Origin of the sequence: [Clostridium] celerecrescens 18A (genome assembly GCF_002797975.1) — a bacterium.
GTDB lineage: Bacteria > Bacillota > Clostridia > Lachnospirales > Lachnospiraceae > Lacrimispora > Lacrimispora celerecrescens.
The window spans coordinates 4,712,760-5,174,132 of the sequence record NZ_PGET01000001.1; the positions used below are offsets into that span (position 1 = coordinate 4,712,760).

General features: G+C 44.3%; 385 protein-coding genes, 12 tRNA genes, 3 rRNA genes, 3 riboswitches and 1 other annotated feature (2 of these 404 running past the window's edge). Of the genes, 326 read left to right on the forward strand and 74 right to left on the reverse strand.

Annotated features, from left to right (window positions below; genetic code table 11):
* From H171_RS21495 to H171_RS21570, 16 genes are all read left to right on the forward strand, one after another.
* Positions 1-404: the 3' portion of a phosphate propanoyltransferase gene (locus tag H171_RS21495; RefSeq protein ID WP_100306949.1), read on the forward strand. 232 nt of this gene lie to the left of the window's left edge; the window shows 404 of its 636 coding nt (coding positions 233-636); the start codon falls outside the window, past its left edge; it ends in the stop codon at positions 402-404.
* A gap of 42 nt (positions 405-446) precedes the next feature.
* Positions 447-731, forward strand: coding sequence for an ethanolamine utilization microcompartment protein EutM (gene eutM, locus H171_RS21500; protein ID WP_025230271.1), 285 nt, complete (start codon positions 447-449; stop codon positions 729-731).
* Positions 732-927: 196 nt separating this feature from the next.
* Positions 928-1,263, forward strand: a complete 336-nt coding sequence (locus H171_RS21505) for an AtpZ/AtpI family protein (RefSeq protein ID WP_100306950.1) — start codon at positions 928-930, stop codon at positions 1,261-1,263.
* A 15-nt stretch (positions 1,264-1,278) separates the two neighbouring features.
* A complete protein-coding gene (locus tag H171_RS21510; protein WP_100306951.1) occupies positions 1,279-1,680 on the forward strand; it encodes an ATP synthase subunit I in 402 nt (133 codons plus the stop codon).
* A 48-nt stretch (positions 1,681-1,728) separates the two neighbouring features.
* The gene (gene atpB / locus H171_RS21515; RefSeq protein WP_100306952.1) at positions 1,729-2,430 is read left to right on the forward strand and encodes a F0F1 ATP synthase subunit A; all 702 of its coding nucleotides are present in this window, start codon (positions 1,729-1,731) and stop codon (positions 2,428-2,430) included.
* Positions 2,431-2,465: 35 nt separating this feature from the next.
* Positions 2,466-2,723, forward strand: coding sequence for an ATP synthase F0 subunit C (gene atpE, locus H171_RS21520; RefSeq protein WP_013274565.1), 258 nt, complete (start codon positions 2,466-2,468; stop codon positions 2,721-2,723).
* A gap of 73 nt (positions 2,724-2,796) precedes the next feature.
* Positions 2,797-3,312, forward strand: a complete 516-nt coding sequence (atpF, locus tag H171_RS21525) for a F0F1 ATP synthase subunit B (protein WP_100306953.1) — start codon at positions 2,797-2,799, stop codon at positions 3,310-3,312.
* Positions 3,300-3,848: an ATP synthase F1 subunit delta gene (gene atpH, locus H171_RS21530; RefSeq protein WP_100043146.1), complete on the forward strand. Its 549-nt coding sequence runs from the start codon at positions 3,300-3,302 to the stop codon at positions 3,846-3,848. The genes atpF and atpH overlap by 13 nt, the downstream gene beginning before the upstream one ends.
* Positions 3,849-3,971: 123 nt before the next feature.
* Positions 3,972-5,474, forward strand: a complete 1,503-nt coding sequence (gene atpA, locus H171_RS21535; RefSeq protein WP_100306954.1) for a F0F1 ATP synthase subunit alpha — start codon at positions 3,972-3,974, stop codon at positions 5,472-5,474.
* A gap of 16 nt (positions 5,475-5,490) precedes the next feature.
* Positions 5,491-6,345 (forward strand): ATP synthase F1 subunit gamma, encoded by an 855-nt coding sequence (gene atpG, locus H171_RS21540; protein WP_100306955.1) that lies wholly within the window; start codon positions 5,491-5,493, stop codon positions 6,343-6,345.
* A gap of 58 nt (positions 6,346-6,403) precedes the next feature.
* A complete protein-coding gene (gene atpD / locus H171_RS21545) occupies positions 6,404-7,798 on the forward strand; it encodes a F0F1 ATP synthase subunit beta (RefSeq protein WP_038284034.1) in 1,395 nt (464 codons plus the stop codon).
* Positions 7,799-7,809: 11 nt separating this feature from the next.
* Positions 7,810-8,208 (forward strand): ATP synthase F1 subunit epsilon, encoded by a 399-nt coding sequence (gene atpC, locus H171_RS21550; protein WP_100306956.1) that lies wholly within the window; start codon positions 7,810-7,812, stop codon positions 8,206-8,208.
* A 183-nt stretch (positions 8,209-8,391) separates the two neighbouring features.
* A complete protein-coding gene (locus H171_RS21555; protein WP_100306957.1) occupies positions 8,392-9,321 on the forward strand; it encodes a nucleotidyltransferase family protein in 930 nt (309 codons plus the stop codon).
* 120 nt (positions 9,322-9,441) lie between these two features.
* Positions 9,442-10,158 (forward strand): hypothetical protein, encoded by a 717-nt coding sequence (locus tag H171_RS24650; protein ID WP_157803204.1) that lies wholly within the window; start codon positions 9,442-9,444, stop codon positions 10,156-10,158.
* A 180-nt stretch (positions 10,159-10,338) separates the two neighbouring features.
* Entirely contained in the window at positions 10,339-12,807 is a 2,469-nt protein-coding gene (locus H171_RS21565) for a hypothetical protein (protein ID WP_242977039.1), read from the forward strand.
* Positions 12,808-12,914: 107 nt separating this feature from the next.
* The gene (locus tag H171_RS21570; RefSeq protein ID WP_100306959.1) at positions 12,915-14,207 is read left to right on the forward strand and encodes a UDP-N-acetylglucosamine 1-carboxyvinyltransferase; all 1,293 of its coding nucleotides are present in this window, start codon (positions 12,915-12,917) and stop codon (positions 14,205-14,207) included.
* 43 nt (positions 14,208-14,250) lie between these two features.
* Here the strand turns inward: H171_RS21570 and H171_RS21575 are convergent, their stop codons facing one another.
* Complete coding sequence (locus tag H171_RS21575; RefSeq protein WP_100306960.1) at positions 14,251-15,159, reverse strand: AraC family transcriptional regulator; 909 nt, start codon at positions 15,157-15,159, stop codon at positions 14,251-14,253.
* 167 nt (positions 15,160-15,326) lie between these two features.
* On the opposite strand from H171_RS21575, the gene H171_RS21580 reads away from it, so the two are divergent.
* The 4 genes from H171_RS21580 to H171_RS21595 all read left to right on the forward strand — a co-directional run bounded on the left by H171_RS21580 (position 15,327) and on the right by H171_RS21595 (position 18,895).
* Positions 15,327-16,256, forward strand: a complete 930-nt coding sequence (locus H171_RS21580) for a nucleotidyltransferase family protein (protein ID WP_100306961.1) — start codon at positions 15,327-15,329, stop codon at positions 16,254-16,256.
* A complete protein-coding gene (locus tag H171_RS21585; protein WP_100306962.1) occupies positions 16,256-17,365 on the forward strand; it encodes a phosphotransferase enzyme family protein in 1,110 nt (369 codons plus the stop codon). The genes H171_RS21580 and H171_RS21585 overlap by 1 nt, the downstream gene beginning before the upstream one ends.
* A gap of 53 nt (positions 17,366-17,418) precedes the next feature.
* Positions 17,419-18,435, forward strand: coding sequence for a UDP-glucose 4-epimerase GalE (gene galE, locus H171_RS21590; protein WP_100306963.1), 1,017 nt, complete (start codon positions 17,419-17,421; stop codon positions 18,433-18,435).
* Between the two features lie 100 nt (positions 18,436-18,535).
* Positions 18,536-18,895 carry an acylphosphatase gene (locus H171_RS21595; protein WP_100306964.1) on the forward strand — a complete coding sequence of 120 codons (360 nt, stop codon included), beginning with the start codon at positions 18,536-18,538 and terminating at the stop codon, positions 18,893-18,895.
* A gap of 399 nt (positions 18,896-19,294) precedes the next feature.
* Here the strand turns inward: H171_RS21595 and metF are convergent, their stop codons facing one another.
* The gene (metF, locus tag H171_RS21600) at positions 19,295-20,158 is read right to left on the reverse strand and encodes a methylenetetrahydrofolate reductase [NAD(P)H] (protein ID WP_100306965.1); all 864 of its coding nucleotides are present in this window, start codon (positions 20,156-20,158) and stop codon (positions 19,295-19,297) included.
* A 229-nt stretch (positions 20,159-20,387) separates the two neighbouring features.
* Positions 20,388-21,296 (reverse strand): AraC family transcriptional regulator, encoded by a 909-nt coding sequence (locus H171_RS21605; RefSeq protein WP_100306966.1) that lies wholly within the window; start codon positions 21,294-21,296, stop codon positions 20,388-20,390.
* Positions 21,297-21,532: 236 nt separating this feature from the next.
* On the opposite strand from H171_RS21605, the gene H171_RS21610 reads away from it, so the two are divergent.
* The 3 genes from H171_RS21610 (at position 21,533) to H171_RS21620 (ending at position 24,718) form a co-directional block, all read left to right on the forward strand.
* Entirely contained in the window at positions 21,533-22,843 is a 1,311-nt protein-coding gene (locus H171_RS21610) for an ABC transporter substrate-binding protein (protein WP_100306967.1), read from the forward strand.
* Between the two features lie 81 nt (positions 22,844-22,924).
* Positions 22,925-23,830, forward strand: coding sequence for a carbohydrate ABC transporter permease (locus H171_RS21615; RefSeq protein WP_100306968.1), 906 nt, complete (start codon positions 22,925-22,927; stop codon positions 23,828-23,830).
* 12 nt (positions 23,831-23,842) lie between these two features.
* A complete protein-coding gene (locus H171_RS21620) occupies positions 23,843-24,718 on the forward strand; it encodes a carbohydrate ABC transporter permease (protein ID WP_100306969.1) in 876 nt (291 codons plus the stop codon).
* A gap of 115 nt (positions 24,719-24,833) precedes the next feature.
* Here H171_RS21620 and H171_RS21625 read toward each other — a convergent pair whose 3' ends face one another.
* The gene (locus H171_RS21625; protein WP_100306970.1) at positions 24,834-26,219 is read right to left on the reverse strand and encodes an alanine/glycine:cation symporter family protein; all 1,386 of its coding nucleotides are present in this window, start codon (positions 26,217-26,219) and stop codon (positions 24,834-24,836) included.
* A 105-nt stretch (positions 26,220-26,324) separates the two neighbouring features.
* A riboswitch (glycine riboswitch) is annotated at positions 26,325-26,417 on the reverse strand.
* Positions 26,418-26,630: 213 nt separating this feature from the next.
* Positions 26,631-26,759, forward strand: a riboswitch (SAM riboswitch).
* Positions 26,760-26,848: 89 nt separating this feature from the next.
* Between H171_RS21625 and metK the strand changes: the two genes are divergently transcribed.
* The 10 genes from metK to H171_RS21675 all read left to right on the forward strand — a co-directional run bounded on the left by metK (position 26,849) and on the right by H171_RS21675 (position 39,528).
* Positions 26,849-28,036: a methionine adenosyltransferase gene (gene metK / locus H171_RS21630; protein WP_100306971.1), complete on the forward strand. Its 1,188-nt coding sequence runs from the start codon at positions 26,849-26,851 to the stop codon at positions 28,034-28,036.
* A 321-nt stretch (positions 28,037-28,357) separates the two neighbouring features.
* On the forward strand, positions 28,358-29,752 hold the full coding sequence (locus H171_RS21635; protein ID WP_100306972.1) for a PTS mannitol transporter subunit IICB: 1,395 nt from the start codon (positions 28,358-28,360) through the stop codon (positions 29,750-29,752).
* Between the two features lie 247 nt (positions 29,753-29,999).
* Complete coding sequence (locus H171_RS21640) at positions 30,000-31,346, forward strand: PTS mannitol transporter subunit IICB (RefSeq protein WP_100306973.1); 1,347 nt, start codon at positions 30,000-30,002, stop codon at positions 31,344-31,346.
* Entirely contained in the window at positions 31,333-33,438 is a 2,106-nt protein-coding gene (locus tag H171_RS21645) for a BglG family transcription antiterminator (RefSeq protein WP_100306974.1), read from the forward strand. The genes H171_RS21640 and H171_RS21645 overlap by 14 nt, the downstream gene beginning before the upstream one ends.
* A 164-nt stretch (positions 33,439-33,602) precedes the next feature.
* The gene (locus tag H171_RS21650) at positions 33,603-34,073 is read left to right on the forward strand and encodes a PTS sugar transporter subunit IIA (protein ID WP_100306975.1); all 471 of its coding nucleotides are present in this window, start codon (positions 33,603-33,605) and stop codon (positions 34,071-34,073) included.
* Positions 34,070-35,005 (forward strand): 1-phosphofructokinase, encoded by a 936-nt coding sequence (gene pfkB, locus H171_RS21655; protein ID WP_100306976.1) that lies wholly within the window; start codon positions 34,070-34,072, stop codon positions 35,003-35,005. The genes H171_RS21650 and pfkB overlap by 4 nt, the downstream gene beginning before the upstream one ends.
* Positions 35,006-35,034: 29 nt before the next feature.
* Positions 35,035-36,309 (forward strand): zinc-binding dehydrogenase, encoded by a 1,275-nt coding sequence (locus H171_RS21660; RefSeq protein ID WP_100306977.1) that lies wholly within the window; start codon positions 35,035-35,037, stop codon positions 36,307-36,309.
* A 257-nt stretch (positions 36,310-36,566) separates the two neighbouring features.
* Positions 36,567-38,081: a sensor histidine kinase gene (locus H171_RS21665; protein WP_186802675.1), complete on the forward strand. Its 1,515-nt coding sequence runs from the start codon at positions 36,567-36,569 to the stop codon at positions 38,079-38,081.
* Positions 38,078-38,767: a response regulator transcription factor gene (locus H171_RS21670; RefSeq protein ID WP_025230235.1), complete on the forward strand. Its 690-nt coding sequence runs from the start codon at positions 38,078-38,080 to the stop codon at positions 38,765-38,767. The genes H171_RS21665 and H171_RS21670 overlap by 4 nt, the downstream gene beginning before the upstream one ends.
* Before the next feature lie 2 nt (positions 38,768-38,769).
* A complete protein-coding gene (locus tag H171_RS21675) occupies positions 38,770-39,528 on the forward strand; it encodes a DUF6062 family protein (protein ID WP_100306979.1) in 759 nt (252 codons plus the stop codon).
* 2 nt (positions 39,529-39,530) lie between these two features.
* On the opposite strand, the gene H171_RS21680 is transcribed toward H171_RS21675, so the two are convergent.
* Entirely contained in the window at positions 39,531-40,376 is an 846-nt protein-coding gene (locus H171_RS21680) for an AraC family transcriptional regulator (protein WP_100306980.1), read from the reverse strand.
* Positions 40,377-40,498: 122 nt separating this feature from the next.
* Between H171_RS21680 and H171_RS21685 the strand changes: the two genes are divergently transcribed.
* The 7 genes from H171_RS21685 to H171_RS21710 all read left to right on the forward strand — a co-directional run bounded on the left by H171_RS21685 (position 40,499) and on the right by H171_RS21710 (position 46,687).
* Complete coding sequence (locus H171_RS21685; protein WP_100306981.1) at positions 40,499-41,518, forward strand: Gfo/Idh/MocA family protein; 1,020 nt, start codon at positions 40,499-40,501, stop codon at positions 41,516-41,518.
* Between the two features lie 3 nt (positions 41,519-41,521).
* A complete protein-coding gene (locus tag H171_RS21690) occupies positions 41,522-42,676 on the forward strand; it encodes a Gfo/Idh/MocA family protein (RefSeq protein ID WP_100306982.1) in 1,155 nt (384 codons plus the stop codon).
* A 179-nt stretch (positions 42,677-42,855) separates the two neighbouring features.
* Positions 42,856-43,704, forward strand: coding sequence for a sugar phosphate isomerase/epimerase family protein (locus H171_RS21695; RefSeq protein WP_100306983.1), 849 nt, complete (start codon positions 42,856-42,858; stop codon positions 43,702-43,704).
* A gap of 112 nt (positions 43,705-43,816) precedes the next feature.
* Positions 43,817-44,506: a FadR/GntR family transcriptional regulator gene (locus tag H171_RS21700; RefSeq protein ID WP_166433642.1), complete on the forward strand. Its 690-nt coding sequence runs from the start codon at positions 43,817-43,819 to the stop codon at positions 44,504-44,506.
* 154 nt (positions 44,507-44,660) lie between these two features.
* The gene (locus tag H171_RS21705) at positions 44,661-45,434 is read left to right on the forward strand and encodes an SDR family oxidoreductase (protein ID WP_100306985.1); all 774 of its coding nucleotides are present in this window, start codon (positions 44,661-44,663) and stop codon (positions 45,432-45,434) included.
* Between the two features lie 12 nt (positions 45,435-45,446).
* Complete coding sequence (locus H171_RS24245; protein WP_157803205.1) at positions 45,447-45,608, forward strand: hypothetical protein; 162 nt, start codon at positions 45,447-45,449, stop codon at positions 45,606-45,608.
* Complete coding sequence (locus H171_RS21710) at positions 45,605-46,687, forward strand: iron-containing alcohol dehydrogenase family protein (RefSeq protein WP_100306986.1); 1,083 nt, start codon at positions 45,605-45,607, stop codon at positions 46,685-46,687. Before H171_RS24245 ends, H171_RS21710 begins: the two co-directional genes overlap by 4 nt.
* Positions 46,688-46,814: 127 nt before the next feature.
* Here H171_RS21710 and H171_RS21715 read toward each other — a convergent pair whose 3' ends face one another.
* Complete coding sequence (locus tag H171_RS21715) at positions 46,815-47,591, reverse strand: DeoR/GlpR family DNA-binding transcription regulator (RefSeq protein WP_100306987.1); 777 nt, start codon at positions 47,589-47,591, stop codon at positions 46,815-46,817.
* Positions 47,592-47,948: 357 nt separating this feature from the next.
* Between H171_RS21715 and H171_RS21720 the strand changes: the two genes are divergently transcribed.
* From H171_RS21720 to H171_RS21840, 24 genes are all read left to right on the forward strand, one after another.
* Positions 47,949-48,797 (forward strand): class II fructose-bisphosphate aldolase, encoded by an 849-nt coding sequence (locus tag H171_RS21720; RefSeq protein WP_100306988.1) that lies wholly within the window; start codon positions 47,949-47,951, stop codon positions 48,795-48,797.
* A gap of 58 nt (positions 48,798-48,855) precedes the next feature.
* The gene (locus tag H171_RS21725) at positions 48,856-50,379 is read left to right on the forward strand and encodes a CoA-acylating methylmalonate-semialdehyde dehydrogenase (protein WP_330404273.1); all 1,524 of its coding nucleotides are present in this window, start codon (positions 48,856-48,858) and stop codon (positions 50,377-50,379) included.
* 120 nt (positions 50,380-50,499) lie between these two features.
* Positions 50,500-51,534, forward strand: coding sequence for a 5-dehydro-2-deoxygluconokinase (iolC, locus tag H171_RS21730; protein WP_100307620.1), 1,035 nt, complete (start codon positions 50,500-50,502; stop codon positions 51,532-51,534).
* A gap of 21 nt (positions 51,535-51,555) precedes the next feature.
* On the forward strand, positions 51,556-53,487 hold the full coding sequence (gene iolD / locus H171_RS21735; RefSeq protein WP_100306989.1) for a 3D-(3,5/4)-trihydroxycyclohexane-1,2-dione acylhydrolase (decyclizing): 1,932 nt from the start codon (positions 51,556-51,558) through the stop codon (positions 53,485-53,487).
* Positions 53,488-53,541: 54 nt separating this feature from the next.
* Positions 53,542-54,441 (forward strand): myo-inosose-2 dehydratase, encoded by a 900-nt coding sequence (gene iolE / locus H171_RS21740; protein WP_100306990.1) that lies wholly within the window; start codon positions 53,542-53,544, stop codon positions 54,439-54,441.
* A 29-nt stretch (positions 54,442-54,470) separates the two neighbouring features.
* Complete coding sequence (iolG, locus tag H171_RS21745; RefSeq protein ID WP_100306991.1) at positions 54,471-55,484, forward strand: inositol 2-dehydrogenase; 1,014 nt, start codon at positions 54,471-54,473, stop codon at positions 55,482-55,484.
* Between the two features lie 140 nt (positions 55,485-55,624).
* Positions 55,625-56,401 (forward strand): 5-deoxy-glucuronate isomerase, encoded by a 777-nt coding sequence (locus H171_RS21750; protein WP_100306992.1) that lies wholly within the window; start codon positions 55,625-55,627, stop codon positions 56,399-56,401.
* Between the two features lie 175 nt (positions 56,402-56,576).
* Entirely contained in the window at positions 56,577-57,269 is a 693-nt protein-coding gene (locus H171_RS21755; protein WP_100306993.1) for an MgtC/SapB family protein, read from the forward strand.
* Between the two features lie 154 nt (positions 57,270-57,423).
* The gene (locus H171_RS21760; protein ID WP_100306994.1) at positions 57,424-59,052 is read left to right on the forward strand and encodes an ABC transporter substrate-binding protein; all 1,629 of its coding nucleotides are present in this window, start codon (positions 57,424-57,426) and stop codon (positions 59,050-59,052) included.
* Positions 59,053-59,175: 123 nt separating this feature from the next.
* Positions 59,176-60,129 (forward strand): ABC transporter permease, encoded by a 954-nt coding sequence (locus H171_RS21765; RefSeq protein WP_100306995.1) that lies wholly within the window; start codon positions 59,176-59,178, stop codon positions 60,127-60,129.
* Positions 60,130-60,135: 6 nt separating this feature from the next.
* On the forward strand, positions 60,136-61,020 hold the full coding sequence (locus tag H171_RS21770) for an ABC transporter permease (RefSeq protein ID WP_207655212.1): 885 nt from the start codon (positions 60,136-60,138) through the stop codon (positions 61,018-61,020).
* Positions 61,021-61,036: 16 nt separating this feature from the next.
* Positions 61,037-62,056, forward strand: a complete 1,020-nt coding sequence (locus tag H171_RS21775; RefSeq protein WP_100306996.1) for an ABC transporter ATP-binding protein — start codon at positions 61,037-61,039, stop codon at positions 62,054-62,056.
* Between the two features lies 1 nt (position 62,057).
* Complete coding sequence (locus tag H171_RS21780) at positions 62,058-63,050, forward strand: ABC transporter ATP-binding protein (protein ID WP_100306997.1); 993 nt, start codon at positions 62,058-62,060, stop codon at positions 63,048-63,050.
* A gap of 185 nt (positions 63,051-63,235) precedes the next feature.
* Entirely contained in the window at positions 63,236-63,967 is a 732-nt protein-coding gene (locus H171_RS21785) for an amino acid ABC transporter ATP-binding protein (protein ID WP_038284088.1), read from the forward strand.
* 39 nt (positions 63,968-64,006) lie between these two features.
* Positions 64,007-64,897 (forward strand): transporter substrate-binding domain-containing protein, encoded by an 891-nt coding sequence (locus H171_RS21790; protein WP_100306998.1) that lies wholly within the window; start codon positions 64,007-64,009, stop codon positions 64,895-64,897.
* A gap of 24 nt (positions 64,898-64,921) precedes the next feature.
* A complete protein-coding gene (locus H171_RS21795; RefSeq protein WP_100306999.1) occupies positions 64,922-65,656 on the forward strand; it encodes an amino acid ABC transporter permease in 735 nt (244 codons plus the stop codon).
* Complete coding sequence (locus H171_RS21800) at positions 65,650-66,312, forward strand: amino acid ABC transporter permease (protein ID WP_100307000.1); 663 nt, start codon at positions 65,650-65,652, stop codon at positions 66,310-66,312. The genes H171_RS21795 and H171_RS21800 overlap by 7 nt, the downstream gene beginning before the upstream one ends.
* Before the next feature lie 16 nt (positions 66,313-66,328).
* Positions 66,329-66,925, forward strand: coding sequence for a cytidylate kinase-like family protein (locus tag H171_RS21805; protein ID WP_100307001.1), 597 nt, complete (start codon positions 66,329-66,331; stop codon positions 66,923-66,925).
* Positions 66,926-67,115: 190 nt separating this feature from the next.
* On the forward strand, positions 67,116-68,045 hold the full coding sequence (locus tag H171_RS21810) for a magnesium transporter CorA family protein (RefSeq protein WP_100307002.1): 930 nt from the start codon (positions 67,116-67,118) through the stop codon (positions 68,043-68,045).
* Positions 68,046-68,270: 225 nt separating this feature from the next.
* Positions 68,271-69,941, forward strand: coding sequence for a DEAD/DEAH box helicase (locus H171_RS21815; protein WP_100307003.1), 1,671 nt, complete (start codon positions 68,271-68,273; stop codon positions 69,939-69,941).
* A gap of 234 nt (positions 69,942-70,175) precedes the next feature.
* Positions 70,176-71,546 (forward strand): 23S rRNA (uracil(1939)-C(5))-methyltransferase RlmD, encoded by a 1,371-nt coding sequence (gene rlmD / locus H171_RS21825; protein WP_100307005.1) that lies wholly within the window; start codon positions 70,176-70,178, stop codon positions 71,544-71,546.
* Between the two features lie 322 nt (positions 71,547-71,868).
* Complete coding sequence (locus H171_RS21830) at positions 71,869-72,318, forward strand: YaiI/YqxD family protein (RefSeq protein ID WP_100307622.1); 450 nt, start codon at positions 71,869-71,871, stop codon at positions 72,316-72,318.
* 59 nt (positions 72,319-72,377) lie between these two features.
* On the forward strand, positions 72,378-72,935 hold the full coding sequence (locus H171_RS21835; RefSeq protein WP_100307006.1) for a GNAT family N-acetyltransferase: 558 nt from the start codon (positions 72,378-72,380) through the stop codon (positions 72,933-72,935).
* 85 nt (positions 72,936-73,020) lie between these two features.
* The gene (locus H171_RS21840) at positions 73,021-74,334 is read left to right on the forward strand and encodes an MFS transporter (RefSeq protein ID WP_100307007.1); all 1,314 of its coding nucleotides are present in this window, start codon (positions 73,021-73,023) and stop codon (positions 74,332-74,334) included.
* A gap of 151 nt (positions 74,335-74,485) precedes the next feature.
* On the opposite strand, the gene H171_RS21845 is transcribed toward H171_RS21840, so the two are convergent.
* Positions 74,486-74,878, reverse strand: coding sequence for a RidA family protein (locus tag H171_RS21845; RefSeq protein ID WP_100307008.1), 393 nt, complete (start codon positions 74,876-74,878; stop codon positions 74,486-74,488).
* A gap of 109 nt (positions 74,879-74,987) precedes the next feature.
* On the opposite strand from H171_RS21845, the gene H171_RS21850 reads away from it, so the two are divergent.
* Both H171_RS21850 and H171_RS21855 read left to right on the forward strand, forming a co-directional pair.
* Positions 74,988-75,329 (forward strand): winged helix-turn-helix transcriptional regulator, encoded by a 342-nt coding sequence (locus H171_RS21850; protein WP_100307009.1) that lies wholly within the window; start codon positions 74,988-74,990, stop codon positions 75,327-75,329.
* A gap of 91 nt (positions 75,330-75,420) precedes the next feature.
* Complete coding sequence (locus tag H171_RS21855; RefSeq protein WP_100307010.1) at positions 75,421-76,767, forward strand: DEAD/DEAH box helicase; 1,347 nt, start codon at positions 75,421-75,423, stop codon at positions 76,765-76,767.
* Between the two features lie 128 nt (positions 76,768-76,895).
* Here H171_RS21855 and H171_RS21860 read toward each other — a convergent pair whose 3' ends face one another.
* Positions 76,896-77,237, reverse strand: a complete 342-nt coding sequence (locus H171_RS21860; RefSeq protein WP_054791353.1) for a winged helix-turn-helix transcriptional regulator — start codon at positions 77,235-77,237, stop codon at positions 76,896-76,898.
* Positions 77,238-77,421: 184 nt separating this feature from the next.
* On the opposite strand from H171_RS21860, the gene H171_RS21865 reads away from it, so the two are divergent.
* The 9 genes from H171_RS21865 (at position 77,422) to H171_RS21910 (ending at position 87,494) form a co-directional block, all read left to right on the forward strand.
* Positions 77,422-77,748: a cupin domain-containing protein gene (locus H171_RS21865; RefSeq protein ID WP_100307011.1), complete on the forward strand. Its 327-nt coding sequence runs from the start codon at positions 77,422-77,424 to the stop codon at positions 77,746-77,748.
* 46 nt (positions 77,749-77,794) lie between these two features.
* Complete coding sequence (locus H171_RS21870) at positions 77,795-78,175, forward strand: VOC family protein (RefSeq protein ID WP_100307012.1); 381 nt, start codon at positions 77,795-77,797, stop codon at positions 78,173-78,175.
* Positions 78,176-78,411: 236 nt separating this feature from the next.
* Complete coding sequence (locus H171_RS21875) at positions 78,412-79,020, forward strand: TetR/AcrR family transcriptional regulator (RefSeq protein WP_100307013.1); 609 nt, start codon at positions 78,412-78,414, stop codon at positions 79,018-79,020.
* On the forward strand, positions 79,017-79,496 hold the full coding sequence (locus tag H171_RS21880; RefSeq protein ID WP_100307014.1) for a flavodoxin domain-containing protein: 480 nt from the start codon (positions 79,017-79,019) through the stop codon (positions 79,494-79,496). The genes H171_RS21875 and H171_RS21880 overlap by 4 nt, the downstream gene beginning before the upstream one ends.
* A gap of 82 nt (positions 79,497-79,578) precedes the next feature.
* A complete protein-coding gene (locus H171_RS21885) occupies positions 79,579-80,907 on the forward strand; it encodes an FAD-binding oxidoreductase (RefSeq protein WP_100307015.1) in 1,329 nt (442 codons plus the stop codon).
* Between the two features lie 288 nt (positions 80,908-81,195).
* Positions 81,196-81,666 carry a MarR family winged helix-turn-helix transcriptional regulator gene (locus H171_RS21890; protein ID WP_100307016.1) on the forward strand — a complete coding sequence of 157 codons (471 nt, stop codon included), beginning with the start codon at positions 81,196-81,198 and terminating at the stop codon, positions 81,664-81,666.
* A gap of 608 nt (positions 81,667-82,274) precedes the next feature.
* Entirely contained in the window at positions 82,275-82,775 is a 501-nt protein-coding gene (locus H171_RS21900) for a C39 family peptidase (RefSeq protein WP_100307018.1), read from the forward strand.
* A gap of 155 nt (positions 82,776-82,930) precedes the next feature.
* Positions 82,931-83,923: a hypothetical protein gene (locus H171_RS21905; RefSeq protein WP_100307019.1), complete on the forward strand. Its 993-nt coding sequence runs from the start codon at positions 82,931-82,933 to the stop codon at positions 83,921-83,923.
* Between the two features lie 214 nt (positions 83,924-84,137).
* Positions 84,138-87,494, forward strand: coding sequence for a DUF11 domain-containing protein (locus H171_RS21910; RefSeq protein ID WP_100307020.1), 3,357 nt, complete (start codon positions 84,138-84,140; stop codon positions 87,492-87,494).
* Between the two features lie 83 nt (positions 87,495-87,577).
* On the opposite strand, the gene H171_RS21915 is transcribed toward H171_RS21910, so the two are convergent.
* Positions 87,578-88,993: a PQQ-dependent sugar dehydrogenase gene (locus H171_RS21915; RefSeq protein ID WP_100307021.1), complete on the reverse strand. Its 1,416-nt coding sequence runs from the start codon at positions 88,991-88,993 to the stop codon at positions 87,578-87,580.
* 505 nt (positions 88,994-89,498) lie between these two features.
* Here H171_RS21915 and H171_RS21920 point away from each other — a divergent pair.
* The 6 genes from H171_RS21920 (at position 89,499) to H171_RS21940 (ending at position 98,534) form a co-directional block, all read left to right on the forward strand.
* Positions 89,499-91,679 (forward strand): HelD family protein, encoded by a 2,181-nt coding sequence (locus H171_RS21920; protein WP_100307022.1) that lies wholly within the window; start codon positions 89,499-89,501, stop codon positions 91,677-91,679.
* Between the two features lie 15 nt (positions 91,680-91,694).
* The gene (locus H171_RS21925) at positions 91,695-92,237 is read left to right on the forward strand and encodes a DUF4256 domain-containing protein (RefSeq protein ID WP_100307023.1); all 543 of its coding nucleotides are present in this window, start codon (positions 91,695-91,697) and stop codon (positions 92,235-92,237) included.
* Positions 92,238-92,323: 86 nt separating this feature from the next.
* Complete coding sequence (locus H171_RS21930; protein ID WP_100307024.1) at positions 92,324-93,061, forward strand: MBL fold metallo-hydrolase; 738 nt, start codon at positions 92,324-92,326, stop codon at positions 93,059-93,061.
* Between the two features lie 848 nt (positions 93,062-93,909).
* Positions 93,910-96,456, forward strand: coding sequence for a bifunctional diguanylate cyclase/phosphodiesterase (locus tag H171_RS21935; RefSeq protein WP_166433643.1), 2,547 nt, complete (start codon positions 93,910-93,912; stop codon positions 96,454-96,456).
* Between the two features lie 19 nt (positions 96,457-96,475).
* Positions 96,476-96,610 (forward strand): hypothetical protein, encoded by a 135-nt coding sequence (locus H171_RS24755; protein ID WP_278283382.1) that lies wholly within the window; start codon positions 96,476-96,478, stop codon positions 96,608-96,610.
* Between the two features lie 259 nt (positions 96,611-96,869).
* Positions 96,870-98,534 (forward strand): GGDEF domain-containing protein, encoded by a 1,665-nt coding sequence (locus tag H171_RS21940; protein ID WP_242977041.1) that lies wholly within the window; start codon positions 96,870-96,872, stop codon positions 98,532-98,534.
* 52 nt (positions 98,535-98,586) lie between these two features.
* Here H171_RS21940 and H171_RS21945 read toward each other — a convergent pair whose 3' ends face one another.
* Positions 98,587-100,758: a glycoside hydrolase family 88/105 protein gene (locus H171_RS21945; RefSeq protein WP_157803206.1), complete on the reverse strand. Its 2,172-nt coding sequence runs from the start codon at positions 100,756-100,758 to the stop codon at positions 98,587-98,589.
* Positions 100,759-101,058: 300 nt separating this feature from the next.
* Here H171_RS21945 and H171_RS21950 point away from each other — a divergent pair, with 300 nt between their 5' ends.
* Together H171_RS21950 and hydE are read left to right on the forward strand one after the other, a co-directional pair.
* Positions 101,059-101,424 (forward strand): VOC family protein, encoded by a 366-nt coding sequence (locus tag H171_RS21950; protein ID WP_100307028.1) that lies wholly within the window; start codon positions 101,059-101,061, stop codon positions 101,422-101,424.
* Entirely contained in the window at positions 101,421-102,512 is a 1,092-nt protein-coding gene (gene hydE / locus H171_RS21955; RefSeq protein WP_330398905.1) for a [FeFe] hydrogenase H-cluster radical SAM maturase HydE, read from the forward strand. The genes H171_RS21950 and hydE overlap by 4 nt, the downstream gene beginning before the upstream one ends.
* A 130-nt stretch (positions 102,513-102,642) precedes the next feature.
* Here hydE and H171_RS21960 read toward each other — a convergent pair whose 3' ends face one another.
* Positions 102,643-103,239, reverse strand: a complete 597-nt coding sequence (locus H171_RS21960) for a hypothetical protein (RefSeq protein WP_100307029.1) — start codon at positions 103,237-103,239, stop codon at positions 102,643-102,645.
* Between the two features lie 360 nt (positions 103,240-103,599).
* On the opposite strand from H171_RS21960, the gene H171_RS21965 reads away from it, so the two are divergent.
* Together H171_RS21965 and H171_RS21970 are read left to right on the forward strand one after the other, a co-directional pair.
* Entirely contained in the window at positions 103,600-103,812 is a 213-nt protein-coding gene (locus H171_RS21965; RefSeq protein WP_330404275.1) for a nucleoside triphosphate pyrophosphohydrolase, read from the forward strand.
* Positions 103,813-103,926: 114 nt separating this feature from the next.
* Entirely contained in the window at positions 103,927-105,393 is a 1,467-nt protein-coding gene (locus H171_RS21970; protein WP_100307031.1) for a sensor domain-containing diguanylate cyclase, read from the forward strand.
* A gap of 244 nt (positions 105,394-105,637) precedes the next feature.
* On the opposite strand, the gene H171_RS21980 is transcribed toward H171_RS21970, so the two are convergent.
* The gene (locus H171_RS21980) at positions 105,638-106,804 is read right to left on the reverse strand and encodes a tyrosine-type recombinase/integrase (protein ID WP_100307033.1); all 1,167 of its coding nucleotides are present in this window, start codon (positions 106,802-106,804) and stop codon (positions 105,638-105,640) included.
* A gap of 298 nt (positions 106,805-107,102) precedes the next feature.
* Here H171_RS21980 and mgtA point away from each other — a divergent pair, with 298 nt between their 5' ends.
* Complete coding sequence (mgtA, locus tag H171_RS21985) at positions 107,103-109,748, forward strand: magnesium-translocating P-type ATPase (RefSeq protein ID WP_242977043.1); 2,646 nt, start codon at positions 107,103-107,105, stop codon at positions 109,746-109,748.
* A 64-nt stretch (positions 109,749-109,812) separates the two neighbouring features.
* Here the strand turns inward: mgtA and H171_RS21990 are convergent, their stop codons facing one another.
* Positions 109,813-110,187, reverse strand: a complete 375-nt coding sequence (locus tag H171_RS21990; protein ID WP_100307035.1) for a metal-dependent transcriptional regulator — start codon at positions 110,185-110,187, stop codon at positions 109,813-109,815.
* Positions 110,188-110,441: 254 nt separating this feature from the next.
* Between H171_RS21990 and H171_RS21995 the strand changes: the two genes are divergently transcribed.
* The 4 genes from H171_RS21995 to H171_RS22010 all read left to right on the forward strand — a co-directional run bounded on the left by H171_RS21995 (position 110,442) and on the right by H171_RS22010 (position 114,015).
* The gene (locus H171_RS21995; RefSeq protein WP_100307036.1) at positions 110,442-110,810 is read left to right on the forward strand and encodes a V4R domain-containing protein; all 369 of its coding nucleotides are present in this window, start codon (positions 110,442-110,444) and stop codon (positions 110,808-110,810) included.
* 3 nt (positions 110,811-110,813) lie between these two features.
* Positions 110,814-112,046, forward strand: a complete 1,233-nt coding sequence (locus H171_RS22000) for a sensor domain-containing diguanylate cyclase (RefSeq protein ID WP_100307037.1) — start codon at positions 110,814-110,816, stop codon at positions 112,044-112,046.
* An 80-nt stretch (positions 112,047-112,126) separates the two neighbouring features.
* Positions 112,127-113,176, forward strand: a complete 1,050-nt coding sequence (locus H171_RS22005) for a DNA adenine methylase (RefSeq protein WP_100307038.1) — start codon at positions 112,127-112,129, stop codon at positions 113,174-113,176.
* On the forward strand, positions 113,167-114,015 hold the full coding sequence (locus tag H171_RS22010) for a DNA adenine methylase (protein WP_100307039.1): 849 nt from the start codon (positions 113,167-113,169) through the stop codon (positions 114,013-114,015). The genes H171_RS22005 and H171_RS22010 overlap by 10 nt, the downstream gene beginning before the upstream one ends.
* A gap of 154 nt (positions 114,016-114,169) precedes the next feature.
* Here the strand turns inward: H171_RS22010 and H171_RS22015 are convergent, their stop codons facing one another.
* Complete coding sequence (locus tag H171_RS22015) at positions 114,170-116,593, reverse strand: HAD-IC family P-type ATPase (protein ID WP_157803207.1); 2,424 nt, start codon at positions 116,591-116,593, stop codon at positions 114,170-114,172.
* A gap of 196 nt (positions 116,594-116,789) precedes the next feature.
* A complete protein-coding gene (locus H171_RS22020; protein WP_100307041.1) occupies positions 116,790-117,320 on the reverse strand; it encodes a GNAT family N-acetyltransferase in 531 nt (176 codons plus the stop codon).
* A gap of 350 nt (positions 117,321-117,670) precedes the next feature.
* Between H171_RS22020 and H171_RS22025 the strand changes: the two genes are divergently transcribed.
* Positions 117,671-118,831, forward strand: coding sequence for a tyrosine-protein phosphatase (locus H171_RS22025; RefSeq protein ID WP_157803208.1), 1,161 nt, complete (start codon positions 117,671-117,673; stop codon positions 118,829-118,831).
* Positions 118,832-118,988: 157 nt separating this feature from the next.
* Here the strand turns inward: H171_RS22025 and H171_RS24655 are convergent, their stop codons facing one another.
* From H171_RS24655 to H171_RS22045, 5 genes are read right to left on the reverse strand one after another with little or no spacing between them, the layout of a single operon-like run.
* Entirely contained in the window at positions 118,989-120,086 is a 1,098-nt protein-coding gene (locus tag H171_RS24655) for an ABC transporter substrate-binding protein (RefSeq protein WP_242977045.1), read from the reverse strand.
* Between the two features lie 15 nt (positions 120,087-120,101).
* Complete coding sequence (locus H171_RS24660) at positions 120,102-120,887, reverse strand: ABC transporter permease (RefSeq protein ID WP_242977047.1); 786 nt, start codon at positions 120,885-120,887, stop codon at positions 120,102-120,104.
* Positions 120,887-121,699, reverse strand: a complete 813-nt coding sequence (locus H171_RS22035; protein WP_100307043.1) for an ABC transporter permease — start codon at positions 121,697-121,699, stop codon at positions 120,887-120,889. Before H171_RS22035 ends, H171_RS24660 begins: the two co-directional genes overlap by 1 nt.
* Complete coding sequence (locus H171_RS22040; protein WP_100307044.1) at positions 121,692-122,768, reverse strand: ABC transporter ATP-binding protein; 1,077 nt, start codon at positions 122,766-122,768, stop codon at positions 121,692-121,694. Before H171_RS22040 ends, H171_RS22035 begins: the two co-directional genes overlap by 8 nt.
* A gap of 17 nt (positions 122,769-122,785) precedes the next feature.
* Complete coding sequence (locus H171_RS22045; RefSeq protein ID WP_092242480.1) at positions 122,786-123,319, reverse strand: helix-turn-helix domain-containing protein; 534 nt, start codon at positions 123,317-123,319, stop codon at positions 122,786-122,788.
* A 315-nt stretch (positions 123,320-123,634) separates the two neighbouring features.
* Here H171_RS22045 and H171_RS22050 point away from each other — a divergent pair, with 315 nt between their 5' ends.
* The 4 genes from H171_RS22050 (at position 123,635) to H171_RS22065 (ending at position 127,406) form a co-directional block, all read left to right on the forward strand.
* Positions 123,635-124,690, forward strand: a complete 1,056-nt coding sequence (locus H171_RS22050; RefSeq protein WP_100307045.1) for a lactonase family protein — start codon at positions 123,635-123,637, stop codon at positions 124,688-124,690.
* Positions 124,691-124,808: 118 nt separating this feature from the next.
* Positions 124,809-125,948, forward strand: a complete 1,140-nt coding sequence (gene aroC, locus H171_RS22055; protein ID WP_100307046.1) for a chorismate synthase — start codon at positions 124,809-124,811, stop codon at positions 125,946-125,948.
* Positions 125,949-126,070: 122 nt separating this feature from the next.
* Entirely contained in the window at positions 126,071-126,517 is a 447-nt protein-coding gene (gene rpiB / locus H171_RS22060) for a ribose 5-phosphate isomerase B (RefSeq protein WP_025230152.1), read from the forward strand.
* 25 nt (positions 126,518-126,542) lie between these two features.
* Complete coding sequence (locus H171_RS22065) at positions 126,543-127,406, forward strand: NAD(P)-dependent oxidoreductase (protein WP_100307047.1); 864 nt, start codon at positions 126,543-126,545, stop codon at positions 127,404-127,406.
* A gap of 49 nt (positions 127,407-127,455) precedes the next feature.
* On the opposite strand, the gene lepB is transcribed toward H171_RS22065, so the two are convergent.
* Positions 127,456-128,022 carry a signal peptidase I gene (gene lepB / locus H171_RS22070; RefSeq protein WP_166433644.1) on the reverse strand — a complete coding sequence of 189 codons (567 nt, stop codon included), beginning with the start codon at positions 128,020-128,022 and terminating at the stop codon, positions 127,456-127,458.
* A gap of 179 nt (positions 128,023-128,201) precedes the next feature.
* Here lepB and H171_RS22075 point away from each other — a divergent pair, with 179 nt between their 5' ends.
* The 3 genes from H171_RS22075 to H171_RS22085 all read left to right on the forward strand — a co-directional run bounded on the left by H171_RS22075 (position 128,202) and on the right by H171_RS22085 (position 132,597).
* A complete protein-coding gene (locus tag H171_RS22075) occupies positions 128,202-129,251 on the forward strand; it encodes a DUF3810 domain-containing protein (RefSeq protein ID WP_100307048.1) in 1,050 nt (349 codons plus the stop codon).
* 82 nt (positions 129,252-129,333) lie between these two features.
* A complete protein-coding gene (gene glgB, locus H171_RS22080; RefSeq protein WP_100307049.1) occupies positions 129,334-131,643 on the forward strand; it encodes a 1,4-alpha-glucan branching protein GlgB in 2,310 nt (769 codons plus the stop codon).
* Positions 131,644-131,685: 42 nt separating this feature from the next.
* Complete coding sequence (locus H171_RS22085) at positions 131,686-132,597, forward strand: mechanosensitive ion channel family protein (protein ID WP_100307050.1); 912 nt, start codon at positions 131,686-131,688, stop codon at positions 132,595-132,597.
* A gap of 129 nt (positions 132,598-132,726) precedes the next feature.
* On the opposite strand, the gene H171_RS22090 is transcribed toward H171_RS22085, so the two are convergent.
* A complete protein-coding gene (locus H171_RS22090; RefSeq protein ID WP_100307051.1) occupies positions 132,727-133,479 on the reverse strand; it encodes an SIMPL domain-containing protein in 753 nt (250 codons plus the stop codon).
* Positions 133,480-133,948: 469 nt separating this feature from the next.
* Here H171_RS22090 and H171_RS22095 point away from each other — a divergent pair, with 469 nt between their 5' ends.
* The 9 genes from H171_RS22095 to H171_RS22135 all read left to right on the forward strand — a co-directional run bounded on the left by H171_RS22095 (position 133,949) and on the right by H171_RS22135 (position 146,071).
* Complete coding sequence (locus tag H171_RS22095) at positions 133,949-135,346, forward strand: ABC transporter substrate-binding protein (protein ID WP_100307625.1); 1,398 nt, start codon at positions 133,949-133,951, stop codon at positions 135,344-135,346.
* A 218-nt stretch (positions 135,347-135,564) separates the two neighbouring features.
* Complete coding sequence (locus tag H171_RS22100) at positions 135,565-136,407, forward strand: carbohydrate ABC transporter permease (RefSeq protein ID WP_025230144.1); 843 nt, start codon at positions 135,565-135,567, stop codon at positions 136,405-136,407.
* The gene (locus H171_RS22105) at positions 136,407-137,276 is read left to right on the forward strand and encodes a carbohydrate ABC transporter permease (protein ID WP_100307052.1); all 870 of its coding nucleotides are present in this window, start codon (positions 136,407-136,409) and stop codon (positions 137,274-137,276) included. Before H171_RS22100 ends, H171_RS22105 begins: the two co-directional genes overlap by 1 nt.
* A gap of 54 nt (positions 137,277-137,330) precedes the next feature.
* Entirely contained in the window at positions 137,331-138,809 is a 1,479-nt protein-coding gene (gene malQ, locus H171_RS22110) for a 4-alpha-glucanotransferase (protein WP_100307053.1), read from the forward strand.
* 22 nt (positions 138,810-138,831) lie between these two features.
* Positions 138,832-139,866 (forward strand): LacI family DNA-binding transcriptional regulator, encoded by a 1,035-nt coding sequence (locus H171_RS22115; RefSeq protein WP_100307054.1) that lies wholly within the window; start codon positions 138,832-138,834, stop codon positions 139,864-139,866.
* Between the two features lie 132 nt (positions 139,867-139,998).
* Positions 139,999-141,747, forward strand: coding sequence for a LytS/YhcK type 5TM receptor domain-containing protein (locus H171_RS22120; protein ID WP_100307055.1), 1,749 nt, complete (start codon positions 139,999-140,001; stop codon positions 141,745-141,747).
* A complete protein-coding gene (locus tag H171_RS22125) occupies positions 141,744-142,487 on the forward strand; it encodes a LytR/AlgR family response regulator transcription factor (protein ID WP_100307056.1) in 744 nt (247 codons plus the stop codon). The genes H171_RS22120 and H171_RS22125 overlap by 4 nt, the downstream gene beginning before the upstream one ends.
* Positions 142,488-142,632: 145 nt before the next feature.
* Positions 142,633-144,072: a carbon starvation CstA family protein gene (locus H171_RS22130; RefSeq protein WP_100307057.1), complete on the forward strand. Its 1,440-nt coding sequence runs from the start codon at positions 142,633-142,635 to the stop codon at positions 144,070-144,072.
* Between the two features lie 802 nt (positions 144,073-144,874).
* The gene (locus H171_RS22135; protein ID WP_100307058.1) at positions 144,875-146,071 is read left to right on the forward strand and encodes a dicarboxylate/amino acid:cation symporter; all 1,197 of its coding nucleotides are present in this window, start codon (positions 144,875-144,877) and stop codon (positions 146,069-146,071) included.
* 66 nt (positions 146,072-146,137) lie between these two features.
* Here H171_RS22135 and H171_RS22140 read toward each other — a convergent pair whose 3' ends face one another.
* A complete protein-coding gene (locus tag H171_RS22140; protein WP_100307059.1) occupies positions 146,138-146,779 on the reverse strand; it encodes a peroxiredoxin in 642 nt (213 codons plus the stop codon).
* Between the two features lie 70 nt (positions 146,780-146,849).
* A complete protein-coding gene (locus H171_RS22145) occupies positions 146,850-149,285 on the reverse strand; it encodes a GH36-type glycosyl hydrolase domain-containing protein (RefSeq protein WP_100307060.1) in 2,436 nt (811 codons plus the stop codon).
* Between the two features lie 291 nt (positions 149,286-149,576).
* Between H171_RS22145 and H171_RS22150 the strand changes: the two genes are divergently transcribed.
* From H171_RS22150 to H171_RS22170, 5 genes are read left to right on the forward strand one after another with little or no spacing between them, the layout of a single operon-like run.
* Positions 149,577-150,593 carry a LacI family DNA-binding transcriptional regulator gene (locus tag H171_RS22150; RefSeq protein WP_100307061.1) on the forward strand — a complete coding sequence of 339 codons (1,017 nt, stop codon included), beginning with the start codon at positions 149,577-149,579 and terminating at the stop codon, positions 150,591-150,593.
* Positions 150,594-150,625: 32 nt separating this feature from the next.
* Complete coding sequence (locus H171_RS22155; protein WP_100307062.1) at positions 150,626-152,038, forward strand: ABC transporter substrate-binding protein; 1,413 nt, start codon at positions 150,626-150,628, stop codon at positions 152,036-152,038.
* A gap of 53 nt (positions 152,039-152,091) precedes the next feature.
* Positions 152,092-153,024: a carbohydrate ABC transporter permease gene (locus H171_RS22160; protein ID WP_100307063.1), complete on the forward strand. Its 933-nt coding sequence runs from the start codon at positions 152,092-152,094 to the stop codon at positions 153,022-153,024.
* Positions 153,024-153,863 carry a carbohydrate ABC transporter permease gene (locus tag H171_RS22165; RefSeq protein WP_100307064.1) on the forward strand — a complete coding sequence of 280 codons (840 nt, stop codon included), beginning with the start codon at positions 153,024-153,026 and terminating at the stop codon, positions 153,861-153,863. The genes H171_RS22160 and H171_RS22165 overlap by 1 nt, the downstream gene beginning before the upstream one ends.
* 4 nt (positions 153,864-153,867) lie before the next feature.
* Complete coding sequence (locus H171_RS22170) at positions 153,868-155,217, forward strand: GH1 family beta-glucosidase (RefSeq protein WP_100307065.1); 1,350 nt, start codon at positions 153,868-153,870, stop codon at positions 155,215-155,217.
* Between the two features lie 81 nt (positions 155,218-155,298).
* On the opposite strand, the gene H171_RS22175 is transcribed toward H171_RS22170, so the two are convergent.
* On the reverse strand, positions 155,299-156,012 hold the full coding sequence (locus H171_RS22175) for a hypothetical protein (protein ID WP_100307066.1): 714 nt from the start codon (positions 156,010-156,012) through the stop codon (positions 155,299-155,301).
* A gap of 1,000 nt (positions 156,013-157,012) precedes the next feature.
* On the opposite strand from H171_RS22175, the gene H171_RS24250 reads away from it, so the two are divergent.
* Positions 157,013-157,402, forward strand: a complete 390-nt coding sequence (locus H171_RS24250) for a hypothetical protein (protein WP_157803209.1) — start codon at positions 157,013-157,015, stop codon at positions 157,400-157,402.
* A gap of 63 nt (positions 157,403-157,465) precedes the next feature.
* Here the strand turns inward: H171_RS24250 and H171_RS22195 are convergent, their stop codons facing one another.
* The 3 genes from H171_RS22195 to H171_RS22205 form a co-directional block, all read right to left on the reverse strand.
* Positions 157,466-158,749 (reverse strand): LysM peptidoglycan-binding domain-containing protein, encoded by a 1,284-nt coding sequence (locus H171_RS22195; RefSeq protein ID WP_100307069.1) that lies wholly within the window; start codon positions 158,747-158,749, stop codon positions 157,466-157,468.
* Between the two features lie 223 nt (positions 158,750-158,972).
* Positions 158,973-159,326 carry a hypothetical protein gene (locus H171_RS22200; RefSeq protein WP_100307070.1) on the reverse strand — a complete coding sequence of 118 codons (354 nt, stop codon included), beginning with the start codon at positions 159,324-159,326 and terminating at the stop codon, positions 158,973-158,975.
* Between the two features lie 201 nt (positions 159,327-159,527).
* Positions 159,528-159,989, reverse strand: coding sequence for a cupin domain-containing protein (locus H171_RS22205; RefSeq protein ID WP_100307071.1), 462 nt, complete (start codon positions 159,987-159,989; stop codon positions 159,528-159,530).
* Positions 159,990-160,343: 354 nt separating this feature from the next.
* On the opposite strand from H171_RS22205, the gene H171_RS22210 reads away from it, so the two are divergent.
* A complete protein-coding gene (locus H171_RS22210) occupies positions 160,344-161,003 on the forward strand; it encodes a hypothetical protein (protein ID WP_100307072.1) in 660 nt (219 codons plus the stop codon).
* Positions 161,004-161,350: 347 nt separating this feature from the next.
* On the opposite strand, the gene H171_RS22215 is transcribed toward H171_RS22210, so the two are convergent.
* Entirely contained in the window at positions 161,351-161,923 is a 573-nt protein-coding gene (locus H171_RS22215) for a DUF4489 domain-containing protein (protein WP_100307073.1), read from the reverse strand.
* Positions 161,924-162,199: 276 nt separating this feature from the next.
* On the opposite strand from H171_RS22215, the gene H171_RS22220 reads away from it, so the two are divergent.
* Positions 162,200-162,730: an HD domain-containing protein gene (locus H171_RS22220; RefSeq protein ID WP_100307074.1), complete on the forward strand. Its 531-nt coding sequence runs from the start codon at positions 162,200-162,202 to the stop codon at positions 162,728-162,730.
* A 77-nt stretch (positions 162,731-162,807) separates the two neighbouring features.
* On the opposite strand, the gene H171_RS22225 is transcribed toward H171_RS22220, so the two are convergent.
* Both H171_RS22225 and H171_RS22230 read right to left on the reverse strand, forming a co-directional pair.
* The gene (locus H171_RS22225; protein WP_100307075.1) at positions 162,808-163,281 is read right to left on the reverse strand and encodes a methylglyoxal synthase; all 474 of its coding nucleotides are present in this window, start codon (positions 163,279-163,281) and stop codon (positions 162,808-162,810) included.
* Positions 163,282-163,333: 52 nt separating this feature from the next.
* Positions 163,334-164,533, reverse strand: coding sequence for a BTAD domain-containing putative transcriptional regulator (locus H171_RS22230; protein WP_100307076.1), 1,200 nt, complete (start codon positions 164,531-164,533; stop codon positions 163,334-163,336).
* A gap of 146 nt (positions 164,534-164,679) precedes the next feature.
* Here H171_RS22230 and srtB point away from each other — a divergent pair, with 146 nt between their 5' ends.
* The 5 genes from srtB (at position 164,680) to leuA (ending at position 171,431) form a co-directional block, all read left to right on the forward strand.
* Positions 164,680-165,447 carry a class B sortase gene (gene srtB, locus H171_RS22235; protein WP_100307077.1) on the forward strand — a complete coding sequence of 256 codons (768 nt, stop codon included), beginning with the start codon at positions 164,680-164,682 and terminating at the stop codon, positions 165,445-165,447.
* Between the two features lie 64 nt (positions 165,448-165,511).
* On the forward strand, positions 165,512-166,867 hold the full coding sequence (gene glmM, locus H171_RS22240) for a phosphoglucosamine mutase (protein ID WP_100307078.1): 1,356 nt from the start codon (positions 165,512-165,514) through the stop codon (positions 166,865-166,867).
* Positions 166,868-167,025: 158 nt separating this feature from the next.
* Complete coding sequence (locus H171_RS22245) at positions 167,026-168,318, forward strand: 5-bromo-4-chloroindolyl phosphate hydrolysis family protein (RefSeq protein ID WP_100307079.1); 1,293 nt, start codon at positions 167,026-167,028, stop codon at positions 168,316-168,318.
* A complete protein-coding gene (locus H171_RS22250) occupies positions 168,311-169,468 on the forward strand; it encodes a toxic anion resistance protein (RefSeq protein WP_100307080.1) in 1,158 nt (385 codons plus the stop codon). The genes H171_RS22245 and H171_RS22250 overlap by 8 nt, the downstream gene beginning before the upstream one ends.
* A 295-nt stretch (positions 169,469-169,763) precedes the next feature.
* On the forward strand, positions 169,764-171,431 hold the full coding sequence (leuA, locus tag H171_RS22255) for a 2-isopropylmalate synthase (RefSeq protein ID WP_100307081.1): 1,668 nt from the start codon (positions 169,764-169,766) through the stop codon (positions 171,429-171,431).
* Between the two features lie 63 nt (positions 171,432-171,494).
* Here the strand turns inward: leuA and H171_RS22260 are convergent, their stop codons facing one another.
* Positions 171,495-172,502, reverse strand: coding sequence for a LacI family DNA-binding transcriptional regulator (locus tag H171_RS22260; RefSeq protein WP_100307082.1), 1,008 nt, complete (start codon positions 172,500-172,502; stop codon positions 171,495-171,497).
* Between the two features lie 281 nt (positions 172,503-172,783).
* Between H171_RS22260 and H171_RS22265 the strand changes: the two genes are divergently transcribed.
* The 5 genes from H171_RS22265 (at position 172,784) to H171_RS22285 (ending at position 178,554) form a co-directional block, all read left to right on the forward strand.
* Positions 172,784-173,827, forward strand: a complete 1,044-nt coding sequence (locus H171_RS22265) for a Gfo/Idh/MocA family protein (protein WP_100307083.1) — start codon at positions 172,784-172,786, stop codon at positions 173,825-173,827.
* A 1-nt stretch (position 173,828) separates the two neighbouring features.
* On the forward strand, positions 173,829-174,743 hold the full coding sequence (locus H171_RS22270) for a sugar phosphate isomerase/epimerase family protein (protein ID WP_100307084.1): 915 nt from the start codon (positions 173,829-173,831) through the stop codon (positions 174,741-174,743).
* A gap of 58 nt (positions 174,744-174,801) precedes the next feature.
* The gene (locus H171_RS22275) at positions 174,802-175,926 is read left to right on the forward strand and encodes a substrate-binding domain-containing protein (RefSeq protein ID WP_100307085.1); all 1,125 of its coding nucleotides are present in this window, start codon (positions 174,802-174,804) and stop codon (positions 175,924-175,926) included.
* Positions 175,927-176,003: 77 nt separating this feature from the next.
* On the forward strand, positions 176,004-177,503 hold the full coding sequence (locus tag H171_RS22280) for a sugar ABC transporter ATP-binding protein (RefSeq protein WP_100307086.1): 1,500 nt from the start codon (positions 176,004-176,006) through the stop codon (positions 177,501-177,503).
* Between the two features lie 4 nt (positions 177,504-177,507).
* The gene (locus H171_RS22285; RefSeq protein ID WP_100307087.1) at positions 177,508-178,554 is read left to right on the forward strand and encodes an ABC transporter permease; all 1,047 of its coding nucleotides are present in this window, start codon (positions 177,508-177,510) and stop codon (positions 178,552-178,554) included.
* A gap of 277 nt (positions 178,555-178,831) precedes the next feature.
* Here the strand turns inward: H171_RS22285 and H171_RS22290 are convergent, their stop codons facing one another.
* The 5 genes from H171_RS22290 to H171_RS22310 form a co-directional block, all read right to left on the reverse strand.
* The gene (locus tag H171_RS22290) at positions 178,832-179,422 is read right to left on the reverse strand and encodes an accessory gene regulator ArgB-like protein (protein WP_100307088.1); all 591 of its coding nucleotides are present in this window, start codon (positions 179,420-179,422) and stop codon (positions 178,832-178,834) included.
* A gap of 29 nt (positions 179,423-179,451) precedes the next feature.
* A complete protein-coding gene (locus H171_RS22295; protein WP_242977049.1) occupies positions 179,452-179,601 on the reverse strand; it encodes a cyclic lactone autoinducer peptide in 150 nt (49 codons plus the stop codon).
* A 190-nt stretch (positions 179,602-179,791) separates the two neighbouring features.
* Positions 179,792-180,052: a hypothetical protein gene (locus H171_RS24670; protein ID WP_242977051.1), complete on the reverse strand. Its 261-nt coding sequence runs from the start codon at positions 180,050-180,052 to the stop codon at positions 179,792-179,794.
* Between the two features lie 311 nt (positions 180,053-180,363).
* Complete coding sequence (locus H171_RS22305; RefSeq protein WP_100307089.1) at positions 180,364-181,674, reverse strand: ATP-binding protein; 1,311 nt, start codon at positions 181,672-181,674, stop codon at positions 180,364-180,366.
* Between the two features lie 2 nt (positions 181,675-181,676).
* Positions 181,677-182,429: a LytR/AlgR family response regulator transcription factor gene (locus tag H171_RS22310; RefSeq protein ID WP_100307090.1), complete on the reverse strand. Its 753-nt coding sequence runs from the start codon at positions 182,427-182,429 to the stop codon at positions 181,677-181,679.
* 205 nt (positions 182,430-182,634) lie between these two features.
* Here H171_RS22310 and glf point away from each other — a divergent pair, with 205 nt between their 5' ends.
* From glf to H171_RS22345, 7 genes are all read left to right on the forward strand, one after another.
* Positions 182,635-183,735, forward strand: coding sequence for a UDP-galactopyranose mutase (glf, locus tag H171_RS22315; RefSeq protein ID WP_100307091.1), 1,101 nt, complete (start codon positions 182,635-182,637; stop codon positions 183,733-183,735).
* A 109-nt stretch (positions 183,736-183,844) separates the two neighbouring features.
* Entirely contained in the window at positions 183,845-184,822 is a 978-nt protein-coding gene (locus H171_RS22320; RefSeq protein ID WP_100307092.1) for a glycosyltransferase family 8 protein, read from the forward strand.
* A gap of 12 nt (positions 184,823-184,834) precedes the next feature.
* Positions 184,835-185,716, forward strand: coding sequence for a glycosyltransferase family 2 protein (locus H171_RS22325; protein WP_100307093.1), 882 nt, complete (start codon positions 184,835-184,837; stop codon positions 185,714-185,716).
* Between the two features lie 26 nt (positions 185,717-185,742).
* A complete protein-coding gene (locus tag H171_RS22330) occupies positions 185,743-186,663 on the forward strand; it encodes a glycosyltransferase family 2 protein (RefSeq protein ID WP_100307094.1) in 921 nt (306 codons plus the stop codon).
* A gap of 21 nt (positions 186,664-186,684) precedes the next feature.
* Entirely contained in the window at positions 186,685-187,791 is a 1,107-nt protein-coding gene (locus tag H171_RS22335; RefSeq protein WP_100307095.1) for a DegT/DnrJ/EryC1/StrS family aminotransferase, read from the forward strand.
* Between the two features lie 71 nt (positions 187,792-187,862).
* Entirely contained in the window at positions 187,863-188,840 is a 978-nt protein-coding gene (locus H171_RS22340) for an ATP-grasp domain-containing protein (RefSeq protein ID WP_100307096.1), read from the forward strand.
* A gap of 193 nt (positions 188,841-189,033) precedes the next feature.
* Positions 189,034-190,020 (forward strand): glycosyltransferase, encoded by a 987-nt coding sequence (locus tag H171_RS22345; RefSeq protein ID WP_100307097.1) that lies wholly within the window; start codon positions 189,034-189,036, stop codon positions 190,018-190,020.
* Between the two features lie 77 nt (positions 190,021-190,097).
* Here the strand turns inward: H171_RS22345 and H171_RS22350 are convergent, their stop codons facing one another.
* Positions 190,098-191,549, reverse strand: a complete 1,452-nt coding sequence (locus H171_RS22350) for a L,D-transpeptidase (protein WP_100307098.1) — start codon at positions 191,547-191,549, stop codon at positions 190,098-190,100.
* Between the two features lie 154 nt (positions 191,550-191,703).
* Here H171_RS22350 and H171_RS22355 point away from each other — a divergent pair, with 154 nt between their 5' ends.
* From H171_RS22355 to H171_RS22380, 6 genes are all read left to right on the forward strand, one after another.
* A complete protein-coding gene (locus H171_RS22355) occupies positions 191,704-193,146 on the forward strand; it encodes a lipopolysaccharide biosynthesis protein (protein WP_100307099.1) in 1,443 nt (480 codons plus the stop codon).
* Positions 193,147-193,266: 120 nt separating this feature from the next.
* A complete protein-coding gene (locus H171_RS22360; RefSeq protein WP_242977052.1) occupies positions 193,267-194,574 on the forward strand; it encodes a lipopolysaccharide biosynthesis protein in 1,308 nt (435 codons plus the stop codon).
* Positions 194,574-195,269: a glycosyltransferase family 2 protein gene (locus tag H171_RS22365; protein ID WP_100307627.1), complete on the forward strand. Its 696-nt coding sequence runs from the start codon at positions 194,574-194,576 to the stop codon at positions 195,267-195,269. The genes H171_RS22360 and H171_RS22365 overlap by 1 nt, the downstream gene beginning before the upstream one ends.
* Before the next feature lie 17 nt (positions 195,270-195,286).
* On the forward strand, positions 195,287-195,658 hold the full coding sequence (locus H171_RS22370; RefSeq protein ID WP_038277537.1) for a DUF2304 domain-containing protein: 372 nt from the start codon (positions 195,287-195,289) through the stop codon (positions 195,656-195,658).
* A complete protein-coding gene (locus H171_RS22375) occupies positions 195,639-197,243 on the forward strand; it encodes a DUF2142 domain-containing protein (protein ID WP_100307100.1) in 1,605 nt (534 codons plus the stop codon). The genes H171_RS22370 and H171_RS22375 overlap by 20 nt, the downstream gene beginning before the upstream one ends.
* A gap of 87 nt (positions 197,244-197,330) precedes the next feature.
* Positions 197,331-198,287, forward strand: coding sequence for a glycosyltransferase family 2 protein (locus H171_RS22380; protein WP_100307101.1), 957 nt, complete (start codon positions 197,331-197,333; stop codon positions 198,285-198,287).
* A gap of 161 nt (positions 198,288-198,448) precedes the next feature.
* Here the strand turns inward: H171_RS22380 and H171_RS22385 are convergent, their stop codons facing one another.
* Positions 198,449-199,423, reverse strand: coding sequence for a serine hydrolase domain-containing protein (locus H171_RS22385; protein WP_100307102.1), 975 nt, complete (start codon positions 199,421-199,423; stop codon positions 198,449-198,451).
* Positions 199,424-199,633: 210 nt separating this feature from the next.
* On the opposite strand from H171_RS22385, the gene H171_RS22390 reads away from it, so the two are divergent.
* The 7 genes from H171_RS22390 (at position 199,634) to H171_RS24255 (ending at position 208,076) form a co-directional block, all read left to right on the forward strand.
* Entirely contained in the window at positions 199,634-200,653 is a 1,020-nt protein-coding gene (locus H171_RS22390) for a substrate-binding domain-containing protein (RefSeq protein ID WP_100307103.1), read from the forward strand.
* 10 nt (positions 200,654-200,663) lie between these two features.
* Entirely contained in the window at positions 200,664-202,175 is a 1,512-nt protein-coding gene (locus H171_RS22395) for a sensor histidine kinase (protein ID WP_100307104.1), read from the forward strand.
* Complete coding sequence (locus tag H171_RS22400; RefSeq protein WP_100307105.1) at positions 202,153-203,739, forward strand: helix-turn-helix domain-containing protein; 1,587 nt, start codon at positions 202,153-202,155, stop codon at positions 203,737-203,739. Before H171_RS22395 ends, H171_RS22400 begins: the two co-directional genes overlap by 23 nt.
* A 5-nt stretch (positions 203,740-203,744) precedes the next feature.
* Positions 203,745-204,797, forward strand: a complete 1,053-nt coding sequence (locus H171_RS22405; RefSeq protein WP_100307106.1) for a sugar ABC transporter substrate-binding protein — start codon at positions 203,745-203,747, stop codon at positions 204,795-204,797.
* Positions 204,798-205,028: 231 nt separating this feature from the next.
* Complete coding sequence (locus tag H171_RS22410; protein ID WP_100307107.1) at positions 205,029-206,420, forward strand: tryptophanase; 1,392 nt, start codon at positions 205,029-205,031, stop codon at positions 206,418-206,420.
* A gap of 29 nt (positions 206,421-206,449) precedes the next feature.
* Entirely contained in the window at positions 206,450-207,952 is a 1,503-nt protein-coding gene (locus H171_RS22415; protein WP_100307108.1) for a sodium-dependent transporter, read from the forward strand.
* A gap of 16 nt (positions 207,953-207,968) precedes the next feature.
* Complete coding sequence (locus tag H171_RS24255; RefSeq protein WP_152335600.1) at positions 207,969-208,076, forward strand: MetS family NSS transporter small subunit; 108 nt, start codon at positions 207,969-207,971, stop codon at positions 208,074-208,076.
* Between the two features lie 68 nt (positions 208,077-208,144).
* Here H171_RS24255 and H171_RS22420 read toward each other — a convergent pair whose 3' ends face one another.
* Complete coding sequence (locus H171_RS22420) at positions 208,145-209,032, reverse strand: LysR family transcriptional regulator (protein WP_166433646.1); 888 nt, start codon at positions 209,030-209,032, stop codon at positions 208,145-208,147.
* 307 nt (positions 209,033-209,339) lie between these two features.
* Between H171_RS22420 and chvE the strand changes: the two genes are divergently transcribed.
* The 17 genes from chvE (at position 209,340) to H171_RS22505 (ending at position 231,411) form a co-directional block, all read left to right on the forward strand.
* A complete protein-coding gene (gene chvE / locus H171_RS22425) occupies positions 209,340-210,503 on the forward strand; it encodes a multiple monosaccharide ABC transporter substrate-binding protein (protein WP_100307110.1) in 1,164 nt (387 codons plus the stop codon).
* A gap of 81 nt (positions 210,504-210,584) precedes the next feature.
* Positions 210,585-212,123 (forward strand): multiple monosaccharide ABC transporter ATP-binding protein, encoded by a 1,539-nt coding sequence (gene mmsA / locus H171_RS22430; protein ID WP_100307111.1) that lies wholly within the window; start codon positions 210,585-210,587, stop codon positions 212,121-212,123.
* 3 nt (positions 212,124-212,126) lie between these two features.
* On the forward strand, positions 212,127-213,302 hold the full coding sequence (gene mmsB / locus H171_RS22435; protein WP_100307112.1) for a multiple monosaccharide ABC transporter permease: 1,176 nt from the start codon (positions 212,127-212,129) through the stop codon (positions 213,300-213,302).
* 304 nt (positions 213,303-213,606) lie between these two features.
* Positions 213,607-214,161, forward strand: a complete 555-nt coding sequence (gene rfbC, locus H171_RS22440) for a dTDP-4-dehydrorhamnose 3,5-epimerase (RefSeq protein WP_092242699.1) — start codon at positions 213,607-213,609, stop codon at positions 214,159-214,161.
* A 15-nt stretch (positions 214,162-214,176) separates the two neighbouring features.
* Positions 214,177-214,989 (forward strand): ABC transporter permease, encoded by an 813-nt coding sequence (locus tag H171_RS22445; protein WP_100307113.1) that lies wholly within the window; start codon positions 214,177-214,179, stop codon positions 214,987-214,989.
* A 181-nt stretch (positions 214,990-215,170) separates the two neighbouring features.
* The gene (locus tag H171_RS22450) at positions 215,171-216,514 is read left to right on the forward strand and encodes an ABC transporter ATP-binding protein (protein ID WP_100307114.1); all 1,344 of its coding nucleotides are present in this window, start codon (positions 215,171-215,173) and stop codon (positions 216,512-216,514) included.
* A gap of 13 nt (positions 216,515-216,527) precedes the next feature.
* The gene (locus tag H171_RS22455) at positions 216,528-217,307 is read left to right on the forward strand and encodes a class I SAM-dependent methyltransferase (protein ID WP_100307115.1); all 780 of its coding nucleotides are present in this window, start codon (positions 216,528-216,530) and stop codon (positions 217,305-217,307) included.
* A complete protein-coding gene (locus H171_RS22460) occupies positions 217,294-220,398 on the forward strand; it encodes a glycosyltransferase (protein WP_100307116.1) in 3,105 nt (1,034 codons plus the stop codon). The genes H171_RS22455 and H171_RS22460 overlap by 14 nt, the downstream gene beginning before the upstream one ends.
* Before the next feature lie 150 nt (positions 220,399-220,548).
* A complete protein-coding gene (locus H171_RS22465) occupies positions 220,549-221,640 on the forward strand; it encodes an acyltransferase family protein (protein ID WP_100307117.1) in 1,092 nt (363 codons plus the stop codon).
* 149 nt (positions 221,641-221,789) lie between these two features.
* Complete coding sequence (locus H171_RS22470; protein WP_100307118.1) at positions 221,790-222,575, forward strand: nucleotidyltransferase family protein; 786 nt, start codon at positions 221,790-221,792, stop codon at positions 222,573-222,575.
* On the forward strand, positions 222,569-223,639 hold the full coding sequence (locus H171_RS22475; protein WP_100307119.1) for a GHMP family kinase ATP-binding protein: 1,071 nt from the start codon (positions 222,569-222,571) through the stop codon (positions 223,637-223,639). Before H171_RS22470 ends, H171_RS22475 begins: the two co-directional genes overlap by 7 nt.
* A gap of 49 nt (positions 223,640-223,688) precedes the next feature.
* Positions 223,689-224,267 carry a D-glycero-alpha-D-manno-heptose-1,7-bisphosphate 7-phosphatase gene (locus H171_RS22480; protein ID WP_100307120.1) on the forward strand — a complete coding sequence of 193 codons (579 nt, stop codon included), beginning with the start codon at positions 223,689-223,691 and terminating at the stop codon, positions 224,265-224,267.
* A gap of 5 nt (positions 224,268-224,272) precedes the next feature.
* A complete protein-coding gene (locus H171_RS22485; RefSeq protein WP_100307121.1) occupies positions 224,273-224,908 on the forward strand; it encodes a D-sedoheptulose-7-phosphate isomerase in 636 nt (211 codons plus the stop codon).
* Positions 224,909-224,938: 30 nt separating this feature from the next.
* The gene (locus H171_RS22490) at positions 224,939-226,738 is read left to right on the forward strand and encodes a hypothetical protein (RefSeq protein ID WP_100307122.1); all 1,800 of its coding nucleotides are present in this window, start codon (positions 224,939-224,941) and stop codon (positions 226,736-226,738) included.
* A gap of 17 nt (positions 226,739-226,755) precedes the next feature.
* A complete protein-coding gene (locus tag H171_RS22495; protein WP_100307123.1) occupies positions 226,756-228,135 on the forward strand; it encodes a hypothetical protein in 1,380 nt (459 codons plus the stop codon).
* 48 nt (positions 228,136-228,183) lie between these two features.
* Positions 228,184-230,445, forward strand: coding sequence for a glycosyltransferase family 39 protein (locus H171_RS22500; protein WP_100307124.1), 2,262 nt, complete (start codon positions 228,184-228,186; stop codon positions 230,443-230,445).
* 30 nt (positions 230,446-230,475) lie between these two features.
* Entirely contained in the window at positions 230,476-231,411 is a 936-nt protein-coding gene (locus H171_RS22505) for a glycosyltransferase family 2 protein (RefSeq protein ID WP_100307125.1), read from the forward strand.
* 234 nt (positions 231,412-231,645) lie between these two features.
* Here H171_RS22505 and H171_RS25075 read toward each other — a convergent pair whose 3' ends face one another.
* From H171_RS25075 to H171_RS22520, 3 genes are all read right to left on the reverse strand, one after another.
* Positions 231,646-233,451 (reverse strand): GH25 family lysozyme, encoded by a 1,806-nt coding sequence (locus tag H171_RS25075; RefSeq protein WP_100307126.1) that lies wholly within the window; start codon positions 233,449-233,451, stop codon positions 231,646-231,648.
* Positions 233,452-233,680: 229 nt separating this feature from the next.
* A complete protein-coding gene (locus H171_RS22515; RefSeq protein WP_100307127.1) occupies positions 233,681-234,781 on the reverse strand; it encodes an N-acetylmuramoyl-L-alanine amidase family protein in 1,101 nt (366 codons plus the stop codon).
* Between the two features lie 257 nt (positions 234,782-235,038).
* Positions 235,039-236,865: a sugar phosphate nucleotidyltransferase gene (locus tag H171_RS22520; protein ID WP_100307128.1), complete on the reverse strand. Its 1,827-nt coding sequence runs from the start codon at positions 236,863-236,865 to the stop codon at positions 235,039-235,041.
* A 731-nt stretch (positions 236,866-237,596) separates the two neighbouring features.
* Here H171_RS22520 and H171_RS22525 point away from each other — a divergent pair.
* The 14 genes from H171_RS22525 to H171_RS22590 all read left to right on the forward strand — a co-directional run bounded on the left by H171_RS22525 (position 237,597) and on the right by H171_RS22590 (position 259,028).
* On the forward strand, positions 237,597-239,291 hold the full coding sequence (locus H171_RS22525; protein WP_100307129.1) for a cell wall-binding protein: 1,695 nt from the start codon (positions 237,597-237,599) through the stop codon (positions 239,289-239,291).
* 934 nt (positions 239,292-240,225) lie between these two features.
* Entirely contained in the window at positions 240,226-241,782 is a 1,557-nt protein-coding gene (locus H171_RS22530) for an O-antigen ligase family protein (RefSeq protein WP_100307130.1), read from the forward strand.
* Positions 241,783-241,967: 185 nt separating this feature from the next.
* The gene (locus tag H171_RS22535) at positions 241,968-243,317 is read left to right on the forward strand and encodes an exopolysaccharide biosynthesis polyprenyl glycosylphosphotransferase (protein ID WP_100307131.1); all 1,350 of its coding nucleotides are present in this window, start codon (positions 241,968-241,970) and stop codon (positions 243,315-243,317) included.
* Between the two features lie 267 nt (positions 243,318-243,584).
* Positions 243,585-244,553, forward strand: coding sequence for an ABC transporter permease (locus H171_RS22540; protein WP_242977054.1), 969 nt, complete (start codon positions 243,585-243,587; stop codon positions 244,551-244,553).
* 20 nt (positions 244,554-244,573) lie between these two features.
* Entirely contained in the window at positions 244,574-245,311 is a 738-nt protein-coding gene (locus H171_RS22545) for an ABC transporter ATP-binding protein (protein WP_100307132.1), read from the forward strand.
* 27 nt (positions 245,312-245,338) lie between these two features.
* A complete protein-coding gene (locus H171_RS22550) occupies positions 245,339-246,499 on the forward strand; it encodes a glycosyltransferase family protein (protein ID WP_100307133.1) in 1,161 nt (386 codons plus the stop codon).
* A 26-nt stretch (positions 246,500-246,525) separates the two neighbouring features.
* Positions 246,526-249,786 (forward strand): glycosyltransferase, encoded by a 3,261-nt coding sequence (locus H171_RS22555; protein WP_100307134.1) that lies wholly within the window; start codon positions 246,526-246,528, stop codon positions 249,784-249,786.
* 18 nt (positions 249,787-249,804) lie between these two features.
* Positions 249,805-251,022, forward strand: coding sequence for a methyltransferase domain-containing protein (locus H171_RS22560; protein ID WP_100307135.1), 1,218 nt, complete (start codon positions 249,805-249,807; stop codon positions 251,020-251,022).
* A gap of 83 nt (positions 251,023-251,105) precedes the next feature.
* A complete protein-coding gene (locus tag H171_RS22565) occupies positions 251,106-252,218 on the forward strand; it encodes a glycosyltransferase (RefSeq protein ID WP_157803210.1) in 1,113 nt (370 codons plus the stop codon).
* On the forward strand, positions 252,215-253,261 hold the full coding sequence (locus H171_RS22570; RefSeq protein ID WP_330404276.1) for a polysaccharide biosynthesis protein: 1,047 nt from the start codon (positions 252,215-252,217) through the stop codon (positions 253,259-253,261). The genes H171_RS22565 and H171_RS22570 overlap by 4 nt, the downstream gene beginning before the upstream one ends.
* On the forward strand, positions 253,258-254,112 hold the full coding sequence (locus tag H171_RS22575) for an SDR family oxidoreductase (RefSeq protein ID WP_100307137.1): 855 nt from the start codon (positions 253,258-253,260) through the stop codon (positions 254,110-254,112). The genes H171_RS22570 and H171_RS22575 overlap by 4 nt, the downstream gene beginning before the upstream one ends.
* Before the next feature lie 8 nt (positions 254,113-254,120).
* Positions 254,121-255,257 (forward strand): non-hydrolyzing UDP-N-acetylglucosamine 2-epimerase, encoded by a 1,137-nt coding sequence (wecB, locus tag H171_RS22580; protein ID WP_100307138.1) that lies wholly within the window; start codon positions 254,121-254,123, stop codon positions 255,255-255,257.
* Positions 255,258-255,305: 48 nt separating this feature from the next.
* Positions 255,306-256,475 (forward strand): glycosyltransferase family 4 protein, encoded by a 1,170-nt coding sequence (locus H171_RS22585; RefSeq protein ID WP_166433647.1) that lies wholly within the window; start codon positions 255,306-255,308, stop codon positions 256,473-256,475.
* Between the two features lie 234 nt (positions 256,476-256,709).
* Positions 256,710-259,028 (forward strand): LTA synthase family protein, encoded by a 2,319-nt coding sequence (locus H171_RS22590; protein ID WP_100307140.1) that lies wholly within the window; start codon positions 256,710-256,712, stop codon positions 259,026-259,028.
* Positions 259,029-259,691: 663 nt separating this feature from the next.
* Here the strand turns inward: H171_RS22590 and H171_RS22600 are convergent.
* Positions 259,692-260,888: an IS256 family transposase gene (locus tag H171_RS22600; RefSeq protein ID WP_100307142.1), complete on the reverse strand. Its 1,197-nt coding sequence runs from the start codon at positions 260,886-260,888 to the stop codon at positions 259,692-259,694.
* A gap of 246 nt (positions 260,889-261,134) precedes the next feature.
* Between H171_RS22600 and H171_RS22605 the strand changes: the two genes are divergently transcribed.
* The 5 genes from H171_RS22605 to H171_RS24375 all read left to right on the forward strand — a co-directional run bounded on the left by H171_RS22605 (position 261,135) and on the right by H171_RS24375 (position 264,281).
* Entirely contained in the window at positions 261,135-261,380 is a 246-nt protein-coding gene (locus tag H171_RS22605; protein WP_408645671.1) for a transposase, read from the forward strand.
* Positions 261,381-261,820: 440 nt separating this feature from the next.
* A complete protein-coding gene (locus H171_RS22610; protein WP_100307143.1) occupies positions 261,821-262,255 on the forward strand; it encodes a MarR family winged helix-turn-helix transcriptional regulator in 435 nt (144 codons plus the stop codon).
* Entirely contained in the window at positions 262,239-263,084 is an 846-nt protein-coding gene (locus H171_RS22615) for a pirin family protein (protein WP_100307144.1), read from the forward strand. Before H171_RS22610 ends, H171_RS22615 begins: the two co-directional genes overlap by 17 nt.
* A gap of 33 nt (positions 263,085-263,117) precedes the next feature.
* Positions 263,118-263,690, forward strand: a complete 573-nt coding sequence (locus H171_RS22620; RefSeq protein WP_100307145.1) for a nitroreductase family protein — start codon at positions 263,118-263,120, stop codon at positions 263,688-263,690.
* A gap of 441 nt (positions 263,691-264,131) precedes the next feature.
* A complete protein-coding gene (locus H171_RS24375; protein WP_166433203.1) occupies positions 264,132-264,281 on the forward strand; it encodes a hypothetical protein in 150 nt (49 codons plus the stop codon).
* A gap of 46 nt (positions 264,282-264,327) precedes the next feature.
* Here H171_RS24375 and H171_RS22625 read toward each other — a convergent pair whose 3' ends face one another.
* The gene (locus H171_RS22625; RefSeq protein WP_054790255.1) at positions 264,328-264,735 is read right to left on the reverse strand and encodes a hypothetical protein; all 408 of its coding nucleotides are present in this window, start codon (positions 264,733-264,735) and stop codon (positions 264,328-264,330) included.
* A gap of 233 nt (positions 264,736-264,968) precedes the next feature.
* Positions 264,969-266,309 carry an N-acetylmuramoyl-L-alanine amidase family protein gene (locus tag H171_RS22630; protein ID WP_100307146.1) on the reverse strand — a complete coding sequence of 447 codons (1,341 nt, stop codon included), beginning with the start codon at positions 266,307-266,309 and terminating at the stop codon, positions 264,969-264,971.
* 767 nt (positions 266,310-267,076) lie between these two features.
* On the opposite strand from H171_RS22630, the gene H171_RS22640 reads away from it, so the two are divergent.
* From H171_RS22640 to H171_RS22715, 16 genes are all read left to right on the forward strand, one after another.
* On the forward strand, positions 267,077-269,011 hold the full coding sequence (locus H171_RS22640; RefSeq protein ID WP_100307148.1) for a thiamine pyrophosphate-binding protein: 1,935 nt from the start codon (positions 267,077-267,079) through the stop codon (positions 269,009-269,011).
* A 17-nt stretch (positions 269,012-269,028) separates the two neighbouring features.
* On the forward strand, positions 269,029-269,958 hold the full coding sequence (locus H171_RS22645; protein ID WP_100307149.1) for an NAD-dependent epimerase/dehydratase family protein: 930 nt from the start codon (positions 269,029-269,031) through the stop codon (positions 269,956-269,958).
* Positions 269,959-270,002: 44 nt separating this feature from the next.
* Positions 270,003-271,190, forward strand: a complete 1,188-nt coding sequence (locus H171_RS22650) for a class I SAM-dependent methyltransferase (RefSeq protein WP_100307150.1) — start codon at positions 270,003-270,005, stop codon at positions 271,188-271,190.
* A gap of 9 nt (positions 271,191-271,199) precedes the next feature.
* Complete coding sequence (locus H171_RS22655) at positions 271,200-272,267, forward strand: zinc-binding dehydrogenase (RefSeq protein ID WP_100307151.1); 1,068 nt, start codon at positions 271,200-271,202, stop codon at positions 272,265-272,267.
* A gap of 4 nt (positions 272,268-272,271) precedes the next feature.
* Positions 272,272-273,279, forward strand: coding sequence for a glycosyltransferase family 2 protein (locus H171_RS22660; RefSeq protein ID WP_100307152.1), 1,008 nt, complete (start codon positions 272,272-272,274; stop codon positions 273,277-273,279).
* Positions 273,276-275,468, forward strand: coding sequence for a glycosyltransferase family 2 protein (locus tag H171_RS22665; RefSeq protein ID WP_100307153.1), 2,193 nt, complete (start codon positions 273,276-273,278; stop codon positions 275,466-275,468). The genes H171_RS22660 and H171_RS22665 overlap by 4 nt, the downstream gene beginning before the upstream one ends.
* Before the next feature lies 1 nt (position 275,469).
* On the forward strand, positions 275,470-276,459 hold the full coding sequence (locus H171_RS22670; protein WP_100307154.1) for a glycosyltransferase family 2 protein: 990 nt from the start codon (positions 275,470-275,472) through the stop codon (positions 276,457-276,459).
* Positions 276,460-276,557: 98 nt separating this feature from the next.
* A complete protein-coding gene (locus H171_RS22675) occupies positions 276,558-277,976 on the forward strand; it encodes an undecaprenyl-phosphate glucose phosphotransferase (RefSeq protein WP_100307630.1) in 1,419 nt (472 codons plus the stop codon).
* A gap of 36 nt (positions 277,977-278,012) precedes the next feature.
* Entirely contained in the window at positions 278,013-280,292 is a 2,280-nt protein-coding gene (locus H171_RS22680) for an LCP family protein (protein WP_100307155.1), read from the forward strand.
* Between the two features lie 181 nt (positions 280,293-280,473).
* Positions 280,474-281,949, forward strand: coding sequence for a S1C family serine protease (locus H171_RS22685; RefSeq protein WP_100307156.1), 1,476 nt, complete (start codon positions 280,474-280,476; stop codon positions 281,947-281,949).
* A gap of 352 nt (positions 281,950-282,301) precedes the next feature.
* On the forward strand, positions 282,302-282,583 hold the full coding sequence (locus tag H171_RS22690; protein ID WP_025229989.1) for a DUF2325 domain-containing protein: 282 nt from the start codon (positions 282,302-282,304) through the stop codon (positions 282,581-282,583).
* An 11-nt stretch (positions 282,584-282,594) separates the two neighbouring features.
* On the forward strand, positions 282,595-283,146 hold the full coding sequence (locus H171_RS22695) for a DUF3793 family protein (RefSeq protein ID WP_100307157.1): 552 nt from the start codon (positions 282,595-282,597) through the stop codon (positions 283,144-283,146).
* A 37-nt stretch (positions 283,147-283,183) separates the two neighbouring features.
* A complete protein-coding gene (locus H171_RS22700; RefSeq protein ID WP_100307158.1) occupies positions 283,184-283,606 on the forward strand; it encodes a flavodoxin in 423 nt (140 codons plus the stop codon).
* Between the two features lie 227 nt (positions 283,607-283,833).
* Positions 283,834-285,267 carry an ATP-dependent Clp protease ATP-binding subunit ClpX gene (clpX, locus tag H171_RS22705; protein WP_100307159.1) on the forward strand — a complete coding sequence of 478 codons (1,434 nt, stop codon included), beginning with the start codon at positions 283,834-283,836 and terminating at the stop codon, positions 285,265-285,267.
* Positions 285,268-285,341: 74 nt separating this feature from the next.
* Positions 285,342-285,809: a signal peptidase II gene (locus tag H171_RS22710; RefSeq protein ID WP_100307160.1), complete on the forward strand. Its 468-nt coding sequence runs from the start codon at positions 285,342-285,344 to the stop codon at positions 285,807-285,809.
* 142 nt (positions 285,810-285,951) lie between these two features.
* Positions 285,952-287,202: an HlyC/CorC family transporter gene (locus tag H171_RS22715; RefSeq protein ID WP_100307161.1), complete on the forward strand. Its 1,251-nt coding sequence runs from the start codon at positions 285,952-285,954 to the stop codon at positions 287,200-287,202.
* 111 nt (positions 287,203-287,313) lie between these two features.
* Here H171_RS22715 and H171_RS22720 read toward each other — a convergent pair whose 3' ends face one another.
* Positions 287,314-287,673 (reverse strand): TIGR04086 family membrane protein, encoded by a 360-nt coding sequence (locus tag H171_RS22720; RefSeq protein WP_025229983.1) that lies wholly within the window; start codon positions 287,671-287,673, stop codon positions 287,314-287,316.
* Positions 287,674-287,858: 185 nt separating this feature from the next.
* Here H171_RS22720 and scfA point away from each other — a divergent pair, with 185 nt between their 5' ends.
* From scfA to H171_RS22775, 11 genes are all read left to right on the forward strand, one after another.
* Positions 287,859-288,005: a six-cysteine ranthipeptide SCIFF gene (gene scfA, locus H171_RS22725; protein WP_002601553.1), complete on the forward strand. Its 147-nt coding sequence runs from the start codon at positions 287,859-287,861 to the stop codon at positions 288,003-288,005.
* Positions 288,006-288,140: 135 nt separating this feature from the next.
* Positions 288,141-289,535, forward strand: coding sequence for a thioether cross-link-forming SCIFF peptide maturase (gene scfB / locus H171_RS22730; RefSeq protein WP_100307162.1), 1,395 nt, complete (start codon positions 288,141-288,143; stop codon positions 289,533-289,535).
* A 51-nt stretch (positions 289,536-289,586) separates the two neighbouring features.
* Positions 289,587-290,726, forward strand: coding sequence for a tRNA guanosine(34) transglycosylase Tgt (gene tgt, locus H171_RS22735; protein ID WP_100307163.1), 1,140 nt, complete (start codon positions 289,587-289,589; stop codon positions 290,724-290,726).
* Positions 290,727-290,774: 48 nt separating this feature from the next.
* Positions 290,775-291,071 carry a preprotein translocase subunit YajC gene (gene yajC / locus H171_RS22740; protein ID WP_085961456.1) on the forward strand — a complete coding sequence of 99 codons (297 nt, stop codon included), beginning with the start codon at positions 290,775-290,777 and terminating at the stop codon, positions 291,069-291,071.
* A gap of 362 nt (positions 291,072-291,433) precedes the next feature.
* A complete protein-coding gene (locus tag H171_RS22745; RefSeq protein ID WP_100307164.1) occupies positions 291,434-292,777 on the forward strand; it encodes an ABC transporter substrate-binding protein in 1,344 nt (447 codons plus the stop codon).
* Between the two features lie 54 nt (positions 292,778-292,831).
* Positions 292,832-293,764: a carbohydrate ABC transporter permease gene (locus H171_RS22750; RefSeq protein WP_242977056.1), complete on the forward strand. Its 933-nt coding sequence runs from the start codon at positions 292,832-292,834 to the stop codon at positions 293,762-293,764.
* Positions 293,765-293,766: 2 nt separating this feature from the next.
* A complete protein-coding gene (locus tag H171_RS22755; RefSeq protein ID WP_100307165.1) occupies positions 293,767-294,603 on the forward strand; it encodes a carbohydrate ABC transporter permease in 837 nt (278 codons plus the stop codon).
* A gap of 53 nt (positions 294,604-294,656) precedes the next feature.
* Positions 294,657-295,514 carry a ketose-bisphosphate aldolase gene (locus H171_RS22760; RefSeq protein WP_100307166.1) on the forward strand — a complete coding sequence of 286 codons (858 nt, stop codon included), beginning with the start codon at positions 294,657-294,659 and terminating at the stop codon, positions 295,512-295,514.
* Between the two features lie 105 nt (positions 295,515-295,619).
* Positions 295,620-296,936 carry an ADP-dependent glucokinase/phosphofructokinase gene (locus H171_RS22765; RefSeq protein WP_100307167.1) on the forward strand — a complete coding sequence of 439 codons (1,317 nt, stop codon included), beginning with the start codon at positions 295,620-295,622 and terminating at the stop codon, positions 296,934-296,936.
* Between the two features lie 55 nt (positions 296,937-296,991).
* Entirely contained in the window at positions 296,992-297,831 is an 840-nt protein-coding gene (locus tag H171_RS22770) for a MurR/RpiR family transcriptional regulator (protein ID WP_330387456.1), read from the forward strand.
* Between the two features lie 27 nt (positions 297,832-297,858).
* Positions 297,859-298,536 (forward strand): D-lyxose/D-mannose family sugar isomerase, encoded by a 678-nt coding sequence (locus H171_RS22775; protein WP_100307168.1) that lies wholly within the window; start codon positions 297,859-297,861, stop codon positions 298,534-298,536.
* 218 nt (positions 298,537-298,754) lie between these two features.
* Here H171_RS22775 and ymfI read toward each other — a convergent pair whose 3' ends face one another.
* Positions 298,755-299,486, reverse strand: a complete 732-nt coding sequence (gene ymfI, locus H171_RS22780; protein WP_100307169.1) for an elongation factor P 5-aminopentanone reductase — start codon at positions 299,484-299,486, stop codon at positions 298,755-298,757.
* A 190-nt stretch (positions 299,487-299,676) separates the two neighbouring features.
* Here ymfI and trxB point away from each other — a divergent pair, with 190 nt between their 5' ends.
* Positions 299,677-300,594 (forward strand): thioredoxin-disulfide reductase, encoded by a 918-nt coding sequence (trxB, locus tag H171_RS22785; protein WP_100307170.1) that lies wholly within the window; start codon positions 299,677-299,679, stop codon positions 300,592-300,594.
* A gap of 474 nt (positions 300,595-301,068) precedes the next feature.
* Here trxB and hpf read toward each other — a convergent pair whose 3' ends face one another.
* Entirely contained in the window at positions 301,069-301,596 is a 528-nt protein-coding gene (gene hpf / locus H171_RS22790; protein ID WP_100307171.1) for a ribosome hibernation-promoting factor, HPF/YfiA family, read from the reverse strand.
* Positions 301,597-302,211: 615 nt separating this feature from the next.
* Between hpf and secA the strand changes: the two genes are divergently transcribed.
* The 6 genes from secA (at position 302,212) to H171_RS22820 (ending at position 309,527) form a co-directional block, all read left to right on the forward strand.
* Positions 302,212-304,782 (forward strand): preprotein translocase subunit SecA, encoded by a 2,571-nt coding sequence (gene secA, locus H171_RS22795; protein ID WP_100042964.1) that lies wholly within the window; start codon positions 302,212-302,214, stop codon positions 304,780-304,782.
* Between the two features lie 92 nt (positions 304,783-304,874).
* A protein-coding gene (gene prfB / locus H171_RS22800; RefSeq protein WP_100307172.1) for a peptide chain release factor 2 occupies positions 304,875-306,009 on the forward strand; the annotation gives its coding sequence in 2 pieces (ribosomal slippage) (positions 304,875-304,949 and positions 304,951-306,009; 1,134 coding nt in all).
* A gap of 140 nt (positions 306,010-306,149) precedes the next feature.
* Positions 306,150-306,593, forward strand: a complete 444-nt coding sequence (locus H171_RS22805; RefSeq protein WP_025229974.1) for an ACT domain-containing protein — start codon at positions 306,150-306,152, stop codon at positions 306,591-306,593.
* 78 nt (positions 306,594-306,671) lie between these two features.
* Positions 306,672-307,895: a homoserine dehydrogenase gene (locus H171_RS22810; protein WP_100307173.1), complete on the forward strand. Its 1,224-nt coding sequence runs from the start codon at positions 306,672-306,674 to the stop codon at positions 307,893-307,895.
* A 64-nt stretch (positions 307,896-307,959) separates the two neighbouring features.
* Positions 307,960-309,168 carry an aspartate kinase gene (locus tag H171_RS22815; protein WP_100307174.1) on the forward strand — a complete coding sequence of 403 codons (1,209 nt, stop codon included), beginning with the start codon at positions 307,960-307,962 and terminating at the stop codon, positions 309,166-309,168.
* Positions 309,169-309,182: 14 nt separating this feature from the next.
* Positions 309,183-309,527 carry a DUF2752 domain-containing protein gene (locus H171_RS22820; protein WP_100307175.1) on the forward strand — a complete coding sequence of 115 codons (345 nt, stop codon included), beginning with the start codon at positions 309,183-309,185 and terminating at the stop codon, positions 309,525-309,527.
* A 3-nt stretch (positions 309,528-309,530) separates the two neighbouring features.
* On the opposite strand, the gene H171_RS22825 is transcribed toward H171_RS22820, so the two are convergent.
* Complete coding sequence (locus H171_RS22825) at positions 309,531-309,923, reverse strand: sodium:solute symporter (protein ID WP_100307176.1); 393 nt, start codon at positions 309,921-309,923, stop codon at positions 309,531-309,533.
* A 198-nt stretch (positions 309,924-310,121) separates the two neighbouring features.
* Between H171_RS22825 and H171_RS22830 the strand changes: the two genes are divergently transcribed.
* The 9 genes from H171_RS22830 to ispD all read left to right on the forward strand — a co-directional run bounded on the left by H171_RS22830 (position 310,122) and on the right by ispD (position 317,708).
* Positions 310,122-312,263, forward strand: coding sequence for a Tex family protein (locus H171_RS22830; RefSeq protein ID WP_100307177.1), 2,142 nt, complete (start codon positions 310,122-310,124; stop codon positions 312,261-312,263).
* Positions 312,264-312,289: 26 nt separating this feature from the next.
* Positions 312,290-312,796, forward strand: coding sequence for a YcxB family protein (locus tag H171_RS22835; protein WP_100307178.1), 507 nt, complete (start codon positions 312,290-312,292; stop codon positions 312,794-312,796).
* 3 nt (positions 312,797-312,799) lie between these two features.
* Positions 312,800-313,225, forward strand: a complete 426-nt coding sequence (tsaE, locus tag H171_RS22840; RefSeq protein WP_100307179.1) for a tRNA (adenosine(37)-N6)-threonylcarbamoyltransferase complex ATPase subunit type 1 TsaE — start codon at positions 312,800-312,802, stop codon at positions 313,223-313,225.
* Entirely contained in the window at positions 313,226-313,924 is a 699-nt protein-coding gene (tsaB, locus tag H171_RS22845; protein ID WP_100307180.1) for a tRNA (adenosine(37)-N6)-threonylcarbamoyltransferase complex dimerization subunit type 1 TsaB, read from the forward strand. It abuts the gene before it with no gap.
* Positions 313,925-314,017: 93 nt separating this feature from the next.
* Complete coding sequence (gene rimI, locus H171_RS22850; protein WP_100307181.1) at positions 314,018-314,452, forward strand: ribosomal protein S18-alanine N-acetyltransferase; 435 nt, start codon at positions 314,018-314,020, stop codon at positions 314,450-314,452.
* A gap of 246 nt (positions 314,453-314,698) precedes the next feature.
* On the forward strand, positions 314,699-314,941 hold the full coding sequence (locus H171_RS22855) for a hypothetical protein (protein WP_025229964.1): 243 nt from the start codon (positions 314,699-314,701) through the stop codon (positions 314,939-314,941).
* 87 nt (positions 314,942-315,028) lie between these two features.
* Complete coding sequence (locus H171_RS22860; RefSeq protein WP_100307182.1) at positions 315,029-315,940, forward strand: ribonuclease Z; 912 nt, start codon at positions 315,029-315,031, stop codon at positions 315,938-315,940.
* A 10-nt stretch (positions 315,941-315,950) separates the two neighbouring features.
* Positions 315,951-316,988, forward strand: coding sequence for a tRNA (adenosine(37)-N6)-threonylcarbamoyltransferase complex transferase subunit TsaD (gene tsaD, locus H171_RS22865; protein WP_100307183.1), 1,038 nt, complete (start codon positions 315,951-315,953; stop codon positions 316,986-316,988).
* 3 nt (positions 316,989-316,991) lie between these two features.
* Positions 316,992-317,708, forward strand: coding sequence for a 2-C-methyl-D-erythritol 4-phosphate cytidylyltransferase (gene ispD, locus H171_RS22870; protein ID WP_100307184.1), 717 nt, complete (start codon positions 316,992-316,994; stop codon positions 317,706-317,708).
* Positions 317,709-317,735: 27 nt separating this feature from the next.
* On the opposite strand, the gene H171_RS22875 is transcribed toward ispD, so the two are convergent.
* Positions 317,736-318,062, reverse strand: coding sequence for a helix-turn-helix domain-containing protein (locus H171_RS22875; RefSeq protein WP_025229960.1), 327 nt, complete (start codon positions 318,060-318,062; stop codon positions 317,736-317,738).
* Between the two features lie 279 nt (positions 318,063-318,341).
* Between H171_RS22875 and H171_RS22880 the strand changes: the two genes are divergently transcribed.
* From H171_RS22880 to H171_RS23030, 31 genes are all read left to right on the forward strand, one after another.
* Positions 318,342-318,608, forward strand: a complete 267-nt coding sequence (locus H171_RS22880) for a hypothetical protein (RefSeq protein ID WP_100307185.1) — start codon at positions 318,342-318,344, stop codon at positions 318,606-318,608.
* A gap of 188 nt (positions 318,609-318,796) precedes the next feature.
* A tRNA-Ser gene (locus H171_RS22885) sits at positions 318,797-318,882 on the forward strand.
* A 45-nt stretch (positions 318,883-318,927) separates the two neighbouring features.
* Positions 318,928-319,016, forward strand: a tRNA-Ser gene (locus H171_RS22890).
* A gap of 226 nt (positions 319,017-319,242) precedes the next feature.
* Positions 319,243-320,774 (forward strand): 16S ribosomal RNA (locus H171_RS22895).
* Between the two features lie 96 nt (positions 320,775-320,870).
* A 5S ribosomal RNA gene (rrf, locus tag H171_RS22900) occupies positions 320,871-320,988 on the forward strand.
* Between the two features lie 8 nt (positions 320,989-320,996).
* Positions 320,997-321,069, forward strand: a tRNA-Ala gene (locus H171_RS22905).
* A 274-nt stretch (positions 321,070-321,343) separates the two neighbouring features.
* Positions 321,344-324,235: ribosomal RNA gene (locus tag H171_RS22910) — 23S ribosomal RNA — on the forward strand.
* Together the 16S, 23S and 5S rRNA genes with 12 tRNA genes alongside form the textbook arrangement of a ribosomal RNA operon.
* Before the next feature lie 79 nt (positions 324,236-324,314).
* A tRNA-Asn gene (locus tag H171_RS22915) sits at positions 324,315-324,387 on the forward strand.
* Positions 324,388-324,391: 4 nt separating this feature from the next.
* Positions 324,392-324,463 (forward strand) — tRNA-Glu (locus tag H171_RS22920).
* A 6-nt stretch (positions 324,464-324,469) separates the two neighbouring features.
* Positions 324,470-324,542: transfer RNA gene (locus H171_RS22925), tRNA-Thr, on the forward strand.
* Between the two features lie 38 nt (positions 324,543-324,580).
* Positions 324,581-324,654, forward strand: a tRNA-Ile gene (locus tag H171_RS22930).
* Positions 324,655-324,683: 29 nt separating this feature from the next.
* A tRNA-Asp gene (locus tag H171_RS22935) sits at positions 324,684-324,757 on the forward strand.
* 69 nt (positions 324,758-324,826) lie between these two features.
* Positions 324,827-324,899: transfer RNA gene (locus H171_RS22940), tRNA-Val, on the forward strand.
* 23 nt (positions 324,900-324,922) lie between these two features.
* Positions 324,923-325,008 (forward strand) — tRNA-Leu (locus H171_RS22945).
* Between the two features lie 29 nt (positions 325,009-325,037).
* Positions 325,038-325,111: transfer RNA gene (locus H171_RS22950), tRNA-Arg, on the forward strand.
* A gap of 131 nt (positions 325,112-325,242) precedes the next feature.
* Positions 325,243-325,316, forward strand: a tRNA-Arg gene (locus H171_RS22955).
* A gap of 245 nt (positions 325,317-325,561) precedes the next feature.
* Positions 325,562-326,362: a serine hydrolase gene (locus tag H171_RS22960; RefSeq protein ID WP_100307186.1), complete on the forward strand. Its 801-nt coding sequence runs from the start codon at positions 325,562-325,564 to the stop codon at positions 326,360-326,362.
* The gene (locus H171_RS22965) at positions 326,359-327,444 is read left to right on the forward strand and encodes a dipeptide epimerase (protein WP_100307187.1); all 1,086 of its coding nucleotides are present in this window, start codon (positions 326,359-326,361) and stop codon (positions 327,442-327,444) included. Before H171_RS22960 ends, H171_RS22965 begins: the two co-directional genes overlap by 4 nt.
* Positions 327,445-327,505: 61 nt before the next feature.
* Positions 327,506-329,440 (forward strand): peptide ABC transporter substrate-binding protein, encoded by a 1,935-nt coding sequence (locus H171_RS22970; RefSeq protein ID WP_100307188.1) that lies wholly within the window; start codon positions 327,506-327,508, stop codon positions 329,438-329,440.
* Between the two features lie 139 nt (positions 329,441-329,579).
* Positions 329,580-330,521 carry an ABC transporter permease gene (locus tag H171_RS22975; RefSeq protein WP_100307189.1) on the forward strand — a complete coding sequence of 314 codons (942 nt, stop codon included), beginning with the start codon at positions 329,580-329,582 and terminating at the stop codon, positions 330,519-330,521.
* Entirely contained in the window at positions 330,518-331,504 is a 987-nt protein-coding gene (locus H171_RS22980) for an ABC transporter permease (protein WP_207655213.1), read from the forward strand. The genes H171_RS22975 and H171_RS22980 overlap by 4 nt, the downstream gene beginning before the upstream one ends.
* Before the next feature lie 11 nt (positions 331,505-331,515).
* A complete protein-coding gene (locus tag H171_RS22985) occupies positions 331,516-332,568 on the forward strand; it encodes an ABC transporter ATP-binding protein (protein ID WP_100307190.1) in 1,053 nt (350 codons plus the stop codon).
* Entirely contained in the window at positions 332,568-333,503 is a 936-nt protein-coding gene (locus H171_RS22990; protein ID WP_100307191.1) for an ATP-binding cassette domain-containing protein, read from the forward strand. Before H171_RS22985 ends, H171_RS22990 begins: the two co-directional genes overlap by 1 nt.
* A 280-nt stretch (positions 333,504-333,783) precedes the next feature.
* Complete coding sequence (locus H171_RS22995; protein WP_242977058.1) at positions 333,784-334,704, forward strand: C40 family peptidase; 921 nt, start codon at positions 333,784-333,786, stop codon at positions 334,702-334,704.
* 91 nt (positions 334,705-334,795) lie between these two features.
* A complete protein-coding gene (locus H171_RS23000; RefSeq protein WP_100307193.1) occupies positions 334,796-335,641 on the forward strand; it encodes a serine hydrolase in 846 nt (281 codons plus the stop codon).
* A gap of 136 nt (positions 335,642-335,777) precedes the next feature.
* Positions 335,778-336,968 (forward strand): ABC transporter substrate-binding protein, encoded by a 1,191-nt coding sequence (locus tag H171_RS23005; protein ID WP_100307194.1) that lies wholly within the window; start codon positions 335,778-335,780, stop codon positions 336,966-336,968.
* A gap of 133 nt (positions 336,969-337,101) precedes the next feature.
* Positions 337,102-338,820: an ABC transporter permease gene (locus tag H171_RS23010; RefSeq protein ID WP_100307195.1), complete on the forward strand. Its 1,719-nt coding sequence runs from the start codon at positions 337,102-337,104 to the stop codon at positions 338,818-338,820.
* A 13-nt stretch (positions 338,821-338,833) separates the two neighbouring features.
* The gene (locus H171_RS23015) at positions 338,834-339,910 is read left to right on the forward strand and encodes an ABC transporter ATP-binding protein (RefSeq protein WP_100307633.1); all 1,077 of its coding nucleotides are present in this window, start codon (positions 338,834-338,836) and stop codon (positions 339,908-339,910) included.
* A 50-nt stretch (positions 339,911-339,960) separates the two neighbouring features.
* Positions 339,961-340,989 carry an ABC transporter substrate-binding protein gene (locus H171_RS23020; RefSeq protein ID WP_100307196.1) on the forward strand — a complete coding sequence of 343 codons (1,029 nt, stop codon included), beginning with the start codon at positions 339,961-339,963 and terminating at the stop codon, positions 340,987-340,989.
* Between the two features lie 14 nt (positions 340,990-341,003).
* On the forward strand, positions 341,004-342,698 hold the full coding sequence (locus H171_RS23025; protein ID WP_100307197.1) for a sensor histidine kinase: 1,695 nt from the start codon (positions 341,004-341,006) through the stop codon (positions 342,696-342,698).
* On the forward strand, positions 342,698-343,474 hold the full coding sequence (locus H171_RS23030; protein ID WP_100307198.1) for a response regulator transcription factor: 777 nt from the start codon (positions 342,698-342,700) through the stop codon (positions 343,472-343,474). Before H171_RS23025 ends, H171_RS23030 begins: the two co-directional genes overlap by 1 nt.
* Positions 343,475-343,563: 89 nt before the next feature.
* On the opposite strand, the gene H171_RS23035 is transcribed toward H171_RS23030, so the two are convergent.
* Complete coding sequence (locus H171_RS23035) at positions 343,564-344,235, reverse strand: YjjG family noncanonical pyrimidine nucleotidase (protein ID WP_100307199.1); 672 nt, start codon at positions 344,233-344,235, stop codon at positions 343,564-343,566.
* Positions 344,213-344,878, reverse strand: coding sequence for a YczE/YyaS/YitT family protein (locus tag H171_RS23040; RefSeq protein ID WP_100307200.1), 666 nt, complete (start codon positions 344,876-344,878; stop codon positions 344,213-344,215). Before H171_RS23040 ends, H171_RS23035 begins: the two co-directional genes overlap by 23 nt.
* A gap of 85 nt (positions 344,879-344,963) precedes the next feature.
* Between H171_RS23040 and H171_RS23045 the strand changes: the two genes are divergently transcribed.
* From H171_RS23045 to H171_RS23075, 7 genes are all read left to right on the forward strand, one after another.
* On the forward strand, positions 344,964-345,590 hold the full coding sequence (locus H171_RS23045) for a cyclic nucleotide-binding domain-containing protein (protein ID WP_100307634.1): 627 nt from the start codon (positions 344,964-344,966) through the stop codon (positions 345,588-345,590).
* Positions 345,591-345,756: 166 nt separating this feature from the next.
* Positions 345,757-346,542 carry a M48 family metallopeptidase gene (locus tag H171_RS23050; RefSeq protein WP_242977060.1) on the forward strand — a complete coding sequence of 262 codons (786 nt, stop codon included), beginning with the start codon at positions 345,757-345,759 and terminating at the stop codon, positions 346,540-346,542.
* Positions 346,514-347,584 carry an MCP four helix bundle domain-containing protein gene (locus tag H171_RS23055; RefSeq protein WP_100307201.1) on the forward strand — a complete coding sequence of 357 codons (1,071 nt, stop codon included), beginning with the start codon at positions 346,514-346,516 and terminating at the stop codon, positions 347,582-347,584. Before H171_RS23050 ends, H171_RS23055 begins: the two co-directional genes overlap by 29 nt.
* Positions 347,544-349,262, forward strand: a complete 1,719-nt coding sequence (gene recJ, locus H171_RS23060) for a single-stranded-DNA-specific exonuclease RecJ (RefSeq protein ID WP_100307202.1) — start codon at positions 347,544-347,546, stop codon at positions 349,260-349,262. Before H171_RS23055 ends, recJ begins: the two co-directional genes overlap by 41 nt.
* Before the next feature lie 141 nt (positions 349,263-349,403).
* The gene (gene glyA / locus H171_RS23065) at positions 349,404-350,651 is read left to right on the forward strand and encodes a serine hydroxymethyltransferase (protein WP_100307203.1); all 1,248 of its coding nucleotides are present in this window, start codon (positions 349,404-349,406) and stop codon (positions 350,649-350,651) included.
* A 208-nt stretch (positions 350,652-350,859) separates the two neighbouring features.
* Positions 350,860-351,663: a flagellar motor stator protein MotA gene (motA, locus tag H171_RS23070; RefSeq protein ID WP_100307204.1), complete on the forward strand. Its 804-nt coding sequence runs from the start codon at positions 350,860-350,862 to the stop codon at positions 351,661-351,663.
* 11 nt (positions 351,664-351,674) lie between these two features.
* Positions 351,675-352,460, forward strand: coding sequence for an OmpA/MotB family protein (locus H171_RS23075; protein ID WP_100307205.1), 786 nt, complete (start codon positions 351,675-351,677; stop codon positions 352,458-352,460).
* Positions 352,461-352,536: 76 nt separating this feature from the next.
* Here the strand turns inward: H171_RS23075 and H171_RS23080 are convergent, their stop codons facing one another.
* Positions 352,537-352,707, reverse strand: coding sequence for a DUF1540 domain-containing protein (locus H171_RS23080; protein ID WP_100042944.1), 171 nt, complete (start codon positions 352,705-352,707; stop codon positions 352,537-352,539).
* Positions 352,708-352,904: 197 nt separating this feature from the next.
* Here H171_RS23080 and H171_RS23085 point away from each other — a divergent pair, with 197 nt between their 5' ends.
* The 9 genes from H171_RS23085 (at position 352,905) to H171_RS23125 (ending at position 362,857) form a co-directional block, all read left to right on the forward strand.
* Positions 352,905-353,270 carry a solute carrier family 23 protein gene (locus H171_RS23085; RefSeq protein ID WP_100307206.1) on the forward strand — a complete coding sequence of 122 codons (366 nt, stop codon included), beginning with the start codon at positions 352,905-352,907 and terminating at the stop codon, positions 353,268-353,270.
* A gap of 2 nt (positions 353,271-353,272) precedes the next feature.
* A complete protein-coding gene (locus H171_RS23090) occupies positions 353,273-353,494 on the forward strand; it encodes a hypothetical protein (protein WP_100307207.1) in 222 nt (73 codons plus the stop codon).
* Positions 353,495-353,636: 142 nt separating this feature from the next.
* Positions 353,637-354,539, forward strand: a complete 903-nt coding sequence (locus H171_RS23095) for an SDR family oxidoreductase (protein WP_100307208.1) — start codon at positions 353,637-353,639, stop codon at positions 354,537-354,539.
* A 191-nt stretch (positions 354,540-354,730) separates the two neighbouring features.
* Positions 354,731-355,507, forward strand: a complete 777-nt coding sequence (locus tag H171_RS23100; protein WP_100307209.1) for an FAD binding domain-containing protein — start codon at positions 354,731-354,733, stop codon at positions 355,505-355,507.
* Positions 355,508-355,972 carry a (2Fe-2S)-binding protein gene (locus H171_RS23105; protein WP_100307210.1) on the forward strand — a complete coding sequence of 155 codons (465 nt, stop codon included), beginning with the start codon at positions 355,508-355,510 and terminating at the stop codon, positions 355,970-355,972.
* A gap of 1 nt (position 355,973) precedes the next feature.
* Complete coding sequence (locus H171_RS23110; RefSeq protein ID WP_100307636.1) at positions 355,974-358,247, forward strand: xanthine dehydrogenase family protein molybdopterin-binding subunit; 2,274 nt, start codon at positions 355,974-355,976, stop codon at positions 358,245-358,247.
* A gap of 224 nt (positions 358,248-358,471) precedes the next feature.
* Positions 358,472-359,176, forward strand: coding sequence for an ABC transporter ATP-binding protein (locus H171_RS23115; RefSeq protein WP_100307211.1), 705 nt, complete (start codon positions 358,472-358,474; stop codon positions 359,174-359,176).
* Positions 359,176-361,521, forward strand: coding sequence for an ABC transporter permease (locus H171_RS23120; protein WP_100307212.1), 2,346 nt, complete (start codon positions 359,176-359,178; stop codon positions 361,519-361,521). Before H171_RS23115 ends, H171_RS23120 begins: the two co-directional genes overlap by 1 nt.
* 4 nt (positions 361,522-361,525) lie before the next feature.
* Positions 361,526-362,857: an efflux RND transporter periplasmic adaptor subunit gene (locus H171_RS23125; protein ID WP_100307213.1), complete on the forward strand. Its 1,332-nt coding sequence runs from the start codon at positions 361,526-361,528 to the stop codon at positions 362,855-362,857.
* A 62-nt stretch (positions 362,858-362,919) separates the two neighbouring features.
* On the opposite strand, the gene H171_RS23130 is transcribed toward H171_RS23125, so the two are convergent.
* Positions 362,920-364,338 carry a cell wall-binding protein gene (locus H171_RS23130; RefSeq protein ID WP_100307214.1) on the reverse strand — a complete coding sequence of 473 codons (1,419 nt, stop codon included), beginning with the start codon at positions 364,336-364,338 and terminating at the stop codon, positions 362,920-362,922.
* Between the two features lie 371 nt (positions 364,339-364,709).
* Between H171_RS23130 and H171_RS23135 the strand changes: the two genes are divergently transcribed.
* Positions 364,710-365,168: a DUF6323 family protein gene (locus H171_RS23135; protein ID WP_100307215.1), complete on the forward strand. Its 459-nt coding sequence runs from the start codon at positions 364,710-364,712 to the stop codon at positions 365,166-365,168.
* The gene (locus H171_RS23140) at positions 365,158-366,006 is read left to right on the forward strand and encodes a DUF6179 domain-containing protein (protein WP_100307216.1); all 849 of its coding nucleotides are present in this window, start codon (positions 365,158-365,160) and stop codon (positions 366,004-366,006) included. Before H171_RS23135 ends, H171_RS23140 begins: the two co-directional genes overlap by 11 nt.
* Positions 366,007-366,214: 208 nt before the next feature.
* On the opposite strand, the gene H171_RS23145 is transcribed toward H171_RS23140, so the two are convergent.
* Entirely contained in the window at positions 366,215-370,477 is a 4,263-nt protein-coding gene (locus tag H171_RS23145; protein ID WP_100307217.1) for a 2-hydroxyacyl-CoA dehydratase, read from the reverse strand.
* A gap of 251 nt (positions 370,478-370,728) precedes the next feature.
* Here H171_RS23145 and H171_RS23150 point away from each other — a divergent pair, with 251 nt between their 5' ends.
* The 5 genes from H171_RS23150 to H171_RS23170 all read left to right on the forward strand — a co-directional run bounded on the left by H171_RS23150 (position 370,729) and on the right by H171_RS23170 (position 376,443).
* On the forward strand, positions 370,729-371,670 hold the full coding sequence (locus H171_RS23150) for a magnesium transporter CorA family protein (protein WP_025229923.1): 942 nt from the start codon (positions 370,729-370,731) through the stop codon (positions 371,668-371,670).
* A 178-nt stretch (positions 371,671-371,848) separates the two neighbouring features.
* Positions 371,849-372,694 carry a rhomboid family protein gene (locus H171_RS23155; RefSeq protein WP_100307637.1) on the forward strand — a complete coding sequence of 282 codons (846 nt, stop codon included), beginning with the start codon at positions 371,849-371,851 and terminating at the stop codon, positions 372,692-372,694.
* A gap of 15 nt (positions 372,695-372,709) precedes the next feature.
* The gene (gene pyk, locus H171_RS23160; RefSeq protein ID WP_100307218.1) at positions 372,710-374,146 is read left to right on the forward strand and encodes a pyruvate kinase; all 1,437 of its coding nucleotides are present in this window, start codon (positions 372,710-372,712) and stop codon (positions 374,144-374,146) included.
* A gap of 186 nt (positions 374,147-374,332) precedes the next feature.
* The gene (locus H171_RS23165) at positions 374,333-375,604 is read left to right on the forward strand and encodes a diaminopimelate decarboxylase (protein ID WP_100307219.1); all 1,272 of its coding nucleotides are present in this window, start codon (positions 374,333-374,335) and stop codon (positions 375,602-375,604) included.
* Positions 375,605-376,164: 560 nt separating this feature from the next.
* A complete protein-coding gene (locus tag H171_RS23170) occupies positions 376,165-376,443 on the forward strand; it encodes a hypothetical protein (protein WP_100307220.1) in 279 nt (92 codons plus the stop codon).
* A 118-nt stretch (positions 376,444-376,561) separates the two neighbouring features.
* Here H171_RS23170 and H171_RS23175 read toward each other — a convergent pair whose 3' ends face one another.
* A complete protein-coding gene (locus H171_RS23175; RefSeq protein WP_100307221.1) occupies positions 376,562-377,722 on the reverse strand; it encodes a M20 family metallopeptidase in 1,161 nt (386 codons plus the stop codon).
* 203 nt (positions 377,723-377,925) lie between these two features.
* On the opposite strand from H171_RS23175, the gene H171_RS23180 reads away from it, so the two are divergent.
* From H171_RS23180 to H171_RS23225, 10 genes are all read left to right on the forward strand, one after another.
* Positions 377,926-378,771 (forward strand): S8 family peptidase, encoded by an 846-nt coding sequence (locus H171_RS23180; RefSeq protein WP_408645672.1) that lies wholly within the window; start codon positions 377,926-377,928, stop codon positions 378,769-378,771.
* A 791-nt stretch (positions 378,772-379,562) separates the two neighbouring features.
* Positions 379,563-380,657, forward strand: coding sequence for a recombinase RecA (recA, locus tag H171_RS23185; RefSeq protein WP_100307223.1), 1,095 nt, complete (start codon positions 379,563-379,565; stop codon positions 380,655-380,657).
* A gap of 63 nt (positions 380,658-380,720) precedes the next feature.
* Complete coding sequence (locus H171_RS23190; protein ID WP_100307224.1) at positions 380,721-381,329, forward strand: regulatory protein RecX; 609 nt, start codon at positions 380,721-380,723, stop codon at positions 381,327-381,329.
* 143 nt (positions 381,330-381,472) lie between these two features.
* Positions 381,473-383,014, forward strand: a complete 1,542-nt coding sequence (gene rny, locus H171_RS23195; protein ID WP_186802663.1) for a ribonuclease Y — start codon at positions 381,473-381,475, stop codon at positions 383,012-383,014.
* A gap of 434 nt (positions 383,015-383,448) precedes the next feature.
* Positions 383,449-384,879, forward strand: a complete 1,431-nt coding sequence (locus tag H171_RS23200) for a D-alanyl-D-alanine carboxypeptidase family protein (RefSeq protein WP_100307226.1) — start codon at positions 383,449-383,451, stop codon at positions 384,877-384,879.
* Between the two features lie 454 nt (positions 384,880-385,333).
* Positions 385,334-386,851 carry an arabinosylfuranosidase ArfA gene (gene arfA / locus H171_RS23205; protein WP_242977061.1) on the forward strand — a complete coding sequence of 506 codons (1,518 nt, stop codon included), beginning with the start codon at positions 385,334-385,336 and terminating at the stop codon, positions 386,849-386,851.
* 21 nt (positions 386,852-386,872) lie between these two features.
* Entirely contained in the window at positions 386,873-388,366 is a 1,494-nt protein-coding gene (gene araA, locus H171_RS23210; RefSeq protein ID WP_100307227.1) for an L-arabinose isomerase, read from the forward strand.
* 61 nt (positions 388,367-388,427) lie between these two features.
* Positions 388,428-390,026 carry a xylulokinase gene (locus H171_RS23215; protein WP_100307228.1) on the forward strand — a complete coding sequence of 533 codons (1,599 nt, stop codon included), beginning with the start codon at positions 388,428-388,430 and terminating at the stop codon, positions 390,024-390,026.
* A gap of 28 nt (positions 390,027-390,054) precedes the next feature.
* Positions 390,055-390,753, forward strand: coding sequence for an L-ribulose-5-phosphate 4-epimerase (locus H171_RS23220; RefSeq protein ID WP_100307229.1), 699 nt, complete (start codon positions 390,055-390,057; stop codon positions 390,751-390,753).
* Positions 390,754-390,763: 10 nt separating this feature from the next.
* Complete coding sequence (locus H171_RS23225) at positions 390,764-391,864, forward strand: GntR family transcriptional regulator (protein ID WP_100307639.1); 1,101 nt, start codon at positions 390,764-390,766, stop codon at positions 391,862-391,864.
* On the opposite strand, the gene H171_RS23230 is transcribed toward H171_RS23225, so the two are convergent.
* Complete coding sequence (locus H171_RS23230) at positions 391,861-393,174, reverse strand: MFS transporter (protein WP_100307230.1); 1,314 nt, start codon at positions 393,172-393,174, stop codon at positions 391,861-391,863. The two genes, H171_RS23225 and H171_RS23230, sit on opposite strands and share 4 nt — an antisense overlap.
* A gap of 168 nt (positions 393,175-393,342) precedes the next feature.
* Here H171_RS23230 and H171_RS23235 point away from each other — a divergent pair, with 168 nt between their 5' ends.
* A complete protein-coding gene (locus H171_RS23235; RefSeq protein WP_100307231.1) occupies positions 393,343-394,158 on the forward strand; it encodes a helix-turn-helix transcriptional regulator in 816 nt (271 codons plus the stop codon).
* A gap of 23 nt (positions 394,159-394,181) precedes the next feature.
* Here the strand turns inward: H171_RS23235 and H171_RS23240 are convergent, their stop codons facing one another.
* Both H171_RS23240 and H171_RS23245 read right to left on the reverse strand, forming a co-directional pair.
* A complete protein-coding gene (locus H171_RS23240) occupies positions 394,182-395,027 on the reverse strand; it encodes an AraC family transcriptional regulator (protein WP_100307232.1) in 846 nt (281 codons plus the stop codon).
* 555 nt (positions 395,028-395,582) lie between these two features.
* Complete coding sequence (locus H171_RS23245) at positions 395,583-395,783, reverse strand: cold-shock protein (RefSeq protein WP_025229895.1); 201 nt, start codon at positions 395,781-395,783, stop codon at positions 395,583-395,585.
* Between the two features lie 460 nt (positions 395,784-396,243).
* On the opposite strand from H171_RS23245, the gene H171_RS23250 reads away from it, so the two are divergent.
* Positions 396,244-399,315 (forward strand): glycoside hydrolase family 2 TIM barrel-domain containing protein, encoded by a 3,072-nt coding sequence (locus H171_RS23250; RefSeq protein WP_100307233.1) that lies wholly within the window; start codon positions 396,244-396,246, stop codon positions 399,313-399,315.
* Between the two features lie 133 nt (positions 399,316-399,448).
* On the opposite strand, the gene H171_RS23255 is transcribed toward H171_RS23250, so the two are convergent.
* The gene (locus H171_RS23255; RefSeq protein ID WP_100307234.1) at positions 399,449-400,060 is read right to left on the reverse strand and encodes a recombinase family protein; all 612 of its coding nucleotides are present in this window, start codon (positions 400,058-400,060) and stop codon (positions 399,449-399,451) included.
* Positions 400,061-400,673: 613 nt separating this feature from the next.
* On the opposite strand from H171_RS23255, the gene H171_RS23260 reads away from it, so the two are divergent.
* From H171_RS23260 to H171_RS23285, 6 genes are all read left to right on the forward strand, one after another.
* Entirely contained in the window at positions 400,674-402,893 is a 2,220-nt protein-coding gene (locus H171_RS23260) for a methyl-accepting chemotaxis protein (RefSeq protein ID WP_166433648.1), read from the forward strand.
* A gap of 205 nt (positions 402,894-403,098) precedes the next feature.
* On the forward strand, positions 403,099-404,994 hold the full coding sequence (locus H171_RS23265) for a BglG family transcription antiterminator (RefSeq protein WP_166433649.1): 1,896 nt from the start codon (positions 403,099-403,101) through the stop codon (positions 404,992-404,994).
* A 117-nt stretch (positions 404,995-405,111) separates the two neighbouring features.
* A complete protein-coding gene (locus H171_RS23270) occupies positions 405,112-406,536 on the forward strand; it encodes a 6-phospho-beta-glucosidase (RefSeq protein ID WP_157803212.1) in 1,425 nt (474 codons plus the stop codon).
* Between the two features lie 11 nt (positions 406,537-406,547).
* The gene (locus H171_RS23275) at positions 406,548-406,856 is read left to right on the forward strand and encodes a PTS sugar transporter subunit IIB (protein WP_100307237.1); all 309 of its coding nucleotides are present in this window, start codon (positions 406,548-406,550) and stop codon (positions 406,854-406,856) included.
* 25 nt (positions 406,857-406,881) lie between these two features.
* Positions 406,882-408,171 (forward strand): PTS sugar transporter subunit IIC, encoded by a 1,290-nt coding sequence (locus H171_RS23280; protein WP_100307238.1) that lies wholly within the window; start codon positions 406,882-406,884, stop codon positions 408,169-408,171.
* 31 nt (positions 408,172-408,202) lie between these two features.
* The gene (locus H171_RS23285) at positions 408,203-408,517 is read left to right on the forward strand and encodes a PTS lactose/cellobiose transporter subunit IIA (RefSeq protein WP_100307239.1); all 315 of its coding nucleotides are present in this window, start codon (positions 408,203-408,205) and stop codon (positions 408,515-408,517) included.
* 96 nt (positions 408,518-408,613) lie between these two features.
* On the opposite strand, the gene thiD is transcribed toward H171_RS23285, so the two are convergent.
* The 13 genes from thiD to H171_RS23345 all read right to left on the reverse strand — a co-directional run bounded on the left by thiD (position 408,614) and on the right by H171_RS23345 (position 420,597).
* Complete coding sequence (gene thiD / locus H171_RS23290; protein WP_100307240.1) at positions 408,614-409,414, reverse strand: bifunctional hydroxymethylpyrimidine kinase/phosphomethylpyrimidine kinase; 801 nt, start codon at positions 409,412-409,414, stop codon at positions 408,614-408,616.
* Positions 409,411-410,052, reverse strand: coding sequence for a thiamine phosphate synthase (thiE, locus tag H171_RS23295; protein WP_100307241.1), 642 nt, complete (start codon positions 410,050-410,052; stop codon positions 409,411-409,413). Before thiE ends, thiD begins: the two co-directional genes overlap by 4 nt.
* Entirely contained in the window at positions 410,039-410,926 is an 888-nt protein-coding gene (gene thiM, locus H171_RS23300; RefSeq protein ID WP_242977062.1) for a hydroxyethylthiazole kinase, read from the reverse strand. Before thiM ends, thiE begins: the two co-directional genes overlap by 14 nt.
* A 12-nt stretch (positions 410,927-410,938) precedes the next feature.
* Positions 410,939-411,493, reverse strand: a complete 555-nt coding sequence (gene thiW / locus H171_RS23305) for an energy coupling factor transporter S component ThiW (protein ID WP_100307242.1) — start codon at positions 411,491-411,493, stop codon at positions 410,939-410,941.
* An 82-nt stretch (positions 411,494-411,575) separates the two neighbouring features.
* Complete coding sequence (gene thiC / locus H171_RS23310) at positions 411,576-412,883, reverse strand: phosphomethylpyrimidine synthase ThiC (RefSeq protein ID WP_100307243.1); 1,308 nt, start codon at positions 412,881-412,883, stop codon at positions 411,576-411,578.
* 98 nt (positions 412,884-412,981) lie between these two features.
* Positions 412,982-413,088: riboswitch (TPP riboswitch) on the reverse strand.
* A 51-nt stretch (positions 413,089-413,139) separates the two neighbouring features.
* Positions 413,140-413,913: a tryptophan synthase subunit alpha gene (gene trpA, locus H171_RS23315; RefSeq protein ID WP_100307244.1), complete on the reverse strand. Its 774-nt coding sequence runs from the start codon at positions 413,911-413,913 to the stop codon at positions 413,140-413,142.
* Entirely contained in the window at positions 413,906-415,090 is a 1,185-nt protein-coding gene (gene trpB / locus H171_RS23320; protein WP_100307245.1) for a tryptophan synthase subunit beta, read from the reverse strand. Before trpB ends, trpA begins: the two co-directional genes overlap by 8 nt.
* Positions 415,036-415,719, reverse strand: a complete 684-nt coding sequence (locus tag H171_RS23325; RefSeq protein WP_100307246.1) for a phosphoribosylanthranilate isomerase — start codon at positions 415,717-415,719, stop codon at positions 415,036-415,038. The genes trpB and H171_RS23325 overlap by 55 nt, the downstream gene beginning before the upstream one ends.
* A complete protein-coding gene (gene trpC, locus H171_RS23330; RefSeq protein WP_100307247.1) occupies positions 415,716-416,510 on the reverse strand; it encodes an indole-3-glycerol phosphate synthase TrpC in 795 nt (264 codons plus the stop codon). The genes H171_RS23325 and trpC overlap by 4 nt, the downstream gene beginning before the upstream one ends.
* On the reverse strand, positions 416,507-417,526 hold the full coding sequence (gene trpD / locus H171_RS24690; RefSeq protein WP_166433650.1) for an anthranilate phosphoribosyltransferase: 1,020 nt from the start codon (positions 417,524-417,526) through the stop codon (positions 416,507-416,509). Before trpD ends, trpC begins: the two co-directional genes overlap by 4 nt.
* Positions 417,527-418,111, reverse strand: a complete 585-nt coding sequence (locus H171_RS24695; protein WP_166433651.1) for an anthranilate synthase component II — start codon at positions 418,109-418,111, stop codon at positions 417,527-417,529.
* Positions 418,111-419,583, reverse strand: coding sequence for an anthranilate synthase component I family protein (locus tag H171_RS23340; protein WP_100307248.1), 1,473 nt, complete (start codon positions 419,581-419,583; stop codon positions 418,111-418,113). The genes H171_RS24695 and H171_RS23340 overlap by 1 nt, the downstream gene beginning before the upstream one ends.
* Positions 419,584-419,699: 116 nt before the next feature.
* Positions 419,700-419,963: a binding site (T-box leader), on the reverse strand.
* A 151-nt stretch (positions 419,964-420,114) separates the two neighbouring features.
* The gene (locus H171_RS23345; protein WP_242977064.1) at positions 420,115-420,597 is read right to left on the reverse strand and encodes a GNAT family N-acetyltransferase; all 483 of its coding nucleotides are present in this window, start codon (positions 420,595-420,597) and stop codon (positions 420,115-420,117) included.
* A gap of 365 nt (positions 420,598-420,962) precedes the next feature.
* Between H171_RS23345 and H171_RS23350 the strand changes: the two genes are divergently transcribed.
* The 30 genes from H171_RS23350 to H171_RS23495 all read left to right on the forward strand — a co-directional run.
* The gene (locus tag H171_RS23350; protein WP_100307250.1) at positions 420,963-422,270 is read left to right on the forward strand and encodes a four-carbon acid sugar kinase family protein; all 1,308 of its coding nucleotides are present in this window, start codon (positions 420,963-420,965) and stop codon (positions 422,268-422,270) included.
* A gap of 41 nt (positions 422,271-422,311) precedes the next feature.
* Entirely contained in the window at positions 422,312-423,313 is a 1,002-nt protein-coding gene (pdxA, locus tag H171_RS23355) for a 4-hydroxythreonine-4-phosphate dehydrogenase PdxA (RefSeq protein ID WP_100307251.1), read from the forward strand.
* Positions 423,314-423,348: 35 nt separating this feature from the next.
* Positions 423,349-424,749, forward strand: a complete 1,401-nt coding sequence (locus H171_RS23360) for a GntP family permease (RefSeq protein WP_100307252.1) — start codon at positions 423,349-423,351, stop codon at positions 424,747-424,749.
* Between the two features lie 120 nt (positions 424,750-424,869).
* Positions 424,870-425,637 carry a DeoR/GlpR family DNA-binding transcription regulator gene (locus H171_RS23365; protein ID WP_100307253.1) on the forward strand — a complete coding sequence of 256 codons (768 nt, stop codon included), beginning with the start codon at positions 424,870-424,872 and terminating at the stop codon, positions 425,635-425,637.
* 72 nt (positions 425,638-425,709) lie between these two features.
* Complete coding sequence (proC, locus tag H171_RS23370) at positions 425,710-426,504, forward strand: pyrroline-5-carboxylate reductase (protein WP_100307254.1); 795 nt, start codon at positions 425,710-425,712, stop codon at positions 426,502-426,504.
* A 104-nt stretch (positions 426,505-426,608) separates the two neighbouring features.
* Entirely contained in the window at positions 426,609-427,157 is a 549-nt protein-coding gene (locus tag H171_RS23375; protein WP_100307255.1) for an NUDIX hydrolase, read from the forward strand.
* A gap of 137 nt (positions 427,158-427,294) precedes the next feature.
* The gene (locus H171_RS23380) at positions 427,295-427,897 is read left to right on the forward strand and encodes a stage II sporulation protein M (RefSeq protein WP_100307256.1); all 603 of its coding nucleotides are present in this window, start codon (positions 427,295-427,297) and stop codon (positions 427,895-427,897) included.
* 218 nt (positions 427,898-428,115) lie between these two features.
* Positions 428,116-429,003, forward strand: a complete 888-nt coding sequence (gene xerA / locus H171_RS23385; protein WP_100307257.1) for a site-specific tyrosine recombinase/integron integrase — start codon at positions 428,116-428,118, stop codon at positions 429,001-429,003.
* Between the two features lie 49 nt (positions 429,004-429,052).
* Complete coding sequence (locus tag H171_RS23390; RefSeq protein WP_100307258.1) at positions 429,053-429,577, forward strand: adenine phosphoribosyltransferase; 525 nt, start codon at positions 429,053-429,055, stop codon at positions 429,575-429,577.
* Positions 429,578-429,931: 354 nt separating this feature from the next.
* The gene (locus H171_RS23395; protein WP_100307259.1) at positions 429,932-431,158 is read left to right on the forward strand and encodes an NAD(P)-dependent oxidoreductase; all 1,227 of its coding nucleotides are present in this window, start codon (positions 429,932-429,934) and stop codon (positions 431,156-431,158) included.
* 2 nt (positions 431,159-431,160) lie between these two features.
* Positions 431,161-432,069 (forward strand): AEC family transporter, encoded by a 909-nt coding sequence (locus H171_RS23400; protein WP_100307260.1) that lies wholly within the window; start codon positions 431,161-431,163, stop codon positions 432,067-432,069.
* Positions 432,070-432,540: 471 nt separating this feature from the next.
* Positions 432,541-433,746 carry a YibE/F family protein gene (locus tag H171_RS23405; protein WP_100307261.1) on the forward strand — a complete coding sequence of 402 codons (1,206 nt, stop codon included), beginning with the start codon at positions 432,541-432,543 and terminating at the stop codon, positions 433,744-433,746.
* A gap of 113 nt (positions 433,747-433,859) precedes the next feature.
* Complete coding sequence (locus tag H171_RS23410) at positions 433,860-439,634, forward strand: CehA/McbA family metallohydrolase (RefSeq protein WP_100307262.1); 5,775 nt, start codon at positions 433,860-433,862, stop codon at positions 439,632-439,634.
* Positions 439,635-440,055: 421 nt separating this feature from the next.
* On the forward strand, positions 440,056-441,471 hold the full coding sequence (locus H171_RS23415) for an ABC transporter substrate-binding protein (protein ID WP_100307263.1): 1,416 nt from the start codon (positions 440,056-440,058) through the stop codon (positions 441,469-441,471).
* A gap of 123 nt (positions 441,472-441,594) precedes the next feature.
* Complete coding sequence (locus tag H171_RS23420) at positions 441,595-442,488, forward strand: carbohydrate ABC transporter permease (protein ID WP_100307264.1); 894 nt, start codon at positions 441,595-441,597, stop codon at positions 442,486-442,488.
* 14 nt (positions 442,489-442,502) lie between these two features.
* Positions 442,503-443,366: a carbohydrate ABC transporter permease gene (locus H171_RS23425; protein WP_100307265.1), complete on the forward strand. Its 864-nt coding sequence runs from the start codon at positions 442,503-442,505 to the stop codon at positions 443,364-443,366.
* A 22-nt stretch (positions 443,367-443,388) separates the two neighbouring features.
* Positions 443,389-444,336: a BadF/BadG/BcrA/BcrD ATPase family protein gene (locus H171_RS23430; RefSeq protein ID WP_100307266.1), complete on the forward strand. Its 948-nt coding sequence runs from the start codon at positions 443,389-443,391 to the stop codon at positions 444,334-444,336.
* Positions 444,314-445,195, forward strand: a complete 882-nt coding sequence (locus H171_RS23435; RefSeq protein ID WP_100307267.1) for an ROK family protein — start codon at positions 444,314-444,316, stop codon at positions 445,193-445,195. The genes H171_RS23430 and H171_RS23435 overlap by 23 nt, the downstream gene beginning before the upstream one ends.
* A complete protein-coding gene (locus H171_RS23440; RefSeq protein WP_100307268.1) occupies positions 445,192-446,508 on the forward strand; it encodes a 6-phospho-beta-glucosidase in 1,317 nt (438 codons plus the stop codon). The genes H171_RS23435 and H171_RS23440 overlap by 4 nt, the downstream gene beginning before the upstream one ends.
* Before the next feature lie 5 nt (positions 446,509-446,513).
* Positions 446,514-447,494: a GNAT family N-acetyltransferase gene (locus H171_RS23445; RefSeq protein WP_100307269.1), complete on the forward strand. Its 981-nt coding sequence runs from the start codon at positions 446,514-446,516 to the stop codon at positions 447,492-447,494.
* Entirely contained in the window at positions 447,479-448,195 is a 717-nt protein-coding gene (locus tag H171_RS23450; RefSeq protein ID WP_100307270.1) for a PIG-L deacetylase family protein, read from the forward strand. The genes H171_RS23445 and H171_RS23450 overlap by 16 nt, the downstream gene beginning before the upstream one ends.
* Before the next feature lie 106 nt (positions 448,196-448,301).
* Positions 448,302-449,444 carry an exo-beta-N-acetylmuramidase NamZ family protein gene (locus H171_RS23455; RefSeq protein ID WP_100307271.1) on the forward strand — a complete coding sequence of 381 codons (1,143 nt, stop codon included), beginning with the start codon at positions 448,302-448,304 and terminating at the stop codon, positions 449,442-449,444.
* A gap of 25 nt (positions 449,445-449,469) precedes the next feature.
* On the forward strand, positions 449,470-450,981 hold the full coding sequence (gene nagZ / locus H171_RS23460) for a beta-N-acetylhexosaminidase (protein ID WP_157803213.1): 1,512 nt from the start codon (positions 449,470-449,472) through the stop codon (positions 450,979-450,981).
* 638 nt (positions 450,982-451,619) lie between these two features.
* Positions 451,620-452,612 (forward strand): adenosine deaminase, encoded by a 993-nt coding sequence (gene add, locus H171_RS23465; protein ID WP_100307273.1) that lies wholly within the window; start codon positions 451,620-451,622, stop codon positions 452,610-452,612.
* A gap of 73 nt (positions 452,613-452,685) precedes the next feature.
* Positions 452,686-454,992 (forward strand): RelA/SpoT family protein, encoded by a 2,307-nt coding sequence (locus H171_RS23470; protein WP_100307642.1) that lies wholly within the window; start codon positions 452,686-452,688, stop codon positions 454,990-454,992.
* A gap of 127 nt (positions 454,993-455,119) precedes the next feature.
* Positions 455,120-455,764: an MBL fold metallo-hydrolase gene (locus H171_RS23475; protein ID WP_100307274.1), complete on the forward strand. Its 645-nt coding sequence runs from the start codon at positions 455,120-455,122 to the stop codon at positions 455,762-455,764.
* Positions 455,765-455,837: 73 nt separating this feature from the next.
* Complete coding sequence (gene hemZ, locus H171_RS23480) at positions 455,838-457,292, forward strand: coproporphyrinogen dehydrogenase HemZ (RefSeq protein ID WP_100307275.1); 1,455 nt, start codon at positions 455,838-455,840, stop codon at positions 457,290-457,292.
* A 127-nt stretch (positions 457,293-457,419) separates the two neighbouring features.
* Positions 457,420-458,679 (forward strand): histidine--tRNA ligase, encoded by a 1,260-nt coding sequence (hisS, locus tag H171_RS23485; RefSeq protein ID WP_100307276.1) that lies wholly within the window; start codon positions 457,420-457,422, stop codon positions 458,677-458,679.
* A gap of 68 nt (positions 458,680-458,747) precedes the next feature.
* On the forward strand, positions 458,748-460,538 hold the full coding sequence (aspS, locus tag H171_RS23490) for an aspartate--tRNA ligase (protein ID WP_100307643.1): 1,791 nt from the start codon (positions 458,748-458,750) through the stop codon (positions 460,536-460,538).
* Between the two features lie 204 nt (positions 460,539-460,742).
* On the forward strand, positions 460,743-461,373 hold the beginning of the coding sequence (locus H171_RS23495) for a bifunctional metallophosphatase/5'-nucleotidase (protein ID WP_100307277.1). The gene runs 1,199 nt beyond the window's last position; only the first 631 of its 1,830 coding nucleotides appear in the window; the start codon lies at positions 460,743-460,745; its stop codon lies off the right edge, out of view.

A 461,373-nucleotide genomic window follows, 5' to 3' on the forward strand; every position in this document is an offset into this window, starting at 1 on the left:
CCATTGAGAAGGTCCGTATATTAGGTCCGGTCAGAAAACAGACTCAGGTCGAGGTTCTGGCAGCAGACTGTTTTAAGCTTGGAAAGAAATCCGAGCCTAAGATGTCCGGTGAATTAGCAGGAACACCGGGGATCACCCTGGTGGGACCAAAGGGTTCCGTTCAAACAAAAGAGGGCTTAATCATCGCCCAGAGACACATTCATATGACTCCTCAGGATGCCCTGAAGTTCGGCGTTCATGATGGTCAGACGGTAAGCATTCAGACAGAGGGGATCCGCGGCGGTATTTTTCATCATACGGCAATCCGCGTAACCGAAACATCAAGCCTGGAATGCCATCTTGATACGGAAGAAGCAAATGCCATGGGACTTGGCGGTTCTTCAAGCGTAACCATTGTAAAATAGGTGAACCATTAAAAATTAATTATAAATCAGGAGGATTTAAAAATGAAATACGATGCATTAGGAATGATTGAAACAAAAGGTTTAATTGGATCCGTTGAAGCAGCAGATGCTATGGTGAAAGCAGCAAACGTTACCCTGATCGGTAAAGAATTCGTAGGCGGCGGTCTTGTTACTGTTATGGTAAGAGGCGATGTAGGAGCTGTTAAGGCAGCTACTGATGCAGGTGCAGCAGCAGCTCAGCGTGTTGGTGAGCTTGTATCTGTCCATGTAATTCCTCGTCCACATGCAGAAGTTGAAACAATTCTTCCAGGTACAAAAGAAGCATAATTTAAAATTTGTTAAGGTCTGTTTTTTACGGGTTCTTCCTGCAAAAAACAGACCTTTTTTTACAATTTTTTTAAAATCTTGTAAAAACATAAAATTTTTGGAGTGTCAAGTTAAATTTCCGCATATAATAGACAAAATATGTTTTTTTAGGTATAATACCAATTATATGTGCAGGATGCAGAAAGCAGGTGTAATTATGCGTCATAAAAAGAGCGTAATGAGAAGTTTCATGATGGTGACCCAACTGGGGATCAGTGTCATGGTACCTGTATTTGTCTGTATTCTTGCAGGTTACTATATTGACCGGTACGCTGGGACAAAACTGACGTTATTATTTATGGTTCTGGGGTTTCTGGCTGGGGGATCCAATGCTTATAAGCTGGCAAAGGCAACACTGGCCATGAATGAAAGGGAGGAGAGGGTTGAGGATCAGAAGGAGCGCGTGGAACGGCAAGCGGAGGCTAGACCCAAGGTGCATAAACCGAAACAGCCAAGCCGCGTGAAAGGACATGATGATGAGAAACTTTCGTAGACAGGAGGACTTGTAATGGGGAAGGAAACAAAGAATCTGATTCTTGAGGTTTCTGCCGGAATCGTTATTTTCACGGCAGCAGCTATGCTAGGGGCATTATTTATGTATCCAAGACGAGCTGTATTTGCAGGACTTATTTTGGGAATGGTGTTAGCTCTGGCCATGTTTTTATCCATGGCTATGGTACTTGAACGTTCTATGAAGACGGAAGATCCAAAGACTGTTCAGAAGCAGAGTATTATTAGTTCAGTCCTTCGCTATCTGCTGCTTATTGTCATACTGGTGGCAGTTATTGTCCGGTTTTCGAACTGGTTCAATCCGGTCGCAGTAGTAATCGGAGTCCTCGGACTCAAGGTTGGAGCATTTTCCCAGCCTATTATCCATAAGATCGTGGCCAACAGGACAAAGGGAGAGTAATCTTCTTTGCGGTCAAGTGGGATCTCTTAAGAAAGGAGGCTTAAGCGTATGGTCGTTGCGAGTGCCAATAATGTAGACTTTATGATCAAAGGCGTTACAAAGTTTCAGGCGTTTGGTCAGGAACTTTGGGTTACAACTACGGAAATAGGCCTTAGCATTGTGACAATCGTAATCTTGATTATTGCAGTGATCGCCAACCGAAAAATGAAGCGGGCGACAGAAGTACCCGGCATCTTCCAGAATATTGTGGAGTTTGTCGTAGAGGCGCTTGATAACATGGTAAACGGTACTATGGGTCATAACGCAAAAAAATTTGTTAATTATATTGGAACAATATTTATTTTCATATTGTTCTGCAATATTGGCGGCTTATTTGGTCTTAGAACGCCAACAGGAGATTTTGGTGTAACATTTATGCTTGGTATTTTCACCTTCTGCATCGTGCAATACCAAGGTATCAAGAATCATGGAATCGGTCATTTTACAAGCTTGTTTCAGCCGTTTCCGGTTTTGTTCCCGATTAATTTAATCGGAGAGATTACAAACCCATTATCCCAGGCGCTTCGTTTGTTCGGTAATATGATGTCAGGCGTTGTTATTATGGGATTGTGGTATGGGATGATGCCTATCTTTGTAAAGATTGGTATCCCGTCGTTTTTACATGTATATTGTGATGTATTCTCAGGATGTATCCAGACGTATGTGTTCTGTATGCTGACTATGGTATATGTCAATGATAAGATGGATTAAACTTCAATAATATTAAATTCAGGAGGAATTTTTCTATGAACGGATTTTCAGGACAGGATTTTATCTTAGGCTGCTCAGCAATCGGTGCAGGTCTTGCGATGATCGCAGGTATTGGACCTGGTATTGGACAGGGTATCGCGGCAGGCCATGCAGCTGCTGCAGTTGGACGTAATCCGGGCGCAAAGTCTGATATAACATCTACCATGCTTTTAGGACAGGCCGTTGCAGAGACAACAGGTCTTTATGGTTTCGCTGTTGCAGCTATCCTCATGTTCTTAAAGCCATTCAGCTAAAGAGTGAATTGGCGGGAGGCGATAGCCTGCCCTCAGAATGGGGAAAGAATAAAGAGCGAAAGGAGGCGAAACCTTGGATCGATTATTGGGATTTGACCCACAGCTGCTTTTCGATTCATTTGTAACAGGCATCAACATATTCATCCTGTTTTTTGCGTTATCCTATATGCTGTTTAATCCGGTACGGGAAGTACTGGAAAAGAGAAGACAGAGGATTGCGGGAGAATTAAAGAACGCTGCCGACGATAAGGAAGCTGCGAGGGCAATGAAGGAAGAATATGAAGCCAGACTTCTTGAAGTGAAGAAAGAGGCAGAAGAAATCTTAGAGGATGCCAGAAAAAGAGCGAAACAGCGTGAGGCAGAGATTATTACAGAAGCCAGGGAAGAAGCGGACCGCATTGTTACGCGGGGTAGCCGTGAGGTGGAACTGGAGAGAAAGAAAGCGCTTGATGATATGAAGGATCAGATCATATCCATCGCTTCTGTTATGGCCGGCAAGGTCGTAGCTGCTTCCATTGACACTACGGTGCAGGATGCCCTGATTGACGAGACTTTGAAAGAGATGGGTGAAAGCACATGGCAAAGCTAGTATCAAAGGTATACGGCGATGCATTGTTTGAGGAAGCTCTTAATAAGCAGGAAGTGGACGCTTTGTTTGAGGAAGTGAAGAGCCTGCAGGTGATCTGGCACGAGAATCAGTCATTGGCGGAGCTTCTTAATAATCCGAAGATTGTAAAGGAAGATAAAATCGGCATTATTAAGAATATTTTCGGCGGACGCGTATCGGATGACCTGATGGGTTTTCTGGCAGTCATTGTCGACAAAGGCAGGCAGAAGGAGATTCCGGCAATCTGTGAATACTTCATAAACGCTGTCAAGGAATATAAGAAGATCGGCGTGGCCCATGTGGCCAGTGCTGTTGAATTAAATGAGGGGCAAAAGGCCCGGCTGGTAGAAAAGCTGTTAAATACGACTCAGTACGTAGATTTTGAGATGGATTATCAGGTTGACCCGTCAATCATTGGCGGCATGGTAATCAGGATCGGGGACCGGGTGGTGGATTCCAGCATTAAGACGCAGATTTACGAACTGCGCCGCAGCCTGTTAAAGCTGCAATTGACCTGATTTCCACTTTACTGCTCATGCTTTTTTGCATGATGGTAAGCCTGAGTTTAGGAAATCAGTTGTCCGGAGAAACATTATGTGAAACGGACACATTATAAACTTAGAAAGAAGGTGCAAACCTTAATGAATTTAAGACCAGAAGAGATCAGTTCTGTCATCAAGGAACAGATTCAAAGATATTCTACCAAACTGGATGTCTCTGATGTCGGTACAGTCATTCAGGTAGCGGACGGTATTGCCCGTATCCATGGCCTTGAGAATGCCATGCAGGGAGAGCTCCTTGAGTTCCCGGGAGAAATCTACGGCATGGTGCTTAACCTGGAAGAGGATAACGTTGGTGCTGTTTTACTTGGTACCGGTGCTATCAGCGAAGGTGATACCGTTAAGACTACCGGACGAGTGGTGGAAGTACCTGTTGGTGATGCATTGACTGGACGTGTTGTGAATGCGTTAGGACAGCCAATTGATGGAAAAGGGCCGGTCCAGACAGACAAATTCCGCAAGATTGAGCGTGTAGCTCATGGAGTTATTGACAGAAAATCAGTAGACACTCCCCTTCAGACCGGTATTAAGGCGATTGATGCCATGATTCCTATTGGAAGAGGACAGCGTGAGCTGATCATTGGTGACCGCCAGACCGGAAAGACGGCGATTGCCCTTGATACGATTATTAACCAGAAGGGCCAGGGAGTTCACTGTATTTATGTTGCCATTGGCCAGAAGGCATCTACGGTTGCCAACATTGTTAAGACACTGGAAGAGTACGGTGCCATGGATTATACCACCATCGTGGTATCAACGGCATCTGATTTGGCTCCACTTCAGTATATTGCCCCATATTCCGGATGTGCCATTGGAGAGGAATGGATGGAAAACGGAGAGGATGTATTAGTTGTTTACGATGATTTAAGTAAACATGCAGCCGCTTACCGTACCTTATCCCTGCTGCTTAAGAGACCGCCGGGCCGTGAAGCTTACCCTGGCGATGTTTTCTATCTGCATTCCAGACTACTGGAGAGAGCCTCCAGACTTTCTGAAGAGCTGGGAGGAGGTTCTTTAACAGCCCTTCCGATCATTGAAACACAGGCAGGTGACGTATCCGCGTATATTCCGACGAATGTTATCTCTATTACAGACGGACAGATTTACCTGGAGACAGAGATGTTTAACTCCGGTTTCCGTCCTGCCATCAACGCAGGTCTTTCCGTATCCCGTGTAGGCGGCTCTGCCCAGATCAAGGCTATGAAGAAGATCGCAGCTCCTATCCGTGTGGAACTGGCACAGTACCGCGAGCTTGCAAGCTTTGCACAGTTTGGTTCCGAGCTTGATAAGGAGACGGCAGAACAGCTTGCCCAGGGCGAAAGGATCAGAGAGGTATTAAAGCAGGGCCAGTATCGGCCGATTCCGGTTGAATACCAGATCATTATTATCTTTGCGGCGACCAAGAAGCTGCTTTTGGATATTCCTACCGGGAAAATCCTTGATTTCGAAAAGGCTTTGACAAGCTTTATTGACAGCAAATATTCTGAAATTCCCGCAAGCATCCGCGAGACAAAGCAGATCACGCCTGAGACAGAGGAATTGCTGGTAAAGGCAATTAACGAATGCAAAGCAGGTGTTTTTTAAAGGCAGGTGAACAATCATGGCATCCATTAGGGATATCAAACGAAGAAGAGACAGTATTTCCAGTACCGAACAGATTACGAAAGCCATGAAGCTCATATCTACCGTTAAGCTGCAGAAGTCTAAAGCTAAGGCAGAGGAATCCAAACCCTATTACGAAATGATGTATGATACCATAGGCTCCATGCTGCGCAAATCCGGGAGCATAGACCATAAGTATTTAAAGGCAGGCGATTCTAAGAGGAAGGCAGTCATTGTCATCACTTCAAACCGTGGACTGGCAGGAGGCTATAACAGCAACATTGTCAAGATGGTTCATGGAGATGAGAGGCTTACGCCGGAACTTACGGATGTGTATGCCGTTGGTAGGAAAGGGAAGGAAGCACTGGCAAGAAAGGGATATACGATTGCCGAGGATTATTCCGAGGTGATTAATGAACCGATCTACCGTGATGCGGCCGATATTACCATGGAGCTTCTGGATGCATTTGGACAGAACCGGATAGGTGAAATTTATCTGGCTTATACATCCTTTAAGAATACTGTGACCCAAATACCGACTCTTAAAAAGCTTCTCCCGGTTGAAATGGAAAAGGGAAGCGAAAAAACGGATCTGACTTTAATGAACTATGAGCCGGATGAGGACCAGGTATTGGATTCCATTATTCCTAAGTATATGAGCAGCATGATCTATGGCGCTTTGCTGGAAGCCGTTGCAAGTGAAAACGGAGCCAGAATGGCGGCCATGGACTCTGCAACCAATAATGCGGAAGAGATGATAGAAGAACTTGGACTGGCATATAACCGGGCAAGACAGGGGTCTATTACCCAGGAGCTTACCGAGATCATAGCCGGAGCCAATGCGATTTCATAAGGCGAACCGAACTTCATGTTAGCAGGAACGAGAGAAATATAAAAGAAGGAGAAACAAGATGGCAGGACAAAATATTGGTAAGATCACCCAGATCATCGGTGCCGTACTGGATATCAAGTTCAGCCAGGGCAAGCTGCCGGATATCAATGAAGCGATTGATATCACTGCAAAAGATGGCGGCAGACTGGTTGTAGAAGTATCTCAGCATCTTGGCGATGATACGGTAAGATGTATCGCCATGGGATCCACCGATGGACTGGTACGTGGTATGGATGCGGTGGCTACCGGCGCTCCGATTACCGTACCGGTTGGAGAGGAGACATTGGGACGTATATTTAACGTTCTGGGTGATCCGATCGATAATAAACCGGCACCGGAAGTAAAAGAGCATTTTCCGATTCACAGACCGGCTCCCACCTTTGAGGAGCAGTCTACGGAAACGGAGGTTCTGGAAACCGGTATCAAGGTCGTTGACCTTCTCTGCCCTTATCAAAGGGGTGGTAAGATCGGCCTATTCGGTGGTGCAGGAGTAGGTAAAACAGTATTAATTCAGGAGCTGATCCGTAACATAGCCACAGAGCACGGCGGATATTCCGTATTCACCGGCGTTGGCGAGCGCACCCGTGAAGGGAATGACCTTTATCACGAGATGCAGGAATCAGGCGTTATTAATAAAACAACCATGGTGTTTGGACAGATGAATGAGCCGCCGGGTGCCCGTATGAGGGTAGGCCTTACCGGCCTTACCATGGCTGAGTATTTCCGTGATCAGGGCGGAAAAGATGTACTTTTATTTATTGACAATATTTTCCGTTTCACCCAGGCAGGATCTGAGGTTTCCGCTCTGCTTGGACGTATGCCTTCCGCAGTAGGCTATCAGCCGACGCTGCAGACCGAGATGGGTGCTCTTCAGGAGAGAATCACTTCCACGAAGAATGGTTCCATTACATCGGTTCAGGCAGTTTACGTTCCGGCCGATGACTTAACGGACCCGGCTCCGGCCAACACATTCGCCCATCTGGATGCAACCACGGTACTTGACCGTTCCATCGTGGAGCTGGGTATTTATCCGGCGGTTGATCCCCTTGGTTCCACATCCAGAATTCTTGATCCCCGTATCGTAGGAGAGGAACACTACCGTGTTGCCCGCGGGGTTCAGGAAGTGCTTCAGAAGTATAAAGAGCTTCAGGATATCATTGCCATGCTGGGTATGGATGAGCTTTCTGAGGAAGATAAGATCACGGTGGCCCGTGCAAGAAAGATCCAGAGATTTTTATCTCAGCCTTTCTTCGTTGCAGGACAGTTCACCGGACTGGAAGGCCGCTATGTGCCGCTTTCTGATACCATTCAAGGCTTTAAGGAGATTTTGGAAGGTAAACATGATGATATTCCGGAGAGCTATTTCTTAAATGCAGGCAGCATTGAGGACGTTCTTGCCCGTGTGAAAAAATAGGGGGTGGGAATATGGCTGATTTATTTAAACTGCAGATCATTACTCCGGAACGGAAGTTTTACGAGGGAGAGGCTTCTATGGTGGAGCTTACTACCACGGAAGGGGATATCGGCGTATACCGGAATCATATTCCCATGACTGCCATTGCTGCTCCGGGAGTCTTAAAGATTCACGAGGAGGGCGGAGTGAAGAATGCGGCCCTGATGTCTGGTTTTGTTGAGATTTTACCAGAGAAGATCGTCATTATGGCGGAAGTTGTGGAATGGCCGGAAGAAATCGATGCAAACCGTGCAGAGGAGGCTAAGATTCGTGCAGAACGCCGCTTAAAGGAACAGAGCGGAAAAATTGATAATGCTAGAGCGGAAGCTGCTCTGAGAAGAGCTCTTATAAGGCTTTCACTTACAAAGTAAAGAAAAGGGATTTGAACCTTTTAAAACAGGTTCAGATCCTTTTTTATTGACCTGCAGGGAAGCGTTATGGTATCATTATTGCAGTTAAAACGTAAAGAATCTGGGATAATCCGGCACTTATGGATTAAACCCTTCTTTTGTGGTATACTATTATGCAGATTATATAAACAGGGGGATAGTATTATGAAGAAAACATCATTAGTGATTATGGCGGCGGGCATTGGCAGCCGGTTTGGCGGAGGAATCAAACAGCTGGAACCGGTAGGACCAAGCGGTGAGATTATCATGGACTATTCCATATACGATGCACTGAATGCCGGATTTGACAAAGTTGTGTTCATCATAAGAAAGGATCTGGAACAGGATTTTAAGGAGATCATAGGTAAGAGGATCGAAAAGATTGCTCATGTGGAGTACGCTTATCAGGAGCTTGATGACCTTCCAAAAGGTTATACGAAACCGGCCGACAGAACAAAGCCATGGGGAACCGGCCAGGCGCTTTTATGTGCAAAAACGGTGATTCATGAACCTTTTGTGGTGATCAATGCGGATGATTATTACGGGAAAGAAGGTTTTATAAAGATTCATGAATACCTGGTGAATAAGATGGATCCAATGTCAAAGCCTTTTGATATCTGCATGGGAGGATTTATTCTGGGCAATACCTTAAGCGAAAATGGCGGTGTGACCCGTGGGGTATGCCAGGTGGATGAAAGAGGAATCTTAAAAGGGGTTACAGAGACATACGAAATCAGACAATGCGAAGACTGGGCAGAAGGGCGCAGTGAGGAAGGAACCCCTGTGAAGATCCCTTTGAACCAGAATGTTTCCATGAATATGTGGGGGCTTTCCCCTGCGTTTCTTGAGGAGCTGGAGAGAGGATTCCCGGGCTTTTTGACCGGTTTAAAAGAAGGGGATGTGAAAACGGAATATCTGCTTCCTAAGATCATCGATAAGCTTGTTCAGTCCCAGAAAGCGCAGGTAACGGTGCTTGAAACAAGAGACCGGTGGTTTGGAGTGACCTATAAAGAGGACAAGCCCGCTGTGGCTGCGGCTATCCGGAACCTGGTTTCCGAAGGTGTATATCCGGAGCGCCTGTTCGATGTAAGGTAATAATAATAAACGGTTTTCTGATCGGCTGTACATCAGAAAACCGTATTTTCATTTAAGGGGATTTTGCACTTTCCCTTTTTGCTTTGCATACTATAGTGTTGTATAAGCAGAAAGCAGGGAGTGATAACAGCCGTGCCGTTTAACCCGGATTATACTTATGGAAACAGATTTCAGGAACTGGAGCCATATATGCTTTATGGCGACAGGAGTGCCGCAGAGCGTTCCTTTGAAAGAAAAGATTCCATTGTGCAGGATTTGGAATATTTACAAGGAATGTACCCAGGACATATGAAACGTTTGCAGGAATACGTAGTCTCAGCGTGTGATCATCTGGATTATAAAAACAGTCCCATGTATGACGAATATCCGGATCGTTTGATGATCAACCAGGTCTGCGATTCCATCTGTGACCAAATACGCAGGGATGGTATCCTGATTGATGAACTGGCAGCAGAGCCAGGAGATACAGAACAGTCAGCTGCAGAGCAGGAAAGAGCAGAACAAATGGAGTGGGGAGCAGACGATATGGATGAATCGGATCTGTTGTCCCAGGACCGTGATTCGTCATGGGATCGCCCGCCGTGGGGACCAAGGGGGCCGAGGGGCCCAAGAGGACCAAGAGGACCAAGAGGACCGTGGGGGCCAAGAGGGCCATGGGGACCCTGCGGACCATGGGGGCCATGTGGACCGAGAGGACCGTGGGGACCATGGGGGCCATGGGGACCGAGAGGACCTTGGGCCCAGAGTCTCGATGATGGTTGGCTGGATGGCGTCGTTAACGTACTTTTGCTTAATGAGATGCACCGCAGGAGATGCCGCAGCGGACTTTGCACATAGGAGAAGAAAAGCAGTTGTCCTTTAAAGGACAGCTGCTTTTTATATGGTTATCCGCATGGATGGTTCTGCGTAACGTTTAACGAATGTTTAAGAAAGTTTTCATTGTAGTTTTGGATATTATTGTATACAATAAAGAAGACAAGGTTAAAAGACAAGTAGAGGAAATTCAGGATGAATCGAATGGTAAAAAAAATAGGAATCTTATCTGCGGTTTTTGTAGCGGCAATCGCAGTTTATTTTATGTGGAATCAGAAAGATACGGAAAAAAGTGATGTTATGGTATATACCTCCATGGAGGAGGCGGCTTTGCCTGTGGTATATTCCGATATGTACGGAAGAAAGATGAACCTTCTCCACGGGTACACCCAGGATATGAAGCAGGCAGTTTCCAGGGAAGCCCTTACCGTACTTCCTGCAGACAGGTCTATGAACATACAGATATCGGATTATAAAGGCAGCATCCAGGGGATCGAGTATGAAGTCCGAAGCATGGATCTGGGACGTCTGGTGGAACGGACAGAGGTAGATACATGGAACGAAGGAGAGGGAGGCGTCACGGCCACGCTTCCGATCCAGAATCTTTTGACAAAGGATAAGGAATACCTTCTCATTCTGACACTGAATACCTCGGGGAATGGGAAGCTGCTTTATTATACCCGCATCATGTGGACGGACAGCACCAATGCAAAGGATATGATCGATTTTGCAGTTGATTTTACGACCCGGACCTTTGATTATGATCAGGCCCGGCAGCTTACCACTTATCTGGAAACCAGCGAGGGAGAGGATAACAGCTCCCTTGGCCATGTAACCATTCGCTCCAGCTTTTCCCAGCTTACATGGGGAGGACTATCCGTGAAACCGGCAGGAGACATACGGGTTACTCTTAAAGACTTAGATGGAATCATGTGCAGCGTGAAACTGGACTATGAGGTGTCCAGGACCGGAGAAGATGATATTCAGGAGCTTTATGAGGTGGAAGACAGTTATACAATGAAATGGGACAGTAGGCGTATCTACCTTATGGATTTTGAACGGAATACCAATCAGGTGTTCTCCGGCCAGAAAGGATTGTTCTCCGGTAAACGGATTATGCTGGGGGTTTCAAACCCGGATGAAATACGGACGGCTAAAAGCCCTTCAGGGGATTGCCTGGCCTATGTGGTAAACCGGGATTTATGGGCCTTTGACCAGAACCGTGAGCATGCGGTAAAGGTGTTCTCCTTCCGAAGCGGCGTAGACGACGGGCTTCGCAGCGGCTACAACCAGCATGATATTAAGATATTGTCGGTGAAAGATAACGGGGATGTGGATTTTCTGGTTTATGGGTATATGAACCGGGGAATTCACGAAGGAAGTTTAGGTGTCGCCATGTATCAGTACAGCAGTCAGGACAATGCCACCACGGAGCGTTTCTTCACTCCTGTGACCCTGTCCTTTGAGATGCTTAAGGAAGACATTGAACAGCTGGCTCATGTGGGAACCAATGGGATGCTTTATCTGATGGCGGACCGGGCGGTTTACGGTATTGATTTAAACAGCAATGAATATATGGTCCTGGCGGACTCCCTGGTTGAGGGCGGATATGCGGTCAGCAGCAGATCCAGCCGGTTTGCCTGGCAGGAGAGCAGTGACCTTTATGGAGCCGGAGTGGTTCATCTTATGGATCTGGATACCGGAGTGAAACGGGAGATAACCGGTGGCGAGAATAATATTTACAGGCCCCTTGGATTTGTAGGGGATGACTTCATTTACGGAATTGCCCGAAAAGGCGACGTATGGGTGCAAAACGGAAGAACAAAGGATGCTCCCATGTACCGGATCGAGATCATGGACCAAAGCGGAAAGATCGTTAAGGAATATGAACATGAGAATGTATATATCGCAGATGTGTCCGTGGATGACAGCCGGATCCATCTGACTCAGATATCAAAATCCGGTGATCAGTCCTATGTTGCTTTTAAACAGGATACCATTGTCTGTAACCAGGAGCTTACAGACGGAGAGATGGAAGGCATTGGCTGGTATGCCTCAGAGGACAGGAGAAAGCTGTATTTTGTCCAGTTGGATAAAGACGCGGTAAGCCGGGACGTAAAAATTTCGGTTCCCAAAAAGGTAGCCTATGAGACCACGGAAGTGGTGGAGCTGAAGGGGAATGCCAGAAACCAGGAAAACCGGTTTTATGCCTATGGGGGAAGCCATTATCTCGGAGGCAGCCGCAGCTTTACGGATGCCCTTGCCCTTGCCTATGATAAAATGGGTGTTGTGACCGATAAGAATCAGGAAATCATATGGAGCCGGGTGAACCGTCCGCCGGTCCGCAATATGAAGGAGCCTCTAAAAACAGGAGCAGTCTTTCTTCGGAACCTGGAAGGGTTTACTGATAACAGCTTCTATGGGGATGGTGTCCTTATGTTAGATGCCAGGGGCTGCACCTTAAGCCAGGTATTGTATTTCATCGGTCATGGATGTCCGGTGGCAGCCTATACAATTCAGGGCGGCTATGTGCTCCTTTCCGGCTATGATTCCTATAATGTAACAGTCTATAATCCGGAATCCGGAGAGAGCCAGAAGATGGGCTTAAATGATGCCTCTGCATACTTTGCCGGCCAGGGGAATGACTTTGTCTGCGGAGTATTTACGGAATAGAAAATGCGTTCTCTTTACAAATTCATAAGATATGTTATAATCATTAAAGGCTAATGGATGAAATTTAAGAAATTTGTAATAGATAACATGATAATCAGAGGTGTGAAATGGAGCAGTATATTATGAAGGGCGGAAATCCCCTGGTCGGTGAAGTGACCATTGGCGGAGCAAAGAATGCCGCTTTAGGAATTCTGGCAGCAGCGATCATGACAGACGAGGATGTTCTGATCGATAATTTACCTGATGTCAGAGATATAAATGTGTTGCTGGAGGCTATAGAGGAGATCGGTGCCAAGGTAGAACGGATTGACAGGCATACGGTCCGCATCAATGGAAAGACCATCCGGGAAGTTTCCGTAGATGATGATTATATCCGTAAGATCAGGGCTTCCTATTATTTTATAGGAGCCATGCTTGGCAAATACAAAAGCGCCCAGGTTCCCCTTCCGGGAGGCTGCAACATCGGAAGCAGGCCCATTGACCAGCACTTAAAAGGATTTCGCGCTCTTGGAGCTGATGTGAGGATTGAACGGGGCGCCGTAATCGCCCATGCCATTGATCTGGTGGCAAGCCATATCTATCTGGATGTGGTAAGCGTTGGGGCTACCATCAACGTAATGATGGCTGCTACCCTTGCAGAGGGACAAACGATACTGGAAAACGTGGCAAAAGAGCCCCATGTAGTTGATGTGGCAAACTTTTTAAACAGTATGGGTGCCAATATCAAGGGCGCCGGCACGGATACCATCCGTATCCGTGGGGTGAGAAAGCTCCATGGAACCGAATATTCCATCATTCCGGACCAGATAGAAGCAGGTACCTTTATGTGTGCTGCTGCCATCACCCGTGGGGATGTTATGGTAAAAAATGTCATCCCTAAGCACTTAGAGGCCATTTCTGCAAAGCTTCTGGAGATGGGATGTGAGGTTGCAGAGTTCGATGATGCGGTCCGTGTAGTAGGGAAGTCCTATCAGAAACATACCGATATCAAGACACTTCCATATCCGGGATTTCCAACCGATATGCAGCCTCAGATGACAGTGACCCTGGCCCTTGCAAAAGGCACCAGCGTAGTTACAGAGAGTATTTTTGAAAACCGTTTCCGATATGTAGATGAGCTTTCCCGTATGGGAGCAAATGTCAAAGTAGAAGGAAATGTAGCCGTTATTGACGGAGTCGATGGCTTTACCGGGGCGTTTGTCAACGCTCCTGATCTCCGTGCAGGTGCGGCGCTTGTGATTGCTGGATTAGCTGCGGATGGATATACGGTTGTGGATGAGATCGGATATATCCAGAGGGGCTATGAATGCTTTGAAGAAAAGCTTCAGGGTCTTGGCGCCATGATTGAAAAGGTAGATTCTGAACATGAAGTAAAGAAATTTAAATTAAAAGTAGGCTAGGCGGGGATATTTCCCGCCTTTTCCTATCGTTTGAAGTCCAGAGCTACTGCTTTTCCATACCTTTTTCCGAAAGAGACCGTATGGAGGTGGCATACTCTGACGGCGTCATCCCGGTCAGCTTTTTGAACTGCCTGGAAAAATAGTGGACAGACGTATAACCCAAACGGTCTGCAATTTCGGTAAAGTTCAACTGGTTGCTGCGGATCAGATGCTTGGCTGCGTCGATTTTCATGCCGGTAAAGAAATCGATGACTCCGCAGCCATATGCTTTATGGAAAATTTTCTGCAGCTGTGACCTTCCGGTTAAATTATCCCGGCAGATGGTTTCAATGGTAAGGTGCTCCCCGATGTGCTCCTCCATATATCGGATGATGCGGTTATGTGCATCTCCGTGCATGGGATTTGCAGTGACCCGTCCTGTGGAAATCTGCTCCGGATTTGAAAAGTATCTGCGGTAAAGATGGATGATCAGCTCTTCTAAATAATTTCCGATCAACTGTTCCGCTCCGAAGGACAGGGAAGGCTGCCTTCGCACCAGTTCCTCCTGGTATGGGTCGTCAAGCCTTCCTGAAAAGGCATTCCTGGCCTCAATGATGATTTGCGCCAGCAGAGCCATCTCCGTCTCCTGTACGGACAGGACTTCTCCCTCAAAGGATTTCATGAATGGAGAGTTGCATTCAAAGCTTACTACCACCAGATTTGGGGCAACGGTTCCGTTAGTCAGGATATTGTGAAACTCCCCGGGCTTGTGGAATATGATGTTTCCCCGCTTTAAAGGGATCCGCTTTTCTCCGGCCATTACATCGATGACTCCCTTGTCAACGCACACGAACTCCCAGAAGTCATGGCTTTCCCCTGGAAAGGAGAAATCGCTCATGTATTCAAAATAGTGAATGGTTATAACCTTTTTTACAATCGCTGAGGAACGCAGCTGGGTGCTTTTATATGCCATGGAAACCTCCTTCCGTGCAGATGTGAATGTGTTATGGACAGTATACCACATTCCATGGTAAAATAGTGAGAAGGGAACGATAATGCAAATTAAATAATAAATAGTGCAAATATCTTTTGGCGTGCATTCATTATACTGAGGTTAATAGAATTTAGGAGGTAACATCGATGAACAAGAAACCGGTTCTGGTAATTATGGCAGCAGGTATGGGAAGCCGCTACGGGGGCTTAAAGCAGATCGATCCTGTGGATTCCCATGGAAACAAGATCATTGACTTTTCGATCTATGATGCGGTTTGGGCTGGATTTGAAAAGGTTGTCTTTATCATTAAAGAAGGCATTGAAAAGGAATTTAAAGAAAATATCGGGAACCGCATGGCGGCTCATGTGCAGGTAGAATACGTATATCAGGAGCTTGATAAGCTTCCGGAAGGTTATGAGATACCGGAGGGAAGAGTAAAGCCCTGGGGAACAGGACATGCAATTTTATGCTGCAAGGATGTGGTAGACGGACCTTTTGCGGTTATTAATGCAGACGATTACTACGGCAGAAGTGCTTTTGTTTCCATTTATAACCAGCTTAATAAGGTTTCTGACGGGGAGAGATACCAGTACACCATGGTCGGCTACCAGCTTTACAACACCCTGACAGAAAACGGCCATGTGGCAAGAGGCGTGTGCAGCACCGATGAAGCAGGAATGCTCGTTGACATTCATGAGCGGACCAGGATCGAAAAGCATGGAGACATGGCAGAATTTACGGAAGATGACGGGAAAACCTGGACAGAACTTGGAGAGGACACCATCGTATCCATGAACATGTGGGGATTTACAAGCAGCATATTAAAGGAGCTTGAGGAACGGTTTGCCGCATTTTTAGACAGAGAGCTTCCTGTAAATCCGCTGAAGTGTGAATACTTCCTTCCCTTTGTGGTTGATGAGCTGTTAAAGGAAGGCAAGGCAGAGGTTTCAGTACTTAAGAGCGTGGACCGCTGGTACGGAGTCACTTACAAAGAAGACAAAGAGACGGTGGTCAATGCCATCAAAGAACTGAAAGAAGCCGGCCTGTATCCGGATAAGCTATGGGAGGAAAAGTAATGGGAGACGTACAGTGCGGAAAAATCAGTGAGGCCATCGGGCTTCTGACCTTTGAGGGAGAGCCGGTTTCATGGAACCGCTATGGAAGCGGTCATATTAATGATACATTTCGTCTGGTCTGCAAGACAGGAGAAGGGGAAAAACACTACATCATCCAAAGAATCAACCATGAGGTATTTAAGGATCCGGTTTCTCTTATGAGAAACATTGCAGGCGTCACTTCCTTTTTGCGGGAACGGATCCAGGCCCAGGGCGGAGATCCGGCCAGGGAGACGCTTAATATTGTAAAAGCAAAAGATGGTAAGGATTATTGTCAGGACAGTGACGGGAATTACTGGAGAGGATATCTTTTTATTGGTGGGGCAACCACCTATGATAAGGTTAGACAGCCGGAGGATTTCTACCGGAGCGGAAAGGCATTCGGACGGTTTAAACGCCTGCTGGCAGAATATCCGGCAGATGAACTGGCGGAAACCATCCCCAATTTCCACAACACTCCGGTTCGTATGGAAGCCTTTAAGGCGGCTGTGAAAGCCGATGCCTGCGGCCGTGCCCATCTGGTAGAGGCTGAAATAAAATTTGCCCTTGACCGGGAGAAAGATGCAGCCATCGCCATGGATATGTTAAAGGAAGGCAGGCTCCCTCTCTGTGTTACCCATAATGATACCAAGCTAAATAACATCATGATCGATGATGAAACCGGAGAAGCCCTGTGCGTGATTGACCTGGATACCATAATGCCAGGCCTGTCCATCTTTGATTTTGGTGATTCCATCCGTTTTGGGGCCAATACGGCAGAAGAGGATGAGCCTGATGTGAGCAAGGTATCCTTGTCCCTTCCTCTGTTCGAGACCTATACCAGGGGATATTTAGAGGGGTGCAAGGGAAGTCTGACTGCGGAGGAAAAGGAGATGCTTCCTATGGGAGCAAAGCTGATGACCTTTGAGTGCGGCGTCCGCTTCTTAACAGATTTCCTTCAGGGAGATACTTATTTCCATACAAGCAGAGAAAATCACAATCTGGACCGTACCAGAACCCAGTTTGCCCTTGTAGCCGACATGGAGAAAAAGTGGGAAGAAATGAAGGAAATTGTTAGCAAGAGTGAATAATGATCCGCTTGAGTCATTCGTAAACAAAATATGAAAAAGAAAGAGGAGAGAATATGAGAATATTGGTAACCGGAGGCGCCGGATATATCGGCAGCCATACATGCATTGAGCTTTTGGAACAAGGTCATGAGGTTGTTGTAGTGGATAACCTTTGCAACTCCTCCAGGGTGTCCCTGGAGCGGGTAGAAGCCATTACCGGGAAAACGGTGACCTTCTATGAAGCAGACCTTTTGGACCGGGATGCATTAGATGAGATATTTGATATTGAGATAATCGATGCTGTCATCCATTTTGCCGGATTAAAGGCTGTGGGAGAGTCCGTTGCCAAACCTTTGGAATATTACCACAATAACATTACCGGAACTCTGATTCTGTGTGATGTTATGAGGGAGCATAAGGTAAAGAACATCATATTCAGTTCCTCAGCAACTGTATACGGAGATCCGGCTTTTGTGCCGATCACGGAAGAATGCCCCAAAGGTGCTATTACCAATCCTTACGGGCAGACAAAAGGCATGCTGGAGCAGATCCTCACAGACCTTCATACCGCTGATCCGGAATGGAGTGTGATCATTCTTCGCTATTTCAATCCTGTTGGCGCTCATAAGAGCGGTTTAATCGGAGAAGATCCTGCGGGAATCCCCAATAACTTAACACCATACATTACTCAGGTTGCGGTAGGCAAGCTGAAGGAAGTAGGTGTATTTGGAAATGATTATGATACGCCTGATGGAACCGGAGTCAGGGATTATATCCATGTGGTAGATCTGGCTCTTGGGCATGTAAAAGCCCTTGAAAAGATGGCATCCTCAGAGCCGTTGGTACGTATTTATAATCTGGGAACCGGTCAGGGCTTTAGCGTGCTTCAGATGATCGAGGCGTTTTCAAAGGCATGTGGGAAGTCCATTCCATATTCCATCAAGCCCCGCCGCCCAGGCGATATTGCAGAATGCTATGCAGATGCAGCTCTGGCTAAAAAGGAGCTTGGCTGGGAAGCAAAACGCGGAATTGACGAGATGTGTGAAGACTCCTGGAGATGGCAGTCCGGGAATCCTAACGGATACAGGTAAAGGCGTAGGGGCCTCTGCCATGCATGATGCACCGGCTGGTCTGACCGATGATTAGCCGGGAGCAGATGCTCTTTGATTTCTTTTCAACCTTGAGGTAAAGATGAAGATAAAAAAGATGTTGAAACAGATCAGGAATAATTATGTCATTGAACAGGTGAGAAAAATTAATATTCCAGAATTTGAACCGGATAAGACCATGCGGTATCATATTATTTTTTCGGGAAGAGTACAACGTGTTGGTTTTCGTCTGGAAATAGAGCAGCTGGCATTAAGATTAAAATTAACTGGATGGATAAAGAACCTTGAGAGCGGAAATGTAGAAATGGAAATTCAGGGAATGAAAAATAAAATAGACTACTTATTGGAGTTTATGAATTCGCTGAAACGTATTAAAATAAGCCAAATGCAAAAAGATATAAGAACTGTTTTAAACCAGGAAGAGGAGTTTAAAATAATTTAATAGTAGTTATTTATTATCTTGATAATTAAAACGGATAGTTTCCGTTGTCAAAGTATCTATCCTTAGGATTTTCATTCCATGGACGGATGCTTTTTTCTTTTGTTGCACTGTCAATTACAAAAGGATTACTTCATATGAATGAGAAGAGGATTATCAATAGGTGAAAAAGAACAGGAGCACCGCCACTAACATGAAGTCATTATGACTTTATGCAAGCGTGCGGCACTCCTGTTCTTTCTCTGATTGAGAAACGGTATAGAGCATACCAAGGATAGAGATAATGCCAAAAATAATACAAAGAATCCAGGCATAATTGTAGATTCCCGTGAAATCTTAGATGGAGGCTAATAATGGAGTGCCAATGGCAAGACCAAGTTGTCCAAACAGATTTATACTTTATTATTCCCGAATTAGCTGATGAACCGCTTCATGTATTTTTTTTGCTATGTAAGGATTGTTCATTGTATAAAGATGAATGCCATTGACGCCGTGCACAACAAGATCAACAATTTGATCAATTGCATAAGCAATGCCTGCATCACGCATTGCATCAGGATTATTTTCGTACCGGTTCATCATCGCGATGAATTTCGAGGGCAGTTCCACATGGCAGAGTGATACCATGCGTTCGATCTGCTTCTTATTGATTACCGGCATAATGCCTGCTTCAATCGGAACATGGATCCCCGCAAGGGAACAACGTTCCTGAAATCGATAAAGATAGTCATTATGAAAGAAAAGCTGTGTAATTAACTGATCCGCTCCAGAATCCACTTTTCTCTTTAAATTATCAATGTCTTCAATGAGATCCTTTGATTCCGTATGTCCTTCAGGATAGCAAGCCGCTGTTATGTCAAAATCTCCGTACTCCTTAATAAACGTAATCATATCGCTGGCATAGGAAAAGTCACCTCTGGGCTGATTGGGATCTAGAATATCTCCACGGAGTGCAAGGATATTTTCGATTCCGTTTTGCTTAAAATTCTCCAACTGAGAAAGTAAATCTTCTTTCGTAAGGCCGGCACAAGTTAAATGGGCTAAACTTTCAATATTGTATTGATTCTTAATTGTGGATGCAATTTCACAGGTCGTGTGACCGTTGCCATTGCCACCTGCTCCATAGGTTACGCTGATAAAGTCGGGATTCAGTTCATGCAAAGCATTAAGCGTATTGTAAATTGTCTGGATAGAATCGGTTCTTTTGGGTGGAAAGACCTCAAAAGATAACGTTGTCTTATTTTTTAAGATATTAGATAGTTTCATTTCTTAACCGCCTTGCTGCCTGAACCATGTTTTCAAGACTGGGTTTAGGCCCGGTCTCTGTCTTTGCAGCAAAGTACCTTCCATTTATTTTACAACAAATAATAACACAGGAATGAGGTCATTACGTAATACAAAATACTTATAGATACCTATAGAAAAAAGCTATGACAGATACTGCCATAATAAGACAAACTGGCCAGTAATGTTCCCAAAGAATACATTTATGGGCCTAATGGGTTGTCTCACGCTGTATATTTTTCTCAGACAGCTTTTTTATAGAGGTAGCATATTCCGAAGGAGTCATTCCGGTCAAATGCTTGAATTGTCTGGAAAAGTAGTGAACCGAGGTATAACCAAGCTGATTGGCGATCTGGGTAAAATTAAGCTGCCGGTTTCGGATGAGCTGCTTGGCCGCATCGATTTTCATGCTGTTAAAATATTCAATGACGCCAGTGTTCCCCTTTTCTGAGAAAAGCTTTTTTAACTGGGAAGTGCTGATTAAATTATCCCGGCTGATCTGATCAATGGTCAGCTGGCTGCAGATGTTCTTTTCGAAATAACAAAGGATGGTTTCATAGATGTCTTCTGCAGAAGGGGTGTCCTTAAGGAGGGCTGGAGCCTGTCTGGCTGAAAAGGAATGGCGGTACATTTGGATCAGGAACTGCTCCAGATAAATCTTTATCATCTGCTCTGCCGCAAAGGGCCCGTGGTCCTTTCGTACCAGCACTTCCTGATAGGGATCGTCAAGTCTTCCTTCAAAGCACAATCGTGCTTCCGCAATGATCCGCGCCAGAAGCTCCTGCTCTTCCTGCCCCACCTTTAAGATCTGCTCCTTAAAAAACGCCATATGAGGGGATTGGCAGTCAAACCCAATGACCACAAGGTTGGGAGCAATGATCCCATTGGCTAAAACCCTGTGGAATTCATTTGGCTGATGGAAAATAACCTCTCCTTTTTGAAGCGTAAGCCGTTCATGATCAGCTACCACATCCACTTCTCCCTTATCGACACAAAGCAGTTCCCAAAAGTTATGAGATTCCCCCGCAAACGTGAAGTCGCTCATATATTCAAAATAATGGATGCTGATGATCCGGTGTATGGTCACTTCTTCTGTTAATTCCGTATACTTATATTTCATACTTTTCCCCCTGGTTTCATAGACTAAATGCTTCTGCCTTTACAAATGCTATATTGTGCAAATAGTATATAATTTACCTGTATTTTAACTTCTTATTATGAAAAAAGCAAATGATAAAAATCTAAATTGTTAAAAATGATGACCTTTTGTACAAAGCATTTTGCCCAAAAGTATAATAATATAGATTCACCAAGAACATCTGACGGAAAAGTCAGATAACATAGGGAGGTAAAATTATGAAAAGACGTTTTATGGGTATTATGCTAAGTGCGGTCATGGCTGCCGGCCTTCTGGCAGGATGTGCAGGAGGGGCCACCACTGCTACCACAGCTGCTGCGGCTGGCGGAGCGGCCACGGATGCACCGAAGGAAACGGCTGCAGGCGGCGGAGAAGGGCTTATTTACTGGTCCATGTGGGAAGCAACAGAGCCTCAGGGCCAGGCAATCCAGATGGCAATTGACAAATTCACTGCAGATACAGGAGTGAAGGTAGATGTTCAGTTTAAGGGACGTACGGGAATCCGTGAAGGTCTGCAGCCGGCTTTGGATGCGGGAACTAACATTGACTTATTTGACGAGGATATTGACCGTGTAAATACCACATGGGGACAGTACTTAATGGATCTGGAGGATTTAGTAAAGACTTCCGGCTACGAAGCCAACGCTAATGCAGGTTTAATGAGTGCTTGCCGGGAAGTGGGAGATGGAACATTAAAATCCATTCCTTACCAGCCCAATGTATTTGCATTTTTCTATAATCAGACTATTTTCGATGAGGCGGGAATCAAGGAAGTGCCAAAGACCTGGGAAGAGCTTGATGCAGCTTGCCAGAAGATCAAGGATGCGGGCTATACTCCCATAACCTGTGATGACGCTTACATAACAGCCATGTTTGGCTATCATATGTCCAGACTTTTAGGCGAACCGGGAACAGAAGCTGTTGTAAAGGAAGGCAAGTGGGATGACCCGGCAGTCCTTAAAACAGCTCAGGCTTATGAAGTCTTTGCACAGAAAGGGTATTTTTCAGAAACCATTGCTTCCAACGTATGGCCTGCTGGACAGAACCAGGAACTTGCGCTTGGAACAGCAGCCATGTATTTAAACGGCTCCTGGCTTCCAAATGAAGTAAAGGATATGGCAGGAGAAGACTTTAAATGGGGCTGCTTCAGCTATCCGGCGGTGGAAGGCGGAAAAGATGGTACCAATGCGTCCAACTATGGCGCTCAGGTTCTGGCGATCAATAAGAATTCCCAAAATGGTGAAAATGCATTTAAGCTGATAGAATACATCACTCAGGGAGAATTTGACAAGAAAATGTCCGAACTGTCAATGGGTATTCCGGCAGATTCCAGAAATGCAGAGTGGCCGGCGCAGCTTGCCAGTGTGAAGCCGGTTATGGAGAGCTTAAGCGTACGTTATCCATGGGCAGCCGGAGCAGAAGCCAATGCAGACTTAACACCGATTATTAAGGAGAACTTTATGAAGCTTTGCGGAGGATCCATTACAGCGGATGGGTTCGTGGATGCTCTTAAAGCAGCAGGCAAATAATCCGGATCAATAGATTTTTATGGTGGCACCGCTTTGGCGGTGTCACCCTGTAATTAAGGAAAGCCGGGGGAGGTATTTAACGTGAAGAAGAATAAGACAATGATTGCCGTATTTCTAACACCGGCAGTATTAATGTTTGTCCTTGTATTCCTTTATCCCATTGTCAGGACAATTTTTATGAGTTTCTTTAAAATTGAAGGAATCACGGACTCTATGACCAAGTGGCAGTTTACCGGATTGGCCAATTACAGCAAACTTGCGTCGACCAGCTTATTCCGTATTTCCATGTGGAATCTGTTCCGCATCTGGTTAATAGGCGGACTGGTTGTTATGTCTCTCGCTCTTTTGTTTGCGGTGATCCTCACCAGCGGAATACGTTTTAAAAGCTTTTTCAGGGCAATGATCTATCTTCCCAACGTAGTCAGTGCAGTCGCTCTTGCGACCATGTGGCTTCAGTATGTATACAGCCCTAAATTCGGTCTCCTTAAAAATGTATTTTCCGCCATAGGGCTTAAATACTTATCCAAAGTCCAGTGGCTTGATAATGATCATAAATTCATGGCCCTTCTGGTTGCCTACTGTTTTGGAATGGTGGGATATCACATGCTGATATTTGCTAGCGGAATCGAGCGGATCGGAGAGGACTACTATGAGGCAGCCACTCTGGATGGAGCAAATAAGGTAAACCAGTTCCGCTATATTACCCTTCCCTTGTTAAAAGGGGTATTCAAAACAAATATTACCATGTGGAGCGTTACATCGGTGGGATTTTTCGTCTGGTCCCAGCTGTTTTCAACGGTTACGGCGGATACCCAGACCATTACTCCCATGGTTTATATGTACATGATGATTTTTGGTGCCGGCAACAGCATGACCGAACGGAATGCAGGCCTTGGTGCGGCAATCGGTGTCCTCTTAAGCATCTGTGTGGTTGCTGTATTCCTGCTATGCAACAAACTGATAAAAGAGGATGATCTGGAATTCTAAGGAGGGGAATCTATGGCTAAAAAGAAAGGGTTTATGGAGCCATTTAACTGGAAAAGAGAGCTGAAGCTTTTACCGGGATATCTGATCCTTAGTGTTTGGATATTATTTACCATTGTATTGCTGGGCTGGGTGGTAGCTGCCAGCTTTTCTACGACAAAGGCCATATTTTCAGGCCGTGTCCTGTCCCAGGGAATTCATTTTGAAAACTATGCAAAGGCCTGGACCAATTCCAATGTGTCCGCTATCTTCTTTAATTCCCTGATGTATTCCGTTATTTCATGTACGCTTCTTGTTTTGATCTGTGCGCCTGCCGCATACGTATTGTCCCGCTTTCGCTTTGCAGGGAATAAAATGATCCAGACCAGCCTTGTGTCTGCCATGGGAGTGCCTGTGGTCATGATCGTTCTTCCCTTGTTCAGCCTGATTGCCGGAATGAACGTATTAAATAACTACATGGCAAACAAAGCGGTGCTGATATTTCTTTATGTGGGGATCAACGTTCCTTATACTACAATTTTTCTGCTGACATTTTTTGCCAATATCTCCAGGGCATACGAGGAAGCGGCCGCTATTGACGGCTGTCCTCCCATGAGGGCGTTCTGGCTGATCATGTTTCCCATGGCTCAGTCCGGGATCATTACGGTTACAATATTCAATTTTATTAATATATGGAATGAGTATTTCATTTCCCTCATTTTCGCCAACTCCGACAGGGTACGGCCGGTTGCGGTGGGGCTATATTCCATGATCAATTCCATGAAATATACGGGAGACTGGTCAGGAATGTTTGCATCCGTTATCATCGTATTTCTTCCTACTTTTATCCTTTATATCTTTTTGTCGGAGAAAATCATTGCCGGAATTACTGGGGGCGGAGTCAAAGGCTAATGACTTTATTGGAAAAAATATAAAAAACCTCCTGCTATCCGTGGGACTGTAAGATAATTCTTTTAATGAAAGAATTATTTACCCAGCCCAGGAAAGGCAGGAGGTTTTTAAGTTGTTATTTATCTATGACCGGAATCGGAGTTTCGTCCCTTTCGTCTAAGTGGTTCAGATAGTACTTTGTATCTTTTGCCACAACACCCGATAGAAGCAGAACAGCCACAAGATTGGGAATCGCCATCAGTGCGTTTAGGATGTCTGAAATCGTCCACACCAGATCCAGAGACAGCACAGGGCCGACAACTACGATTGACACGAAGATGATTTTATAGGGCAGCATCCCCTTGGAGCCGAATAAGTACTCGCAGCATCGTTCCCCGTAATAAGACCAGCCAAGAATGGTGGAATAAGCAAAGGTAATGATGCCGACGACTAAGATCACCGGGCCAAGAACAGGAATCTGACTGAAAGCGGCAGTGGTCATCTGGCCGCCGTTTTGTATCATATCCATATTGATGTCCGGGTTCTTCATTATAGTTGAAACAAGAACCAGACCGGTCATAAGGCAGACGACAACCGTGTCCCAGAAGGTGCCGGTTGAGGAAACCAGCGCCTGACGCACTGGATTCCTTGTTTGTGCAGCCGAAGCTACTAACGGAGCGGAACCCATACCGGACTCATTGGAAAATAAGCCCCGGGCAATGCCGTACTGCATGGCAAGCATAATGCCCCGGCCAACCAGACCGCCTGCGACCGCTCCGGGCCGGAAGGCCAGGGTTACAATCACCTTCAGTGCAGGAATGATGAAGTCAGCGTTGATGCCAAGAATGATCAGACAGCCTGCCACATAGAAGGCCGCCATAAATGGTACAAGCTTTTCACATACTGTTGCGATGGACTTGATGCCGCCGATAATAACCACAGCGGTAATCACACCGAAGACAAGGCCGATTGCAATGCGCGGAATCGGCAGCGGTACATTGTTTTCAATAATCTCAGCGATAGCGTTGATCTGAGTCCCGCTTCCAATACCAAAGGAAGCAAACAAGGCGAACAGTGCAAAGAGTACGCCCAGCCACTTTAAGCCCAGTGCTCGCTCCAGTGCATACATGGCACCTCCCTGCATTCGTCCATCCTTCGTCTGCACACGATATTTAACTGCAATCAGGGATTCTGAATATTTGGTTGCAATGCCGAATACGCCGGTGAGCCAGCACCAGAGAACAGCACCTGGGCCGCCTAAGAACACTGCCGTACCCACGCCCACAATATTGCCGGTACCGATGGTGGAGGCAAGGGCAGTAGTCAGCGCCTGAAATTGGCTGACCTCTCCTGGTGAATCAGGGTCTTTTGTAACAGACAGCTTAATGGCTGTAAAGGTTTTACGCTGGATAAAGCCTGTGCGCACGGTCAAAAATAAGTGAGTGCCAAACAGAAGTACAATCATGGGTATCCCCCAAATTGCTGAGTCCAGCTTGTTGAAAAGTTCAGTAACTGCTTGCATTGTTATCTACTTCCCTTCCTTCGTATTTTTTGATAAAAAAAAGAGTGGGATATACTCCCACTCACAAAAAAACAGAGATCATGCGATATTCCAAAAAAAGGGAAACAATCGCCTCTGTCCTTTTGCCTGAGAGTTTCGCGCCTAAGCGCTTGCCCCTTCGGCCCCTGCATAGCTGCAGATGTCTCCAGAGTGCCATCCGTCCATGGTCTGCGCTGGGCGCATTCCACAGATTTCATTTGGCGAACATTTAAAGAATAGCGTCATTATACATTATGGATTAAATTTTTGCAAGAACTTTATCCATGGATGCATTGGAATAGAATTCCCTTGACAGCCGTTTTTAAATACGATAAAATATACATGCACTAGAAACAGCTTACAATTGAATAACAAATGAAAAGTACGTAATATCCCTTATTCAGAGTGATGGAGATACAAAGGATCTGTGAAGTCACGGCAACCCCGACCGGAAATGATGGCCTTGGCCAGAAATGAGCGGCTGGAAGGTGCCAACCTGAGCGAGAAATCGAGCAATAAGAGGATTTGATACATTGTTGAATCAAGTCCGCATTGCTGCGGACTTTTCTTTTTGTTATTCCCCCATGTGATATTAAGGAGGAAATGACAACATGGAAAAATTATTATTTACATCCGAATCCGTTACAGAAGGACATCCGGATAAAATGTGTGACCAAATCTCTGATGCGATTTTGGATGAGATGTTAAAGCAGGATCCTATGAGCCGTGTGGCTTGTGAAACCTGCTGTACCACAGGTCTTGTTATGGTTATGGGAGAAATAACGACCCATGCCTACGTAGACATTCAGAAGGTGGTACGGGAAACCGTAAGGGAAATCGGTTATGACCGTGCAAAATACGGATTTGACTGCGATACCTGCGGCGTGATCGTAGCTTTGGACGAGCAGTCTGCTGACATTGCCTTAGGCGTTGACCGGGCCCTGGAAGCAAAGGAACACAAGATGTCTGATGAAGAGATCGACGCTATTGGAGCAGGAGACCAGGGTATGATGTTTGGCTTTGCCAGCAATGAAACTGAGGAGTATATGCCATATCCCATCGCCCTTGCCCATAAACTGGCCCTTCGGCTTACAAAGGTACGCAAGGATGGAACCCTTACTTACCTTCGTCCCGACGGAAAGACCCAGGTAACTGTGGAATATGATGAGAACGGCAATCCTCTCCGCTTAGATGCAGTGGTTTTATCCACTCAGCATGATGAGAATGTGAGCCAGGAGCAGATTCACACGGATATTAAAAAGTATGTTTTTGATGAAGTTCTGCCTGCAGAGCTGGTGGATGAGAAGACCAATTTCTTCATTAATCCTACGGGACGCTTTGTAATCGGCGGACCTCACGGGGACAGCGGCCTGACCGGCCGTAAGATCATCGTAGATACCTACGGCGGTTATGCACGCCACGGCGGCGGAGCATTCTCCGGTAAGGACTGCACAAAGGTAGACCGTTCCGCTGCTTATGCGGCACGTTATGTTGCAAAGAACATCGTAGCAGCAGGACTGGCTGACAAGTGTGAGATCCAGCTTTCCTATGCCATCGGTGTGGCACATCCTACTTCCGTTATGGTAGATACTTTCGGAACCGGAAAATTAAGCAATGAAAAGCTTGTGGAGATCATCAGGGAAAACTTTGACCTGCGTCCTGCAGGAATCATCAAGATGCTGGATTTACGCCGCCCGATCTACAAACAGACGGCTGCTTACGGACATTTTGGTAGAAATGACTTAGACTTACCATGGGAGAAGCTTGATAAAGTTTCACTTCTTAAAAAATATTTATAATCTTCATGCATAAGAAAGATGCCGTAAAATCAGCTGGTCTACAGCTGCCTTGCGGCATCTTTTTTCTGTTGGTATATACAGTCAGACCAATTCTCAGGGCAATACGCTCACTGATTGGAGGGAATCTAAGGAAACAATGGGATAAGGGGTCTAGACTCTTTAGGGTTTGGCACTAAAACTAGCGCCAAATCCTAGTTTCTTCCTGTTGAATTCTTAAGTTGACATTGATTATAATAAGGCTAACGAAAGGAATTGATTGGCCAATCATACCTTACACGGATCATGCAGTAAATACTATATAATTAAGTGAGGGTATGTAATATGAAAGAGAAGGTACAAGTATTTGGCCGCTTTTTAAGCGGTATGGTAATGCCGAACATCGGTGCATTTATTGCATGGGGACTGATTACGGCATTGTTTATTCCGACCGGCTGGTATCCAAATGAAGCAATTGGTGCCCTGGTCTCCCCTATGGTTTCCATGCTGCTGCCGCTTCTTATTGCTTATACGGGCGGTTCAGCAGTCTACGGGCAACGGGGCGGCGTTATCGGAGCAATCACAGCTATGGGCGTGATTGTTGGTTCCAGTATTCCTATGTTTATGGGGGCGATGATCGTAGGACCTGTCAGTGCCTGGGTGATTAAACAGTTTGACCGGAAGATCGAGAGCAAGATCCCAGCCGGATTTGAGATGCTGGTAAATAACTTTTCCCTCGGGATCATCGGTGCCATCCTGACGGCAATCGCCTTAAAGGGAGTTGCTCCTTTTGTTGAGGTGATGAACCGGGTGATGGAGTCCGGAGTTGGTTTCTTTGTGGATCACAGGCTGCTTCCGCTGGCAAGCGTTTTTATTGAACCTGCCAAGATCCTGTTCCTTAACAATGCCATTAACCATGGAATCCTCTCTCCTATGGGAATACAGCAGGTAGAGGAAATCGGAAAGTCCATATTCTTCCTTCTTGAGGCAAATCCGGGGCCTGGACTTGGCGTTTTACTGGCTTACTGCCTTGCAGGAAAGGGATCAGCCAGAAGCTCTGCTCCCGGCGCAATTATCATTCACTTTTTAGGCGGAATCCACGAGATTTATTTCCCGTACATACTGATGAATCCCCTTTTACTTCTGGCGGTGGTATCAGGCGGAGCCAGCGGGATCTTCGTATTCCAGCTCCTAGGGGTTGGACTCACCTCACCCGCATCACCTGGAAGTATCCTTGCTGTTCTGGCAATGACACCAAGAGGAGGATACTTTGGAGTTTTAGCAGGTGTTACGGTGGCAGCTGTAGTTTCCTTCCTGGTCGCTCTTCCCTTACTGCGGTTTACAGGAAAAGGCGGGGATTTGGAAGAGTCAACGGAAAAAATGAAACAAATGAAGCAGGAGTCAAAGGGAAATCAGACCGCGGAAAAGAAAATTATACCGGCAGGAACCGTCAAAAAAATTGTGTTTGCCTGTGATGCAGGCATGGGCTCCAGCGCTATGGGCGCTACCATATTGAAGAAAAAGCTGGCGGCAGCAGGTTTCGGAGTTATTGAGGTAGTTCATTCACCCGTATCTTCCATTCCCAAAGATGCCCAGATTGTGGTGACTCATAAAGAACTGAAGGAGCGCGCATCCCGCAGCAATCCTGAGGCAGAACTGATTTTAATCACTAATTTTATGGCGGCACCGGAATATGATGAACTTGTGGAAACGTTAAAAAATAAACAAACAGATTTATAAGATGAAATAGACAGCCTTCCTGGTATCCGATTGTAAATCATGGTATAATGTACACGAAAGCAATGAGCAGTGCGAAATAAGACAGATATAAAATTTTGTTGTGCCTGCACATAAGAAATTTTATATCTGCTTTATTTCATAGGGCGAATGCCCGTGAGCTGGTAAAACCTGCGGTTTTACCAGCTGCACTGCGGACCTACGTTACAATACATCTTATGTATACGGATTCAAAAGGGGAATTATATAAATGAAGTTTGCGGGGAGAATACTGAAGTATTACAGCAGAGTAATTGCCGAGTGCATACCTTTGTTTGTGACAGCGGGGCTGCTGTCAGTCTTATCGGCAGTGATAATCCAGAATAGATACCTGCCTGAAATGTCCAATATTTTATCTTTTCTTGTAATTCCGGTATTTATGGGATACAAAGCAGGCACGATGTGCGGCGGGGATGTGGGCGGTTTAGCCGGCACCCTTGCCGCTTCTGCTGTTGTCATGACAGAACCTGCTTCTGCCATGATTTTATCAGCCATAGCAGGCAGCATAGCCGGTTTTTTATCCCGGAAGGGTCTGGACCGGATCAAGCACCGGATACCGGCCGGGTTTGAGATGCTCTTCAGCAACCTATATATATCGGGGCTTGGTTTGCTGGCAGGAGCGCTTATCCATTACATGCTGGTGCCGGTGGCCGCATGGCTGCTCACCTTTCTGGGAAATGGCTTATCACGAATGATTGCAAATGGAGTCATCCCTTTCATCAGCTTTGTGGTAGAACCATTAAAAATCATTTTCTTTAATAACTGGATCAATCACGGCTTTTTCCTCCCCCTGGGATTGGAGCAGATGAAAACACAGGGAAGTTCCATCTTATTTCTCTTAGAGACCAATCCGGGTCCGGGATTTGGAATTCTCCTTGCCTATACCCTGGTTTACCGGAATATGAGAAAGCAAATGCTTTCCAGCCTTATTATTCAGTCCCTGGGCGGCATCCATGAGGTTTACTTTCCTTATGTGCTGTCAGATATCCGGTTATTGGCTGCTGCCATAGCGGGCAGCATAGCGGGAAATTACTGTTTCATGGTAACCGGCAGCGGGCTTCTGGGACCGGCTTCTCCCGGTAGTATCATAACGATCATGATTATGGCAGACAAAAAACACTGGCTGGGAATCCTTACAGGGATTTTTGTTTCCGCCGGAGTGACTTGTCTCTTATCCTGCCTGATTATGTCACGAAAGAAACAAAAATTAGTTGCTGAAGAAGGAATACTACAGAAAGATGAAGGGATGCCAATGAAGAAAATGGAACATGCCAAAATCTATTTTGTCTGCGATGTTGGCATGGGCTCCAGTGCTATGGCCAGCGCGCTGTTTAAGAAAAGGCTGAAGTTGGTAGGATTAACAGGTATTGAGGTGTTTCATGTATCGGCTGACCGCATTCCGCCTGACGCGGATGTGATTGTATGTCAAAAGGATTTTGCCCGTTCCCTGTCAGGAATTGATAAACCATGCTTTACAGTCAATAATCTCACGGATATGTCTGGCTATCAGGAACTCCTGAACTGGTTAATGGGAGGTGGAGAAAATGGCAGCTCATGATTTTACACCCAGGATGCAGCAGGTCGTCCTGGCTCTTCTTAATGAGGACGGGCCTGTTCCTGTTAAGCAGCTTGCGGATCAGATCCATATCAGCAAAAGAACGGTGCAAAGGGAGCTGGAGTACATTCCCAGAGTATTAAAGAAATACGGGCTCGCCTTTTGCTCAAAAACGGGAACCGGTATTTGGCTGGAGGGAGATAAAGATCGGATGGAAGCCCTAAAGGCTGAACTGGAAGAGGATGATGCTCTTGATGTTTCTGACAGGATCGAACGCCAAAAGCGTCTGACCCTGGAGATTCTCAAGGATAAGACCTTAAAAAAACTGTATTACTACAGTGATTTATTTGGAGTCAGCGAAGCCACCGTCAGTTCGGATTTAGAGGTGGTAAAAGAGTGGTTTCACAAGTATCATCTGGAGATAAAGAGAAAACCTGGATATGGTGTTTTTATTGAGGGCAGCGAACGGGATTTCCGCCGTGCCCTGCGTGTGTTTATTGATGAGAATATCCATACAGAGATCATACAGGAGATGTATGAAGACAGGAACCAGTCCGTATTAAACGTGATTCAGAATAAAAGTGAGCGTAATATCTACCGGATCTTAGATGACGATATTGTAAAAAGAGTGACGGCATGCATCTTAAGAATCCGGGATAAACGCATTCTCAATTTAACCCAGGATTCCTACCTTGGACTGGTGATCCATGTAGCAATTGCTGTGAACCGAATCCGAAGGCAGGAGATCATTGAGGAAAACCCCCTCATGACGGATCGCTTGCAAAATGATCAGGATTATGATCTGGCAAAGAGAATCACCAAATCCCTGGAAGCTGAATTTCAGATTCAGATCCCGGAAATTGAGTGTGCTTATATTTGTCTGCATATTAAAGGCTCCAAAATCCAGCAGCTGAATATTGATGAAAAGTCAAGAAGTGAAATAGAGGAATCCAGGGAACTGTGGGATGTGGTCAATGAGATGATCGACTGCTATGACGACAGCATTGCCTATCTGCTAAAGCAGGATGAGGAATTTGTAATCCAGGGCTTGATTGCCCATCTTAAACCGACTCTGGTCCGCCTAACCAATGGTATGAAGATCCAAAATCCTTTGCTGGAGCAGATTAAGCAGGATTATCCGGTCATATTTGAACGGTGCAGAACCGTTGCAAAGGTGATCGAAGGGCGGTATGGATATGAAGTGCCGGAATCAGAGATCGGGTTTCTTGCCATTCATTTTGGTGCGGCAGAGGTTCGGATGGAAAGCAGGAAGGAAAGCCGGAGAAAGGTGAATATAGGAATCGTTTGTGCCAGCGGGATCGGAATCTCACGGCTTATGTCTTCCAAGGTTGCCAGGGATTTTGCAGACAGGGTGGAGTTATCGGTCTATGGAATGACGGATCTGTCTCCTTACGTGCTGAGCAAGACGGATTTCTTTGTATCCACCATACCCATTAAAGAAGAGGCGGATATCCTGTATGTAAGCCCCCTGCTTCCTGCTGAGGATATGGAGCAGATCGCAGGAAAGGTCCGCCGGTGTGAGTTTATGCCTAAAAAGCAGGATAACAAGGAGTTTACCATTCAATTAGACCAGGTAAATTTTATTGCCGTTCAGATAAAAAATGTCATTAGGCTCATGGAATACCAGAGGGTAAATAATGGGATCACCTTTGAGGAGCTGCTGATTGCTGTCAGCGAGAAGCTGGCTGCCTATCCGGAACGGCAGAGTATCATTCAAGAGGATTTAATGAGGAGAGAACGGCTGTGCAGCCAGATATTTCCCGACTTAAGCTTTGCCCTGCTTCATGCCAGGACGGAAGGAGTGGTGAAGCCGGTGTTTTCAGTGTGCCAGACAAAGGATGGTGAGCCTTTCAGCGACCCTTATTTTAAGGGGGTATGTGTTGTATTGATCATGCTGGTGCCAAAGGATGATCATGAGGTAGAAAACAGCGATATCCTGGGTGTGTTAAGCGAGCGGCTGATTGAGGAGGAAGAGTTTCTTGAAGCGGTGAGACATGAGGGAAAAGAGGAGATCAGAGCCTTGGTTTCCCGGTATTTAAACCAATATTTCAAACAATATCTGGATAAGATATAAGATAAACGCAAGGTGATAGCCGGGCCCGATAGGGTCCGGCTTTTTCTGTTGATTTCAGATTTGGCGTTATCAGATGGCGCCAAATGCCATTTTGTTTTCATTGAAAAGGAGGAGATGACACCCCTATAATTTAGTTAGAAAGTTAACACAGGAGGGCATGAAACGTGTTTGGCTACGGGAAAAAAAATGTAGAGAAGAGTGCAGAGCTTCTGGAACTTGGGAATATCCGTTTGAATTGCAGACCCGGGGAAAAGGAGGCGGTAATAAGGGAGGTAGGGCAGCTGCTTTATCAGTGCGGCTGTGTAGAAGAATCCTACATAGAAGCCATGCTTCAGCGTGAACTGACGTTTTCCACAAATATCGGCAATGGAATTGCACTTCCCCATGGCGTAGAGGCAGCTAAAAAATCGGTTAAGCGCTCCGGCATTGCAGTTATGGTATTCCCTGAGGGAACAGACTGGGGAGGAGAAATGGTAAAACTGGTCATAGGGATTGCAGGGGCAGGAGAGGAGCATTTGGAAATACTCTCAATCATCGCAGACTGCCTGGCTGATCCGGCCGATGTGGAACGGATCACCAGATGCAGTGCAGAAGAAATCCTTACCATGTTTACAGGAAAGAGGTGTCCGCAATGATCGTTACAGTCACGATGAATCCGGCCATTGATAAAACCGTAGATATTGACCGGTTTGAACGGGGAGATTTAAACAGAATAAAACGTGTGGAGTCAGATGCCGGTGGCAAGGGCATCAATGTTTCCAAGACCATTAAGGAATTGGGCGGAGAAAGCATTGCCATGGGGTTTTTAGGAGGAACCAGCGGCACCATCATTAAACATGTGCTGGCAGACCAGGGCATTCAGACAGATTTCGTGGAAGTAAAAGGGGAGACGAGAACGAATCTGAAGGTGGTGGAGGAAAATGGAGAAGTAACAGAGCTAAATGAACCCGGGCCTGAAGTGTCAAAAGAGCAGTTGGAGGATCTTCTGAAAAGGCTGAATGGTTATGCAGCCCCTGATACGTTGTTTGTACTGGCTGGAAGCATACCGGCAGGTATACCAACGGATATATACCGGAGGATCACGGAAGAGGTTCACCGGAAAGGGGCAAAGGTCTTGCTGGATGCAGACGGCCCGCTGTTTGCCGAGTCATTGAAGGCAGCACCGGATATGCTGAAGCCTAACCGTTCAGAGCTGGAGCGTTATTACCAGATGGATTACCGTGCATCGGAACAGGAGCTGGTTTCCATGGGAGAAAAGCTGCTGGACCATGGAACCGGTATGGTTGCGATTTCCCTTGGCCAGATGGGAGCTTTATTTTTAACTGGGGATAAACGGTACCGGTGCCCCGGGCTTCGCGTGAAAGCCCATTCTACCGTGGGAGCCGGAGATGCACTGGTAGGGGCCATGGCTTACGCCTGGAATGAGAAGCTTCCCCTTGAAATATGCATCAGATTATGCATGGGAGCTTCGGCAGGTGCGGTTACCAGTATAGGAACCAAGCCGCCTCAGCGCCGTCTGGTAGATGAACTGATGCAGCAGGCAGAATTACTGGAAATCCGGAAGTAAATTGATAAATAAGGTTGGAGGATAGAAATATGAAAACAAAAGCGGTAAGAATGTATGGCACAGATGATTTAAGGTTAGAAGAGTTTGAACTTCCGCAGATTGCTGAAAATGAGATTCTTGTTAAAGTCATGAGTGACAGCATCTGCATGTCCACTTATAAACTGGTAAAACAGGGGAAAAAGCATAAAAGGGCTCCTCAGAATATAGATACCAATCCGGTGATCGTTGGCCATGAGTGCTCAGGGCTGATTGTAGAAGTGGGAAAGAAGTGGCAGGATCAGTTTCGGCCGGGACAAAAATTTTCACTGCAGCCTGCTTTAAATTACATGGGAAAACTGGATTCGCCGGGATATTCTTATGAATTCTGCGGAGGCGCCTGCACATACTGCATCATGCCAAATGAAGTTATGGAACTGGGGTGCCTGCTGGACTACACGGGAGATAGTTTTTTTGAGGCATCTCTGGGGGAACCAATGAGCTGTATCATAGGCGGATTTCATGCCAACTATCATACCAACAAACGGAATTATGATCATGCCATGGGGACAAAAGTGGATGGAAGCATCCTGATCATGGGAGGCTGCGGACCTATGGGGCTGGGAGCGGTCAGCTATGGCCTTCAATTTGAAAATAAGCCGAAGAGGATAGTCGTTACGGATATCAGCGATGAGCGGATCGCCCGGGCCAGGGAAGTGATTTCAGAAGAATCCGCAAAGGAGAGAGGGATCGAACTGCTTTATGTAAATACCGATAAGATGGAGGATCCCATTTCTGATTTATTGGCTATTACAGGCGGCCAGGGCTACGATGATGTGTTTGTATATGTTCCAGTGAAAGAGGTTGCAGAGATGGGAGATAAGCTTCTGGCCTTCGACGGTTGTATGAACTTCTTTGCCGGTCCATCAGACAGCCAGTTTAAGGCGGAGATCAATCTTTATAATTGCCACTATACAAGTACTCATATCATGGGAACCACCGGCGGTAATACGGATGATCTGATCGAGGCCAATAAGCTCTCGGCAGAAGGAGCCATAGAAGCGGCAGTTATGGTCACTCATGTGGGTGGGATTGACAGCATTGCAGAAGCAACGAAAAATCTGCCTTCCATTCCTGGCGGAAAGAAGCTTGCCTACACACAATTTGATATGCCTTTGACAGCCATTGAAGACTTTGAAGAGCTGGGCAGCACCGATCCACTGTTTAAGAAACTGAACGATTCCTGTAAGGCGCACAAGGGATTGTGGAATGGGGAAGCAGAAAAGATACTATTTGATCATTTTGGAATAGATCAAAAGGAATTGTAAAATATAAATAAAGAAAAAAATTTATGTATGCTGTATTCTGCCATTTATAGGAAGGATACAGCATTTTTAATCAGCTGTGCGGAAATGACAGGATATTTCCCATGGTTAATCGCCCGGATGTCTTTGTTTCCTGGTAAATTTCGGGAATTATGCAATAATGCCGTAAATTTTAGAATTGTTTTATAAATTCTCTTGTCCATGTGTGTTATAATACCCTAAGAAATATTAATTTTTCGTTATAAATAAAGTTTCAGAGCATGGGAGAGACGAGAATAGTGAAATTAAGATTGAGAACCCGTCTTGTTGTAGCATTTTTGATTATAACAGTGATTCCCCTGATCCTGATCTTTGCGGTGGTGGCAGGGCTTGGCAATTACCAGATGAAGGCGTTCCGCAAAGCCTATGATTTAACGGAGCAGATCGATCTTCTGTCAAGCAATTCCCTGCAGTTATTTAACCGCCTGACCCGGTCGGAACAAAGGGAAATCGGCCAGATCTTACAAAGTGATCCAGGGCAGTTTCAGGATTCGGATTTTTTGGAAAAGATTAATGAGAACCTGGCAACAAAGTATGCCTATATGATCGTCCGAAAGGGAGATTCCCTGATTTTTGACGGAAACAGCCATATCACCCAGGGCCTATATGACCAGCTTCCTAAATATGAGGAAATAGACAGTAACGTTGATGGTGCCATATATCTGGATGGGGAGACACAGCATCTGGTAAAGCAGATGGATTTTATGTATCCTGATGGGAACAAGGGGAGCGTATTCATTGTTTCCAATGTGAATGGTCTTCTTCCTGAGATCAAGGTCATGATGGCGGAGATGCTGACGGCCATCATAATGATCATCGTGTTTACTGATGCGATCCTTATGATGTGGGTATACCGGTCTGTGGTAAGTCCTCTGGGGCGGCTTCAAACAGCCACCAAGAATATACGGGATGGAAATCTGGATTTCTCCCTTGAGGTGGAGAATGATGATGAGATCGGACAGCTTTGCCAGGATTTTGAAGAGATGAGGATCCGCCTTAAGGAGTCCGCAGAAGAAAAGGTGGAGTATGATAAGGAAAACAAGGAGCTGATCAGCAATATTTCCCATGATCTAAAGACTCCCATAACTGCCATTAAGGGTTATGTGGAGGGAATCATGGATGGAGTTGCTTCCTCTCCGGAAAAACTGGACCGTTATATCCGAACCATCTACAACAAGGCCAATGACATGGATAAGCTGATTGATGAATTGACCTTTTATTCAAAAATTGACACAAATAAAATCCCTTATACCTTTTCCAAGATTAACGTGGCCGGCTATTTCAGAGACTGCGTCGATGAAGTGGGACTTGAGATGGAAGACCGCAGCATTGAGCTGGGATATTTTAATTATGTGGATGAGGATGTGATGGTCATCGCAGACGCAGAGCAGCTGCGCCGGGTCATTAATAATATTGTCAGCAATTCTGTAAAATATATGGATAAGAGGAGCGGGATCATCAACATCCGGATTAAGGATGTGGGAGACTTTATCCAGGTGGAAATTGAGGACAACGGAAAAGGGATTCCGGCAAAGGATCTGCCCAGTATTTTTGACCGGTTTTACCGCACGGATTCCTCCAGGAATTCCTCTCAGGGCGGGAGCGGAATCGGTCTGTCCATTGTTAAAAAGATTATTGAGGATCATGGAGGCCGGATCTGGGCTACCAGTAAGGAAGGCATTGGAACAGAGATACATTTTGTTTTGAGAAAATACCAGGAGGTCATACAGGAATGAGCAGAATTCTGATAGTAGAAGATGAAGAAAGCATTGCAGAGCTGGAGAAAGATTATCTTGAGCTGAGCGGATTTGAGGTTGAGATTGAGAATAACGGAGAAGCAGGACTTCATAAGGCCCTTCATGAGGACTTTGATCTGTTGATCCTGGATCTGATGCTGCCGGGAGTGGATGGTTTTGAAATATGCAGGAAGGTCAGGGAAGTAAAAAACACCCCGATCATCATGGTTTCCGCTAAAAAAGAGGACATTGATAAGATCCGGGGCTTAGGGCTGGGAGCCGATGATTACATCACAAAACCTTTTAGCCCAAGCGAGATGGTTGCCCGTGTAAAAGCCCATCTGGCCCGTTATGAAAGGCTGATCGGAAGCGGTGTACCGGACAATGAAATCGTTGAGATCCGAGGTCTTAAAGTCGATAAGACAGCCAGACGGGTATGGATCAATGGAGAGGAAAAGAATTTTACCACAAAGGAATTTGACTTACTAACCTTCCTTGCCCAGAATCCAAACCATGTATTTACGAAAGAAGAGTTATTTAATAAAATATGGGATATGGAATCCATCGGTGATATCGCTACAGTTACCGTCCATATCAAAAAGATCAGGGAAAAAATCGAATTCAATACGGCTAAGCCTCAGTACATCGAGACGATCTGGGGAGTCGGTTACCGGTTTAAGGTATAAAAATGAAGGAAAAATTATACGAGATACCGTTAAATGATGCCATGGATGCAGATGACGAGTGCCTATTCTGCTTTCTTGAGAGAAAAGCAGAACAGGAGCTTATGGATTTTGTATTAGGTTCCTGCGCTTCCTATATGGAAAGCGATACGAGAGAGGCCACGGACCGGTCAGGCTTTTGCCGGATCCATCAAAAGAAAATGTTTGATTACGGAAACGCCCTGGGTAATGGCTGGATCTTAAAAACCTATTATAAGAAACTGATAAAGGAAATGAAGGAAGAATTTAAGGAGTTTTCTCCCGGAAAAACCTCCTTAAAGGACCGCCTTACAGGAAAGACAGGAAATGGCAATTCCATCAGTGCCTGGATCGAGGGGAAGGAAAAGACCTGCTATATCTGCGACCGGTTTTCTGAAAGCTATGAGCGGTATGTGGCAACCTTTTTCCACCTGTATAAAAAGGATTTTGTTTTTCGGGAAAAGCTTGAAAAAAGCAAGGGATTCTGCCTCCACCACTTCGCAGATCTGTGCAGCGGAGCGGATAAATATTTAAGCGACAAGGAGCGGAAGGAATTTTATCCTGTCATTTTTCAGATCATGGAACAAAATATGGAGCGGATATCCGGCGATGTCGACTGGTTCATTGAGAAATTTGATTATTTAAACAAGGATGCAGATTGGAAGCAGTCAAAGGACGCCGTTCAGCGGGGGATGCAGAAGCTGCGGGGCGGATACCCGGCAGATCCTGCCTATAAGCAGCGGTAAGCTTACCGGCTAAGCCGCTTAAACTGTCCGGGTGTATAGCCTGTTGTCTGGCGGAAGGTGCGGATGAAGTTGGAATAATCGTGAAAGCCTGATAAATGGCAGGCTTCTAAAACCGTATGTCCATGGGAAAGCAGCTCCTTTGCAAGAGCCACCCGTTTCACCACGATATACTGGAATATGCTGCTTTCTGTTTCAGATTTAAATAAGTGGCTGATATAATATTTATCAAGGGAAAGAGCCTGGGAGATAGAATCCAGGGTCATGGGTGTTGTTAAGTTTTTATCAACGTAACTCATGATTGCCTGGGCCCTATGGGGTTTAGGTGCTGTTCCTCCGGGGCTCGTCTTTTGCCAGGCCCTGTTAATAAGAATAAGAATCTGGAGCAATGTTGTCATTGCTGTTAAGTCGCTGCCGTAGGAGCAGCGATTTTTTTTTGCTTCATGAAGACACTGGGCCATGGAAACCAGGCTCTCGTATTCCTCTTTTGAAAGCAGGACCAGGTTGCCGATGGCAGGTTCCCGGTGGAAACATTCTAACAGGTTGGTGTCAGGGGTACAGTAAGGGCGGATAAAGGCGGGGTTTACATGAATGACCAGGCGGGTGAAGGCTTCGCTTGTGGTGTTGATGGCCTTGTGGATCTCCCGGTTGGAAAACAGGATTAAATTTCCCGGGTTCATATCATAGCATGCATTTTCCACAAAATACTGGATATGGCCGTCCATGAGCAGATAGATTTCATGGCTGTTGTGCATGTGAAAATCCACATTTCCGGCAATCTGGCTGGTGGTAAAATCACAGCTGAAAGGCTCGGTAAATTGACTGTAATGGTAAAGGCTCTCCTTTTTCATGGTTTCCTCCTGAAATAGACAATTTATGCATGCTTCTAGTCAATCTACGCAAACAAATTGCGTCAAGAACAGTATATAATAAATCTATCATAGAATGAGGAAAAAGAAAAGAGGAGGTAGTCATGGTTCGGGTTGGGATAATCGGCTGCGGAAACATCGGTGGAGTTCACACCATGGTACTGAATGAAATAAAACAGGTTAAGCTCTGCGCTCTGACAGATATCCGACTGGAGCGGGCGGAGGAATATTCGGCCCGTTTTACGGATGGAAAGGCGAAGGCTTATGATTCCATGGAGGATATGCTTGAGAAGGAAGCGCTTGACGTGGTCCATATCTGCACTCCCCATTACTGCCATGTGCCTATGGCAGTAATGGCCTTAAAAAAAGGGCTTCATGTATTTATGGAAAAGCCGCCTGCCATAAGCAGAGAGCAATTCGATGAGCTTTTGGAGGCTTCCGGCCAGAGTGAGGGCAGGATAGGCATCTGTTTCCAGAACCGGTATAATGAAACAACTAAAAAGGTTAATGAACTTTTGGCCCAGGGAACACTCGGGAAGATAAAAGGCGGAAGGGCCTTTGTTACCTGGCACAGGGATGCACGCTATTACACAGAGAGCGGCTGGAGGGGAAAGCTTGAGACAGAGGGCGGAGGTGCGTTGATCAACCAGTCCATTCATGCCCTGGATCTGCTTCTTTCCTGGCTTGGAAAGCCAGTGAGAACAGAAGCGTCCATGAGCAATCACCATCTGAAAGGAATTGTGGAGGTGGAGGATACCCTGGAAGCCTATATGACTTTTACGGAAGGAACGGATCCGGTAAGCGCCAGCTTTTATGCCACTACGGCTTACGCCATGGATGCACCGGTTTTCTTAGAGCTTGCCTGTGAAAAGGGGTTTCTCCGTCTGGAAGGAAACTCAGTCTGGTATCAGATGAAAAGGCAGGAGGAACCGGTGGTATGGCAGGCGAAAAAATCTTCTCTGCTGGGAAAGACTTATTGGGGCAGCGGGCACGAAGCCTGCATCAGGGATTTTTATGATTGTTTAGAAACCGGGAAGGCCTATTTCAATGACCTTGCCTCGGTTCAGAATACATTTTACACCATGATGGATATTTATGATTCTGCAAGAAATGAGGGGAGATAGGACATGGATAAGGTAAGACTTGGTATTATCGGAATTGGAAACATGGGAAGCGGCCACTTAAAGAATATTCTTGAAGGGAAGGTCCCGGAGATGGAAGTGACTGCGGTAGCGGACCGCCAGGAAGGCAGAAGGGCCTGGGCAAAGGAGCATTTACCGGAGTCGGTTGTTATCTTTGAAGAAGGAACGGATTTAATCACAGCAGGTGTATGCGACGGAGTCTTAATTGCAGTGCCTCATTACCAACACCCCGAACTGACCATTGAAGCCATGAACCACGGGCTGCATGTAATGTGTGAAAAGCCTGCGGGAGTTTACACCAAACAGGTACGGGAAATGAATGAGACAGCTGAGAAATGCGATCGGGTCTTTGGAATGATGTTCAACCAGAGGACCAACTGCATTTACCGGAAAATGCATGAACTTGTAGCCGGTGGGGAACTGGGAGCCATCAAGAGGGTTAACTGGATCGTAACGGACTGGTACCGCACCCAGTCCTATTATGACTCTGGAAGCTGGAGAGCTACCTGGGATGGAGAAGGCGGCGGCGTACTCTTAAATCAATGCCCTCACAACATGGATTTAATCCAGTGGATCTGTGGAATGCCAAGCAAGGTACAGGCATTCTGCCACAACGGGAAATGGCATGATATTGAAGTGGAAGATGATGTAACGGCTTATTTGGAATATCCAAATGGGGCTACGGGAGTTTTTGTCACCACGACCGCAGATGCACCGGGAACAAACCGGTTTGAGATCACCTTGGAAATGGGAAAGCTGGTCTGCGAAAATGAAAAGCTTATGCTTCATAAGCTGTCTGAAAACGAGCGAACCTTCTGCAAAACGGCAAAGGGTGGATTTGATACGCCGGAATGCACGGTGACAGAGGTTGAAACGGATGGGGAGAATGAACAGCATGTCGGAGTTTTAAAGGCATTTGCAGGCAGGATCCTTAACGGAACGCCCCTTGTTGCAGATGGCGTGGAAGGAATTAACGGTCTGACTTTATCAAATGCCATGCATTTATCCAGCTGGTTAAAGAGAGAAGTGGAGATCCCCTTTGATGAAGATTTGTTCTTAGAAGAGCTTAATAAACGCCGTAGAGAATCAACGAAAAAAGAAGGAACCGGTGTTGTATTTAATACAGAAGGAAGCTATTAAGAAACACCCTTCGGGTATCCCTTTATACCAAAAAGCATGGGAAGCAAATAGGAAACACCCTTCGGGTATCCCTTTATGCCCAAAGAACATGGGCAGTAATTAGGAAACACCCTTCGGGTATCCCTTTATGCCCAAAGAACATGGGCAGTAATTAGGAAATGAAAAAAGGAGAAATGATTATGTGGGATGGAATTCTATTATCTGGTTTTGCAGATGAAATCGATATGGACTTAGGAAAGCAGATAGAAGTATTAAAGAAGCTGGATATTCATCATGTGGAGATGCGGGGGGTTAACGGCAAGGGCCTCGTTGAGTATTCAATCAATGAAGCGAAGGAAATCAAAAAGCAGCTTGATGAGGCGGGCATCCGTTTATCTTCCGTTGGTTCACCCATTGGAAAAATAAAAATCACCGATGATTTTGCCCCTCATTTGGAGCTTTACAAGCATACGGTGGAAATCGCCCATTTAATGGATGTTCCATACATCCGTATGTTCAGCTTTTTCATGCCTGAGAATGAAAACTATGCTCCTTACAGGGGAAAGGTCATGGATCAGCTGGGACAGTTTGCAGATTACGCAAAGGCCAGCCAGGCCGTACTTCTTCATGAGAATGAAAAGGATATTTACGGAGATGTTGCAGACCGGTGTCTGGAAATCATGAAGGAATTCTATGGGGATCATTTTAAGGCAGTCTTTGACTTTGCAAATTTTGTTCAGTGCAAACAGGATACTCTGGCAGCCTATGAAATGTTAAAGCCCTATATCGCTTACATCCATGTAAAGGATGCCCTGTGGTCGGATGCCAGTGTGGTTCCGGCAGGCATGGGAGACGGACATGTGGAAGAAATCTTAAAGATGCTGAAAAACTGTGGATATAAGGGATTTTTATCCCTGGAACCTCATTTAAGCGATTTTGCTGGATTCAGCGCTTTGGAGCAGAATGCAGCTGAAAAGAAAAAATTAAGCGGAGAAGAGGCCTTCACCATGGCCTATGAGTCACTTAAGAAAATACTGAAATTAATTTAACAATATCTCATATTACTGCCAACTGGTTATGAATGCAAGAGTAAGAGAAGAAAATGCCACTTGTAATTTGTCTGACAAGCTGTTATAATGCATCTCAAGGAGATTAATGCTTATGAAAATTCAAAAATCGAATGTAACAGCTCAGATTATTGAATATATGAAATCCAACATTGAGAACGGCATCTGGAGAGCCGGTGAGATGATTCCGTCGGAGCATGTTCTTACTGAGGAGCTTTCTGTATCTCGGGCAAGTATCCGTACGGCGATTCAGCAGTTCATTGCATTGGGACTGATGGAGAGCCATCATGGAAAAGGAACATATCTTATTTCAAATGATATGTCCGTCTTCCGGAAAACCGGCAGAAAAGATCATTACTACAGCATGGAAGATATTGTCCAGTCTCTTCAGTATCGAATGATCGTAGAGAAGGGGACGGCCCAGTTGGCAGCGGAGCATATCTCTCAGGAGGGGTTAAAGCGGCTGGAAGCTTATCTGGATGAGATGAAACAAAGTGTTGGAGATTCGGATGAGTTTGTTCGCAGCGATATGATGTTTCATCAGGAGATTTCAGAAGCCTCTGGTAATCTGCTGCTTAAGCACGGTTTGTGTGAAGTGCTTACAAACACGAGAGAGTACCATCAACAGCTGAATGAGCTGGTTGGATATAAAAACGGCATCTATTATCATACGATGATTCTGGAAGCCCTTAAGAATCGGGATGGGAAAAAGGCAGGACTGCTGATGGAAGAGCATTTGCAGACTTCCATGAAAGATGCGCTTGACTCAGAAACTGAATCATAGTTCATTGTATGTTAGCCCCGGCATGACAAGCCGGGGCATAAGATAAAAGATACTTGTCAGACGACTAACAACATTAAACATAATTAAAGATATTGGAGGAAAATGAAATTGCCATTATAAGATTGATTTTAAATATAAAAAGGAGAAGAAAGGTATGGAAATTAAAAATTTCACAAATTTAACCGGAAAAAAGGCAATCGTAACAGGTGCGGCACAGGGATTATGTCATGGAATGGCAGAAGGCCTTTTGGAAGCAGGAGCAGAAGTCTGCATCATTGATATCAGCCCAAAGACTCTGGAGGCAGCGAGAGAGTTTTGTGACAGAGGTTACATTTGCCACGGCGTGATTGCAGATCTGGGAGATGATGAGGACCTGTGGAACGGCTTCCATGCTGCAATAAGTGGCATGGGTGGACATCTGGATATTCTGGTCAATGGAGCAGGTGTACAGAAGCGTCATAAGTCAGAAGACTTTCCCATTGAGGATTGGAATTTTGTAATCAATATCAATTTGAATGCTGTGTTCAAGCTTTGCAAGCTTGCCGGGCAGCAGTTCTTAAAACAGAAGAGCAAAGGAAAAATTATCAACATTGCTTCTATGCTGTCCTTTTTCGGCGGCTATACCGTGCCTGCATATGCGGCATCTAAAGGAGGCGTGTCACAGCTTACAAAAGCTCTGTGCAATGAGTGGGCAGCTGCGGGTATCAATGTCAATGCACTGGCACCTGGTTACATGGATACGGAAATGAACGCTTTACTGACAGAACCGGATAATCCAAGATACAAGGAGATAACGGACCGTATCCCGGCACATGTATGGGGGACACCGGAAGATATGAAAGGACCATGCATTTTTCTGGCATCAGCAGCCTCCGATTATTTGAATGGCGCAGTCATTCCAGTAGACGGCGGATATCTGGTCCGGTAGGGAGGCTTTCATATGATAACTGGTAAGATTACAATAGAACGAATGGAAGGCTGGAGATATATTTCTGCAAAAGACAGGGGACTGCATGAGGTGATTTCACAGGGGAATGCAGATTCGGCCATGGCGGAATTTAACCAGATTAAATGGTTGGAAAGGGATGGACAGCAATCATGAATAGACGAACATCGATTTATTTGCCGCAGTTTACGGTTGGCGAGGATGCGTTTTCAGCATTTGGTGATGAGATGAGAAAATACGGAACCAGAGTGGCAGTGGTTTATGGTAAAAAGGCATGGAATGCATCGAAATCTTATGTTTTACCTGCATTGCAGGCAGCAGGACTCACCGTAACGGCAGAAGTGCTTTACGGCAAGGACGCGACCATTGAAAATGTGGAACGAATCCTTGCAATACTTGACAGTCAGGAAATCCATATGATTCTTGCCGTAGGAGGGGGAAAATGCATTGATACGGGTAAGGTAATTGGGGATAGAATGGGAAAGGCTGTGTTTACGGTTCCAACCATCGCATCAAACTGTTCCCCGGTAACAAAAATCAGTATTATGTATCATAAGGATGGTTCCTTTCGTGAGATCGTAAAACTGAAATCCGTGCCGTCTCATTGTTTTATCCATCCGCGTATCATATTGGCGGCACCGACAAAATTTCTCTGGGCAGGGATTGGTGATGCGATGGCGAAAAATGTGGAATCCGAGTGGTCCGCCAAGTCAGGCGAACATCTGGACTTTGGCAGCGAGTTTGGCATCACAGCCGGTAATATGTGTTTTTTTCCGATGGTTCGGGAAGGAAAGAAGGCACTGGAAGATGCGAAAGCAGGAAAGGTAAGCGAGGCATTGGTAAATACGATTTTAAATGTCGTAGTAGCTCCTGGTGTCACTTCGGTATCGGTTCAACCGGATTATAACGGCGGGGTCGCACATGCGTTATTTTATGGGCTGACAAAGCGTAAGAATATCGAAAAGAATCATCTGCATGGTGAGGTTGTATCCTATGGTACTCTGGTAAATCTGATTCTTGATCAGAACTGGGATAAGTTTAAGAAGGCTTATGAACTGAATCGTTCCATCGGTCTTCCGGTCTGTCTGGCGGATCTGGAGCTGAACCGCAGCGATTCGTTTGAGGATGTATTGGAGGCAACGCTGGCAAATCAGGAACTGACCCATACACCTTATCCGGTTACGAAAGAAATGATATACAACGCAATTTTGGAGCTGGAAGATTATAAAGGTTAAACCACTTATAATAGACACAGGATATGCCAAATAACATTAGCAGATACCTGTGTCTTTTTCAGCCGGTTATCATTTTGACATAATAGTTTGGAAGATTCTCTCCATACAGAATAGATAAAGCTTTCATCTACGATTCGGGAGCGATTTGGATGGCACAGTCCTGATCTTTGCAGTAAGAACTGAATTCATCATCAGGCATCTGTTCCGTCAATATACAGTCAAACTGGCCGATCTCTCCGAAGGTCATAAGAGAGGTACGCCCAAACTTTGAGGAATCTGCCAGAAGATAATGCTTCTGGCTCTTTTTTAACGCCGTTTTCTTAATGATGTATTCCTCTGTGGAGGCGTTGCAGACCCCGGCCTGAAGGGAAATTGCGGTGCAGGCCATAAATGCCCGGACAATGTTATAATCCTCCAAGTATTCCACGCAGGAGCTGCCCACTAATGAAGCAGTATCCCTTTTTAGAGATCCGGGCAGGACGATTAAATTGATGTTGAGATAATTCATGGATTTATTGATGACCTGGAGGCTGTTGGTAATGACAGTGACCGTACTTAAATGGGCCAGATGATCCACAATGCTCATGGTGGTGGTCCCGCTGTCAATAAATATGATATCCCTCTCCCGCACAAAGGAAGCGGCCAGTGCAGCGATCCTTTGCTTGCTCCCGGCATTTCTTCCGGCACGCTCATGGAAGGTGACCAGATTCGGGATAGGGGACGCATTTTCGCATGCAATGACGCCGCCGTAGACTTTTTCTACCGTGCCGCGGGCGACAAGGATCTCTAAGTCCCGGCGAAGGGTATTTTTTGAAATTTTAAATTCTTCACACAGGGCATCAATGGAAGCCGTTCTGTGCTCCAGTATATATTGCTCCAATTGGTCGATTCGGGAAATTCTCATAGGTGTACTCCTTGCTCAGCTGTCTCTCTGACATACTGTTATAGTAAGATTATAGCAGATGTGCAAAAAAATATCAAGAAGTAACCAACACTTAACCACAATTTATAAAATTAAAGAGGAATGTCTTGACTGACATCGAAATAAGTGCTAAAATATGACCATAACATTACATAAATGAAATCAAAACATAACCATAAAGGGGAAGGGAGAGGAAAACTCTTTTTATCATTGATGAAATGGTGGTGGGACAAGAAGTGTGATTTCCTTCTACTAAGCCAGAAAAGAGATGATTAGGGATGATGCGGCAAAGATTTTCCACAGTCAGTGGGATGGAAGCCCGGGTAAAGGAGAAGAAGTATGGGATTAGTAAAAATGAAGGAATTGCTGAATCAGGCCTCAGAAAAAAACAGGGCGGTTGGAGCCTTCAGTGTGGGAAACCTTGAGATGGTGAAGGGAGCTGTAAAGGCAGCTGAAGATATGAATACCTCCATTATCTTACAGATCGCGGAAGTGCGTCTTCCTCATTCCCCGCTGACTCTGATGGGGCCCATGATGGTGGAGGCAGCGAAGAATGCAAAGGTCGATATCGCAGTTCATCTGGATCACGGCAAGACCATTCAAGTGTTAAGACAGGCTTTGGATTATGGGTTCACCTCTGTGATGATGGATGGTTCCAACTTTCCCTTTGAAGAGAATATGGCAAAGACCTTAGAGGCAGTCAATCTCGCCAGGGGATATGGAGCCACCGTGGAAGCAGAGCTTGGCCTGGTTGGCGGAAGTGAGGATGGGAGTACGGATGAGGGAATCCGATGCACCAATCCTGAGGATGCCAGAATTTTTTGCGAGAGAACCGGAGTGGATGCACTTGCAGTAGCAATCGGTAATGCTCACGGCAATTATCCGGTAGCTCCCAGACTGGCTTTTGATGTATTGGAAGCCATTGATCAGAAGACCAATGTTCCTTTGGTTCTTCACGGCGGGACCGGTATTACTCCAGAGGATTTCCGGAAAGCCATAGGCCTGGGAATCCGGAAGATCAACATTGCGACGGCCAGCTTTGACAGTCTTACAAATGAAGCTGCAAAGTATTTGTATTCGGAAGGAAAGCATGATTATTTCGGACTGAATGAAGCGATGGTCCGGGGAGTGTATGAGAATGTAAAGCAGCATATCCGGATCTTTAACTGTGTGGAGCCGCTTATATAAATCAGTATGAAACATGAAAACAAACCGCTTAAAGCAGCCATTAAGCGAAGAGAAAGGAATGGATATAAAAATGGGAGAAGTTAAAAAATTAAAGTTTCTTGTAAATGGTCAGTGGAAGGAATCAAAGACAGAGAAGTATTCTGATGCTTACGATCCCAGTACCGGCGAAGTAATTGCTAAGGTACCATGCTGTATCAAAGCAGAAGTAGAGGAAGCCGTAGAGGCAGCCAAAGCGGCGTTTCCGTCATGGTCATCTACCCCTGTAATAAAGAGAGTTCAGGTACTTTATAAGCTCAGGGATCTGCTCATAGAGCATATGGATGAACTGACAATGCTGGTGGCAAAAGAAAACGGTAAAAGTTGGGAAGAGGCTCAGGGTGATGTACTGAAAGCCAAAGAAGGTACTGAACAGGCCATAAGTGCTCCGTCACTGATGATGGGAGACAGCCTGATGGACGCTTCCAGCGGATTTGATACGGTTCTGTACCGTATGCCTCTTGGGGTATTTGCCGGTATCATCCCATTTAATTTCCCTGCAATGATACCGATGGGCTGGATGACCCCTATGTGTATCGCCTGCGGCAACACCATCGTACTGAAAGCCGCTTCCTTTACCCCTCAGTCCTGTATGCGTATAGCAGAACTGTATAAAGAAGCAGGACTACCGGACGGCGTTATTAATATTGTCACTTGCTCCAGAAACGAAGCAGAGATTCTTCTCACTCATCCCGACATCAAAGGGATCAGCTTTGTAGGTTCTACATCCGTAGGTATGCATATCTATTCGACTGCTGCAGCTACGGGCAAGAGAGTTCAGGCTCTCTGCGAAGCAAAGAACCATGCCTTGGTTTTAAATGATGCTCCGGTCAAGAGGGTAGCGGCTGGAATCATTAATTCCTCATTCGGTTGTGCAGGAGAAAGATGTATGGCTCTCCCTGTTGTGGTAGCGCAGGAGGGAATTGCTGATGCCCTTGTGGCGGAAATAATCGCTCAGGCCAAGACTCTAAAAGTAGGTCCGGCGTATGATAAGAGTACAAAACTCGGCCCGGTGGTAAATCAGGCTCATAAAGATTCCATCTTGAAGTGGATTGAAACAGGAATAGAAGAAGGCGCAGAGCTTGTACTGGATGGACGGGACATTGTAGTCGAAGGCTATGAAAATGGCTTTTACATAGGGCCGACCATATTCGACCATGTGGCTCCAGGCATGAGTATAGGGGAAAAAGAAATCTTCGGACCGGTGCTGTGCATCAAGAGGGTGAAGACTTTTGAAGAGGGATTAGAGATCATGAATGCCAATCCATATGCAAATGGTTCTGTTATCTTTACGCAGAATGGTCACTATGCCAGAGAGTTTGCAAGACACACCGACGGTGGTATGATCGGCATCAATGTGGGAATTCCTGTTCCGGTAGGAATGTTTCCTTTCAACGGCAAAAAGCTGTCATTCATCGGAGATCTGCACTGCTTAGGCAAGGATGGATTCCGCTTCTTCACAGAAAATAAAGTTGTTACCAGCAGGTGGTTCGACGAAGAAACCGGAGAATCCACAAACGTAAATACCTGGGATGGTACAATCTAAAAAATGCCGGCCAATGATAGATAAAAACGCCCTGCAAGGCGGATTAAGACCTTGCAGTGTGTTTTTTCGTTCCATGAAATGGCTGCTGATCATGCAAAACGGGATGGGAGAGATGTAACGATGGAATATGTAAGATTTGATGAAACCAGAGAAATGGACTTAATTCTTCTTGGAAGGGTAGCAATTGATTTTAATCCGGCTTACAATGAGTATGTGAAAGAAGAATTCAAGCCATTAAAGAAAGTGCACATGTTTGAAAAGTTCGTGGGCGGTTCTCCGGCTAACATCGCCGTAGGTGTGACCAGACATGGCATGAAAGCAGGATTTATCGGGAAAGTTTCAGATGACCAGTTCGGTGAATTTGTAGTGGATTATTTTAACGAACAGGGGATCGATACCTCTCATATTACAAAATGCAAAAATGGTGAAAAGCTGGGACTGACTTTTACAGAAATGCTCTCTTCCAGTGAAAGTAATATCCTGATGTACCGGAACTGCATTGCTGACTTACAGCTGGACGTAGAAGATATAGATGAAACGTATATTAAAAAGGCAAAAGCAATTTTGATATCAGGTACGGCGCTTGCACAAAGCCCGTCAAGAGAAGCAGCCCTTAAGGCAGTCATGCTGGCGAAGAGAAACGATGTCAGAATTATCTTTGATATCGATTACAGAGCCTATAACTGGAAAAATGCAGATGAGATATCCATATACTACTCTGCAGTTGCCAAAGAAGCTGACATTATTATGGGCTCAAGAGAAGAATTTGACTTAACGGAGAAACTGATAAAACCAGGCATGACAGACAAAGAAAGTGCAGCTCTATGGCAGGGTTATCGTGCAAGGATCGTGGTCATCAAGCATGGAATGAAAGGGTCTACGGCTTATACTTATGACGGACAGTCATTTTCCATCAAACCGTTCCCGGTGGAAGCCAGAAAGGGATTTGGCGGCGGAGACGGATACGGTTCAGGGTTCCTTTATGGACTGTATCAGGGCTGGGACATCATAGACTGCCTGGAATTTGGCTCTGCAGAGGCCTCCATGATGGTAAAGAGCAATAACTGCTCGGATTCTCTGCCGACTCCGGAGGAGGTACATGCATTTATTAAAGAAGAAAAGGAAAAGTTTGGTGAAATGATTGCCCGTGTATAAAAATGTAAAGGAGAGCGGAACATGTCAAAAACAATCAGAATGACAACAGCACAGGCACTTGTGAAGTTCCTGGATAACCAGTATGTTTCTGTTGATGGAGTGGAAACAAAGTTCGTTGAAGGTGTTTTTACTATTTTCGGTCATGGAATCGCAGTTGGCTTAGGAGAGGCTCTGGATGCGGACCCTGGACAGCTTAAGGTTCTTCAGGGAAGAAATGAGCAGGGGATGTGCCATACGGCCATTGCCTTTTCAAAGCAGAGCAACCGGAAGAAAATCATTCCGTGCGCCTCATCCGTGGGACCGGGTGCTGCCAATATGGTAACCGCCTGCGCAACCGCAACGGTAAATAACATTCCTCTGCTGGTATTTCCAGCCGATACCTTTGCCTCCAGACAGCCTGATCCGGTATTGCAGCAGCTGGAACAAAGCAGCAGCCTTGCGACCACAACCAATGATGCGTTCAAACCAGTATGCAAATACTGGGACAGAATCACTAGACCGGAGATGATCATGAGCGCTTTGATCAATGCCATGCGTGTGCTGACAGATCCGGCAGAAACCGGGGCATGCTGCATTTCCATTTGTCAGGATGTGGAAGGAGAATCCTATGATTATCCGGATTACTTTTTTAAGAAACGGGTACACAGGATCACCAGACCTCTTGCGGTAGAAGAGGAACTGGATGAGATTGCAGACATCCTTGCAGAAGCAAAGAAGCCGTTTGTAATCGTAGGTGGAGGAGTCCGCTACTCCGGGGCGGGAGAAACCGTAGAAAAGTTCTGTGAAGAATTTAACATACCTTTTGGAGAAACCCAGGGAGGGAAGAGTGCCTGCAAATCAAGCCATCCTTACTGTCTTGGCGGAATCGGAGTTACCGGTACCTATGCTTCCAATGTGATTGCAAAGGATGCGGATGTGGTGATCGCCATCGGAAGCAGGCTAAGTGATTTTACAACAAGCTCAAAGTGGCTGTTTAAAAGGGAAGATGTCCAGTTTATTACCATCAATAACAGCAGATTCCATGCGTACAAAATGGATGCGGTTAAAGCAGTGGGAGATGCGAAGGTAACCGTTCAGGCACTGGCAGAAAAGCTGAGGGAAAAACAGTATGTATCTCAGTATAAAGACGAGATCACCGATGCAAAAAGAAAATGGGATGAAGAGATGGTGCGTTTGGGCAGCATTGAATACACTGGAGAGGATTTTGAACCCAACATAAAAGCGCGGGATCCCAGAACCATTCCGGAGTTTGTTAAGTTAACCGATGGAAGGCTCACCCAAACAGCTGCACTTGCAGCAATCAGAAGAATCATCGATGAAGATGCTACCATCATTACGGCAGGGGGCTCCCTTCCTAGCTGTATGCAGCGCATGTGGACGACTGACAAGCGGGGCGGTTACCATGCGGAGTACGGGTACTCCTGTATGGGATATGAAGTGGCAGCCACACTGGGAGTTAAATTTGCAGAGCCGGAAACGGAAGTTTACTGTGTTGTAGGCGATGCCAGCTTCCAGATGCTACATAGTGAAATTATGACCATTATGCAGGAACGGCAGAAGGTCAATATACTGATATTTGATAACTGCGGCTTTGGCTGCATCAATAATCTGGAAATGAACCATGGGATCGGAAGTCTTGCCACGGAATTCCGCTATACGGATGGGAAGAAGCCCTCAGGGGATTTAATCCCGGTTGATTATGCCAAAATCGGGGAGGGGTATGGTCTGAACGCTTATACCTGCAGAACCACCAAGGAACTGGAAGAGGCTCTGGAAGATGCAAAAAAACAGGAAAGGGCCTGCCTGTTTGATTTAAAGGTGATCCCCAAAACCATGTCGGATGGTTATGAATCCTGGTGGAACGTAGGAATTGCCACAACCTCGGAAAAGCGCAGCGTGAGAGAGGCGTGGGATAGGGTCATGGAAGGAAGAAATGAAGCCAGAAAGTATTAATCTGCTGCAATGCCGGCGGAATAAAAAATTATATGACAGGGAAGGGATACAAATATGTTAAACAAGGAGAAAGTAAAGTTAGGAATTGCACCGATTGCATGGACCAATGATGATTTGCCTGATTTAGGGAAAGAAAATACCTTCGAACAGTGTGTCAGCGAAATGGCTCTGGCAGGCTTTACCGGTTCCGAGGTGGGCAACAAATATCCAAGAGATGTGGAAGTTTTAAAAAAGGCTTTGGATCTTCGGGGCGTAGAGATCTGCAACGCATGGTTTTCCACCTTTTTAATCAGCAGGCCTTATGAGGAGACGGAAGAAGGATTTGAAAAGCATGTGGCATTTTTGGCGGCAATGGGAGCCAAGGTTGTAGGCGTTTCTGAGCAGAGCTACAGCACACAGGGAATTTTAGACCAGCCGGTATTTGAAGGAAAGCATGAGATGGATGACAGGGAATGGGGGCTGCTTTGCGAAGGCTTAAACCGTCTTGGAAAGCTTTCCAAAGAAAAATACGGGGTGGCTTTAACCTTCCATCATCATATGGGTACCGTTGTTCAGAGTGCGGCAGAGGTAGAACGCATGATGGCGAACACGGATCCTGAATATGTAAGCCTTTTGTTTGACAGCGGCCATTTTGCTTATTGTGGTGAGGACCCGGTTGCCATGGTGGAGAAATATGTGGGACGCATCAAACACGTACATTTAAAGGATATCCGTCCTGAGATTGTAAAAAAGGTAAGAGAGGAAAACATGAGTTTCCTGGCAGGGGTAAGGGCAGGAGCATTCACCATTCCAGGAGACGGCTGCGTGAATTTTGATCCCATTTTCAAGGTGCTGGAAGATGCTTCCTATGAGGGTTACATGGTAGTGGAAGCAGAGCAGGATCCTGCAAAGGCAAATCCTCTGGAATATGCTATTCGCGCAAGAAAATTTATTTCTGAAAAAACCGGTCTTTAAGAATAAGAAAAAAGAAGGAGAAGAAAATTATGGTAACTGTAGGAATTATCGGAGCAGGAAGAATCGGAAAGGTACATACAACCAGCATCTGTAATCTTGTAAAGAACGGAAAGATCAAGACCATAGCCGATCCATTCATGAATGAGGAAACAGACAAATGGGCAAAAAGCATGGGAGTTCCTAATACCACCAAGGATTACAAGGAGATTTTAGCAGATCCGGAGATCGACGCCGTGTTGATCTGCTCTTCTACCAACACCCATTCTCCTATTTCTGTTGAGGCCATTAAAGCAGGAAAGCATGTATTCTGCGAAAAACCCATTGACCACGACATTGATAAGATCAAGGAAGTGATTGAAGCCTTAAAGGGCAGTAAGATAAAATATCAGGTAGGCTTTAACCGCCGTTTTGACCACAACTTTGAGGCAGTTAGAAATGCGGTTGCAGCCGGAAAGATCGGAGAGCCTCACATCATCAAAGTGACATCCAGGGATCCAGAGCCGCCCAGCGCAGAGTATGCGGCAGTATCCGGCGGCATGTTCTTAGACATGACCATTCATGATTTTGATATGGTACGTTATTTGGCAGGCTGTGATGCGGAGGAGATTTACGTTCAGTCCGCAGTGCTTGTAGACCCGGCCATCGGGGAAGCTGGGGATGTGGATACCGCAGTCATTACCTTAAAGATGGAGAACGGAAGCCTGGCAGTAATTGATAATTCCAGAAAAGCCGCTTACGGCTATGACCAGAGAGCAGAGGTATTCGGCTCCAAGGGAATGGTGGCAACCTCCAATGATACTGAATCCAGTGCAGTATTAAGCACTGCCGACGGCGTTACCGGAGAAAAACCCCTTTACTTCTTCTTAGAGCGCTATATGCAGTCCTTTGCAAAGGAAGTGAACTGCTTTATAGAAGCCATTGAGAATGATACCGATACTCCTCTTGGCGTTGAGGATGGGTTAAAACCTGTATTAATGGGCATTGCTGCCAAAAAGTCCGTACAGGAGCACAGACCCATAAAAATTTCAGAAATCATGATGTAATGAGCGCAAGAGAGCGAAGATGAGCTTGCTCATCGGCGCGAAGGTTGAATGCCGCCCAGGAACCGAAGGTTCCTAGGATAATGAGCGCAAGAGAGCGAAGATGAGCTTGCTCATCGGCGCGAAGGTTGAAAGGAGCTGTCATGAGCGAATTATTCAGTTACCCGGAATTTGATCCCAAGGGAGTAAAGCTCCTCACCAAAGCAGGGGATAGGGAAAATGATATGTTAATGGACATAGCCGTTTATGAGATGAAGGCAGGAGAAGAGCGGTCTTTCTCCAGTCAGTCAGATGAGATGGCGGTCCTTCTCCTTACCGGGGAAATCCTGTTTTCCTGGGAAGACAGGAAAGAGTGGGGAAAACGGAGCAGCCTGACGGAAGAAGGGCCCTATTGTCTTCACGTTTCAAAGGGCGTAATGGTAAGCGTGGCGGCAAAAGAAGACAGTCAGGTTCTGGTTCAGTGTACCGGAAATGACCGGGAGTTTGACAGTGTATTCTATAAGCCGGAGAACTGTACCAATGATATTTTTGGGGAAGGTCTTTTGGATGATAAGATGAAACGGACTGTCCGCACCATCTTCGATTACAACAATGCCCCCTATTCCAATATGGTTAACGGGGAAGTGATCAATCATCAGGGAGGCTGGTCCAGCTACACCCCTCATGAACATCCTCAGCCTGAGGTTTACTATTACCGGTTTGAACGGCCGGAAGGTTTCGGCGCCTGCTTTATCGGAGAGGATGTCTTTAAAATCAAGGATGGAAGCTGTGCTGCCATACCCGGCGGCAGGACCCATCCCCAGGTAACTGCCCCTGGGTTTCCTATGTACTATTGTTGGATGATCCGGCACCTTCCGGATAACCCATGGACAACACGGGTAGATGATCCCAGATACAACTGGATCAAAGAATTAAAATAAATTGATCGGCTAGAAAGCGTGGTGTTTTATTCCGGATAAAATACCGCGCTTTTGTCGTTTCCTGTAGATCGGGACAAACAGATTCCCAGCAGGACTTTTTGCAAACATGATATACTCTGGCAGCATACTTTATAAGATATTGATGGATAATTGATATCAGAAAAGAGGAGTAATCATGAGCCAGGTTTGGAAAGTGCTGGGAAACCTTGTGGAAAGGTATGACCTTATCTACCAGACGGGTTTGTTTTTTAGAATTGTTGTAGCAGGGTTTTTAGGATATTTAATCGGATATGAGAGAACGAATCGATACAAAGGAGCAGGGATGAGAACCCATGCCATTGTGGCCATGGGAGCCGCTTTAATGATGGTGGTTTCCAAGTACGGGTTCCGGGATGTCCCCAACTTTGATGCTTCCAGGATCGCCTCCCAGATCGTATCAGGAGTCGGTTTTCTTGGAGCAGGCGTCATCTTTGTCAAGAATCATTCCGTCAGTGGTTTAACCACTGCGGCAGGCATCTGGGCAACTGCTGGAGTGGGGATGGCAATCGGTGCAGGAGACTACTTTATGGGATGCGGAGCAGGCCTTTTTCTTATTTTTACCCAGATCCTCCTTCATGATGTCCCTTTTTTGTCCAGGGAGCCATTCCAAGGTGTCTTAAAAATAACTACGAACCAATACGACATCGTTATGATAGAGCTGCTTCATTATCTAAATGAAGAAAAAATCAAGGTTTTAAACATTAAAGTGAGTAAATCTAAGGATTATACCAAGGTGGAGCTTGACCTCCTTTATCCTGCAGGATATGGGAAAAATGACCTGATCATCAAATGGTCAAAAGATAAGAGGATCAATTCTATCAGTGGGTAATTAAATTTTAATCACCTTAAAGCATATAGAAAAAGTAGGAAATAATTTAAAAACAGTTGCAAAAGTTCCGGAAATATGTTTATAATGAATCTGACTTTTCCGACTGATAATCAGGTATCAGGTATAATTATTGGAAAACTGAAAGGAGAAATGTATGAAAAGATTTTCTATGAAGAGTGCAGCATTCCTGTTAGCATCTGTCATGGTGCTGGGAGGTCTTACTGCCTGCGGAGGAAAGGACCCGGTAGCAGAAACCACCACAGCTGCGAATGCCAGTTCAGCAGGCGGATCTAATGACGGAGCCGGAGAAACGGCTGCAGGAGGGGAAAACACATTTACTTATGCAATTGCAGGGGATCCGGGCGCTAATGTAAATGTAATTACAACCAGCGACCGTTTCGGCCTTATGACTATTAAAATGATCTATTCCCCGTTATATATGTACAATGCAGATGGAATCAATTATTTCCTGGCAAAGAGCATAGACACCTCTGATGACAAACTGACTTATACCATGCACCTTCGTGATGATGTAAAATGGTCTGATGGAGAGAAATTCACTGCTGATGACGTTGTCTTTACCTTTGAAGCCATGGCAGATGAGAAAAACGCAGGCTGGGCATATTCTCAGTTGGTATTCCCTGAAGGAGCAGTTAAAATCGAAAAGCTCGATGACTATACGGTTTCCCTCACCATGCCTTTTGTTAACTCCGCTGCAGTGGAAATGTTTTCCCAGATATTCATTATGCCAAAGCATATCTATGAAAACGTGGAGAACTTTGAAAACAATGACGTAAACACCAAGCCGGTCGGTACAGGACCTTATGTAATGGCAGAATATTCCCCAGGCTCCTATGTGAAATTCACAAAGAATGAGAATTACTTCTTAGGTGCTCCTTCTATTGATAATTTTGTATACCGGATCATTGAAAATGAAAATACAGCCATGACAGCCATTCAGAGCGGGGAAGTAAACGCCTGGATCGGTACTCCTGCGCAGGTGGCACAGATGAACCTGGATGCAGCCAATCTGACGGTTTACCCATACCAGGAAGGCCGTGTGGGATATATGATGATAAATGCAAACCGTATAAAGGATGAAAACTTGAGGAAAGCGATCTTCTATGCCCTGGATAAAAAGGCCATTGCAGACGCAGCACTTTTAGATCCCCAGTATTATGACCTGCCATGGAGCTTCATGCCTCCCAACAGCCAGTATTTTACGGAGGATGTGGAGAAATACGAGCAGAATCTGGATAAATCCAAAGAGCTTCTTGCAGCTTCCGGTGTAACAAATCCGGAATTGACACTTGCCTATAACGCTTCCGACAGCCTCCAGTCCACTTCTGCCATCATGATACAGGAACAGCTTCAGAAGGCAGGAATTAAGGTGAACTTAACCGGCGTTGATTCAACGGCCCTCAGCCAGCAGATGAAGCAGGCGGATAATCCTTATGATATGTATTTTGGCGGATATATCATGGGCATTGACCCGGATACGTTCTCAAGCTTATTTGAATCAGGTGCCCCATACAATTATATGCATTACGACTATCCTGAGATGAATGACCTTTTTGCCCAGGGCCGAAAGGAAACAGACGATGCAAAGCGTAAAGAAATCTATACAACGATCCAGCAGAAACTGCAGGATACCGCTTGCTTCTATCCTCTGTATTCCAATAAACGCCTTCTTGTAGTATCCAAAAACGTATCAGGAATTGAAGAGTCAAAGCTGGTTCCTGTTTATACCTTTGAGGATACTTCCAAACTACAGATGAAGTAATGATGTCAGCAGATGCGTAAGCAGCAGAAATGGTGCGTCGTGGATCAGCTGTGAAGAGGAAAGGGTGTTCTGCTGCTGGAATCCTGCGGCAGACACCTCTTTCTATATATAAGGAGAAACCATATGGCGAAATATATATTAAGACGGATATTAACAGCCATACCCATGGTCCTTTTAATCACAATTCTATGTTTTGCTTTGATGCATTTTGCACCGTATAATGCCATTGATGCAATGACAACACCAAAGATGTCTCCGGAAACAATTGAATTGATTAAGGCCAAATATGGGTACGACAAGCCTCTGTTCATCCAGTATTTACGCTGGCTGAACGGGATATTGAACGGGAATTTTGGATATTCCATCGTAACCAAGCAAAGCATTGCCGGGGATCTTGCAGTGAGGATTCCAAACACCATAAAACTGGTTCTACCAGCCTATGGAACCGCTTATATTCTGGCAATCATCCTGGGGCTTTTGGCAGGCTCCCACAAGAATAAGGCAGCAGACAAAGTGATCGACGGAATCTCTTCCGTAGCGATCGCCGTTCCTTCCTTCTGGTTTTCCATGCTTTTGATTTTTGTCCTGGGTTATAAGCTTAAGCTTCTTCCCATTGTAGGAATGCATTCCGTAGGAAAGGAAGCTTCTGTGGCGGATTTTCTAAGGCATTTTATTATGCCTTTTATCACCCTTACTTTTACATTTTTACCGGCCAATGTTAAATTCGTCCGTTCTTCCACAGTTACCCAGTTTTCTGAGGACTATGTGCTGGTTCAGCGGGCCTTTGGTGCTTCCAGAGGAGAAATCATGTTTAAACATGTCTGTAAGAACGTCCTACTTCCCATTATTACAAGGCTGGGCATGGCTCTTCAGCTGCTGGTAACAGGAGCCATCATTACGGAAACCGTATTTGGGTGGCCGGGTGTCGGACCTTATTTTATCAAGGCGATCCAGGGCATGGATTATCCCATCGTCATGATCATACTGGTCTTATCCTCTTCCCTCGTGATTCTTGGTAACCTTCTGTCGGATATCCTTTACTGTATCACGGATCCGCGAATCAGGGAAATGGGGTGACAGAAGATGAAAAGAAACGAAGTGAACAAAAAGAAGAGCAGGTCCGTGAGAGTGGACAGCGTATTCCTGGCATTAAAGCATGATAAGGCGGCAGTCATTTCCCTGATTCTTTTGGGACTAATCATTTTATTTGCACTCATTGCACCCCTTCTTCCTGTGGAACCTAATGCTACCAATATTGCAAACCGTCTTCAGCCTCCGTCAGCCGGACACTGGTTCGGGACCGATGAAGTTGGACGGGATTATTTTGCCAGAGTTATCTACGGTGGCCGGGTTTCCCTGCTGGTTGGATTTCTGGCCATGTTAACAAGCCTTACCATCGGTGTGGCGGTGGGAACCATTTCCGGCTTTTGCGGAGGAATGGTGGATATGGTTCTCATGCGCATTGTAGACGTCCTGTATTCGATTCCGTGGATGATCCTTGTTACCGTTGTCAGCCTCTTTTTAAGGCCAGGATTAAAGTCCATCATTCTGGTCATCGGCTTTTTTACCTGGATGGAGATTGCCAGGCTGGTGCGGGCCGAGACCCTTTCCCTTAAAGAAAGAGAGTTCATCCTTTATGCTGAGTTTTCCGGTGTGGGTATCTGGAAAATTATTATTAGCCATATCATCCCTTCCGTATTTCCTACGATCATAGTTTCAGCGACCACAAGCATGGCTAATGCAATTATGACAGAGTCATCCTTAAGCTTCCTGGGAGTTGGTATCCAGCAGCCGATGTCTTCCTGGGGAAGCCTTTTACAAAACGCCCAGGGAACCATGCAGAATACCTTTTACATGGCACTGATCCCGGGACTTCTGATCATCATTACGATATTTGCTTTTAATAAGCTGGGAAATCTGCTCCGGGTTTTCGTGGAACCGAAAATTATGAACGACGAAAAAGAATAAAGGGAGGAAACAGGAATTGGAAGAGATAAAGAAAAACAATGATAAAATCCTGTCCGTCCAAAATGTGCATACCACCTTCCGCACCCACGGGAAATCGGTAAAGGCGGTTCGCGGCGTAAGCTTTTATGCGGGCCATCAGGAAATTCTGGCTGTTGTGGGGGAATCAGGCAGCGGTAAAAGCGTTCTGATGAAATCTATCCTGGGTCTGATGCCGGAAAATGCAGAGGTCACTGCGGACCAGATATTATTTATGGATAAGAACATACTTGAAATGACACCGGATCAGCAAAGAAAGATGAGGGGAAAAGAGATCGCCATGGTTTTCCAGGACCCCATGACGGCTTTGAATCCTTTGAGAACCATCGGTTTTCATCTGACAGAGGTGTTGAAACGCCACAGGGGAATGGATAAGCGTGCCGCTCAGAAGGAAGCAATTGCAGTTTTGGAACAGGTGGGAATCCCGTCTCCGGAAAAGAGACTGAATCAGTATCCACATGAATTTTCCGGAGGTATGAGACAGAGGGTGCTGATTGCTATGGCCCTTTGCTGCCGGCCGAAGCTGCTGATCGCAGATGAGCCGACTACGGCTCTTGATGTTACCATTCAGGCCCAGATCCTGGAACTCTTGAAAAAACTGCAGGATGAATCGGGAATGAGTATCATACTCATCACTCATGATCTGGGTGTGGTGGCAAGCTTAAGCCGCCGGATCATGGTTATGTATGGCGGACTTATGATGGAAGAGGGGCTTACCGAAGAAATCTTTTATTCGCCTAAGCATCCCTATACCAGAGCCCTCCTTCAGGCAATTCCCAAACCTCAGACAGGGGACCGGAAGCGGCTGGAACCAATCCCGGGAATGGCTCCGTCCTTAATCGATCCCCCGGATGGATGTCCGTTTGCTGAGCGGTGTAAATTTGCCTGTGAACAATGTGAAAAGGGAATTCCCAAGTACCGGGTATATTCGGACACCCAGAGAGCCATGTGTATCTTTTCAGCAGAGGAACTGGATGCAAGGGAAAGGAAGGTAGACTGATATGGATAACAGGAACCAGGAAATCCTGCTGGAAGCCAGGGAGGTTTGTAAATATTTTCCTGCCAAGGACTTTTTCGGTCGTAAGAAGGCAGAGGTAAAGGCAGTGGACGGAGTGAATCTTACCATCCGAAAAGGGGAAACCTTTGGATTGGTAGGAGAATCCGGCTGCGGGAAATCCACTTTAGGACGGACCTTAATCCGTATGTACGATCCCACCAGCGGGTCTATCCTGTTTAAGGGGCAGGATATCACCAGGGTAAAGGGCAGTAAGTTACTACCTATCCACCGGCAGATGCAGATCATTTTCCAGGATCCCTATTCCGCCCTGGATCCTCATCACAATGTGCGGGAGATCATTGGAGAGTCCATGGCGGCGGTGTCTGGCATAGCGGCAAGCGAGATGGACGGCAGAATCGAAGAGATGCTTAAAAAGGTTGGAATGAAGCCGGATGACATGTACAAATATGCCTATGAGTTTTCGGGAGGCCAGCGTCAGAGGATCGGAATTGCGAGGGCATTGGCAGTGGAACCGGAATTTTTACTCTGTGACGAACCGATCTCGGCCCTTGATGTTTCCATTCAGGCACAGGTGGTGAACATGCTGGAGGATTTACAGGAGGAGATGGGGCTTACTTATCTGTTTGTCGCTCATGATCTGTCCATGGTACGCCATATTTCCACACGGATCGGCGTCATGTATCTGGGCCGGCTGGTGGAGATCGCAGACTGCGACGAACTGTATGAAAATCCTCTTCATCCTTATACAAAAGCCCTTCTTTCCGCTATACCGGTAGCTGATCCGCAGCTCTCTGCAAAGTCAAAGCGGCTGATGCTTCATGGGGAACTTCCAAGTCCCATGCAAGTGCCTTCCGGCTGCCATTTCCATACCAGATGTATGTATGCCAGGGAAGAATGCAGCAGGGATATTCCGGAGATGAAAGAGGTTTCATCCGGGCATTTTGTGGCATGCTCTTGTCTGCCAATTAAAGGATAAAACGAAAATAATCCTTGACTTTTCAAATAAAACTTTTTATAATAACAACAATTAAAAAAGACTAAGCAAAGACGCTTAAGACATTCAAACTCTAAGGCGTCTTTTTGCATATTTTTAGGATGAAATAAAGAACGCCTTGTGTCCAAAAGACATAAACAAGAAATAAGAGGAAAGGGGATGGAATTATGCCAGATATGGTGAAAGTTGAAAACTTAAAGAAGAACTTCGGAGATTTAGAGGTTTTAAAGGATATAAGCCTGACAGTAAAGGAGGGCGAAAAGCTGGTCATCATCGGACCCTCCGGCTCAGGGAAGTCCACCTTTATCCGCTGCATCAACTACTTAGAGGAACCAACCAGCGGAAAGATAACCGTGGCAGGCACAGAAGTAACAAAAAAGAACCATTTGGAAATGGCTAAAAAGTATTCCTCCATGGTCTTTCAGCAATTCAATTTATATCCCCATCTCACTGTCTTAGAAAATCTGACTTTAGCACCCATTAAGCTGCAGCATGTTCCCAAGGAAGAGGCAAAGAAGAATGCCATCAAATGCCTGGAACGAGTCGGTTTAAAGGAAAAGGCGGGAAATTATCCGGTCCAGCTCTCCGGCGGTCAGCAGCAGAGAGTGGCCATAGCCAGGGCTTTATGCACCAAACAGCCCTTAATACTCTTTGATGAGCCTACCTCTGCACTGGATCCTGAGATGGTTCAGGAGGTTTTAAATGTTATGGTGGAGCTGGCTCATGAGAACATTACCATGATCTGTGTGACTCATGAAATGGGCTTTGCACGTCAGGTAGCAGACCGGGTGATCTTCATGGATGGAGGCTATATCCTGGAAGAGGGAACACCGGAACACTTTTTTGAATGTCCGGAACATGAGCGGACCAAAGCGTTTTTAAGCAAGATCCTTCATTAGGATGTTGATTAAATTATATTAATGAGGAGGGAACCAATTATGATGAAGAAAATGTTATCACTTGCCCTTGCTTTTGCGACTGTGGCATCTTTAACCGCATGCGGCGCAAAGGCTCCGGAGGCCACCACAGCTGCTCCGGCAGAATCAACTGCAAAGGAAGGAGCGGAAGGCTCAGATGCAGCAGGCGAAAAAGCGGCAGCAGACGTACAGAAAATTATTGACCGCGGAGTTTTAAAGGTTGGCTGCAAGGCAGATATTCCAAAGTTCAGCTTACAGAATACGGCAACCGGAGAATATGAAGGCTTTGAAGATGACCTGGCTTATGAGATTGCCGGCTCGATTTTCGGATGCACCGCTGATGAAGCGAAAGAAAAGAAGCTGGTAGAATTCCAGGGCGTGACCGCTAAGACAAGAGGACCTCTCTTAGAGAACGGTGAGATCGATCTGGTTATCGCTACCTTTACCATTACACCGGAAAGAAAAGAAACTTATAACTTCTCCACCCCATATTTTACCGATGCGGTAGGACTTCTGGTTAATAAGAGTTCCGGGATCGAGTCCATCGAAGATCTGAATGGCAAGATCATCGGTGTTGCCCAGTCTTCTACGACAAAGGACGGCTTTAAGAAATACGTTGATGAAAAGGGATACAAGGTAAATCCTCAGTTCCAGGAGTTTGACGGTTACCCGGCACTGGCTCAGGCGCTGGCAACCAATCAGATCGACTGCTTCTCCGTAGACCGTGCGATTCTGGCCGGCTATTTAAACGACGGAAACCAGATCTTACAGGACCGGTTCGCGGAACAGGATTATGGTGTTGCAGCAGCAAAAGAGAATGCAGGGCTTGCAGCTCTTGTTGACGAAAAAGTTACTTCCATGATTTCTGACGGTTCTCTTATGAATCTTCAGGACAAATGGGGCCTGCAGTAAACCCTTATGTAAAGGATAGATGACATGATAAAAGGTCTTTTTGATGCAAAACGCTGGAATGCCCTGTTTCAGGCATTTCCTGAATATTATATACCGGGCTTTCTTATGACGCTTAAAATATCACTAGTGGGGCTGGCCGTTGCGCTGGTCCTGGGAGTGATATTTGGTATGTTTTCCACGGCTAAATTTAAGCCATTAAAGATAATTTCACGAATTTATGTGGAATTCATACAGAATACGCCTCTGGCTTTGCAGGTATTGTGCTATTATTCTGTGCTGCCTATGGTATTTTCCAGTTCAGGTTTCAGGATTCCTAAGTTCGTACTGGGCGTGATCGGGGTAGGTGTCTATCATGGTGCCTATATATCAGAGGTCATAAGGACCGGAATTGAAGCCATACCAAAAGGCCAGTCCGAGGCAGCTTCGTCTCAGGGCTTTTCCTATCTGGAAACCATGTATCATATCATTCTGCCTCAGACTATAAAGATTATTATGCCGCCTCTTGCGAATCAGGCGCTGAATCTGGTGAAGAATACCTCCATTCTGGCTATGGTGGCCGGTATGGACCTTATGTATTTTACGGATTCCTGGGGAGCTGACCGGGGATACTTTGCCCAGGCGTATTTTACAAGCGCCGTGATGTATTTTATCATCTGTTTCCCATTGGCAAGGCTGGCCCGTTATCTGGAAATCAGATCCATGCGGCTGCCCGTAGCAAAAACGCTTGATATAAAGGCAGATGAGGAGGCAGCATGTTAGAATTATTTCATCAGATATTTACACCGGCCAATGTGACTTTCATGCTGAAGGGCTTGAGAATGACGGTCATGATTGCCGTTCTTGCCACCGTTATCAGTACATTTTTCGGAACGATCCTGGCTCTTATCAGGACCTATTCATCAGGAAAATGGAAGTGGGCAGGAGGGCTCGTGGCTGCCTATACGGAATTTTTTCGCTGTACCCCAAATCTTTTGTGGATACTTTGGATCTATTTTACGGTGAAGGGGAATAAGGTAGGAGTATCAGTATTTGCGATTTCCCTTTTCACCTCAGCGGTCATGGCTGAAATATTCCGGGGGGGCTTAAACTCCATTCCAAAGGGGCAGTTCGAGGGAGCCCAGTCTCAGGGATTCAGCTTCATAGAGACTCTTATATTTATCGTGCTTCCCCAGATGTATAAGAAGGTGCTTCCGGCTCTGCTCAGCCAGGTGATCACCATCATCAAGGACACTTCCTTCTTAAAGATGGTCGATGTGGCGGAGTTTATGAGAAACTGCTCCGTTGTTCTTGGAAGCATTTACGATGTCAGAGGTATGCTGCTTTTATTCGGCTTTGAGGCTCTCTGCTATTTTACCATCTGCTTTGCACTTAGCTGCGCGGTGAGGGGATATCAGAAAACCATTGTGACTGGTTAGGGAGGATCATCTCGTTATGAAAAAGTTTACAATCACCATTACCCGTGAATTCGGAAGCCTTGGGCGTTCCATCGCCAAGGAGCTGTCCAGAGAGCTGGGAGTGGAATTCTATGACCGTGATATTGTGGAGGAGGTTGCAAAGCAGTTAAACCTTCCTGTCTCCACGGTCAGCGATGAAGAAGAAAAGTCAAAGCAAAGCTTTTTGCCCCGCATGTTTCCTTTGGGAACTGACGAAACTTATATCCAGGACATTATTTTTGATGTTCAAAAAGGTATTATTCTGGATCTGGCCAAAAAGTCCAGCTGCATCCTGGTAGGAAGATGCTCGGATTACTTACTGGAAAAGGAAAAGAACAACATCAATATATTCATTTATGCCCCTTATGAAAAAAGGCTGGAAAACTGTGTGAACACTCTTGGCATGACTGAGAGCGAAGCGAAACGAATGATCGCCTCCGTAGATAAGGCCAGAAACGCTTATCATAAGAAATACGCCGGTTATCTGCCAGGTGATCCGGAGCATAAGAATTTAATGATCGACTCTTCCCTTCTTGGAGTTTCAGGAACTGCAAAGCTGATCGCTGAGATTGTGCACCAGCTGTATAGTGTATAGAATAGGAAGCTTTTGCAAATACAGGCCATTTTGGCGAAATGCGGGTGAATGCCCGGTTTTTCGCTGAAATGGTCTGTTTTGTTGACATGGAGGATAACCAGGGATAAAATTGGATAAAAGAACAGGCTGGCAGGGATTGGGTGAGGAAGCCTGACCGCCTGAAAATATACGTCGGCAGGAGGAAAGGAAAGTGCGTTATCGAATAAAGAAAAGACTGGTTCCCGTGAGAGCGGATGAGGTGGTTCCGGAAGGAGAGCCCCTTGTGGAGATCATGAGCAAGGAAGAATACTGGAAAGAATATCATACGAAGTATCAGGACCATCTGCTGATGAAAAGTATGGAAAGGGCGCAGTATTGCAGGGCAGACTTATTAAAGGGCTGTGTTATCGGAACTCTTGTTATCCCCGTTAAAAAGGAGCTTCTGGGCAGGCCCGTAGTGTTTGGCTATTACATGGACCAAAGCCGGCTTATACTCATTGATGACAGCGGAGAAGCGGAAAAAATACTTCACGAAATGGAGCGGATCCAGTACTTTGACAAGACCTGTGTTTCCCATATGTTTTTTGAGTTTCTGGAGTATCAGGTAAAGGATGAGATTGAATTCTTACAGAAGTATGAGGAAAAGCTGGCAGCAATGGAAGACCGGATCATGAGTGGAAAAAGAGACCGGAGCGATGTTCCGGGAGCCATACTTAGGGCCAGGAAGGAGCTGGCAAAGATTTCTTCCTTCTATGGACAACTATTAAATGTCAGCCAAACCTTAACAGAAAATTATAATGGACTATTAAAGGATGAAGACTGTGTACTGTTCCATCTGTTTTCCGGCCGTATGGCAAGGCTTACAGAGCATGGAAAGGAATTAAGGGAATATGCCCTGCAGATCCGGGAAATGTATCAGGTGCATATAGATATGAAGCAGAACCATGTGCTGTCCTTTCTTACAATGGTCACCGTGATCTTCATGCCCCTCACTCTGATTGCCGGCTGGTATGGCATGAATTTTAAAAATATGCCGGAACTTAACTGGCAGTACGGCTATCAGGTCTGTGTGACGATCAGCGTTATCATTATTCTGATAGAGATATGGTATTTTAATAAGAACGGCTGGCTAAAAAGATAGGGAATTATGGGATTTGGTAATTATTTCCTATTGAAAAGATATGGAAAATTCAAGTCATTACCCTTGACACTCAAAAAAAAATCTGCTATAGTATATCTTTGTGTGAAGCGAGAGGATGAAGGTCTGAAACGTGCCTGATACCTCTCGTTTTGTTTGCGAAAAGTGTGTGCGAGGCCGTCGGCAACATGGGAAGCCGGTTGGCCGTAAGAAAGGAACCAAGCATTTATGGAAACAATTAGATTTGATGAATTGAAGTTAGATGAAAGAATTCTGCGGGCAGTAGCAGACATGGGATTTGAAGAGGCATCTCCGATCCAGGCCCAGGCCATTCCGGTCCAGGTTGAGGGAAGGGATATCGTTGGGCAGGCTCAGACAGGAACCGGAAAAACAGCAGCCTTTGGCATCCCAATGTTGCAGAAGATCGATCCTAAGGTGAAAAAGCTACAGGCGGTTGCCCTCTGTCCTACCAGAGAGCTTGCCATTCAGGTGGCAGATGAAATCCGCAGGCTTGCAAAATACATGCACGGTGTGAAAGTCCTTCCGATTTACGGAGGACAGGACATTGTAAAACAGATCCGTTCTTTAAAAGACGGTACTCAGATCATTATCGGAACTCCGGGACGTGTTATGGACCATATGCGCAGGAAGACCGTGAAATTCGAGCACGTTCATACGGTAGTCATGGATGAAGCCGATGAGATGTTAAATATGGGATTCCTGGAGGATATGGAAACCATTTTAAGCCAGCTTCCGGAAGAGCGTCAGACGGTTATGTTCTCCGCTACCATGCCGTCTGCTATCATGGAAATTGCCAGGAAGTTCCAGCAGGAGCCGGTAACCGTTAAGGTAGTAAAGAAAGAACTGACCGTTCCCAAGGTGACCCAGTATTATTATGAGGTAAAGCCTAAGAGCAAGGTAGAGGTTATGTGCCGTCTCCTTGATATGTATGCACCAAAGCTGTCTGTTGCTTTCTGTAATACCAAAAAGCAGGTAGACGAGCTGGTACAGGCTCTTCAGGGCCGTGGTTACTTTGCAGAAGGACTTCATGGAGATTTAAAGCAGATCCAGCGTGACAGGGTCATGAACAGCTTCCGTAACGGTAAGACAGAGATTCTTGTGGCAACAGATGTTGCAGCCCGTGGAATCGACGTAGACGACGTAGAAGCCGTATTTAACTATGACCTTCCCCAGGATGACGAATATTATGTCCACAGAATCGGCCGTACCGGACGTGCAGGCCGTGAGGGCATTGCCTTCAGTTTTGTAGTGGGCAAGGAAGTTTATAAACTCCGCGACATCCAGCGTTACTGCAAGACCAAGATCATTCCTCAGACAATCCCTTCCTTAAATGACGTAACAGCCATTAAGGTGGATAAGGTTCTGGAAAATGTGGCTGACACCATTGGAGATACAGATTTAAGCAAGATGGTGAACATCATTGAAAAGAAGCTTTTGGAAGAGGATTATACCTCCCTTGATCTGGCAGCAGCTCTGCTGAAAATGATGATGGGCGAAGAAAATGAGGATATCATTGATACAAGAGAGCCTCGTTCTCTTGATGATCTGGAAAGCCTATATGGCGGCGGAAACCGTGCCCGCGGCGGCAGAAACGGAAATAGCCGGGGAGGAAGAAATGATTCTTCCAGAGAAGATATGGCCCGCCTGTTCATTAACATCGGAAAGAACCAGAATGTGAAGCCAGGAGATATTCTGGGCGCCATTGCAGGAGAGTCCGGTATGCCGGGTAAGATGGTCGGAAGCATTGATATGTATGATAAGTATACATTCGTAGAGGTGCCAAGAGAAAGTGCCGACACAGTATTACAGGCTATGAAGGATGTTAAAATCAAAGGAAAAAATATCCATATGGAAAAAGCCAACGGAAAAGGCAGATAAATTTCCGGGAGCTGGGAGAGAAAGGAAGACAGAGTGTCTTACCGGATCCACCCTGCTCCCGTTTTTTTGTCCACAGGACGAAAAAGGTTTTCTTGCTTCTTGTGGAAAAAGAAGTTACAATAAGTTCAAGATGTGTATATGGTACCGGCTTCATAAGGTTTTGAGCCTGGAAATGCTTCGGGCAGGGCGCGAAAGTCAGTCTGGGAGCAGGTATGTGGAAACAGGAGGTTTATGATGGCAGAATGGAAGAAGAATGATCGGATAGAGGTAATGATCGAGGATATGAGCGAAACCGGGGAAGGCATCGGTAAAACCGATGGATTTACCTGGTTTATTAAGGATACAGTTATAGGAGATAAGGCCCAGGCAAAGGTGATGAAAACCAAGAAGTCCTATGGGTTTGCAAAGCTTGAGCGGATCACAGAGCCGTCTGTAAACCGTGTGACACCCAAATGTCCGGTTGCAGGTCCCTGCGGCGGCTGTCAGCTTCAGGCAATGGATTATGAGGAACAGCTTCGGTATAAGGAACGGAAGATTTATAACAATATCACCAGGATCGGCGGCTTTCCTGAAGTTCCCATGCTGCCCATCATGGGGATGGACGAGCCATGGAGATATAGGAATAAGGCGCAGTTTCCATGGGGACTTGATAAGGATGGAAACATCATTGTGGGATTTTATGCGGGACGCACCCATTCTATCATTGACTGTGAGGATTGTCTTCTGGGGGCAGAGGAAAACCGGGAGGTCCTAAGCCGGATCAAGGCGCATATGGAGCGGTATCACCTCATGCCTTATGACGAAGCCACTCACAAGGGAATGATCCGTCATACCCTGATCCGTAAAGGGTTCCGGACCGGTGAACTTATGGTCTGTCAGGTGATTAATGGAAAAAGCCTGCCTCACAGTGGGGAACTAGTGAAAAGTCTTCTGGAAATTCCGGGTATGACCAGTATATCTTTTAATATCAATAAGGATAGGACCAATGTGATCTTAGGGGACCGTGTGGAAAACCTTTATGGACCAGGCTATATTACAGATTATATTGGAGATGTGAAATACCGCATTTCGCCCCTTTCCTTTTATCAGGTGAATCCGGTGCAGACGGAAAAGCTCTATGGCACTGCCCTTGAGTATGCAGGACTTACCGGCGGGGAAACAGTTTGGGATCTTTACTGCGGGATTGGAACCATCTCCCTTTTCCTGGCACAAAAGGCAAAAAAGGTGTATGGAGTGGAGATCGTGCCTCAGGCCATTGAGGATGCCAGGGAGAATGCCGGATTAAATGGATTGGATAACGTGGAGTTCTTTGTAGGAAAGGCAGAAGAAGTTCTGCCGGAGCAGTATGAGAAGAATCATGTGTATGCGGATGTGATTGTGGTGGATCCTCCCAGAAAGGGCTGTGATGAGGCGTGTTTAAATACCATTGTGAAGATGGCGCCGAAGAGAGTGGTGTATGTGAGCTGTGATTCGGCTACATTAGCAAGAGATATGAAGTACCTGGCTGAGAGAGGGTATGAGGTGAAGAAGGTCAGAGGGTGTGATATGTTTCCTCAGGGATTGCATGTGGAGACGGTGGTGTTGCTAACCAGGAAAACTCAGTAAATCAGTTTTGGTAAAAGGTTAGAATTCTGTAATATAGATACTTTAAAGTAATGTTGAGAGAGAAAATTGAATGGTGGTCGCATTATTTATTGAGTAAAATTGGTAGTGCCGTCAAAAGAACATGAAAACAAGATAATAGAATCGGATATAGTGTAAGACCACTAGAAAGACGAATGGTATCATTCAGAGATATTGGATTGTTCTGCGAACTGCTACAATGGAATGGGGCAAATAAAACTTGTAATATAAAGGATTTAATAGTAGAGTATCATTGGAGGCGACTGCTTGTTAAAGTATGCTGAATGAGGGGGGGAAGAAGAAAATGAAGATTTATGTGGATGCAGACGCCTGTCCGGTAGTTAAAATCGTGGAAAAGATAGCAGAAGAGAATCAGATAGAAGTATGTCTCCTATGCGATACCAATCATGTGTTACAGTCCAATTATAGCGTGATAAAGGTTATCGGTGCAGGAGCAGATGCAGTGGATTTTGCATTGGTTAACCTGTGTAAATCCGGTGATATTGTGGTAACACAGGATTATGGTGTGGCAGCAATGGTATTGGGTAAAGATGCTTATGCGATTCACCAATCTGGAAGATGGTATACCAATGATAACATAGATCAACTTCTTATGGAGCGGCATATGGCAAAAGCAGCGAGGAGAGTAAAATCCAAACATCATCTGAGTGGACCAAGAAAAAGAACTCTGGAAGATGACAAACAGTTCGAAGAATCGTTTCGAAAATTAATCACCCATGCTGGTGAAAGATAAGGATCAGATTTTAGACACATAACACGCATTGGTTAATCCAGGCTAAGGAGATTAATTTTATGGATAATAGAATTTTGCCAAGTGAATTTCCGATTTTATCCACAGATCGGTTGATTCTTAGAGAATTAGTTGAAGACGATGCGTTAAGGGTATATTCTGTTCTGTCATCTGAGAAGGTTACGGAATATTTTGGTATGTTCCCCTTAACAGATGAAGAAACAGCGAAAGGTATTATCATTCGTTATAAAAATTCGTTTAACGAAGACTTCGCAATACGTTGGGGGATTGAACTAAAAGAATCAAATACAATAATTGGTACCTGTGGATTTCATAATTGGAATCATAGGCACAAAAGAGCTGAAATTGGATACGAATTACATGAAGATTATTGGGATAAAGGTTATGCAAAAGAAGCGATAAAACCAATGCTAGAATATGGTTTTAATCATATGCAATTGTCAAGAATTGAAGCAGTCGTATATCCTGAAAACAAAAATTCAGAAAAACTGTTAAGGAAATTAGGGTTTGATTACGAAGGCTTATTAAGGGGATATGCTTTTTTTAGAAATAAACAACAGGATTTAAATATGTTTTCATTATTATATAATGGTATATAAATGTGATTCATGTAGGGATAACAGTAGATGTTGATATGGAAACCTCAGATTATCAGGATCCTATCTTGGAACCGAGGCGAGAAAAATGGAGAAACCAGTGAATACAGTACAAAAAGTAAAAACTCTGCAGAAACACCCATTAATTGAATTATTAAAAAATAACAAAGGGAATCCAAGAACCCTGATTTTAATGGAACCACTCTGGGGTATTCCGTATAACTTGATCGCACCTTTTGCTACATTATATATGTACACGCAGGGAATAACGGACGTTCAAATCGGACTGATTTTATCGGTTGCCATGTTTGTCCAGGTGTTCTTTTCCTTCTTCGGTGGTATCATCACCGATAAGTTCGGCCGCAAATTCACAACCATGATGGGGGATTTCTTTGGTTGGTGTGTTGCTTGTCTGATATGGTCTGTTTCGGGTAACTTTTGGTTCTTTTTAATTGCAGTTTTATTTAACAGTTTTGAGCAGATCAACCAGACTGCATGGTATTGTTTATTGATTGAAGATGCAGATTCCAAGGATCTATTAGGAATCTATACCTGGGTGAACATAGGAGGTCTGGTTGCAATCTTTTTTGCACCAATTTCGGGATTGCTGATAAATTCCTTTACCGTTGTTCCGGTTGTCCGTGTTTTATATTTTGTTTTCGCTGTGAATATGCTGATTAAGGTGATTGTTACCTTTCGGCATTGTGATGAAACCCGTCAGGGAAAGATTCGCATGAACGAGACGAAAGATACCACTGTTTTACAGATGTTATATGAATACAAGGATCTGATACCCAAAGTGCTAATGGACAAAGAGATTATGAAAGTGCTTATAGTCTCTGTGATCTTACATATAACGAATCTTGTCAGTACTAACTTCTTTAGCTTGTATGTAACACAAAGGTTAGGTATAGCGGATCGCTATCTGGCTTTTTTTCCTATTTTGAATGCGGCTGTAATGTTGATTTTCATGATTGGGGTACAGCACCGCCTGGAATCTGTAAAATTCCGGATACCGATGTGGATTGGTCTGGTATTGTATGCTGCATGCTCGATTCTTCTGATACTGACTCCGGTCGGTGGTATGCCGTTTATTATCATTTATGTCTTTGTTGTAGCAGTCGCCAGTGCCCTTGTAATGCCCCGTAAAGATGCCTTGCTCCAGCTAAATATCAATCCAAAGGAGCGTGCTCGAATTAATGCTTTGATTATGTCCTTTACCATTGCTTTCGCCTCACCATTTGGCTACTTTGCTGGCTGGTTATCAAGTATTGACCGCCGCTTGCCATTTGTGTTTACATTTACTATATTCATCGCAGCAATTATTATCGTTGGCCGTATCCGTGATCCTGAATTCGGTAAAGAGCATAGGGAAGCTGATAATCCTGTGGCTAATGGTTAACCGTTTCACCGGTTGCTTTAGGATTTTTAATCCGGGTTATAAATAACAGAGGCGTAACATGAACTGCTCCCTGTCAAAAAGTAAGGGAGCGGTTCATTTTTTCTGAGTAACTCGATGCCTGGTCTCCTGGCATCGTAACCCTGTGACCGGTTTAGCTAATATGTGCTACAGCACGAATTTCAATCAGCTGGCCGGGAAACGCCATACCTGACACTCCGACCAGGGTGCCGGCCGGTCGATGATCACCCACATACTCCTTGAAAATACGAATGCATTTTTCGAAATGTTCTTGCGGGTCAGTCAGAAAAATCTCCATCTCAGCGATGTTCGACCTCTCAGCGCCAAATCCTGCCAGTACCCGGTCAAGATTCTCCAGCGTTTGTCTTGTCTGTGCCTCGATATCGCCCTCTCCAATAAACGTGCCCTGCATATCATGGGAGAATTGACCCGAAATATATAGAGTGCCGTTAATGCAGTAGCCCTGGGCGATGCCGTGTTCGTCTTCCCATGGAAGACCGTGATTGTAGGTATTAATATTAGTCATTATTATCTCTCCTTTACTTTAAAGTAAGCTTAGTATATACTAAGCTAAAATAAAAGAATAGTACGCACTATATTGATAGGTACTATTCGAAAGGATAGTGTATGTAAATATGGGTATGGCTGATTTTAATGGTGAAGTTAAAAATATACAGGATACACCTTTTGGTTATACAATGTCAGTGATCGGTGGTAAATGGAAAATGGTTATTATATACCTTTTAGCCGAAAACCAACCAGTTCGCTTTAATGAACTGAAAAGACAATTAGGTACTATTACTTTTAAAGTATTGAGTTCTCAATTAAAAGAATTAGAAGCGGATGGACTGGTGAGGCGGAAAGAGTATCCTCAAATCCCTCCTAAAGTAGAGTACAGTCTGACAGGTAAAGCAGAAACTCTATTACCCGTTTTGGAAGAATTGTGTGAGTGGGGAGGTAAAAATCGAAATAATTAGAAGTTAGCCGATCGCGCCGTTCTAATTGAATGGCTTGGCCAAGCGTCAGAAAAGAGATAGATTTAAACAATACAGATTAAAAGGAGAATTTATGCAATTTAAAGAATTGAATATTATGCCTGATATTATTAAGGCTTTAGAAAAGGAAAATTACGATGTTCCTACACCGATACAGGAAGAAGCAATACCAGTTATATTAAGCGGCAGGGATTTACTTGGTTGTGCCCAGACTGGCACCGGAAAAACAGCTGCATTTGCTATACCAACGCTTCAGCTGCTCAGCGAAGAAAACGTGTCTCATAGGGCAAAACAAAATATAAGGGCTCTGATCGTAACACCGACCAGAGAGTTGGCTCTGCAAATTTATGAAAGTTTTAATACTTATGGGAAATACACCAAATTAAAATCTTGTGTAGTCTTTGGGGGAGTATCTCAAAAGCCTCAGGAGGAAAGTTTAAAGCAAGGGGTAGATATACTGGTGGCAACACCAGGAAGACTACTGGCCTTAATCGATCAGAATATTATAAATATAGAACATATTAAAATATTTATATTGGACGAAGCTGACCGCATGCTGGATATGGGATTTATTCATGATGTTAAAAGGATCATTGCCAAAACTCCTATAAAAAAGCAAACACTACTTTTCTCGGCTACGATGCCGCCAGACATCGCCAAGCTGGCGAGTACGATTTTAAAGACTCCTGCGAAAATAGAAATCACTCCGGTATCATCAACCGTGGATACCATCGAGCAGTATTTATATTTTGTAGATAAATGCAATAAGAAAGATTTGCTATTGCACATTCTAAAAGATAAAAACATAGATTCAGCGTTGGTATTTACACGTACCAAGCATGGGGCGGATCGCCTTATGAAGCAATTATCAAGGAATGGCGTGATTGCGCGGGCGATCCATGGTGATAAATCACAAGGAGCACGTCAGAGTGCATTAAACAACTTTAAAAATAAAACATTGCGGATATTGCTTGCAACAGATATCGCGGCAAGAGGAATAGACATAGATGAACTAACCCACGTTATTAATTATGACCTTCCAGATATACCAGAGACATATGTGCATCGTATTGGGCGAACAGGCAGGGCAGGACTTGGTGGAACAGCAATATCCTTTTGCGATTTTGATGAAAAAGGACAACTTAATGATATTGAAAAATTAATTGGGAAGAAAATAACAGAAATAAAAGATCATCCTTACCCATTAAAGAACAACTTTCCGGCGATAAAGGTTGTGCAGCCAAGAAGGGATAAAGCAAAAACAGGGAATTCGGGTGCATCGCCAAAGAGAGAATCATTGCATACAGCTTCCATAGACCGTGTTTCATCATCAAAGAAAAAGTATCGAATGACAGCAGATGGAACATTGAAAGAAAAAAGGAGTTTTAATAAATTTTCAAAGAATGACAAAAAGCGGTAGATCTGCTCTTCCGTTGAATAATAGATTTTAATGAAGGAAAGAAATGTAGAAAGAGGAATGCCGGTGTTGCACTTACACCGGCATTCCTCTTTTGGGATAAAGATAACTTTCTTATGATGAATTTATAATTACCCATTATTTTGCTTATTCAGATTGCTTTGTTTTAGGTGCTCTAATCCCCATCGATTCATTTCCTCCATAATCGGACTTAAAGATTTTCCAAGCTCTGTAAGAGAATATTCCACCTTTGGCGGCACCTCTGGATAAACCTTTCTATCAATTATCCCATCGGCCTCCAGCTGGCGAAGCTGTTGTGTCAGCATCTTCTGACTTATTCCGTTAATTCCTTTACTGAGTTCAATAAATCTTTGTGTGCCGTTATTGAATAGATTTCTCAGAATAAGTACCTTCCATTTGTGCCCGATTAAATTGACGGTATGCTCAATAGGGCATAATTTATCACACGGCATTATGATCACTCCTATCAACAATTGTATTTACTTACTATTTGGTTAGTATAGCACAAAATAGTGCCTTCTTGCAAAAAGTTTGTAACGATATTATAGTAAATATACAGCAGTACATGAAACCAGTTGGTTTCGATTTAAATGGTAATAATTGCTGAATACTATTTCAAATAGACAGGAGTTAAATATGAGAAAAATTAATATTAACGATATTCTAGATTTTGCAGCAGAAAAAAGTGCGCGTAAGGTAATTTTCAAAGAAGGTCAGCTGGATACAGGACTTTTGCTATATGCCCCAGGACAGACAACACCTGATCATAAGCATTCGGATATCGATGAAGTCTTTTATGTAATATCTGGTGAAGGCACAATCACTATAGACAATGAAGAAATGCTTGTGAAGGAAAGGGATATAATTTTCTCACCAAATGGTGAGACGCACGGATTCAATAATACCAGTTCTGACAATTGGGCGGTGCTGCAGATTAAAATCGAAACCTCCAAAAAGGATTAAACTATACTTATAAAAATTCAGGATCGAGCGTAGGAGGTATTTTTTCATGTTTACGCGAATAGACCATGTTGCATTTTCAGTAAAAGACAGACAAAAATCGATTGACTTTTATGAAAAAAACTTTGGATTTAAAAAATATTTTGAACACGATGTTCCCGGGGTGCCGAACCTTGAAAAGGTTGTTTACCTTCAGTTAGGCGATACTGTGTTAGAGTTTGAACACTGGACAAATGAAAAGGAGAATAAGGGATATCATTTTTGTCTCATTAGCGATGATTTTGATTCAGATTATCAAAGGCTTAAGAATGCAGGGGTCCCGGTTGCAGCTGAGCCACATATTCCCGAGCCCAGAACACCTCAGGAAAAAGGCTGGAAAAGAGTTGTTTTTCAAGGTCCTGATGGCGAATTCATTGAGTTTCGGGGGTAAACGTGTAATTTGAAATAAAGGACATGAAAGTGATAGCTTTCACGTCCTTTTTTAGTGCGCAGCATATGCGCAATCTTAGGGGGGAAAGACCCTGGTATGTCCTTTAAGTGGAACGTGTTTAGCCCAAAGCATGGGAGTCCATCTTGAGGCGGAATCTTAATACTTGACATAATATAAATCTCAGTATATAATTACAGTGTAAATTAACTTAACACTGTTAAGTGGGAGGGGTCTGTATGGGAATTAAGGAACGGCGTGATGTTGAAAAAGAAGAGATGAAAAAGAGAATAATGGATGCTGCCATTGAGGTTATTGTCCAAGAGGGGTACGAGAAATTATCAATAAGAAAAATAGCTGCCCAAATTGAGTATTCTCCGACTACCATCTATCTTTACTATAAAGACAAAGCTGAAATTATTACAGATATGTCTGATGTACTTTATAGAAAGGTTATGGGAGAAGTAGTTGCTGTAATAAATGAGGAGGCCGCATTGCCAATCGATAAACAAGTCCATGATATTTTGCGTGGATTCATCAAGGGGCTTTGCAGTGAACCGGAAATGGTTAAAGCGATTATGCACAGTGGAATAAATGTCGTATTTGCAAATGATAGCACAGATGGAAAGCCAGCCAATCAAGGAATAGATATGCTTGATCATTTAGTTTCTATCGGAATTTCACAAAAAGTCTTTCGGCCAGGCATTGAGAACAATTCATGGATGATTGTAAGTGCATTACTCGGCTTTGTATTGAGTTCCATTGGAAGCCGATTATATCTGTTTGATAATTTTCACAAGCATATCGATGATTTTGTAGAAATTTTAATGGGAGGAATTAAGCAGTGAATACAATTATCGTTTATTCAAGTAAATATGGATGTGCAGCGGATTGTGCAACGCTCTTAAAATCTGGATTGCCTGGTACTGTGGAGCTTGTTAGCATTAACGAAATCAATTCTAACCCCCTTCTCTTAGATAACTTTGATACGGTCATTTTAGGGAGTTCTATTTATGTCGGTACGATTTCAAAGAAAATGCGTGCATTTTGCATTGAAAACGTAGATGTGCTGAGCAGAAAAAGAGTGGGAATATTTCTCTGCTGTGCCCTTCCCGCACAAATAAATGAATACTTGTCCAAAAACTTCCCGGCAGCACTTCTTGAAAGTGCAGTAGTCATAAAGGATTTTGGCGGTGAGGCCAGAATCGATAAACTGAAAGGAATAAATAAGATTATTATGAAAGCTGCCTTAAAGGACAACTTTGAAAGCTTGAAAATCTCTCATGAGCATTTAGAGAGCTTCATAAAAGAAATAAGTATGTAATGCATTTATAATTATTAAAGTAAAAACAGAAAGCATATGTTATATATAATGAATAAAAAAGCTATTGGAGGCAAAGGATCAAATGACGAAGCTCACTGGCCGAATTGTTTTTCCAGATGATCCATGTTATGAGATTGCCCGTAGGGATTATAATACGAGATTCTCAAAGTATCCCCTGGCTATTGTTTACTGCCAGGAGACCCAGGACGTGATTAATGCGGTAAAATGGACAAGAGAGAATTGTATTTCATTGCGTGCACGCAGTGGAGGGCATAGCTATGAAGCTTTTTCAATATTGAATGATGGAATCGTCATCGATGTAAGCGAAATGGATAAAGTCATTCTTGATAAAACGAACATGGAAGCAGCGATCGGAGCCGGAGCTACCCTTCTGCCAATTTACGAGTGCTTATGGGATAGAGGTGTTACGATTCCGGGAGGAACATGTCCAACAGTTGGCATTGCCGGACTTGCACTAGGAGGGGGATTTGGCATGCTGACAAGAAAGATGGGGCTGCTTTGTGACAACCTAATAGCTGTCCGGATGGTCAATGATAAAGGGGAAGAAGTATGCGCTGACCGATGCACGCATCCCGATCTTTTTTGGGCATCCCGGGGAGGCGGGGGCGGAAACTTTGGGATTGTAACGTCATTTATTTTTAAGGTCCATCCTATTTCAGATGTTGCCGTGTATAATATTACCTGGGATTGGTCGGATGCCAGAGAGGTCATCAAGACATGGCAGGCATGGGCGCCGTTTGTAGATGAACGATTGACATCAATTATAGACTTATTTACCAAGGAAGACGGCCGTATTTCTTCAGCCGGTGAATTTTTAGGCAATGAAGACCAACTGAGATGCTTACTAAAACCCTTAGCCGCCGCTGGCAATCCAATTCAGATTGATATTCAGACAATACCTTTTATTGAAGCCGTACTTAAGTTTGATGGGGGGCTTGGTCCTCATAAGTTTAAAAACACTGGAGCTTTTGTGTATGATGGTTTACCTGATGAGGCAATAAACACCCTGCTTTGCTTTATGGAGACTTCCCCCAATAAAGATAACTCGGTTCAATTTCAGAGTCTGGGAGGAGCAGTCAGGCAGATCCCTCCAGTTGGAACGGCCTATTTCCATCGAGATGCTAACTATATTATGCAGTATATAACACGCTGGAACGCTGATAATGAAAAAGAGCCAAACATACATTGGGTAGAAAGTCTCAGAAGAGCCATGTTAAAATATGTGAATGGAACCTACGTCAATTGGCCTGATGTTTGTATCAAAGACTGGGCCAACGCATATTATGGAACCAATTATCAGGAATTAATGCAAATTAAATGCAAATACGATCCGGAAGATATATTCCACTTTAAGCAGAGTATTTGTTCAGATCAAGAGAGGCTTATTTAAGGTGAGGCTTTTGACATGGATGATTGAATACAGTGGAATAAGATGAAAGTTATGAGATACCGTGGAACCGGTATCTCTTTTTTTATTGGCCCCCGCAGAAAGTCACAGGCAAAATAGTCTTTTCAAGCGGAGGCTTTTTGCTTGGGAAGTACTGGTAATTCAAGAAGCTTTTTTAGCTGTTATATATACTTGATATCTATTTTTGATGGTAATCTAATAATATTACTTGACAAATTGTTTAGATAACTTTATAGTTAAACCAACTTAAATATAAAAGGAGGTAAAGCTTTGGATCCTAAAACAGATAATCAGAACGAATATGAACTGTTCCATATGGTTGCGGAAATTAATGAGATAACTTATTCCATGAATGCTCGTTTGATGAAAGAGCGCCAATCCTTGTTTAATGAGGATCTTACATCCAAGCAAACGATAATAATGGATTTAGTGAAAAAGGAATCTCAATTATCTATAAGCCAACTGGCTGAAGCAATGAATGTTACTTCAAGTGCTGTTAGCCAGATTGTCTCCAAATTAGAAAAAGAAAAATATCTATTAAGGGCAATTAATCCAGATAATAGACGAGAAATAATTGTGCAGTTAGATGAAAAAGGGCACCATTATTATGCAAAAGAAGAAGAGATTAACAGGGAAATCGTAAATCGTTTTTATTCCCGCATGAAAATGGAAGACATGATACAATTACGAGACATTTTACAAAAACTCAATTTAATAGTAGAAGAAGAATTATCAAGATAGGTATTAAAAGGAAAATAATATCTCCGTCTTCCCCAAGACTTGATAGCCAATTTAAATATGGTCTAGGAGGGATTTTAGAGAATGATAAGAAAAGGGGAAGGGCTGTGTGGCACAGCGGTGGTTGGCCAGGTTATACTACATTCTTTAAAAGATACATTGATCATGATTCTACGATTATATTTTTAAGAAATAAAGAACAGGACTTTGATTTTGAACAATCTATTTTACATGCAATTGAGAATATACTATTTGATGAACCATAGGAGGTTCCAAAGGCACAGGAATTGCAGATAGCAAGAACATTAGATCCAGAGGTTTAAAACAGATATGTTGGCGAGTACCGACTGGAAGAAAATTCGGAATTGACTGCAAAGGTTATGATGAAAAATCAGCGGCTGTACCTTGAACTCCCTGGATCTATGAAACTTGAAATGTATGCTGTTTCGGATAATGAATTTTTCCTTCGCGGCTTATCATTGACAGTTAATTTTGCACATGATGGCATTTATCAACATTTGACTATAAATGATGGCAGTACTGCTCAGACTGCCAGGCGTATTTAAAAAATAAGCTTAAGAACAGATTGTAATAGAGAGGAAAAAAATAACTTGTATAAAAATTATTTTATCAGCCAAAATGATCAAAGCTTTTATCCAGAATATGCATGTGGAATTGCCTGCCTTGCTATGTTATTTAAATATCACCAGATCCCCGGTTACGATAATTTTGAGAAGTTTGCCTTAGAATTAAACTTTAATGTTTCACCAGAAGAAAAAGGATATGATAGTGATGATATGAAGTATGGGACTTACCCTGAAGACATATTAAAGTATCTTACTAAAAATAACATCAGCTTCAGAATGTCTTTTTATGACGACGAATGGAAGGAAGCCTTGAAGAAGTCTCCGATTATGGTAATGATGACTGGTAATGAGGAAGAGTTTGGTCTTAGAAATAGTCATTGGATCTTATTAGTAAAAAGAGATAAGGATTTTTTTACTTATCTTGATCCCTATGAAACAATGAAATCTGATAACTACGTGAAACATATCTGGTCAGGTGATTTCCAAAAATATTATACAGGAATAGCATGTCAGATAATCAAATGATACATAACCAAAGGATTTTAAGGTCAAGACAGGCAGGACAGAGATCACAAATAAAGATAGAAAGCTAGAAAAGATAATGGTATAATAGGAATTGTTCATATACGCATAATCATGTTTATCTACAAAGTATAACAGAACTGCCATCGGAGGTAATAATGAATAAAAAGATGCTGTTTACAATTATCACAACCTCTCTCCTTATTGTAGGCTGTGGAAAAAATACTTCGACCAATCATCTGCAGCAAAATGAGATGCCGTCACTGGAAACTTCTGCAGAATATAGTGTTACGACAGAATCTCAAGAAGAGAGTATACCTATAACGGCAACTACAGCCGCTACAACCGCTGCATCAACCATTGAAACGATTGACTATAAGCGATATCTTAAAAAGACATGGGTTAGAAATACGGATACTGATTTTCCAGATAACGGCGGCGTATGTATTTTAATATCAAAAATCGAAGATGGGAAAATTCAAGGGGAGGTCAGTGTAGTGGGCAATGCCCCGGCATACAATATGGATGATGCAGAACTTGAAGGAACTATTATAAACAATACAGCAGAGTGCCAGCTTGTAAATGATTCGAGGGGAAATAAGGGAACGGTTGAACTTTTATTGAAACCTGATAATACCATTGAGGCCACGATCACAATAACCGAGAAATCCGAAGATTCAGTCATGCGCCTTCCGGAAGGTACGTTTGAATTTACTCCGTATAATCTTAAAAATGTAAATGGTTTTGAACTTACCAAAGATCAAACTTTTATGGTGGATTTAAATTCATGGGGCAATGTTAAATTCGTATCAGGAAAGTTAACCGGTGGGGACCATATACCTGTAGAATTTTATTTAACCAACGAAGAAGGAGATATTCTTTATAATTTCAATGCAGTTCTCCCTTATAGCGTAGATGTTAAAGCAGTTTCATTTCAGGATGTAAATAAAGATAGATTAAAGGATATTATCATTATTGTTGAAGACAACTATGGCGGTGCGTCTGGAGAACCATTAGCTGCCGTTTACTTGCAAGAGGCAGATGGATCGTTTACAAATGACAATGAGCTGAACCAGGAAATAAATGATTCCGGAAGCAATAAAGATATAAGTACAATAGCCAGTTATCTTTCAAGTAAATTCTTAAGATAGAAGCGTTTCAGAGGAGCCATGATATCAAAAGATATAATCGAAATAAAAACTAAGAGAACTGTAAAAAAGGTTCTCTTTTTTTATACCAAAATTTAAAGAGGATAAAACGTGAAGTTTGAGTTAATGGGAGTAAGTGCAAAAGGACGAGGCTGTCACCGATAAAAGCTTGGCAGAATATTATAGTATTACAGAATTCATATAAAGGAGTGATAATATGGCAACAGTATCAGGTCGAATTATATTTGATAGAAATAGAAGTGCTACTATAGATGCTGGTGATTCTGGAATAGCAAATGTACCTGTTGTATTACAGAATATAACAACAGGTGTCAGGCTTGTAGTTCTTACGGATGCTGCAGGAAATTATGCATTTATTAATGTTCCAAATGGCAGTTATAGAATTGTAGAGGCGTATGGTACTGCGGGGGGAGTAGCTACACCAGGTGATTTTACCCTGGCAGCACCAGGACCAGTTCCTACAGCGGCAACGCCCCCTATTAGTTTTGTTGCAAATCCCCCCGCAGGGTCAACAAACCTTGATTGTTTAACACCTAACACAATATTGATAACAGTAACAGGAGCGGATGTAACCAACCAAAATATATTAAACGGCCCAGTGATATATACACCGATTGCAACGATATTAGACCCATGTACAACTGTATCCAATACAAATCTTATTACAGATGCAGATAACGGAACGTTTGGATTCTTCCCGCCAGGGACCCCAGCGAATACAGGACCTGCGGTCGCACCATATCCCAATGTTACACCAGACTTTACGTATGTAGTACCGGATCCGACTAAGTTTACACCAATTGATGGAGAATATACGGTACAGAATATTATGACAGATGCAATGAGCAATGTTATCGGGGCTTGGTGGCGTATCGCCGACCATACGACAGGAAATGAAACAGGAAGAATGATGGTAGTAAATGGGTTTAACCCAGGAGCCGTATTTTTTAGGTCTACAGTACCGGTTACACCGAATACTAATTTTTTATTCAGCACATGGATTCTTAATCTTTTTAAAGTAACAGGCTTTCCGCCGGCACAGCTAGGTGTCAGAATCCTGGATCAAAACGGTAATGTACTGTTTCAGCAAGCATTAGGAGTTGAAATTCCAGTTAATATAAATGCACCAGAGTGGAAACAAATAGGAACTGTTATTAATTCGATGAATAACACTCAAATTACAGTGGAATTCTTCAGTGAAGGAGAAGCTGTTGTAGGGAACGATTATGCTATTGATGATGTTGCTTTACAGGAAATCTTAGTGCCAACATTTACTCCAGTTAAATCAAGCAGCACGTTTACTGCAAATGTAGGCGATATCGTAACTTATACGGTTAAATTAACAAATACTTGTACCAGTCCTCTTACAGATGTATTTTTTGAGGATAATATCCCTAATGGTTTATTATTCATACCTGGAAGTGTAACGGTTAATGGAGTTCCTGAGCTTGGAGTAGACCCTAATATTGGTTTTCCGCTGCCGGATATTCCAGGTGGATCCGTCACGGAAGTGACGTTTCAGGTGAGAGTTGAAGGCATACCGAATCCGAATCCTGCGATAAATACGGCAACTATCAATTACTCTTATACACCTGTTGAGGGTGGTATACCAGGTACTTTTTCAGAAGAATCAAACCCAGTTCCTCTTATGGTTGAAGAATTACCAGGCGAAGCAGATATTGCTGTAATAAAGCAAAGTAATCAGGTAATTGCAGTACCAGGAGAACCGTTCAGCTATACGATAACAGTTAATAATTTTGGCCCAAGTGAATCAGAAAATGTTCTTCTGATGGATAGTATCCCTAGTTCTATTCTTAATCCAATGTACTCAATCGATGGAGGAGTAACATTTAATCCATGGCCAGGATTTCTTAGCTTAGGAACTTTACCGGCAGGAGCAGAAAGAATTATCATAATAAGAGGAACAGTAAGCCCTGACGCAACAGGCGTGATTTCCAATACAGCAATCGTTAGCTCCACGACACCAGATCCAAATCCAGAGAATAACACTTCAACGTTAGAAACTCCAGTATCGGCTGTTGAAGCAGATGTTGCTGTAGAAAAACAAAGTAATCAGGCAGTTGCTATACCGGGTGAGCCGTATAGCTATACAATTATAGTTAATAACTTTGGTCCGAATGCTGCAGAGAATGTTCTTCTAATGGACAGTATACCAAGTTCTATTCTTAATCCAATGTACTCAAATGATGGAGGAGTAACATTTAATCCATGGCCGGGTTTTCTTAATTTAGGAACATTACCGGCAGGAGCAGAAAGAATTATCATAATAAAAGGAACTGTAAGCCAAGACGCAACAGGTGTGATTTCCAATACAGCAATCGTTAGCTCCACAACACCAGATCCAAATCCAGAGAATAACACTTCAACGTTAGAAACTCCAGTATCAGCTGTTGAAGCAGATATTGCGGTAGAAAAACAAAGCAATCAGGCAATCGCTATACCGGGAGAGCCGCTTAGCTATACAATTGTAGTTGATAACTTTGGTCCAAATGCTGCAGAGGAAGTTCTTTTAATGGATAGTATCCCAAGTTCTATTCTTAATCCAGAGTACTCAATCGATGGAGGAGTAACATTTAATCCATGGCCAGGATTTCTTGATTTAGGGACATTACCGGCAGGCGCGGAAAGAATTATCATAATAAGAGGAACTGTAAGCCCAACAGCAGCAGGCATTATTATCAATACAGCAACAGTCAGTTCCCCAACACCAGACCCAAATCCGGAGAACAACACTTCGACGACAGAGACGCCAATATTAGCTCCTGCCCGAGCAGATGTTTCAATTACAAAAACTGCAAGCCCCAATCCAGTGGCTCCAGGAGAAATGATAACCTTCACACTTGTAGTATCCAATGCAGGACCAAATACTGCAGAAAATGTAATTGTAAATGACAATATTTCACCAAGCATTACAGGGCCGGTATTTTCAATCGATGGAGGAGCAACCTTCAATCCATGGCTGGGTTCCCTTAATATAGGAGCATTGCCGGCTGGAGAATCAAGAACTATTATCATTAGAGGTACAGTAGCAGAATCAGCTACAGGCTGTATTAATAATACGGCAATTGCAATCTCAACAACACCGGATCCTAATCTGTTTAACAATGTAGCATCAATATGTGTGGCAGTTTCGGCAGGTGAAGAAACAGAAGCAGACGTATCTGTGAAGAAATTTGCAAATAAGAAAGAGGTTTGCTGCGGAGAGCTGGTGGTGTTTACTATCGTGATTTCAAATGCAGGCCCGGCAGATGCTCAGAATGTTGTTTTAACAGATAGCCTGGCAAACATTCTTAAAAAACCGATGTTTTCACTGGACGAAGGTTTTGCTTTCCAGCCATGGCCGGGAAGTGTTAACTTAGGCACAATACCAGCAGGCACTTCAAGAGTCGTTCTTATAAAAGGATGCATACGGCAAACATGTTCTTGTAAAATAATTAATACAGCACAAGTCAGTTCAACAACGCCAGATCCAGATCTTAACAATAATACAGCGACAGCTTGTGTACTAATTTCAAAATTTTGTGACGATTGATCTTGCTGCTCTTCCTGTTAAGGTTTAGTATATGAATTAAGTTCATACCGCCAACTGTTCAACGGTTGGCGGTACTTTTATATTCATGGAATTATTTCAAAAACAGTACCTTGGTAATGATCCGCTACTCTCATAGACCCATAGACCCCTAAATATAGCCTGGTTTGATCCAGATTTGTTCCCAAGCTAACAAAATAAGATGATTTAGACCCAAAATCATAATCAATATCAATCACACTAAAGTCCTGTAGTTTACAATCTGCCCTTAGCGTGGTATATGCGAGAGCCCCTCTGACAGGCGGCGGAGCTCCTTCATTCTTTGCAAGATCAGTAAACACAACACTCCCTGTTAAATCCGGCATTTCATTTCCCATATATGGCTGAACTCCTGTAAGCGCAGTTGCCCCAAACTTATCAGGCCGGGGATCTTGGTGAAAATAACTGATAAGAGGGGGTAAGCGCTTTACCGAGGTTGTTATTGTTTCATCGTAATAAGCAATTATTTTTTCATCCAAAGCTGGATTTGCAGAGCAGTTATTTTCAACTGAAGTAGGTAGAGCACCCTCCCAACCACGCCAGCCAAAGTTAATAAATCCTTCTTGCTCAGGCTCGGTATTCGTCATAGAAGATTGGATAAGCTTCGTGACCGGTAAGGGTTTATTATCAACGAATGAAAAAATCGACTCTGCCAGATCCTGTCCCACATTCCCAACGTATTTAACATATTGACTGTTAAGTCTTTGAAATGAAATACCCGTTATATTGCGGACTCCTTTTGCAATAACCGTAAGCGTCTCCTGAAAAGGTACTGGAAGCTCATGAAAGCGTGTAATTACCGGTGGGTTATCATTAAATGTATTTACCGCCACATCAATTTCAATTATTTTACCGGCAATTTCCATATTATCCTGACTTAAATTAAATGGATCGAAGCCTGCGCCCCCATCTCCGGTTGTTAATACAAGCGTTCCTGTTTCCGGTGAAAAATTCAAGCTGTTTACACCATTATGATTTAGATACGGTCGTCTTATACTAAGTAATGTACGGCGTTTTTGAGGTTGGGCGTTGGATTGAAAGATCCATTCTTCGACTGTATCAATGTGATTATATTGCGTTTCCCTATTTGTCCACTTTAAGTTTAAGGTTGCTGGGTCACATGGGTCGGGCCTGAAAGATGATGGTTGAGCACCTGGACCTTGCGATCCGGCAACTGAGTAATGAAGGTAAAACAGGCCATTCTTATAAAAGTCGGGATGAAATGCTAATCCCAGCAGTCCACGTTCATCATATCCCCCGGAAGACTTCCCCAGTTCTAAGACTCTCGGGCGAATATCTAAAAAAGTTTCGATAGCTCCGTCTCCGATGTAAAAGATTTCTCCGACCTGGGTTGCAATAAATAATCGTTCTGCATTATCACCCGGAAGTATGGCTGTTTTTAAAATAGTGGGCAAATTTATATTACCTACTAATGGCTGTAAATGAACCTTAACGTTTACCAATGTCCCAACCCCATTCTAATCATTTTTTAATAAAATATGAATAGAACTATTATATTAGTACAAGATTTAACATCAAGTAAGTATGTTTATGGGGGTATAGATCATTGATGCGGGCAAAGAGAGCACACCTGTCCCTGTAGAAGAAGGCCATGTTGTGACTAACTTTATTGGATAAGAAAGCAAAGAGGAACATTATTACAAGATGATTATGTCAGCCTGATAAATATTTTTGGAGGTCAGCATTATGCAGAAGTTAATTCCTCATTTATGGTATGACAAAGAAGCCATTCTCAACCAGGCAGTTTGCTTTTTATAAAATATGGCATATATAAAAGAAAGGTGATTGTGCATCTGCGCAATCACCTTTCCCTCTCTACCTTTATTATAACACATACAGCCGGCCACAACAAGACTGTTTTTCTGATTCGGGTTGTGCTAGACTATTTTGAATAACGGTTTAGGAAATTAGTTTTCTGCCGATTCTATAAGAGAGGTGGTATTTGTTATGGAAGATAACCGGACGGAATTAGAATTAGAAAAGAGCAGGTTAGAACAAACCATTGCTTTAGCGAAAAAGCAGCTGGATCAAGCGAGAGAGCGCAACGTAGAGAATAAGTCGGCCATAATTTCTGCCAAGAAAGAGCTGCGTGAGAATACGTCTCACTCCATAGCAAATCTATGGAGCAGCGAAGGGTTTGAAGCCCTTGCCGCCTTAAACCAGTATGCAAATCCGATCACAGATAAAATCGCCGATTATGAAGCGGTAGAAAACAAAATCTTATTGCTGGAGAAAATGATCCAATCCCCCTATTTTGCCCGGATTGATCTCAAGTTCGATGATGAAGATGAATTCGAAAATATCTACATCGGACGCACCTCTTTAAAGAAAGATGAGACAAATGAATTTTTTATTTATGATTGGAGATCACCCATAGCAAGCGTCTTTTACCGGTTTGTATTGGGACAGGTATTTTATGATGCCCCTGGCGGAAGGATCACCGGAGAGGTTAATTTAAAGCGCCAGTATGAAATCAGCAAAGGGGAGCTGGAGTATTTTTTCGATGCGGACGTACAGATTGTGGATGAATTTTTAAGGAAGCTGCTGTCCCAGAATACTTCTCCAAAGATGAAAACGATCGTAGAAACCATTCAAAGGGATCAGGACATTGTTATCCGGGATATGGAAAATGACTTAATGATGGTACAGGGAGTGGCAGGAAGCGGAAAGACGTCCATTGCTCTTCACAGAGCGGCCTACCTGATGTACCAGGGCCTTTCCTCAAAGCTTACCGCTGATAATATTTTGATCATTTCACCAAACTCATTATTTGAGCAGTATATTTCCAATGTATTGCCTGAGCTTGGAGAAGAACATGTTGTATCGGTGGTATTTGAAGATATCATAGCTTCTGTACTGAAGAATGAACAAGTTCAATCGAGAAATCAATTTTTGGAAAACCTGATCTCTAATACTCAATACAGGGATATTATTAAAAGCTGCATTGAATTCAAAACATCCCGCCAGTTTTTGGAGATATTGGATCGGTTCATTGATGATCTGCCCCACAAATGGATGAACTTTGAGGATATCTTTTATGGCGGTGAGTGTATCATAAGCGGAGAGATGATAAAAGAGAAAGTGTTATCCGGAATTAACGAAACTCCTCTGGGTATGAGATTAAAGCTGATAGGGGAATATATTTTGGGACTGATCAGCGAGTCCAAGAAATACCGCTTAAAACAATCAGAGAAAATTCAGATGAATGAAGAAATGTTAAAATTCATGGAACTTGATATTAAGGATGTTTATAGAAAGCTGTTCCATGACAAAGAATATTTTTATAGTCTGGCAAAAGGGATAGAGCTTCCCGGCTGCATGGACCGCATTTTAACTTTCACCCAGGAAAATTTAGATACCAACATGCTGTACTATGATGATGCTGCGGTTTTAACTTATTTGAATTTAAAAATATACGGGATCAATAAATATAAAACCATTAAGCAAGTAGTAATTGATGAAGCACAGGATTACTATCCTCTCCATTTTGAAATCTTTCACCTGTTGTTTTCAAAAGCGAAGTTTACGATCCTTGGAGATATCAACCAGACCCTGGAAAAGAGAGAAGATTTATCCTTATACCAATTGATCAGAAAAATCTTCAATAAGAAAAAATCTTCTCTTGTTACTATGGACAAAAGCTTCCGGTGTACAAATGAAATTTTAAATTATGGCTTAAAATTCCTTGAGCAAAGTACAGAGATAAAGAGCTTCAACCGAAAAGGGGATGAGCCCCTGTTATATGCAGCGAAGGATCAAACATCGTATCATGACTTGATTGTATCAGAAGTAAATTCCTGCCTGGAAATGGGATACCAGTCAATCGGATTAATCTGCAAAACTGAAAAAAGTGCCCGTTTCCTCTTTGAGTGCTTAAAGGACAAAGCTGATGTCCAATTAATTAATAGTGAAAGTACAACAGATTTACAAGGCGTTTTCATTATACCGGTCTATATGTCCAAAGGGCTTGAGTTTGATGCTGTTTTAATATGTGATGCCGATGCTGAAACTTACCACAGCCAGGATGATAAAAAACTATTATATATCGCCTGTACAAGGGCGCTGCATAGACTCAACTTATTCTGTAAGGGAGATACAAGTCCGTTACTGGACGAAAGGAAATTGTAAGGGAGGAAAACAACCATGTCAAACGAAGAACTGCTAAGTATACTGAAGAACCGGTTTTTTGAACATATGAACCGTCATAAAGGTCTTGAGTGGGGACCGGTGCAGGAAAGGCTGGAAGAGAACGCTGATAAACTCCGGTCACTTCATGAAATGGAAAGAACCGGGGGAGAACCGGATGTTGTTATATTGGATGAAACAAGGGATGAATATTTTTTTTATGACTGTTCTCCAGAAAGTCCAAATGGCCGCAGAAATATTTGTTATGACCGTGAAGGCCAGGAGGAGAGGGAAAGGAAAGGCGTGTATCCGGAAGGCAATGCCGTCGGTATGGCTGCTGCCATGGGCATTGAACTTTTAACGGAGGAACAATACCGGGAACTTCAGAAATGGGGGGATTTCGATAGGAAGACATCAAGCTGGGTGAAGACTCCATCTGATATCAGAACACTTGGAGGCGCCGTTTTTGCTGACTTCCGCTATGGTCATGTTTTCCTATATCACAACAGTGCGCCCTCCTTTTATGGCAGCAGAGGATTTCGGGGCTGTCTGAGGGTGTGAATTTACAGCTTTTGCAAACGGGAGATATGAGGCGGTTTGGATTACTGCTTAGGAGATAATGGGAATATTTTGTGAGGTTAAGTTAAATGAATCAAATAATTATGTTAGATATAAATTTTCAATATCAGAATGAAACCCGGACATTTCACCCGGTTTTATTATTAAGCGCCAATGATGTGGTTCTCGTGGACTGCGGATATCCCGGTTTTCTGCCTTTATTAGAGGGTGAGATGAAATCAAAGGGGATTAATCCAGGTTCCTTAACTAAGGTATTGATCACTCATCATGACGACGACCACATGGGGGCTTTATTTGAAATAAAGGAAAAATATCCTGAGATAAAGGTCGTGGCAGGCCGCACGGAAAGCGGGTATATCACCGGTGAGAAAAAGTCGCTGCGCTTGTTACAGGCGGAAGAAATGTTGAATGTAATGCCGGAAGAGCAAAAGCCTTTTGGAATTCAATTCTGTGAATCCTTAAGAAAAGTTAAACCTGTATCCGTTGACATAGAGGTTAAGGACGGGGAACATTTTGACTGGGCCGGCGGCTGTGAGATCATAGATACACCGGGACATATGCCGGGGCATATTTCCTTATATCTAAGGGAAAGCAGCTCCGTTATCACAGGAGATGCCGCAGTTATTGAGGGCAATCAACTGGTCATCGCAAATCCGCAGTATACCCTGGATATGGAGGCGGCAAAAGCTTCCCTTCATAAACTGATATCTCTGGATGCTGACCGCTATTATTGCTATCATGGAGGGATTTTTGAAAACTTTACAGACTTAGCATTTAGAACAAATAGTATTGATGAATTTTTATAGAGGAGCAAAAATGAACAGAACCCTGTTTTATAACCGTGAGGCATAATGGTATGTCTTCGGCGGATATTTGATTTTACCAGCATTTGTTGATTTCCACACCCACCCTGAAGCACTGTCTTATTAATTACTGAAAGCCGGATCATTGTACGGTAGGAAAGGTTTTTTGGGGGATGTGATCCCAGTATAAAACAGACCATTATAGGTAAGGGCTGCGTTTATTGGTGGTAATTATAACCAGTAAACGCGGCCTCTTTTCGTATAGAAGCTGGAAATAATGAGGTGTTACAGAAATAACATAAATATGCATTTTTAATGTATGACATGTTACTATATGTTGAAATATGTCGGTTTTTGTGGTAAATTATAGGAAATTAAAATATTGAAACAGAATATTTTATATGAAAAAAAGCTGGATTAAATGGGGCATAGAGAGCATTCAAAAGGCAGCTTGAGCAAAAATTCCATTCCCCTTTGACCATTGTAGAGGTTCCAACCGGTTTTGGATAGACGAAGGCTGTCAGGTAATAACTAAAGGAAAAACGTTCTAAAGGTGCCTGTGAATAATGGCACACCTGTCTGGGAGAGTCTGTTCCTGTGGCGTGGATGGGAATCTCTAGGTTGTTCCTCTTGCCCAGGATTCTGCCGGGAGATCTGACAGAAAGCTCAAATATACTGCATAAATGAGTTTGTGGAAAAAAATAATCTGCTGTATTCTATATTCATAGCAGATTATTTTTGTATACTCCTATGGTAAATTGCATTTCTATAATTCAAAGTATACAGCTAATTAAAGACAATCAATGAAATAACTGGTTATGGAGAGACAAACCAGTACCGAGGTGGCAGTAATGAGAAATAAGTATTCCAGAAATATAGCCGTACAGACGGTCATTATGCTTATCATTTTCATGACGATTGTTTTCGTTCTTTTGCGTTCCCAGAAGTCAGAAGACAATTATGTTCTTTCAAGCATTGGACAATCTGTGTCCTATTCTGTTCAGCAGCATATTGCCATAACAGAGGGCGTATTAACCTCCCTTGCTTATAATTATGACATTGATGATGAAATCGATAAGCATAAATTTAATATTTTATCATCCAAATATATGGAGGACAACCCGGACATCCTATATATCCAGCATAAAGATAAGAATACGATCACTGATATGGTATATCCTGATGCCTATGATTATACCATTGGCACCTCCTTGCTTGGACGTCCGGAGGTGGAGGAAGCCTTTGAAAAGTCTATTAAAAACAGGATTATAACGGTCAATGACCCCTTTATCCTGAAGGGGACCCAGAATTTGATGGGGCTGGTCATACGGTATCCTCTTTATAAGGACGATCAGTTTAACGGATTTTTTGTTGTGGTTTTTAACTTTAATACCTATATGGACAGGGTGATCAGAGAGGCGGTACCGAATTCCTACCACATCAGTATCTATAATAATAAAGGTGGGCTCATCTGGGGGGATTCCCCCTGGATGGACAGAAATTCCTACATAGTCCAGATCCCGGTCATGGATACTTACTGGACAATGAAACTGTCAAAGGAAGGAAACAGCATCAATACCAACGGAGCGGTCATAGGGTTTATCTCGGTGCTGGTGCTGTTCCTTATGGGAGTACTCATCTATGTGCAGATGGGGCTCTTTAAAAAGGATGAAAATATCCAGCATCTTGCCAATCTTCACAAGGAACTGGAAAGGCTGAAGGAAAGCTACACCCTGGCTCTTGACAGCGCGAATGATGCACTCTGGGAATGGAATCTCATAACCGATGAGATTATTACTTCCGATAAATGGATCGATATTACCGGAAATGCCCCGAAAGGACATGGACTCCGTGGGATATTACAGGAAGAAACCATCCATCAGGAGGATTATCAGGCAGTACTGGCTGAATTTGACTCTTGCTTAAAGGGAGAGGCCCGGGAGTTTCACCGGGAGTACCGCATTAAAAATAAGGATGGCAGCTATACCTGGGTCTTAAATAAGGGAAAGGTTTATTTTGACGGTGAGGGCCTTCCTGGCAAGCTTGCAGGTGCGGTGTCCAATATTGAAGAACGGAAGCATAGGGAATCAAAGATGGAATACATGGCATTTTATGATATGCTGACAGGATTGCCTAATAAGGTGCAGTTTATGGGAACCCTTGAGGATACGTTAAGATGTATTGGAGAGGGGGTATGCAGATATTCCATCCTTATGATTGATCTGGATAATTTCAAGATCCACAATGATTTACTTGGGCTTGATTTCTGCGACCAGCTGCTTAAGCTGGTAGGTAACCGGCTGACGCAGATCCTGGGGCAGGAAAATATGGTAGCAAGATTCGGCGGGGATGAGTTTTTAATTCTTATCAGGAATCACCAGGACGTCAAAGAGGTGGAAAAGATCTGCCAGAATATTCTTAGCATCTTTGACTCTCCCTTCGTGCTTATGGAAAAGTCCGTTTACTTATCTGTCAGTATTGGTGTTGTCCATGGTCTTGAAGCCGGACAGACAGCAAATAATGTACTTCGGAACGCCGATACGGCTCTTAACAAGGCGAAGGAAAGCGGAAAAAACCAGTACTGCATCTACGATGCACAGATGCATGATGAAATTATCAGAAAATCCAATGTGGAGGAATGTATCAGGGAAGCTCTGGCAAAAGATAATCTTCTCATTTATTATCAGCTGCAGCAGGATTTATCAAAGGATGATATAAGAGGAGTGGAGGCTCTGGCAAGGCTTAATTCGGAAAAACTGGGTATGATCCTGCCCCTTGAGTTCATAGAGGTAGCCGAATATACGGGATTAATTATCCCCCTTGGCAGCTGGATATTAAAAAATGCCTGTAAACAGGGAAAAGCCTGGATTGACAGCGGCTGTAAAATCGGAAGACTGTCCGTAAATATCTCTGTACATCAGCTGCGCCATGAGAATTTCTATGATCAGGTTGAGATGATTCTAAAGGAAACACAGTTTCCGGTAAACCAGCTGGAGCTTGAAATTACGGAAAGTATCCTCTTAGAACTTTCCCAGGACAATATCGAAATCCTTAAAAAATTGCGGTCCCTTGGGGTCAGTATTGCGCTGGATGACTTTGGTACAGGGTATTCCTCCCTTAATTACTTAACGGTTCTTCCCATTGATATATTAAAAATTGACAAGTCATTTTTAAAAAGAGCCCTTGAAAGAGAGACAGAGCATCAGGTAATAAAAAGCATTACAGAGCTGGCCCATAGCCTGAACTTAAAGGTGGTATGTGAAGGAGTGGAATTAGCGGAACAAAAAGAGATTCTTAAGGAGATGGGATGCGATTATATCCAGGGGTATTATTTTGCTAAGCCTGGTGATGCAGAAAGTATTGGAACGTGGTTTCGAAAAGGACCATCAGCCACTTAGGAAGAGCAGATAAAAGAGCATGAGCAGAATCCGGCTAAGAAGTAAGGGGAGGAAGAGGGCAAGGCAGATACTAACTGAAAACATAAACCTGATTAAAATAGGTTTTGAGGGGCCGGAAGGCCCCTTTTTCTTGCTTATGACGGGAACTGCCTAAGTGATTTCGTCAGATTTCGCAGAAAAATGCAAAATACTACAGTACATGGTATGAAAAAATAGATTTATCCTATAAAATATTAAAATGGGAAAAGTTCATCGATTGTTGTCCAAAGATAAAGGACGATTAAGTACTAAGGCGGGACATTTTAACGTATCTAAAAATATCAGCAGTATGCAGCAGCGATACATAGATGAAGCAGGTTGAAAATTTTTAATTGTTTTAAATTATAATATACATGATACCTGGAGGTGGGAACGTGGGATTTGAATGTTTTGGGTTTCATACAGATAAAGAAAACTTAGATGACATGTACATCAGGGCAGTGCAGGAAGAGTATACAAAGATCGATGAAAGCTGGCTTAAGCTTCATTATAAGACCTCCGTTGTCCTGGTTATTTTTTCTTTATTGGTCGAGATTGCTATGGGTGTGATCCTGGTCAATTCGGATATGCTGTCAACAACGGTATACAAATATTTCATAAAATTTTTGATTATTCCCAGCGGAGTAAACTTCACTTGTATTGCAATCGAATCCCTGATCATGAAATCAAAACGTTTTTCCCGGAAACTTAAAATTTATGCTGTTTCACTTCTCTTTGTGGGGATCGGTTTCATTCTTTTTACGGTGCACAACACATTCACAGCAACTTACTATATTTTTGCAATTGCCATCATGCTGACTGCAATTTATGCGGACTATCGCGTGACCTGGGCTGCGGCTCTGATGAGCATTGCTTCTATTATGATTTCCGAACTTTTCTTGAAATGGGATACAGATAAGATCAGTATTTTTGAAAATACTCACCGATTGGGGGATTTTTTGATTTCGCTTTTCGTATTAATTGCTTTTTCCATTGCCTGTATGGCTGTGATCCGGTTTGAACGCAGAAAAAACAATGCTGCCATACATAAGGAGATAGAAAGGCAGCTCTTACAGCAGAGCGTCGATATGGATGAAATGACCGGAATATATAACCGGAAGGCATTTCGGGATAGAATGAAATATATGGAAGATTCGGCATCTGATCAGAGCTATATTCTCGCGATTGTAGATGTAGATAAATTTAAAAATATAAATGATACATGGGGACATCTCGTGGGAGACCGCTGCCTGATAGAATTTGCTGAAATCTTAAAAGAATTTCATGAGGATATGACTGCCTTTCGTTACGGCGGCGATGAGTTCTGCCTATTGTTCCATGATAAAAGTATGGAAGAAGCGGAAGCCGTCTGCGGGGAGATCAAGGCCAGGGTGAATCGCCTGATTTTTGAGGACTATCCCCAGCTGATGCTGACGGCAAGCTTCGGGCTTGCGGCAATATCAGACCAGTTTGATACGGTAAGGCTTTTTATTCATGCCGACTCCGCCCTGTACGAAGCAAAAAGGGTTCGCAATGCTATCCGTGTCTGTTCGCTTTCTGCAACTGGGGCAGAGGCAATATTTAAATCCAATAGAAAAAGCCAGGAGGTTTCAGAAATGAAGGAATACGAAGCTCTTCTGGATAAAATAAAAATTTTCGAAAAGACATATGATGTCATGCGGATTGTAGATCCTTTGAAAAAGAGGGTGGTTGAAGTCAGAGATAATGAATGTTTAACGTCAGATACCACATGTCATAATTACTGGGAAACAGGTCGTTTATGTGATAACTGTATTTCTATGAGAGCCTTTCACGAGGATGATACTTTCTTTAAAGTGGAATATAAAAATAACAATGTTTTTATGATCACAGCAGTTCCTGTAAAGGTGAAAGGTATTTCCTTGGTGGTGGAACTGCTGAAAAACATTTCAAACAGCATGCTATTCGAAGAAAAGGATGCTGACAGAGACGTTAAGATTTTAACAATAGCTGACTTTATCAGCCAGGCAGCAGTAAAGGATACCCTGACTCAGCAGTACAACAGCAAAGGGAGTGATTAGGCAGACCGCTCAAATAGGAAAAGCTGCCTGCCATAAGGGAAGCATATATTATTTATACAGAGAAATGGTTATGTTGGAGGAAATCGTCAAGCATGAGCTTTTCGATTCCCGCCAAAATAGCGATTCCTATTCCATGGGGGTCGTTGAAACGCCATCCAAGCTGCTGGTAATAAGAGCGGCTGAAGGAGCAGCCGGAGCCCTGGCAGACACCGTAAAGGTCGCCCTTCCGGTTGATTACCCTTTGCTTCATTCCTTTCCATGCCCGCTGAATGGATAAAACGCTTTCCCGGCATAGCTCTGAACTTAAAATCCCCAGGCGGATTCCCCTGGAAAGAGCGCAGATGAACATGGAAGTAGAGGAAGCCTCTTCATAAGTGGAAGGGTCATCCAGTATCTGATGCCACAGGCCGTTTTCATCCTGTACCTGCAAAATGCCTTCCGCCATCTCATGGAAGAATCCAGCTACAGCCTTATATTCCGGGTGATCTTCAGGGAGAACCAGAAGCAGCTCTGATAAGGCCAGAACGACCCAGCCGTTTCCTCGGCTCCAGGGGATTTTATTCATTTTCTTATATTCCAGATCCACAATATGGGACATCAGATTTTGACCTGGCATAAAGAAGTACTGCTTGAATAACTTTGCCTGGCGGCAAGCTTCTGTTAAGTATTCCTCTTTTCCGCTTAACTGGTAGTAACGGCATAAAAACGGGATGCTCATGTACATATCATCGATCCACATGGTGTTGTCGTTTCTGGAGAACACCTGATCCTTTTCCCTTCGCTGGCGGTTTTTCATAAAATCAGCGATCACATCCGCCAGGGCATGGGCTTCTTCCGAGGGACACCGCCGGTTGGCTTCCAGCAGAAAGGAGCCAAAGGAGCCGCAGTCATCCAACTCGCTCAGCCAGCAAAGCTGGGTATTTACTCCCGGATATCCGAATACCGATTTATCATAAATGGAATAATCATACACTGCCGCAGTCATCCGGGCATATTCCTGTACATACTCCAGCCAGTCCGGACGGTGGAGATATTCACCCGCTTTTAACATGCCGTAAAGGGTTACGCCGCAGGGATAGGTCCATTTTCCGTATAATTCCTGCTCTGCGAAGATCCGCACAAAGGAATCCGGCAGATCTGCCTGCCAGTAGCAGGTGCCATTTGATCCGTAGAACACTTTATCCATGCCTGTCAATTGACTGATGGGTGGAATTTCCTTTTCAAAAAGACCGGTATAGATCCATTCACCCTCATATCCTTTTACCCCGGTGCAAAGAGGCAGGGTACCGCCGGCATCCTGAAATTCAACTGCCAGACCTGTATCGTGACCTGCTTTCTTTTTGCAAATTAGTATTACCTCATATCTTCCTCTGGGCAGAGAGATTTCCTTTTCAAAGGCCCCTTCCAGCCATTCGAAGGAAAGATCCCCGTTGATATAGACCTTAAGCGGCTGACTGGAGCTGCCTTTGATCAGTACCTTGCCGGAATCCCCATGGAAGAAACTGCTTTTGGCAGCAACGGTTCCCTGACTGTCCAGACCGAAAATACGGGATAATGGACAGGGGGAGACGGGCGCCTCATATTCCTGCCTTGGAAACCAGGGGAGCCCCTCAAAAGAACCTTCAATCAGAGCATAGGTATCTGCTGTCTCCCGGCCAATTGGAGGGCTATAGACAAAACCTGCCTGTCCCTTTCTTTCGGCCAAAGGCGCCGTAAAATGGGAGGGCTGCCATTGGGGCTGTGCATGACGGAGAGAGAGGCCGAAACCGATTTCCGTTTTTTCGGTTTCCAGAAGAAAATGGTTAAGACCTGCTTTAAGGGGAATGGAACATGTACAGCAGGATTTCAAGCCTTCCTGAGGGGGAAGAGAGTGAAATGCTTTTTCTCCATTTACCCATAATAAAGTCGGTCCGCAGCATTGGATCTGAAACTGGGAGACAGCTTGGCTGTGGCTGTATAAATCTCCTGCCCCATAGCAGACCTCTCCAACTGCGGCCTGGGGAAAGCGGCTGCCGAAATCGAATTGATACCAACCTTTTGTATTGCACGTAATGCCGGATGTGAAGTCCAGCCGGTACTGATAAGGCGCCTGGGGGTTATGCCCGATAAAACGGCTGGCTAACAGTGCAATTACTTCACGATCCCGCTCTCCATATACGTGGAAGGCGCTTTCTTCCCAATGGAAGTAACTGCTGCCGCAGACTTTGTTACTTTCGTAATTCATAAGGGGTTCCTCCTGTAAAGAATTTCGTTCCATATAAAGTTTTCTGAATCCTATATTTATATTATAATAGATTAAAGTATTATAAATCTTATGTAATCGAGACTTTTTTTGATAAAATCATACTTTTGGCTACTTACATGAAGATTGGAATCCAACGAAAAAATGTTTTAAAATTGTCTTTAACTATTATATAGAAAATGATAGAATAAACATGTCATTCTGGTATGATTAAGCACTGATATCCTTTTTGCACAGGCTAATATAAAATATGAAAAATTGATTAAAACAGGAGGAATTATTATGAAGTTTTGCTGGAGCACTTTAAACGTCAGGAATTTAGAAGAATCAATCCAATTTTATGAGGAGATCATCGGTCTGAAGGTGACCAGAAGATTCCCAGCCGGTCCTGGTACTGAAATAGCATTTTTAGGTGAAGGGGAAACACAAATCGAATTTATATGCGGCGGAGACAGGGAAATTCATGTAGGAGATGATATCAGCTGGGGGTTTGAAGTGGAATCCCTTGATCAGACCCTTTCTCTGGCAAAGGAAAAAGGCGTGGTTGTTTTGGGAGAGCCAATACAGCCAAATCCCCACGTGAGGTTCGCCTTTATGAAAGATCCTAATGGCATGAGAATACAGCTTGTGGAAACCCTGGGGGAATGAACGGAAAAAACCAGGCAGCAGCGGACACTACAGAACAAGGAGTAAAGAAAATGAAGCATTTGATTGACAAGCTGTATGAAACTCATAACCTGGATAAGGACGAGTTCATCTACCTGCTGGAAAATTATGATAAAGAAGACAGTGAATATTTATTTTCCCTGGCAAGGACCTACAGTCAGGATCATTATGAGAAGGAAGTTTATATCAGGGGACTGATCGAATTTACAAATTACTGCAAAAATGACTGTTATTACTGCGGCATAAGAAGAGGCAATAAAAATGCCAGCCGGTACCGGTTAAGCAAGGAAGAGATCCTTTCCTGCTGTGAGTCCGGGTTTGGACTGGGCTTTCGTACCTTTGTGCTTCAGGGGGGAGAAGACCCTGCATTTACAGATGAGGTAATGGTGGATATTATTAAAACCATCCGGGAGGAATATCCGGATTGTGCCATCACCCTTTCCATAGGGGAAAAAACCTATGACCAGTATTTGAAATATTATGAGGCGGGAGCAAACCGCTACCTCCTCCGCCATGAAACAGCGGATGAGGAACATTATTCCCGTCTTCATCCGGATTCCCTGTCCTTAGAAAACCGGAAGGAATGCTTAAGGAATTTAAAAAAGATCGGCTATCAGGTGGGCACCGGGTTCATGGTAGGTTCCCCCTACCAGACCGCAAAGTGTCTGGCTGAAGATTTGGAGTTTATCAGAGAACTGTCTCCCCAGATGGTGGGCATTGGGCCCTTTATTCCTCATAAGGATACGCCATTTGCTGATTTCCCGGCGGGAAGTGTTGACCTCACCCTGTTTCTCATAGGGATTTTAAGGTTGATGCTGCCGAATGCACTGCTGCCTTCCACCACAGCATTAGGAACTCTTGACCCCAAGGGAAGGGAAAAAGGCATCCTGTCAGGAGCCAATGTTCTGATGCCTAATTTGTCTCCTATTGGTGTCCGGAAGAAATACGAATTATATGACAATAAGATCTGTACCGGAGAGGAAGCTGCAGAATGTAATGTCTGTCTGAGAAACCGTGTTGCCTCCATTGGTTATAACGTGGTGGAAAAAAGAGGCGATTATAAAGAATAGCTGGAAATGCTCATTCTCTGGAGGATATGATCCAAGAAGGAGATATTTGATTATCATTTCCTGATTAACATTATAAAACCGCTTATTATACCTGTGAAGATAATAAGCGGTTTATTCTATCTCAGAAAGGTTAAATCTGTTGAATGCGATAAGCTGTGGACTGTGGAGGAATGCTGGCGGTCTGGAAGTTGGCATGGTCGACCCTTACTAACTGTCCAGGCTGAAGGGAGCTGAAGAGAATAGGATTATTATTCCGATCCAGGATTTCTGTAGCGCGGGAAACAATAAATCTCATCTGGTCCGTCACATCATCAGGATTGCCGGTGTCTAGGAAGCCATTTACAACATCCACGGAGACGATCCGGTCCGTGGTTACGCGGTGCGCAGGCGTTTGCACGAATGCAACGATCCGGAAAGCCTTTGTTTGAGGGGGAATGCTCCTTGTCATGGCAGCGGAGAACTCGGCATTTAACCACATCCCCTTCCTGACAGTGCACAGGCTGATAGAGTCGCCGAATTGATTGACTAAGATTGTGTCCCAATCAACGTTCAATTGCAGGAGTTCAAGATTGATCATTTCATTCCGGCCGGGAGCTGCGTAGGAAACCAGGACATAACCAGTTCTGCTGTTGGAAGTAAAAACATCTTCTACTAGTGCATTTTCAATGCGCAGGATGCTCCCGTCTTCGCTGATGGTTCCTCTCCTGCCTGCAGTGGTATTACTCATATAAATCCCCCTAAATAGCATGTGAATTATTTAATATTATAAGCTGTTGCTGTAAAATATTACTATAGATGTGCTTAGAAGCAATAATCTTTGTTCACAGCGTGGAAACAGGGGCTGTAAAGAAAAATTCATGAATTTTAGCAGTGATTATTTCCAGGAACAAGCGACATTTTATCATGAATGTGATATACTGTTTTTTAAGTGTATCTTTCGAAAAGCATGGGACCGTTAAATTGATTAACTGGAAAGAAGGGATTTTCCATTAAAAGGTACGATAAGTTAGTCAGGGACAGGATACCTGAAGTAATTGAAGCAAAAGGTAAGAGAGCGGTATGCCGTATTCTGTCTGATGAAGAATATATGATGGAGCTGGAAGAAAAGCTTAACGAAGAGGTAAAGGAATATCTGGAGGATAAGAGCCTGGAAGAGATGGCAGATGTGCTGGAAGTGTTATATTCTATTTGCAGTGCCAGAGGATATACAAAGGCGGAACTGGAGGCAGAGCGGAAAAAAAAGGCAAAAGACAGGGGCGGATTTAATAACAGAATTTTTCTGGAATATGTGGATGAGTAAATGAAAAGCGCTTACTTGATATGAAAAATATACATTCCAAAAAAGGAGGAATGCGTTATCAGGCGGAAATACGCAATATTTCTATCCACAATTATCAGCATTATCTGCGCTGTCATGGTATGCTTTTATTTATTTTCTATTGCCAAGGTCGGAGATATTTATATTGAAAAATCAGAAGAAGCAATCTATAACATTAAGAAAGATTTTCTAAAGGATACGGTCAATAACCTGATTTCCGAAATAGGATTAAGGCGGGCTGCTAAATCGTCACACATGGAAGCCTTTATATCCAGAACATCTGATATCATTAATATGAAAAAGGATCTTCCGGACTCTGAATTCAATGATTTCTTTATCGGTTTTTTCCGGGATAATCCGGATTATAATTTTTTGACCGTGATCGTATGGGATAATGCGGCAAATAAAGTAACTTATGACCCGGGAAATCTGGCAGGAAACACCTGGAAGGATACTCTTAAGGCCAATACCTCCGGTTTATCCTCCTACCGTGTTTTCATTCACGGAGATTATTCATTCCTCTTTGGAATCACCAGGAACTACGTGGATGAGCTTGTTAAGGCGGACATTGCCGGTGTGATCAGGAATTCTAAATTTGACGGAAATTCCTACATCTGGGTGAATGAGATTAAGAATTATCAGGGAGGTAAAAATTATGCCATCCGAAGGATCCATCCCAACATGCCGGAGACGGAAGGAATCTATCTTTCGACGGATATGACTGATATCGCAGGAAATTATCCATATTTGACCGAGCTTCAGGGAATTATTAAGGATGGAGAGCTGTTTTCCTCTTATTATTTCAAGGAACCAGGCAGTGATAAGGTATCCAGGAAGCTGTCTTATGCAAAGCTATATAAGGATTATAACTGGGTGGTCGCCATGGGAGTGTATCTTGATGATCTTCAGCCATATGTTGACCAGACCAATCAGGAAAGCAAAGTGCTGGTATCCAGGATCACCCTTCTTTTGGTTTTACTGCTCATTGTTATATTAATCGTCAGCCTGTTTTCTGTTTCCTTATTGGAAAAGATATATTACCGCCATGCAAAAAGGGCAATGGAATCTGAGCTTAACCAGGATGCCCTTACAAAGGCTGGGAGCAGGAGAAGCGGGACCAATGATTTGACCAATGCTTTTAAGGAGTTTAAACGGACAGGCTTAAGCCCTGGAATCATGATGTGCGATTTAGATCATTTTAAAGGGATCAATGATAGATACGGCCATTCCACAGGGGATATGGCTTTGGCGGAATTTGTTAATGTAATGAAATGCACCTTAAGAAGTACGGACAAGATCATCCGCTGGGGCGGTGATGAATTTATCATCATTCTTTATGGTATGGAAGAGAAGCATGTACTGGATTTTGGAAGCAAGTTTTTGACTTCTGTATCTTCTTTGAAAATACTGGACCAACATGAGGAGATCGGGATCACCGTATCCATCGGCTTTTCCTTCTTTAAGGAAGAAGATGAAGATTTTAACGATGCATTAAAGCGGGCGGATGAGGCCCTTTATAAGTCAAAGTCAGAAGGACGGAATCAGGCCAATCTTATTTTATAGAAAATATGACCGGGAAAGGGGAAGATGCATAGGAGAGAGCTTTTATATCCGCCTTTTTCATCAGCCGCCGCAGGAGGCAGTAGCAAAACGCTTAAAGCTATGCAATCCGCAATTTCAAACTTTCCGCCAATATGTCCTTATTGGCGGACCGGCTACGGTGCGGAACAGGAAAACCATGGGAAAGCTTTATGCTCTGGTGATGGCCAGGATATCCGGGGAGTAGCCTGACTGTAAAAGTAACGGCTTATGTAATGCTTTTTAAAGTTGGGGCAGGATCAGGCAGGGCGGTGGCAGTTTCCATATTTAAAAGATACATATGGTTAAACTTTTCGATGGCCGCCTTTTTTTGTTCCATAAGGGAATGGGAATACACATTAAGGGTAATGGACACGCTGGAATGTCCCAATAGTTCGCTGATGGTTTTTACATCCACCCCCAGCTCAAGGGCCCTGGTGGCAAAGGTATGGCGGATGGCATGAAACTTACGGTCCTGCACATGAGCTTCTTTTAATAGTTTCTTATAAAGCTTTTGAAAGCAGCGGGGATCTAAGGGAGTATCCCCTTCTGAAAAGATATAATGGTCCGGGCTGGCATGAGAAAATCCCCGCTCTTCTGACATTTTTAACAGAAAATCCGGCAGGGGAATTTTTCTTAAAGATTTGCGGCTTTTCGGAGCTCCTACCTGCAGGGATGTTTTGGTTTCACTCTCTTCAAAATGTTTGATTCTGGATACGGTCCGTGCAATGGACAGGGTGCCGGCCTCCATATCAATATCTCCCCATTTAAGGGAACACAATTCACCAAGGCGGATGCCTGTATAAAATGACAGAATAATCCCTGCCGCACGCTTGTCTTTGGAATTCAGTGCCGCATTTTCTATGAGCCTCTGCTCTTTTAAGGAAAAGACTTTAACCTCCTTGTCCTCCGGCTTTGGAACTTTCACCTGTTCAATAATCGAAAAACCCTCTGGATCCCCCTTTAAGATTTCTTTTAAAGCTATTTTAAAGATGGTAAGATTTTTCTTCTTGGATGAATCTGCCAGACTGGTATTTTCTCTTATGGCCTTAACAAAGCAAAGAACAGAATCTTCCGTAATTTTCCGACTCTTTTCCTCTTTAAAAAAAGGAATCACATATTTATTCATGCATCGGTAATAGCTTTCATAAGTAGAGGGTTTTACCCGAAGGGCGGCATCCTCCAGCCAAGCCTCAAATAAGCAGCAGACATCGCTTCCATTCCAGGTAGGCTTCTGTCCAACGGATTCCTGGATTTCCTGGTGATTTTTCATCTTTTCTTTTACGCCTTTGTAGGTTCGGGAGTAGAAATACCGATACGTTCCATCCGATTTTAAACTCCTGCCTTCCCAGCGGCCGTCCTTGCGTTTGTATATATTTTCTCCTCTTCGCGGCATTGTACAATACTCCTTTGCTTATCATATAGTTATTATATGACGTTTCTAATAACGGCAAATAATCCAAATATTACCAGATAAATTATAAAATCCACAGAAGCCTCTGCATTGGTAAATAAATACCGATATACAGGCGCATTAAACTAGCGCCCGTCCATTGTTGTTAATATAAATGTACCGTTGATTGATCCAAAAACAGTCTTTTTCGCTTGTGCTTTTTACGCCGTCTATTGGGACGGTTTTTTTTATTGCTATTTTATTTTCATTGGGGAATCATAATAAAGAAAGGATGATTCCAATGAAATTCATGAGAAAAAAAACAATCAGCACACAGATCCAGAAAAACAGAAACGACACGGAAAAAAAGCTCAGAGCTTATGCGTTCCTTGAGAAAGAAAATCTCTTGTCATCCCTTTCTGTCTCACACAACGGCCTTACCAATGAGGAGGCCTTAGAAAGGCAGAATGAATTCGGAGCAAATGTAATCACGGCAGGAAAAAAAGATACAACGCTCCACAGGCTCAGAGAGGCAGTTATTAATCACTTTAACGTAATTTTACTTGTCATTGCGGCTGTTAATTATTTTACAGATGTTATCGCTTCCTCAAGGCCTGATTATCTAACTGTTTCCATCATCATTTTTCTGGTGATTGTCTCAAGTCTGATTGCCTTTGTCCAGAGTCAGCGTTCTAATGCCGCCGCGGAAAAGCTTTCAGAGATGATTTCCAACAAAGCAGATGTGTGGAGAGGTGGAAAACTTACTGAAATCCCCATGGATGAAGTGGTTCCGGGAGACATAGTAAAGCTATCGGCAGGTCACATGCTTCCGGCAGATGTGCGCTTCCTGACCACCAAAGACACCTTTTTGGCTCAGGCGGCCCTTACTGGTGAGTCTGCTCCTGTGGAGAAATTCGCTGACGGGGACAATAATCCCGGTGATGCTTTGACGGATTTGAAAAACATCGGCTTTATGGGGTCTAATGTGGTAAGCGGAAGCGCCACAGCAGTGGTTCTGGAGACCGGTAATAACACGTATTTCGGCTCCATGGCTCAATCTCTGTCAGGTGACAGAGCCAAGACCAGCTTTGAACGGGGGGTAGAGTCTGTCAGTGGACTTCTGGTACGAAGGATGCTTGTCATGATCCCGGTGGTATTTTTCATTAACGGCATTGCAAAAGGAGACTGGGCAGAGGCCCTTCTTTTTGCCATCAGTATCGCTGTAGGTCTTACGCCGGAAATGCTGCCCATGATTATGACCTCCACCCTGGCAAAGGGAGCAGTGTCCATGTCCAGGCACAAAGTAATTGTCCGCACTCTTGGAGCCATACAGACCTTTGGGGAGATGGATGTGCTCTGCACCGATAAGACAGGGACCCTGACCGAAGATAAGGTGGTTCTGGAAAGATACATGAATCTAAAAGGGGAGGAGGATACCAGAATCCTGCGCCATGCTTATTTAAACAGCTATTTTCAAACCGGCCTTAAGAATCTTATTGATCTGGCGATCATAAACCGTGCCCAACAGAACGGACTGGAGCCTGTTTTAAGTTCTTACAGCCGCATTGATGAAATTCCTTTTGATTTCACGCGGCGCCGGATGAGCGTGGTTTTGACCGACCAAAAGGGAAAACTCCAGCTGATTACTAAGGGAGCGGTGGAAGAAATCCTGGAGATCTCATCCTTTGTGGAGATGAACGGGAACGTTCTTCCAATGGATGAGGAAACCCGGCGTATCGCCATGGCGACCTATGAAAAGTATAATAACGATGGTCTGCGGATCATTGCCGTTGCCCAGAAGAACGAGGTTCCCGGCATAGGGGTATTCAGCGTGGACGATGAGCGGGATATGGTTTTAATAGGCTTTATCGGCTTTCTTGACCCGCCAAAGGAGAGTGCAGGCACCGCCATTGCCGCCCTTTACGACCATGGGGTGAGAACGGTCGTCCTCACCGGAGACAGCGAGGGCGTGGCAGCAAAGGTATGCAGCAAAGTGGGCGTAGATGCTTCCAACATGATGACAGGCCGGGATGTGGAACAGATGGATGACAAAGAGCTTTTACAGGCAGCAGGCATATGTAATTTGTTTGCAAAATTATCTCCCTCCCAGAAGGAGCGGGTAGTAAAAGCATTTCAGAGCGCAGGCCATACGGTAGGGTATATGGGAGACGGCATCAATGATGCGCCGCCCCTGCACCAGGCTGATGTGGGGATTTCCATTGACAGTGCCGTGGATATTGCAAAGGAAACCGCCGATATCATTCTTCTGGAAAAGGATTTGATGGTTTTGGAGGAAGGCGTCATAGAAGGACGCCGCACGTTTGGTAATATCATCAAATATATTAAGATGGCAGCAAGCGGGAATTTCGGAAACATGATTTCCGTCATAGTTGCCAGCCTGCTCCTGCCGTTTCTTCCCATGCTGCCGGTGCAGATATTGACCCAAAACCTGCTGTGCGATTTTTCCCAGATGGGCATACCCTTTGATGATGTGGATAAGGAATATTTAAAAAAGCCCCATAAATGGGAAACAAAGTCCATTAAATCCTTTATGACTTTTTTTGGCCCTCTTAGCTCAATTTTTGATATCTTGTGTTATGCAGTTATGTGGTGGGCCATTGGCGCCAATAAGGTGGAGCTTTCCCCATTGTTTCATTGCGGCTGGTTCGTATTCGGAACCATATCACAGGTACTGGTCATCCACTTGATCCGCACGGAGAAGCTGCCCTTTGTGCAAAGCATGCCTTCCATGCCCCTGTTCCTATCAACATTTATAGTTGCGGTCCTTGCACTGGTCATTGGATTTACAGGTCTTTCCGTTGGTTTAGATATGTACCGTCTGCCGGTACAGTTCGTTCCATGGCTTGCTTTGATTCTGATCGGCTATCTTGCAGCCGTTCAGATGATGAAAAAAGTATATATACACCGATATAAAGAATGGATGTAACGACCTCCAATCATAGAAAGAGCAGCCGGCCTGTTTCGCCTGACTGCTCTTTTTGCTTTCTCTTTTATGCTTCTCCTTCACCATTCACATGAGCTTTAATGGCTGCAAAGCTTTCCGCGCTTATTACGTGCTCGACCCGGCATGCATCCTCCAGTGCGGTCTTAGGAGTCACCCCAAGGGCAATCAGCCACTCCGAAAGCAAGGTGTGGCGTTCGTATATCTTTTCTGCGATTTCAAGCCCTTTTTCCTGCAAAGTGATGTGACCGTTTTCGTCTATCCCGATGTACCCGTTTTCCCGGAGGTTTTTCATTGCCACGCTGACGCTTGGTTTGGAAAAGTCCAGTTCTTCGGCAATGTCTATGGAGCGCACATAGCCATTGCGCTTCTTTAGCATCAGGATCGTTTCCAGATAATTTTCTGCAGATTCCTGTATCCTCATATCATCACCCTCTTTCCTGCTTTCATTGGATATTCCTTTATTTTAACATGGACCGGCACAACTTTTCAAGATGACTTCTTCTTATATTATTTTGTTACCTGTTTATTTTGGTTACAAAAAAACTATGTTACCATTTTTTTGTTGAAATATGTCAAATTTTTTATTATAATGTATTATGGTTGACTTTATCATTTTGCAGATGCCCTTAGGGCGAAGCAATCGGGCTGTGCATACAAAGATATGGGGGGAGGCATATGTTCAAAGTTTTTCATATAGGAGAAGAGAAAGATTTTTCCTGGAGTATGATAGGGAATATAGCAGAAGGGAGAAGGAATCTGGCGTCCCTGCAAAACAGCCTGGAGGTACATAAGATAGGCATTCTAAGAATTGAAAAGTTTGATCCCCGCACTGGAGATGTGGTCCTGACTGCTGGGGAAGACCTGGATTGTTCCGGACTCCCTGTGACGGGAGATCAAGTGTGTAATTATGACGAAGGATTTCTTTCCGGCGTTTTAAAGGAATACACGGGAAAGGATTATCTTGTAAAAGAGGTTGATTGCTGGGCCAGCGGTGCAAGTGTATGCAGATTTGAGGCTAATGTCGATCAACAAGCGAAGGTGTAGTGGATGACAGAAAAAGATGCGTCTGTACTTTTGGAGCAGATTCGCAATATCATTTTAAATAAGCCGGTTTTCGGGGAGCTGGAGGAGAAGGCACAGGTATATTCAGATCTGGAGCAGGCAGTTTTCTATCTTTCTCATTGTCTTATGGAATCCAATGAGCTTCTTAAGAATCTGGCGGAAGGGAACTTAAATGTTCCTCTGCCTGACCGCCACAATTTTCAGGCAGGTGAATTAAAACAGCTTCATGCTGCTTTAAAGCATCTGGCGTGGCAGACCGAACAGGTGATCAAGGGAGATTATAAGCAGCGGGTGAATTTCATGGGGGATTTTTCCCAGGCATTTAATGAAATGGTAGTCCAGCTGGAAATAAGGGAAAATGAGTTGAAAGAGCAGGCAGATAAGATCAAAAGGTTTAATAGGCTGCTGATATTCATTATAAACAGTCTGAAGGAATGGGTTGTTGTTATAGAAGAAGAGAACGAGACGGTATTATATACCAATGATTCAGCCAGAAAGAGGTTTTATGACCCCGGGACAAGGCAATTTGCCTGCGGGGGAGTAGATTGTCCCTTAATGGCCCGCTTAAAATCCCATACCGGCCTGGAACAGGAATTGCGGTATGAATTCAAATGCTCCCGCAATAAGACCTTCCAGGTAAGGTCCTATTCCTTGTTGTGGGAGGATAAAAAGGCGGTGGTCCATCTCATGACGGATGTTACATATCAGAGGGAAAATGAAGCTTTCTTAGAGGTCATGGCCTATAAGGATGAACTGACCGGGCTGGATAACCGGCGCAGCGGCCTGCGTACCATTGACTCTTATATACAAAAGGGCATTCCCTTTTCCCTTTGCATGATTGATATGGACGGGCTGAAAAATATCAATGACCTGTACGGGCATTTATATGGAGATGAATATATAAAGTCCGTTTCGCAAGTGCTGAAGGACTCCGCCCGGGATATAGATATTACATGCCGGTTCGGAGGCGATGAGTTTATCATGCTGTTCCGGGGGTGCGACGAACAGACGGCAGAGGAAAGGATGGACCTGATCGATAAGAAACTGTCTGAAGTTGCGAAGGTCTATCCGATGTCCATCAGCTATGGAGTGGTTTATGTTGAAGAGGGGACGGAACTGTCTCCGGAAGCCGCTTTAAATATAGCAGATGAAAGAATGTACCGCTTTAAAAGGCGGCGAAAGAAGAAAAATAACGGGTTAGGCGGCAAAGGAATTTAGAAAGCTCAACTTTTCTTGTGTTTTTTATGATTTTACATTATAATGATAGGCAGGTTAAATGAAATAGGAGCAAGAAAAGAATGAGATTTATTGGAAGCAAGACATTGCTGCTGGACCAGATTAAGCATGTGATTGATGAAAAGGCGCCGGGAGCGGAGAGCTTTTGTGATATATTTTCTGGAACCGCAGCGGTTGCCAGATATTTTAAACAGTGGTACCAGGTCTGTTCCAATGACCTGCTGTACTTTTCCTATGTGCTGCAAAGGGCTACTGTTGAGAATGACAGTGTGCCGGAATTTGCCCGTTTGCAGGATGAAACCGGAATCACGGATCCGGTAGATTTTTTTAACGGCAGGGAAAAAAAGGATTTAGAAGAGCTGCCAAAGGAGCGCCGGTTTTTTCAGAATACCTATGCTCCCACAGGCGGCCGCATGTATTTAAATGACGAGAATGCTCTGCGCATTGATTTTGCCAGGTGTACCGTGGAAGACTGGAAGGCTGCCGGACTGCTTAGTGAGGACGAATATTATTATCTAGTTGCCTGCATCGTGGAGGGGATCCCTTTTGTTTCCAATACCTCAGGAACCTATGGCGCATTCCATAAAGCCTGGGAGAGGCGAAGCTACAAGCGGTATGAGCTGTACCGGCTGGCTGTGACACACAATGGAAAGCAGAACCGTTCTTTTAATGAAAACGGAGTGGATCTTTTAACACGCCTTAAGGGGGACATCCTCTATATTGATCCTCCCTATAATGCGCGCCAGTATCTTTCCAATTACCATGTCCTTGAAACAGCTGCAAGATATGATTACCCAATGGTTCGGGGAGTTACCGGGCAGCGGCCTGACGAAGGGCAGAAATCTGAATTCTGTATGAAGAATAAGGTGGTTCCGGCGTTTGAAGAGCTGCTTAAGAATGCGCAGTTTAAGCATATCATCTTAAGCTACAGCACGGACGGGCTTATGACGGTAGATGAAATTGAGAAGGCCATGAAAAAGCACGGAAAGCCGGAAACCTTCCAGATCTATGAGATTCCATACCGGAGATACAAGAGCCGGAAGGTAAAGGAAACAGAACGGTTACGGGAGCTCTTGTTTTATATGGAAAAGCAGGTGCCGCCATGTACATAAAAAGTCCTCTAAACTATACTGGGGGAAAATATAAGATTCTGGAACCCATTTTTGAGGCGTTTCCAAAGAATATCCGCACATTTGTGGATGTCTTTGCCGGGGGCTTCAACGTAGGGATTAACGTGGAAGCCAGTCAGATCGTCTGCAATGACCAGATCATGTATCTCATTGAACTGTACCAGATGTTCCGTTCCACCGGCATCAGGGAAATTCTGGAGAGGATTCAGGGCCTGATCTCAAAGTATGAGCTGACACAGCAGAACAGGGAAGGATATTATGCTCTTCGGTCAGACTATAACAGAACGAAGGATTTAACGGAGCTGTTTGTCCTGGCCTGTTATGCGTTTAACCATCAGATACGCTTTAATAACAGCCATGAATTCAATTCACCCTTTGGAAGGAACAGAAGCTCCTTTAATGGCAGCATTGAAAAGAATTTAACAGAGTTCTGCCAGGCTCTTCACGAGAAGAACATTGAGTTTTCAAACCTGGACTTTATGGAACTGGATTATAATGGCCTGGGGCCGGAAGACCTGGTTTACTGCGATCCGCCATATCTGATCTCAACGGGGAATTATAACGATGGGAACCGGGGATTTAAGGACTGGAAGGAACGGGAGGAGCAGGCCCTTTTGTCGCTTTTGGACCGGCTTCACAAACAAGGTACCCGGTTTGCCCTGTCCAATGTCCTATACCATAAGGGATTATCCAATGACCTTCTCATTGAGTGGAGCAAGGGGTATCAGGTTCATTATATCGATCATACCTATTCGAACTGCAGTTATCAGTTTAAAGAGCGGGATGCGGTTACGGTTGAGGTACTGATCACCAATTATTAATAAAGGTTATTTGTCAGGACAAGGTTAATAATGTATGTTTAAGGGAAGTCGTTATTAGACTTCCCTTCATTTGGCTTTTTTTACTCCATATAAGAATATTGCGATTTCAAACATCAGTTAAACTGTTAAAGAAGGCACAATTTTTACCAATATCTTATTCGCGGACACTCCGCTTCAGCCAGCCGGCAGTTTTTAAAATATGAAATGCCTCAACCGCCTTACGGCAGACATTGCCCAGAAAGCTATGAACATGATAGCTGAAATACACAAGCGGCATATAAAAAAATACATTCCGGCTGATTAAACTGGATAACATAAATAAATTACCCAAAAGCGCGAAGCATAGGACAAAGCTGCAAATTAATCCAATCAACAGCAGCCGAATGCGCTGCGTATATGGTTTTGCCAACTTTGCCAGCTGGTAAAAGCCCATTACTCCTATTAGGAAGACGACCATAGTTGAAGTTTCCGTTGTAGGAATATGAAAGAGAATGCCCGCTAATTGTATATAAAGTGTATTAAATACAACTGTTATTGCAGCAGGTATAGTGTGCTCTAAAATATTAGTAAGCAGCTTTCCTTCTGGTCTGGAATAATTTGCCTGCAGTGCCAAAAAGAACGATGGTATGCCAATGGTAAGTTCATTAATCGGCATCATTTGCAGCGGCGCAATTGGATAGGGATATGGAATAAAAATATAAATCAGGGTAAGCAACACAGAGTAGGCGGTCTTTAAAAGAAAAATCGCTGCAACTTTTTCTATGTTGTTGATTACCCTTCGTCCTTCCTTTAAAACGTCAATCATGACACTAAAATCATCTGTTATTAACACGAAATCAGAGGCGGAGCGGGCAGCATCACTTCCGCCAACCATTGCAACGCTGCAATCGGCTTCACGCATCGCCAGAATATCGTTTACACCGTCTCCGGTCATACATGCGGTATGACCATTTTTTTTTAGGCCACGGATCAACTCCCGCTTTTGCTGCGGTGTCACATGGCCGAATATGGTATATTCTTCTACGATAGCTGCGTAGTCAGCTTCACTTTCCACCAGGTTCATATCAATGCTTTTGTCTGAACCTGAGATTCCAGCCTTTTCTGCAACTGCTTGGACCGTTCGGGGATTATCTCCGGAAATCACTTTTAAAATTACGCCTTCCTGTGAGAAATACCGGAAGGTCTCATTTGCATTCTCCCGCAGGTGATCAGAAAGGACCAAAAGCGCGAAGCAGCTTAGCTCTTCTGGAAGCTTCTCTTCCGTGATAGATAGTGGAGAGTGTGCAAGACACAGTACTCTGAATCCCAAGGCGGCCTTTTCGTTGGCCTGTTCTAAAAAGTCTTTATTACTGCCCTTAAATACGATATTTGGCGCACCAATGATATAACTGCCCTTTTCTTTAAAAGTAGCACCGCTCCACTTGCGCTCTGAGGAGAATGGTAAAATGATGTCAGAAATCCAATTTTCAGTTTTCCCAAATGCTTTGGTTAATGCTGCGGCTGTTGCATTTTTGTCTTCCAAAGTCCCCATTAGTTCAGAAACTGCTAATTCCACCTCCTTTTCAGAAGCATCGGAATATAATTCCAGCCTTTCAAACTGCAGTGATCCGTCTGTAATGGTTCCTGTTTTATCCAGACATAGCACATCCGTGCGGGCTAAAGTTTCTATACTGTATAATTCCTGGACCAGCGCTTTTCTTTTTGCCAGTTTAAGCGCACCGACAGTCATCGTGACACCGGTTAATAAGATCAGTCCTGCCGGTATCATGCCCAATACAGATGCTGACGAGCCCAGCACAGCAGTCTCCAGCGAATCTCCAAGCAAAAAGTATTTCATATAAAATAACGTGGTTCCAAGCGGCAGTATTACAATGGTCAAAATCAAGATAATGCGGTTTAATGTACGCAGAAGTGGAGGAACCTGTTTTTTGCTCTTTTTAGCCTCCACGGTCAGAGAGTGAGCATAACTATTTTCCCCTATGGCAGTTATTTGGGCATAGCCATGTCCACTTGTCACATAACTGCCGGACAGAAGAGTATCGCCTTTTGATTTTTGAATTCGATCTGTCTCTCCGGTCAGAAGGGATTCATCTACTTCAAGCCGCTCCGAAGAAACAACCACTGCATCTGCACATACCTGGTTACCGATAGCCAGTATCACAATATCGTCGAGTACAATCTCATCCTGTGCCACTGTATATTCAGACCCGTCCCGGATTACGGTCACATGAGCCTTGGCTAATACAGATAGTTTATCTAATCCGTGTTTGGCCCTCAATTCTTGAAAAATACCCATACACGTATTGCTTATGGCGATTCCAAGAAAAAGTATATTTTCCGGATGTCCGACAATAACCAGAATCACCGCCAGGAAAATATTGATGAAGTTGAACAGTGTAAAAATGTTCTTTGAAATAATACTGGAGATTGACGGGGTAAGCCCCGTTCTTTGTATATTTACAGCTCCTGCATCTATACGGTTGCGGACTTGTTCTGCAGTTAGTCCTGTACCGATATCAGGATTGCATCGCTTTAAGGTTTTATTTATTAATAACCCTTTGCCTTTTCTGTCTTTCATATGATGATCACCATTACAATTCCTATATAATTCTGTCGTTAACTGGTCCATAAGTCTTCCAAATAGGTTTCCCGCTTTTTCTGTGAGTTAAACAAATATTCCTTTACAGTTGTATATTACAGTCAATTGTCATGACAATAAAATAAGCCGGCGGAATGTTATCATTCAGCCGGCTTAGACTGTTCTGAAGCTACTATCACTGGCGCCATTCTGATCTTAATACAGCGTATTCGAAAGTATCCAGCCATACGGGTTCCCCGCTGCTGCTGGTTTCAAAATAAATATTCTGTAAAAGATGTCCCTCACGTCTCATATGTAGGCGTTCAAGCAGCTTCCAGGAATGGTCATTCTTTGGGTTACACATGGCGATAATACGCCTTGCCCCTAACTGTGTAAAGGCATGGTCAAGGAGAGCCTTAGCGCTCTCTGTGGCATAGCCCTGGCCCTGGTACTTTCTGTTAAACACATATCCTAATTCCCATGTATTAAAGTCCTCTTTGCCCAGATACAGGTTCCCTATTAGATTTCCGGTCCCTTTCAGGCAGACCGCATAGAAAGATTCATCATTTGATCTTCTGATTGCTTCTTTTTCGGCCTGGGCTTCTGAATAGATATCATATGGTTCGAAGGCTACGGTTTCCTTGTCAGACAAGTACTCGTGCATATCCTGCCAATCGTTTGGCTGAAACCTTCTGATAATCAGTCTGTCTGTAACGATATTTTCCACTTTGACCCCTTTTTCTTTCTTTAAAACCAGTTATCATATACATTAAATAATTATAGCATAACCTCAAATATATATGAAGATTTCCAACATAAAATTAAGGAATAGACTTAATGAAATAAGAATAAAAATTTTGCTCTCTTTTCAGACATTAGACTAAGTCCGTGGCTTACGCCAGAGAGAGTTGTCCGTACCTTTCCCGCTGTACGGGTAGCCGGGCATCACATTTATTAGGAGATATATACCGGAAATAACAACGGGAAAACTGTTGTCCAATTATACTTAACATCATGCTTGTTCTGTGGTATTCTTGATGTATGAGGTTTATAAAATATAATATATGGAGGCGTTTTATGAAAAGGAGAAGATGTATTTCGATTGGCTTATTTATTGCTGTATTCTTAAGTGGTGCTAAGCCTGTTTACACCATGGCTTATGAAAATACAGGTGTAATACAAGAGTCCCAGAACCAGTTATCCGTTAAGGTTTCAAAAGTCCATGAAAAGTATGGCAATGTATATATCGGCATTAAAAACCCGGATTTTCTAAAATTATTCCAATACGGAGACATCGTTGATGTAACAATTGGAGGTCAGCTATTAGAGGTTCCTGTATGTTCCTCCTATAGTGATGTGGACAGTAAGAAGGTAGTAATCGTTGCATCGTCAGCTGAGGATAAAGCGAATGAGGACATCATATTGGCAATAAATCTCGGCAGCTTTGCAGATACATACGGGACGGCTGTTAATGATAATGTAACGATCAACCTTTCAAAAAAGGGAGGTTACCTGGATGAATACGAAATACGACAACTGAAACGTACGAATAACAGAGATGACTATAGCAGTGATGAGGTGTTTGCCAATTTCCGTGAAATAACTTATGGCAGTATAGCTCCTGGCAGGCTATACAGGTCATCCAACCCGATAAATCCGGAAATTGGAAGAAATCAATACGCTATGCGGCTTACGGAGGCTGCGGGAGTCAAGGTTATATTTAATCTCTCAGAAACTGCCGATGAGGTGTCGGCTCATTTAGGAACCGATACCAACGGCAATCTTGCATATTACAAGGGACTGAATGATACCGGTAATGTGTACGCAATGGGTATGGGACTTGATTCACAATCGGAAGATTTCAAACAGAAACTTGCAGTTATTCTTCGGGAAATGAGCGAAAAGAAAGGTCCTTACCTTATCCATTGTGTAGAGGGAAAAGACAGGACCGGATTCGTTGCCGCATTGCTTGAATCCCTGATGGGTGCGAAATATTGGGAGATTAAAGATGACTATATGGACAGTTTCGTTAATTTCTTTCATGTACCTGTCGCACCCGGTCAATATGACCGGATTGGGAACAATAATATCTTGGAGAGTATGAGACAGATGGCTGGTATTCCCAAGGGAGGCAGCCTTAAAGGGGTAGATTTGTCCAAAGCAGCAGAGACTTATATCAAGTCAATAGGTTTAACAGACGATGAAATAGAAAAAATTAAAGTCAATCTTTCTAACTGAGTCATACGAACAGACAGGCTTAATTGAGAGTATAAAAGGCAGGTGAATAAAGGATCGTTCATGTCTCTGTGAGACATCCTTTAAGCATCTGCCTTTTTTGTAAATTTAAAATCAAGCGGTAATATGATGTCTCGTGCCTTTTAATGCTTGAGACCATTTAATTGGATTTTACTTCTTTCCAGGCTTCATTGTAAAGGGAATCCACCTCATCCCCAAGATATTTATACACTTCGCTGTTCTTTAAAGAGTCCACGTCCGGGAAAACGGCTTTGTTGTTCTGCAATTCCGGATCAAGTAAATCAAAGGCACCTTTATTTGGAGTGGGATAGGTGATGTATTCAAAATTCTTTTTGGCAATTTCAGGACGGCAGAGGAAGTCGATCCATTTCTCTGCGTTTTCCTTGTTAGGCGCATTGGCAGGAATGACCCAGGAATCCAGCCAAAGGTTGGTTCCTTCCTCAGGGATCACGTATTCTAAGGAGTAGTCAAGGCCAAGGTCCTTCACTTCATTCTGGATGTAAAGCATTTCTCCGGAATAGATGACGCCTACTGCAGCCTCACCGCCGATCATCTTATCCCTGACCTGGTCGATGACATAAGCCTGAACCAGAGGCTTTTGCTTGATCAGCAGTTCCTTTGCTTCCTTGATTTCTTCTTCATTGGTGGTGTTAGAAGAGTAGCCCAGGGATTTTAATGCCACCATAAAGGCATCCCGGACGCTGTCCTGCATGAGGATGTTGTCTTTAAACTTTACATCCCAAAGGTCAGACCATTTAGTTGGAACGTCTTTTGGGTCTACCATGCTGGTGTTATAAAGAATTCCTACGGTTCCCCAGCAGTACGGAACGGAGTACTTATTTTCAGGGTCAAAGCTCTTTGACATTTCCTGGTATCTGGGGTCAATCTCCTTTACATTTGGAACATTATCAAAGTTGATCTCAGCCAGAAGATTGTTTTCGATCATTTTCTGGATCATATAATCGGAAGGGCACACCGCGTCGTATTTTACGCCTCCTGCCTCGATGACTGGATACATCTCTTCATTGGTTTCAAACATGTCATAAACGACTTTAATACCAGTTTCTTTTTCAAATTCCTGGATAACGGATTCGTCAATGTACTCCCCCCAGTTGTATACGTAAACCTCTCCGGCGCCTCCTGACTTGGGGGCGGATTTTCCGCAGCCGCTTAATACAGAGAGGGAAAGAGCACACAGGGAGCCGACTGCCATGATCTTAGATAAAGTTTTTTTCATGTGAATATTCTCCTATTATTTTTTACGCTTTGGTGCAAAGTTGGTGATGAGCAGCAGAACCAGCACCGTGATAAAGATGATACTTGACAGCGCATACATGGAGGGCTTAATCCCCCGGCGTACTTCGCTGTAAATCAGGGTAGAAAGAGTATTGATGCCGGCTCCCCTTGTGAAGTGTGTGATGATAAAATCATCTAAGGACATTGTGAATGCAAGGAGAAAACCGGAAAGCACACCCGGAAGGATATCCGGGAACACCACCTTGAAAAATGCGGAGACCGATGTGGCTCCCAGATCCATGGCGGCTTCATAAGTGCTTTTATCTGTTTGCTTTAACTTAGGCATGACGCTTAAAATGACATACGGAATGTTAAAGGTAATGTGTGAAATTAAGATGGTCTTAAAGCCCAGGGAAATCCCAAAGGCGATAAATGCCAGCATAAGGGAGATTCCTGTAACAATATCCGCATTCAGCATGGGGATGTTGGTAACGCCCATGAGAAGGGAGCGGGGGACCCGCTTCATGCCGTTAATGGCAATTGCCGCAGCGGTGCCGATAATGACCGCGATCAGAGAAGACAGGAAAGCGATCAGCAGCGTATTGTAAAGGGCCGTCATAATGGTACTGCTTGAGAACAGCTCTGTATACCATCTGGTGGTAAAGCCGCCCCACTGGGTACGGGATTTAGAGCTGTTAAAGGACAGCACTGCCATTGTAGCAATAGGGGCATATAAAAATACCAGAATGATCACCAGGTAAAAATCCTGAATCATTCGTTTAATAAAAGTCTTTCTGTTCATCAGAATGTCGTCCCCTCCCCGTTCTTATCATATTTGGCAATAAGCGCCATGCTGATCAGAATGAAAATCATCAAAACCAGGGAAAGGCCCGAGCCTAAATTCCAGTTGCTTCCCTTGGTAAACTCCTGCTCGATCACATTGCCGATCAGAAGGATCTTGCTTCCTCCCAAAAGGTTTGAGATAACAAATGTGGTAAGAGCCGGCACGAATACCATGGTGATCCCGCTTACAATGCCGGGGATGCTTAAGGGAAAAAGGATCCGGAACAAAACCTGAACCGTGTTGGCCCCCAAGTCTCTGGCAGCGTTTATCACATTGTCATCGATTTTCATCAGTACGTTGTAAATAGGAAGAACCATAAACGGCAGAAAGTTGTAAACCATACCGAGGATAATGGCTCCCGATGTATTGATCAGATTCTGATTAGGCAGATGGAGTGCGGTCAGAACGCCGTTTATAACGCCGTTCTTTTCCAGCAACGTCTGCCATGCCAGGGTCCGGAGCAGAAAATTCATCCACATGGGAAGGATGAAGATAAAAACGATAAAGCTTCCCTGACCCATCCCTCTGGAACGCAGAACCATGGCCAGAGGATAAGCAAGGATCAGGCAGAGGACAGTGCTTACAAAGGAAAGTCCCAGAGAAAGCCAAAGGGCCTTTGCGTGTTCTGCCGATGCTACGGAGAGGACGTTTGCCAAGGTAAAGGCCCCGGACCGGTCCGTGAGCCCGTAATACACAATCAGCGCAAGCGGGATCAGGATGAAGCCGATCATCCACATGATGTATGGGCCGGATAATAGTTTTTTACTCATTGATTCCCACGGCCTCCTCATCCTCAGAAGCCGGCTTGTTCATGATCTGAATGTCGAATGGGTTCACGTGGATGCCCACCTCCTGTCCGACCGGGAACATATCCGTGCTGTGTACCAGCCATTCAAAGCCGTCAGGGGTGGTCACTTCCATCTCATAGTGGACGCCTTTGAAAATCAAATGGGTAACAATGCCTGTGAGGGTGCCTTCCTCAGGAGCTACCAGGTCGATATCTTCCGGACGGATGACCACGTCAACCGGCTTATGGATTCCAAAGCCCTTATCCACGCAGACGAATTTGGCATGAAAAATCTCCACCAGTTCATCCCGGACCATAATTCCGGGCACGATGTTGCTTTCTCCGATGAAATCAGCCACAAAGGCATTCTCCGGTTCATTGTAGATGTTCTCCGGGGAGCCCATTTGCTGGATATAACCCTGGTTCATGACAACGATGGTATCAGACATGGTCAGGGCTTCTTCCTGGTCATGGGTAACGTAGATAAAGGTGATGCCCAGTTCATTTTTCAGACGGATCAGCTCATACTGCATATCCTGGCGAAGCTTTAAGTCCAAGGCTCCCAAAGGCTCGTCAAGGAGAAGGACCCTTGGCTCGTTTACGATTGCCCTGGCGATGGCGATCCGCTGCTGCTGGCCGCCGCTTAAGGAGCTTACTGAGCGGTTTTCAAAGCCGTCTAAGTTGACCAGCTTTAAGGCATATTTAATTTTATCCTGTATATAAGCCTTCGGTTTATTTTTGATTTTTAGGCCAAATGCGATGTTTTCTGAAATGGACATGTGGTTAAACAAAGCGTATTTCTGGAACACAGTATTCAGCTGACGCTTATTGGGAGGCAGGCTGGTGATGTCCTGCCCGTCAAAAATCACCTGCCCTTTATCAGGGCTTTCAAAGCCGCCGATGATTCGAAGGGTCGTAGTCTTGCCGCATCCGCTGGGTCCTAGCAGGGTAACAAATGCGTTCTCCTTTACCGAGAGGTTTAAATCATCCAGTACCATGGTACCGTCAAAGCTTTTTGTAATATTCCGTAAATCAATTAATGGCTGACCCATGTCCCTTTATCCTCCTGTTAAAAGCTTGGCGGGGAGCTTACCCAGATGAGAGTAGCGCCGGCCTTGCTGCTTAAGTAATGTTTTTTATCTGATACAAAGTAAAAGGATTCCCCTTTTTTGGCTTTATATGTTTTGTTTCCTATATGGATGGAAATATTACCCTGCAGCACGTAGCCGAATTCCTCTCCCTCATGGGGATTGTCAGGATAGGTTTCTCCGCCGGCCTCCAGGGTGAGAAGGATCGGCTCCATCATGTTTTTCTGCGCATTGGGAATGATCCATTTGATTTCATTCTTAAGCTCTGCATCGTGTTTCTCAAAATAATCGGATTTTCCGAAAACGATCTGTTCTTCCGGACTCTCATTGAAGAACTCGCCGACAGAGGTTCCTAGGCATTGTAAAATATCCAAAAGGGTAGCAATGGATGGGGACGTCAAATCCCTTTCCAGCTGGGATATGAACCCCTTTGACAGCTCCGCGCGGTCAGCCAGTTCTTCCTGCGTAAGCCCCTTTAAGACCCGAAGCTCTTTTAGTTTTGTACCGATATCCATATGCTCCTCCTTTATAATTATGTTAAGCTGAAAGTTTACCTATACTAACTGACGATAAAAATAACTAAAAAGTTTAGTAATGATAAACAGGCAGCAAAATACATTATACTGTTTTTTCATTGTATGTCAATAGTTTTTAAGGAACTTTTTCCTTAACAAACAATGAAATTTATGATATGATAGTTTTAGTTTATACAACGAAGTCCGAATCGCCAAACGGCGCGTCGGACGGCTGATTTTCTGGATTCAGGCAGCACCTGAATTTGCCTTTTTTCAGAGGATCGTGCTAAGGAAGATTCCAGGAGGATATGTGTGATGAATGGCAAGTATATGGCTTATGTAGGTTCTTATTCCTACAATGGACAGGCAAAGGGGATTACTGTATACGATGTTGATGTGGAAGAGGGCCGTTTTATTCCAAGATGCGAGGTGGAAGTTGATAATTCTTCCTATGTAATTGCTTCTAATGATGGGAAGACGCTTTACTCCATTGCGGACGAAGGAATCGTATCCTTCCGCATTCATGAGAATGGGGCGATAACAAGACTTAATTCAGCGAATATTAAGGGGATGAGGGGCTGCCATCTGTCTACTGATGCAGAGGACAGGTATATCTTTGTATCTGGATACCATGATGGAAAGTCCACGGTGCTTCGGCTGAATGAGGATGGCTCCGTAGGTGAGATCGTGACCGGAGTGTACCATAAGGGCCTTGGCAGTGTGGCAGAAAGAAACTTCCGTCCTCATGTGAGCTGTTCCAGAAGAACTCCTGATGGAAAATTCATCATGGTGGCTGATCTGGGAATTGATCAGGTTAAGATTTACCGTTTTAATGAGAAGGATGAAGAAATGGTACTGGTGGATGTCCTGCACTGCGATCTGGAATCCGCTCCCAAATGCTTCCGTTTCAGTTCTGACGGAAGATTTTTCTATCTTATTTCAGAGTTAAAGAATGTGATCGATGTGTTCACCTATGAAACAGGAGAGCGGCAGCCTAAGATCGAGAAGATCCAGACGGTTCTCACCGCCGGACCAAAGCAGAGCCAGCTTACTGCGGCATGCTCCATGCGCATCTCCAATGACGAAAGGCATCTATTCTGCGGCAACGCGGGGGACAATTCTGTTACGGTTTACGAGAGGGACAAGGAAACAGGACTTTTAGAAGCCTTATGCTGTCTTCCCATAAGCGGCAGCTATCCCAAGGATATCTGCGTTTTTCCGGATGATAAGCATATCGCTTCCATCAACCATGAGACCGGAAGTATCACATTTTTCACGGTTGATTATCAGAAAGGGCTTCTTGTCATGAACGGCAAGGAACTTAAGGTCAATGAACCGAACAGCTGCGTAATCGTAAAAGTAGACAATTAAAATACCTTGAAGGCATACCTCTACACCCAGAAAGCATGGTCTATTGAGAGGAAACACCTTACAGGCATACCTCTATGCCCGGAAAACATGGGCAGGGAAGAGGAAAGGAGAGACATACATGGCAGGATCAACACTGGGGACAATATGGAAGGTAACAACCTGGGGGGAATCACATGGAAAGGCCATCGGCGTTGTGTTAGACGGCTGTCCGGCGGGTCTTAAACTGGAGGAGGCGGATATCCAGGAATACTTAGACCGTAGAAAACCGGGTCAGAGCAAATTTACCACAAAGCGCCAGGAGGCCGATCAGGTGGAGATCCTGTCTGGAGTTTTTGAAAGAAAGACAACAGGGACTCCCATTTCCATGGTGATCTGGAATACGGACCAACGTTCCAGGGATTACGGAAACTTAATGGAGGTTTACCGTCCGGGTCATGCGGATTTTTCCTTTGATGAAAAATACGGAATCAGGGATTACCGGGGCGGCGGCCGTTCCTCCGGAAGGGAGACCATTGGAAGGGTGGCGGCCGGTGCTGTTGCCGCCTGCTTTTTAAAGAGTCTGGGGATTACTGTGACTGCTTACACCAGATCCGTTGGGCCTTATGAGGTAAAGGCAGAGCAGTTCAGTATAAAGGAGCGGGATAATAATCAACTTTTCATGCCTGATAAGGAAACAGCGGCTCTTGCCTGCGAATACTTAGAAGAGATGATGGGAAAGCTGGACTCTGTGGGAGGCGTGGTGGAATGTGTCATTGACGGTGTTCCAGCCGGAATCGGTGATCCGGTATTTGAAAAGTATGATGCAGCTCTTGCAAAGGCGGTCATGTCCATTGGAGCAGTCAAGGGCTTTGAGATCGGAGACGGCTTTGGGGCTGCCCGCTCCCTGGGTTCCCAGAATAACGATGGCTTTTGTAAGGGGCTTAATAAGGGTGTGGAGAAGATCACCAACCATGCAGGAGGTATTCTTGGAGGGATCAGCGATGGTTCCCAGGTGGTTCTGCGCGCTGCATTTAAGCCTACGCCATCTGTGGCGCAGTCCCAGAAAACCGTGACGCGCCTGGGTGAGGAAACAGAGATCCAGATCAAGGGACGCCATGACCCTATCGTTGTCCCTCGTGCAGTGGTAGTAGTGGAAGCCATGGCGGCACTTACCACAGCAGACTTACTGCTTGCCAACATGGCCTCCAGAATGGACAGGATCCTTACCTTTTATGGCCGGCAGACGGCAGGAGAAGGGGAAGGAAGCTTAGAAACTTGATAAAATCCGGCATTTATGATATGTTAAATGCCGGATATATTTTACACGGGCAATGAGCTGGGCGAACATGCCTGCATGTTCAGCCGGCTATGACAGAATGACAGAATGACAGGAGAATGATGATGAAGATTGCAATGGGAAATGACCATACGGCCATAGAAATGAAGAATTACATCAAGGAATTTGTAGAGAGCAAGGGATATGAAGTGATCGACTTTGGAACCAATTCCACAGAAAGCTGCGATTATCCGGAATATGGAGAAAAGGTAGGACGCGCGGTTGCAGACGGAGAAGCTGATCTGGGAATCGCCATCTGCGGAACAGGAGTGGGAATCTCCCTTGCCTGCAACAAGGTCAGGGGAATCCGGGCTTGTGTCTGCAGCGAACCTTATACTGCAAAGCTTTCCAGAATGCACAATGATTCCAATGTGCTTTGCTTCGGTGCCCGTGTCATCGGCCAGGAGATGGCAAAGATGATCACAGAGGAATGGCTGGATGCAAAGTATGAGGGCGGAAGGCATCAGCGCCGTGTGGATATGGTAATGGATATCGAAAAAAGAAACGAATAAATTTGTATTGCGAAGGGGGAAACCTATGAAAAAGATTGGATTTATTGGAATTGGAATTATGGGAAAGTCCATGGTACGCAATCTGATGAAGGCCGGATATGAGGTTGCGGTATATTCAAGAACCAAAAGCAAGGCGGAAGATGTCCTTTCTGAAGGTGCTATATGGTGTGAAGATGTGAAGGCCTGCTCCAAAGGCAGGGATGCGGTCATCACCATCGTTGGGTATCCGCAGGATGTGGAAGAGGTCTATTTCGGGGAAAATGGGATTATCGCTAACGCAGACAAGGGAACCTGCTTGATTGACATGACCACCACCAGTCCCAAGCTTGCGGTACGGATTTATAAAGAAGCAAAACAGGCAGGGCTAAAGGCCCTGGATGCCCCGGTGACAGGAGGAGATACTGGCGCAAGGGAAGGAACCCTTACCATACTGGCAGGAGGGGACAGAGACGCTTATGACGGCTGCCACCCTGTTTTTGAGGCAATGGGAAAGGCAATCCGGTATGAAGGAACGGCCGGAAACGGACAGCACACCAAAATGTGCAACCAGATCGCCATTGCAGGAGCCCTCTCAGGCGTCTGTGAGGCAATGGTTTATGCAAAGGCCAATGGTCTTGATGTAGATACCATGGTGGATTCCATCGCTACCGGTGCGGCCGGAAGTGCCCAGTTAAATGCAATGGCTCCCAGGATCCTTTCCGGAGACTTTGCACCAGGATTCTTTATCAAGCATTTTATCAAAGACATGAAGCTTGCAGCCGAGGAGGCGGAGGGTGCAGGTATCCGGCTTGGAGTGCTTGACCACGTGCTTTCCATGTATGAATCCATGGCTGCTACTGGTCATGAAGAGGAAGGAACACAGGCTCTGGTCAAATATTACCAGTGGTAAAAAGTATAAAAACGCAGGCGGGGTAGCAGCTCCAGCCTGCGTTTTTACTTTATTCAATATTTTTTATGGAAGGGAAATACCGGAACAGGACCTTTGCGATGATCTTGTCCTTTTCCACGAATTTATGTTTCCACCTTCTTGCATCTGCGGAGAAATTCCGGTTGTCTCCAAGCATGAAGTAACAGTCTTCCGGCACTTCATAATGGGCATCAGGCTCCGGTTCCATGGGCTCCGGAAGATAAGGCTCTTCAAGAGGCATCTCAGAATTATTGATGTAAACTTTTCCGTCCCGGATATCGATGATGTCGCCTGGAAGGCCGATGACACGTTTTACGTAATAGGTTTTTCCGGTAGGGTCATCAGGGAAATGGAAGATGGCGATATCTCCCCGCTTTGGATCGCCAAAATAATAGGATAGCCTGGAGCCAATGACCCGGTCTCCTGTCATAATGGTCTTTTCCATGGATCCGCTGGGTACCCTGCTGTTTGCAATGATGAAATTATTGAGCAAAAATGCAATGACAGCGGCGGTAATAATGATCTTGATCCAACTGATGATTTCTTCCCTCCAGCTGAACGGTTCCCGTTCTTTTGGCATGTTATCGTTCTTTTTCATATGATCTCTCTTCTTTTCCTTCATGATGGTTCCATTACAGAGTTTAAATGAGATTGATTTATAACGCAAGGGGTTTTACAAAATGGTAAGAAAATATTCACAAATACTCTATGGATTGTCCATAAAATCATGATAACATGATTCTAAGATAAAAAATTCACACCAGGGGGAGCCGGATCATGGGAGGGAAAAGCCGGAATCAGGATAGAACGCTTATTGCAGCTTCTGCGTTAATGTTTGCAGTTTCAACGCTGTTTCAGATACTGGCAAGAAAGGTTCCGGGATTTGGGGACTGGTATGCCAGGCGTGTTTACCGGTTTATGGTTGGAAGCATTGGAAGGCTATCCGGGGTATTTCCCTTTGCCCTTGTGGAGGCCTGCACCTACCTGCTTATTTTGTACGCTGTTTTCTACGTCTTCGTCCACCGTAAGGAGAGGAAGAAGATCCTCATAAGAGCCGTATTTCTCATTACCGGCCTTTTTTTACTGTTTACGTTAAACTGTGGTATCAACTATTACCGGAAGCCATTTTCCAGCTATTCAGGGCTGGATATGAGAAAGTCTTCCGTTGAGGAACTGGAGCATCTCTGCCGAAAGCTTACAGAAGACGTAAACCGTATGTGCGGAGAAGGAATAGCAAGAGAAACAGACTTAAAAAGCCTGGAAAAGGAAAGCGTAAAAGCCATGAAAGGACTGGGAGAGGCTTATCCTGAGCTGGCAGGCTATTACCCGTCTCCAAAGCCACTCCTATGGTCTTACTTCTTTTCCGTCCAGCAGCTTTGCGGCCAGTATTCCCCTTTTACAGTGGAGGCCACTTATAACCGGTCCATGCCGGATTACAACATTCCCCATACGGTCTGCCATGAGCTGTCCCACCTAAGAGGGTTCATGAGAGAGGATGAGGCCAACTTCATCGGCTATCTGGCCTGCATTGAATCTGAGGTTGATGTATTCCGCTACAGCGGATACTTAACCGGCTGGGTTTACGCTACCAATGCCCTGGCAAAGGCAGACTGGGAGGCATACGCAGAAATCTGCGGACAGCTTAGTGAAAAGGCATGGGATGACTTAAGAAACAACAATGAATTCTGGGGGAAATACGAGGGGAAGGCTGCCGAGGTTTCCAACCGGATGAATGATACTTATTTAAAGCTGAACAGCCAGACCGATGGCGTTAACAGCTACGGCAGAATGGTTGATTTAATGCTGGCTTACGCAAGGCTGAAATAGCCCCAATTCCTGGCAGACTCTTGAAAATTACATGACCTGGTGATAAAATATTTCTATAACGAGGGACCAGGAGGAGTCATGTATGGATGGTAAATTGTATGATTTGATGGATTGGGCCGGCATTGAAGAGATTGTATATTCAGAAGCAGCGAATCCCCACGAGATTCTGGGCCCGCACGTAACAGAGCAGGGGCTGCTTATCCAGGCATTTATTCCTACGGCTGAATCGGTGATCGTCCGGTTTAGGGAAAGCGGAAAGGAATACCCTATGGAGCTTGCGGATGAAGCCGGTTTTTTTGCGGCTCTTATACCACGCAAAACTGCAGCAGCTTATATCCTGTTGGTTACCTACGATAATGGGACATCAGAAGAATGTCTGGATCCCTATTCCTTTCCAGTCTTTTATACGTCGGAAGACATCAAAAAGTTTGAATCCGGAATTCACTACAGCATCTATGAAAAAATGGGGGCGCACCCCATGTCTGCAGGCGGAGCAGAAGGGGTATACTTTTCTGTGTGGGCTCCCTGTGCCATGCGAGTCAGTGTGGTTGGAGACTTTAACCTGTGGGATGGCAGGCGTCATCAGATGAGGAGGCTGGGGGATTCCGGCATTTTTGATTTGTTTATTCCCGGCTTAAAGACAGGAGCGATATATAAGTATGAGATAAAGCATAAAAACGGGACACCCCAGCTTAAAAGCGATCCCTACGCCAATTACTGTGAGCTGCGTCCCGCCAATGCTTCCGTGATCTGGGATATTAACCAGTATTCCTGGGGGGATCAGGAATGGATGAAAAAGCGGGCAGGGTCTGATTCCAAACAAAGTCCCATGTCCATTTATGAGGTGCACTTAGGCTCATGGTTCCGGAAGGAAGCGGAGCTAGATGAAAACGGAGCTGCCATTGTTGGTTCTGAATTCTATCATTATCGTGAAATTGCAGAAAAGCTGGCGGAATATGTAAAGGATATGGGTTACACCCATGTGGAACTTCTTCCCATTATGGAACATCCTCTGGATGCCTCCTGGGGATATCAGGTGACCGGGTATTATGCGCCCACCAGCCGTTACGGAACGCCGGATGATTTTATGTATTTCATGGATTACATGCATAAGCAGGGCATCGGTGTGATTATAGACTGGGTTCCGGCTCATTTTCCCAGGGACAGCTTTGGGCTTGCCAGCTTTGACGGAACCTGTGTTTATGAGCATAAGGACCCTAGACAAGGGGCACATCCCCATTGGGGAACTTTGATTTATAATTACGGAAGGCCAGGTGTCAGCAACTTCCTTATCGCCAATGCTCTTTTCTGGGCGGACAAGTACCATGCGGATGGAATCCGTATGGATGCGGTAGCTTCCATGCTATACTTAGATTATGGCAAAAATCCGGGGGAATGGATTCCCAATATTTACGGCGGCCATGAAAACCTGGAAGCTGTCGAGTTCCTGAAGCATTTAAATTCCATATTCAAGGGGCGAAAAGATGGGGCGGTTATGATTGCGGAGGAATCCACGGCATGGCCCCGGATCACGGCTGATGTAAAGAGTGAAGGCCTGGGCTTTGATTATAAATGGAACATGGGCTGGATGAATGATTTCACCGGATATATGCAATATGATCCTTATTTCAGAAAGCACCATTATGGAGAGATGACCTCCAGCATGCTTTATGCTTACAGTGAAGATTTTATCCTTGTATTCTCCCACGATGAGGTAGTTCATGGAAAAGGTTCCATGTTGGGAAAGATGCCGGGAGAAACCCTGGAGGAAAAGGCGGCGAATCTAAAAGCTGCTTACGGTTTTATGATGGGACATCCCGGTAAAAAGCTTTTGTTCATGGGTCAGGATTTTGCTCAGGTAAGTGAATGGAATGAAAACAAAAGTCTAGACTGGGAGATTCTAAAATATCCCCTTCATAGGCAGACGCAGGATTACGTAAAGGCTTTGAACCGTCTTTATAAGAGCCAGCCGGCCTTATACCAGCTAGATTATGATCCGGACGGCTTTGAGTGGGTGGAATGCACGGATTCAAAAGACAGCATTATATGCTTTTTAAGAAAGACTAAGAAAAAGGAGGAGACTCTTCTCTTTCTGTGTAATTTTGATACAATGCATCACGAGAAATACCCGGTAGGGGTTCCCTTTGAGGGAAAATATAAGGAAATATTAAACAGTGATGACAAGGCCTTTGGAGGACAGGGCCGGGTAAATCCACGGGCAAAAACCTCTAAGAAAAAGGAGGCGGATGAAAGGCCGGATTCTATGGAAATAACCGTTGCTCCCTTAAGCATCATGGTATTTACCTGTACCCCTGAAAAGAAGCCGGCTTTGGCAGGGAAGAAGACCAGGAAGCCCGCATATACTGAAAAGGCAAAGGCTAAAAGAAAATAACTTAATTCATTCGTACATAAAAAAGGATCAGGAGGTAATGAAATGATATTCTATATGGTTTCCAGTGTACTTCCGGGAGAGTCCCTGGCGGATTTACAGCAGGAGGTACAGGAAAACTTAAACCAGTTAAGGCCCAATGTCGTGTTGGAAACCTTAAAGAGCTGGGCTCCGGAGTTTATAGCATTCGGGATAAAGCTTCTCATTGCGCTGGTGATTTTTTTCGTTGGCTCCAGGATTATTAAGTTACTCAATCATATGCTGAACCGCTCTTTTAAGAGAGTGGATATGGAGGTCAGCTTAAGAAAGTTCCTCTTATCCGTTTTAAACGCCACCATGTACTGTCTGCTGGCTTTTATCGTAGCAGGGCAGATAGGAGTGAATTCGGCTTCAATCGTGGCTCTGCTGGGGTCTGCAAGTATTGCCGTAGGTCTGGCAGTTCAGGGAAGCCTGGCTAATTTTGCAGGCGGAGTGCTGATCCTTCTTATGAAGCCGTTTCGTGTAGGGGACTATATCGTATCAAGGGATGGGGAAGGCACGGTCCGTACCATTGGACTGGTGTACACGGTTTTAAATACCGGCGATAATAAGCAGGTGGTCATTCCAAACGGGACCCTGTCCAATTCTCCCCTTACCAATGTGACCGCAATGGATAAGAGGCGGCTGGATGTCCTGGTGGGGATCGGATATCAATCGGATTTAAAGAAAGCCAAGGAAGTTTTGGATCGCATTTTTCGTAGTCAGAAGGGAATCTTAAAAGAGGAGCCCATAGATATTTTCGTCAGCGACTTAACGGAAAATGCCGTTACCATCGGAGGCCGGGGCTGGACCTCCTTAGATGATTACTGGCCGGCCAGGTGGGAGATCCTTGAAAAGGTAAAGCTTGAATTTGAAGCGGCAGGAATCGAGATTCCCTATAGCCGGATGGAGGTGCAGTTAGAGGAGCGCCATCCCTGATAAAAAAGTGAATCTTTAAAAATAATCTTTGAAAATTGTAACGTGCACCGTATGTCAGATATAATTATGGCTGACATACGGTGCACGTTCTTTAGGCGGTTCCGAAAGAACGGGACGCCTTTTCTTTTTTTATTTTACCCGGTAGGTCACGGTTACCTGGGCTTCCACACCGATCTGCCCTGGTTCCACAACCACGGATTTGACTCCGGCTGCGGCATCTTCTTTTGCTACAGAAGCGGAGTAGCGGATATTCGGGTAGGTATTCATCTCTTCGATGTGAGCGATTCCATCCAGGGTGACTCCGCTGGCGGCAGCAATTGCCTCTGCTTTGACTTTGGCTGCTTCAACAGCCTTTTTAAGGGCCTCCCTGTAGTTATCATCGTATTTGCTGGAAAGATAATTTACGCTGTCAATGCAGTTAATGCCAGCTTCTACGCTGGAAGAAAGCATGGTGCCCACCTGGTCAAGGGGAAGGTCAGAAACGGTGATGCTAGTGCGCATCTGATATCCGGTGATCTGCTGGCCGGAATTATTCCAGTCATACATCGGCTCTAGACCGTAGCTGGAGGTCTGGATGGATTTTTCATCAATGCCGGATTTCTTTAAAAATTCAATGACATTGCTTGTATCCCCGCTGTTTTTCTCCTGGCAGGTTTTGGGATCCCCGGCCTGAGAGAGCACTGCAAAATTGACCTGTGCCATATCGGGAACCACTTTTACTCCCTCTGTGCTGCTAACCTGTATGGTATTGGTATCCTTGTTGCTAATGGTAGTAACATTGGCTCCCGGTACGGAAGCGGTCCCAGTCTGGGCACATGCAGTCATGCTCAGCACGGCTGCGGCAATAAGAGCGGCAGCCAGCGGCTTATTCATTTTTCTCATAATTATTTCCTCCTTTTCATATTTTATATTCTACAGGAAAAATTTAGGAATTAGTATTTCTTTTCCCTTAACATTTAAGTCAAATTTCATAGATTTTAATTACGAAAATCTGACTATGGAAAAAAGTGGGTATTAGGGATAAAAAACAATGGAAGAAAGCAATTTGTGTGGCGTAAATTGTGGAATGTGCCTATAAAAAGAAATAAAAATGCAATGGTTTAACGAAAAAAGAAATTTTGGCTAAATCTATTGCATTTTTTTGTGCAATGTGTTATCTTATAGCCATAAGGTTATTGGAAACGTTACCGATATCGTTACCAAAGGGTTGGTATCCAATGATCAGGAAAGATAAAGCCTGGGAACAAGCAGGTGAAACAAGTTTCTGTGTGGAAGGCATGCAGGAAAATATTGGGGGTTGAGTGGACGGATCCATCAACCGGAAGGTGCAAATGCACGGAAGGAGGATATTATGAAACTTAAAAAACTGGCAGTACTAACTTTGGCTGCAGCAATGGCGGCCGGAACACTTGCAGGCTGTGCTTCCAACAAGAAGACGGAGACATCAGGGGCGGAGCAGAAAACTCAGGCAGCGGAAACCACTGCGGCAAAGTCTGATGATACGGCAGAGGCCAAAGGACAGATTTATTATCTGAACTTTAAGCCGGAAGTTGCAGACACATGGGTGGAACTTGCGGGCAAGTATACAGAGGAAACCGGTGTGCCCATGAAGGTACAGACAGCGGCAGCAGGTACTTATGAGCAAACCTTAAAATCTGAGGTGGCTAAAAAGGAACCGCCTACACTGTTTCAGATCAACGGACCGATCGGTTATAAGTCCTGGGCAAAATATTGCAAGGATTTAAAGGATTCCACAATATACGGACATCTGGTTGATAAAGATATGGCTGTAAAAGATGGAGATGGAGTTTACGGCATTCCTTACGTAGTGGAAGGCTACGGAATTATTTATAATGATGCCATTATGAAGAAGTATTTTGCTCTTGACGGCGCAAAGGCAAAATCCATGGAAGAGATCAATTCCTTTGATTCCCTGAAAGCAGTTGTAGAAGATATGCAGGCAAGAAAGGCAGACCTTGGAATCGAAGGCGTGTTTGCTTCCACTTCTTTTGCTCCCGGCGAAGACTGGAGATGGCAGACCCATCTTGCAAACCTTCCGGTTTATTATGAATATAAGGATGACAGCGTATCCGATAAGGATGCCCTTGACTTTAAGTATGCAGACAACTACAAAAACATTTTTGATTTATACATTCAAAACTCCTGTACAGATCCAAAGATGGTAGGCGCAAAGACCGTTGAGGATTCCATGGCAGAATTTGCTCTTGGCAAGGTTGCCATGGTCCAGAACGGAAACTGGGGCTGGGGACAGGTGTCCGGCGTTGACGGAAACACAGTTAAGGAAGAAGATGTGAAATTCCTTCCTATCTACACCGGAGTTAACGGTGAGGAAAAACAGGGACTCTGCATTGGAACAGAAAATTTCTTCTCCATCAACAGCCAGGCAAAGGAAGAGGATCAGCAGGCATCTCTTGACTTCCTGGAGTGGCTCTTCACTTCTGATACAGGTAAAGATTATGTAACCAACAAGCTGGGCTTTATCGCTCCTTTTGATACCTTTGCAGCAGATGAAAAACCAACCGATCCTCTGGCCAAAGAGATCGACCGCTATATGAACAACAAAGACTTATATTCTGTGTCCTGGAACTTTACCTCCTTCCCAAGCCAGACCTTTAAAGATAACTTCGGAGCATCCCTGCTTGAATACGCTCAGGGCGGCAAAGACTGGAAGGCAGTAGTCGATGACATGAAGGCCGATTGGGCAAACGAAAAAGCTATGACAAAATAAGAATAGAAAGAAGTTTTAAGGGAAATGGGTGAGCGCGGGGGAGATGCCTCACCCATTTTCATACAAGAAATTCGATCAGCCTCAGCTCATCGAGGAGTTTTATAGAATACCCTGCGGGTATACCTATGAGCCCGATGCCCGATGATGCGGGGCACGCTGTAAAGCGTGGCGGGCCCTGTCCCAAAAGTATGGACAGTAAAAAAGAAAGGAGAACTGCTATGCAAAAGTCAATGAAACGGTACTTTCCAATATTTGTTCTACCCACACTGGCTGCATTTACCGTTGCATTCCTGTACCCGTTTATCATAGGTATTTATTTATCCTTTACGGAATTCACTACGGTAAAGGATGCCTCCTGGGTGGGGATTTCAAATTATAAAAAGATATTTATGGACCGGAATTTTATCAATGCACTGGTATTTACCGTGAAGTTTACCATTGTGTCGGTAGTGAGCATCAATACCCTGGGGTTTTTACTGGCCTATGTCCTCACAAGAGGGATAAAGGGGACCAACCTGTTCCGGACCGTATTTTTCATGCCAAACTTAATTGGAGGCATTGTGTTAGGTTATGTCTGGCAGCTTCTGTTAAACGGTATTCTTGCAAGATTTGGGGTTACCCTCTCTTTTAACGCCAAGTATGGCTTTTGGGGTCTGGTGATCCTAATGAACTGGCAGCTGATCGGGTATATGATGATTATTTACATTGCCGGGCTTCAAAATGTTCCGGGAGAACTGATTGAGGCGGCAAGGATCGACGGAGCTACCGGATTCCAGATCTTAAAGCGAATCATGATCCCTATGGTGATGCCGTCCTTTACCATCTGTCTGTTTCTGACCCTGACAAATTCCTTTAAGCTGTTTGACCAGAACCTTGCGCTGACTGCAGGCGGACCGGGAAGGCAGACCAGCATGCTGGCCCTTGATATTTACAATACCTTTTACGGCAGAGTAGGCTGGGAAGGGGTGGGGCAGGCAAAGGCCACGGTGTTCTTTCTTATGGTTGCGGTCATATCCCTGACCCAGCTTTCATTAACACGTCGTAAGGAGGTGGAGAACTGATGAGCAGAAAGAGAAGAAATATGGAAGCTCAGCAAATGGAAGTGGGAAAAACCACGGGAGCGTTTTTAACGGCTGTATTAGCCGTCCTTTCCCTGACATTTTTGTTCCCGATTGTCCTGGTTTTCATGAACTCCTTTAAGAGCAAGCTGTTTATCAGCGATGCGCCGTTTCAGCTTCCTAAGGCAGGAACTTATGTAGGGCTTACCAATTATGTGGAAGGCATCCGGAAAACAGGGCTGTTCCCGGCTTTTGGCAGATCCTTGTTTATTACGGTAGCTTCTGTGGCAGCGATTATCCTGTTCACCTCCATGACAGCCTGGTTTTTAACCAGAGTGAAGTCCGTATTTACAAACGTTTTATATTACGTCTTTGTATTTGCCATGATCGTGCCCTTCCAGATGGTCATGTTCACCATGTCAAAGACTGCAAATGACTTGTATTTAAACTCCATGTACGGCCTTGTGCTTCTTTACCTGGGCTTTGGCGCCGGGCAGGCAGTATTTTTATTCTGCGGTTTTGTTAAGGCCATTCCCCTTGAAATCGAAGAGGCGGCTATGATCGACGGCTGTTCCCCCATTCAGACTTATTTTCATGTGGTATTCCCCATGTTAAGGCCTACGGCAGTGACCGTTGCCATCTTAAATGCCATGTGGATTTGGAACGATTATTTACTTCCTAGCTTGATTCTTCCTCAGGAAAAAGGTACAATACCTATGGTTATTCAGAACCTAAAAGGAGGATATGGTTCCATTGATATGGGAGCCATGATGGCAATGCTGGTTCTGGCGATTTTTCCTATCATTGTATTTTATTTAAGTTGTCAGAAATATATCATAAAGGGCGTAGCTGCAGGTGCGGTAAAAGGCTAGGAAGTCTGCGATTGGCTCATTGCTAGCAGTATTAACAGAAAAAGGAGACTGATTATGCGGGAATGTGGTATGTTGCTCCCAGTTGCAAGCCTTCCGTCAAAATACGGGATCGGGGCATTTTCAAAAGAGGCATATGAATTTATAGATTTATTAAAAAAAGCAGGTCAGCAGTATTGGCAGATACTCCCGCTGGGGCCTACCGGTTATGGGGACTCTCCTTACCAGTCATTCTCCGCATTTGCGGGAAATCCGTATTTTATTGATTTAGATGAGCTGGCTGCAGAGGGACTGCTTACCATAGCGGAATGCGAAGCCATGGATTTTGGAGATGATCCGAGAGATATTGACTATGAGAAAATGTATTATAACCGTTTTCCCTTGTTGAGGAAGGCTTATGGACGGTGGAAAGAGCAGGGACATACATCCGATGAACCCGGGAGACATCTTGGAGAGGAAACGGCCGGATACTGCTTTTACATGGCGGTTAAGGATCATTTTAAAGGAAAGAGCTGGATCTGTTGGGAAGAAGATATCCGTCTTAGAAAAGAAGAGGCAGTTTCCAGGTATGAAAAGGAATTATCAGATGAGATTGGATTTTATGGCTTCCTTCAGATGAAATTTGAAGAACAGTGGAGCCGGTTAAAGTCTTATGCAGGAGAACAGGGCATCAGGATCATCGGCGATATCCCCATCTATGTGGCATTTGACAGTGCAGATTCCTGGTTTCATCCGGAACTGTTCCAGTTCGATGAAGCCTGTGAGCCTGTTGCTGTAGCTGGCTGCCCGCCGGACGGATTTTCCGCCACCGGACAGTTATGGGGAAATCCCCTTTACCGTTGGGACTACCATGGAAAAACAGGTTACGAATGGTGGATGAAGCGAATGGAATACAGCTTCCGCCTTTACGATGTGGTGAGGGTGGACCATTTCCGCGGCTTTGATGAGTATTATTCCATTCCGGCAGGAAGCGGGAATGCTGTTCGCGGAACCTGGGAAAAAGGGCCTGGAATCGATATTTTTAATAAGATGAGGGAACGGTTTGGGACACTGGATATCATTGCGGAAGACCTTGGCTTTTTGACTCCATCGGTTTTAAAGCTGGTAAAGGATACGGGATTCCCAGGTATGAAGGTTCTGGAGTTTGCGTTTGATTCCAGAGAAGAAAGCGATTATCTGCCTCATAACTATACACAGAACTGCGTGGTATATACGGGAACCCATGATAATAATACCATCAGGGGTTGGTATGAAGAATTGTCCAAGGAGGACCGCCAGCTTTCCATTGACTATATGAATAACGGAAAAACGCCGGGAGAAGAGATTCACTGGGATTTTATCCGTCTGGCCCTTGCAAGTGTAGCCAAGCTGGCGGTGGTACCGGTGCAGGATTATCTGGGCCTAAGCGGGGAGGCCAGGATCAATGTACCTTCCACCCTGGGGAAAAACTGGAGATGGCGTATGGTTTCCGGGGAAATAACAGAAGAGATTGTGGAAAAATGCAGAAAAATTGCCAGGCTATACGGCAGGGCGTGAGGAAAGGAGATGAGTATTTCTGATGGACTCCATTAATATAAAGGATATAGCCAGATTGTGCGGGGTGGGTGTGAGTACCGTATCCCGGGCCATTAATAACCATCCGGATATCAATCCAGAGACTAAGAACATGATCATGCAGGTGATTAAGGAAAACAACTATATTCCCAATAACAGCGCGCGGAACTTAAAACGTACCGATTCCAGGGCAATCGCGGTGCTGATCAAAGGGATCGGCAATCCCTTTTTCAGCAAGATGATCCGTATCTTCGAGGAGGAGATCCAGAAAAAGAAATACTCATTCATCCTGCAGCGGGTCGATGAGCAGGAGGATGAGGTAGATGTGGCTCTGGAACTGATCAAGGAAAAGAAGCCAAGGGGAATCGTGTTTCTTGGGGGATATTTTTCCCACAGCAGGGAAGAGCTGGAACAGCTGACCGTTCCTTATGTGTTAAGTACCATCGGAATGACAGAGTACTTGGGTGAATCTCCTGACTTTTCCTGCGTATCCGTAGATGACTACGCAGAAAGCTACAAAATGACGGACTATTTATGTAAACTTGGACATGAAAAAGTCCTTATTCTGACCGCTCCTTCTGATGATGAGAGCATCGGCCGCCTCCGTCTGGAAGGATACAAAAAGGCTCTTTTGGATAACGGCATCACCCCTTCCCCATCTCTGATCATATTTTCAGAGGAATGCGAGGAATGCTATACCATGGAAAACGGGTACCGGATGATGAACCGCGTTCTAAATGAAAAACCGGAATTTACGGCTGTTTATGCGATCTCAGACAGCATTGCCATCGGTGCCTGCAAAGCCATCTTTGAGCATGGCATGCGGATACCGGAAGATTATTGTATGGCCGGTTATGACGGTCTTGATATTGCCCGCTACTATAACCCGTCCATCACCACCATCCGCCAGCCGGTGGAAGAGATGGCAAAGGCTACCATCAAAATCTTATTTGATGTGATCAAGAATAAGGCAGAGCATCAGAAAACGGTTTTTAAGGCCGAGCTGGTAGAAGGAGAGTCTACAAGAAGAGTAAAATAATTTCCCATGTCAATAAGCAATCCCTCCGGATCAAATGCAAAGTAATGAGTAAATTTGTCAATAGTGCTGCAATTTTACTTATTATTTGATATAATTTTATTATATCTCACATTTGATAAGGAGGGATTTTCCATGCCTGATACCATGTTTTTCAGTCTCCTGTTAAATATTGGCCTCCTGGTGCTCATCGCCACTTTGCTGACCAAAATTCCCATCGTACGCAGTATGCTTTTGTACGATAAAAATTCTGCCGGCTGCACGGTATCCCTGGGAGCCATATTCGGTCTTGTCAGCATTATTTCCACCTATACAGGTGTGCATGAACAGGGAGCCATTGTTAACACCCGTGTGATCGGCGTATTAGCGGCCGGCCTGTTAGGGGGTCCATGGGTCGGTATGGGGGCGGCCCTGATCGGAGGGCTGCACCGTTATTTTTTTGATATCGGCGGCTTTACTGCCGTTTCCTGTGCCTTATCCACCTTGATGGAAGGCCTTGCAGGATGTATTTTCTCCCGCCGTTTCAAAATGGGAAAAATAGACAGCACCGGAATATTCCTGCTCACCGCTATGGTCGAAACGGGACAGATGGCAATTATTCTCCTAATCTCAAGGCCTTTTCCGGCGGCCATACAGCTGGTGAAGGTGATCGCATTTCCAATGATCATCATGAATGCCCTGGGCATGATCATCTTTTTAGGAACCTTTAACATGGTATTTATGGAGGAAGACAGCCAGTTTGCAGAAAAAATGAGACTTGCACTGGGGATTGTGGAGCAGAGCCTGCCCCATCTGCGTAAGGGCTTATACAGCACGAAGGATATGGAGGCTGCTGCGGAAATCATTTATCAATCCACGTCCTGTGCCGCCATATTGATCACGGATACCCGGAAGATCCTGGCTATGAAATCCGATGCAGGGTTATGCGCCTTAAAAGGAGATTCTATCCTGGCTCCTATTCTCGCCTCTTTACATGACCGGAATTCTACTATTTTTGATTATGCAGAAAAAGACGATCCTTTTTATCCCATATTAAAAAACCACATGATTGTAGCCGCTCCCCTGATCGAAATGGACCATATCATCGGCAGCCTGACCATGGTAGTTAAAAAGCATTGGCACAGTTCACGATCTGACTTAAGTTTTGCTTCTGAACTGGCCAGGCTTTTCTCCACTCAGCTGGAGCTTTCTTATCTGGAATACCAGAAAAAGCTGCGGCGCAAAGCGGAGTTTAAGGCCTTGCAGTCCCAGGTAAACCCACATTTTTTATACAATGCGCTAAATACAATTTCTTACGTCAGCCGGGAGAACCCGGACAGGGCAAGGGAACTTCTCCGCTCCCTCTCTACCTACTACCGGCAGACTCTGGAAAATGACCAGTATATGCTGAACCTGCATACGGAACTTTATCACATCTCAAGTTATCTGGATCTTGAAAAAGCGAGATTTGAAGAAAGTCTATGCGTAGAAATCAACATTGAGGAAGATTTAAACTGCATGGTTCCCGCCTTTATTCTCCAGCCCCTGGTGGAAAATGCCATCCGTTACGGTGCCGATCAAATGGGAAACCGTCTGGTGTCCATTCAAGCCCATGCAGACGTGGACCGGATCGAAATAGCGGTTTCTGACAATGGTACGGGATTTCCCCAGGAGATTCTTACACGGCTGTATGCAGGACAGAGCTATGGTGGTGTGGGACTGGAAAACGTCCATAAGCGGTTAAAGAGCATCTACGGACAGGAGAACGGACTTCACATTCAAAGCTCGGAAAGTGGCTCCAAGGTCTATTTTCTGATCCCCGCGGCAGTTTCAGAATTCAGGTATATGGAAGAGCTTGCCGCAACCATAAGTCATAAAAACAATGGAATGGAGGTATCATCATGAAAATTGCAGTGATCGATGACGAGCGTCCTGCCCGAAAAGAGCTGATCCATCAGATTTTATCCATTTTGCCGGACAGCCTGATTAAAGAGGCCGGCAGCGGAGCAGCCGCTCTGGAACTTCTTGAAGACCAGTCTTTTGATCTTCTGTTTTTGGACATTAACTTAAATGATATGGAAGGAACTACGCTGGCATCGGCGGTTAAGCGCATGCTGCCGGAGGCGCAGATTGTTTTTGCCACGGCCTACTCCCAATATGCGGTGAAGGCATTTGAACTGGGGGTAAGTAATTATATCCTGAAACCCTTTGATCCGGAAAGAGTACGGCTGGTTCTTGAAAAATGCAGCCGGGATCTGGCCAGGTTGCAAAAAGAAAAGATACCGGCGGAAGACAGGTTCCCGTCATTTCCAGCCAACCGGATGCCTATCTGCGTGAACCGTACCATCACATTGCTGGACATCAGCCAGATCGTTTATATTGAAACCTGCCTAAGAAGTTGTATCATACATACTGTTTCAAAGGATTACACGGAAAACCAGCTGCTGGGAGAATACGAAAAACGCCTGGTGCCTTACAGCTTCTGCCGCATCCATAAGAGCTATCTGGTCAATTTAAACTACATCGCAGAAATGTTTCCCTGGGCCGGCAACAGTATGGCGGTCAAGATGCAGGGATTTGAACAAAATATCCTTCCTGTAGGCAGGGAAAAAGTCAAACATTTAAGACAGCTCATCGGAATTTAAAAAACTTCTCTCCGGTTTATGACAGTCATTCTGCCTTTTGTGCATTTAGCACTTACGTTCATACAAATATCATTTATTTTTGTACATATTATTGTATAATCGGTGATAGGAATGGTTTTCATAATATTTTACAGGAGGTATGAATATGATAAGTTTCTTTGCATGTCTGGCACTGCTGATCATCGGATTCTTAACCTACAGCAAGGTGGCTGAAAAGGTTTTCGGCCCGGATGATAGAAAGACCCCTGCTCTGACGATGACAGACGGAAGTGATTATGTACCAATGGGAACGCTCAGGATTTTTCTGATCCAGCTTTTAAACATTGCAGGTCTGGGGCCAATTTTCGGTGCTCTGGCCGGAGCCTGCTGGGGTCCCAGCGTATTCCTGTGGATCACCCTTGGTACCCTTTTAGGAGGTGGCATCCATGATTATATGGTGGGCATGATGTCCATGCGACATAAAGGAGCCAGTGTTTCTGAGCTTACGGGTACATACTTAGGGAATACCATGAAGCAGGTCATGCGGGTGTTTTCCGTGATCCTTCTGGTTCTGGTCGGGGTTGCCTTTTCAACCGGTCCCGCAAATCTCTTAGCCATGCTGACACCGGATATACTTGATTCCCGCTTTTGGCTTGCTGTAGTATTGATTTACTATTTTATTGCGACATTTGTCCCTATCGATAAGGTAATCGGAAAGATCTACCCGTTTTTCGGCATTTGTTTGATTGTTATGGCGCTGGGGGTAGGAGGGGCCATTCTCTTAAAAGGTTACTATATTCCTGAAATCACCTTGTCAAACCTTCATCCATCAGAAACTCCCATCTGGCCGACCATGTTCATATCTGTTGCATGCGGTGCTATTTCCGGCTTTCATGCAACCCAGTCTCCACTTATGGCACGCTGCCTTACCAATGAAAAGGATGGCCGTAAGGTATTTTACGGTGCAATGGTGGCAGAAGGTGTGATCGCTCTGATCTGGGCGGCTGCAGGTGTTGCATTTTACGACGGTACCGGTGGTCTTTTAACCGCACTGGGCAACGGACAATCCAGCGTGGTCTATGAAATCTGCTTTAAACTTTTAGGGCCCGTGGGTGCGGTCATCGCTATGATCGGAGTCATTGCCTGCCCCATTTCTTCAGCAGATACCGCTTATAGAAGTGCCAGGCTGACGTTGGCCGACTGGTTCCAAATGGACCAAAAGCCTGTTAAAAACCGGCTGATTCTTACCATTCCTCTTCTGGCAGTCGGCTCCGTTCTGACTCAGTTTGATGTACAGATTGTATGGAGGTACTTCTCCTGGAGCAACCAGACCCTGGCCATGATTGCGCTCTGGTCCGCAAGTGTATATTTATTCCAGAGGAAACGTTTTTACTGGATCACAGTAATTCCGGCAACTTTTATGTCCGCAGTATCCTTTACTTACATTCTGATCGCGAAGGAAGGGTTCCAGCTTTCCACCGGCATTGCTTATCCGGCTGGTATCCTGTTTGCCGCCGTATGCTTTGGAGTATTCGTTTATACTTGTATTCTTGGCAAAGGCAAAGATACTTCCAATGTCTCAGAAGAGGAAAAGGCTACAGCATAATCTTTTAAAGGGTTAGAGTAAAAGTGTAAAAGGTACCCTGTCAGTAAACACTGAAAAAGAGGCTGTGTCATAAGGATAAAGGTACTTAAGTGAAGAGCTTATTCACTTTGTATTGTAATACGATTCTATGAATTCAGAAATTCCATGCGAGCTTATTTGAGAGTAGAAAAATTTCCATCTTGAATAAGCTCTCTTTTAGTTCTGTAGAAAGACTCCATTATAGCCTCCTTTTTTGTGTCCTTGTAAAAGGGGACTGTTTAACCGTTCTTTCGTTGATTTAAAAATATTAAATGTTATCATAAAATTATTAAATTATACATACATGTGTTTATATGGTACATTAAAGTTACTTAGAAATCCGTACATATTGGTATGTATTTTCCGGAAGATCAATGATATTGCAGAGAGGACTTAGCGAGGGAAGCATTACAAAAACCTAATATCTGTGATTGTTCCCAAAATAGGCCATTTAAAGGGCATTTCTGCTGCGGTGGCAGCGGGTATCGTGGCAGGGAAGCCAGGAAAGAGCTGGAGGTTATTGGGGCGGTAACGAAGGAACAGATCATTCAGATGAAAGAATTTATGTAAGAAACGGAGGTCAGGACAGAACACAATAAAAGCGGATTTTCTTTTGGAATCCAATTACCATACCAATATCGTTCTCATTGAGAAAGACGGAAACATGGCGGCGGCATCGCTTCCAAAGGTGTGGAGACCACACTTAAAAATGTTGGTAGGTTGGGGAAAGAGGGGATATAGAAACCAACGAAGAAATTATTAAAATCATGATAGGAGAATAGGTATGAAAAAAATAATAAGTAGTTTACCTTTTAAATTACTTCTGGGGGTTATTCTGGGGATCCTGATCGGACAGGTAGCAGGCGAACGTGTCATGAATTTAGTCGTGACAGTGAAATACATATTAAATCAGGTTATTACATTCTGTGTTCCTCTCATTATCATTGGCTTTATCGCTCCTTCGATTACAAGGCTGGGCAATAATGCTTCCAAAATGCTGGGCGTAGCAGTTACTGTTGCATATATATCTTCCATTGGAGCGGCACTTTTCGCCATGACGGCCGGCTACGTCATGATTCCTTATCTGTCCATTGCTACCGATGTAAACGGACTTAAGGATCTTCCTGGAATCGTGTTCCAGCTGGATATCCCGCAGATCATGCCGGTAATGAGCGCACTGGTATTTTCCCTACTCCTGGGTCTGGCCGCTACCTGGACAAAGGCAAAGGTAATTACCGAAGCATTGGAAGAATTCCAGGAAATCGTGCTTTCCATCGTAACAAAAGTTGTTATCCCTATGCTGCCTGTATTCATCGCATTTACCTTTTGTGCCCTCTCCTACGAGGGAACCATTACCAGGCAGCTTCCGGTATTCTTTCAGGTTGTTCTTATCGTGATGATAGGACATTTTATCTGGCTGGCACTGCTTTATGCAGTCGGCGGCATTTATTCCGGGAAGAATCCGATGGATGTCATCAGAAATTACGGACCTGCTTATATTACCGCAGTAGGTACTATGTCATCAGCTGCTACCCTGGCTGTAGCACTCCGCTGTGCGAAAAAGTCACAGCCTACTTTACGTGATGATATGGTGGATTTCGGCATTCCGCTGTTTGCCAACATTCATCTGTGCGGCTCCGTTTTAACAGAGGTATTCTTTGTAATGACTGTCTCAAAAATACTATACGGAGCCTTTCCGTCCTACGGAACCATGTTGTTGTTCTGCGTTTTATTAGGTGTATTTGCTATTGGCGCCCCCGGCGTTCCAGGAGGAACAGTAATGGCATCTCTTGGTCTTATAACAGGAGTTTTGGGCTTCAATGAAACAGGAACGGCCCTTATGCTGACCATTTTCGCATTGCAGGACAGCTTCGGCACAGCTTGCAATGTAACCGGTGACGGTGCATTGACCATGATTCTGACCGGATTCGCTGAAAAGCATGGAATAAAAAGAGAAAAAATCGAATCAGGAATTTCATAAAAACAAACTATAAAATAACACCCCCTGCAACCGTTTCCTGGCTGCAGGGGGTGTTTGTTACAGCATTTAAGAAGGCTCATTTTTATAGCACCAGAACCAATCAACACAATTTAGATCCGATGTTTCAGGTTCATTGAGCCGCTCCAACGATTGATTATAAGTACCAGGCGGAGGAACCATGACAGAATTGCCAGGCATCCAGTTTGCAGGAGTTACTACGCCGTATTTGTCTGTCGTCTGAAGAGCGGTTAACAGGCGCAGTATTTCAGAAATGTTTCTGCCGTTTGTCAGAGGATAAACAAGGATCGCACGAATAATCTGATTTGGATCAATGAAAAAAACATTTCGAACGGTTTCCTGCTTATTGACATCCGGGGCAATCATGCCATAAAGGTTTGCAACCTCAGCCATGCGGTCTGCAATGACTGGAAAAGGAATTTGAACGCCCGTTAATAAACGGATTTGATTTACCCATGCCAGATGGGAGGGGTTACTGTCAATGCTCAAACCGATCAGTTTTGTATTTAATGCTTCAAACTGATCGTTCGCCTGTGCAAAAGCGATAAATTCGGTCGTGCATACAGGCGTAAAGTCGCCTGGGTGAGAAAATAAAATAACCCATTGTCCTTTGAAATCGGACAGCTTCAGCGGTCCAAATGTTGTCATAGCAGTAAAATCAGGGGCTTTCATGCCAATGTTAACGTTCATAACTGATCCTTGAAATTGACTCATGTTATTATATGACAATATCAATGAGGTGTTTCATAATTATTATCACTTATACCCAAGTGAGGGAAATATGGTATTCCATTTTTCCTTCCACATAAGGGATTTCCGTTCCTTCCACAGGTTCCCCATCCACCAGCATGGAACGAGTCCCATGATCCCTCTGTTTGGTATGGTCCACATGGATATAATAATCCGCTCCCCGGAATTTCCGGACGGCGGAAAATTTCCCGATGGAATCCGGCAGGCATGGGTCTACGATTAACCCGTTAAAACCAGGACGGATCCCTAAGATATACTGGGAAATGCATGCAAATGACCATGCAGCCGTTCCCGTCAGCCAGCTGTTCTTGGCTTCTCCGAAATGAGCCGCATCCTTACCTGCAATCATCTGTGCATAAACATAAGGTTCTGCTTTATAGGTTTCACTATTGTCCTCCATATAGGCGGGAGAAGTGCGCCGATAGACCTCAAATGCCCGGTTCCCCCTTCCGATCATGGTTTCTGCAATGGAGATCCAGGGATTATTGTGACAGAAAATGCCTGCGTTTTCCTTGTAGCCAGGAGGATAAGAGGAGATCTCTCCAAGACTTTCCTGGTAACCGGTGTATGCCGGCTGCAGCAGAACGATTCCACAGGCCGTATCCAGTTTCTCTTTTACACTGTCCAAAGCTTTTTTTGCATGGCCTTCAGTAATACCGATACCACCCATGACACAAAAACCCTGTGGTTCAATAAAGATCTGTCCTTCCCTGCATTCTCTGGATCCCACCTTATTGCCCAATGCATCATAGGCGCGCAAAAACCAACTGCCATCCCAGCCATATTGAATCACGGCATCGTATACTTTCTGTACAGAAATCTCTGCTTCCACTGCTTCGGTTTTTAATCCCATCAAACGGCAAACTTCAGCATACTCTTTTCCGTATTTTACAAACATCCCTGCAATCATCAGGGATTCTGCTACAGGTCCTTCCGAGGGACCGGTGGTTTGAAAGGACTCTCCGGGCTCTGTAGAAAAGCAGTTTAAATTCAGACAGTCATTCCAGTCAGCCCGCCCAATAAGAGGCAGACCATGAGGGCCCAGGTGGGTTCTGGTAAATTGGAAGGAACGTCTCAAATGCTCCATAAGCGGCTGGCTTTTCTCCAGGTCATTATCAAAGGGTACGGATTCCTCTAAAATACTTAAGTCCCCGGTTTCCCTGATATAAGCTGATACACCGGCAATGAGCCACAAAGGATCGTCGTTGAATCCGCTTCCGATGTCCATATTTCCCTTTTTTGTAAGAGGCTGGTACTGGTGATAGGCGCTTCCATCCTCAAACTGGGTGGAAGCAATGTCGATGATTCGTTCTCTGGCCCTTTCCGGGATCATATGTACGAACCCAAGCAGATCCTGGCAGGAATCCCGAAAGCCCATGCCGCGGCCGGTGCCTGATTCGTAATAGGAGGCGGAGCGGGACATATTAAAGGTCACCATGCACTGATACTGGTTCCAGATATTTACCATACGGGCTGTTTTCTCATCGGCCATGGTGACGGTATAGTTGGAAAGCAGCTCTTCCCAGTAATGCTTTAATGCGGCGAGGGCATCATCAACCTGTTGGTCTGTCTGATATTTTGACAGAACAGCCATGGCCGGCTCTTTATTGATGACATTGGGAGCAGTCCATTTTTGTTCCTTTGGATTCTCTGCATAGCCCAGCACAAAGATGAAACTGGTCTCTTCCCCAGGCTCTAAATGGAGCGTAAAGCGGTGGGAGCCGATGGGAGACCAGCCGCTTGCCATGGAATTCCCTGAGTTGTTACTTTTTACCATAAGCGGCATCTGGCTGGAGCCGTATACACCGACAAATGTATTTCTGTCTGTGTCAAAGCCCTGAATATCAGAATTGACAGCATAATAAGCGTAATGGTTGCGCCGCTCTCTGTACTCTGTCTTATGGTAAATGACGGAGCCTTCTACTTCTACTTCTCCGGTGCTTAAATTCCGCTGAAAATTGGTCATGTCATCCACGGCATTCCATAAACAAAATTCGACATAGGAGAACAGAGTAAAATCTTTTGATTCTCCGCTTTCATTTTTCAGGATAACCTTATGGACTTCACAGGTGTCATGCAAGGGCACAAAGGCTGTAACTGCGGCAGATAAGCCATTTTTTATTCCCTGGTAGCGGGTAACTCCCAGTCCGTGCCGGCATTCATAAAAATCAAGGGGTGTTTGGGTGGGCTGCCAACCAGGATTCCAGATGGTGCCGTTATCATTGATATAATAGTAATGTCCGTTGCTGTCCAGGGGGACGTTGTTATAGCGGTACCTGGTCAGCCTTAACAGCTTTGCGTCTTTATAGAAGCTGTAGCCGCCCCCGGTGTTGGAAACCAGGGAGAAAAAATCCTGGCTGCCCAGATAATTGATCCACGGAAGGGGAGTATCTGGGGTTGTAATAACATACTCTTTTTCCTGGTCGTCGAAATATCCATATTTCATAATCGAATAACCCCTTTCTGATTAGGTGATAAATTTACTTAATTCGACATTTTACGAAAACGATTAAGATCAGAATTAGGGAGATATAGGGCCATAATAACTCATTAATTTTTAAATTACAATAGGTATTTATAAAAATAAATAGTACCATTCCTATGCTTTGGTAATATTACATAAAATAAATTACAAAAAACTATATAAACTAGATAAAAAAACAAAAATATATTGCTTTTTCCTTTGGAAAGGAGTATATTGAGGTTACGAAAACGATTAAGTAAAAGGAAGAGACATATGATTTCAATGAAGGAACTGGCACAGCACTGTGGAGTATCTGTTGCCACAGTAAGCAAAGCACTTAATGACCAGAATGACATCGGGGAGAGTACAAAAACCAGGATCAAAGAAGCAGCGGTAGAGCTGGGATATTATCCTAACGCAGCTGCAAGGTCTTTAAAGACAAACAGAAGCTACAACATCGGCGTTTTATTTGTTGACGAGGCCAACAGCGGCCTGACTCATGAGTATTTTGCAGCGGTACTGGAAGCCTTTAAGGTCGAAGCGGAGAAACAGGGGTATGATATCACGTTTATCAATAGCCAGATAGGAACGAAGAAAGTCTCCTATTATGATCATTGTAAATACAGAAATGTGGACGGCGTGGTAATCGCCTGCGTAAATTTTGATAACCCGGAGGTGATCGACCTTTTGGGTGGAGATATTCCAGTAGTTACCATTGACCATATCCACGAAAACTGTTCCTCGGTTTTGTCCGATAACATTAAGGGAATCCAGTCCCTGATGCAATATATTTATGAAAATGGTCACAGAAAGATCGCATACATCCACGGGCAGATAAATACAGCCGTTACAAAGGCAAGACTTACAAGCTTTTACCGGTTTTTGGAGAGTCACGATCTGTATATTGCGGACAATTATGTATTGGAGGCAGATTATCTGGATGTCAGCCAGGCCATGGCATACACCAGGGAACTGCTGGACAGAAAGGACCCCCCTACCTGTATTTTATACCCGGACGATACGGCATTGATCGGCGGGTTAAATGAAATACGTGCGAGAAACTTAAAGGTTCCGGAGGATATCTCCATTGCCGGATATGATGGCAGCCGGATCTCGCAGCTATTGAATCCCAAACTGACCACCATACACCAGGATACGGCCACCATCGGTATGCAGGCCGCTAAAAAATTAATAAGCTCCATCGAAAAACCCAAGACAACTTTTACAGAACAGATCATTGTGGAAGGAGAGCTGTTAAAAGGGGAATCGGTTGGAAAAGCAACTATATAATGATAGTTCATATCAGAAAAGGAGAGGGTAATATGAGGAAGAAAGTAGTAAGCGGATTGCTGTGTGCAGCAATGGCGGCATCACTGATCGGAGGCTGCAGTTCCAAGAACACTCAGGATACTCAGAGCGGAAGCGGAACTGCTGAGGTCACCAGTAAGGAAGCAACGGAAGCAACGGAAGAAAAGGGGGCTGACAGTACAGAAGGAAAAGTCGTGAATATCTATGTCTGGAATGATGAATTCAAGGCAAGATATGAGGACTATTATGCTTCCAAGCTGCCGGCAGGGTATACGGTGAACTTTATAACAACCCCCAGTGAAAACAATGCGTATCAGAATGCTCTTGATGAAGCTCTGTTAAATCAGGCTGATGCAAAAGCAGATGATAAAGTTGATATGTTTCTGGTAGAGGCAGATTATATTTTGAAATATGTGAATTCCGACAGTACCATTAATTTGAAGGATATCGGCATTACGGATCAGGATATGTCCAAACAATATAACTATACCAAGGAGATCGCCCAGGATGCAAGCGGTGCGCAGAAGGGAATTTCCTGGCAGGGCTGCCCTGGACTCTATATTTACCGCCGTTCCATTGCAAAGGCTGTGCTTGGAACCGACGATCCGGCAGAAGTCCAGAAGGCAATCAATGATTGGGATTCCTTTGACAAGACTGCGGAAAAGATGAAAGAAAAAGGGTATTATATGGTATCCGGTTTTGATGACACCTATCGTACCTTTTCCAATAATGTTTCCGCTCCCTGGGTTGATGGAACTAAGGTTGTCATTGATCCTAACATGGAAAAATGGGTGGAGCAGACAAAAGATTTTACGGATAAGGGATATAACCAGAAGACTATCCTTTGGGCAGCAGAATGGGCGGCTGGCCAGGGACCGGAAGGAAAAGTATTCGGCTACTTCATGCCTGCATGGGGTGTGGACTTCGTTATGGCAGGAAATTCGCTTGAAAAAGCAGAAGCGGATGGAGGAAAACAGGAAGTAGGAAATGGCTGTTATGGTGACTGGGCGGCAACCATTGGCCCGGAGTCCTATAACTGGGGCGGAACCTGGATTTGTGCTGCTAACGGAACCGATAATGCGGAAATTGTAGCGGATATTATGAGAACCATTTGCTGTGATGATGCAACGATGAAAAAGATCGTAGAAGAAAAGAATGACTTTGTCAATAACAAGACAGTTATGGAAGAATTGGCAAAGAGTGATTATAAGTCTCAGTTCCTTGGAGGGCAGAATCCGCTTCAGATGTACTGCGATGCAGCTGAAAAGATTGATATGAGTAAAATCTCTCCTTATGACCAGGGCCTTAATGAAGAATTCCAGACTGCAATGCATGATTACTTTAACGGGGCTGTTGACAAAGATACGGCACTGAAGAATTTTTACACAGCAATTACTGAAAAGTACCCGGAATTAAAGACAGAATAGTTATAAGCTGCAGGGCGGGGGTATCCCGCCCTGTATAAACAGGAGGTTTTGCAATGGTAAAAGAAAAGAAGGCAAAGACCAGAAAAAAAATCAGCTATGCGAAATGGGGATATATTTTTCTGATACCATTTTTTGCCGCTTATTTGATATTCTCCTTTATCCCCCTGGTAAATACTTTTTATAACAGCCTGTTTGAAAATTATCGTTCCGGATTGACGCAGATCGGTCCTAACTTTGTTGGACTGCAAAATTACGTATCAATTTTTCAAAGTGACTTACTTAAGTATCTGGGCAATACCATGATTCTTTGGATCATCGGCTTTATTCCCCAGATTGTGATTTCGTTGATTCTGGCAGTCTGGTTTGCAGATTTCAGGCTGAGGTTAAAAGGTAGCACTTTCTTTAAGACCATTATCTATATGCCAAATGTCATAATGGCGGCTTCTTTTGCCATGCTGTTTTTTGCTCTGTTCTCCGATGACGGTCCTATGAATAACCTGCTTATCAACCTTGGGGTTTTAAACAGCCCGTTCCGTTTCCTGGCTACTGTCTGGGGAACCAGGGGTCTGATCGGGCTCATGAACTTTATGATGTGGTTCGGAAATACAACGATTCTTTTGATGGCTGCGATTCTTGGTGTGGATGCATCTTTATTTGAAGCAGCTTCCATTGATGGAGCAAAATCTCTGCAGATATTCACAAAGATAACCATGCCCACCATTAAGCCTATTTTTATTTATGTCCTGATCACTTCCCTGATCGGCGGCCTGCAGATGTTTGATGTTCCTCAGGTACTGACAAATGCAAAGGGGAGTCCGGACAGAACCAGTACTACCCTTATAATGTTTTTGAATAACCATCTCTACAGTAAAAATTATGGCATGGCAGGTGCCTTATCGGTAATACTCTTTGTCATTACGGCAGCACTCAGTCTGGTAGTATTCTTTGTACTGACCGGTGCAGGGAAAAAGAGAGGAGGAAAGTAATGGGCAAGTTGATGAATATAAAGAAGGCCGTTGCGTATGTGTTTTTGTCACTATTGGCATTTTTATGCCTCTTCTTCTTTTATTGCCTGATCATAAATGCAACCAGGTCTCACCCGGAGATTTCAAAAGGATTTTCCTTTCTTCCGGGTAAGTCCTTTGGTTCTAATTTGTATAACGTACTTCATAATAAGAATCTTCCGGTGGTCTATGGGATCGTCAACAGTCTTCTGATCGCAGGCAGCTCTGCGGCGCTTGCAGTATATGTTTCAGCTTTGACTGCTTACGCCATCCATGCTTATGAATTCAGGCTGCGAAATATAGTTTATCTGTTTATCGTTCTGATTATGATGATTCCCAATCAGGTGACGACACTTGGTTTTTTAAGACTGATCAGCAAAATGGGGCTTATGGACAGTTTTGTTCCCCTAATCCTTCCTTCCATGGCTGCTCCGGTGGTGTTTTATTTCATGGTTTCATATTTTGAGAGTAATCTTCCCCTTGAGATTATCGAATCGGCAAGAATTGACGGATCCCATGAATTCTACACCTTTAATACGATTGTAATTCCCATTGTTAAGCCGGCACTTGCGGTACAGGGTATCTTTGCATTCGTGGCTTCCTGGAATAATTACTTTGTCCCCTCTTTGGTGCTGAAATCCAATGCCAAAAAGACATTGCCGATCCTGATTGCACAGCTTCGGAGTGCCGATTTCCTGAAGTTTGACATGGGGCAGGTTTATATGCTGATTACCATAGCAATTGTACCTGTGGCGATTATTTATTTATGTTTATCTAAATTTATTATCGGCGGTGTGACTGCCGGCAGCGTGAAAGGATAAAGAGATGAATTTCAAAAAGGACTTTATATGGGGGACTGCTACTTCCTCGTATCAGATTGAGGGAGGCGCACAGGAAGACGGCAAAGGTCTTTCCATCTGGGATGTATTTGCCCGGGAGGAGGGGAGGATCTTTGAGGGACATACCGGTGAGCGGGCCTGTGATCATTACCACCGCATGAAAGAGGATATAGCTCTGCTGGGAGAATTGGGAGTAAAAGCATACCGGTTCTCTATTTCCTGGCCCAGGATTTTTCCAAAGGGCTGTGGTTCGTTAAATAAAAAAGGGTTAAAGTTTTATTCCGATTTAGTGGATGAATTGCTGAAATACGGAATCACGCCTTATGTGACCCTTTATCATTGGGATTATCCAAATGAACTGGAAATGCAGGGCGGCTGGCTGAATCCGGCAAGTCCGGAATGGTTTGCCTCTTATACGGAAGCCGTGGTAAAAGCATTGGGAGACCGTGTAAAGCATTTCTTCACATTCAATGAACCTCAGATATTTACATGGCTTGGATATGACAAATGCATCCATGCTCCCGGTATCAGATACCCGGTGGAAAGAATCCTTATCATGTGTCGTCATATTGCGCTGGCTCATGGTAGGGCGGTGCAGGAGATAAGGAAATGGGTACCGGACAGCAGGGTTGGTTATGCGCCTACCTGCGGCAATGCCTATTGGCCTGTTGATGAAACGGCTGAATTGATCATAGCCGCCAGAAGGCTTCAGAATTCTTTTGGGAAAGAAGATTGGATTTACTCTTCTGCATTCTGGAATGAACTGTTTTTAAAAGGAATATTTCATGACAAATGCAAAGATCTGTTTGGTACTCTGCTCCCGGTTATAACGGAAGAAGAACAAACACTCATAAGCCAGCCTCTGGATTTTTGCGGGATGAATCTATATCAGGGAACCTCAGTAAATCTTGACAGCCAGGGAACCCTTTTGCTTGGAAAGCTCCCGGCCGGACATGGAAAGACCGGAATGGGGTGGCCGATCACGCCAAAGGCCATGTACTGGGCGGTCCGCAATTTTTATGAGACCTATCGCCTTCCTGTGATTATTACGGAAAATGGTATGTCTGCTCTTGATGTGGTTTCCCTGGATGGGGGCGTTCATGACCCTGGCCGGATTGATTACCTTAAGCGTTATCTGACAGAGCTGGAGCGGGCAATTGCTGATGGTGCGGATGTCACTGGGTATTTCCTTTGGAGTTTTTTAGATAACTTTGAATGGGAAAAAGGGTATGACGACAGATTCGGAATTGTTTTCGTAGATTATGAAAGCCAGACCAGGATTCCCAAGGACAGTTTTTATTGGTACCGGGATCTAATAAAGGAAACAGTTCTATAATAATACAAACAAAGTGCGGTTCCTGGATTTGGAACCGCACTTTGTTTGTATTATTGTTATTTACTTATCATACGGGACAGCTTAAGATTCTGTCTGATCCACTGCCTGTCCGTCTGGTGTTTCCTCTTCTTCAATGCTTTCGCCCTGGGGGGTAAAGGTTACGTGGAGCTCATTTCCGATATTGTCTTTGGCAGTGATATTTAAATTGTCCTTTTTAAGCTCAAAGGTCACACGTCCTGTACTCCGGTCTATGGACAGAGGTGCAATATCCTGGTTGTCCTCATCACAGCCGAAAATGGAGGAATAATCCACGCCGGACTGACTGTCTTCCAAGCGGAAGGAAAGAACTCCGTTTTCCAATACGTTATCCTTAATGACTGGAGGTGTGTCATCTAAAACATCCACCTGCTCATCGATAACGGTCTTCATTTTATTAAAGCATGTAAGCTTTACTGTAAGAGTTCCGTTGCTTTTAAGGACTGCAGAATAGGTCTTAAGGCCAGTTTTCGTCATCTCAACGGGTGAACCGTTTAAAGACGCCTCCATGCTATTCACGGGAAGCAGGGATTTGATCTTAAGCTCCATGGTTGTGGATTTATAATCGCTGCTTTCACCGATAGTAATCTCGCCCTTTGGTCTGGAAGTCACCAGAAAAAAGATCAGGCCATTAATTACGATGAAAGGAAGCACATAAAACAGAAGGACCGATAGAAAACCGTTTCTCCCTGCATCATTTCTGTTGCCGGAGCGCGTATTTCTGCGGTTTGGTCTGACTTGATTGTTATATTGGTTCATACTGATTCCTTTTCCTCCTGATGGTTTTTACGACTATAAGCATATCAGAAAATGATGGATCTTACAAGATTATCTATTAAATCGTAATAATTTAATTTATTCTTACAAAATGCCGTATTTATGCGTGTTTCAGGAGTATTACTTTCTCATCTGACTGCACCTTTGCTAATGTAGTAATCCTAAAGCTTGTCCACCTGTACATCGTAACAGAACTGGTAAGTAACAAGGGTCAGGCGTCAGGCGGTATTACCTGGATCAGGAAGGTAAGATGGTTACGGAGCTGGCGACGCTCACACCGGATCAGGACGGGGCACTGGAGTTTCCGGGGCTGGCGGTGTAAGATTTCAACAGCATTATTGTTCACATCTTGTCTGGGCGTCCCATATAATAACATATAAAATTAATAAAAGAGGTATCATTATGAGTTGTTTTTGGGGTGGCTGTAACAATAATTGCAGATGCAATTGTAACAATAGATGTAATTGCAATAATAGATGTGAAGAAGTAAAAGATGTATGTGAAGAGGAGCGGAGAGAAGCATATTGTGCAGGCTTTCGGGATGGCTGTAATGATCCATGCTGCCATCATCATCACCATCATCATCATAGCGATTCGGATTGCTAATATAATAAGGTTGGCGGGTATCCGGTTATTTGTACTGATCCCCCAATATTGGATAGTATTATCAAGCAACCTCTTGGGACTGAGTTCTGTATTGTACAGGACTCAGTCCTTTTAAGTTACTTATGCCGAAGAAATTCTCCATCACCGAATTGTCCAGGCAATTTCCTTTTCTGGACATACTCTGCCTGTTCCTTTTTTAAAATTATTCTCCATTCGCTGTATTTGTACTTTCGTAATCAAATCTTCCTGCACTTCATGCTTTAGTTGTTTCGGTGGCCTGGGATTGGAGGAGTAAAAGATGGGTGGCATTGCACATACACACCTTGTCTACCTGTCCCATATAATATTATGTAGTACGATAGGAAAGGAGTCAAATATGAGTAGCAATACTGTTAAATGTAGCTGCAAATGTTCTGAAAAGTACGAGCCCAAACGTGAATGTGAATGCAAACCAAAACGCGAATGTGAATGCAAACCCAAACGCGAATGTGAATGCAAACCCAAACGCGAATGTGAATGCAAACCCAAACGCGAATGTGAATATAAACCTAAATGCGAATGTGAAAAAAAAGAATGCGAATGCGAACGCGATCATGGTAAGGACTTTGAATGGTTCGAAAAAGCATTAAAAGAAGCTTACTGGAGAGGCTTTAAAGACGGTTGCAGAAAATGCAGACGGAAAGAAAATGAATGTGACGAAAGTGAAAAGTACGATGAGTATGAAGAGTATGAAGAGTATGAAGATTACGATGAGTATGAAAAATAGTCACTGATAAAAGCGGGCTTCGTTATTTCGGGCCCGCTTTTAAAAAGTTCTTTGTATGGACATTTAAAACTTCTGGATGTAATACTGATTATTAATAACGAACCACATTTGTGCATCGAATTTCATAACAGTCCAAAAAGATAAGCCTTGGAGATTATATTCTTCCACCAGTTTTGCCCTTGCATCAAAGCTTCTTGCATCTTTAGTCCATACTACATGTAGATTCCCATCAACATCCATATAGTAGAAGTAAGCTGACTGTGCTGCTTCATTAAATTGTATTGGTATACCATTATCCGCTGCAATTTGTACTGCACTGTTATATGATATTACAGTAGCTTCTGTGGCGCCGGGAACATATGGAAGTGTCCAATCGTAACCTAAAGCAGTAACTCCAAGAAAAATTTTTTCAGAGGGAATAATACTAACCATGTAATCTAACAACTCTCTTAAGATATTTACCGGAAAAATCGCGTTTGGATAGCTGTAAGACCTTGCCCAATCATAAGAAGAAAGTATGATTCCATCTACAGATTCAGCTAATTTTGAATAGTCTATTTTTTCAAAACTAATGTTTGGAGTGTTAATATTTGTAGCAGGCGTTATGGTAATTACTACCCTGAAACCTTCTGAATGAAATATAGCAGCGGCCCTTTTCAAAAATTCAGCATAAATATTTAGGTTATCATAGTTAATGGCTTCAGTATATATGTTTATACCATAAAAACCTTTCGCTTTCATTATTTGAAGAGCATTATCAATCAGGCTATCCTGCACAGAAGGATTACCTAAAATTTCAAAGGCTACTTCACGGCTAATTATTCCCTCTCCGGTCATAGTGGAAACAAACATCATGGGTGCAGTACCATAAGTTTTAGCCAGCTGGATAAGTTCCGTGTCGTCAGCACTGGAGACAATTTCTCCTTCTCTTGTAGCCCTATAATTAAATATGGTCAGATAAGATAAAAAAGGAAGCGTTTTTATTAAAACAGATTTATCTATATAAGGAAAGATATAACCGCTGGTGGCAATTGTTCTTGTTTTATTTGTTTGATAGCTTATGACTATGGTCTCACCAATGTACATATATTCTCTATCCGAAAGATAGGGATTATTTCTTAATAATTCCATTGGCGTAGTACTATGCTGCTCTGCAATGCTTTCCAAAGTATCGCCGGCCCGGACCGTGTAGAGCGTCTCCGGTTGTACGATCACGATAGTTTGGCCTATTGCTAAATTGTTAGGATTTGTTATTCCATTTTCTAATATTAATCTGTCAACAGGGATCTTGTAATAATCTGATATTGAATTTATGGTTTCACCGGGTTGGACAACGTGTATGATCATAGATTCCCTCAAATGATCTTATTAATACTATTATATGCTGTTCTTACATGTTCATAACATCTTTAAATAATAATATGTATATCAATAATCTTACCCTATAACCAGTTCAGGAAGTTGCAATAGATCGTCAAAGATGTCTATTAAATTCCACTCTGTATGATAATAGAATTTCCCCGAAAAATCTCGGGGAAACCTCAAATATCATTAATAGACGGAAAGCCTATTAATCCCTAAATACAATTGTATAATAAAGGATTATTTGTTTATTACCACAAGGGCATGTACAGCCTAAAAAAACTGTACTCTCTTGGTTGAAGCAAAAACCAAAAATCTGTCCAAAAAGGTTGATTAAGAACAAGAAAAAGTTTAATTCTCTTTCTAATTCAATTGTGCTGCAATAAGTGAATACTTGAGCATACCACATTTTACATGGTCTGCGATCACAACAACTAGGGATGTCCCAATCAAGATTAAATCTTCTTCTCAGCATTTCTCTCTTTTCATCATCTGATTTTCCTTCTATAGATCCTAATACTTCTTCTTTCAATTCTTCTAATGCTTTTTCCTGTAATTTCATGATATTGCGCCCCCTTTAATAATTACTTACAATATAATAATATTCAAAATAAATATTTTTGACACAAGCCCTGATTCATACCAATTGCAGTGAGTATAGTTATATAGGGGGGCTTCCATTATCGGACGTGTACTGGTACAGGTTAACGGAGCAGGGCCGGCAAGATCGGGGAAATCCTGCCGGCAGTGTGATGAAAACTGTTTAAGAGATGTTTTGTGAGGAGGCAGCTGGGGTCCTTGTCCTCTGAACTGTATTCCATGCATAATTAGGAGGAGCATAGTATGAAGATATTTTAAGTGGGACGTTGCCAATATTAATGATGTTATGCCATATACCGGCAGGTACTGCTATAACATAATTAGTAAATGCAAGATATTGTCCGTACATCGTAAGTTGACTTTCACCTAGCTGAACTAGGCCTAGACCATCTTCTATTCGTAAAATCTGGTCATGATCAGTATGGACCTCCATACCAATACTCCCATGAACAGGAATGCTCATGAGAGTAACCTGCAAAAAAGTTCCCGTCCATAAAGTCGCACGGAAATTATCGTTTTGCTGTGCTGCCTTATTAAGATCAATAATAAAAGAATTCGGTCCATAGTCATAAGGGAAAATTGGCGTATTTTCAGCATCACGATTTGAGTTTTCTGAATTAGACATGCACTTCGTCACCTTTTTTATATTCTATACTAATATATGTGACATAAATATCACTGCTATCAAAAATCAGGAGTTTTAGAAAAAGAATGTGCAGATTTTCTTGATCGGCCATATATATGATTCCAAAGGGCCGGGAAGCAGCAGCATCCGTCTACGAAAGAGCAGCTGATCAAAAAAGATAGAAATCATGTGGCTGAAGATATCATAAAAAGCAGGACATGGAGTTGGGAAGGATTTTATTGATGTAGCATTTACTTCATGGTAGAATTAAGGCAATTGAAGCTTAGGAAATAAAACACATATTATTCATATAACTTATCAGAACGATAAATTTTAGTATACGGGGAGAACATTGTGAAATTCAGAAATATAGAAAAGAAATATAATAATGGATATTCAGATCTGATGGGTACTGACCGATGGTTATATTCTTATGATAATTATATTAGCCTATATGAAATTAAAGAATTAAAGGATATGAATGAGCCGATAAAAGGAAATGAACTTACCTTTTTCTCTTATCCTGATGGCAAAAGCTATACTCCATATGAATTAGAATATGGAATCTATTATGAGCACATTATATTTATTGAAGGTATTATATATTTCATAAGGGCGGACTTTAATATAGATCAATTATATATAGTCAAGTATATACCTGATAAAAATGTTTTGACGGAAATGTTTCATTTTGATATAAAAGATTTGGATTTATATAATATAAAGCTTGCTAAATATCCTTTGATGCTTATGAGTGTTGATCATGAGTGTATCGTTTATTATCCTGAAAAATTAACAATAAAAATGGAGGCCAGGGATAGCTTTATTGTTAGAGATGGGGATGTTTTTTATTTTAATCGATGGGTAGAAGAAGGCATTGATGAAAATGATAATATAACATCAGACTATAAATATTATGACAATATAGTTAAAATCAGTAAATCAGGAGAAGTCTTATCGATAGAAAAAGGAAACTTAAGTGAAATGCCAAATGGAGAAATGTGGATTTTGTAAAAGGGAGGCATATGAGAAATTACTTTGTAATTGTGAATAAAGAAAAAGTAGGGCCTATGATTCAATATTTCTTGAGTTGTAAAAAATAATAGAGAGAGCTGCATATCGGGTAAAACGACACTTATCCACAATATTGTGGAAACAATTGTGGATTGACTGTTAATGTCTGAAAATACGACACTAAACTGCAAATTATTACATGCTGAAGTCTTTCGTTATACACAGCCTGGATTGTGAGGCAGTAAAAGGTGATCTGGCTAAATCAGATGGGCGAATATAAGTAAATGGCGAGTATCCAAATAGTACGGACTCACTCGCCATTTTTATTATTTTTTATGGGAATTTTCTTAGTATTCACATGCCCGCTCAACAATGATTGCAGCAAGAGAAGAATTGATAATAGTTGTTATACCTATTGTAGCTACGCCAACTGGAGTAACTACTACACGATAATTACAGCATTCATCACAGGTTGTATCACAATCACATACAAAGAACGAGAAGGTATTTGTAAAGCCACCACCTTCTGTTAATTCTACAGGCGGTGAAAATGTCCAAATTGGCCCTACTGGAATAGGTGCCATTAGATTGCCGCATTGTTTAAAAATCTGGAAATTAAGAATTAGAGTTGCAGCGGTAGCGATGATGTTACTTGCAAATTCTAATTGAATACATGGGTGGTTCATGCATTTTGTATCCACATTTACAGTAGCTAATGTAAATGTTACTCCGGCAGGGGTCTCGGCAGGAATTGTTATAGTTCCCGTTGATGTACCGCATTTTAAGGATGCTTTAATAGGTTTTAAAGCTTTTTGGATTCTTTCAGATTTACAAACGCATTTTCGCTCGCTGCATTTTTGATCACAATCACAACATGTTACTCTATTTTCAAATTCATCACTATATTCATTGGCATTCATAAATAGTCCTCCTTATCCTATTTTACATTTTAAAGAATTTATCTAAATCTTTATAGTCTATTATATTCCAAAGCCGAATCTTAGTGATTTTAGCCCTGAGGCTGATGATGAATATACAGATATCAGAAAAGGGTGGGCAAGTAAAATATGCTCTGTTAAATTGGAATTATTTGTGCTAATATATTAAGGAAGTTCGGTTTACCTTTCGCTAACCGAACGGCTATTTTGCTTTCAGTAAGAAAAATATGCCTAAGAAAGATCAAAAGGAGACTCAGTATGGTCGAGAAGGCTGTTGCATTTGCAACCAAGTCCCACGAGGGGACCTTTCGGAAAGGGACGAAGATTCCCTATATCGTCCATCCCTTAGAGACGGCGGTCATCGTTGCACTGATGGTAACGGATGAAGAGCTGATCTGCGCCGCACTTTTACATGATGTGGTGGAGGATACGGGTGTTACGGAGGAAGAGCTTAAGGAAAAGTTCGGACTTCGGGTGGCTGAACTGGTTATGGAAGAAACAGAAGACAAAACAAAGTGTTGGAAGGAACGCAAATGCGCGACACTTGATCATTTAGAAAAGGCTTCCAGAGAAAGCAAGATCCTTGTTCTGGCGGACAAGCTGAGCAATTTAAGAACCACCGCAAGAGACTATTTTTTAGTGGGAGATGAACTTTGGCAGCGCTTTAACGAAAAAAACAAGTCAGAACACGCCTGGTATTATAAAGGGGTCGCAAAACGCCTTACAGATCTTGAGGAGTTTCCTGCTTATCAGGAATATATAAAATTGTGTGAAAGAGTTTTTGAATAGAATATGGACAATACGGAAAAAAGGCAGGGCTTAATTTAAAAAAGCTCTGCCTTCTCTTGATTCTTATGTCAGGACCCTTAAAGGGTTTTTGCCCGGTCCGCAATGTTTTTGTCAAAGTTGATGACCTGATGTTCATAGGTCTCTTCCATGAGCGGCGAGGTGATGATGAAATCTGCAGTTGCCCTGGTATTGGCAATGGGAATGTCGTAAACCTGGGCAATTCGTAAAAGTGCTTTCACATCGGGGTCGTGGGGCTGTGCGGTGAGAGGGTCGGAAAAGAAAATGACCAGGTCGATTCTTCCTTCCACAATCTTTGCACCAATCTGCTGGTCACCACCCAGGGGGCCGCTGTTATAGCCCTTTACGGGAAGACCTGTCTGATCCGTGATCATCCGCGCCGTTGTTCCGGTTCCGCAGAGAGTATGCTTTTCCAGAGCCGACTTATGCTCCTTGCACCATTCGATCAGTGCGTGCTTTTCGTTGTCATGAGCGATCAGTGCGATGCTTTTTTTCTTTTCCAATGTGAATGTAATAAAGTCATTTGATAACATCCGGTTCCTCCTGTAAGCAGCTGCTTCCTGTATGTATCCTTAGCCTTAAGGCTTAGTTTGGAATGATACTCTGCAATGAATAAGTAATGGAAAGATCTTTTCTAGAATATTCTTTTTTAAAGTTCTGAATAATGCGCTTTAACACCAGCTCGCCGTTTTCATAGGTTGCCGTTGGCAGAAGCAAGAGGTATTGGCTTACGCTGTAGCGGCAAAAGATATCTCCCCTGCGCAGGGATTTGCGGATAGAATCTCCAAGCTCATCCATAGCCCTTGTCTGGACCGCAGGTTTTAAAAGCTCTCCCTTTAGATTGCTGATGGTCAGAAGGCATAAGAAGATGGAGTCGCCGGTGCGCTGGATCGCCCTTGTTTCCAGCTGATAGATGTCCCGGAATACAGAGGGTTCACAACTAAAGGCCCCGCTGTTCGTGCCGCCCTCTGAAAGAATCTCCTGTATGGTGCTAAGATCCATGGTAATTCCATGCTTCTTATCACTGATAAGCTTGTATAGGTCCTTAAATCGAATGGACGGAGTGATGGCAAATTCGTTATAGAACATGTCAGTCACATGATGGTAATGCTCCATAGCCATAAGCTGGTTGCCGCTTTGGTACAGTGCATAGACCAGGTAGTAATGAGCCTCTTCACTATAGGAATCGATGGCAATAGCCTGCTGGCATACATCGATAATGGTTGGATAATCCTTTCTTTTCTCCAGAAGGAATAAAGTTTTTTGGATCAGTTTTTGATAAAGGGTGTGATAATAAGTGTGGATTGGTACCACCCAGGATTCCCACTCTGATTTTGGAAGAAAGTTTCCCTTGTACAGGGCAAAGGCCTCCAGACAAAGGGCTAAACGGTCATCCTCGGAAAGACCGTGGGCCTCTAATTGGGCGCACAAGTCCTCAAACTGGTCGGTATCGCAGACCGTTATAAGGTCCTTCGTCCAGCCGTAGGCTTTACGGTTCTGGAAAACCAGCTCCTGTGTGGGATATCCCAGAGGCTCTAAAAGTTTACGTACACGGAACATTAAGGTCTTTAAGGCTCCTGCCGGGTTATTGCTGGCTTCATCTTTCCAGAACAGGTCAATAAGTTCCTCTACCGGAATATCCCGACCTCGAAACGTAATAAGATATTCTAAAAGGCTCCAGGGTTTTTTTGCTTGATTATTCTGGTCTACGATCGTCCTGTCCCCCATGGATATGGAGAATCCTCCCAGCATATTTACATGAACGATAGATTCTTGATTTTTCATATAATGTCTCCATATTAACATTTTCTTTTTTTAGTATATAGAAAAAAAGTGGAAAAGTCTAGCATTGCTTATAAAAGATTGTGATTTTTGTTAAAATACGGTATACTTAGGAAGGATTAAAATCATTTGAGAAAGCAGGAATGAGCATGAAAAGTAAAAAATTGGCCTTTGGCGTCCTTATCATAGCTGTTATTTTTTTGGCTGTGGGTGTAGGAAAGCTCTATTCTGATTTTAAAACGAGAGATCATGCCGAGCAGCAGTATGAAAGTCTTGCGGAGCTTGCAAGGGAGACAACGGCCGGGGAAACTAAGACCAGTATCCCGGAAGCAGAAACAAGCGCTGCCTATATTTCCCCCATTGATTTTGAGAAACTAAGTAAAATCAATCCGGATATCGTGGGCTGGATCAGGATTGAAGGCACGGTCATCGACTACCCTATTGTGCAGACGGATAACAATGAAACTTATCTGGATACAGATTTTGAGAGCAAAAAGAGCGTGGCCGGGGCCATTTACCTTGATTTTGAAAGCGAACCTGACTTTTCCGGCCGGCATAACATAATATACGGGCATCACATGAAGAACGGATCGATGTTTAAGGACATCATAAAGTATAAGGATGAGGCTTTTTTTAAGAAACATCAGGATATTTATATTTATACGCCGGAGAGGGAATGCCATTTGAAGCCCATCACCGCACTTTATACGGATGCCGCCCCCATCCGCAGGAAAACCGTGTTTGAAACAGACGAAAGCTTTCAGGCATATGTGGAGGAGATGACAAAGGACGGCCTGTTTCTTCAGAAGCCGGAAGAACCGGTGAATCAGCTTTGGTCTTTTGTAACCTGCAGCTATGAGTTTAATGATGCAAGAACCATTCTATACGCCAGTGAGGTACCAAAGGGCGAGGATTAGAGGGTTATAAGCATACATATTGTTCTGTATGATTTGCAGACTGATGAAAGGAAGATATTATTATATGGGAAAATATTTTGGAACAGATGGCTTCCGCGGGGAAGCCAATGTAACTCTAACCGTGGAGGATGCCTATAAGGTGGGCCGATTTTTAGGCTGGTACTATGGACAGAAAAATCCGGATGAAGTATGCAGGATTGTTATTGGAAAAGATACAAGACGCAGCAGCTATATGTTTGAATACTCACTGGTAGCGGGCCTTACCGCATCCGGAGCTGATGCATATCTTCTTCATGTTACCACGACTCCAAGCGTATCTTATGTAGTACGCACCGAAGGATTTTCCTGCGGAATCATGATTTCCGCCAGCCATAATCCCTACTACGACAACGGAATCAAGGTAATTAACGAAAAGGGTGAGAAGCTGGAAGAGAGTGTGACCCTGGAAATTGAAAAGTATCTGGATGGAGAAATCGGAGAACTGCCTATGGCAAAACGTGATAAAATCGGCCGTACCGTAGACTTTGCCGCAGGAAGAAACCGTTATATCGGTTATTTGATTTCCACAGCTACCAGATCCTTTAAGAATAAAAAGGTGGCTCTGGACTGTGCAAACGGCAGCGCCTCCGCCATTGCCAAGAATGTATTTGATGCCTTAGGGGCTGAAACCCATGTGATCAGCAATGAACCCAACGGCTTAAACATCAATACAGGATGCGGTTCCACTCACATCGGGCAGCTTATGAAGTTTGTTAAAGAAGTGGGAGCAGACGTTGGATTTGCCTATGATGGAGATGCGGACCGGTGTATTGCCGTGGATGAGAACGGTGAAGTGGTGGACGGAGATGCCATTTTGTATATTTGCGGAAAGTATATGAAGGAACAGGGAACCCTTAAGAATAACAAGGTGGTGACCACTATCATGTCCAACTTCGGTCTATACAAGGCCTTTGAACGGGAAGGCATTGAGTTTGAGAAAACGGCAGTAGGTGATAAGTATGTTTATGAAAATATGTCAGCAAACGGAAATTGCCTGGGCGGGGAGCAGTCCGGCCATATAATTTTCAGTAAGCACGCTACCACGGGAGACGGTATCTTAACTTCCTTAAAGGTAATGGAAGTCATTTTGGAAAAGAAGGAGAGCCTTGGGAAACTGGTTTCCGAGCTTGAGATCTATCCCCAGGTACTTAAAAATGTCCGCGTCCACGATAAGACGGCGGCTCAGGATGACGAGGCGGTCAAGGCTGAAGTGGAAAAGGTGGCGGAAAGCCTTGGAAACAGCGGAAGGATCCTTCTTCGCCAGTCCGGCACAGAGCCTGTGGTACGGGTCATGGTAGAGGCTGCAGATCTGGAAACCTGTGAGAAATATGTGGATCAGGTCATAAAGGTTATGAAAGAAAAAGGCCATCTGCTTTCCTAGAAGCTTGTTAAAAGAATAGAAAGTGATCCAAAGTCCGGAGAAGCTTCCGGTTTTGGAAGCTTTCTATTTTTTTGCAGGTATGCGTAATTGTAAATCAGGACAATTCATGATATGATTAAGGTCTGATGCAACAAATTGTTTTTGGGAGACCAGGAAATATGGATAATAGAGAATTTTCAAATTTAGGAGACCAGATCAGGGATTCGGTGCAGAATGCGATTGATTCCATGGATTTTAACCAGCTGAACAGAACCATATCCGATACGGTTAATTCTGCCCTGGAGGAAGCCAGGAGCCAGCTGATTAAGGGAGCGGAGTTTGGAAAAAACATACCGCCGGGAAGCTTTGGCAGCCAAAGAAGTGAAAGAACAGAGACATACCGCAAGACGGAGTGGAGCGGAGCATCGGTACAAAGAGAGAGCCGTGAAGACGGACCTGGGTACCGGGCGTTTCAGACCAGCCGGGATGTTTTAAAAAGAACCGGTGACGGCCAGGGAGAACTGGCACAGTTAAACCAGACGGGCCGTGTATCAGGTATTTTGTATACAGTGTTTGGGAGCATTGGCATTGGTATAATCCTGATTCTTCTTTTAGTCGTCTGGATTGTGGCTCTGGTGGTGAAGCCGGTCATCTGGGCTGTGGCAGGTGCAACCTTAATCTTGCTTCTGTTAGGCGGCGTATCCGGCTTTATGCTTCGTACAGGAATCGGCATTAGGGACCGGTTAAAGAGGGCCAGAATTTATGCAAAACAGTCGGGAAAGCGGATGTACTGCAGCATTGAGGAACTGGCTGGAAACATTGGAAGATCCCGTGAATTTGTATTGAAGGACGTCCAAAAGATGATCAAGCTTGGAATTTTCAGGCAGGCTTATCTGGATGAACAAAAGACCTGCCTGATCTTAAGCGAGAACACCTACAGACAGTATCTGGAATGTCAGAAGGCCCTTAAGGAAAGGGAGCTGGAAGTAGCCAGGGAAAAAGCAAAGGAAGAAACTCCTTCAGAGGAAATAAAGCAGATGATGGCCGACGGCCAGAACTATTTAAGGATATTACGGGAGGCCAATGATGCCATACCTGGGGAAGTGATTTCCCAGAAGATTTCAAGCCTTGAGCATGTGATCCGCAGGATTTTTGAATCGGTTTCCAAACATCCTGGGCGAATCGGGGAGATGGAGCGTTTTATGGAATATTACCTTCCCACAACGGTAAAACTGGTAAATGCGTACAGGGATTTTGACAGTGTAGGTACCCAGGGGGCCAATATTTCTTCCGCAAAGGCGGAGATAGAGAGAACTCTTGACACGATAAACCAGGCCTTTGAGCGGCTGCTTGATGATCTTTATCAGGATGCTGCCTTAGATGTTTCTACAGATGCATCGGTGATCCAGACGATGTTAAAAAAGGATGGCTGGGCGGAAAGCGATTTTACAGGAGGTATGAAGAATGAGTAAGGATATTGAAGAGATGTTAAAGGAAGCGCCGGAACTGACCCTGTCACCTCTTGGGGCCGGCGGAATGGAAGAAACCCAGCTGGTGCAGACAGAAAGCGTTCTTAAAGCGGTCGAGGAAGTGCCGGCAGCTGACTTAACGCCGGAAGAAGAAAGACGGGTGGCTGACTTTGCGGAAAAGATCGATTTAAGGGATTCCAATCTGATTCTTCAGTATGGAGCCGGTGCCCAGAAAAAGATTGCTGATTTTTCAGAAGCAGCTCTTGATAATGTAAAATCCAAGGATCTGGGGGAAGTGGGTCAGATCCTGTCAGAGGTGGTTGTTGAGCTTAAGAGCATCGAAGTGGAGGAAGAAGAAAAAGGTCTTTTCGGCTTTTTCAAAAAAAGCGTAAACCGGGTGGAAGGCATTAAGGCAAAGTATGCCAAGGCAGAAACCAATGTAAACCAGATTTGTAAGGTCCTTCAGAACCATCAGATCCAGTTGTTAAAGGATATCGCCCTTCTGGATAAAATGTATGATTTAAATACCACGTATTTTAAAGAACTTACCATGTATATTATGGCTGGAAAAAGGAAGCTTGCCAGAGTGCAGCAGGAAGAGCTGCCGGCACTTTTGGAGAGGGCGGCAAAAAGCGGACTTCCGGAAGATGCCCAGGCAGCCAATGACTTGTCTTCCATGCTGAACCGTTTTGAGAAGAAGCTTCATGACCTGGAGCTTACCCGCATGATATCCATTCAGATGGCGCCTCAGATCCGTCTTGTCCAGAACAATGACACCTTAATGACGGAAAAGATACAGTCCACACTGGTGAACACCATTCCTCTCTGGAAGAGCCAGATGGTACTTGCCATCGGAATCAGCCATTCCGAGCAGGCGGCAAAGGCCCAGCGGGAAGTGACGGATATGACCAATGATCTTTTAAAGAAGAATGCAGAGGTATTAAAAACCGCAACCATTCAGACAGCAAAGGAATCAGAACGGGGAATCGTGGACATGGAGACACTTAAGAAGACCAATGAATCCCTGATAACAACTTTGGATGAAGTCGTCCGGATCCAGGCGGATGGCAGGACAAAACGCCGGGAAGCAGAAGTGGAGTTAAGCCGGATGGAAGGGGAGCTTAAGTCCAAGCTTTTACAGCTTAGTAAATAACAAGCAAAAAGACTTACAATAGAAAATTAATTTTTCTGTTGTAAGTCTTTTTTAGTCGTGCTATAATAACATAACACTTCACCGTGACACACTGTCAGAGCACGGTATGTGATTTTAATGCAAAGGAATGATGATAGATGGGGTTAGACCTGTAAAAACCACGTTGTTCATTGTCAAAAGATACAGCGTGATTTATCGACTCCAAAGCCTGTGTTAAGTTTTTTCTGTTTCAAGAACAGATTCGGCAATTCGCCGGACAAAGCAGACGATTACATAATTATGGAGGAGATAAAACATGTTGAATTATCAAAGATATAAAAGAGTACCGGTAGTCACCTATCCGGAAAGACAATGGCCGTGCAATGAGATTAAGAAGGCGCCGATCTGGTGCAGCGTTGATTTAAGGGATGGAAACCAGGCCCTTACGGAGCCCATGGTTGTGGAAGAGAAGATCGAGATGTTTGATCTCCTGATCCGGTTGGGTTTTAAAGAGATTGAGGTCGGTTTTCCGGCAGCTTCCCAGATTGAATATGATTTCTTAAGGCAGCTTGTGGAACGTAAACTGATTCCTGATGATGTGGTCATTCAGGTTCTGGTTCAGTGCAGAGAGCATTTGATCAAGAGGACCTTTGAAGCCCTTCAGGGAGTTAAGAAGGCAGTTGTGCATATCTACAATTCCACTTCAACTCTTCAGCGGGATGTGGTTTTCGGCAAGGGCCGGGAAGAAATCAGGGAGATCGCCGTAAAGGGAACGGAATGGGTGAAGCAGTATATGCAGGACTTTGATGGAGAAGTGGTTCTTGAATATTCTCCTGAAAGCTTTACAGGAACAGAGCTGGATTTTGCTTTGGATATTTGTACGGCAGTCCAGGAAACCTGGGGCGCAACTCCGGATAAGAAAATTATCTTCAACCTTCCTTCTACTGTGGAGATGAATACTCCTAACGTTTATGCGGATCAGATCGAATGGATGAATACTCATTTCAAGGACCGTGACAGCATTATTTTAAGCGTTCACCCCCACAATGACCGGGGAACCGGGATCGCAGCCACGGAGCTTGCTCTGCTGGCAGGAGCCGACCGGGTGGAAGGTACGCTTTTAGGAAACGGCGAACGGACCGGGAATGTAGATATTTTAACAGTCGCATACAACATGTTCTCTCACGGGATCAATCCGGAGCTTCACATTGAGAATATTCGTGAGATCGTTGACATATATGAACGATGCACCAAGATGGAAGTGGAGCCAAGACATCCATATGCAGGAAAGCTTGTTTTTACCGCCTTTTCCGGCTCCCACCAGGATGCCATCAACAAAGGCATGCAGGCCATGCGGGATAGAAAGAATACTTACTGGGAGGTTCCTTACCTGCCCATTGACCCATCAGATATCGGCAGGCAGTATGAGCCTATCGTGCGGATCAACAGCCAGTCCGGCAAGGGCGGCGTAGCCTTTGTCATGGATACCTTCTACGGCTTCAAGCTTCCAAAGGGTATGCATAAGGAGTTTGCAGATGTGATTCAGGCGATTTCTGAAAAGCAGGGTGAGGTTGCTCCTGAGCAGATTATGGATGAGTTTAAGAGCAATTACACAGAGAAGAAAGAACCGATCCATTTCCGCAAAGCACAGATTACGGAAGCAGAAGATGATACACCGTTCTCAACAGCTGCGAAAGTCCGCTATACCGATCATGGTGTTGAGAAAATCTTCGAGGGTGTTGGTAACGGACCTATTGATGCGGTACAGAAGGGGCTTGAGAAAGAACTTGGCATTGAGATCCGGGTTCTTGACTACTACGAGCATGCCCTTGCTTCCGGTTCCGGAGCGCAGGCGGCCTCCTATATTCATCTCTTAGATGTGAAGACAGGAAAAGCCACCTACGGTGTGGGCATCAGCTCCAACATTACAAGAGCGTCTATCCGCGGTATCTTCAGCGCAGTCAACCGGTTATTCTATTCATAAATATATGGGCCAGCCTTTGAGAAAAGGCTGGCCTTATTTTTATGTTTTGGCGGAAAACTTAAATCAGATTTTTGCAGTTGATTCCCTGATCACCAGTTCTGCATCCAGGATCAGTGATTTTGGGGAGCTGGAGGGATTTTCCATCATTTCCAGGAGCATTTCACAGGCAGTATACCCAAGCTGCAGGCAGGGCTGGTTGACCGTTGTGATGGAAGGACAGGTCATAGTGGAAAATTCGATGTTATCAAAACCCACCACCATGATGTCCTTTGGTACATTGAGTTTAAAGCGCTTTGCCGCCCGGATGACGGCAGCCGCAAATATATCGGAGACCACAAAGAAGGCGTTGGGTCTTGGCTCACTGTTTAATAAACGGCAGATGGCAGCGTAAGCCATCTGGTAGTTGATCTCCGGAAGCTGTATGATCCAGTTTTGAGGGACAGAGATTTCCGCCTTTTTTAAGGCACTCAAATATCCCTCCTGCCGCTTTACCGCATATTTAAAGCTTAAAGGCCCATTGATGAGGGCAATTTTATTGCAGCCGCAATGATAGAGATATCCGGTGGCTGCCTCTGCAGCGGAAAAATCGTCAATGCTGACATAGGGGTATCCTGAGGCGTCTTCGTTGTATTCGCAGCACTGCACCAGAGGGGTAATGGCGCGTATCTGTTTTAACTGTTCTTCCGATGCCCGGTTCAAAAGGATGGAACCGGCGGCGTTGACACGGTGGAGCAGATTGCAGAAATTGCGGATAGACCCTCTGTCCAATGGTGATTCATTGATGAGTAAATGACAGCCATGGGCCTTTGCAGAAACTCTAGCCCCTTTTATGACCTCCTGATAGAAAACATTTTCAATTCCCGGAATATTCAGAACAATCAGCGGCTGCTCTTCAATGGAGGGCGGAGCAGTGGATTCAAAGGCATATCCAAGAGCTGCCATAGCGCTTTCCACCCGTTTCGCGGTATCTGCCTTGACTTGTTCCCTGTGATTTAACACACGGGAGACGGTGGCCGGTGAAACTCCCGCCTGTCTTGCAATATCTTCTATTGTAATTTTTTCCTGTTTCATTCCCTGTTCTTCCTTTGCTTAGTTCTTTCTTTTGTTTATATCATGAGAAAGACTTATTGTAAATATAAAGTTTTCATAATTATGAAAAGTTTTCAGAAAATCAAGAGGACGATTGTGCAGATTGATTATATTATCACAATAGAATCTGGATATAACATGGAAAAACTATTAATATCGCCCAAAAACTTGAAAATAAAGTAAGAAAATGTTAAAATCACCTTGAAAAAATGAAAGAAATGAAAAGCAATATGAAAGCCAATCGGAAGAGGAAGGAACATGTTATGAAGGTAGGAATCATTGGGTGCGGAAGGGTCGCACAGACAAGACATATCCCTGAATACGGGGCGTATCCCGGAGTCCAGATTGCAGGCTATTATGATTTCAACGAGGAACGGGCAAGGGAGCTGGCTGCAGTTTACGGCGGAAAGGTATATGATTCTGCAGATGCCTTACTGGCTGACCGGGGAATCGATGCGGTGAGTATCTGTACGGCCAATCATACACATGCGGAAATTACCATTAAGGCCCTTCGGTCGGGAAAGCATGTACTTTGTGAAAAGCCCATGGCTGTAAGCCTTGAGGAATGTAAAGCAATGGTACACGCGGCGGCAGAGAACAACCGGCAGCTGATGATCGGACAAAATCAGAGATTTGCCAAAGCTCATGTACGGGCAAAGGAGCTTCTATCAGCAGATACGATCGGAAAGGTCCTCACATTTAAGACCACATTCGGGCATGGCGGGCCGGAATCCTGGAGCATCGATGGGGCAAACAGCTGGTTTTTTGATAAAGACAGGGCTTCCATGGGAGCTATGGCTGATCTGGGAGTTCATAAGACGGATCTGATCCAATATCTTTTGGGCCAGAAAGTCGCAGCTGTGACTGCCCAGCTGCTGACTCTGGATAAGAGATATGAGTCAGGAAAGCTGATCGGGGTGGATGACAATGCCATCTGTATCTATGAGATGGAAGATGGTGCTATAGGAACCATGACAGCCAGCTGGACTTATTATGGCAGGGAAGATAATTCTACAGTTCTTTATGGGACCAAGGGGATCATGAAGATTTATGACGATCCGGAACACTCCATTTCTGTGGTTTTGAAAAATGGGGAACGGATCTTATATGACATTGATAAAATACAGACCAATGACAATCAGACAAAATCCGGAATTATCGATGCATTTGTGGATGCCATTAAGGCGGGGACAGAGGTGCCGGTCAGCGGGGCCGATGTATTAAGCGCCATGGAAGCTGTGTTTGCCTGCCTGGAATCAGGCAGGGAGAAACGAAGGATCGCCATTGGGAAAAAGGGGGAAAGGTAGCATGAAACTGGGATTTGTCAGTGCGATTCTGGCTGAATGGACTTTTGAGGAAATGATCGATACGGCGGCGGCAATGGGCTTTCAGTGTGTGGAAGTGGCTTGTTGGCCTCAGGGAAAGGCAGAACGCAGATATGCGGGAGTCAGCCATATTGACGTGGCCGGTTTAACAGAGGATAAGGCGGAGTACATAAGAAACTACTGCAAAGAAAGGAATGTGGATATTTCCGCCCTTGCTTTTTATCCCAACGTAATGGAAGAGGATGAGGAAAAAAGGCAGGCCAATATCTTCCATCTTAAGAGGGTGATCGATGCCAGCGCCGTCCTGGGCGTTCGTCTGGTGACCACGTTTATCGGCAGGGACCAGACAAAGACCGTGGAAGAAAACTTAGAGCTGGTGAAAGAAATATGGCCGCCCATTCTTGCCTATGCAGAGGAAAAAAATGTGCGGATCGCCATTGAGAACTGCCCCATGCTGTTTGGCAGGGAGCAGTGGCCCGGCGGTCAGAACTTAATGACATCACCGGCGAACTGGGAAAAGATATTTGAAATCCTGCCCAATGAAAATCTTGGGATCAATTATGACCCTTCCCATTTTGTCTGGCAGATGATGGATTATATTAAGCCTCTTTACCAGTTCCGTAATAAGATCTTTCATGTCCATTATAAGGACATTAAATTATATGAGGATGAGTTGAAAAAGGTGGGGACCATGGCATATCCTCTGGATTATATGTCGCCAAAGCTTCCCGGCCTTGGGGATGTGAACTGGGGAAAATATGTCAGCGCGTTAACGGATATCGGTTATGACGGGTTCACCTGCATTGAAGTAGAAGACAGGGCGTTTGAGGGCACCAGGGAAAAGACCCTGGACAGTCTGAAACTGTCTAAGAAGTATATGGACCAGTTTATCATTTAGATTAAGGCAGCAAAAATGCTTTGATAGAGAAGGAAAATGTAAAAGGAGGATCAGTAATATGAAAAAAGCAGCAGCAATTATTTTGGCGGCATTGGTGGCGGCAGCAGGAACTGCATGTTCCCAGGTAAAACCGGCAGACACCACAACAGCGGCAGTAAAAACGGAGTCAACAACGGCAGAGACTGTGAAAGAAACAGAGGTCGTGAAAGAAGGTACTCATATTTATGTTCTGACCGTACCAGAGGATCATGGCTGGACCGGTTCTGTTGCTACCTTCGCAAAACAGAAGATCCAGGAAGTAAATGAAAACGGCACCTACACTGCGGAACTGATCACCTCAGCCAATGCGGCAGAGCAGATCCGGAACATCGAGGATATCGTTTCCAAGGGAGAAAAGAATATTGCAATGGTCATCCAGCCCATTGATGATACGGTGCAGTCCGCCATTCAGGGCGTGATCGACGCAGGGATCCCCTATGTGGCATTTGACCGGATCATTGACGGCGTGTCCGGTAAGGCTGTATCCAATGTAAAAGGTGATAATTCCGGCATTGGCGCAGGTGCTGCTGCTTATTTTGTTTCCCTGGGGCTTACACCGGGAGAGCCGATCTACGTTTATGAAGGTGACACTTCTTCCGTTACCACACTGCGGAATGAGGGCTTTACCAAATACTTAACAGGGGAACTGGAATTTGGCGGAGAAGTCATAAATGCAGATAAGAAATGGAGCCAGGATGACTTAAAGTCTATTACATATTCCGGAGCAATGAACTGGAGCCGTTCAGACACAAAAACATCCTTTGAATCCCTGATGGGAGACAGCAATAATGCCAAGATCAAATGGTTTTATGCAGAAGATGATGAGCTTGCCATGGGAATCTTAGAGGCTCTTTCCGGAGGCGGAATTGATGAGGCAACTAAGGATACCTTCCTTTCCGGCAAACCTGTCATTACTGGCTGCGGCGGTCTTGATGAACTGTACGAAGTACTTCGGGGAAAAACCTATGTGGATATTGCATCAAAATGCGGAGGCATCATGTCAGTAACCTACAGCCCATCCATGATTCAGACAGCGATTGAAGATATGGTGGATTACTTAGATGGAAAACAGGTAACCCAGGATCATGTGATCGCCTGCGAAAATGTAACATCAGAAAATGTAACTGAGTACCCATCCTTTTAGAAATAATGATCTGAGGGACAAAAGGGGCCGTTCGTCACTTTCGGAACGGTCCCTTTTATAAAACCGGAGGTTGAGAGATGAGTTTATTGGAAATGAGTGGGATCAGCAAGGCATTTAACGGAGTCCAGGTATTAAAGAGGGTCCGCTTAACGGTCGAACTGGGGGAGGTCCATGCCCTGCTTGGAGAAAACGGAGCGGGGAAGTCAACTTTGATGAATGTGCTGACCGGAGTATTTCCCAAAGACAGCGGAACCATTGTATTTGACGGAAAAGAGATCGATACCATCACCATCAGACAATCGGAGGAACTGGGAATTGCCTTTGTCCATCAGGAATTAAACCTGTTTAATGATTTAAAGGTCTATGAAAATATTTTTCTGGGGAAAGAGTACCAGAACAGGCTTGGAAAACTGAACAAACGAAAGATGATGGAAGAAACGGAGAGGTTATTCCAAGAACTGGGGGTAGACATAAATCCATGTGAACTGGTGGCAAATTTAAAGACCAGCCAGAAGCAGATGCTGGAGATCGCTAAGGCGCTGTTCTTTAAGGCAAAGCTGCTGATCCTGGATGAACCTACCACTTCCCTAAATAACGAAGAAGTTAAACATTTGTTCAGCATTGTCAATCAAATAAAAAAGACAGGAACCTCCTTTGTTTTTATTTCCCACAAAATGCCGGAGATTTTTGAACTGGCTGACCGGTATACTGTATTCCGTAATGGTGAGTTCGTTGGAGACGGCGCCATTGGGGATACGACTCCGGAAGAGGTAACAGGACAGATGGTAGGAGAGAATTATTCTGCCGGAGATGTTTATGAAAAGAGAAAACCCGGTGAAGTGGTTTTGGAGCTTCGTGATTTTTCAGGGCCTGGATTTGAACAAGTGTCCCTGCAGGTAAAAAAAGGCCAGATCATCGGACTGACCGGACTTCAAGGCTCCGGAAGCAGTGAGCTGATTCAGTGCATGTTCGGGGTTACAGAGGCTATATCTGGAGAAATGAAGGTCAGGGGAGAAAAGGTGCCATCCCATTCGATCCATAAAGCCATGAAGTCAAAAATTGCCATGCTTGCTGCCAATCGGAAAGAAAATTCCGTCATCCCGGACATGAATCTGCTGGAAAACATGTATCTGGCGGAGCATACCTTATCGGCACGCAGGCCTCACATCCAAAAACAGAAGGAAGAAGAGCGGTTTGAAGCGTTTAAGACCTTGCTAAATATCAAGGCCAGGAGTAGTTCTGATTCCATTCTATCCTTAAGCGGCGGAAACCAGCAAAAGGTATTTATTGCCCGATGGCTGAATACGGATGCGGATATTCTGCTGTTTGATAATCCAACCCAGGGAATCGACGTAGGAGCCAAGGCTGAGATTTATAAGCTGATACTGGAAATGGCAAAAAAGGGAAAGACCATTCTCATCAATACCCTGGAAATACCGGAGATCCAGAAGGTAGCTGATTTCTGTGCTGTTTTTTACAACGGAAGAATGATCAAAATTCTGGAGCACGATGAAATCAATGACACTACGGTCATGCTGTATTCTACAAATGCTGTAAACCAGGAAATAGGAGGATAAAGAAATGAAGGCAGGAGAAAAGAAAAACGGAATTTCCTTTGGGGTACTGTCCAAATGGTGCGGGGAATTCAGTTTTATTATCGTATTTGTACTGATCTTTTTGGTATATGCCCTCACCAGCAACGGGTTGACCTGGAGCGGCACCATGAATATTTTCCGCCATTCGGCAGTGGTTGGGATCATCGGTCTGGGAATGGGTCTGGTATGTATGACCGGGGAAATCGATTTATCAGTAGGATCCATGCTTGCATTAAACAGCGGGCTGTCGGTCATCATGTTTAACATCACGGATCATATTCTGGTTACATTATTGTTTGCCCTATTATTCGGTGCAGCCTGCGGCCTGATTAACGGACTGCTGGTGGGATACATAAAAATGCCGGCCTTTATTGTTACATTAGCGACCATGCTGATCTACCGTTCCTTTGCCCAATATATCTGCCAACATATCGATAAGGCTCTGGCAGGAGGCGGAAGCAGCGTGTACCGGATGATCAAGGAGTTGTCCTCTTATCAGCCGTTTTACGGTCTTGGAAATGGAAAGATTCTTACCGTTCCCATTGTGGGACTGATTCTGATTTTAATGACGGCATTATTTGTTTACATAACGACTAGCACCAAGTACGGAAAAAAGGTATATGCAGTGGGGAGCAATGCGAAGGGAGCACAGATGGCGGGGATCAATGTGAGTCTCATGAAGGTTTCCGTATTTGTTCTTGCGGGAATCCTGACAGGGCTTGCCTCCTTTTTATGGGTGGCTATGAATGCTTCCTCTGATCCAGCCACGACCGGAAGCAGCTATGAAATGTATGCCATTGCGGCAGTCGTATTAGGCGGCATCAGCATGTCCGGAGGAAAGGGAAAATGCCTGGGAATCTTATTTGGAGCCATGTCCTATACGATCATTGACAAGATCATTGTTGCTCTTAAGATGGATTCTCTCATCAATGATGCGATCAAGGGGATAATCCTGATTCTGGTGATCGTAGTACAGATCATAGGGCCGAGAATCAAGGAAAGGCTGACAAGGCATAATGAGAGGGTCTCATAAGTATTATTGGCTATCATAAGAGCAAAGGGAGGGGATTTGTTGATCGTACCAGTGGGGAAGCTGGTATCATCAACAAATTCCCTTTTTCCATCCGGCGATTCAGACCGGACGTTCCCGCAGAAAACCGGGATTTTGAAAGAAGGATTTTCTATTCCCGGTGATTTTATCATAATATATCAAAATATAACAGGCTTAACTTGATCAAAAATATGCAAACATAAAAAAACTTTTTTCTTCCTATAATTGGGGGATATAAAAAAGGGTTCCCAAAAGTAAATTACTTTTGGGAATCATGTTCAACTCTCAATTTTCTTCTTTGTTTTTCTGTGAATATTGCAATCGCTGAAATTACAATTCCACAAATTAACATTTTGCCGATATAATCTTTATTTAATTCCCAAATTCCCCCTATTAATACACCAAGAACTATGATAACCACTCTGGTCTTTTTTTTGTAATATTCTACTTCTGACCGGCTCATGATTTTCCCCTCGTTATCTAACGGAGCATTGAGATAGATAATGATAGAAGCGGCTATCCAGCATATAAAATACACCTTATCACTAAAGTGTTGCCTGTAAATCATCAGGCCGGAAAAAACCGTCAGACATGATACAAAGTAGCAGCCTATTCTCGTTTTGGCATGATAGCCGCCTGCATTTACCCGTAATGGATAGAATGCACATGCCATTACAAATAAGTCAAAGACCTGCCGCATCATGACTGCAATGGTTATATAAGAAATATAGTGTACTAATTTTAAAAGCAAGCATTCTATACCAAAATCATAGATATCCTGCTCTGATTCTAAAATAATGCCATCGTTGACCATGCTATTTGATATGTAACCAATTATTTTTTTCATCATTTCATCGATTCATTGAGCATGAGATTAAACTATTTATTCTTTTTGAAATTTGTAACGCTATCAGGCATCTTAGGTTGATACCCAATGCAGATACAGGCTGAGTTTGCCTCCTTCTTAGATGTGGATAATGCCGCCTTTGAAAGTAAAGTTAAAGCTGTTTCTTTGAAATTTTTCATCATTTTAATCTTCCTTTCTGGTGTAATTTAAAATCATACTTTAATTATAGCTAATTGCAATTTGCTTTCAATGTTTGTAGCACGAAAGACGATTTTTTTGCACGAAGTAGGTACTTTAACTGGAAAAAAGCTCAATTGTAATCCGAGCTTCCCGTTTTGTAATCGAGTTTCACATTTTGAAATCAACCTTTAATTATTGATCCCGAAATTCTACTATTGTTATGACTTTCCCGTTTTTCCTTTGTTTTCCATGGTATGATCTCTGGTAGCAGGATGATTTTAGCGCACAAAAACCGGTCTGATGTATGGACTGGCCTTGTTTGATTAGCGGAACCAGAATCTCATTCAGTCTGGCAATTTCTCCTTCAGTAGAAAGAATCCCACTTCTTGATTCTGCAATCTTTTCAGATGCCTGACGATGGGCTTCCAATGCGTCGTAGATTGTCTTAGTCAATGTACACTTCCTCCTTTCACTGCATCCGTTACATACGTAAGGGGCTTTAAACCTGCTGGTAAACACTTCTTCCTCAAATTGTTAGCAATGTTCCACATACTTTTTTTCTTCTGCATCCTTTTCTATACTTGCATACATTATGGGGATAAATTGAATATCACCGGCTAAGTTCAATATATCATAAAGGCAGGGACTGCGCCCTGCCTTTATGTAACACGAATTTCTCTATGCTATTTTCCAATATTTGTACCTATCTTTCCCTTTCAGACGGGAAAGTTATTTTACAATTGAGGAAATCAATTCGGTCATTCCTACATATTTATCAATACATTGCACTGGAATATTCCATTTTCACTGCTAAGATTCATAGAACCATCATACTTTCCTACTGCGCGCTCAACATTGCTTAATCCGATTCCGTGATTCGCCCCCTTTTGAGATACCGGCCTGCCCTCATTCCATCTGTCTATGTTATTTGAAGTATTCTCAACTTTAATTGCAATCATTTCATAATAAGGACTTATTTTTACCCTTATCCATGGAGTTCCGGTCACTTGCGTACAAGCTTCAATGGCATTATCCAATAAATTACCAAAAATTGTAGTAATGTCCATTGGATTCATGAAGCTTAAGTCAACATTTCCGATTTCAAATTGCAAATCTATATGTAATTTTTCAGTATTTTGTATTTTATCATTGAAAAGAATATTTAAAATCCCATTGTTGGTCAGCTGTTGTGGGATCAAAGGCTTTAAAATCGTATTGATCTCTTTAATGTAATTTATTGTCCCCTCCTTATTATCCCCATGATAAAGCCCTTCCATTACCGCTATATGCTTGTCAACATCATGAAGGATACTAAGCGATTCCTGATGCTTCTTTTCCTGTTGTAAATAATATTTATACTGCATAGTCGCCTGCTGTTCCAATAATTCCAGTTTTACCTTTAATTGATAATTATCCTCCATAAACCGTATAAAATATAAAAAATACATATCTGCAAATATAATGAATCCCATGTTGACCAGCATAATAAGACCCATGCTTTCACCTCTTATTTTCCCAAAGGAAACTCCAATTACAACCATGTTAATAAAACTGAAAATGGCAATAATAAAATGAAGAACATACTGTGATTTGGTAAATTTGACTTTTTCGTTTCTCCCCCATATTGGAGAAATAAAAGTATAATACATAAACAGTAAAACAAACTTTGAAAATGTCATATTAAGAAAGGTTTCAACCCCCGGCTCCAATGGAAGCATATGCATTTTCCATAATATAAAGTCAAGCAAGGCTACCCCTGCGGCTTCGCACACGGCAAAGACCAAAACCATTATTTCCGCTTCTAAAACCCTTCGTATCGGTTTATCAAAATCATCAAAATATAAGAAATAGCTTACTAAACCATACGAAATAACCCAACTCAGCATATTTACCAAAGGCCGCTGCAATAAATTAATGCCCATTAAAAATATACTGACCCCTATTTGAACGAGAAAATAGAACTGTTTATTATGTAATGCCTTTTTATGCCTGCTGCCCATAAATTGAAAAATTACTATTGTTGTAACCAGACACGATACTATGATTCCAGATAAAAACAATATATTATTTTCCATTGTTAAATACTCCTGTGAACATAATTGTTTAACTGCTCTTTAAAGGCAATTACCCGTTTTTGCGATAAAGGCAGCCTTTCGCCAGTATTTAAAAAGACAATATCTCCTTTTACTTTTGCCACATGTTCAAAATTTACAATCACCCCGCGGTAGCAGGTTCCGAATCCATATATTTCCATTCTCTGCTCCACATCTGTCATTGTCCCAATATACTCATACGTTTTTTTAATTGTTTTTACTCTGATTTTACGTGCAGTTTTTACATATTCAAAATAAAGAATTTTTGAAACTGATACTTTTATAGCTGGATATTCTTTTCCCCCGTTTTCGCTTATTTCTGTTACATTTGACAATACGATCTCAATATCATTTCCCCGGTCCAATCCTATGACCTGTACCAGTTCACTGATATGACCTAATAATTGTTCCCTATCAACAGGTTTTGGCAAATAGGCAAATGCATGTGCATGATTAATCGCATCGCTGCAGTATCCATTAAACCCTGTAATATAAATGATCCTGACCTTTTTGTTTCTCTGGTATAATTTCATTCCCGCTTCAATTCCATTCATTCCTCCCATAGAAATATCCAGAAAGACGAAATCAAAGCTTACAGAGGAGGCTGTCAGATCCTCACCAGAATGAAACGTCTGAATGCTGTAAAGAATTCCATGATCTTTCATAAATTCTTCTACAATCTGTTTAATTACCGCAGCTTCATTCTGTTCATCATCGCAAATTGCTACTTTAAACATAACCCCATCCTCCTATAGCTTTATTCTTTTGTATCTAGCAAGTATATCGGTATTCTACCTCCAATAAGTTAGATTGGCAAATAAATCACTTATATAATTCACTTTTCTATTTATCCTCTTGAAGGAAATAAGCACATACATTTACTTTTCTAAGTGGTTTTAGTATAATGTAGACAGTTTATAACCGAGACAGGAGAAGGAAACCATGAAAAAATATGATTATGTGCTGGTAGGCGGCGGGCTTTATTCCGGCGTTTTCGCATATCTGGCAAAGCAAAAAGGGAAAAAGTGCCTTGTGGTTGAGAAGAGGGACCACATGGGAGGCAACATTTACTGCGAGGAAACAGAAGGAATTCACGTACACCGTTACGGAGCCCATATTTTCCATACCAGCAACAAGAAGATCTGGCAGTTTGTCAATGACCTGGCAGAGTTTAACCGCTATACCAACAGCCCGGTAGCAAATTTCAAGGGTGAAATGTACAATATGCCCTTTAATATGAACACCTTCAGCAAGATGTGGGGAATATCAACTCCTGCGGAGGCAAAGGCAAAGATCGAAGAGCAGAAGGCTTCTATAACCGGAGAACCCCGGAACTTAGAGGAGCAGGCGATCAGCCTTGTGGGCAGGGATATTTATGAAAAGCTGGTGAAAGGCTATACGGAGAAACAGTGGGGCAGAGACTGCAAGGATCTTCCTTCTTTTATCATCAAACGCCTGCCCGTTCGCTTTACCTATGACAACAACTACTTCAATGACTTATACCAGGGAATTCCCATAGGCGGATATAATGTGATGATTGAAAAGCTGTTTGAAGGCTGCGACGTGGAAATGAATGTAGATTATCTGGAAAATAAGGAATATTATGATGGGCTGGGAGAACGGGTGATTTATACCGGAACCATTGATGCTTATTACGGATATCAGTTTGGAAAGCTGGAATACCGCAGCCTGCGGTTTGAAACCCAGGTCGTGGATACGGACAATTACCAGGGGGTGGCAGTCGTTAACTACACGGACCGGGAAACTCCTTATACCAGGATCATTGAGCATAAGCATTTTGAATTCGGAACTCAGCCTAAATCTGTGATAACCCGGGAATATTCGGTAGACTGGACCGAGGGCATGGAGCCCTATTATCCGGTAAACGATGAAAAAAATCAGGGATTATTCTTAAAATATGCAGCTTTGGCTGAAACAGAAGATCATGTGATTTTCGGCGGACGGTTAGGAGAATACAAATACTACGATATGGACAAGGTCATTGAATCAGCCATGAACCGGGCAGAAGAGGAATTGGGCTGATCCTGCTTACAGGCATAGCTGTTTACTTTTTATGGCAGATATAGTACAATACTACGGAACCAGGGCTGGATTTTCCATGCCCTGAAACGTACGTAAACTGGAGGAATCTATGAACGTTGTATACGCTTCCAACGATAATTATGCCAGGCATCTGGCCGTATCCCTTTATTCCCTTTTAGATCATAACAGGGACATGGGTGACATCCATATCTATGTTTTGTCCATGAGCCTGTCCGGAGAGACGAAAGAACGGCTTAAGACCGTGGCAGATAGGTTTGGCCGGGAACTGACGGTCGTGGAGCTGGGAGACTTAAAGGAGCGCTTTTCCTATGAAGTTGATACGGGCGGTTTTGACTTAAGCATTATGGCCCGCCTGTTTATGGGAGAGGTTCTTCCGGAGGTAACGGACCGTGTGCTGTATTTAGACTGTGATACGGTAGTGCTGTCTTCCTTAAAAAACCTATGGGAAAAGGAGCTTGGGACCTTCCTTTTAGGAGCGGTCATGGAACCTACCATATACCCTTCCATTAAAGAAGAAATCGGTCTTTTGCCCGAAGCTCCTTATTTTAATTCCGGAGTTCTCCTCATTGATATGACCCGTTGGAGAGAGGAAAACGCCCAAAAGCAGCTTCTGGACTTTTACTGTTCCATGGGCGGGAAGCTGTTTGCAGGAGATCAGGATACCATTAACGGGGCGTTAAAGGGAAGGATAAAACCCTTATCTCCCCGATATAACTTTTTTACCAATTACCGATATTACCGGTACAGCCATCTGGTAAGGCTGTCTCCTGTGTATGGAAAGCTTGGGCCAAAAAGGTTTCTAGGGGCAAAAAAACACCCTGCGATCCTCCACTTTATGGGGGATGAAAGGCCCTGGAAAGAGGGGAATTTAAACCATTACCGCAGGGCTTATGATCATTATCTATCACTTACGCCATGGGCCGGAACACCTAAGGAAAAGGGAAGCCGTCTTTATATGGCTGCTTATCACCTGATGGATTACGCCACCTTTTTATGTCCTGCTGTGAGAGACTTTGTAAGCTCCAGGTTTGGGATGCGGGTAATCAATTCCAGAAAAGGTTCTTAAAGAGGAGCGGATATGAACATTAGCTGTATCATTCTTAATTATAATGATCCGGAAACCACCATAAGCCTGGTAACCACCATAGTAAATTATAAAATCCTGGATTCTATCGTGATCGTGGACAACTGCTCCACCGATGATTCTGTATCAAGGCTTCAGGCAGTTGCGGGCGGAAAGGTCCATCTTATCTCCACGGAAAAGAACGGGGGATACGGCTACGGCAATAATCAGGGGATCCGGTATGCATATGGGACGCTTCACGCTTCCCATGTGCTCATAGCAAATCCTGATGTTAAGGTTACAGAAGGATGTATACAGGCCATGAAGGATTCCTTTTTAAAGATAAGCCGGCTGGGAGTTGCGGCAGCAGTCACCAGGGATGGAGCGGGAGAGGTGGCGCTGTCAAGCTGGCATATTAACGGCCTGATGGGCGACCTTCTGGACACCGGCCTAATTACAAGACGTATTTTTGCCCGCTGGCTGAATGACCGGCCGGAACTTAAGGCGGATTTAGAAAAGGAGCGGTACGTTTATGTAGATGCTGTGCTCGGCTCCCTTTTTATGGCTGATATTAGTGCTCTGATGGAAAGCGGTCTTTATGATGAAGAAGTCTTTCTTTATTATGAAGAAAAGATACTCGGATTTCAGCTAAAGAAAAAGGGATACGGGACGGTACTTCTTCTGAACCAGTCCTATGTACACCTTCATTCCGTATCTATTAATAAAAATGTGAAATCTATTTTAAAGAAGCAGGCAATTCTTCATAAGAGCAAGCTTCACTATTATAAAAACTATCTGGGGATCAACCAGTTCCAGGAATGTCTTGTAAAGGCTTTCCTGGCATTTCTCATGGCTGAGATCTGGTTTTTGACAAAGATCGTGGGATTGTCCTGGTAGATGAAACGCGGAAAGGGGGAAAAGATATGGTCTCGGTGCTGCTTGCATCCTATAACGGTGAAAAATATATACGGGAGCAGCTGGAATCTATTTTAAACCAGACGTTTTCCGGTCTATCCATCGTGATTTCCGACGATCTTTCTACAGACGATACCCCTGCCATTATCCGGGAATATGAAGAACGATATCCGGGCCGGGTGAGATGTCTTAGGAACAGCGAAAGATCCGGCAGTGCCCAGAATAATTTCTTCCGCCTGCTTAAGCTGGCAACTGATGAGTATATCATGTTGTGTGACCAGGATGATGTATGGTTGCCGGATAAGGTTGAGGTCACTTTAAGGGAAATGAAGAAGCTGGAAGCGGAATGGGGAGAAGAGGTACCGCTTCTGGTCCATGGCGACTTATCGGTAACCGATAAGGAGGGCAGCATTCTTCACAAATCAATGGCGGAATACCAGAAAATTGCGGTTCATGATAACCGGTTCAGCCATTATCTGGTTGAGAATAACATTACAGGGAATACAGTCATGATCAACAAGGCTTTTTTGGGATTCCTGGCTGATGTTCCCAGGGAATGCGTTATGCATGACTGGTGGCTGGGGCTTTTGGCAAGCTGTTTTGGAAGGATATCCTATATTGACCGTCCCCTGGTCCTATACCGGCAGCATGGAGAAAATCAGATGGGATCCAAAAGCGGCAGGGAGCAATATGCGGAGCGGATCCGCAATCAGGATTCGGTACGGGAAAATTACAGGAAAATGTTTGTGCAGGCTCAGATGTTTTTAAAACTTTATGGAAATGAGATGTCCACAGAGCAAAGAGTGATTCTGGAACATTTTATCGAACTGCCCGAAAAAAACAGGGCGGAAAAGATTTATACGATTTGGAAATACAAATTAATGAAAAGCACCCATATACGGACGCTGGGCCAGATGTTTTCCATCTGACCGGAAAATGGAGGATAACGCATGGACAACATAGAGGACATATTAGTGACGAGGGCTTCCATGCCTTCCTATGAAGAATTCATAGAAGAGATCAAGCCGATCTGGGAAACTGCCTGGATGACGAATATGGGAGAATTTCATGAAAAACTGATGGAGCAGTTAAAGGAGTATTTAAAGGTACAGAAGCTGCTTTTGTTTGTCAATGGACATATGGCTCTTGAAATGGCGCTTCAGGCCATGAATCTATCCGGTGAGGTGATCACCACCCCGTTTTCTTTTGCTTCCACCTCCCATGCCATTGTAAGAAATAATTTAACTCCTGTGTTCTGCGATATCCGGGAGGAGGATTATACCATTGATCCGGATAAGATTGAAGCGCTGATTACGGAAAAGACGACCGCCATTTTACCGGTTCATGTTTATGGAAATATCTGTGATGTAGATAAAATTGAAAGAATCGCGAAAAAACATAATTTAAAGGTAATTTATGATGCCGCCCATGCCTTTGGTGTAGAAGTAAATGGGAGAGGGATCGGGACCTACGGAGACGCTTCCATGTTCAGCTTTCATGCCACAAAGGTGTTTAATACCATTGAAGGCGGTGCTGTGACCTTTCAGGATCCGTCCTTAGAGATTTTGTTCAATTATTTAAAAAATTTCGGCATTACCGGCAAGGAGACCGTAGAGTACATCGGCGGCAATGCAAAAATGAATGAGTTTCAGGCGGCTATGGGTATCTGTAACCTTCGCCATGTGAATGCTAACATTGAAAAGCGCAGGCTTGTGACGGAACGGTACCGGAAACATTTGGCGGGAGTACCGGGAATCCATCTGATGAGCCCCAAAGAAGGGATCCGCCAGAATTATGCTTATTTTCCCGTAGCCTTTGACGGCTTCTCTTTAACACGAAATGAGGTATATGAGCTGCTGGCTGATCACCATATCTTTGCGAGAAAATATTTTTATCCTCTGATCACTGACTTTGAATGCTATCGGGAGCGGTTTTCAAATGTACATCTTCCTGTGGCAAAAAAAGCGGCAGACAGCGTACTGACCCTGCCTTTATATGCTGAACTTTCCCTGGATCAGGTCGACCGCATCTGCGCCATTATATTAGGTGCCAGATAGGAAGAAAGGAAGGCGGTACCCTTACAGGGATACCTATATGCCCTGGGAAACAGAGCGGAAAAGAGGAAATTATGAATACAGCACTGGTGACAGCGATTGGGTCATTTTCGGCGGATATAGTTATAAAAAACTTAATAAAAAGCGGTTTCCGGGTAGTTGGCTGTGATATTTATCCGGCAGAATGGATTGCAGATTCCGGGAATGTGGCATCCTTTTACCAGGTTCCCCTTGCAACAGACGAGAAACGGTATGTGAACTCCATCCTGAAGATATGCAAGGAGGAACAGGCAAAATTGTTGATCGTACTTACGGATGTGGAGGTTGACGTGTGGAACCGCTACAGGGACGAACTGGCTCTTGCTTCGGTGAAGTTATGTCTGTCATCGGAGGAAACCCTTCTCCTGTGCAGGGATAAAAGGAAGCTGCACCGTTTTCTTATGGAAAAGGGCATAGGTAACCCTATTCCCACTCTGGAGCTTTTAGAGGCCGACCCGCAGCACCTTTCCTATCCAGCGGTCATCAAACCCTTTAACGGGAGAAGCAGTCAGGGGCTCCGCTATATCCATTCCCTTGACGAGATGAATGGCTTTCTGGAATGCGGAGACACTGAGGGGCTGATCGTACAGCCCTATTATCAGGGAAGCATCATTACCGTGGACGTGGTAAGGCAGGCAGAAACAGGAAAGAGCGTTGCCGTGTGCCGGAAGGAGCTTTTGCGGACCCCAAATGGAGCAGGAACCTCGGTTCTGGTGTTTTTGGACCCGGTTCTGGAAGCCACATGCAGGGATATAGCCAATGCCCTAGATATCAATGGCTGCGTGAACTTTGAGTTCATTCAGACAGAGGATGGATCTTATCATATGCTGGAGTGCAATCCCCGTTTTTCCGGCGGCGTAGAGTTTTCCTGTCTGGCAGGATACGATTGTGTTACCAACCATTTAAGATGCTTTACCGGGGAGGCCATAGAACCCTTAAAAGAAATTACAGGCATGTATATTGCAAGAAAATATGAGGAATATATTATGGGAAGCAAAAAGCAACTCCCATAATCGGATGGACGGGCTAAAAAGCAGCCCTTTTATCTAAACTTGCGCAGCAAGTTCAGATAACTATATTATGGGAAGCAAAAAGCAACTCCCATAATCGGATGGACGGGCTAAAAAGCAGCCCTTTTATCTGAACTTGCGCATAAGTTCAGATAAGTTATATTACAAAAGCAGATGCAGGAAAGGGCGGATAGGAATGAACGGCAGTTCCGAATCAAACATAATGGCCAGCATTAATTGTGTGACCTTTAACCATGGGGCTTATATCAGGCAGGCCTTGGACAGCTTTCTCATGCAGAAGACGGATTTTGAATTTGAGATTCTGGTCCATGATGATGCTTCTACCGATGGAACAGGGGATATCTTAAGAGAATATGCTGAAAAATACCCGGATAAGGTGAAACCCCTCATACAGACAGAGAACCAGTATTCTCAGGGAATCGACAATATCAGCGGAGCGTTTAATTTCCCCCGGGTCAAAGGTAAATACATTTTCATGTGTGACGGAGATGATTATTGGACGACACCGGATAAGATGCAAAAGCAGGTGGATTACATGGAGGCCCATCCGGACTGCACCCTTTGTATACACAGTGCTAAAATCGAACTGGTGGGAAAGGCTCTGACAGAAAAACAGATGCGTCCATACAGGAGAAATCAAGTGATCACGCCGGAAGAGATCGTGGATAAGCCTTCCGGTTATGCCATGTCCTCCATGGCATTTCCATCCCGCCTTGTGAAAGAACTTCCGGATTATTACGTGGATTGCCCAGTGGGAGATACTCCACTGCAGATGATGGCGGCTGAAAAAGGGTACGGCTATTACATGGATGAACCTATGAGTGCCTACCGGGTGGGAGTAGCAGGCTCCTGGACCATGGAAGGAAAAAACGGAAATTACGCCAAAAAGCAGAAGATTTACTGGGAGCGGATGAAAAAGGTATATGAGGAATTTAACGCTGCCACAGAGGGCCGTTTAAAGGAAGCTGCAGATAGTGCGGCAAAACGGACTTATTATCATACCATGGTCAATACCAGGCAGTTTAAGGAGATCGTGAACCCGGAGTACACCAGGTATTATAAAGAATTGACGCCAAGAACCAGGTTCTTTATTCAGGCTGAGTACCGGGCTCCGGGAGCCTATGAGCTATTAAGGAAGATATTCCTGGGAAAGAAACGGTAAGGCAGCAAAAATATGGGCAGGATCCGGTATAATCCGTATCCTGCCCATGCATTTTATTATAAATTTATCTACCCAGGTTATCTTGCAATATTAGGATCGGTAGGATCCCAGGTCTGGGTTTCGGGTATGATCTGTTCAATGGCCGGTCTCTCATAGGGGCCTGGAACCGGTGATTCGTAAATCGTAACGGTAGTACCAATCGCACAGTGATCATATACCCACTTGGCATCTCCGGAGAGGAGCCGGACGCATCCCGCTGACTGAGCAATGCTCATATAATTATAAGTCATCGGATCCAGCGTCATATTGTTAGGTTTGCTGTACAGAATGGAATGAATTAAGAAGCCTTTCCAGATACGGGTTGCGTACTGGGTAAAGATTCCGTGATTCATATCCCTCCAGCGGTACTTTTCCGGAGTCTGGTATGTCCCAAGAGGGGTATCCGGTCCGGTAGAGGTCAAAAAGGATTTTAACGGAATAATAAAACCGTTGTTCCCATCTTTGGCGAAGATGGTCATGCAGTTCATGGTCTTGTTGATGCTGATGAGGAATGGTCCCTTAGCGCCGATAATTGGCTCTAAGTCAGAGAGCATTCTTCCGGACTCGTCAAAATAATATTTGTAGCCGTCAAGATACTGCCAGCCGGTCACCGGATAGGAATCCTGGAAATAGTAACGATCATTGCCTGCCCATGCCCAGCCGGTGAAGGATGTTCCATCGCCGTTAAAGTAACGGAGGCCGCCATCGATCAGCCGCATTCCGTCTGCAACGGCGGAAATCAGAGGCTTCTCCGTGGCATAAGGGAACTGGGAGTTCTTGGTGTAAAAGGCCATTCTCAGCCCTGTTATGTAATGACCGGTTCCCATGGTTCCTGTGGTGGTCCCATTTTTTGCCCAGTCCATGGTGGTCCCGTCTTCCAACTGTGCGGTATAATAGAGGTCGAACTGGTTATTCACATAACCGGAAAACCTCATCTGTACTGCTTCGATGTTTATGTCATTGGCATAGTTGGTAGTCTGCTGTCCGTTTAAAACCCATGGAGACCAGCCGGTGCTGGAGGTATAGGTCCGGTAAAGCACGTTTCCAACAATGTTGGTAAGAAAGGTGGACATCCCGTGAAAGCCCTGTCCGTTATTTGTGATCCATGCATCATTTACAAATGGCTGTGACCAGTTGCTGTCACCGACCATAACGGTAGTCTGGAGACGTGGGAAATTGGCCTTTAACGCTTCCTGAGCAGCTCTGGTGGCTTCATCTACCTCGCCGTCTTCACCGCCGCCTTCCCCTTCTTTTCCAATGTCTATACCGGCATTTGCCAAAGCGTTTTCCGCTTCATCTGTAGTTACGCCTTCCTGCGTCTGGGTGTTCGCCTGGTTCTGATCTTCAGACTGCCCGTCGCTCTGACTGATGGGGACACCATTCTTAAATCCCGGTCCATATGCTTCATCTGCCCATGCAAGGGAGGCCTGTCCGGAAACAAGAGCAGCCGTCAGGCAGAGAAGCGTCAGGCTTCGTGTCAGTTTACGCATAATTTAAAACCTCCTGAATTCTAAAAATGAAAATTATATTCCTTTATACTCTAACACAAGTAAGTTCAAAATGCTATATACGATTTACATTTATTGGGGAATATAGTACAATAAGGCGTAATTGTAAATTGGTAAAGCAAGGAGAAAAGCCAGTATGTACCAGGAAAATATGAAAAATAAGGTCCTTTCCGGTCTGTTCTGGAAAGTGATGGAAAACGGGGGTACACAGGGGATTCAGTTCCTTGTTTCGGTTCTGCTTGCCAGGATGCTGACACCGGCAGAGTCCGGGGAAGTCATGCTCATCATGATATTTATTACCATTGGAAATGTGTTTGTCCAAAGCGGTTTTAATACATCCCTGATCCAGAAACGGACGGTGGATGAGGCTGATTATTCCTCTGCATTTTATATCAGCGGAGCCATTGCTCTTGTTTTATATGTAATTCTCTTTTTTTCGGCTCCGGCCATAGCTTCTTTTTACGGACAGCCTGTTTTTACGAACGTGCTCCGGGTCCTTTCTGTGACCCTGTTTTTTGGTGCCGTGACCTCCGTACAGTCTGCTGTGGTCGCCAGGAATATGGAGTTTCGGAAGCTTTGTCTGGCAAGCCTTTTTGCCGCCCTTTGCTCCGGTATCATCGGCGTATTTCTGGCATACAGGGGACTGGGGCTGTGGTCTCTTGCCATGCAGCAGTTTTTCTACAGCTTTTTCTTAATGGTCATGCTGGTATTTCTGGTGAAGTGGAGGCCAAGGCTTTTGTTTTCCGTTAAGAAGGCGAAGGAATTGTTCTCTTATGGCTGGAAGATACTTTGTTCCGGCCTTATAGATACAGTATTTAATAATGTTTACGGGCTAGTCATCGGGAAATTATATAATTCCGCCATGATGGGGCAATACTCAAGAGGAAACCAGTTTCCTGCTCTGATTGCCAACAATCTTGGGGCGGCTATCCAGTCGGTCATGCTTCCGGCTTTTTCGGCCTGCCAGGAGGACAAGGATAGGTTAAAGCGCATGGTGAGAAGGTCCATTGTCACCAGCTCTTACCTGGTATTTCCCATGATGGCCGGCTTGATTGCTGTTGCTGAGCCTATGGTTAAGCTGCTTTTGACGGAACGGTATTTACCTTGTGTCCCCATGCTGCGGCTATTGTGCGTAGCTTATGCAACCTGGCCCCTACATGTGGCGAATCTGCAGGCCATCAATGCCATGGGGAAAAGTGAGATATTCCTCAGGCTGGAAATAATAAAGAAGGCAGTCAGCATGGCTGCTCTTCTGATCAGCATTCCCTTTGGGATATATACCATGGTTGCTTTAAGGGCAGTGACCGATTTCATCTGTACCTTTATCAATGCCTATCCCAATAAAAAGCTTTTAAACTACAGCTTTTTTGAGCAGTGGAAGGATGTACTTCCTTCTCTTTTCTTATCAGCGGTGATGTGCCTCTTCTCATACGGAGTACAATATGTAATAGAAGGAACACTCCTAACCCTGGTTGTACAGATACTGGTAGGAGTTGTTGTTTATGCAGGGCTTTCCTGGTTGTTCCGGCTGGAGGCTTTTTTGTACCTATGCCGTATTTCCGGGATCGTAAAAGAGTAGCCGGGGAGGTTTTAAGTTTACTTTTTAAGCCGGATATTGTAGAATAAAGGAACGTTGTGAGAAAATAACCGGTGGGTATACCATTATGCCCAAAGCCGTGGACAAATAAGAGGAAATTAAATGGAACGAAAAAATGTGGCCTGGAATATGATCGGAAGCCTGGTTTATGCCGGTTCCAGTATGATACTCACGGCCCTGGTCAACCATCTCATAGGAACAGAACAGGGAGGGATCTTTGGCTTCGCATTCAGCACATTTGGGCAGCAGATGTTTTTGGTGGCCTATTTTGGCATGCGGCCTTTGCAAAGCACGGATACAAGCCAAAGCTATACATTTACCGAATATCGTCTGGCACGGTTCGCCACCTGTTCCATGGCAGTCATTTTAGGAACCTGCTATATCATTTTTAATACCCTGTCTCCGTCGGCAGGCTATACGGTTCAAAAGGCGCTGGTGGTATTTTTGATGGTGCTTTATAAGGTGCTTGACGGGTTTGCAGATGTGTATGAATCGGAATTTCAGAGGAACGGGCGGCTGTATCTTACAGGACAGGCCATGGCATTTAGAACCCTGTTGTCTGTGTTTTGTTTTTTAGGAACCCTTGCTATTACAAGGGAGCTTGTATTTTCCTGCGTGGTTGCGGTCCTGTCCCAGGGAGCAGGAATCCTGCTGTTTGATAAACGAATGGCGGAGAGTGTCCCAGGAATGGTGTTTACCAGAACGCCCGGCAGGCAGTGGAAGCTTTTACAGGACAGTTTTTTACTGTTTTTATCCGTTTTTCTGGACGGGCTTATCTTTGCCATGGCAAAATATGCGGTGGATGCCCGGATGACTTCCACGGACAACGCTGTTTTTGTGGCTATTTTTATGCCGACTTCGGTCATTAACCTGGCTGCTAACTTTGTGATCCGCCCCTTTTTGACCAGGATGTCTTACCAGTGGGAGGAACGGAACTTTGTAGAATTTAAGACCGGCCTAAAGAAGCTTTCCGGAATCATATTCCTTCTTACGGTCATTGCCCTGGCAGGAGCCTGGGCGATTGGGGTTCCTGTACTGGGAGCCATTTCCAATGTGGAACTTAAACCGTATAAATCAGGACTTCTTTTCATTGTGCTGGGCGGCGGTTTCTTTGCGGTTATGAATCTGTTTTATTATGTGCTTGTTATCATGAAAAAGCAGAAGGGAATCTTTTTTGGCTATGTGCCGGTCTGCATTCTTTCCTTCTTTCTCTCCTTCTGGCTGGTGGGAGAGGGAGGGATCAACGGGGCGGCCTTCTCTTATATGCTGGAAATGCTGATTCTCATGCTTTGCTTTATGGGACAGGCAATCAGCATTTTTATTACTGAGGAACGTCATGCTGGCATACCGTTACACCCCGGAAACATGGGCGGTGCAGGGGTAAAAGAGAGAATGGAGCGGAAGAAATGATGGATAAGGTACTGGTAGTAATACCTGCATACAATGAGGCTTTAAATATTGAGCGCGTGGTAGGAGGCGTCATTGCGAACTATCCCATGTTTGATTATGTGATCATTAATGACGGATCTACCGATCAAACAGCAGATATCTGCAGAAGACATGGCTGGAAGATCATAGACCTGCCCATGAATCTGGGACTTGCAGGAGCGTTCCAGACCGGGCTTAAATATGCTCACAGGCGTGGGTACCGGTATGCCATACAGTTTGACGGGGATGGGCAGCACCGGCCGGAATATATCCTTCCCATGAAAGAGAAGATGGATGAGGGCTATGATATTGTTATCGGCTCCAGATTTATGACAGGGAAGAAACCCCATTCCATGCGGATGCTTGGGAGCAGACTCTTAAGCGGCTCCATATGGTTCACCACTGGGGTAAAGGTCAGTGACCCTACCTCCGGTATGCGCATGTTCAGCAGGAAGATGATCAAGGAATTTGCCGATGGCTTAAATTACGGTCCGGAACCGGATACGATCTCCTATTTGATCAGCCAGGGGGCTAAAGTAGCGGAAATCCCTGTGATCATGGATGAACGGATTCTGGGAGAGAGCTATTTAAATCCGGTCAATGCGGCCCGGTATATGGGAAAGATGCTGTTTTCCATATTGCTGGTACAGAGCTTCCGCATTAGGGACAGGAGATAAAGGAAGGGAGAACGAACATGACAGTTTTGCTTCGCTGCGTACTGATATGCGTTTCCATATTGCTTACGTTTTATGTACTTAGAAGAATACGCCATTCCAAGATGAAGATAGAGGATTCTATCTTTTGGGTAATGTTTGCCCTGCTTTTGGTGGTGTTCAGCTTATTCCCTCCATTGGCTGATTTCATATCACGGATGGTGGGAACCTACTCCACCGCCAATTTTATCTTTACCTTCATGATTTTTATCCTGTTGGTAAAGGTTTTCTTTCAGTCTGTCAAGATATCCCAGCTGGAGCGGAAAATGACGGAGCTGATCCAGATGCTTGCTCTGGACAGGGAAGATGCCAGGGAGAAGGAGGAAGGTCATCATGAAGCTCATTCTGAATAAAAAGGGATTGTGGCTTACGGCGGGAACCTGTTTTTTTCTCGCCTTTCTCTTTATAAAAACCTATGAGGAAACTATTGTGGGGATCCCCTCACCGGAATTTGAGGAAGTCCGCCGCTTTTATTGGTGGATCATCGTGTTTGGTTGTGGATTTCTGGCGTGTCTGGGAGCAGTTTTGTGGATCGTTAAGACTCCAGCCTTCTTATTGTTTCCAGGGACCGTGGTAGTTCTAGGGCTGTTTTATATGCTGGTTCTGACCCCCTTTTCAACGCCCGATGAGGCGGCCCATTTTACCAGCGCTTACCGGCTCTCCAGCCAGCTTATGGGAAAACCGGCGGTGGCAGATGACTCCTTTCTTTCCCATGCAACAGAGGAGGAAAAGGAGAGGATCAGCCGGGGAGCCAATGTTCTGGTGAGGAGCGGAGACGATGCTCCAGGACTTTATACCAGTGTGGGACGGGCCACATACAACCTGGTCCTTAAGGAGATGTTTTCCCTTGATAACAGCCAGGGAATGACGGTCCGCTATGAAATACCGGTGAACACTACGCCTGTGGTTTACTTACCCCAGGCCCTTGGGATCTGCCTTGCCAGGCTGCTCCATCTGGGATACATCCCTTTGGTATATCTTGGCAGGCTGTTCAATCTTCTTGCTTTTGCAGGTATGGCAGCTCTGGCTGTGAGGATCATGCCATTTAAAAAAGAGCTTATCATGACGGTATCGTGTCTTCCCATGACCCTTCATCTGGCAGCTTCCTTTTCCTATGATACGGCCTTTATCGGCCTGTCCATGCTTTTTCTGGCCTGGTGCTTTTACTTAGCCTTTGAGAAAGAGAAAGTGACCGTAAAGGATACGGTTCTTTTGGCGCTTTTGCTGATCCTTCTGGAGCCTGGAAAGATCGTTTATCTGCCGGTGGCCGGGATCTGCCTGTTTATTCCTTCTTCTAAATTTAAGTCAAAAAGGAATTACTGGATCTCTGTCTTAAGCGTTATAACTGCAGTCGTTCTGGCGGTGTTCTTGGTAAACCGACTGGTCCTTTCTGCGTGGGCGACCACAACGGAAAGCTATGTGGGCTGGAGTGAAGCGGCAGGATATACACTGCAGGATGTGTGGGAACAACCTTATCGTATCTTTCAGGTATATTATGAAACCCTTGTGACCCAGTTTGATTATTATCTGACTACGATGCTTGGAGGATTTCTGGGCAATTTGGACCCGAACCTGACCGTGCCTCCCTTCTGTCTCATGATTTTGTGGTATGTGCTCTTTGTCAGTGTGATAAGGAGAGATGGGGAAGAAGCTCCTATATCTGGCGGACAGAAGCTATGGATGGTCATTCTGGTGTTTTTAAGTGCCTGTCTGGTTCTTGCCTCCATGCTTTTAGGATGGACGCCAAGGGAGCTTACCTATATAACAGGTGTCCAGGGAAGGTATTTTATCCCCCTGCTGCCCCTTGTGCTGTTGGTTGTATTTGATAAACGCCTGGTCATAAACATGGATTTAAGGAAAAGTGCATGGTATCTGGAATGCTTTGTGAGCATCTATGCCCTGATACGCATCTGTTCCACGGCGTGTCTGCGCTACTGATTCATGCGAAGGCAACGAGCCAAATGAATGCTCGCTTGATCTAGGCGGCTGCTCGCGGTGTATTTAACTGGAAGGTAGGAAATTGCAATGGAAGAAAAAAGGCAGGAAGAATCCGTTGATGTGATTATTCCCGTATATAAACCGGATGAGAAATTACAGCTTTTGCTGAAACGCCTGGGGGAACAGTCATACCCTATCCGGCGGATCATCATCATGAACACGGAACGGTCCTATTGGAAGGATGAGGAATATGACTGGGTTCCCAATCTGGAAGTACACCATGTGGCAAAAGAGGAATTTGACCATGGCGGTACCAGAAACCAGGGAGCCGGCTATTCTGAGGCAGATATTATGGTATTTATGACCGATGATGCTGTTCCGGCTGACGGGAATTTAATAGGAGCGCTGGTAAGTGGTCTTGATCAGACAGGAAAAAATGGAGAAAAGGTGGTCATGGCCTATGGTAGGCAGCTGCCGAATCCTGACTGTGCCCTGGCGGAGCAGTATACCCGTTCCTTTAATTACCCGGAACAAAGCCGGGTGAAAACAGGCGGGGATCTAAAGGAGCTGGGAATCAAGACCTTTTTTGCCTCAAATGTCTGCTGCGCCTATGACCGGGCTGCATTTTTGGAGGCCGACGGATTTATTAAACGGACTATTTTTAATGAGGACATGATTTATGCAGGAAATGCGGTAAGACACCGGGGGCAGGCGGTAGCCTATGCAGCCGATGCAAACGTGTACCATTCCCATAATTACGGCTGTATCACCCAGTTTAAACGTAATTTTGATCTTGCGGTATCCCAGGCTGACCACCCGGAGGTGTTTAAGGGGATCCGCTCGGAAGGCGAGGGGATCCGTCTTGTGAAAAAGACCTGCGCCTGGCTTGTAAAAGTAAAAAAACCATGGCTCATTCCCGGAGTAATTGTAAAGAGCGGTTTTAAATATATGGGATTTCTTATGGGAAAACGGTATCGCAGCCTGCCAAAGAGGCTGGTTTTAAGCTTTACTATGAACAAGGAATATTGGAAAAGAGAAAGATAAAACACAGAGAAAAGCAGCCTGGTAAAAAGCCGGACTGCAATGATGTAAAAAATAGGCTCAAGATATACTTTGAGCCTATTTTCTATTATATGGTTATTCGGTATGGTGCAGCCTTTGACTCCGCATTTGGGTATTCATGGAGCGCATGGGGATTCGTCATATCAATCCTCAAATATAGGTTCGATACGCTCCATAATTAGTCCGATCCTGTCCTTGGCGTCCGGCATAAAAAGAGAAGCGATAGAAACAACCATCTTTTTCTCTGTATTGATGTAAATTACGTTTCCCCCGTCTCCCAAAGCTGCATAGACAGGTTCTTTATCATCAAATATCCACCACAGGTAGCCATAAGACAGCTGATCCAGCCTGATATGCTCCTTTGTGCTTTCTTCTATCCATTTCTTTGATATAATTTTTTTGTTTTCCCATATTCCGCCGTTTAAATACAATTGGCCAATTTTTGCCATATCCGAAGGCGTCAGGAAGAGCCCCCAGCTTGCCGTGTTTACCCCTTGTGGATCAACGACCCAACCGCTGGTGTTTTTATCATTCATAACGGCGATATGCTCTTCTTTATTACGCAGTATCACATTGCGAGTAACCTTGATTCCCAGCGGCGAGAATAAATTCTCTGCTGCGAAATCAAGTACCGGCTGCCCCGTCGCTCTCACGAGAATGCCTGACAAGATATGTGTACCTATGATGGGAGAATACATGAATTCTCCTGTATATTTCTCGCCTCCCAAGAAATCAAGGGCGGCATTTACCCAGTTATCGCTGGCGAAAAACTCCTCGTATGGCTCAGACTTATATTTATATGGGGCCGTCATGGTAAGCAAATTCTTAAGCGTAATTCCTTGTATTGTTTTTTCGCCTGCTTTAACAGTGTAATCCGGGAAAAAGTCTAATACCTTCTGGTCTGCACTTTTGATAAAGCCCTTATCAACAGCGATACCAATCAATACAGAAAATACGCTCTTTGTCACCGAAAAAACATGAACGGCATTGTCAGCGGTATATCCATTAAAATAGTTTTCATATAGTTTTACACCATTTTTTTGTACAAGTATGCCTGCGATATTGCTATAGTCACTGCTAATCGTCTTTTCAAGCTCTTTCATTTTTTCCTGATTCATATAATTTCCTCCTTTAAGTTATAAAGGATATCCTTAAGATTAGGATAGGTCAATTAAAAATCAATTGCAAGACCTATTTCTAAATAATTAAAATATTAACAATTATGATAACTTTTCTGTCAGTCCGGTTAAAATCAGCCTGTTTTCCATTTATTTTTTCCCCGTGATTTAGTATAATGGTTCTAGTGCTATATGAAAAAGGGGATAACCATGGATAACAGAAAGAAAAGCCTGCTGCTGCTGGTTCTGGGGGGATTGTCCAGTATCGTATTTCTTACGCTTTTGACCACCTCCTTTTACGGATTCGTGTTAAAAAGGATCGGGGTTGAACATGCGGAAAATACCAGAACCTACCGGTACCACTATGTCATGATCATCAATGACCTGGATTCTCATTTTTGGAATGACGTGTACCAGAGCGTACGGAAAGAAGCGGCCTTACACGATGCTTATGTGGAACTTAAGGGAAGGAATCAGTCATCGGAATATAATGCTGTGGATTTTATGGACATGAGCATAGCGGCAAAGGTAGATGGGATCCTTTTGGAATTTACGGGAGAAGAGAAGCTGGAAGAACGGATCAATGAAGCGGCTGCAAAAGGAATACCTGTGGTAACGATATTAAACGATGCTCCTGCTACGGACCGGAAAAGCTATGTTGGAATTAATTCCTATGAGCTGGGGCAGGAATATGGTAATCAGATTTTAAAGATTTTACCCCAGGATTCCCGGAAGGCCAGAGTGATGATGCTCCTCCATGACAATTCCATTGACAGCAACCAGTCCCAGATTTTTAATCAGATCAACAACCGGATGGTCACTTCAAGGGAAACTATGGACCGGATTAAGGTGGAAGAGATCAAGATCCCATCCGGACGGGCATTTGAAGCTGAGGAAATTGTGCGCAACTTATTTCAGAACCCCCAGGGTCCCCCGGACATTATTGTCTGCATGGATGAGGTGGATACGGAGGCCGTGTATCAGGCGGTCATAGACTATAACAGCGTAGGTAAGACACAGGTCATCGGCTATTATAAATCAAAGGCAGCCTTAGAGGCGGTGAGAAAGGGGACGATGGCTATGACTCTTTACATTGACACCGACCAGATGGGGAAATTCAGTGTGCAGGCTCTTACCGAATCCATACATGACGGGAGGACCAATTCCTTTTACAGCGTGGACCTGCAGTTTGTGACAAAGGAAAATACGTCAGATTTCATGAGTAATTAGTGGAGCAGCTATGAAAAATAAATGGAAACACCTATGGGAAAACTTACCGATTGCCCGCAAGCTGTTTTTGGAAGTTGCGGTAACGGCAGCCACGCTTTTTGCCAGCAATTTATTCATCTACGCCCAAATCAACCAGATGGTGGAGCGTATGAATTCTGTATACATAAGCAATGTGAATCTCAATGAGCTGTCGGATGTTTTTTCCGATGTACAGAATTTCATGTACAAATACTTGCAGGTAAAGGATTCCGAGTCCTTAACCGATTATTACCGGGCGGAGCAGGATTACAGGAAGCTGTTAGAGGGGCTTAATGTTGCGGTAACGGATAATCAGATTCAGATCCTGGAAAAAAATATCCGCAACATGTCGGATAGCTATCTGGCCATCACAGATGAGACAGTACAGGCCAAGCGGGGGCAGAATGTAGAAAAGTATAAAAGCTCTTACGAATCAGCTCTAAAGCTTTACCAGTTCATCAACCGTGACATTTCAGTCTTAAACAGCCGGCAGTTTAAAAACAATTCCGCCAGCTATCAGACCCTGCAGGCCGCCCTTCAGTATCTGGAGGTCATAAGTACTGTGATCTTAATGATCGTGATGGTCATAAGCCTGACGGTCATGATGATGATGACAAAGGATATCGTTACACCGCTCACCAACTTAGCTCATACGGCAAAGCTTGTAGGGCAGGGAAATTTCCATGTAAAGGTACCATCCTTAGGTACCGGAGATGAACTGGGGATCGTAACCGGAACCTTTAATCAAATGGTGGACAGTTTGGACGAGTATGTGAATAAAATTAAGGAGAGCGCGGAAAAAGAGCAGGAGATGAAGGAGCGGGAGCTTTTAATGGAAAACCACTTAAAGGAAGCCCAGTTAAAGTATCTTCAGTCCCAGATCAATCCCCATTTTCTTTTTAATTCCTTAAACGCCGGAGTTCAGCTGGCTATGATGGAGGATGCAGAGAAGACCTCGGTATTTATGGAAAAGATGGCGGACTTTTTCCGCTATAATGTAAAAAAGAGTTCAAAGGATGCCACCATCCGTGAAGAGGTGGATGCAGTGGAGAACTATGTTTATATATTGAATGTTCGTTTTGCAGGTGATATCCGATACCATTCAAAGCTCGATGAGGAGGCAATGGATTTTTCCATTCCAAGCATGATTTTACAGCCCCTGGTGGAAAATGCGGTGAACCATGGGATCCGGAATATCGAACGGCCGGGAGAAATTTATCTGACCGTAGAGAACCTTGAGGAGAAAATAGAAATCCGCATCAGGGATAATGGGGCTGGAATGGAAATGGAAACCCTTGAAAGGATCCTGGCCGGAGGACAAGCCGCGGAAGGGGGGAATTCTACCGGGATCGGTATTCACAATGTTATATCCCGGTTGGAGCTTTATTATAATGATGACGGTATTTTCCATATGTTCAGTGATGGGAAGGATAAAGGAACCACTGTGGTATTAAGGATTCCAAAAAGAGAGGGAGATGTACATGTTTCGCATACTAGTAGCTGATGATGAGGGGATCATGCTGGAATCCATCAGTCATATCATAAGGTCCAATTTCGGCAGTGATTGTGAGATTGTCTGTGTCAAGACAGGCAGGGCAGTCATTGAACAGGCCGGCTCCTTCCGGCCAGATATTGCATTTGTGGATATACAGATGCCTGGATTAAACGGAATCCAGGCAATCAGGGAGGTGCGTAAATTCAATCCTTCCGTTGTATTCATTATCATAACAGCCTATGATAAATTTTCTTATGCCCAGGAAGCGGTGAACTTAGGGGTCATGGAGTTTATCATGAAGCCGGTCAATAAAAAGAAGATCCTGGATGTGTGCGTAAAGGCCATGCACCAGGTGGAGGAGGCCAGGCAGAAGTTAAGCGATGATTTAAAGATCAGGGAAAAGCTTGAGATTGTAATTCCCATGATCGAAAGCGGGTTCATCTACAGTGTGCTTCAAGAGGATCTGGAGCTTTCTAAGAACGGATACATTGAAATGCTGGACATAAAAAGCCCTTATGGCTTTATGATTATTCTGGAATTCGGGGACAGCATTGAGGGAGGGAACATGACCAATGCCATAGGGGTCAGTGTCCGGGTGAACAAATATTATCCCATGGTCAGAGAGATTGTAAAGGATTATTTTGATTGTGTCATGGGGCCTGCCATGGGAAACCGGCTGGTGCTTTTCCTATCCTTTGAACAGGAAAAGGTACGGTATGAGGAGCGGGTGGAAATCATTACAAGGACCCGGAATATGATCTATAAGCTGGAAAGCACCACAGATATCAAGTGCAGGGGAGGGATCGGTTCTGTAAAACCTCTGGAAGGGATCAGGGACTCCTATAAAGAGGCCTTAAAATCCTTACGGGACAGCGACAGCCATGTAGTGCATATCACGGACATCCCGGCAGTGGCTGATTATGACGGAGAATATCCCCTGGACTTAGAAAACCAGTACCTTCAAAGGGGGACAAAGGCGGACCGGGAAGGAACGTTGTCCTGTGCCGGTGAATTTTTTGACTGGATGCTGGTTCACGACGGAAATGTGAGGTCCAATATTGAGGTAAAGATACTGGAGCTGGTCATGAGGCTTGAGAGACGGGCTTTTGAGGCAGGGAATGTCCGTTATGGTTTCCGTTATCGGGAGAACTACTTAGAAGAACTGAAAGAAGCCGCCGATACGGATGCGCTTAGACGCTGGTTTTTAAATAAGACAAGGGAGGTATGTGAAAACATCAGCACTTCAAGGGAGAAAGAATATGAAAATGTGGTTTCCAGAGTTAAGAGTTATATTGATGAGAATTATGCCAAGGACATTTCTCTTGACGACGTTTCCCGAATGGTTGACATAAGTCCTTATTATTTCAGTAAATTATTCAAGCAGGAGGTGGGAGAGAACTTTATAGAGTATGTAACCAGAACCAGGATTAAAAACGCCAGGCGTCTTCTGGAAGATTCCAGATACAGCATTAAGGAGGTATGTATTATGTCCGGCTACAGCGATCCCAATTATTTCAGCCGGATATTCAAAAAGTATGAAGGGATGACGCCAAGCGAATATAGGGAGAGGTAAGTGTTATGAAAATGGGTCGAGGGAGATTGTTACTGGTGGTGATACTCTGTTGTGCCTTGACGGCGGGCTGTGTAAATACCAAGGCAGAGGCAGAGACCGAGGTATCGGCAAAGGTCGGGGATAGGCCCTTGCAGATCGGGTTAAGTATTGATTCTTTTGTGATCGAGCGGTGGATTAGGGACCGGGATGTTTTTGTATCAACCGCAAAGGAACTTGGGGCAGAGGTTAATGTACAAAATGCAAACGGGGATGTAAACGAACAGATCGAACAGATAAAGTACTTTATAAAAAAGCAGATGGATGTAATCGTAGTGGTGGCAGGGGACTGCGAAGCTTTATCCGATGTTATGAAAAAGGCAAAGGAGGCGGGAATCAAGACCATGAGCTATGACCGCCTGATCCAGAATGCGGACAGCGATATGTACATATCTTTTGACAACAGGGAGGTCGGAATACTCATGGCGGAAAGCCTGTTAAGAGACATTCCTGAGGGAGGTAAGATTTTTATGATCCAGGGTCCTGAAACGGATTATAATGTGGCATTGGTCCGGGAGGGTTTTGATTCGGTAATAAAAGGGAGAAATCTGGAAGTGGTTTATAAAAGCAACTGTGAGGGCTGGCTTTCCGAGCATGCCTTTGACTATGCCAAAGAAGCGCTGGAAGAGCATCCGGATGTGAAGGGGATCATGTGCGGAAATGACGATTTGGCGACCCAGGTATTCCGAGCCCTGTCTGAGGACAGAATGGCAGGAAAAGTCTGCCTGGTAGGCCAGGATGGAGATCTGATGGCCTGTCAGAGGATTGTGGAAGGAACCCAGAATATGACAGCCTTTAAATCCGTGGAGGAAGAAGCCAGAATCGCAGCGGAATACGCGGTAAAGCTTGGGAAGGGAGAGCCTTTGGAAGGTATTGTGACAACCATTGACGATGGAACTTATGATGTTCCAAGTCTTGAGTTAAGGCCGGTTGCAGTTACCAGGGAAAATATGGATTCCGTTATCATTCAGGGAGGATTCCATGGTAAGGAAGATGTATACCTGAATGTGAAACAGCAGTAATGTTTTCTTGTCGTGAAAAAGTCCTGATTATTCAGGGCTTTTTTTTGTAATCCCTTATGGATATCTCCCGGGATGCACTTTAAGTATCTGATCAAATGCGCCTGTTGGGAATATATCATAATAAAAATGTTGTTATGCCATACTTTTTAGTCATTTTACAAAATGATTGAATTGTAATAAAATAAAAACATATTAAATATATACAAAAAAATAAAAGGAGAGAAAACAATTATGGCTGTAAAGTATATTCCGGAACCATTCAGAATTAAAATGGTAGAGCGAATTAAAATGTTAACTCGAGAGGAACGCATTGAAAAAATCAAAGAGGCTAAGTATAATATGTTTGGGTTAAGGGGCGAAGATGTTTATATTGACCTTTTAACCGACAGCGGAACCAATGCTATGAGTGATGACCAATGGTCAGGCGTTATGAAGGGTGATGAAGCATATGCCGGTTCATCCAGTTACTATAAATTATTTGATGCCGGTAAGGATATATTCGGTTATGATTTTATACAGCCGGTTCACCAGGGCCGTGCTGGTGAGAAGGTACTTTTTCCTATTTTCCTTTCCAAAGGCAAATATGCTATTTCCAATATGTTCTTTGATACAACAAGAGCTCATGTAGAATTGGCAGGAGCCAGAGCCATCGACTGTGTGGTAGAAGAAGCAAAAAATCCTTCTGTAAGAGCTCCCTTTAAAGGCAACATGGATGTTGTTAAATTAGAAAGACTGATCAATGAACTTGGTGCTGAAAATGTTGGTCTTGTTGTAATGACGATTACGAACAACTCAGCGGGCGGTCAGCCTGTATCCATGGCTAACATGAGAGAGGTATCAGAAATCTGTAAAAAGTATCATATTCCTCTTAATATCGATGCTGCAAGATATGCTGAAAATGCTTTTTTCTTAAAGCAGCGGGAAGAAGAATGCAAAGATATGTCCATAAAAGAGATTGTCAACAAAATCTTCAGCTATGGCGATATGTTTACGATGTCTGCCAAAAAGGATACCATCGTAAATATCGGAGGTCTGATTGGAGTTAAGGATGGCAATTCACCAATAATATTAAAAGTGAAAGCAAACTGTATTTCTTTCGAAGGATTTTTTACTTATGGGGGACTTTCCGGACGCGATCTTGAAGCCCTGGCAATTGGACTTTACGAAGGAATCGACGAAGACTTCTTAAGATACCGCATCGGCCAGATGGAATACCTGGCAGCTAAATTAGATGATGCAGGAATCGCTTACCAATCCCCGGTTGGGGGTCATGGAGTCTTTGTAGATGCGGCAGAATTTTTCCCGCATATCCCATATAATGAATTCCCTGCTCAGGTGCTTGCAATAGAGCTTTACAAAGAGGCTGGAATCCGTACCTGTGACATCGGTTCTTTTATGCTGGGTAATGACCCTGATACCGGAGTTCAGCTTCATTCCGAGTTTGAATTTACCCGCTTTGCGATTCCACGCCGTGTTTATACACAGGCACATATTGACATTATGGCAGATGCATTAATCGCAATCAAGCAAAGAGCGTCCGAAATTGAACGAGGATACCGCATCACCTGGGAGCCGCCGATTTTACGTCACTTCCAGGCATCTTTGGAACCCATCGAATATTAGATGATATCCGACATCAGGGGGTATTTACTATGCGTGATCAATGGAATAGCAGAACAGGATTTTTATTTGCAGCAATTGGGGCTGCGGTAGGATTAGGTAATTTATGGAGATTTCCGTTTCAAGCTTATAAAAATGGTGGAGGAGCATTTTTTCTTCCATACTTTGTAGCTATTATTACATGTGCCGTTCCCTTAATGATCATGGAATACACCTATGGTCGGAGAATACGTGGTGGTTCCACAAAGGCATTTGCCAAACTGAAAAAAAAGTTTGAGATTATTGGCTGGGTACAGGTTATGGTACCGATCGTAGTCATGATGTTCTACAGCACCATTATTTCCATATCTGTGGTCTTTATGATCTACTGTATCGGTCATGCCTTCGGTATGGTAAACTGGATGAGCAATCCAGGACCACTCTTAGGTGCTATTACCGGGCAGGCCCGGAATGCCTTCGACTTTGCAAGCGGTTTCAGTCTTTATATGCTGGGTGCAGTGGTTGTCGTATGGTTTGCAAACTGGGCCATCGTCCGGCAGGGAATTTCCGGAGGTATTGAAAAAGCCTCAAAGATATTTACACCTCTGCTCATGATTCTTATGATAATTTTTATGATTAATTCCATGAGGTTAGAGGGGGCCAGTATTGGGTTAAATGCGTTATTTACACCTGATTTTTCTAAAATTTTAAACCCCAGTATATGGGTTGCAGCATATGCACAGGTGTTTTTCTCCACCACACTTGCAGTGGGTGTTATGATTGCATATGGCTCTTATCTGGGAGAAAAACAGGATATCGTAAACAACTCGTTTATCACGGTACTGTCAAACAGCTCGTTTGATATTATTGCAGGGATTACCGTATTTTCAACCCTGGGATTTTTGGTCAATAAACAGGGAGTTTCTTTTGACTCGTTTGGAAACGGAGCCGGAGTTGCTTTTATCGCATTTCCTATCGCAATTTCAACCATGTCATCTAATATTGTGGTTCAGGGCATTTTAGGATTTTTATTCTTCTTCTGCTTATTTATTGCCGGTATTTCCTCCAGTATTTCTATGCTTGAGGCATTTAATACCGCAGCCCTGGATAAATTTAAGATTTCACGTAAAAAGCTAACAGGCATCATATCCATCGTCGGTTTTATTGGAAGTGCCACCTTTGCTACATACTGCGGATTCAATTTTATTTTGGATCTTGTGGATTCTTACGTGGCAAACTATATAATTGCTACTCTTGGACTGGTGGAAGTGATTGCAATCAGTCACATTTATGGTACGGAGAAACTCCGGGAAGATGCAAACCAATATTCTGACTTCAAGGTCGGTATATGGTGGGATTATTTACTAAAATATTTTACGCCGATATTGCTTGGAATTACCGTCATTACAAACTTTGTATCCGGTATTATGAAGATGTTTGGTATGGATTCTGTAACCTTGTTGTCAAATGTTGTGTTCGGCTGGGGAACTGTTGTACTTATGATCGGTGTTGCCATTGTGTTCAGTAAACGCCCATGGCAAGTTGAAATTGAATAACTAAGGGGGAATTACTATGAATCCATTTGCATTGGCTATGATGATTGTTGGCTGTTCTGTTGTATGGGGTGGGCTGTTTCTATGTGTTGGCATAGCCCTGACTAAAAAACCAGAGAATAAATAAGACAAAAAATCAAAAGGGATATTGCAAAACTTACCAGGTTAGTCGGGCAATATCCCTTTGTATATTTGTTAACTGTCTTTTAGAGAAGCCAATCCAAGAAAAATATTTATAAAAGGATTCTCATTGGATCTCTGGTACATGGCAACAAAATTCCCGGGATCAAAATCCTTTAAATTAATAGCTTTCACATTCGGTGTTAAATGCTTGGTACATATACTCGGTAAGAATGCCACACCAAGCCCGGATTCTACCATTAATATCTGTGATTCCAAGCTGTTTGCATTAATAATATCTTTAATATTAAGACCGGCAGTCATCGTAAATTGTCTTAAAATATCCAGGGAGCAGGGACCTGAATCTTCACTTAAAGTAATTAACGTACAATCATTAAGTAAATCAGCTGATATGGTATCATACTGAGCAAGGGGATGCTTTTTATTTACAATGATATACATGGTAGAGGGGAAAACCTGCTTTACTACCGTCTCATCCTGTGATACAAAAGCGGGACTAAACGGAAGAGTGAAGACGATATCTAACTTTCCTGCCTGTAAGTATGTTATAAGGTCGTTATAACTATACTTGGCAACCAGGACATCAATATCCGGATAAAGGGTTCGAAACTCAGAAACTACCTGCGCTATTAAAATATGCTCATAATGACCAAAGCCAATTTCTAATACTTTGGGATGCAGCTTAGCCGTCTTTTGGGTTTGGGAGATCATATCATTGTACAGGTCTATTACCTTTAAAGCCTTGTTATAAAAAACTTCTCCGGCAGATGTAAGCAAAACAGACCTATTATTACGTATTAATAAGACAACTCCCAGTTCTTCTTCGATCGATGCAATCTGGCGGCTCATTGCTGTTTGCACCATGTGGTGTTCCTGGGCAGCTTTTGTAAAATTTTTATGTTTTACAACTGAGACAAAATAAGATAATTTTCTGATTTCCATATAATCACCATATCTTTTCAATGAAATATAATATGCCTGATTGAGATACATTATAAGAAAAACTTATACCATTCCTATTTTAGCAAGATGTCTGAAAAATTGCAACCTTAAGTCGTAATTTCCTCTCTGTTGGCAGCAATTGCTATGCCAGCTTCAGTAGCATTTTCTTGACGCGAAAAAGTCCTGTGCATTCAGGGCATTTTTTTTTCTGGATTAATCAGTGCTATTGATTCGCAAACAAGTCCTGTTCTATTCGTGATAAGATAAAACTGTCAGCAAAAACAAAAATTGGAGGAGGAAGAGAAACATGAAACGAAAATTTTTAGCGGCTGCAATGGCCCTTGCCTTAACGGCAGGAATGCTTTCCGGATGCGGGAGCTCTACAAGCTCTGCACCGGAGAACAAGGAGACCCAGACAACTGCGGCAGCCACTACAGAAGCTGCCAAAGCAGCTGAGACCAAAGCAGAGGAAACTAAAGCAAAGGAGGGGAATGGAACCTTAGTCGGAGTCGCCATGCCCACCAAGGATTTACAGAGATGGAACCAGGATGGAACTAATATGAAGAAGGAACTGGAAGAAGCCGGCTATAAGGTGGATTTACAGTATGCCAGCAATGATGTCCAGACCCAGGTATCCCAGGTGGAGAACATGATCTCCAACGGCTGCCAGATATTAGTTATTGCTTCTATTGACGGAAGCTCTTTGGGAGAGCCTTTAAGCCAGGCCAAAGCCATGGGGATTCCAGTTATTTCCTACGACCGTCTGATCATGAACTCTGATGCGGTTACATATTATGCTACCTTTGATAACTATAAAGTCGGACAAAAGCAGGGTGAGTACCTGGTAGAGGCTCTGGATCTAGAGAAAGCAGCAGATCCTAAGAACATAGAGCTGTTTACCGGTGATCCGGCTGATAACAACTGTAACTTCTTCTTTGGCGGTGCCATGGATGTCCTTAAAAAGTATATTGACAGCGGAAAGCTTGTAGTAAAATCCGGCCAGACTGCTTTTGAGCAGGTAGCAACCGCTAACTGGGATTCAGAGAAATCCCAGAACCGTATGGATACTATTATCGCAGGTAACTATTCTGACGGAACCGTATTGGACGCTGTCCTCTGCTCCAACGACTCCACTGCTCTTGGTGTGGAGAATGCCCTGGCTTCTTCCTATACCGGAAAATACCCGGTCATCACCGGTCAGGACTGTGATATCGCCAACGTAAAGAACATGCTTCAGGGAAAACAGGCCATGAGTATCTTTAAGGATACCCGTACCCTTGCCTCTCAGGTAGTAAAAATGGTGGATTCTGTTATGCAGGGCGGAGAAGCTGAGATCAATGATACCAAATCCTATGATAACGGAACCGGAATTATCCCAACTTATCTGTGTGACCCAGTGGTTGTAACGGTTGATAACTATAAAGATATGTTAATTACTTCCGGATACTACACGGAAGACCAGTTAAAGTAATAGAAATTATTTTCTTATGGGGACGGCTTCTTAAAGATATAGAGGCCGTCCTTAAGAAATGACGGCAAGGGAGGGATATTCTTGGCAAAAATACTTTTGGAAATGAAGAGCATAACCAAGACATTTCCAGGCGTTAAGGCTCTGGATAATGTAAACCTTCAGGTAGAGGAAGGTGAGATCCATGCCCTGGTGGGTGAAAATGGAGCTGGCAAATCTACCTTGATGAACGTGCTCAGTGGCATTTATCCCTATGGTACCTATGAGGGAGATATTATTTATAACGGTGAGATCTGCAAATTTAACCGTATCAGTGACAGTGAACAAAAGGGAATCGTCATCATTCATCAGGAGCTGGCTCTTGTCCCCTATATGACGATTGCAGAAAACATGTATCTGGGAAATGAAAAGGGGAAAAGGTACGCGATCAACTGGAATGAAACCTATGGAGAGGCGGACCGGTACTTAAATACAGTAGGACTTATGGAATCTTCCCATACTTTAATTAAGGATATCAGCGTGGGAAAACAGCAGCTGGTGGAGATTGCAAAGGCACTTGCAAAGAATGCCAGGCTTTTGATCCTGGATGAGCCTACCGCATCCTTAAATGAAGATGATTCCAAAGCGCTTCTGGAGCTTTTGTTAAAATTCAAATCAGAGGGATTAACCTCTATTATTATTTCTCATAAACTGAATGAAATTGCCTATGTGGCGGATAAGATCACAGTCATCCGCGACGGCTCAACCATAGAAACACTGGACAGGAAAAAGGATACCATTACCGAGGACCGTATTATCAAAGGCATGGTAGGGCGGGAACTGGTGGACCGTTTTCCCAAACGAGATGACGTGAGGATCGGTGAAAAGGCCATGGAGGTGGAGCACTGGAATGCCTGCCATCCTCTGTATTCGGACCGGAAGGTGGTAAATGATGTCTCCTTTTATGTGAGGAAAGGAGAGGTCGTGGGAATCTGCGGCCTGATGGGCGCCGGAAGAACAGAGCTTGCCATGAGCATTTTCGGAAAGAGCTATGGCGTCAATATCTCTGGGAAGGTCCGTATCAAAGGGCAGGAAGTGGCGTTAAACTCTGTCCGGGAAGCCATACGCCATAAGCTTGCCTATGTCACCGAAGACCGGAAAGGCAATGGCCTGATCCTTGGAAATCCTATTAAGATCAACACGACCCTTGCAAATATGCAGGCGGTCAGCCGCCGCTCCATTATTGATAAGGATAAGGAGTTTGCTGTGGCAGAGGATTACCGGGATAAGTTAAAAACCAAGTGTCCCACTGTGGAACAGAATGTAGGGAACTTAAGCGGCGGAAACCAGCAGAAGGTCCTCCTTTCAAAATGGATGTTTGCAGAGCCGGATATTCTGATTTTAGATGAACCCACCAGAGGGATCGACGTGGGTGCAAAATATGAAATATACTGTATCATCAACCGCCTGGCTGCGGAAGGCAAATCTGTCATCATGATATCGTCAGAGCTTCCTGAGGTACTTGGAATGTCCGACCGCATTTATATCATGAATGAGGGCCGTATGGTGGGAGAGGTCAGTGCGGCCGAGGCGACTCAGGAGAAGATTATGGCCTGTATTTTAAAATCAGATAAAGGAGAGTAGAAGATGGAGAATAAGATGAAATTATCTGAGGGATTAAAAAAATATACGATGGTGATCGTTCTGGCCGTTGTAATCTTTCTTTTCACGGTCAACACCGGAGGTAAGATGCTCCTGCCCCAGAATGTGAACAACTTGATTGCCCAAAACGCCTATGTATTTATTCTGGCAACCGGTATGCTTTTTTGCATTCTTACGGGAGGTAACATTGACTTATCCGTAGGCTCTGTGGTCTGTTTTGTAGGAGCAGTAGGCGGAAGCATGATGATCACCATGGGGATCAACCCCTATCTGACACTGCTTGCAATGCTGATCATCGGTATGCTGGTAGGAGCATGGCAGGGCTTCTGGATCGCCTATGTACGGATCCCTCCCTTTATCGTAACTCTGGCCGGCATGCTCATGTTCCGTGGGTTATCTAATGTGGTTTTGCAGGGAATGACCTTGTCCCCCATTCCGGATCCGTTTTTAAATCTGTTTAATACCTATGTTCCGGATCTGTTCGGGATGCAGGGCTTTAACCTGACCTGTTTTTTAGTGGGAATCATTGCCTGCATGGTTTTTGTGACACTGGAACTTTTAAACCGCAGAAGAAAGCTTCAAAAGGGATACCGGGTGGATCCAATTGGAGGAATGGCAATCAAGATGGCTCTCATCGGTTTTGTGGTCCTGTTTGTTATGTATAAGCTGGCTAGATATAAAGGCATTCCCAATGCCCTGATCTGGGTGACTGCGATCATCGGGATTTACAGCTATATTTCTTCCAAAACCACCACGGGTCGGTATTTTTACGCTGTGGGCGGAAATGAGAAGGCTACCAGGCTGTCTGGTATTGATACCAATAAGGTGTATTTCCTCGCTTATTTAAATATGGGACTGCTGGCAGCAGTTGCAGGCATGGTGACGGTTGCCCGCTTAAATTCCGCCAATCCAACAGCAGGAAACAGCTATGAAATGGATGCCATTGGTGCCTGCTTTATCGGAGGCGCCTCCGCATACGGCGGTACCGGAACTGTACCGGGAGTAATCGTGGGTGCAACCCTGATGGGTGTGCTTAACTTAGGCATGAGCATCATGGGTGTGGACCAGAACCTTCAGAAGGTGGTAAAGGGTGCGGTTCTTATGGCAGCGGTTATTTTTGATGTGGTAAGCAAGAGAAAGTCATTTATCGTTAAGCAGTAAATGAAAAGAATTTCTCCAGAATCATAAAATTGTTGGTGAGTTTTGGAATATAAATCCATAAAGAGTAATAGGATGCTGTTTTCTTGTACAGATGTATGAGAGGCAGCATTTTTTATCTTCAATAAAAGACTTTTTTCTCCTGTGAATGAGCGGCTTATTTTAATAAAAATCCCCCTATATATAGAAATCTGGTCGAACTTGTGGTAGAATGCTACAAGTAAAAGAATGTTTTTAAAAGATAAATACCTTAGAGGTATACGATTATGTCAAAAAAATAGACAGAAAGTGGAAAGGAACGTAAATTATGGGAAAGATAAAGGTATCAACATGCGGAATAGAAGGACTTTTTGTCATTGAGCCTGCGGTATTTCACGATACCAGAGGATATTTCATGGAAACCTATAATCAGAATGATTTTAAAGAAGCCGGACTTGACATGGTTTTTGTACAGGACAACCAGTCCATGTCTACAAAAGGCGTACTGCGGGGGCTTCATTTCCAGAAGCAGTTCCCTCAGGGAAAGCTGGTACGGGTCGTAAGAGGAAAAGTATTTGATGTTGCGGTGGATCTGCGTTCCGCTTCTGAAACTTATGGTAAATGGTTCGGAGTGGAGCTGTCTGCAGAAAACAAAAAGCAGTTCTACATTCCGGAAGGCTTTGCCCATGGATTTTTAGTTTTATCCGATGAGGCAGAATTCGCATATAAATGTACCGATTTCTATCACCCGGGTGATGAAGGCGGTATTTTATGGAGTGACCCGTCAATTGGCATTGACTGGCCGATTGAGGAAGGTATGGAGCTGATCATCTCTGAGAAGGATCAGAAATGGAGCGGCATCCGGGATACCTTCAAATTTTAGTGAGAGGAGAAAACCATGAATTATCTGGTTTCCTTAATAAAAGAAATTATTGCAAAGAGAAAGCTTATTCTGGATCTTTCAAAGGCGGATTTTAAAAAACGGTTTGTAGGCTCCTATTTCGGGATTGCCTGGATGTTTTTGCAGCCTATGGCAACCGTGCTGGTATACTTTTTCGTATTCCAGATGGGCTTTAAAAGCGTACCTCCGGTCCCGGATTACCCTTACGTGCTCTGGCTGATACCTGGCATTGTGCCATGGTTTTATTTCAGTGAGGTACTGAATATGGGAACGGGCTGTCTTCAGGAATATAATTATCTGGTGAAAAAGGTGGTGTTCCGGGTAGAGATCCTTCCGGTCATCAAGATGATTTCCTGCCTGATGGTACATGGTATATTTGCAATCATCATGATCCTGGTATTTTTCTGTTACGGCTTCCTTCCAATGGCAAGCTGGATCCAGATCCTGTATTATTCCTTTGCAAGCTCCATGCTGTCACTGGCTATTGCGTATTTTACCAGTGCCATTCATGTATTTTTCAAGGATATGGCTCAGATCATAGGAATCTGCCTGCAGTTTGGCATGTGGATGGTGCCGATTATGTGGGCACCTGAGATGTTTCCGGCAATTCCATCCTGGCTGCCGGTACTGCTTAAGCTAAATCCTTTCTATTATATCGTAGCCGGATACCGTGACAGCATGCTGACCGGAAACTGGCTGACAGAACGGCCGACCCTGGGACTATATTTCTGGACAGTGACCATAGTCCTGATGCTTTTAGGGCTGAAAGTATTTAAAAAACTGCGCCCACACTTTTCTGATGTACTATAACCTTCACGAAAGCAATGAGTAGTGCGAAATATGGCAGAAAAAGATTTCGTTGTGCCTGCACATAAGAATATCTTTTCCTGACATATTTCATAGGGCGAATGCCCGTGAGCTTGCGAAACTGAAAGTTTCGCAAGCTGCACTACGGACCTGTGGGATAATTTTATGTAACATGGAGGATTCAATGTCCGTAGAATGGAACAACAAAGCAATATCTGTTAATAACGTAACAAAAATCTACAAACTGTACGATAAGCCCTCCGACCGATTAAAGGAGGCTTTAAGCATAACCCACAAAAACTATCACAAAGATTTCTATGCCCTAAACGGCATTTCTTTTGATGTAGAAAAAGGACAAACCGTAGGAATCATCGGAACCAATGGATCAGGCAAGTCCACCATACTAAAGATCATAACCGGAGTCCTCACCCCCACCTCAGGCAGTTTAGAGGTAAACGGTGTGATTTCTGCTCTTTTAGAGCTGGGGGCCGGATTTAATATGGATTATACCGGAATCGAAAACATTTACATGAATGGCACCATGATGGGCTTCTCCAAAAAAGAAATGGATGGAAAGCTTCAGGACATCTTAGACTTCGCAGACATCGGTGACTTCGTTTATCAGCCGGTAAAAACCTACTCAAGCGGTATGTTCGTTCGTCTGGCGTTTGCGCTGGCGATCAACGTGGAGCCTGAAATCCTGATCGTTGACGAGGCCTTGTCCGTTGGAGACGTGTTTTTCCAGGCCAAATGCTACCGCCGAATGGAAGATATCCGCCAGAATGGAACCACGATATTAATGGTCACTCATGATATGGGTGCAATTATCAAATATTGTGACCGCGTAGTTGTATTAAACAAAGGCAACTTTATCGCCGAAGGAGAGCCCGGAAAGATGGTGGATCTCTATAAAAAGATCCTGGCAAATCAAATGGACGACCTTGGAGAAGAACTGGAAGAAATAAGAAGCGGTATATTAAACGATTTTTCCGGAGACCAGGCAGTTCTGGCACAGTCCAAAAACTCCCGCCAGGAAGGCTTAATGAAGGAAAAACTGACGATCAACCCAACCCGTACCGAATACGGCGATAAGAGAGCGGAGATCGTGGATTTCGGACTTCTGGATGAAAGAGGAAATGTTACCAACCTCCTTCTTAAAGGAGAACGCTTTACCATTAAAGAGCGTATCCATTTCCATACCAAAATCGAGACACCCATCTTTACCTACACCATCAAAGATAAACGGGGAGCCGATTTAACCGGCACCAACACCATGTACGAGGCCTCTGATGTGCAGGCCGTGGGAAAAGGCGATGAATATGAGGTGGAATTTAACCAGAAAATGACCCTTCAGGGAGGGGAGTATCTTCTTTCCATGAGCTGCACCGGATTTGAAAACGGAGAGCATGTGGTTTACCACCGCCTGTATGACATCGCAAATATTACGGTCATTTCCAATAAGAATACAGTAGGTATTTATGATATGGAACCGGAAGTAAGCGTAAAGCTTCACCGGGCAGGAGAATGAGGAGGAAACGTCCATGAATGATTTAAGCCCTGAACTTAAGAAGCTGTTTTTAAAATATGATGGAGATACGAAAAAGCTGCTGCAGGAGAATCCAAACCTGGATTACCTCTATGCATTGTCAGATATACGCGAGAACCTTCTGGAGTGGTATGAATTTGATGAGGAGAGCTCTCTGCTTCAGGTAGGGTCTGATTACGGCGCCCTGACCGGCTTATACAGCAGGCGGGTCAAAGAGGTAACCGTCCTTGACCCTGACAGTAATAATCTGTCATTTAATCGTTTGCGCAATGAAAAACAGGGAAACATCCGATATATAACCGGAGATTTAGACACCTTTGAAGAGGATGGCTTTAACTATGTGGTGATGGTGGGCTCCTTAAGGCCGCCATATGACAAACACATAAGAAAAGCAAAATCCCTTTTAAAGCCGGAAGGAAAGCTGATCCTTTCCGTATGCAACCGCCTGGGACTTAAATATCAGGCCGGTGCGGTTCCTGATCAGGACCGGCTTTCAAGGGCAGAGGTCCTGGAGCTTTTGTGCGGAGAGGACGGAGGATCGGGTAATGCCGAATTCCATTATCCCATGCCCGACTACCGGCTGCCCATCACCCTGTATTCCGATCAATATCTGCCAGGTAAGGGAGATTTAACTCACGCCATTCTGGCCTATGATTATCCGAAATATCTGAAGTTTGATTTAGGAAAGATGTTCGACGAGGTATGTGAGGGAAAGCAGTTTGAGACATTTGCCAATTCATTTTTAACCATTTGGAGCCGTCATGAAGAAAATTAACTTTGTAAAATACAACAAAACCCGCAGGGAAGAGTTTCAGATCCGCACAAGTCTGGTGGAAGAGGAAGGCTGTCCATTTGTGGAGAAGACAGCCTTAAGGCCTGAGGGTGTTGCTCATATAAAATCACTTGGTGAAAAATATAAAAGCCTTGCGGCGCAAAGCCAAAAGCTTAAGGTCGCCGGGGTTTCCATAAGTCCGGATGAAAAAACCGCCCGTTTCGAATTCCTTAAAGGCCAGACCCTTTCTGAGCTGCTTGGAAGGGGGATCCGTAACGGAAAGGTTTCCGTATCCCATATGGAAGACGGGCTTTCCCTGATCCTGGACGTAAAGGAAAACTGCATCATCCCCTTCACCATTACGGCCGAATTTGAAGAGGTATTTGGAAAACTCGCTAAGGCTGATGAAAAAGATTGGGCGTTTAAAACCTCCAATATTGACTGCCTTTTTGAGAACATCATGATGACCGAGGACGGTCCTTATCTCCTGGACTATGAATGGGTATTTTCCTTCCCAGTCCCAGTCACTTTTATAAAGTTCCGGGTTCTTTATTACTTTTACGAGCAGTATAAAAGCCTTTTGTCCTATGGTTCCATGGAAGCCTTTATGGAAGAGTTCGGCGTGGAGGAAGAGCGTATTGGAACGTATGAGGAGATGGAACGCAGCTTTCAGGATTATGTCCATGGAGAGAACCAGCAGATCTATCTGGTCAATTACATGCAGGAAACCCATTCCCTGCCCGAGGATATGTACGGTTTATCACAGGTGATCGATGAGACAAAGGAACGCCTTTCCCAGATGGAAATGGAGATACGGGAAAAGGATGTGCTTATTACTAGGCAGCAGGAAGAAAAGCGCCTGACCGACAATCATGTATCCAACCAGGAGATGATCATTCAGACCCTCCGGGCGGATTGCGACAATATGAGAGAGATGATCACCTGGCTTCAGGGGCACGAGGCATTAACCTTCCGTGCCAGAAGAAAGCTGGGAAGAATCTTTAACGAAAGGTTCCCAAAAGGGACCAGAAAGCGGAAGCTGCTGTTTTATGCCAAGGACACGGTATTTCATCCGCTGAAATCTTTCCGCCTCTATACAACTGAGGAAGGGAGGAATCTGATCGAAGGAGATATGAAGATTGGAGATGCCTACCGTACCCATGGAAAGCTCCGTTTTATTAAAGAGGGCCATCCCATGGTATCCATCGTGATCCCGGTATACAATCAGATTCATTATACCTATGCCTGTCTTGCATCTATTCTGGAACATACCAGGGATGTGGTATATGAGGTCATCATAGCAGACGATGTTTCTACAGATGCAACGGCTGAACTTTCAAAATTTACGGAAAATGTGGTCATATGCCGAAATGAAACCAACCAGGGATTTTTGCGGAACTGCAATCAGGCAGCCCAAGCTGCCAGAGGAAAATATGTCATGTTTCTTAACAATGACACCCAGGTAACAGAAGGGTGGCTAAGCAGCCTGGTGAACTTAATCGAATCAGACCCAACCATCGGCATGGTAGGGTCCAAGCTGGTTTATCCTGATGGGCGCCTGCAGGAAGCAGGGGGGATCATCTTCCGTGACGGTTCCGGCTGGAATTACGGACGCCTTGATGATCCGGACAAGCCGGAGTACAACTATGTAAAAGATGTGGACTATATATCCGGAGCCGCCATTCTTCTTTCCAATGACTTATGGAAGCGGATCGGCGGATTTGATGACCGGTTTGCTCCTGCCTATTGTGAGGATTCTGACCTTGCCTTTGAGGTGCGTAAGGCGGGCCTTCGGGTGGTTTACCAGCCTTTATCCAAGGTCATACATTTTGAGGGCATTTCCAACGGAACGGATGTCAATGGCTCAGGCCTTAAGCGGTACCAGGTGGAAAATGGCCGTAAGTTAAGGGAAAAGTGGGCAGCTGAATTCAAACTGCAGAGTGAAAACGACGGAAATCCCGATGTATTCCGGGCCAGGGAGAGAAGCCAGGGCAAAGACATCATTCTGGTGGTGGATCATTATGTTCCCACCTATGACCGGGATGCCGGTTCCAAGACCACCTTCCAGTACTTAAAGATGTTTTTGGAAAAGGACTATGTGGTGAAGTTCCTGGGAGATAATTTCCTTCATGAGGAACCTTATTCCACCGTTTTGCAGCAGATGGGAATTGAGATTCTTTACGGCAAGGAATTCCAGGTGAAAATCTGGAACTGGTTAAAGGAGCATGGAGATGATATCAAGGTAGCTTATTTGAACCGTCCCCATATTGCTGCCAAATATATAGATTTTATCAAAGATAAAACAAACATTAAGATGATCTATTATGGGCATGACCTTCACTTTTTAAGGGAAGGCCGGGAGTATGAGCTGACCGGAGATCCTAAGAAAAGGGAGTCCTCTGAATACTGGAGGTCCGTGGAGCTTCGCCTGATGAGAAAGGCTGCGGTATCCTATTATCCTTCTTATGTGGAACGGGAAGCCATTCATGAGATAGAGCCTACCATCCGTGTGAAAGCCATTGTGGCCTATGTTTATGAAAAGTTCTTAAACCACATTCCTGATAACTTTGAAGAAAGGGAAGGACTCTTGTTTGTAGGAGGATTTGCCCATCCGCCTAACGCAGATGCAGTTTTGTGGTTTGCACAGGAAATATTCCCCCTGATCCGGGAACGGCTTCCCATCGATTTCTATATCGTGGGTTCCAAGGTGACGGATGAAATCAAGGCTTTGGAGCAGCCTGGCAGCGGAATCATTGTAAAGGGATTTGTATCAGAAGAGGAACTGACAAGACTCTATTCAAGCTGCAGGGTAGTCGTGGTGCCTTTGCGTTACGGTGCAGGAGTTAAGGGAAAAGTCATCGAAGCCTTATATAACGGAGCTCCGGTGGTCACCACCTCCATCGGTGCAGAGGGAATTCCGGAGGCAGAAAAGGTCATGGTTGTGAGAGATGAACCGGCTGCCTTTGCAGAGGAGGTTATTTCCCTGTATCAGGATACGAAACGATGCAAGCAGATGTGTATGGAAACCCAGAATTATATCCGCAGCTATCACAGTATAGATGCTGCCTGGAACGTAATCGGAGAAGACTTTTAAACGGCAAACAGGTAAACCCGTCCCGGTGTGACCGGGCACGGTGCCATGCCGTTTTAAGCCTTTGGCTATGCCGGACGGCAGAATGCAAGGGCGTACTTGAATGAAGAGAAAGGAACTATGTAGAAAGAGAGGGGAAAGGAAGGGGATCGCATGGAAGAGAAAAAAAGAGACCGGCTTCTGTTCTGGGATATTTTAAAGGGAATCGGAATCGTATCCATAGTGTTTGGTCATTCACAGAACCTGGGAATTGCCATTCGGACGGTGTATTATTACCATCTGGCCATATTCTTTTTCATCTCAGGATACTTGTATAATGAAGAGCGTTACGGGGATGCCCCCTTTGACTTTTTTGCAAGGCGGTTAAAGAATATGTGGGTGCCCTATTTCTGTTATGGTGGCCTGTTCGTTTTACTACATAACCTGCTTTCAAAGTATCTGCTTTTTCTGTCGGATGCACACTACGGCAAAAAGGAGATGATCCTTGCCATGACAAATACCCTGTTCTTACGATGCCCGGAGGCCCCGTCAGGTGCGATGTGGTTCGTGCCGCTTATGCTGGGGGCAGGAACAGGCTTTTCGGTCATTCTCTGGTTCTGCAGGAACTATCTTCCGGATTCCTTCCGGCCATGGGCAGCAGCGGCTCTCTGCGCAGGAGCAGGGCTTATTGGTGCAGCCCTGATCCGGAGGGAGATTTACTTAAACTACCACCTTCAGACCGCCCTATTGGTGATTCCGGTTTACTATGGCGGATATGCTGTGCGGACATGGAAGATTTCCATAGAAAAATATGTGACATGGTATGGTGCCGCTTTATGCGCAGGGCTTTTCTATTATTTCCTGATGTTTACAGAGGAAAGTGTGGAGCTTTCTGCCAATCAGATACCAGGAGGGATTAACTTTTATATCATATCTGCAGCCGGTATTTATCTTTGCTGCTTTGCAGCCAAGTGTCTGCAGAAGATTCCCATCGCCGGGAAGTCTGCGGCACTGCTTGGAAAATATTCCTTTGATATCATGGCTCTGCATTTTCTGGCATTTAAGGTCTGTGACCGGATTTATGCCCAGATGATACTGGAGCCCACGGAAAATCAGGGAGGCTTCCCCCATTCTTATCCGGAACTTCATGTTCTGTATCTTGTTCTGGGAATTGTCCTTCCGGTCTTATTTGCAATTGGGGCAAGAAAGGTCATCCAAGGTCTGGGAGGCATGCTTCGGTCCCGGACAGGGAGTCCGTGGAAATGATCTTCCTGGATTGTTCTAAAGGATGTATGATATACTATCCGCGAAAGCAATGAGCGGTGCGAAATAAGTCTGGGAAAGATTATCTTAGTCCTTGAACCGCGGACTTATGTTATAATAACCATAAGAAAAAATATCAGGAGGGTACAGTTATGCAGGCAGTTTTACTGGCAGGCGGCCTTGGCACACGGCTTCGTTCCGTAGTAAGCGACAGACCAAAGCCAATGGCGCTGATCGGAGACAAGCCATTTATGGAATATGTAGTATTGGAGCTGGTCCGCCAAGGAGTGACGGAGATAATTTTCGCCGTAGGCTATAAAGGCTCGATGGTAGAAGAATATTTTAAAGACGGATCCAAATGGGGGATCCGGGTTTCTTATGCTTATGAAGAAGAGCTGTTAGGAACCGCAGGAGCCATTAAAAATGCAGGATCTCAAATACATTCAGACCGATTCTTAGTACTAAATGCTGATACCTTTTACCGGATTGATTACAACAAGCTTATGGAACTTGGCAAAGAACGGGATTTAGACATGGCCCTGGTACTCCGGGAGGTGCCGGATGTGTCCCGTTACGGACAGGCTTTTTTAGATGATGGCTGGCTTACGGCCTTTAATGAGAAGACGGAGGAAAAACGCCGGGGAACCATAAACGGCGGCATTTATTTACTCAGGCGTGATCTGCTTGATGAGATTCCTGAAGGAAAGGTGTCCCTGGAACAGGTAATGATTCCAAAGTGGCTTTCAGAAGGGAAAAAGCTGGGCGGCCTTGTAAGCAGCGGGTATTTCATTGATATAGGTATTCCGGAGGATTATTACCGGTTTGCAGAAGATGTAGGGAAACACCTTACAGGTATACCTTTACACCCGATGAAGCGGGGTGCGTTGTGCCCGGAGAGCATGGGCGGAGAGGGGAAAGGAGAGGTGAACTTATGGTAATCAGAGGACGTGCTCCCCTGCGGGTGAGCTTTGGAGGAGGAGGAACCGATGTAGCTCCCTTCTGTGTGGAGCAGGGGGGAGCCATCATCGGCAGCACCATCAATAAGTATGCATACTGCTCCATCGTACCAAGGGCTGATGATCAGATCATCGTTCATTCCCTGGACTTTGATATGACGGTAAAGTACAACACGAATGAAAATTATGTGTATGACGGACGCCTGGATCTGGTAACGGCGGCGTTAAAGGCAATGGATATCAAACAGGGCTGTGAGGTGTACTTACAGTGCGATGCTCCTCCCGGATCTGGCCTTGGTACTTCCTCCACTGTTATGGTGGCTTTATTAACGGCCATGGCCAAATGGAAAGGCGTGGAAATGGACAGCTATGCCATGGCAGACTTAGCCTATCAGGTGGAGAGAGAGGACTTAAAGATCGACGGCGGTTACCAGGACCAGTATGCTGCTACCTTTGGAGGCTTTAATTTCATCGAGTTCCACGGCCGTAACAATGTGGTGGTAAACCCTCTTCGTATAAAAAAAGAGATTATCCATGAGCTGCAGTACAATCTGCTTCTTTGCTATACAGGGAACATCCATGTATCCGCCAACATCATAAAAGACCAGGTGAAAAACTACGAAAAGAAGGATCCATTCGATGCGATGTGTGAGGTAAAGGCGCTTTCTTATGCCATGAAGGATGAGCTGTTAAAAGGAAACCTTTACAGCTTTGGAAAGCTTCTGGATTATGGCTGGAAGAGCAAGAAGCGTATGAGCAGCAAGATCTCCACTCCCCATATTGACGAGCTTTATGAGGAGGCATTAAAGGCAGGTGCTCTGGGCGGAAAGCTTTTAGGAGCCGGCGGTGGCGGATTCCTTCTGGTGTACTGTCCCTATAATGTCCGCCATAAGGTGGCCGCACGTATGGAAGCAGCCGGAGGACAGCTTACGGACTGGAATTTTGAACTTCGGGGCGCGCAGGCGTGGATCACAGACGAAAAACGCTGGGATTACCAGGAGGTCCGGGTGGCTATACCAGGAGGCGAATATCGTTTTCAAGTGTAGTCTCAAAGGGCGCATCAGTTAAAAAGAGAGGAAACAGAAGGGAAGAACCATGGACAGGATCGTATTTTTAGACCGGGACGGAACCATCAATGAAGAAGTAGAATACCTGCACCGGCTTAAGGATCTGGTGATCCTTCCAGGGGTGCCGGAAGCCTTAAGGCGGCTTAGGGAACAGGGATTTAAGCTTATAGTAGTCACCAACCAGGCCGGAGTGGCAAGGGGATATTACGGGGAAGAGGATGTGAAAGCTCTCCATGAATATTTAAACAGCCTTCTTTCTAAAGAAGGAGCCCTAATTGACCGCTTTTATTACTGTCCCCACCATCCGGTCCATGGGATCGGAAATTACCGGGTGGAATGTCACTGCCGGAAGCCTGAAACAGGTATGTTTGAAATGGCAGAGACAAGCTTTCAGGTGGACAAGTCTCATTCTTATATGATCGGAGATAAGCTTCTGGATACAGAAGCTGGAAGAAGATATGGGGTGAACACGGTTTTAGTAGGGACCGGATATGGAAAAGAATTATACGGCAATCTGACCCAGTCAGAGAAAAAGAATTCTTTTGACTTCTATGCCCCCGCTATGAAAGAAGCTGCAGACTGGATACTGAACAGAGAAGGAGTGTGAGAAACATGGAACCTATGAATTATTTAGAAGAGCTGATCGAACGTTACCCTGTACTGGCTGGCGTAAAGCCTCAGATCAGAGAAGCTTACGAGATCCTGGAATCATGTTATGAAAACGGTGGAAAGCTGCTGATCGCAGGAAACGGCGGAAGCTGTGCGGATGCAGAGCATATTGTAGGAGAATTGATGAAGGGGTTTGTAAAACGCCGTCCCGTATCAGAAAGTTTTGCCGCAAAGCTCTTAGAGGCAGACCAAGCGTTTGGAAAGGAACTTGGAGAAAAGCTTCAGGGGGGCCTTCCGGCTATCGCCTTAACCGGCCATTCCAGTCTTTCCACAGCATTTTTAAACGATGTGGACGGGGAAATGGTCTATGCCCAGCAGACATATGGATACGGAAAAAAGGGAGATGTGCTTTTGGGAATATCCACCTCCGGTAATGCAAAGAATGTAATGTATGCCGTAACAGCAGCAAAAGCTATTGGCATGAAAACCATCGGTCTTTCCGGGAAAGACGGAGGGCTTTTAAAGATGGCAGCGGATGTGACAGTAGTGGTTCCGGAAACAGAGACATTTAAAATCCAGGAACTCCACCTGCCGGTTTACCATGCCCTCTGCCTGATGTTAGAGGAACGATTCTTTTAAGCGTGAGTTAAAATAAGAAAGGGGCTAAAGATGAAAGATAAAAAGTGGATAACTGAGTGGAAGGAAGAGATCATCGCAGCCGTGCTTTTGCTGGGATTTGCTTTTTTCATAAACAGGGGGATAGCAATTAAAGGGCTTTATATGGATGATTTATATCTTTGGTCCTGTTACGGAGAGCAGTCTTTCCGTGAGTTTGTATTCCCTCTGGGAAGTACCCGGTTCCGTTTTGTCTATTATCTGGCGGCCTGGCTGGAACTGATGGTCTTTGGAAACCACATCGGCTGGTTTGTTCCTTTTAATATTCTTTTAAACAGCTGTATTGCCTATACGGTTTACCGGTTCGGAAAGCGTTTGTCAGGCAAACGGTTCATTGGCTTTTTGTGCGGGATTTTATACTTGCTCTCCCGGATGTCCTACTACCAGATCAGCCAGGTATACGGTCTGATGGAAAGCATAGCGCTGTGGGCAGCTATCGGCATATTCTACTGTCTCTACCGTTATCTCTCCGATGAAGAGGAGAGAAGGTGGCTTGTACCGGCTGCAACGGCAATGTATTTCTCTGTCTGCTTTATTCATGAACGCTATATGGTGCTTCTTCCCTTATTTTATGCTGCGTTTCTCATGAAAAAGGAGAGGAGTCTAAAGCCATGGCTGAGCATTACCGGGGCGTTCCTGGCGGTTCAGGCGATCCGCTTTCTTACCATCGGAAGTATTTCTCCGGCAGGGACAGGCGGAACGGACGTGGCGGATACCTTCCATCTTTCGGAAACCATCCGGTATGCCTTAAGCCAGGTGCTTTACTTATTTGGAATCAATGCAGGCCCTGATCATTTAAATGGACTTAGCTGGGGAAGATCGCCTTACTGGGTACATGTTCTTGTGGTGTTTGCAGACTTCCTTCTCCTTATTATGATCGTGATATTTCTTGTGACCATTATACGGGAGCGGAAGCAGATGAAAAAACGCCTCCCTGTGATCTGCTTGTTTCTTTTATTCATCGCCCTATGCATCGGCTCTTCCAGCGTCACCATCCGGGTGGAGACCCGGTGGATCTATGTTTCCATGACAGCGGCGTGGTTGTTTGCAGCTTACATGTGCGGTGTGGTAAAGCGTGTCAGGCCTTTGATATACTGCGGTCTGTTCCTGCTTTACGGCATTCTCATGCTTCCGGTAGAAAGTTTTTACCGAGGGAAATACGAGAATCTTTATTATTGGTCATCCCAGCTGCGGTACAATTCCCTTGGAGAAGAGACTTTCGGAAAATATAAGGAAGAGATATTTGGAAAGAAAATATACATCATCGGCAATTCCTATGAGATGAGTGATTTTACTGCCAGGACCTTTTTCAAAACCTTTGATAAGAAACGGCTGGCAGAGGGAACCGAAGTTACTTTTATTGAATCCATTCACGATATTGGCCTGGTGACTCCGAACATGCTGATACTGAGGGAAGATCCGGCTCATAACGCATTTCAGGATGTAACAGAATTTGTCCGGGACTTAAAATTTGAGCCCGTCTATGGCTGTTATGAGGACGGCTGGCTGGATGAAAGCGCCAAGGTCCGGATTATGGCAGGGAAAGAAGGCAAGATCGGATTTAAATTCTATTATCCCGGCGTTATCACAGGTCTTGAACAGATTACCGTGACTATAAATGGAACAGAAAAGCAGGTCATTCCCATCACTTCCAATACGGTGACTGCTGAAATTGACACGACCGCCTTTCAGGTTACGGAGCTGACTTTTGAAAGTAACTTTTACTACGAAAATGCATCGGAGCAAAGAGGAGAAAAGCACCTCTCCGTCGTTGCTTCTATAACTGCAAATTAAGGGCATAGGAGAAACGCATGAATAGAAAGTATCTGTACGGCCTGTTTCCCCTTTTGGGGACTGTTTTTGGCCTCTGGTATATCTTTACGGCAACCTGTGACGGAATCTATACCGATTACGTCCGCCTTGTGAACAGCTATCTGCCTGACGTATGGAATCCGGCTAAGTTCTTTGTTCCGGATGTCCTGACCAGGATTCCGGTCAATTATCTTGGAAGGATCCTTAACGTCTCACTTTTTGGATACAACACCATGTTTGACCGGGTGTTAGGCGTCCTGGCCCTTGGATTATCCGGCCTGGCTCTGGGAAGCTACTGCAGCCGCAGGAAGGTTTCTCCTGGCTGGTTTGGGGCTTTAATGATCGTACTTTTCAGCCTTAATAAGTGGGAAATGCTGACCAATGGAAGCGGCTGGGCCCACTTCCTGTCTTTTGCCTGCTTTTATTACCATTATGAAGTGATGGACCGGGTATGGAGTGGACAGGAAAAGAAATATGACAGGATAAAGCTCCTGCTTCTTCCGTTTTTAACAACGCTGCTGGTGGCAGGCCCCTACTGTGCAATCTATTCGGTGACGGTAATAATAGCCTGCGGTATAATGTTCCTGTTAAATAAAGGCGGTTCGAGAAAGGTCTGGGGGTTAAACGGACTCTGTGCACTGATTCCTCTTCTCCTTTATTTGTGGAGCAATGCCTATGCGGTGGAAGACCACGCGGCCCCAGCGACCGTTCCTCTCTTAGTCCAGTTGAGAGATACGCCCGGTTTTTTTGTTCGTTTTTTAATAAAGTCCTTTTCGTCCATGGTCATAGAAGGGGAGCAGGCTGAGCACATCTTTCGGACCAATACACCGTTTCTGATCCTTGGTTCTCTGGTTATCCTGCTGTATCTGTTTGCGCTATGGCTAAATCTGCGGTACCGCTTGTATGAAAAGACGGTCTTACCGGTCATTCTCATCGTATCGGGTGGACTGAACCACGTGCTCATCCTTTTATCCAGGTGGATATTTCTTCAGGAAAATTACGGTTTAAGCTCAAGATATGCCCTTCAGTTCCAGTCCGGGATCCTTGGAATCTTGCTGACCTTTGCCTTATTATCGAAGCAGTGGAAGAATAAAAGGAATACGTTTCTTAGAATCGCTGCCTGCGGGGCCTGTGTGATGTTTCTGGCAGGAAACTGCTACACCACGTATGCAGAGATAAAAAAAGCCCCTAACCGCAGAGATAGCTTTGATAGAATGGCCGTGTTAGCCTTAAACTTTGAAACTGCCACAGATGATGAACTTCGGGCCGGTTTTGAATACAGGCCCAGCCGGCCTGACAGCGGGGCCAAGGTGCGGAGCGCGCTTACAATATTAAAGGAAAACGGATACAGTATATTCCGTAATGATTTTAAACGGTAACGGATCCGGTAGTACCATCAGTAAACAAAATGACAGACGGGGGTTTTTATGGGTCGATTGCAGAAGCATAAATATGGAATCCTGCTGTTCATGGTTTTTTCGGCAGCAGGGATCCTGTATTCTCTGAATCAAATTTTAAACCAGGAAGTTTTTCAGTGGATTATGAACCAGAGGGAATATAAGACCATGATGGCAGAGACGGCGGAGCTGTTTGCTGCCTTCTGTTTATCAGGGTTTTTATTCCCTAAGAGCAGGCAGAAACTTGTGGCGGCGGTCCTTATTACGGCCGTCTTTTTGTGGGCGCATGTGGCCTTTGTTCCGGTGCTTGTATCCGGTCTTTATCTGGCATATATCCTGTTTTTCGGACGTTTTCTCCGGGTATCCTTATGGAGACTGCCAAAGGAAGATGGACTGGCTTCTGACTTTCTCACCGGTGCTGTCTTTCTCATCGTTATATTTTGCCTTATGTCAGCAATTGGCATTGGCTCCATCGCTCACCTGACCGTGTTTGTCTTTATCAGCGGCGGAATCCTGCTTCTTTTCGGAAGATACTGTCTGGGAAACGGAGAGAATGGGCATGATTTGGTTTTTAGCGGCAAAGAGGTTTTTTTAATAGCATTTCTCCTGACCATGGTGTGCCTCCAGGCGGGGCGGCTTAACATTGCCGTAGATTACGACAGCCTGTGGTATGGGGTCAGGTCCCGGTATATCCTGGACAATGGACATGGAATTTATGAAAACCTGGGAACCATTGGGATCGTCTACACTTACTCCAAGGGCTTTGAGGTTCTGACCCTGCCCCTGTCCCAGCTTCCTTCCTATAGCTTTGTGACCTCGATTAATCTGTGGCTGTCCCTGGGAGTTCTTTTTATGAGTTATAAAATCGGACGATTTTATATGAAACGGGAGCAGGCGATCTTTTTGGCGGCCCTGTTGTCAGGAGTTCCAGGCATTATGAATATGGCAGTCACAGCCAAAAGTGATATCATTACGCTGCTTGTTCAGGAGATCATGTTGTATTACCTGCTGTGCTATATAAAAGCGGGTAAAAAGTCCTGGCGTTATCTGGGCTACGGCACAGCGGCATTTTTCCTCAGCCTGACCTTAAAACCAACTGCTCTGATCTTTTCCACCGCTGTCTTTGGAATGGGATTATTATATCTGTTAGGGAAGTTTTTGCTTCCCAGATTCGGAGCGGAAGGGGGAAATATTGGCGGGTTGGCAGTTGTGGCAGGCTCACTTTTGGCTTTAGGAGGAATCTGGGCAAGAACTCAGGTATTAACAGGTCTTCCCCTTACCTCGGTGTTCTCCTCCCTGCTTACAAGGATAGGATTTCGATTGAAATATCCGTTCATGGTTAATACCATACCCAATTCAGGCGCAGGAATGTCCATAAAGGAAAGGACTGTGCACCTGGCAAACCGGCTCCATGGATTTTTCTTTTGCCCTGTAGGAGAGGATATGGATCATGTGATCCTGGCCTGGGGTGGATTTCTGCTTTACTTTCTTCTCTTATTGTGGATTGTAAGCTGTTTTTACGGCAAGAATGTGGATAGAGGGAAAAAATCTCAGCTGTCCGTTTTCCTAAAAGTCATCTATGTACCGTTTTTGGCGGTCAATCTTATCAGTTTAGGTATGCTGACCCAGGTTGACGGGAATTACTTCATGCTGTTCTATGTACTTACGGCGGTCTATGTCTTAAAGGCAGCGGTTGAAACAGGGGAAAAGACTGTCTGGCGGGGAGGCGTAGGAGCCGGAGTCTGGGTGTTTATGTTTGCTGTATTTTTCACAGCCATGACCAGCTGGAACTGGAGCCTTGGATTTACACCTGTGTCATTTCATCATAAAGGCTATTACAACCATCAGGAAGCAGCAAGACAGGACATGGTATCAAAGGGAAATGGAGAGATATGGGATTTCCTTGCTGCCGACCCGGAAACCCGTCTCATTGCCATTGGAGACCATCCGGATGTACTGGCATTCCCATGTAACGTTCAGTCTTATGATGACATAACAGGGGTATGGGGGAATGTGACCCTGGTAAAGAAAATGGATTATTTCGTGGAATTTATGGATTATGCAAAATCAGATTATGTTTATGTCCAGGCAGGCTATACAGGAGAAGAGAACCGTTCCTATACCCTGGTCAGGGATTTGATCGAATGGGGGAAACTGATACCTGTGTGTTATGATAACGGAAACCTTTTGGCCGCAGTGGAGGTGAACGGGGATTACAGTGAAAAATCAGCACGGGCATTGACAGAATTTGAACAATGTTATATAAAAAAGAAAGCAAATGATAATCAATAGCATATCCACTTGATTCATTAGGAGGCACATATGGGAAAAACAATATCGGTCGTGGTATCATGCTACAATGAGGAACTGGCTCTTGACCAGTTCTATCAGGAAACGGCCAGCATTTTAAATAAACTTAACTGGGACTATGAACTGATTTTCGTCAATGACGGGAGCCAGGATGGCACCATGAAGATTCTGGACGGCCTGTCCAGGAAGGACAAAAAGGTAAAGGTCATCAGCTTTTCCAGAAACTTCGGACATGAGGCAGCTATGATTGCCGGTCTGGATTACAGCAGCGGGGATGGGGTCGTCTGCATGGATGCAGATTTACAGCATCCTCCCCAATATCTGCCGGAGATCGTCAGGAGGCTTGAGGAAGGCTATGATGTTATCAATATGGTGCGCACGAAAAATGAGTCCGCAGGGTGGTTTAAGAATTTTGCCTCCTCTGCCTTTTATCATTTGATCAACGTGCTTTCTGATGTGAAATTTGAACCGAACGCTTCTGACTTTTTTGTAATATCCCGGCGGGCTGGTGACGTACTTCGGGATAATTACAGGGAAAAGGTACGTTTTCTGCGGGGATATGTGCAAAACATTGGGTTTAACCGGACTACCATTGAATATGAGGCAGGAGTTAGGGTGGCAGGAGAAAGCAAATACAGCATTAAGAAGTTGATGGTATTTTCACTGAATACCATCATGTGCTTTTCTAATCTTCCGCTAAAACTTGGAATCTATGCCGGCTGCGGTGCAGGCATTCTGGGGATCATCATGATGATTTATACCATATGGAGCTGGGCAAGAGTAGGAACGCCAAACGGGTATGCTACCACCATTGTGCTGATTTGCTTTATGTTTTCGGTGTTGTTCCTGATTGTGGGGATTATAGGTAATTACATTGCCATCCTGTTTGCGGAGCTTAAGGACAGGCCTATTTATATTGTCGGAGAGACGAAGAATTTTACGGAGTAGATAGAGATTTTTAGATAAAGAATTTTAGATAAAGAGTTTTAGATAAGAATTTTAGATAAAGAATTTTAGATGAAGAATTTTAGATAAAGATTTTATGATAAGTAATGCGCTTTGAATCGGGCTTAAAAAGCCGTTTTTCAAAGCGCATTCTCTTGTTTGTTGAGCTTTATAGAGCTAAATCTTTATATGAGATATCATTGTGGATCTGCTTGCAACAGACTCATATGCAGTCTATTAATGTATTCCAGGACCGATTTCTTTTGTTTGGTTGGTAGCAGAATCGGTAGGGGCTGTTTTGGTCCCCGTTTGACCAGCCTGGCCGGCCTGGCTTTCTGGGGTACTAGTTCCTTCTGGCTGATCGGTGGCTGTCTGCGGAGTCACAGTACATACGCCATTAGCATCAGCGGTATAGGAAACTCCATCAAGTACAAAGGTAGCAGAGGCAGCCATCTTTCCGTCAGCTGGATTTAAGTAATACTGCTGTCCGCCTACCTGTGTCATACCGGTTGCCATGGCGCCGCTTCCGCCAAAGTAATACCAATATCCATCGACCTGTCTCCAGCCTACGGTCATCTTACCGGAAGAAGCGCTTAAATAGTACTTAGCTCCCCGTTCCTCAAGCCATCCGGACTGCATCTTTCCGTCATTACCAATGTAGTACCAGTTTCCATCTGGATTGATCCAGCCTGTAGTCATGGCTCCGTTCTGGTTAAAGAAATACCAGCTGTTATCAATCAGCTGCCATCCGATTGAGACAGCGCCGTTTCCTGCCAGATAATACTTTGAGGAGCCGTCGGTATGCCAGCCCGTTGCCATGGAACCGTCGTTATTTAAGTAATACCGGGCGCCGTTATTATCCAGCCATCCGGTGGACATCACGCCGTTTTCCTGTAGGAAGTACCACTTGTTGTTTAAGTTTTTCCAACCGGTAGCCATTTGGCCGGAAGAAGGATCCAGGTAGTAATACTGGCCGTTTAATTCCTGCCATCCGGTGGTCATGATACCATCAGAACCTAGGTAATACCGTGAACCGTTGTCAGTAAGCCATCCGGTGTTCATGGAACCGCTTTGATTGAAGAAATACCATTTGTCGGAAAGCTGCTTCCAACCGGTGTTCATTCGTCCGGAAGTTTCGTCAAGATAATAGCGCAACCCATCCTTATCAACCCATCCGGTGGCAGTCAGTCCTTCTTCGTTCATATAGAACCAACCTGATCCATCGTTGATCCAGGTGTTTTTCTGGATCGAATAATTCTGGTAGTAATAGGTCTTTCCTCCAATGGTTCTCCACATATTTCCCGGGAGCTTTGGAGTTAAGTCCTTATAGAGGAAATCTATGTCAACGTTCCCGTTGATCCCGTTAATCGAGCCGGTGCTGGTTACCTGCCACATGATCGGGTTGGAATAAACGTGTTTTGCCTCATAACGGGCAACCCATACGTCGTAATGCATATTAGATAAATCGATTTTATTTGATAACCAGTAATCATTGGCATACACAATGGGATAATATCCAGCATCTGCAATTCGTTGACAGAATGCATTGATTATCTCACTCACCTGTGCCGGCGGAAGGGTACCAAGGGTGGCACTGTCTTCTGCGTCAAAAGCGATGGGAAAGGAGATTGGATAATCCTTTACCAGACTGAGGACAAAATCTGCTTCCTCTCTGGCCATATCAGGAGTGGTAGCCAGAGAATAGATATAAGCGCCGACTTTCAGACCTGCCGCTGATGCACCTTGTACATTGGTATGGAAATAAGGGTCAACAACACCCTTGGATCTGGTGCCCAGCATGACAAAGCTTACATCATCTGCTGCTACAGACGCCCAGTTTACGTTTCCCTGCCATCTGGAAACGTCGATTCCTCTGGCAATTACCTCTTCAATCACCGTACCGTTTGCAAGCTGATAATGGCCATTGACCTTTTCATAGCCTGCTGCCCAGGAATTCATGGCCGGGCCAAACCCCGCAGACATTCCCATAAAGGCACATAATGCTGCTGCTGCAAACCGTATGCCTAATTTCTTGTGTCTCAATGTGATACCTCCTTATCATTCGAGTACTATGTAACGTTGTACGCTTTCTTGCTTCCGGAATGAAAACATAGGCGCACAAAAACAGAAGAAACTTACTTAGCAAGTTCCCCGGTAATCACGGCGGCACCATGCAAACTTATTTTTATTTGTATGGTCCGATATCCGTGTAAATAAAAGGGGTATCCGCGCCGAGGTGCAGATACCCACACAGATACTAATTCCTATGAGATCAGCCGGGGCCTGACGTAAGCCCTGGTGATAGCTGATATACGCCATTGCTTGAAGTATTGGAGGAACCACCAGGAGTATCGTTAGAAGAGCTTCCCGGTGCCCCGCTTAAGGTATTACTGTCGGAAGAGGAGCTTCCTCCCGGCCCGCCGGAGCCTGATGGAGTCGAGGTGGTCCCACCTGGCGTATTGGAGTTGCCTGTTGTTGAGCCACCGGGGGTGTTTCCGCCAGTTGAACCAGAAGGAGAACCGGAAGCATTTCCCTGGTAAGCTCCGTTGGAACCAAAGGTGTAACTTGTTCCATCAATGGTAAGGGTAGTGTTTGCCGCCATCTTACCGGTAGATGGATCAAGATAATAATAAACACCGGAGAGCTGTACCCAACCGGTCATCATATGACCGGAATCATTAAAATAATAATAGGAACCGTCGATCTGTTTCCAGCCGTGGGCCATCTTTCCGCTGGTATCCATGTAATACTTGTTGGTTCCATCACTGAGCCAACCGGTCATCATCCGCCCCAGCACAGACTTGGCATCCACGTTCAGATAGTAGTAGGCATTATCAATCTGTTTCCATCCGGTGACCATCTTGCCGTCAGAGCCGAAGTAAAACCAGTCGCTTCCAATCTGCCCCCATCCAATGGTACATTTTCCGTTTTCTTTGAAATAATACCAGCCGCCGTCCATTTCACGCCATCCGGTGGACATGGATCCGTCGCCCTTCATGTAGTAGTAGTCATTGCCTATTTTTAACCAGCCCTTAACTAGGACACCTGTATCATCCATTAGGTAATAGTATTTACCGCCGTTTTGTATCCATTTGGTAGCCATGGCGCCGTTGGAATGAAAATAGTACCAGTTACCGTTGATCTGTTTCCAACCAGTAGCCATAAAGCCTGTGGAGAGATCAAGAAAATAAAAGGTCCCGTCAGATGTTTTTACCCAACCTTTATGAGTAGAACCATCCTGGTCTATGTACTTCCACTGAGTGCCTTCTGAAACCCAGCCGGTGGCCCCCCAGGCCGTACCTGCCGGTATCAGAGTAGAGGTTCCTACAAGCCCTGCTATAAGCAGTGCTGTCATTTTCTTTCTGTATTGCATACCGTCCTTCCTCCTGTCTAGCCGTTTTATTCATATGCTGTAGTCCGCAGTGCAGCGAGTAAAACCGTAGGTTTTACTCGTTCACGGGCTTTCACCCTATGAAATAAGACGGATAAAGATTTTCGTTGTGCGGGGCACAACGAAAATCTTTATCCGTCTTATTTCGCACTGCTCATCGCTTTCGTGAACATTATACCACAGTACTGACAGAAATACCTAAACATTTTATTACGATTTGCGGACAATTTCCAAAAATCTCATTTTTTGGTGATTTTGGAGCATTTTTTGTAATAATTTTTTGCATACCGATACATGATTATGGTATATTCACCAAATTCATCTCCTAAGGCTGCCTTATATACTGCCCATAAACTCCAAAGAAAACCGCCAAGAGCGATATAAGCGTAAATGGTGTACTTCTCTTCCTCTGAAGGCTCCCGTTCCAGGTAGATCTTTATGAGGTCATCTGTTTCTTCTTCATTGTAATAGGAGTAGATCGCACTCATGCTGATATCTATAAGGGGATCACACATTCCGGAATATTCCCAATCAATTAAGCGCACGTTACCGTCGGGCATCATTAAAAAGTTATCGACCACTGTATCAATATGGGAAAGGACTTTCTCGTGCTTTAAGTTATCCAATTGGTCTAATAGCTCAGTCATCTCCCTGCGGACAACATCGTAATCGTCAAACGGGATACCGCCGTGGGCTTTGCAAAGCTTTTCGTAAAAGTCGATCCGTTCGCGAATGTCAAAGGAATGGTCCACCTTAAGCCCGGATTTGTGGAGCCTTCGGACAACCGCCATGCAGCGTTCCATTTCTTCCCTGCTGGAAGGATTGGCATTGTGAGTACCTTCATAAAATTCCGCAATCTTATATCCGGTTTCCCCATTAAAGTAAATGACCTTTTCCGTAATATCCAGTCCGCTTAAGGCATCATAAACTGCTTTTTCCTGCTGACGGTTAATCAGTAGCTCTGTTCCGGCTCCCGGGATGCGGCAAATATAATGGCGGTCCTTAATTTTAAATAGGAAGGATTTGTTTGTCATACCTGATTTTAAGCACCTTATTTCTGTGATTTCTGACTCCGGTACCTGGAATACGGTCGATACTAATTCCATTGCTTCATTATCAGAATGGTGCTGATACTTCAAATCAAAGCGGCGAAGCTCTTCCAGGTTCTCAAATTCATATACTTCGTCAGCCGGCCTTCGGTTGACGTATAAATCAATGTCCTGTTTTGCTTCCGGAATATGAGGAAGCCTTTTGGCAGCTTCTCCGGACATCATTTCCATATAGACATTTTCCCAGTAAAACTGCTCGGTTCCAGGAAGGTTATAATAATGTTCCAGTACGGTTAAAAATTGTTCTGAGAATAATTTTGAGAAAAAAACCGGCCCATACATCACCCACTTGTCCTGGCCGCCTACGGATACATTTAAAATGCGTCCCTTCTTATTATAATCAAGACACCATTCGGAGGTTTCTCCTTCCATATATGACGCTGAGTACCATGCGCCGCTTTCATAAGCATGATACATATTGTGGCGCATCCAGTTATCGGAAGAAAGAACATACATATTTCTGCCCCGGAGAAGCTTGCGGGCATGATAAATGGTGGTCAGGGTGTTTTTCTGGGAATACTCGGGGTTATATAGAAGCTTAACCTGATATTTGTCTATAAGGTATTCAAACTTTTCCTTTAAATATCCGACCACAATGGTGATATCCTTAATTCCTGCTTCATGTAGCTGGCGGATCTGCCGTTCGATCATTCGTTCTCCGAATACTTCCAGCAGGCCTTTGGGGGTTTCGAAAGTTAAGGGAACGAAGCGGGAGCCGAAGCCGGCGGCGATGATGACGGCGCCGTCTACTTTATTTTCGTTTAAAAGGGCTTGGCCGTCTGGGAGTAGTTCGTATAGGTCATTTCCGTTTCCAATCTCAATGTACTTTTTTTCTATGCATTCCTTTATTAAGTTATTAACAGTTCCCAGGGAAACGCTAAGCTCTTTTGATAAATCTCTCTGTGTGACTGCCGGGTTTTCCAGAATGGAACGGCAGATGATGACGTTACGATCCATAGTCGTGTGACCTCCGTATAGTTAATAAATTGGTAAATTGCGTAAGACGTTCAGAAATTGATATTATTATAGATATATGAACATTATACCATTGAAATGGCAAATTGCAATAGGGATTGCGATAGGGGGGTGAAAGGAGATTGAGATTGAATAGTGATAGGGATTGCGTTTGGATTGTGAACGGAGTATGTACTTGGAGATTGCGATAGAAGATTGTCGTATGGCCTGGTCTAAGGTGCCTGAGAATTAATTATGAATTGATTATGATATGTTATTAATCTTGTACTGTTTTTCTCTGTGACAGACTTTGATTGTTACATTTAGCAGGAAAAAGGTGACTTATTGATCTGGAGAGAGCTCTGTTTTCCGCTTCTGGAGCGGCACATATAATAAGGTTTATCAAGAAAAAACAGAAGAATAAGTCTATAAAAACAGGATTGTACTAATAAAAATACAATCTGATCCCCGAATTGCATTTTCGTAAAGATTATGTAAGAAAATGCACAGAGAAATGTTATAGCATTTTCCAAAAAATTGTATTATACTATACCATGTGATGGAGGAATTGATAGCTTCTGCCGGAAATGTAAATATTTTTTTGTTTTTGCAAAAAATGCAAAAAAAGTAAAAAAGGTATTGATAATTTCCATTATAGGAAGTATAATTACCTCGTAATGCAATTAGGAATTTCGAAGAGTATTTCAAAAAGAAAAAAGGAGAGTGCATTAATTATGAGAAAGCAGACCAAATTAGTTGCTGTATTATCAACAGCAGCACTGCTTGCATTAGGCGCTTCCATGTCCTCTTTCGCAGCAACTGGCTGGCAGGAAGAAAATGGTTCATGGGTGTACTATGACAAGAACGGCGACTTAGAGACAGAGAAATGGGAGAAATCAGGAGATAACTGGTTTTACCTCAATGAAGATGGCGAGATGGCTACCGATGTACTTGTTGAGTACAATGACAACTACTATTATGTAGATGAGAACGGTTCTATGGTAGCTAATAAGTGGGTTTCCATTGAGAACGATGATTATGATGGCGATGATGATAATGAGCCTTTAAATCATTGGTACTATTTTGGTTCTAATGGTAAAGCATATAAGAGCTCCAGCACCAGCAACAGCGCTTCTTTCAAGACCATTAATGGAAAGAAATACATCTTTGATGATGAAGCTAAGATGTTATATGGCTGGATTGATGCCGATGGCCAGAGATTAACAGATGACAACGCTTGGCGTGCTGATAACGGTGTTTACTACCACGGTAATGAAAATGATGGTGCACAGGCTACTGGTTGGGCATATATGCACATCAAAGATGATCAGTGGGAAAATACTGGTGATTTAGAGAAAGGTCTCTCCAGCGACAACACATTTGACGATGAAGAGCAGGATCGTTGGTTCTACTTCAAGAGCAATGGTAAGAAGATGGCCGATAAAAAAGGCGAGACAATCAACGGTAAAAAGTACAGCTTTGACGTAGATGGCCGTATGAATGCTGAGTGGGTTAACTGGGATTCTACACAGACAACTGCTACTAAGACAAGCGGAGACAGAACAGCTACACAGACACAGGGTAATCCGGTATACAGTAGCGGATTCAGATATTATGGAAGTCCAGAAGATGGCGCCAGAGTTACTAAGGGTTGGTTCCAGGTTGTTCCAGGTTCCTACTTAAATGAAGGCGACTATGATGACGATTCTGAAAACTGGTACTATGCTGATAAAGATGGTAAGCTGATTACAGGACAAATGAAGACTATCAACAGCAAGAAGTATGCTTTTGATAACCAGGGAGCTATGATTGATGGCTTTAGATTTGTTGAATTAGCTTCTGACAATAAAACTATTGTTTCTCTTGCAAAGAAAGACGATTCAGCTAAACCATATGACACAACCGATGGATTTAAGGCTAATGCTTCTTATTGGGAAGGCGAAGGCTACAAATTCTATTTCTTCGGTGATGATGGTGCTGTAAAGACTAACAAACAGAACATCACTATTGATGGTGATACTCATAGCTTCTTACTGAATAAGTCTGGTACCTTCAAGGGTGCGGGTAAGACAGCTCTTGATAACAAGAAGTATTATCAGTCTGGTATGCTGTTATCAGCAGATAAAGATGATAAGTATGCTGTAGTTAAGGCCAATATTGGCACTGATGGAAAACTTACTGGCGCAACTGTTCTGACAACAGATGAATTCTTACGCTTAATGGACGTTGATAGTGTTGTAACTAATGATAAATATTCAGAGGAATACAATTTAACAGAAGCAGCAAAAGATACTGCAACTGTTGAGTACAGATTAGTTAATACTGCTGGTACTGTTCAGAAGGGCAAGAACAAAGCTAAAGATGGCAATGACCGTTGCTATGAAGTTAATGGTAGTGGTAACATTGTAAAGGTTTTCGTTGAAAACTAATTTATTGCAATAATTTAAATAAAAGACCGGAAGTTATTAAGAATTTCCGGTCTTTTTTTGACTCTTTGTCAATAGTTGGGGTGGGATTCTTCTGAATCCTGCTCCATTCTTGTATTTAGAACTGGTTTGATAATTAATCTTGCTATATGATGTTTTTTAGTATGCTGAATAAACTTTGTATCACTAGAGGCATAGTCCTATAATTCATCGATGGGGACAGACTTAATTGGCATTGTATAGTGGACTGCGGGCAGGAGCTGCAGATGGTTAAACATAAGGGTGTAACCTACTTTAGAGAGAATGTTTGTCGGAGTAGCGAATTAGTATAAAAGGTCAGCTATTTAGTCTGGCGTTGATTAAAGATGCAGGAAATAGTAGTGTCACCAAAATGGCAGATACGGACTGTGCTATATAACGGCGTATCTGATGTCGTTAATTTCCTGAGTTCGATAATCATGGACCTTTTTGGTTCTACAGCCGAAACAAGAACAGGACAACTCTGAAGGGTGTATTTCATGAAGAACTTTAGGTAGCTATCCGCATGACTTATCCTTTTTACAAAAACATTTTCCAAGTTAAATGAGCTTAACTATTAATAGGGCACATCCTTAAGGGACACATCCGTTAACAATGAACTTTAGTCGGGAATAATGTGCTTTGGGGGGCTTGTGGAGCATACGAGTTTTGAACCATTTAAGGTCTCAAATTAAAACTCTATTATAATATTTAATATTTTGTATTTTATGGTGCCATAATTGAAGATTTAGTATTTCTTTTACTTCAACAGTTTTTACGATTTACTGATAGTAGTACTATTAATGATGGTGAAGAATTAATTCTAGTATATGGTAAAGGGCTTTGATTTTGTAAAAGTTGCAGGATTAAATACAAAGTGTTATACTAAGTACATTAAATGTGAAAGGGATTATATATCATGATTGAATTACACAAAAATGAAGAGAAAAGAGGATTTTTGTCTATAGTACTTGGAATATATGTGGTATTAGTTGGTGTAGGACTACCTATTGTTATTAGAGATCGCTACTTTGATATTCTTGTTGCTAAATATTATTATTACTGTATTTGTACGATTTTAATGGTGATATTAGTGCTGGGTTATTTCGCCACAGTGAGAGCAAGACAGACAATATTGTATTTTAAGGAGTTTTCTTTTAGTGATTTTTTGAAAAGGTTTACAGTAGCAGACTATGCTGCCATAATATTCTTAATAGTTGCAATTTTATCCACTTTAACTTCGGACTATCTTTATGAATCTTTCTGGGGCAACGAAGGAAGGTTTTCAGGGCTATTTTTGATAATTTGGTATGTTGCTAGTTATTTTTGTGTGAGTAGATTTTGGAAATTTAAGAATTGGTATATTGACATCATGCTAATTGCTGGTATGCTGGTATGCTTGTTTGGAATTACTGATTACTTTCAATTAGATATTTTTCATTTTAAAGTTATTATGAATCCAGATCAGTGGCTTATTTTTACTTCAACAATAGGTAATATAAATACCTATACAGCGTATGTTGGTATTGTTGCGGCCATTGCAACAGTTTTGTTTGCAACAGATAAAAATAATATTAGCATGATCTGGCACTATTTGTGTATGGTTATTTCCTTTTTTGCAATAATAATGGGAGTTAGTGACAATGCATATCTCTCATTAGGAGCATTATTTGGTTTTTTACCATTATACTTATTTGGAAGTAAGATAGGGATTCGGAAATATGTTATTATATTAGCGACATTTTTTTCTGTTATTCAATTTATTAACTTGATTAACTTTTATTTTAAAGATATGGTAATAGGAATAGATAGTATATTTGTCTTAATAGCTAATTCTGGTATATCTATGATATTAACCCTTTTTCTTTGGGTATTGATTATCTTTTGGTATTTATGGGATTATGTTAAAAAAACCCCAAATAGAGAATATGGAAATTTATTTAGATATTTCTGGTTAATCATACTTTTATCAGTATCAATTATTATTTTATATATCATATATGATTGTAATCTTCAGGGAAATATTGGCAAATACGGAAATATAGGTAATTACCTTGTATTTGACGATGATTGGGGAACTAATAGAGGTTATATTTGGAGAAATGCTATTGAACGTTTTTCAAAATTTTCCTTATGGAAAAAAATGGTTGGTTTCGGCCCTGAAACATTTGGGATTTTACTGATGTACCAAACAAAAGGTAATCCATATAATTTGATTTTTGATAGTGCTCATAATGAATATTTACATTTTTTACTTACAATTGGAATAGTAGGTTTGTTCTCTTATTTAGTATTTATATTTGCATGTATAAAAAAATGTTTTGATTTTAAAAAGAAAAATTCATATATTATAGCAATAGCTTTTGGACTAATTTGTTATAGTATTCAGGCCTTTGTAAATCTTAATTTACCCATAGTTACACCAATTTATTGGCTATTATTAGCAATGGGTAGTTCCAAATTTATTAATAATTAAGGCAAAATTTAGAATAAGATCATTGTATAGTTAAAACTTAATAAAAAGGAAAAATATTCATAAAATCTTAAAAACTAACAGCTCTTTTTATTTTGTAGAACATTGTAATTAAGGTGAATACTATGGTATACTAGTAAAGCTTTGAGAAGATTGAAATACAAAATGATAAGTAAAGGTGCATTTATATGAAAGATAAACGAAAATATAAAAGACTTATTAAAGTGTTTTTTACTTTTGGAATTACATCAATGCTGATTGTACTATATGGCTGGACTTGGATAGATCATTATAATCGAATTATAGAGTTTCCGTTTTTTCGACGTGGAAACTGGATGATGATTTTCCTTTATGGGATTCTTCTTATTCTTTTTATGAGTACATATGGTGGTTTTAAAGTTGGATATTTAAAAAAAGGAAATTTAATATATTCTCAAATTTTGGCAGTAATTTTCACTAACATTTTTACGTACCTACAAATTGCAGTTTTAGATAAGCATTTTTTAAATCCTTTACAGTTAATCAGAATGACAGCGTGGGATTTTTTGGTTATTGTGGGTTGGACTTTCATCTATCAAGGGATTTATGGAAAATTATTTCCGCCAAGAAAAATGCTTTTAATTACTGGTAATAGATCTGATTATCATCTTATGGAAAAAATCAATTCAAGGGAAGATAAATACGAGATATGTAGTGTAATAAATATTGAGCAGGGAATTGCTTCCATGCAACAGGAGATATGCAAATATGATGGTATAATAGTAGGAGATATTTCATCTCATGAACGTAATTTGATACTTAAGTATTGTTTTGCAAATTCTGTCCGTACCTACAGTGTTCCAAAGATATCAGACATTTTATTAAAGAGCTCAGTTGAATTGAATTTGTTTGACTCTCCACTGTTACTCTCCAGAAATGAAGGATTTACTATTGAGCAACTATTTATTAAACGATTAATTGATATAATAGGAGCTTTAATAGGAATAGTGATAACAAGTCCTCTTTTTATTATCATAGGTTTTAGCATTAAACTTTCAGATAAAGGTCCTGTCTTTTTTAAACAAGCTAGATTGACTAGAGAAGACAAAATATTTAGTATATATAAGTTTCGTACCATGATTCAGGGAGCTGAAAAGAATGGGGAGGCACGTTTGGCTACGAAAGGGGATTCTAGAATCTTACCTATTGGACATTTCCTGAGGAGAACAAGGTTGGATGAACTTCCACAGCTTTTTAATATATTAATGGGCCATATGTCCTTTGTAGGTCCTAGACCAGAGAGACCAGAAATTGTAAAAGGAATACTTAAAGTTATGCCAGAATTTTCCTACCGGACAAAGGTCAAGGCGGGTCTCACTGGCTATGCGCAAATTTACGGGAAGTATAATACAACTGCATATGATAAACTAAAACTAGATTTAACATATATTCGTAATTATTCATTACTTTTAGATTTAAAGCTGATTATTATGACACCTAAAATTATGTTTATGAAAGAAAGTGCAGAAGGTGTGGAAGCAGATGATCATACCAGTTAACATAAGTAACAAGCTTGTTGATAGGAACTATTTTTCCAACAGAGCAGTCCTGAAAACTTGACTATTTGGTCTTGCGTTACCGTTTAAAATGAATTTGGCTGCAGATCCAGTAGAGAATAGTGCTTGGGTGATTAAAAGGATTTATTTATAATGAGATAAATTATGATGATTGGAAAATAATACCTTGTAAAGTTGTAATATTTTAAGATAAAGTAATTGACAGCAGTAATAACAAGGTCAATATTTGGATAATGAAGGAGTAGTATTTTGAAAAAAATAATAGGCATAATTAGTTATTTGTTACTTAGCTTAGGAATCTTCCAATTGGTTAAAGATAGTACATTGTTTATTACATTAAATGAGAACCCAACATGGATTTTTTTGAGGTATATGGTTTTATCTTGTATGTTGGCTTTTGTCATAATGTTTCTACTTATTTTATATATTAAACGAAAAAGTTTCTACCCGTTTTTAAGCAAGCTATATCGATTTCGATCATTACTATTTCAATTAGTAAAAAGGGATTTTAAATCAAAGTATAAGCGTTCTGTTTTAGGGGTATTGTGGTCAGTACTTAATCCATTATTAACTATGTGTGTTATGACAATTGTATTTTCTTCAATATTTCGTTTTGATGTTGAAAATTATCCAGTATATTTGTTAAGTGGACAATTGATTTTTACCTTATTTAGTGAAATAACAAATACATGTATGTTTTCGGTTTTAGCATCAGCACCTCTTATGAAAAAAGTCAATACACCAAAATACATTTTTCCATTATCAAAAGCAATATCAGCACTTATTAATTTCTTTTTTTCAACCATTGCATTGTTAATAGTAATGTTTGCGACTGGAAGTCCGATTTACTCAACTATTTTGTTGGCGCCCTTACCCGTTCTGTATATTTTTGTTTTTTCTCTAGGAATTGGTTTAATATTAGCGGCGGCCATAGTATATTTCAGAGATATGTCTTATTTGTATGGGGTGCTGATAACTGCTGTTACGTATATAACGCCCCTTTTTTATCCTATAAGCATCATACCGGATCATTTTAAATGGTTGATATCAATAAATCCATTATATCACTTTGTGGAGTGTTTCAGAACAGTCGCGATTTATGGAGGAGTGCCCAGTTTATGGCAGAATTTAGTTTGCATTTTATTAGCGCTTGTTTCTTTGATATCTGGTATAATTATTTTTTACAGGCAACAAGATAGATTTATCTTATACGTTTAGTGCATTAGGAGAAGAGTTTAATGAATGAAAATTCGGTGATCAGATTGGATCATGTTACAATGAAGTATAATTTGAGTAAAGATAGAGTCGATAGCATCAAAGAATATATAATTAAACTTATGAAAAGACAATTATTTTATGATGAGTTTATTGCTGTTAAGGATGTTTCACTTGAAATTTCAAAGGGCGAGGTATTTGGTTTGGTAGGACTTAATGGTGCTGGAAAATCAACCTTGTTAAAGCTTGTGGCAGGGGTAATAAAACCAACTACAGGAACTGTTACTGCTAAAGGGACTATTGCGCCGCTTATTGAATTGGGAGCTGGCTTTGATCCCGAACTTACAGCCAGAGAAAACGTTTATATGAATGGTGCAGTAATGGGCTACTCGGTGAAGTATATGAAAGAACGATTTGAACAAATTATTGATTTTGCTGAGTTATGGGAGTTTGTTGATGTTCCCATTAAAAATTTTTCATCAGGCATGCATGCGCGATTGGGTTTTTCGGTTGCTACTATTGTAAAACCTGAAATATTAATTGTTGATGAGATTTTGGGTGTAGGAGACTTTAAGTTCCAACAAAAGTGTAACGATAGAATAAAAGAACTCATGAGTGATGGTACTACAGTACTGATGGTTTCTCATTCGTCAGATCTAATTGAAGAATATTGTGACCGGGCAGCATGGCTAGAAAAGGGAGAACTTAAAGATGTCGGTCCTGCAAAAGAAATTTGCGAAAGATATCTGTCAATGCGGTGATGATTATACTATAGAGGAAGTGAATAATTGAAGAGGATTTTTGTAGCAGCATGGAGTTATCCTCCGAAGATGTCGGGGGAAAGTGTGGTTTGTAGGAGAACACTTGAAAACTCAAAGTTATACTATGATGTTTGCAGTTGTATGCAAAAGGTCGAGGACGCTGATGCCGATAAGGTGAGAGTATTTCCTGTTCATGGACGATATATTAGATGGCCATTTAACGTAGTTAAACAGTTTATAAAGCTTGATAAAACGGAACATTATAATATTATAATGACAAGGGTTATGCCACCGAATGGGCATTTTGCTGGGATTTTAATTAAGCTATTGAGGCCTCATGTAAAATGGGTGGTGTATTTTTCTGATCCAATTTGGAATTCGCCTTTCATTAGCTTTTTCTCGCTTTTTAGAAAAAATCTTCAACAACAGCCTAATTATCTTTTAATGAAGGTGTTTGGAAGTGCTGCTTGGTTAGGCACGAGGTTTGGAGATTTGCTTGTTTTTAATAATGACCGTTTAGCTAGATATGTTCTTGGTGAAAAATATAATTCTTTTAAAGATAAAATAGTGATTACGCCTTATGGGCATGAAGGAGTGCAGTTACAGAAATGCCTGCAAAAACAACCAAGTGATAAGGTGGTAATTGCACATGTTGGTCAAATCTATGGTGCTCGCTCTTTTTCTAGAGTTGTTGAAGCTTTAGAGATTTTAAAACAAAATTATCCGGAGCAGTACAACCGCTTGGTGATTTTGCAAGTTGGATTTATTTGTAGTTCTGAAAAAAGTGCTATTATTAATTCGAAGGTTATTAATAGCTTTTGTTTTGTTGATGAAGTTGATTATGAGAAGAGTTTAGAATATATGAGAACAGTAGATTTTGCTCTAATACTTGACCCTTATTTTTCAGAGAAAAACAAAAATATATATGTACCAGTGAAAATATATGATTATATGTCAGTAGGTGCAGAAATTATAGCAGTAGCTGATGATGACAGTGCGACAGCCGATATCGCCAAAGAATTAGGCTGTGCTTTAGCAGGCCATAATGCTGAGGAAATTGCCAATATGTTGTTAAATTGTGTATCGGGTAATATTGGTAGACACATTGACAGTGGCGGGCGTTTTCATTGCCGTAAAGGGGTGGAAATTTTGGATTCTTGCCTAGAGCAGTTGTTAGATAATGATTAATATTAAGATCATGGAGGGTTTGTAAAATGAGTATGGAAATGAATAAACTGCCTAAGATATCGGTAATAATTCCGTTTTATAATAGGATAGAATTATTGAAAGAATCAATTAATAGTGTTCTAAATCAAACTTATCAAGATTTTGAGATAATACTAGTGGACGATGGGTCAACGGAGGACATCAAGGACATAGAACTGCTTGCTAATCAGAAACAAAAGATAAGATTGTATACACAAGAGAATAAAGGTGTTTCTGCAGCTAGAAACTTTGGTATTTCTATGGCTAAAGGTGAGTTTATAGCTTTTTTAGATTCTGATGATTTATTTTTACCAGAAAAATTAGAAAAACAAATAAATTTTATGGAAGAAAATGACTATCTAATATCTCATACTTCATATGAATGTTTTTCTAATGATAATAGACGGATAAGAGTTATGGATTCAGGAATGGAAAGGGGAAATCTTTTTAAAAGATTTTTATATTGTTGCAGAGTTGCTACGCCAACAGTAATGTTAAAAAAAGAATTGCTTGACAAATTTGATCAACCTTTTTGTACTAAGTTTCATATTGGAGAGGATGTCTGTCTATGGATTGATTTGGCATATCAGTATGAAATTGGCGGAATTGACGAGATTTTAACCTCAGTTAGATATAGTGATACGACTGCAGCGTTAGATCTTAACAAACAAAGAATGGGTTTGACAAATATATTGAGCCATATAATGTCTAGACCCGAGTATGCTAATAATGAACATGAAATTGCTAAGTTGGTTAATGCTCTGAATATACAGTACGAAATGGCTAGAATACAAGCTGAACAGGCGGAAAGGATTAATAATATTAGAGAGAACTTAAAATCCTATCATAAAAAGATTGAAGTAGAGCAAAAAGAAAAGGGATTTTTTCCTAAGATTTCAATTGTAATTCCAGTATATAATGGTGCAAATTACATGCGAGAAGCAATAGATAGTGCTCTCTTTCAGACCTATCCTAATATTGAAGTGGTTGTGGTTAACGATGGTTCGACCGATGGCGGTCAGACAGATAAAATTGCGAGATCATATGGTGATTATATCAGTTACTACATAAAAGAAAATGGCGGAGTAGCTACCGCGCTTAATTATGGTATAAATAAAATGACTGGAGAATACTTTTCTTGGTTAAGTCATGATGATATGTATACTCCGAAGAAAATTGAGAATCAAATTAAGGAACTCACAAACTGTGATGATAAAGAAACTTTGATTATGGGAGGCTACCAGGTTGTATCTGCTAATGGTGAGAAACTGTACGAAGTTGATCCGATAAAATTGTATGGTAATGAAAAACTGAGAAATGGACTTTTTGTACTTATGAGAGGTTGTGTTCATGGTTGTTCACTATTGATTAATAAAAGGCATTTTGAAAGGGTAGGATGCTTTGATCCCACTTTGCCTACTACACAAGACTATGATCTGTGGTTTAGAATGCTACGAAGGCAAAAAGTTAAATTTATTGAGAGTCTTGATATTTTATCTCGATCACATGAGGAACAAGATAGCAAAAAATTAATAACAACTCATGTCGCTGAATGTGATAGGCTTTGGATTGGTATGATTAATTCGCTATCTCCAGAAGAAATGTGTGAAATGGAAGGATCGGTTCAAAAGTTTTACGTTAAAACTAGAGAATTTTTGGTAAATAATACTGGATATAAGAATGTTATTGCATTTCTTACTCGACGAATTCTTATAACCATGGTAGAAAATATGAAATCAAATCCAATAAGGGTGAATGAATTACTGCGTGAATCAAAAATACCCAAGTCGATTTTGGCACAAAAAAATATTGAAGAATTAATTCGAAAAGAAAAAATTAAACCGCGAATTGCTTTTTTGTTGCCATTTCCTAATGAACTTGGGGGTCTAAATAGAATAGTATTACAGATGGCTGGCTTATTGACTCCAAAATATGAAGTATTGTTGATTATGGATGACCATTATGACGGAAATGGGTATTCACTTTGTGAGAATATAATACAAGTTGAAGCTCCCAAGGTTACGGCTAATGCTGATATCTTACCTAAACTTTTGGTAATACTTAATGTTGATATTTGTATAAATAGCTATAATTGTATTCCTGAATATTTGAATCTGTACGAACCACTTCGCAATATGGGTATAAAAACAATTGCTTGGTCGCATGAATTTTACTTTTTGCCATATTGGAATACGGATTTATATAAATGCTTATCTATAAAAAATAACGCACTCGCTTGTGCGAATGCTGTTATTTGGCTAAATAGCACAAGTGCTAGTTTTTATAGTCAACTCAATGATAATGCTTTGGTCATGCCTAATATGGTAACAATAGAAAATATTAAAAGTGATATAAAACATCAACAAAAAAATATAATTGCTATTGGTAGGTTTGATGATCCTCGTAAAGGGTTTAAAGAATTACTACAGGTATTCAAAAAGATCTCGTTGAATAATGATACTGTAGAGTTATACATCGTGGGTCCATATGATCTAGGACAGAGTGTACCTGGTGACGAAAGTCTGACTTATGAAATGTTAATTAGAAAGCTGAATTTACCTCTTTCCAGAATCCACTTTACCGGTTGGGTTAAGGAGGTTGAACAATATTATGAGAAAGCCTGCCTACACTTGATGACTTCTAGATATGAAGGGTTTGGTCTTGCTATAACTGAGGCAGCAGCTTATAATATTCCGTCAGTAATCTTTGAAGGTTCTGGGTTAGATGATATTATTACAGATGGAGTTGATGGGTATGTTATCCCTCAAGGTAATCTTAATGAAATGGCAGAAAAGATTATTGATTTATTGGCTGATAGCGAGAAAGTGAGTCAGATGGAAATAGCAGTCGGTGATATTATTCATAGATATAGCAAAGATAATATTGTAAGGCGTTGGGAGGTGCTAATTGAATTAGTTCTAAAGTATAGCATGAGTCAACAGGAAGAGCTAAACATAGCCTTACATGATTATTTAATGTTTGAACCAAAAAATCGTGAAGCTTTGTATAAACAAGCAATACAGGAATATGAAAGTTGTATTCAGAAGTTGCTAGCATCGCGCGTTGAAGTTACTGATGGAACAGGCAATGTAGTATATTATCCATTATATGACGGAGCATATCAGCAGGAATGCATAAACATGATGAATAGTCTATCATGGAAAATCACTAAGCCTTTACGTTTGATTCGCAAAGTGCAGCTATCTTTGAAACAGGGTGGTCTAAAAGTGACACTAAGAAAGATAAAAAGGAAACTTTTCAAATATTAAAGAAAGGATATTTTGTATATGGATGGCCGATATATATATGCAGCCTCAAAGGTGAAAAACAGAAATTCTAGAATATTGGAAATTGGGCCGCTTAATCGGCCAATATTTACAAAATGCCAATATGCCAATTGCTTTTATTGCGATATAAGATCAACTGAAGCTGTGAAAGCATTATATACTGGAAATGCATACTTAGATGCAACTGGTATTTCAATTAATATAAATACTATCGTCGATATTGATTTTGTATTAAATGGGAATTACTCAGAGACATTTGCTAATATTGAAAAATTCGATTATGTCGTTGTTTCTCATGTTATAGAACATGTTGATGATATTTTGTATTTCTTCAATGACATTGCTTCAGTTCTTAAACCTGGTGGGTCATTAATTATTGTTTACCCAGATAAACGGTATTGTTTTGACCACTACAGGCAGGAAGCCTCTTTTCGTGATGCCTTTGAAGTAAGTCAAAAAGGTTATAAAGCAAACGGGAGAATGGTATTTGACTTTTTGTTCAATGCGATACAAGAGAATTCTGAGCCATTTTTTTGGCAGGCATATCAAATGGAGAACCATATGCCAGTTAATTCTTTTGAAGCTGCTAAAGCTGCTTATAACCGTATAATGGATGGATCGCATGAGGATGATGTCCATTATTGGCCATTTAGTGATATTGGATTTTTAAAATTTCTATATGATTGTACTCGTGCTGGTTTGCTGAAATTTACTTGCACTGATTTTGTACCAACTGCAGAAAATACGCAACAATTTTTTGTGACGTTGCGATATGATGAAACAGTACCGGAGAATATTGAAAAAGAACTTGTAAATTTAAGAAGCATGGTAGCAAAAGCACCGATAGAATACCGAAATTCCGGACAGTTGCGTATAGAAGAACAAAACAATCTTTTTCTACAAGAGCGAGAAGCGTTACAGTCGCAGGCTATGGCAGCAATTAACCAGAGCGAGAAATTACTGAGGCAGGTTGATGAACTTCAGACAATGATTGAATCGAAAAATCAACAATATATTGAATTACAGTCGCGGCTTTTGACTGTTGAAGAGTATTCTCATCAATTAGAGTTAGACTTGAGTATGCAACGAGAGAGGGCTGAGACGAATGCAAAGATTGTTGATGAACTAAAGGCCCAGATTGCAATGATATTAACGAGCAGTAGTTGGAAAATCACTGCACCAGCAAGGCGTTTGGTTGATATAATAAGAAAAAGATAAACAAAAGTAGGTGTAAAGCAATGCGATATGAGCGAAAAGTTGCATTTTTACTCCCTTCTATGACAATGGGTGGAGTTTCGAAAATGTTACTTGATATTTTACGTGATTTAAAAGACTCTACTTGTAAAGTGGAAATTCTTTTATTAAATAGGGAAGGCGAAATGCTTGACCAGTTACCTGAATGGGTAACTGTTAAGAAGGTAGCCGGAATTAAAGATTTGGAAGGTCTTCGTAAAAATATTTCAAACTTGTTAAATAGACTAGGCTTAAAACATCTTTTCCATATATTAAAGGGAATTTATCATAGGCATGGGCATTTGTTGGTAAGTAAAAGATACACCTTTGTAAATGATAGCTATGATGTAGTTGTTGCCTTTCAAGATGGAATGGCAACGTGGTATGCTGCTAGAAACATTGCAGGAACATGTAAACTTGCGGTAATACATACTGATTTTGAAAAGGCCCAGTATGATGCTTCCATTGAAATGAAAATCTATGGTGGTTTTGATGGTATTTATTGCACTTCTCAGTCTGCTAGAGAAAGTTTCTTGAGGTGTTTGCCAGAGTTTGCTGAACATACGCAGGTATTATTGCCTCATATAGACCGTGCAGATATATGCCGAAAGGCAGCTATATTCAATGGTGTTGAACTTTCCACAACTGGTGTTAACATTGTTACTGTTGCCAGACTCAGTCATGAAAAGGGTATTGATAAAGCATTAAGTGTATTGGGGAAGTTGCTGGTAGCGGGATATGACGTGCACTGGTATTTTATTGGTGACGGTGTGGATCGTGATAGGCTAGAGGCACTGGCTATTAAATTAGGCTGCAAAGATAATGCCGTATTTACTGGTAAATTAGATAATCCTTACAGAACTATGGCGGTCGCGGATATTTATGTACAGCCATCAAAATATGAAAGCTATTGCATTGCACTGGCAGAAGCCAGAGCTTTGGGTTGTGCAATAGTAACTACGGACTTCCCAAGCGCACATGAGCAATTGGACCATGGAGGGGGAATAATATCAGGAACGACTGAGCAAAGCTTATTTGATAGTATAAAAATATTGATAGATGACCCTGAAGAGAGAAAAAAGATCGCTTTGCAGAATAGAGAGTTATTTTGTGAGGATATATATATAAACAATCGCTTGGTACAGGATATTAAAGACTTATTTAAAGGAGAAAAATTATGATGACCAAAGAACCAGATGACATTTTCAAAGGAAAAACGCTATTTATATCAGGCGGAACCGGTAGTTTTGGTAATGCTGTTTTGGAAAGATTTTTATCAACAGATATCGGTGAAATTAGGATTTTTTCTCGTGACGAGAAAAAACAGGATGATATGAGAAAATTGTATAAAAACGACAAGATTAAATTCCATATTGGTGATGTCAGAGATATTTCTAGCGTTAAAAATGCAATGTATGGCGTTGATTATATTTTTCATGCTGCAGCACTAAAGCAGGTTCCTTCTTGTGAGTTCTTTCCGCTGGAGGCTGTGAAGACCAACGTGCTGGGAACTGACAATGTACTAACTTCGGCAATTGATTTGGGAGTTAAGCGTATAATTTGCCTTTCTACTGATAAGGCTGCTTACCCTATTAATGCAATGGGGATTTCCAAAGCGATGATGGAAAAGGTTATTACCGCGAAAGCAAGAACTGTACCTTCTGATAAAACTACAATAGCCTGTACTCGTTACGGCAATGTAATGTGCTCTAGAGGTAGTGTTATTCCGCTGTTTATTGATCAGATAAAGGCTGGAAAACCACTAACAATTACCGATCCAAATATGACACGTTTTCTGATGAGTCTGGAAGAAGCAGTGGAATTAGTGGTTTATGCTTTTCAAAATGCTAACCCTGGTGATTTGTTTATTCAGAAGGCACCGGCCTGTACGATCGCCGATTTGGCTGAAGCAGTGACTGAATTATTTAATCCAAGTGCAGAGGTTAGAAATATTGGAACCAGACATGGTGAGAAGCTTTATGAAACACTTATGACAGCAGAGGAAAAAATAAAGAGTGTCAATGAAGGAGGATATTTCCGTGTGCCGGTTGATAAGAGAGATCTTAATTATGAAAAGTACTTTGAAGTAGGTAATACCGAGATTGAATCAATTGAGCCATATACCTCTCACAACACAACAAGATTGAATGTTAAACAAGTTAAAGAAAAATTGTTAACTCTAAGTTATGTAAGGGATGAATTGGAGGCATGGAAAAATAGATGAGAATATTGGTTCTAGGTGCAACTGGTATGGCTGGACATATGATTTCTTTATATTTTAAAGAGTGTGGTCATCATGTTGTTTCATTTTCCACAACACCATTTTTACATTGTGAAAATATTGTTGGTAATGCTTTTGATACAGAATTGATTAAAAAGGTAATTTCTGAAGGGAAATTCGATGGTATTATTAATTGCATAGGCATACTTAACAAAAGTGCAGAGGATAATAAAGCGTTGGCTGTATACTTAAATAGCTATTTACCTCATCAGTTAGTTGACTTAACTAAGGAAACAAAAACTAAGGTGTTACACATGAGTACAGACTGTGTCTTTTCAGGAAGGACAGGCAACTATACAGAAGAAAGCTTTAGAGACGGTGAAACGTTCTATGATCGGTCAAAAGCACTAGGTGAAATTTCGGACAGTAAGAATCTTACTTTTAGAAATTCTATAGTTGGACCAGATATGAATGAACATGGGATTGGTTTATTTAATTGGTTCATGAAACAAGGCGGAACAATTAATGGTTATACTGGTGCTATGTGGACTGGTGTTACAACCCTGACATTAGCGAAAGCTATGGAGCAGGCATTACAGGAGAACTTATCAGGGCTTTATAACTTAGTAAACAATACCTCTATTTCTAAATATGATCTATTGGGATTGTTTAATAAATATTTTAGAGATAATGAACTATTAATTTTACCTAGTGACAAACTTCAGGTAAATAAACAGCTTGTTAGAACAAGGGAAGATTTTTCGTTTGTTGTACCAAGTTACGAGCAGATGATATCGGAAATGTACGACTGGGTAATGGCTCATAAAGAGTTATACCCCCATTATTATAGGTAGGTGTATTTATGAGTAATGTAGAAAAGCTAAAATTGATGACTATTGTCGGGACACGTCCCGAAATCATCAAAATGTCAGAAATTATTAAAGCGAGTGACAAATATTTTAATCATATATTAGTACATACTGGTCAGAACTATGATTATACGCTAAATGAAGTATTTTTTAATGATTTGGGGCTACGCGCTCCTGACTACTATTTGGGAGTTGTAGGCGAGGATCTGGGAGAAACCATGGCGAATGTAATTTCCAAATCGTATAAATTGATGCAGGAAATAAAACCAGACGCACTCATCGTCTTGGGAGATACCAACTCTTGTTTATCTGTAATTTCTGCAAAAAGACTTAAAATTCCGATTTTTCATATGGAAGCAGGCAACAGATGTTTTGATGAGAACCTTCCGGAGGAAATAAATAGAAGAATTGTTGATGTAACAAGTGACGTTAATCTTTGTTATACCGAGCATGCACGTAGATATATATCAAATGCTGGTGTTAAAAAAGAGTATACATATGTTGTTGGTTCTCCAATGGCAGAGGTCTTAACGAAATATACTGATCAAATTGAGAATAGTAATGCATTAGAACAATTGGGATTAACAAAAGGAGACTATGTTTTACTATCTGCACACCGAGAGGAAAACATTGATAACGAAGCTAATTTTATGCAGCTAATGAGTGCAGTTAATTCTATAGCGGAGAAGTATAATATGCCAGTGATATATAGTACTCATCCACGTAGTGCAAAATTTATTGACAAAAGAAATTTTAAGTTCCATCCTAATGTGAGAACTTTAAAACCATTTGGATTCTTTGATTACAATAATTTGCAAAAAAATGCTTTTTGTGTAGTTTCCGATAGTGGTACTGTACCAGAGGAGGCGTCATTCTTTAAATTTCCTGCAATTTCGATTAGAACCAGCACTGAGAGACCTGAGGCTTTGGACAAAGGAAATTTTGTAATTGGAAGTATTACTGCAGATCAGGTACTACAAGCGGTAGAACTAGCCACTGCAATGCAGAAAAATAATGAGTTAGGGACTGATGTGCCGGATTATATAGATCAGAACGTTTCGACTAAAGTTGTAAAGATCATTCAAAGCTATACTGGTATCATAAATAGAATGATTTGGCGGAAAGAGTAACAATGATATTTGCATTCGTGCACTCTTTTTTAGAGGATGAGGCTGAAGATGAAAAAAGCGTTATTAGTTACTACTGTAAGCGGATTTGTGCCGCAGTTTGAGATGAATAATGTCAGACTGCTACAACAGATGGGATATGAGATACATTATGCTTCAAATTATCATACACCGTCTTATGGAAAGGATAATAGTCGCCTGGATGGTACTGGGATTGTAAGACATCAGATAGATTTTGTGCGGAGTCCTTATAGTTTGAAAAATTGGAAGGCATATAAGCAACTAAAAATTCTAATGGAAAAAGAGCACTTCCAATTAGTGCACTGCCACACCCCTATGGGAGGGGTGATGGCAAGGCTGGCCGCTCATGCTACAGGGACTGTACCACTTTTTTATACGGCTCATGGATTTCATTTTTATAAAGGTGCACCATTAGTTAATTGGCTATTTTATTATCCGGTAGAAAAGTGGTTGTCACGCTATACAGATCAGCTAATGTGTATAAATAAAGAGGACTATAAACGGGCCAGTAAATTTCATGCCCGTTATGTGGATTATATTCCTGGAGTGGGAATTGATCTGAAAAAAATTAGATACGTATCTGAGACGGATATTGACAAGAAAAAGGCGGAGTTGGGAATTCCTACGGATAAAAAGATTGTTTTGTCAGCGGGTGAATTAATTAAGCGGAAAAATCATGAAAGCGTGATACGAGCAATCGCACGAATTCAAGATGAATCTCTGTTGTATGTAATCTGTGGACAGGGGGAACTGGCTAAGCACCTTGCAGATGTGGTTAAAAAAATGATGCTGGAAGATCGTGTGCTTTTTACAGGGTACCGCTCAGATATTTTTGAAATTTATCAGATCGCTGATTTGTATATATTCCCTTCTTTTCAGGAGGGTTTGCCTATGGCGCTACTTGAAGCTATGGCTAATAGACTGCCCGTTATATGTTCTGATATACGCGGAAGCAGGGACTTGATGGATGAGGACACTCCGGATGATGTGAAAGCTAGATGGAGGATTTGTGATGGCGGCATAATGGTAGATAAGGCAGATGATATTGAGGCGTATGCAGAAGCAATTGAATATTTTTTAAAAGATACAGAAGAATTGAAAGTTTGTGGAAAACGGAATGCATTGAAGGCAGAAAAATTTTCAAGAGAATGCGTTGAAAGTCGTATGAAGGATATCTATAAGAGATCCAATACTGATTGATGATAGTAATAGACCATTTTGATTCAATGATTTATATTGTTATTCAATACTGTGAATTTTTTATTGCATAGCAATTGACTAGAGCATACTCAAAAAATCTATAATACAAAACTTATTCATTAGATGATTCAGTTTAGAAAAGTTAACAAGTCAGTAGATTTCAGGAATCTTCATACAATTTTCATCAGGGAAGATAGATACAAAAAGATTAATCATATTTAAAGAGGTAAAAGTTTGTTAATAATAATAGTTACTTTATTTATGAGTTATTTAATATATGGATATGTTAAACCTAATATAACTTGTTCTAACCGGATTATGAAAATATATTTTGTTATCTCTATAATAATGGCACTGGGTCTACTAGAGATATTTATTAAAATTTTAAACTTTTCGGATGTAACTAGTTTTTTATGGTGTATATATATACCAGTTTCATTAAGTTTATTTTATATAATATTAAATACCATCTGTATACGAGGAAAAAGAACCTTAAATATAATACTTTGGTTAAAATATCTATTTTGTTTATTATTTTTGATATTATGTCTTAATGCATACTATTATGGTTATATTTGTGTATTAAATCAAGATACAGCTTCTGGAGATTTTACATCGTTAATAATTGGAAACCATAATATTTTAACTGTTTTATATGGTTTTATGATAGGTGGCTTTTTTTGGTTATTTGGTGAAAAAATTTTCTGCCATATAAAAACATTTTCTTTTTATTTATATATTACAATATTAATCCTTACACCATTTTTAATGTTTTTTATTTTAGAAATTTCTTGCAATCCCCAAATAGGAAATATGAACCTCTTTAGAGTTTTACTAAACATTTTTATTATGATGTTCTTTGAAATAATAATTTTAAACTTCTTTAATAATAGAGCTTATGGATTATATGTTTTATATTCATGTGTATTAATAATTGGAGTAGCGAACCACTTTGTAGTATTGTTTCGTAATAATCCTATAATGCCTGTTGATATTTTATCAATTAAAACAGCACTATCTGTATCCAATCATTATCAATATTATCTAACAAATGGAATTACTTTATCGGTTGTTATTTTTTTACTATTAATAGGTTTAATATCATCGTTTAACAGATTAGATATTACAAATAAAATAACTAGTAAAAAAGAAGTTATTTCTCGTAAGTTTCTTTCAGTGATGGTGTTGATTTTCGGCATATTCTGGATTCATAATTCAAACTTTGAAAATGCTTATTCTATCAATATAAATTTTTGGTGGCCTGCAGCAACTTACGAAAGTGATGGCTTTGCTGCTTCGTTTATCACATTTTTACAAAAGTTGAAAGTACAGAAGCCTGATGAATATTCAAGTGAATTAGCAGAAAATATTTTAATAAATACTTCGGAAGACAGGAAACCAGCAGTTTCGTCTACTAATCAAGATCCAACAATTATTGTTGTTATGAATGAATCTTTTAGCGACTTAAGTGCACTAGGGCCTTTGGAGTGTGCTGATAGATATTTGAAAAATTTTAATTCACTTAGACATGATACGAATACTATTGAGCATGGATTAAATTATGTGTCCACCAGGGGTGGTGGAACATCTACTACGGAATTTGAGTTTCTTACTGGTAATTCAATGTCAAATTTGCCTGGAAGTAACCCATATGCTCAATTTAACTTCACTCATATTCCCAATATTATAAAAGTTGCTAAAGCAAAGGGATATAAGACAATTGCGATGCATCCTGAAGATCCTAACAATTGGCGTAGAAGCAACATATATGCTGATATGGGGTTCGATGAATTTTTGTCACTTAAGGATTTCGAAGGATATGAAACTACAGTTTGGAATAGAATAAGTGATTTAGGTGACTATAAAAAGTTAATTGATGTTTATGAAAGCCAAGAGCAGCCGGCTTTGATTTTTAATGTTACAATGCAAAATCATGGAGGTTATGATATTGATGCAATAAAAGAAGATAATAGAGTTTATATTGATGATAATTATAGTCAATACCTAGATGTGCAAGCATATGAATCATTAATTTATGAGTCAGATAATGCTTTAGGTTATTTAATGAATTATTTTAACAAAGTAGATAAACCTGTTATTATTTGCTTTTTTGGAGATCATCAGCCAGTGCTTGACAATGAGTTTGAAAGTGAACTCGTTTCAAATAAAAAAGAATATAATAATTCGGATTTATCTGTAGAAGAAAGATATTATGCTGTTCCATATTTTATTTGGAGCAATTATAAAATTGATAATACGATAGCTAGGAATAACACTGATGGGAAAAATATTACAAGTACAAATTATTTGGGCTATCAGGTACAATATTATGCAGGATTTGAATTGTCTAATTATGGAAACTTTTTGTTGTCTCTAAAAGAGCAGATTCCTGTAATTAACTTTATAGGATATTTGGGAACCGATAATCAGTGGTACTCTTTGACTGATGATTCAGGGTTTCTAACTCAACTAAATAACTATCAAATAATCCAGTATTATGCAATGTTTGATAAAAGGAAAAATATAAAATGCTTTGAGGAAAAGGAACCATAATGCTAATATTACAAATGATTTTACTTATTACTCCTGGAATAATTGCAACTTATATTTATAAATATAAGAAAAAGTGTGATCTAACTCTTAAAAGTTGGTTATATAATGTCATAAAGTTTGCCTTTATTATATTTTGGATTTTAAATGTATATCAATACTTGAGAGGTTTTGGGGATTTTGTCTGGACCAGCTTTTCAACTCAGTTTATTCTGAGGTATATACTGATCACGTTATCATTAGCAATTATTCTACCGCATATTAATCTGTTTTTATCAAGGTACTCCGATACCCCATTGTAGTTCTATTGTATTTCAAAAGGGGTGACTTCTATCAAAAATAGATAACGGTTATAATAACACCGTTATAACAACTGTAAATAAAATCCGAGGCATATGCTCGGATTTTTATTATTTTATAGGCTACCTATGATGTCGTATATTTATATTGGCAAATGATAGTGTCAAGATTGATTGTAGATAACGTATAATTAATTTCGCATATCAATTAAATAAAATGGACATGTTCCATAGCCACTTGGTAAAATAAAGTTACCACACCAAATCTCACAAAGGAGGCTATGAAACATGTCTGATAATATTATACAGCTAAGATAGTGTCAAGATTTTTTCGCAAATTGTATTTCAACCGTCTGGTAGCCGGTAGTTAGCCGGCTATGATATCAGACTCGTTTTGGAGATCCATTTCTTTTAGATGCTCCATATTCATGTAGCGCTTTGTACCCCATTGAGTCCCTGCTACGTGTCGTAGTCTGGCACATACAAGCATTAAAGCACTTTGCCCATCTTGAAAAGCACCAATTGCCCGGGTTCTACGTTTGATTTTCCGATTAAGTCTTTCGATGGTATTGTTGGTGCGGATTCTAGTCCAGTGCTGGCTAGGAAAATCCATGTATGTAAGGGTTTCCTCGATTCCGTCTTCGACCTTTTTAGCTGCTGAAGCTAATTTCATCTCGCGAAGTTTATCAGATACTTGTTTTGCCTTTTCCTTTGCAGATGCCTTGCACTCTTGAGCATGAATAGCCTTTAGAAGCATAGAGACTTCTTTCATCTTATTACGAGGAGTGGCCGAAAATATATTCCGATAGAAGTGAACCGTACATCTTTGATACTTTGCATCCGGAAATACTTCTGGAATGGATTCGAGCATCCCAAGGCATTTATCACCAATAATTAGGCGCACTCCAGCCAGGCCGCGTTCTTTTAACCATACAAAGAATGTCCTCCAGCTTTCACGATCTTCTTTCATACCTTCTGCTGCACCAATGATTTCACGGCATCCTTCTTCATTGACACCAATAGCAACAAGGATAGAGACATTTTGAACTTCACCACCCCAGCTGCGCTTTAAGTAAACACCGTCAACATAAACATATGGATAAGAACCGCTAAGTTTGCGGCTTCTCCACGTTTCTATGTGTTCATAAGCTTTTTTATTAAGATTACTTATTGTTCCAGGTGAAACTTTAGTTCCCCATAATGCCTCGGTGATATCTTCAACACGGCGAACAGAAACACCCGCGAGATACATTTCAATGAGAGCCTCTTCTACGGAGCATTCTCTGCGGCGATAGCGTTCAATAATATCAGTTTCGAACGGAACACCCTTTAGCTTTGGCATCTTTAATTTGACCTCGCCAGCTGTGGTTTGAAAGTTCCTGCTGTAATGGCCGGAACGATATCCCTTGCGTTCACCGGAACGTTCGTATTTTTCAGCATTAACAAGTTCTTCTGCTTCATGATCTAGCAAGGCATTGAGGGTTTCCTCAACGCTGTTGCGTACTAAATCTTTCAATTCATTATGGATAAGTTCCTGATTTAATTGTATAATGTTATCAGACATGTTCTATAGCCTCCTTTGGGAGTATTTCGTGTGGTAACTTAATTTTACCAAACGGCTATAGACCATGTCTATTTTTATGAAATTGAATTTGCGAAATTAATTATACGTCATCACAGCTAAATGAGGAATTAATCAAAACAGAATTAAAAGATTTAGTTCGTTCCAGTGTGGAGGAAACTCTCAATACTCTGCTTGATAAAGAAGCAGATGAATTGGTCAACGCCGAAAAATCGAGCCTTCGAGGGAATGAAAGAGGACCGGGAAAGTTGGAAAAACCTCCTAATTGAACTAAAAAGCAGAGGTCTTAAAGGTGTCCGCTTAATTGTTGGGGACAAATACCTTGGAATGCTGGAATTATTTCCACATGTGTTTCCATATACTAAATATCAGCGATGCACCGTACATTTCTATCGAAATATTTTTTCCGTTACCTCACGAAGCCGAATAAAATATATAGCTAAATGTAAAAGCAATCCATTCCCAGGAAAGTAAGGAAGCAGCACCCAAAAAGTGGTAAAAGAACTTCGAACAATCGTCTACGCCATGTGGCAGGGACCTGGGGGGGCTAAACTATATATGAATATGAAACATCTTGATCAAATGCAATCTGCTGAAGAAGTAGATCACATAGCAAGTTACCGGAATGCTACCAAACGGTTATGGAACATGTCCATTTTATTTAATTGAATTTGCGAAATTAATTATACATATCAGAAATAATATCATTGAAGAGCATTTATACTCTCAAATCCACCCACTCCATACGGAGGGTGAATCCCTGCGGTCTATAGTAAAGCAATTAGGCAATCCTAGATTGATCGTGAAAAAAATGCGAAGAAAGTTACATACAATTACTATATACAAAAAACCTCTTGCAATTTACCTCTACATAGAGTAATATATAACTACATAGAGATAATATAGGAGAAGCAATGGCAAAGACAGAGTTAAAAATCCTAATAGGCCTCCATCGGGCCGTAAACTACATTGACCGCCAATCAACCAAGATTTTTTCTGAGTACAACCTAACCATGGGCCAATTTGCCGTATTAGAGGCACTATACCACAAAGGCGACATGACCATAGGCCAAGTACAGGAAAAGATCCTAAGTTCCAGCGGAACCATTCCTCTTATTATAAATAACCTTGAGAAAAGAGGGTATCTTATAAGGAAAGCCGACAGAAAGGATAAGAGGCGATGCATTCTCCATATCACAGCTCAGGGACAGGAGTTGATTGGCCAGGTTTACCCAAGAAATGAAGCCAGGATTATTGAGTTAATGGCTCATTGGACTGATGAAGAAAAAGAACAATTGGCAATGTTATTAAAAAAGTATGGAGATGAGATTAATGGAGAGAAAGATTAAAAGACAGGTTAGAGGCTTTAGAACCCAAGACGGTGCCGGTGTAAACCTGGTCAGGGTATTAGGACATGAAACAATGGAAGAATACGATCCCATTTTGATGCTGGATTCCTTTGACAGCACAAATCCCGATGAATACACAGCTGGATTCCCCATGCACCCGCATAGGGGCATTGAAACAATCAGTTATGTATACCGCGGGCAGATGGTTCATAGGGACAGTTTAGGAAATGAAGATTCTATTTCCGACGGAGAAGTCCAGTGGATGACAGCAGGTTCCGGAATCCTGCATGAAGAGAAACTACCTGCATCAGAACGAATGCTTGGAGTACAGCTGTGGCTGAATTTACCATCTAAGGATAAGATGACCGCTCCTTCCTACCACAGCATAAAAAATGACGAGATTGAAGAGATTAATCTTGAAAATGGAAAGCTGAGACTACTTGCCGGGCAATACAAGTCCAGTAACGGATACATGGGCAGATATCTTCCTCTGGATTACTACGATATCCATCTTGATCCAAACGCTTCCATTTCCATAGATACGGATCCAAACCGCTCGGTTATGATCTTTACCCTGTCCGGAGAGGTTTCTGTCGGAGGTGAACTGGTGAGTGAGAAGACAGCAGCAAAGCTTACCTCTGGAGACAAGGTCGAGTTAAAAAGTACTGAAAAGAATGCCCAGGTGTTATTTATTAGCTCAGAGCCTTTAGGAGAGCCTATCGCCTGGGGAGGACCCATTGTAATGAATACGAAAGAGGAATTGCAAAAAGCTTTTACAGAACTGGATCAGGGAACGTTCTTACAACAGAAAATGTCATATGATAACTAATAAAATATTATAATTAGATCAGGAGGAATTAAAATGGGCATTATTGAATCATTAGAAAAGAGAAGAAGCTATTACAGCATTAATAAAGAACTTCCCGTTGATACCGGCGAAGTCATTAAACAGATTGAAAAATTAACCGAACTGGTACCTGATGCTTTTAACATGAAAAGCTCCCGCGTTGTTGTGGCGTTAGGAGAAAAGCAGGAGTTATTATGGGACGCTATCTATGACGCTTTCGGTGGTCAGGTCCCAAGAGAAAAAATTGACAGCTTTAAAGCTGGGGCGGGAACAATTCTTTATTACTACGATCAGGAGGTCGTAAAAGGATTACAGGGACAATTTCCACTGTATGCGGACAATTTTCCAGCCTGGGCGATGCAGTCCAGTGCAATGCTTCAAATAAGCATCTGGAGCGGGCTGCGGGAATTAGGGATCGGTGCTTCCTTACAGCACTATAATCCGGTTATAGACCAGAAGGTCCGCGAACTGTTTGATTTGCCGGAAAGCTATCTGCTGATTGCCCAAATGCCTTTTGGTGGTATTGTAAAGGAACCTGAAGCAAAAGAGAAGGAAGATATATCAAAACGAGTTCGGATTGAAAAATAATTTAATTATATTCTATTTCTAATTTGGAAAAGCAAGCGTACTGTTTGATTAAACGCTTGCTTTTTTATGATAATTTCTTAGTGATCTTCAAAAGCATCTTACAGATTACAAAATACTCTCCAAACCAATAAACCTCTATTAAAGCACAGGTGCCCTGGATATCAGAAAAATGAGATGAATTGTTGCATATAGTCGTTAAAAGGTTATCAAATGTGACCAATTTTTCACGAATTTTATCGACAATCTCTTACAGCACATATTGTACCCTGATTTATTAGTATAAATAGATGTTGTATTTTTACCTCTTTTTAGAAAAAAATATGGCTAAATTATTATAGAATGACAAAAAAATGTCGAATATTGCGATTTGTTTCGCTTTTCAAACAATCGAAAACGGCTTATAGTGATTACAAGAAAAGCATAAAAAGGAGGGTTTTCTATATGACAGACGCTGAGAAGCTAAGGATTATAGAGATTGAGAATGAAAGGCTTATGGAAGAGAATGAAAAACTCCATAAAGTGATTAAAAGGTTAAATCAGACGCTTAACAGATTGATAGGTCGTTACATATGCGCTGACGAGGTTGCCTGATTAGGGATAGCCGGGGAGTGCGGGGGCACTCCCGGGAGTATCCCAATCAGGGATCGATCCCGGTTTTGGAAGTGTCCTCGTTACCGGGATCTAATCCTTTGGTCTTGCGCATCAGTTCCCATATTGTTTGGTGCATCCATTCAATAGTTTTATTCAGCTTTTCATTTTCTATTTCTAATTCAGTAATGCGATCCCCCATACGGGCAATAATCTCCCGGTTGTTATTGACCTTGTGTGGCGCCAGCAGGCGTCGGACATAGGGAGAGGATGTGGCAATAATATGGGTGGAAAGCAATTCGTCCCTTGCTTCGCAGGAGAGATCCATAAAATCTTGATAACTGATGGATAAGGTTATCATATCCTCCCTGCACTTGGGGCAAACTGCGTTCCGCTGAAGCTGATAATATCCATAGTAGCCGCATTTGGGACAATAGTACACGGACAGTTCTCTCATCGGTCTCCTCCTTTTTTTACCATAAAAACAATCTACCTCTATAATATATAACGTAAAATAATTTTAATTATAACGCGAAAAGGTACAAATTATATAAAAAATTGTAAGTTTATAGAAGGTATACAAAAACCCCCGGATAATTGGTGCAGAATGCATAAAAGAGGTCCACACGCGGAAAACGTGCGGACCTCTTTATATTTGAACGGATGAATCTTTTGTAATATGTTTTTACTTTACTGGATAATGCCGTTTACATCGACAACCCATACTTTGTCATTGGAATCCTTATAATCCTTAAATCCTGCTCCAAGTTCTGGCTTTGTAGCTGACTTGGAAGAGGAAGTTGCTTTTTGGAGGGAACCGCTGGCATTTACCAGATACTGATTGCCTTCAAAGGAAATAGGAGCAACCTTTAAGTCGGCATCAGCTTCTTTTCTTAAGCCATATTCATACAGGACGTTATCACGGACACCGTGAACTCCCTGTCCTTTGTTAGTACCTTCTGTCTGGAAGAACCATACCTGATCCTCATCCAGATCTTCATTGTAAACTGTCTGCTTACCGGTAGTCATAGCACCGTCAGTTCCAAAGTAGAAATTGGCGATTCCGCCGTCTTCTAAGTTGATAACTTTCAGTCCGGTCTGCATTTCTCCATTAGTATTGAATGCATATTTTTTGGAATCAATGGTAAATAATTCAAGACCTTTTGCTGCGCAGGTAGGAGCACCGTTCTTGAAATAGAAATTATAGGTCTCTCCCTCTTCGCTGAGTCCTTCAATACCTTCGATTACCTTCCAACCGTTAACCCGTGCACCATTCTCTGGATCATAGTACTGGTATCCAGCTGCTGTAGTAGCATCTGCGGTTGCTTCGGATTCGGTTGCAGTTACAGGAAGCTTATACCAGCCTGTCTGCATGATTCCGCTTACAAAGGTATAATAGTTTCCATCGATCTTTTTGTCGACCTGGTTTTCTACCATACGGCCGCTCTTATCAAAATAGTACCAAGATTGGGTTTCATCAAGATCATCGGAATCATTTTCAAGCTGGATCCAGCCTGTTTTCATAACGCCGTCATTCTCTTGTCCTAAATAATAAATACTTCCTTCAATCTCAATCTTTCCGGTCTGCATTTCACCCTGGTCATTGAAGTAGTACAAATTATCGTTGATTTTCTGCCACTTGGAAACAACTTCCTTACCGTTTTTTCCATAGTAGTGCCATAAAAACTCAGGGGCATCAGCTGAATCCCAGAAGTTTTCATTGGTCATGGAAATCCATTTGTCAGAAACCCTTTTCCCGCTTTCATCTACGTAATATTCATCGATTTGTGAATTAATGGCGACATTGCCGTCCTCGTTTAAGTAGTACCAGTCTTCGCCGCGCTTTTTCCAGGAATCGGTTACGTAGCTGTCATTATCTTCATAAAATTTCCAGCTTCCGTTTTCCTCAACCCAGCCGAGTACTTTAGCATAGGCGGTGGCTGCTGTGCTGATTAAGCCCAGCTCTGGAGCTGCGACGGTTAAAACACCGGCAGCGGATAATACAGCCATCAATTTTAAATGCTTTTTCATAAATATGTTCTCTCCTTTTTTGCAATAAGTTTTATCGTGGCCGAAAATCCATAGTTGCATTACCCTGCGATTATACCGTATTCCGGAGTCCATTTGATAGTGTGGTTTGATGGCAGATATGGAAGGAGATAACATAAAAAGAAAAAAGAAGATAAAACCAAGGGGTCAGGAGCAACCTAAAAGAAAATAAAGTAAGAAAACTTTAAATAGGAAAAAGGGGGGGTGTGTGGTATAATCTACACGAAAGCAATGAGCAGTGCGAATTAGAGCAAGGAAAAATTTTCGTCGTGCTAGCACGTAAGAAAATTTTTCCATGTTCTAATTCATAGGGCGAATGCCCGTGAGCCTGTGAAGCCGCAGGGTTCACAGGCTGCACTGCGGACTAGAAGCTACGTGCATACACTTTGCAAGCAAGAATCTGAGCTTCAGGCAAGAGTGTGGGCTTCAAGCAAGAGACTGGGCTTCAGGCAAGAGTCTGGCTCCATCTGAGCTTCAAGCAAGAGTCTGCCTCTAAGCAAGAGTGTGGGCTTCAAGCAAGAGTGTGGGCTTCAGGCAAGAATCTGGGCTCCAAGCAAGAATCAGGGCTCCAGGCAAAAATCTGGGCTCCGAGCAAGAGTCCTCGCTGCAATCCACAACCCACACATCAATCTACAACACAAGCAACACAAGCAACACAAGCAACACAAGCAACACAAGCAACACCCCACACTGCAGACAAAAGTTCTGCACAACGAAAATAAACATCTCAAAAAGAGGAGAGAAGATCCATGAGAATGAAAGTATCCAATTATATCTCCCAGAAGTTGGTTGATTCCGGGATTACACAGGTGTTTACGGTTACAGGCGGAGGAGCTATGCATTTAAACGACGCCCTGGGGCATCAGGAGGGAATGCACTGCTTATATAACCATCATGAGCAGGCATGTGCCATAGCGGCCGAATCCTATGCCAGAATCAAGGACCGAATTGCTGCTGTCTGCGTAACCACAGGCCCTGGGGGCACCAATGCCATTACCGGAGTGCTAGGAGGTTTTCTGGATTCTATTCCCATGTTAATTTTATCCGGTCAGGTGCGCTATGACACAACGGCCAGATGGTCAGGAGTCGGAATCAGAGCCATGGGAGATCAGGAATTTGATATAACAAAAGCCATTGACTGTATGACAAAATACAGTGAGATGGTGATTGATCCCATGAGGATCCGCTACACTTTAGAAAAAGCCATTTATCTTGCCCTATCCGGCCGGCCCGGACCCACCTGGCTGGACATCCCCTTAAATGTCCAGGGTGCCTATATAGAAACAGAAGAGCTAATCGGCTTTTCCCCAGAAAATTACGAGAATGGCGGAGATGGCTGGTCCGCTGAAACTAACGCAAAAATAAAACAGGATGACCCCGGCTGCGGAGAAAATCGTCAGATCCTTCCGGAAAAGGTGACAGAAGATGTTGCCAGGGCCATTTTAGAAAAAATAAAATCATCTTCCCGTCCGGTAATCAATGCAGGCAACGGAATCCGCATCGGTCAGGCCCATGAAGTATTCAAGCGGGTCGTGGACAAGCTGGGAATCCCTGTAGTGACCGGCTGGAACAGCCAGGACTGCATAGAAGATGAGCATCCACTTTACACAGGGCGAGGCGGCGGAATGGGAGACCGTGCAGGGAACTTTGCCATTCAAAACAGCGATTTAGTCCTTTCTCTTGGAAGCCGCTTAAGCATCCGGCAGGTGGGGTACAATTATACTACATGGGCCAGAGAAGCCTATGTGATTGTCAATGATATCGACCCTGAGGAATTGAAGAAACCATCCATTCACGCCGATATGAAGATCCAAGCCAATGTAAAGGATCTGCTTACAGCCTTAGAGGAACTACTGGATTCAGAATACAAAACTTCCAGTAATCACCCACTCTTTTCCGGTGGAAAAGGCCTTGACGATATGACCTGGAATGAGACCTGCCGGATGTGGAAGGAAAAATATCCGGTCGTGCTTCCAAAGCACTACAGAAGCGGAGAAGATGAGGAAGTCAATGTTTATGCATTTATAAAGGAACTAAGTACCCGAGTCCCAGAGAACAGGGTCACTGTGGTGGGCAATGGATCTGCCTGCGTTGTGGGTGGACATGCATATATCATTAAGAAGGGGCAGCGTTTCATATCCAACTCAGCAGTTGCTTCCATGGGCTATGATCTTCCGGCTGCCATTGGAGCAAGCGTTGCTGAACGGGGAGAGGACGTCATTCTGGTTACAGGTGACGGAAGCATCCAGATGAACTTACAGGAGCTTCAGACCATCATCCATCACCATATGCCTGTTAAAATATTTCTTATTAATAACGGAGGCTACCATTCCATCCGCCAGACCCAGAAGAATTTCTTCGGAGAACCATTAGTGGGAATCGGAGTAGACAGCCGGGATTTGAGCTTCCCTGATATGGAAAAACTTTCAGCAGCCTATGGCTATCCTTATGTCCGTGCATGCCATAACAGCCAGCTGAAACATGCAATTGAAACGGCGCTGGCCATGAAGGGACCAGTCATCTGTGAGGTATTTGTAAGCCAGGACCAGAACTTTGAACCAAAGTCCTCGGCGAAACGCCTGCCGGATGGAACCCTTATTTCACCGCCGTTAGAGGATTTGTCTCCATTCCTTTCCGATGAAGAGATGGACCGGAATATGATCATCCCGAGGATCAGGGAATAGCAGGGGGAGGAAAAGCGTTGAACGTTGTTGTAACAGGGGCCACCAGTTTTCTTGGGAGAGCATTGGTTGACCAGCTTTTAACAGAGAAAAACCAGGTATTTGCCGTAATCCGTCCCGGTTCAAAGAATATGGGAAGCCTTGCGGCTGAGCGGGAGGGTCTTGTGCGGATCGAAGGTCACTTAGAAGAGCTTCATGAGATCAATCAGGTAATTCACGAGCCATGCCAGGCATTTTATCACTTTGGCTGGGATGGCTCCGGAAGTGAAAACCGTATGAAGCGAGAAGTCCAGCATAAGAACGTGGAAGATTCCTTAAAGGCTCTGGAAGGAGCCAGACGCCTTGGCTGCAAACGCTTTCTTTTCAGCGGTTCCCAGGCGGAATACGGAATTCATAAAGATACGATGACAGAGGAGATGCCGTGTACGCCTGTCTCCGAATATGGCAGAGCCAAGCTGGAATTTTTAAACAGGGCATTGGAATTGACAGAGAAATGGAAAAAGACAGGTGTTTCAGAGATGGAATACATCCATACCAGGATATTCAGCGTGTACGGCCCAGGAGATCATCCCTGGTCCCTGGTGGAAAGCTGCCTTAAGGCATTTCGCAGAGGAGAGTATATTTCCCTGGGGGAATGTACGCAAATATGGAACTATTTATATCTTGATGACTGCATCCGGGCGCTGATACTTTTGATGAAACAGGAGAAAGAATCAGCTTCCGGAACTTATAATGTAGCAGGACCGGAAGGGGAAAACAGGCCTTTAAGAGAATACATACGAACCATGTATGAGGTTTTAGGATTCCATGGAAGCTACAGCTTCGGAAGAAGATCGCCTAATGCAGAAGGACTCGCAAACCTTATTCCTGATATAAAAAAGCTGGAAAAAGCAACGGGCTGGCAGCCTCTTGTGGACTTTCCAGAGGGGATCCGGCGGACGATCCGCTAAATTCATTCGATTACAAAATATTGACATGGAGGAATTTTTGTGGTATGAGAGATAGGATTTGTATTGTATGCGGCAGACCTCTTGGGGAAACGCCTTTGATGACCCTTGCGGATATGCCGGCTTCGGCTCAGGATATTCCGGTCAGGGAAGAACTGGGAGAGGAGCAGGGAATCACCCTCTCTCTTCATCAGTGCCAGACATGCGGTCTGGTACAGTTTGATTGTGAACCTGTGGCATACTACAAGGACGTGATCCGCTCCGGCGGCTTTACCACCACCATGGTAAACTTAAGAAAACGCCAGTACCGGCATTTTATTGATAGATATCATCTGGAAGGTAAAAAGCTCATCGAGGCAGGCTGCGGCCAGGGGGAATTTCTTGGACTGCTGTCAGACTTTCCTGTAAAGGCTTATGGAATCGAAAACAGGGAAAGTCTTGTCCGCCTTGCTAAGGAAAAGGGTCTTACGGTCTGGAAACAGTTTGCAGCAGAAGGGGAAGTCCTTGCAGCTGATGACGGCAGCGCAAGTGGCCCATTTGACGGATTTTTATCCTTTAATTTCCTGGAACATCAGCCAGACCCGGTGGGAATGCTCCGCTGCATAGCAGACAACCTGTCAGAGGAGGGCGTGGGCTTAATTACAGTACCAAGCCTTGAATATATCCTGCAGTATGACGGATATTATGAACTGATCCGGGACCATCTTGCCTATTATACCTTTGACACCCTGCGCTATGCAGTAGAAAAAGCCGGGTTCCAGGTATTAGAGGAGGAAATGATAAACCGGGATACCCTTTCTGTCATCGTGAAGAAAAGTCCGGCCGTACAGCCAGAGGATAGCAGAAAGCTTATGCCGGTAGACATATCCGGTCTTAAAGAAAGCCTGGATACCATTGGTAGCGAGCTGGAAGAACTGGTTGACGGTCTTAAGAGCCAGGGGAAAACCTTAGGTATATGGGGCGCCAGCCATCAGGGCTTTACACTGGCTTCGACAACGGTCATCGGCCGGTTTGCAAGATACATCATTGATTCCGCCCCATTTAAGCAGGGAAAGTACGCCCCTGCCTCCCATCTTCCCATTGTACCCCCGGATCATTTTCATATGGACCCGGTAGATGCCATTTTAATCGTGGCCCCTGGCTATACGGATGAGATCGCCGGAATCATACAGGAAAGATTTGGCGGGAATGTAGAGATATTGGCGTTAAAATCCAATCATTTGGAAAGGATATAAGAAAAACCTATGAAAGCTTTTGTTTTGATCGAACCTGGCAAGGTCGGCTGGTATGATGCGCCGGAACCTGTCGTAACTCCCTATGGGGCCATCCTCCGCCCGATCGCGGTGACCCCCTGTTCCTCCGATGTTCATACGGTATATGGCGGAGGTTCCAGAAAGGCTCCTAACCTGATCCTTGGGCATGAGTGTGTGGCGGAAATCCTGGAAACAGGAGAGCTGGTCTGCGACTTTAAGGCAGGAGATCTTGTAGCAGTACCTGCCATCACACCGGACTGGAGAGCCAGCGGAATTCAGGAAGGGAATTTTAAGCATGCGACCGCCCCATTTTCCGGACACCAGCTTGGTAGAACGGCTCCGGGAGTATTTGCAGAAAAATTTTTAATCCCTGATGCAGATACTACTTTGGCAAAGATTCCAGAGGGAATTACCCTAGAGCAGGCACTCATGTGCGTGGATGTTGTTACTACAGGCTTTACAGGTGCGGAATTTGCGGATATTAAAATCGGCGATACCGTAGTGGTCCTGGGAATCGGCCCCATTGGGCTTATGGCGATTGAAGGAGCGCGCCATCTGGGCGCTGCGAGAATCCTGGCAGTCGGCAGCAGGCCCATTTGTGTAAAGCTTGCCAGGGAGTTCGGAGCCACGGAGGTCTTAAGCTATAAAGATGGAAACGTGACGGAACAGATCATGGAACGGACAGGAGGTCTGGGAGCTGACGGTGTCATTATCTGCGGAGGCGGGGATGAGGTCTTTGCCCAGGCGGTAGATATGGCTAAATACGGGATCGGAACCATATCCAATGTGAATTACTATGGCGGAACCGGAAACCTTCCCTTCCCCAAGTTTTCAGGCGGACGTGGCATGGCGGGAAAGACGATCCACACAGAGCTTGCAAAGGGCGGCAGAGTGAGAATAGAACGCCTTTTAAAAATGGTCCAGTATGGAAGGATCAATCCCGAAAAGCTTGTGACTCACCATCTTAATGGCTTAGAGCAGGTGGAAACGGCTCTGCAGCTTATGAAAGAAAAGCCGGAAGACTTGATTAAAGTAATGGTTCGGATAGATTGGAAGTGAACATATGAAAACAATTAGCATCGTGGTGCCCTGCTACAATGAGGAAGAAAATATAAATGCCTTGTATCAGGCGATTGACCATATATTTAATACTGAATTGCCAAGATACACCTATGAACTGATTTTTATTGATAATGATTCTAAGGACCGGACCAGGGAGATTATCCGTGGCTTGTGCGTCCAGGAGAAAAGAGTAAAAGGGATTTTTAACGCCAAGAATTTCGGGCAGTTCAACTCCCCTTATTATGCCATGCTCCAGTCAACGGGGGACTGTACCATTCTTATGGCAGCGGATTTTCAGGATCCGGTGGAAATGATTCCAAAATATGTGAAGGAATGGGAAAAAGGCTATAAGATCGTCATTGGAATCAAGAAATCCAGCAAAGAGAATAAGATCATGTACTGGCTGAGAAGCTGTTACTATAAAACCATTAAAAAGCTTTCCGATGTAGAGCAGATCGAACACTTCACCGGCTTTGGCTTATACGATCAAAGATTTATAAAGGTTCTTAGGGAACTGGATGACCCAACGCCCTTTCTCCGTGGAATTGTGGCGGAGCTTGGCTTTCGGCGTAAGGAGATTCCATATGAGCAGCCGAAAAGGCGGGCAGGAAAGACCAGCAATAATTTTTACCGTCTGTATGATGCGGCCATGCTAAGTGTTACTTCCTATACAAAAGTAGGGCTTCGCCTTGCGACCATATTCGGTAGTATCTGCTCCTTTGCCAGCATGATGGTGGCACTTGTCTATCTTGTCATGAAACTGGTTTACTGGGACCGTTTTCCGGCAGGTATGGCACCTCTTTTGATCGGCATGTGTTTTCTTGGCTCCGTACAGATCTTTTTTATAGGACTTGTAGGAGAATATGTTCTGTCCATTAATGCCCGCGTTATGAAGCGGCCTCTTGTAATTGAAGAGGAGCGGATCAATTTTACGGAAAAAGAGGAATACAGTCCAGAAGAGGGGATACTTTTAATGACGGCATCCGTGGAGAATGGGGAACAGAGATGAAATATAAGATAGATGTAGCGAGAATCCGTGAAAATTCAATCGTTTTAAACGGATGGGTCATTGGAAAGAGCCTTGACTCAGAGGCGGCGTTTGAGGTTTTAGACGGGCAGGAAAAAAGTGTGGAATTTAAGTACGTTCCGGTACGAAGAGATGATGTGTGCCAGATCTACTTTAAGAAAACAGCCGACAGGGATTTAGGATTTGACATCCGCATTCCCTATATCCGGGAGAAAAACGAGGACAGGATCCTGGTGATCCGGTGCGACGGTAAAACTGCCAGAGTGAAGCTGAATGCCCAGATAATCGAAAGACAGAACAGCTCCGCCCATAAAAAAAGCACAAAGCTGAAAAGCATGATGAATGTGCAGACCCTTCGGTCCGCTGCAGATTTCTGGAGAGATAACGGCTTTAAGGCTTTTGTTTTAAAATCCAGGCATAAGCTTCAGGGAATTGACAGTGATTATGATTATCCGGAATGGTATGCCCTTACAAAAACCACGGATGAAGAGCTGGAAGCCCAGAGAAAGACTGTTTTTGACTATAGACCTAAGATGTCTGTAGTAATACCTGCTTATAAAACACCGGAGCGATATCTGGCGGCTATGCTGGATTCCCTGCTGGCTCAGACCTATGGGAACTGGGAAGTGTGCATTGCAGACGGAAGCCCAAAGGGAGAAGGTGTGGAACGGGTATTAAAGCGCTATGCCATAAAGGATGAACGGATCCGTTATGTGATCCTTGGCGAGAATAAAGGAATTGCGGGAAATACCAATGCTGCCATTGAAATGGCAACAGGAGATTTTATAGTCCTTGCAGACCATGACGATACCCTTGCGCCCGATGCGTTGTTTGAGTGTGTGAAAACGATTAATTCCCATCCGGAAATTGATGTGGTTTATACCGATGAAGATAAGCTGGACATTGACGGTGGAGAATTATTTGAACCGCATTTTAAACCGGATTTTAATCCGGATCTTTTAACAAGTGTCAATTATATCTGTCACCTGTTTGTGGTTAACCATGAGCTGCTGATGGAGGTGGGAGGCTTCCGGGAAGAATATGACGGGGCCCAGGATTATGATTTTATTTTCCGCTGCACAGAAAAGGCCAGAAAGATATCCCATATACCCAAGGCTTTGTATCACTGGCGCTGTCATCAGAATTCCACCGCAAGCAATCCGGAAAGCAAATTATATGCTTTTGAGGCAGGGGCAAGGGCTATTAAAGCACACTATGACCGGGTCGGTATAGAGACGCTTTCTGTTGAAAAAGGCATTGATTACGGAATCTATCATACTACGTTTAAGATCGCAGGAGATCCCCTGGTTTCTGTTATCATTCCAAGCAAGGATCACAGTACTGACCTGGATTTATGTATTCGTTCTGTCGTAGAGAAATCCACGTATCAAAATCTGGAATTTATTGTTGTGGAAAATAACAGCACGGACCCGGAAACCTTTGCGTATTATGAAAGGATCCAGAAAGAGTTCTCTTTTGTCCATGTGGTTACGTGGGAGCGGGAATTTAACTACTCCGCCATCAATAACTTCGGCGTTGCCCATGCAAAGGGCGAGTATCTCCTGTTCTTAAATAATGATACGGAAATGGTAAGTCCGGAAAGCATCCATGAGATGTTAGGCTTCTGCCAGAGAGAGGATGTCGGCGTTGTCGGGGTCAGGCTTCTTTATTCCGATGATACCATTCAGCATGCCGGTGTAGTGGTTGGCTTTGGCGGTATTGCAGGGCATACCTTTATCGGTCTTCATAAGGCGGAAAGCAGCTATTTCAATCAGGCAATGTGCGCCCGGAACTACAGTGCCGTAACAGCTGCCTGCATGATGAGCAAACGATCCGTGTTTGAAGAAGCGGGAGGATTTTCGGAGGACCTTGCCGTTGCCTTTAACGATATTGACTACTGCATGAAGATCCGGTCCTTGAATAAATTGGTGGTTTACGCTCCATATGCCCTGTTCTATCATTACGAATCAAAGTCAAGAGGGCTTGAGGATACGCCGGAGAAAGTGGCCCGCTTTCATGAGGAAATCAAAAAGTTTTCCCGGAAATGGCCGGATATATTAAGAAACGGGGATCCTTATTACAATCCCAATCTGACCCTGCGTAAATCCAATTTTGCCCTGCGGGACCTTCGAAAGGAAAGAATCGGGGAGCCCTATCAGCTTGAGGTGTGAGATGGAGAAGAAAGTAACGGTTATTATTCCTAATTATAACGGATTAAAATTTATGGAACCTTGTTTTAAGGCCCTGGAAGCTCAGAGTGATAAGAACTTTGAGCTTCTTGTGGTGGATAACGGTTCCACGGATGGAAGCGTGGAATGGCTGAAGGATAGAAATATTTCTTCTGTTTTTCTGGAGAAGAATACAGGCTTTTCCGGGGCCGTGAATGTGGGGATCCGTCATGCGAAAACTCCTTATGTCATTCTGTTAAACAATGATACGGAACCGGAACCTGATTACGTAAAGGAACTGGTGCTTGCCATGGACCGGTCGCCTAAGATATTTTCCGTCAGCAGCAGGATGATCCAGCTATACCACAAGGAGCTCATGGATGATGCAGGGGATATGTACAGCATATTAGGCTGGGCTTATCAAAGAGGCGTAGGACAAAGCATCAGAGGCTATCAAAAGCCCCGAACCGTTTTTGCTGCCTGTGCGGGAGCTGCCATCTACAGGCGGGACGTGTTTGAAGAGATCGGAGGCTTTGACGAAGCCCACTTTGCCTATCTGGAAGATATTGATGTGGGATACCGGGCAAAGATCTATGGATATGAAAATGTATACTGCCCCGCAGCTGTGGTTTATCATGTAGGCAGCGGAACCAGCGGTTCCAAGTATAATTCCTTTAAGGTCCGGCTGGCTGCCAGGAATAATGTTTATTTAAATTATAAGAATATGCCGGTTCTGCAGCTTTTGGTGAATTTGCTTCCCATTTTAGCCGGCACCTTTGTAAAGTATCTGTTTTTTAAGAAGATCGGTTTTGCTTCCGATTATATGGAAGGGTTAAGCGAAGGGCTAAGGACAGCAAAGAATACCAGAAAGGTACCGTTCCGGATGTCCCATCTTGGCAACTATTTTCGGATAGAAGGAGAGCTGATCTTTGGCACGTTCCTCTATATTTGGGAATTTTTACGAAGAAAGTTAAAAATTTTCAGGTCATATTAAGAATATTTTAATGGCATCATATTGACATATCATGTATAATATACGGGAATTATGGTGGAGAAATATGGTGCAATGCACGAATGGAAGGTTTTGCTGCTATGATTAAGGATAATCAAAAAAAATTAAATGGGTTTCATGTAGTACTGGATGGACTGGTCATTGTAATATCCTATGTATTAGCCTGGCTGCTTCTTTTACTGGGAAACCGGTTGTTCAGCCCTTATAAACAGGTTTTAAGGCCACAGTACTATTTTGCGGCGCTTCTTATCATATTGCCGACCTATCTGCTGCTTTACGGCCTCTTCCATTTATATGCCCCAAAGAGAGTTCAGGAGAGACGGTATGAGTTTGCTAATATCTGTAAGGCCAATCTCCTGGGAGTTCTGCTTTTTGCTCTGATCCTGTTCCTGGCTAAGAAGAATCCTTATTTAAGTGAGTTCTCTACCAGGCTGGTATTTTATTTTTGTGCTATTAACATAACCCTGGAGGCGGCCGTTCGGAATATGCTCCGTTCGATGCTCCGCTCCATGCGCTCCAAGGGTTACAATCAAAAGCACATCCTTTTGATTGGTTACAGCCGTGCGGCGGAAGGCTTCATTGACAGGGTTCGGGTGAATCCTGAATGGGGCTATCAGGTCAAGGGGATCCTTGACGATACAAAGGAATGGGGAACCGGATACAAGGGAATCAATGTCATCGGCAAGGTTCGTGATTTAGATGAGATTCTTGCGTTAAATTCTCTTGATGAAATCGCCATCACCTTAAGCATTAAAGAATATGCGAATTTAGAAGGAATCGTAGCTTCCTGCGAAAAATCAGGTGTCCATACCAAATTTATACCGGACTATAACAACATGATACCTACAAGGCCCTTTATCGAGGACTTACAAGGCCTGCCGGTAGTCAACATCCGCCGGGTACCCCTTACGGATACGGTAAATGCCCTGGTGAAGCGGATGGTTGACATTTTAGGAGCCTCCGTTGCTCTGGTTTTATTTTCTCCTGTCATGCTCATCACGGCAGTTCTTATTAAGCTGACCGCGCCGGGACCGCTTATTTACAAACAGGAGAGAGTGGGTCTTCATAACAGGTCGTTTCCTATGTATAAATTCCGTTCCATGGTGGTGCAGACTGCCACAGAGGAAAAAACTAAATGGACGACACCTCATGATTCCCGCGTAACGCCTGTAGGGCGTTTTATCAGGAAAACAAGCATTGATGAAATGCCCCAGTTTATCAATGTCCTTCGTGGAGACATGAGTCTGGTGGGGCCAAGGCCGGAAAGGCCTCTCTTTGTTGAGAAGTTTAAAGAGGAGATCCCCCGCTATATGATCAAGCATCAGGTCCGTCCCGGCATCACCGGCTGGGCTCAGGTGAACGGTTACCGGGGCGACACATCCATTACAAAAAGAATTGAACACGATTTGTATTACATCGAAAACTGGACCCTGGGATTTGATTTTAAGATTTTATTTCTTACCATATTCAAAGGGTTTATCAATAAAAATGCGTATTGATACTGGATACGACACGATTAGGATGAGGTTAAATAAATGAGAAATGAATTTGACGATGAAGTAGGCCGCGAGGATACTAGGAAAGGAAAGCGCGGTTTCAACTCAAAACCAGATCCGTCTGATGAAGATTACTACCTGGATGATGATTATGAAAATTATCAGGAACAGAATTACGGCAGGTCAAATCAGGAAGCAGACGGTTATGATTTACCCAAAAAGGCTAATAATGCGCCTGTAAGGAGAGGCGGGGCTGGGGAAAGAACCAGGAATTCTGACCGGTCCAGGCAATCCTCCGGTGACGGCCAGGCAGCCTTTCGAGGACAGTCCTCATCGGTCGCCGGTCCAGGTAAAAGTCAGGGAGCAGCGGGAAGCCGTGTTTCAGGAGACAGCCAAAGAGCAGCGGGAAACCGTGTTTCAGGAGACAGTCAAAGAGCAGCTGGAAACCGTGTTTCAGGAGACAGTCAAAGAGCAGCTGGAAACCGTGTTGCTTCAGGAGACAGCCCAAGAGCAGCTGGAAGCCGTGTTTCTTCAGGAGACAGCCAAAGAGCAGCAGTAAACCGTACTGCCGCAAGTATTAGCCAGGGAGCAGCGGTAAGCCGGACTGCTTCAGGAAATAGCCAGAGAACAGCAGGAGGCCGGGCTGTCTTAGAAAACGGCCAGGGAACTGCAGGAAGCCGGACTTCACCGGGAAATGGCCAGAGTTCATCAAGAGGCCAGATTGTCATAGGAGACGGCGGTACAAAGCAGCAGCAGAGAGTACCGGCGCAGGATAAAAGTGTGGCTGCCAGCCGATCGGCGGCTCAGGCTGGAAAAAAGAGAAAAATCAGACGTATCATTCTTATGGTGGTTCTTGAAGTCTTTACACTGGCAGGCATTTTCGCCTATGCTTATGTAGCCAGACTGATGGGATCCATCCAAAGACCAGATGATTTTAATAAAAACCAGGTAAGCAATGATATCTTATCTCCTATACAGAAACAGCATATGACCGGTTATCGTACCATAGCAATCTTTGGTCTTGACGGCCGTGATGGTAGTATCAATAAAGGAAGTAACTCTGATTTAATTATGATTTGCAATATTAACAGAGATACGGGTGAGATCAGGCTTGTATCCGTTTACCGTGATACATACATGAGTATTGGAGAAGGATATTCTTATAACAAGATAAATGCTGCCTATGCCAATGGGGGAGCCGCTCAGGCACTGGCTGCCCTCAATCGGGACCTGGATCTGGATATCACGGAGTTCGTTACCTTTAACTGGAAATCGGTAGCTGACGGAATTAATATGCTGGGCGGTGTAGACATTGAAATTACCAAACCAGAATTTCGTTATATCAATTCCTTTATCACGGAAACCGTTAAGGAAACAGGCGTGCCTTCGGTTCATTTAAAGTCAGCAGGAATGAATCACTTAGATGGTGTTCAGGCAGTTGCCTATGCCAGACTGAGAAAAATGGATACTGACTTTCAAAGAACAGAGCGTCAGCGCCTTGTTATTGAAAAAACCTTTGAAAAAGCAAAGAAGGCCGACCTTGGACTGCTTAACAGGATCTTGTTGATGGAGGTAGACCAGATAGGATCAAACCTAACCTTTAGTGACTTTACGGAGCTGCTTCTGGATATCGGCAAGTATCATATCGGCAAAACAGGTGGTTTTCCATTTACCCGCGGTGATATGACGGTAGGAAAAAGAGGAGACTGCGTAATCCCTCAGACCTTGGAATCCAATGTTACCGAACTTCATAAACTTCTTTTTGATAAGGAAGACTATGAGCCATCGGATATGGTTAAAAAAATAAGCGCTAAAATAGCCGCTGATACCGGCATGTATAAGCAAGGAAGCACCTCGAACAACAGCACGAAGGACAATGATTCAAAGAAGGCCACAGAAGCGACGAAACCGGAGAAAACCACTGCTGCAGAAGAATCTTCCCCACAGGAAGGTTCAACAGGAGCTACGGATGGAAGCGGAAAACCAGGAAAGCCTACGGATTCCTCAGAAAGCAGTACGGGTGAGACCAAGGAAACCAGGCCTGGGGAATCAAAGCCTTCAGAAACAACGACTGGATCAACGAAACCAGGGGAAACAAAGCCTTTGCCTTCAACCAGTGAACAGGAGACTACATCCCCTCATGGACCAGGACCAGGGAAGCCTTCGGAACCTAACGAGACAACGGCTCCGCAGACAACCTCAGCAGGACCGGGCGGATCTGGCGGACCGGGGGAAACAACTTCATCCCATCCTTCCAACCCGACGACTGGCGGGAATTCGGATGTTCCGATTGTGGTTCAGCCCCCAACCAATAATTGATTAGGTAAATAAAAGTTGAATACCCCGCAGACAGGGCCTTGGCGATTAAAAAGGCCGCTGATGCGGGGATTTTTTTCTTTTCACATATTCAATATAATTTTATCACAAAATGGTCACAATTCATTGATAGACTCTGATTATCAAAGGAAATAAGAGGTATACATGAAAGGAGATAGATTCTATGTATGACGAAGATGAAAGCAAAGACACAGGCCGCATGAATCCTGAAGAGCATAAAGAAGAAGCTGTTACCACGAATTTTATTATGAGAGATCCTGATTTGGAAAAATCCAGTACCCAGGATTCCGAAAGCAGCAGCCAGACTCAGTCCCAGACCCACAGCTCTTATGAAGCGCAGCAGAATATTCCTCATTATCAGGAATACCAGTATCACAGGGCAGCAGGGCAAAATGCCTTCCAGGAGGAAGCAATGCCTAAGAAAAAAGGCGGCTTTGCAAAGAAAGCAGCAGGCCTTGTAGGAGGAGCACTTGTATTTGGAGTGGTAGCCGGAAGCACCATGGTTGGAATCAACTGGGCAGCCGGAGCTTATGGAAGTAAAAACCCTGTGGAGATCAGTCAGGCGGAAACTATTCCCTCTTCCACAAGCGATTCAGGAGTCCAGGCGTCAAACACATCCAGCATTACCACCGCTAATGATGTTTCAGCCATCGTAGACAAAGCCATGCCATCCGTAGTTGCAATTACCAGCAAGATGGTTTATGAAAGCCAGACATGGTTCGGCCCTATGCAGAGAGAAGGGGTTGGCAGCGGCTCTGGTATCGTTGTTGGCAAGAACGACGATGAACTTCTAATCGTAACGAATAACCATGTGGTACAGGGAGCGGAGGAATTAAAGGTTACGTTTATTGATGAGGTAGCCGTAGATGCTTCCATTAAGGGTACGGATGCAGACAGCGACTTAGCAGTGATCGCAGTTCCGTTAAAAAATATTTCTTCTGACACATTATCAAAGATTGCGATTGCCTCTCTTGGAACTTCCGATAACTTAAAGGTGGGTCAGGGGGTTATCGCCATCGGCAATGCTCTTGGCTATGGACAGTCCGTTACCGTAGGTTATGTCAGCGCACTTGACCGTTCCGTACAGACCGAGGATGGCACAAGCCGTGATCTGCTTCAGACTGATGCGGCCATTAATCCCGGCAACAGCGGCGGGGCTCTGTTAAATATGCGGGGCGAGGTGGTCGGTATCAACTCAGCCAAGTATTCTTCTACGGAAGTAGAGGGTATGGGCTATGCGATCCCCATTTCCAAGGCTCAGGATATCATTGATACCCTGATGACCAGAAAGACCAGAACTCAGGTTACCGATGCAAATCAGGGATATTTAGGAATCCAGTGCAAGAATATTGATGCAGTCACAAGCCAGCAGCTTGGTATGCCTCAGGGCGTGTTCATCTATAAGATCGTAGAAGACGGAGCAGCTTCCAAGTCAGATCTGCGGGAAAAAGATATTATTACCAAGTTTGACGGCCAGGGAATTAAGACCTACGATGACCTGACAAACATGCTTAAATATTACGAAGGAGGAACCACTGTGACTCTTACTGTCCAGTCTCTTGAAAACGGACAGTATGTAGAAAGGAATGTAGATATTACTCTCGGCAATCGGCCGGCAGAGGTCCCGCAGCAGGGTTAAGAAGAATAAAGTCTCTCCAGGTTCATTGATTGGGCCTGGGGAGATTTTTTTGTACTTAAAAATGTGCCGGCTCTATGGATTTTTAAACCGCCATATGAAAAAGACAGCTATTTTTTCAAAAATGCTTGACAAATGCAGGTGTTTCCAGTATTGTAATATGTAGTTAGTTATAGCTAACCGCGCAAAGAACCAGCGGCTCTTTTTCTTACCGGTTGCATAAGAGAGGAAGGCTGTTTGCCCTTATAAGCGGGGATATGGTGTTTGATTTCTTTTACTAATTCACAGCGTCTTCGGGCGCATATCTTTTCATACATAGTTAGTGTGAACTAACTAAAGGATTGGAGGTAATTGCATGAGCGTAGTCATCGTTGGAGGAAATGAGTGCATGGTACGCCAATATAAAGAACTATGCAAGGAATACAGCTGCTGTGCAAAGGTCTTTACAGAGCTAAAGGGCGGAATGAAAAATAAAATCGGCAAGCCTGATTTGCTGGTGCTTTTTACCAGCACCATGTCCCATAAAATGGTTCGCTGTGCATTGAGTGAGACAAAGGGACTGGATACCATAATCGCCCGTTCCCATTCCAGCTCCATGTCGGCTTTGAAAAATATTCTGGTAGAACACGTGGGATAGGAGGAAGCAACATGTCAGAAGAAATGCTGATCAGGCACTGTTCACCGACGCTTGCCGGGATTAAAACGGGGAGTTTGTTTTCCTGCCCTTGCCGTTCCAAAGAAGAAATCCAAAATGAGGTGAGGCGGCTAAACCGCGTACTTGCGCCAAAAGGAATCCGGGTTTTACCTCTGCGCTATTACAAGCAGAGGGCTTTGATCTACCTCTATCGTCCCAGCCACTTGAAACGGGATCTGTCGGATGGGTATGCTTCCGCCTTGCTGAAGCAATATGGATATTCTTTTGAAAACTCCCAGCGCTGTGTGGTACAGCTTGTGAACAGGCTGCGTACCTGCTCTGGATTTCCTCATGAAATTGGATTGTTTCTTGGTTATCCCCCAGAGGACGTTCAAGGTTTCATCGACAACAAGGCCTGTCATTGTAAATGCATCGGATGCTGGAAGGTTTACGGCGATGAGGAAAAAGCGATACAAACCTTTAACCGATATAAAAAATGTACGGAAACTTATTTTGCACAGTGGTCAAAAGGCACAGCTGTTGAACGGCTCGCCGTAGCCGTTTGATATAGAAGGATTAAATGAGAAAGGTTGGTTATACATCATGAGTAAAATTGCAGTAGTTTATTGGAGCGGAACCGGAAACACCGAAGCAATGGCAGATGCCGTATTGGAGGGAATAAAAGAAAAGGGTGCAGACGGGGTCATACTCACCCCTTCTGAATTTGACGCTTCCATGATTGATTCTCTGGATGCCATTGCTTTTGGCTGTCCTGCCATGGGGGCGGAGGTTCTGGAGGAAAGTGAATTTGAACCTATGTTTTCTTCCTGCCTATCCAGGCTGCCAGGTAAAAAGATTGCCCTGTTCGGTTCCTATGGCTGGGGCGACGGCGAATGGATGCGTTCCTGGGAAAAGACCTGCGAAGACGCGGGTGTGGAGCTTGCTTGCGATAGTGTGATCTGCAATGAAGCGCCTGACGGAGAGGCTGCAGCAGCTTGTAAAGCATTGGGGGCGGCTCTGGCATAATAGGAAAGGTATTACATAGGACGGTCAATCATTCAATGAATTGCGCTGAGTACTTATTTAAAGTATTCAGCGCTTTATTATTGCATATTGAATGTTATTTTGCAATCATTTGAATTTCAACTCATTAAAAAAATCTAAATTCCCGGCCCGTACTTGTAAGAGACTTTTAAATGCTTTATAATAATCTGGTATGCGGTGCATAATTACAGATAGAAGGAGATTACAATTTGGACGAGAAAGATTTTCCGGAAGAGAAAATGGAAGATACAGTTGCCCGCGGCTCTGACAGCGGCAAAAAGAAAAATGACGATGATGAGTATGAAAAAGTCTGCTATGTCTGCCGCAGGCCGGAGAATGTGACAGGGCCTATGGTTTCCATGCCCGGAGGCATGAATCTGTGCCATGATTGTATGCAGAAAGCATTTGATTCCGTAACACAGGGCGGATTTGATATAACAAAGATTCAGAATATGCCTTATATGAATTTGAATTTCAGCGATCTGGGAAGCTTAGACAGAAAAGATCTTGAGATACCTAATAAGCAGAGGGTGAAAAAGAAATCGGAAAAGGAGCCAGGACAGGCACTTAATTTAAAAGATATTCCGGCACCTCATGTGATCAGGCGGAGGTTGGATGAATATGTCATCGGCCAGGAACAGGCCAAAAAGGTGATTTCCGTTGCAGTTTATAATCATTACAAAAGGGTTTATCTGGCGGATTCCAAAAAGGGGGATGAGGAAGGGAATGTTCAGATAGAAAAATCCAATATTTTAATGATCGGTCCCACTGGAAGCGGAAAAACCTACCTGGTTAAAACCCTGGCAAAGCTTCTTGATGTTCCCCTTGCCATTGCCGATGCCACTTCTCTTACAGAGGCCGGATACATAGGCGATGACATAGAGAGCGTGGTTTCCAAGTTGCTTGCGGCGGCTGATAATGATGTGGAAAAGGCGGAGCGGGGTATTATTTTTATTGACGAGATTGATAAGATTGCAAAAAAGAAGAATACCAGCAGCAGGGATGTAAGCGGAGAGTCCGTCCAGCAGGAGCTTTTAAAGCTGTTAGAAGGGAGCAGTGTAGAGGTCCCTGTGGGCTCAAACCAGAAAAATGCTCTCACCCCGATGACAGCGGTAAGCACCGAGAACATTCTATTCATCTGTGGAGGAGCGTTCCCGGATTTAGAGGATATTATCAGAGAGCGGCTGAAGGAAAAGTCATCCATTGGTTTTTCCGCAGAATTAAAAGACCGGTACGAAAAGGATCCCAATATCCTGTCTCACGTGACCAATGAGGATTTACGCAAATTTGGCATGATTCCTGAATTTTTAGGCCGCCTTCCCATTTCAGTAACCCTGGAATCTTTGGATAAGGAGCTTCTGGTCCGGGTTTTAAAAGAACCGAAGAATGCCATTTTAAAACAGTATAAAAAGCTTTTGGAGCTTGATGAGGTGTATCTGGTGTTTGAGGATGAGGCACTTGAATGGATTGCGGAAGAAGCTCTTAAGAAAAAGACAGGAGCAAGAGCCTTAAGAGCCATTATAGAAAACTTCATGCTTGATATCATGTATGAGGTTCCCAAGGATCCCAACATTGGATCAGTGGTCATAACGAGAGCTTACTTAGATAAGAACGGCGGTCCTCTCATTCAGATGAGATGTTAATAAAGCGGGAATTGCTGGGGACGGGATAAAAAATACTAAAGAGTGGAGATAATAAGGACGGAAGGAGTGAGGTCATGGTATTTATCGGTATCATTGCATTGCTGGCTGCCCTGGATCTTTTAATAAAAAGCGCCATTGAGGATCAGGAAGAAGCCGGCTTTCCCAAGGAACTGGAGGGAAGCGGCGGAAAAATTCTGCTGCACAAGAATCATAATGCCGGTTTTTCCTTCGGCTATTTTAAGGATCATCAGTCTATGGTGCAGATGATTCCCCTGGCAGTGGCATCTTTTATCGGAGGAATGCTGGCAAGCCTTCTTCAAAGAAAAGGAAACATTTTTGAAAAACTGGCTTTATCCATTGCCCTGGGAGGAGCGGTCAGCAATCTGTACGACAGGCTGGTCCGTCATTATGTCGTGGACTATTTCAGTATACAGTATGGAAAGCTTAAAAAAGTAGTGTTTAATCTGGGTGATCTGTTCATTTTTCTGGGAGCTGGAATTATCCTTATAGTGGAAATCATTAAAGCTTTTAAAGAACGATGAAATGTAACATCCTGCGGACAATCCCTTTATGCCCAGAAAGCGTGGGCTGTAAATACGTAAAAAAAGCGGCTGTCTTCTTGACATAGCCGCTTTTCTATTGTAGAATCAATGATAAAATATTATAAAACAGGAGTTGATCTTTTTGGATTCGAGTGACTATATACAGTTGCTTATGTTATTTATTTTAGTTGCATTATCAGCATTTTTCTCATCGGCTGAGACTGCGCTTACTACGGTGAATAGAATCAGGGTACGGAATTTAGCCGAGGCAGGAGATAAGAATGCCATTACTCTGACTAAGATTTTAGAGAACCAGGGTAAGATGCTCAGTGCGATTCTTGTTGGTAACAATGTGGTAAACTTAACTGCCTCTTCCATGTCCACCACACTGGTTATGAACATTTGGGGCAATAAGGCAATAGGCATTGGGACCGGTATCCTTACGCTTGTCATTCTGGTATTTGGTGAGATCTCACCGAAAACCATTTCTACCTTATATTCCGAACCAATATCTTTAAAATATGCAAAGGTAATCTATGCCTTTATGATTGTCATGACACCGGTCATTTATGTGATTCGAATTCTTTCATCTGGATTTTTGCGCTTTATCCATGTAAACCCGGACCGAAAGCAGGAGCCCATCACAGAGGATGAGCTGAGGACCATCGTAGATGTGAGCCATGAGGAAGGCGTGATAGAATCAGAAGAAAGAAAGATTATTAATAACGTGTTTGATTTTGGTGATTCCGTGGCGCGGGATATTATGATTCCCCGTATAGACATGACTCTGGTAGAGGTAAATGCTGCCTATGATGAATTGATCGATATTTTCCGGCAGGAGATGTACACCAGGATTCCGGTATACGAGGAAACCAGTGACAATGTGATCGGAATCATCAATATGAAGGATCTGCTTCTCGTCGACAGGACAGATGATTTCAATATCAGGAATTTTTTAAGAGAGCCGCTCTATACATACGAGTATAAAAAAACTGCGGAACTTATGTTGGAGATGCGCCAAACCTGCAATAACGTTGTCATCGTTTTGGATGAATACGGAGCAACGGCAGGGATGATAACCCTGGAAGACTTACTGGAAGAAATCGTCGGAGAGATCCGGGATGAGTATGACGAGGATGAAGAATATGAACTGGTTGAGGTGGAGCCCTTTGAATATCTGGTAGAAGGCTCCATGAAACTTGATGATTTAAATGACAGGCTGGATCTTGGACTGGAGTCTGATGATTATGATTCCATCGGCGGCCTGATCATCGGACAGCTTGACCGGCTCCCGGAACAGGGGGAAGAGGTTGTCTGCGGGGGAATCCGCCTTGTTGTAGATGAATTGGACAAAAACAGAATCGATAAGGTTCGGATGTATTTGCCTCATTAAGCATTTTGCTGGATAGCGGTTTCGCAGGTTTTACCGGAAGGCTGGGAAATAAGGGAGAGGGAAGCTTGCTGCTTCTGCTCTCCCTTTAACATTTCCCGGAAACCCCTTCCGTCAACTAAGCATCCCCCCCGCGGTGCCGCTGACTGCGCAGATGGCCATGGTTGTGAGTAGCTGGTTCATAGAGCCATTTAATCCTTTGTTTAGGAAAAAGGATACGGCCAGGAGCACCAGGAAATATAGAAGTCCCAACAAAAGGCCCCAGAAGAATCTTCGATGCCGTACGCTCTTTCCCATTAAGACTCCGCCAAAGAGACAGGCGATGATATAAACCGCATTGACTCCCAGGCGTATCTGCCCTTCCTTCAGCCGGAATCTATAGAGTGCTAAGGCCAGGACCACCAGCAAGATTCCGGTCAGTATGTAGGTGATAAGAAGGTTTCTTAGTGTGACCTGAAGCTTTGATTTTTCCATTTAAATACTCCTTATATCTTGTCTTCTGGTTCAGTATATTCTTAGGGTATGGATGATATTCATGGATGTCCTAACAATAAAATTGATCCTTCCTTATCTGTGTCCCTGGGGCAATTCATCTTGCGCTCGTCTAAAACATGTGGTATAATCTCAAAGAATTAGACAAATACAGGAGGTGTAAGTTTATGAAGCATGTAAAGACCTTAAATTCCAGTACATTAAAAGAGTCTATGAAGAAAGGCGGCTGCGGCGAATGCCAGACTTCCTGCCAGTCAGCCTGCAAGACATCCTGTACAGTAGGAAACCAGAGCTGCGAGAACAGCAACCGTTAATTATTTTAACTGTATAGAATAGCCATAAGGCAGATGAGCAGATGCCCCTACGGTCGTAATGACGGTAGGGGTTCCTTCGCTTGTCTGCCCAAAACCAATCATCAGTTAAATCTTTTTAAGTTAAGGAGAATACAAGTGATTCATCAATATATCAACAATGGCTTCCATATTATTATGGATGTCAACAGCGGCTCCGTTCACTCTGTGGATCCGGTCATGTATGAGGCAGTAGAGATCGCCGCAGGCATGGTGCCGGAGATGGAAGAGGCCCAGACCCTGGACAAAGAGGTAGGAGAAGAAGTACGAATCCGTCTTTCTGAAAAATATGGAGAGACAGAAGTAGAAGAAGCGCTGGAGGAGATCCAGTATCTGATCGATAAGGGAGAGCTGTTTACAAAGGATTTATACCACGATTATGTGGTGGACTTTAAAAAGCGGCAGACAGTGGTAAAGGCTCTTTGCTTACATATTGCCCATGATTGCAACCTGGCCTGCAAATATTGTTTTGCGGAAGAAGGGGAGTACCATGGCAGACGGGCGCTGATGTCCTTTGAAGTGGGAAAAAAGGCTCTGGATTTTCTTATCGCCAATTCCGGGAACCGAAGAAACTTAGAAGTGGACTTTTTTGGCGGAGAACCGCTCATGAATTGGGACGTGGTAAAGCAGCTTGTTGAATACGGACGGAAAAAAGAGAAAGAATATAATAAGAACTTCCGCTTTACCATGACTACCAACGGGGTGTTGTTAAACGATGAGATCATGGAGTTCTGCAATCGGGAAATGAGCAATGTGGTCTTAAGCCTTGACGGACGGAAAGAGGTCAATGATAATATGCGTCCCTTCCGTAATGGAAAAGGCAGCTACGAGCTGATTGTTCCCAAATTCCAGAAATTTGCACAGCTTCGGGGAACTAAGGATTATTATATCAGAGGAACCTTTACCCGTCATAATATGGATTTTGCAAAGGATGTTCTGGAATTTGCTGATCTCGGCTTTACAAGTATGTCTATAGAGCCTGTGGTGGCGCAGCCGGAAGAAGAATATGCCATCAGGGAGGAAGACCTTCCTCAAATCCTGAAAGAGTACGATGATCTTGCTGTGGAATACATTAAAAGGCAGAAGGAAGGAAAAGGGTTCAACTTCTTCCATTTTAATATTGATTTAAACCAGGGACCCTGTGTGGCTAAGCGCCTGTCCGGATGCGGTTCAGGAACCGAATATCTGGCAGTGACTCCATGGGGAGACTTTTATCCATGCCACCAGTTTGTCGGTGAGGAAAAATTCCTTCTTGGCAACGTGGATACAGGCGTAACTAATTTGGAGATCCGCGATGAGTTTAAGCTTTGCAATGTTTATGCAAAGGACAAATGCCGGGACTGCTTTGCAAGGTTTTACTGCAGCGGAGGCTGTGCGGCTAACTCCCACAACTTCCATGGAAGCATAACGGATGCGTATGATATCGGCTGCGAAATGCAGAAGAAGCGGATCGAATCCGCCATCATGATCAAGGCGGCTTTGGCGGAAGATTGAGTACACAACACTCTTATGCCCAATGAACTTGGGCAGGAATAGGGAAATCAGATGAATTATAAGATCGTTGCAAAGGATGGACGTGCAAAGCGTGCAGAAGTAACCACCGTTCATGGCACCATCCAAACTCCGGTATTCATGAATGTGGGTACGGTGGGAGCCATTAAAGGGGCTGTTTCCACGGATGATCTCCGCGAGATCAGAACCCAGGTGGAGCTGTCAAACACCTATCATCTTCATGTACGCACCGGCGATAAATTAATCAAGGAGTTTGGCGGTCTTCATAAGTTTATGAATTGGGACCGTCCAATTCTCACGGATTCCGGTGGCTTTCAGGTATTTTCCCTGACTGGCTTAAGGAAAATAAAGGAGGAGGGCGTATACTTTCAATCCCATATAGATGGACGTAAGATTTTTATGGGTCCGGAAGAGAGTATGCAGATCCAGTCCAATCTGGCGTCTACCATAGCCATGGCCTTTGACGAATGCCCGCCTCATCCGGCTACCAGGGAATACATGCAAAACAGCGTAGACCGCACCACCAGATGGCTGGAAAGGTGCCAGGCTGAGATGGCAAAGCTTAATTCCCAGCCAGATACCTTAAATAAGGACCAGTTGTTATTCGGCATCAACCAGGGTGGAACCTTTGAAGACATCCGCATCGCCCATGCAAAAACCATATCCGCCATGGATTTGGACGGCTATGCCCTGGGCGGACTGGCAGTAGGGGAGAGCCATGAGGAGATGTACCGGATCTTAGATGAGACGGTGCCTCATCTGCCGGAAAACAAGCCAACCTATTTAATGGGCGTGGGAACTCCCGCTAATATTTTAGAGGCCGTAGACAGGGGCGTAGATTTTTTTGACTGTGTATATCCGTCAAGAAACGGCCGCCACGGTCATGTATACACCAATCACGGCAAAATGAATTTATTTAATACAAAATACGAGCTGGACCACAGGCCGATCGAAGAGGGCTGTGGGTGTCCGGCCTGCCGTTCCTACAGCAGAGCCTATCTCAGACATCTTTTAAAGGCAAAAGAAATGCTTGGCATGAGATTATGTGTATTGCATAATTTGTATTTTTATAATACAATGATGGAAGAGATCCGCGACGCAATCGAGAACCACCGTTATGGGGAATACAAGGAGCAGAAGCTTTCGGGTATGATGGCAGGTCAGACTACCTAAAGTGAGAGACAAGCAGGCGGCGGATCGTTATATAAGGAGGAAATGGTTATGTTATCAGCAACAGGCGGTACCATGGGCGTGGGCTTTTGGGTCATTTATATCGCAGTGATCTTTGGCTTCATGTATTTTATTGCAATCAGACCACAGAAGAAAGAGAAAAAGAAACAGCAGGAGATGTTTGCAAACATTGCAATCGGAGACAGCGTTTTGACTTCAAGTGGATTTTATGGAGTCATCATTGATATGACGGATGATACGGTTATCGTAGAGTTCGGCAATAATAAGAATTGCAGAATTCCTATGCAGAAGACTGCTATCGTTCAGGTAGAAAAAGCACAGGCTTAAGAAATCAGGGCACCCGGAAAGAGATTTTTTCTTTCCGGGTGTTTTTTGTTTGAGCAGCGGATAAGTGAAAGAGCCTGCTCTCCATTACTGGAGGCCTCTTTCACATGCATTTTTTATTGCTGCTATGAAAATAAATTTCTCGAAAGTATAGTTTATAAAGAGGAAATTGAGGGACATGTATAATTAGCACAAAACAATATGCGATAATATAATTGAAAAGAGTAATAATTAGCAAAAACACCGAAAAGAAATATTATTACATAAATATATTGACGTGAAATAAATATTCATATACAATGCAATTGTAAACTTAAAATGTATTCAGTAATGAATACGAATCATGTATTTGGAGGGCTACATAAATGAAAGTGAGCAAGTTTATGGAAAAAAGTCTGGCTGCCATAATGGCAGCAGGTATGGCGGTCAGCCTGATTGGATGCGCAAGCCAGCCAACAAAGACCACACAGTCAGCAGCAGCACAGCCAGCAGCTGCACAAGAGGCGTCATCAGAAATTGCAGCAAGCGGGGGAGATGTTACGTTGGAATTTCAGCAATGGTGGGGCGTAGAATTACCGGACGGTGTCCTTAAGGAGATCTGCGATGGATTTACAGAACAATCAGGGGTTAAAATCGAATTATTAAGTAATCCTTATGCAGATACCAAAACACAGATTGCGGCAGGTGCAGCGGCAGGAACCATGGCAGATGTGGTAGGTCTTGATGGAGCCTGGGTGTATGATTTTGCAAAACAGGGTTCCATTGCAAATATGACGGAGCTGATGTCATCAGACGGTTATGATGATGGACAATTATCTGATCAGATAAAAGTAGACGGAAATACATATATGATTCCGGTTGTAAACTTTGCATATCCCATGTACGTGAATAAAGATTTATTGGCATCAGCAGGTATTACGGAGGTTCCTAAGACATGGGGAGAATTTGCGGAAGCCTGTAAAAAGGTTGCGGCGGCAAATAAAGGAGTTGCCGGCTGGGCAATTCCCTTATCAACAGAATCGCCCAGCGGTATTCAGAACAATTTCATGAGCTGGTTATGGGCTTCGGGCGGAACTATGCTGAAAGACGGAAAACCGGCTTTGACAGATAATCCATTTATGACAGATACTGTGGATTTTGTAAAAGGTTTATTTGATGCAGGAGTCGTTGCACCAGGTGCTTATTCCATGAAAGAAGCAGATATGGTAGAAGAGTTTACCAATGGCCGTGTTGCATTTATGACAGATTCATTGGCGCACTTAACAACAATAAAGAAAGAAGCACCTGGCTTGAACTTTGAATTTATGCCTGTTCCGGTAAAAGAAGGCTATACAGGAAAGAGTGGTATGGATGTGGCTAACTGGGGAATCGGTGTTGCAGAAAACTGCGAACACAAAGCAGAGGCCATGAAGTTCGTGGAATATTTAATGAGTCCCGAGGTAAATGCCAAACTTGCAGTATATGCAAATGCCTTTCCTGGAAATGTAAATGCCAATCCGGATTATTCGAAAGCTGACGAATTATTCGTAAAAGCATATGAATTATACCAACAGTGTTATGCAATCAATGAATTTACTGGACTTCCAACTTCAGAGGAATTAATGAGACAGTTTGATGAGCAATTACAGCTGTATATTGACGGCGACACGGCCGGTGCTGCAGATATGCTGTCTGCAACACAAGAGATTTGGGAGGGAGCATTTAAGTAAAGACGAGGCAGGCTGCATGATGGAATCATGCAGCCTGATATAAAGAAGGAGGGAATGGGTGAGTTGGCTAAGGTAAGAGAAATGATAAAAAAGGAAAGCAGCGGTAAGTCACAGATCATGAAAAAGAAGTGTGAACCTTACTTATATCTCCTGCCAACAATTGTGCTTATGCTTTTATTGTTGATTATCCCGATCTGTATGGTGGTCCGATATTCTTTTTTTGACAATGTTATTATCAAAAAAGATCCTGTATTCGTTGGATTAAAGAATTATGGCTTGATAATATCAGACAAAACGTTTTTTGTTGCAGTCAAAAACACATTGTTTTTTGTTGGTGCCAGTGTAGTGATGCATATGCTTTTAGGAATGTTGTTTGCCATACTCCTTAATACAAGTTATATAGGAATAAATTTAAAAGCATTTTTCAGAGTGATTTATGTACTGCCCTGGATGTTTACAGCATCGGTTATTGCAATATTATGGAAAATGATGATGAATCCCAATGGGATTATCAACTACCTGTTACAAATCGCAAATCTTACGTCGTCACAGATAGAATGGCTGGGTTCCCGGAATTTCGCCCTATTCTCAGTAACTTTGATAAACATATGGGCAGGATATCCATTTTATATGGTCAGCATCCTGGCAGGGCTTCAGGGGATCCCCACAGATCTTTATGAAGCATCGGCAATTGACGGTGCAAATGCAGTACAACAATATTTCCGCATTACAATCCCTCAATTAAAACCTATTATTATTAGTTTGTTAATGTTGGATTTTGTGTGGACGATACAGCAATTTGCCCTGATTTGGATGACCACAGGCGGGGGACCAATAAATGCAACAGAGATGATAAGTACTTTTATTTATAAAAGGGGGTTTAGTAAATATCAATATTCCCAGGCTTCTGCATCAGCAGTGATCTTACTGGTTGTATGTTCTGTCATAGCTGTCTTTTATGTGCGGCATCAGAGAGAGAGGGATTGATTATGGTAGGAAAGAAAAAGTGGTACACAAAAACACTAATTATGATCCTTCTGATAACCGGAGCATTCTTTTCCGGATTCCCTATATTGTGGATGCTGCTGAGTTCATTTAAGCCTAATGCGGAAATTTTTGCTTGGCCGCCAACATGGATATCAGAGAGTTTTAGCTTGAACGCCTATATTTCAATCTTTCATAATCCTGAAAAAGTCAGATTCTTTATCAATAGTTACTGCATTGCATTAATTGTAGTGATTTTTACATTGATCATTGGAATACTTGCAGCGTACAGTTTCAGCCGTTTTGATTTTCCAGGAAAAGGTGTTATTAATACCGTCATTGTCAGTGTGCAGGCAGTACCTCCGATCACCCTTTTGATTCCATATTTAAGCCTGATTGTCAGCCTGAAATTATACAATACATTTGGTGCATTGATACTGACGTATATGCTGTTTACATTGCCCTATGCGATTTTGATGATCACCGGATATATGAATACTTTGCCGAAAGATTTGGATGAAGCTGTAATGATTGACGGCGGTTCAAGGTTTATGGCTCTTTGGACGGTACTGGTTCCTGTATCAATACCTGGCCTGGTTTCGGTGGGAATGTATACATTCATGCAGGCCTGGAATGAATATTTGTTTGCATTGGCATTAACGAAAACAAATGAAATGCGTACCGTACCGGTGGGCATTAGCCTGCTGATGGGGCAGCATGCATATGAGTGGAATCAAATGATGTCAATGAGTGTATTAGGTTCCTTACCTGTATTGATCCTGTTTTTGTTTTTCCAGCGGTACTTTATTGCTGGAATGACAGCGGGAGCTGTAAAAAGTTAATACGTATGATTATCCGGAAACGGAAATCTAATAAAAAATTGGAGGAAAAAACGATGCTGTTAAACATGAAAGAACTTTTAGCGGTTGCAAACGAAAACAATTTTGCGGTACCTGCATTTAACATCAGCTCCTATGCGATGTTAAATGGAATTATGGAGGCCTCAGAAGAAGAAAATGCACCGGTTATTATTTCAATCCATCCGGATGAGCTGTGCCATATTGGGGTAGATGTCATTTCCGCAATAAGACAGAGGGCTTATAAGTCCAACATACCGGTTTGCATTCATCTGGATCACGGTGCTTCTTTTGAGCAGGTCATGGTAGCGATTCAGGCAGGATATACATCTGTTATGATTGACGGTTCAAGTCTTTCCTTTGAAGAGAATATTGCTCTATGCAAAAAGATATGTGAAGCAGCACATGCAGCCAATGTATCTGTAGAAGGCGAACTTGGCACAATTGGTACAACCGATTCCACAGAAACAGATAATCAGATTATTATTTATACAAAGCCGGATGATGCTGTAACGTTTGTAAAAGAAACAGGTGTTGATACACTGGCAATTGCAATAGGAACATGCCATGGATTATATCCTGCTGGCATGAAGCCGGAATTAAAGCTGGATTTATTAAAAGAGATCAAGTCAAAAGTAACGATTCCGCTGGTGCTTCACGGAGGATCTAATAATCCGGATAAAGAAATTGGGGAATCAGTAACATTGGGGGTAAATAAAATCAATATTTCCAGTGATATCAAAGTGGCTTATTATAATAAAATGAGAGAAGTTTTGTCAGATAACAGCCTGAGAGAACCAAATATGATTGAACCACCTTGCATGAAAGCCATGAAAGAAGTGGCGTATCACAAGATCCGTCTTTTTAAGGCAAATGGAAAGGCTGCACTTTATTAATCAGACATCGTTTCATTGCCCTGTAAAATAGAAATATAAAGTTTTTATTTTATGGGGCAAAGCTGATTTAAGAAAAATAGATAGCAGGAGAAGGTAGGGGATAGCGTGAAGATCGAAGAAAAGTATATTGAAACATACGAAAAAATGGAGCTGCTGATTGAAGCCAGAATTAAAAACAATGCTTTTACAGCTCTGGGTTACACGAGTAATCTGGATGTTTTGTGTGATTTTCAAATAGAAACATTCAATCAACTTCTGAACAGATATCTTCCGAATGCTGATTTGGTCAAAATGAAAGCGGCAAAAGAGATAACCAGCATGGACGAATTCTTAGAAACTATTGTATTTTATTGCAGACATGGAATTGGCGGAGAAGTAGATATTTCAGATTTCCATATTATCAGTGATACTTTTGCAATAAAAGAGGGCATGGGCGGAACTGCAACCCAGGGGGCCATGGCTTTGGCTGCAGTAGGATGTCCTTCCATTGTCCATTTAACGGATGATTCGAAAGAAGTATGTGATATTTTAAATTCCCCATATATTTATACGGTCTCCAAAGATGGAGTAATGGTCCATACGGATCAGATCCAGCAGACAGCGGAGCAGGAAATACACTACATCATTCAATTTAAAAAGGGTGATATAATCTGTCTTGGCAGCCGGAAGATTACAATTCCAACATCAAATCGGCTGATCATAACCAAAATTACGGTAAACGAGATGCTTCCCTTCTCGGCTTCCTATTTTTCCTACATAGAAGCTCATGCAGCAGATATTAAAAGCAATGTTCTGTCAAGCTTTAATGCAATTCAGGATAAAGATATTTTAGAACAAAGGCTGGCTTATGTAAAAGAGCATATCAAAAAATATAAAGCAAATAATAAAAATGGGATTATCTATTTTGAAGATGCACATTACCATAATAAGGAGGTCCGGCAGCTATGCCTGGAGACACTTTATCCATACATTGATATTTTGAGCTTAAATGAAGAAGAATTGGAATATACCCTAAACATGTATGATTTTCCCATAGTAACCGATGATATCTTTTCCTGTATCAGGGGAGCATCTTATATTAAGGAAAGATATTCCGTAAAAAAAGGGGTAATTGTACATACCAAGAATTATTCTATGTATCTTGGAAAAACGTTGAATGCAGACATTGAAAAAGGCTTAATGCTTGGCAACATGCTGGCGACTGCAAAAGCGGTCAATGGCTGGTATGGAACAAAAGAGCAGATCGGAGAAGTCATAAAGCTGCCATTAAGTGAAAAAGGAATCAGATACAGGGAATTAATATTAAATGAGCATTTTACCTGCGAGGTCATTTTAGTTCCGTCTAAATACATTGACAAACCAAAGTATACCATTGGATTGGGGGATTCTTTTGTTGCAGGTGTCCAGATGTGTTTTGAATAAAAAGCTTGAAAAAGGGTGTAATTTACGGCAATATAGTAGATAAGAAGGGAGGGACATGATGCTAGACAAACCTGTACTAGATGTGATCAAGGATAATTATGGGAAAATTTTCTCGGCAGAGAAGAAAGTAGCAGATTATGTTCTGGAACACCCGCAGGAAGCAGTAGATGCAAATGTTTCTGAATTGGCAAAGGCTAGCGGAGTGAGTGATGCAACGGTTGTGCGTATGTGTCATCATTTGGGGTATAAGGGATATTATCAGTTTCGTTTGATGCTGGCTAAAGATGTTGGAAGAGAGGAAGGAGAAGAAATTGAAGAGCTACAGAATACTCCCAATCCAGTAATGAAAATTTTCCAAAAGTATGTGAATTCATTAACAGCGGTAGCAGAAAGTATTAACGAAGAAGATATGAAGTCCTGCGTGAACCTGATAAAGTCATGTAAACAGGCTCATATTTTAGCGGTAGGAAATACAACCCCGCTTGCACTTTATATGGGCTTCCGGTTAGGGAGACTGGGTGTGAAATGTACCAATGATATCTCACCGGAATATTTTTTAAATCATGTGAATCTTGCTGATAAAGAAGATATTATTATAGCAATTTCTCAATCTGGAAGTTCCAGACAAGTGATACAGGGGATGGAATTGGCCAAAGAGAAAGGCCTTAAGATGATGGCCATCACCGGATACCGGCAATCGCCCATATCGGAATTGGCTGATTATGTATTGATCTCAAACGGAAGAAAGGAATCCTTTGATTATTATAAAAATTATGCCCATCTAAAGGAGACTGCATTAATTGATGCTTTGTTGGAGCTGTTAACAAACTGGAAAAAGATTGAGGAAACGGATGCCGATAAACCAGAGGTTATTTTATCTGAATATAAGTATTAATCAAACTTGTCGGAGAGGAGCAGACTGATGAAACGATCAGAAATCAATCAAGTAATTAAAGATATGGAACAACTTATCAAGGAACATAAATTTGAAATACCCCCTTTTGCAAAATGGTCTGCCAGGGAGTGGTCAGATAAAGGACATGAATATGATGAAATCAGGGATAATAAATTGGGATGGGATATTACAGACTTTGGCTTGGGGAGATTTGACCAGGTTGGTTTCTCCCTGCTTACGATCCGGAATGGTAATCTGACCATGGATCAGTATAAAAAAAACTATGCGGAAAAATTACTGATGTTGTATGAAGGGCAATCAGCTGCAATGCATTTTCATTGGAACAAGATGGAGGACATTATTAATAGAGGCGGAAATGACGTGTATATTACTGTGTATAACGGGGCAGAAGATGGGAGAATTCTCCAAACGGATGTGACTGTTTCTATGGATGGGAAGCTAAGCATAGTAGCTGCAGGGACAAAAGTAAAGTTATCACCAGGAGAAAGTATAACCATTACCCCGTATCTGTATCATGATTTTCTTGTCCCAGCTACAGGTGGAAGCGTGTTGCTGGGGGAAGTATCCATGTGTAATGATGATGAAAATGACAATCGGTTTGCTGATGCGTCAGTAGGAAGGTTTCCGGAAATAGAAGAAGATGAATTGCCATACAGGCTGCTTTGCAACGAATATCCCATCTAGCCTGGAAGCGGGAATATTATATCAGAAACAGTAATCAATCACAGTATCATGAATTTGCATAAGGAATCCTTATTGGTGCCTAGGCATTAATAAGGATTCCTTCATAAATAATCCTGTGGATAAAAAAAAGCCTATTACGTCAGTGCATTCCAGTCAGTCCCAAGGTTTCAGTATACACCAGGGGGTTTTCAACATATGATTTACTAAGGGATGTTATTTTAAAGCCAGCCTCCGTCAAGGCCGATGACCTGTCCGGTCAGATAAGAATTTTTATAGCCCAGGTGGTATACCAGATCGGCTACCTCCTCTGCTTTTCCCAGCCGCCCTGCCGGGATTCCATCGATGAGATCGATTAATTCATCTTCCTCCAGGAATTGATTCATTTCCGTATCGATGGCGCCGCAGGCAACAGCGTTGACCTGGATATTGCTTGGAGCCAGCTCCTTAGCCAGAGCCTTTGTAAATGCATTGATGCCGCCCTTTGTGGCGGAGTAAGCGACTTCGCAGGAGGCGCCTGATATTCCCCATACAGAAGAGATGTTAATGATCTTTCCTTGCTTTTTTTCAACCATTCCGGGAATGGCCAGCTTACAGCAGTTAAATACTGATGTTAAGTTGGTGCGGACAATCCGGTCCCAGGCATCTGTGCTCATATCCTGTAAAAGCCCGATGTAGGAGATGCCTGCGTTGTTAACGAGGACATCCAGTGTGCCAAACTGCTTGCGCACCTGTTCAAAGAGAGCCTGGCACTGGTCCATGTCTCCCATGTCCCCCATGCAGGAAAGACAAGTTACCTGATAAGCTTCCAGCTCCTTTTTAACCTGCGCAAGACGGTCTTCGCTGTGGAGGCAGTTGATGACCACGTTGTATCCTTTTTTTGCAAATTTAAAAGCAATAGCTTTTCCGATCCCCCGGGAAGCTCCGGTGATGAGTACTGTTTTTCTAGCCATAACATCATCCTTTCTGTCGATGTAAGATAATTTCATTTTACCAAATTGTCAGGAAGAATGCAACGTGGCTGGAAAAAGAGCTTTTTGTGATTTTGTTACGGACCAGGCATTGCATACTTAAGGGCTGGTGAGATATAATGAAGATAGAAAACCTAATATCAGATAGAATAGAGAAAGCAGGTAGATAAATATGAATGAGATTTATGATGTGGTGATCATCGGGTCCGGGCCCGCAGGGCTTTCGGCCGCGGTTTATGGTAAAAGGGCTGAACTTAAGATGGTAGTGATTGAAAAAGAGATGGCAAGCGGCGGCCAGGTCCTTAATACTTATGAAGTGGATAATTACCCGGGGCTGCCTGGAATTAACGGCTTTGATCTTGGAATGAAGTTCCGGGAACACGCAGAGAAGCTGGGGGCAGAGTTTTCCACAGACGAGGTCCTTCGGATCGAAGCGTCTGACGGGAAATTTACCGTAGTAGGAGAAGAGAGAACCTATGCGACAAAGACAGTCATCATCTCTACCGGAGCCCAGCACCGGAAGTTAAGCGTGATCGGGGAAGAGGAGTTAACAGGCATGGGAGTTTCCTACTGTGCGACCTGTGACGGTGCGTTTTTCCGTAACAAGGTGGCAGCAGTAGTGGGCGGCGGCGATGTTGCCATTGAAGATGCCATTTTCCTGGCCAGAATGTGTAAAAAGGTATACTTAATTCATAGGAGAAATAAGCTGAGGGGGGCAAAGACTTTGCAGACCCAGCTGTTTAACCAAAAAAATGTGGAGATCATCTGGGATACCGTGGTAGAGGAGATCGAAGGCGGAGATCAGGTGGAATCCCTGACCATAAAGAATGCCAAATCCGAGGAATCGAAAAAGCTTGCGGTAGACGGAGTGTTCATCGCAGTAGGAATCAATCCGCAAAGCGAAGCGTTTAACAACCTGGTGGAGATGGATCACGGCTATATAAAGGCCGGTGAAGACTGTGAAACCAATGTTCCCGGAATCTTTGCAGCCGGCGATGTGCGAACCAAACAGCTTCGGCAGGTTTCTACAGCTGTTTCGGATGGGGCAAATGCCATTACCAGTGTCGAGCGGTATCTGACACGAATCTGAGAATAAGAAAAAGCAGCCAGGACAAGACAATTGTCCTGGCTGCTTAAAATGTAGACAAAATGGTTTTCTACGAACCGGAAAGTTTTTAGGGCATTGCTGATGCAGTGCCTTTTTTTTGACCAACACCTGCTATGCCTACCGAATTTGGAAAGTTAGTGACCAAATTCAGCTATTATATTGGATATTGTGAAATGGCGTGATATTCTGATAAAAATATAAAAAAGCATTTCTCTTGCAACAGATACATTATATCAATTTATAATTTGATGGATTAAGGAGGTAATAGCATGGCCAATTGAAATTTTATAATTCAATGGCTCCGTGGTATTTTTATTTCAAGGAAGTAGAATCTGACGTTAAAAATCATGATGAACAATATGTACATAGTAAAACAGTGCCAGGACTTGCGTCCTGACACCGATTTGCCTACAATCTGATCAGCCGGACAATTGTCCTGGCTGCTTTTTTTAAGTTTTAAAATTCTGGTTCAATCAGGCCGTAGGAGCCGCCTTTTCTTTTATAAACCACATTGACTTCCTCTGTATCCGCATTTAAGAATACGTAGAAGCTATGACCAAGAAGTTCCATCTGAACACAGGCTTCTTCCGGATCCATGGGCTTTATGGCAAATTTCTTTGACTTAACGATTTCTACATGATCATCTGGCTGGGCATCATCTTCCAGAAAAGCTGTTGAAAAGGAAGGGGCATTCAGTTTTTTGTTGATTAATTTGTTCTTATATTTTTTCAGCTGGCGTTCCAGGATCTCTTCCACAAGATCAATGGAAACGTACATGTCTGTACTGGATTCTTCTGCTCTGATTATATGTCCTTTCACTGGAATAGTTACTTCGATTTTCTGAATTTCTTTCTGCACGCTGAGTCTTACTGTAGCTTCTGTCGCAGGAGCGAAGAAACGGTCCAGCTTTCCAAGCTTGTCCTCGACTGCTTCGCGTAATCCCGGTGTTACCTCAATATTTCTCCCTGTAATTGTAAAACGCATAAGTCATCAGCTCCTTTTTCTTGAGATGGTTATAGTATAGCATATTTTTGAGAATAGTTCAATTGCATTGTAAAATTATTAGATAATTATTGGCAATTTTTTGTAAAATGTCTCTACTTATTAGTTTGACTAATTATTGAAAAACTATAGATGGACTTAAAAAAAAGTCAAGGGAAAAAGAGAAATTTTCGTCGAAAAAGGAAACTTTATGACATATATACAAAAATCCGAAAGTCTGACAATGGGATGGGAAATATGGGAATCTGTGGAGAAAAAATGTGGATAATGTGGATAACTTGGTGTATAACTAATTTTTCGCCTAATTATGGGATTTCATAGTGGGGATAAAACTGGGGGAAAAATACACAATGGAATGTGGATAATGTGGAAAAGCGGGGAATCGAACAGGTTTTTTGTGCAATGTGTCAGGTTGACCATAAAATTTTCCAGATTTGCCGTTGTTTGCTGTGGAAAAAGGAAGGACCTGGTAATAATAGGCCCTGTTTATTACCAGAATGTTAATTTTTTATGAATTCGTTGAATTAAGAAGGAGTTAGTGCTACAATATACGAGATTGTATCGTGTATATCGTTAAGAAGAGTAGGAGAATGAAATATGAACTTCGTTCAAAAAATATTTGGAACTCATAGTGAAAGAGAATTAAAATTAATAGAACCCATTGTGGATAAGATAGAAGCTTTGCGTCCGACCATGGTTGCACTTACGGATGAGGAGCTGAGAAACAACACAAGGCTCTTTAAGGAAAGACTTTCATCAGGCGAGACTCTGGATGATATTTTACCGGAAGCTTTTGCTACGGTGAGAGAGGCCGCACGAAGAGTTCTTAATATGGAGCATTTCCGTGTACAGCTCATCGGCGGACTCGTTCTTCATCAGGGACGTATTTCTGAGATGAAGACCGGTGAAGGTAAGACCCTGGTATCTACCTGCCCTGCTTATTTAAATGCACTGGCAGGCAATGGAGTCCAGATTGTTACGGTCAATGATTACCTGGCAAAACGAGATGCTGAGTGGATGGGAAGAGTCCATGAATTCCTGGGCCTGACCGTTGGGGTCGTGCTTAACTCCATGAATTCTGACGAAAGACGTGAAGCATACAACTGCGACATTACCTATGTAACCAACAATGAGCTTGGTTTTGATTATCTGAGAGATAACATGGCCATCTATAAGGAACAGATGGTTTTAAGAAATTTAGATTTCTGTATCATTGATGAGGTAGACTCTGTATTAATTGATGAGGCAAGAACACCTCTTATTATTTCCGGACAGAGCGGCAAGTCCACAAAGCTGTATGAGGTCTGTGATATTCTGGCCCGCCAGCTGGAACGAGGCGAGGCTTCCGCAGAATTCTCCAAGATGGCAGCCATCATGGGAGAGGAGATCACGGAAACCGGTGACTTCGTTGTGGATGAAAAGGACAAGGTTGTCAACTTAACAGAACAGGGTGTGGAAAAAGTAGAGCAGTTCTTCCACATCGAGAACTTATCCGATCCCCAGAACTTGGAGATTCAGCATAACATCATTCTGGCCCTTCGTGCCAATTATCTTATGTTCCGGGATAAGGATTATGTAGTAAAGGATGACGAGGTCCTGATTGTTGATGAGTTTACCGGACGTATTATGCCTGGCAGACGTTATTCTGACGGACTCCATCAGGCGATAGAAGCCAAGGAGCACGTAAATGTGCGCAGAGAGAGCAAGACTCTTGCCACTATCACCTTCCAGAACTTCTTTAATAAGTACAATAAAAAAGCCGGTATGACCGGTACCGCCCTTACAGAAGAGAAGGAATTCCGTAATACCTACGGCATGGATGCCATTTCTATCCCAACCAACCGCCCGATTGCACGTATTGATCAGGAGGATGCCGTTTATAAAACGAAGAAAGAGAAATTTGAAGCGGTGTGCAATGAAGTGGAGATTGCTTACGAGAAGGGACAGCCTGTCCTGGTAGGTACCATTACCATTGAAACCTCTGAAATGTTAAGCAATATGTTACGGCGCCGGGGAATTCCTCATAAGGTGCTGAATGCAAAATATCATGAGCTGGAAGCTGAGATCGTAGCAGATGCAGGTGTGCATAAGGCTGTAACCATAGCCACCAACATGGCGGGCCGTGGTACGGATATTAAGCTTGATGACGAGTCAAAGGCAGCAGGCGGTTTAAAGATCATCGGTACAGAGCGTCATGAATCCCGCCGTATTGATAACCAGCTGCGCGGCCGTTCCGGACGTCAGGGTGACCCGGGAGAATCCAGATTCTATATTTCCCTTGAAGATGACTTAATGCGTCTGTTTGGTTCCGAACGTCTGGTAGGCATGTTCAATGCTCTTGGCGTGCCGGAAGGAGAGCAGATCGAGCATAAGATGCTCTCTAATGCCATTGAAAAGGCCCAGATGAAGATCGAGACAAATAACTACGGCATCCGTGAGAACCTTTTAAAATATGATGAGGTCATGAACGAACAGCGTGAAGTGATCTATGCAGAGAGAAGGAAGGTTCTTGATGGAGACAATATGCGTGATTTCGTCTTAAAGATGGTGACGGATATTGTAGAGAATGCGGTTGATCTTTCTGTCAGCGATGACCAGGCACCGGAAGATTGGGATTTAAATGAGCTTAACACCCTTCTTCTCCCTATCATCCCTCTTCAGCCGGTTACTCTTCCGGAAGATAAGAAGATTAAGAAGAATGAACTGAAACATATGCTGAAGGAAGAAGCCATTAAGCTTTATGAATCCAAGGAAGCAGAATTCCCGGAGGGAGAACAGATTCGTGAAATCGAGCGTGTGATTCTCTTAAAGGTGATTGATAATAAATGGATGTCCCATATTGATGATATGGATCAGCTGCGCCAGGGCATCGGCCTGCAGGCTTACGGACAGAGAGATCCGCTGGTAGAATACAAGATGAGCGGATATCAGATGTTTGATGAGATGGCTGCGGCTATCCGTGAGGATACCGTAAGAATCTTATTCCATATCCGCGTGGAGCAGAAGGTTGAGAGAGAACCGGCTGCTAAGGTGACAGGAACCAATAAGGATGAAAGCTCCCCGAAAGCACCGGTAAAGAAGGTGGAAGCTAAGGTTTATCCGAATGATCCATGTCCATGCGGATCCGGTAAGAAATACAAGCAGTGCTGCGGACGTAAATTAGTATAGTATTTTTATAAAATTGGAGTTCGCACCCTTTTTAAGGACCGGACTCCAATTTTGTTTAGATAAATAATTAAATTCAGAAAGTGGGTGACACAGTGGTAGAGTTAGACCAGTACAAATACGAATTATCAACGTTTGAAAAACCATTAGTGGAAGTGAGGGATTCACTTTGACTTAGATAATAAGTTAAAGAGAATCGATGAGCTGGACAAATCCATGGAGGAACCTGGCTTTTGGGAGGATCCTGAAAAGTCGGCAAAGATTGTACAGCTTGCAAAGAATTTAAAAGATACCGTTCAGTCCTATAAGGACTTAGAGCAGCAGTATGAAGACATTGGCGTAATGATCGAAATGGGAAATGAGGAGAATGATCCCTCCCTGGTTCCGGAAGTGGAAGAGATGTTAAACCATTTTAAAGAAAAACTGGAGAACATGCGCATCAACACTCTGCTGTCCGGAGAGTACGACAGCGACAATGCCATTTTAAAGCTTAACGCAGGCGCAGGAGGAACCGAATCCTGTGACTGGTGCGGCATGCTTTACCGCATGTTCTGCCGGTGGGCGGAGAAAAAAGGCTTTTCCTTAGAAGTCCTGGATTACCTTGACGGGGAAGAAGCGGGCATTAAATCCGTTACGGTTCAGATCAACGGGCCCAATGCCTTTGGGTATTTGAAATCGGAGAAGGGAGTTCACCGCCTGGTGCGCATCTCTCCGTTTAATGCTGCAGGCAAACGCCAGACCTCCTTTGTATCCTGTGATGTTATGCCAGATATTGAAGAGGACCTGGATGTGGAGATCAACGATGAGGACCTTCGCATCGATACCTACCGCTCCAGCGGTGCGGGAGGACAGCATATCAACAAAACTTCCTCAGCTATCCGCATCACTCACCTTCCTACCGGAATTGTGGTCCAGTGCCAGAATGAACGTTCCCAGTTCCAGAACAAGGACAAAGCCATGCAGATGTTAAAGGCAAAGCTTTATATGCTGAAGCAGCAGGAAAATGCGGAGAAATTATCCGGAATCCGGGGCGATGTGACAGAGATTGGCTGGGGAAACCAGATCCGTTCCTATGTCCTTCAACCTTATACCATGGTCAAGGATCACAGGACCAATGCAGAAACCGGTAATGTAGGAAGCGTTCTGGACGGCTCTTTGGATCAGTTCATGTACGCCTATTTGCGCTGGCTGAGTACTGGGGCGAAGTCCGGGGAAAGCAGCGCTGAATAGAGGATTTTTCCTGTATTTTTTTAAAAACCGAAGAAAATAAATAGAAAAATAGTTGCATACCCTGCCTAAATATGATAATATCTTCCCTATGAGCACAGATGTATTTCCGATGCGGACACAGAAGGGAAGATATTTTTATTATGGAAGAAAAGAGTAAATATTTTGTGGTAAAGCAAAAGGCTGTACCTGAAGTATTGCTGAAAGTAGTTGAAGCAAAAAAGCTGTTGGAATCGGAGCGCGTTATTACCGTACAGGAGGCAACTGACCGGGTCGGGATCAGCCGCAGCTCTTTTTATAAGTATAAGGATGATATCTTTCCTTTTTATGATAATACGAAAGGGAAGACCATTACACTTGTGATGCAGATGGATGACGAACCAGGCTTGCTGTCCGATCTGCTTCATGTGGTTGCTGTGTACCGCGCCAATATCCTAACCATACACCAGAGCATTCCGGTCAATGGAGTTGCCACCTTGACATTAAGCGTGGAAGTTCTTGAGACCACCGGCAATGTTTCAAAAATGGTGGAGGAAATAGAAGAAAAAAATGGAGTCCACTACGTTAAAATTTTAGCCAGGGAGTAGAGGCGGCCGTTCGATGAGCTGAATGACAAATTGAACTTCCTTGAAAAATAATACGAAAGCGAGTTGCCGGAGGATAATATGAGACATATTGCAGTTATGGGCTATGGCACCATTGGATCAGGTGTGGTAGAGGTTTTGGAAAGAAACAAAGAGATAATTGCCAAAAGGGTAGGCGATGAAGTAGATGTAAAGTATGTCCTGGATTTAAGGGAATTTCCGGGAGATCCTGCAGAAGATAAGATCGTTCATGACTTTTCCGTCATTGAAAAGGATGAGTCAGTGTCCATGGTGGTTGAGACCATGGGAGGACTAAATCCTGCTTATCCCTTTGTGAAGGCGTGTTTAAAGGCAGGCAAGCATGTGGCCACCTCCAATAAGGCTCTGGTGGCGGCATACGGCACGGAACTTTTGGAAATTGCAAAAGAGCATCATGTGAATTTTTTCTTCGAGGCAAGTGTAGGCGGTGGTATTCCTGTCATACGCCCTCTGTATACTTCCCTTGCAGGTGAGGTGGTTGAAGAGATCACCGGTATTTTAAATGGAACCACCAACTTTATTCTGACAAAAATGAACAAAGCAGGCGAAACCTTTGAAACGGCCTTACGAGAGGCTCAGGACCTTGGTTACGCGGAACGGAATCCGGAAGCCGATGTGGACGGGCACGATACCTGTCGAAAGATTGCCATCTTGACGGCAATGGCAACGGGACACGAGGTTAATTACGAGCATATTTATACAGAAGGGATAACAAAAATAACGGATGTGGATTTCCGCTATGCCGATGCTATGGGAACCTCTGTAAAGCTGTTTGGCTCCAGCAGGATCCAGGACGGAACTGTCCATGCATTTGTAGCCCCGGTCATGATTGGAAAAGATCATCCGTTATATTCCGTAAATGATGTTTATAACGGCATTCTGGTAAAAGGAAACATGTTGGGCACGTCCATGTTTTATGGTTGCGGGGCCGGTAAGCTTCCAACAGCAAGCGCTGTGGTAGCGGATATTATTGAAGCCCTGAATAATCAAGGCCAACATGTGGAAATGGGCTGGGATAGGGAAAATCTTACCATTTCTTCCATGAGCAGCAGCTCCTTCCGCTATTTTGTGAGGATCAAAGGAATTGCTGATAAACGTGTGAAAGAAGTGGAGGCAGTATTCGGCAAGGTGGATGTGGTGGAACTGGACCATATGGACGAATTTGCCGTCCTTACGGAAACTATGACCGAAGAAGAATACGAAATAAAAGCGAAAAAGCTGCCGGGAATCAGGCAGCGCATCCGCGCAGAATTAGTAACGGTGTAACAGGTTATGAGCATACAGCAAAGCGGATCAGAATATCTGCTTGACTTTTCGCCAGGAGGCATCAATGTTAGTAGTGAAAAAATTTGGCGGTAGCTCCGTCGCAGACAAAGAAAGAATTTTTAATGTGGCAAAACGCTGCATTGAGGAATATGAAAAAGGCAATCAGGTGGTAGTGGTGTTGTCCGCTATGGGAAAGACAACGGATGGTCTCATTGCAAAGGCCCTTGAGATAAATCCCAACCCTCCTAAGAGAGAACTGGATATGCTGTTAGCCACCGGGGAACAGGTCAGTGTGGCCCTTATGGCTATGGCAATGAATTCTTTGGGAGTTCCGGCCGTTTCTTTAAATGCGGCTCAGGTGGCCATGCACACCACCTCTGCCTACGGAACGGCCAAATTAAAGCGGATCGATACGGAACGCATACGGCATGAACTGGAGGCCAGGAAAATTGTGATTGTCACAGGCTTTCAGGGGGTTAATAAGTACGAAGACTTAACAACACTTGGACGGGGAGGCTCAGATACAACGGCCGTAGCCCTTGCAGCCGCCCTTCATGCAGACGCATGCGAGATTTATACAGATGTGGATGGAGTATACACAGCAGATCCCCACATCGTTCCAAACGCTCGAAAGCTCCCTGAGGTTTCTTATGATGAAATGCTGGAATTCGCTTCCCTTGGAGCAAAAGTGCTCCATAACCGGTCTGTGGAGATGGCAAAGCGTTATGGAGTTCAGTTGGTTGTTCTGTCAAGTCTGACCAGGGCAGAAGGTACAGTCGTCAAGGAGGAAACAAAATTGGAAAGAATGCTGGTTAGCGGTGTTGCCGCGGATAAGAATGTAGCCCGTATTTCAGTAATCGGGGTCAAAAATACGCCGGGAATTGCTTTTAAGATCTTTAATCTCCTGGCAAGGCATAATATCAATGTAGATATTATCATTCAGTCCATCGGACGGGAAGAAAGAAAGGACATTTCCTTTACGGTAGCAAAAACTGATTTAAAGGATACCATGGATCTTCTAATAGGAAATAAGGACTCTATCACCGCCCAGGATGTGACGTGTGAGGAAGGCGTAGCTAAGATTTCCATTATCGGCGCAGGGATGACAGGCAATCCTGGAGTGGCAGCAAAAATGTTTGAAGCTCTTTCCAGTGTCAATGTGAATATTAAGATGATCGCCACCTCTGAAATACGGATAACGGTTTTAATCGATGAAGCGGATGTAAACCGTGCTATGAGGACCGTCCATGATGCCTTTGATCTGGCGGATTAAACTAAGGTGAAAAAATGAACTGGTTAAAAAGAATATTTGGCCTCGGGCTTCCCTGTCTGTTCCATTCCCTGACCGGACTTTATTGTCCGGGCTGTGGGGGAACCCGGGCCGTCCGGTCATTGCTGCGAGGGGACCTGCGTATGAGTTTTCAGTATCATCCGCTGGTCCTTTATGCTGTTCTCGTGCTGTTTTTTGAAATGATCTTATGGGCCGTTAAAGGGCGGAAGTCTCTCTTTGAACATAAAAAAAGAGCCAGGATACTGATCCTGGCAGGAGCGGCTATTGTTGCAGCCAATTGGATTTTCAAGAATTATATGCTGATCATAAAGGGGATAGATCTGCTGCCTGTTATCAAATAGGCCCTATTCTCCGGAAGGGGAGGATGTAAGAGCCTGAGAGGCAGTCTCAAAAACCTGTCTGAAATAATGGCCCAAAGGCGTGTTGGTGTCCATAGTATCATATACAAAAATAATAAACAATGCCATCATAAGGCCGCAGACCGTGGAAATAATAGACAGGATCAGGCCAAGCTGGGCCTGTTGAGTAAACGGTTTTCCCTGTTTGGAGAGCACAGCGCATGCGATGCCGACCAGGCCAAGAAACAGGCCTGCAGGCAGACTCCAGATACTGAATAGGGGAAGACAGTCGCTGGCAAGTCCAATGCCGCCAAGAAGAACGGACCAGAAGGCCAGAAGGGAACCTGTCGGACGGATCTGGGGCAGCATCCCGTTGTTGCTGTTATGGTTTTCTTCCATTCGTAATTTACCTCGTTTAATATTGTGAAAACAAAAAAATGGTTATTAACCACACTATTGTATGATTGTAGCACGAAAAGGCCTGCATGTCCAGACGGGTCTTGCATAAGGAAGGCTGATGAATTATAATAGTAAATTGAATATAGGCTGAACGAAAATTTATTACGATACAAATTATGAAAAAATAAGGGGATCACCATGGACATAATAAAGGCATTACAAGAAGAGCTTTCCATTAACCGCGGACAGGTAGAAGCGGCAGTAAAGCTCATTGACGAAGGGAACACCATTCCGTTTATTGCAAGATACCGGAAGGAGGTCACCGGTTCCTTAGATGATGAGGTTCTGCGTAACCTGGACGAAAGGCTCCGCTATCTGCGGAATTTAGAAGAGCGGAAGGAACAGGTTCTTTCTTCCATCAGGGAGCAGGAGAAGCTGACGCCGGAACTGGAAAAAAAGATAATAGAAGCCCAGACTCTGGTAGCTGTGGAGGATTTATACCGTCCCTATAAGCCAAAGAGAAGAACAAGAGCGACCATTGCAAAGGAGAAGGGGCTGGAACCCCTCGCGGATTTAATCATGCTTCAGATGATAAAGACACCTTTAACAGAGGTAGGACTGGAGTATGTTTCTGAAGAAACGGGCGTTTCTTCCACGGAGGAAGCCATAAATGGAGCAAAGGACATCCTGGCAGAGCGGATTTCTGACAACGCGGAATACCGCACCTATATCCGGAATGCCACTGTAAACCAGGGAAGCCTTCAGTCTTCAGCAAAGGATGAAGAGGCAGAATCCGTATATGAAATGTATTACAATTATGAGGAAACCATTAAAAAATCTGCAGGCCACAGGATCCTGGCTTTAAACCGCGGGGAAAAAGAGAAGATCCTTACGGTAAAAATACTTGCACCTGTAGAGCAGATTATACGGTTTCTTGAAAAGCAGGTGATTGTAAAGGACAACCCTTACACAACGACTGTCCTGAAAGAGGTAATCGCAGACAGCTATGACCGCCTCATTGCACCGGCCATTGAGCGTGAGGTAAGAAACTCTTTGACAGAGCAGGCAGAGGCTGGAGCGATCCGGGTGTTCGGCAAAAACTTAGAGCAGCTTTTAATGCAGCCACCCATTGCAGGACGAGTGGTCCTGGGCTGGGACCCGGCATTTCGAACCGGGTGTAAGCTGGCTGTTGTGGATGAGACAGGTAAAGTCCTTGATACCATAGTCATTTATCCCACAGCACCCCAGAACAAGGTGGAGGAAGCAAAATCCGTTTTAAAGAAGCTGATCAAAAAATACCATATATCCCTGATTTCCGTTGGAAACGGAACCGCATCCAGGGAATCGGAAGCAGTTATCGTAGAATTGTTAAAGGAGATCCCGGAGCAGGTTCAGTATATCATTGTAAATGAGGCAGGGGCCTCTGTTTATTCTGCCAGCAAGCTTGCCACGGAAGAATTTCCTGAATTTGACGTAGGTCAGAGGAGCGCCGCCTCCATTGCAAGAAGGCTGCAGGATCCTCTCGCAGAACTTGTGAAGATCGACCCCAAATCCATTGGGGTAGGCCAGTACCAGCATGATATGAACCAGAAACATTTAAGCGAGGCCCTTCAGGGCGTGGTAGAGGACTGTGTAAACAAAGTGGGAGTGGATTTAAATACAGCTTCAGCTTCCCTGCTGGAATATATATCCGGCATTTCAAAGCCCATCGCAAAGAATATTGTAGTTTACCGTGAAGAAAACGGTGCCTTTGCCGGCAGAAACCAGCTCTTAAAGGTTCCAAAGCTTGGGCCAAAGGCATATGAACAGTGTGCAGGCTTTATGAGGATCCAGGGAGGAAAGAATCCCTTAGACGGAACCAGTGTTCACCCTGAAACCTACGATGCAGCAAAAAAGCTTTTGACAAAGCTTGGCTATGATTTGACAGAACTGGCTCATGGAGGCTTAAATGGAATCGGTAAAAAAATTCTGGATTATAAAGCGCTGGCGGCCCAGCTGGAAATCGGAGAGATCACGCTGCGGGATATTGTAAAAGAGCTGGAAAAACCGGCAAGGGATCCCAGAGACCAGATGCCTGCCCCCATTCTCCGTACCGATGTGATGGACATGAAGGATTTGCAGCCAGGCATGGTATTAAAGGGAACCGTAAGAAATGTAATTGATTTCGGTGCCTTTGTAGATATTGGTGTTCACCAGGATGGCCTTGTACACATCTCCCAGATGTCCGATAAATTCATCAAGCATCCCCTGGAGGCGGTGAGCGTGGGAGATATCGTTGAAGTTAAAGTCATAAGCGTGGATGTTCAGAAGAAGAGAATCGCCCTGACTATGAAGCTATAGGCCAAGGGGTTCAGAAAGGAGAAAACGTGGAAGAGAAAGATCCGATTGTTATAGAAGTAAAATTGACCACAAAGGATTTGTGGAAGTTTTCCATGTACCATTCCTATCAGGGGTTGCAGGGGCTTTTTAATATTATTTTCAGTGCTGCTGCTGTTTTTCTCCTGATTACCACATGGAGTTCCAATTCCACCTCATACCGGGTGCTGCTAATCGTTTGCGCCCTGATGTTTACAGTCTGGCAGCCTGGTATTCTTTATTTAAAGGCTCTTAGGCAGGCAAAGACTCCCGCGATTCAGAATGTCATGACTCTCACTTTCGATGAGAATGGAATCCTGGTTTCCCAGGGAGAGGAAAGCCTGGAAATTGCCTGGGAAAACATTGGAAAGGTGGACCGTATAAGGGATATGATGATCCTGTATATGGACCGGGTTCATGCCTATCTGCTGCCTGATTCCGTTACCGGAGAAAAGAAGACGGCCATCCGTGGGCTTATCAAAGAAAAACTGCCTCCTGAAAGGCGAAAGAGGATATAAATTATGGTAATAGAAAGCTGGAAGCCAGAAGAAACCTATGAATTTGGGAAAAAACTGGGAGAGGAAGCAAAGCCCTCTGACGTATACTGCTTAAATGGTGATTTGGGAGTGGGAAAGACCGTATTCACCCAGGGGTTTGCATCAGGCCTTGGGATCAGGGAGCCCGTTAACAGTCCTACCTTTACCATTGTGAACCAGTATGAGGATGGACGGCTGCCTTTTTACCATTTCGATGTATACCGGATCGGTGATGTCAGTGAGATGGATGAGATCGGTTATGAAGACTGCTTTTACGGGGAGGGAGTAAGCCTTATTGAATGGTCGAACTTGATTAAAGAGCTTCTTCCTGACCATGTAATAACCATAACCATTGAAAAGGATTTGGAAAAAGGGTTTGATTACAGGAAAATAACTGTGGAGGGAATGTAAATGAGGATACTTGGAATTGAAAGCTCGTCTTTGGTGGCTTCCGTTGCCGTGGTGGAGGACGAGGTACTGACTGCGGAATATACGGTTAATTTTAAGAGAACCCATTCCCAGACCCTTCTTCCTATGCTGGATGAAATTGTAAAGATGGTGGAACTGGATTTGGAAACCATTGATGCCATTGCGGTTTCCGGTGGTCCTGGTTCCTTTACCGGGCTGCGGATCGGCTCCGCGACTGGCAAGGGCCTTGGCCTGGCTTTGAAAAAACCCTTGGTTTCCGTTCCTACCGTTGATGCCATGGCTTATAACTTATACGGCAGTGCCTATCTTGTCTGCCCCATCATGGATGCCAGAAGAAATCAGGTATATACTGGCATATACGATAACCAGAACGGTTTTTCCGTGATTAAGGAACAATGCGCTATGGACATTTTAGAATTGGTAGAAGAATTAAATGCAGCCGGACAAAAGGTAATTTTTTTAGGAGACGGAGTTCCTGTATACAAACAGCAGATACAAGAAAAGATAACGGTTCCCTTCCTCTTTGCACCGGCCCATTTGAACCGGCAGCGGGCAGCAGCGGTTGCAGCTATAGGTAGCCTTTATTATGAAGAGGGAAAAACCATTACGGCAGCGGAGCATTCCCCTGATTATTTAAGAAAGCCCCAGGCGGAGCGGGAGCGGGAGGCACATTTTTCTTAATGAAAGCAAGCGTAAGCGTGGCTTGAATTTAGAAAAATAGCCGTTCGATGAACCGTCAGGTGAATCGGACTTCCATGAAAGGGGGAGAAGCCAATGGTTCATGAAATGAGACAGTCGGATGTATCCGGAGTCGCTGAAATAGAACAGCTTTGCTTTTCGGATCCATGGTCTCTTAATACAGTCAAAGAAGGCTTAGAAAGCAGCCTCGATACCTGGCTGGTGCTGGAAGAAGAAGGGAACATTTTAGGGTACTGCGTCTTCCGGGTCATTGCCGGGGAAGGAGAGCTGCTTCGGATTGCCGTTTTGCCAGCGTACAGGGGGAGGGGCCTATCTAAGAAACTTATGGACCGACTGGTGGAATCTTCCATTAAAAATGGAGTAAAATCCCTGTCTTTAGAGGTCCGGGAAAGCAATAAAAAGGCCAGAAACCTTTATAGATACTATGGTTTTCAAGAGGAAACCATCCGGAAAAATTATTACCTTAATCCCTGTGAAAATGCAATCATTATGTGGAACCGCCGGATATGAAACATTTACCACTAAAAATAAGGGGAATCACCGTTTATAATGTAGGGGTATCCAGTGAGGATGCCCTTTTTCCTGTTTTCGGAAGACGCAAAACGGAAACAGGGCCTGACTGGTAAGTGCGAAAAAGGAAATACCCTACGGGTATCCCTTTATGTCCTATAAACAGGGCGAATAAGTGGAAGCACCCTACAGGTATCCCTATATGCCCAAAAAGCATGGGCAGAAAAATGGAAAGGTGAGAGGAAGATGAGAAAGTACAAAAACGGTGGTCAGCTTGAAACAGTTGTGTGCAACTGCTGTGGCAAAAAAATTATCGTGTCAGAAGGTGTTGCCAGGGAGGGGGTAATAAGCGTCAATCATTCCTGGGACTTTTTCTCCGAGAAGGATGGTGAGATCCATCATTTTGATCTGTGTGAGGACTGTTACGATACTATGATTCAGGAATTCAAGATTCCTGTGGAGGTAGAAGAACAGCTGGAATATTTATAGTTGCTAATTGCCTCTGCTTTGTGATATGATTTTATGAGGCGGTTTTTTACCGCTGTTCATTGATAGAAACCAAAGCGAGGATATTTTATGTTGGATATATGTTTGCTGGGAACCGGAGGAATGATGCCTCTGCCATACCGATGGCTGACAGCCATGATGGCCAGATGCGGTGGCAGTGATCTTCTCATTGACTGCGGGGAAGGAACCCAGATTGCGTTAAAAGAAAAGGGCTGGAGCCCGAAACCCATTGACATCATTTGTTTTACCCATTTTCACGCCGACCATATCAGTGGTCTTCCGGGGCTTCTCCTGACCATGGGCAATGCGGAAAGGACGGAACCTTTGACTCTTATTGGGCCAAAGGGCTTAGAGCGTGTAGTGGGAGCGCTGAGGACCATTGCGCCGGAGCTGCCCTTTGAACTGAAATTCATTGAGCTTGAACAGAACAGGGAACAGGTAAAGATCGGCCCTTATATAATCGATGCTTACCGGGTAAACCACAATGTTGTCTGCTATGGCTATTCCATTTCCATTCCAAGGACAGGCCGGTTCGATGTGGACCGGGCCATTGCCGCAGGAATACCCCAGAAATTCTGGAGCCGCCTGCAAAAAGGGGAAACCATTGAAGAGGTCGGAAGAACTCTGACTCCTGATATGGTCTTAGGTCCGGCAAGACGGGGGCTTAAGGTGACCTATTGTACGGATACAAGGCCGGTTCCTGTAATTGCGGAGTACGCAAGGGAGGCGGATCTTTTTATCTGCGAAGGTATGTATGGAGAGGAAGGGAAAGAAGCAAAAGCCAGAGAGTATAAGCATATGACCTTTTATGAGGCTGCCAGACTGGCAAAGGAAGCCAAGCCCAAACAGATGTGGCTGACTCATTACAGTCCCTCTCTTACCAGACCAGAAGAATATTTGGAAAAAGTCCGGGAAATTTTCCCTCGTACCAAAGTGGCAAAAGATGCCTGGACCCTGGAATTGGAATTTGATGAGGAGTGAGGGAGCAGCGATGAAAAAGAATCATACAGAGGAAGATGTCTATATACTAGCGATTGAAAGTTCCTGTGACGAGACGGCGGCTGCCGTTGTAAAGAACGGAAGAGAGATTCTTTCCAATGTGATCTCCTCTCAGATTGCCCTTCATACATTATACGGGGGTGTTGTACCGGAAATCGCATCCAGAAAGCATATTGAAAAGATAAACCAGGTCGTAGAAGCAGCCCTTCTGGAGACAGGGCTGAGTCTGGATGATATGGATGCCATTGGCGTAACGTATGGTCCAGGCCTGGTGGGAGCGCTTCTTGTAGGCGTTGCAGAGGCAAAAGCCATTGCCTATGCAGCAGGTAAGCCGTTAGTGGGTGTCCATCATATTGAAGGACATGTATCAGCTAACTTTATTGAACATCCGGATCTGGAGCCGCCTTTTTTATGTTTGATCGTATCCGGCGGCCATACTCATCTTGTTATTGTAAAGGATTACGGTGAATTTGAAATTCTGGGCCGTACCAGGGATGATGCGGCAGGAGAGGCATTTGACAAGGTGGCAAGAGCAGTGGGCCTTGGGTACCCGGGAGGTCCGAAGATTGATCATGCGGCAAAGGAAGGAAATGCCCATGCCATCAAGTTCCCTCGGGCAAAGGTGGAAGGGAACATTTATGATTTCAGCTTCAGCGGCCTGAAGTCAGCGGTATTAAACCATATCAACCATGCGGGTATGTTGGGAGAGGAAATTAATGTAGCAGATTTAGCAGCTTCCTTCCAAAATGCGGTCGTGGATGTACTGGTGAGTCATACGGTGGATGCGGCAAAGGAATATGGATTTAATAAGATTGCCATAGCCGGTGGTGTGGCTTCCAATTCTGCCCTTCGGAAAGAGATGGGCCTTGCATGTGAAAAAGCCGGCATTGCCTTTTATTATCCGTCACCCATTTACTGCACAGATAACGCCGCCATGATCGGCACAGCGGCTTATTACGAGTATATCAATGGAGCGAGGGCCGGTTGGGATTTAAATGCAGTTCCCAATTTAAAACTGGGTGAGAGGTGATGGATGGAGAGCAGGGGGAGAACGGCAGCAGTCATATTGGCGGCAGGAAAAGGAACACGCATGGGAAGCCAGGTGCATAAGCAGTACCTGGAGCTCTATGGGAAACCTCTGCTGTATTATGCGATTCATGCCTTTGAAAATAGTTCGGTCGATGAGATCGTCCTGGTGACCGGCCTTGGAGAGTCCGGTTATTGCCGGAAGGAGATCATTGAGAAATATGGTTTCAGCAAGGTGACTGCGGTTACTGAAGGAGGAAAGGAAAGGTATCATTCCGTATACGAAGGGCTTAAGGCAGTTAACAACTGTGAATATGTCCTGATCCATGACGGGGCCAGGCCCTGCGTGACGGTCGAGATCATAGAGGCAGCTTCCGATGCAGCCAGAATGTACAGGGCATGCGCGGTAGGGATGCCAGTAAAGGATACCATTAAAATATCTGACGAAAGTGAATTTGCAGCCATGACTCCGGATCGGAACAGTCTTTGGCTGATTCAGACTCCTCAGGCCTTTGAATATGAACTGGTACTTCGAGCATATGAAAAGCTTATGTCATCAGAACAGTATCAGGAGGGAGTAACGGATGATGCCATGGTGGTGGAAACCATGACTCAGGAAAAAGTGAAACTAATTCGGGGCAATTACGCCAACATAAAGATTACAACACCGGAGGATATGGAAATTGCCGGTGTTCTGATGAAAAGAAAATACCTGGAAAAATAAAAGGATGCTGTAAGTGCAGCTTCCTTTTTATTTTTTTCCTCCTGATTTTAAAAGATCCTTTACGATCAGATGAAGGTGGTCAAGCTGCTCCCGGTTTAAATGCTGTGCATCCTCCATTAGTTCTTTTAGTTTTGCCGGGCTGCTGATGTTGTGAGAGAAAAATTCGGATGGCTCGATATCCAGATACTCACATATATAGAAAAAACCCATCATGGACGGAAGAGCCAGTCCATTTTCTATTTTATGGATATATGTGGGATTCTGACCGAGAGACAGGCTCATATCACGTGCAGACACGCCCTTTTGAGCTCTGAGCTCTGAAAGGCGTTTTGAAAAATTGAAATCTATATACATAGGTAGCTCCTCCTGATTCCATAGTATTGCATTTAATGAAATATATGTAGTAAATAATGCAATCCATCACTTGACATGTTGCATTCATTACAATATTATTAGTTATATAAAGTATTTAATGTATGATTATACAGAAAAGTCTGCCATACAGGTTGACGGCTGCCAGATATTGTCTGCGGCCGTATCTGACGTAACACTCTTTGGGTGTACCTTTACACCCGATAAAGAAGGTGCTCTGCCCGGAAACCATGGCAGGATAGATGAAAGAAGGTACGGTAGATGAAAACTGAAGATAACTGGAGAGAGAGGGACAAAAATGCCAGGGCTGGGCTTTTGGACCGGATTGCGGCGAATTCGGGCTGCATGTACCTTTCAGATTTAAGAAACTGTATTTATAAAAGATGCTGCCGCTTCGTCATTGCCGAAATACCGGCAGATGATTACCCAGTAAAAGTATGGGAAGAAGCGATCAATTATATGACAGGCACAGAAGAAGATTTTAAGACAGCTGAAGAAGCAAAACAACGGCTTTTGGAGTATTTTTAAGACTAAAAAATATAATTTGAAAAAAATGTAAAAATGTGTTGACAGAACAAACAAACAATGATAAACTATCCAAGTTGCAGCTGATAAGTACAGCAAAACAAGCAGTATTGGTCTCCAAGAGATTTGGAAAAATAGAAAAAAGTGCTTGACAAAAGCATGGACTTCTATTAAAATATAAAAGCACATTTGGAGAGGTATCGAAGTGGTCATAACGAGGCGGTCTTGAAAACCGTTTGTCCGCAAGGGCGCGTGGGTTCGAATCCCACCCTCTCCGTTGGCAGGTTTTTAGCCGCTAATAACATAAAAGAATCAGCTAACTGCAGAAGTACCCAAGTGGCTGAAGGGGCTCCCCTGGAAAGGGAGTAGGCCGTTAATAGCGGCGCGAGGGTTCAAATCCCTCCTTCTGCGTCAGCATCAAGGAAGCGAACCTTCTGCCAGATGCACAGCACTTTGAAAACAGAAGATTGAACAGTATGTAAAACCCTGAAAATTCTAATAAAACAAGTCATGTTTGATGGCTTTGAATGAGAAAATTTCAGAACGAATACAAGCAATTGTATACGAACCAAACAACAAGTAAAACGGGAAATAAATTAGCTAGTTAGTTGATTTTGACCCCGGATTGAACACCATTTAATTTGAGAGTTCGATCCTGGCTCAGGATGAACGCTGGCGGCGTGCTTAACACATGCAAGTCGAGCGAAGCAATTTCAAGGAAGTTTTCGGACGGAATTGAAATTGACTGAGCGGCGGACGGGTGAGTAACGCGTGGGTAACCTGCCTCATACAGGGGGATAACAGTTGGAAACGACTGCTAATACCGCATAAGCACACAGTGCCGCATGGTACGGTGTGAAAAACTCCGGTGGTATGAGATGGACCCGCGTCTGATTAGGTAGTTGGTGAGGTAACGGCCCACCAAGCCGACGATCAGTAGCCGACCTGAGAGGGTGACCGGCCACATTGGGACTGAGACACGGCCCAAACTCCTACGGGAGGCAGCAGTGGGGAATATTGGACAATGGGGGAAACCCTGATCCAGCGACGCCGCGTGAGTGAAGAAGTATTTCGGTATGTAAAGCTCTATCAGCAGGGAAGAAAATGACGGTACCTGACTAAGAAGCCCCGGCTAACTACGTGCCAGCAGCCGCGGTAATACGTAGGGGGCAAGCGTTATCCGGATTTACTGGGTGTAAAGGGAGCGTAGACGGCACTGCAAGTCTGGAGTGAAAGCCCGGGGCTCAACCCCGGGACTGCTTTGGAAACTGTGGTGCTAGAGTGCAGGAGAGGTAAGTGGAATTCCTAGTGTAGCGGTGAAATGCGTAGATATTAGGAGGAACACCAGTGGCGAAGGCGGCTTACTGGACTGTAACTGACGTTGAGGCTCGAAAGCGTGGGGAGCAAACAGGATTAGATACCCTGGTAGTCCACGCCGTAAACGATGAATACTAGGTGTTGGGGAGCAAAGCTCTTCGGTGCCGCCGCTAACGCAATAAGTATTCCACCTGGGGAGTACGTTCGCAAGAATGAAACTCAAAGGAATTGACGGGGACCCGCACAAGCGGTGGAGCATGTGGTTTAATTCGAAGCAACGCGAAGAACCTTACCAAGTCTTGACATCGGAATGACCGGGATGTAACGATCCCTTCCCTTCGGGGCATTCCAGACAGGTGGTGCATGGTTGTCGTCAGCTCGTGTCGTGAGATGTTGGGTTAAGTCCCGCAACGAGCGCAACCCTTATCCTTAGTAGCCAGCAGGTAAAGCTGGGCACTCTGGGGAGACTGCCAGGGATAACCTGGAGGAAGGTGGGGATGACGTCAAATCATCATGCCCCTTATGATTTGGGCTACACACGTGCTACAATGGCGTAAACAAAGGGAAGCAAAGGAGCGATCTGGAGCAAACCCCAAAAATAACGTCTCAGTTCGGATTGTAGTCTGCAACTCGACTACATGAAGCTGGAATCGCTAGTAATCGCGGATCAGAATGCCGCGGTGAATACGTTCCCGGGTCTTGTACACACCGCCCGTCACACCATGGGAGTTGGTAACGCCCGAAGTCAGTGACCCAACCGTAAGGAGGGAGCTGCCGAAGGCGGGACTGATAACTGGGGTGAAGTCGTAACAAGGTAGCCGTATCGGAAGGTGCGGCTGGATCACCTCCTTTCTAAGGAAGAAGAAGTAAGGGTTTTATATACTGTTGAGTCTTAGGTTTTCAAAGAAATAAAAATGAATAAAGAAACACCAAGAAAGACAAAAGATTTCTGGTGCCGATGCGCTTAGGGGAGACACCCGTTCCCATCCCGAACACGATGGTTAAGACTTAAGCGGCCGATGGTACTATGCTGGAGACGGCATGGGAGAGCAGGTGGGTGCCAGATTACTTTATGGGGGTGTAGCTCAGTTGGGAGAGCACCTGCCTTGCAAGCAGGGGGTCAAGAGTTCGAATCTCTCCATCTCCATTTGGTGTAATTGCGAAGTGTGTTAATAGAAATGCTTCTGATTGCATCGCGCATGTACTTTGAAAACCACATATTGAAATATATCTAGATTAGTTTTTATATGTCAAAGTATAAAAACAAAATCAAGACATCCGAGGTGTTACATCGCAAGATGTAACCAAACAAAACTCGTTAAAGTAACCGTAACGTACGGTGAAATAACAAACCTAAGACCAGAGATACAACGCTATGTATCTTAGATTAGTAGCCCGCACCCGCAGGTGAACATCGAATTGGTTAAGCTAATAAGAGCGCAGGGTGGATGCCTTGGCACTAAGAGCCGATGAAAGACGTGATAAGCTGCGAAAAGCTTCGGGGAGGAGCAAATATCCTTTGATCCGGAGATATCTGAATGGGGAAACCCAGCTGAGCAAACCTCAGTTGTCGTATGGTGAATCCATAGCCATACGTCGGGAACCCGGGGAACTGAAACATCTAAGTACCCGGAGGAAAAGAAAGAAAACTCGATTTCCAAAGTAGCGGCGAGCGAAATGGAAGGAGCCTAAACCAGTATGCGTGCATACTGGGGTTATGGACTGCAATAAGTGAGACGATTTGTTACCAGAACGGTCCTGGAAAGACCGGCCATAGAAAGTGAAAGCCTTGTATGGGAAAGCAATAGTCAGCGAGCAGGATCCAAAGTACCACGAGACACGAGAAACCTTGTGGGAATTCGGGGGGACCACCCCCCAAGGCTAAATACTACTTAGTGACCGATAGCGCATAGTACTGTGAAGGAAAGGTGAAAAGGACCCCGGGAGGGGAGTGAAAGAGAACCTGAAACCCTGTGTTTACAAGCTGTGGAACCACGTTAAAGGTGGAACCGCGTACTTTTTGTAGAACGGTCCGGCGAGTTACCGTTACTGGCAAGGTTAAGCACTTAAGGTGCGGAGCCGAAGGGAAACCAAGTCTTAATAGGGCGTTAAGTCAGTAAAGGTAGACCCGAAACCGGGTGATCTACCCATGTCCAGGTTGAAGTTTCCGTAAAAGGAAATGGAGGACCGAACGCACATCCGTTGAAAAGGGTGGCGATGAGGTGTGGGTAGGGGAGAAATTCCAATCGAACCCGGAGATAGCTGGTTCTCCTCGAAATAGCTTTAGGGCTAGCCTCGTATTAGTCTGCCGGAGGTAGAGCACTGAATTTCCTAGGGGGCGTCAAAGCTTACCAAAGAATATCAAACTCCGAATGCCGGCCAGATGATGTACGGGAGTCAGACTGCACGAGATAAGTTGGGTAGTCAAAAGGGAAAGAGCCCAGACCACCAGCTAAGGTCCCAAAGTGCGTGTTAAGTGGAAAAGGATGTGGGATTTCACAGACAACTAGGATGTTGGCTTAGAAGCAGCCACACATTCAAAGAGTGCGTAATAGCTCACTAGTCGAGAGGTCCTGCGCCGAAAATGTCCGGGGCTAAAACACGACACCGAAGCTGTGGAATGTATCGTAAGATACATTGGTAGAGGAGCATTCTTAACGCACAGAAGCATTACCGTAAGGAGATGTGGAGTGTTAAGAAGAGAGAATGCCGGAATGAGTAGCGAGATGGAGGTGAGAATCCTCCAGGCCGAATATCTAAGGTTTCCAGAGTAAAGCTGATCTGCTCTGGGTAAGTCGGGGCCTAAGGCGAGGTCGAAAGACGTAGTCGATGGACAACAGGTTGAAATTCCTGTACCGCATATCATCAGAACTGTGGGGACACAGAACCGAAGAAGAACCCGGGAATGAAAAGACCGGGGCAAGCACTGGACTGGCTGGAATGGCAAATCCACCCAGCAACAGGAAGGTGTGACGCGTACCGAACACAAGTAGGGAAGTCTTCGTAGGGGCTGTCAAGAAAAGCCGCTATTGTGTGATATGTGCCCGTACCGTAAACCGACACAGGTGGATGAGGAGAGAATCCTAAGGCCGGCGGGAGAAGCATTGTTAAGGAACTCGGCAAAATGACCCCGTAACTTCGGGATAAGGGGTGCCTGGGAAACCAGGCCGCAGAGAATAGGCTCAAGCAACTGTTTAGCAAAAACACAGGTCTATGCAAAACCGAAAGGTGAGGTATATGGGCTGACGCCTGCCCGGTGCTGGAAGGTTACGAGGAGGGGTTAGCGGCAACGCGAAGCTCTGAATTTAAGCCCCAGTAAACGGCGGCCGTAACTATAACGGTCCTAAGGTAGCGAAATTCCTTGTCGGGTAAGTTCCGACCCGCACGAAAGGCGTAATGATTTGAGCGCTGTCTCAACAATGCACCCGGTGAAATTGAAGTACCAGTGAAGATGCTGGTTACCTGCGCCAGGACGGAAAGACCCCATGGAGCTTTACTCCAGCTTGATACTGGGATTCGGTACTGCATGTACAGGATAGGTGGGAGGCAGTGAAGATAGGACGCCAGTCTTATCAGAGCCGATGTTGGGATACCACCCTTGCGGTATTGGATTTCTAACCTGCAGCCATGACCTGGCTGGGGGACAATGTCAGGCGGGGAGTTTGACTGGGGCGGTCGCCTCCGAAAGGGTATCGGAGGCGCTCAAAGGTTCCCTCAGAATGGACGGAAACCATTCGAAGAGTGCAAAGGCATAAGGGAGCTTGACTGCGACACCGACGGGTGGAGCAGGTAGGAAACTAGGACTTAGTGATCCGGTGGTATAAAGTGGGATTGCCATCGCTCAACGGATAAAAGCTACCCTGGGGATAACAGGCTTATCACTCCCAAGAGTTCACATCGACGGAGTGGTTTGGCACCTCGATGTCGGCTCATCGCATCCTGGGGCTGTAGTAGGTCCCAAGGGTTGGGCTGTTCGCCCATTAAAGCGGTACGCGAGCTGGGTTCAGAACGTCGTGAGACAGTTCGGTCCCTATCCGGCGTGGGCGTAGGATATTTGAGAGGAGCTGTCCTTAGTACGAGAGGACCGGGATGGACTGACCTCTGGTGTATCTGTTGGCTATCAAGGCCATGGCAGAGTAGCCAAGTCGGGAAGGGATAAACGCTGAAGGCATCTAAGCGTGAAGCCCCCCTCAAGATGAGATATCCCATCGCAAGAGTAAGACCCCTTGAAGACGACGAGGTAGATAGGGCAGAGGTGGAAGCATGGCAACATGTGCAGCTGACTGTCACTAATAGGTCGAGGGCTTAACCAGGTTGGTTTAGGTAAGAGGAAAGAACGGATGAAGATAGATATGTAGCAATGTGTGGTTTTGAGGGTATATGCCTCAGTAATCCTCGATAGCTCAGTCGGTAGAGCAAACGGCTGTTAACCGTTGGGTCGTAGGTTCAAGTCCTACTCGGGGAGCTTTGGCCCCATGGTCAAGCGGTTAAGACATCGCCCTTTCACGGCGGTAACACGAGTTCGAATCTCGTTGGGGTCATTTAATGCCGATGTGGCTCAATTGGCAGAGCAGCTGATTTGTAATCAGCAGGTTATCGGTTCGAGTCCGATCATCGGCTTTTAGTAAACTTAATACTTTTGCAGATTATAATGTTTAGGACCTTTAGCTCAGTTGGTTAGAGCAACCGGCTCATAACCGGTCGGTCCCGGGTTCGAGTCCCCGAAGGTCCACTGACACTGAACTAAATATTTGATAATCTGGCCTGGTGGCTCAGCTGGTTAGAGCGCCGCCCTGTCACGGCGGAGGTCGTGGGTTCGAATCCCATCCGGGTCGTTCTGTGCTGAAAAGTACAGGCTTTACAAACCAGCAGGTAAGTAGTATAATACTTATTGCATCGTATATGGGATCTTAGCTCAGCTGGGAGAGCATCTGCCTTACAAGCAGAGGGTCATAGGTTCGAGCCCTATAGGTCCCATTTCCATGAGAGATCATGAGAATGCCGGCGTGGCGGAACAGGCAGACGCACAGGACTTAAAATCCTGCGGGACTTACCTCCCGTACCGGTTCGATTCCGGTCGCCGGCATTTGCCTGATAAGGCAATTAAGTGAATATGTGTGTGTAGCTCAGCTGGATAGAGCACTTGGCTACGGACCAAGGTGTCGGGAGTTCGAATCTTCTCACGCACGTACAGCAAACCTTTGTTTACAAGGGTTATAAAAAAGGCATCCTGAAAAGGGTGCCTTTTTTGCATCTAAAAGGCAATTCATCGCTTTACAAATTTAGCAAATTGGTGTATATTAACCATGTACCATGAAGTGCGCTGGTAGCTCAGCTGGATAGAGCGTCTGGCTACGGACCAGAAGGCCGCGAGTTCGAATCTTGTCCGGCGCATGAGAAGAACAGTTTTATTATATTGCGAAAACTGTTCTTTTTTCATATTTGTTTTGGCGGATAGTGCGGAAGTCTGTTTTTATACAAATTATCACTTGATTTTTTTCCTGAATTTATTATACTAAACTTAAGGCTTTGAGACAGATAGAATCAGGTGCGATGAGGTAGCTGTAGACAGTAGGTGCAGTGCCTCTTTTTTTATATCAGGCTGTCAAATTAAGCCGGCAGGGAGTTTATTTATAGGTATGAAAGATGAAATAATAAAGAAGCTGGAACGGGTTCCTGGAAAAATCAGTTTTTTTTATGAGGATCTGAAGACAGGAAAAGTATTTGCATATCACGAACAAGAGCCCATGATGGCGGCAAGCATCATCAAGCTGTTTGTTATGGCGGCTGCCTTTGAGAAAAGTAAAAAGGGAACCTTCCAGATGGATGAACTGTTTGCTGTGAAAAGGGAAGACTGGGTTCCTTCCTGCGGCGCTCTTACTTACCTTCATGATGGAATTTTAGTAACAGGATTGGACCTGATCACATTAATGATCATTTTCAGTGATAATACGGCTACCAATATCCTGATCGATATTCTTGGAATAGAGGAAATCAACGAAATGATCCGGGAGCTTGGATTCAGGCATACACTTCTTCAGAGAAAAATGTATGATGTAGAAAGGTCAAGCCGTGGGATCCAGAACTACATAACTGCCGATGAAACGGGCAGGCTTTTAAAAATGATGTATGAGGGGACTCTTATAGACAGACAGTCCAGTGAAGCAATGATTTCCATTCTTAAAAATCAGCAGCTTTGCAGTAAGATTCCCTTTTATCTGCAGGCCCTTGCAGAGAGTCCGGAAATTGCCCACAAGACAGGGGAAGATACGGGGATCACTCATGATGTGGGGATTGTTTATGGAAAAGAACCGTTTTTGGTCTGCTTTTGCGGAAATGAGACGGATACCCCTGCATTTGAAAGGGTCATGGCTGAGGTTTCCCTGGAATTATATAATCAAGTCAATCATGTAAATCAGGAAATTGGGGGAAAGCAATGAAGATTGTAAAGATAGAAACGGCAAAGGTCAATATTCCTCTTGTGACACCATTTAAAACAGCGTTAAGAACGGTTGACAGCGTTAATGATATTGTGGTGAGGATCACAACGGATGACGGTCAGACTGGGTTCGGTGAGGCGCCTCCTACGGCAGTAATTACCGGGGATACCCATGGCTCCATCCTTTCTGCTATTGAGGAATTCATTGCTCCGGCCATTATTGGAATGGAGATTGAAAACCTGGATGGGATCATGAAAAAGCTTCACGGTTCCATACGGAAGAACAGTTCTGCAAAGGCTGCGGTGGACATGGCTGTTTATGACCTTTTTGCAAAGTCCTGCAGGAAACCTTTATATAAGATTCTGGGAGGCGGACGTAAGGAGATCGAAACAGATCTTACCATCAGTGTCAATGGCGTGGAAGAGATGGTGGCTGACAGCCTAAAGGCGGTTTCTCAGGGCTTTCGTATCCTGAAAATCAAAGTGGGAAAAGAAAGCAAAATGGATGTGGAGCGGATTCGGGCCATTCGTCAGGCGGCAGGGCCGGATATCAAGCTTCGGATTGATGCAAATCAGGGGTGGTCCGCCAAGGAAGCAGTAAAGATCATCCGGACTCTGGAAGATATGGGAATCGTCATGGATCTGGTGGAGCAGCCGGTAAATGCTCATGACTTTGAGGGGATGAAGTTTGTGACCAGCCAGGTGTATACACCCATCCTGGCGGACGAAAGCGTTTTTTCTCCTGAGGATGCCATAAGGATCATCAGGGAGCGGACAGCGGATCTTATTAATATAAAGCTTATGAAGACCGGGGGTATCCATGAGGCTTTAAAAATCTGTGCCATTGCGGAAAGCTATGGGATGGAGTGCATGATCGGGTGTATGCTGGAGAGTAAGATTGCGGTGAGCGCGGCAGCCCACCTGGCAGCCGGAAGGGGGATCATTACCAGGGCGGATTTGGATGGACCGTCTCTTTGCAGGGAAGATCCATACATTGGTGGACCTGTTTTTGACGGATCCAGGATCGTTATGAATGAGGATCCTGGCATGGGTATCAGCAGGGTGGAGGCATTTTGTGACTGATGTAAGAAAAGGATACTAATCCCGTTTGGGTTAGAAATATTAGGAAAATGGAGGATAAATTATGAAAAAAAGAAGAATGATGGCTGCGGTATTATGCGCAGTTTTGGCTGCTTCTACGGCATTAAGCGGCTGTGGCGGGAATAAGAATGCAGGTAATGGTTCCCAGGCGGCAGGAAATGAAACAGGAACAGCGGAGAGCGGAGATCCTGCTGTGTATACCAAACTGTATGGTTCTGAAGCTACTACACTGAATTATCTCACGGCCCCATCGGAAAATGATCACAAAATAGGGGCCAACTGTGTGGACACTCTGATTGAATACGACAACAAAGGACAGATTAAGCCGGGGCTTGCAACAGAATGGAGCTACGACGATGCCACGCTGACATGGACCTTTAAGCTGCGGGAAGCGAAATGGGTGGACAACACCGGAGCGGAAGTGGCCGATGTAACTGCCCAGGATTTTGTTGATGCCATGAAATATGAGCTGACTCCTGAGTATGAAAGTGCGAATGTTCAGAACCTTTTTGGAATTATAGCCAATGCGGAGAAATATTATAATGGTCTGGTATATAACGGCGGTGCGGATAAGGACGGAAAGGTCTGGGAGTCCATTGATTATTCAGAGGTAGGTGTAAAGGCGGTTGATGAACATACCCTTACTTATACTCTGGAAAAGGAAGTTCCGTATTTTCTTTCTTCCCTGGCCTACGTAGTATATATGCCGGCTTATGGCCCACAGCTTGAGGAACTGGGAAAGGATTTCGGTACGGGTGCGGATAAGATGTACTATAATGGTGCGTTTTATCTGGAGGAGTTTTCTCCCCAGGAGAAGCATGTATATAAAAAGAATGCTGTAAATTATGATGCGGATCTGGTTTACATAAATGAGATTCAAGAGATCTATAATGCGGAATACAATACCATCGGGCCAGAAATGGTGAAGCGCGGGGAAATTGATTATGCGGAGATTTCCGCTGACATTCTGGATAACATGATGAACAGCGAGGATACCAAGAATCTGATCAGCCGTGAAAGGCCGAAAACCAGTTACTCCTATTTCTACAGCTTTAATTTTAATCCGCAGTTCGATGCCCAGTATGAACCGGATAACTGGAGAAAAGCGGTGAATAATGAGAATTTCCGCAAGGCATTATTTGCAGGCTTAAATAAGACAAAAGAAGTGGCAGTCCTGGAGCCGGCGGCTCCTGACGATTTTGTAATCAATTCCATTACACCGGCCAACTTTACCTTCAATGCAGACGGAACGGATTACACCACAGTGGGCGATATGGCATCTCTTGGGCAGTCCTTTAATGAAGCAAAGGCAAAGGAATGCCGCGACCTGGCAAAGACAGAGCTTGCAGCGGAAGGTGTTACCTTCCCTGTAAAGGTGCTGATGCCCTACAACCCTTCCGAAGTCAACTGGGATAAGGAATGCCAGGTTGTGGAGCAGCAGATGGAAAGCCTGCTTGGTACGGACTTCATTGATATCATTGTAGAGGCCGGTCCTGCGGATGGCTTCTTAACGGAAGTGCGCCGAGGCGGCAAGTTTGCTTTGATGAAATGTAACTGGGGAGCTGATTACGCAGATCCGGAAACCTGGACAGATCCATTCTATCAGGCAAAGGGTGAGGATGGATACGACCTTGGATATAAGTACGGAAATATTGCAAAAGCCATTGAAGAGGGAACCCCTTCCGCCGATGCTGCAGTGGAGTACTTTACCCTGGTAGAGGCGGCTAAGGACATAAAGGTGGATATCAACGCCCGTTATGAGGCATTTGCCAAGGCGGAAGCGAGCCTGATAAATCATGCATTTGTATTGCCTTTCAGCATTTCTGTCAGCAAATATGTAGCCAACAAGCTGGATGTATTTGAAGGCCAGTATGCACCCTTTGGCGTATCAAATCTCAGGTATAAAGGCCAGCATCTACTGGATCATTACGTTTCCATGGATGAGTTTAAGGCAAACAGGGAAGCAAACGCTAAATAAAACGTCAGGTATATACGTCGGATCATTGGCTTAAAAGCCTATGGTCCGGCGGAAAAATACCGTCTGAAAAGGATGTGCCGCAGCTACGTCTTCTTCCGAGGGTATTTTTAAAAGAAAACACAAAGGAGCCGAGAAACAGATGTTAAAGTATTTAGGTAAACGAATCGCACGTTCATTTCTTACACTGATCATCATTCTGACCGCGGTGTTCTGTCTGCTGCGCCTGATGCCAGTCGAGGGATATTTCCAGAACTTTGATAAAATGACGACTCAGCAGATCCAGGTAAGTTTAAAGGAGATGGGGCTTACAGATCCTCTGCCGGTCCAGGTGGTCCGATTCTTTAAAGACCTTCTTAACGGTGATCTGGGTGTATCCAGGATCTATCGATCCAATGTCCCTGTGTCTGATATTTTAAAGGATAAGGTTCCTGTCTCTGTGAAACTGGGGGTCTGGTCCATGGCACTCTCTCTTTTTGCGGGGCTTCCCATGGGGGCTTTGATGGCGCGGTATAAATACAAGTGGTTCGATAAGATCGCAACTCTTTTCATTGTCTGTATCCAGGCAGTTCCTGCTGCAGTTTATTTTCTGTATATCCAACTCTACGGTACCAAACTGATGGGGGTGGGATTGTTATTCCAGATCAATGATCCGAAGTACTGGGTTCTTCCTGTTCTTTCCATGTCCCTTGGAAATATGGCCTTTTATGGTATGTGGCTGAGACGGTATATGGTGGATGAAAGCAATAAGGATTATGTGAAGTTAGCTAAGGCAAAGGGGATGTCAGAGGGCGGAGTCATGTTTAAGCATATTTTCCGCAATGCCTTTGTTCCTTTGGCCCAGTATATTCCTACTGCATTTTTGAATACAGTCATAGGATCCATTTATATTGAATCCCTTTACAGTATTCCGGGAATGGGAGGTCTTCTTGTAACAGTAATTAAAAAGCATGATAATACCATGGTTCAGGGCATTGTCCTGCTCTATGCCTGTGTAGGTGTTCTGGGACTTTTACTGGGCGACCTTCTTATGGTATTGCTGGATCCCAGAATTAGTCTGGGAAAGAAAGAAGGTGACAGATGATGAAGCAGTTTTCTTATCGTCATACTAAAGAAGCGGAATTCATGGAAAATATGGAAGAAGGATCGTTATTTTCCTTTGCAGGCTTTAACGAAAGGGAAGCGGAGAAAACAGGATACAGCAATTATTCTTACTGGTACAGCACCTTCCGCGCTTTTTTAAATAACCGGGGAGCCTTTGTCCTTCTGGTATTTTTGATTCTTCTCCTGGCGTTTACTTTTATCCAGCCCTATTTGCCGGGGCAGTATGATCCTAATATGATCATCAATGATGCAAAGGGGATGCAGTTTCGTAACATTCCTCCGGGAAAAGACTTTATTCTTGGAACCAATTCCATTGGACAGGATTTATGGGCAAGGATCTGGGCTGGAACCAGGACTTCTTTGATCATCGGATTGTCTGTGGCCCTGGCGGAAGCGGTCATCGGCATAACAGTTGGAGTAATCTGGGGGTATGTGAGAAAGGCGGATTTCATTCTCACGGAAATCTACAATATCATTGACAATATCCCTAATACCATTGTTCTGATCCTGATCTCTTATATTTTAAAACCCAGTGTTAAGACACTGGTGTTTGCCATGTGCCTGACCGGCTGGATTCAGATGGCCAGATTTATTAGGAATCAGATCCTTATTATCCGGGACAGGGATTATAATGTTGCCAGCCGCTGTCTGGGAACACCTGTCAGCAGGATTATTTTAAAAAACCTGCTTCCTTATCTGGTGTCTGTAATCATGCTGCGCATGGCCCTGACCATTCCGGCTGCTATCGGAAACGAAGTGTTTATTACATACATTGGCTTGGGACTTCCTGTGAATATTCCAAGTCTAGGCAATCTGATCAACGAAGGACGGGCTTTGATCACCACCCCTGCATTGCGCTATCAGCTGGTTTATCCGACAATCATCCTTTCCTTTGTCACCATATCGTTTTATATCATCGGCAATGCATTTTCGGATGCCGCTGATCCCAAGAATCACATGTAAGGAGAGACAGCATGAACCAGGAAAAGATTTTAGAGGTAAACGATCTGGACATCAAATTTGAACTGAGGGGAAAAGTCCTTCATGCCATACGCGGGATTTCCCTTGATCTATATAAGGGAGAGATTCTGGCTATTGTTGGAGAATCGGGAAGCGGAAAGTCTGTTTTTACCAAATCCTTTATGGGGCTTTTGGAGAGAAATGGGTATGTGGATGGCGGAAGTGCTGTTTATTCCGGGGCAGATGACCGGAAGAACGTTGATTTAACTGCCGTAAAGAGGGAGAAAGACTGGCTTAAGATACGGGGGCATGAGATTGCGATGATCATGCAGGATCCCATGACCAGCTTAAACCCTTTAAAACCCATTGGAGTTCAGATCATGGAAGCAGTGCTGCTTCATCAAAAGGTGGGGCATTCAGAAGCAAAGAAACGGACGCTTAAATATTTAATGGATGTGGGAATTCAAGACCCGGAAAAAAGGTTTGACCAATATCCTCACGAGTTTTCCGGGGGGATGCGCCAACGGGTGGTGATCGCCATTGCCATTGCCTGTAATCCACAGATCCTTATTTGTGATGAGCCGACTACGGCTCTTGACGTGACCATACAGGCTCAGATCCTGGATCTGATTAAGGAACTGCGCCATAAATACAGGCTTTCTGTGATTCTGATCACCCATGACCTAGGAGTTGTGGCCAACATCGCAGACAGGGTGGCGGTTATGTATGCCGGGGATATTGTGGAGATTGGTACCTGTGAAGATATTTTTTATGATGCAAGGCATCCATATACCTGGGCTTTGCTTTCTTCCCTGCCCCAGGTGGGGGTAAAGGGGACGGATCTGTTTTCTATTCCAGGCACACCTCCCAATCTTTATACGGAGATAAAAGGAGATGCCTTTGCTCCCCGCAATCCCCAGGCCCTTAACATTGATTTTGTAAAAAGGCCTCCTTATTTTGAGGTATCGCCTACCCATAAGGCGAAGACCTGGCTGTTAGATCCCAGGGCACCTAAGGTAGATCCGCCGCCTGTGGTCAGCAAAATCAGGAACGGAGGGCTGATTTAATGGAACGTGAAGTACTGTTGGATGTAAGAGATCTGGATGTAACCTTTGGTGAGCGCAGAAAGAAATATGAAGCGGTAAAGAAGGTAAACTTTAAAATATACAAAGGAGAAACCTTTGGGCTGGTGGGGGAGTCCGGGTCAGGGAAAACCACCATTGGCCGTGCGATCATGAGGATTGTTCCAAGCTGCGGAGGAGATATCCTTTATAAAGGCGAAAAGATCAATGGGAGAATCCCTGCAGAGCTGGACCGGAAGGTCATTAAGGAAATACAGATGATCTTTCAGGATCCTCAGGCTTCCTTAAATGAAAGGGCCAAGGTGGATTATATCATCAGCGAAGGACTGATGAATATGGAAAAAGGATTAGGGGAAAAGGAACGGAAAAAACGGGTAGACCAGGCTCTTCTTGACGTGGGGCTTCTTCCGGAATTTGCAAGCCGTTTCCCTCATGAGTTTTCCGGAGGTCAGAGGCAGAGAATCGGGATAGCCAGATCTCTTATTATGAACCCGGATTTTATCATTGCTGATGAACCGATTTCTGCTCTTGATGTTTCGGTTCGGGCCCAGGTACTAAACCTACTAGAGGATATGAAGAAGAAGCGGCAGATCACCTATCTTTTTATTGCCCACGACTTATCTGTTATGAGATTTATCACGGACCGGATCGCAGTGATCCGAAAAGGTGAGATTGTGGAAATGGCGGAAACGGAGGAACTGATCACCCATGCCCTTCATCCCTATACAAGGGCGCTGCTTTCCGCAATACCCATGCCGGATCCGAAGCATGAAAAGGAGAAAAAGCTTATGGTTTATGATCCTTCGATTCATGATTATTCATGGGAGAAGGCTTCCTGGAGGGAGATAAGACCAGAGCATTTTGTGCTGGCAAACCGGAAGGAAGCGGAAGAATATAAAAACTGTATAAGGATTGAATGAGTAAAAGAATGAGTCTTTAATATAACGGATCAGTAATAGAATCGTTGGAAAATATCATATACTCCTCCAGTGACAGACAGCTAGAGTGATAAAAGCTGCCTGTTACGGGAAGGAGTTTTTAATTTTTGGGTAACATTGACATTCCGTATATCTGACCATATAATAATGAAAAATACAGTACCTGGCAGTTTGCCAAAAACGGGATAACCGTTTGTACTGTCATGAAACGGTATAAAAAGTGCCGGAAGGAATATAGCAGGAAGAACAGGAGGAGATGACGATGAAATCTTATGGGATTATAAAGATACCGGTCGCTACTATTTGGGATGGCCGGTCGGAGATAAAAGAGAATAACCTTGGAGAGACAGTGTCGGCTATTTCGGATGAAGGGCTGTATGGAATGGGGCTTTCGATAACCGGGGCAGAAGATCGGGGATTTTATCCGGTGAGGACATTTTACGGTTATTCCGGTTTTATCAGGAAAGAAGAAATGGAACTGGTGAGTCTTAAAGAACTGAAATGCTGGGAAGAGTGCGGGCTTATGGTTACAGATGGAAGTTACGTGGACATTCTTTCTCTTCCAAAGGTTCAGGGAGTGCGTCTTTTAAGCCTGTTCCGTGGTTCTCTTATCAGGGTACTTTCCTTTGAATCAGAAACTGAAGGCTGGGCCAAGGTGGAGCTTTTGGATGGGCGAGTGGGCTATATGAGAAACCAGTTTTTAAGGAAGAAGGAATTTTCCCAGTCTGGTCTGTGGACGAGGGAGCTTCCGCAAAAGGAGATTGTGGATGAAGCATCATTCCGTAAGTCGGCGGTAGAGACAGCAAAGCAGTATCTGGGGACCCAGTATCGCTGGGGAGGAAGATCTACTGCAGGCATCGACTGTTCCGGGCTGACTTCGGAAAGCTATCTATTAAACGGAATCCTTATCTACCGGGATGCCAGGATAGAACCGGGATTTCCGGTACATGAGATACCAAAGGATGAGATGCTTCCCGGCGACCTTATGTATTTTCCGGGACACATCGCCATGTATATGGGAAATGGTGCTTATATCCATTCTACGGGAAAAATTGGCAGCGGCGGTGTGGTGATCAACAGCCTAAATCCTCAGGCAGAGGACTATCGGGCGGATCTTGCAGAAAGCTGGTATGCGTCAGGGAGTATTTTTGGCACAGCTCCATTGATGCAAACTCCGTGCTGAGGAAGTATGGCTGCAAAAGCAGATGCTCGAATGCGCGGGAGTCTGTCGTACAGATTCATTATTTAATAAGTTAAGAGAAAGGTCGGATAAAATGGATTCCAGACTGACATTAGAGAAAAGAATTGAAGCGGAGATCATGAGCTATGACGGGAAAATAGGGATTTATCTGGATGATTTCCATGGCAATGTTATTGCCATTCACGCAGATGAGGCATTTGAGACAGCAAGCACCATAAAGACCTATATACTGGCATGCCTGTTTGATGAGGTGGAAAAGGGAAACAAAAGCCTTGAGGACATGATCGAGTACAAGGAAGAACATGTGGTGGACGGAAGCGGTGTTCTTCCGGCTCTGGAGCCGGGAGCAATGCTCAGGGTAAAGGATGCGGCAACTCTTATGATCATTGTAAGTGATAATATTGCAACCAATATGATGATAGACTATCTGGGGCTGGAGAGGATTAACCAATGCATCAAAGCCCTTGGATGCAAGGATACGGCGCTGTACAATCCCATTCACTTTGAGCAGTACGACAGGCTTGGGACCAGTACGCCTGAAGATTATGCAAGCATTTTTATCCGTCTTGCAAAAGGGGAGCTTATCAGTCCGGGGGCGGATGAAAAGATGCTGGATATCTTCAAAAAGCAGCATTATAACAGTATGATCACTAAGGATTTTCCCCCGTTCTATATGGACAGTGACAATACGGATGACATCCTGATTTCCGTTGCCTCTAAAAGCGGAAGCATGGATGCCTGCAGAAATGACGGCGGCCTGGTGTTTACTCCCTATGGGCCTTATGCCATCGTCATGTTCCACAAGGAATTTTCTGATGCCATGTATTATCCGGCCCACCCGGCCACCGTGTTCGGGGCCAGGGTCAGCCGGATGATCCTGGATCAGTTTTTAGCATTGGAGGGAAGATTTTTAAAATAAAGAATCAGTGTGTATTTTTACTAAAAAATATATATATAAGTTCAAAAATCACGACATTATTACTGATTTTTCGGTATCTGCTTTTGACTTTTTTTGTTATTATTAGGTAACAGAAAAAAACGGAGGGATATCTATTATGAAAAAACGAACGGCATTTTTGCTGGCGCTTACAGCGGCTCTCAGTCTGACCGCATGCGGTTCCAAACAGGAGGCGGCAGCTACTAAGGCAGAGACAGCTGCGGAGACGCAGACGGCGGCTGAAAGAACAACGGCTGCTGCAGGGGAAGAGAAAAAGGATTCAGGGGAAGATGGAGATTTATCGGAACTGATCAAGGCAGCTCAGGCTGAAGGGGAATTAACCGTATATGGCTCCTGTGAAGAGGAGCATTTGTCTGCGGTATGCCAGTATTTTGAAAAGACCTATGGCATTAAGACAAAGTTCCAGAGACTTTCAACCTCAGAGGTTTATACCAAGGTTTCTGAGGAGGGAGGAAAGCCTTCTGCTGATGTATGGTTCGGCGGAACGACTGATCCCTATAATGAAGCGGTTGCAGCTGGGATTTTAATGCCTTATGATGCCATGAATGCCAAGAATCTTATAGGAGACCAGTATAAGGATTCTACCAATAGCTGGTATGGTATTTATAAGGGTATTCTGGGTTTCATGGTGAACACAGAGGAATTAAACAGACTTGGGTTAGAGGCTCCCAAAACCTGGGATGATCTGACGAAAGATGAGTATAAGGGACTTATCATGCTTTCCAATCCCAATACAGCAGGTACGGCTAAGCTGGTGATCAATACCATGGTACAGATGAAGGGCCATGATGCTGCTATGGAGTATTTTAAAAAGCTGGACAAGAACATTGCACAGTATACAAAATCAGGTTCCGGTCCATCTAAGATGGTTGGACCTGGGGAATGTGTCATTGGAGTCGGTTTCCTTCATGACGGGATCTATCAGATTCTTCAGGGATATGATAACATTCAGCTGATTGTTCCTGAGGATGGAACCTCCTTTGAGGTAGGTGCAACTGCGATCTTTGAGGGCGCTGCTCATCCAAATGCAGCAAAGCTGTGGATCGAATATGCCCTGTCACCAGAGTGCGTGGATCTTGCAAAGGAAAACGGTGCTTATCAGTTCCTGGTTTTAAAGAACGCAACACAGCCGGAAGAAGCTGTACGCTTTGGCCTTGATATGAATAATACCATTGATTATGATTTTGAAGATGCAAAAGAAAACAGTGCGAAATATGTGGAAGATTTCTTTGAAGCCTTGGGAAGCTCTGCAGACAAGGCAGATGCCAACCGTTTCCTGACACAGTAAGGAGACTGAGGCGGGAAATAAACGTCCGGCTGTATGAAGGAACATGCTGCGTAATGCGTAAAAGGCCATTACGCAGCATTTTTACATCATAGAAGTCAGGACTCCTGCCTGGAATGATGAAAGGAGGACTATTATGGCCAGCTTGCAGAGTAACCGGCTGGAGCGCAAAAAATTCTTTTCTGACCCGATTTTGGTCAGTATGATTGCAGTATTGCTTATTTTTCTTGCGCTGTTTATTCTTTATCCTCTGTTTATGCTGTTGATAGACAGCTTTTATGCGGAGGGCTCTGTTACACTTCAAGTGTTTCGGAGGGTTTTAAATCTGGAACGGTTCCAGAATGCTTTCAAAAATACACTGGTTCTTGGATTTATCACGGGGACCGCTTCTACGGCCATCGGATTGCTTTTTGCTTATGTCGAGGTGTATGTGAAGCTGAAAACTAAGGTTTTGGAAAAGCTCTTTGGGCTTGTTTCCATGCTTCCGGTGGTATCTCCGCCATTTGTTCTGTCTTTGTCCATGATCATGCTTTTTGGAAGGAGCGGCCTGATCAGCAGGTCCCTGCTTCACATATATGATTCTAATGTCTATGGGCTTAAGGGAATTGCCATTGTCCAGACTCTGACCTTTTTTCCGGTATGCTACCTAATGTTAAAGGGGCTTTTAAAAAATATAGATCCTTCTCTGGAGGAGGCCACCAGGGATATGGGGGCCACCAGGTGGAAGGTGTTTTCCAGTGTTACTTTTCCTCTTTTACTGCCGGGACTTGGCAATGCGTTTCTGGTGACCTTTATCGAGTCTGTGGCGGATTTTGCAAATCCCATGCTGATCGGCGGGTCCTATGATACTTTGGCCACCACCATTTACTTACAGGTAACAGGAGCTTATGACTCCACGGGCGCGGCGGCCATGTCAGTTGTTCTGCTGTCCCTGACGGTCGTGCTGTTCCTGATACAGAAGTATTATCTGGAGAAGAAAACAGCAGCTACTTTGACGGGAAAGGCTTCCCGTATGAGAATGCTTATCGAGGATAAGAGTGTGACTGTCCCTCTGACTTGTTTCTGCGGCATTGTTGCGGCTTTTGTTCTGCTGATGTACATCATGGTTCCCTTTGGCGCTCTGTTTACTCTCTGGGGAAGGGACTACAGCTTAAGCTTTAAGTGGTTTCAATATATGTTTAAAACCAGCGGAATCAAGGCATTTAAGGACTCCTTTGTGCTGTCCTTAATCGCTGCGCCTCTCACGGCATTTTTATCCATGGTCATTTCTTATCTTGTGGTTAAGAAGCGGTTTAAGGCAAAGGGCTTTATTGAGTTTGTCTCCATGCTTGCAATGGCTGTTCCGGGAACGGTTCTTGGTATTGGTTATATCCGGGGGTACGCAAACGGATTGTTCCGTTCTGGATTTATGAGCGGGCTTTATGGGACAGGGCTTATCCTGATTATTGTATTTATTGTCCGGAGCCTTCCTACCGGTACCAGAAGCGGGATATCTGCCCTGCGCCAGATTGATAAATCCATAGAGGAATCTGCTTATGACATGGGAGCCAATTCGGCCAGGGTGTTTATGTCTGTGACCCTACCTCTTATCAAGGATTCTTTCTTCAGCGGTCTGGTAACGGCCTTTGTTCGCAGCATTACCGCTATTTCCGCCATTATCCTGCTGGTGACGCCAGATTTTCTGTTAATCACCTGCCAGATCAATGAGCAGGCGGAAAAGGGAAATTACGGTGTGGCCTGTGCTTATGCAACCGTATTGATTCTCATTACCTATGGTGCGGTTCTCATTATGAATGCTATGATGAAGTTTTTCGGAGTCAGCAGAGTCGTGAAGGATGTCCAGGACAAAGATTAAGGAGGAATATAACATGGAAAAACAGAAAAAAGGCGTTCGGTTGGAACGCATTTCAAAGATATACATGGATCCAAAGACCGGTAAGGAGTTTTATGCAGTAAAGGATACCTCTCTGGATATTGAGCCGGGAACCTTTGTTACCCTGCTGGGACCATCGGGCTGCGGCAAGACGACGACTCTTCGTATGATCGCGGGCTTTGAAAGCCCGGATGAAGGAGAAATTTATCTGGGAGAAGAGGCAATCAACCATTTGACTCCCAATAAAAGGGATACGGCCATGGTGTTCCAGAGCTATGCCCTTCTGCCTCATTATAATGTGTTTGACAACGTGGCCTACGGTCTTAAGATCCGGAAGGTTCCCAAGGAGGAGATCCGGGAGCGGGTCATGAATATATTAAAGCTGGTGGAAATGGAAGGGATGGAGACCCGCATGACGAACCAGCTCTCCGGCGGGCAGCAGCAGCGTGTGGCATTAGCCAGAGCCTTAGTCATTGAACCGGGAGTCCTGCTTTTTGACGAACCGTTAAGCAACTTAGATGCAAAGCTGAGGGTGACCATGAGGACTGAGATCCGGAAGATACAGCAGAAGGTCGGGATTACAGCAATCTATGTGACCCACGACCAGTCCGAGGCCATGAGCATTTCTGATAAGATCATCATCATGAGCAAAGGAAAGGTGGAACAGATTGGAAGCCCAAGGGAGATCTATTATCATCCCGCTTCCAGATTTGTGGCTGATTTTATAGGAGAAGCCAACTTCTTAAAGGCAGAGGTTTTGTCGGAAGAAGGAGAAAAAGCCATGATTTCGGTGGCTGGCAAAGAGTTTGAAGTAAACAATTTTGCAGGGGCCCATTCCGGAGATGAGGCGACTTTAGTGATCCGGCCGGAGGGTGCGATCCTGGCGGAGCAGGGGATTTTAGAGGGACTGGTCACCTTATCAACCTTCATGGGATCTTATCAGTATTATCAGGTCATGGTGGGAGATATGGAAATCCAGATAACGGATTACAATCCGGTTAACCGGAGAACCTATGAAGTGGGTGAAAAAGCTTATTTGGATTTTGATCCAAAGGGTGTTTACATCCTGTAGCACTGTGTTAGAATAATAATAATAAGTTTGAAGGGCAGGAAACGGGGACGATGAAAAGCTGGACCTTATGTGCTGCGGCCCTCCTGTGCATTGGCTGTCTGTCAGGCTGCGACCGCAGTTCCAAGATGGTGCCCGCAGAGTTTCATAAGGATGAGGAACTGATGGTGTACTGTCCTCATCCGCTGGAATTTATTAATCCTATTGTATCGGAATTTGAGGAACAGACAGGGATTAAGGTGGAGGTTTGCACGGGAGGGACAGGAGAACTGTTGAACATGGTGGAAGACAGGAAGGAACCCAGGTGTGATATTTTCTGGGGTGGCTCCCTGTCTACCACCATGGCTAAAAGTGAGCTGTTTGAGCCTTACATCAGCAAAAATGAATCCATGATCCAGGAAGATTACAGGAATAGGGAAGGAAACATGACCCGGTTTACTGATGTTCCAAGCCTGCTCATGGTGAATACCAATCTTGCCGGAGATATTGCCATAGAAGGGTATGGGGACCTTTTGAAACCTGAGCTTTTCGGAAAGATTGCCATGTGCGATCCTTCTACCTCATCCTCGGCGTTTGAGCATCTGATCAATATGCTTTATGCCATGGGAGGAGGAGAACCGGAGTCTGGCTGGGATTATGTGGAAGCCTTTTGTAAAAACCTGGATGGAAAGCTTCTTCAAAGTTCCTCTGAAGTATATCAGGGAGTGGCAGATGGGCGCTATACGGTAGGACTTACCTTTGAAGAAGGGGCGGCTCACTACATTGCTTCCGGATATCCGGTCCGTGTTGTGTATATGAAGGAGGGAGTTGTATCCAAACCTGATGTAGTATGCATCATCAAGGGTTCCGGCCACATGGAGTCAGCAAAACAATTTGTGGATTTTGTAACAGGTAAGGATGCCCAGACAGTTATTTCTGAAAGTCTAGGAAGGCGTTCCGTAAGGACGGATGTAAATGAACCGGAATATCTGCTGGATAAACAGGCGATCTACATCATTTATGACGAGGAAGGCGTGGTAAAGGAGAACAAAATGGAATGGCTGAGACGCTTTTCAGAGGTTTTTCAAAGCACCCTGAATTAGAATAGGGAGGGAGCATGAAAAAGGGACGATATTTCAAAGATGAGCTGCGCCGTCTGATCATGGGATATGCCATTATACCTGCAGTAGGTTTTACCCTGATCTGTACCCTGGTTTTTCTTGCGGTCCTGCTCTATGGGAAAAAAAGCGGGAATGAGTCCCACAATGCTTTCGTGGCAGCGGAACTGGAAAAGGTTCTTACAGGGTATGAGGAGAAGCTTGATGTGCTTACGGATTCTGACCAGCTTTTTGACAGGGATTCCGGCGCAGCCGGACGGATGGCCGTGTTTGAACAATTTTACAGGATGTCCGACCAGTTGGGTTATAAGGCTGATCTGTATGTTTTTGACGGCGAGAAGCGGGTGCTGTTATCTACAAGAAAGGATATCCCGGATTACTTATCAGGCAGGGAGGGCATCCGATGGGGATTGTTTGGAGCCATGGATGAGAATCCGGGAGAAACCAGAGTCCGATTAATGGAAGCCTGGAAAGGCCCGGACCGGGATATTGCCATGGGTATGGCAGTGATGCGGGGAGATAAAAAGGCGGGATACTTAATATTTACCATTAACAGCAGCCAGTTTAAGCCTGCGCTTGACCGGTCAGAAAGCCAAACCATCATTGCAGACCGGTTTGGCTGGGTTTATTTAAGCAGCAATTATTATCTGGTGAGCAGCAGCAGCCAGGTGTTAAAGGTGCTTGAGACGGCAGGCAGGTATCTGCCTTATGAAAAGAAGATGTTTCTCATATCCGTTCATCCGGCATACCATAATATGTTTTTAATCTATTCTGTAACGGATATCCAGAATATCGTGTTTTCCCTGGGGCTTAGCAGTGCACTCATCATAACGGCTCTTGTACTGATGACCATATGGGTACTGATCAGCACAAAGAAGGTGACGGAACGGAAGACCAGGGATTTTTACCTCCTCCTTCATGTCATGGAAAAAGCCAGAGATGGGAATTTAGACGCTTCCATAGAGATAGAAAGTGAAAATGAATTCCGGATCATAGCCGATACCTACCGGGAAACCATTGCCAGCTTAAAGCTGCAGATGGAGAATAACAGAAAGATGACGGAGCTGGTGGCAGCTTCTCAGAATAAGCAGCTGGAATCCCAGTTTAATCCGCATTTCTTGTTTAATACTCTGGAAAATATCCGGTATATGTGCATTATCCAGCCGGAGACAGCCGGGAAGATGGTGTTCTGCCTGTCTAACCTACTGCGCTACAGTCTGGATGGCAGCAGGACGGAGGTTACCCTGGAGGAGGATTTAGAGCACCTGGAGAATTATTTAACGATCTTAAAATACCGGTTTAACCGACGGTTTTCCTATGTGATTGATGTGGAAGAAGAGGTATTATCCTGCCGGATTCCAAGGCTGGTACTGCAGCCCATGATCGAAAATTCAGTCAAATACGGGTTTGGAAACCAGGAAAATTTAAGGGTGGAGCTTAAGGCTTATATTCACGAGGACCGGCTGATCATGATCTGCAGGGATGACGGGATTGGAATGACTCCAGGGGTTTTAAGTGACATTCAGGCTCTATTGGAGCAGGAAGAAAACAACAAACGGCATTCCGGGCTTTATAATATTCACAGACGGTGCAGAATTCTTTACGGAAGGCCTTATGGAGTGGAGATACGCAGTGCAGAAGGGCTTGGCACAACGCTGGTGGTGACCCTTCCGGCACAAAGGGAGGAATTATAATGTTAAGGGTGATGATAGCGGAAGATGAGGATATTATCCGCAAGGGGCTTATTTATACCATGGATTGGATGGGCATGGACTGTGTGGTGGTGGCTGAGGCGGCAAATGGACAGGATGGGCTTTCAAAGATTCTTGAGCATAAGCCTGACGTAGTCCTTGCAGATATCTGCATGCCGTTTATGGACGGGATTGAGATGATAAAGGAAGCCTCTAAAAGCGTAAAGTTTAAAAGCATCCTTCTGACAAGCTATGCAGAATTTGAATATGCGAGAAGGGCCATATCCGCCGGGGTCAGTGAATACCTGCTAAAGCCGGTGGATGAAGAAAAGCTTGCGGTCCTTATGAAAAGGCTGGGAGAGGAAATCGCAAACAGCCGCCAGGTGGAGTATGTGATGGAGCAGGCGGAATCAGACGCTGGGATCATGAACCTGGAATACTATATACAGCTGGACCTTTCAGAAAACAAATATGTTACAAAGGCGATCCAGGAAATCAAGTCAGGGTATGGGGATAAGCTGAGCGTGGAATCCATATCAGATAATCTGGGAGTCAGCGCCAGCTATTTAAGCCGGAAGTTCAAAGAAGTGACCGGACAGACCTTCCTGGACTTTTTAAACAAGTACCGGATTTCCCAGGCCATTGTTCTGTTAAATACCGGGCAATACCGGATCGGTGAGGTTTCCGATGCAACGGGGTTTACGGATTATAAACATTTTTGTGCGGTATTTAAGAAGTACACCTTGAAATCACCGTCAAAGTTCATGAAAGGGGTTTGACTTCATCAAGCAGGGCGTGGAATGGGAATATCTGATTGACCAGAAAGCCCGGCAGCGGAAGCTGCCGGGTAATGATGGAATAGAAAAGGTTAAAAGTTTAACAATTCGGTGATATCATGAATGGTATGAGTTGCGGCTGTCGGCAGGGGCTCTGGGGAGCGGCTAAAAAGACAGGAATCAATGCCTGCACCAACTGCACCCTGAATGTCAGAAGATATGCTGTCTCCTACCATGATGGTCTTGTCCTTTTCAAAGTTCGGAATATTTTTAAAACAGTGCTGGAAAAAGTGAAGGGATGGCTTTTCATAACCCACTTGTTCCGATATGAACATTCCTTCGAAAAGATGAAAGATGCCGGCGTTTTTAAGTCGCTGGATCTGGGTGGTATAAACACCGTTTGAGGCGGTGTATAAATGTTTCCCCCTCTCGTTTAACTTAATCAGGGTTTCCCTGGCGCCAGGGATTAAATCGGAGTTGTTTCCAAGATGACCACGGTAACGCCCTTCCGCCTCTTCTCCGTTAATTTCCATGTCATAAAGACGGAAGAATTCATGAAAGCGGGTATTAAGAAGTTCTTCTCTTCCTATCTTTTCCTGCTCTAATAAATCCCATAAGTGCCGGTTCATCTTTTTATAATGGGACAGCATTTCGTCATGATATTCCAAATCATAGGATTGGATCATCTTTATAAAGCCCTGCTCTTCGGCAGCGTCAAAATCCAGCAGCGTGTTGTCAATATCAAGTAAATAAATCTGATACATGTATTTTTTCCTCCATAGTTAAATGTTTTTTAAAAAAGTCCAAACAGATCCCCAGCAGCGGTGCCAGGAGAAGAATGCTGATAACGGTTCCTTCCCTTATTTGCAGAGGGGTATGTGAAAATAAGGTCAGGCATAAAGTGATAATTAAGAATATCACATCAAAGCTCATACGGACAGCGGTGAACTTCTTTTTATATGCTTCACTAATGATAAGGCACATACTTTCCAGAGGGAATTTTACGATTCCGATTGCAAGCACGGCCCCCAGGCTGATGGAAGCAATTATAATACCGATTAAATAAAGGATCACTCTGTAAAAATAGCTTTCAACGATAAAAACAGAAAGTAAGTGATACAGAAACAGGTTGATGATGTATCCGTTTGCAATGGTTGCAATAATCTGTATCCCATCTTTATAATTTAAGCGGGTACGTTTTAAAAGTAAATAGGATAAGAAGAACAGCGTATTGATCCCATTGAGTATGGTGCCAACCTTCAATTGAATGGTGTAAGATAATGTTACTGCCAATGCGTTTAAGACGCTTTGCCCGATAGCTGCCTTTAGCTGCAGCGATATGCCGAAGCCAAAGAATAAAAAGGATATAATGGTTATGGCCAGGTCGTTTATTTTTTTTCTGCTCATTGTTTTCACCTCGGGAATATGATACCATAAATACAGATTGATGACTATGAGAATTATCATATTGGGAATAAAGGTCGATGGAAAAATGGAAAAATACAATATATATGAAATACCAGAAAGCCTTGCTTCGGCCGGGAAGGAAAGGCATTTTCCTGTGGGGAGGAATATCTTTCATGTGGATGAAAGGATCACCCATTGCTATCTGATTCTATCGGGAATGGTGAAAATCTATATTGACCATGAAAACGGACGCCGGTCCATCCTTGATTTTGCGGGCAAGGGCGACTGGCTGGGGGAACTTTCCTTATTCCGCCAGGAGGATTATGTCAAAGAAAATAAAGTAATAGAGGATGTGATCTGTCTGGAATTTGAACTGGATCGGTTAAGGCAGATCTGCAAAGAGAAGGCAGAAGTATCTTTTTATTTTGCGTCCTCTATTTCCAATAAGCTGATGGTTAGGAGCTACCGGCTGAGTGAATACTTAAATTATTCATTGGAAAAGAGACTCGCTTCCTTTATTCTTAAATATCAGCAGAATGGGAAATACACCATATCCCATACGGATGTTTCGGAATATATGAATATCAGCTACCGTCACGTACTCTTTGTCATGAAGAAATTTTGTGATGACGGAATTCTAAAAAAGGATAAGGGGTACCGGATTTTGGATCAGGAAAGACTGGAAGAAATCTCTGACGGTTTCGTATCATAAGGGATAAGGGTGATATGAAGGAAACAGTTATAAGGGAACCTGCCTGCCAGGTTCTCTTATTTTGCATTTCAGACCTTTCAGTTATGTATTGTTTCTTTTTCATTTATTCGTTATAATTGGGGATACGAGTTTAAGCAGAGGAAAGAGAAAAGAGGAAGAAAAAAGGTTGGGAATCAGATATATGGAAGCAAAAGGTCCTGACAGCAGAGGGGAAACAGGTGTGATTTCCTTTGGTGATGGAAGCACATGTTCTTACAGGATCATAAAATCAGACAGGCGTACCATGGCCCTGCAGGTCACGAAAGCTGGAGAGGTTATCGTTAGGCTTCCCAGGCGTCTTCCCTTTAAGGCAGGGCATGAGCTGGCGCAGAAGAACAGAGACTGGGTCTTTGCACAGGTGGAAAAGATCCGAATAGCGTCAGAGAGAAGGACGGATTTTCATTGGACGGAAGGAGTATCTGTACTTCTTTACGGAAACAGCCGGCTTCTTCATATGAAGTACGATCATAAGAAAAAAGCTTTTTGTGTAGAGGATACAAAGGAGGGGCTGGTGGTTTCCGGTCCGTTTACGTCCTATGAGGAGAAAGAGCAGGAAGCAGCCGTTAAAGAGGCGGTGAAGCTTTGGTACAGGCGGGAAGCCAGAGGATATCTGGAGGAAAAAGCAGCCAGCTGGTCTGCATTCATGAATGTCGACTATGGGAAAATTGCAATACGGGATCAGGCGACCCGGTGGGGAAGCTGCAGCGCCAGTGGGAATTTAAATTTTAACTGGAGGCTTGTGCTTCTTCCGGAAGAACTGGCTGATTATGTGGTGGTGCATGAACTGGCACATCGCATTCAAATGAACCATTCCAATGCATTTTGGGAGATTGTGGAAAGAGAATTACCGGATTACCGGTTAAGGAGGAGAGAACTAAAGCGTTATGAAGGTGAAATTTATCAGAAATATTAAAATTAAAACAAAGCTCCTGCTTTTAGGAGGAATCAGCATCATAGGACTGATTTTTATGGGAACAGAATCTGTAATTACAGCCAGGCAGATCAACGAAGCAAGTACAGAAATTTCCCAGTCCTGGGTGCCGGCCATCATCATAGCCGAGGAACTGAATACCAGGACATCAGACTATCGCATTAAGGAATATAACCATGCAATTACCGGTGACAACAAGGAAATGGACCGTCTGGAGGAAGAAATGGCTCAGATCCGGGAAGATATTGCCCGCGGATTTTCGGATTATAAGCTTTATATCACCAACGAATCGGACAGGAAGCTTATGGAGGCGGCGGAAGGGGATTGGAATAAGTATCTGGAGTACAGCGACCGCCTGCTAGTCATAAGCCGTCAAAACCATGCTCAGGAAGCTTTTAATATGATCATAGGGGATTCCAGACAGCTATTTGATGATGCTAGCAACGGACTTTTAAAGGTAGCGGATTTTAACCGCAAGGGAGCCGAGGCGGCCAGCATTCAAGGAGATAATCTTTATGATCAGCTTGCGAAAATGAAAATCATAACCATCTGCCTGATCAGCGGGATCATATCCCTCCTGGTGATTTATATCATAATTGCCATTGATAAGCCCGTGAAGGCCCTTGTAGAAGGGACCAGAAGAGTTGCCAACGGAGATCTTGAAGTATACCTTCCCTACTGTTCCAATGACGAGATCGGAGTTCTGACATATTCCGTAAACCAGCTGATTAAGCGGCTTAAGTATATTATCGATGATGAGAAATATCTGTTCCGGGAGATCGGAAGTGAAAATTTTGAAGTGAAATCTACCTGTGAGCATGCATACCGCGGTGATTTTGCACCCATTCTCTATTCCATTACCAGCTTAATGAGCCGGCTTGATGCGGCGAAAAAGCGAAAGGAAAGGGGAACAGAAGACTTAACAGCAGAAAACGAAAAGGAAGAACTGGCCAAAAGAGCCGTTTGCAGGGAGATAACGAAACATGGCAGAAGAGAAATGGATGCTTCAGACAAAAAGGGCTGATTTTGAAGAGATGGCAAGATGCTACCGCATCACTCCGGTGACTGCGAGAATCATAAGGAACCGGAATGTGATGGGGCATGAAGCGGTGGAGAAATACTTGTACGGCGGGTTAAAGGATCTATATAGCCCTCACCTTCTTAAGGATATGGACCGGACCGTGGCGATCCTTAAGGAAAAGACAGAACAGTTAAGGCCTATAAGGATCGTAGGGGATTACGACATAGACGGAGTCTGCTCCACTTATCTTTTGTACCAGGCCTTGTCCCAGGTGGGAGCTGTGGTGGACTATGAGATCCCGGACCGGTTAAAGGATGGATATGGAATCAATGAATCCATTATCCGGGCAGCGGCAGCAGATGGCATTGATACCATACTTACCTGTGATAACGGAATCGCCGCAGTGGGACAGATCAGGCTTGCAAAGGAGCTGGGACTTACGGTTCTTATCACGGACCACCATGATATTATGAAGGAGGATGGTAAGGAGATTCTGCCTCCCGCAGATGCGGTGGTTAACCCAAAACAGGAGGAGTGCCAGTATCCTTTTCCTGATATCTGCGGGGGATTGGTAGCTTATAAGCTGGTTCAGGCCCTTTATGAGGAATTTCATGTGCCTTTGGAGAAGTGGCTTGAGATGGTGGAATTCGCTGCCATTGCAACCGTGGGCGATGTGATGAAGCTTCAGGATGAGAACCGGATCATTGTTAAGGAAGGGCTTAAACGGATCGGCCAGACAAAGAGCCTGGGTCTCTTAAAGCTCATTGAAAGGAACGATCTGGACAAGGACCAGATAACAGCCTATCAGATCGGGTTTGTAATCGGCCCCTGCTTAAATGCGGGAGGCCGCCTACAGACGGCCAAGCTGGCCTTATCCCTGCTTCTTAGCCGGGAGGAGGATGAAGCGGATCAGATGGCCCTGGAATTAAAAGCACTGAATGACCAGCGAAAGACCATGACAAAACAGGGGACCATTGAGGCAGTGGAACAGGTGGAAGCCCTTTATGGAGAGGATAAAGTTCTGGTGGTATATTTACCGGAGTGTCATGAATCCCTGGCAGGGATCATTGCCGGACGGCTTCGGGAGTATTTCCAGAAACCTGCTTTTGTCCTGACGGATGGGGAGGAGTGTGTCAAAGGCTCCGGCCGTTCCATTGAAACTTACCATATGTTTGACGCCCTGGTAGAGGTGAAAGAGCTGCTATTAAAATTTGGTGGTCATCCCATGGCAGCCGGCTTATCCCTTCTGAAGGAACATGTGGATGAATTCAGGAAATGTTTAAATGAACAGGCAAGGCTGACGGAAGAGGATTTCATACGAAAGGTATGGATCGATGTTCCCATGCCACTGGAGTACATAGATGAGCCTTTGATCGATGAGCTGGAGCTCTTAGAGCCATTTGGCCAGGGCAATGAAAAGCCTTTGTTTGCCCAAAAAGGTCTTTATATCCGAAGTGTCCGTATTTTGGGCAAGAACAGAAATGTTGTGAAGTTTTCTCTTGCTACGGACCAGGGGACGCCAATGGATGCCATGCTGTTTGCTGACGGAGATTCTTTTTTGGAAGAGCTGGGAGACAGCCGGGTCTTAGATGTAATCTATTATCCTGCTGTAAATGAATATAACGGGAATAAGAATCTGCAGATTGTAATAAGGAATTATAAGATTCCAAAGAGTCTATAGAAGAGAAAGTATAGATGAAATACCTTGCAAAAAGATTCACTATGAATTAAACTTGTGACAGGAAGTGCAATATTCAGCCGCAGAATTCTAATACGAACCTGTGGTGATTAAATAAACATAAGGAAAGGCGAGGGAATAGACATGGTAAATGAGGTTATGAAATTTATCACAGGCTATGATAAGGAAGTGGGAGAGGCCATTGAAAAGGAGTGTGCAAGACAGAGAAGAAATCTGGAATTGATTGCATCGGAAAATATTGTTTCAGAACCGGTTATGATGGCAATGGGAACAGTGCTAACCAACAAGTATGCAGAAGGTTACCCGGGAAAGCGTTATTATGGCGGCTGTGAGGATGTGGATATTGTTGAGACCATTGCAATAGAGCGTGCAAAAAAGCTGTTTGGCTGTGATTATGCCAACGTCCAGCCTCATTCCGGGGCTCAGGCCAACATGGCGGTTTTTCTTGCCATGCTGCAGCCTGGGGATACGGTTATGGGCATGAATTTAAACCATGGCGGTCACTTAACCCATGGAAGCCCTGTTAATTTTTCCGGTTTGTATTTTAATATTATCCCTTACGGCGTAGATGATGAAGGCTTTCTTGATTATGATGAGATGGAAAGGCTTGCCATTTTACACAAACCAAAATTAATCGTTGCGGGTGCCAGTGCCTACGGAAGAGCCATTGACTTTAAGAGATTCCGGGAGGCTGCTGACAAGGCGGGCGCTTATCTTATGGTAGATATGGCACATATTGCAGGCCTTGTTGCGGCAGGAGTTCATGAGAGTCCTATCCCTTATGCAGATGTAGTGACAACGACCACGCATAAGACTCTCCGTGGACCGAGAGGCGGAATGATTTTAGCTAATCAGGAAGCTGCGGATAAATTTAACTTCAATAAGGCTATTTTCCCAGGAACCCAGGGAGGTCCTTTGGAGCATGTAATCGCCGGTAAGGCCGTCTGCTTTGGGGAAGCCTTAAAGCCTGAGTTTAAGACTTATCAGGAGCAGGTGGTGAAAAATGCGAAGGCTCTGGCTGCTGCCCTGATCAAGCAGGGATTCAACATCCTGACAGGCGGTACAGATAATCATCTGATGCTGATCGACTTAAGAGGAATGGAGGTAACCGGAAAGGAACTGCAGAACCGCTGTGATGAGGTTTATATTACTCTAAACAAAAATGCAGTGCCAAACGATCCAAGAAGCCCATTTGTGACTTCCGGTGTCCGCGTGGGAACTCCGGCTGTTACCTCAAGAGGTTTAAAGGAAGAGGATATGGAAAAAATCGCAGAGTGCATCTGGTTGGCTGCTACGGATTTTGAAAGTAAAGCTGATTACATTAGAGGTGAAGTAACAAAGATCTGTGAGAAATATCCGCTGTATGAATAAAGGAATATAAGAGAGGCTGCCATGAGAGAATTTACATCGGATTTTAATCTGATAAGAACTCTTTCATGGCAGCCTTTTCGTATTTTTAACGATTATTTAATACTCCATAAGTAACAAATATATTATACTATAACGGGTTGAGCGTATTGAACCTTCTCAGCCTGATAAATAGAATAACTACTAATTCGGATTACACAAAGGAGAAACTATGGAAATAACCACCATCCTGGGAGTTATAGTAGGCGTTGTCGCCGTTGTCGGCGCCATGATTTTTAAGCACATTGAATTTTCAGTCCTTATTAACCCAGCAGCTTTTTTTGTTATTATTGTCGGAACTATCGCTACAATTTTGAATTCATTTCCAGGGCAGAATATTAAATCTATCGGATCGCTGTTTAAGGTTCTTTTTACAAAACAAAAAGGATCTTCTGAAGCGGAAATGATTGAATTAATGTATGATCTATCAAAACAAGCCCGCTCAGAGGGGCTTTTGTCCCTGGAAGCCAAGGCAGAAGAACTTCAGGACCCATTTTTAAAAAAGGGTATTCGTTTGCTTGTTGACGGTGCCGGGGAAGAACTGATCGAAGAGATTTTAGAAACTGAAATTTCTGCAATGGAAAAGAGACATGAAATCAATGCCAGTATTTTTTCATCGGCAGGTACATATGCCCCTACCCTGGGTGTTTTGGGTGCAGTATTTGGGTTAATCGCTGCGATGTCATCAATTAACGATACAGAACGTATGGCCGAAGCAATTGCTGCGGCGTTTATTGCAACGATTCTTGGTATTTTCACCGGATACGTGTTATGGAACCCATTTGCAAAAAAGCTTAAAGTAAAAAGCCAGCAGGAAGTAATGGCGAAAGAAATTATTATAAAAGGTGTGCTATCCATGCAACATGGTGATTCCCCCTTTATACTCAGGGAAAAGCTGCTTGCCGCTCTTCCGAAATCCAAGCAGAAAAAATTATCTGAGCAGGACCCGACGTCTGATCAGGGTAAAAAGGGATAAGGTGATCACGTATGTCAAAAGAGAGAGAGCATGTACGCCAGGAAGAAGAAGCAGGCGAAGCATGGCTTCTGCCATATTCGGATTTAATGACTTTGCTGCTGGCAGTTTTTATTGTACTTTTTGCTGTCAGTAAGATCGATTCCGAAAAAGCGCAGCAAATTTCCGAACAGTTTGCAGGAGCCATGATGGATAAAAGCTATGCTGCCGGGGTGGCATCGGGAGCTGGTTCCGGTGGAACCGGAGCACCGGCAGGCGGTCCGTTAAATATTGAGACACAAAGCGAGCTGGAGAGCTTTTTGGGAGAGTATGAACTCAAAAAGCTGGAACATTTAAAGACCGAACTTGATACAAAACTACATAATCAAGGCATGGATCAATCGGTATCAACCATGATTGATATGCGGGGTCTTGTAATCAGACTAAATAATACCATATTCTTTGACTCTGGAAGTGCGGAAATTAAGAAACAAAGTGAGGATACGTTGGTTGAAGTTGCAGGCTTACTGAATACGATTGATAATTATATACGTGTTGAGGGCCATACTGATAACGTTCCTATCAAACGCAGCAACTATCCTTCTAACTGGGAATTATCTACTGCAAGAGCTGTCAATGTTGTAAAGATTTTTATTAATAAATGTAATTTTTCGCCAGACAAGCTAATTGCTGTCGGTTATGGTGAGTTTAAACCTGTGGCAGACAATAATACACCGGAAGGAAGAGCGAAAAACAGGCGTATTGATGTCATTGTACTAAGTTCAAAATACGATAATCTGGAAGAACAGCTAGTGAAATAAATATTTCAATAATATGAAAAACTGCGCGGCATTTATGCCGCGCAGTTTTTTAGGAGGAAATTAAATTTTGCTGCAGTTATGCCTGGTTCTTGAAAGATTCGCAGTCAGTGCATTCCTTTTTTGTAGGATTCTGTTCATGAGTTCCCACTTTAATTCTCTCCAGCGTGCAATAATCTTCGCTTTTTGCATGATAAGCGCAATTATCGATGGAGCATTCGATACATTCGTTCTTTCCGTTTACTAACATGGGTAAACCCTCCTTGATTGATTATTACATCTATATTGTGGTCAAAATCAGCTGAATTATTATGGCAATTTTTTCTTTGGAAGGCCTGTGTTATATTTCCGTTAAACAAAAAGTTAATCAAAAAAATTTTTTGTGTTATTCTCTTTTTCGTCAAAACAGAACAAAATTCGCTGTCAACTATATATGGAGGTGTAGTAATGGATAATTCAAAGCAATATGATCTTATTTACCAACTAGACGGCAGACCACCGTTAAAAGTTGTGGTTCCCCTTGGTCTCCAGCATGTTATGGCAATGTTTGTTGGTAACCTGGCTCCAATTTTTATCCTGACCGGCGCTATGAGCACACAGGATGCACCATTTCCTCCGGAATTACGGATTATGATGATTCAGTGCGCCATGTTTGTATCCGGACTTGCCACCCTTCTTCAGCTTTACCCGCTGAAATTGGGAATCATTCAGGTAGATGCGCGCCTTCCAATCGTTATGGGAACAGCATTTGCATTCGTTCCTACTATGCAGGGACTTGGGGCAAAGCTGCTGGCTGAACAAGTCGCTTTATAAAGATGGTATTAAAGGAAGGCTTAGATGACATAAACAGCCTGATCCTTGCCATTACGCTCGGTCTTGGTTTTGGTGTGGGGAATTTAGCAGATTCAGTTAAGGAAAACTTCCCTGCGGCTCTCCGTTTTATCTTTGCGGAGCCAGTGGCTGCAGTCTGTATCGTAAGTGTTCTGGCTTGTATCTTTTTAAGGCCGCAGGGATCCAAAAAAACCACAGAGAAATAAGCTGCATTCCAACAATTATTATATAAAGAAAAGACCCTGTCCGACAGATAAGCCGGCCGGGTCTTGTTCTGTTTATAGATCATACAGGCTGTTGGAGCCGGGAGGGAGATGTGATATACTGTTAAAAAAGGGAGGGATAAGGATGAAGAAAAAAATCGTGATCACAGGATCCGGGGGCTTCCTTGGAGGAAGAATAGCAGCATATTATGAAAGAGATTATAATGTGATCCGTGTGGGCCACAGGAACTTAGATATTACGGATGAAGAGGCGGTAGGGGAATATATAAAGGATCATAATCCTGATGTAGTGATCCATTGCGCTGCAATATCAAACACCAGGGTATGCGAGGAGAACCGGTTGCTTTCTGAAGCGGTGAACTTAAGGGGATCCGTCAACATGGCCAAAGCATGCAGGGAAAATGGCAGCAGGTTGCTTTTTATGAGCTCGGATCAGGTCTATGGGGGCAGCAGACAAAAAGGACCGAATAAGGAAACGGATGAGGTCCCTCTTATCAATATTTATGGAGCCCACAAAAAGCAGGCGGAGGATAAGATTCTGGAGATTTTGCCTGAGGCAGTCTGCCTTCGACTTTCATGGATGTATGATTTCCCGGTCAGAGGCCTTAAAAGCAACTCAAACCTGCTTACCAATCTGTTAAGTTCCATGGTACAGAACCGCCCCATAAGGCTTTCGGCTTCCGATTTCCGCGGCATTACCTGGGTACAGGAGGTTGTGAAAAATTTAGAGCCGGCTATGGAACTGCCTGGCGGAGTTTATAATTTTGGCGGTGAAAGCACCCTTTCGGCTTATGAAATAGGAAGCAGAGTCTTTCGGATGCTTGATAAAAACGGGAATAGAGGAAGCCTTGTGGTCCCGGATGAAACTGGGGCCGGAGACAATCCCAGAAACTTAACCATGGATTTAGGAAAGCTTAAGTCCCATGGGATCAGTTTTTCTGAAACAGTGGAAGGATTTTCCAGGTGCCTTGAAACAAGTCCTGAATATGTTTATGCCTTAATAGGAGAATCTATTGTCGAATTTTGACGAATTTAATAAAAAACCTTTAAAGCCATTGTCAAAACCGGAAGGAGTATGATATACTCTTTTCGGTTTTTCTAATATATAATACATATTTTATAAGCGAAACTAATAAGTAAAACAGTGCTTTACTGATAGGTAGGGAATAACGGCTAGCGGACAACGATGAGAGCTTGGGAGCCAGGAGGACAGTTCTAATGATACGATTTAAAAATTATGTAAAAGCAGAAAATCTGGAGGAGGCCTTTGCGCTGAATCAGAAAAAGAGCAGTGTCATAGGCGGAGGCATGATGTGGCTGAAGGTACAGAGCCGGGTGAGGATGACTCTGGTGGACTTATCCGGGCTGGGGCTTGATGGGATTGAGGAAAGGGAAGACGAGTTTTCTATCGGTGCTATGTGTACCCTGCGCCAGCTGGAAACCCATGAAGGGCTGAATGCACGCTTTAACGGCATTTTTAAAGAGTGCACCCGTTCGATTGTAGGAGTCCAGTTCCGCAACGGTGCGACCATAGGCGGAAGCGTGTTCGGCCGGTTTGGATTCTCTGATATCATTACCTGCCTTCTGGCCCTTGATACCTATGTGGAACTGTACAAGGGAGGCCTGGTTCCATTGGAAGAGTTTTGCCGGATGAAGAGTGACAGGGATATCCTGATCCGTATCCGTATAAAAAAGGATGGAAGAAGAGCAGCCTATGCATCCCAGCGCATATCAAAGACGGATTTTCCTGTGATCGCCTGCTGTGCGTCCAGAAAGTCTGGGAAGCTCTATGTCTCGGTAGGAGCAAGACCGGCAAAGGCGGAGCTTGTTGTACTTGATGAAACTCAGGATTGTTTAAGAGAAGAACTTGCCAAAAGGGCATCAGAAGGCTTTACCTACGGTACCAATATGAGGGGAAGCGGGGCTTATCGGAAGCATTTGGCTGAAATATATATAAAAAGGCTTTTAGAAGCGCTGGATCAGGAGGAACGGTAAATGGAGATCGAATTTACACTGAATGGAAAAATGAAGTATGAGGAAATCGCAGATGATACCACCTTATTCCAGCTTCTTAGAAGGAAGGGCTGCTACAGCGTGAAATGTGGGTGTGAAACGGAAAACTGCGGGCTTTGTACGGTGCTTGTCAATGGAAAATCAAGATTATCCTGTTCTTTATTAGCTGCCAGGGCAAATGGCTGCGAGGTGGTAACCTTAGAAGGCGTGGAAAAGGAAGCGAAAGCGTTTGGATCCTATCTTGCGGCAGAAGGAGCAGAGCAGTGCGGGTTCTGCAGCCCAGGGCTTATTATGAATGTGCTGGCAATGGAAAGGGAAGAAATCTGTGATGATCAGGGGATAAAAGAGTACCTGGCCGGGAATTTATGCCGGTGCAGCGGATATATGGGACAGCTTCGGGCCATAAAGAATTATTTAAGCAGAGGAGAAAAAAGGGATGAATTATAAAATGCGTACGGTAAATACTTCTGTGAAAAAGAAGGATGCCATGGCCCTTGTGACCGGAAAGCCTGTATATACTGATGACCTGGCTCCCGGAGACTGCCTCATCGTTAAGGTCTTAAGAAGCCCTCATGCCCATGCGCTGATCAAGGAGATCCACAAGGAAAAGGCAGAAAAGGTGGCTGGAATCGCTTGTATCCTGACCTATAAGGATGTTCCCCAGAAGAGATTTACCATGGCGGGGCAGTCCTATCCGGAGCCAAGCCCCTATGACAGGCTGATCCTGGACCAGAGGATGCGCTTTGTTGGGGATGCGGCGGTCATTGTAGCCGGAGAGACGGAAGATGCAGTGGACCATGCCCTGCGCCTTTTAAAGGTGGAATATGAGGTTTTGGAACCGGTACTGGATTTTAAGCAGGCAAAGGATCATCCGGTGTTAATCCATCCGGAGGAGGACTGGCTGAGCCTCTGCCCGGTAGGTGCGGATAATAAAAGAAATTTATGTGCTACAGGCGGTGAAGAGCATGGAAATGTTGATGAGGTATTAAAGCAGTGTGAATATGTGGTGGAACAGGTTTACCATACGAAGGCGAACCAGCAGGCAATGATGGAGACCTTCCGGGCCTATTCTTATCTGGATACTTATGGGCGTCTCAATATGGTGGCATCCACACAGGTCACCTTCCATGTGAGGAGAATCCTGGCTCATGCCCTGGATATTCCAAAATCCCGGATCCGCGTGATCAAGCCAAGGATCGGCGGCGGCTTCGGTGCAAAGCAGACGGTGGTGGCTGAGGTATATCCGGCAATCGTGACAATGAAGACCGGCAGACCGGCTAAAATGATCTACAGCCGGTATGAGTCTCAGATCGCCTCTTCTCCCCGCCATGAGATGGAAGTCCATGTACGGGTGGGAGCGGATAAGAATGGGATCCTGCAGGCAATTGATGTATATACTCTGTCAAATACAGGAGCTTACGGGGAACATGGCCCTACTACAGTAGGATTATCCGGCCATAAGTCCATTCCCCTGTACCGGACGCCGAAAGCCTTCCGTTTTGCATATGATGTTGTTTATACAAACTGCATGTCATCAGGTGCTTACAGGGGATATGGAGCGACCCAGGGAATATTTGCGGTGGAATCTGCGGTTAATGAGCTGGCAGAAAAGATGGGAATGGATTCTGTAAAATTAAGGGAATTAAACATGGTAAAGGAAGGCGATATCATGCCTGCCTACTATGGGGAAATCTTAAACAGCTGTGCCTTAGACCGGTGTATGGCCCGCGCCAAGGAGATGATCCGCTGGGATGAGAAGTATCCCAGGGTTGATATGGGAAATGGAAAGGTGCGGGGCGTTGGCGTAGCCATGGCCATGCAGGGATCCAGCATTTCCGGCGTTGATGTGGCTTCTGTGGAGCTGCGCCTGAATGATGATGGTTTTTACACCCTTATGATCGGTGCTTCCGACATGGGAACGGGCTGTGATACCACCCTGGCCCAGGTGGCGGCTGATTGCCTGGAATGTGATCTTGATGAGATTGCGGTCCATGGAACGGATACGGATGTTTCCCCCTATGATTCCGGTTCTTATGCTTCCAGTACCATGTACTTAACCGGAATGGCTGTGGTAAAGGCCTGTGGAGAAATGCGGGAAAAGATCATAAGAAAAGGTGCCCAGTATCTTGACTGTCCGGAGGATTCACTGGAATTTGACGGAAAGAGGGTCTACCAGCTTTCAGGAGAGCTGGAAATATCCTTAAAAGATATTGGAAACAAGGTCATGTGCTTTAATGAAGATATGCTCACTGCAGGTGCCTGCCATACCTCTCCCGTATCACCCCCTCCTTTTATGGTGGGAATGGCTGAGGTTGAAGTGGATCAGGAGACCGGTGAGGTAGAGCTTTTGGACTATGTGGCAGTTGTGGACTGCGGAACGACCATTAATCCAAATCTGGCCAGGATCCAGACTGAGGGCGGTATCGCCCAGGGCATAGGCATGGCTATGTATGAAGATATTACCTATTCTTCCAAGGGACAGATGCTGCAGAATTCCTTCATGCAGTACAAGCTTCCCACCAGGCAGGATGTGGGCGATATCCGGGTGGAATTTGAAAGCAGCTATGAGCCTACAGGGCCTTTTGGAGCCAAGTCCATTGGGGAGATCGTGATCAATACGCCTTCTCCTGCCATTGCAGATGCAGTCGCCAATGCAGTAGGGGCGAGAGTGAGGGAATTGCCTGTTACGGCAGAAAAGGTGTACTGGGGGATGAAGCGGTAATAGTAAATGATCAGTGCCTGGCCCTTACCATGGCTTGAATAAAAGAGGAATAAAAGAAAAAACGCCGGAAGTCTGGATTCCGGCGCTTTTTTTGTTCCCCTTCTTTTTTCTGAACATATAAGTGATGTCTGTTGATAAAAACAATCATGTTGTGATATAAACAGGTGATTGCATTGAGTATAACAAGGGTGTATGATTGGGAAAGAGAAAGGAGGGAGGGATCTATGGAAGCTTTGATAAGGGCGGAAAAAATCTGCAAGGATTATGATGCAGGTGAGGTCAAGGTCCAAGCTTTAAAGCATGTATCGTTCGAGATTCTCCGAGGGGAATTTATTGTGATTCTGGGGCCCAGCGGGTCTGGGAAAAGCACACTTTTGAATATATTGGGGGGAATTGAAACGGTTACCAGCGGAGCTGTTTATTACGATGGTAATCCTCTTTCCTGGGGAGATTTAAAGAGTCTTACGGCCTATCGCCGGGCTCATGCCGGATTTATCTTTCAGTTTTATAATTTGATGCCGGGACTGACTGCACTTGAGAATGTGCAGCTGGCGGCAGAACTTTCCGAGGATCCTCTGGATCCTGAAACGCTGCTTGGGCAGGTGGGACTTTTAGACAGGGCAAGCCATTTTCCAAGCAGGCTGTCAGGAGGACAGCAGCAGAGGGTGGCTATTGCCAGGGCCTTGTGCAAGAATCCTGATATCCTTCTCTGCGACGAGCCCACGGGGGCCTTGGACAGCAGCACAGGAAGCCAGATATTAAAGCTGTTGTCGGATTTTAACAGACAGTATGAAAAGACGGTGCTTCTGATCACCCATAATGAGAACATTGCGGGGATCGCAGACCGGGTTTTTTATTTTAAGGATGGATGTCTGGAAAAGATCCGTGTCAATGAAAGACCCTTAAAGCCGGAGGAGGTGGTCTGGTAGTGAAAAGCTTCCGAAAGAACGTAGTCCGGTGTGCCAGGCAGAATCCAGGATCTTTTCTGGGGGCAGTTTTCATCATTGCCATTGGCATATTTGTCTATGTGGCCATGATGGACACATTGAGAAATTTAGGGGACCAGGTGCAGCATTACTATGACAGCAGCGCCATGGCTGACGTATTTGCCCAGGTTTCAGGAATCTCTGAGGTGGATCTGGAACGGTTAAAGGAGATTCCAGGGATTGAGGAAGTTTCCGGGAAAATGGCCGTTGATGTAAGGCTGTTTGCCCCTTCCCAGACGGAAATCGTAACGGTGCATCTGCTGTCCTACGATTCCTCGGATTCTTTAAACCGGCTGATGTTAAAAGGGACGGGCGGGGGAAAAGACAGCATTTATCTTGGTAACCGGATGGCCGGATTATATGGATACGGAAACGGAACACCTCTCACCCTTATGATTGATGGAAAAAGCGTGAGATGTGAGCTGGCCGGAACCTGTTACGGGCCGGAATACATATATGCCATTCCTCCCGGCGGAGCCATGATTCCCGATGGAGAGATTTACGACATTGCCTGCATAGAAAAAAACAGGATGGAAGAATTAACGGGGAAAAAGGATTCCATGAATGAGCTTGGATTCCGTTTGGCAAAAGGATATACCTATGAGGATGTGCGATATCAGCTGATGGACCGTCTTTCCGGGTATGGTCTGATTTCTCTTTCTTCTAAGGATAATCAGGCAAGCTATAACATGGTAGAGGGAGAGATCCATGAGCTGTATTCCATGGGAACGGTGCTTCCCATCCTGTTTATGTCGATTTCAGTGTTCATGCTTTATGTAGTATTAAAAAAGATGATAGACCGGGATCAAAGCCTGATTGGTACCATGAAATCTTTTGGAATGAGAGATGGGGAGCTGATTTTGGCATACCTTTATCAGGGGGCTGAGGTGGGGGTTTTAGGTGCTTTGGCCGGAAGCGTCCTGGCGGTTCCCTTTGGCCGTTATATGTTTCTGATGTATGTGGACTTTTTCAATCTGCCGGATACGGTTTATCACAGCTACATGAATACAAGGATAAGCGGCATGGGAATTGCGGTGGGAACCGGGCTTCTGGCGGTTTACCTGGGGGTCAGGGGGATCTTAAAGATCACTCCAGCACAGGCCATGAGGGCGAAGACTCCAGCTTCCGCAGGAAATTTAAGACTGCCCGGTTTTCTGGCCTCCAGGCTTGGTGCTATGGAAAAAATGGGCCTGCGCTCTGTGGTGAGGAATCCTTTTCGCGGTTTTTTGATTATTTTGGCCATTGCCTTTCCTTTTTCCATGTCTTCCGTGCTTTTATCCTTTAAAGGGGTAGCGGATCAGATGTATTTTGACCAGTTCAGCAAGGTACAGACCTATGACATACAGATTTCCCTGGACCGCTATGTGTCCCCCGGCCGCGGGGAGTCGGCAGGGGAAGGAATCAGAGGAGTAGGGAAAAGCGAAGCAGTCATACAAAAGGCAGTGGAATTAAAACACGAAAATTTATCGGAATTTGCCTTGATTTACGGATTGAACCGGGGATCTGACATGTGGCGGATTATGGATCTCTACGGCCGGTTTTATGATCCGCCGGAGGATGGGATTATCATAAACAGCAGGATTTCAGAAAAGCTTCATCTGGAGGAAGGGGATGTTATGGAAGTATCTGTTCCTGGCCTGACGGCGGAAGCGGTGAAGGTTCCGGTAAAAGCTGTCATTAAAGAGAGCCTGGGGGGCGGCTGCTATATATCGGCAAAGGGTTTTTCCCGCTTTTTTGATTCTGTTCCAATGGCTGGAACCGTTCTGTTAAAGGTGGAAATGGGCAGGCTTAGCGAGGTCCGGGAAGAGCTTTTAAAAACCAGCCGGGTGACTTGGATGGTGGATACTGGACGCATCACCCAAAGCTACCGGGACATTATGGGCAGCATGATGGCTATGGTCCAGATGTTTTCCTTTATGGCTGTGTCGGCGGGAGGGATCCTCATTTATAATATTTCCATGATTAATATCAGGGAACGGATCTCAGAGCTTGGAACACTGATCATCATGGGAGGAACGGATAAAGAGATCGGAAGGATTCTCCTGTTTGAACAGGTAGTCTACTTCATTCTGGGAATTGCCTTAGGAGTGTTTGGGAGCCTTGGGGTCAAATATCTTGTGGAGCATTTGGTCATTTCGGATTCCTATACCATTGAACTGGCTATACGACCATCCTGCTATGGGATAGCATTTCTTACCTGTCTTGCAATGGCGGGGGTTTCTTTGCTGGCCCAGACGCGGTTTGTAAGAAGGATAAGACTCACGGATATTTTAAAGGAAAGGGAGTAAGCTTATGAAGATCCGAATGGATGGCAGGAAAAAGAAATTATGCTTTTTAGCTGCAGGAATTGTCCTTGCACTGATCATAGGAAATACTGCAGTGAAAAGTTTTAAGGGAGCTCCGGTGCAAACTGCGGCAGCTTCTTATGAAGCGGTAGAAGACCGTTATACAGAGGAAGGGACCATTACGGCAGGAGGAGAGTACCGTCTGGTTTCAGAGGCATCAGGGCCGGTGAAAGAGGTTAAGGTCAGGGAAAATGATGGTGTGAAGGCAGGAGATATCTTATTTACTGTTGATGAAAGGGACCTATTGCAGGAAAAATCCCTTTGTGAAAGCGCACTGGCAGGGTATAAGGCCAAATTGGAGCAGAGCAGGATCGGGCAGGTGATGACATCTTCGCCTCAGGAATATCTGGATTCCATAAGAGCGGAAGTGTCGGCAAAGGAAGCGGATTATCAGGCCGCAAAAACGCTTGTTGACGCTTCCCAGTCCCTGTATTCGTCCGGCAGCATTTCCAGGATCGAATGGGAGAAAGACAGGGCTTCTTATGAATACGCCTCTCTGGCATGGGAGCAGGCAAAGAGCCGGTATGAGGAGAGCCGCCGGTTTTTAGAGAGCTTAAAGGCGGGAGGCATTGATGAAACAACCATTAACGGAAGGTTTTATGATAGCGTGGAGGAGCAGCTAAGGGCCCAGATCAAATCCCAGGAAACAACGATGGAACAATTGGAAGACAAGTTAAAAAAGTGTGTGGTAACTGCAGACAGAGATGGAGTTATCACATCCCTTCCGGTTAAGGATATGTCTTACATACAGGCAGGGGAAACTGCCGTAACCATTAGCGGGCGTGGAAAGATTCAGGCAGAGTCTGACGTGCTTACCAGCATTGCCCCCTATCTTTCCACGGGAGATAAGGTAACAGTGATCCTGCAGCTTAGGAATCAGGATCAAATGTATGGCGGAACCATAAGTCAGGTCTATGACTATGCGGCCAAAGGGACCTCTGCTCTGGGAATGGATGAATACAGGGTGCATGTGAAAATCGATCTGGATGAGAACATGGATCTGGAAGGAAAGGAAGGGTATGGAGCCAACATCCGTTTCACTCTTTATCAGGGAGAACATAAGCTTGTGATCCCTTCAAGCGCTGTTTTCCAGCTGGATGACCAAAATTATGTGTTTGTGATCAATAATGGAAAAGCAGAAAAGCTTCCGGTGGAAGTCGAATACAAGACCTCATCCCAGGCGGTTATAAAGGAAGGCCTGACTGAGGGGCAGAAAGTCATTGATCATGTGGATTCAGAAGAAATTTATGAAGGGGCGAAGGTGTATGCCGGTTCATAATCCTAAGGAATAAAAGGGCGGCAGCATGGAGTCTCCAATGCTGCCGCCCTTTTTATATGGATTTACTTAATCTTATCGTAGCTGGATTCCTTGATGGTTCCGTCGCTGTTGGTCTTATAGTATTTACCGTCGCCATCCTGAATGTTTGTCTTACTCTTTGCAAGCTTTCCGCTTGTTCCGACTAAGTACTCTTTCTCATTGTATTCCACTACTTTATATTTTTCATCTTTGTCAGCTTTGATGAGTCTTCCCTGTACATAGATGCTGTCATCAGTGATGGAGTTATAACCGGCACCCTTGTTGCTTCCAGCCTTACGGAAGTTGTAGGTGTATTTCTCGCCGTCAATATCAATGGTTGTCTTGCCGGTTGCCATAGCGCCTTCCTTAGGAGATGTACCGAAGTAGTAAACCTCTGCTGCATCATCTGCTGCAGGGAAATCGCTTTCAGTTTCGATCTCGTCGTAGGTCGCGATGGTCTTACCTGATTCAAAGGTCAGCTTATAAAGGCCCTGAAGCATTTCACCCTTTTCGTTGAATGCATAGCTTAAGCCGTTAATGGTCTTGATCTGGCTTGTTGTCAGCTGTCCGTTGGTGGAAGCGTAGAACCAGTATTCTGTACCGTCATCATAAGCTTCCTGATCAACCTCTGCACCAGGAACGGTCTTGAACCAGCCTTTTGCAAGCCAGCACTGTTCTGGGAGATTGTAATATTGGTTTGCATTGCTTGCTGTTGAAGCGGATGCCATCTCATACCACTCGGATTCAGCAGCTCCGTTTTCATTGAAACGGTATTTCTGGCCGTTGATGGTTTTGGTGGTATCCTTTACCTTCTTGCCGTTGGTACCGAAATAGAACCAGTAAGCTCCATTAAAATTGTCTTTTTCATTTTCTGAATCTTCTACTTCAATGGATTTCCAGCCATTCGCCTGAGCACCGTCAGAGGAATCGCCTAAGTAATAGGTTCCGTCCTTCCAAGCGTCGTCTCCGGTCTGGCGTGTGGAGTCTTCATTGACCCAGCCAAACAGCATTCTGCCTTCTGAATCAAAGGAATAGTTATGGGACTCTCCGTTAGCAACCTTTATGGATTTAAAGGAGGTCTTGCCGGAAGTAGAAGCTTTAAATGCTTTTCCGTTGCTTCCAAAATAGTACCAGTAAGTATCAGGAGCATCTTCTTCATCCTGGTCGGCAGTAACTTCACGCCATTCATTTGTCACCATGGCTCCTGATGAGTTTACATAATAGTAATTGTCATCGGATTCAATTAAGCTACTGGTAGCCATTTCGCCATCTTCATTCAGATAGAACCAATTGTCTCCAGATTTGCGCCAGGATTCGGTAGTTACGTCTCCATTGGAATCGTAGTATACCCAGGTGTCATTTTCCTGTGACCAACCCTGTGCGGCGAAGGAGGTCATGGATGCACCTATGGTAAAAATCGCTGCAGCGCAGGGAATAAGCCATCTAAGTTTCTGTTTTCTCATGTTTGTTCTCCTTTCATAAGAACCCTTTTTGTTAACTTTGTCAGCAGGTCTTGCTGATGGAATGACTTTAAACCATGGAGTAGGTCTAAGGTCAAGTGATGTAAAAAAGGCGTAAGAATGCGTAAGAAAAGTCGGAGAATTTAAGAAAACTGTAATCTCACCATATTCTGGAAGCTATTCCTGGGTCTGGAAATAGTGAATTGAAATCAGAGATGGCCTGGGCTAAAAAGAGCAGAAAAATAAAAAAAAGAGACAGGAATTCCTATCTCTTATGCAATAATCATACCATAAAATTGACTTTTTTTCAAGTCTTGTTATTTTGCCCAGTCTGGAGTAGACTTTGTATTTATCAGAGGATTGGAGGGTTTTTTATGGATGATGGGAAGTGGCTACAGACTGCAAACGACGGATTTCAGATTGCCAGGGTAAAAGCGGCCAATGATTATACAAAAAGGTTTGGCCTTGTTTTAACGGATGAGGAGGCATCTCTGTTGATCGGGGAGAGGAAAAATGCATTAAAGGAACAGGAACGGGTGGAATTCGGGGAGGGCATCCTTCCGAAACTGATTTTTGCATTTTGCGATTCCCCGTATATTTATCAGGATAATTACGTGGATTCCCTGGGAAGACTTCAGGATATGTTCTACCTATATAAAAATGAATCATTGGATGAAATTACCGATGATGAACTGATCGAATTTATGAAGGACCAGTTTGACGGACCATGCCAGGGCTCTCTTGATCATCTGGAGGACACTGGATTGGAGGCTTTTGCCAGACGCATCCGCTTGGGATTAGATCTGTATGAGGAAGAAGACGATGAGTTTTGAGACGGAAGAGTTAATGCCAATCGTAGCAGAATTAGCAGATAAGTATACGGGAAAGGAAAGTACTTCCATTACCTATGAAAAAGCGAGGCAGCTCATGGAAGCTGTTTTGTACTGTATCCATGAGTACGAAGGAGATGGGGAAAAAGGGCAGGAGCTTCTCTCTATGGATGGGAAGTCTGTGGCAAAAAGGGCCTATAGCCTGGGATATGAGGCGGTTCAAAAGAAAGTGAAGGAAACCCAGATTCTGTATAACAAAATAATACCGGATTTTAAGTATTATGAAAACCGGTGTTATTACGATACGTTTGCCAAAGGAATCTCCTCCTTCTTTTTGTATTATGATCCCCGTTTTCAGCCTCAGAATCATATACTTACGCTGGATTATCCGGTTTTGTATCCAGTGTATACTTTGCAGGGAATTGACGCTATAAGCGCTTTTGTAAAATGTGTCAGTCTGGAACAGGTTTTCCTTGGGAAATTACCGGATGAGTATGTTCTTCATGTGCTGAGGGCCTATTCCCCGGATCAGGGGGAACTGATCATCAACCTTGCAGGAATTGTACTGCGGAATATTCTGGGCTGTCTAATGGCAGGTAAGAGAGTTAACACACAGAGATATACCCCATGGGAACTGGAACGGCTGATAAATTATGTTAACCGAAACAACACGGTTTCATTGGAACAGGAGATGAAGGGACTGGTTGATGAACTGCTTCAGTCCGGGTATGATGGACTGGAAGAATTGGGGGATTATCTAAAGACCGATCTGCATGATTTTTGCTACGAGCTGAGAAATGCAGTGAAGAACCAGTGCGTGAATTCCATTCTGGCCATATAATCAAAAAGCAGAGGGAAACTTTTGAATTTCATGACTCCATAGAAGTTCCTTCATATGCAAAAGAGCAGGCTTGTTGTTCAGTGACCGCCTCCAGAATATAGCCATGCAGGGGCTGTCAATAGAAAGATATGAATCATAGAATGTACGCAAATGAAGGGAAATATAAAAATACCGGGAAGATGGTTCGTCTCTTCCCGGTATCTATTTATTACACCGTTTCTGATGGATTTTCCCCTCTGCGCATATTTTTCTGGGCGGTGGAGAGCATCAGCTTGATACGGTTTAACTGGTTTACTTCGCTTGCGCCGGGATCATAATCCACGGCAATGATATTGGAATCAGGATAAGCTTTCCGCAGCTCCTTAATGACGCCCTTTCCAACGATGTGGTTGGGGAGGCAGCCAAAGGGCTGGGTGCATACGATATTGTTGGTGCCGCTGTGGATCAGCTCCAGCATCTCTCCGGTCAAAAACCAACCTTCGCCGGTCTGGTTTCCGATGGATACAAATTCCTTAGCCATATCCGCCAGATTTCCGATGTGGGCCGGGGCTGTGAAGTGTTTGCTCTTTAACAGCTCCTTCTTTGCAGTCCTGCGGAAATATTCCAACAGGGAGATTCCCATATTGGACAAGGCTGCGGTGGTCTTTTTGCCGCCTAATTTCTGGGCCTTAAAGTTATTGTTGTAAAAGCAGTATAAAAGGAAGTCCATCAGGTCCGGCATAACGGCTTCTGCGCCTTCTGATTCCAGCAGCTCTACAATGTGATTGTTAGCAAGAGGTGAAAACTTAACAAGGATTTCTCCTACGACTCCTACCTTGGGCTTCTGAACGGCAGTTCTTGGAAGATTGTCAAAATCCCTGATAATTCCCTTTATGTTACGGGAGAATGTCATCATGTCCGGGGATTTCCTGGACAGGGATTCGATGCACACCTCTTTCCATTTGTCATGAAGGGAATTGGCTGAACCGGGTACCTTCTCATAGGGGCGTGTTGCATATAACACTCTCATAAAGACGTCGCCGTATACCACTGCCTGCATGGCCTTTGTCAGCATGGGCAAAGTGATGGTGAATCCAGGGTTCGACTCCATGTTGTTTGCATTGACGGAAATGACCGGGATATGCCCCATATCTGCTTTCTCCAGGGCGCGCCTGATGAAGCCGATATAATTGGAAGCCCGGCATCCGCCTCCGGTCTGGCTCATGAATACCGCAGTGCGGTCTAAATCGTATTTACCGGAAAGAAGTGCATCCATGATCTGGCCTACCACGATTAGGGACGGGTAGCAGGCATCGTTGTTTACGTATTTTAATCCGGTATCTACGGCAGAGCGGTTGTCGTTTTGAAGGACCTCCACCCGGTAGCCAAAGGAACGGATGGCTGGTTCAATCAAATCAAAATGTAAGGGAGACATCTGAGGGCAGAGGATGGTGTAATCCTTCTTCATCTCTTTGGTAAACATAATCCGATGATAAGCGCTGGTGACCACCTTTTGCTCGTAGTGGCGTTTGTCGCGCACCCGCAGTGCCGCAATCAGGGAGCGGATACGGATCCTGGCAGCTCCCAGGTTATTGACCTCATCGATCTTTAAAACCGTATAGATCTTGCCGGAGCCGGTTAAGATGTCATTAACCTGGTCTGTAGTAACTGCATCCAGACCGCAGCCAAAGGAATTCAGCTGGATCAAGTCAAGGCGGCTCTCTTTTTTTACGAGAGCGGCGGCCCGGTAAAGTCTTGTATGGTACATCCACTGGTCAGTAACCACCAGAGGGCGTTCAATTTCAGCCAGATGGGAAATGGAATCCTCCGTAAGCACCGCAAAACCATAGAAAGTGATAAGTTCCGGGATTCCGTGGTTGATTTCCGGATCCACGTGATACGGGCGGCCAGCCAGCACGATACCATGCCGGTCGTTGTCTTCCAGCCACTTTAGAGTTTCCTCGCCCTTTTTCTCCATATCGGACCTGGAAGCCATAAGCTCTTCCCAGCCCTTCCTGGCGGCGGCTGCAACTTCAGAAGCCGGAATCTGGAATTCCTTTACAAATACCTCTGTTAAGCGTCCGACAAGTATTTCTTCGTTGGTAAATGCCATGAACGGGTTTAAAAAGCGGATATTTTCCGATTTAATACCTTCTACGTTGTTCTTGATGTTCTCCGCGTAGGAGGTGACAATGGGGCAGTTAAAATGGTTTCCTGCATCGGGGGTTTCATTCCGTTCATAGGGAATGCAGGGATAAAATATGGTTTTAATTCCCTGCTTGATCAGCCATTCAATATGTCCGTGGGCGATCTTTGCCGGATAACATTCCGATTCGCTTGGTATGGATTCAATGCCCAGCTCATAGATCTTTCTGGTGGACTGAGGGGATAGCACGGTCCGGAATTTCAATTCCTTAAAGAAAACAGCCCAGAAGGGGTAGTTTTCATACATGTTCAAGACTCTGGGAATGCCGATGGTGCCCCGCTCTGCAAGATCCGGGCTAAGGGGCTCGTAATCAAACATACGGCGGTTTTTATAATCAAAGAGGTTTGGTATTTCCCTCTTTGCCTTTTCCTTGCCAAGGCCTCGTTCACAGCGGTTTCCCGTAATAAACTGGCGCCCTCCGTCGAAACGGTTAACGGTAAGCACACAGTTGTTGGTACAGCCCTTGCACCGGGCCATGGAGGTTTCATAATGCAGCCCAAGAATTTTATCCAGGCTCAGCATGGTGGTTGTTTTGGATTCCTCATAGCGTTCTCTCGCGATAAGAGCAGCGCCAAAGGCTCCCATGATACCTGCAATATCAGGCCTGATGGCTTCGCAGCCTGCAATCTTTTCAAAGCTTCTTAAAACGGCATTGTTATAGAAGGTACCGCCCTGGACTACCACATGCTGGCCCAGATCAGAAGCATTTGTAATTTTTATTACTTTAAACAGGGCGTTTTTAATGACTGAATAAGCAAGCCCTGCAGAAATATCGGATACTTCGGCCCCTTCCTTTTGGGCCTGCTTTACGTTGGAATTCATGAATACCGTGCATCTGGTCCCTAAGTCGGTTGGGTTCTTGGCAAATATGGCTTCCTGTGCAAAATTCTCAACCTGGTAGTTCAGAGAGTTGGCAAAGGTTTCGATAAAGGAGCCGCAGCCCGAGGAGCATGCCTCGTTCAGCTGAACGCTGTCTACGGTGCCGTTTTTAATGCGGATGCACTTCATGTCCTGCCCGCCGATATCCAGGATGCAGTCAACCTTTGGTTCAAAGAAGGCTGCCGCATAGTAGTGGGAGATGGTCTCCACCTCTCCTTCATCAAGCAGGAATGCTGATTTTAAGAGGGCTTCTCCGTATCCTGTCGAACAGGACCATACGATCTGGCTGTCTTTTGGCAATTGTTCCTTGATTTCACTCATGGCCCGGATCGCTGTTGCAAGCGGGCTTCCGTTGTTGCTGCTGTAAAATTTATATAACAGGGTGCCGTCTTCGCCTACAAGAGCCACCTTTGTGGTGGTGGAGCCTGCATCGATGCCTAAAAAGCATTTTCCATGGTAGGTGGTTAAATCACTGGTTTTAACGCAGTGGCTGTTATGGCGGTCTATGAATGCGTCGAAATCAGCCTGATCTGCAAACAGGGGTTCCATGCGCTTTACTTCAAATTCCATCCGGATGCCGGAAGATAAGCGGTTGATCAGCTCCTCCAGGGAGCTGTCCCCTTCTTGATTTTCCTCTGCATTCATGGCCGCACCAATGGCAGCAAATAAGTGGGAATGCTCCGGAGCGATGATCTCATCTCCCGATAAATGGAGGGTGCGGACAAATGCCTTCTGAAGCTCCGGAAGGAAATGGAGCGGGCCGCCTAAAAAGGCTACATGGCCCCTGATGGGCTTTCCGCATGCCAGACCGCTGATGGTCTGATTCACCACCGCCTGAAAAATGGAAGCGGCAAGGTCTTCCCTGGTAGCCCCTTCATTGATGAGCGGCTGGATGTCCGTTTTAGCAAATACGCCGCAGCGTGCGGCAATGGGGTAAATGGCCTTATAATTGGCCGCATATTCATTTAAACCGGAGGCATCGGTCTGTAAAAGCGCTGCCATCTGATCGATAAAGGACCCGGTGCCACCGGCACAGATCCCGTTCATACGCTGGTCAATGCCGCCGGTGAAGTAAATAATTTTTGCATCTTCTCCGCCGAGTTCGATTGCCACGTCGGTCTGTGGGGCATAATCCTTAAGAGAGGTTGCGACCGATACCACCTCCTGAACAAAGGGAACCTTTAAATGCTTGGACAGAGTTAATCCACCAGAGCCTGTGATGGCAGGGCGTAATTCCATAGGGCCCAACTTATCAAAGGCCTTCTTTAAAAGGCCTGCCAGTGTTTCCTGTATGTTTGCAAAATGCCGCTCATAATCAGCGAATAAGATCTCATGGTCATTATTTAATACAGCTATTTTAACCGTTGTGGAACCAATATCAATTCCTAATGTGTTATATGTAATCATATGTGCGGGGTATCCCCTGCCTCCTTTTGTGTAAAAGTAAGTTGCTGACTCACCGAACATCAGTTTAACATAAAATAAGAAATAATACAATTGCCATAACATGCTAAAAAAATGTTAAATCTAGTAAAATTTGTTTAAGTTAACGAAAAGGGGTTCCTTTTCATTTGACAAAAATGGCCTGGGAAATTATAATGTATAAGTCAAAGTCTGCCAACGTTTATTTAGATTTTTCAGTGAAAGAGAGAAATGCTATGATTCAGATTTATAAAACAGAAGACGGCCTGATTCAGCAAAAGGATGAGCTTTCTCCCGGTTCCTGGATCGCCCTTACAAATCCTACTGCCACAGAGATCCTGGAAATCGCCAATACCTGTAAAATCGATCCCGATGACTTAAGGGCTCCTCTTGATGAGGAAGAACGTTCCCGTATCCAGACGGAGGATCATTACACGCTTATCCTGGTAGACGTTCCCACCATAGAGGAACGCGGCGGCAAGGACTGGTATGTTACCATACCAATGGGTATCATAACAACTGAAGATGCAATCATTACAGTCTGTCTGGAGGACACTACAGTTCTTAATGCATTTATGGACGGCAGGGTGAGGGATTTCCACACCTATATGAAAACCCGGTTTATCCTGCAGATTCTTTATAAGAATGCATCTTTGTATCTGCAATATTTAAGGATTATAGACAAAAAGAGCGGGGAGGTGGAAGAGAAGCTTCATAAATCCACTAAGAACCGGGAACTTATCGAGCTTTTGGAGCTGGAAAAGAGCCTTGTATACTTTACCACATCTTTACGCTCCAATGAGATGGTGCTTGAAAAACTGATGAGAAACGAAAAAATCAAGAAGTACCCTGAGGATACGGAGCTTTTGGAGGATGTCATTGTAGAGAACAAGCAGGCGATCGAGATGGCAAACATCTACAGCGGGATTTTAAGCGGTACCATGGATGCTTTTGCTTCCGTCATATCCAATAACTTAAATATTGTAATGAAGTTTCTGGCAACCATAACCATTGTTATGTCCATACCAACTATGGTGGCAAGCTTTTACGGAATGAATGTTAATTCCCTTGGCATGCCTTTTGCGGATAATCCTCATGGCTTTATCATCGTTTTAGGTCTGACGCTGGCCCTGACGCTGATTGTAGCGTGGATTTTTTCTAAAAAGGATCTGTTTTAGCTTTAGCAGTAAAGAGGAAACACCCTGTGGGTATACCTTTATGCCCAAAAGGCATGGGCAGAAATGAGGAAACACCCTGCGGATATACCTTTATGCCCAAAAGGCATGGGCAGAAATGAGGAAACACCCTGCGGGTATACCTTTATGCCCAAAAGGCATGGGCAGAAATGAGGAAAGCATGAAGTTTTTTTATAATTTTGAACACAGATTCAGAAAGTATGCGATTCCGAATCTGATGTACTATATCATCGGTATGTATGGTGTGGGACTCTTAATGGAGATGCTTGCACCGGGATTTTACTGGCAGTACCTGTCCCTTGACGCCGGGAAGATACTTAGCGGCCAGGTGTGGAGAATAGCCACTTTTATGATTTACCCGCCGGGAGGCGGCACGTTCTTAAGCCTGATCAGCATGTATTTGTATTACATGCTGGGAGTAAACTTAGAGAGGATCTGGGGAGCATTCCGTTTTAACGTCTATTTCTTCATGGGAGTCATCGGTCATGTTGCGGCGGCGCTGATCGTGTATATTTTCATGGGAAAGACGGTATATCTGACAACGGAATTTCTCAATTATTCCCTGTTCTTTGCCTTTGCCGCCACATTTCCGGATTTGGAATTCCTTTTGTTTTTCGTGATTCCTATAAAAGCCAAATGGCTGGCCATCTTTAACGGAATTTATTTCCTGTATGGCTTTATCACTGGTAATATAGCGACCAGAGTCACGATATTCATGTCCTTATTGAACTTCATCATCTTTTTTATTTTGACACGGAATTTAAGCCGGTTCAATCCGAAAGAGATCAGGAGAAAGCAAAATTTTAATAAGCAGATGAAGATAAAACCCCAGGGCTGGACACACCACCGGTGTGCCGTTTGCGGGCGGACCGAAAAAGACTCCCCAAACCTGGAATTCCGTTATTGTTCAAAATGCGAAGGCAGTTATGAATACTGTTCTGAGCATTTGTATACACATAAACATGTAACACCGTCCAACCCCACAACCGGTGATACGACCAACTAGCTACGGAGGATAACGATGAAGAGAACCAAGATTATTTGCACCATGGGACCTAATACCAACGATTACGCAATGATGAAGGCACTTGCCGAGCACGGCATGGATGTTGCCAGATTCAACTTTTCACACGGTGATTACGAGGAGCAGAAGATGCGCCTTGATTTACTGAAGAGCATCCGTGAGGAACTTGATCTTCCGATTGCAGCGCTACTTGATACAAAAGGACCGGAGATCCGTACCGGACTTTTGAAGGATGGCAAAAAGGTGAATCTGAAAGAGGGAGAAATCTATATCCTGACAACAGAGGAAATCGTTGGAGATGAAACAAAAGGACATATAAACTATGGTGGCCTGAATGAAGATGTAGTCCCAGGAAACCGTATCCTCATTGACGATGGCCTGATTGAACTGGAAGTCATCGAGGTAAAGGGCAAAGAGATTACGTGCAAGATCATTAACGGCGGTGAGCTGGGAGAGAGAAAAGGCGTCAATGTTCCTAATGTTAAGGTAAAGCTTCCGGCACTTACAGATAAGGATAAAATGGATATAAAGTTTGGTATCGAGCAGGGCTTTGATTTCATTGCAGCTTCCTTTGTGCGTACCGCTGATGCCATTAACGAAATAAAGAAAATCCTGGATGATCATGGTTCCAATATGGCCGTAATTGCCAAGATCGAAAACGCAGAAGGCATTGAAAACCTGGATGATATCATCGAAGCCAGCGACGGCATCATGGTTGCCCGCGGCGACATGGGAGTTGAGATCCCGGCCCAGGAGGTTCCGTTCATCCAGAAGCGAATCATCGAAAAATGTAACGAGGCCTGCAAACCTGTTATTACGGCAACCCAGATGTTAGATTCCATGATCCGCAATCCCCGCCCAACCAGAGCAGAGGTAACGGACGTGGCTAATGCAGTTTATGACGGAACGGATGCTGTAATGCTTTCCGGCGAAACCGCTATGGGTAAATATCCGGTTGAAGCTCTTTCCATGATGGCGTCCATCGTAGAGGAGACAGAAAAGCATCTGGATTACAGCGCATACAGAGAGCGCAAGGTTTCTGCTGTTAATGTGCATAATGTATCCAATGCTGTATGTTATTCTTCTGTTGCCACTGCCCATGATCTGGGAGCCAGAGTAATTGTTGCTCCAAGCATCACCGGCTTCACGACAAGACTGTTATCCAAATGGAGACCGGAAAGCCTGATCATCGGCCTGTCACCAAGTGCTTCTGCCCTTCGCCAGATGCAGTTATACTGGGGCGTAAAGCCATTCCATGGAAAGCGTGCGGAGTCCACGGACGTTTTGATTTATTCCTCCATGGAGCTGTTAAAGTCAAAAGGCATTGTCAAGGAAAATGAAACGGTAGTGGTAACTGCCGGTGTAGTAAATCCGGTAAGAAAAAATGAGCCGGCAGCTCATACCAACATCATGAGGATCGTAACCGTAGATTAAGGGATGCCCGTGAGTAAGTAAAAACGCAGGATCTGCAAGCGTGCATTGCGGATTGCCCCTTCTATGAATAATTATACAAAAAAGTGTAGACAAAGGAGTCTATCCCCGGTACAATGTAGCTTACAGCAGATGTGCCGGAGACAGGCTCTTTTTGCATATGGTAAGCTACGAGAGGAGAGGAAAGCTATGGACAAGAGACCATTTGTTACTAAGGAAAAGTTAGAAGAAATCGTGAGAGAATATCCAACACCTTTTCATTTATACGATGAAAAGGGAATCAGGGAGAATGCCCAGAAGTTAAAGGAGGCGTTTTCCTGGAATAAAGGGTACCGGGAGTATTTTGCGGTAAAGGCCACGCCCAACCCATTTATCCTGAATATTTTAAAGGATCATGGGTGCGGAGCAGACTGTTCATCCATGACAGAGCTTATGATGTCTGATTGCCTTGGCTTTACCGGTTCTGATATCATGTTTTCGTCCAATGACACGCCTGCCGAGGAATTCCAGTATGCGGACAAAATCGGCGGTATCATCAATCTGGATGATATCACTCATATTGATTTTCTTAAAAAAGCCATCGGGCATATTCCGGAGACCATCAGCTGCCGTTATAATCCGGGCGGCATATTTAAGATCAGTAATGACATTATGGATAATCCGGGAGACTCCAAATATGGGATGACGACCGAGCAGATGTTTGAGGCCTTCCGTATATTGAAAAGCAATGGAGCCAAAAACTTCGGAATTCATGCATTTTTAGCAAGCAACACGGTAACCAATGAATATTATCCTCTTCTTGCAAAGGTGCTTTTCGAGCTTGCGGTAAAGCTTAAAAAGGAGACGGGAGCCCATATCTCTTTCATAAACTTATCAGGTGGGATCGGAATCCCTTACCGTCCGGGGGAAGAGTCCAATGACATCAAGGCCATCGGTGAAGGGGTCAGAGCCGTATATGAAGAAATTCTGGTGCCGGAAGGAATGGGAGATGTGGCTATTTACACAGAGCTTGGACGCTTCATGCTGGGACCTTACGGCGGACTGGTAACAAGGGTCATTCATGAGAAGCATACCCACAAGGAATACATCGGCGTGGATGCCTGTGCAGTTAATTTGATGAGACCGGCCATGTATGGGGCATATCATCATATCACTGTTATGGGGAAAGAGGGTGAGGTGTGCGGCCATAAATATGATGTGGTGGGCTCTCTCTGTGAAAATAATGACAAATTCGCCATTGACCGGAACCTGCCTGAGATATCCGTAGGCGATCTGCTTTTCATACACGATACGGGAGCTCATGGTTTTGCCATGGGATATAATTATAACGGGAAATTAAAGTCTGCGGAGCTGCTCTTAAAAGAAGATGGATCCGTTCAGATGATCCGCAGGGCCGAAACGCCCAGGGATTATTTTGCTACCTTTGATTTTTGCGATGTGCTGAAGGATATGAAATATTAATATTTTCGTAAGAAATTATATAGGAAGGAGAGATGGTTTCCGGTGATTCAGGAAACTTCTCTCCATTTTTTATTTACAAACCGTGTATTTTCTTAATTTGGGCAGAAAAATCCCTGTGCCACATGACACAGGGGAGATTTTTCTTAGGATTTTCGGATTTCAAAAAGGGTGAAAGGATAATTGATACATTGTGCATTTCTTATGGTATTAGTATAACACACCGACTCTAGAAAAGTTTGTATATTGTTTGAATAGATTATGAAGATTTTCTTAATTCAATCTTTGCGTAAAAAAATCAGATCTAGTTAAAGCTGCAAAAAAAATCAGGACTCGCTTTGGACCTCCCATAAGCCTGTTTTTTACCTCATAAGCAGGAGTGCGGATTGCAAATATTCGATTGACTCTATTTTTTATATATAGCACGAAATAACAAGCTAAAGAAAATGTGACTTGCAGCAAGAGCTAGTTAAATAAGAAAAAAACATCGAAATTTGTAGGTGATATGTTCTTTCTTTCAAAAATTCTTGGTATATAATATTAGTATGGAGGTGAGAGATATAATGGGTAGATCTTGGCATTTATTTCCTGGTACTTTCAGAAATAAGAGTATAAGGAATTGTTTAAGAGGACTGGAGAGTAATGAAGATTATACAATATTTTATGATGATGGAATTTTCCAGTTTGAAAGGAAAAGAGGAAGTAAAAAAATTGTCTGTGAGATTAGTGTAGGTGCGTTTTATGACATTTGTAATGGCTTATATGATAAAACGGAGATTAATAATCGAATAAATGATTTTATTCTGCAGCAATTATATCTAAAAGGTGTTGAATTAGAGTAGCTATTGGTTGAAGGGTGCTTATTTCCTGTTCCTATCCTTTTACATAACAATGAACCCTCTATGTTGGTTTTATTCAACATAGAGGGTTCATTTCAATTCCGGGCCCGGCAGAAAACATCTAGAAAAGTATGGAGCGTGCCAGTCTGGTGAGCACTTCCTCGCATCTTAAGATATCTTCACAGGGGACAAATTCATCCGGTTTATGGGCCAGTTCCAGATCACCGGGACCATAGGACATGCAGTTGGGATTGTGAAGCTTTCCTGCGATGACGGCAGTGTCGGTGTACCCGGGAAAATAGGAGACAGGGACCGTCTTTCCTGTGGTTTCCTCTGCTGCGGCTTTCAGGGCTTTTAATAAATAGGAGCTTTCATCCTTTTCAATAAAAGGCCTGTCTCCTGTGATCTCATAAGAAGAGGTGATCCCTGGAACAGCGATCGCAGCTTCCCGGATGGCCTGTTCCACAATGGAGATGGCAGCAGCTGTATCTGTGGGAGGTACCAGGCGCATATCGATCCAGACTCTGCATTGGTCGGGAACCACATACGGGCGGTATCCTCCTTCGATCTGGCCGAATGTAACGGTAGATATGCCCAGATCCTCATGAGAGGGGCATTCTCCGATCCGCCGGCGTATGGAAGATATGATCTCGGCCATGGCGGCAATGGCGTCGGCCCCCTTCCAGGGAGTGCTTGCATGGGCGGTCACTCCGGTAACGGTAACTTCAAACCAGGTACGCCCTTTATGAGCAACCTGGATCTGTCCGTTTGTTGGCTCTGTATCCAGGACAAAGCTTTTTTCCGTCACCCAGCCTTCTTTTATCACATCCTCAACTCCCCGCATGAAATCCTCTTCATCAACAGTACCGATGAAAACAAAGGAATGCCTGGGGATTTTTCCGGAAGCTGCCTCCTCTGCCATGGCGGAAAAGGCGGAGAGGGCGCAGGCCAGTCCGGATTTCATGTCACAGGCTCCCCGGCCATAGATCCTTCCATTTATAACCTCCGCTCCAAGAGGGTCGGTTGTCCAGCCCTCTCCAATGGTTACCGTGTCCATGTGGCAGATATAAACAAGGGCAGGGTCGTCGATTTCTCCTTTGATTTTTGCCATAATATTATAACGGCCCGGCAGGACCTCTTTTTTGATGACAGGGACAGACAGGGAGGATAGCCGGCTAAAGATATATTCGGCAATATTTTTTTCGTATGCACCGGGATCCGTACTGTCGATGCGGATCAGGTTCTGTGTCAGCAAAGTGGCATCGGATCGATGATTTTCCATAATGATAATCTCCTTATATGTATTTTATATCCATTATAGGAACAGACAAGTAGAAAGTAAATGGTATTTGACTAAAATCTCTTTTGTATTTTAGAGGAAAAGAAACCACATGAGCCAATTCGGAATATCCTAATAAAAAAGGAATCAGGTAACGGACTGTGAATCATGTGAGAGAAGCGGTACACTGTGAAGCTGCCCATCGTATGGGCTATACAGGGCGTGGGATTGGAGTTGCAGTTCTCGATACGGGGATTTATCTTCATGAGGACTTTGAACATAGAATGGCGGCTTTTGTAGATATTGTACACCGCAGAAGGGACACCTATGACGATAACGGTCATGGGACTCATATATCAGGAATCATAGGAGGCAGCGGCATCGCTTCCGGAGGAATGTATATGGGCATTGCACCAGAGTGTCATATCATTATGCTTAAGGTATTGGATAAAAAAGGAAACGGCTATGCCTCCGATGTGCTGGCCGGACTTAAATGGATTCGCGATAACAGGGAAAGGTATGGGATCAGGATTGTAAATATTTCCGTTGGTTCCTTTTCGAAAAAGGGGATGACAGAAAATTCTGTTCTTGTGCGTGGAGTAAATGCGGCATGGGATGACGGGCTGGTGGTCTGTGTGGCCGCAGGAAACATGGGACCGGGCATGAATACGATCACGACTCCGGGTATCAGCCGGAAGGTGATTACTGTGGGGTGCTCAGATGACTATAAAGAGGTAAATGTAATGGGAAACCGGATGATCGATTATTCCGGAAGAGGTCCCACCGGTGCCTGCATCTGCAAACCGGAAATCATCGCTCCGGGGGCAGGAATTATCAGTTGCGCCAACGAATCAGGGCAATACCTTGCCAAAAGCGGAACCTCAATGTCGACACCTCTGGTTTCAGGGGCGATTGCGCTTCTTCTTCAGAAATATCCCTATATGACCAACCGGGATGTGAAACTGATGCTAAGAGAGCGGGCAGTGGATCTGGGTCTTCCCATAAATCAGCAGGGCTGGGGGATGCTTGATGTTGAGAGGCTATTGATGTAATAGAGGAGCATAAGTATATCAGGGCTTCTGGGGGAAAGTTTGTCCCGCAGAGGCCCTGATTTGTTTGAGAGTTGTTGTTAAAAAGGATATGCCGCTTTCTACGGCAGCCAGTAAATTTATAGACTTGATAGGTGTATAAAGTTTCAAAGCAATCTATTCCCCTTGTCCTGACTGGCAGCATATAAACGTATCCGCATACAGAGTGCCGGGGCTGTGTGGCAGCGGTATATCACGTTCGGGAAATAAAACATTGTGCGAGCCATATATTATAAGGGGACCATGCATAAATTTATGTGTCCCAATAATAAGGAGAGTAACAATAAAATATATAAAGAACCAGAAAGCCGTGTTTATCCGGATTATTTTGGTATAGCACGGTTTTTTCTTTGACTTAGCTTATTGCAGGGTAGTTAATAAAGTGGTTTAAGACTTCCATTCACCCATATGCATAAAGCGAAGACGTAACTGTATTTGAGCGGCCTGGGAGTATTCGATATACCGTATGATGTGGCCTGATTCAGATTGACATTATTACAAAATAGTACTTGCACCTCCAATCCTCCTATGCTATAGTAAATTAACAGTAAGAAAGCAGATTGTCATTCTCTTCAACTTTCAGGCATTTCGCCAAAAATTTCCTATTGAATTTATTAAAACGAATTTTTTTGCTGCACAGGTCAGGAGTGTGATGCGTATTGAGCTCAGAAGTATAAAATTCTGGTTGACATTTGCCCGGAAGTATACTATGATTATAAACAGAAAAAGAACATTTGTTCGCGTCGGAGGATAATATGAATAAAGATGATAAGCTAAAGGCGCTTGATGCCGCCCTTACTCAGATAGAAAAGGCATATGGAAAAGGCTCTGTAATGAAGCTGGGCGACTCAGGCACAAATATGAACGTAGAGACCATACCTACAGGGGCATTGAGCCTTGATATAGCCCTAGGCCTGGGAGGAATTCCAAAGGGAAGGGTTGTGGAGATCTACGGACCGGAATCCAGTGGTAAAACAACTGTTGCCCTACATATGATCGCAGAGGTTCAGAAGAGAGGCGGCATCGCAGGATTTATTGATGCGGAGCATGCCCTTGATCCTGTTTACGCCAAGAACATTGGAGTGGATATAGATAACCTTTACATTTCCCAGCCGGATAACGGGGAGCAGGCATTGGAGATCACGGAAACCATGGTTCGGTCCGGTGCTGTTGACATCGTAATCGTGGACTCGGTCGCAGCTCTTGTGCCAAAGGCCGAAATCGAAGGTGATATGGGCGATTCCCATGTGGGTCTTCAGGCGCGTCTGATGTCCCAGGCTCTTAGAAAGCTGACGGCCATCATCAGCAAGTCCAACTGTATTGTTCTCTTTATTAACCAGCTTCGTGAGAAGGTAGGAGTAATGTTTGGAAGCCCTGAGACTACCACAGGTGGACGTGCCCTTAAGTTCTACGCGTCTGTCCGTCTGGATATCCGTAAGATCGAGACCTTAAAGCAGGGCGGAGATATGGTAGGTAACCGGGTACGTGTTAAGGTAGTAAAGAATAAGATTGCACCGCCATTTAAGGAGGCGGAATTCGATATCATGTTCGGCAAAGGTATTTCCAAAGAAGGAGATATCCTGGATCTGGCGGTAAAAGAGAATATCGTAGAAAAGAGCGGAGCATGGTTTGCTTATAATAATGTCAAGATCGGTCAGGGACGTGAGAATGCCAAGACTTATCTTCAGGACAATCCGGCCGTTTGCCTGGAAGTAGAGAACAAGGTCCGTATAAAGTATGGGCTTCATGAAGAAAGCAGTATAGGACCGGAGAGTGCTGGTTCAGCTGCCCCTAAGGAAAGCAAGAGAATCAAGGCAGAAGAAAGCAAGAACGAAACTCCCAAGGAGTAATCTCAGCAAGGTTTTAGCCGGCGATTCATGAACGCCGGAAAAAAGTTAAAATAAGGGGCTTATATGACAGTTGTGGAAATTGTGCCCGTTGATAAACGCAGGAGTAAAGTCATTCTGGATGAAGACTTTACTCTTGTCCTTTATCGAGGGGAAATCAGAAAATTTGGGATAGAGGAAGGTAAGCCGCTTTCCGAAGAGACTTATCAGGAGATCCTTCGGGAGGTTTTATTTAAAAGGGCCAGGGAAAGGGTCCTTTTTCTTCTGAAATCCTCAGATAAGACGGAACAGGAACTGAGACGGAAATTAAAAGACGGAGGGTATCCGATAGAGGCAGCCGATTATGCTATAGAATTTTTAAAAGAGCATAACTTTATCAACGATGAGAACTATGGCCGCAGATACGTGGAATTCAATTCGGAACGGAAAAGTCAACGGCAGATTCAGTACGAGCTGCAGAAAAAAGGGCTGGACAAAGAGGTGATCCAGGAGATCCTTAGAGAACAGCCTGTGGATGAAGATGCCCAGATACGGGCCTATGTGAAAAAGAAGCGCATAAAAGCGGAGGAAATGGACTTTAAAGAACGCGGAAAAATGATGGCTGCCCTGGGTAGACGAGGTTTTTCCTACGATGCAATAAGCCGTGTTTTAGGCGGTATTTATAGTGAAGACTGACAACAAGGAAAATGTGTATAAGTATACCTGAAACAGGGGTGAAATACTTGACATAATGTATAAAACAGTTTAAAATTGTAGTGTTGTATTGTTGTACAATGAAAATCTAATAAGGAGGTGCTCCTGTGTCAGTATCAGTATTCATGGCTATATTGATTGCAATTGTAGTATCAGTAGTAGTTGCTTTTATTGCCTGGTCTGCTGCCATCACGTATCGTAAAAATGCTTACGAAAGCAAGATTGGCACTGCAGAAGAAAAATCCCGGGAAATAATAGATGAAGCATTAAAGACCGCTGAGACAAAGAAGCGCGAAGCTCTCCTTGAAGCAAAAGAAGAGTCTTTAAAGACTAAGAATGAACTGGAGAAGGAAACCAGGGAAAGAAGAGCTGAGCTTCAACGTTATGAAAGAAGAGTACTAAGCAAGGAAGAAAACCTGGACAAGAAGTCCGAGGTTATGGAAAAACGAGAAGCAGGTCTGGCTGCTCGCGAGGACGCCCTGAATAAGAGAAATGCCGAAGTGGAATCTCTCTATGAAAAAGGCATTCAGGAACTGGAAAAAATTTCTGGACTTACCTCCGAACAGGCAAAAGAATATCTTTTAAAATCTGTTGAAGATGACGTTAAACATGACACTGCGAAATTAATTAAGGAACTTGACAACAAAGCAAAAGAAGAAGCCGAAAAAAAGGCAAGGGAATACGTGGTTACAGCCATTCAAAGATGTGCTGCAGACCATGTGGCAGAAACTACGGTTTCAGTCGTGCAGCTTCCAAACGATGAGATGAAAGGAAGAATCATCGGAAGGGAAGGCCGTAACATCCGTACGTTAGAGACCCTTACGGGCGTGGAACTCATTATTGATGACACCCCTGAGGCTGTTGTATTATCCGGATTCGATCCGGTTCGTAGAGAAGTAGCCAGAATCGCGTTGGAACGCCTTATTGTGGATGGACGTATTCATCCTGCAAGAATTGAAGAAATGGTGGAAAAGGCACAAAAAGAGGTAGAAACCAATATGCGTGAAGAAGGAGAAGCCGCTGCTCTTGAAGTGGGCATTCACGGTCTTCATCCGGAACTCATCAGATTGCTTGGCAAGCTGAGATACAGAACAAGCTACGGTCAGAATGCATTAAAGCATTCCATTGAGGTGGCCCAATTGTCAGGGCTGTTGGCCGGAGAAATCGGCCTTGATATCCGCATGGCCAAGCGTGCCGGTTTACTACATGACATCGGAAAAGCCGTTGACCATGAGATGGAAGGTTCTCATATTCAGCTGGGTGTGGAGTTATGTAAGAAATATAAGGAATCTGCAATCGTGCTGAACACTGTGGAATCACATCATGGCGATGTTGAACCACAGAGCCTTATCGCTTGCATTGTCCAGGCAGCAGATACGATATCTGCCGCAAGACCTGGAGCAAGAAGAGAGACTCTGGAGACATATACAAACAGATTAAAACAGTTAGAAGATATTACCAATTCCTTTAAGGGAGTGGACAAGTCCTTTGCCATACAGGCAGGACGCGAAGTTCGGATTATGGTAGTTCCGGATCAAATTAACGATGACGATATGGTGCTTTTAGCCCGTGACATTTCCAAGAAGATTGAAGAATCTCTGGAGTACCCGGGACAGATCAAGGTCAACGTGATCCGGGAGTCCAGAGTTACAGATTACGCGAAGTAAATGTTCAGATTGAGATGATAAATGCCCTAAACCGTAGAAAGTTAGTATTTTTGCGGGTTTGGGGCATTTTTTAATTGAGTTGCTTTAGGAGAAATGTACCCACATTTCCTGATTGATTCGATGATAAACGTTGTTTTGAAATCAGGCTTTAAGATAAGCAAAGTTTTCATGATTAAGCATGGTGTTACGCCTTCTCTGAATAGGAAAGAGCAAACAGAGGCAATATAGTTCAAAATGTTTTTCTTGAATATAGCAAAGTTTTGATGTATTATAATATAAATGCCCTTTTTCAGATTGGTCTAAGGTCAGTAAGATACTTATAGTTAAAAAATCTCGGGGCAAATGATAAATTGTGCGAAGTAATATAATGCCTTAAAACCGTATAATAATCTGAATGCGGCTTTAAGGCATATTTCATGTCAGGAGGATGATACGTGAATCGGAGGATAAAAGTACTGATTAGCTGCATATTGGTCAGCCAGCTGTTTCTAATGACTGTATATGCGAAACCGGACTGGCCGTCTGATACGGGCATCCAGGCGGAAGCCGGGATTGTAATAGACGGGGATTCAGGGGCCGTCATATTTGGCCAGAATATTCATGCCCCTTATCCGCCAGCCAGCATAACGAAAATTTTGACGGCTCTTATTGTTTTAGAGAACGCGAAACTTGACGACATGGTGACCTTTTCAAAGGATGCCATTTACAATGTGGAAGAGGGCAGCGGCAATAAATTAAATGTGGATACAGGTGACAAGCTTTCTGTGGAAGACTGTCTCTATTCTCTGATCCTTCATTCCTGCAACCAGGCAGCCAATGCTCTTGCGGAGCATGTGGCCGGCAGCAGAGAGGGATTTGTAAACATGATGAATGAAAAGATCAAGGAGCTTGGCTGTACAGAAAGCCATTTTGACAATCCGTCAGGGCTTAATGGAGACACCCAGTATGTGACTGCCTATGATATGGCACTTATAGCAAAGGCTGCTTACAGCAATAAAAAGCTTGTGGAGATCAGCTCTGCAATCAGCCATAATATTCCTCCCACATCCAATAATCCAGAGGGGCTCACCATTTACAATGAGCATCGTCTGGTAAAGACCAAGGATACAAAGAGTGAATTTTATTGTCCGTCAGCAGTGGCAGGAAAGACTGGATATCTAATTAAAGCAGGAAATACCCTTGTGACCTATGGGGAACAGGATGGAAAAAGGCTTATTTCCGTCATCTTAAAGGGAAGCCCAAAGCAATATTTTATCGATGGCAAAGCTCTTTTGGAATTTGGCTTCAGCCGTTTTGAAAACTTCCCTGTTACAGGGAATGAAACCAGCTATATAACAGGGGAAGATCCTGTTGAAATGAATGGGACATCTTATAAACCCTCTGATCTGGTATTGGAACCGGACAGTGTCATAACCCTTCCCAAAGGAGCCGAGTTCTCCCAGGCGGATAAGACTCTTGTAACAGAGCTTCCGGAAGGAAGTCCCAAAGGGTCGGTTGCCATGATCCAATATACCTACAATGACAGAAAGGTGGGACAAGCCTACTTAATGGAAAAGAAGGCCCCCGAACCAACGAGCCAGGAATCAGAACAGGGATCTACAGATGGAAAACCAGCGGAATCAGAAACAAATTCAGGCGGCAATAAAAAGTCACCGGATCATAAGGGAAGCAGAGTGCTTACAATAGCAGGAATTGCTGCTTTTCTTGGACTGGCAGGCGGCGGAACCGGATTTTTCATTTATAAGAAAAAGAAAGAGGCCAGAGAGATCGCTCTCAGAAGAGAAGAGAGAAGGCGGCGTTTAAAAGCGGAAGGGGCAGAAGAAGCGTTTGAAAAGATTTTAAAACAACGCCGGAATAAGAAATAAACATAAGAATAAAAGAAAATGAAAAGGACCAGCTGGGGAAGCTGGTCCTTTTTCGGAGAAGGTATTTCGTTTCTTATGGGGTGTAGCAAAAACTATATAATGTATTGGGGGGGGGTTACATTTATTAATATAACTCATTTTTCTGAAAAAGTGTCAACAAACATTCATGAATTTTAAAATTAAAATTGTGCATTTTCGCTCCGCTTATTCAGCGGATTGTGGAAAAAACATAGAAAGTCAGAAAGAATACGTGCTTTCCTTGTGCGTTCTCTCTCCAGATTCTTAAGGGATATTTTTGAAAAACCTGCCTTCTTGTGGTAAAATACATAAAAACAACTTGTGCAATGGTGCGTACAAGTAATAGATTATAGTTAGAGGATATTTTGTCACTCTTATAAAAAGGTATTTGTAACATATCATGTCTGGTTTATGACAGAAGGGCGGGATCATATCAATGGAGTTTCACAAAGTAAAAATGGTAATTGACAGGGGGTATCCCATTGCACAGGTCGATGAAAGAATCTATGGCTCCTTTATAGAACATCTGGGGCGGGCAGTATACGACGGGATTTACTGTCCGGAACATGTATCTGCTGATGAAAATGGCTTTCGGGATGATGTAAAGGAACTGATCCGGGAATTAGATGTCCCTATCATCCGGTATCCTGGAGGCAACTTTGTATCAGGCTTTAACTGGGAGGACAGCGTGGGGCCTTTAAATGATCGGCCCAGGCGTCTGGATCTGGCCTGGCGAAGTCTGGAAGAGAATAAGGTCGGTTTAAATGAATTTACCAAATGGGCCAGGAGCGCAGGCTCTGATGTAATGATGGCGGTAAATTTGGGAACCAGAGGGATTGCGGATGCATGCAACCTGCTGGAATACTGCAATCACCCCGGCAACAGCAAATACAGTGATTTAAGGATCAGCCATGGTTATAAGGAGCCTCATAACATAAAAACCTGGTGCCTGGGAAATGAGATGGATGGCCCATGGCAGATCGGTCATAAGACCATGGAGGAATATGGGCGTCTGGCAGAAGAGACGGCAAAGGCCATGAAGATCATTGACCCAGACATTGAACTGGTCGCCTGCGGAAGTTCATACTTAGCCATACCTACGTTCCCGGACTGGGAGGCAGTTACTCTTTGGCATACCTATGACTATGTGGATTACATATCCATGCACCAGTATTATGGGAACCAAAAAGGGGACAGCCAGGATTTTCTTGCTTCCTCCGATGATATGGATCAGTTTATCCGCACCGTCATTGCCACCTGTGATTTTGTAAAGGCCAAAAAGAGGGGGAAAAAGGACATTAAGATCAGCTTTGATGAGTGGAATGTCTGGTATCACTCTAATGCGGCGGATGATGACATTACGAAAAATCACCCATGGCAGGTCGCACCTCCTATGCTGGAGGACATTTACAACTTTGAAGATGCTCTTTTGGTAGGCCTCATGCTTATTACCCTGTTAAAGCATGCGGACCGGGTGAAGATGGCATGTCTGGCCCAGCTTGTAAATGTGATCGCACCCATTATGACGGAAGCCAAAGGCGGAACGGCATGGAAGCAGACAATCTTTTATCCATTCATGCATGCTTCCAGATATGGGCGGGGAACGGCACTTGTCCCGGTCATCAGTACGCCAAAATTCGATACATCAGCCCATGAAGATGTGACCACGGTAGAAGCTGTGTCCGTATACAATGAGGCACTTCATGAGGTAACCATTTTTGCGGTGAACAGGGATCTTAAAAAGGATGCGGAATTGACCGTGGATGTGAGGAGCTTTGAAGGATACCGGGTTCTGGAGCATGTGGTTTTGGAAAGTGATGATTTGAAAGCGGAGAACGGGCCTTTTTGCCAACGGGTGGCTCCGAAGCAGACCAGTCAGTCTGCGCTGGATGGCGGTACCATGACAAGTACCTTGCACAAGGCGTCATGGAATGTGATCCGTCTTGGAAAATAATGAAAGAGAGGGACATTAAACATGGTGAAAAAAGAATATAAATTTTGGTTTGCAACAGGCTCTCAGGATCTTTACGGTGAGGAATGTTTAAGAAATGTGGCGGAACATTCCAGGATCATCACGGAACGGCTGAACGCATCCGGAGCGCTTCCCTATGAGGTCAATTTAAAACCGGTGCTGATTGATAATACCTCCATTCGCAAGTTATTTCATGAGGCTAACACCGATGAGTCCTGTGCCGGTGTGATTACCTGGATGCATACCTTTTCTCCTGCCAAGTCCTGGATCCTGGGGCTTCAGGAGTACCGGAAGCCTTTGCTTCATCTGCACACCCAGTTTAACCGGGAGATTCCCTACGATACCATTGACATGGATTTCATGAATGAGAACCAGTCGGCCCACGGCGACCGGGAATTCGGGCATATGGTCACCAGAATGGGAATTTCGAGAAAGGTGATCGCAGGTCATTGGGATGATGAAGGAGTCCAGAGGAGGATAGGTTCCTGGATGCGGACCGCAGTGGGAATTATGGAAAGCAGCCATATCCGTGTGGTACGGGTTGCGGACAATATGAGAAACGTAGCGGTTACTGAAGGGGATAAGGTGGAAGCCCAGATGAAATTTGGTTGGGAGATCGATGCCTATCCAGTCAATGAAATCGCAGATTATGTAACGGATGTGGCTGACGGTGATATTTCTTCCCTGGTTGAGGAATATTACAGCAGATACGAAATTTTAACGGAAGGTATGGACCATGAGGAGTTTAAGGCCCATGTGGCGGTTCAGGCACAGATCGAGCTTGGCTTTGAGCGATTTTTAAAGGATAAGGATTACCATGCGATTGTAACTCATTTTGGGGATTTAGGCTCTTTAAAACAGCTTCCTGGCCTTGCCATCCAGCGCCTGATGGAAAAGGGCTATGGCTTCGGGGCAGAAGGAGACTGGAAGACAGCTGCTATGGTGCGCCTTATGAAGATCATGACCGAAGGAGCAAAGGATGCAAAAGGAACTTCTTTTATGGAGGATTACACCTACAACCTGGTTCCTGGCAAAGAAGGGATCTTACAGGCCCACATGCTGGAGGTTTGCCCCACCATTGCGGATGGAACGGTAGGCATCAGGGTAAATCCACTGTCCATGGGAGAGAGGGAAGCACCTGCACGCCTTGTATTTACGGCAAAGGAAGGAAAGGGGATAGCAACATCCCTGATCGATCTGGGCAGCCGTTTTCGCTTGATTATCAACACTGTAAACTGTAAAAAGACGGAAAAGCCCATGCCAAAGCTTCCGGTTGCCACTGCGTTCTGGACACCTGAGCCAAACCTTGCCACAGGAGCGGAAAGCTGGATTTTAGCCGGAGGCGCCCACCATACGGCCTTCACCTATGATCTGACGGCAGAACAGATGGGGGACTGGGCGGAAGCTATGGGAATTGAAGCTGTTTTCATTGATGAAAAAACTGCCATTAGGGATTTGAAAAATGAATTAAGATGGAATTCTATGGCGTATCGTTAAATACATAACAGGACCGCCTTTTAGGAAACAGGGGCGGGACATAATTCAGGAGGGGTTTCATATGATGGAAAAACAAATAGGGGCAGCGATCCGGGAAGGGAAAACCGCTCTGGGAATAGAGCTTGGCTCCACGCGGATTAAAGCCGTACTGGTAGATGAAGAACATAATCCCATTGCTTCCGGCAGTTATGACTGGGAAAACCAGTATGTAGACGGCGTCTGGACCTATTCCATTCCGGATATCTGGGAAGGAGTAAGGGAAAGTTATAGAAACATGGCAGAGGAGGTAAAAGAGCGGTATGGGGAGACTCTTACCACCATTGGAGCCATCTGTTTTTCTGCCATGATGCATGGGTATATGGCATTTGACAAAGAGGGGGAGCTGCTGGTACCTTTTAGGACCTGGAGAAATACCATGACAGAAGAGGCCTCTGAAAAGCTGACGGAGCTGTTCTCCTTTCAGATTCCCCAGCGATGGAGCATCGCCCACCTATATCAGGCAATCCTTAACCAGGAAAAGCATGTGCCAGAGATTGATTACCTGGTTACCCTGGAAGGCTATGTCCACTGGAAGCTGACGGGAGAGAGGGTCCTTGGCATCGGAGACTGTGCAGGGATGTTTCCTGTGGACTGTGCTGCAAAGGATTTTCATAAGCGCATGATAGAACAGTTTGATGAGCTGGTTGCTCCCCGGCAGTTTCCCTGGAAGCTTCGGGATATTATGCCGAGGGTGCTGACTGCAGGAGAGAAGGCAGGGACCCTGACAGGGGAAGGGGCACGGCTTCTTGATACCAGCGGGAATTTAAAGCCTGGGATTCCCCTTTGCCCGCCGGAAGGTGATGCCGGGACAGGGATGACGGCTACCAACAGCGTGGCGAGGAGAACCGGCAATGTATCCGCCGGAACCAGTGTTTTCGCCATGGTAGTGCTGGAAAAGGAGCTTTCCAGAGTCTATCCGGAAATCGATATAGTCACCACCCCTGCCGGCGATGCGGTAGCAATGGTTCATTGCAACAACTGCACCTCAGATTTAAACGCCTGGGTTTCCCTGTTTGAGGAATTTGCGGTAGCGGCAGGAATGGAAATCGACAGGAATACTCTGTTTTCCACTCTTTACCAGAAGGCCCTGGAAGGAGATAAAGACGGGGGAGGTATGCTTTCCTACGGCTACTTGTCCGGAGAGCATATTACCCATTTTGAAGAGGGAAGGCCTTTGTTTGTCCGGACTCCGGAAAGCCGGTTTAATCTTGCAAACTTTATGAGAGTCCATCTTTATACAGCTTTGGGAGCACTAAAGATGGGAATGGATATCCTCTTTGAGGAAGGAGTCCGGCTTAATGAGCTTCTGGGCCATGGAGGACTTTTTAAGACGAAGGGAGTAGGACAGAGGATCATGGCTGCCGCCCTGGGCGTTCCAGTTTCCGTCATGGAAACAGCAGGTGAAGGAGGAGCCTGGGGAGCTGCACTTTTAGCCTCCTACATGCTTAAGAAGGAGGAAGGGGAATCCCTGGATCATTACCTGGCTGAAAAGGTATTTAAGGATGACGGGGGGACCAAAATGGAGCCTGATCCTAAGGATGTAGCAGGTTTTCAGGCCTTTATGGAACGGTACAGAAATGGACTTTCCATTGAGCGTGCTGCGGTAGATAGCTTGAAATAATACGGAAAGCAAAAAGGAGGAAGCTGACATGCTGGAAGATCTGAAAAGAATTGTATACGAGGCAAATATGGAATTGCCCAGAAGGGGACTTATCACTTATACCTGGGGAAATGTCAGCGGAATTGACCGGGATCAGGGACTTTTTGTAATTAAGCCCAGTGGGGTTGATTATGAAGAACTGACACCTGAGGATATGGTGGTCATGGATCTTGACGGAAATCAGGTGGAAGGAAAGTTAAGACCTTCCTCTGATACTGCCACCCATCTGGAGCTTTATAAGGCATTTAAGGAAATAGGAGGGATCGTTCATACCCATTCCCCCATGGCTACATCCTGGGCCCAGGCAGGAAGGGCCCTTCCCTGCTATGGAACCACCCATGCGGATTACTTTTACGGGGAGATTCCATGTGCCAGAAATCTCACGGAGAGAGAGATCCGGGACGGTTATGAGAAGAATACAGGAGCCGTGATCATCGAAACCTTTAAGGGGATGAATCCCATGCATGTTCCGGCAGTTTTGTGCAAAAACCATGGACCATTTACCTGGGGGACCGATGCAGCAGGTGCGGTCCACAATGCCGTTGTGCTGGAAGAAATCGCAAAGATGAACCTTATGACGGAGCTGCTGAATCCTTCGGTTTTACCGGCACCCCAGTGTATGCAGGATAAACATTTTATGCGCAAGCATGGGCCGAATGCATATTACGGCCAGAAAAAAGAATCATAAGGAGCCCTATATGGCGGAGGACAGCGGAAAAGCAAAGTACTATCTGTTAATGGAAGAACTGAAAAAAGATATTATTTCAGGTAAGAGAAAGCCGGGCGACCGGCTGCCTTCGGAAAATGAATTGTCGGCCTCCTGTCATGTAAGCCGCCACACGGTGAGAAAAGCAATTTCTATTCTGGAGCAGGAGGGATTTATTACGGCGGAACATGGCCGGGGAACCTTTGTTTCCAGAAAAGCGGGTGGAAAAAAAGGATCAGGAAATATCGCGGTCATCACCACCTATTTGTCGGATTATATTTTTCCGCGGCTGATCCAGGGAATCGATCGTGTACTCACGGCAAACGGTTACAGCATTATACTGAAAAATACGGGAAACAGCAGGTTCAAGGAAAGCAGATGTCTGGAAGAGATCCTTGAAAAGGACATAGACGGGCTCATCATAGAGCCAAGCAAAAGTGAGATCATGTGCGGCCATAAGGGGCTTTATGAGAAATTGGATTTTTACCAGATCCCCTATGTATTCATTCAGGGCTGTTACGCCCATATGATGAACAAACCACATATCCTGATGGATGACTGTATGGGTGGGTATCTGGTGACAAAGCATCTGATCAAATTAGGGCACAAGTATATCTTGGGAATATTCAAGGCTGATGACAGCCAGGGAAGGGACCGGCACAAAGGCTATGTAAAAGCTCTTCAGGAGGCGGGATTTTCTTATGATCCGGACATGGTTGTCTGGTTCCACACCGAGGACCGGACGACAAAGCCATCAGGAGCCTTAAGGCTTAAGCTGGAAGAAGGAGTGTTAATTGACGGAATCGTCTGTTACAATGACCAGATTGCCTTCGAGGTCTTGAAAAACATTGAAAAGAGCGGGCTTTCCGTGCCCGAAGATATTTCTGTAACAGGCTATGACAATTCCTTTATTGCAGAAAATGGGATTGTGAAGCTGACCACCATCGCCCACCCCCAGGAGCGGCTGGGGGCGATGGCGGCGGAGCTTCTTATAGAAAAAATGAATAATGTTCCCGATGAAGAAAGCAGAGTGGAGCGGATCCTGAAGCCGGAGCTGATCATCCGGGAGTCCTGCAAAGACCGGAGGATTTAAAGGGAGACAGACCGGAGTCTTCCCATGTAAAATACACATCCCAGGATCAGGGTCCCGGAAAGAAGGAAGAGCAGCTGCATTCCGGTTATGGGAAGTCCTCCTATTTCCAGGGTAGGAAACACCCTGAGAAGGAAGGCTCCAAGAAGGGTGGAAAGAAAGCCGCAAAGCCCTGCATAGGAGGAATTGGAGCTGACATAAAGCACCCGTTTTTCCGCAGGGGCATAGTGATACTGAAGGTTAAAGACGGATATGGCAATGCCTCCCCAGGCAGCGCCGGACAGTGCCTGCAAAATAGGCTGAAGGGTATAGCAGGTCTCCGGGGTCATGAAAAGCCAGCTTGCATGAACAAGTCCCAGCATTCCCATGGAGCAGCGGGCTGCCAAAAGCCAGGAAGTAGCATCGGCCAGACGCCCCCATAGCCAGGCTGCCAAAACCCGGACCGTTGAGGAAATGAGGCCTAAAAAGGTGATGTATGTATAATCTAACTTAAGTCCTGTGACCATGTATACGCTGAAAAAAGGACCTGCGATCTGAAGGGCCAGGTTCCAGAACATATAGGTAAGCATGACCTTCCGGTATTCCTTGTCGGCCAATGGCTTCCACAATGCATCCTGGAGCTTTTGACGGTGGGGAAGGCTTTCTGGTTCGCTGATAGAGGAGAGGCACCAGAAATCCATGCAGGCGACGAAAAAGACTACAGTCCCTACTACCAGAAATCCGGTCTGTTCCATGGAAAAGCTGCGGAACCGGTCCATGACCCAGCCCATGGTCAGGCTTAAGATGGTGGAAAAGGCAAAAGCAAAGGAATCCTTTTTTCCCAGATAGTTCCCCCTCATGTGTTGGGGAACAAGCTGCAGGATCCAGTTTCCGGTCCCAGTTCCGATAAAGGCTCCAAAAAAATGAGCAACTCCATAAATAGTGATTGCCGCTGCCAGGCGAAGTCCGGGGTTTCTAATAAACAGGGGCACAAAAAAGACGGAAGCCAGAAGGAGCCTGTGAATAAAAGAGAAACTGGAAATCAGGCATTTTTTCCGGCAGAGGCTTTCCAAAAGGATGGAGGAAAACATCTGAAGAGTACAGAGAAGTACCGGGATGGAACCGATGATCCCATTTATGGAATCCGTGGCTCCCAGTGAATTGGCATAGCCGGAGAGGAATGCTCCGGTGGTCAGTGTTACAATTCCATTGGCACAGCAACCCTCTGCAATAAAGAGTCTTCTGCCTTTGGTAAAATCTGCTTCTGTCATCGTGGTTCCGCTGAAATAGGTGCGGGACACTTTTTCTTTTAAGAGTAATACTGCTTCAATCATTGAACTTCCGTGACATAACTGCCACAATCCCCTTTTCTTTTTGTTAGATATCTGATATTCTGTTTTTAAGGTTTTCCTCTCTCTATATTGCCAGTATAATGGGAGGGATACAAGAGGAAAAAGAAGCGAAAAACTGGAGGATTCCGACCGAGGTGACAGGAGGAAACGATGGAACATTACTTAAATTTAAAGGCCGTACTTCCGGTGAGGGCGTTAAATGCGGGATATCTGGTGACAGGCGGAAAGGGACGCCATGCGGACCGGGTCATGGATTCCTTTGAGATCATTTATGTAAATTCCGGGATCTTGGGGATTGCTGAAGAGGACATAACATATAACGTGGAGGAAGGGGAAGCGCTGATTCTCTTTCCCGGAAGGCATCACTGGGGGACGAGAGAGTTTGAGGAAGATTTAAATTTTTACTGGCTTCATTTTCACCTGGAAGAAGAGGCGGTGAGGATCGGACGGGATATTATGTCCCTGCCTCAGCTCATCCGTATCAGAAAGCCGGAGCAGTTTGAGGAACTTTTCCGCCGCTTTATCAAACGGCAGGATGTCTTAAGGGGCGACCGTACCATCTTAAACCTGGTGCTTTTAGAGTTGCTGTGTGAACTCAGTGACTCCCTTTCTCCGATGGAAGTGACCGGGCAGAAAGTACTTTTGGCAAACCAGGCGGGACAGTATATCAGGAATCATTTTGAAGAGCCTTTATCCTCTTCCATACTTGCCGATAAGCTGGATTGCAGCCCGGATTACCTGGGACGTGTCTACAATGCAGTTTATGGGAAGACACTTACGGAGGGGATCCACGAGGCACGGCTTAATAAGGCGTGCAGAATGCTTATAGAGACTAACCAGACAGGAAATGAAATTGCCTACCAGTGTGGATATCAGGATGTGGATTATTTCAGAAGGATCTTTAAGAGGTATATGGGAATAACGCCAAAGGAATACCGGCAGACTTATCGTCTGGTCGGAAGATAAAAAAAGCGGCAGGAGAGGAGTGCTCACCTTGCCGCTTTTCTGTAATCTGCGGGAGAAGTACCGGTTTGTTTTTTAAAGATACGGCTGAAATATAAGGGATTGTCATAGCCAACAATGCTGCCGATTTCCCCAATGCCGTAGTCAGTGCTTTCAAGCAGCTCCTGGGCCTTTTTCACCCGGATGGAGGTTAAGTACCTGCGGGGAGGCATTCCTGCATACTGCTTAAAGCTGCGGATAAACCAGCAGGTGCTCATATGCAGCTTTTTGGCATAATGGTCGATTTCAATATCCGTAGATAAGTTCTCATGAAAATAATGGATCGCTTTTTCCATTTCTTTCTGAATTTCTGTTTTCTGAAATCCCCCTTCCTCCCTTTGCCGCTTAAGAAGGAGGAAAAGCTGCATAAGATGAAGGATTGCCAATTCCTCGAAACATGGGCGGGGGAGCTGGAGCTCCCGGATTATGGTAAGGAATAATTCCTGGTATTTGGACGAAACACCGGTGTATAGGATACGGCTGTTATCAAAACCTGCCTGCGCGGTGAACTCCCTGGCTTCTTTACCTGTAAAATGAAGCCAGAATACTTCTGGCTTATCTTCCAGATAATAGGCGTACTTCTGAGGTTCGCCAGGTTTATAAAGAACCATATTTCCGGCAGGGATTTCTATGGTCTCATCTTGGATGGAAAACCATGCTTTTCCTGATGCGATGTATAAAAGCTGGTAATCAGGACGTCCCAAAGGCCGTATGGTGGACATGACGGGGTGGGTGATCAGGCGGTAGACGCCGCAGCAGTTTGCCTTTAGAGGAATCGAGTTGTCCTCCAGCTCATCGTCTGTCAGATTCATATAGCCTGTGTTGGTATACATATCTAGTCTCCTTTGTTTATTTGCGGGAAGGCAATGAGTCAAAGTTTTAAGGGCTTGATCACTGGGGTCTCTGTTGGAATTTGGCAGTAACGTATGTCCGAGAGCAGCGGGCGAACCTGCGGTCGCTTAATCATTGCTTTCGTGTACAGTTTATACGTTATTGACAAAGAATTCAATGATAAATTTGTATTATTATTTGTATATGGAGTTATTTTGAATAAGCGAAGGAACTCTATGATCAAAATATTGAGTATGCAGATAAGTTATGGGGGATTTTTGCGAAATTTGATAGAGCAGATTGAGTGGAAATATAGTGGAACGGTTAATAACTGAGAAATATTATTTTTAATTAGCCGGAGATATTCAGAAGCTGTTAAGTTGAAAAATAGGTTGAGCCAGCAGGGAATACAAAAATAAACCCTGCTGACTTAGCTGTAATAATTAAACATTGCTCTGACTTTTTAATATACAGATTTTTGGTACATATTCACTTTATCAATTTGGTATTTGATGCAAATGGATAGGCTAGATGTGATTAATTAATACGGTGGGAGATTATGCGATGTGAACATTAACAGCCTGAAGGCCACGATTGCCTGTGGTTGTTTCAAAAACAACTGACTGGCCATCTTCTAATGATTTGTAACCTTCCATAGCAAGACCGGAGAAATGAACGAAAATATCATTACCTTCTTCATCGCAAATAAAACCGAACCCCTTTTGTGCATTAAACCATTTCACTGTACCTTTTTTCATGAAAGATACCTCCTTAAAATTATTTTGTATTTGTTCTAAAATTAAAAATCGCATATACTTGTAAATCATCAATAGAATAATGACTTACAAATATATGCGAAATCAAAACTTTATTTAAAATACTGAATTAGTGTATCACGGTATTATGAGGAAGTCAAGCAAAAGATGATTAAGAAAGGAAGGATGATTGGAGAAATCATTATAAGAGCTTTGGGAGCATTATGATAAAGTTCAGTGGATAACCTTGGCAGAGGCCGCGATCGCAGTACCTCAAATAAGGTTAAGTGTAATAGTTAGTGAGGTTAAATTACATAAGTCTTGGTTTTATATGGAATAGTACGTATTTATAGGAATGTGTAAAACAACAGTATCATTTTGTGCATAGTTTGTCTAATTGGAGATATGGATTTTCTATCCTTTCATTTTATAATAAAGGTAATAAAAGAAGGAGGGATCAACCATGATCGTACCCAAACATTATGAAAATCTCCACTTGCTTCATGAAAATACAATGCCAAACAGGTCCTACTACATACCTGCTTCCCTGGCACGCTTTGACCTTGTGGAGCACAGGGAAAATTCTGACCGGTTTAAACTCTTAAACGGGACATGGAAATTCTGCTATTTTGACAGCATTTATGATGTAAAAGAGGAGTTTTTCCAGGAAGGCTATGATACCGGAAATTATGAGGATATTCCGGTTCCTGGCTGTTTCCAGAACTATGGATATGACAGGCATCAGTATACCAATATCCGCTATCCCTTCCCCATGGACCCGCCCTATGTTCCTGCTGAAAATCCCTGCGGAGCTTATGTCCGTCATTTTATCTATGAAAGGGATGAGAATGCTCCCAGAGCGTATTTAAATTTTGAAGGTGTAGATTCCTGCTTCTATGTGTGGCTGAACGGAAGCTATGTAGGGTACAGCCAGGTATCCCATTCCACCAGCGAGTTTGATGTGACAAGTCTGATCCGTGAGGGAGAAAATACCTTAGCTGTCCTTGTTTTAAAATGGTGCGACGGAAGTTACTTAGAAGATCAGGATAAATTCCGCATGACCGGCATTTTCCGGGACGTGTATCTTTTAAAAAGGCCGGAAGAGGGAATTTTTGATTATTTTTTCACAACCTCCCGGGAAGAGAATCGGGCTCATATCCAGGCAGCAGTCACCTTTTTCGGGAAAGAGCTTCCGATAAAGGCGCTAGTATATGATCCCCAAGGAGAGCTGGCCGCCAGTCAGGAAGGAATCCCGCAGGATGGCCTCCTTCTTTTGACCATAGATAATCCGGTACTTTGGAATGCAGAGCAGCCTTACCTTTATACCCTTGTTCTGGAATGCCAGAATGAGGTGATCGTGGACCGCCTGGGAATCCGGGATATCACCGTAAAAGACGGAGTGGTTTATTTTAACGGGGAAAAGATCAAATTCCATGGTGTCAACCGTCATGACAGTGATCCGGTGACAGGGTCTGTCATCAGCCTGGAGCAGATGAAAAAAGATTTAAGGCTCATGAAGGAGCACAATGTCAATGCCATCCGCACCAGCCATTATCCGGATGGGCCTCAGTTCTACCAGCTGTGCGATGAGTACGGTTTTTATGTCATTGACGAGGCCGACAATGAGAGCCACGGAACCAACTCCATCTACATGGAAGACGGCTCCATAGAGGCTGTGCATGGCCGCTGGAACCGGGCCATTGCAGATAATCCGGAGTTCACTCAGGCCACGGTTGACCGCACCCAGCTTTTGGTACATCGGGATAAAAACCGGCCAAGTGTTGTGATCTGGTCCATGGGAAATGAATGCGCCTATGGCTGCACCTTTGAAGCCGCTCTGGCATGGACCAAAGCCTTTGATCCTTCCAGGCTCACCCATTATGAAGCGGCCCGTTACCGTGACAGGAGTAAGACTTATGATTTTTCCAATCTGGATTTATACAGCCGTATGTATCCGAAGTTGGAGGAAATTCATGAATACATTGGAAGAAATACCGGAAAGCCATTTATCCTATGTGAGTATAGTCATGCTATGGGCAATGGACCGGGGGATCTGGAAGATTATTTAAAGGTGTTTGACCAATATGACCAGGTATGCGGTGGTTTTGTTTGGGAGTGGTGTGATCATGCCATCTATCAGGGAAGGACCTTGGATGGAAAACCCATGTACCTTTATGGGGGAGATCACGGCGAGTATCCTCATGACGGCAATTTCTGTATGGATGGCCTGGTATACCCGGACAGAAGACCTCATACCGGTCTGATGGAATTTAAAAATGTGTACCGCCCGGCAAGGTTTATTTCCTTTGACCAGGAAAAGAGGGAGCTGGTGCTTCAAAACCGCATGGACTTTATGGATTTGAAGGATTATGTGGCTATTGAGTATGAGGTGGCATGTGACGGAGCGGTCACTGCAAAGGGAATCCTTAAGGACGGAGATATGCCGGAAATAAAGCCTCACGGCCTAGGCAGTCTGAGCCTGGACTTTGAGATTCCGCAAAAAGGAAGATGTTATTTGAAGGTTCAGTATTTATTAAAGCAGAATACTGCCCTTTTAAAAGCCGGAAGCCTTTTGGGATTTGAGGAAATACTCCTTGAAAATGAAGATATGAGAAACCAGACCGGGGTTTGCCTGTTAAAAGGACCGGGGGCAAATGATGAGGAAAGGGCGTGCCCCGCAATCCGGGAAGATGACCGTTATCTTTATATAGACGGTACAAACTTTGCTTATACCTACAACAAGCTGACCGGCTGTTTCCAGGATATGGTGTTTGAAAACAGGACTCTTCTGGATCGCCCCATGGAATATAATATCTGGAGGGCACCAACGGATAATGACAGATATATAAAGAATAAGTGGATGGCTGCCCAGTATGACCGGACCATATCCAGGGCTTATGAAACCTCTTATGAGCTAAAGGCTGGGCAGGTGGAAATCAGGACCGTGCTGTCCGTTACTGCGGCTGTGATCCAAAGAATATTAATGATTGAGGCATTGTGGATCATTGGAAAAGATGGAGTTTTGAATGGAAAGCTGGATGTGAAGAGGGATATGGAATTTCCAGAGCTTCCAAGGTTTGGCCTTCGCCTTTTCCTTCCAAAGAGTATGGATCAGGTGACCTATTATGGTCTGGGACCGGTGGAAAACTACCTGGATAAGAGAAGAGCAAGCTATCACGGGCTATTTACTGCCGGGGTAAAGGAAATGCACGAGGACTATTTAAAGCCTCAGGAGAATGGAAGCCGGAGCGACTGTGATTTTGTAACAGTAAAAGGCGGGGGAGCGTCCCTCTCGGCGGCTTCAGAACGGACATTTTCTTTTCATGTATCGGTCTATACCCAGGAAGAGTTGACAGAAAAAGCCCATAATTATGAGTTGACAGCTTCTGGCTATACGGTCCTTTGCCTGGACTACCGCCAGGACGGGATCGGGTCTGCAAGCTGCGGACCGGAACTTCGGAAAGAATACCGGTTTGATGAAGAGGAATTTGTTTTTGAAGTGAGACTGGTTCCTAAGAAGGCGGATATTCAATAGGCATTTGACTAAACCGGTCAAGTGAGGGATCGGTATTTCCGCAGATGTGATAGAATACTGTGTTTATATTATCAGGCAGGATCGTTGATGAAAAGCAGCGGTTCTGCCTGTTTTATTTCCTATAGGGACTATTTTAATAAGTCTTAGTATTTGACTTGTGTTTTTTAATCATTGTCCGAAACTGGCTGACAGTGATGCCTAACTCCTTGCTTGCAGTTTCAAGGGTATAGATACGCTGCTGCCATTTTTCGTAAACCGGGTAAAATTCATCAGGAATGGGGGTAGGAAATCGGCCCAGATGCTTTCCCTGAGCTTTTGCAAGGGCGATTCCCTCTGCCTGACGCTGCTTGATGTTTTCCCGCTCCGCCTGCGCTACATAGGAGAGGAGCTGCAGGACAATATCAGAAATCAGGGTGCCGATCAGATCTTTATTTGTTCTTGTGTCCAGAATGGGCATATCCAGAATCACAATATCAGCCTTTCTGGCTTTCACGATTTCCCGCCATTCTTCCTGTATGTCATCGTAATTTCTTCCCAGACGGTCAATGCTTTTTACAACTAGAACATCTCCCTCTTTTAATTTCCTTTTTAACTTTTGATATTGGGGCCTGTTAAAATCCTTTCCTGATAATTTATCGCAATATATGTTCTTGTCAATAATGCCCCAGCGCAGAAGCTCTACCTTTTGCCGTTCTGTATTTTGTTCTAATGAAGAGACCCTCATGTATCCATAAAAATTTTTCATAAAAATAACCTCCTGTCATTCTTAATTATGGCATGAGGTCAAGAGATTATTCTACTATATTAGTATTTATGAAAACAAAAACCTGCAGGTCAAAATATAAAAATGAAAACCAATTAAATTAAAATGCTTGTTCTACCTGGGTTTTCTGCATATAAAACGGAGATTACAGCAGTAAATCATTTGATAAAAAGGTACACCTTTTTATCAAATATAAACAGCCTGTAAATACTACGTTTATTATAAGCATTATTTCGACAAAATACAACATATTTCACTTATATTATTCTGATTTTCTTTACATTTTGCCAGTGATAGCAAGGTGTACCTTTTTACTATTGAACAGTATTCAGCAGAACTACCAGTTATGCTTACGGCTGACCGGCCGCAATCTTTCAGTGCAGGTTCAAATATAAGCAGATTTAAAAATACGCAAACTATAAGAGGAACACGTATTTGCGACAGGGGGGGAGAGGTAAAAGTGGAAGTATTCAAAAACAAAGGTAATCTATACATATATGTAACTATGTATGTTTCGCCGTATCAAAGATAGGAGAGAAAGTCCAGATCATTGATGTCAGAACTTTACAATAAGAATCATATGAGGAAAATACACATGAAAAATGGAAGAGGGAATATACAGCGGAATAAATACAAGAAAATTTCAGAGAAAATTGCAATCGTGATCACAGCAGCATTGCTTGTGGTTTTTACTTTTTTAAGTATTATAGTCGTCAGTCTTTCAGGCAATGAAACAAGTACAGCGGTTGGCTCTGAGCTTACAAATTTGGCCCACGCAAATGGAAATCAGGTACAGGCGATCCTGGATGCCGCATCAAAACAGGCAGCAGCAATGCAGGATTATATTGGTAAGACCTATAACCAGGGAATTGCGGTCATTTCTTCTGCCGAAGACGTCAAGGTAAAAAGCGCAGTGTATCACAGAGAAATGTCTGATCTAAGCATTGAAGTAGAAAATTACTTGATTAACAGCATGTGCTCTGCCGTTGTAGCAGATGAGGTTATCGCTGGGTTCGGAATCTTTTTTGAGCCTGACAAGTTTGATAAAGACATAGAGGATTATGGATTTTATATAAATAGCGAGGATGCCGCCAATAAAAAAGTGCAGCCTTTTGCAGCATACAGTGATTACAGTGATAAGGAATATTATAAGCCTGTGAAAGAAACCGGCAAGCCTTTTTTTACAAAGCCTTACGAATATCAAGGCACTACCATGATCACTGCCGCATATCCCGTTATGAATAAAGATGAGTTCCGGGGAGTGATTGCAGCTGATATTGATGTTGGTCATTTTAATAAAATCACCACATCTTCCGAAGATTATAATACACTTTACGTTGGTATTCTTACGGATGATTTTACCACAGTATACGACAGTAGATTTGCGGAAGACATTGGCCATAATCTCTCTGAATTTTTAAAGAATCCAGAAGAAATGAAGAAGATTACCGACGGAGCAGCTTCGGGAAAAGCTTTTTCCTGTACCACTGTCCTTGAGGATGGGCATAAAGTATCCCGGTTTTTCTACCCCATTAATGTAGAAGGAACCCATTGGTGGGCCCAGACTGCATTGGATACCTCTGATTTAAATAAAGATATCAAAATATTGACGGCTGCAATTGTGGCTGTTTCTGTTTTGTCGCTGGTGGCTGTGGTCGCTATTGTTATCATTGTTTTAAAGAAGGCGCTGAAGCCGATTAACGGCGTGGTTTCTGCTGCTGCTGAGATCGCTTCCGGTAATCTTGCAATACAGGTAGATGTTAAAAGCAATGATGAGATCGGGATTCTTTCCAGAACCTTTATGGAAATGGCGGTAAACTTGAGGTCCATCATTCAGGATATGAAATACTTATTAGAGGAAATGAGCGAGGGAAATTTCAGGATCGATACAAAACATGAGGAAAAGTACATCGGTGATTATCAGGAAATACTGATTGCCATGAGAACCATTAACCGCAATTTAAGCGAAACCCTTGCAGAAATAAATACAGCCGCTGATCAGGTATCGGCAGGAGCGGGGCAGATGTCAGACGGCGCACAGACGTTAAGCCAGGGAGCGGCAGAGCAGGCAAGCTCCGTGGAGGAACTTACATCCAACATCACCGAAATTTCCGAACGGATCAAAAATAATGCGGACAATGCCAAGCAGGCAAGCCGTTTATCGGAGGAATCAGGTGAGGAGGTTGCACAAAGCAATCAGCAAATGCAGCAGCTGATGAAGGCAATGGAGGAAATCACCAATACCTCTAAAGAGATCGGTAAAATTATCCATACCATTGATGATATTGCATTCCAAACGAATATCCTGGCTTTAAACGCCGCTGTGGAAGCGGCCCGTGCCGGTGAAGCAGGCAAGGGATTTTCCGTGGTGGCGGATGAAGTGCGAAACCTTGCAGGAAAATCGGCTGAGGCTGCGAAAAACACCACAGCACTGATTGAAAGCACAGTGGATGCAATTGAAAAGGGCAGGTTACTTGCCGATCAGGCTGCCGGCTCTCTTCTTGAGGTAGTGGATACGTCTAAGAGCGTGGATGAAAGAATCCGGCAGATAGCAAAAGCTTCCGAGGAAGAGTCTTATGCGGTTACTCAGATTGCAGCAGGACTTGAACAGATTTCATCAGTTGTACAAACCAACTCCGCAACATCAGAAGAAAGCGCGGCGGCAAGCGAGGAGCTTTCGGGACAGGCACAGATGTTAAAGAGTCTGGTAAACAGATTTAAGCTAAGAGATTCAGGCGAAAGGATTGCGGCTAATGGGGCTTTAAGCCCAGCCATAGAACCGGCTGATGATTATGTGACCGGCGGTAAATATTAATAGAAATACTCTGACAGCAGTGCCGGAGCCTGGCAATTTCAGGCCTCCGGCACTGTTTTTGGGATAAATCCATGGGAGAAGGTTCCCAGCCACACGACTGCAATTACCAGAATAAATGTGGTAAAAATGTAAATGGAAAAATAATGCATGCCATGTTATGCTGATAATAAGGTTTTATGGGACAAAAAGTGCGAAGGAGACGGCTATGCTTTGGAAACAGTTGCAGGAATTGCTGATGCTCTTGAGTCAGGAAGAATACAGAACGGCTTCGACATTGGCAAAACAGCTGAAGGTCAGTGAGAAGACGGTACGGCTGAGACTGAAGGATTTAAGCGGGCTGCTGGAAGGCCATGGAGCGGAAATAAGCTCAAAAGCGAGATACGGATATATACTTCGGATTCATGACCAGGAGAAATTTGACGCATACATAAAGAAAGAAAGGGAACATACGGAGCATTTTCCGGAGAGAGAACATGAAAGAAGAGAATATTTGCTTGCATACCTGATATCCAGGATGGATTATATCAAGATCGAAGAGCTTTGTGATTTTCTCTTTGTTTCAAAATCCACCCTGTCCAATTCTCTTAAACCGGTGGAAGGAATATTAAAGCGCTATGGCCTTTCCATTGAACGGAAGCCTAATTACGGAATCAGGATACAAGGGGAGGAATTTGATATCCGCAGGCTGTTAAGCGACTATTTTATCAAGCGACAGGGCTTAACCGGGGTGGACATCAGCCATCAGGAAAGCGAACTGATCCATCTGGCAGAAGTGATTAAAGGTCTTTTAAAGAAGTATGGGATCCGTCTTTCCGAGATTGCCTTTGAGAATTTCGTGGAATATACCTATGTGGCCAGGAAGCGGATGAAGTCAGGCTTTTATCTTCAGATGGATAAGGAAAACCTTCCGGAAATAGGGGGGAAGGAATCTGCCCTCATCAGAGAGCTTATTACTTCTATCGGGACCCAGGAACAGATCGTCTATACGGCTGATGAGGAACATTATCTCTTACTGTATCTGGCCGGAAAGAGAATGATCGGAAGCACTCTGGAAAACGATATCAATTTTGTGATCAGGGAGCAGACCGACCAGTTAGCCCTTGCCATGATGGAGCTGGTAAGCAGGGAATACGGGCTGGAAATGCATAATAATTTTGAGATACGGATGACCTTAAACCAGCATCTGGTCCCCTTTGATATCAGGATCCGGTATGATATTCCGTTAAAAAACCCCATTCTGGAAGACATTAAGCAGAGATATTGCCTTGCATATCAGATATCCTACGAAGCGGTAGGAGTCCTTAAAAAGCATTATAAAAAGGATATTTCCGAGGATGAGATCGGATATTTTGCCCTGATCTTCCAATTGGCCTTAGAAAAGGACAAGATGGATCCATGCTCGGATATTCTTGTGGTATGCAGCACGGGAAAGGGAAGCTCCCGGTTATTAAAATACAAATATGAAAGTGAATTTTCCGGATATTTAAGAAATATCTATGTCTGCGATCTTCTGGAGCTGGAGCATTTCGATTTCCAGAAGGTCGATTATATCTTTTCCACCGTCCCTATTACCATGGAGGTTCCTGTGCCTATTGTGGAGGTGGGGGCATTTCTGGAAGCAGATGATATCCAGAAGATCACAAAAACCCTTAGAAGAGGCAACAGCCGTGGGATCATAAAGCGGTATTATACTCCGCAGCGGCTGCTTACAGGGGTAGAAGGAAAGCATAAAGAAGATATATTAAAGGATTTATGCGGCGTGATCCGGAAACAGGAAAAGGTGGATGATAATTTTTATGAACTGGTGCTGGAGCGGGAAACCTTTGCCCAGATGGATTATGGAAATTATATCACCCTCCCGCACCCAAACCAGATCGCGTCAGAGGAAACCTTTGCTTATGTGGCGGTCCTTAAGGAGCCAGTCATCTGGAACAAGCTTCCGGTCCAGATCGTCCTGCTGATTTCCATAGGAAGAAAAGAGGATAGAAACCGTCAGATCTTTTATGAAACGACTGCACGGTTTGCTCTTAATAAGGAAGCGGTGAAACGATTGATCCAGAAACCGGAGTATGAGACTTTACTGGATCTGCTGGAAGAATAAAGATACCACATTCAGACTGAGAGGAACTGCCAGATTGAATGTGGTATTTTTTTGGTTGGAGTTTTGAGTAGTCTGATGTTACCATAAAGACAAATATTGAAGGAGGAAACAATACATATGCTGAGAAAGGATTTTCTGTGGGGAGGTGCAGTAGCTGCCCATCAGCTGGAAGGAGCCTGGAAAGAAGGAGGCAAAGGCGTAAGTGTTGCCGATGTGATGACAGCTGGAGCCAATGGAAAGGAAAGGGAGATCACAGATGGTGTCATAGAAGGAAAGTATTACCCCAACCATGATGGCATTGATTTTTACCACCGTTATAAAGAAGATATCCTTCTTTTGGCGGAAATGGGGTTTCAGTGCTTCCGAACCTCCATAGCCTGGACCAGGATTTTTCCTACGGGAGAAGAGTCAGAACCTAATGAAGAAGGCCTCCGGTTTTACGACGACTTATTTGATGAGTGCAGAAAGCATGGGATCCAGCCGGTAGTGACCCTGTCCCACTTTGAAATGCCATATGAACTGGCGGTTAAGTACGGCGGCTTTAGAAACCGCATCTGCGTGGAGCTGTTCGTGAAGTTTGCCAAAGCATGCTTTAAGCGGTATAAGGACAAGGTGACCTATTGGATGACCTTTAACGAGATCAATAACCAGGCTGATTATGACGGGGACTTTGCACCATTTACCAATTCAGGACTTCGTTTTAAGGAAGGAGATAACCGGGAACATCTGATGTACCAGGCAGCCCATTATGAGCTGGTGGCATCTGCTCTGGCAGTTAAGGCGGGACATGAGATAAATCCTGATTTTAAGATTGGCTGTATGATGGCCATGTGCCCCATTTATCCTTACTCCTGTGATCCAAAAGATATGATGATGGCCATGTCTTCCATGCAGAAACGCTACTGGTTTGCCGATGTCCATGTAAGAGGACAATATCCGGAATATATAAAGGCATATTGGAAACGGAAGGGGATGGTTCTTGATATCACACCGGAAGACTTGGAGGCGCTTAAAGCAGGCTGTGTGGATTATATCGGATTCAGCTATTACATGTCCTTTACGGTGAAGCACAGGGACGATAATCCTGAGTATGATTACCGGGAAGGTCGAGACAGGGTGGAAAATCCTTATGTACAGGCTAGCCAGTGGGGATGGCCCATTGATCCGGAAGGGCTTCGCTACACCATGAACTGGCTCTATGACAGATACGGGCTTCCTCTGTTTATAGTGGAAAATGGCTTCGGTGCCTATGACAAGCCGGGAGACGACGGCATGATCCATGACGGGTACCGGATTGAATATTTAAAAGCCCATATAAAATCAATGAAAAAATGCGTGGACCAGGATGGAGTGGATCTCATGGGATATACACCCTGGGGCTGTATTGATCTGGTATCCGCAGGGACCGGTGAGATGGAAAAGCGTTACGGGTTCATCTATGTGGATAAGGACAATCAGGGAAACGGAACAGGAGAGAGAAGCAGAAAAGAAAGCTTTTACTGGTTTAAGAAGGTGATTCAAACAAACGGAGAGGAATTATAGGAGGGGAAAGTATGTTGAAAATTCGGTTATTTTGCAATCAGGGAATGTCCACGAGCCTGCTTGTGAGTAAAATGAGGGAGGCAGCGGCTCAGGAAGGGCTGGAGGCGGATATCATGGCATTTCCGGTCAATGACTTAGATGAAAACCTGGGCGGAGTAGACTGCGCCCTGCTTGGTCCACAGGTGGGATACTTAAAGGACAAGGTTTTAAAGACATGTGAAAGTCATCAGGTACCGATGGATGTGATCCCTATGATCGATTACGGCATGTGCAATGGAAAAAAGGTTCTGGAATTTGCACGGAAGCTGGCAGGTAAATGAGAAAAGAAAGGGAGGGACAGTGAGGATGAAAGATTTTTTAAATAATAAAGTAATTCCTAAAATGATGGTATTTATCAATACAAAGGCAATTCGGGGATTAAAGGATGGTCTGCTGTATTCCATGCCAATGATGATCATCGGATCTATTTTTCTGCTTCTTGCAAACTTTCCATATACACCTGTAGCCGACTGGCTGGGGGCAGCAGGAATTACTCCGGTCCTGAATCAGGTATTTGAAAGTACCTTCAATATTATGGCTCTTATCGCTTCCATAGGCATTGCCTATACCTATGTAAAAAATGAGGGGTATAACGGAATGCCGGCAGGAGTAATTTCACTTTGTACTTATCTGCTGTTTCAGCCTTCCCAGGTAACCAACCAGGAGGGAGCTAACGTTGGTGTTATTTTTAAGACATGGACCGGCGGACAGGGAATGATCGGGGCCATTATTATCGGACTTATCGTAGGCTGGATCTACACCGTATTTTTAAAGAAAAACATTACCATTAAAATGCCGGATGGAGTACCTGAAGGAGTTGCCGCCTCTTTTACGGCTCTGATTCCAGGAGCGGTTGTTATTATTGCAGCCTCCATTGTCTATGCGATTGTAAAAAATATGTTTGATACGACTCCAATGGAATGGATCTATAAAACCATTCAGATTCCGCTCCAGGGCCTGACTGATTCTTTTGGCGGGGTTGTCGCCATGGGATTTCTGATTCCATTTTTCTGGTTCTTTGGCATTCATGGTTCGACCCTTGTGGGAGGAATTATGGGACCACTCCTTTCGGCCAATTCTGCGGCTAATCAGGCAATTCTGGACAGCGGACGGGAGCTTAATCTGGCAAATGGCGGACACATCGTTACCCAGCAGTTTCTGGATCAGTTCATGACAGTTACAGGGGCAGGAATTACCATTGGACTGGTGATATATCTCACCTTTTTTGCCAAATCCAACCAGTGCAGGCAGGTGGGAAGGCTGGGAATCGGACCGGCATGCTTTAACATCAATGAACCGGTGCTTTTTGGTACACCGGTTGTGTTAAACCCCATTATGGCGATTCCCTTCATGATCATGCCTGTCCTGTCCGGAACCATTCAGTATCTGGCAATTTATACAGGGCTTTGTCCCATGTATAAAGGGATTCTGGTGCCATGGACCTGTCCTCCTATTATTTCGGGATTTTTGATCGGAGGCTGGAGGACGGCACTGCTTCAGGTGGGAATCCTGGCATTGTCATTCTTCGTATACCTTCCATTTATCAGGGTGATTGACAAGATGTATGAGAAGCAGGAAAATCAGACCCAGGGATGATAATTACTGTACAGAGAGAAAAGGTGGAAAAATGCAGGAAATGGAACTTATATGCTTTCAGCTGATCACTGCTGCCGGCGGAGCAAAATCTAACTATATCAAAGCAGTGCAGAAGGCAAAACAAGGAAAATATGAAGAAGCGGATCATCTGATCGCTGAAGGGGATGAAATGATGAAACAAGGCCATCTGCCTCATGCGGACTTAATTCAGAGAGAAGCGGCAGGAGAGGCAGTGTCCATGGGGCTTATTCTGACTCATGCAGAGGATCAGATGATGAGCGCAGAGATCTTTAAGGTCATGGCCGAAGAGATGATCGATCTTTACAGGAAACTGGAAAGCAAATAAAACGGGATTCTGCAATAGGAAATGAAAATACCGGTTATGGCGGGAGCATGTAATGTTTCCCGCCACAACCGGTTAATATGCTTTTTTAGAGAGTTTTTAAGTCCTCCATCCGTGCCACAAAGGCCCCCGTCCTTTTCCCAGATTTAATCCGGCTTTTAATGCTCCGTTCAGATAGGATTTTGCCATCCGGATGCTTTCTTCCAGCCCCATCCCTAAAGCCAGTCCGCAGGCAATGGCAGAAGACAGGGTGCATCCGGTTCCATGGGTATTTGGATTATCGATACGTTCCCCTGGAAACCAGGTGACAGTTCCGTTGCAGCATAGAACATCATCAGCCCCCTGGGAATTATGGCCTCCTTTTAACAGGAAAGACACCTGATAAATATGGAAGAGTTCCATTGCGGCTTCTTCCATCTCTTTTCTACTGTATATCTGGTGCCCTTTTGTGGATAAAAGTGCTTCTGCCTCCGGGATATTGGGGGTAACTAAAGCAGCCAGGGGAAACAGTCTGCTTGTTAAAGTCTTAACATCCTGCGGCTTTAAAAGAGAATGTCCGCTGGTGGATACCATGACCGGATCCACGATTACAGGGGAGCGGTTATATTTCTCCAGCTTTTCCGCGATGATTTCAATAGAACTGGAAGTACCGGCCATGCCGATCTTTACTGCTTTTGGCGGAATGTCCGTAAACACGGCATTAAGCTGTGCGGCAAGCATTTCCTGACCAACTGTTTCCGTCTGAAAAACCCCTGTAGTATTTTGTGCAACCAGGGCGGTAATAACGCTGGAACCATAGACACCCAAAGCTGCGGCGGTCTTTAAATCCGCCTGTATTCCGGCGCCGCCGCTGGGATCGGTGCCTGCGATGGTGAGGAAGGCAGGGAGAATCAGACTCATAGGCTCACCACCTTTAAAAGCTGTTCTTTTAAGTGATGGACGGCTGCGGTTATATCCTTTTGCCCGAAGATGCCGGAAACCACCGCAGCCCCGGCCACGCCTGTTCCTTTCAGGCTGGAAACATTTTCACCGGTAATTCCACCGATGGCCACTACCGGAATAGGAACGGAACGGCAGATCGCAGACAGCTGTTCCAGGGTTAAGGGAATGGCATCCTTTTTTGTAGGACTTGGGAATATGGCCCCGGATCCGATATAATCCGCTCCATCCATAAATGCTTTTTTTGCCTGACTTTCGTTTTTGGCAGTAACGCCCAGGATACGGTCCGGTCCGATGAGCCGGCGGACTTTTAAAGGAGATAAATCATCCTGTCCAACGTGTACGCCGTCTGCCCCGCACTTAAGGGCAATCTCCACATCATCGTTGATGATTAGCGGGATCCCATAATGCTTCGTAAGCTCGCGGACAAGTAAAGCCTCTTCCAGGAAAACACGTTTGTCCATACACTTTTCACGGAGCTGGAGAAGGGTCACTCCGGCAGAAAGCGCTTCTTCGATCTGTTCTGTTAAGGTTTTTTCTCCTGTAAATGCCTGGTCGGTTACCCCATAAAGGAGAAGCATGTCTTTATGAAATTTCAATTTTTATCCCTCCTTTTAAGGTGCTTTCTTCTAAAAGGCTTACCTCGTCTAAAAAGCAGCAGCGGAAGTTTCCTGTACCGCCGGAGATCTGTTCCGCTTGTTTTGCTGCCCGCTCCCCGCAAAGACCGGCAGCAGCCGTGGCAAGAGCAGCGGCTTTTAATATATCATTCTGTGAGGGCGAGGGGCCGATGGCGGCTGTATAGGCGGCGATTATACCATCCAGCATGCAGCCGCTTCCTGTAATGCGGGACATTTGAGAACATCCGTTCCTGATAAGCCAGTCCTCTTTCCCGGTTGAAACAATATCAGTGGCTCCTGTCATTACAGTCACGGCACCGGTTGCAGCGCTTAATGCCCTGGCTGTTTCCTTAAGAGATTCCAGGGTATCTTCCCTTATCTCATCAGTAAAGGAAGCATCAACCCCCCGGGAGGGAGATACAGGGCCACTTCCGTTCCCGGCGTACTGACCGGTCAGTTCCTTTAACAAGACCCGCAGCTCGGAGGCATTACCCCTGATAACGGTTATCTTTACTTCCTTTAAAAGGGATAAAGCAGCTTCGGTCCGGTAACGGGAAGCACCGATTCCTACCGGGTCAAAGATGACAGGGAGGTTTCGCCGGTTTGCTTCCAGCCCGGCTTTTATCATAGCGGATTTAGTCGTTTCTTTCGGAGTTCCAATGTTTAAAAGAAGGCAGTCGGATAAGGCGGTTATCTCCGAAACCTCTTCCGGCTGGTCTGCCATAATGGGGGAGCCTCCGCAGGCTAATATGATATTTGCCACGTCTCCGGCTGTAACATAATTGGTGATACAGTGGATGACGGGCCGCTTTTCCCTGACCAGCCCGGTCAGAGAATGGTTCATCTTAAAGCTCATATCTGTTTCCCCCTATTCACTGATGAGCCGCTCAAAATAGGAAAAAAGCCCAAGGCGGCGCAGCATTGCCAGTAAGATTGCAGCCATAAGAGTTCCTGCCAGAGTACTCATGAAAAAAGGGGCTACAAAGAAGAACACAGCCACCTCCTTTCCCATGAGAACGGCGGCCACCGGATAGCAGAGCAGTCCTCCGATCAGCCCGGTACCAACCACTTCTCCAAGATAAGCAGGCAGAAGCTTCCTGGTTTTTTGAAACAGATAAGCACCAAGAAACGCACCGGCCATGCTTCCTGGAAAGGCAAGCAGGCTTCCGGTTCCCATGAGATTCCGTATAAGAGAAGTACAAAACGCCATGGAAACTCCATAGACAGGCCCTAAGAACACCCCAGCCATAACATTAGCCAGATGCTGTACCGGAAAGCATTTGGAAGCTCCCACCGGGATGGAAAAACCTGAGAGTGCAACGGTAAGAGCGGTCAGCATTCCGCTGATCACCAGCTTTTTCACCCGAACTCTTGAACCGGCAGAAGAGTTGCTATAAATTGTTGAAGATATTTGATCTTTCATGAAATTTCCTCCTGTTTATGTAATTTCGACCTAACAAGTAAGGTTGCGGATTGCAAATATCCGATTGGCTTACCGCAAAATATTATTCATCAAAAATATCCACGATCTCCCCATCTAAAATCCGGTTCATATTTTTCATGGCGCAGAAATTGCCGCACATGGAACAGGTATCTTCTTTTTCCGGTTTTGAAGCGGCACGGTAGCGTCTGGCCTTTTCCGGGTCAATGGCAAGCTGGAACATGGTTTCCCAATCCAACCGTTTTCTGGCATCGCTCATCTTATGATCCCATTCCTTAGCACCCCTGATGCCTTTTGCAATGTCAGCCGCATGAGCCGCGATCCGGGCCGCAATGATTCCTTCCTTCACATCTGCTTCATCCGGCAGCCTCAAATGTTCCGCAGGTGTCACATAACAGAGAAACGCTGCTCCGGCAGCAGCAGCCATTGCTCCGCCGATTGCTGCGGTAATATGGTCATATCCCGGTGCAATATCAGTGACTAGAGGTCCCAGAACATAAAAGGGTGCTCCCTTGCAGACCGTCTCCTGTATTTTCATATTGGCTGCAATCTGATCCAGGGGCATGTGGCCGGGACCTTCAATAATGATCTGTACATTCTTCTCCCAGGCCCTTCTCGTCAGCTCTCCAAGGGTCACCAGTTCCTCCACCTGGGAAATATCAGATGCATCTTCAATGCAGCCCGGCCGGCAGGCGTCCCCAAGGCTTAAGGTCACGTCATGCTTCTGGCAGATTTCCAGTATGCGGTCATAATGCTCATAAAAGGGATTCTCCTCCCCGGTCATTTCCATCCAGGCGAAGATGATAGACCCACCTCTTGAAACAATGTTAGTCAGCCGTTTTGCTTCTTTGAATCTTTTGGCGGTCTGTTTGTTGATCCCAACGTGAATGGTCATGAAATCCACCCCGTCTTCCGCGTGCATTTCCACGATCTTAATCCATTCCCCGGCGGTGATTTCCCGAAGCGGTTTGTGATAATAAACCACAGCATCGTAAATAGGAACCGTACCAATCATAGCCGGACATTCACCCGTCAGCTTTCTGCGGAATTTCCGGGTATCTCCAAAGGAACTTAAATCCATAATGGACTCTGCCCCCATGAGAACTGCGTCCTTTACTTTCTCAAGCTCCAGGTCCAGATCATTCAAATCCCTGGATGTTCCCAGATTCACATTGATCTTTGTTCTCAGCATGGAGCCGATCCCGCTGGGTTTTAAGCTGCTGTGATTCTTATTGGCTGGAATGGCGACTTTTCCTTCCGCTACCAGTTCCCGCAGCTTTTCGGGCTCCCATTGTTCGTGCTCAGCTACCGTCAACAGTTCCTTTGTCAGAATACCTTTTCTTGCGGCATCCATTTGTGTGGTGTAATTCATGTTTATTCCTCCTTCTTCTCGCGAACGGAGGGATTGTAAGGGCTTTTTGAAAAACAAGAAAAAGAGCCCATACCAACAGGTATAGGCTCGGAAATATGCAATCATCCCATATGAATCCCTACGTTGGCATTACCCAAATCAGGTTATAAAGGTCGAAGTTGATTACTTCCTCTCAGCCCGCCTACGAGCTCCCTCTTGTGGCACTAGTGTAGCATTCCCCTTCCTCCTTGTCAAGGAAAACATCCCTTACCAGCCATCAGCCGGAAATGGCGGACTTCATTTCCCTTACATAGTCGCAGACAGGCCCTACACAGTCTTTTCCATATTTTGCGGCAATTTTTACAATGGCGCTGCCCACAATGACGCCGTCCCCATGTTTGCTCATCTCCCTTGCCTGCTCCTGGGTGGAGATCCCAAAGCCGATGGCACAGGGAATGTCTTTTGCCTCCTTTACAAAGGAAATCATTTCGCCAATGTTGGTATTGATTTCCGATCTCACCCCGGTTACGCCCATGGAGGAAACGCAGTAGATAAATCCTTCTGAGTCAGATGCAATGGTCCGTATGCGCTCCCTGGAAGTGGGGGCGATGAGGGAAATCAGTTCGACCCCGTATTTTTTGCAGTAGGGCAGCAGTTCCTCCCTTTCTTCAAAAGGCATATCCGGTACGATCAGGGCGTCAATGCCGCACTCAGCCGCATTTTTTAAAAACCGTTCGCTTCCATACACGAAAACCGGATTGATATAAGTCATAAAGGCCAGAGGAACATCGGTTTTCTGGCGGATCCGTTTTACGGTTTCGAAAAGCCTATCCGTGGTAGTTCCTGAAGCCAAAGCCCGCATATCTGCTTCCTGGATCACGATCCCCTCTGCAATCGGGTCAGAAAAGGGGATTCCAAGCTCGATCAAATCCGCTCCGGCCTCGGCCATGGCAGGAACCAGCTCTTCCGTGGTGGCAAGGTCGGGATCTCCTGCCGTAATAAATGGGATAAATGCCTTTCCTCTTAAAAATACTTCTCTTATTCTACTCATAGATTTCAACCCCCTTGTAACGGGCAATGGCTGCCACATCCTTGTCGCCCCGCCCAGATAGATTAATGACAATGACCTCATCTTTTCCCATGGAAGGAGCGATCTTTCTGGCATAGGAGACGGCATGGGCGCTTTCTATTGCAGGAATGATCCCTTCCAGACGGGATAAGTATTCAAAGGCTTCCACAGCCTCCTGATCCGTAATGGAGACATAGCTGGCTCTTCCTGAGTCGTGGAGGGCTGCGTGCTCCGGCCCGATGCCGGGATAGTCAAGTCCTGCGGAGATGGAGAAAACAGGGGCGATCTGGCCGTACTCATCCTGGCAGAAATAGGACTTCATGCCGTGGAAGATTCCAAGAGAGCCGGTGGAAATCGTAGCCGCGTGCTTTCCTGTTTCAATGCCTTGCCCGGCTGCCTCACAGCCCACCAGCTTCACGGAAGCCTCGTTTACAAATTCATGGAAGATTCCCATGGCATTGCTTCCGCCTCCCACACAGGCGATCACCAGATCAGGAAGCTTACCCTCTGCTTCCATAAGCTGAGAGCGGACCTCTTTTCCGATGATGCTCTGAAAATCCCTGACAATGGTAGGAAAGGGGTGAGGACCCATGACAGAGCCTAAGACATAATGGGTGTCAGCCACCCGGTTGGTCCATTCCCTCATGGTTTCATTGACCGCATCCTTTAAGGTCTGGGTACCGCTTGTGACAGCGTGAACCTTTGTGCCCAATAATTCCATGCGGAATACGTTTAAAGCCTGACGGTCCGTATCCTCCTTGCCCATGAAAACTTCGCATTCCATTCCCATGAGAGCGGCGGCGGTAGCGGTAGCAACGCCATGCTGCCCGGCCCCTGTTTCAGCGATGACCCGGGTCTTTCCCATCTTTTTAGCAAGAAGGACCTGGCCCAGAGCATTGTTGATCTTATGGGAACCGGTGTGGTTTAGGTCCTCCCTCTTTAAATAAATCTTTGCGCCGCCTAAATCCTCCGTCATCCGCACCGCATAGTAGAGCAGAGATGGTCTTCCGGTATATTTTTTATGAAGATCTGAAAGCTCTGCTAAAAACTCCTTGTCATGGCTGTACTTCTCATAAGCTTCTTCCAGTTCATTTACTGCATTCATCAATGTTTCGGGGACAAATTGTCCGCCGTGCTGTCCGAATTTTCCTTTTGACATGGCTGTTCACTCCTTACTGTTTGTATGATCTCTTTTATTTTTTGCGGGTCCTTTTTGCCATCTGTTTCCACGGAACTGCTTAGATCCAGGCAATAGGCCATTGTTTTCATGGCCTGCCTGACGTTTGAGGAGTCTATGCCTCCTGCCAGGAACCAGGGCTTTTTTATGTCCGGTATCATGGACCAGTCAAAGGTCTTCCCGCTGCCGCCGTATAGTCCTTTGGTATAAGTATCAAAGAGCAGGAAATCTGCAGGAAGGTTTTCTGCCTCCTTCCTATCCTCTGCCTGACGGATCCGAATGGCTTTTATGACAGGAAATCCAGGGGCCAGGCAGCTTTTTAATTCCATCAAATAATCCCGGTCCTCATCACCGTGAAGCTGGATAAGGTCAATGATACCTTTCCCGGTAAGGGACAGGATATCCTCTATGGGGCTGTTTACGAAAACGCCCACTGCAGGTATCTCCGGCAGCATCAGATCCCTAAGTTCCTGTGCCTTCGTCCCTGTAAGACGGCGCTTTCCAGGGGCGAAAACAAAGCCTGCATAATCCGGCTTCCAGGTGTTTACTGCCAGAATATCCTCCCTTCGGGTCAGCCCGCATATTTTGATCTTTTTTCCTTTTGAATTCATTGCGCCGCCCTCTTAAAACCGTTTATGATTTCCTTCTTATCAGGGGAACGCATCAGGCTTTCCCCGATCAGAACGGCATTTACCCCGGCTTCTGACAGGAACCTGATGTCTGATTCTGTTTTGATTCCGCTTTCTGCCACGAAGAGCACATCAGTAGGGACCAGGCTCCTTAAGCGGAGGGAATTATTAAAATCCACCTCGAAGGTTTTTAAATTCCGGTTATTCACTCCGATGATCCTGGCTCCCGCCGAAAGGGCGGAGTGGATCTCCTCTTCGTCATGGGCCTCGACTAGGGCGCTTAAGCCAAGGCTTTGGCAAAGCCTTAGATCTTCTTTCAGGGCGTTTGTATCCAGGAGGGCACAGATAAGGAGAACCGCGGAGGCGCCTATGGCCTTTGCTTCGTAAATCTGATAAGGGTCCACTGTAAAATCTTTTCTGAGAAGGGGTATTTTCACCTCATGGCTGATTTCTGTCAGGTAATCGCTGCTTCCGAGGAAGTATTCCGGTTCCGTGAGAACGGAAATGGCATCCGCTCCTGCAGTTTCGTAATCCCTTGCGATCTCCAAATAGGGGAACTTGCTGGCTATTAGGCCCTTGGAAGGAGAGGCACGTTTTATCTCACAGATGAATGAAATGCCTGGAGAGGAGAGACTATGCTCAAAGGAAAGACTTATGTTCCTGGTTTTTTCCAAGGCTTCCAATGCCAGCTTTTCCATGGTCTTCATAGGGATTTTTTCTTTTGCTGCCGCCACCCGTTTTCTGGAGGAGGCAGCCAGGACATCAAGTATCATAAGATCACCTCGTTGGTCATCGTTACAAACTCCTCAAGCTTTATGGCGGCTTTTCCCGAATCAATGAGATGGGCTGCTTTTTCGATGCACTGGGAAATGGTACAGTCGTCGATACCCAGGTACAGGCTTAAGGCAGAGTTTAAGATGACGATATCCCGCTTTGGCCCGTGGAGCTTTCCGTTTAAGATATCCCTGGTGATCTGGGCATTTTCTGCAGGGGTGCCGCCCACCAGCTCCAAAAGGCTGCAGCGATTTAAGGAAAACTGCTCCGGTGTGATCTCATAGGGAGACAGTTCTCCGAAACGGATCTCGCATACGTGGCTGGGACCGGTGACCGTGGCTTCATCAAGCCCGTCATCTCCGCAGACCACCAGTCCCCGCTTGACACCAAGATTGCTTAATACCTGGGCCAGGGGTTCTACCAGCTTCCGGTCATAGACCCCTAAAAGCTGCATGGTGGCTCCAGCCGGATTGGAGAGAGGGCCTAAGATATTAAAGATGGTCCGCACTCCAAGCTCTTTCCGCACAGGTCCGGCATATTTCATAGAGGAATGGTATGCCTGGGCAAAGAGGAAACACATGCCCGTTTTCTTTAATAAGATCCCCGACTGCTCTGCTGTAAGATTTAAATTCACTCCAAGGTGCTCCAATACATCGGCAGCCCCGCTTTTGCTGGAAACGCTGCGGTTGCCGTGCTTAGCCACCGGAACACCTCCTGCGGCCACCACAAATGCGCTGGTTGTGGAAATGTTAAAGGTCCCTGCCTCGTCGCCTCCGGTTCCCACGATATCAATGACAGGAAAGTCCGGTTCCAGCCTTAAGGCCTTTTCCCGCATGACTGTGGCACAGGCAGTGATCTCGTCAATGGTTTCGCCCTTCATCCGAAGACCTGTTAAAAATGCTGCCATCTGGGCTGGGGTGGTTTCCCCGCTCATGATTTCATTCATGACCTCTTTTGCTGCTTCAAAGCTTAAATCCTGTCCTGATATTACTTCATGGATTGCCTGCCTGATCATTTAATCTGCCTCCTTTATATGAATGGATAAGAAATTCTTAAGTATAGTCATTCCATCCGGGGTCAGGATGGATTCCGGATGGAACTGAAGTCCGTAAAGGGGATATTCCTTATGCTTTACCGCCATGATTTCCCCCATATCATCAGTCCCGATAACGGTCAGGCAATGAGGAAGAGAATCTTTTGCGGCAATAAGAGAGTGGTATCTTGCTGCCAGGATCTGTTTTGGAAGCCCGCGGAAGATGGGATCGGAAACATCGATGGCAAGAAGGCTCTGCTTTCCATGCATCAGCTTCTTTGCATGGGTGATCTCTGCCCCGAATACTTCACAGATTCCCTGGTGCCCCAGGCATACCCCAAGAATGGGGATTGTTCCAGAAAGCTTCTTTACCACGTCTTCGCACACTCCTGCGTCTTTTGGATAGCCGGGACCAGGGGAGAGGATAATGTGGCTGGGAGATAGCTCCCTTATTTCTTCCGCGGTCATCTCGTCATTACGTATGACTCTGATATCCGGATTAAGACTGCCAAACATCTGAACCAGGTTGTAGGAAAAGCTGTCATAATTATCGATCAATAGAATCATCAGTCATTTACCTCCCCAGCGGTTTCAATGGCCCGGATCACGGCTTTCGCCTTGTTTTCCGATTCTTCGTACTCCCGTTCCGGAACGCTGTCAGCCACGATGCCGCCACCCGCCTGAACGTATACCTTTCCCTGGCTCTTTACCGCCATGCGTATGGCGATGCAGGTGTCCATGTTTCCGGTAAGATCAATGTAACCCAGGGCCCCTCCATAAATGTCCCTTGGCTCTGTTTCCAGTTCTTCGATGATCTCACAGGCCCGGATTTTCGGAGCTCCGGAAAGAGTGCCTGCCGGAAGGACCGCCTCAATGGCATGGAAGGAATCCCGGTCAGGAGTAATGTCCGCCTCCACCTGGGAACAGATGTGCATGATTTTGGAATAGCGGTGGATCATTTGATAGCCTGTCACCTCTACCGTGGAAAATGCCGCGATTTTACCCAGATCATTTCTTCCCAAGTCCACCAGCATGTTGTGCTCTGCCAGTTCCTTTTCATCTGCCAGAAGCTCTTTGGAAAGCTGTTTGTCTTCCTCCTCGTTCATTCCCCTGGGTCTGGAGCCAGCTACCGGAAAGGTGGTGAGCCGTCCGTTCTTTAAACGGACCAGGGTTTCAGGGGAAGTGCTGATGATTTCCGTATCATCCATGTGAAGATAAACCATGTAGGGAGACGGATTGGTGGTTCTTAGGACCCGGTAGGCATTGAGAAGACTGTCCTGGTAATCACTTGTGAACTGTCTGGAAAGTACCGCCTGGAAAATGTCTCCGTCCACGATATATTTCTTTGCCCGCTCCACCATGGAACAGTATTCCTCTTTGGTCACATTGCAGCTGAAGTTTGGCCTGCTGGTGACTGCTGATTTTTTCAGCGGGATATTTTCTCCGATTATGGATGCAATGCTTTCCAGCTTTGTGCAGGCCTTCCCGTAATTTTCCATGATCCGGTCGGTTTTCATATTAACAACAAGGCTGATTTTCTGCTTTAAATGGTCGTAGGCTATGACCGTATCAAAAAGCATTAAGTCAAAGTCATTGCAAATCCCCTTTTTGATGGATAGGACCGGTTCCGCGTAGCCGATCATGCTGTAGGCAAAATACCCTACAAATCCTCCGGTAAAGGGGGGAAGTCCGGGAAGTCTTGGGGAACGGTAATCCTTTAAGATATTTCGCAGCACATCATAGGGCTCCCTGGTCCGGATCACCTGGTCGGCCTCCGGCTGGCTGTAATGATGTATCCTAGCAACATGATCTTTTAAAGTGACTTTAAGGACCGGGTCATAGCCAAGGAAGGAGTAACGTCCCCATTTTTCGCCTCCCTCAATGCTTTCAAGGAGATAATACCGGTTGCTTTTGGCTGCGATCTTTCGCAGCAGGGTAATTGGTGTGACAATGTCTGCAAAGATTTCCCTGCAGACCGGGATGACGGGATAGGAAGCGGCAAGCGCTTCGATTTCCTTACAGTCCGGCGTGATGTTCATGGTTTATTACGCTCCTTTCCTAGTTAGTATTCATCTTTTGCAGTAAGTGAACACCCTATAGCAGGCGGAAAGGAACATAAAAAAGGCCTCCGTCCCTCCTCCATACTGCTATGGATAAGAGGGACGAAAGCCTGAAAATTCGGTTCCGTGGTACCACCCTGATTGGAGAAGATAGACTTCTCCCGCTTTATAACACACTAACATGTGCCTCCCCTTGATAACGGATAGGAAACCCGTCGACATCTACTCCCGGTCATAAAACCGGTTTCAAGCCGCCCTCGCAAGTCCATTCGGACCAGACATCAACGCTTCCTCCCACCAACCGGAAGCTCTCTGTGCATGATGTTAAGATCTTACTTACTCCTGCTCATCAGTTTATCACTTTGATTTGTTACAGTATATGAGATTAAAAATAAAATGTCAATAGGCAAATAAATTTTTTAGTGGATAAATATCAATCATGATAAACCAGTCCATTTATTTTAACTTGTACAAGTGGTGCCTGTATTTCCATGGAGATATTAGCTTCATTTACAAATCCAGCTGCATGAAAACTGCCGTCGAAGCAGGATTGTCATTGTATCGCTCAATTTTATAAAAACCGTACCGGTAATACATCTGAATGGCACGATCCATAAAAGGGAACGTGTCTAAACGCATATGTTTATATCCAATCTGCCTGGCATCTGCAATTACTTGTTCAATCAGAGCATTTCCTATATGTTTTCCCCGATATCCAGGTCTGACATATAATCGTTTCATTTCACAAAAACGATCATCCAACTGCCTCAATGCAACACATCCAACAATATCACTGTTTAAATAAGCAACATAGAGCCGGCCATTGGGCATACCATACTTTTCTCCCAATTCTTTCACTTCATCGTCATAATGCTGGAAATTAAGGCATTTTGCTACTTCAGTATCTTTTGTAATAATAGTATCCGTATATTCAGTGAACAAGCGGATAACTTCCTCAGGCCGTTCATATGCCAGTTCAATTCTTACTTCCACCTGTATTCTCCTTATAAATTTTGATTTATCACTCTGTTGGGTTATTTGATTTAGATGTGTTTCCATCTTTCCTGTTAATGGGAAAATTATAACACATGTCCAGGCTTATATCTATATCACATTGTAAACTGCATCATGGGGTCCGTTTACAAAAACAGAGAAGGTTTGGGGTACATACCCATTCGTTATTTTGTATTAATTTTATAAAAAATAAAAGAATATAAAAAGTATATTGACAATATTGAACAGACAATGTAAGATTTAGAACATAAACGAACATTAACAATGAACATAAACGAACAAAAATCCGTTTCGGCACCAATGAGTTTCCGTGCCGGAACTGGTGCAGAGAAGGGAGAGGAACTATGCCTCAATGTATTGTGGTAGCAGATGATCTGACAGGAGCAAATGCCACAGGGGTTCTGCTTAAGAAGATGAATTACAGAACCTACACCGTAATGAATTCGGAACGGTTGAATCTGTCCCTGTTCGATCAGTGTGATTGTATTATGTATCCAACAGACAGCAGAGCGGCAAGCAGCGAGACCGCTTACAACCGGGTATTTAACGTGACCAACCTTTTGAAAAATGAAGAGGTCAAGGTTTATGCAAAGCGTATTGACAGCACTCTCAGAGGAAATGTCGGGAGTGAGACGGATGCTTTTTTAGATGCTCTGGGACCGGATTATACTGCCATCTGTGCCCCGTGCTTTCCGGCTTCGGGAAGAATCGTGATCGGAGGGTACATGATGGTAAAGGGGCTTCCCCTTCACAAAACGGAGGCGGCCCTGGACCCAAAGACTCCTGTATTTACATCGGATGTGAAGAAAGTTTTTGAAAATCAAAGTAGATACAAAGTGGGAAGCATCCAGATGAACGGCATGATGGAAGGAAAGCATGCACTGGCGGAACGGATCAGAGGGCTTGCAAAGGCTGGATGCAGGATCATCGTTATGGACTGTGTGACCCAGGAGGATTTAGACCTGATCGCTGATGCGTCCATTACAAGCGGGATCAAATTTGCTGCAGTGGATCCAGGCGTGTTTACTTCCACCGTCGCAAGAAAGCGGATTGTCCCGCCGGACAGGGGGAAAGAGAACAAGATATTGGCTGTAGTGGGAAGCGTAAATCCTGTGACAAGAAAACAGATGGAAGAGCTTTGGCTGACCCAGCGGACTGCTTATAACATTTTTGTTTCCGCTGCCAGATTCCTGGAGAATGAAGAGAGCCGGGAGGAAGAAATCAAACGGGCGGTAACGGAGGTTTTAGCTGCCAGCGAGTCTTATGAAATCCTTACTGTTACAGGGGATGGGATTTATCCGGAAAACAGGGTGGATTTTAAGCGGTACGAACCCGGCTATCCAGGTGGGATTGATGAGATGACCAGGCTGATTTGTGATTCCTTTGCAGAAATTACCCGCCGGGTGTTTACATATAACAGCGGCTATCAAGGGATCTACAGCAGCGGCGGAGATATTACGGTGGCCATCTGCCGGAAGTTTAACACCGCCGGCTTATGTCTCCTTGATGAGGTTCTTCCCCTTGCTGCCTACGGGAAGTTTTTAAAGGGGGATTTCGAAGGGGTGTCCATTATAACAAAGGGGGGGATGGTAGGAGAGCCAGATGCAGCCAACCGGTGCATTACTTATTTAAAAGAGAAACTATTTATGTAAACTATTTATTAACCATAAACTAATAACTGGAGGAAATAAATATGAGTAAACCACTAATCATTATACCCATAGGAGATCCGGCGGGCATTGGTCCGGAGATCGTTGCAAAGGCGCTTGCAGAGCCAAGAGTCACTGAGGCGGCCTGCTGTATTGCAGTTGGGGACAAAAAGATCATGGAGCAGGCCATCAGGATCACTGGGGCAGATTTAAGGATCAGGACGGTAAAGGGGCCGGAGGAGGGGAACTTTGAAAAAGGAATATTAAACCTCATTGACCTGGATAACGTAGATATGGACCAGTTTGCATTCGGAGAGGTCAGCGGAATGTGCGGCAGGGCCGCCTATGAATACATTGAGGAAAGCATCAGGCTGGCAAACGAAGGAAGGGCGGATGCGGTTGCAACCACTCCTATCAACAAGGAGTCCTTAAGGGCGGCAGGCATTCCATTTATCGGTCATACGGAGATATTCAGTGCCCTGACGGAGACAGAGGATCCGCTTACCATGTTTGAGACCAACGGGCTGAGGGTCTTCTTCCTGACCAGGCATGTATCCTTAAGAAACATGCTGGATATGGTGACCAGGGAGCGGATCAAGGATTATGTAAAGCGCTGCCTTGAGGCATTAAAGCGGCTTGGGGTAGAGGATGGGACCATGGCGGTTGCAGGGCTGAATCCTCACTGCGGGGAACATGGTCTGTTCGGTGACGAAGAGGTGAGGGAGATCATCCCAGCCGTATTGGAATTGCAGGAAGAAGGCTATCCGGTGGCAGGCCCGATCGGGGCAGATTCCGTGTTCCATCAGGCTGCTCAGGGGCGGTTTAACAGTGTGCTTTCCCTGTACCACGACCAGGGACATATAGCCACAAAAACCCTGGATTTTGACCGGACCATTGCCATTACCAACGGGATGCCCATCCTGCGCACCTCGGTGGACCATGGCACGGCCTTTGATATTGCAGGAACCGGAAAGGCTGGCGCTGTCAGCATGGCCGAAGCTATTTTGCTGGCAGCAAAGTATTCCCCCCGCTTTAAAAAGGCGTAACGGGGGCAGTAAAAATTTAAGAGGAGGGTTTCTTTATGGTAGGAGGACTTAGCGGCGAAAGAATGATGATTGCTCTTGGAATCGGCATCGTGATTCTCATATTCTTGGTATTGAAAACAAAGATCCATGCATTTTTGGCCCTGATCATGGCATCGCTCATCATTGGTGTGGCAGGAGGCATGCCTCTTGTAAATATCACCTTGGAAAATGGGAAGACCTTTGGTATTGTTAATTCTATAACAACCGGCTTTGGGGGAACGCTTGGGAGTATAGGAATTATTATCGGCTTTGGGGTGATGATGGGGCAGATATTTGAACGGACCGGGGCAGCCAAGCGGATGGCTCAGACGTTTTTAAAGCTTTTTGGAAAAAAGAGAGAAGAGGAAGCTCTTGCCCTTACGGGATTTCTTGTCTCCATCCCCATTTTCTGTGACTCCGGATTTGTAATCCTGGCCCCCATTGCAAAGGCTATTTCAAGGGCGACGAAAAAATCGGTAATTTCCCTGGGGGCGGCTCTGGCAGCAGGGCTTGTGATCACCCATAGCCTTGTGCCGCCCACTCCCGGGCCTTTGGGCGTATGCGGAATCTTCAGCGTGGACGTAGGAAAATTCATTCTTTATGGCCTTGCCATCGCTATTCCCATGACCGTGGCCTGTATGGTTTATGCAAGATGGGTCGGAAAAAAACTTTACCAGATTCCTGATGATAAAGAAGGCTTTGTGCGCCTCCCCTATCAGGAGCCGGATTATTCTCAGGATTTTTCCATTGGTTCTGAAAATCTTCCTTCCACCCTGGAATCCTTTGCGCCTCTGTTCCTTCCCATCATCCTGATCCTGATTAGCACGGTTTCCAGCGCCTTGGGAAAAACTTCCGGCTATATGATGGTATTTCAGTTTTTGGGAAGCCCTATCGTAGCGGTGGGAATCGGGCTTGTGCTGGCGATCTTTACCCTGGGAAGAAGTCTTACCAGAGAAGAGGCGATCAAGGAAATGGAAAAGGGCATGGCATCTGCAGGAATCATCATGCTGGTGACCGGAGGCGGCGGTGCATTAGGACAGATCATTAAGGACAGCGGACTTGGTACCTATATGGCGGAAGCCCTGGCAGGTACGGCGGTACCCATCGTCATCCTTCCGTTCCTCATTGCAACGGCCATGCGCTTTATTCAAGGTTCCGGCACGGTTGCCATGACTACGGCGGCCAGCATATCGGCTCCCATCATCCTGGCTGCGGGCGTGAATCCCATCCTTGGAGCCTTGGCATGCTGCGTAGGCTCTCTGTTCTTCAGCTACTTTAATGACAGCTATTTCTGGGTGGTAAACCGGACCCTTGGAGTTGGGGAAGTAAAGGACCAGATCCTCACCTATTCCATCACTTCCACCATCGCATGGGCCGTTGGATTTGTTGAAGTTTTAATATTGAGTATTTTCCTGTAATCATTTATGATATACATAGGGGAATTTGTGCGGAAAACAGATGCCCTGCCGCCGGAGCTTCCGGCGGCAGGGATTTTTATGCTGAAACAGGTACAGGCTCCATGACAGGAGGAACAGTTCATGATGATGGCGGAAAGGCAGATTAAGATTCTGAACATGATACAGGAAGATGGAAGCGTCCAGGTTGAAGAGCTGGCAAAAGAGCTTGTCGTCAGCCCTATGACCATCCGCAGGGATTTGGAAAAGCTCCGGAAGGAGGGGCTGATCGAACGCTGCCACGGAGGAGCAGTAAGCAAGACCGAGGTGGCCTATGCGGATAAGAGCGTGAAGAATCATGGTCAGAAGGTGCGGATCGCAGAAAAATGCGAGGAATTCATCAGGGAAGGGACTACCGTATATCTGGATGCAGGAACCACCACCTATGAGATCGCAAAACGGATCATGGATAAGGAAAATATGACGGTTATTACCAACGACTTAGAGATTGCGCTTCTCATGAAAAACAGCAAGGCAGAGCTGATCCTGTGCGGCGGTTATGTCCAGAAGTCCACAGGAAGTACCTTAGGCTATTACACCACCCAGATGATAGAGGATTTCCGGTTTGATACAGGATTTTTTGGGGCTGCCGCCATAAGCGGTGAGTTCCATGTACTGACCCCTACCACAGATAAAGCATTTTTAAAACGCCAGCTTGTAAAGCAGTGCCAGCAGGCTTTTCTGGCAGTGGATGATTCCAAATTCAACCGGCAGGGAATGAACCGGATCAACTGCCTGGCTGATTATACAGGAATTATAACAGATCATGAATTTAAAGAGCAGGAAAAGGCAGTCCTTCGGAAGAAGGGGGTTCGCATCATTTCCGTCAATCAAGAGAATTCCCAAGATTGACATTTGGGAAAATGGTGCTAGAATGATGCTGATTCATTGCAGATGTCCAAGCAAAAGCAGGAGGAAGAGATTATGGCGAAAATAGGAATCATCGGAATCGGAAATATGGGTTTTGCAATCTTAAAGGGATTATTAAAGACATATGAAAAGGAAGAAATCATTTTTACCGATGTGAATAAAGAACGGTGTACGCAGATCAGTTCAGAGATGGGAGTGGCCCAAGGGGAAAGTAATGCTCAGTGTACGGGACAGGCAAAATACGTGGTACTGGCTGTAAAGCCCCAGTATTTTGACCCGGTGCTGTCCGATATCCGTGAGAAAGTGACAGAGGACCATGTGATCATTTCCATTGCACCCGGTATTACAACGGCCCAGCTAAAAGAGAAGCTGGGAGAGAAGACACGGGTAGTCCGTGCCATGCCAAACACCCCTGCTCTTCTTGGGGAAGGAATGACAGGAGTCTGCTACGATGAGAAGGATTTTTCACAGGAGGAAAAGGAGACGATCGGTGATATCTTCCGTTCACTGGGAAGGATGCGGATTGTAGAAGAGCGGCTTATGAACGCGGTGGTCTGTGCCAGCGGGAGCTCCCCTGCTTATGTCTATATGTTTATCGAGGCACTGGCAGACGGCGCGGTAAAGTATGGCCTTCCAAGGGATGCTGCCTATGAGATGGCTGCTCAGACAGTACTTGGCAGTGCCAGGATGGTCCTGGAGACAGGAGAGCATCCGGGAGCCTTAAAAGATAAGGTTTGTTCGCCGGGAGGTACCACCATTGAGGGAGTATCGGCTCTGGAAGAATTCGGATTCCGCAATGCGGTTATAAAGGCGGCGGATGCCTGTTTTAAAAAGTGCGGGAAACTATAAAGGAACGTAAGAGAGCGAAGTAGAGTTCGCCCGTCATCACAAAGGTTGAATAAGGATTATGAACCGCAGGTTCATAATACCGGGCATGGAGGTAAGATAAGACAATGGAACAAAAGCCTGTGAAACGACTTGACAGAGAATTAAAGTATGAGGGAAATATTTTAAAAATATACGAGGACACGGTGGATGCCAACGGCCATCTGGCTCACTGGGATTTCATTCATCATAACGGAGCAGCGGCAGTGGTCCCTGTAACGAAAAGCGGGAAGCTTCTCATGGTGCGCCAGTACCGCAATGCCTTAGACCGCTATACCCTGGAGATCCCGGCCGGGGCCCTTGACAGCCCAGATGAACCAAAGATTGACTGTGCCCATAGGGAGCTGGAGGAAGAGACCGGCTATAAGACGGATAAGGAAAAGCTGGAGTATTTAATCAGTGTCAACACAACGGTAGCTTTCTGTGATGAGGCCATCGATATTTTTGTTGCAAGGGAATTAGAGCCTTCGAAGCAGAATCTGGATGAAGACGAATACATTGAGGTGGAGGAATGGGAGGTAGCTGACCTGGAACAGAAGATCTACCGGGGAGAGATTACCGACGGGAAGACCATTGCGGCAATCCTAGCATATGCGAGAAAATACGGCGTAAAGTAGGGTAAAGACCGAAAAATGGCAGTCCCGGCAGGGTTAAGATAGCCTGCCCTTGGCTCGCTGCCTTTACGAGAATAAATATCCCTTTGCAGGCATAAGGTTGAAAAAAGATGTCTTTCAACCTGCAGGGGGATTTATTAATGGCCAGTTTATTTCGTACGCTCAGATACCAATTGAGAAGAAGACCGGGAACAGGGGGAATTCACGTTTCACTGGAACGAAACCTAAGGGCAGAGGACCGTTATCTCCTTTGCTTTTTTGCCGGGCTTATTGCCGGAACGTTTATAGCAAATTTCAGTTACCCGTCATTAATGGAGAAAGCTGTATATTATATGAGTCTTTTGGACAGAAATGTGAATCTGGACAAAGGAGAGCGGATCCAGCTATTTTATCAGGTGCTAAGGCAGAGGGGGATTGAGGTATGGATTGCCTGGCTTATCGGCCTGACTGCTTATGCAGTTCCAATGTATTGCCTGCTGACAGCAGGAATCGGTTTTTCCATGGGATTTGTCCTCTCCATCATAACAGTTCAAAAGGGGCTTATAGGGCTTCCTGTGTTCCTTATGTCAGTTATGCCCCAGGGGGTTTGTTACCTTCTCCTTTGGAGCATCCTTCTTTTGTGGGGCTTGCAAAATGGGCGGCGGTTTCGGATCCCGGCTTTTTTGCTGCTTTTCTTTCTGGCCGCCCTTGGGAGCGCCTGCGAGGCCTGGATCAACCCATTTTTCTTAAAAATGGTTCTTTAAAGAGAAAGAATTAAAAAAAAATAATTGATCCAATTCCCCATATCTTGCGAAAAAAAGTCATGCATTACCAATATCTAGTACATGTTATGTAAAGTAACCCTAAAATGTCTTGATAGTGGGAAAAATGTGTTTGATTTTATCGAAAATAGTCTATATAATGTTAGGAAGAAGCCTTATTTTAAGGCATTTTTGAAGCCGAAAGGTCAGGGGATATGGAGATGGTAGCAGAAATTAATCATTTTATCATTTATTTAAGAGAGATAAAAAAAACATCAAAAAACACAGAGGTATCTTATCAGAGGGATTTGATGCAGCTGGCCTCTTTTTTAGAGCGGCAGGGAATCAGGTCAGTGGACAAGGTGACAAAGACCAGTCTTACTTCCTATATTCTGCACCTGGAGAAAGAGGGGAAGGCTACAACTACCATTTCACGCTGTCTGGCCTCCATGAAGGCATTTTTTCATTTCGAATGCAAGGAAGGGAGAATCCGAAAGGATCCGGCAGAGCTGTTAAAAGCGCCCAAGGTGGAAAAAAAGGCGCCTACCATATTAACGGTAGATGAAGTGAACAGCCTGTTAAGCCAACCAAGCGGCGAGTCTCCCAAAGAGCTTCGGGACCGGGCCATGCTGGAACTGCTTTATGCAACCGGAATCCGGGTATCGGAGCTGATTCATCTAAAAAAGACCGACATAAACTTATCCATTGGATATATAACCTGCCGGGATGAACATAAGGAGCGCATGGTTCCTTTTGGAAAAGTGGCCAAGCTGGCCCTATCCGCCTATATGGAGCGCGGACGGGGATATTTATTGAGGGATCAGGAATCCGAGTGGCTTTTCACCAACTGCAACGGAAAATCCATGAGCCGTCAGGGATTTTGGAAGATCATAAAATTCTATGGGGATAAGGCAGGGATCAAGGCTGACATCACGCCTCACACCCTGCGCCACTCGTTTGCGGCGCATTTGCTCCGCAACGGAGCGGATATTCATGCGGTACAAGCCATGCTTGGCCATTCCGATATGGCTACGACCCAGATGTATATGAACTATACTCAGGGAGAAGACCTGCGCCGTGCCTATACGGGTGCCCATCCAAGAGGATAGGGGACTCCCCTAAACCTGGGTACAAACTATATTAATACGAGGTATGATAATGAAAAGATTAGAAGATTATGTCACAAGCATTCCGGATTTTCCAGAGGAAGGAATCATTTTCCGGGATGTGACGACCATTCTGGAGGATCCAGACGGACTTTCTCTGGCAGTGGATGGCATACGGGAGATGTTAAAAGGGGTGGAATATGATTCAGTAGTGGGACCGGAGTCAAGGGGCTTCATCTTTGGAGTTCCGGTAGCCTATGCAGAGCATAAGAGCTTTATTCCGGTGAGAAAGAAGGGGAAGCTTCCAAGGGAAGTTCTGTCTGCTGATTACGAGCTGGAATATGGCACGGCGACCATTGAGATCCATAAGGATTCTATTAAGCCGGGGCAAAAGGTAGTCATCATAGATGATCTGATCGCTACAGGCGGTACCATTGGAGCCATCATAAAGCTGATTGAAGAGCTTGGAGGCGAAGTGGTAAAAATCTGCTTTATCATGGAACTTGCAGGATTAAAGGGCAGAGAAAAGCTTGCAGGTTATGATGTGGAAGCCATGATTACTTACGAGGGAAAATAATTTTCATAACAGAGAATCCGGGATAGCGGTGTTTGGACATGTTCATTCGCCCCAATCTGCCGGGTTCTTTTTTGATTCATGGGAATTAACTGTCCATAATTCGATATATTTTTGTCAAAATTTATTTTTTTCTGTACATAAATGCTGCCTATTGATTTTATTATTTTGAGTATGCTATGATGTGAAAAACAATAAAAACTGTATACAATATGCAACTTAAAATTTAACTCATCAAGAAGGGCCGCGGATTGCGAATATCCGATTGACGATTGATAAAATCCATAGGTAAAGGAAGTTTCATATACCTTTGTCTCACCGAAGGGTACGCTATAGAAAAAGAGAGGAAGATGAATTATGGCAGTTCATGTAATTGATGAAGCAAACCGATGTTTAAACTGTAAGACACCCCTGTGCAGGCAGGGGTGTCCCGTTCATACCCCCATTCCCCAGATGATTGAAGCATTTAAAGAAGGAGGTCTAAACAAAGCAGGAGAAAAGATATTTGAAAACAATCCCATGTCCCTGGTTTGTTCTCTTGTGTGCAATCATGAAAAACAGTGTGAGGGCCACTGCATTTTGGGAAGAAAGGGACAGCCCGTGCATATCAGCAGCATAGAAAATTACATTTCTGATACCATCTTTGACAAAATGAAGGTGGAGTGCAAGCCGAAAAATGGGAAGAAGGTAGCGGTGATCGGTGCAGGTCCGGCAGGGATTACCATTGCTTTTCTTTTGACCAAGGAAGGCTACAGCGTGACGATCTTTGATGCCAAGGATAAGGTAGGAGGCGTTCTCCAGTATGGGATACCGGACTTCCGCCTTCCAAAGACCATTTTAGAGCGCTACAAAAGGAAGCTTCTGGAAATCGGAGTGAAGATCCGCCCGAATACAGCCATTGGAACAGCCCTTGAAATCAAGGATCTGATCCGTGACGGCTATCAGAGCATCTTTATCGGAACCGGAGTCTGGAGGCCGAAAACTCTGGGAGTGAAAGGGGAATCCCTGGGAAATGTCCATTATGCCATCGATTATCTGGCAAATCCCGATGCCTATGATCTGGGAGATACGGTTGCCATCATTGGCATGGGAAATTCTGCCATGGATGTGGCAAGGACTGTGATCCGTCATGGAGCCAGGAAGGTGACTCTTTATGCCAGGGGCTTATCCAGCAATGCCAGCGAGCACGAAACAGCCTATGCAAAGCTTGACGGAGCGGCTTTTCAGTTTGGGAAACAGATCGTTGAGATTACGGACGAAGGCCCGGTGTTTGAGAATGTCCGTTATGATACGGAAGGAAACCAGATTGGCATTGATGAGGAACGGGAACAGGTTTTTGCGGATTCTACCATCATCTCCATCAGCCAGGGGCCGAAAAGCAAGCTGGTGAATACCACCAAGGGTTTACTGGCCAGCCAGAACGGATTATTAATGACAGATGAAAAAGGCCAGACAACCATTCCGGGCATATTCGCTTCCGGAGATGTGGTGCTGGGAGCAAGGACCGTGGTAGAAGCAGTTGCCTATTCAAAGACCGTGGCCTTGGCCATGGATGAATATATGAAATCCAAAGAAGAGAGCTGAACATGGATTATAATCGTCTGTTAAATCTCCAGGGGATGCTGTTTCTCCTGGTAGCAGCAGGTGTCGTGCTTAGAAAGAAAGGGATCCTGCCGGAGGGGGCAAAATCCATTCTCACGGACCTCGTGATCTATCTGATCCTTCCCTGCAACATCATCAATTCATTTTTTATTGAGTTTGATCTGGATATCTTAAAGGGCTTTGCAGTAATCCTTACCATTGCCGGCCTGATCCAGGCTGGCTGCCTTATGTTTGCAAAGATATTCTATAACAGGGAACCGGAAAGCCGTAAAAAAGTGCTTCAGTATGGTACGGTCTGTTCCAATGCGGGCTTTATGGGAAATCCCATCGCAGAAGGCGTTTATGGAGCAGAAGGGCTTATGTATGCTTCCATATTTCTGATTCCTCAAAGGATCGTTATGTGGTCTGCCGGGGTTTCGTATTTTACGGAAAGCCCGGACCGGAAAACCGTTGTGAAAAAGGTTCTGACTCATCCCTGTATCATAGCGGTCTATATTGGCCTGGTTCTCATGATCACCCAGGTGCCTCTGCCGGCGTTCCTGCAAAATACCATCAGAAGCATAGGGGGCTGTACCACCACCGTTTCCATGGTCTTAATCGGCGCCATATTGGCGGAGGTAGAGCCGGGAAGCATATTAGACTGGGGGATTGTAAAGTATGCCTTTATCCGCCTGTTTTTGCTCCCTCTTCTGGTTTACATATGCTGCCGGGCCTTCCATGTACCACCCCTTTTATCCGGAGTATCCGTCCTTTTGACCGGAATGCCCGCCGGAAGCACTACTGCCATATTGGCATCCAAATATGAGGGGGATTATATTTTTGCCACAAAATGCGTGGTTGTGACCACCCTGTTATCCCTGGTGACCATTCCCCTGTGGTGTATGGTCCTTTAATATACCGGATATCTTAAACGCTGTTAAAGCACTGCTATAACAGCTTCATAATTTGCTGCCTTTGCAGGCCGGAAATGTCTTATAGTTGCAGACGTTCTGGCCTGTTTTTTATGCGTTTTTTTCATCAGCTGCCTGCTGCAAAGGCGTAGCTGCGGTAGCTTAGAGTTAAACAAAAAGCCTTATGTTATTGCAGGGGCTATTTTAAGATGAGATTTAATCCAATCATTTTTATTCATAAGGAGTACTTAAGTGGTTAAGACCGGAATAGAATTATACAGAACGCTATATTTCCAGCTTTTACCTGTTAAGCGCTTTCAGAGCATATTTTGCGGAAAATTCTGTATATGTTGCCGCCTATAAGGGCTCTGAAGTGTGTCGACAATGCAGCTTAATAAACATACGAAATAAACAGGACGAAGGGCACAGGGTTCATGGCCACATTGGTGCCTTTCGCAGAAAGGTGTACTTAACATGAAAAATCAGATAACATTCTGCACGAAACTAATACTCTCATTCCTCTTCTGCATGGTATTCATAGCAATTCTCATATGGATCAATCAGCCACTGCCAGGGGAAGTGCCAACGGCGGCAAGCCAGATAAGGTTTGCCAGGGCACATGTGACTGAAATCATCAGAGACGATGCGAAGGCAGAAGACTGGACAGAGGGACTGCGTATAGGAGTACAGGAAGTCTATGTGCAGATAGACAGCGGTGAGGACAAAGGCAAGATATTGCCGGCAGTCAATTATATGAGTGCTTACAACAATGTGGACTTAAAAGCAGGTACGAAGATAATCGCCAGGATGGATATAGATGCCAATGGGCTTTCCTATATCGCATCCATACCCAATTATAACAGGGGTCCGGCATTGCTTGGATTGACGGTGATATTCGTGCTGTTTTTAGCTGTATTCGGAGGAAAGAAAGGAATCGCCGCTATACTGGGGCTTGCATTTGCTATTGTAGATATCTGGTTTTTGCTTATACCCATGATAAGGCATGGCATCAATCCTATATTTTCATCTGTTGTCATAGCTGCAGTTACCACAGCTGTCTCATTGGTACTGTTAAATGGCTTATCCATGAAAACTTTATGTGCAACCATTGGATGCGTAGGCGGCGTAGCGATGGCTGGGGCCGCAGCAGCTCTTACGGCAGTTGCTACGCCGATAAACGGTTTTAATATGTCGGAGGCAGAAGAATTAATTCTCCGTGCAGATGGGACAAGCCTGAATATCAGCGGGTTACTGATCAGTGCCATTCTCATAGCTGCACTTGGTGCAGTTATGGATGTGGCTTTGACTATTACGTCTGCAGTATTTGAGATGCATCAGCTGAATCCAGAGGTGAACAGACAAAAACTGATTCAGTCGGGTATTAATATAGGCAGGGATGCCATGGGGACTATGGCTAACACGCTGATATTAGCTTTTGCCGGTTCAGCACTCAATATGTTGATACTGTTCAGAATCTTTGATTATCCATATTTGCAGATCATTAACAGTGACATGATGGCGTTGGAGATTATACAGGGTATCTCGGGTTCCATAGGTATTGTAATGACTGTACCATTAGTAGCATTCCTAAGTGCGTTTCTATGCAGCGGGAAGAACGCGGTGGACAGGCCGGTCATGACGGTTAATGAAAAGAATAGAAAATGCAGGAAAAAGCAGTGACGATATTCACATATTTTATATTAAAAGTATATATAAAATTGGTACTTTTTTATAATTCATTATAATAAGGTTAATTAGGTGATACCATTAAAAATGGAAGGAGAAGAAAAGTTATGAACTTAAGGAAGCTGTTAAGTTTGTTTCTGTCAGTTGCCATGTGTATGAATCTGTTAGTCGTGCCTGGCTTTGCGATGAAGACAGATTCAAACCTGACAAACGGGTATGGGGCAGAACGTTCCAGTGGGGGAGATAATAAGGCCAGCCCCAGTGAGGCGGACAAGGACACGGAGGTTGACATTCCAGAAAAGCCGGAAGAAGAGACGGGCGATAAGGGAGATACAGGTGACAAAGGAGATACAGGCGATAAGGGAGATACAGGCGACAAAGGAGATACAGGCGATAAGGGAGATACGGGCGCTGTGAAAGAGGAAGCCAGTGCTTTGGAACCTGTAGAAGAAAAGTCCGCACTTAACGACATCAGTCTGGCTGACCACGTGGTAATCAGTCAGGTATATGGCGGCGGAGGCAATAGTAATTGTATTTGGAAGAGTGATTTTATTGAATTGTACAATCCTACGGATGAAGATGTGAGCCTGGATGGGTGGTCAATACAGTGGTTGGCTAAAAACACGTTCAGCTCTTATAATCCTGTAGGCGAGGGACAGTTAACGAAACTTTCAGGGACCATTGAAGCTGGTGGCTACTACCTGATAAAGGAAGCAGATGGGGCGAATAAGGATGCGCCAGAACTTCCAGAACCTGATGCCGAGGGTAACATCAACATGGCTCAAGGAGGCGGGGCAGCGGCATTGTCCAAAAGCAGTGAGAAGTTATCAGGCAAAGAAGATGAGAATTTCGTTGATTTAGTAGGAATTGGCTCCACAGCGAATGAATATGAGACCGAGCCTACCGCTGCAATGTCAAATTCCACCGCTGCTATCCGCAAGGACCCGGCAGTTGATACCGACAACAACAGCGCTGATTTCAAGATTGGAAAGCCTGAGCCGCACAACAGTTCCTATGAGGAAGGCGGGAATCAGCCGGAAGAAACGAAATGCAAGACACCTGTTGCAACACCGGCTGCCGGACAGGTACTGAAAGGAACGCAGGTTACATTTTCTACGGCAACATCAGATGCTGTAATAGAGTACAATACGGAGTCTAATGATGCCGAAGAATGGATCGTATATTCAAATGCTGACAAGCTGCTGATTGAAGAACCGGTCACATATTATGTGCGCGCAGTAAAAGAAGGGCTGGAAGACAGTGAAATAGCTGAGTTTTCCTATACAATCCGTGAAGCCGGCAAAGTGATGACGATTAAAGATGTGCTGGCATTGGGACAGAACACAAAAGATGTGACTGTTACAGGGGAACTGTCATATCTGGCCACTACATATGGAAATCCGGTGCTCCAGTCCGAGATCGATGGCAGCCAGTACAGCATTTATATCTATGGAGCAGCGCCGGATGACGCCAGGATAGGTGATATCCTGGAAATCACGGGAGATTTCCAGATCCGCTATGGTATGCCCCAAATAACATCTACGAAAGATAAAGCAAAAGTCGCTGTCAAGCAGGATGAGGCGACGATACCGCCTGTGACGTATACCATCAGTCAGATAAAAGCCTTGGCTGGTACCGCTGATATAGAGAAAAGCGGACTTATTAACAGAGTTGTACTGATAGAGGATGTGAAACTTGGCAAGCTTAATACATCAGGCAGTACGCCTGTATCTGATGCAACAGGCACGATTAATATTTATCAGGCAGCTCCATATCCGGAAGGCGTCGAAGAAGGAGAGACAGTAGATCTGACTGCCATGATCGGCAGATATAATCAGACGATTCAGCTATACACCGGTACAGAAGAAAAAAATGGTTTTCCTGTTTATTATGTAAAAAATGACACCAAACCGCCAGTTATTACCTTAGGAACCTATATTGATGCAAGACCGGATCAGGAATATCCAATATCCGTCCAGGTCAGGGACAATGTGGGCGTGGCCAGTGTGGAGGTCCTTTTCGGTTCATCAGAGGCTATGCAAGACAAGTCACTGTCCATGACATTTAATCAGGATACGAATAACTATGAGGCTGTTATTCCGGCAGAAAACTTTGCGAAAGGGCAGCAGGCCTTATATATAAAATTCAAAGCGAAAGATAAAACCGGTCTCGAATCAGTAAGTGGGATCGTTACGATCGCTATCAATGACAAACCACAGGTACTGGCGGTTACTCCTGAGAGAAATAAAGCCACAGGAGATGTGAAAGCGCCTGAGATTTCTATCAAGCTGGCGAATAGCGGAAATAACCCATCGGTAAGTCTCACGCTCAGTAAGGCAGACGGCACTGCTGTTTATACAAACCAGTCTATGAATCTAAAAGAGACTGCCGCTGACGGCACAACCTATGCTTTTTCGCCCAAGGTGCTGGAAGACGGCACTTACAACGCGCAGGTGACGGTCGTTCGGGAAGATAAAGTGTCTTTTACCGAGAGTTGGAAATTTACAATTGGCAAGTCTGTCTTCACGGCGTATTTCGGACAGCTCCATGGGCATACGAACTATTCGGATGGTTCCGGATCTGTGGGAGATGGTCTTAATTATCTTGCAAGTATACCGGAAGAAGACAATGTACAATTTGTATCCTTTACAGATCATTCCAACTATTTTGATACAAAAGATGCAGCTAATCCAAAAGAGGCGCTGAATGACCCGTCTCTTATGACATCTGAGAGCAGGGCAATATGGGAGGAATACAGAGAGCAGACGAGAGCGTTTAATGAAACCAGTACCAGAAAGGCGTTATCCGGTTTTGAGATGACCTGGTCCGGCGGTCCCGGTCACATCAATACATTTGGCTCAGCAGGACTGGTCAGCCGCAACAATACCACGCTCAATGACAAGAAAAATGATGCAGGCTTAAAGGCGTATTATGACATTCTGACTGCTGATTCAGATCCGTTGGCGAATCTTTCACAGTTCAACCACCCGGGTAAGACGTTTGGTACATTTTCAGACTTTGCATATTATACACCTGCAAGGGATTCCAAAATGGTCTTAGTAGAAGTAGGTAATGGCGAAGGCTCCATCGGTTCAGGCGGATATTTCCCAAGTTACAATGAATATACGAAGGCACTGGATAAGGGCTGGCATTTGGCGCCTTCCAATAATCAGGATAATCATAAAGGGCGTTGGGGTAATGCGAATACAGCCAGGACAGTCGTCATCACAGATGATTTATCGGAGACAGGAATTTTAAGTGCGCTGAAAGACATGCATGTATATGCGACAGAAGATAAAAACTTGAATATCATGTATACGTTAAATGATCAGCTTATGGGAAGTATCCTGGATGTATCAGAAGATGTGAAAACGCTGAATATTTCCGTAAGCGTAGATGACCCGGATCCGTCTGATGTCATCAAAAGTGTTGAAGTAGTGACAAATGGCGGCGCAATAGCAGGAAAAAAGGAAGGCACTGGAAATAGCGGAGAGTTCACCTTTGAGCTTCCTGCGAAGAAAGGATATTATTACATACGTGTTACTCAGGCGGATAAAAATATCGCCGTAACGGCTCCTGTGTGGTATGGTTCAGCTGCAAAAGCAGGTATATCTTCCTTTACTTGTGATACAGACGTACCAGTGACAGGCGAACCGGTGAAGTTTACAGTCACAGCGTTCAATAATGAAGAATCAGATGCCACGCTTACAAAGCTGACTTTCAAAACTGGTGATAAGGTTCTTGAAAGTGAAGATCTGAACGTGAATTTAAAATCATTAGGAACTTACACTGTAAACAAAGCGTTTATACTTGATAAGGTAGGCGTAAATGAAATAGAAGTTACTGCCCAAATGGAACTGGAAGGAGATCGTAAGATATTCAGCTTTAGACTGGAAATCGATGTACGTGACAGTTCGAAGATGAAATATTTCGGGATAGATGCCAGCCATTATAATGAATATGTGAATGGAAACTATAAGGACAGTATGGGAAATTTCACTGCCTTAGCAGGAGATTACAATATCAGGATGGTCACACTTTACACAGGCGAGGAACTGATCGCCGCTTTAAAGGACGACAAATATGTTGGAATCTTGTTAAATGCGCCTTCCAGACGCGATGGTACGAAGCTGCGGGAGGATTATAAGAACTACACAGAGGAAGAACTTAATGCTATGAGAGCTTTTGCTAAAAAGGGCGGCAAGACAATTATGGTCTGTGCCTGGAGCGATACCTATGAGGCATATGATGGTTTCAAAGGTGATCCGTCCAAGGCAGAGGATCATATGTCGGCTCAGCAGAACAAGATCTTAGAAGCTCTTGGAAGTGCATTCCGATTTGCAGATGATGAGTTACAGAGCGATAGCAGTAATGACGGCAGAGTGATTGGCATCCTGAGCACCGATTATAATCAGCTGAACCCATATATGACCGGAGTGGAGGCAGGCCTTAAATTCAACACGTATGGCAATGCGGACATTTATGCAGTGGATGAAAGCGGAAAGCCAGTCCGTGACAGCTCCATGCTCCCATCAGGAGCGGCACCTCTGGTATATGCGCCGGCAGATACGAAGAGTCTGGATAAAGACGGAGTAGGATTATCAGGAGACGCATTGGCGAAATTAGATGGACGTTTTGTATTGGCAGCTACTCAGGAGCTTAATTTTAGCGATGGCGAATCATCTACGCTATATTTATCAGGATGTTCGACGATGAGTGATTTCCAGCTGACATTTGACAGTGCGGCCACCAATGATTACAGCAACTACCAGATTATGGCGAATCTATTAGAAAAGACGAATCAATTGCAGATCACGCCTATAAAGGAAGTGCAGGCGGCCGGTGAGGGCGAGCGTTTTATTATCGAAGGCATAGCTACGTCTAACGCCTCTGGATATGATAAAGAGACTGCTTTCTTTGATAGTATCTATATGCAGGATCATACTGGCGGAATTAATTTATTCCCTGTATCCGGAGATATCAGAGCAGGTCAGACCATCAGGGTATTTGGAAAAACTTCTTCTTATCAGGGAGAGAGGCAGCTGGCAGTAGAAAAGATTATGGTAATTGATCCGAATATAACGGAGCTGCCAAAGCCTGTAAAAGAAACTACGAAAGAAGCATATGAGGGCAAAAACCTCGGCAGTTTAGTCATGGTAAGCGGCAAGGTTATTTCTATAGATGCGCCGAATAATCTGGTAGAAACGATTATGCTGCAGGATGAGTCAGGTAAGCCCGCAAGAATATTTATTGACGGTTATATTACGAAGGATAAGGTGATAAAGGATTTGAAAATCGGTGCATATATGTCGGCAGTAGGACTTTCATCCAGAACTGTCATAGGCGATTCTGAGGATTCTGTGTCTCGTATACGAGTTCGTGACAGAGATGATGTGAAACTTGCTGAAGAACCCGAAAATCCAGAAAACCCCGAAAATCCTGAAAAACCAGAGCGCCCCAGTGACTCGGACAGAGATAGAGATTACGGAACGGTTACTTCCAATGTAGATTGGAAACAGAATGCCAGAGGCTGGCAGGCTCTCAAGAAAAATGGAACATTTGCGAAAAATGAATGGTATCAGTGTTCCTATAATGGCCGATTGTCGTGGTACCGCTTTGACACAGAAGGTTATATGATTTCAGGCTGGTATCTGGATGCGGATGGAAGCTGGTATTACATGAGTGAAAATCATGATGGCACATTTGGCGCTATGGTTAAGGGCTGGAGATGGATTAACGGAAAATGTTACTACTTCAATCCGGATAATCAGGCAACGCAATACAAATATGGCGCTATGCTTAAAAATACCACTACCCCAGATGGTTACACTGTAAACGCAAATGGAGAGTGGATAGTGGCTGGAGTCGTGCAAATCAGGTAGTACATAGCTTGACCACAGAATTCATAGCTTTTGCAGGTCAGAAATGTCTTATATTTACAGACGATCTGACCTGCTTCTTTTTATGATGCTATGGAAGGTGATGGAAAAAGATAATCTTTAAGAGTGTTATGATAAAAATGTGTAAATAGAATGGGATATTGTAGAAAAATATAAGAATAAATGTCGAAAATGATGGTGAACTTTGATGTATTATTTCAATGTGTGAAATAATATTTCGTAATAATTGGAATTCTTTGACAAAAAGAATTCATAAATATATAATGAAAACAGCTATAAGGAAATAGCAGGCATTTGGGCAGGGATCGCATTCCCATAAAGGCGAGGGAGAAGTTGGTAAAGGCACATAAATACGTGCGTTTTACGCCATAGAGCAGATATAAAAAATAATGGAGGAGATTACATGAAAAAAAGAAAACTATCCGTACTGTTGGCATCAGCCATGATCGTCAGTACACTGGCGGGCTGCGGAACTACCGCAAAGGGCACTGCGGTGCAGCAAAGCAATGGAAAAGACATTGTTAAGGCATTGCTTCCGCCTGTTTCTGCATCTTATCAGGATAAACTGATGGAATATGCAAAGGAATTTAACGAAGCCAATCCCGATCTGGAGCTGCAGATCACAACGGCAAGCTGGGAAGACATTACGCAAAAGCTGGATGTTCAGGTAAACGCAGGATCTCCGCCTGATATCGCATTTATCGGTTCTAATGGGGTCACGAAATATCTGGACACGGAAATGCTGGTGGACATTTCCAAATATGCAGATAAGGGTATGATAGAAGATTACAACGCGGACATTATAAACTATTTCAAAAATGGCGACGGGCTTTACGGGTTCCCTGCCTATGTGGAGGTACAGGCGATCGGCGGAAATAAAGCCATGCTGGAGGAAGCAGGAATTGACTGGAAGGGAATCCAGGAAAATGGCTGGACCTATGAAGAATTTAGGGAAGCCATCAAAAAGGGCGTTGTAAAGGACGGAGACAGCTATTCCCGGTACGGCTTTGTCTTTGCCTGCTCAGGCGTAGCGGCAAAGGATTATTTTTCGATTTTTGTAAAAAATGCAGGTATGCCTTCCGCCTTTAATAAGGATTTGAAGTATACATACACCAGCAGTCAGTTGGTTCCGTTCTTAAAAGACATCAGAGCCTTAATCGATGATGGCTCCATGCCGAAGGAACTAAGCTCCGTTGATGCGGGGAAACGATGGAACATGTTCTTAACCGGACAGACCATGATCACCGGCAAGGGACTGTCGGTTTTTGAAAAATCTGCTACCGATAATAATAAAAAGCTGGCTGCAAATGACGGAAGTGCAGTAGAAGGAAGCCAGGAGGTGGAATACATTGTATTGCCGGTTCCTACGTTCCAGGGTAATACCCAGCAGGCACAGGGAGCGGTAGATGGATATGTGTGTTTCCGTGGAAAGGATGAACCAAGTCAGGAGCATTTAAAGAACGTAGCAAAGGCTGCCTATTTCCTGGCAAGCGGAAAAAGAGCGGCAGAAACCTGTCAGGAACTTTATATCAGCCCCGTATGCAAGTCCGGAGAGGAAGAATTTGCAGCCCTTCCTCCTATGGAAGGCAAAAATGAGAATAATACAAAAGCAGTTAAAAATCTTGCCACCCAGGTTGCGGAAGCCAGACCTGACATTCCGGCTGATTTAGGGGCAAAGGCCATAAAAATTGAGGAAGAGGTTATTCTGCCAAAATTCCAGGGGTTATTAGCAGGAGAAATTACCCCGGAGGAGATGCACGAAGCCATTAAAAAGGCTGCAGTGGAGGCGTTTGGTGAGGAAGGCTGTGTCATGGATTAATGGGAAATGAGATCCATAGGTTTTCATGATTTACGGGCATTGGTAATCGTAACAGGTGCCAATGCCCATTTCTTATCTGTGGGATCATGATGCTTTTTAGAATGAAGGGAGAGGGGAAGGAGTATGCAGACAGCAAAGAAAAGAAAGCGGTTAAACAATGATGCCAAATGGGGGTATGTTTTCGTATTCGTGCCCATTGTTTCATTTATTATTTTCACACTATATCCGGTAGTACAGGCGGCGATTGTAAGCTTTCAATCCTATAAGCCCCTAAAAACAGAGTTTGTGGGATTAGCCAATTACAGTAACACATTGAAAAACGGACTTTTCTTTAAATCCATCTGGAACACTGCCGTGTATACGGCCGTAACGGTGCCCATCTCCATCCTGGTGGCATTTATCATCTCCATTCTGCTGGTTCCCTTTAAGAAAAGAAGCCAGTCATTTTTTAAAGCAGTATTTTATCTGCCCGGGATTGCATCGGGAGTAGCTCTCTCCTTTGTATGGAAATGGATATTTGATCCTCTGCCTAGCGGTCTGTTAAATTCGGTGATCCGGGCATTTGGGATCCAGAATCAGAACTGGCTGGGCAGTTCCCAGACGGCCATGCTGTCACTGATTATCATGACAATATTCTCAGGCCTTGGCTCTACTGTCATTATTTATGTGGCTGCATTGCTTGGGATTGATCCCACCTATTATGAGGTCGCCAATATTGACGGAGCAACCTTTTTGCAGAGAATCAAATACGTAGTATGGCCAATGGTCAAACCGACCACTGTTTTTCTGACGATCACCGGAGTGATCAATGCGTTTCAGGCATTTCAGACGGCGTATTTAATGACAGGGGGCGGACCGGATCATGCCACGACCATGGTAGGATTGTTAATATTTAACAATGCTTTCAAATATTTTAATTATGGGGAAGCATGTGCACAGGCATTGTTATTGGCAGGAATCATTGCGGTCTTTGCAGTCTTCCAGTTTAAGGTAATGGCTGCAGATGTTGAGTACTAGGAAGGAGGGCTGGTATGGGTTTATTCAGGCAATATGGGGAAAATCAAAGATATAAATCAGTGTTAAGAAACGGGGCTATGACAGCCATCCTGCTTTTATTGGCCGTCCTGACTCTGTTTCCGATTTATTACATGGTCATCTCATCCTTTGGACCGCCGAATGAGATTGGGGCAGCCAGTTATACTTTGTTCCCTAAATATGTAACATTGGATTCCTATAAATTCTTTTTTGGATTCAGCAAAAGCTCGTTCCGATGGATCGTAAATTCTATGATCGTTGCGGGCGTCGTCACATTAAGCAATGTGGTCTTTGCCGGAATGGCTGGATATGCATTTGCAAAAGTAAGGTTTCCGGGAAGTAAGATATTATTTTTCCTTCTGTTGTTTGCGATGATGGTGCCCTATCAGGTTACGCAGGTTCCATTGTACATACTGGTGGCCAATGTACTGAAGCTGACAGATACTTATACCGCATTGATCGTGCCGTCTCTGGTCACCTTCTACAACGTATTTATGGCGAAACAGTTCTTTTCTTCCCTTCCAACTTCTATTCTGGAAGCGGCAAGAACAGAAGGCTGCAACCAGTTTCAGATTCTGATAAAAATAGTCATACCTATTTCAAAAACAATATTATCCGTTATGGCGATCATGACCTTTATGGGCAGCTGGAATACCTTTTTCTGGCCGTTTCTGATATGCAACAATGAACAGATGCAGACCATTCAGGTCGGGCTTAAGAACTTCAGTTTTGCAAATACCACTTATTTTTCACCCATGATGGCAGGGGCAACGATTTCGGCATTGCCGATGTTTATTCTGTTCTTTACCTTGCAGAAATATTTTCTGGAAGGAGTAACGGTGGGCGCGGTGAAGGGATGACGAAAGGAAAGGGGGGAATCAATTGAACAGACCGTTTGTAATAGGAATGGATGGGGGCGGGACCTCCACCACTGTAATGGTAGCCGGACTTCATGGTGATTTGCTGAAAAGTTTTCGTTTAGGGCCTTTAAACATCAACGGACAGTCCCGGGAAGCGGCAGAACATACGTTGATGGATTTAAAGAGAGAACTGGAAACGTCAGGTATGAATATGAGTGACTGCAGAGGAATCTGCATTGGAGCAGCCGGAATCAGCAACCGGGATACGGCAGAATTGCTGAACCGGAATTTAAAACAACAGGGGATGCAGGGAGTGATCAGGCTGGTGGGAGACCATGAAACTGCCCTGGCAGGGGCGCTGGAGGACCCAGCCGGTGTCATACTCATTGCCGGAACCGGTTCGATTTGTTACGGGATCAATGAGACCGGAGCCAAGTTCCGGGCCGGCGGCTACGGACATATCATTGATGATGCCGGAAGTGCCTATGCCATCGGAAGGGATATTTTAAAAGCAGTGGTGAGGTCATCGGATGGGAGACAGGGTCAGACCGTATTGAAGGAAATAACATTCCGCTATCTAAAGATGGATTCTGTAGAGGACCTAATTACCTGGCTGTATCAGCCAGGGAGAAGCAAAAAAGAGATCGCCGCCCTGGCTCCCCTTCTGGAAGAAGGAATCAGGGAAAAGGATTCGGCTTCCGCCGGGATATTGGATCATTGCGGGGAGGAACTGGCGGAGCTGGCGGGAGCCGTACTGACTCATTTTCAATCTCCGGTCCCCCTGGTCGTAAGCGGAAGTGTATTAATAAAAAACGACGAAATATACCGCCTGTTTTGTGAAAAAGCGAAAGAAAGATTTCCTCAGCTGGAGATCATAAAGATGAGGGGGGAAGCTGCCCAGGGAGCCGTCAGGATCATATTACGGGAGACAGCGGAAAGGAACGGATATGAAACAATACCTGGCAATTGATATAGGAGGTACTTACATAAAGTACAGCCTTATGGATCCGGAATACCAGATTATTCATGAAGGAAGTACACCTACGGAAAAACAGCCGGCCGAGTTTCTCCAGCAGTTCATGGGGATCGTGGGAACCTATGTGGATCAGATAAGCGGCGTTGCAATCTGTATGGGCGGATTTATCCATCCGGTAACAGGAAAAAATACGGATTTCAGTGTTGGGGCTAATTTCAGGGCGTATTGTTTAAAAGAAGAGATTAACAGGAACTATCCGATTCCCGTTGTGCTTGAAAATGACAGTAATTGTGCCGCACTGGGAGAAATGGTACGGGGAGCGGGAAGGGGGTTCCGGGATATTTGCATAGTCACCCTTGGAACCGGGATTGGCGGTGCCATCATCATAAACCGGGATTTATACCGGGGCAGCCACTTTAAATCCGGTGAGGTGGGATTTACCAGGGTCGGCCTGCGGGATGTGGATGGAAAGCCGGCTGCAGAAGGAGCAGGAGCGACCTCTCTTCTGGTCAGAAAGGTATCGGAGATCCTTGGCAGGGATGTGGATGGAGCGTATATATTCAGCCATCTGGATCAGCCGGACATTGACCGGGTATATAGGGAATGGCTTTACAAGGGTGCAATGGTGATCGGTAACTTTGCTGTCACGGTGGATCCTGAGATACTGCTGATCGGCGGGGGAATCAGTGAAAATAAGATCTTTATAAGGGATATGAAAGAAGCGGTATATACCCTGTATCCCCACTTGGAACCATACACGGCCATCGAGGCCTGTGAGCAGGGAAATATGGCAGGGAGAATGGGAGCCCTGTATTTATTGCTGCAAAGCGTAGAAGGAGGCGTTCTGTTATGAAAAAAGGTGTGAAGATCGTGGCAATCGGAGGAGGGTCCAGTTACACACCGGAGCTTGTGGATGGATTTTTAAAAAGGTACAAAACCCTGCCTGTGAAGGAGCTATGGCTGGTGGATATCCCTGAGGGGAAGGAAAAATTACAGATCGTAGCTGAATTTGCAAAACGTATGGTAAAAAAAGTAGGAGTTTCAATGAAAATCCATACAACCCTGGACCGTAGAGAGGCTCTTTCCGGAGCTGATTTTGTCATAACCCAGCTGCGGGTGGGGCTGCTGCAGGCAAGAGTGAAAGACGAAAGGATCCCCTTAAAGCACGGGCTCCTCGGACAGGAAACCAATGGTGCAGGCGGTCTTTTCAAGGGAATGAGAACCATACCGGTTATTTTGGATATCTGTAAGGACATGGAGGAACTGTGCCCGGAAGCATGGCTGATCAACTTTACAAATCCGGTGGGCATGGTCATGGAGGGCGTGAACCGTTACAGCGGCTTCCGGAAGTTCATCGGACTGTGCAACGTCCCTTACGGCATGCATAAAGCGGTGGCAGATCAGCTTGGCAGGCCCATGGAAGAGGTGAATGTCACCATGGGCGGTCTGAATCATATGGTTTACGTAACCAGAGTGGAGGCAGATGGAAAGGACATAACGGAAGACGTGGTCAGCCATTGGGGGGAAGGCGGCGTTGTGAAGAATATAAAGGCAGTCAATTGGGACAAAGATTTTGTAAAAGAGCTTGGAGTGCTGCCGTGCTCCTATCACAGATATTATTATATGGCTAAAGAATATCTGGAAGAAGCCCTTGAAAAGTATGAAAAACATGAGACAAGAGCTGAGCTTGTGGAACAGGTGGAAAAAAAGCTGTTTGAGCTTTACCAGGACCCTGGATTGAATGAAAAACCGGAACTGCTTTCCCAGCGGGGCGGTGCTTATTACAGTGATTCGGCATGTAATCTGATTCATTCCATTTATAATGATAAGGGAGATATTCAGGTGGTAAACACCGTAAACAGAGGTGCCATAAAAAATTTCAGAAGTCATGAGATCGTAGAAGTCAGCTGCAGGATCACAAAGGATGGACCGGTTCCCTTAAACGGAGTGGAACTGCCATGGACGGTCAACGGTCTTTTGCAGCAGATCAAATCATTTGAGATAGCCGGCTGCCGGGCGGCCATAACCGGAAGTCCGCAGAAGGCCCTGCTGGCACTTATGATCAATCCCCTGGTGGGATCCCAAAAAGAAGCAAAGGCCGTGCTTTACGAGCTTCTGGAAGCACATAAAGAATATCTGCCTCAATTTTTCAGCCATAAGGAGTGATTTCGATGATATTTTTGGATCTGAATAAAGAGAATGCAGGAACCGCCTGTGAATTGTTTGAAGATGCGGTCCGGGCAAAAGAGGTATTGTTCCGGCCTTTTGAAAGCAAGAGTGACTTTTGCAGGTTTTTTATGGAAGACCAGGCAGAAGAGGTGCACAAAATCACCATTCTGGAGGAACATGGCTGGGGATTCGCATCCGGCTGCTTTTTAAGCGGCGAGAGCAGAGCCTATCTTTCCATGATTGTTGTAAAAAAGGAAATGCAGAGACAGGGAATCGGGAAAGCAATGCTTGCATGTCTGGAAGAGAGATTACGGAAGGAAAGCGGAGTTTCAAGGATAGAAATCGTTTTCTTTAATCCCATGACCTTTCCCTGGCAGATTCCCGGAAAAAAGACGGCAGATCATCCCAATGCTCCGGGAGTGGACGTGGGAAGCAATGCCTACCTTTTCTTCAAAAACTGCAGGTACCGGGATTTTGCCATGCAGAACAGCTATTATTTAGACCTTCATGATTATTCTGAGCCGGATTTTGCGGCAGACATCAAAGAAAGGTTGGAAAAAGAGGATATTACAATAGAAATCTATAATACTGACAGACATTACGGCATGGAAGTAATGATACATAAATTCCAAAATCCTTTATGGGAAAGAGACATTCTTGGGGAGACGGCAAAGGGAGAAAACAGCCGTCCCATTCTGATCGCAGCACACAATGGCAAATTGATCGGCTTTACAGGACCGCTGGATGTAGAAAAGAGCGGGAGAGGATATTTTTGCGGGATCGGTGTAGATCCCGATTACCGGGGGAAAAGGATATCAACAATCCTGTTCTGCAGGTTATGCATAAGCCTGAAGGAAAAGGGTGCAGATTTTATGAGCCTTTTTACAGGAGAAAATAATCCGGCAAGAAATATTTATGAGGCTGCAGGCTTCCGGATCGTGAGGACCTGGGCGGATATGAGGAAGGAATGGAAAGACGGATGAATGGGGAAAGAAAGTGCATCATGGCGATAGGAGGCCATGTGGGCGATGCAGAGCTGACAAGCGGCGGATTTCTGGCTACTATGGCACTTAAAGGTTACCGGATTGTTACTGTAGCATTGACCGGCGGGGAAAGAGGGAATCCGCCTGATAAGTCTGTGAAAGAATACAGGATACAAAAAGAAAAAGAAGCCGCTTCCTTTGCAGGAATGCTTCAAGGGGAGGCAGTGGTATTCCCTTACACAGATGGAGAATTGCCGGACAATGAGGAGGTAAGGTTTCGGCTTTGTGATATGATCCGGCAATACCGGCCTGCTGCATTGCTGACCCATTGGAAGAATAGCATGCACAAAGATCATGAAACAACCCACAGAATTGTTAAGGATGCTCAGTTTTTCGCAGGACTGTCCGGACTTCAAAGGGAAAACAGCGCTCATTTTGCAAAAGGACCCTACTATGCGGAAAACTGGGAAGATTCGGCTGGCTTTGAAAAATATATTTATCTGGAAGTATCAAAAGAAGGATTTGAACTATGGAAAAAGGCCATTGACACCCATTGGTTTGCCATGCACAGTCCATCGTTTCCCTATAAAGAATATTATGAGCATCTTATGAGGATAAACGGCTGTCTGGCAAGAACCGGGTACGCAGAGGCATTTGATGTGGATCAGGAACAAAAAAAGGTTATATTATCGGAAGTGTAAAGCCACTTCCGATAATCGGATGGGCGGGCTAAAAAACAGCCCTTTTATCTTCACTTGCGTTGTAAGCGAAGATAAGTTTATTATCTAAATTATAAAGAGGGTCAATATGGTGAAAAACGGAATCGATTGTGTGGACCGCTGGCATAAGGTCTTAGACGGGAAACGTCTGGGTCTGATCACTTCTATATCAGGCGTTGACTGTCATTTAAATTCTACCATCGACATACTTCATAAAAAATACCGGCTGACCGCCCTTTTTGGACCGGAGCACGGAGTCAGGGGTAATGTGGGAGCAGGCGGTAATGTTGAGGACTACATAGACAAGGATACCGGATTGCCGGTATATAGCCTGTACCGGAAAAATTTAAAGAGACTTACCAGGGAAATGTTAGATCAGGTGGATGCTGTCGTATATGATATTCAGGATATTGGAGTCAGATATTACACCTTTATATCAACGATGATCTATGCAATGGAGGAGTGCACAAGGTATGGAAAAGAGCTTATTATACTGGACCGTTATAATCCCCTGGGGGATCTGGCGGAGGGCAACTGCTTAAAGCCTGGATTTGAAAGCTTTGTAGGGACCTATCATCTGTGTATGCGCTATGGGCTTACGGTGGGAGAACTGGCCCTTATGGTAAATGAGGAGAAAAACCTTGGCTGCCGGCTGACGGTAATTCCCTGTGAGGGCTGGAACAGGTATACCATGCACCCGGAAACCGGTCATGTGTGGGTGATGCCAAGCTCGGGAATTCCAAGATATGAGACTGCCCTGGTATATGCGGGAACCTGCCTTTTTGAAGGAACGAATATATCAGAAGGAAGGGGAACTACGGCACCTTTTGAAATAATCGGTGCGCCATTTGTAGATGCAGGTAAGCTTGTAAAGCGTATGACAGAAAAAAGACTTCCAGGCGTGTTGTTTTCCCCGGCTTATTTTACACCCTGTTTTTCAAAGTTTAAGGGAGAAGCCTGTGAAGGAATCCATATTCATGTTACAGACAGCCGGGCCTTCCGGTCCACGGTCTGCGGTTTAGAGCTCCTTGATGCTATAAAGACCATTTATGAAGACCGCTTTGCTTTTCTGGATCCTTATGAGGGAAGCACCAGGCGAATGGAGGATCTTTTGTTCGGTTCAGATCAGCTGACAAAGAAAACAGCTTCAAAAGATGAATTGCTGGCCGGATTTGAGAGGGATGCAAAAGCGTTTTCTGAGCGTAAAAAAGCATATCATCTTTATAAATGAAAGAGGTGACTGGAGTTTGGGAGAAATGACATTAAAACAAAAGATCGGGCAAATGATCGTAGCCGGTTTTCCGGCTGGGGAATTAAGGGAAGACATGATTCGGCTGATAAGAGAGTATAAAGTAGGGAACCTTATCTTGTTTTCCCATAACATAGAAAGCAGGAACCAGCTGAAGGGACTTTGTGAGTCCATTCAAAGGCTGGTAAAGGAAGAAACCGGAGAATTTGCCTTTATCACCATCGACCAGGAGGGGGGAGTTGTAAGAAGACTTCCGGAGGGATCGGTCAGTATACCGGGAGCAATGGCTCTTACACAGACCGGAGATAAGGAGAATGCGTATGAGGCGGCACTTCTTACAGGACAGGAATTAAGAGAGCTGGGAATCAATTTCAATCTGGCTCCGGTACTCGATATTAATAACAATCCGGATAATCCGGTGATCGGTGTGCGAAGCTTTGGACCGGATAAGACCATGGTATCCGAATTTGGCTGTGCAATGGTGAAGGGATATTTAGATGCCGGAATCATGTGTTCTGTGAAGCATTTTCCGGGCCATGGAGATACGGCAGTGGATTCTCATCTTTCCCTGCCCTGCATCCGGAAATCCTATGAAGAGCTGGAGCAGGAAGAGCTGATTCCATTTATAGAGGCCTTCCGGCGGGGAGCCACAGCCGTAACCCTTGCCCACATTTTATTTCCAAGAATTGAAAAGGAACATTTACCGGTAACCATGTCAGAAACCATAATCCAGGGAATCTTAAGAAACAGACTGGGATTTGAAGGGCTGGTGATTTCCGACTGCCTGGAAATGAATGCCATTAAAGAATATTTCGGTACTGCTACCGGTGCTAAAAAGGCCATTATGGCAGGCGTGGATCTTGTATTCATTTCCCATACGGCAAGCCTTGCAGCGGAAGCAGCCAGGGAAATAGAGAGGGCAGTGGAATCCGGCGAGATCCCAATATCCCGGATAGACGATGCAGTGGAACGGATCCTGGCATACAAAAAAAGATATGCGGCACCCAATGCGAATGAGGGAAAGAAATCCCTTAAAGAAGCGGGAGAGTTTGTAAAATCACTGTATCGTGGCAGCATACGGTTTACGAACCGGGAAAGAGGATATGGCCATCCGCTGGGAAAAAAACCTGTATTTTTAAGCTGTTTTGCCTATCGTTCCACTTTGGCCTCCAGCCGTGTGATGGAGGATCTGCTGTTTGCAGCATATATGCAGGAAAGGTTTGGAGGAGATGCGTATTCTTTTTCCATAGATCCGGATTCAAGGGAAATAAATGAAGTACTGGAAAAGGTAAAAGATAAGGGATATACCAATCTTGTACTTGGCACCTACAATGGGCATTTAAACCGTGGTCAGAGTTCCCTTGCAAGAGAACTGGAAAAGTTAAGGATACCGATGGTCATGGCGGCATTTCGAAATCCCTATGATCTGGACGAAGTCGGTGATGGGGTTGATAAAATTGCGGCATATGAATACAGCAGACAATCCTTTGAGGCGGTGGTGCCTTTGTTTAAACAGTGAAGTTGTAATAGGGGAAATTCCATAGAACTGTATATAGATTCTTTTATCTTAAAGAATCTATATACAGTTAATTTATAATGCTGATATTGGAAACAGTATCTTCATTTAAAGTGATTCGTACTACGGTGTCCGCGGACAGATCAGTAACTGAAGCGCTTTCTTTTTCCATGCCTTTCGTAATGAAAGCAGAATCAGGAATGGTGTAGGTTTTTAATTCCCCGTTGCCGTTTATGCTGCAGCCGTTGAGCGCCAGGATGCAGATGGCTGCACATAATAGGTTTATGCTATTTTTTTCAAGCTTCTCACACCTTTCATGGTTTTGATTTCAGATAGGGTGTATCTGATGCGGTTGATTATAACGCATATTTCTTAAAAAGAACTGAAAAATTTATATGAATTCACCATCTTCAGGAATTCTTAACGCCTGTCTTCCCATTCTGTATCTTTTCTCATACAATATAAACATTCTTCATAGTGATACTTATCCCTTTTGAGGGTGAAGCGTCCTCGCCAGAAGAAAGCATTTGTTTGATTTCCTATGCGTATCAAGAGGGGGTGTAGCAGAAGTATTCATGAAATAATTGTTACTTTCCCCGTAGTATGTTAAAATGTTTTCATTAACAAAAGGAGGGATTGTTATGAAACGATTGGAAACTGACCTTCATCTCCATTTGGATGGATCATTATCCATTGAGACTGTAAAGCTGCTTGCGGCGCAGGTCGGATATGACTTTGAAGGGCAGGGCGGAAGGAAAAGCCTTGTTGCAGGGGAAAACTGTGAAAGCTTAGTGGATTATTTAAAGTGCTTTGATCTGCCGGGGATGCTGCTTCAGACAGAAGAAGCTCTGGAACTGGCTTCCCATCACTTGACAGAAGAGCTGGCTTCCCAGGGACTGATTCTCAGTGAGATCCGTTTTGCTCCCCAGCTCCATACGGGAAAGGGACTGACAAAGGAAAAAGCTTTAGAAGCGGTCATAAGAGGAGTGAGGAAGGGCACAGAAAAGTCCCATATGATAGCTGGGATCCTTCTTTGTGCCATGGTAAACGGGCCTGACCGGGAAAATGAGGAAACCTTTGAACTGGCCCAGGCCTATCTTGGAAAGGGCGTAGTGGGAGTGGATCTTGCAGGGCCGGAGGGTATGATCCCCATGGATCACTTTGAGCATCTTTTTAAGGAGGCCGGCCGGAGAGACATTCCCTTTACCATACATGCAGGAGAGTGCGGTGATTATGAAAATATTACAAAAGCGGTCCATTACGGAGCAAAAAGAATCGGACATGGATGTGCCGCAATCAAGTCAGAGGCATGTATGGACCTCTTAAAAAAGGAAAAGATTACCTTAGAGATGTGTGTGATCAGCAACCTTCAGACAAAGGCCGTTCCCTCCATAGGGGAGCATCCGTTAAAGGCCTTTTATGACAGAGAAATCCGGGTTACCTACAATACGGATAACATGACAGTTTCAGATACCACACTGGAAAAGGAAGCAGAGCTCATTAAGAAATATATGGGATTTACGGAAGCGGATCTAAGACAAATGAACCGGTATGCACTGGAAGCAGCTTTCTTTGAAAATAGACAGAAAGAAAAAATATTTGCATTTTTCGACAATAATAATTATAATGAATGATAACTACGTTTAAAAATAGGTGAAAACCAGGAGTGCAACAAAAGGGTGACGGCATATGGCAGATAATCCAATGATGGAAAAGAATAATTTGGCGGCTTTGGAAAAAGAACGTCCGGAAAAGCGGAAGGTGGATGTGGATCTGGAAGCTCCGGCTGATTTTACCAGCCCGGACGTACTTTATGAAGAGCTGGTCCGCAGTATAAGGAGATATCACCCTTCCGATGATATCACCATGATAGAAAAGGCATATCATATTGCGGATAATGCGCATAAGGACCAAAGGCGCAAATCGGGTGAACCGTATATCATTCACCCTCTTTGTGTTGCCATTATTCTGGCCGATTTAGAGATGGATAAAGAGACCATTGCCGCCGGGATCCTTCATGATGTGGTCGAAGACACGATCATGTCCTTAGATGAGCTGAAGGCGGAATTCGGGGAAGAGGTAGCCCTTTTAGTGGACGGCGTTACCAAGCTGACCCAGATATCCTGGTCCATGGATAAGATGGAGATTCAGGCTGAAAACTTAAGAAAGATGTTTTTAGCCATGGCAAAGGATATCCGCGTCATTATCATCAAGTTGGCGGACCGCCTTCACAACATGCGGACGCTGCAGTACATGAAACCGGAAAAACAGAAGGAAAAGGCAAAGGAGACCATGGAAATCTATGCTCCCATTGCCCACCGCCTTGGTATTTCCAAGATAAAGATCGAGCTTGACGATCTGTCCTTAAGATATCTGCAGCCGGAAATATATTACGAGCTGGCGGAGAAAATATCTTTAAAAAAGGATGCCAGGGAAACCTTTGTAAAGAGCATTGTAGATGAGGTGCAGGAACATTTACGGACCGGCGGGATCGAAGCCAGGGTAGATGGCCGCGTGAAGCATTTTTTCAGCATCTATAAAAAGATGGTGAATCAGAATAAGACTCTGGATCAGATTTATGACCTGTTTGCGGTTCGTATTATCGTCGACAGCGTAAAGGACTGCTACGCCGCCCTTGGGGTGATTCATGAGATGTATAAGCCCATTCCCGGCCGTTTCAAAGATTATATTGCAATGCCGAAACCCAACATGTACCAGTCTCTTCATACCACTCTGATCGGAAACAATGGGCAGCCCTTTGAGATCCAGATCCGTACTTACGATATGCACCGTACCGCAGAATACGGTATTGCCGCTCACTGGAAGTATAAGGAGAGCGGAAGCGGACAGGTGGCGGCAGGCAAAGAGGAAGAGAAGTTAAGCTGGCTGCGTCAGATTCTGGAATGGCAGAAGGACATGTCCGATAACAAGGAATTCTTAAATATGGTAAAGGGAGATCTGGATTTATTCTCCGACAGTGTTTACTGCTTTACCCCTTCCGGGGATGTGAAGAATCTTCCTGCTGGCTCCACACCCATTGATTTTGCATACTCCATACACAGTGCGGTAGGCAATAAGATGGTGGGATCCAGGGTCAACGGAAAACTGGTGAACATTGATTACGTAATTGAGAACGGCGACCAGGTGGAGATCATCACTTCCCAGAACAGCCGGGGCCCCAGCCGGGACTGGCTGAATATAGTGAAAAGCACCCAGGCCAAGAACAAGATCAACCAATGGTTTAAAACAGAACTGAAAGAAGATAACATCCTTCGCGGCAAGGAGATGGTGGACCGCTACTGCAAGACAAAGGGAATCAATTATTCTGAGATCAGCAAGCCGGAATACCAGGAAAAGGTCATGAAGCGTTATGCGTTCCGTGATTGGGAGTCAGTTCTTGCATCCATCGGACATGGGGGCCTGAAAGAGGGCCAGGTCATCAATAAGATGGTGGATGAACGGAATAAGAAGCTTAAGAAAGATGTTACGGACAACAGCATTTTAAATGACATAGAGGATATGAGCAACAGGCTGCCAGTCAAGAGACGCTCGGGCAGCGGAATCGTTGTAAAGGGAATCCACGACCTTGCAGTCCGCTTTTCCAAATGCTGCAGCCCGGTGCCGGGAGATGAGATCGTAGGCTTTGTAACCCGCGGACGGGGAATTTCTATCCACAGGACTGACTGCGTCAACGTCTTAAACCTGCCTGAGGATGAGCGGAATCGTCTGATTGATGCGGAATGGCAGGAATCGGAGGGTGATGACACCAAGGAACGGTATTCCTCGGAAATCAAGATATTTGCCAATAACCGGATCGGCATGTTTGTCGACATATCCAAGGTGTTTACAGAGAGGCAGATCGACATCACCTCCATGAACTCCAGAACCAACAAGCAGGGCAAGGCGACCATTACCATGACCTTTGACATTCATGGTGTGGAAGAACTGGGGAAGCTGGTTGATAAGCTGAGACAAATCGAAGGAGTCATAGACATTGAGAGGACTGCGGGATAACGCAGTTTTCTCTTTTTGCGCGAAGTAAACCAAATGATAAAACATGGAAATCGTGTTTTTCTTTGTTGCCTGAACCGGATTTGCATCAGGTTTACATAAAGATAATTTCAGTTAGGAGATAAAAAACATGAGTGATTTCAGAATAAAGACCTGTCCTGTGGGCCAGCTTGGAACCAATTGCTATGTAATATACCGGGAATCCCTAAAAAAGGCGGTAATCGTGGACCCGGGCGCAGACGGGGCATATATCCTGGACCTGTGCCGGGAGCTTTCCCTGAATCCGGAGGCGATTTTACTGACTCATGGGCATTTTGATCACATTCTGGCGGTAAAAGATATCAAAGAAGCATTTCCTGATGTGAAAATTTTTGCCGGAAAGCAGGAAAAAGAGATGCTTGCAGAACCGTCTGTCAATTTGTCTTCCTCTTTTGGTATGGCTTATACGGTTCATGCAGACGGATATGAGGAGGATGGAGCCATTCTATCTCTTGCAGGAATGACCTTTAAGGTTTTGTTTACCCCAGGCCATACTTCAGGTTCGGTCTGTTATCTGATCGAGTCTGAAAACATCCTCATAAGCGGTGACACTCTCTTTTTGGAGTCTTTGGGAAGAACGGACTTTCCTACGGGAAGTCAGTCCCAGATCTTAAGCTCCATAAAGGAACGGCTTTTTGTCCTGCCTGACGATACACTTGTTTATCCGGGGCATGGGGAGGCGACCACGATTGGTCATGAGAAAGTATATAACCCGGTGGCATTATACAGAGGATAGAAGCATTAAGAGTATAGCACCCTGCGGGTATCCCGATATACCCCAAAAGCATGGGAGCAGATGAGGAAGATACATGATAGGATTAATATTAGATGACCAGTCCTTTGAGCAGGATATCAGAGAGCTTTTGATGGCATTTTATCCGGGAGAGGGCTTTGTCCACAAAGAAAGCCGGTCAGAGGCCTACCGTCTTCTTGTCCGGGGCAGGACAGGGGAAGCTGATTATGAGCTGGCGATCCAGGATGTTGAGAAGGACATTGTAAGTTCTTCATCCACTGAAGTGGATTTTACTGACCGCTTCGAAACCAAGAACCGGATCAAACGGATGCTTTACGGCATGGTTCATGAGCTTACGGGGATAGAACTTCCCTGGGGAACCTTAACAGGAATCCGGCCTACCAAAATAGCCATGACAAGGCTTATGGAAGGGTATACGGATGGGGAAGTCCGCAGATACATGAAGGATACCTATTTAACCAGTGACGGAAAAGTGGATTTAAGCCTGGAGATTGCCAGGCGGGAGATGGAACTCATTTCTGCCATTGATTACAGCCACGGCTACAGCTTGTATATAGGTATTCCCTTCTGCCCTACTACCTGCCTTTACTGCTCCTTTACTTCCTTCCCTATTGGACAATGGGAAAAGCGCATGGAAGAGTATCTGGAAGCTTTATTTAAGGAAATGGATTATACAGCAAGGAAAATGGCAGGGAGGACCCTGGATACTGTTTATATCGGCGGTGGTACGCCTACTTCCCTTTCCGCCCTTCATCTGGATAAGCTGATCAGCAGGCTGAAAGCAACCTTTGATTTTACCGGGGTAAAGGAATTTACCGTTGAGGCCGGACGCCCGGACAGTATTACCATAGAAAAGCTTCAGGTTCTAAAAAGCCGCGGAGTGACCCGTATATCCATTAATCCTCAGACCATGAAACAGGAAACTCTGGATATCATCGGCCGGCGCCATACCGTAGACATGGTAAAGGACCGGTATTCCATGGCAAGGTCTTTGGGCTTTGACAATATCAACATGGATTTAATCATCGGCCTGCCGGAAGAGGATATGGAAGATGTGACCCGAACCATGGAGGAAATAAAGGCTCTTGGGCCAGATGGCATTACTGTTCATTCCCTTGCCATCAAGCGTGCGGCCCGCCTTAATATGTTTAAGGAAAAGTACGAGGATTTAAAGATCACCAATACTCAGGAAATGATCGATTTGACTGCCACCTATGCCAGAAGCATGGGGCAGGAGCCCTATTACCTTTACCGTCAGAAAAACATGGCCGGAAACTTTGAAAACGTTGGCTATTCTCTTCCAGGCAAAGCCTGCATCTATAATATTTTAATTATGGAAGAAAAGCAGACCATTATAGCCTGCGGGGCAGGAACCACCACAAAGGTGATATTCCCATCAGAAAACCGTCTGGAGCGTGTGGAAAATGTCAAGGATGTGGAACAGTATATTGCAAGAATCGACGAAATGCTGGAAAGAAAAGAAAAAATGCTTGCAAAATTGGAAATGTAATTTACAATAGAGGCATGATTTCATAATAACTACCTATGCTTTCGGGGCATAGAGGCATACCCGAAGGGTGTTTCCTATATATTGTCGGGAATTTCCCTATAAAATAAGAAAAAACGGAGTGAACGAAATGGCATTGAAAAAGAAACCGGTTACCGGAATGAAGGATATTCTTCCCGCCGAGATGCAGGTACGGGAATATGTGATGAACCAGATACGTGAAACCTATGGTGGCTTCGGCTTTCATTCCATCGAGACTCCCTGTGTGGAGCATATCGAGAACCTGACCAGCAAACAGGGCGGAGATAATGAAAAGCTGATTTTCAAGATCATGAAGCGGGGAGAAAAATTAAATGTGGAGACAGCACAGGCGGAAAATGATCTGGTTGACAGCGGCCTCCGGTATGACCTGACCGTTCCCTTGTCCAGATATTATTCTAATAATGCTGCATCCCTGACCGCTCCCTTTAAATCTCTTCAGATGGGAAGCGTGTGGAGGGCGGACCGTCCCCAGAAAGGGCGGTTCAGACAGTTCGTCCAGTGTGACATCGACATACTGGGGGATTCCACCAGGCTTGCAGAGATTGAGCTGATTCTGGCTACCACCACATTGCTTGGAAAGATTGGCTTTAAGGGGTATACCGTAAGGATCAATGACCGGAATATCTTAAAGGGAATGGCTGCTTTCTGCGGTTTTCCGGAAGAAGCCTATGACCAGGTGTTCATCATTCTTGATAAGATGGACAAGATCGGTATGGATGGTGTGGCAAGAGAACTGGCGGAAGCAGGTTATGATGAAGAAAAAATTAAAAAATATTTATCCCTTTTTGAGTCGGTGACACCGGATGCTGCCGGAGTGCGCAGCCTGGGCAGCGTCTTAAAAGATGCGATGGATCAGGAACAGGCGGAGAACCTGGCGGCTATCATTGACAGTGTGAGCCAGATTACCACCAGCCAGTTTCACATCGTGTTTGACCCTACCCTCGTGAGAGGGATGTCTTATTACACCGGAACCATTTTTGAAATCCAGGTGGACGGTTTTCCTGGTTCCGTAGGTGGCGGCGGCCGCTACGATAAGATGATCGGGAAATTCACTGGCATGGATACGCCTGCCTGTGGTTTTTCCATTGGATTTGAACGGATCATCACTATCCTGATGGATGAGGGCTTCACGGTTCCCGGAAAGGAAGACAAGGTGGCCTTTCTGATTGAAAAGGGTGTAAGTGATGATGTGATGAATGGGGCCATCAAAGAGGCGATGGAAGAACGGGCCAAGGGTGTGACTGTTCTGGTTTCCCAAATGAATAAAAATAAAAAGTTCCAGAAAGAAGGCCTTGAGAAGGAAGGTTATACACTGTTTAAGGAATTCTATAAGGATGCACTTAAGTAAATTTATCAGGAGGAACGCCCCAAGGGCATACAGATATGCCAAAAAACATGGGCAGGAAAGAGGATATTATGGCAGAGTCAATGTTAGGCTTAAAAAGAACACATAGATGCACAGAGGTTACAACAGCCAATGTGGGCAGCGAAGTAACGGTTATGGGCTGGGTCCAGAAAAGCAGAAATAAGGGAGGAATCATTTTTGTTGATTTAAGAGACCGTTCCGGAATTCTGCAGATCATTTTTGAAGAAAGCGATTGTGGAGCTGAAAGCTTTGCAAAGGCAGAAAAATTAAGAAGTGAATTTGTTATCGCAGTAACCGGCGAAGTGGAAACAAGGGCAGGAGGAGTGAATGAGAACCTGGCCACAGGAGCCATTGAAGTGCGGGCAAAGGGCTTAAGGATCTTATCCGAATCTGAGACACCTCCCTTCCCCATCGAAGAGAACAGCAAGACAAAGGAAGAACTGAGATTGAAATACCGTTTCCTTGACCTTAGAAGACCGGATATCCAGAAGAACATCAGGGTGAGAAGCCAGGTTGCCACCTTAACAAGGGCATTTTTGGCGGAAGAGGGCTTTTTAGAGATTGAAACGCCGACACTGATTAAGAGCACTCCGGAAGGTGCCCGGGACTATCTGGTTCCAAGCCGTGTCCACCCAGGCTCTTTCTATGCACTTCCCCAGTCTCCCCAGCTTTTTAAGCAGCTGCTGATGTGTTCCGGTTATGACCGTTATTTCCAGCTGGCAAGATGCTATCGTGATGAGGACCTGCGTGCAGACAGACAGCCGGAATTTACCCAGATCGATATGGAGCTGTCCTTTGTGGATGTGGAGGACGTGCTGGAAGTCAATGAAAGGCTGTTAAAGAAATTATTTAAGGAAATCACTGGATTTGATATCCACCTTCCAATTACCAGAATGACCTGGAAAGAAGCTATGGACCGCTTTGGTTCTGACAAGCCGGATATGCGTTTTGGAATGGAACTTAAAAATGTTTCCGATGTAGTCAAGGATACGGAATTTGCAGTGTTTAAGGGTGCGCTTGAAAACGGCGGTTCTGTCCGAGGGATCAATGCCGAAGGACAGGGAGCCATGCCTCGTAAAAAAATCGATGCCCTGGTGGAATATGCAAAAGGCTTTGGCGCCAAGGGACTGGCTTATCTGGCTGTAAATGAAGACGGAACCTATAAATGCTCCTTTGCAAAATTCATGACAGAAGAAGAGCTTCATACTCTTGCAGATGCAATGGGAGCAAAGCCTGGAGATCTGCTTTTATTTGCGGCAGACCGGGATAAAGTGGTATTTGACGTATTAGGCAACTTGAGACTGGAGCTTGCAAGGCAGCTTGATCTTCTGAAAAAGGATGACTTTAAATTCTTATGGGTAACGGAATTCCCGCTGCTTGAGTATTCCGAAGAACAGGGCCGTTTTACTGCTATGCACCACCCATTTACCATGCCTATGGATGAAGACTGGGCACTTATTGACAGCAATCCTGGCGCTGTCCGTGCAAAAGCATATGACATCGTGTTAAATGGTACGGAGCTTGGAGGAGGTTCTGTCCGAATCCACCAGAGCGATATCCAGTCCAAGATGTTTGAAGTGCTGGGCTTTACAAAGGAACAGGCGGAGGATCAGTTCGGATTCCTTTTGGAGGCGTTTAAATATGGTGTTCCACCTCACGCAGGACTTGCTTACGGTCTGGACCGGGTTGTTATGCTGATGGTAGGTGCAGACAGCATCCGGGATGTAATCGCATTCCCTAAAGTTAAAGATGCCTCCTGCCTGATGACTGAGGCACCTTCATCGGTAGATCCGAAGCAGCTTGTGGAGCTGGGAATAGAAATCAGTGAAGAAAATGAATAATTGATTGATGAGGGATGCTCTTCTGCTAAAAGTGTCAGCTTTTGGCGGATGGGGCATCCCTTTTCTATGTTTATAATTCTCATGTCTAAAAGAAACCTGAGAAATAGAAGAAATAATTTTAAAATATGGAAATATAATATACTATTTTTACATTTATCTGATATAATAGAGGAAAACGTACTTTTCAAAAGGAGGGTTTCAACAATGAAAGGAAGTAAGACAAGAAGGTTTCTGTCACTATGGCTGGCTTTACTCATGGTCCTGTCCCTGACGACAGGCATATCCTTTTCTTCTCTGGCGGCAGACCGGGATATCGTGGTTCTCTATACCAATGATGTCCACTGCGGGGTTGATGAAAACATAGGATATGCGGGACTTGCTCTCTATAAGAAAGAGATGCAGGCCCAGACTCCATATGTGACGCTGATTGACGCTGGAGATGCCATTCAGGGCGCACCCATTGGGACATTGTCAGACGGAGGTTATCTGATCGACATTATGAATAAGGTCGGTTATGACTTTGCGGTGCCGGGCAACCATGAGTTCGATTATGGGATGCCCCGTTTTCTGGAATTGGCAGGAAAGTTAAGCTGCGGTTACTATTCAAGCAATTTTATGGATTTAAGGACTGGCTCCGCGGTATTTGCTCCCTATAAGATCTTTACATATGGGGATACTAAGGTCGCGTTTGTAGGTGCAACTACCCCGGAAAGCTTTACGAAATCCACACCAGCTTATTTCCAGGATGGAAATGGAAATTATATTTACGGTTTTTGTGAAGATGAAAATGGACAAAAACTTTATGACCAGATCCAGTCATCTGTAAACAGTGCAA

What these genes read in the sequence shown, in the direction of transcription:
- eutM (WP_025230271.1), top strand. Translation starts at nt 447, where the DNA reads ATGAAATACGATGCATTAGGAATGATTGAAACAAAAGGTTTAATTGGA.
- H171_RS21505 (WP_100306950.1), top strand. Translation starts at nt 928, where the DNA reads ATGCGTCATAAAAAGAGCGTAATGAGAAGTTTCATGATGGTGACCCAA.
- H171_RS21510 (WP_100306951.1), top strand. Translation starts at nt 1,279, where the DNA reads ATGGGGAAGGAAACAAAGAATCTGATTCTTGAGGTTTCTGCCGGAATC.
- atpB (WP_100306952.1), top strand. Translation starts at nt 1,729, where the DNA reads ATGGTCGTTGCGAGTGCCAATAATGTAGACTTTATGATCAAAGGCGTT.
- atpE (WP_013274565.1), top strand. Translation starts at nt 2,466, where the DNA reads ATGAACGGATTTTCAGGACAGGATTTTATCTTAGGCTGCTCAGCAATC.
- atpH (WP_100043146.1), top strand. Translation starts at nt 3,300, where the DNA reads ATGGCAAAGCTAGTATCAAAGGTATACGGCGATGCATTGTTTGAGGAA.
- atpA (WP_100306954.1), top strand. Translation starts at nt 3,972, where the DNA reads ATGAATTTAAGACCAGAAGAGATCAGTTCTGTCATCAAGGAACAGATT.
- atpG (WP_100306955.1), top strand. Translation starts at nt 5,491, where the DNA reads ATGGCATCCATTAGGGATATCAAACGAAGAAGAGACAGTATTTCCAGT.
- atpD (WP_038284034.1), top strand. Translation starts at nt 6,404, where the DNA reads ATGGCAGGACAAAATATTGGTAAGATCACCCAGATCATCGGTGCCGTA.
- atpC (WP_100306956.1), top strand. Translation starts at nt 7,810, where the DNA reads ATGGCTGATTTATTTAAACTGCAGATCATTACTCCGGAACGGAAGTTT.
- H171_RS21555 (WP_100306957.1), top strand. Translation starts at nt 8,392, where the DNA reads ATGAAGAAAACATCATTAGTGATTATGGCGGCGGGCATTGGCAGCCGG.
- H171_RS21565 (WP_242977039.1), top strand. Translation starts at nt 10,339, where the DNA reads ATGGTAAAAAAAATAGGAATCTTATCTGCGGTTTTTGTAGCGGCAATC.
- H171_RS21570 (WP_100306959.1), top strand. Translation starts at nt 12,915, where the DNA reads ATGGAGCAGTATATTATGAAGGGCGGAAATCCCCTGGTCGGTGAAGTG.
- H171_RS21575 (WP_100306960.1), bottom strand. Translation starts at nt 15,159, where the DNA reads ATGGCATATAAAAGCACCCAGCTGCGTTCCTCAGCGATTGTAAAAAAG.
- H171_RS21580 (WP_100306961.1), top strand. Translation starts at nt 15,327, where the DNA reads ATGAACAAGAAACCGGTTCTGGTAATTATGGCAGCAGGTATGGGAAGC.
- H171_RS21585 (WP_100306962.1), top strand. Translation starts at nt 16,256, where the DNA reads ATGGGAGACGTACAGTGCGGAAAAATCAGTGAGGCCATCGGGCTTCTG.
- galE (WP_100306963.1), top strand. Translation starts at nt 17,419, where the DNA reads ATGAGAATATTGGTAACCGGAGGCGCCGGATATATCGGCAGCCATACA.
- H171_RS21595 (WP_100306964.1), top strand. Translation starts at nt 18,536, where the DNA reads ATGAAGATAAAAAAGATGTTGAAACAGATCAGGAATAATTATGTCATT.
- metF (WP_100306965.1), bottom strand. Translation starts at nt 20,158, where the DNA reads ATGAAACTATCTAATATCTTAAAAAATAAGACAACGTTATCTTTTGAG.
- H171_RS21605 (WP_100306966.1), bottom strand. Translation starts at nt 21,296, where the DNA reads ATGAAATATAAGTATACGGAATTAACAGAAGAAGTGACCATACACCGG.
- H171_RS21610 (WP_100306967.1), top strand. Translation starts at nt 21,533, where the DNA reads ATGAAAAGACGTTTTATGGGTATTATGCTAAGTGCGGTCATGGCTGCC.
- H171_RS21620 (WP_100306969.1), top strand. Translation starts at nt 23,843, where the DNA reads ATGGCTAAAAAGAAAGGGTTTATGGAGCCATTTAACTGGAAAAGAGAG.
- H171_RS21625 (WP_100306970.1), bottom strand. Translation starts at nt 26,219, where the DNA reads ATGCAAGCAGTTACTGAACTTTTCAACAAGCTGGACTCAGCAATTTGG.
- metK (WP_100306971.1), top strand. Translation starts at nt 26,849, where the DNA reads ATGGAAAAATTATTATTTACATCCGAATCCGTTACAGAAGGACATCCG.
- H171_RS21635 (WP_100306972.1), top strand. Translation starts at nt 28,358, where the DNA reads ATGAAAGAGAAGGTACAAGTATTTGGCCGCTTTTTAAGCGGTATGGTA.
- H171_RS21640 (WP_100306973.1), top strand. Translation starts at nt 30,000, where the DNA reads ATGAAGTTTGCGGGGAGAATACTGAAGTATTACAGCAGAGTAATTGCC.
- H171_RS21645 (WP_100306974.1), top strand. Translation starts at nt 31,333, where the DNA reads ATGGCAGCTCATGATTTTACACCCAGGATGCAGCAGGTCGTCCTGGCT.
- pfkB (WP_100306976.1), top strand. Translation starts at nt 34,070, where the DNA reads ATGATCGTTACAGTCACGATGAATCCGGCCATTGATAAAACCGTAGAT.
- H171_RS21660 (WP_100306977.1), top strand. Translation starts at nt 35,035, where the DNA reads ATGAAAACAAAAGCGGTAAGAATGTATGGCACAGATGATTTAAGGTTA.
- H171_RS21665 (WP_186802675.1), top strand. Translation starts at nt 36,567, where the DNA reads ATGGGAGAGACGAGAATAGTGAAATTAAGATTGAGAACCCGTCTTGTT.
- H171_RS21670 (WP_025230235.1), top strand. Translation starts at nt 38,078, where the DNA reads ATGAGCAGAATTCTGATAGTAGAAGATGAAGAAAGCATTGCAGAGCTG.
- H171_RS21675 (WP_100306979.1), top strand. Translation starts at nt 38,770, where the DNA reads ATGAAGGAAAAATTATACGAGATACCGTTAAATGATGCCATGGATGCA.
- H171_RS21680 (WP_100306980.1), bottom strand. Translation starts at nt 40,376, where the DNA reads ATGAAAAAGGAGAGCCTTTACCATTACAGTCAATTTACCGAGCCTTTC.
- H171_RS21685 (WP_100306981.1), top strand. Translation starts at nt 40,499, where the DNA reads ATGGTTCGGGTTGGGATAATCGGCTGCGGAAACATCGGTGGAGTTCAC.
- H171_RS21690 (WP_100306982.1), top strand. Translation starts at nt 41,522, where the DNA reads ATGGATAAGGTAAGACTTGGTATTATCGGAATTGGAAACATGGGAAGC.
- H171_RS21695 (WP_100306983.1), top strand. Translation starts at nt 42,856, where the DNA reads ATGTGGGATGGAATTCTATTATCTGGTTTTGCAGATGAAATCGATATG.
- H171_RS21700 (WP_166433642.1), top strand. Translation starts at nt 43,817, where the DNA reads ATGAAAATTCAAAAATCGAATGTAACAGCTCAGATTATTGAATATATG.
- H171_RS21705 (WP_100306985.1), top strand. Translation starts at nt 44,661, where the DNA reads ATGGAAATTAAAAATTTCACAAATTTAACCGGAAAAAAGGCAATCGTA.
- H171_RS24245 (WP_157803205.1), top strand. Translation starts at nt 45,447, where the DNA reads ATGATAACTGGTAAGATTACAATAGAACGAATGGAAGGCTGGAGATAT.
- H171_RS21710 (WP_100306986.1), top strand. Translation starts at nt 45,605, where the DNA reads ATGAATAGACGAACATCGATTTATTTGCCGCAGTTTACGGTTGGCGAG.
- H171_RS21715 (WP_100306987.1), bottom strand. Translation starts at nt 47,591, where the DNA reads ATGAGAATTTCCCGAATCGACCAATTGGAGCAATATATACTGGAGCAC.
- H171_RS21720 (WP_100306988.1), top strand. Translation starts at nt 47,949, where the DNA reads ATGGGATTAGTAAAAATGAAGGAATTGCTGAATCAGGCCTCAGAAAAA.
- H171_RS21725 (WP_330404273.1), top strand. Translation starts at nt 48,856, where the DNA reads ATGGATATAAAAATGGGAGAAGTTAAAAAATTAAAGTTTCTTGTAAAT.
- iolC (WP_100307620.1), top strand. Translation starts at nt 50,500, where the DNA reads ATGGAATATGTAAGATTTGATGAAACCAGAGAAATGGACTTAATTCTT.
- iolD (WP_100306989.1), top strand. Translation starts at nt 51,556, where the DNA reads ATGTCAAAAACAATCAGAATGACAACAGCACAGGCACTTGTGAAGTTC.
- iolE (WP_100306990.1), top strand. Translation starts at nt 53,542, where the DNA reads ATGTTAAACAAGGAGAAAGTAAAGTTAGGAATTGCACCGATTGCATGG.
- iolG (WP_100306991.1), top strand. Translation starts at nt 54,471, where the DNA reads ATGGTAACTGTAGGAATTATCGGAGCAGGAAGAATCGGAAAGGTACAT.
- H171_RS21750 (WP_100306992.1), top strand. Translation starts at nt 55,625, where the DNA reads ATGAGCGAATTATTCAGTTACCCGGAATTTGATCCCAAGGGAGTAAAG.
- H171_RS21755 (WP_100306993.1), top strand. Translation starts at nt 56,577, where the DNA reads ATGAGCCAGGTTTGGAAAGTGCTGGGAAACCTTGTGGAAAGGTATGAC.
- H171_RS21760 (WP_100306994.1), top strand. Translation starts at nt 57,424, where the DNA reads ATGAAAAGATTTTCTATGAAGAGTGCAGCATTCCTGTTAGCATCTGTC.
- H171_RS21765 (WP_100306995.1), top strand. Translation starts at nt 59,176, where the DNA reads ATGGCGAAATATATATTAAGACGGATATTAACAGCCATACCCATGGTC.
- H171_RS21770 (WP_207655212.1), top strand. Translation starts at nt 60,136, where the DNA reads ATGAAAAGAAACGAAGTGAACAAAAAGAAGAGCAGGTCCGTGAGAGTG.
- H171_RS21780 (WP_100306997.1), top strand. Translation starts at nt 62,058, where the DNA reads ATGGATAACAGGAACCAGGAAATCCTGCTGGAAGCCAGGGAGGTTTGT.
- H171_RS21785 (WP_038284088.1), top strand. Translation starts at nt 63,236, where the DNA reads ATGCCAGATATGGTGAAAGTTGAAAACTTAAAGAAGAACTTCGGAGAT.
- H171_RS21790 (WP_100306998.1), top strand. Translation starts at nt 64,007, where the DNA reads ATGATGAAGAAAATGTTATCACTTGCCCTTGCTTTTGCGACTGTGGCA.
- H171_RS21795 (WP_100306999.1), top strand. Translation starts at nt 64,922, where the DNA reads ATGATAAAAGGTCTTTTTGATGCAAAACGCTGGAATGCCCTGTTTCAG.
- H171_RS21800 (WP_100307000.1), top strand. Translation starts at nt 65,650, where the DNA reads ATGTTAGAATTATTTCATCAGATATTTACACCGGCCAATGTGACTTTC.
- H171_RS21805 (WP_100307001.1), top strand. Translation starts at nt 66,329, where the DNA reads ATGAAAAAGTTTACAATCACCATTACCCGTGAATTCGGAAGCCTTGGG.
- H171_RS21815 (WP_100307003.1), top strand. Translation starts at nt 68,271, where the DNA reads ATGGAAACAATTAGATTTGATGAATTGAAGTTAGATGAAAGAATTCTG.
- rlmD (WP_100307005.1), top strand. Translation starts at nt 70,176, where the DNA reads ATGGCAGAATGGAAGAAGAATGATCGGATAGAGGTAATGATCGAGGAT.
- H171_RS21830 (WP_100307622.1), top strand. Translation starts at nt 71,869, where the DNA reads ATGAAGATTTATGTGGATGCAGACGCCTGTCCGGTAGTTAAAATCGTG.
- H171_RS21835 (WP_100307006.1), top strand. Translation starts at nt 72,378, where the DNA reads ATGGATAATAGAATTTTGCCAAGTGAATTTCCGATTTTATCCACAGAT.
- H171_RS21840 (WP_100307007.1), top strand. Translation starts at nt 73,021, where the DNA reads ATGGAGAAACCAGTGAATACAGTACAAAAAGTAAAAACTCTGCAGAAA.
- H171_RS21845 (WP_100307008.1), bottom strand. Translation starts at nt 74,878, where the DNA reads ATGACTAATATTAATACCTACAATCACGGTCTTCCATGGGAAGACGAA.
- H171_RS21850 (WP_100307009.1), top strand. Translation starts at nt 74,988, where the DNA reads ATGGGTATGGCTGATTTTAATGGTGAAGTTAAAAATATACAGGATACA.
- H171_RS21855 (WP_100307010.1), top strand. Translation starts at nt 75,421, where the DNA reads ATGCAATTTAAAGAATTGAATATTATGCCTGATATTATTAAGGCTTTA.
- H171_RS21860 (WP_054791353.1), bottom strand. Translation starts at nt 77,237, where the DNA reads ATGCCGTGTGATAAATTATGCCCTATTGAGCATACCGTCAATTTAATC.
- H171_RS21865 (WP_100307011.1), top strand. Translation starts at nt 77,422, where the DNA reads ATGAGAAAAATTAATATTAACGATATTCTAGATTTTGCAGCAGAAAAA.
- H171_RS21870 (WP_100307012.1), top strand. Translation starts at nt 77,795, where the DNA reads ATGTTTACGCGAATAGACCATGTTGCATTTTCAGTAAAAGACAGACAA.
- H171_RS21875 (WP_100307013.1), top strand. Translation starts at nt 78,412, where the DNA reads ATGGGAATTAAGGAACGGCGTGATGTTGAAAAAGAAGAGATGAAAAAG.
- H171_RS21885 (WP_100307015.1), top strand. Translation starts at nt 79,579, where the DNA reads ATGACGAAGCTCACTGGCCGAATTGTTTTTCCAGATGATCCATGTTAT.
- H171_RS21905 (WP_100307019.1), top strand. Translation starts at nt 82,931, where the DNA reads ATGAATAAAAAGATGCTGTTTACAATTATCACAACCTCTCTCCTTATT.
- H171_RS21910 (WP_100307020.1), top strand. Translation starts at nt 84,138, where the DNA reads ATGGCAACAGTATCAGGTCGAATTATATTTGATAGAAATAGAAGTGCT.
- H171_RS21920 (WP_100307022.1), top strand. Translation starts at nt 89,499, where the DNA reads ATGGAAGATAACCGGACGGAATTAGAATTAGAAAAGAGCAGGTTAGAA.
- H171_RS21925 (WP_100307023.1), top strand. Translation starts at nt 91,695, where the DNA reads ATGTCAAACGAAGAACTGCTAAGTATACTGAAGAACCGGTTTTTTGAA.
- H171_RS21930 (WP_100307024.1), top strand. Translation starts at nt 92,324, where the DNA reads ATGAATCAAATAATTATGTTAGATATAAATTTTCAATATCAGAATGAA.
- H171_RS21935 (WP_166433643.1), top strand. Translation starts at nt 93,910, where the DNA reads ATGAGAAATAAGTATTCCAGAAATATAGCCGTACAGACGGTCATTATG.
- H171_RS24755 (WP_278283382.1), top strand. Translation starts at nt 96,476, where the DNA reads ATGAGCAGAATCCGGCTAAGAAGTAAGGGGAGGAAGAGGGCAAGGCAG.
- H171_RS21945 (WP_157803206.1), bottom strand. Translation starts at nt 100,758, where the DNA reads ATGAATTACGAAAGTAACAAAGTCTGCGGCAGCAGTTACTTCCATTGG.
- H171_RS21950 (WP_100307028.1), top strand. Translation starts at nt 101,059, where the DNA reads ATGAAGTTTTGCTGGAGCACTTTAAACGTCAGGAATTTAGAAGAATCA.
- hydE (WP_330398905.1), top strand. Translation starts at nt 101,421, where the DNA reads ATGAACGGAAAAAACCAGGCAGCAGCGGACACTACAGAACAAGGAGTA.
- H171_RS21960 (WP_100307029.1), bottom strand. Translation starts at nt 103,239, where the DNA reads ATGAGTAATACCACTGCAGGCAGGAGAGGAACCATCAGCGAAGACGGG.
- H171_RS21965 (WP_330404275.1), top strand. Translation starts at nt 103,600, where the DNA reads ATGATGGAGCTGGAAGAAAAGCTTAACGAAGAGGTAAAGGAATATCTG.
- H171_RS21970 (WP_100307031.1), top strand. Translation starts at nt 103,927, where the DNA reads ATGGTATGCTTTTATTTATTTTCTATTGCCAAGGTCGGAGATATTTAT.
- H171_RS21980 (WP_100307033.1), bottom strand. Translation starts at nt 106,804, where the DNA reads ATGCCGCGAAGAGGAGAAAATATATACAAACGCAAGGACGGCCGCTGG.
- mgtA (WP_242977043.1), top strand. Translation starts at nt 107,103, where the DNA reads ATGAAATTCATGAGAAAAAAAACAATCAGCACACAGATCCAGAAAAAC.
- H171_RS21990 (WP_100307035.1), bottom strand. Translation starts at nt 110,187, where the DNA reads ATGAGGATACAGGAATCTGCAGAAAATTATCTGGAAACGATCCTGATG.
- H171_RS21995 (WP_100307036.1), top strand. Translation starts at nt 110,442, where the DNA reads ATGTTCAAAGTTTTTCATATAGGAGAAGAGAAAGATTTTTCCTGGAGT.
- H171_RS22000 (WP_100307037.1), top strand. Translation starts at nt 110,814, where the DNA reads ATGACAGAAAAAGATGCGTCTGTACTTTTGGAGCAGATTCGCAATATC.
- H171_RS22005 (WP_100307038.1), top strand. Translation starts at nt 112,127, where the DNA reads ATGAGATTTATTGGAAGCAAGACATTGCTGCTGGACCAGATTAAGCAT.
- H171_RS22010 (WP_100307039.1), top strand. Translation starts at nt 113,167, where the DNA reads ATGTACATAAAAAGTCCTCTAAACTATACTGGGGGAAAATATAAGATT.
- H171_RS22015 (WP_157803207.1), bottom strand. Translation starts at nt 116,593, where the DNA reads ATGAAAGACAGAAAAGGCAAAGGGTTATTAATAAATAAAACCTTAAAG.
- H171_RS22025 (WP_157803208.1), top strand. Translation starts at nt 117,671, where the DNA reads ATGAAAAGGAGAAGATGTATTTCGATTGGCTTATTTATTGCTGTATTC.
- H171_RS24655 (WP_242977045.1), bottom strand. Translation starts at nt 120,086, where the DNA reads ATGAAAAAAACTTTATCTAAGATCATGGCAGTCGGCTCCCTGTGTGCT.
- H171_RS24660 (WP_242977047.1), bottom strand. Translation starts at nt 120,887, where the DNA reads ATGAACAGAAAGACTTTTATTAAACGAATGATTCAGGATTTTTACCTG.
- H171_RS22035 (WP_100307043.1), bottom strand. Translation starts at nt 121,699, where the DNA reads ATGAGTAAAAAACTATTATCCGGCCCATACATCATGTGGATGATCGGC.
- H171_RS22040 (WP_100307044.1), bottom strand. Translation starts at nt 122,768, where the DNA reads ATGGGTCAGCCATTAATTGATTTACGGAATATTACAAAAAGCTTTGAC.
- H171_RS22045 (WP_092242480.1), bottom strand. Translation starts at nt 123,319, where the DNA reads ATGGATATCGGTACAAAACTAAAAGAGCTTCGGGTCTTAAAGGGGCTT.
- H171_RS22050 (WP_100307045.1), top strand. Translation starts at nt 123,635, where the DNA reads ATGAATGGCAAGTATATGGCTTATGTAGGTTCTTATTCCTACAATGGA.
- aroC (WP_100307046.1), top strand. Translation starts at nt 124,809, where the DNA reads ATGGCAGGATCAACACTGGGGACAATATGGAAGGTAACAACCTGGGGG.
- rpiB (WP_025230152.1), top strand. Translation starts at nt 126,071, where the DNA reads ATGAAGATTGCAATGGGAAATGACCATACGGCCATAGAAATGAAGAAT.
- H171_RS22065 (WP_100307047.1), top strand. Translation starts at nt 126,543, where the DNA reads ATGAAAAAGATTGGATTTATTGGAATTGGAATTATGGGAAAGTCCATG.
- lepB (WP_166433644.1), bottom strand. Translation starts at nt 128,022, where the DNA reads ATGAAAAAGAACGATAACATGCCAAAAGAACGGGAACCGTTCAGCTGG.
- H171_RS22075 (WP_100307048.1), top strand. Translation starts at nt 128,202, where the DNA reads ATGGGAGGGAAAAGCCGGAATCAGGATAGAACGCTTATTGCAGCTTCT.
- glgB (WP_100307049.1), top strand. Translation starts at nt 129,334, where the DNA reads ATGGATGGTAAATTGTATGATTTGATGGATTGGGCCGGCATTGAAGAG.
- H171_RS22085 (WP_100307050.1), top strand. Translation starts at nt 131,686, where the DNA reads ATGATATTCTATATGGTTTCCAGTGTACTTCCGGGAGAGTCCCTGGCG.
- H171_RS22090 (WP_100307051.1), bottom strand. Translation starts at nt 133,479, where the DNA reads ATGAGAAAAATGAATAAGCCGCTGGCTGCCGCTCTTATTGCCGCAGCC.
- H171_RS22095 (WP_100307625.1), top strand. Translation starts at nt 133,949, where the DNA reads ATGAAACTTAAAAAACTGGCAGTACTAACTTTGGCTGCAGCAATGGCG.
- H171_RS22100 (WP_025230144.1), top strand. Translation starts at nt 135,565, where the DNA reads ATGCAAAAGTCAATGAAACGGTACTTTCCAATATTTGTTCTACCCACA.
- H171_RS22105 (WP_100307052.1), top strand. Translation starts at nt 136,407, where the DNA reads ATGAGCAGAAAGAGAAGAAATATGGAAGCTCAGCAAATGGAAGTGGGA.
- malQ (WP_100307053.1), top strand. Translation starts at nt 137,331, where the DNA reads ATGCGGGAATGTGGTATGTTGCTCCCAGTTGCAAGCCTTCCGTCAAAA.
- H171_RS22115 (WP_100307054.1), top strand. Translation starts at nt 138,832, where the DNA reads ATGGACTCCATTAATATAAAGGATATAGCCAGATTGTGCGGGGTGGGT.
- H171_RS22120 (WP_100307055.1), top strand. Translation starts at nt 139,999, where the DNA reads ATGCCTGATACCATGTTTTTCAGTCTCCTGTTAAATATTGGCCTCCTG.
- H171_RS22125 (WP_100307056.1), top strand. Translation starts at nt 141,744, where the DNA reads ATGAAAATTGCAGTGATCGATGACGAGCGTCCTGCCCGAAAAGAGCTG.
- H171_RS22130 (WP_100307057.1), top strand. Translation starts at nt 142,633, where the DNA reads ATGATAAGTTTCTTTGCATGTCTGGCACTGCTGATCATCGGATTCTTA.
- H171_RS22135 (WP_100307058.1), top strand. Translation starts at nt 144,875, where the DNA reads ATGAAAAAAATAATAAGTAGTTTACCTTTTAAATTACTTCTGGGGGTT.
- H171_RS22140 (WP_100307059.1), bottom strand. Translation starts at nt 146,779, where the DNA reads ATGAACGTTAACATTGGCATGAAAGCCCCTGATTTTACTGCTATGACA.
- H171_RS22145 (WP_100307060.1), bottom strand. Translation starts at nt 149,285, where the DNA reads ATGAAATATGGATATTTCGACGACCAGGAAAAAGAGTATGTTATTACA.
- H171_RS22150 (WP_100307061.1), top strand. Translation starts at nt 149,577, where the DNA reads ATGATTTCAATGAAGGAACTGGCACAGCACTGTGGAGTATCTGTTGCC.
- H171_RS22155 (WP_100307062.1), top strand. Translation starts at nt 150,626, where the DNA reads ATGAGGAAGAAAGTAGTAAGCGGATTGCTGTGTGCAGCAATGGCGGCA.
- H171_RS22160 (WP_100307063.1), top strand. Translation starts at nt 152,092, where the DNA reads ATGGTAAAAGAAAAGAAGGCAAAGACCAGAAAAAAAATCAGCTATGCG.
- H171_RS22165 (WP_100307064.1), top strand. Translation starts at nt 153,024, where the DNA reads ATGGGCAAGTTGATGAATATAAAGAAGGCCGTTGCGTATGTGTTTTTG.
- H171_RS22170 (WP_100307065.1), top strand. Translation starts at nt 153,868, where the DNA reads ATGAATTTCAAAAAGGACTTTATATGGGGGACTGCTACTTCCTCGTAT.
- H171_RS22175 (WP_100307066.1), bottom strand. Translation starts at nt 156,012, where the DNA reads ATGAACCAATATAACAATCAAGTCAGACCAAACCGCAGAAATACGCGC.
- H171_RS24250 (WP_157803209.1), top strand. Translation starts at nt 157,013, where the DNA reads ATGAGTAGCAATACTGTTAAATGTAGCTGCAAATGTTCTGAAAAGTAC.
- H171_RS22195 (WP_100307069.1), bottom strand. Translation starts at nt 158,749, where the DNA reads ATGATCATACACGTTGTCCAACCCGGTGAAACCATAAATTCAATATCA.
- H171_RS22200 (WP_100307070.1), bottom strand. Translation starts at nt 159,326, where the DNA reads ATGAAATTACAGGAAAAAGCATTAGAAGAATTGAAAGAAGAAGTATTA.
- H171_RS22205 (WP_100307071.1), bottom strand. Translation starts at nt 159,989, where the DNA reads ATGTCTAATTCAGAAAACTCAAATCGTGATGCTGAAAATACGCCAATT.
- H171_RS22215 (WP_100307073.1), bottom strand. Translation starts at nt 161,923, where the DNA reads ATGAATGCCAATGAATATAGTGATGAATTTGAAAATAGAGTAACATGT.
- H171_RS22220 (WP_100307074.1), top strand. Translation starts at nt 162,200, where the DNA reads ATGGTCGAGAAGGCTGTTGCATTTGCAACCAAGTCCCACGAGGGGACC.
- H171_RS22225 (WP_100307075.1), bottom strand. Translation starts at nt 163,281, where the DNA reads ATGTTATCAAATGACTTTATTACATTCACATTGGAAAAGAAAAAAAGC.
- H171_RS22230 (WP_100307076.1), bottom strand. Translation starts at nt 164,533, where the DNA reads ATGAAAAATCAAGAATCTATCGTTCATGTAAATATGCTGGGAGGATTC.
- srtB (WP_100307077.1), top strand. Translation starts at nt 164,680, where the DNA reads ATGAAAAGTAAAAAATTGGCCTTTGGCGTCCTTATCATAGCTGTTATT.
- glmM (WP_100307078.1), top strand. Translation starts at nt 165,512, where the DNA reads ATGGGAAAATATTTTGGAACAGATGGCTTCCGCGGGGAAGCCAATGTA.
- H171_RS22245 (WP_100307079.1), top strand. Translation starts at nt 167,026, where the DNA reads ATGGATAATAGAGAATTTTCAAATTTAGGAGACCAGATCAGGGATTCG.
- H171_RS22250 (WP_100307080.1), top strand. Translation starts at nt 168,311, where the DNA reads ATGAGTAAGGATATTGAAGAGATGTTAAAGGAAGCGCCGGAACTGACC.
- leuA (WP_100307081.1), top strand. Translation starts at nt 169,764, where the DNA reads ATGTTGAATTATCAAAGATATAAAAGAGTACCGGTAGTCACCTATCCG.
- H171_RS22260 (WP_100307082.1), bottom strand. Translation starts at nt 172,502, where the DNA reads ATGAAACAGGAAAAAATTACAATAGAAGATATTGCAAGACAGGCGGGA.
- H171_RS22265 (WP_100307083.1), top strand. Translation starts at nt 172,784, where the DNA reads ATGAAGGTAGGAATCATTGGGTGCGGAAGGGTCGCACAGACAAGACAT.
- H171_RS22270 (WP_100307084.1), top strand. Translation starts at nt 173,829, where the DNA reads ATGAAACTGGGATTTGTCAGTGCGATTCTGGCTGAATGGACTTTTGAG.
- H171_RS22275 (WP_100307085.1), top strand. Translation starts at nt 174,802, where the DNA reads ATGAAAAAAGCAGCAGCAATTATTTTGGCGGCATTGGTGGCGGCAGCA.
- H171_RS22280 (WP_100307086.1), top strand. Translation starts at nt 176,004, where the DNA reads ATGAGTTTATTGGAAATGAGTGGGATCAGCAAGGCATTTAACGGAGTC.
- H171_RS22285 (WP_100307087.1), top strand. Translation starts at nt 177,508, where the DNA reads ATGAAGGCAGGAGAAAAGAAAAACGGAATTTCCTTTGGGGTACTGTCC.
- H171_RS22290 (WP_100307088.1), bottom strand. Translation starts at nt 179,422, where the DNA reads ATGATGAAAAAAATAATTGGTTACATATCAAATAGCATGGTCAACGAT.
- H171_RS22295 (WP_242977049.1), bottom strand. Translation starts at nt 179,601, where the DNA reads ATGATGAAAAATTTCAAAGAAACAGCTTTAACTTTACTTTCAAAGGCG.
- H171_RS22305 (WP_100307089.1), bottom strand. Translation starts at nt 181,674, where the DNA reads ATGGAAAATAATATATTGTTTTTATCTGGAATCATAGTATCGTGTCTG.
- H171_RS22310 (WP_100307090.1), bottom strand. Translation starts at nt 182,429, where the DNA reads ATGTTTAAAGTAGCAATTTGCGATGATGAACAGAATGAAGCTGCGGTA.
- glf (WP_100307091.1), top strand. Translation starts at nt 182,635, where the DNA reads ATGAAAAAATATGATTATGTGCTGGTAGGCGGCGGGCTTTATTCCGGC.
- H171_RS22320 (WP_100307092.1), top strand. Translation starts at nt 183,845, where the DNA reads ATGAACGTTGTATACGCTTCCAACGATAATTATGCCAGGCATCTGGCC.
- H171_RS22325 (WP_100307093.1), top strand. Translation starts at nt 184,835, where the DNA reads ATGAACATTAGCTGTATCATTCTTAATTATAATGATCCGGAAACCACC.
- H171_RS22330 (WP_100307094.1), top strand. Translation starts at nt 185,743, where the DNA reads ATGGTCTCGGTGCTGCTTGCATCCTATAACGGTGAAAAATATATACGG.
- H171_RS22335 (WP_100307095.1), top strand. Translation starts at nt 186,685, where the DNA reads ATGGACAACATAGAGGACATATTAGTGACGAGGGCTTCCATGCCTTCC.
- H171_RS22340 (WP_100307096.1), top strand. Translation starts at nt 187,863, where the DNA reads ATGAATACAGCACTGGTGACAGCGATTGGGTCATTTTCGGCGGATATA.
- H171_RS22345 (WP_100307097.1), top strand. Translation starts at nt 189,034, where the DNA reads ATGAACGGCAGTTCCGAATCAAACATAATGGCCAGCATTAATTGTGTG.
- H171_RS22350 (WP_100307098.1), bottom strand. Translation starts at nt 191,549, where the DNA reads ATGCGTAAACTGACACGAAGCCTGACGCTTCTCTGCCTGACGGCTGCT.
- H171_RS22355 (WP_100307099.1), top strand. Translation starts at nt 191,704, where the DNA reads ATGTACCAGGAAAATATGAAAAATAAGGTCCTTTCCGGTCTGTTCTGG.
- H171_RS22360 (WP_242977052.1), top strand. Translation starts at nt 193,267, where the DNA reads ATGGAACGAAAAAATGTGGCCTGGAATATGATCGGAAGCCTGGTTTAT.
- H171_RS22365 (WP_100307627.1), top strand. Translation starts at nt 194,574, where the DNA reads ATGGATAAGGTACTGGTAGTAATACCTGCATACAATGAGGCTTTAAAT.
- H171_RS22370 (WP_038277537.1), top strand. Translation starts at nt 195,287, where the DNA reads ATGACAGTTTTGCTTCGCTGCGTACTGATATGCGTTTCCATATTGCTT.
- H171_RS22375 (WP_100307100.1), top strand. Translation starts at nt 195,639, where the DNA reads ATGAAGCTCATTCTGAATAAAAAGGGATTGTGGCTTACGGCGGGAACC.
- H171_RS22380 (WP_100307101.1), top strand. Translation starts at nt 197,331, where the DNA reads ATGGAAGAAAAAAGGCAGGAAGAATCCGTTGATGTGATTATTCCCGTA.
- H171_RS22385 (WP_100307102.1), bottom strand. Translation starts at nt 199,423, where the DNA reads ATGAATCAGGAAAAAATGAAAGAGCTTGAAAAGACGATTAGCAGTGAC.
- H171_RS22390 (WP_100307103.1), top strand. Translation starts at nt 199,634, where the DNA reads ATGGATAACAGAAAGAAAAGCCTGCTGCTGCTGGTTCTGGGGGGATTG.
- H171_RS22395 (WP_100307104.1), top strand. Translation starts at nt 200,664, where the DNA reads ATGAAAAATAAATGGAAACACCTATGGGAAAACTTACCGATTGCCCGC.
- H171_RS22400 (WP_100307105.1), top strand. Translation starts at nt 202,153, where the DNA reads ATGTTTCGCATACTAGTAGCTGATGATGAGGGGATCATGCTGGAATCC.
- H171_RS22405 (WP_100307106.1), top strand. Translation starts at nt 203,745, where the DNA reads ATGAAAATGGGTCGAGGGAGATTGTTACTGGTGGTGATACTCTGTTGT.
- H171_RS22410 (WP_100307107.1), top strand. Translation starts at nt 205,029, where the DNA reads ATGGCTGTAAAGTATATTCCGGAACCATTCAGAATTAAAATGGTAGAG.
- H171_RS22415 (WP_100307108.1), top strand. Translation starts at nt 206,450, where the DNA reads ATGCGTGATCAATGGAATAGCAGAACAGGATTTTTATTTGCAGCAATT.
- H171_RS24255 (WP_152335600.1), top strand. Translation starts at nt 207,969, where the DNA reads ATGAATCCATTTGCATTGGCTATGATGATTGTTGGCTGTTCTGTTGTA.
- H171_RS22420 (WP_166433646.1), bottom strand. Translation starts at nt 209,032, where the DNA reads ATGGAAATCAGAAAATTATCTTATTTTGTCTCAGTTGTAAAACATAAA.
- chvE (WP_100307110.1), top strand. Translation starts at nt 209,340, where the DNA reads ATGAAACGAAAATTTTTAGCGGCTGCAATGGCCCTTGCCTTAACGGCA.
- mmsB (WP_100307112.1), top strand. Translation starts at nt 212,127, where the DNA reads ATGGAGAATAAGATGAAATTATCTGAGGGATTAAAAAAATATACGATG.
- rfbC (WP_092242699.1), top strand. Translation starts at nt 213,607, where the DNA reads ATGGGAAAGATAAAGGTATCAACATGCGGAATAGAAGGACTTTTTGTC.
- H171_RS22445 (WP_100307113.1), top strand. Translation starts at nt 214,177, where the DNA reads ATGAATTATCTGGTTTCCTTAATAAAAGAAATTATTGCAAAGAGAAAG.
- H171_RS22450 (WP_100307114.1), top strand. Translation starts at nt 215,171, where the DNA reads ATGTCCGTAGAATGGAACAACAAAGCAATATCTGTTAATAACGTAACA.
- H171_RS22455 (WP_100307115.1), top strand. Translation starts at nt 216,528, where the DNA reads ATGAATGATTTAAGCCCTGAACTTAAGAAGCTGTTTTTAAAATATGAT.
- H171_RS22460 (WP_100307116.1), top strand. Translation starts at nt 217,294, where the DNA reads ATGAAGAAAATTAACTTTGTAAAATACAACAAAACCCGCAGGGAAGAG.
- H171_RS22465 (WP_100307117.1), top strand. Translation starts at nt 220,549, where the DNA reads ATGGAAGAGAAAAAAAGAGACCGGCTTCTGTTCTGGGATATTTTAAAG.
- H171_RS22470 (WP_100307118.1), top strand. Translation starts at nt 221,790, where the DNA reads ATGCAGGCAGTTTTACTGGCAGGCGGCCTTGGCACACGGCTTCGTTCC.
- H171_RS22475 (WP_100307119.1), top strand. Translation starts at nt 222,569, where the DNA reads ATGGTAATCAGAGGACGTGCTCCCCTGCGGGTGAGCTTTGGAGGAGGA.
- H171_RS22480 (WP_100307120.1), top strand. Translation starts at nt 223,689, where the DNA reads ATGGACAGGATCGTATTTTTAGACCGGGACGGAACCATCAATGAAGAA.
- H171_RS22485 (WP_100307121.1), top strand. Translation starts at nt 224,273, where the DNA reads ATGGAACCTATGAATTATTTAGAAGAGCTGATCGAACGTTACCCTGTA.
- H171_RS22490 (WP_100307122.1), top strand. Translation starts at nt 224,939, where the DNA reads ATGAAAGATAAAAAGTGGATAACTGAGTGGAAGGAAGAGATCATCGCA.
- H171_RS22495 (WP_100307123.1), top strand. Translation starts at nt 226,756, where the DNA reads ATGAATAGAAAGTATCTGTACGGCCTGTTTCCCCTTTTGGGGACTGTT.
- H171_RS22500 (WP_100307124.1), top strand. Translation starts at nt 228,184, where the DNA reads ATGGGTCGATTGCAGAAGCATAAATATGGAATCCTGCTGTTCATGGTT.
- H171_RS22505 (WP_100307125.1), top strand. Translation starts at nt 230,476, where the DNA reads ATGGGAAAAACAATATCGGTCGTGGTATCATGCTACAATGAGGAACTG.
- H171_RS22515 (WP_100307127.1), bottom strand. Translation starts at nt 234,781, where the DNA reads ATGCAATACAGAAAGAAAATGACAGCACTGCTTATAGCAGGGCTTGTA.
- H171_RS22520 (WP_100307128.1), bottom strand. Translation starts at nt 236,865, where the DNA reads ATGGATCGTAACGTCATCATCTGCCGTTCCATTCTGGAAAACCCGGCA.
- H171_RS22525 (WP_100307129.1), top strand. Translation starts at nt 237,597, where the DNA reads ATGAGAAAGCAGACCAAATTAGTTGCTGTATTATCAACAGCAGCACTG.
- H171_RS22530 (WP_100307130.1), top strand. Translation starts at nt 240,226, where the DNA reads ATGATTGAATTACACAAAAATGAAGAGAAAAGAGGATTTTTGTCTATA.
- H171_RS22535 (WP_100307131.1), top strand. Translation starts at nt 241,968, where the DNA reads ATGAAAGATAAACGAAAATATAAAAGACTTATTAAAGTGTTTTTTACT.
- H171_RS22545 (WP_100307132.1), top strand. Translation starts at nt 244,574, where the DNA reads ATGAATGAAAATTCGGTGATCAGATTGGATCATGTTACAATGAAGTAT.
- H171_RS22555 (WP_100307134.1), top strand. Translation starts at nt 246,526, where the DNA reads ATGAGTATGGAAATGAATAAACTGCCTAAGATATCGGTAATAATTCCG.
- H171_RS22560 (WP_100307135.1), top strand. Translation starts at nt 249,805, where the DNA reads ATGGATGGCCGATATATATATGCAGCCTCAAAGGTGAAAAACAGAAAT.
- H171_RS22565 (WP_157803210.1), top strand. Translation starts at nt 251,106, where the DNA reads ATGTTACTTGATATTTTACGTGATTTAAAAGACTCTACTTGTAAAGTG.
- H171_RS22570 (WP_330404276.1), top strand. Translation starts at nt 252,215, where the DNA reads ATGATGACCAAAGAACCAGATGACATTTTCAAAGGAAAAACGCTATTT.
- H171_RS22575 (WP_100307137.1), top strand. Translation starts at nt 253,258, where the DNA reads ATGAGAATATTGGTTCTAGGTGCAACTGGTATGGCTGGACATATGATT.
- wecB (WP_100307138.1), top strand. Translation starts at nt 254,121, where the DNA reads ATGAGTAATGTAGAAAAGCTAAAATTGATGACTATTGTCGGGACACGT.
- H171_RS22585 (WP_166433647.1), top strand. Translation starts at nt 255,306, where the DNA reads ATGAAAAAAGCGTTATTAGTTACTACTGTAAGCGGATTTGTGCCGCAG.
- H171_RS22600 (WP_100307142.1), bottom strand. Translation starts at nt 260,888, where the DNA reads ATGTCTGATAACATTATACAATTAAATCAGGAACTTATCCATAATGAA.
- H171_RS22605 (WP_408645671.1), top strand. Translation starts at nt 261,135, where the DNA reads ATGAAAGAGGACCGGGAAAGTTGGAAAAACCTCCTAATTGAACTAAAA.
- H171_RS22610 (WP_100307143.1), top strand. Translation starts at nt 261,821, where the DNA reads ATGGCAAAGACAGAGTTAAAAATCCTAATAGGCCTCCATCGGGCCGTA.
- H171_RS22615 (WP_100307144.1), top strand. Translation starts at nt 262,239, where the DNA reads ATGGAGAGAAAGATTAAAAGACAGGTTAGAGGCTTTAGAACCCAAGAC.
- H171_RS22620 (WP_100307145.1), top strand. Translation starts at nt 263,118, where the DNA reads ATGGGCATTATTGAATCATTAGAAAAGAGAAGAAGCTATTACAGCATT.
- H171_RS24375 (WP_166433203.1), top strand. Translation starts at nt 264,132, where the DNA reads ATGACAGACGCTGAGAAGCTAAGGATTATAGAGATTGAGAATGAAAGG.
- H171_RS22625 (WP_054790255.1), bottom strand. Translation starts at nt 264,735, where the DNA reads ATGAGAGAACTGTCCGTGTACTATTGTCCCAAATGCGGCTACTATGGA.
- H171_RS22630 (WP_100307146.1), bottom strand. Translation starts at nt 266,309, where the DNA reads ATGAAAAAGCATTTAAAATTGATGGCTGTATTATCCGCTGCCGGTGTT.
- H171_RS22640 (WP_100307148.1), top strand. Translation starts at nt 267,077, where the DNA reads ATGAGAATGAAAGTATCCAATTATATCTCCCAGAAGTTGGTTGATTCC.
- H171_RS22650 (WP_100307150.1), top strand. Translation starts at nt 270,003, where the DNA reads ATGAGAGATAGGATTTGTATTGTATGCGGCAGACCTCTTGGGGAAACG.
- H171_RS22655 (WP_100307151.1), top strand. Translation starts at nt 271,200, where the DNA reads ATGAAAGCTTTTGTTTTGATCGAACCTGGCAAGGTCGGCTGGTATGAT.
- H171_RS22660 (WP_100307152.1), top strand. Translation starts at nt 272,272, where the DNA reads ATGAAAACAATTAGCATCGTGGTGCCCTGCTACAATGAGGAAGAAAAT.
- H171_RS22665 (WP_100307153.1), top strand. Translation starts at nt 273,276, where the DNA reads ATGAAATATAAGATAGATGTAGCGAGAATCCGTGAAAATTCAATCGTT.
- H171_RS22670 (WP_100307154.1), top strand. Translation starts at nt 275,470, where the DNA reads ATGGAGAAGAAAGTAACGGTTATTATTCCTAATTATAACGGATTAAAA.
- H171_RS22675 (WP_100307630.1), top strand. Translation starts at nt 276,558, where the DNA reads ATGATTAAGGATAATCAAAAAAAATTAAATGGGTTTCATGTAGTACTG.
- H171_RS22680 (WP_100307155.1), top strand. Translation starts at nt 278,013, where the DNA reads ATGAGAAATGAATTTGACGATGAAGTAGGCCGCGAGGATACTAGGAAA.
- H171_RS22685 (WP_100307156.1), top strand. Translation starts at nt 280,474, where the DNA reads ATGTATGACGAAGATGAAAGCAAAGACACAGGCCGCATGAATCCTGAA.
- H171_RS22690 (WP_025229989.1), top strand. Translation starts at nt 282,302, where the DNA reads ATGAGCGTAGTCATCGTTGGAGGAAATGAGTGCATGGTACGCCAATAT.
- H171_RS22695 (WP_100307157.1), top strand. Translation starts at nt 282,595, where the DNA reads ATGTCAGAAGAAATGCTGATCAGGCACTGTTCACCGACGCTTGCCGGG.
- H171_RS22700 (WP_100307158.1), top strand. Translation starts at nt 283,184, where the DNA reads ATGAGTAAAATTGCAGTAGTTTATTGGAGCGGAACCGGAAACACCGAA.
- H171_RS22710 (WP_100307160.1), top strand. Translation starts at nt 285,342, where the DNA reads ATGGTATTTATCGGTATCATTGCATTGCTGGCTGCCCTGGATCTTTTA.
- H171_RS22720 (WP_025229983.1), bottom strand. Translation starts at nt 287,673, where the DNA reads ATGGAAAAATCAAAGCTTCAGGTCACACTAAGAAACCTTCTTATCACC.
- scfA (WP_002601553.1), top strand. Translation starts at nt 287,859, where the DNA reads ATGAAGCATGTAAAGACCTTAAATTCCAGTACATTAAAAGAGTCTATG.
- tgt (WP_100307163.1), top strand. Translation starts at nt 289,587, where the DNA reads ATGAATTATAAGATCGTTGCAAAGGATGGACGTGCAAAGCGTGCAGAA.
- yajC (WP_085961456.1), top strand. Translation starts at nt 290,775, where the DNA reads ATGTTATCAGCAACAGGCGGTACCATGGGCGTGGGCTTTTGGGTCATT.
- H171_RS22745 (WP_100307164.1), top strand. Translation starts at nt 291,434, where the DNA reads ATGAAAGTGAGCAAGTTTATGGAAAAAAGTCTGGCTGCCATAATGGCA.
- H171_RS22750 (WP_242977056.1), top strand. Translation starts at nt 292,832, where the DNA reads ATGGGTGAGTTGGCTAAGGTAAGAGAAATGATAAAAAAGGAAAGCAGC.
- H171_RS22755 (WP_100307165.1), top strand. Translation starts at nt 293,767, where the DNA reads ATGGTAGGAAAGAAAAAGTGGTACACAAAAACACTAATTATGATCCTT.
- H171_RS22760 (WP_100307166.1), top strand. Translation starts at nt 294,657, where the DNA reads ATGCTGTTAAACATGAAAGAACTTTTAGCGGTTGCAAACGAAAACAAT.
- H171_RS22770 (WP_330387456.1), top strand. Translation starts at nt 296,992, where the DNA reads ATGATGCTAGACAAACCTGTACTAGATGTGATCAAGGATAATTATGGG.
- H171_RS22775 (WP_100307168.1), top strand. Translation starts at nt 297,859, where the DNA reads ATGAAACGATCAGAAATCAATCAAGTAATTAAAGATATGGAACAACTT.
- ymfI (WP_100307169.1), bottom strand. Translation starts at nt 299,486, where the DNA reads ATGGCTAGAAAAACAGTACTCATCACCGGAGCTTCCCGGGGGATCGGA.
- trxB (WP_100307170.1), top strand. Translation starts at nt 299,677, where the DNA reads ATGAATGAGATTTATGATGTGGTGATCATCGGGTCCGGGCCCGCAGGG.
- hpf (WP_100307171.1), bottom strand. Translation starts at nt 301,596, where the DNA reads ATGCGTTTTACAATTACAGGGAGAAATATTGAGGTAACACCGGGATTA.
- secA (WP_100042964.1), top strand. Translation starts at nt 302,212, where the DNA reads ATGAACTTCGTTCAAAAAATATTTGGAACTCATAGTGAAAGAGAATTA.
- H171_RS22805 (WP_025229974.1), top strand. Translation starts at nt 306,150, where the DNA reads ATGGAAGAAAAGAGTAAATATTTTGTGGTAAAGCAAAAGGCTGTACCT.
- H171_RS22810 (WP_100307173.1), top strand. Translation starts at nt 306,672, where the DNA reads ATGAGACATATTGCAGTTATGGGCTATGGCACCATTGGATCAGGTGTG.
- H171_RS22815 (WP_100307174.1), top strand. Translation starts at nt 307,960, where the DNA reads ATGTTAGTAGTGAAAAAATTTGGCGGTAGCTCCGTCGCAGACAAAGAA.
- H171_RS22820 (WP_100307175.1), top strand. Translation starts at nt 309,183, where the DNA reads ATGAACTGGTTAAAAAGAATATTTGGCCTCGGGCTTCCCTGTCTGTTC.
- H171_RS22825 (WP_100307176.1), bottom strand. Translation starts at nt 309,923, where the DNA reads ATGGAAGAAAACCATAACAGCAACAACGGGATGCTGCCCCAGATCCGT.
- H171_RS22830 (WP_100307177.1), top strand. Translation starts at nt 310,122, where the DNA reads ATGGACATAATAAAGGCATTACAAGAAGAGCTTTCCATTAACCGCGGA.
- tsaE (WP_100307179.1), top strand. Translation starts at nt 312,800, where the DNA reads ATGGTAATAGAAAGCTGGAAGCCAGAAGAAACCTATGAATTTGGGAAA.
- tsaB (WP_100307180.1), top strand. Translation starts at nt 313,226, where the DNA reads ATGAGGATACTTGGAATTGAAAGCTCGTCTTTGGTGGCTTCCGTTGCC.
- rimI (WP_100307181.1), top strand. Translation starts at nt 314,018, where the DNA reads ATGGTTCATGAAATGAGACAGTCGGATGTATCCGGAGTCGCTGAAATA.
- H171_RS22855 (WP_025229964.1), top strand. Translation starts at nt 314,699, where the DNA reads ATGAGAAAGTACAAAAACGGTGGTCAGCTTGAAACAGTTGTGTGCAAC.
- H171_RS22860 (WP_100307182.1), top strand. Translation starts at nt 315,029, where the DNA reads ATGTTGGATATATGTTTGCTGGGAACCGGAGGAATGATGCCTCTGCCA.
- tsaD (WP_100307183.1), top strand. Translation starts at nt 315,951, where the DNA reads ATGAAAAAGAATCATACAGAGGAAGATGTCTATATACTAGCGATTGAA.
- ispD (WP_100307184.1), top strand. Translation starts at nt 316,992, where the DNA reads ATGGAGAGCAGGGGGAGAACGGCAGCAGTCATATTGGCGGCAGGAAAA.
- H171_RS22875 (WP_025229960.1), bottom strand. Translation starts at nt 318,062, where the DNA reads ATGTATATAGATTTCAATTTTTCAAAACGCCTTTCAGAGCTCAGAGCT.
- H171_RS22880 (WP_100307185.1), top strand. Translation starts at nt 318,342, where the DNA reads ATGAAAACTGAAGATAACTGGAGAGAGAGGGACAAAAATGCCAGGGCT.
- H171_RS22960 (WP_100307186.1), top strand. Translation starts at nt 325,562, where the DNA reads ATGAAAGATGAAATAATAAAGAAGCTGGAACGGGTTCCTGGAAAAATC.
- H171_RS22965 (WP_100307187.1), top strand. Translation starts at nt 326,359, where the DNA reads ATGAAGATTGTAAAGATAGAAACGGCAAAGGTCAATATTCCTCTTGTG.
- H171_RS22970 (WP_100307188.1), top strand. Translation starts at nt 327,506, where the DNA reads ATGAAAAAAAGAAGAATGATGGCTGCGGTATTATGCGCAGTTTTGGCT.
- H171_RS22975 (WP_100307189.1), top strand. Translation starts at nt 329,580, where the DNA reads ATGTTAAAGTATTTAGGTAAACGAATCGCACGTTCATTTCTTACACTG.
- H171_RS22980 (WP_207655213.1), top strand. Translation starts at nt 330,518, where the DNA reads ATGATGAAGCAGTTTTCTTATCGTCATACTAAAGAAGCGGAATTCATG.
- H171_RS22985 (WP_100307190.1), top strand. Translation starts at nt 331,516, where the DNA reads ATGAACCAGGAAAAGATTTTAGAGGTAAACGATCTGGACATCAAATTT.
- H171_RS22990 (WP_100307191.1), top strand. Translation starts at nt 332,568, where the DNA reads ATGGAACGTGAAGTACTGTTGGATGTAAGAGATCTGGATGTAACCTTT.
- H171_RS22995 (WP_242977058.1), top strand. Translation starts at nt 333,784, where the DNA reads ATGAAATCTTATGGGATTATAAAGATACCGGTCGCTACTATTTGGGAT.
- H171_RS23000 (WP_100307193.1), top strand. Translation starts at nt 334,796, where the DNA reads ATGGATTCCAGACTGACATTAGAGAAAAGAATTGAAGCGGAGATCATG.
- H171_RS23005 (WP_100307194.1), top strand. Translation starts at nt 335,778, where the DNA reads ATGAAAAAACGAACGGCATTTTTGCTGGCGCTTACAGCGGCTCTCAGT.
- H171_RS23010 (WP_100307195.1), top strand. Translation starts at nt 337,102, where the DNA reads ATGGCCAGCTTGCAGAGTAACCGGCTGGAGCGCAAAAAATTCTTTTCT.
- H171_RS23015 (WP_100307633.1), top strand. Translation starts at nt 338,834, where the DNA reads ATGGAAAAACAGAAAAAAGGCGTTCGGTTGGAACGCATTTCAAAGATA.
- H171_RS23020 (WP_100307196.1), top strand. Translation starts at nt 339,961, where the DNA reads ATGAAAAGCTGGACCTTATGTGCTGCGGCCCTCCTGTGCATTGGCTGT.
- H171_RS23025 (WP_100307197.1), top strand. Translation starts at nt 341,004, where the DNA reads ATGAAAAAGGGACGATATTTCAAAGATGAGCTGCGCCGTCTGATCATG.
- H171_RS23030 (WP_100307198.1), top strand. Translation starts at nt 342,698, where the DNA reads ATGTTAAGGGTGATGATAGCGGAAGATGAGGATATTATCCGCAAGGGG.
- H171_RS23035 (WP_100307199.1), bottom strand. Translation starts at nt 344,235, where the DNA reads ATGTATCAGATTTATTTACTTGATATTGACAACACGCTGCTGGATTTT.
- H171_RS23040 (WP_100307200.1), bottom strand. Translation starts at nt 344,878, where the DNA reads ATGAGCAGAAAAAAAATAAACGACCTGGCCATAACCATTATATCCTTT.
- H171_RS23045 (WP_100307634.1), top strand. Translation starts at nt 344,964, where the DNA reads ATGGAAAAATACAATATATATGAAATACCAGAAAGCCTTGCTTCGGCC.
- H171_RS23055 (WP_100307201.1), top strand. Translation starts at nt 346,514, where the DNA reads ATGAAGGTGAAATTTATCAGAAATATTAAAATTAAAACAAAGCTCCTG.
- recJ (WP_100307202.1), top strand. Translation starts at nt 347,544, where the DNA reads ATGGCAGAAGAGAAATGGATGCTTCAGACAAAAAGGGCTGATTTTGAA.
- glyA (WP_100307203.1), top strand. Translation starts at nt 349,404, where the DNA reads ATGGTAAATGAGGTTATGAAATTTATCACAGGCTATGATAAGGAAGTG.
- motA (WP_100307204.1), top strand. Translation starts at nt 350,860, where the DNA reads ATGGAAATAACCACCATCCTGGGAGTTATAGTAGGCGTTGTCGCCGTT.
- H171_RS23075 (WP_100307205.1), top strand. Translation starts at nt 351,675, where the DNA reads ATGTCAAAAGAGAGAGAGCATGTACGCCAGGAAGAAGAAGCAGGCGAA.
- H171_RS23080 (WP_100042944.1), bottom strand. Translation starts at nt 352,707, where the DNA reads ATGTTAGTAAACGGAAAGAACGAATGTATCGAATGCTCCATCGATAAT.
- H171_RS23085 (WP_100307206.1), top strand. Translation starts at nt 352,905, where the DNA reads ATGGATAATTCAAAGCAATATGATCTTATTTACCAACTAGACGGCAGA.
- H171_RS23090 (WP_100307207.1), top strand. Translation starts at nt 353,273, where the DNA reads ATGGTATTAAAGGAAGGCTTAGATGACATAAACAGCCTGATCCTTGCC.
- H171_RS23095 (WP_100307208.1), top strand. Translation starts at nt 353,637, where the DNA reads ATGAAGAAAAAAATCGTGATCACAGGATCCGGGGGCTTCCTTGGAGGA.
- H171_RS23100 (WP_100307209.1), top strand. Translation starts at nt 354,731, where the DNA reads ATGATACGATTTAAAAATTATGTAAAAGCAGAAAATCTGGAGGAGGCC.
- H171_RS23105 (WP_100307210.1), top strand. Translation starts at nt 355,508, where the DNA reads ATGGAGATCGAATTTACACTGAATGGAAAAATGAAGTATGAGGAAATC.
- H171_RS23110 (WP_100307636.1), top strand. Translation starts at nt 355,974, where the DNA reads ATGCGTACGGTAAATACTTCTGTGAAAAAGAAGGATGCCATGGCCCTT.
- H171_RS23115 (WP_100307211.1), top strand. Translation starts at nt 358,472, where the DNA reads ATGGAAGCTTTGATAAGGGCGGAAAAAATCTGCAAGGATTATGATGCA.
- H171_RS23125 (WP_100307213.1), top strand. Translation starts at nt 361,526, where the DNA reads ATGAAGATCCGAATGGATGGCAGGAAAAAGAAATTATGCTTTTTAGCT.
- H171_RS23130 (WP_100307214.1), bottom strand. Translation starts at nt 364,338, where the DNA reads ATGAGAAAACAGAAACTTAGATGGCTTATTCCCTGCGCTGCAGCGATT.
- H171_RS23135 (WP_100307215.1), top strand. Translation starts at nt 364,710, where the DNA reads ATGGATGATGGGAAGTGGCTACAGACTGCAAACGACGGATTTCAGATT.
- H171_RS23140 (WP_100307216.1), top strand. Translation starts at nt 365,158, where the DNA reads ATGAGTTTTGAGACGGAAGAGTTAATGCCAATCGTAGCAGAATTAGCA.
- H171_RS23145 (WP_100307217.1), bottom strand. Translation starts at nt 370,477, where the DNA reads ATGATTACATATAACACATTAGGAATTGATATTGGTTCCACAACGGTT.
- H171_RS23150 (WP_025229923.1), top strand. Translation starts at nt 370,729, where the DNA reads ATGATTCAGATTTATAAAACAGAAGACGGCCTGATTCAGCAAAAGGAT.
- H171_RS23155 (WP_100307637.1), top strand. Translation starts at nt 371,849, where the DNA reads ATGAAGTTTTTTTATAATTTTGAACACAGATTCAGAAAGTATGCGATT.
- pyk (WP_100307218.1), top strand. Translation starts at nt 372,710, where the DNA reads ATGAAGAGAACCAAGATTATTTGCACCATGGGACCTAATACCAACGAT.
- H171_RS23165 (WP_100307219.1), top strand. Translation starts at nt 374,333, where the DNA reads ATGGACAAGAGACCATTTGTTACTAAGGAAAAGTTAGAAGAAATCGTG.
- H171_RS23170 (WP_100307220.1), top strand. Translation starts at nt 376,165, where the DNA reads ATGGGTAGATCTTGGCATTTATTTCCTGGTACTTTCAGAAATAAGAGT.
- H171_RS23175 (WP_100307221.1), bottom strand. Translation starts at nt 377,722, where the DNA reads ATGGAAAATCATCGATCCGATGCCACTTTGCTGACACAGAACCTGATC.
- H171_RS23180 (WP_408645672.1), top strand. Translation starts at nt 377,926, where the DNA reads ATGGGCTATACAGGGCGTGGGATTGGAGTTGCAGTTCTCGATACGGGG.
- recA (WP_100307223.1), top strand. Translation starts at nt 379,563, where the DNA reads ATGAATAAAGATGATAAGCTAAAGGCGCTTGATGCCGCCCTTACTCAG.
- H171_RS23190 (WP_100307224.1), top strand. Translation starts at nt 380,721, where the DNA reads ATGACAGTTGTGGAAATTGTGCCCGTTGATAAACGCAGGAGTAAAGTC.
- rny (WP_186802663.1), top strand. Translation starts at nt 381,473, where the DNA reads ATGGCTATATTGATTGCAATTGTAGTATCAGTAGTAGTTGCTTTTATT.
- arfA (WP_242977061.1), top strand. Translation starts at nt 385,334, where the DNA reads ATGGAGTTTCACAAAGTAAAAATGGTAATTGACAGGGGGTATCCCATT.
- araA (WP_100307227.1), top strand. Translation starts at nt 386,873, where the DNA reads ATGGTGAAAAAAGAATATAAATTTTGGTTTGCAACAGGCTCTCAGGAT.
- H171_RS23215 (WP_100307228.1), top strand. Translation starts at nt 388,428, where the DNA reads ATGATGGAAAAACAAATAGGGGCAGCGATCCGGGAAGGGAAAACCGCT.
- H171_RS23220 (WP_100307229.1), top strand. Translation starts at nt 390,055, where the DNA reads ATGCTGGAAGATCTGAAAAGAATTGTATACGAGGCAAATATGGAATTG.
- H171_RS23225 (WP_100307639.1), top strand. Translation starts at nt 390,764, where the DNA reads ATGGCGGAGGACAGCGGAAAAGCAAAGTACTATCTGTTAATGGAAGAA.
- H171_RS23230 (WP_100307230.1), bottom strand. Translation starts at nt 393,174, where the DNA reads ATGATTGAAGCAGTATTACTCTTAAAAGAAAAAGTGTCCCGCACCTAT.
- H171_RS23235 (WP_100307231.1), top strand. Translation starts at nt 393,343, where the DNA reads ATGGAACATTACTTAAATTTAAAGGCCGTACTTCCGGTGAGGGCGTTA.
- H171_RS23240 (WP_100307232.1), bottom strand. Translation starts at nt 395,027, where the DNA reads ATGTATACCAACACAGGCTATATGAATCTGACAGACGATGAGCTGGAG.
- H171_RS23245 (WP_025229895.1), bottom strand. Translation starts at nt 395,783, where the DNA reads ATGAAAAAAGGTACAGTGAAATGGTTTAATGCACAAAAGGGGTTCGGT.
- H171_RS23250 (WP_100307233.1), top strand. Translation starts at nt 396,244, where the DNA reads ATGATCGTACCCAAACATTATGAAAATCTCCACTTGCTTCATGAAAAT.
- H171_RS23255 (WP_100307234.1), bottom strand. Translation starts at nt 400,060, where the DNA reads ATGAAAAATTTTTATGGATACATGAGGGTCTCTTCATTAGAACAAAAT.
- H171_RS23260 (WP_166433648.1), top strand. Translation starts at nt 400,674, where the DNA reads ATGAAAAATGGAAGAGGGAATATACAGCGGAATAAATACAAGAAAATT.
- H171_RS23265 (WP_166433649.1), top strand. Translation starts at nt 403,099, where the DNA reads ATGCTTTGGAAACAGTTGCAGGAATTGCTGATGCTCTTGAGTCAGGAA.
- H171_RS23270 (WP_157803212.1), top strand. Translation starts at nt 405,112, where the DNA reads ATGCTGAGAAAGGATTTTCTGTGGGGAGGTGCAGTAGCTGCCCATCAG.
- H171_RS23275 (WP_100307237.1), top strand. Translation starts at nt 406,548, where the DNA reads ATGTTGAAAATTCGGTTATTTTGCAATCAGGGAATGTCCACGAGCCTG.
- H171_RS23280 (WP_100307238.1), top strand. Translation starts at nt 406,882, where the DNA reads ATGAAAGATTTTTTAAATAATAAAGTAATTCCTAAAATGATGGTATTT.
- H171_RS23285 (WP_100307239.1), top strand. Translation starts at nt 408,203, where the DNA reads ATGCAGGAAATGGAACTTATATGCTTTCAGCTGATCACTGCTGCCGGC.
- thiD (WP_100307240.1), bottom strand. Translation starts at nt 409,414, where the DNA reads ATGAGTCTGATTCTCCCTGCCTTCCTCACCATCGCAGGCACCGATCCC.
- thiM (WP_242977062.1), bottom strand. Translation starts at nt 410,926, where the DNA reads ATGAGCTTTAAGATGAACCATTCTCTGACCGGGCTGGTCAGGGAAAAG.
- thiW (WP_100307242.1), bottom strand. Translation starts at nt 411,493, where the DNA reads ATGAAAGATCAAATATCTTCAACAATTTATAGCAACTCTTCTGCCGGT.
- thiC (WP_100307243.1), bottom strand. Translation starts at nt 412,883, where the DNA reads ATGAATTACACCACACAAATGGATGCCGCAAGAAAAGGTATTCTGACA.
- trpA (WP_100307244.1), bottom strand. Translation starts at nt 413,913, where the DNA reads ATGAGTAGAATAAGAGAAGTATTTTTAAGAGGAAAGGCATTTATCCCA.
- trpB (WP_100307245.1), bottom strand. Translation starts at nt 415,090, where the DNA reads ATGTCAAAAGGAAAATTCGGACAGCACGGCGGACAATTTGTCCCCGAA.
- H171_RS23325 (WP_100307246.1), bottom strand. Translation starts at nt 415,719, where the DNA reads ATGAATTCAAAAGGAAAAAAGATCAAAATATGCGGGCTGACCCGAAGG.
- trpC (WP_100307247.1), bottom strand. Translation starts at nt 416,510, where the DNA reads ATGATACTTGATGTCCTGGCTGCCTCCTCCAGAAAACGGGTGGCGGCA.
- trpD (WP_166433650.1), bottom strand. Translation starts at nt 417,526, where the DNA reads ATGATCAGGCAGGCAATCCATGAAGTAATATCAGGACAGGATTTAAGC.
- H171_RS24695 (WP_166433651.1), bottom strand. Translation starts at nt 418,111, where the DNA reads ATGATTCTATTGATCGATAATTATGACAGCTTTTCCTACAACCTGGTT.
- H171_RS23340 (WP_100307248.1), bottom strand. Translation starts at nt 419,583, where the DNA reads ATGAACATCACGCCGGACTGTAAGGAAATCGAAGCGCTTGCCGCTTCC.
- H171_RS23350 (WP_100307250.1), top strand. Translation starts at nt 420,963, where the DNA reads ATGCCTCAATGTATTGTGGTAGCAGATGATCTGACAGGAGCAAATGCC.
- pdxA (WP_100307251.1), top strand. Translation starts at nt 422,312, where the DNA reads ATGAGTAAACCACTAATCATTATACCCATAGGAGATCCGGCGGGCATT.
- H171_RS23360 (WP_100307252.1), top strand. Translation starts at nt 423,349, where the DNA reads ATGGTAGGAGGACTTAGCGGCGAAAGAATGATGATTGCTCTTGGAATC.
- H171_RS23365 (WP_100307253.1), top strand. Translation starts at nt 424,870, where the DNA reads ATGATGATGGCGGAAAGGCAGATTAAGATTCTGAACATGATACAGGAA.
- proC (WP_100307254.1), top strand. Translation starts at nt 425,710, where the DNA reads ATGGCGAAAATAGGAATCATCGGAATCGGAAATATGGGTTTTGCAATC.
- H171_RS23375 (WP_100307255.1), top strand. Translation starts at nt 426,609, where the DNA reads ATGGAACAAAAGCCTGTGAAACGACTTGACAGAGAATTAAAGTATGAG.
- H171_RS23380 (WP_100307256.1), top strand. Translation starts at nt 427,295, where the DNA reads ATGGCCAGTTTATTTCGTACGCTCAGATACCAATTGAGAAGAAGACCG.
- xerA (WP_100307257.1), top strand. Translation starts at nt 428,116, where the DNA reads ATGGTAGCAGAAATTAATCATTTTATCATTTATTTAAGAGAGATAAAA.
- H171_RS23390 (WP_100307258.1), top strand. Translation starts at nt 429,053, where the DNA reads ATGAAAAGATTAGAAGATTATGTCACAAGCATTCCGGATTTTCCAGAG.
- H171_RS23395 (WP_100307259.1), top strand. Translation starts at nt 429,932, where the DNA reads ATGGCAGTTCATGTAATTGATGAAGCAAACCGATGTTTAAACTGTAAG.
- H171_RS23400 (WP_100307260.1), top strand. Translation starts at nt 431,161, where the DNA reads ATGGATTATAATCGTCTGTTAAATCTCCAGGGGATGCTGTTTCTCCTG.
- H171_RS23405 (WP_100307261.1), top strand. Translation starts at nt 432,541, where the DNA reads ATGAAAAATCAGATAACATTCTGCACGAAACTAATACTCTCATTCCTC.
- H171_RS23410 (WP_100307262.1), top strand. Translation starts at nt 433,860, where the DNA reads ATGAACTTAAGGAAGCTGTTAAGTTTGTTTCTGTCAGTTGCCATGTGT.
- H171_RS23415 (WP_100307263.1), top strand. Translation starts at nt 440,056, where the DNA reads ATGAAAAAAAGAAAACTATCCGTACTGTTGGCATCAGCCATGATCGTC.
- H171_RS23420 (WP_100307264.1), top strand. Translation starts at nt 441,595, where the DNA reads ATGCAGACAGCAAAGAAAAGAAAGCGGTTAAACAATGATGCCAAATGG.
- H171_RS23425 (WP_100307265.1), top strand. Translation starts at nt 442,503, where the DNA reads ATGGGTTTATTCAGGCAATATGGGGAAAATCAAAGATATAAATCAGTG.
- H171_RS23435 (WP_100307267.1), top strand. Translation starts at nt 444,314, where the DNA reads ATGAAACAATACCTGGCAATTGATATAGGAGGTACTTACATAAAGTAC.
- H171_RS23440 (WP_100307268.1), top strand. Translation starts at nt 445,192, where the DNA reads ATGAAAAAAGGTGTGAAGATCGTGGCAATCGGAGGAGGGTCCAGTTAC.
- H171_RS23445 (WP_100307269.1), top strand. Translation starts at nt 446,514, where the DNA reads ATGATATTTTTGGATCTGAATAAAGAGAATGCAGGAACCGCCTGTGAA.
- H171_RS23450 (WP_100307270.1), top strand. Translation starts at nt 447,479, where the DNA reads ATGGAAAGACGGATGAATGGGGAAAGAAAGTGCATCATGGCGATAGGA.
- H171_RS23455 (WP_100307271.1), top strand. Translation starts at nt 448,302, where the DNA reads ATGGTGAAAAACGGAATCGATTGTGTGGACCGCTGGCATAAGGTCTTA.
- nagZ (WP_157803213.1), top strand. Translation starts at nt 449,470, where the DNA reads ATGACATTAAAACAAAAGATCGGGCAAATGATCGTAGCCGGTTTTCCG.
- add (WP_100307273.1), top strand. Translation starts at nt 451,620, where the DNA reads ATGAAACGATTGGAAACTGACCTTCATCTCCATTTGGATGGATCATTA.
- H171_RS23470 (WP_100307642.1), top strand. Translation starts at nt 452,686, where the DNA reads ATGGAAAAGAATAATTTGGCGGCTTTGGAAAAAGAACGTCCGGAAAAG.
- H171_RS23475 (WP_100307274.1), top strand. Translation starts at nt 455,120, where the DNA reads ATGAGTGATTTCAGAATAAAGACCTGTCCTGTGGGCCAGCTTGGAACC.
- hemZ (WP_100307275.1), top strand. Translation starts at nt 455,838, where the DNA reads ATGATAGGATTAATATTAGATGACCAGTCCTTTGAGCAGGATATCAGA.
- hisS (WP_100307276.1), top strand. Translation starts at nt 457,420, where the DNA reads ATGGCATTGAAAAAGAAACCGGTTACCGGAATGAAGGATATTCTTCCC.
- aspS (WP_100307643.1), top strand. Translation starts at nt 458,748, where the DNA reads ATGGCAGAGTCAATGTTAGGCTTAAAAAGAACACATAGATGCACAGAG.